The 456,963-nt window shown below is 64.7% G+C and carries 398 protein-coding genes, 4 tRNA genes, 1 pseudogene and 2 riboswitches (2 of these 405 only partly in view); of the genes and pseudogenes, 198 read left to right on the forward strand and 205 right to left on the reverse strand.

Annotated features, from left to right (window positions below):
- Positions 1-44 carry the 5' end (the start) of a DUF2971 domain-containing protein gene (locus KCG88_RS31180; protein WP_144420543.1) on the reverse strand. It extends 790 nt beyond the left edge of the window, so 44 of the gene's 834 nt are visible here — the first part of the coding sequence; the start codon lies at positions 42-44; its stop codon lies off the left edge, out of view.
- A gap of 477 nt (positions 45-521) precedes the next feature.
- Positions 522-609 (reverse strand) — tRNA-Ser (locus tag KCG88_RS01760).
- A gap of 123 nt (positions 610-732) precedes the next feature.
- Between KCG88_RS01760 and KCG88_RS01765 the strand changes: the two genes are divergently transcribed.
- The gene (locus KCG88_RS01765) at positions 733-1,404 is read left to right on the forward strand and encodes a Bax inhibitor-1/YccA family protein (protein WP_011062013.1); all 672 of its coding nucleotides are present in this window, start codon (positions 733-735) and stop codon (positions 1,402-1,404) included.
- A 400-nt stretch (positions 1,405-1,804) separates the two neighbouring features.
- On the opposite strand, the gene KCG88_RS01770 is transcribed toward KCG88_RS01765, so the two are convergent.
- Positions 1,805-2,242 carry an Lrp/AsnC family transcriptional regulator gene (locus KCG88_RS01770; protein ID WP_011062012.1) on the reverse strand — a complete coding sequence of 146 codons (438 nt, stop codon included), beginning with the start codon at positions 2,240-2,242 and terminating at the stop codon, positions 1,805-1,807.
- A gap of 132 nt (positions 2,243-2,374) precedes the next feature.
- On the opposite strand from KCG88_RS01770, the gene KCG88_RS01775 reads away from it, so the two are divergent.
- From KCG88_RS01775 to KCG88_RS01785, 3 genes are all read left to right on the forward strand, one after another.
- Complete coding sequence (locus KCG88_RS01775) at positions 2,375-3,268, forward strand: DMT family transporter (protein ID WP_047287835.1); 894 nt, start codon at positions 2,375-2,377, stop codon at positions 3,266-3,268.
- Positions 3,269-3,519: 251 nt separating this feature from the next.
- On the forward strand, positions 3,520-5,793 hold the full coding sequence (locus KCG88_RS01780) for an FdhF/YdeP family oxidoreductase (protein ID WP_210711597.1): 2,274 nt from the start codon (positions 3,520-3,522) through the stop codon (positions 5,791-5,793).
- A 316-nt stretch (positions 5,794-6,109) separates the two neighbouring features.
- The gene (locus KCG88_RS01785) at positions 6,110-7,084 is read left to right on the forward strand and encodes a Dyp-type peroxidase (RefSeq protein ID WP_210711598.1); all 975 of its coding nucleotides are present in this window, start codon (positions 6,110-6,112) and stop codon (positions 7,082-7,084) included.
- Between the two features lie 57 nt (positions 7,085-7,141).
- Here the strand turns inward: KCG88_RS01785 and KCG88_RS01790 are convergent, their stop codons facing one another.
- The 5 genes from KCG88_RS01790 to KCG88_RS01805 form a co-directional block, all read right to left on the reverse strand.
- Positions 7,142-7,297 (reverse strand): DUF2474 domain-containing protein, encoded by a 156-nt coding sequence (locus tag KCG88_RS01790; protein WP_080966972.1) that lies wholly within the window; start codon positions 7,295-7,297, stop codon positions 7,142-7,144.
- Positions 7,290-7,421, reverse strand: a complete 132-nt coding sequence (locus KCG88_RS31070; RefSeq protein WP_282598182.1) for a hypothetical protein — start codon at positions 7,419-7,421, stop codon at positions 7,290-7,292. The genes KCG88_RS01790 and KCG88_RS31070 overlap by 8 nt, the downstream gene beginning before the upstream one ends.
- Positions 7,408-8,424, reverse strand: a complete 1,017-nt coding sequence (gene cydB, locus KCG88_RS01795; protein WP_210711599.1) for a cytochrome d ubiquinol oxidase subunit II — start codon at positions 8,422-8,424, stop codon at positions 7,408-7,410. The genes KCG88_RS31070 and cydB overlap by 14 nt, the downstream gene beginning before the upstream one ends.
- A 16-nt stretch (positions 8,425-8,440) precedes the next feature.
- Entirely contained in the window at positions 8,441-9,862 is a 1,422-nt protein-coding gene (locus tag KCG88_RS01800) for a cytochrome ubiquinol oxidase subunit I (protein ID WP_210711600.1), read from the reverse strand.
- Positions 9,863-9,989: 127 nt separating this feature from the next.
- Complete coding sequence (locus tag KCG88_RS01805) at positions 9,990-12,314, reverse strand: FdhF/YdeP family oxidoreductase (protein ID WP_210711601.1); 2,325 nt, start codon at positions 12,312-12,314, stop codon at positions 9,990-9,992.
- Between the two features lie 456 nt (positions 12,315-12,770).
- Between KCG88_RS01805 and moaA the strand changes: the two genes are divergently transcribed.
- From moaA to moaE, 5 genes are read left to right on the forward strand one after another with little or no spacing between them, the layout of a single operon-like run.
- Complete coding sequence (gene moaA, locus KCG88_RS01810; protein WP_210711602.1) at positions 12,771-13,769, forward strand: GTP 3',8-cyclase MoaA; 999 nt, start codon at positions 12,771-12,773, stop codon at positions 13,767-13,769.
- A 45-nt stretch (positions 13,770-13,814) separates the two neighbouring features.
- Positions 13,815-14,714: a bestrophin family protein gene (locus tag KCG88_RS01815; protein ID WP_047337223.1), complete on the forward strand. Its 900-nt coding sequence runs from the start codon at positions 13,815-13,817 to the stop codon at positions 14,712-14,714.
- Between the two features lie 26 nt (positions 14,715-14,740).
- Positions 14,741-15,223, forward strand: coding sequence for a cyclic pyranopterin monophosphate synthase MoaC (gene moaC, locus KCG88_RS01820; RefSeq protein ID WP_047287818.1), 483 nt, complete (start codon positions 14,741-14,743; stop codon positions 15,221-15,223).
- Entirely contained in the window at positions 15,220-15,471 is a 252-nt protein-coding gene (gene moaD / locus KCG88_RS01825) for a molybdopterin converting factor subunit 1 (protein ID WP_011062001.1), read from the forward strand. Before moaC ends, moaD begins: the two co-directional genes overlap by 4 nt.
- 2 nt (positions 15,472-15,473) lie before the next feature.
- Positions 15,474-15,941 carry a molybdopterin synthase catalytic subunit MoaE gene (moaE, locus tag KCG88_RS01830; protein WP_210711603.1) on the forward strand — a complete coding sequence of 156 codons (468 nt, stop codon included), beginning with the start codon at positions 15,474-15,476 and terminating at the stop codon, positions 15,939-15,941.
- A gap of 72 nt (positions 15,942-16,013) precedes the next feature.
- Here moaE and fdhD read toward each other — a convergent pair whose 3' ends face one another.
- The 3 genes from fdhD to mobA all read right to left on the reverse strand — a co-directional run bounded on the left by fdhD (position 16,014) and on the right by mobA (position 18,515).
- Positions 16,014-16,841, reverse strand: a complete 828-nt coding sequence (fdhD, locus tag KCG88_RS01835; RefSeq protein WP_011061999.1) for a formate dehydrogenase accessory sulfurtransferase FdhD — start codon at positions 16,839-16,841, stop codon at positions 16,014-16,016.
- Positions 16,842-16,899: 58 nt separating this feature from the next.
- Positions 16,900-17,790 (reverse strand): LysR family transcriptional regulator, encoded by an 891-nt coding sequence (locus KCG88_RS01840; RefSeq protein ID WP_047287814.1) that lies wholly within the window; start codon positions 17,788-17,790, stop codon positions 16,900-16,902.
- A 110-nt stretch (positions 17,791-17,900) separates the two neighbouring features.
- On the reverse strand, positions 17,901-18,515 hold the full coding sequence (gene mobA, locus KCG88_RS01845; RefSeq protein ID WP_210711604.1) for a molybdenum cofactor guanylyltransferase MobA: 615 nt from the start codon (positions 18,513-18,515) through the stop codon (positions 17,901-17,903).
- A 226-nt stretch (positions 18,516-18,741) separates the two neighbouring features.
- On the opposite strand from mobA, the gene moaB reads away from it, so the two are divergent.
- Both moaB and glp read left to right on the forward strand, forming a co-directional pair.
- The gene (moaB, locus tag KCG88_RS01850; protein WP_011061996.1) at positions 18,742-19,281 is read left to right on the forward strand and encodes a molybdenum cofactor biosynthesis protein B; all 540 of its coding nucleotides are present in this window, start codon (positions 18,742-18,744) and stop codon (positions 19,279-19,281) included.
- A complete protein-coding gene (gene glp, locus KCG88_RS01855) occupies positions 19,278-20,483 on the forward strand; it encodes a gephyrin-like molybdotransferase Glp (protein ID WP_047287809.1) in 1,206 nt (401 codons plus the stop codon). Before moaB ends, glp begins: the two co-directional genes overlap by 4 nt.
- Here the strand turns inward: glp and KCG88_RS01860 are convergent.
- From KCG88_RS01860 to KCG88_RS01875, 4 genes are all read right to left on the reverse strand, one after another.
- Positions 20,480-21,523 (reverse strand): FUSC family protein, encoded by a 1,044-nt coding sequence (locus tag KCG88_RS01860; RefSeq protein ID WP_047287807.1) that lies wholly within the window; start codon positions 21,521-21,523, stop codon positions 20,480-20,482. The two genes, glp and KCG88_RS01860, sit on opposite strands and share 4 nt — an antisense overlap.
- Positions 21,524-21,630: 107 nt before the next feature.
- Positions 21,631-23,256 (reverse strand): NADP-dependent glyceraldehyde-3-phosphate dehydrogenase, encoded by a 1,626-nt coding sequence (locus KCG88_RS01865; protein ID WP_047287806.1) that lies wholly within the window; start codon positions 23,254-23,256, stop codon positions 21,631-21,633.
- 183 nt (positions 23,257-23,439) lie between these two features.
- Positions 23,440-24,477 (reverse strand): AraC family transcriptional regulator, encoded by a 1,038-nt coding sequence (locus tag KCG88_RS01870; protein ID WP_210711605.1) that lies wholly within the window; start codon positions 24,475-24,477, stop codon positions 23,440-23,442.
- 9 nt (positions 24,478-24,486) lie between these two features.
- Complete coding sequence (locus KCG88_RS01875; RefSeq protein ID WP_011061991.1) at positions 24,487-25,401, reverse strand: GGDEF domain-containing protein; 915 nt, start codon at positions 25,399-25,401, stop codon at positions 24,487-24,489.
- 665 nt (positions 25,402-26,066) lie between these two features.
- On the opposite strand from KCG88_RS01875, the gene KCG88_RS01880 reads away from it, so the two are divergent.
- The 8 genes from KCG88_RS01880 (at position 26,067) to KCG88_RS01915 (ending at position 35,923) form a co-directional block, all read left to right on the forward strand.
- Entirely contained in the window at positions 26,067-28,589 is a 2,523-nt protein-coding gene (locus KCG88_RS01880; protein ID WP_210711606.1) for a TonB-dependent receptor, read from the forward strand.
- A 39-nt stretch (positions 28,590-28,628) separates the two neighbouring features.
- On the forward strand, positions 28,629-30,551 hold the full coding sequence (locus tag KCG88_RS01885) for a phytase (protein ID WP_047337216.1): 1,923 nt from the start codon (positions 28,629-28,631) through the stop codon (positions 30,549-30,551).
- An 81-nt stretch (positions 30,552-30,632) separates the two neighbouring features.
- Positions 30,633-31,343, forward strand: a complete 711-nt coding sequence (gene tolQ, locus KCG88_RS01890; RefSeq protein ID WP_047287796.1) for a protein TolQ — start codon at positions 30,633-30,635, stop codon at positions 31,341-31,343.
- A 16-nt stretch (positions 31,344-31,359) separates the two neighbouring features.
- Positions 31,360-31,806 carry a protein TolR gene (gene tolR, locus KCG88_RS01895; protein WP_047287795.1) on the forward strand — a complete coding sequence of 149 codons (447 nt, stop codon included), beginning with the start codon at positions 31,360-31,362 and terminating at the stop codon, positions 31,804-31,806.
- Positions 31,803-32,612, forward strand: a complete 810-nt coding sequence (locus KCG88_RS01900; RefSeq protein ID WP_210711607.1) for an energy transducer TonB — start codon at positions 31,803-31,805, stop codon at positions 32,610-32,612. The genes tolR and KCG88_RS01900 overlap by 4 nt, the downstream gene beginning before the upstream one ends.
- A gap of 197 nt (positions 32,613-32,809) precedes the next feature.
- Complete coding sequence (locus KCG88_RS01905) at positions 32,810-33,217, forward strand: c-type cytochrome (protein ID WP_047287792.1); 408 nt, start codon at positions 32,810-32,812, stop codon at positions 33,215-33,217.
- A gap of 86 nt (positions 33,218-33,303) precedes the next feature.
- Entirely contained in the window at positions 33,304-34,632 is a 1,329-nt protein-coding gene (locus KCG88_RS01910; RefSeq protein ID WP_210712124.1) for a D-arabinono-1,4-lactone oxidase, read from the forward strand.
- Positions 34,633-34,717: 85 nt separating this feature from the next.
- Positions 34,718-35,923, forward strand: coding sequence for a DSD1 family PLP-dependent enzyme (locus tag KCG88_RS01915; RefSeq protein WP_199522620.1), 1,206 nt, complete (start codon positions 34,718-34,720; stop codon positions 35,921-35,923).
- Positions 35,924-36,118: 195 nt separating this feature from the next.
- Here KCG88_RS01915 and KCG88_RS01920 read toward each other — a convergent pair whose 3' ends face one another.
- Entirely contained in the window at positions 36,119-37,063 is a 945-nt protein-coding gene (locus KCG88_RS01920) for a transporter (protein ID WP_210711608.1), read from the reverse strand.
- A gap of 260 nt (positions 37,064-37,323) precedes the next feature.
- On the opposite strand from KCG88_RS01920, the gene KCG88_RS01925 reads away from it, so the two are divergent.
- The 3 genes from KCG88_RS01925 (at position 37,324) to KCG88_RS01935 (ending at position 40,523) form a co-directional block, all read left to right on the forward strand.
- Entirely contained in the window at positions 37,324-38,361 is a 1,038-nt protein-coding gene (locus KCG88_RS01925; protein ID WP_047287784.1) for an AraC family transcriptional regulator, read from the forward strand.
- A 288-nt stretch (positions 38,362-38,649) separates the two neighbouring features.
- Positions 38,650-39,537: a Dyp-type peroxidase gene (locus tag KCG88_RS01930; RefSeq protein WP_047287782.1), complete on the forward strand. Its 888-nt coding sequence runs from the start codon at positions 38,650-38,652 to the stop codon at positions 39,535-39,537.
- A gap of 17 nt (positions 39,538-39,554) precedes the next feature.
- Positions 39,555-40,523: a Gfo/Idh/MocA family oxidoreductase gene (locus tag KCG88_RS01935; protein ID WP_210712125.1), complete on the forward strand. Its 969-nt coding sequence runs from the start codon at positions 39,555-39,557 to the stop codon at positions 40,521-40,523.
- A gap of 70 nt (positions 40,524-40,593) precedes the next feature.
- Here the strand turns inward: KCG88_RS01935 and KCG88_RS01940 are convergent, their stop codons facing one another.
- Together KCG88_RS01940 and KCG88_RS01945 are read right to left on the reverse strand one after the other, a co-directional pair.
- Positions 40,594-41,331 (reverse strand): TorF family putative porin, encoded by a 738-nt coding sequence (locus KCG88_RS01940; protein WP_047287778.1) that lies wholly within the window; start codon positions 41,329-41,331, stop codon positions 40,594-40,596.
- A gap of 102 nt (positions 41,332-41,433) precedes the next feature.
- Positions 41,434-43,176 carry an amidohydrolase gene (locus KCG88_RS01945; protein WP_210711609.1) on the reverse strand — a complete coding sequence of 581 codons (1,743 nt, stop codon included), beginning with the start codon at positions 43,174-43,176 and terminating at the stop codon, positions 41,434-41,436.
- Positions 43,177-43,279: 103 nt separating this feature from the next.
- On the opposite strand from KCG88_RS01945, the gene KCG88_RS01950 reads away from it, so the two are divergent.
- The 12 genes from KCG88_RS01950 (at position 43,280) to KCG88_RS02005 (ending at position 58,003) form a co-directional block, all read left to right on the forward strand.
- On the forward strand, positions 43,280-44,197 hold the full coding sequence (locus KCG88_RS01950) for a LysR family transcriptional regulator (RefSeq protein ID WP_047337207.1): 918 nt from the start codon (positions 43,280-43,282) through the stop codon (positions 44,195-44,197).
- A 38-nt stretch (positions 44,198-44,235) separates the two neighbouring features.
- The gene (lexA, locus tag KCG88_RS01955) at positions 44,236-44,853 is read left to right on the forward strand and encodes a transcriptional repressor LexA (protein ID WP_047337206.1); all 618 of its coding nucleotides are present in this window, start codon (positions 44,236-44,238) and stop codon (positions 44,851-44,853) included.
- Positions 44,853-45,470 carry a translesion DNA synthesis-associated protein ImuA gene (gene imuA / locus KCG88_RS01960; protein ID WP_047287769.1) on the forward strand — a complete coding sequence of 206 codons (618 nt, stop codon included), beginning with the start codon at positions 44,853-44,855 and terminating at the stop codon, positions 45,468-45,470. Before lexA ends, imuA begins: the two co-directional genes overlap by 1 nt.
- Before the next feature lie 7 nt (positions 45,471-45,477).
- On the forward strand, positions 45,478-46,893 hold the full coding sequence (locus KCG88_RS01965; RefSeq protein ID WP_210711610.1) for a DNA polymerase Y family protein: 1,416 nt from the start codon (positions 45,478-45,480) through the stop codon (positions 46,891-46,893).
- The gene (locus KCG88_RS01970) at positions 46,890-49,994 is read left to right on the forward strand and encodes an error-prone DNA polymerase (RefSeq protein ID WP_047287764.1); all 3,105 of its coding nucleotides are present in this window, start codon (positions 46,890-46,892) and stop codon (positions 49,992-49,994) included. The genes KCG88_RS01965 and KCG88_RS01970 overlap by 4 nt, the downstream gene beginning before the upstream one ends.
- A 277-nt stretch (positions 49,995-50,271) precedes the next feature.
- Positions 50,272-50,931 (forward strand): CsgG/HfaB family protein, encoded by a 660-nt coding sequence (locus tag KCG88_RS01975; protein ID WP_144417774.1) that lies wholly within the window; start codon positions 50,272-50,274, stop codon positions 50,929-50,931.
- A gap of 28 nt (positions 50,932-50,959) precedes the next feature.
- The gene (locus KCG88_RS01980) at positions 50,960-51,331 is read left to right on the forward strand and encodes a DUF4810 domain-containing protein (protein ID WP_016965581.1); all 372 of its coding nucleotides are present in this window, start codon (positions 50,960-50,962) and stop codon (positions 51,329-51,331) included.
- Entirely contained in the window at positions 51,328-51,987 is a 660-nt protein-coding gene (locus tag KCG88_RS01985; RefSeq protein ID WP_047287760.1) for a DUF799 domain-containing protein, read from the forward strand. Before KCG88_RS01980 ends, KCG88_RS01985 begins: the two co-directional genes overlap by 4 nt.
- Before the next feature lie 251 nt (positions 51,988-52,238).
- Positions 52,239-54,350 (forward strand): PAS domain-containing hybrid sensor histidine kinase/response regulator, encoded by a 2,112-nt coding sequence (locus KCG88_RS01990; protein WP_210711611.1) that lies wholly within the window; start codon positions 52,239-52,241, stop codon positions 54,348-54,350.
- Positions 54,351-54,559: 209 nt separating this feature from the next.
- On the forward strand, positions 54,560-54,826 hold the full coding sequence (locus KCG88_RS01995; protein WP_011061967.1) for a DUF1652 domain-containing protein: 267 nt from the start codon (positions 54,560-54,562) through the stop codon (positions 54,824-54,826).
- Between the two features lie 141 nt (positions 54,827-54,967).
- On the forward strand, positions 54,968-57,634 hold the full coding sequence (locus tag KCG88_RS02000; RefSeq protein WP_210711612.1) for an excinuclease ABC subunit UvrA: 2,667 nt from the start codon (positions 54,968-54,970) through the stop codon (positions 57,632-57,634).
- A gap of 135 nt (positions 57,635-57,769) precedes the next feature.
- Positions 57,770-58,003, forward strand: a complete 234-nt coding sequence (locus tag KCG88_RS02005; RefSeq protein WP_015636110.1) for a DUF465 domain-containing protein — start codon at positions 57,770-57,772, stop codon at positions 58,001-58,003.
- A 130-nt stretch (positions 58,004-58,133) separates the two neighbouring features.
- Here the strand turns inward: KCG88_RS02005 and KCG88_RS02010 are convergent, their stop codons facing one another.
- A complete protein-coding gene (locus tag KCG88_RS02010; RefSeq protein WP_210711613.1) occupies positions 58,134-59,237 on the reverse strand; it encodes an SMP-30/gluconolactonase/LRE family protein in 1,104 nt (367 codons plus the stop codon).
- Positions 59,238-59,262: 25 nt separating this feature from the next.
- The gene (locus tag KCG88_RS02015; protein WP_210711614.1) at positions 59,263-60,438 is read right to left on the reverse strand and encodes an SRPBCC family protein; all 1,176 of its coding nucleotides are present in this window, start codon (positions 60,436-60,438) and stop codon (positions 59,263-59,265) included.
- A 330-nt stretch (positions 60,439-60,768) separates the two neighbouring features.
- Here KCG88_RS02015 and KCG88_RS02020 point away from each other — a divergent pair, with 330 nt between their 5' ends.
- Positions 60,769-61,680: a LysR substrate-binding domain-containing protein gene (locus KCG88_RS02020; protein ID WP_047337198.1), complete on the forward strand. Its 912-nt coding sequence runs from the start codon at positions 60,769-60,771 to the stop codon at positions 61,678-61,680.
- Positions 61,681-61,963: 283 nt separating this feature from the next.
- A complete protein-coding gene (locus tag KCG88_RS02025) occupies positions 61,964-63,109 on the forward strand; it encodes an EAL domain-containing protein (RefSeq protein ID WP_210711615.1) in 1,146 nt (381 codons plus the stop codon).
- A 12-nt stretch (positions 63,110-63,121) separates the two neighbouring features.
- On the opposite strand, the gene KCG88_RS02030 is transcribed toward KCG88_RS02025, so the two are convergent.
- On the reverse strand, positions 63,122-63,595 hold the full coding sequence (locus tag KCG88_RS02030; protein ID WP_015636104.1) for a hypothetical protein: 474 nt from the start codon (positions 63,593-63,595) through the stop codon (positions 63,122-63,124).
- 200 nt (positions 63,596-63,795) lie between these two features.
- Between KCG88_RS02030 and KCG88_RS02035 the strand changes: the two genes are divergently transcribed.
- Entirely contained in the window at positions 63,796-64,698 is a 903-nt protein-coding gene (locus tag KCG88_RS02035) for a LysR family transcriptional regulator (protein ID WP_047287741.1), read from the forward strand.
- Between the two features lie 94 nt (positions 64,699-64,792).
- Here the strand turns inward: KCG88_RS02035 and KCG88_RS02040 are convergent, their stop codons facing one another.
- From KCG88_RS02040 to KCG88_RS02060, 5 genes are all read right to left on the reverse strand, one after another.
- Complete coding sequence (locus tag KCG88_RS02040; protein ID WP_210711616.1) at positions 64,793-66,151, reverse strand: OprD family outer membrane porin; 1,359 nt, start codon at positions 66,149-66,151, stop codon at positions 64,793-64,795.
- 116 nt (positions 66,152-66,267) lie between these two features.
- Positions 66,268-67,617, reverse strand: a complete 1,350-nt coding sequence (locus tag KCG88_RS02045; protein WP_210711617.1) for a citrate-proton symporter — start codon at positions 67,615-67,617, stop codon at positions 66,268-66,270.
- Positions 67,618-67,704: 87 nt separating this feature from the next.
- Positions 67,705-69,099, reverse strand: a complete 1,395-nt coding sequence (locus KCG88_RS02050; RefSeq protein WP_210711618.1) for an amidase — start codon at positions 69,097-69,099, stop codon at positions 67,705-67,707.
- 586 nt (positions 69,100-69,685) lie between these two features.
- Positions 69,686-69,955: a hypothetical protein gene (locus KCG88_RS02055; protein WP_210711619.1), complete on the reverse strand. Its 270-nt coding sequence runs from the start codon at positions 69,953-69,955 to the stop codon at positions 69,686-69,688.
- Positions 69,956-70,304: 349 nt separating this feature from the next.
- Positions 70,305-70,577, reverse strand: coding sequence for a hypothetical protein (locus KCG88_RS02060; RefSeq protein ID WP_246882536.1), 273 nt, complete (start codon positions 70,575-70,577; stop codon positions 70,305-70,307).
- Between the two features lie 200 nt (positions 70,578-70,777).
- Here KCG88_RS02060 and KCG88_RS02065 point away from each other — a divergent pair, with 200 nt between their 5' ends.
- Positions 70,778-73,411, forward strand: a complete 2,634-nt coding sequence (locus tag KCG88_RS02065) for a glucosidase (RefSeq protein ID WP_047337191.1) — start codon at positions 70,778-70,780, stop codon at positions 73,409-73,411.
- Positions 73,412-73,461: 50 nt separating this feature from the next.
- Here KCG88_RS02065 and KCG88_RS02070 read toward each other — a convergent pair whose 3' ends face one another.
- The 3 genes from KCG88_RS02070 to KCG88_RS02080 all read right to left on the reverse strand — a co-directional run bounded on the left by KCG88_RS02070 (position 73,462) and on the right by KCG88_RS02080 (position 76,518).
- The gene (locus KCG88_RS02070) at positions 73,462-75,180 is read right to left on the reverse strand and encodes a hydrogenase maturation protein (RefSeq protein WP_210711621.1); all 1,719 of its coding nucleotides are present in this window, start codon (positions 75,178-75,180) and stop codon (positions 73,462-73,464) included.
- Positions 75,181-75,441: 261 nt separating this feature from the next.
- Positions 75,442-75,756 carry an SCP2 sterol-binding domain-containing protein gene (locus tag KCG88_RS02075; protein ID WP_047287725.1) on the reverse strand — a complete coding sequence of 105 codons (315 nt, stop codon included), beginning with the start codon at positions 75,754-75,756 and terminating at the stop codon, positions 75,442-75,444.
- Between the two features lie 51 nt (positions 75,757-75,807).
- Positions 75,808-76,518: a histidine phosphatase family protein gene (locus KCG88_RS02080; protein WP_047287723.1), complete on the reverse strand. Its 711-nt coding sequence runs from the start codon at positions 76,516-76,518 to the stop codon at positions 75,808-75,810.
- Between the two features lie 203 nt (positions 76,519-76,721).
- Between KCG88_RS02080 and sohB the strand changes: the two genes are divergently transcribed.
- Positions 76,722-77,756 carry a protease SohB gene (gene sohB, locus KCG88_RS02085; protein ID WP_047287721.1) on the forward strand — a complete coding sequence of 345 codons (1,035 nt, stop codon included), beginning with the start codon at positions 76,722-76,724 and terminating at the stop codon, positions 77,754-77,756.
- A 272-nt stretch (positions 77,757-78,028) separates the two neighbouring features.
- Here the strand turns inward: sohB and KCG88_RS02090 are convergent, their stop codons facing one another.
- Together KCG88_RS02090 and KCG88_RS02095 are read right to left on the reverse strand one after the other, a co-directional pair.
- Positions 78,029-78,523 carry a DUF934 domain-containing protein gene (locus tag KCG88_RS02090; protein WP_011061942.1) on the reverse strand — a complete coding sequence of 165 codons (495 nt, stop codon included), beginning with the start codon at positions 78,521-78,523 and terminating at the stop codon, positions 78,029-78,031.
- Complete coding sequence (locus KCG88_RS02095; RefSeq protein ID WP_047287719.1) at positions 78,507-80,165, reverse strand: nitrite/sulfite reductase; 1,659 nt, start codon at positions 80,163-80,165, stop codon at positions 78,507-78,509. Before KCG88_RS02095 ends, KCG88_RS02090 begins: the two co-directional genes overlap by 17 nt.
- Positions 80,166-80,761: 596 nt before the next feature.
- Between KCG88_RS02095 and KCG88_RS02100 the strand changes: the two genes are divergently transcribed.
- Entirely contained in the window at positions 80,762-81,847 is a 1,086-nt protein-coding gene (locus tag KCG88_RS02100) for an ABC transporter substrate-binding protein (protein ID WP_210711622.1), read from the forward strand.
- A gap of 7 nt (positions 81,848-81,854) precedes the next feature.
- On the opposite strand, the gene KCG88_RS02105 is transcribed toward KCG88_RS02100, so the two are convergent.
- Positions 81,855-82,076, reverse strand: coding sequence for a DUF2970 domain-containing protein (locus tag KCG88_RS02105; protein ID WP_015636084.1), 222 nt, complete (start codon positions 82,074-82,076; stop codon positions 81,855-81,857).
- A 139-nt stretch (positions 82,077-82,215) separates the two neighbouring features.
- Positions 82,216-85,926 (reverse strand): methionine synthase, encoded by a 3,711-nt coding sequence (metH, locus tag KCG88_RS02110; protein WP_210711623.1) that lies wholly within the window; start codon positions 85,924-85,926, stop codon positions 82,216-82,218.
- Between the two features lie 155 nt (positions 85,927-86,081).
- Here metH and KCG88_RS02115 point away from each other — a divergent pair, with 155 nt between their 5' ends.
- Together KCG88_RS02115 and nfuA are read left to right on the forward strand one after the other, a co-directional pair.
- Entirely contained in the window at positions 86,082-88,373 is a 2,292-nt protein-coding gene (locus KCG88_RS02115) for a fatty acid cis/trans isomerase (protein ID WP_047337187.1), read from the forward strand.
- A gap of 142 nt (positions 88,374-88,515) precedes the next feature.
- Complete coding sequence (nfuA, locus tag KCG88_RS02120) at positions 88,516-89,100, forward strand: Fe-S biogenesis protein NfuA (protein ID WP_011061936.1); 585 nt, start codon at positions 88,516-88,518, stop codon at positions 89,098-89,100.
- A gap of 199 nt (positions 89,101-89,299) precedes the next feature.
- Here nfuA and cobM read toward each other — a convergent pair whose 3' ends face one another.
- From cobM to KCG88_RS02140, 4 genes are all read right to left on the reverse strand, one after another.
- A complete protein-coding gene (gene cobM / locus KCG88_RS02125) occupies positions 89,300-90,046 on the reverse strand; it encodes a precorrin-4 C(11)-methyltransferase (RefSeq protein WP_047287710.1) in 747 nt (248 codons plus the stop codon).
- A gap of 82 nt (positions 90,047-90,128) precedes the next feature.
- Positions 90,129-90,542, reverse strand: a complete 414-nt coding sequence (locus tag KCG88_RS02130) for a cobalamin biosynthesis protein (RefSeq protein WP_210711624.1) — start codon at positions 90,540-90,542, stop codon at positions 90,129-90,131.
- On the reverse strand, positions 90,539-91,240 hold the full coding sequence (locus KCG88_RS02135; protein WP_047337185.1) for a CbtA family protein: 702 nt from the start codon (positions 91,238-91,240) through the stop codon (positions 90,539-90,541). Before KCG88_RS02135 ends, KCG88_RS02130 begins: the two co-directional genes overlap by 4 nt.
- A gap of 11 nt (positions 91,241-91,251) precedes the next feature.
- On the reverse strand, positions 91,252-91,440 hold the full coding sequence (locus KCG88_RS02140) for a CbtB-domain containing protein (protein WP_011061932.1): 189 nt from the start codon (positions 91,438-91,440) through the stop codon (positions 91,252-91,254).
- Between the two features lie 96 nt (positions 91,441-91,536).
- Positions 91,537-91,763, reverse strand: a riboswitch (cobalamin riboswitch).
- A 141-nt stretch (positions 91,764-91,904) separates the two neighbouring features.
- A riboswitch (cobalamin riboswitch) is annotated at positions 91,905-92,117 on the forward strand.
- 97 nt (positions 92,118-92,214) lie between these two features.
- On the opposite strand from KCG88_RS02140, the gene cobW reads away from it, so the two are divergent.
- The 12 genes from cobW (at position 92,215) to KCG88_RS02200 (ending at position 108,240) form a co-directional block, all read left to right on the forward strand.
- Positions 92,215-93,285, forward strand: coding sequence for a cobalamin biosynthesis protein CobW (cobW, locus tag KCG88_RS02145; RefSeq protein WP_011061931.1), 1,071 nt, complete (start codon positions 92,215-92,217; stop codon positions 93,283-93,285).
- Positions 93,286-93,288: 3 nt separating this feature from the next.
- The gene (cobN, locus tag KCG88_RS02150) at positions 93,289-97,059 is read left to right on the forward strand and encodes a cobaltochelatase subunit CobN (protein ID WP_210711625.1); all 3,771 of its coding nucleotides are present in this window, start codon (positions 93,289-93,291) and stop codon (positions 97,057-97,059) included.
- Positions 97,060-97,186: 127 nt separating this feature from the next.
- A complete protein-coding gene (locus KCG88_RS02155; protein ID WP_210711626.1) occupies positions 97,187-98,194 on the forward strand; it encodes an AAA family ATPase in 1,008 nt (335 codons plus the stop codon).
- Positions 98,195-98,247: 53 nt separating this feature from the next.
- Entirely contained in the window at positions 98,248-98,844 is a 597-nt protein-coding gene (locus KCG88_RS02160) for a VWA domain-containing protein (RefSeq protein ID WP_210712126.1), read from the forward strand.
- 181 nt (positions 98,845-99,025) lie between these two features.
- Positions 99,026-100,672 (forward strand): phospholipase D-like domain-containing protein, encoded by a 1,647-nt coding sequence (locus KCG88_RS02165; RefSeq protein ID WP_210711627.1) that lies wholly within the window; start codon positions 99,026-99,028, stop codon positions 100,670-100,672.
- Positions 100,673-100,756: 84 nt separating this feature from the next.
- Positions 100,757-101,659, forward strand: a complete 903-nt coding sequence (locus KCG88_RS02170; RefSeq protein ID WP_047287688.1) for a LysR family transcriptional regulator — start codon at positions 100,757-100,759, stop codon at positions 101,657-101,659.
- A 161-nt stretch (positions 101,660-101,820) separates the two neighbouring features.
- Complete coding sequence (locus KCG88_RS02175; RefSeq protein ID WP_210711628.1) at positions 101,821-102,933, forward strand: tartrate dehydrogenase; 1,113 nt, start codon at positions 101,821-101,823, stop codon at positions 102,931-102,933.
- 5 nt (positions 102,934-102,938) lie between these two features.
- Positions 102,939-104,387, forward strand: coding sequence for an aldehyde dehydrogenase family protein (locus KCG88_RS02180; RefSeq protein WP_210711629.1), 1,449 nt, complete (start codon positions 102,939-102,941; stop codon positions 104,385-104,387).
- Between the two features lie 48 nt (positions 104,388-104,435).
- Positions 104,436-105,194: an SDR family oxidoreductase gene (locus KCG88_RS02185; RefSeq protein ID WP_210711630.1), complete on the forward strand. Its 759-nt coding sequence runs from the start codon at positions 104,436-104,438 to the stop codon at positions 105,192-105,194.
- A 192-nt stretch (positions 105,195-105,386) separates the two neighbouring features.
- Positions 105,387-106,361 carry a cyclase family protein gene (locus KCG88_RS02190; protein WP_047287681.1) on the forward strand — a complete coding sequence of 325 codons (975 nt, stop codon included), beginning with the start codon at positions 105,387-105,389 and terminating at the stop codon, positions 106,359-106,361.
- Positions 106,362-106,442: 81 nt separating this feature from the next.
- Positions 106,443-106,955: a hypothetical protein gene (locus KCG88_RS02195; RefSeq protein WP_047337179.1), complete on the forward strand. Its 513-nt coding sequence runs from the start codon at positions 106,443-106,445 to the stop codon at positions 106,953-106,955.
- Between the two features lie 109 nt (positions 106,956-107,064).
- Positions 107,065-108,240, forward strand: coding sequence for an acetyl-CoA acetyltransferase (locus KCG88_RS02200; protein WP_047287678.1), 1,176 nt, complete (start codon positions 107,065-107,067; stop codon positions 108,238-108,240).
- A 3-nt stretch (positions 108,241-108,243) separates the two neighbouring features.
- Here the strand turns inward: KCG88_RS02200 and KCG88_RS02205 are convergent, their stop codons facing one another.
- The 4 genes from KCG88_RS02205 to KCG88_RS02220 all read right to left on the reverse strand — a co-directional run bounded on the left by KCG88_RS02205 (position 108,244) and on the right by KCG88_RS02220 (position 113,244).
- On the reverse strand, positions 108,244-109,404 hold the full coding sequence (locus KCG88_RS02205) for a hypothetical protein (RefSeq protein WP_210711631.1): 1,161 nt from the start codon (positions 109,402-109,404) through the stop codon (positions 108,244-108,246).
- A gap of 117 nt (positions 109,405-109,521) precedes the next feature.
- Positions 109,522-110,937 carry an amino acid permease gene (locus KCG88_RS02210; RefSeq protein ID WP_047287674.1) on the reverse strand — a complete coding sequence of 472 codons (1,416 nt, stop codon included), beginning with the start codon at positions 110,935-110,937 and terminating at the stop codon, positions 109,522-109,524.
- Between the two features lie 158 nt (positions 110,938-111,095).
- On the reverse strand, positions 111,096-112,157 hold the full coding sequence (locus tag KCG88_RS02215; protein WP_047287672.1) for an ornithine cyclodeaminase: 1,062 nt from the start codon (positions 112,155-112,157) through the stop codon (positions 111,096-111,098).
- A gap of 58 nt (positions 112,158-112,215) precedes the next feature.
- Complete coding sequence (locus tag KCG88_RS02220) at positions 112,216-113,244, reverse strand: histone deacetylase family protein (protein ID WP_199521989.1); 1,029 nt, start codon at positions 113,242-113,244, stop codon at positions 112,216-112,218.
- 133 nt (positions 113,245-113,377) lie between these two features.
- Between KCG88_RS02220 and KCG88_RS02225 the strand changes: the two genes are divergently transcribed.
- The 3 genes from KCG88_RS02225 (at position 113,378) to KCG88_RS02235 (ending at position 115,679) form a co-directional block, all read left to right on the forward strand.
- Positions 113,378-113,866 carry an Lrp/AsnC family transcriptional regulator gene (locus KCG88_RS02225; protein ID WP_210711632.1) on the forward strand — a complete coding sequence of 163 codons (489 nt, stop codon included), beginning with the start codon at positions 113,378-113,380 and terminating at the stop codon, positions 113,864-113,866.
- Positions 113,867-114,009: 143 nt separating this feature from the next.
- Positions 114,010-115,221 (forward strand): PAAR domain-containing protein, encoded by a 1,212-nt coding sequence (locus KCG88_RS31075; protein WP_080966970.1) that lies wholly within the window; start codon positions 114,010-114,012, stop codon positions 115,219-115,221.
- The gene (locus KCG88_RS02235; protein ID WP_047287666.1) at positions 115,218-115,679 is read left to right on the forward strand and encodes a hypothetical protein; all 462 of its coding nucleotides are present in this window, start codon (positions 115,218-115,220) and stop codon (positions 115,677-115,679) included. Before KCG88_RS31075 ends, KCG88_RS02235 begins: the two co-directional genes overlap by 4 nt.
- A 3-nt stretch (positions 115,680-115,682) precedes the next feature.
- Here the strand turns inward: KCG88_RS02235 and KCG88_RS02240 are convergent, their stop codons facing one another.
- The 3 genes from KCG88_RS02240 to KCG88_RS02250 form a co-directional block, all read right to left on the reverse strand.
- Entirely contained in the window at positions 115,683-116,336 is a 654-nt protein-coding gene (locus KCG88_RS02240; protein ID WP_047337176.1) for a response regulator transcription factor, read from the reverse strand.
- A gap of 57 nt (positions 116,337-116,393) precedes the next feature.
- Complete coding sequence (locus tag KCG88_RS02245) at positions 116,394-116,726, reverse strand: Hpt domain-containing protein (protein WP_246882537.1); 333 nt, start codon at positions 116,724-116,726, stop codon at positions 116,394-116,396.
- 467 nt (positions 116,727-117,193) lie between these two features.
- Positions 117,194-118,156, reverse strand: coding sequence for an SDR family oxidoreductase (locus KCG88_RS02250; RefSeq protein WP_210711633.1), 963 nt, complete (start codon positions 118,154-118,156; stop codon positions 117,194-117,196).
- 91 nt (positions 118,157-118,247) lie between these two features.
- Here KCG88_RS02250 and KCG88_RS02255 point away from each other — a divergent pair, with 91 nt between their 5' ends.
- The 3 genes from KCG88_RS02255 to KCG88_RS02265 all read left to right on the forward strand — a co-directional run bounded on the left by KCG88_RS02255 (position 118,248) and on the right by KCG88_RS02265 (position 120,323).
- The gene (locus tag KCG88_RS02255; protein WP_210711634.1) at positions 118,248-119,153 is read left to right on the forward strand and encodes a LysR family transcriptional regulator; all 906 of its coding nucleotides are present in this window, start codon (positions 118,248-118,250) and stop codon (positions 119,151-119,153) included.
- Positions 119,154-119,239: 86 nt separating this feature from the next.
- Positions 119,240-119,788, forward strand: a complete 549-nt coding sequence (locus KCG88_RS02260; protein ID WP_210711635.1) for a dihydrofolate reductase family protein — start codon at positions 119,240-119,242, stop codon at positions 119,786-119,788.
- Positions 119,781-120,323: a TetR/AcrR family transcriptional regulator gene (locus KCG88_RS02265; protein WP_210711636.1), complete on the forward strand. Its 543-nt coding sequence runs from the start codon at positions 119,781-119,783 to the stop codon at positions 120,321-120,323. Before KCG88_RS02260 ends, KCG88_RS02265 begins: the two co-directional genes overlap by 8 nt.
- 8 nt (positions 120,324-120,331) lie before the next feature.
- On the opposite strand, the gene KCG88_RS02270 is transcribed toward KCG88_RS02265, so the two are convergent.
- From KCG88_RS02270 to fepB, 4 genes are all read right to left on the reverse strand, one after another.
- Positions 120,332-121,114 carry an ATP-grasp domain-containing protein gene (locus KCG88_RS02270; protein ID WP_210711637.1) on the reverse strand — a complete coding sequence of 261 codons (783 nt, stop codon included), beginning with the start codon at positions 121,112-121,114 and terminating at the stop codon, positions 120,332-120,334.
- Between the two features lie 342 nt (positions 121,115-121,456).
- On the reverse strand, positions 121,457-122,488 hold the full coding sequence (locus KCG88_RS02280) for an iron chelate uptake ABC transporter family permease subunit (protein ID WP_210711638.1): 1,032 nt from the start codon (positions 122,486-122,488) through the stop codon (positions 121,457-121,459).
- Positions 122,485-123,525: an iron ABC transporter permease gene (locus KCG88_RS02285; RefSeq protein WP_047287650.1), complete on the reverse strand. Its 1,041-nt coding sequence runs from the start codon at positions 123,523-123,525 to the stop codon at positions 122,485-122,487. Before KCG88_RS02285 ends, KCG88_RS02280 begins: the two co-directional genes overlap by 4 nt.
- 3 nt (positions 123,526-123,528) lie before the next feature.
- Positions 123,529-124,434, reverse strand: coding sequence for a Fe2+-enterobactin ABC transporter substrate-binding protein (gene fepB / locus KCG88_RS02290; protein WP_011061900.1), 906 nt, complete (start codon positions 124,432-124,434; stop codon positions 123,529-123,531).
- Between the two features lie 146 nt (positions 124,435-124,580).
- Here fepB and KCG88_RS02295 point away from each other — a divergent pair, with 146 nt between their 5' ends.
- Complete coding sequence (locus KCG88_RS02295; RefSeq protein ID WP_210711639.1) at positions 124,581-125,372, forward strand: ABC transporter ATP-binding protein; 792 nt, start codon at positions 124,581-124,583, stop codon at positions 125,370-125,372.
- 9 nt (positions 125,373-125,381) lie between these two features.
- On the opposite strand, the gene KCG88_RS02300 is transcribed toward KCG88_RS02295, so the two are convergent.
- Positions 125,382-126,167: an IclR family transcriptional regulator gene (locus KCG88_RS02300; protein ID WP_169893601.1), complete on the reverse strand. Its 786-nt coding sequence runs from the start codon at positions 126,165-126,167 to the stop codon at positions 125,382-125,384.
- Positions 126,168-126,437: 270 nt separating this feature from the next.
- On the opposite strand from KCG88_RS02300, the gene KCG88_RS02305 reads away from it, so the two are divergent.
- Positions 126,438-128,531, forward strand: coding sequence for a TonB-dependent receptor (locus KCG88_RS02305; RefSeq protein WP_210711640.1), 2,094 nt, complete (start codon positions 126,438-126,440; stop codon positions 128,529-128,531).
- 76 nt (positions 128,532-128,607) lie between these two features.
- On the forward strand, positions 128,608-129,918 hold the full coding sequence (locus tag KCG88_RS02310) for an NtaA/DmoA family FMN-dependent monooxygenase (protein WP_210711641.1): 1,311 nt from the start codon (positions 128,608-128,610) through the stop codon (positions 129,916-129,918).
- 179 nt (positions 129,919-130,097) lie between these two features.
- Here the strand turns inward: KCG88_RS02310 and KCG88_RS02315 are convergent, their stop codons facing one another.
- The 14 genes from KCG88_RS02315 to KCG88_RS02380 form a co-directional block, all read right to left on the reverse strand.
- Positions 130,098-133,175: an efflux RND transporter permease subunit gene (locus KCG88_RS02315; RefSeq protein WP_047287638.1), complete on the reverse strand. Its 3,078-nt coding sequence runs from the start codon at positions 133,173-133,175 to the stop codon at positions 130,098-130,100.
- 8 nt (positions 133,176-133,183) lie between these two features.
- Positions 133,184-134,296 carry an efflux RND transporter periplasmic adaptor subunit gene (locus KCG88_RS02320; RefSeq protein ID WP_199521986.1) on the reverse strand — a complete coding sequence of 371 codons (1,113 nt, stop codon included), beginning with the start codon at positions 134,294-134,296 and terminating at the stop codon, positions 133,184-133,186.
- Between the two features lie 96 nt (positions 134,297-134,392).
- Positions 134,393-136,141: an efflux transporter outer membrane subunit gene (locus KCG88_RS02325; protein WP_210711642.1), complete on the reverse strand. Its 1,749-nt coding sequence runs from the start codon at positions 136,139-136,141 to the stop codon at positions 134,393-134,395.
- Positions 136,142-136,387: 246 nt separating this feature from the next.
- Entirely contained in the window at positions 136,388-136,837 is a 450-nt protein-coding gene (locus KCG88_RS02330) for a PTS sugar transporter subunit IIA (protein WP_210711643.1), read from the reverse strand.
- Positions 136,838-137,008: 171 nt separating this feature from the next.
- Positions 137,009-137,569 (reverse strand): flavin reductase family protein, encoded by a 561-nt coding sequence (locus KCG88_RS02335; RefSeq protein ID WP_015636044.1) that lies wholly within the window; start codon positions 137,567-137,569, stop codon positions 137,009-137,011.
- A 24-nt stretch (positions 137,570-137,593) separates the two neighbouring features.
- A complete protein-coding gene (locus KCG88_RS02340; RefSeq protein WP_210711644.1) occupies positions 137,594-138,829 on the reverse strand; it encodes a cation:proton antiporter in 1,236 nt (411 codons plus the stop codon).
- A gap of 154 nt (positions 138,830-138,983) precedes the next feature.
- Positions 138,984-140,075, reverse strand: a complete 1,092-nt coding sequence (locus KCG88_RS02345; protein WP_210711645.1) for a Rieske 2Fe-2S domain-containing protein — start codon at positions 140,073-140,075, stop codon at positions 138,984-138,986.
- A gap of 24 nt (positions 140,076-140,099) precedes the next feature.
- Complete coding sequence (locus tag KCG88_RS02350; protein ID WP_047287625.1) at positions 140,100-141,803, reverse strand: tryptophan 7-halogenase; 1,704 nt, start codon at positions 141,801-141,803, stop codon at positions 140,100-140,102.
- 42 nt (positions 141,804-141,845) lie between these two features.
- Positions 141,846-142,931: a monodechloroaminopyrrolnitrin synthase PrnB family protein gene (locus KCG88_RS02355; protein WP_047287623.1), complete on the reverse strand. Its 1,086-nt coding sequence runs from the start codon at positions 142,929-142,931 to the stop codon at positions 141,846-141,848.
- Positions 142,931-144,544 (reverse strand): tryptophan halogenase family protein, encoded by a 1,614-nt coding sequence (locus KCG88_RS02360; RefSeq protein ID WP_210711646.1) that lies wholly within the window; start codon positions 144,542-144,544, stop codon positions 142,931-142,933. The genes KCG88_RS02355 and KCG88_RS02360 overlap by 1 nt, the downstream gene beginning before the upstream one ends.
- Positions 144,545-145,060: 516 nt before the next feature.
- Complete coding sequence (gene poxB, locus KCG88_RS02365; RefSeq protein WP_210711647.1) at positions 145,061-146,806, reverse strand: ubiquinone-dependent pyruvate dehydrogenase; 1,746 nt, start codon at positions 146,804-146,806, stop codon at positions 145,061-145,063.
- A gap of 118 nt (positions 146,807-146,924) precedes the next feature.
- Positions 146,925-147,989 carry an FAD-dependent oxidoreductase gene (locus tag KCG88_RS02370; RefSeq protein ID WP_348984520.1) on the reverse strand — a complete coding sequence of 355 codons (1,065 nt, stop codon included), beginning with the start codon at positions 147,987-147,989 and terminating at the stop codon, positions 146,925-146,927.
- A 152-nt stretch (positions 147,990-148,141) separates the two neighbouring features.
- Positions 148,142-149,683: an MFS transporter gene (locus KCG88_RS02375; protein WP_210711649.1), complete on the reverse strand. Its 1,542-nt coding sequence runs from the start codon at positions 149,681-149,683 to the stop codon at positions 148,142-148,144.
- A complete protein-coding gene (locus KCG88_RS02380; protein ID WP_210711650.1) occupies positions 149,680-150,177 on the reverse strand; it encodes a heme-binding protein in 498 nt (165 codons plus the stop codon). The genes KCG88_RS02375 and KCG88_RS02380 overlap by 4 nt, the downstream gene beginning before the upstream one ends.
- A 104-nt stretch (positions 150,178-150,281) precedes the next feature.
- On the opposite strand from KCG88_RS02380, the gene KCG88_RS02385 reads away from it, so the two are divergent.
- The 3 genes from KCG88_RS02385 to KCG88_RS02395 all read left to right on the forward strand — a co-directional run bounded on the left by KCG88_RS02385 (position 150,282) and on the right by KCG88_RS02395 (position 153,532).
- On the forward strand, positions 150,282-151,163 hold the full coding sequence (locus KCG88_RS02385; RefSeq protein WP_199522615.1) for a LysR family transcriptional regulator: 882 nt from the start codon (positions 150,282-150,284) through the stop codon (positions 151,161-151,163).
- A 75-nt stretch (positions 151,164-151,238) separates the two neighbouring features.
- A complete protein-coding gene (locus KCG88_RS02390; RefSeq protein WP_011061875.1) occupies positions 151,239-151,616 on the forward strand; it encodes a VOC family protein in 378 nt (125 codons plus the stop codon).
- 353 nt (positions 151,617-151,969) lie between these two features.
- Positions 151,970-153,532, forward strand: a complete 1,563-nt coding sequence (locus tag KCG88_RS02395) for a TerC family protein (RefSeq protein WP_047287607.1) — start codon at positions 151,970-151,972, stop codon at positions 153,530-153,532.
- Positions 153,533-153,563: 31 nt separating this feature from the next.
- On the opposite strand, the gene KCG88_RS02400 is transcribed toward KCG88_RS02395, so the two are convergent.
- The 6 genes from KCG88_RS02400 to KCG88_RS02425 all read right to left on the reverse strand — a co-directional run bounded on the left by KCG88_RS02400 (position 153,564) and on the right by KCG88_RS02425 (position 163,558).
- Entirely contained in the window at positions 153,564-154,664 is a 1,101-nt protein-coding gene (locus KCG88_RS02400) for a GGDEF domain-containing protein (protein WP_047287605.1), read from the reverse strand.
- Positions 154,648-155,529: a DUF4434 family protein gene (locus KCG88_RS02405; RefSeq protein WP_210711651.1), complete on the reverse strand. Its 882-nt coding sequence runs from the start codon at positions 155,527-155,529 to the stop codon at positions 154,648-154,650. Before KCG88_RS02405 ends, KCG88_RS02400 begins: the two co-directional genes overlap by 17 nt.
- Complete coding sequence (locus KCG88_RS02410) at positions 155,529-158,693, reverse strand: phage receptor (RefSeq protein ID WP_210711652.1); 3,165 nt, start codon at positions 158,691-158,693, stop codon at positions 155,529-155,531. Before KCG88_RS02410 ends, KCG88_RS02405 begins: the two co-directional genes overlap by 1 nt.
- Positions 158,690-160,867, reverse strand: a complete 2,178-nt coding sequence (gene nrfB, locus KCG88_RS02415; RefSeq protein ID WP_210711653.1) for a cyclic di-3',5'-guanylate-activated glycosyltransferase NrfB — start codon at positions 160,865-160,867, stop codon at positions 158,690-158,692. Before nrfB ends, KCG88_RS02410 begins: the two co-directional genes overlap by 4 nt.
- Positions 160,864-162,015, reverse strand: a complete 1,152-nt coding sequence (gene wecB, locus KCG88_RS02420) for a UDP-N-acetylglucosamine 2-epimerase (non-hydrolyzing) (RefSeq protein ID WP_210711654.1) — start codon at positions 162,013-162,015, stop codon at positions 160,864-160,866. The genes nrfB and wecB overlap by 4 nt, the downstream gene beginning before the upstream one ends.
- A gap of 565 nt (positions 162,016-162,580) precedes the next feature.
- Positions 162,581-163,558, reverse strand: a complete 978-nt coding sequence (locus KCG88_RS02425; protein ID WP_047287595.1) for a LysR substrate-binding domain-containing protein — start codon at positions 163,556-163,558, stop codon at positions 162,581-162,583.
- A 136-nt stretch (positions 163,559-163,694) separates the two neighbouring features.
- Between KCG88_RS02425 and KCG88_RS02430 the strand changes: the two genes are divergently transcribed.
- The 5 genes from KCG88_RS02430 to KCG88_RS02450 all read left to right on the forward strand — a co-directional run bounded on the left by KCG88_RS02430 (position 163,695) and on the right by KCG88_RS02450 (position 168,556).
- Positions 163,695-164,996, forward strand: a complete 1,302-nt coding sequence (locus KCG88_RS02430) for an FAD-binding oxidoreductase (RefSeq protein WP_210711655.1) — start codon at positions 163,695-163,697, stop codon at positions 164,994-164,996.
- 51 nt (positions 164,997-165,047) lie between these two features.
- Positions 165,048-166,136 (forward strand): polyamine ABC transporter substrate-binding protein, encoded by a 1,089-nt coding sequence (locus tag KCG88_RS02435; protein ID WP_210711656.1) that lies wholly within the window; start codon positions 165,048-165,050, stop codon positions 166,134-166,136.
- A 10-nt stretch (positions 166,137-166,146) separates the two neighbouring features.
- Positions 166,147-167,409, forward strand: a complete 1,263-nt coding sequence (locus tag KCG88_RS02440) for an FAD-dependent oxidoreductase (protein WP_210711657.1) — start codon at positions 166,147-166,149, stop codon at positions 167,407-167,409.
- Positions 167,410-167,541: 132 nt separating this feature from the next.
- Positions 167,542-167,937 (forward strand): hypothetical protein, encoded by a 396-nt coding sequence (locus KCG88_RS02445; RefSeq protein ID WP_210711658.1) that lies wholly within the window; start codon positions 167,542-167,544, stop codon positions 167,935-167,937.
- Positions 167,938-168,088: 151 nt separating this feature from the next.
- Positions 168,089-168,556: a DUF6368 family protein gene (locus tag KCG88_RS02450; RefSeq protein WP_210711659.1), complete on the forward strand. Its 468-nt coding sequence runs from the start codon at positions 168,089-168,091 to the stop codon at positions 168,554-168,556.
- 117 nt (positions 168,557-168,673) lie between these two features.
- Here the strand turns inward: KCG88_RS02450 and KCG88_RS02455 are convergent, their stop codons facing one another.
- Positions 168,674-169,246: a type 1 glutamine amidotransferase family protein gene (locus KCG88_RS02455; RefSeq protein ID WP_047287584.1), complete on the reverse strand. Its 573-nt coding sequence runs from the start codon at positions 169,244-169,246 to the stop codon at positions 168,674-168,676.
- Positions 169,247-169,596: 350 nt separating this feature from the next.
- Here KCG88_RS02455 and KCG88_RS02460 point away from each other — a divergent pair, with 350 nt between their 5' ends.
- From KCG88_RS02460 to KCG88_RS02480, 5 genes are all read left to right on the forward strand, one after another.
- Complete coding sequence (locus KCG88_RS02460; protein WP_019095389.1) at positions 169,597-171,030, forward strand: RtcB family protein; 1,434 nt, start codon at positions 169,597-169,599, stop codon at positions 171,028-171,030.
- Positions 171,031-171,287: 257 nt separating this feature from the next.
- Positions 171,288-171,677, forward strand: coding sequence for a RidA family protein (locus KCG88_RS02465; protein ID WP_041118804.1), 390 nt, complete (start codon positions 171,288-171,290; stop codon positions 171,675-171,677).
- 119 nt (positions 171,678-171,796) lie between these two features.
- On the forward strand, positions 171,797-172,561 hold the full coding sequence (locus KCG88_RS02470) for an IclR family transcriptional regulator (RefSeq protein ID WP_210711660.1): 765 nt from the start codon (positions 171,797-171,799) through the stop codon (positions 172,559-172,561).
- A 47-nt stretch (positions 172,562-172,608) separates the two neighbouring features.
- Entirely contained in the window at positions 172,609-173,826 is a 1,218-nt protein-coding gene (locus KCG88_RS02475) for an amino acid deaminase (RefSeq protein WP_047287577.1), read from the forward strand.
- 144 nt (positions 173,827-173,970) lie between these two features.
- Entirely contained in the window at positions 173,971-174,879 is a 909-nt protein-coding gene (locus tag KCG88_RS02480) for a sugar kinase (protein WP_210711661.1), read from the forward strand.
- Positions 174,880-175,134: 255 nt separating this feature from the next.
- On the opposite strand, the gene KCG88_RS02485 is transcribed toward KCG88_RS02480, so the two are convergent.
- The 12 genes from KCG88_RS02485 to KCG88_RS02540 all read right to left on the reverse strand — a co-directional run bounded on the left by KCG88_RS02485 (position 175,135) and on the right by KCG88_RS02540 (position 191,744).
- Positions 175,135-175,410 (reverse strand): peptidylprolyl isomerase, encoded by a 276-nt coding sequence (locus KCG88_RS02485; protein ID WP_011061856.1) that lies wholly within the window; start codon positions 175,408-175,410, stop codon positions 175,135-175,137.
- Positions 175,411-175,461: 51 nt separating this feature from the next.
- On the reverse strand, positions 175,462-178,002 hold the full coding sequence (locus KCG88_RS02490) for a PAS domain-containing protein (RefSeq protein ID WP_210711662.1): 2,541 nt from the start codon (positions 178,000-178,002) through the stop codon (positions 175,462-175,464).
- A 299-nt stretch (positions 178,003-178,301) separates the two neighbouring features.
- Entirely contained in the window at positions 178,302-180,257 is a 1,956-nt protein-coding gene (locus KCG88_RS02495; protein ID WP_210711663.1) for an acetoacetate--CoA ligase, read from the reverse strand.
- A gap of 126 nt (positions 180,258-180,383) precedes the next feature.
- Positions 180,384-181,157 carry a 3-hydroxybutyrate dehydrogenase gene (gene hbdH / locus KCG88_RS02500; protein ID WP_015636019.1) on the reverse strand — a complete coding sequence of 258 codons (774 nt, stop codon included), beginning with the start codon at positions 181,155-181,157 and terminating at the stop codon, positions 180,384-180,386.
- Between the two features lie 7 nt (positions 181,158-181,164).
- Complete coding sequence (locus tag KCG88_RS02505) at positions 181,165-182,556, reverse strand: GntP family permease (RefSeq protein WP_210711664.1); 1,392 nt, start codon at positions 182,554-182,556, stop codon at positions 181,165-181,167.
- Between the two features lie 284 nt (positions 182,557-182,840).
- The gene (locus KCG88_RS02510) at positions 182,841-184,259 is read right to left on the reverse strand and encodes a sigma-54-dependent Fis family transcriptional regulator (RefSeq protein ID WP_047287568.1); all 1,419 of its coding nucleotides are present in this window, start codon (positions 184,257-184,259) and stop codon (positions 182,841-182,843) included.
- Between the two features lie 207 nt (positions 184,260-184,466).
- Positions 184,467-186,041, reverse strand: coding sequence for an ABC transporter ATP-binding protein (locus tag KCG88_RS02515; RefSeq protein WP_210711665.1), 1,575 nt, complete (start codon positions 186,039-186,041; stop codon positions 184,467-184,469).
- A gap of 14 nt (positions 186,042-186,055) precedes the next feature.
- On the reverse strand, positions 186,056-187,078 hold the full coding sequence (locus KCG88_RS02520) for an ABC transporter permease (protein ID WP_210711666.1): 1,023 nt from the start codon (positions 187,076-187,078) through the stop codon (positions 186,056-186,058).
- Entirely contained in the window at positions 187,078-188,142 is a 1,065-nt protein-coding gene (gene yejB, locus KCG88_RS02525) for a microcin C ABC transporter permease YejB (RefSeq protein ID WP_011061848.1), read from the reverse strand. Before yejB ends, KCG88_RS02520 begins: the two co-directional genes overlap by 1 nt.
- Entirely contained in the window at positions 188,142-190,004 is a 1,863-nt protein-coding gene (locus KCG88_RS02530; RefSeq protein ID WP_210711667.1) for an extracellular solute-binding protein, read from the reverse strand. The genes yejB and KCG88_RS02530 overlap by 1 nt, the downstream gene beginning before the upstream one ends.
- A gap of 152 nt (positions 190,005-190,156) precedes the next feature.
- The gene (locus tag KCG88_RS02535; protein ID WP_007924449.1) at positions 190,157-190,438 is read right to left on the reverse strand and encodes a peptidylprolyl isomerase; all 282 of its coding nucleotides are present in this window, start codon (positions 190,436-190,438) and stop codon (positions 190,157-190,159) included.
- A gap of 214 nt (positions 190,439-190,652) precedes the next feature.
- Positions 190,653-191,744 (reverse strand): 3-deoxy-7-phosphoheptulonate synthase, encoded by a 1,092-nt coding sequence (locus KCG88_RS02540; protein WP_210711668.1) that lies wholly within the window; start codon positions 191,742-191,744, stop codon positions 190,653-190,655.
- Between the two features lie 639 nt (positions 191,745-192,383).
- Here KCG88_RS02540 and KCG88_RS02545 point away from each other — a divergent pair.
- Both KCG88_RS02545 and KCG88_RS02550 read left to right on the forward strand, forming a co-directional pair.
- On the forward strand, positions 192,384-193,139 hold the full coding sequence (locus KCG88_RS02545; RefSeq protein ID WP_047287557.1) for a carbon-nitrogen hydrolase family protein: 756 nt from the start codon (positions 192,384-192,386) through the stop codon (positions 193,137-193,139).
- The gene (locus KCG88_RS02550) at positions 193,139-193,600 is read left to right on the forward strand and encodes a GNAT family N-acetyltransferase (protein WP_047287555.1); all 462 of its coding nucleotides are present in this window, start codon (positions 193,139-193,141) and stop codon (positions 193,598-193,600) included. Before KCG88_RS02545 ends, KCG88_RS02550 begins: the two co-directional genes overlap by 1 nt.
- 22 nt (positions 193,601-193,622) lie before the next feature.
- On the opposite strand, the gene KCG88_RS02555 is transcribed toward KCG88_RS02550, so the two are convergent.
- Entirely contained in the window at positions 193,623-193,853 is a 231-nt protein-coding gene (locus tag KCG88_RS02555; RefSeq protein ID WP_047287553.1) for a DNA-binding protein, read from the reverse strand.
- An 82-nt stretch (positions 193,854-193,935) separates the two neighbouring features.
- Between KCG88_RS02555 and KCG88_RS02560 the strand changes: the two genes are divergently transcribed.
- The 5 genes from KCG88_RS02560 (at position 193,936) to KCG88_RS02580 (ending at position 197,646) form a co-directional block, all read left to right on the forward strand.
- Positions 193,936-194,298 carry a helix-turn-helix transcriptional regulator gene (locus KCG88_RS02560; protein ID WP_011061842.1) on the forward strand — a complete coding sequence of 121 codons (363 nt, stop codon included), beginning with the start codon at positions 193,936-193,938 and terminating at the stop codon, positions 194,296-194,298.
- A 147-nt stretch (positions 194,299-194,445) separates the two neighbouring features.
- Entirely contained in the window at positions 194,446-195,087 is a 642-nt protein-coding gene (uvrY, locus tag KCG88_RS02565; RefSeq protein WP_011061841.1) for a UvrY/SirA/GacA family response regulator transcription factor, read from the forward strand.
- Position 195,088: 1 nt separating this feature from the next.
- Positions 195,089-196,912 (forward strand): excinuclease ABC subunit UvrC, encoded by a 1,824-nt coding sequence (uvrC, locus tag KCG88_RS02570; protein ID WP_047287545.1) that lies wholly within the window; start codon positions 195,089-195,091, stop codon positions 196,910-196,912.
- Positions 196,913-196,944: 32 nt separating this feature from the next.
- Positions 196,945-197,505: a CDP-diacylglycerol--glycerol-3-phosphate 3-phosphatidyltransferase gene (pgsA, locus tag KCG88_RS02575; RefSeq protein ID WP_011061839.1), complete on the forward strand. Its 561-nt coding sequence runs from the start codon at positions 196,945-196,947 to the stop codon at positions 197,503-197,505.
- Between the two features lie 65 nt (positions 197,506-197,570).
- Positions 197,571-197,646: transfer RNA gene (locus KCG88_RS02580), tRNA-Gly, on the forward strand.
- 571 nt (positions 197,647-198,217) lie between these two features.
- On the opposite strand, the gene KCG88_RS02585 is transcribed toward KCG88_RS02580, so the two are convergent.
- A complete protein-coding gene (locus tag KCG88_RS02585) occupies positions 198,218-198,565 on the reverse strand; it encodes a DUF6531 domain-containing protein (protein ID WP_210711669.1) in 348 nt (115 codons plus the stop codon).
- Here KCG88_RS02585 and KCG88_RS02590 point away from each other — a divergent pair.
- From KCG88_RS02590 to KCG88_RS02630, 9 genes and pseudogenes are all read left to right on the forward strand, one after another.
- Positions 198,566-199,382 (forward strand): annotated as a pseudogene (locus KCG88_RS02590) (DUF2875 domain-containing protein); the annotation flags it as partial.
- Between the two features lie 55 nt (positions 199,383-199,437).
- Positions 199,438-201,018, forward strand: coding sequence for a DUF2875 family protein (locus KCG88_RS02595; protein ID WP_282598184.1), 1,581 nt, complete (start codon positions 199,438-199,440; stop codon positions 201,016-201,018).
- A gap of 18 nt (positions 201,019-201,036) precedes the next feature.
- Positions 201,037-201,297, forward strand: coding sequence for a PAAR domain-containing protein (locus tag KCG88_RS02600; RefSeq protein ID WP_210711670.1), 261 nt, complete (start codon positions 201,037-201,039; stop codon positions 201,295-201,297).
- Between the two features lie 373 nt (positions 201,298-201,670).
- Positions 201,671-202,732: a glycosyltransferase family 2 protein gene (locus tag KCG88_RS02605; RefSeq protein WP_210711671.1), complete on the forward strand. Its 1,062-nt coding sequence runs from the start codon at positions 201,671-201,673 to the stop codon at positions 202,730-202,732.
- A 53-nt stretch (positions 202,733-202,785) separates the two neighbouring features.
- The gene (locus KCG88_RS02610; RefSeq protein WP_210711672.1) at positions 202,786-203,808 is read left to right on the forward strand and encodes a hypothetical protein; all 1,023 of its coding nucleotides are present in this window, start codon (positions 202,786-202,788) and stop codon (positions 203,806-203,808) included.
- On the forward strand, positions 203,805-204,539 hold the full coding sequence (locus tag KCG88_RS02615; protein WP_210711673.1) for a hypothetical protein: 735 nt from the start codon (positions 203,805-203,807) through the stop codon (positions 204,537-204,539). The genes KCG88_RS02610 and KCG88_RS02615 overlap by 4 nt, the downstream gene beginning before the upstream one ends.
- Complete coding sequence (locus KCG88_RS02620) at positions 204,536-205,627, forward strand: hypothetical protein (protein ID WP_210711674.1); 1,092 nt, start codon at positions 204,536-204,538, stop codon at positions 205,625-205,627. Before KCG88_RS02615 ends, KCG88_RS02620 begins: the two co-directional genes overlap by 4 nt.
- Before the next feature lie 51 nt (positions 205,628-205,678).
- The gene (locus KCG88_RS02625) at positions 205,679-206,302 is read left to right on the forward strand and encodes a phosphatase PAP2 family protein (protein WP_210711675.1); all 624 of its coding nucleotides are present in this window, start codon (positions 205,679-205,681) and stop codon (positions 206,300-206,302) included.
- Positions 206,289-207,254 carry a fatty acid desaturase family protein gene (locus tag KCG88_RS02630; protein ID WP_210711676.1) on the forward strand — a complete coding sequence of 322 codons (966 nt, stop codon included), beginning with the start codon at positions 206,289-206,291 and terminating at the stop codon, positions 207,252-207,254. Before KCG88_RS02625 ends, KCG88_RS02630 begins: the two co-directional genes overlap by 14 nt.
- Positions 207,255-207,307: 53 nt before the next feature.
- On the opposite strand, the gene KCG88_RS02635 is transcribed toward KCG88_RS02630, so the two are convergent.
- The 3 genes from KCG88_RS02635 to KCG88_RS02645 form a co-directional block, all read right to left on the reverse strand.
- A complete protein-coding gene (locus tag KCG88_RS02635; RefSeq protein ID WP_210711677.1) occupies positions 207,308-209,047 on the reverse strand; it encodes a dipeptidase in 1,740 nt (579 codons plus the stop codon).
- Positions 209,048-209,247: 200 nt separating this feature from the next.
- Positions 209,248-210,492, reverse strand: coding sequence for a saccharopine dehydrogenase family protein (locus tag KCG88_RS02640; RefSeq protein WP_210711678.1), 1,245 nt, complete (start codon positions 210,490-210,492; stop codon positions 209,248-209,250).
- Between the two features lie 30 nt (positions 210,493-210,522).
- A complete protein-coding gene (locus tag KCG88_RS02645; protein WP_047287450.1) occupies positions 210,523-211,620 on the reverse strand; it encodes a carboxynorspermidine decarboxylase in 1,098 nt (365 codons plus the stop codon).
- A 243-nt stretch (positions 211,621-211,863) separates the two neighbouring features.
- Between KCG88_RS02645 and KCG88_RS02650 the strand changes: the two genes are divergently transcribed.
- Positions 211,864-213,792 carry a PAS domain-containing sensor histidine kinase gene (locus KCG88_RS02650; protein ID WP_210711679.1) on the forward strand — a complete coding sequence of 643 codons (1,929 nt, stop codon included), beginning with the start codon at positions 211,864-211,866 and terminating at the stop codon, positions 213,790-213,792.
- Positions 213,793-213,807: 15 nt separating this feature from the next.
- On the opposite strand, the gene KCG88_RS02655 is transcribed toward KCG88_RS02650, so the two are convergent.
- On the reverse strand, positions 213,808-214,119 hold the full coding sequence (locus tag KCG88_RS02655; protein ID WP_047287504.1) for a hypothetical protein: 312 nt from the start codon (positions 214,117-214,119) through the stop codon (positions 213,808-213,810).
- Positions 214,120-214,559: 440 nt separating this feature from the next.
- Here KCG88_RS02655 and KCG88_RS02660 point away from each other — a divergent pair, with 440 nt between their 5' ends.
- The 7 genes from KCG88_RS02660 to KCG88_RS02690 all read left to right on the forward strand — a co-directional run bounded on the left by KCG88_RS02660 (position 214,560) and on the right by KCG88_RS02690 (position 222,868).
- Entirely contained in the window at positions 214,560-215,876 is a 1,317-nt protein-coding gene (locus KCG88_RS02660; protein WP_210711680.1) for an NAD(P)/FAD-dependent oxidoreductase, read from the forward strand.
- A complete protein-coding gene (locus tag KCG88_RS02665; protein WP_047287443.1) occupies positions 215,876-216,286 on the forward strand; it encodes a RidA family protein in 411 nt (136 codons plus the stop codon). Before KCG88_RS02660 ends, KCG88_RS02665 begins: the two co-directional genes overlap by 1 nt.
- 70 nt (positions 216,287-216,356) lie before the next feature.
- On the forward strand, positions 216,357-217,034 hold the full coding sequence (locus KCG88_RS02670) for a DUF1028 domain-containing protein (protein ID WP_047287441.1): 678 nt from the start codon (positions 216,357-216,359) through the stop codon (positions 217,032-217,034).
- Positions 217,027-218,190: an acetylornithine deacetylase gene (gene argE / locus KCG88_RS02675; RefSeq protein ID WP_210711681.1), complete on the forward strand. Its 1,164-nt coding sequence runs from the start codon at positions 217,027-217,029 to the stop codon at positions 218,188-218,190. Before KCG88_RS02670 ends, argE begins: the two co-directional genes overlap by 8 nt.
- Before the next feature lie 230 nt (positions 218,191-218,420).
- Entirely contained in the window at positions 218,421-219,911 is a 1,491-nt protein-coding gene (locus tag KCG88_RS02680) for an aldehyde dehydrogenase (RefSeq protein ID WP_210711682.1), read from the forward strand.
- A gap of 93 nt (positions 219,912-220,004) precedes the next feature.
- Positions 220,005-221,453: an APC family permease gene (locus tag KCG88_RS02685; protein WP_047287502.1), complete on the forward strand. Its 1,449-nt coding sequence runs from the start codon at positions 220,005-220,007 to the stop codon at positions 221,451-221,453.
- Positions 221,454-221,455: 2 nt separating this feature from the next.
- On the forward strand, positions 221,456-222,868 hold the full coding sequence (locus KCG88_RS02690) for an aspartate aminotransferase family protein (RefSeq protein WP_210711683.1): 1,413 nt from the start codon (positions 221,456-221,458) through the stop codon (positions 222,866-222,868).
- 139 nt (positions 222,869-223,007) lie between these two features.
- On the opposite strand, the gene KCG88_RS02695 is transcribed toward KCG88_RS02690, so the two are convergent.
- The 7 genes from KCG88_RS02695 to KCG88_RS02725 form a co-directional block, all read right to left on the reverse strand.
- Positions 223,008-227,015 carry a putative Ig domain-containing protein gene (locus KCG88_RS02695; RefSeq protein ID WP_246882538.1) on the reverse strand — a complete coding sequence of 1,336 codons (4,008 nt, stop codon included), beginning with the start codon at positions 227,013-227,015 and terminating at the stop codon, positions 223,008-223,010.
- 289 nt (positions 227,016-227,304) lie between these two features.
- Positions 227,305-227,853, reverse strand: coding sequence for a GNAT family N-acetyltransferase (locus tag KCG88_RS02700; RefSeq protein ID WP_348984521.1), 549 nt, complete (start codon positions 227,851-227,853; stop codon positions 227,305-227,307).
- Positions 227,847-228,398, reverse strand: a complete 552-nt coding sequence (locus KCG88_RS02705; RefSeq protein ID WP_047287431.1) for a tail fiber protein — start codon at positions 228,396-228,398, stop codon at positions 227,847-227,849. Before KCG88_RS02705 ends, KCG88_RS02700 begins: the two co-directional genes overlap by 7 nt.
- A gap of 27 nt (positions 228,399-228,425) precedes the next feature.
- Positions 228,426-229,010 carry a tail fiber protein gene (locus tag KCG88_RS02710; RefSeq protein ID WP_047287428.1) on the reverse strand — a complete coding sequence of 195 codons (585 nt, stop codon included), beginning with the start codon at positions 229,008-229,010 and terminating at the stop codon, positions 228,426-228,428.
- Between the two features lie 36 nt (positions 229,011-229,046).
- The gene (locus KCG88_RS02715) at positions 229,047-229,589 is read right to left on the reverse strand and encodes a tail fiber protein (RefSeq protein ID WP_047337105.1); all 543 of its coding nucleotides are present in this window, start codon (positions 229,587-229,589) and stop codon (positions 229,047-229,049) included.
- A gap of 723 nt (positions 229,590-230,312) precedes the next feature.
- Entirely contained in the window at positions 230,313-231,446 is a 1,134-nt protein-coding gene (locus KCG88_RS02720) for a branched-chain amino acid ABC transporter substrate-binding protein (protein WP_047287425.1), read from the reverse strand.
- 121 nt (positions 231,447-231,567) lie between these two features.
- The gene (locus KCG88_RS02725) at positions 231,568-232,821 is read right to left on the reverse strand and encodes a methionine gamma-lyase (RefSeq protein WP_210711685.1); all 1,254 of its coding nucleotides are present in this window, start codon (positions 232,819-232,821) and stop codon (positions 231,568-231,570) included.
- Between the two features lie 124 nt (positions 232,822-232,945).
- Here KCG88_RS02725 and KCG88_RS02730 point away from each other — a divergent pair, with 124 nt between their 5' ends.
- Positions 232,946-233,416 carry an Lrp/AsnC family transcriptional regulator gene (locus KCG88_RS02730; RefSeq protein WP_011061793.1) on the forward strand — a complete coding sequence of 157 codons (471 nt, stop codon included), beginning with the start codon at positions 232,946-232,948 and terminating at the stop codon, positions 233,414-233,416.
- 87 nt (positions 233,417-233,503) lie between these two features.
- Here the strand turns inward: KCG88_RS02730 and KCG88_RS02735 are convergent, their stop codons facing one another.
- The 4 genes from KCG88_RS02735 to KCG88_RS02750 form a co-directional block, all read right to left on the reverse strand.
- Complete coding sequence (locus KCG88_RS02735; RefSeq protein WP_019094510.1) at positions 233,504-234,013, reverse strand: flavin reductase family protein; 510 nt, start codon at positions 234,011-234,013, stop codon at positions 233,504-233,506.
- Between the two features lie 106 nt (positions 234,014-234,119).
- Positions 234,120-235,154 carry a methionine synthase gene (locus KCG88_RS02740; RefSeq protein WP_026020140.1) on the reverse strand — a complete coding sequence of 345 codons (1,035 nt, stop codon included), beginning with the start codon at positions 235,152-235,154 and terminating at the stop codon, positions 234,120-234,122.
- 27 nt (positions 235,155-235,181) lie between these two features.
- Positions 235,182-236,165, reverse strand: a complete 984-nt coding sequence (locus KCG88_RS02745) for a DUF1852 domain-containing protein (RefSeq protein WP_210711686.1) — start codon at positions 236,163-236,165, stop codon at positions 235,182-235,184.
- 353 nt (positions 236,166-236,518) lie between these two features.
- The gene (locus tag KCG88_RS02750) at positions 236,519-237,433 is read right to left on the reverse strand and encodes a LysR family transcriptional regulator (protein ID WP_019094508.1); all 915 of its coding nucleotides are present in this window, start codon (positions 237,431-237,433) and stop codon (positions 236,519-236,521) included.
- 106 nt (positions 237,434-237,539) lie between these two features.
- Here KCG88_RS02750 and KCG88_RS02755 point away from each other — a divergent pair, with 106 nt between their 5' ends.
- From KCG88_RS02755 to KCG88_RS02775, 5 genes are all read left to right on the forward strand, one after another.
- Positions 237,540-239,279 carry an amidohydrolase gene (locus KCG88_RS02755; protein WP_047287416.1) on the forward strand — a complete coding sequence of 580 codons (1,740 nt, stop codon included), beginning with the start codon at positions 237,540-237,542 and terminating at the stop codon, positions 239,277-239,279.
- Positions 239,280-239,465: 186 nt separating this feature from the next.
- Positions 239,466-240,521, forward strand: coding sequence for a sugar phosphate isomerase/epimerase family protein (locus tag KCG88_RS02760; protein ID WP_210711687.1), 1,056 nt, complete (start codon positions 239,466-239,468; stop codon positions 240,519-240,521).
- A gap of 20 nt (positions 240,522-240,541) precedes the next feature.
- Positions 240,542-241,429 carry an alpha/beta hydrolase gene (locus KCG88_RS02765; protein WP_047287411.1) on the forward strand — a complete coding sequence of 296 codons (888 nt, stop codon included), beginning with the start codon at positions 240,542-240,544 and terminating at the stop codon, positions 241,427-241,429.
- Between the two features lie 144 nt (positions 241,430-241,573).
- Complete coding sequence (locus KCG88_RS02770; RefSeq protein ID WP_047337097.1) at positions 241,574-242,173, forward strand: TetR/AcrR family transcriptional regulator; 600 nt, start codon at positions 241,574-241,576, stop codon at positions 242,171-242,173.
- Between the two features lie 132 nt (positions 242,174-242,305).
- On the forward strand, positions 242,306-243,484 hold the full coding sequence (locus KCG88_RS02775) for a sugar transporter (RefSeq protein WP_047287408.1): 1,179 nt from the start codon (positions 242,306-242,308) through the stop codon (positions 243,482-243,484).
- Between the two features lie 69 nt (positions 243,485-243,553).
- On the opposite strand, the gene KCG88_RS02780 is transcribed toward KCG88_RS02775, so the two are convergent.
- From KCG88_RS02780 to KCG88_RS02815, 8 genes are all read right to left on the reverse strand, one after another.
- Entirely contained in the window at positions 243,554-244,768 is a 1,215-nt protein-coding gene (locus KCG88_RS02780; protein WP_047287406.1) for an MFS transporter, read from the reverse strand.
- A gap of 3 nt (positions 244,769-244,771) precedes the next feature.
- Positions 244,772-245,590 (reverse strand): ABC transporter ATP-binding protein, encoded by an 819-nt coding sequence (locus tag KCG88_RS02785; RefSeq protein WP_241774745.1) that lies wholly within the window; start codon positions 245,588-245,590, stop codon positions 244,772-244,774.
- A gap of 8 nt (positions 245,591-245,598) precedes the next feature.
- Positions 245,599-246,666 carry an iron ABC transporter permease gene (locus KCG88_RS02790; RefSeq protein WP_210711688.1) on the reverse strand — a complete coding sequence of 356 codons (1,068 nt, stop codon included), beginning with the start codon at positions 246,664-246,666 and terminating at the stop codon, positions 245,599-245,601.
- On the reverse strand, positions 246,663-247,796 hold the full coding sequence (locus KCG88_RS02795) for an ABC transporter substrate-binding protein (protein WP_210711689.1): 1,134 nt from the start codon (positions 247,794-247,796) through the stop codon (positions 246,663-246,665). The genes KCG88_RS02790 and KCG88_RS02795 overlap by 4 nt, the downstream gene beginning before the upstream one ends.
- Positions 247,783-248,655 (reverse strand): PepSY-associated TM helix domain-containing protein, encoded by an 873-nt coding sequence (locus tag KCG88_RS02800; RefSeq protein WP_246882539.1) that lies wholly within the window; start codon positions 248,653-248,655, stop codon positions 247,783-247,785. Before KCG88_RS02800 ends, KCG88_RS02795 begins: the two co-directional genes overlap by 14 nt.
- 16 nt (positions 248,656-248,671) lie before the next feature.
- Positions 248,672-250,903, reverse strand: coding sequence for a TonB-dependent siderophore receptor (locus KCG88_RS02805; protein WP_210711691.1), 2,232 nt, complete (start codon positions 250,901-250,903; stop codon positions 248,672-248,674).
- A 177-nt stretch (positions 250,904-251,080) separates the two neighbouring features.
- Positions 251,081-251,983, reverse strand: coding sequence for an AraC family transcriptional regulator (locus KCG88_RS02810; RefSeq protein WP_210711692.1), 903 nt, complete (start codon positions 251,981-251,983; stop codon positions 251,081-251,083).
- 129 nt (positions 251,984-252,112) lie between these two features.
- On the reverse strand, positions 252,113-252,346 hold the full coding sequence (locus KCG88_RS02815; RefSeq protein WP_210711693.1) for a hypothetical protein: 234 nt from the start codon (positions 252,344-252,346) through the stop codon (positions 252,113-252,115).
- A gap of 11 nt (positions 252,347-252,357) precedes the next feature.
- On the opposite strand from KCG88_RS02815, the gene KCG88_RS02820 reads away from it, so the two are divergent.
- From KCG88_RS02820 to KCG88_RS02860, 9 genes are read left to right on the forward strand one after another with little or no spacing between them, the layout of a single operon-like run.
- Positions 252,358-254,025 carry an AMP-binding protein gene (locus KCG88_RS02820; protein WP_210711694.1) on the forward strand — a complete coding sequence of 556 codons (1,668 nt, stop codon included), beginning with the start codon at positions 252,358-252,360 and terminating at the stop codon, positions 254,023-254,025.
- Positions 254,018-255,763, forward strand: coding sequence for an ABC transporter ATP-binding protein (locus KCG88_RS02825; protein WP_210711695.1), 1,746 nt, complete (start codon positions 254,018-254,020; stop codon positions 255,761-255,763). Before KCG88_RS02820 ends, KCG88_RS02825 begins: the two co-directional genes overlap by 8 nt.
- Positions 255,760-257,526 carry an ABC transporter ATP-binding protein gene (locus KCG88_RS02830; RefSeq protein ID WP_210711696.1) on the forward strand — a complete coding sequence of 589 codons (1,767 nt, stop codon included), beginning with the start codon at positions 255,760-255,762 and terminating at the stop codon, positions 257,524-257,526. The genes KCG88_RS02825 and KCG88_RS02830 overlap by 4 nt, the downstream gene beginning before the upstream one ends.
- Complete coding sequence (locus KCG88_RS02835; protein ID WP_210711697.1) at positions 257,516-260,986, forward strand: non-ribosomal peptide synthetase; 3,471 nt, start codon at positions 257,516-257,518, stop codon at positions 260,984-260,986. Before KCG88_RS02830 ends, KCG88_RS02835 begins: the two co-directional genes overlap by 11 nt.
- Positions 260,983-266,406 (forward strand): non-ribosomal peptide synthetase, encoded by a 5,424-nt coding sequence (locus tag KCG88_RS02840; RefSeq protein ID WP_210711698.1) that lies wholly within the window; start codon positions 260,983-260,985, stop codon positions 266,404-266,406. Before KCG88_RS02835 ends, KCG88_RS02840 begins: the two co-directional genes overlap by 4 nt.
- Complete coding sequence (locus KCG88_RS02845; RefSeq protein ID WP_228102332.1) at positions 266,403-267,518, forward strand: saccharopine dehydrogenase NADP-binding domain-containing protein; 1,116 nt, start codon at positions 266,403-266,405, stop codon at positions 267,516-267,518. The genes KCG88_RS02840 and KCG88_RS02845 overlap by 4 nt, the downstream gene beginning before the upstream one ends.
- The gene (locus tag KCG88_RS02850) at positions 267,515-268,294 is read left to right on the forward strand and encodes an alpha/beta fold hydrolase (RefSeq protein WP_011061770.1); all 780 of its coding nucleotides are present in this window, start codon (positions 267,515-267,517) and stop codon (positions 268,292-268,294) included. The genes KCG88_RS02845 and KCG88_RS02850 overlap by 4 nt, the downstream gene beginning before the upstream one ends.
- A gap of 23 nt (positions 268,295-268,317) precedes the next feature.
- Positions 268,318-268,641, forward strand: coding sequence for an isochorismate lyase (locus tag KCG88_RS02855; protein ID WP_026020138.1), 324 nt, complete (start codon positions 268,318-268,320; stop codon positions 268,639-268,641).
- The gene (locus KCG88_RS02860; RefSeq protein WP_210711699.1) at positions 268,634-270,067 is read left to right on the forward strand and encodes an isochorismate synthase; all 1,434 of its coding nucleotides are present in this window, start codon (positions 268,634-268,636) and stop codon (positions 270,065-270,067) included. The genes KCG88_RS02855 and KCG88_RS02860 overlap by 8 nt, the downstream gene beginning before the upstream one ends.
- Positions 270,068-270,504: 437 nt before the next feature.
- On the opposite strand, the gene KCG88_RS02865 is transcribed toward KCG88_RS02860, so the two are convergent.
- Positions 270,505-271,446, reverse strand: coding sequence for an alpha/beta hydrolase (locus KCG88_RS02865; protein ID WP_210711700.1), 942 nt, complete (start codon positions 271,444-271,446; stop codon positions 270,505-270,507).
- A 200-nt stretch (positions 271,447-271,646) separates the two neighbouring features.
- On the opposite strand from KCG88_RS02865, the gene KCG88_RS02870 reads away from it, so the two are divergent.
- From KCG88_RS02870 to KCG88_RS02880, 3 genes are all read left to right on the forward strand, one after another.
- Positions 271,647-272,618 (forward strand): bifunctional helix-turn-helix transcriptional regulator/GNAT family N-acetyltransferase, encoded by a 972-nt coding sequence (locus KCG88_RS02870; protein ID WP_210711701.1) that lies wholly within the window; start codon positions 271,647-271,649, stop codon positions 272,616-272,618.
- Between the two features lie 207 nt (positions 272,619-272,825).
- Positions 272,826-273,833, forward strand: a complete 1,008-nt coding sequence (locus tag KCG88_RS02875) for an NAD(P)-dependent alcohol dehydrogenase (RefSeq protein ID WP_210711702.1) — start codon at positions 272,826-272,828, stop codon at positions 273,831-273,833.
- Between the two features lie 456 nt (positions 273,834-274,289).
- Complete coding sequence (locus KCG88_RS02880) at positions 274,290-275,615, forward strand: MFS transporter (protein ID WP_210711703.1); 1,326 nt, start codon at positions 274,290-274,292, stop codon at positions 275,613-275,615.
- A gap of 143 nt (positions 275,616-275,758) precedes the next feature.
- Here the strand turns inward: KCG88_RS02880 and KCG88_RS02885 are convergent, their stop codons facing one another.
- Entirely contained in the window at positions 275,759-276,655 is an 897-nt protein-coding gene (locus KCG88_RS02885; protein WP_210711704.1) for a LysR family transcriptional regulator, read from the reverse strand.
- Positions 276,656-276,770: 115 nt separating this feature from the next.
- On the opposite strand from KCG88_RS02885, the gene mdlC reads away from it, so the two are divergent.
- The 6 genes from mdlC (at position 276,771) to KCG88_RS02915 (ending at position 284,713) form a co-directional block, all read left to right on the forward strand.
- Positions 276,771-278,357 (forward strand): benzoylformate decarboxylase, encoded by a 1,587-nt coding sequence (gene mdlC / locus KCG88_RS02890; protein ID WP_210711705.1) that lies wholly within the window; start codon positions 276,771-276,773, stop codon positions 278,355-278,357.
- Positions 278,358-278,438: 81 nt separating this feature from the next.
- A complete protein-coding gene (locus KCG88_RS02895) occupies positions 278,439-279,830 on the forward strand; it encodes an MFS transporter (protein ID WP_210711706.1) in 1,392 nt (463 codons plus the stop codon).
- Between the two features lie 43 nt (positions 279,831-279,873).
- Positions 279,874-280,797, forward strand: a complete 924-nt coding sequence (locus tag KCG88_RS02900; protein WP_047287366.1) for a 2-dehydropantoate 2-reductase — start codon at positions 279,874-279,876, stop codon at positions 280,795-280,797.
- An 82-nt stretch (positions 280,798-280,879) separates the two neighbouring features.
- Positions 280,880-282,355 carry an aldehyde dehydrogenase family protein gene (locus KCG88_RS02905; RefSeq protein WP_210711707.1) on the forward strand — a complete coding sequence of 492 codons (1,476 nt, stop codon included), beginning with the start codon at positions 280,880-280,882 and terminating at the stop codon, positions 282,353-282,355.
- A gap of 120 nt (positions 282,356-282,475) precedes the next feature.
- The gene (locus tag KCG88_RS02910; RefSeq protein WP_210711708.1) at positions 282,476-283,732 is read left to right on the forward strand and encodes an OprD family porin; all 1,257 of its coding nucleotides are present in this window, start codon (positions 282,476-282,478) and stop codon (positions 283,730-283,732) included.
- A 267-nt stretch (positions 283,733-283,999) separates the two neighbouring features.
- Positions 284,000-284,713 carry a GntR family transcriptional regulator gene (locus tag KCG88_RS02915; protein ID WP_047287360.1) on the forward strand — a complete coding sequence of 238 codons (714 nt, stop codon included), beginning with the start codon at positions 284,000-284,002 and terminating at the stop codon, positions 284,711-284,713.
- Between the two features lie 4 nt (positions 284,714-284,717).
- On the opposite strand, the gene KCG88_RS02920 is transcribed toward KCG88_RS02915, so the two are convergent.
- The 3 genes from KCG88_RS02920 to KCG88_RS02930 form a co-directional block, all read right to left on the reverse strand.
- Complete coding sequence (locus KCG88_RS02920; protein WP_210711709.1) at positions 284,718-285,668, reverse strand: PDR/VanB family oxidoreductase; 951 nt, start codon at positions 285,666-285,668, stop codon at positions 284,718-284,720.
- Positions 285,669-285,724: 56 nt separating this feature from the next.
- Positions 285,725-286,783, reverse strand: a complete 1,059-nt coding sequence (locus KCG88_RS02925; protein ID WP_047337066.1) for an aromatic ring-hydroxylating dioxygenase subunit alpha — start codon at positions 286,781-286,783, stop codon at positions 285,725-285,727.
- Between the two features lie 280 nt (positions 286,784-287,063).
- A complete protein-coding gene (locus tag KCG88_RS02930) occupies positions 287,064-288,212 on the reverse strand; it encodes a PatB family C-S lyase (RefSeq protein ID WP_210711710.1) in 1,149 nt (382 codons plus the stop codon).
- Positions 288,213-288,594: 382 nt separating this feature from the next.
- Between KCG88_RS02930 and KCG88_RS02935 the strand changes: the two genes are divergently transcribed.
- Together KCG88_RS02935 and KCG88_RS02940 are read left to right on the forward strand one after the other, a co-directional pair.
- Entirely contained in the window at positions 288,595-289,842 is a 1,248-nt protein-coding gene (locus tag KCG88_RS02935; protein WP_047287354.1) for a pyruvate carboxyltransferase, read from the forward strand.
- Positions 289,843-290,465: 623 nt separating this feature from the next.
- Positions 290,466-291,506 (forward strand): ABC transporter substrate-binding protein, encoded by a 1,041-nt coding sequence (locus tag KCG88_RS02940; RefSeq protein ID WP_047287352.1) that lies wholly within the window; start codon positions 290,466-290,468, stop codon positions 291,504-291,506.
- Between the two features lie 105 nt (positions 291,507-291,611).
- On the opposite strand, the gene KCG88_RS02945 is transcribed toward KCG88_RS02940, so the two are convergent.
- From KCG88_RS02945 to KCG88_RS02955, 3 genes are all read right to left on the reverse strand, one after another.
- Complete coding sequence (locus KCG88_RS02945; protein ID WP_210711711.1) at positions 291,612-292,493, reverse strand: helix-turn-helix transcriptional regulator; 882 nt, start codon at positions 292,491-292,493, stop codon at positions 291,612-291,614.
- Between the two features lie 74 nt (positions 292,494-292,567).
- Complete coding sequence (locus tag KCG88_RS02950) at positions 292,568-293,986, reverse strand: aminotransferase (protein WP_169891343.1); 1,419 nt, start codon at positions 293,984-293,986, stop codon at positions 292,568-292,570.
- A 53-nt stretch (positions 293,987-294,039) separates the two neighbouring features.
- Positions 294,040-295,140 (reverse strand): polyamine ABC transporter substrate-binding protein, encoded by a 1,101-nt coding sequence (locus tag KCG88_RS02955; protein ID WP_210711712.1) that lies wholly within the window; start codon positions 295,138-295,140, stop codon positions 294,040-294,042.
- A 405-nt stretch (positions 295,141-295,545) separates the two neighbouring features.
- Here KCG88_RS02955 and KCG88_RS02960 point away from each other — a divergent pair.
- The 4 genes from KCG88_RS02960 (at position 295,546) to KCG88_RS02975 (ending at position 298,592) form a co-directional block, all read left to right on the forward strand.
- Positions 295,546-295,619, forward strand: a tRNA-Cys gene (locus KCG88_RS02960).
- A 223-nt stretch (positions 295,620-295,842) separates the two neighbouring features.
- Positions 295,843-296,232 carry a (deoxy)nucleoside triphosphate pyrophosphohydrolase gene (locus KCG88_RS02965; RefSeq protein WP_210711713.1) on the forward strand — a complete coding sequence of 130 codons (390 nt, stop codon included), beginning with the start codon at positions 295,843-295,845 and terminating at the stop codon, positions 296,230-296,232.
- Positions 296,192-297,049: an HNH endonuclease signature motif containing protein gene (locus KCG88_RS02970; protein WP_246882540.1), complete on the forward strand. Its 858-nt coding sequence runs from the start codon at positions 296,192-296,194 to the stop codon at positions 297,047-297,049. The genes KCG88_RS02965 and KCG88_RS02970 overlap by 41 nt, the downstream gene beginning before the upstream one ends.
- A 412-nt stretch (positions 297,050-297,461) precedes the next feature.
- The gene (locus KCG88_RS02975; RefSeq protein WP_210711714.1) at positions 297,462-298,592 is read left to right on the forward strand and encodes a hypothetical protein; all 1,131 of its coding nucleotides are present in this window, start codon (positions 297,462-297,464) and stop codon (positions 298,590-298,592) included.
- Between the two features lie 157 nt (positions 298,593-298,749).
- On the opposite strand, the gene KCG88_RS02980 is transcribed toward KCG88_RS02975, so the two are convergent.
- Genes KCG88_RS02980 through KCG88_RS02990 form a run of 3 tightly spaced genes read right to left on the reverse strand, consistent with a single transcriptional unit; the run spans position 298,750 to position 300,900 of the window.
- A complete protein-coding gene (locus KCG88_RS02980; protein ID WP_210711715.1) occupies positions 298,750-299,814 on the reverse strand; it encodes a tyrosine-type recombinase/integrase in 1,065 nt (354 codons plus the stop codon).
- Between the two features lie 3 nt (positions 299,815-299,817).
- The gene (locus tag KCG88_RS02985) at positions 299,818-300,084 is read right to left on the reverse strand and encodes a DUF4224 domain-containing protein (protein WP_210711716.1); all 267 of its coding nucleotides are present in this window, start codon (positions 300,082-300,084) and stop codon (positions 299,818-299,820) included.
- A 9-nt stretch (positions 300,085-300,093) separates the two neighbouring features.
- Positions 300,094-300,900, reverse strand: a complete 807-nt coding sequence (locus KCG88_RS02990; RefSeq protein WP_348984522.1) for a DNA cytosine methyltransferase — start codon at positions 300,898-300,900, stop codon at positions 300,094-300,096.
- A gap of 5 nt (positions 300,901-300,905) precedes the next feature.
- Here KCG88_RS02990 and KCG88_RS02995 point away from each other — a divergent pair, with 5 nt between their 5' ends.
- A complete protein-coding gene (locus tag KCG88_RS02995) occupies positions 300,906-301,598 on the forward strand; it encodes a hypothetical protein (protein ID WP_210711718.1) in 693 nt (230 codons plus the stop codon).
- 578 nt (positions 301,599-302,176) lie between these two features.
- On the opposite strand, the gene KCG88_RS03000 is transcribed toward KCG88_RS02995, so the two are convergent.
- Positions 302,177-303,106, reverse strand: coding sequence for a LysR family transcriptional regulator (locus KCG88_RS03000; RefSeq protein ID WP_210711719.1), 930 nt, complete (start codon positions 303,104-303,106; stop codon positions 302,177-302,179).
- A gap of 278 nt (positions 303,107-303,384) precedes the next feature.
- Here KCG88_RS03000 and KCG88_RS03005 point away from each other — a divergent pair, with 278 nt between their 5' ends.
- The 3 genes from KCG88_RS03005 (at position 303,385) to KCG88_RS03015 (ending at position 306,289) form a co-directional block, all read left to right on the forward strand.
- Positions 303,385-304,821, forward strand: a complete 1,437-nt coding sequence (locus tag KCG88_RS03005; protein ID WP_210711720.1) for a cytosine permease — start codon at positions 303,385-303,387, stop codon at positions 304,819-304,821.
- Positions 304,822-304,860: 39 nt separating this feature from the next.
- Positions 304,861-305,838: a carbon-nitrogen hydrolase family protein gene (locus KCG88_RS03010; RefSeq protein WP_053152175.1), complete on the forward strand. Its 978-nt coding sequence runs from the start codon at positions 304,861-304,863 to the stop codon at positions 305,836-305,838.
- A gap of 67 nt (positions 305,839-305,905) precedes the next feature.
- Positions 305,906-306,289, forward strand: a complete 384-nt coding sequence (locus KCG88_RS03015; protein ID WP_011061741.1) for a hypothetical protein — start codon at positions 305,906-305,908, stop codon at positions 306,287-306,289.
- 145 nt (positions 306,290-306,434) lie between these two features.
- On the opposite strand, the gene KCG88_RS03020 is transcribed toward KCG88_RS03015, so the two are convergent.
- Positions 306,435-307,397 carry a bifunctional GNAT family N-acetyltransferase/nucleoside diphosphate kinase regulator gene (locus KCG88_RS03020; protein WP_080966966.1) on the reverse strand — a complete coding sequence of 321 codons (963 nt, stop codon included), beginning with the start codon at positions 307,395-307,397 and terminating at the stop codon, positions 306,435-306,437.
- 168 nt (positions 307,398-307,565) lie between these two features.
- The gene (locus tag KCG88_RS03025) at positions 307,566-308,168 is read right to left on the reverse strand and encodes a hypothetical protein (RefSeq protein WP_246882542.1); all 603 of its coding nucleotides are present in this window, start codon (positions 308,166-308,168) and stop codon (positions 307,566-307,568) included.
- Between the two features lie 287 nt (positions 308,169-308,455).
- Between KCG88_RS03025 and KCG88_RS03030 the strand changes: the two genes are divergently transcribed.
- Positions 308,456-308,815 carry a hypothetical protein gene (locus KCG88_RS03030; RefSeq protein ID WP_210711721.1) on the forward strand — a complete coding sequence of 120 codons (360 nt, stop codon included), beginning with the start codon at positions 308,456-308,458 and terminating at the stop codon, positions 308,813-308,815.
- 273 nt (positions 308,816-309,088) lie between these two features.
- Here KCG88_RS03030 and KCG88_RS03035 read toward each other — a convergent pair whose 3' ends face one another.
- The gene (locus KCG88_RS03035; RefSeq protein ID WP_003829125.1) at positions 309,089-309,919 is read right to left on the reverse strand and encodes an alpha/beta hydrolase; all 831 of its coding nucleotides are present in this window, start codon (positions 309,917-309,919) and stop codon (positions 309,089-309,091) included.
- Positions 309,920-310,154: 235 nt separating this feature from the next.
- Here KCG88_RS03035 and KCG88_RS03040 point away from each other — a divergent pair, with 235 nt between their 5' ends.
- Positions 310,155-310,634, forward strand: a complete 480-nt coding sequence (locus KCG88_RS03040; RefSeq protein WP_019092743.1) for a MerR family transcriptional regulator — start codon at positions 310,155-310,157, stop codon at positions 310,632-310,634.
- Positions 310,635-310,649: 15 nt separating this feature from the next.
- Here KCG88_RS03040 and KCG88_RS03045 read toward each other — a convergent pair whose 3' ends face one another.
- Together KCG88_RS03045 and KCG88_RS03050 are read right to left on the reverse strand one after the other, a co-directional pair.
- Positions 310,650-311,654: an acetoacetate decarboxylase (ADC) gene (locus KCG88_RS03045; RefSeq protein WP_210712129.1), complete on the reverse strand. Its 1,005-nt coding sequence runs from the start codon at positions 311,652-311,654 to the stop codon at positions 310,650-310,652.
- Positions 311,655-311,664: 10 nt separating this feature from the next.
- Positions 311,665-312,495 carry a type 1 glutamine amidotransferase domain-containing protein gene (locus KCG88_RS03050; protein ID WP_047287240.1) on the reverse strand — a complete coding sequence of 277 codons (831 nt, stop codon included), beginning with the start codon at positions 312,493-312,495 and terminating at the stop codon, positions 311,665-311,667.
- Between the two features lie 194 nt (positions 312,496-312,689).
- Here KCG88_RS03050 and KCG88_RS03055 point away from each other — a divergent pair, with 194 nt between their 5' ends.
- Both KCG88_RS03055 and KCG88_RS03060 read left to right on the forward strand, forming a co-directional pair.
- Positions 312,690-313,769, forward strand: a complete 1,080-nt coding sequence (locus tag KCG88_RS03055) for a saccharopine dehydrogenase NADP-binding domain-containing protein (protein WP_210711722.1) — start codon at positions 312,690-312,692, stop codon at positions 313,767-313,769.
- An 89-nt stretch (positions 313,770-313,858) separates the two neighbouring features.
- Entirely contained in the window at positions 313,859-315,091 is a 1,233-nt protein-coding gene (locus KCG88_RS03060) for an NADH:flavin oxidoreductase/NADH oxidase family protein (protein WP_047287237.1), read from the forward strand.
- Between the two features lie 27 nt (positions 315,092-315,118).
- Here the strand turns inward: KCG88_RS03060 and KCG88_RS03065 are convergent, their stop codons facing one another.
- Positions 315,119-315,499, reverse strand: coding sequence for a hypothetical protein (locus KCG88_RS03065; RefSeq protein ID WP_210711723.1), 381 nt, complete (start codon positions 315,497-315,499; stop codon positions 315,119-315,121).
- Positions 315,500-315,652: 153 nt separating this feature from the next.
- On the reverse strand, positions 315,653-316,696 hold the full coding sequence (locus KCG88_RS03070) for a hypothetical protein (RefSeq protein WP_210711724.1): 1,044 nt from the start codon (positions 316,694-316,696) through the stop codon (positions 315,653-315,655).
- A 328-nt stretch (positions 316,697-317,024) separates the two neighbouring features.
- Between KCG88_RS03070 and KCG88_RS03075 the strand changes: the two genes are divergently transcribed.
- On the forward strand, positions 317,025-318,479 hold the full coding sequence (locus KCG88_RS03075; protein ID WP_210711725.1) for a DUF1254 domain-containing protein: 1,455 nt from the start codon (positions 317,025-317,027) through the stop codon (positions 318,477-318,479).
- A gap of 35 nt (positions 318,480-318,514) precedes the next feature.
- Positions 318,515-320,008, forward strand: coding sequence for a DUF1254 domain-containing protein (locus KCG88_RS03080; RefSeq protein WP_210711726.1), 1,494 nt, complete (start codon positions 318,515-318,517; stop codon positions 320,006-320,008).
- 199 nt (positions 320,009-320,207) lie between these two features.
- Here the strand turns inward: KCG88_RS03080 and KCG88_RS03085 are convergent, their stop codons facing one another.
- The 4 genes from KCG88_RS03085 to KCG88_RS03100 all read right to left on the reverse strand — a co-directional run bounded on the left by KCG88_RS03085 (position 320,208) and on the right by KCG88_RS03100 (position 322,390).
- Positions 320,208-320,603, reverse strand: coding sequence for a hypothetical protein (locus KCG88_RS03085; RefSeq protein WP_047287226.1), 396 nt, complete (start codon positions 320,601-320,603; stop codon positions 320,208-320,210).
- A gap of 25 nt (positions 320,604-320,628) precedes the next feature.
- Complete coding sequence (locus KCG88_RS03090) at positions 320,629-321,192, reverse strand: hypothetical protein (protein WP_047337052.1); 564 nt, start codon at positions 321,190-321,192, stop codon at positions 320,629-320,631.
- 442 nt (positions 321,193-321,634) lie between these two features.
- On the reverse strand, positions 321,635-321,796 hold the full coding sequence (locus KCG88_RS03095; RefSeq protein WP_072450119.1) for a DUF2986 domain-containing protein: 162 nt from the start codon (positions 321,794-321,796) through the stop codon (positions 321,635-321,637).
- Positions 321,797-321,916: 120 nt separating this feature from the next.
- A complete protein-coding gene (locus KCG88_RS03100) occupies positions 321,917-322,390 on the reverse strand; it encodes a hypothetical protein (RefSeq protein WP_047287221.1) in 474 nt (157 codons plus the stop codon).
- Between the two features lie 291 nt (positions 322,391-322,681).
- Here KCG88_RS03100 and KCG88_RS03105 point away from each other — a divergent pair, with 291 nt between their 5' ends.
- Together KCG88_RS03105 and KCG88_RS03110 are read left to right on the forward strand one after the other, a co-directional pair.
- Positions 322,682-322,822 carry a hypothetical protein gene (locus KCG88_RS03105; protein WP_003083582.1) on the forward strand — a complete coding sequence of 47 codons (141 nt, stop codon included), beginning with the start codon at positions 322,682-322,684 and terminating at the stop codon, positions 322,820-322,822.
- Positions 322,823-322,883: 61 nt separating this feature from the next.
- Entirely contained in the window at positions 322,884-323,021 is a 138-nt protein-coding gene (locus KCG88_RS03110) for a hypothetical protein (protein ID WP_011061723.1), read from the forward strand.
- 90 nt (positions 323,022-323,111) lie between these two features.
- Here KCG88_RS03110 and KCG88_RS03115 read toward each other — a convergent pair whose 3' ends face one another.
- Positions 323,112-323,585, reverse strand: coding sequence for a hypothetical protein (locus KCG88_RS03115; protein ID WP_047337051.1), 474 nt, complete (start codon positions 323,583-323,585; stop codon positions 323,112-323,114).
- Between the two features lie 227 nt (positions 323,586-323,812).
- On the opposite strand from KCG88_RS03115, the gene KCG88_RS03120 reads away from it, so the two are divergent.
- Positions 323,813-324,781 (forward strand): pyridoxal-phosphate dependent enzyme, encoded by a 969-nt coding sequence (locus KCG88_RS03120; RefSeq protein WP_047337050.1) that lies wholly within the window; start codon positions 323,813-323,815, stop codon positions 324,779-324,781.
- A 134-nt stretch (positions 324,782-324,915) separates the two neighbouring features.
- Here the strand turns inward: KCG88_RS03120 and KCG88_RS03125 are convergent, their stop codons facing one another.
- Together KCG88_RS03125 and KCG88_RS03130 are read right to left on the reverse strand one after the other, a co-directional pair.
- Positions 324,916-325,557 (reverse strand): hypothetical protein, encoded by a 642-nt coding sequence (locus KCG88_RS03125; protein ID WP_210711727.1) that lies wholly within the window; start codon positions 325,555-325,557, stop codon positions 324,916-324,918.
- A 104-nt stretch (positions 325,558-325,661) separates the two neighbouring features.
- Entirely contained in the window at positions 325,662-325,907 is a 246-nt protein-coding gene (locus KCG88_RS03130) for a hypothetical protein (protein ID WP_047287214.1), read from the reverse strand.
- Between the two features lie 439 nt (positions 325,908-326,346).
- Between KCG88_RS03130 and KCG88_RS03135 the strand changes: the two genes are divergently transcribed.
- Both KCG88_RS03135 and KCG88_RS03140 read left to right on the forward strand, forming a co-directional pair.
- Complete coding sequence (locus KCG88_RS03135; protein WP_210711728.1) at positions 326,347-326,580, forward strand: YceK/YidQ family lipoprotein; 234 nt, start codon at positions 326,347-326,349, stop codon at positions 326,578-326,580.
- Between the two features lie 97 nt (positions 326,581-326,677).
- The gene (locus KCG88_RS03140; RefSeq protein ID WP_047337047.1) at positions 326,678-327,145 is read left to right on the forward strand and encodes an anti-virulence regulator CigR family protein; all 468 of its coding nucleotides are present in this window, start codon (positions 326,678-326,680) and stop codon (positions 327,143-327,145) included.
- A 65-nt stretch (positions 327,146-327,210) separates the two neighbouring features.
- On the opposite strand, the gene fabF is transcribed toward KCG88_RS03140, so the two are convergent.
- Positions 327,211-328,479: a beta-ketoacyl-ACP synthase II gene (fabF, locus tag KCG88_RS03145; RefSeq protein WP_047287208.1), complete on the reverse strand. Its 1,269-nt coding sequence runs from the start codon at positions 328,477-328,479 to the stop codon at positions 327,211-327,213.
- A gap of 116 nt (positions 328,480-328,595) precedes the next feature.
- Between fabF and KCG88_RS03150 the strand changes: the two genes are divergently transcribed.
- The gene (locus KCG88_RS03150; protein WP_047337046.1) at positions 328,596-329,081 is read left to right on the forward strand and encodes a helix-turn-helix domain-containing protein; all 486 of its coding nucleotides are present in this window, start codon (positions 328,596-328,598) and stop codon (positions 329,079-329,081) included.
- 57 nt (positions 329,082-329,138) lie between these two features.
- Here the strand turns inward: KCG88_RS03150 and KCG88_RS03155 are convergent, their stop codons facing one another.
- Both KCG88_RS03155 and KCG88_RS03160 read right to left on the reverse strand, forming a co-directional pair.
- Positions 329,139-329,873: an HAD family hydrolase gene (locus KCG88_RS03155; RefSeq protein WP_047337045.1), complete on the reverse strand. Its 735-nt coding sequence runs from the start codon at positions 329,871-329,873 to the stop codon at positions 329,139-329,141.
- Positions 329,874-330,102: 229 nt separating this feature from the next.
- A complete protein-coding gene (locus KCG88_RS03160; protein WP_210711729.1) occupies positions 330,103-330,744 on the reverse strand; it encodes a TetR/AcrR family transcriptional regulator in 642 nt (213 codons plus the stop codon).
- A 93-nt stretch (positions 330,745-330,837) separates the two neighbouring features.
- Here KCG88_RS03160 and KCG88_RS03165 point away from each other — a divergent pair, with 93 nt between their 5' ends.
- Entirely contained in the window at positions 330,838-331,446 is a 609-nt protein-coding gene (locus KCG88_RS03165) for an NAD(P)H-dependent oxidoreductase (RefSeq protein ID WP_210711730.1), read from the forward strand.
- A gap of 597 nt (positions 331,447-332,043) precedes the next feature.
- On the opposite strand, the gene KCG88_RS03170 is transcribed toward KCG88_RS03165, so the two are convergent.
- Complete coding sequence (locus KCG88_RS03170) at positions 332,044-332,532, reverse strand: ATP-binding protein (RefSeq protein WP_047337043.1); 489 nt, start codon at positions 332,530-332,532, stop codon at positions 332,044-332,046.
- Between the two features lie 351 nt (positions 332,533-332,883).
- Between KCG88_RS03170 and KCG88_RS03175 the strand changes: the two genes are divergently transcribed.
- The 5 genes from KCG88_RS03175 (at position 332,884) to KCG88_RS03195 (ending at position 336,041) form a co-directional block, all read left to right on the forward strand.
- Positions 332,884-333,147 (forward strand): DUF1652 domain-containing protein, encoded by a 264-nt coding sequence (locus KCG88_RS03175; protein ID WP_210711731.1) that lies wholly within the window; start codon positions 332,884-332,886, stop codon positions 333,145-333,147.
- A 268-nt stretch (positions 333,148-333,415) separates the two neighbouring features.
- On the forward strand, positions 333,416-333,616 hold the full coding sequence (locus KCG88_RS03180; protein ID WP_210711732.1) for a hypothetical protein: 201 nt from the start codon (positions 333,416-333,418) through the stop codon (positions 333,614-333,616).
- A 358-nt stretch (positions 333,617-333,974) separates the two neighbouring features.
- Positions 333,975-334,061, forward strand: a tRNA-Leu gene (locus KCG88_RS03185).
- A 795-nt stretch (positions 334,062-334,856) separates the two neighbouring features.
- Entirely contained in the window at positions 334,857-335,177 is a 321-nt protein-coding gene (locus KCG88_RS03190) for a hypothetical protein (protein WP_047287194.1), read from the forward strand.
- Between the two features lie 480 nt (positions 335,178-335,657).
- Positions 335,658-336,041 (forward strand): cytochrome c, encoded by a 384-nt coding sequence (locus tag KCG88_RS03195; RefSeq protein ID WP_080965443.1) that lies wholly within the window; start codon positions 335,658-335,660, stop codon positions 336,039-336,041.
- Positions 336,042-336,124: 83 nt separating this feature from the next.
- Here the strand turns inward: KCG88_RS03195 and KCG88_RS03200 are convergent, their stop codons facing one another.
- Positions 336,125-337,060, reverse strand: a complete 936-nt coding sequence (locus KCG88_RS03200) for a hypothetical protein (RefSeq protein ID WP_246882544.1) — start codon at positions 337,058-337,060, stop codon at positions 336,125-336,127.
- A gap of 217 nt (positions 337,061-337,277) precedes the next feature.
- Between KCG88_RS03200 and KCG88_RS03205 the strand changes: the two genes are divergently transcribed.
- Positions 337,278-337,877 (forward strand): GNAT family N-acetyltransferase, encoded by a 600-nt coding sequence (locus KCG88_RS03205; protein ID WP_210711733.1) that lies wholly within the window; start codon positions 337,278-337,280, stop codon positions 337,875-337,877.
- A 59-nt stretch (positions 337,878-337,936) separates the two neighbouring features.
- Here the strand turns inward: KCG88_RS03205 and KCG88_RS03210 are convergent, their stop codons facing one another.
- Positions 337,937-338,611: a polysaccharide lyase family 7 protein gene (locus KCG88_RS03210; protein ID WP_047287192.1), complete on the reverse strand. Its 675-nt coding sequence runs from the start codon at positions 338,609-338,611 to the stop codon at positions 337,937-337,939.
- Between the two features lie 270 nt (positions 338,612-338,881).
- Here KCG88_RS03210 and KCG88_RS03215 point away from each other — a divergent pair, with 270 nt between their 5' ends.
- On the forward strand, positions 338,882-339,268 hold the full coding sequence (locus KCG88_RS03215; RefSeq protein ID WP_047337039.1) for an MliC family protein: 387 nt from the start codon (positions 338,882-338,884) through the stop codon (positions 339,266-339,268).
- A 191-nt stretch (positions 339,269-339,459) separates the two neighbouring features.
- Here KCG88_RS03215 and KCG88_RS03220 read toward each other — a convergent pair whose 3' ends face one another.
- On the reverse strand, positions 339,460-339,744 hold the full coding sequence (locus tag KCG88_RS03220; protein WP_210711734.1) for a hypothetical protein: 285 nt from the start codon (positions 339,742-339,744) through the stop codon (positions 339,460-339,462).
- Between the two features lie 179 nt (positions 339,745-339,923).
- Between KCG88_RS03220 and KCG88_RS03225 the strand changes: the two genes are divergently transcribed.
- Positions 339,924-340,082, forward strand: a complete 159-nt coding sequence (locus tag KCG88_RS03225) for a hypothetical protein (RefSeq protein WP_011061701.1) — start codon at positions 339,924-339,926, stop codon at positions 340,080-340,082.
- Positions 340,083-340,205: 123 nt separating this feature from the next.
- Positions 340,206-340,526, forward strand: coding sequence for a YbjQ family protein (locus tag KCG88_RS03230; protein ID WP_011061700.1), 321 nt, complete (start codon positions 340,206-340,208; stop codon positions 340,524-340,526).
- 20 nt (positions 340,527-340,546) lie between these two features.
- Here the strand turns inward: KCG88_RS03230 and KCG88_RS03235 are convergent, their stop codons facing one another.
- The 7 genes from KCG88_RS03235 to KCG88_RS03265 all read right to left on the reverse strand — a co-directional run bounded on the left by KCG88_RS03235 (position 340,547) and on the right by KCG88_RS03265 (position 347,736).
- On the reverse strand, positions 340,547-340,939 hold the full coding sequence (locus tag KCG88_RS03235) for a VOC family protein (protein ID WP_047287187.1): 393 nt from the start codon (positions 340,937-340,939) through the stop codon (positions 340,547-340,549).
- Between the two features lie 88 nt (positions 340,940-341,027).
- Entirely contained in the window at positions 341,028-342,665 is a 1,638-nt protein-coding gene (locus KCG88_RS03240) for an ATP-binding cassette domain-containing protein (RefSeq protein ID WP_210711735.1), read from the reverse strand.
- Positions 342,666-342,843: 178 nt separating this feature from the next.
- The gene (locus tag KCG88_RS03245) at positions 342,844-343,881 is read right to left on the reverse strand and encodes a DNA topoisomerase IB (RefSeq protein ID WP_210711736.1); all 1,038 of its coding nucleotides are present in this window, start codon (positions 343,879-343,881) and stop codon (positions 342,844-342,846) included.
- Between the two features lie 80 nt (positions 343,882-343,961).
- Positions 343,962-345,044 carry a molybdenum ABC transporter ATP-binding protein gene (gene modC / locus KCG88_RS03250; protein WP_047287181.1) on the reverse strand — a complete coding sequence of 361 codons (1,083 nt, stop codon included), beginning with the start codon at positions 345,042-345,044 and terminating at the stop codon, positions 343,962-343,964.
- 4 nt (positions 345,045-345,048) lie between these two features.
- Positions 345,049-345,729: a molybdate ABC transporter permease subunit gene (modB, locus tag KCG88_RS03255; protein ID WP_015635894.1), complete on the reverse strand. Its 681-nt coding sequence runs from the start codon at positions 345,727-345,729 to the stop codon at positions 345,049-345,051.
- Positions 345,730-346,497, reverse strand: a complete 768-nt coding sequence (modA, locus tag KCG88_RS03260; RefSeq protein WP_246882545.1) for a molybdate ABC transporter substrate-binding protein — start codon at positions 346,495-346,497, stop codon at positions 345,730-345,732. It lies immediately after the preceding gene.
- A gap of 174 nt (positions 346,498-346,671) precedes the next feature.
- Positions 346,672-347,736, reverse strand: coding sequence for a nitronate monooxygenase family protein (locus KCG88_RS03265; RefSeq protein ID WP_210711737.1), 1,065 nt, complete (start codon positions 347,734-347,736; stop codon positions 346,672-346,674).
- A 214-nt stretch (positions 347,737-347,950) separates the two neighbouring features.
- Here KCG88_RS03265 and KCG88_RS03270 point away from each other — a divergent pair, with 214 nt between their 5' ends.
- Positions 347,951-348,439 (forward strand): GyrI-like domain-containing protein, encoded by a 489-nt coding sequence (locus KCG88_RS03270; RefSeq protein WP_011061692.1) that lies wholly within the window; start codon positions 347,951-347,953, stop codon positions 348,437-348,439.
- Here KCG88_RS03270 and ada read toward each other — a convergent pair.
- From ada to KCG88_RS03295, 5 genes are all read right to left on the reverse strand, one after another.
- Positions 348,391-349,476, reverse strand: coding sequence for a bifunctional DNA-binding transcriptional regulator/O6-methylguanine-DNA methyltransferase Ada (gene ada / locus KCG88_RS03275; RefSeq protein ID WP_210711738.1), 1,086 nt, complete (start codon positions 349,474-349,476; stop codon positions 348,391-348,393). The two genes, KCG88_RS03270 and ada, sit on opposite strands and share 49 nt — an antisense overlap.
- A gap of 85 nt (positions 349,477-349,561) precedes the next feature.
- Positions 349,562-350,242, reverse strand: coding sequence for a DNA oxidative demethylase AlkB (gene alkB, locus KCG88_RS03280; protein ID WP_047287174.1), 681 nt, complete (start codon positions 350,240-350,242; stop codon positions 349,562-349,564).
- A complete protein-coding gene (locus tag KCG88_RS03285; RefSeq protein WP_047337033.1) occupies positions 350,232-350,948 on the reverse strand; it encodes a 2OG-Fe(II) oxygenase in 717 nt (238 codons plus the stop codon). Before KCG88_RS03285 ends, alkB begins: the two co-directional genes overlap by 11 nt.
- A gap of 103 nt (positions 350,949-351,051) precedes the next feature.
- Positions 351,052-351,222, reverse strand: a complete 171-nt coding sequence (locus tag KCG88_RS03290; RefSeq protein WP_015635890.1) for a hypothetical protein — start codon at positions 351,220-351,222, stop codon at positions 351,052-351,054.
- A gap of 29 nt (positions 351,223-351,251) precedes the next feature.
- Positions 351,252-351,554, reverse strand: coding sequence for a DUF1883 domain-containing protein (locus tag KCG88_RS03295; RefSeq protein ID WP_011061687.1), 303 nt, complete (start codon positions 351,552-351,554; stop codon positions 351,252-351,254).
- Positions 351,555-351,765: 211 nt separating this feature from the next.
- Here KCG88_RS03295 and KCG88_RS03300 point away from each other — a divergent pair, with 211 nt between their 5' ends.
- The 4 genes from KCG88_RS03300 to KCG88_RS03315 all read left to right on the forward strand — a co-directional run bounded on the left by KCG88_RS03300 (position 351,766) and on the right by KCG88_RS03315 (position 354,281).
- Entirely contained in the window at positions 351,766-352,116 is a 351-nt protein-coding gene (locus KCG88_RS03300) for a hypothetical protein (RefSeq protein ID WP_011061686.1), read from the forward strand.
- A gap of 297 nt (positions 352,117-352,413) precedes the next feature.
- Positions 352,414-353,064, forward strand: a complete 651-nt coding sequence (locus KCG88_RS03305) for a c-type cytochrome (protein ID WP_047337032.1) — start codon at positions 352,414-352,416, stop codon at positions 353,062-353,064.
- Positions 353,061-353,981 (forward strand): c-type cytochrome, encoded by a 921-nt coding sequence (locus tag KCG88_RS03310; RefSeq protein WP_210711739.1) that lies wholly within the window; start codon positions 353,061-353,063, stop codon positions 353,979-353,981. Before KCG88_RS03305 ends, KCG88_RS03310 begins: the two co-directional genes overlap by 4 nt.
- A gap of 69 nt (positions 353,982-354,050) precedes the next feature.
- Positions 354,051-354,281: a hypothetical protein gene (locus tag KCG88_RS03315; protein WP_011061683.1), complete on the forward strand. Its 231-nt coding sequence runs from the start codon at positions 354,051-354,053 to the stop codon at positions 354,279-354,281.
- Between the two features lie 14 nt (positions 354,282-354,295).
- Here KCG88_RS03315 and KCG88_RS03320 read toward each other — a convergent pair whose 3' ends face one another.
- Positions 354,296-354,577 (reverse strand): hypothetical protein, encoded by a 282-nt coding sequence (locus tag KCG88_RS03320; RefSeq protein WP_011061682.1) that lies wholly within the window; start codon positions 354,575-354,577, stop codon positions 354,296-354,298.
- Between the two features lie 465 nt (positions 354,578-355,042).
- On the opposite strand from KCG88_RS03320, the gene galU reads away from it, so the two are divergent.
- Complete coding sequence (galU, locus tag KCG88_RS03325; RefSeq protein WP_011061681.1) at positions 355,043-355,882, forward strand: UTP--glucose-1-phosphate uridylyltransferase GalU; 840 nt, start codon at positions 355,043-355,045, stop codon at positions 355,880-355,882.
- Between the two features lie 131 nt (positions 355,883-356,013).
- Positions 356,014-357,372: a glutathione-disulfide reductase gene (gene gorA / locus KCG88_RS03330; protein ID WP_210711740.1), complete on the forward strand. Its 1,359-nt coding sequence runs from the start codon at positions 356,014-356,016 to the stop codon at positions 357,370-357,372.
- Here the strand turns inward: gorA and KCG88_RS03335 are convergent, their stop codons facing one another.
- Positions 357,373-358,380, reverse strand: a complete 1,008-nt coding sequence (locus tag KCG88_RS03335) for a DNA-binding protein (RefSeq protein ID WP_210711741.1) — start codon at positions 358,378-358,380, stop codon at positions 357,373-357,375.
- Between the two features lie 180 nt (positions 358,381-358,560).
- Here KCG88_RS03335 and KCG88_RS03340 point away from each other — a divergent pair, with 180 nt between their 5' ends.
- The 3 genes from KCG88_RS03340 to ahpF all read left to right on the forward strand — a co-directional run bounded on the left by KCG88_RS03340 (position 358,561) and on the right by ahpF (position 361,904).
- Entirely contained in the window at positions 358,561-359,499 is a 939-nt protein-coding gene (locus KCG88_RS03340) for a site-specific integrase (protein ID WP_210711742.1), read from the forward strand.
- A gap of 151 nt (positions 359,500-359,650) precedes the next feature.
- Positions 359,651-360,214 carry an alkyl hydroperoxide reductase subunit C gene (gene ahpC, locus KCG88_RS03345; protein ID WP_011061677.1) on the forward strand — a complete coding sequence of 188 codons (564 nt, stop codon included), beginning with the start codon at positions 359,651-359,653 and terminating at the stop codon, positions 360,212-360,214.
- Between the two features lie 124 nt (positions 360,215-360,338).
- Positions 360,339-361,904, forward strand: a complete 1,566-nt coding sequence (gene ahpF / locus KCG88_RS03350) for an alkyl hydroperoxide reductase subunit F (RefSeq protein WP_047287164.1) — start codon at positions 360,339-360,341, stop codon at positions 361,902-361,904.
- A gap of 179 nt (positions 361,905-362,083) precedes the next feature.
- Here ahpF and gloA read toward each other — a convergent pair whose 3' ends face one another.
- Positions 362,084-362,605: a lactoylglutathione lyase gene (gloA, locus tag KCG88_RS03355; protein WP_011061675.1), complete on the reverse strand. Its 522-nt coding sequence runs from the start codon at positions 362,603-362,605 to the stop codon at positions 362,084-362,086.
- A gap of 199 nt (positions 362,606-362,804) precedes the next feature.
- Here gloA and KCG88_RS03360 point away from each other — a divergent pair, with 199 nt between their 5' ends.
- Entirely contained in the window at positions 362,805-363,332 is a 528-nt protein-coding gene (locus KCG88_RS03360) for a DUF4946 domain-containing protein (protein ID WP_210711743.1), read from the forward strand.
- Positions 363,333-363,562: 230 nt separating this feature from the next.
- Here KCG88_RS03360 and KCG88_RS03365 read toward each other — a convergent pair whose 3' ends face one another.
- From KCG88_RS03365 to KCG88_RS03375, 3 genes are all read right to left on the reverse strand, one after another.
- A complete protein-coding gene (locus tag KCG88_RS03365; protein WP_047337027.1) occupies positions 363,563-363,928 on the reverse strand; it encodes a histone-like nucleoid-structuring protein, MvaT/MvaU family in 366 nt (121 codons plus the stop codon).
- 243 nt (positions 363,929-364,171) lie between these two features.
- Positions 364,172-365,710, reverse strand: coding sequence for an EAL domain-containing protein (locus tag KCG88_RS03370; protein ID WP_210711744.1), 1,539 nt, complete (start codon positions 365,708-365,710; stop codon positions 364,172-364,174).
- A gap of 88 nt (positions 365,711-365,798) precedes the next feature.
- Positions 365,799-366,671: a LysR family transcriptional regulator gene (locus KCG88_RS03375; protein WP_210711745.1), complete on the reverse strand. Its 873-nt coding sequence runs from the start codon at positions 366,669-366,671 to the stop codon at positions 365,799-365,801.
- Positions 366,672-366,756: 85 nt separating this feature from the next.
- On the opposite strand from KCG88_RS03375, the gene KCG88_RS03380 reads away from it, so the two are divergent.
- From KCG88_RS03380 to hpaR, 3 genes are all read left to right on the forward strand, one after another.
- On the forward strand, positions 366,757-367,713 hold the full coding sequence (locus KCG88_RS03380) for an EamA family transporter (protein ID WP_210711746.1): 957 nt from the start codon (positions 366,757-366,759) through the stop codon (positions 367,711-367,713).
- 251 nt (positions 367,714-367,964) lie between these two features.
- On the forward strand, positions 367,965-369,041 hold the full coding sequence (hppD, locus tag KCG88_RS03385) for a 4-hydroxyphenylpyruvate dioxygenase (protein ID WP_047287153.1): 1,077 nt from the start codon (positions 367,965-367,967) through the stop codon (positions 369,039-369,041).
- 128 nt (positions 369,042-369,169) lie between these two features.
- Positions 369,170-369,592, forward strand: coding sequence for a homoprotocatechuate degradation operon regulator HpaR (gene hpaR / locus KCG88_RS03390; protein WP_011061668.1), 423 nt, complete (start codon positions 369,170-369,172; stop codon positions 369,590-369,592).
- Positions 369,593-369,640: 48 nt separating this feature from the next.
- Here hpaR and rarD read toward each other — a convergent pair whose 3' ends face one another.
- From rarD to KCG88_RS03405, 3 genes are all read right to left on the reverse strand, one after another.
- Positions 369,641-370,522, reverse strand: a complete 882-nt coding sequence (rarD, locus tag KCG88_RS03395; protein ID WP_210711747.1) for an EamA family transporter RarD — start codon at positions 370,520-370,522, stop codon at positions 369,641-369,643.
- A gap of 204 nt (positions 370,523-370,726) precedes the next feature.
- Entirely contained in the window at positions 370,727-371,740 is a 1,014-nt protein-coding gene (locus KCG88_RS03400; RefSeq protein WP_047287150.1) for an aldo/keto reductase, read from the reverse strand.
- 227 nt (positions 371,741-371,967) lie between these two features.
- The gene (locus tag KCG88_RS03405; RefSeq protein ID WP_210711748.1) at positions 371,968-372,867 is read right to left on the reverse strand and encodes a LysR family transcriptional regulator; all 900 of its coding nucleotides are present in this window, start codon (positions 372,865-372,867) and stop codon (positions 371,968-371,970) included.
- A gap of 100 nt (positions 372,868-372,967) precedes the next feature.
- Between KCG88_RS03405 and KCG88_RS03410 the strand changes: the two genes are divergently transcribed.
- Both KCG88_RS03410 and KCG88_RS03415 read left to right on the forward strand, forming a co-directional pair.
- On the forward strand, positions 372,968-373,699 hold the full coding sequence (locus KCG88_RS03410; protein ID WP_210711749.1) for an SDR family oxidoreductase: 732 nt from the start codon (positions 372,968-372,970) through the stop codon (positions 373,697-373,699).
- Positions 373,696-374,106: a hypothetical protein gene (locus tag KCG88_RS03415; RefSeq protein ID WP_047337022.1), complete on the forward strand. Its 411-nt coding sequence runs from the start codon at positions 373,696-373,698 to the stop codon at positions 374,104-374,106. The genes KCG88_RS03410 and KCG88_RS03415 overlap by 4 nt, the downstream gene beginning before the upstream one ends.
- A gap of 78 nt (positions 374,107-374,184) precedes the next feature.
- Here KCG88_RS03415 and KCG88_RS03420 read toward each other — a convergent pair whose 3' ends face one another.
- Positions 374,185-375,495, reverse strand: a complete 1,311-nt coding sequence (locus KCG88_RS03420) for an MFS transporter (RefSeq protein WP_047337021.1) — start codon at positions 375,493-375,495, stop codon at positions 374,185-374,187.
- Positions 375,496-375,686: 191 nt separating this feature from the next.
- Here KCG88_RS03420 and KCG88_RS03425 point away from each other — a divergent pair, with 191 nt between their 5' ends.
- Both KCG88_RS03425 and KCG88_RS03430 read left to right on the forward strand, forming a co-directional pair.
- A complete protein-coding gene (locus KCG88_RS03425; RefSeq protein ID WP_210711750.1) occupies positions 375,687-376,808 on the forward strand; it encodes a sugar diacid recognition domain-containing protein in 1,122 nt (373 codons plus the stop codon).
- A 310-nt stretch (positions 376,809-377,118) separates the two neighbouring features.
- Complete coding sequence (locus KCG88_RS03430; protein ID WP_210711751.1) at positions 377,119-378,258, forward strand: glycerate kinase; 1,140 nt, start codon at positions 377,119-377,121, stop codon at positions 378,256-378,258.
- 99 nt (positions 378,259-378,357) lie between these two features.
- On the opposite strand, the gene hpaI is transcribed toward KCG88_RS03430, so the two are convergent.
- The 8 genes from hpaI to KCG88_RS03470 form a co-directional block, all read right to left on the reverse strand.
- Positions 378,358-379,158 (reverse strand): 4-hydroxy-2-oxoheptanedioate aldolase, encoded by an 801-nt coding sequence (gene hpaI / locus KCG88_RS03435; RefSeq protein ID WP_210711752.1) that lies wholly within the window; start codon positions 379,156-379,158, stop codon positions 378,358-378,360.
- 10 nt (positions 379,159-379,168) lie between these two features.
- Complete coding sequence (gene hpaH / locus KCG88_RS03440; protein WP_047287135.1) at positions 379,169-379,972, reverse strand: 2-oxo-hept-4-ene-1,7-dioate hydratase; 804 nt, start codon at positions 379,970-379,972, stop codon at positions 379,169-379,171.
- Between the two features lie 2 nt (positions 379,973-379,974).
- Complete coding sequence (locus KCG88_RS03445; RefSeq protein ID WP_210711753.1) at positions 379,975-381,282, reverse strand: MFS transporter; 1,308 nt, start codon at positions 381,280-381,282, stop codon at positions 379,975-379,977.
- Between the two features lie 135 nt (positions 381,283-381,417).
- Entirely contained in the window at positions 381,418-381,807 is a 390-nt protein-coding gene (locus KCG88_RS03450) for a 5-carboxymethyl-2-hydroxymuconate Delta-isomerase (RefSeq protein ID WP_047287131.1), read from the reverse strand.
- 65 nt (positions 381,808-381,872) lie between these two features.
- Complete coding sequence (gene hpaD, locus KCG88_RS03455; RefSeq protein WP_210711754.1) at positions 381,873-382,730, reverse strand: 3,4-dihydroxyphenylacetate 2,3-dioxygenase; 858 nt, start codon at positions 382,728-382,730, stop codon at positions 381,873-381,875.
- A 54-nt stretch (positions 382,731-382,784) separates the two neighbouring features.
- Positions 382,785-384,245 (reverse strand): 5-carboxymethyl-2-hydroxymuconate semialdehyde dehydrogenase, encoded by a 1,461-nt coding sequence (gene hpaE / locus KCG88_RS03460; RefSeq protein ID WP_210711755.1) that lies wholly within the window; start codon positions 384,243-384,245, stop codon positions 382,785-382,787.
- Complete coding sequence (locus KCG88_RS03465) at positions 384,246-385,046, reverse strand: fumarylacetoacetate hydrolase family protein (protein WP_047287124.1); 801 nt, start codon at positions 385,044-385,046, stop codon at positions 384,246-384,248.
- Between the two features lie 9 nt (positions 385,047-385,055).
- Entirely contained in the window at positions 385,056-385,715 is a 660-nt protein-coding gene (locus tag KCG88_RS03470; RefSeq protein ID WP_210711756.1) for a fumarylacetoacetate hydrolase family protein, read from the reverse strand.
- Between the two features lie 198 nt (positions 385,716-385,913).
- Between KCG88_RS03470 and hpaA the strand changes: the two genes are divergently transcribed.
- A complete protein-coding gene (gene hpaA / locus KCG88_RS03475; RefSeq protein ID WP_210711757.1) occupies positions 385,914-386,843 on the forward strand; it encodes a 4-hydroxyphenylacetate catabolism regulatory protein HpaA in 930 nt (309 codons plus the stop codon).
- Positions 386,844-386,957: 114 nt separating this feature from the next.
- Entirely contained in the window at positions 386,958-388,049 is a 1,092-nt protein-coding gene (locus KCG88_RS03480; RefSeq protein WP_210711758.1) for a DUF1176 domain-containing protein, read from the forward strand.
- Positions 388,050-388,058: 9 nt separating this feature from the next.
- Here the strand turns inward: KCG88_RS03480 and KCG88_RS03485 are convergent, their stop codons facing one another.
- Genes KCG88_RS03485 through KCG88_RS03505 form a run of 5 tightly spaced genes read right to left on the reverse strand, consistent with a single transcriptional unit; the run spans position 388,059 to position 394,026 of the window.
- Positions 388,059-389,720, reverse strand: coding sequence for a GMC family oxidoreductase N-terminal domain-containing protein (locus KCG88_RS03485; protein WP_047337012.1), 1,662 nt, complete (start codon positions 389,718-389,720; stop codon positions 388,059-388,061).
- A gap of 35 nt (positions 389,721-389,755) precedes the next feature.
- Positions 389,756-391,057 (reverse strand): carbohydrate porin, encoded by a 1,302-nt coding sequence (locus tag KCG88_RS03490; protein ID WP_210711759.1) that lies wholly within the window; start codon positions 391,055-391,057, stop codon positions 389,756-389,758.
- 56 nt (positions 391,058-391,113) lie between these two features.
- Entirely contained in the window at positions 391,114-392,178 is a 1,065-nt protein-coding gene (locus tag KCG88_RS03495) for a 2,3-butanediol dehydrogenase (protein WP_210712131.1), read from the reverse strand.
- Complete coding sequence (locus KCG88_RS03500; RefSeq protein ID WP_210711760.1) at positions 392,178-393,458, reverse strand: MFS transporter; 1,281 nt, start codon at positions 393,456-393,458, stop codon at positions 392,178-392,180. Before KCG88_RS03500 ends, KCG88_RS03495 begins: the two co-directional genes overlap by 1 nt.
- Positions 393,459-393,492: 34 nt before the next feature.
- Positions 393,493-394,026 (reverse strand): 2,4'-dihydroxyacetophenone dioxygenase family protein, encoded by a 534-nt coding sequence (locus tag KCG88_RS03505; RefSeq protein WP_019095476.1) that lies wholly within the window; start codon positions 394,024-394,026, stop codon positions 393,493-393,495.
- A gap of 326 nt (positions 394,027-394,352) precedes the next feature.
- Here KCG88_RS03505 and KCG88_RS03510 point away from each other — a divergent pair, with 326 nt between their 5' ends.
- Entirely contained in the window at positions 394,353-395,399 is a 1,047-nt protein-coding gene (locus tag KCG88_RS03510; RefSeq protein WP_210711761.1) for a helix-turn-helix domain-containing protein, read from the forward strand.
- A 168-nt stretch (positions 395,400-395,567) separates the two neighbouring features.
- On the opposite strand, the gene KCG88_RS03515 is transcribed toward KCG88_RS03510, so the two are convergent.
- The 6 genes from KCG88_RS03515 to hpaB form a co-directional block, all read right to left on the reverse strand.
- The gene (locus KCG88_RS03515) at positions 395,568-396,689 is read right to left on the reverse strand and encodes a class II histone deacetylase (protein WP_210711762.1); all 1,122 of its coding nucleotides are present in this window, start codon (positions 396,687-396,689) and stop codon (positions 395,568-395,570) included.
- Between the two features lie 89 nt (positions 396,690-396,778).
- Complete coding sequence (locus KCG88_RS03520) at positions 396,779-397,942, reverse strand: MFS transporter (protein WP_210711763.1); 1,164 nt, start codon at positions 397,940-397,942, stop codon at positions 396,779-396,781.
- 24 nt (positions 397,943-397,966) lie between these two features.
- Complete coding sequence (locus tag KCG88_RS03525) at positions 397,967-398,839, reverse strand: transporter (RefSeq protein ID WP_047287103.1); 873 nt, start codon at positions 398,837-398,839, stop codon at positions 397,967-397,969.
- A 135-nt stretch (positions 398,840-398,974) separates the two neighbouring features.
- Positions 398,975-399,952 (reverse strand): helix-turn-helix transcriptional regulator, encoded by a 978-nt coding sequence (locus KCG88_RS03530; protein ID WP_047287100.1) that lies wholly within the window; start codon positions 399,950-399,952, stop codon positions 398,975-398,977.
- A 203-nt stretch (positions 399,953-400,155) separates the two neighbouring features.
- Positions 400,156-400,668 carry a 4-hydroxyphenylacetate 3-monooxygenase, reductase component gene (gene hpaC / locus KCG88_RS03535; protein WP_210711764.1) on the reverse strand — a complete coding sequence of 171 codons (513 nt, stop codon included), beginning with the start codon at positions 400,666-400,668 and terminating at the stop codon, positions 400,156-400,158.
- A 187-nt stretch (positions 400,669-400,855) separates the two neighbouring features.
- Positions 400,856-402,418 (reverse strand): 4-hydroxyphenylacetate 3-monooxygenase, oxygenase component, encoded by a 1,563-nt coding sequence (hpaB, locus tag KCG88_RS03540; RefSeq protein ID WP_015635861.1) that lies wholly within the window; start codon positions 402,416-402,418, stop codon positions 400,856-400,858.
- A gap of 378 nt (positions 402,419-402,796) precedes the next feature.
- Here hpaB and KCG88_RS03545 point away from each other — a divergent pair, with 378 nt between their 5' ends.
- Both KCG88_RS03545 and KCG88_RS03550 read left to right on the forward strand, forming a co-directional pair.
- Positions 402,797-404,422, forward strand: coding sequence for a methyl-accepting chemotaxis protein (locus KCG88_RS03545; protein WP_047337005.1), 1,626 nt, complete (start codon positions 402,797-402,799; stop codon positions 404,420-404,422).
- Positions 404,423-404,506: 84 nt separating this feature from the next.
- Positions 404,507-405,685, forward strand: a complete 1,179-nt coding sequence (locus tag KCG88_RS03550; RefSeq protein WP_210711765.1) for an aminotransferase class I/II-fold pyridoxal phosphate-dependent enzyme — start codon at positions 404,507-404,509, stop codon at positions 405,683-405,685.
- 210 nt (positions 405,686-405,895) lie between these two features.
- On the opposite strand, the gene KCG88_RS03555 is transcribed toward KCG88_RS03550, so the two are convergent.
- The 7 genes from KCG88_RS03555 to KCG88_RS03585 all read right to left on the reverse strand — a co-directional run bounded on the left by KCG88_RS03555 (position 405,896) and on the right by KCG88_RS03585 (position 413,196).
- Positions 405,896-406,681: a hypothetical protein gene (locus KCG88_RS03555; RefSeq protein ID WP_210711766.1), complete on the reverse strand. Its 786-nt coding sequence runs from the start codon at positions 406,679-406,681 to the stop codon at positions 405,896-405,898.
- Between the two features lie 76 nt (positions 406,682-406,757).
- Positions 406,758-407,108 (reverse strand): DUF2493 domain-containing protein, encoded by a 351-nt coding sequence (locus KCG88_RS03560; RefSeq protein ID WP_041752297.1) that lies wholly within the window; start codon positions 407,106-407,108, stop codon positions 406,758-406,760.
- Positions 407,096-408,799 (reverse strand): Na/Pi cotransporter family protein, encoded by a 1,704-nt coding sequence (locus KCG88_RS03565; RefSeq protein ID WP_047287089.1) that lies wholly within the window; start codon positions 408,797-408,799, stop codon positions 407,096-407,098. Before KCG88_RS03565 ends, KCG88_RS03560 begins: the two co-directional genes overlap by 13 nt.
- A gap of 28 nt (positions 408,800-408,827) precedes the next feature.
- A complete protein-coding gene (locus KCG88_RS03570; RefSeq protein ID WP_015635857.1) occupies positions 408,828-409,028 on the reverse strand; it encodes a hypothetical protein in 201 nt (66 codons plus the stop codon).
- Positions 409,029-409,152: 124 nt separating this feature from the next.
- Complete coding sequence (mgtA, locus tag KCG88_RS03575) at positions 409,153-411,864, reverse strand: magnesium-translocating P-type ATPase (protein ID WP_047337001.1); 2,712 nt, start codon at positions 411,862-411,864, stop codon at positions 409,153-409,155.
- A 283-nt stretch (positions 411,865-412,147) separates the two neighbouring features.
- Positions 412,148-412,438, reverse strand: coding sequence for a hypothetical protein (locus KCG88_RS03580; protein WP_011061630.1), 291 nt, complete (start codon positions 412,436-412,438; stop codon positions 412,148-412,150).
- Positions 412,439-412,845: 407 nt separating this feature from the next.
- Entirely contained in the window at positions 412,846-413,196 is a 351-nt protein-coding gene (locus KCG88_RS03585; RefSeq protein WP_011061629.1) for a hypothetical protein, read from the reverse strand.
- Positions 413,197-413,730: 534 nt separating this feature from the next.
- On the opposite strand from KCG88_RS03585, the gene ltnD reads away from it, so the two are divergent.
- From ltnD to KCG88_RS03615, 6 genes are all read left to right on the forward strand, one after another.
- Positions 413,731-414,648, forward strand: coding sequence for an L-threonate dehydrogenase (gene ltnD, locus KCG88_RS03590; protein WP_263860732.1), 918 nt, complete (start codon positions 413,731-413,733; stop codon positions 414,646-414,648).
- Between the two features lie 10 nt (positions 414,649-414,658).
- Positions 414,659-415,951, forward strand: coding sequence for a 3-oxo-tetronate kinase (otnK, locus tag KCG88_RS03595; RefSeq protein ID WP_047287084.1), 1,293 nt, complete (start codon positions 414,659-414,661; stop codon positions 415,949-415,951).
- Positions 415,948-416,586 carry an aldolase gene (locus tag KCG88_RS03600; RefSeq protein ID WP_210711767.1) on the forward strand — a complete coding sequence of 213 codons (639 nt, stop codon included), beginning with the start codon at positions 415,948-415,950 and terminating at the stop codon, positions 416,584-416,586. The genes otnK and KCG88_RS03600 overlap by 4 nt, the downstream gene beginning before the upstream one ends.
- Before the next feature lie 186 nt (positions 416,587-416,772).
- Positions 416,773-418,236, forward strand: a complete 1,464-nt coding sequence (locus tag KCG88_RS03605; protein ID WP_210711768.1) for an SLC13 family permease — start codon at positions 416,773-416,775, stop codon at positions 418,234-418,236.
- Between the two features lie 21 nt (positions 418,237-418,257).
- Positions 418,258-419,040 (forward strand): 2-oxo-tetronate isomerase, encoded by a 783-nt coding sequence (gene otnI / locus KCG88_RS03610; RefSeq protein ID WP_210711769.1) that lies wholly within the window; start codon positions 418,258-418,260, stop codon positions 419,038-419,040.
- 257 nt (positions 419,041-419,297) lie between these two features.
- Positions 419,298-420,365 (forward strand): alpha/beta fold hydrolase, encoded by a 1,068-nt coding sequence (locus KCG88_RS03615; RefSeq protein ID WP_210711770.1) that lies wholly within the window; start codon positions 419,298-419,300, stop codon positions 420,363-420,365.
- A 64-nt stretch (positions 420,366-420,429) separates the two neighbouring features.
- Here KCG88_RS03615 and KCG88_RS03620 read toward each other — a convergent pair whose 3' ends face one another.
- The 4 genes from KCG88_RS03620 to KCG88_RS03635 all read right to left on the reverse strand — a co-directional run bounded on the left by KCG88_RS03620 (position 420,430) and on the right by KCG88_RS03635 (position 422,837).
- Positions 420,430-421,242, reverse strand: coding sequence for a DeoR/GlpR family DNA-binding transcription regulator (locus KCG88_RS03620; protein WP_047287070.1), 813 nt, complete (start codon positions 421,240-421,242; stop codon positions 420,430-420,432).
- A 116-nt stretch (positions 421,243-421,358) separates the two neighbouring features.
- Complete coding sequence (locus tag KCG88_RS03625) at positions 421,359-421,628, reverse strand: hypothetical protein (RefSeq protein ID WP_047287068.1); 270 nt, start codon at positions 421,626-421,628, stop codon at positions 421,359-421,361.
- 23 nt (positions 421,629-421,651) lie between these two features.
- The gene (locus KCG88_RS03630; RefSeq protein ID WP_210711771.1) at positions 421,652-422,095 is read right to left on the reverse strand and encodes a hypothetical protein; all 444 of its coding nucleotides are present in this window, start codon (positions 422,093-422,095) and stop codon (positions 421,652-421,654) included.
- A gap of 4 nt (positions 422,096-422,099) precedes the next feature.
- Positions 422,100-422,837, reverse strand: a complete 738-nt coding sequence (locus KCG88_RS03635; RefSeq protein WP_210711772.1) for a transporter substrate-binding domain-containing protein — start codon at positions 422,835-422,837, stop codon at positions 422,100-422,102.
- 152 nt (positions 422,838-422,989) lie between these two features.
- Here KCG88_RS03635 and KCG88_RS03640 point away from each other — a divergent pair, with 152 nt between their 5' ends.
- The 7 genes from KCG88_RS03640 to KCG88_RS03670 all read left to right on the forward strand — a co-directional run bounded on the left by KCG88_RS03640 (position 422,990) and on the right by KCG88_RS03670 (position 431,516).
- Entirely contained in the window at positions 422,990-424,021 is a 1,032-nt protein-coding gene (locus KCG88_RS03640) for a lysozyme inhibitor LprI family protein (protein WP_210711773.1), read from the forward strand.
- Between the two features lie 276 nt (positions 424,022-424,297).
- On the forward strand, positions 424,298-425,494 hold the full coding sequence (gene fabV / locus KCG88_RS03645) for an enoyl-ACP reductase FabV (RefSeq protein WP_011061617.1): 1,197 nt from the start codon (positions 424,298-424,300) through the stop codon (positions 425,492-425,494).
- A gap of 243 nt (positions 425,495-425,737) precedes the next feature.
- Positions 425,738-426,436: an AzlC family ABC transporter permease gene (locus KCG88_RS03650; RefSeq protein ID WP_047287059.1), complete on the forward strand. Its 699-nt coding sequence runs from the start codon at positions 425,738-425,740 to the stop codon at positions 426,434-426,436.
- Positions 426,436-426,747, forward strand: a complete 312-nt coding sequence (locus KCG88_RS03655) for an AzlD domain-containing protein (protein WP_199521978.1) — start codon at positions 426,436-426,438, stop codon at positions 426,745-426,747. The genes KCG88_RS03650 and KCG88_RS03655 overlap by 1 nt, the downstream gene beginning before the upstream one ends.
- 67 nt (positions 426,748-426,814) lie before the next feature.
- Positions 426,815-427,804 (forward strand): SMI1/KNR4 family protein, encoded by a 990-nt coding sequence (locus KCG88_RS03660; protein ID WP_047287055.1) that lies wholly within the window; start codon positions 426,815-426,817, stop codon positions 427,802-427,804.
- Positions 427,801-428,754 (forward strand): GDP-mannose pyrophosphatase NudK, encoded by a 954-nt coding sequence (nudK, locus tag KCG88_RS03665; protein ID WP_047287053.1) that lies wholly within the window; start codon positions 427,801-427,803, stop codon positions 428,752-428,754. The genes KCG88_RS03660 and nudK overlap by 4 nt, the downstream gene beginning before the upstream one ends.
- A gap of 269 nt (positions 428,755-429,023) precedes the next feature.
- Positions 429,024-431,516 (forward strand): EAL domain-containing protein, encoded by a 2,493-nt coding sequence (locus KCG88_RS03670; RefSeq protein WP_246882547.1) that lies wholly within the window; start codon positions 429,024-429,026, stop codon positions 431,514-431,516.
- Positions 431,517-431,525: 9 nt separating this feature from the next.
- Here KCG88_RS03670 and KCG88_RS03675 read toward each other — a convergent pair whose 3' ends face one another.
- From KCG88_RS03675 to KCG88_RS03695, 5 genes are read right to left on the reverse strand one after another with little or no spacing between them, the layout of a single operon-like run.
- Complete coding sequence (locus KCG88_RS03675; RefSeq protein ID WP_047336990.1) at positions 431,526-432,938, reverse strand: DUF2252 domain-containing protein; 1,413 nt, start codon at positions 432,936-432,938, stop codon at positions 431,526-431,528.
- Positions 432,935-434,404 (reverse strand): ATP-binding protein, encoded by a 1,470-nt coding sequence (locus KCG88_RS03680; protein WP_047287046.1) that lies wholly within the window; start codon positions 434,402-434,404, stop codon positions 432,935-432,937. Before KCG88_RS03680 ends, KCG88_RS03675 begins: the two co-directional genes overlap by 4 nt.
- Positions 434,404-436,209, reverse strand: coding sequence for a DAHL domain-containing protein (locus tag KCG88_RS03685; RefSeq protein WP_047336988.1), 1,806 nt, complete (start codon positions 436,207-436,209; stop codon positions 434,404-434,406). Before KCG88_RS03685 ends, KCG88_RS03680 begins: the two co-directional genes overlap by 1 nt.
- The gene (locus KCG88_RS03690) at positions 436,206-437,201 is read right to left on the reverse strand and encodes a cytochrome c peroxidase (RefSeq protein WP_047336987.1); all 996 of its coding nucleotides are present in this window, start codon (positions 437,199-437,201) and stop codon (positions 436,206-436,208) included. Before KCG88_RS03690 ends, KCG88_RS03685 begins: the two co-directional genes overlap by 4 nt.
- A complete protein-coding gene (locus tag KCG88_RS03695; RefSeq protein WP_047336986.1) occupies positions 437,191-439,116 on the reverse strand; it encodes a GGDEF and EAL domain-containing protein in 1,926 nt (641 codons plus the stop codon). Before KCG88_RS03695 ends, KCG88_RS03690 begins: the two co-directional genes overlap by 11 nt.
- Before the next feature lie 201 nt (positions 439,117-439,317).
- Between KCG88_RS03695 and KCG88_RS03700 the strand changes: the two genes are divergently transcribed.
- From KCG88_RS03700 to KCG88_RS03710, 3 genes are all read left to right on the forward strand, one after another.
- Entirely contained in the window at positions 439,318-440,649 is a 1,332-nt protein-coding gene (locus KCG88_RS03700) for an HD domain-containing phosphohydrolase (protein ID WP_210711774.1), read from the forward strand.
- 129 nt (positions 440,650-440,778) lie between these two features.
- Positions 440,779-441,414: a LysE family translocator gene (locus KCG88_RS03705; protein WP_047336984.1), complete on the forward strand. Its 636-nt coding sequence runs from the start codon at positions 440,779-440,781 to the stop codon at positions 441,412-441,414.
- Between the two features lie 171 nt (positions 441,415-441,585).
- Positions 441,586-442,242 carry a ribonuclease T2 gene (locus KCG88_RS03710; protein ID WP_047336983.1) on the forward strand — a complete coding sequence of 219 codons (657 nt, stop codon included), beginning with the start codon at positions 441,586-441,588 and terminating at the stop codon, positions 442,240-442,242.
- A 104-nt stretch (positions 442,243-442,346) separates the two neighbouring features.
- Here KCG88_RS03710 and dapA read toward each other — a convergent pair whose 3' ends face one another.
- Together dapA and KCG88_RS03720 are read right to left on the reverse strand one after the other, a co-directional pair.
- Entirely contained in the window at positions 442,347-443,195 is an 849-nt protein-coding gene (gene dapA / locus KCG88_RS03715) for a 4-hydroxy-tetrahydrodipicolinate synthase (RefSeq protein ID WP_047287034.1), read from the reverse strand.
- A gap of 334 nt (positions 443,196-443,529) precedes the next feature.
- Positions 443,530-444,069: a GNAT family N-acetyltransferase gene (locus tag KCG88_RS03720; RefSeq protein WP_047337079.1), complete on the reverse strand. Its 540-nt coding sequence runs from the start codon at positions 444,067-444,069 to the stop codon at positions 443,530-443,532.
- Between the two features lie 350 nt (positions 444,070-444,419).
- Here KCG88_RS03720 and KCG88_RS03725 point away from each other — a divergent pair, with 350 nt between their 5' ends.
- Positions 444,420-445,985: a PAS domain-containing methyl-accepting chemotaxis protein gene (locus KCG88_RS03725; RefSeq protein ID WP_047337078.1), complete on the forward strand. Its 1,566-nt coding sequence runs from the start codon at positions 444,420-444,422 to the stop codon at positions 445,983-445,985.
- A gap of 320 nt (positions 445,986-446,305) precedes the next feature.
- Positions 446,306-446,890 (forward strand): LysE family translocator, encoded by a 585-nt coding sequence (locus KCG88_RS03730; protein ID WP_210711775.1) that lies wholly within the window; start codon positions 446,306-446,308, stop codon positions 446,888-446,890.
- Between the two features lie 13 nt (positions 446,891-446,903).
- Here the strand turns inward: KCG88_RS03730 and KCG88_RS03735 are convergent, their stop codons facing one another.
- The 5 genes from KCG88_RS03735 to KCG88_RS03755 all read right to left on the reverse strand — a co-directional run bounded on the left by KCG88_RS03735 (position 446,904) and on the right by KCG88_RS03755 (position 452,479).
- Positions 446,904-447,782: an AraC family transcriptional regulator gene (locus KCG88_RS03735; protein ID WP_210711776.1), complete on the reverse strand. Its 879-nt coding sequence runs from the start codon at positions 447,780-447,782 to the stop codon at positions 446,904-446,906.
- Between the two features lie 25 nt (positions 447,783-447,807).
- Positions 447,808-448,311, reverse strand: a complete 504-nt coding sequence (locus tag KCG88_RS03740) for a VOC family protein (protein ID WP_210711777.1) — start codon at positions 448,309-448,311, stop codon at positions 447,808-447,810.
- Between the two features lie 85 nt (positions 448,312-448,396).
- Positions 448,397-450,871: a TonB-dependent siderophore receptor gene (locus KCG88_RS03745; protein ID WP_210711778.1), complete on the reverse strand. Its 2,475-nt coding sequence runs from the start codon at positions 450,869-450,871 to the stop codon at positions 448,397-448,399.
- Between the two features lie 99 nt (positions 450,872-450,970).
- Positions 450,971-451,942, reverse strand: coding sequence for a FecR domain-containing protein (locus KCG88_RS03750; RefSeq protein ID WP_047336980.1), 972 nt, complete (start codon positions 451,940-451,942; stop codon positions 450,971-450,973).
- 3 nt (positions 451,943-451,945) lie between these two features.
- Positions 451,946-452,479: a sigma-70 family RNA polymerase sigma factor gene (locus KCG88_RS03755; protein ID WP_210711779.1), complete on the reverse strand. Its 534-nt coding sequence runs from the start codon at positions 452,477-452,479 to the stop codon at positions 451,946-451,948.
- A 314-nt stretch (positions 452,480-452,793) separates the two neighbouring features.
- On the opposite strand from KCG88_RS03755, the gene KCG88_RS03760 reads away from it, so the two are divergent.
- The gene (locus KCG88_RS03760) at positions 452,794-454,881 is read left to right on the forward strand and encodes an EAL domain-containing protein (RefSeq protein WP_047336978.1); all 2,088 of its coding nucleotides are present in this window, start codon (positions 452,794-452,796) and stop codon (positions 454,879-454,881) included.
- A gap of 9 nt (positions 454,882-454,890) precedes the next feature.
- Here the strand turns inward: KCG88_RS03760 and KCG88_RS03765 are convergent, their stop codons facing one another.
- Positions 454,891-456,963, reverse strand: partial view of a hypothetical protein gene (locus KCG88_RS03765; protein ID WP_210711780.1) — the 3' portion only. 372 nt of this gene lie beyond the right edge of the window; 2,073 of the gene's 2,445 nt are visible here — the last part of the coding sequence; the start codon falls outside the window, past its right edge — the gene reads right to left on this strand; it ends in the stop codon at positions 454,891-454,893.

Consider the following 456,963-nt stretch of genomic DNA (forward strand, 5'->3'; position numbering starts at 1 on the left):
ATTTTTAACCCTGTATCGACTATCTCAATCCAGGTTGTAGGCACCAGGACTCCTTATGGCAGGTAGGAAGATGGGATGCCGGATGTGATGAGTCCTTGGTTTTGGTCTGGTGTTTCTTTGATAGCACGAACTTTGATCGAAGTATGACTGGATCGCTGCTCCTTCCTTTCATTTTGCTTGTTCTATGCTACAGCAAAGAATTTAATTTAATTAATGCGCTGAAATATAAGAGGTTTTTTACTTAGTGCGCCCAATCCATCATCGAAGCGATGCAGCAACTACTTCCGTCCAGTAACTGCAATGTGTGGTGCGTAGCAAGAATCGGCCATCCTTAGGCTAGCAAAATCCAAGCCAGCACCCCGGTCGGACCATAGGTTCTGGGGCTCTGTCGGCAAGGTGCCGTAGGGGGGAGTTGCGGAAAGTTAAGAAATGATGCGGAAACGGTCAGATGGTGACGGTAAGCGACCGTGAGCAGCAGACACAAAAAAGCCCTGAAAAATCAGGGCTTTCTCGTTGAGATTTGGCGGAGGCGTAGAGATTCGAACTCTAGGACCTGTTACAGTCGGCGGTTTTCAAGACCGCTGCCTTAAACCACTCGGCCACACCTCCAGATCGCATTGCGGGCGCCATAATACCCGAATGAAACACACTGTCAAACTCTCTGCGTCGCGAGTTACAGAGCCTCTGTTATCATCCATGCCACTAAATGTTTCCCCCAACAGGAGTGTCGCCATGCGCGAACAGGATTACGCAGTTAACAACGGCGTGCAGGCCGAGCAGCTAGAGGTTAGCCGCGTCCTGCGCAACACTTACGGCCTGCTGGCCCTGACCCTCGCGTTCAGTGGGGTGATGGCCTATGTGGCACAGCAGATGCGTGTCGGTTATCCGAACATCTTCGTGGTGCTGATCGGCTTCTACGGTCTGTTCTTCCTCACCAACAAACTCCGTGACTCGGCCTGGGGCCTGGTGTCGGCTTTCGCCTTGACCGGTTTCATGGGCTTTCTGCTCGGCCCGATTCTCAACCGTTACCTGGGCATGCAGGGCGGCGCCGAAGTGGTCAGTTCGGCCTTTGCCATGACGGCACTGGTATTCGGCGGTCTGTCGGCCTATGTGCTGATCACCCGCAAGGACATGAGCTTCCTCGGCGGCTTCATCACCGCTGGTTTCTTCGTCCTGATGGGCGCCGTGCTGGCCAGCCTGTTCTTCCAGATCAGCGGCCTGCAACTGGCGATCAGCGCCGGCTTCGTGCTGTTCTCCTCGGTGTGCATCCTGTTCCAGACCAGCGCCATCATCCACGGCGGCGAGCGTAACTACATCATGGCCACCATCAGCCTGTATGTATCGATCTACAACCTGTTCGTCAGCCTGCTGCAACTGTTCGGCATCATGGGTCGCGATGACTGATCACAGGTGCTGAGCCATTGAAAAAAGCCCGCTTCGGCGGGCTTTTTGTTGCCCAGGTTTTCTTTGGCTGTTCAGCTTTTCGACGCGCCCATACCTGTAGCTGTGGGGTGGTCAGTAGATGGGAGATGGCCAGTGCGCTGAACAGTGCAGGCCGCAGGGCTCGCTGTTCGTGTTCCGTCCGGCGCAGCCAAGGCGCCGGGGCGCAGAGGGATGTGTATTCCAATCAAGGCCCGGAGAGGGTCATGGGTTATTTGAATGCGGGGCGGCATCGATTCCAGGGGTTCTGGGTTTGACCAGGCATGAGCCTATAGCCAGAACTCTGGTTTTTTGCCCTGTCAGAGCTTCTTCATTTCGTGCCTTTGGAGTGCCTGCAAGGCGTTTTTTCGGACCTGGAAGCTGCCTATTCCAGGGGCGGCAGGCGCCGTTTGATCGGCGATTTCTTGACAATCGCGGTGTTGGTCTCGGCGTAGTGATTGAGGTGGTCCAGCAGGCTGTCCAGTTGTTCCATGGAGCGCACCTGGAGACGGGCAATGAAGCAGTCGTCGCCGGTGACCTTGTCGCATTCGGTGAACTCGGCAATCGCCAGGATCTGCCGTTCGACCTCCTGCAACTTGCCCGGCAAGGGGCGGATGCGGACGATGGCCTGCAATTGGTAACCGAGAAACCTGGGGTCGATCTCCAGGGTGTAGGCGCTGATCACGCCGCGTTCTTCCAGCCGGCGCAAGCGCTCCGAGACGCTGGGGGCGGACAGCCCGCTGATCTGCGCCAGGGCTTTGAGGGAGCGTCGCGAGTCCTGCATCAGGGCGCTGATCAGGGTTTGGTCGATGGCATCCAGCATGGCGATCTCGTTAGGTGAATGGGCTCTTTGGCCTTGATAAAAAAGGTCTGAATCGATTCTAGCCCAGGTTTTGATCTGGCGATGGGCTCTGCTGGCTAGGCATAATTTGCCCACTTGCAAAGGAGCCTGATGATGGATGCACTAACCCGACGCGGATCATTGGAAATGACCGCTGCCATGCTGATTTCCGGAACCATTGGCTGGTTCGTCCTGGTGTCCGGGCAACCGGTGCTGGATGTGGTGTTCTGGCGGTGCCTGTTCGGCGCCGGGACCTTGCTGCTGATTTGTGGAGCTTTCGGCTTTTTGCGTAAGAACATTCTGAGCAAGCGCGCCTTGATCCTCGCGGTGCTCAGTGGCGTGGCCATTGTCGGCAACTGGGTGCTGCTGTTCGGTTCCTACTCCCGGGCTTCGATCGCCATCGGCACCGCGGTGTACAACGTTCAGCCGTTCATCCTGGTGGCCCTTGGGGCCTTGTTCCTGGGAGAGAAGATCACCCCGCAGAAGCTGTTCTGGCTGGGCCTGTCGTTCGCCGGAATGCTGGCCATCGTCAGTGCCCATGGCAGCCAGGGCGAGGAGGGTGGCGACTACCTGTTGGGCATTGCCCTGGCCCTGGGCGCGGCGGCGCTGTACGCCTTTGCCGCGCTGCTGATCAAGCGCCTGAGCGGCACGCCGCCGCACCTGATCGCCCTGATCCAGGTCTGCACCGGGGTGCTGTTGCTGGCGCCCTGGGCCAACCTCGGCGCGCCACCCCAGCAGGCCAGCGCCTGGGCCAGCCTGCTGACCCTGGGCATTCTCCATACCGGGGTGATGTACGTGCTGCTGTACGGGGCGATCCAGAAACTGCCGACGGCCCTGACCGGCGCCTTGTCGTTCATCTACCCGATTGCGGCGATCCTGGTCGACTGGGTGGCTTTCGGGCACCGCCTGGGGCTGCTGCAATGGGTGGGCGTGGGGGCGATCCTGCTGGCCGCGGCCGGCATGCAGCAGGGCTGGACCCTCAAGCGCCGGCGCAGCGTTTTGCAGTAGGCGCTGCGGGTTCTGGCGGGGGCCTGCAATAGGCTCCCACGGGCCTGACCGGGGCCCTGGCATGGGCCCTGTACCGGTCAGCGCCTGGCCTTGACAGGCCAACCCGCAGGGCTAGATTTTAGCCTGCGCTGAAGCTTTTCCAGCGCACTTGCCCCCTGATCCAGGCCCTCGGGCATCCTGCCCTGGCGCGCCTCGGTCACCCGCAACCACCGGTTCGCGTCGTGCAGCGCCGGGCCGGCCCTGGAGCGCCCATGAGTACTCGACGCAAGGTTCCCGGAATCCGCAACTACGACGCTCCCGCCGGTGGCTGGGGCGCGCTCAAGGCCACTGCCACCGCGGTGCGCGAGCAGATGGACACCCTCAAGGCGCCGCTGACCCTGATGCGCACCAACCAGCCCGACGGCTTCGACTGCCCGGGCTGCGCCTGGCCGGACAAGGAGCACAAGTCGACCTTCCAGTTCTGTGAAAACGGCGCCAAGGCGGTGACCTGGGAGGCCACCAACAAGCGGGTAACCCCGGCGTTCTTCGCCCAGCATCCGGTGACCTCATTGCTGCAGCGTTCGGACTACGAGCTCGAAGACCTCGGGCGCCTCACCGAGCCCCTGGTCTACGACCGCGCCAGCGACACCTTCAAGCCTGTGGCCTGGCAGGACGCCTTTGCCCGCATTGGCGAGATCCTACGCAGCCTGCAACCCGAGCAGGTGGAGTTCTACACCTCCGGCCGCGCGTCCAACGAAGCGGCCTACCTGTACCAGCTGTTCGCCCGGGAATACGGCTGCAACAACTTTCCCGACTGCTCGAACATGTGCCACGAGCCCACCAGCGTCGGCCTGCCGCGGTCCATTGGCATCGGCAAGGGCACGGTGTCGCTGGAGGACTTCGACCTCTGCGAGCTGATCATCTCCATTGGCCACAACCCCGGCACCAACCACCCGCGGATGATGGGCACCCTGCATGAAGCTTCGCGGCGCAAGGTGCCGATCATGGTCTTCAACCCGTTGCGCGAGCGCGCCCTGGAGCGTTTCGCCGATCCGCAGAACATGGTGGAGATGGCCACCTACGGCTCCACCCGCATCGCCTCGTCGTACTTCCAGGTCAAGGCCGGCGGCGACGCGGCGGCGATCAAGGGCATCATGAAGGCGCTGCTGGCCCTGGAGGACAGCCTGGGGCAGGTCCTGGACCAGGCATTCATCGCCGAGCACACCCAGGGCTTCGAGGCCCTGGCGGCGGACCTGCATGCCACTGCCTGGGCAGACATCGAACAGGCCAGCGGCCTGCACCAGGCGGACCTGGAAATGGTCGCGGCGGCCTATGCCAAGTCCAACGCCACCATCGTCACCTACGGCATGGGTGTCACCCAGCACAACGAAGGCACGGCCAATGTCCGGCTGATCTGCGACCTGCTGATGCTGCGGGGCAACCTGGGCAAGCCGGGGGCGGGGATCTGCCCGTTGCGCGGCCACTCCAACGTGCAGGGCAACCGCACCGTGGGCATTACCGAAAAGCCTTCCCCGGCCTTTCTCGACAAGCTGCAGCAGACCTTCGGCTTCACCCCGCCGGCGCAACACGGCCACGATGCGGTGCAAGCCATGCAGGCGATGATCGCCGGCAGCGCCAAGGCCCTGCTGTGCCTGGGGGGCAACTTTGCCGTGGCCCTGCCGGACCCGGGCCAGTGCTTCCCGGCCATGGGCAAGCTGGACCTGAGCGTGCACATCGCCACCAAGCTCAACCGCAGCCACCTGCTGGTTGCCCGGGAAACCTTCCTCTTTCCCTGCCTGGGCCGTACCGAGCTGGATATGCAGGACGGCCTGCGTCAGGCGATCACCGTCGAAGACTCGATGTCCATGGTGCACGCCTCGGCCGGCAAGCTGGCACCGGCCTCCGAGTTTTTGCTGTCGGAACCGGCGATAGTCGCCGGCATGGCCCGGGCCACCTTGCCGGGCAGCCGCGTGCCCTGGCTGGAGCTGGTGGCCGACTACGACAAGATCCGCGACCTGATCGAACAGACCGTGCCCGGCTTTGACGACTACAACGCCCGCATTCGCGTGCCGGGTGGTTTCCGCATGCCCCTGGCGGCAGCCGAGCGGCAGTGGCTGACGCCCTCGGGCAAGGCCGAATTCTTCGTCTTTCCCGGGCTGCATGAGGACAAGGAAGTGGACGGCGCCGATGTGCTGCGGCTGATCACCCTGCGCAGCCACGACCAGTACAACACCACCATCTACGCCCTGGACGACCGCTATCGCGGGGTGTTCGGCCGCCGCGACGTACTGTTCATCAGCCCGGCGGACCTGGCCGCCCGAGGCCTGGCCCATGGCGACCTGGTGGACATCGAAACGGTGATCGGCGGGCGCCGGCTGCGCTACGAGAAGATCACCGCCATCGAATACAAGATCGCCAATGGCACGGTGGGCGCCTACTACCCCGAAGCCAACCGCCTGGTGCCCCTGGACTACCTGGACGTGGACAGCGGCACACCGTCCTACAAATCGGTGCCGGTGCGGGTGTTGCGCTCAAGCCCCGCTTGAACGGAGCCACAGCGCCTCGCGACTCGTGCAGCCGCTGCCGCAGGCTGCGCACGGTCGCGTAGCGGCCGCAGCGATCCGGAAAACGCTGATGCCCGGCGGGAGATCGCCAAGCAAGGCCCGGCGGTCCTTTGCGTAGCCTCGCCGGCTCGGCAGCGGCTACAGGGTCGTGCGCTGTGCAAGGCTAGAGGTGCTTGATGGCCCGGGGATTCGGTGAATGGGAGGGCGGCGTCTTCCAGGGGGAGCAATCTCCCTGGCCACGGTCACAATCTGCTATTTTCCTGTCGGTGTTTTCCGACCGCAGCCTGTGGAACCCATAATGACCCAGCCGTCCTCCCTGGCCGAGCGCAAGCCCGAGCCCCAAGCCATCTGCAATCCCATCACCCGTAGCGCGATCTTCATCGTCGCCACCCTGGCGCCCGGCGCCGCTGCCGCGCAAACCGTGCGCGACTGGTGCGCCGATATCGCCGCCTTGACCCGCTCGGTGGGCAAGCGCGTCCCGGGGGGCAATCTGTCCTGTGTCTGCGGTTTTGGTTCCAGCGCCTGGGACCGCCTGTTCGGCGGCCCGCGCCCGGCGTCGCTGCACCCGTTCATCGAGGTGGGCGTGGAGGGGCGCCGCGCACCATCGACTCCCGGCGACCTGCTGCTGCACATCCGTGCCGAACAGATGGACCTGTGCTTCGAGTTGGCCACGCAGTTACTCAAGCCCCTGGGGGATTCGATCAAGGTGGTGGACGAGGTCCAGGGCTTCCGCTATTTCGACATGCGCAGCATGGTCGGTTTCGTCGACGGCACCGAGAACCCGGAAGGCCGCGAGGCGGTGGATTTCACCCTGGTGGGGGACGAGGATCCGCAGTTCTGCAATGGCAGCTACGTGCTGGTGCAGAAGTACCTGCACAACATGACCGCCTGGAACGAACTGACGGTGGAGGCCCAGGAGCGCATCATCGGCCGCACCAAAGTATCGGATATCGAACTCGACGATGCAGTGAAACCCAGCTGCTCCCACAGCTCCCTGACCACCCTGGAAGAGAACGGCGAGGAGGTGAAGATCCTGCGCGACAACATGCCGTTCGGCCGCCCGGGCGCCGGGGAATTCGGCACCTACTTCATCGGCTACGCCCGCTCGCCACGGCCGGTGGAGCAGATGCTGGAGAACATGTTCGTCGGCCGCCCTGCAGGCAACTACGATCGCCTGCTGGACTTCAGCACCGCGGTCACTGGCGGGCTGTTCTTCGTGCCCTCCGCCGACCTGCTGGAAGACCTGGCCGAGCGCGCGCCCACCGGCCTGTAGGCGCAAAAAAACCGGCCCGCTATGGCGGGCCGGGGTTGCAGGCGTTATGGCCCCTGCTCAGTGGCTGTGCATGCCGGCGGCCTGCATCAGCAGCCGCAACACGCCGGCCACCAGCCCCAGGCCCACCACACTGGCCAGCCAGATACCCGCCATCCACAGCAACCGCTGCCAGGTGGATGCCGGCCGTGGCGGCCGCGTCGTTAGCCTATCCATGCGCCAGCTCCAGCATCAGTGCGCCGCTGCAGGCGAGCATCAGCAGTGCGCCGATGACCAGCAGGCTCAGTTGCGCCACAGCCTTGTGCCAGGGCAGGGGTGTTGCTCGATCAATGGTAGCCATCGCCAATCCTCACTTTGCCGCGGAACACGTAGTAGCTCCAGCAGGTGTACATCAGGATGACCGGCAGGATGAACAGGGTGCCGATCAGGATGAACAGCTGGCTGGACAGCGGTGAAGCCGCCTCCCACAGGCTGATGGACGGCGGCACGATGTTCGGCCAGATGCTGAACGCCAGGCCGATGTAGCCGAGGAACACCAGCACCAGGGTGAACACGAACGGCCAGTGGGAATGGTGCTGGCGCAAAGTGCCCAGGAGCCCGCACAGTGCCGCCAGCCCCAGCACCAGCAGGGCGCCGAAGATCACCAGGTGGGCATGGCTGAACCAGCGGTTGGCGATCTCCGGGTGCAGCAGCGCGGTCCACACGCAGAGCACCGCCACCACCGCGGTCAGCGCGAACGCCAGGGGCCGGGTGTAGTGGCGCATGCGCGCTTCCAGCATGCCTTCGGTCTTGACCAGCAGCCAGGTGCTGCCCAGCAGCGCATAGGCCACGATCAGCCCCAGGCCGCAGAACAGCGGGAAGGGCGCCAGCCAGTCCAGGGTACCGCCGGCGAACTGCCGATCGACCACCGGGATGCCGCTGATATAGGTGCCGATCACGATGCCCTGGCACAGGGTCGCCAGCAGCGAGCCGCCGATGAACGCCCAATCCCAGATGTGCCGTTTCTCGGGGCTGGCCTTGAAGCGGAACTCGAAGGCCACGCCGCGGAAGATCAGCCCTGCAAGCATGAAGATCAGCGGCAGGTACAGGGCCTCCAGGATCACCGAATAGGCCAGGGGAAAGGCGCCGTACAGCGCCGCGCCACCGAGGATCAGCCAGGTCTCGTTACCGTCCCACACCGGGGCCACGGTGTTCATCATCACGTCCCGCTCCCGGGCATCGGGGATCAGCGGAAAGAGGATCCCCAGCCCCAGGTCGAAGCCGTCCATGATCACGTACATCATCACCCCGAAGGCGATGATCACGCCCCAGATCAATGACAGGTCTATGCCTTGAATCGTCATGTTGGTTGCCCTTGTTTCAGAGGTGGTGGTCGCCGGTGGCGAAGGTCTCGGGGATGGCCGACAGCGGCCGGCGCGGAGTCGGCTCCTGGCCGGGCGCAGTGCTGGGCGGATGCTCGTGGTGGGGCTGCGGGCCCTTGCGTACCAGCTTCATCATGTAGCCGATGCCCACGGCGAACACCGAGAAGTAGATCACCACGAACAGCGCCAGGGAGATGCTCAGTTGCGCCACGCTGTGGTTGGAGGCGGCGTCGCTGGTGCGCAGCAGGCCGTACACCACCCAGGGCTGGCGCCCGACTTCGGTGGTGATCCAGCCCGCCAGCAGGGCGATCAGGCCGCTGGGGCCCATCCACAGCACCAGGCGCAGGAACAGGTGGTTGCGGTACAGCCCGCCGTTACGCCGCAACAGCAGGCCCAGCACCCCGGTGAGGATCATCAACATGCCCAGGCCGGCCATGATGCGGAAGCTGAAGAACACGATGGCCGAGTTGGGCCGGTCTTCCTTGGGGAAGCTCTTGAGCGCCGGGATCTGCTTATCCAGGCTGTGGGTCAGGATCAGGCTGCCCAGGTAGGGCACTTCCACGGCGTAGTCGGTTTTCTCGCCGTCCATGTTGGGAATGCCGAACAGCACCAGGGGCGAGGGTTCGCTGCCGTGGTTTTCCCAGTGGCCTTCGATGGCAGCGATCTTCGCCGACTGGTGCTCCAGGGTGTTCAGGCCATGGGCGTCACCGACCACCGCCTGGATTGGTGCCACGATCAGCGCCATCCACAGCGCCATCGACAGCATCTTGCGCACCGGCGGCGTGTCGTTGCCCCGCAGCAGGTGCCAGGCGGCGCTCGATCCGACGAAGAACGCCGTGGCGACGAATGCGGCAATCGCCATGTGCATCAGGCGCAAGGGGAAGGACGGGTTGAAGACGATCGCCAGCCAGTCCATGGGCATGATCCGCCCATCGACGATGGAGAAGCCCTGGGGCGTCTGCATCCAGCTGTTGGAGGCGAGGATCCAGAAGGTCGAGATCAGGGTGCCGATGGCCACCATCACCGTGGCGAAAAAGTGCAGCCCGCGGCCGACCCGGTTCCAGCCGAACAGCATGACCCCGAGAAAGCCCGCTTCGAGGAAGAACGCGGTCAGCACTTCATAGGTCAGCAGAGGGCCGGTGATACTCCCGGCGAAGTCCGAGAAGCGGCTCCAGTTGGTGCCGAACTCGTAGGCCATGACCAGCCCGGAAACCACACCCATGCCGAAGTTGACGGCGAAGATCTTCGACCAGAAGTGGTACAGGTCCTTGTAGGTGCTGTTGTGGGTCTTGAGCCACAGCCCTTCGAGCACCGCCAGGAAACTGGCCAGGCCGATGGTGATGGCGGGAAAGATGATGTGGAACGAGACCGTGAACGCGAACTGGATGCGCGCCAGGTCGAGTGCCTGTAGATGAAACATGACGAAACCCTCGTAATGGCTGGGGGCCCGCGCAGGCGCCGGCCACCGCCGTGAACCCGGGTTCGCGGCGTACGGCAAAAGGCTGCGCGGGGCAGGCTGGAGCGGCGCCTTGGCCGCTCCGGCCGGGTCAAACGCCGACGGACTGGATCAGGTTGCTGGCCGCCGCCGGCTCCAGGCGGATGGCGATGAACTTGGAGGTCGGCGTGTAGGTGCGCTCGCCGTAGCTTTCCAGGGGCACCAGGGGGTTGGTCTCCGGGTAGTAGGCGGCCGACTGGCCGGCGGGAATGTCGTAGGCGATCAGGGTGAAACCGCTGACCCGGCGTTCCCGGCCGTCATCCCACAGCGACACGATGTCGACCTTCTGCCCCGGCTCGTAGCCCAGCCGGCGGATGTCGTCCTCGTTGGCGAACAGCACCTCGCGCATGCCGTAGACCCCGCGATAGCGGTCGTCCAGGCCATACAGGGTGGTGTTGTACTGGTCGTGGGAGCGCATGGTCTGCAGGATCAGGTCGGGCTTGACCTTGAGCTTGCGCACCCCGGCGCTGACCAGGTGTTCCGGCAGCTCGCTGGGGATGAACCGCGCCTTGCCGGTGGCGGTGTTCCAGCGCCGCTGGCTGGCGTCGTTGCCCAGGTGGAAGCCGCCGGGGTTGAGCAGCTTGAGGTTGAAGTCGGCAAAACCGGGGATGGTGTCGGCGATCAGGTCGCGGATGCGCCCGTAGTCTTCGATCGCCCACAGCCAGTCGATGGGGTGCTGGCCCAGGGTGGCGTTGGCGATGCCAGCGATGATCGCCGGTTCCGAACGCAGGTGCGGCGACTTGGGTTTGAGCTGGCCGTGGGAGATATGCACCATGCTGAAGGTGTCTTCCACGGTGATGCCTTGCGGGCCGTTGGCCTGGATGTCGATATCGGTGCGGCCCAGGCACGGCAGGATCAGCGCCTCGTGCCCGGTCACCAGGTGGCTGCGGTTGAGCTTGGTGGCGATGTGCACGGTGAGCTCGCAGTTGCGCAGGGCCGCGTGGGTGCGCGGGGTGTCCGGGGTGGCTTGGGCAAAGTTGCCCCCCAGGCCGATAAACACTTTGGCCCGGCCCTGTTCCATGGCCGAGATCGCCATCACCGTGTTGTGCCCGTGCTCCCGGGGCGGCTTGAAGCCGAAGCGCGCCTCAAGGGCATCCAGCAGCTCGGTGGGCGCCAGTTCGTTGATGCCCATGGTGCGATCGCCCTGCACGTTGCTGTGGCCGCGCACCGGCGACAGGCCTGCGCCGGGACGGCCGATATTGCCCCGCAGCAACAGCACGTTGATCACTTCCTGGATGGTTGGCACCGAGTGGGTGTGCTGGGTCAGGCCCATGGCCCAGCACATGATGGTGCGCTTGGCCTTGCGGTACATGCGCGCGGCCAGCTCGATGTCGGCCAGGCTCAGGCCGGACTGCTCGACGATGTGGTTCCAGGAGGTGGCGTCCACTTCGGCCAGGTAGCTGTCCAGGCCGGAGGTGTGTTCGGCGATGAAGGCCCGGTCGAACACCGCTTCGCCATTGTTGGCCAGGGCCTCGCGCTCCCAGCGCAGGAGGAACTTGGCGATGCCGCGAAAGGCCGCCATGTCGCCGCCCAGGGCCGGGCGGAAGTAGGCCGAGGAGGTGGGCTCGGAGCCGTTGGTGAGCATCTCCAGCGGGTGCTGGGGGTGCTGGAAGCGTTCCAGGCCACGTTCCTTGAGCGGGTTGAAGCAGATCACCTGGGCCCCGCGTTTCACCGCCTCGCGCAGTGGCTCGAGCATCCGCGGGTGGTTGGTGCCGGGGTTCTGGCCGATGACGAAGATCGCGTCGGCCTGTTCCAGGTCATGGAACACCACCGTGCCCTTGCCCACGCCAACGCTTTCGAACATGCCCACGGCACTGGCCTCGTGGCACATGTTGGAGCAGTCCGGGAAGTTGTTGGTGCCATAGGCGCGCACGAACAGTTGGTACAGGTAGGCCGCCTCGTTGCTGGCCCGGCCGGAGGTGTAGAACTCCGCCTGGTTGGGCGAGTCCAGGCCCTTGAGGTGGCTGGCAATCAGCTCGAAGGCCTCGTCCCAGGTGGTTTCCACATAGCGGTCCTGGGTGGCGTCGTAGCGCATCGGGTGGGTCAGGCGGCCCTGGTACTCAAGCCAGTAGTCGCTCTGCGCGGCCAGGGCCGAGACCGTGTATTTGTTGAAGAAGGCCGGGTTCACCAGGCGCCCGGTGGCTTCCCAGTTGACCGCCTTGGCGCCGTTCTCGCAGAACTTGACCATGCCGTTTTCCGGTGACTCGCCCCAGGCGCAGCCGGGGCAGTCGAAGCCGCCGTTCTGGTTGGTCTTGAGCATGGCGCGGATGTTCTTGAAGGCGTTCTCGCTGCCCAGCCAGTTCCTGGTCACTGCGATCAGCGCCCCCCAACCGGCAGCGGCGCCCTTGTAGGGTTTGTATCGATCAACTTCGCTCATGATATTTCTCCAATACAGCGCACGCAGGCAACCGGCCGACATTGAATTGATGTCAGTGATTGTTTGACTGCACAGGCTAAATGCGGTTGTTGTGAACTTGTTTGAGTTCGGTATTGCTTATTGGCGTGGAGTAACTTTCAGGGCTCGTTATGTGGGCCACGAATAAAGCCTATTCGTCACCCGTGACAGCTGTCTAATCGCAATTAATGACCGGCTGATCGAAAGCCTCTATCACCGTTAAAAATCTATATATATCAAATAGTTATTTTCTTGATTCGGTCTTTGTCGGAAGCGATTTGAGGAACGATAGATTGTATTGATCAGCCAGTTGTTAATAGCGATTGGACGGGGCTTTTAATGGCTTTTAATCTTGCCGCCAATAACGCCTTCTGCATGTGTTTGCGTGGAAGAACTTCAACTAATCGCGATGGATTGCCACCGTCGAAAGAGGCTCGGATGTCAGATCAGGTATTGCTCGATGGCTTCGCTCGGCGGGTCGACTATCTGCGCATGTCGGTGACCGACCGCTGCGATTTCCGCTGTGTGTATTGCATGGCCGAGGACATGCAGTTCCTGCCGCGCCAACGCATTCTTACCCTGGAAGAGCTGTACCAGCTGGCCGAACGTTTCGTGGCCCTGGGCACCCGCAAGGTCCGCCTCACTGGCGGCGAGCCGCTGATCCGCCCCGGGGTGGTCCAGCTGTGCCGGGGCATTGCCCGGCTGCCCGGGCTGCGGGAGCTGTGCATGACCACCAACGGCTCGCAACTGGGCAAGCTGGCCGCGCCGCTGTTCGACGCCGGGGTCAAGCGCCTGAACATCAGCCTCGACAGCCTGGACCCGACCCTGTTTCGCCAGCTGACCCGCACCGGCGAGCTGGGCCAGGTGGTTGCCGGCATCGACGCGGCGATTGCCGCCGGTTTTGAGCGCACCAAGCTCAACTGCGTGGTGATGAAGGGGCGCAACGACCGGCAGATCAACGAGCTGGTGGCCTTTGCCATCGACCGCGGCCTGGACATCTCCTTTATCGAGGAAATGCCCCTGGGCACCATCAGCGAACACAGCCGCAGCGATGCGTTCTTTTCCAGTGCCCGGGTTCGCGAGCGGATCGCCGAGCGCTACACCCTGATCGAGTCCGCCGAGTCGACCCAGGGCCCGTCGCGCTACTGGCGCCTGGCCGAGGCGCCGCACATCCGCCTGGGGTTCATCTCGCCCCACAGCCACAACTTCTGCGGCACCTGCAACCGCGTGCGCCTGACCGTCGAAGGCCGCTTGCTGCTGTGCCTGGGCAACGAGCACTCGGTGGACCTCAAGACCGTGCTGCGGGCTCACCCCGGCGATACCGGGCGCCTGCAGCGGGCCATAGTCGAGGCGATGAAACTCAAGCCCTACAGCCATCACTTCGAACTCAACGACGAGGTGCAGGTGGTGCGCTTCATGAACATGACCGGCGGCTGAACCGCTGCTCATCACGGCTTTTCATTGTGCAAAGGTTCTACCCCGATGATCGTCAGATCCAAACCCAACCTGATCAGCGTGCTGATTTCCCTCAAGGGGTCGATTGCCAAGCGCATCGCCCTGCGCAGCCTGCTGGTGACCCTGCTGGCCTCGGCCATCGTGCTGATCGAGACCTTGCACCCGGCGTATTTCTCCAAGGTCAACGCCACCCCGTTCACCTTGCTCGGCCTGTCGCTGTCGATCTTCATGAGCTTTCGCAACAACGCCTGCTACGACCGCTGGTATGAAGCGCGCAAGGCCCTGGGCACGGTGGTGACCGAGGTGCGCTCGATGATCCGCGAAACCCAGGTGCTTGAAGATGCCCGGGCGCGCAGCGCGATCCTGCGTGACCTGTGCGGTTTCGCCCATGCCCTCAAGGCCCGGCTGCGCCGCGAAGATGAACTGAGCGCTGCCGAAACCTGGCTCAGCCAGTTGCCGCCGGCAAGCACCAGCAACCTGCCGGACAGCCTGCTGCGCCAGATCGCGCGCCAGTGTTCGGACCAGGCCCAGGCGGGGCGGCTCAGCGAATGGCGCTACCTGCTGCTGGCCAATCAACTGGCGGCCATCACCGGCGCGCAATCCACCTGCGAGCGGATCAAGGCCACGCCGCTGCCGTTTCCCTACACGTTGCTGCTGCACCGCACCAGCTACATGTTCTGCATCCTCCTGCCCTTTGCCATGGCCGAGCCCCTGGGCTGGCTGACGCCGATCTTCACCGCCATCGTCAGCTACACCTTCTTCGGCCTGGACGCCATAGGCGACGAGCTGGAAGACCCCTTCGGCCACGATGAGAACGACCTGCCGCTGAGCGCCATCGTGCGCAACATCGAGCGCGAGATTCTCGAAGCCCTGGGGGCCACCGAACTGCCGCCGGCGCTGGAGCCGGTGGACTATGTCCTGAGCTGATCCACTGTTGTTATCCGAGGTTGCACATGAATGAACTCACTCACCTGGACGACCAGGGCCGGGCCAGCATGGTGGATGTCACCTGCAAGGCCGCTACCGAGCGCGAGGCCCAGGCTCGGGCCTGGGTACGCATGCTCCCGGCCACCCTGCAACTGATCCAGGACCAGGGCCATCCCAAGGGCGATGTGTTCGCCGTGGCGCGCATCGCCGGAATCATGGCGGCAAAGAAGACCCACGAACTGATCCCCCTGTGCCACCCGTTGCTGCTCACCGGGGTCCACATCGAACTGCAGGCACTGCCGCCGGACCGGGTGCAGATCACCAGCTGCTGCCGGCTCAACGGCGCCACCGGGGTCGAGCTGGAAGCCATGACCGCCGCCAGCGTGGCGGCGCTGACGATCTATGACATGTGCAAGGCGGTGGACCGCGCCATGGTCATTGAAGGGCTGCACCTGCTGAAGAAGCAGGGCGGCAAGTCCGGCACCTTTATCGCAGGACAGGCCCGATGATTCTGGTCAACTACTTTGCCCGCTACCGTGAGCAACTGGGCTGCGGTGGCGAGAAACTGCCCCTGGATGCCAGCCTGCGCACCGTCGAGGACCTGCGCCAGCGGCTGATGGCCCGGGGTGAAACCTGGGCCCAGGTGCTGGGGGAGAACAGCTTGATGTGCGCGCTGAACCAGGAACTGTGCAAGCTCGATGCGGCCATCGAGGACTTCGATGAAATCGCCTTCTTTCCGCAAGTGACCGGGGGCTGAGCATGAGCATCCAGGTGCAGACCCAGGCGTTGAGCCTCGACCAGTTGAATGCCGGCTTGCAGGCCGGCGACGCCAGCGTCGGCGGCGTCGGCGGCGTGGTGACCTTTGTCGGTTATGTGCGCGATCTCAACCTGGGGGAGGCGGTGCACAGCCTGTTTCTTGAACACTACCCGGGCATGACCGAGCGCTCGCTGCAGCGCATCGTGGAGCAGGCCCAGGCGCGCTGGCCGCTGAACCGGGTGAGCCTGGTGCACCGGGTGGGGTTGCTGCAGGTGGGTGAGCCCATCGTCTTTGTCGGGGTGGCCAGCGCCCATCGCCAAGCGGCCTTCGAGGCTTGCGCCTTCATCATGGATTACCTCAAGACCCGCGCGCCGTTCTGGAAGCGCGAAGTCACCCCGAGCGGCGAGCGCTGGATCGACGGTCGCGAGAGCGACCGGCAGGCGGCCGAACGTTGGGGTGCAGAGCGTTGAGCTTATGCCGCTGACAGAGGCTTGAGGGAAGGGGGCAACCACGCCGGATGCATGTCATCCGGCGTGGTGCATTTACACCGGGCTGTAGATCCGTGGGGCGTTGCGGTGGGGGACGTGGATCAGGTTCAGGCGATGCTTGTTGGCCCATTGCACGGTCAGCGCGGTCGGCGCCGAGAGGCTGACCAGGGTGCCGAGGCGGGCGCGCACGGCCTTGTGGATCAGCTCCAGGCTGCAACGGCTGGTGACCACGGTGAAGCCCTGGCGGCCATCGATCCCGGCCTGCAGCAGCGCGCCAATCAGCTTGTCCAGGGCGTTGTGGCGGCCGATGTCTTCCTGGCACAGGCGCACCTCGCCCTGTTCGTCGAAGTACAGCGCCGCATGCAGGGCGCCGCTGCTGCGGGCCATGTGCTGGGCCTGTTCGATGCGCTCGCGCAGGCCCTGTAGGTGTTCGGCAGGTGGCAGGGCCGCGGGTTCGAGGATCTGCAGTTGCGGCAGCGCCTGTTCCAGGGCCTCCACTCCGCACAGGCCACAGCCGCTGGTGCCGGCCATTTGCCGGCGATGGTCCTTGAGGGCCCAGAACGCCCGGCTGGAAATTTCCACGTCGGCCTGGCAGGCCTGGGGGAAGTGGCTGAGGCGGATGTCGTAGATTTCGCCGAGGTCATTGACGATGTCGTTGGTGATGCTGAAGCCGCGAATGAAGTCTTCCAGGTTGCCCGGAGACACCATCATCACCGCCTGGCTCAGGCCGTTGTAGGTGATCGCCAGGGCGATCTCGGCGGCCAGCGGCGCCTCGGCCATCGGGCCGTCGGCGCTGTACTCGCGATAGGCCACCCGCTGCGGCGCCGGCGCCGGCGCATTGGCCTCGGGTTGTTGCTCCGTTTGTTCGATCCGGCACACCATGACCACACCTCGTTGCATTCGATTTGCCCAGGGCCATGGGCGGCCCTGGGGCATTGGTTCACTCTTTGATCGCAAACAGCTTCTTGGCTTCGGCGAAGCACTTTTCGGCAATCGCCGAGCGCGGCTCGGTCTTGCGCATCACCAGCCCCAGTGGCGCCAGCACGCTGGCGTCCGGCAGTTGGATAAAGGCCAGGTTCTCGATGGGCGAATCCAGGCCGCTGTCCAGGGGCATGATCGAACAGCAGAAGCCTTCGTGGATCGCCTGGAACAGCTGGTAGGTGGAGTCGCTTTCCAGGATCGGTTGCGGGTTCAGGCCGCGGCTGCGAAAGCTCAGGTCGATGGACTTGCGATAGTGCATGCCGGTGCTGAGCATGCCCAGCGGCAGTTCGGCGGCGTCCTCCCAGCTCATCTCAGTGCCTTGGAAATGAAAGTGCCGGGTGTCGTAGAGCAGGCCGACCCGGGTCTCGCCGATCTCGAAGAAGTCCAGGTAGTTGGGGTTGACGTGGTCCAGGTAGCAGACCCCCAGGTCCAACTGGTTGTTGCCGATGTCCTCGATGATCCGGTCGGAGCTCATGGACGACAGGCTGAACTGCAGTTCCGGGAAACTCGACGATAGCTGTTGCACGTAGCTGATGGGGTTGAAGCCGCTCAGCGGTACCAACCCCAGGCGCAGCTTGCCCACCAGTTGCCCGCGGCAGGCGGCCGCTTCGGCGAACAGCCCGTCATGGGCTGCCAGCAGGGTTTTGGCCCAGGCCAGCACCCGCTCGCCGGCTTCGGTGAAGCCTTCGAAGCGCTGGCCACGGGTGACCAGGATCAGGTCCAGTTCATCCTCAAGATTGCGCAGGCGCATGGACAGGGTCGGCTGGGTGATATGGCAGCGCGCGGCGGCCTGGCCAAAGTGCCGGGTCTGCTCCAGGGCGATCAGAAACTTGAGTTGCTTGATGTCCACGGTGGCACCTGTTGTGGGAAAAATCGAGTTCAGTAATAACGCAGGTGTTGCGCCCATGAAAAGGCCTGGGGGCCTTGTCCGGTGGCGCCCTTGGGCACCTCCGGCGGTGTTCAGGCCAGGGGCTTGGGGCCTGCTTCAGACAGTAGTTCAGGGGTATTGAAGTTGCTCAGCCGCGGATCGTCCGCAGCGCAGGGCACGGGCCTCAGCCCATGGGCGGCCAGGGCCCGCAGCAGGCTGCGCTCGCCGTTGTCCCAGGCCTGGCGCAGGTCGCCCAGCAGCGCCGTGGGGATCAGGCTGAACATGGGTTGCCATTGCCCGGCCTGCTGCACCATCACCGGCCTGGCGTCGTTGCCGCGAGCATCCAGCAGGGCCTGGATCAGCGCCGCGTCGATCTGCGGCGCATCGCAGGCCAGCACCAGCAGCCAGGGGTGGCGGGCTGTCGCGAGGCCGGCCAGGACTCCAGCCAGGGGCCCGGGGAAATCCTTCTGCCCATCCTCCACCAAGCGGTCGGCATAGGCCCGGTAGCGCTCGGCGTTGCGGTTGCAGGAAATGATCAGGTCATCGCTCAAGGGCCGCACCACCGCCTGCACATGGGCAATCAGCGGCTGGCCGCGCCAGGCCACCAGGCCCTTGTCCTGGCCGCCCATGCGCGAGCCGCGGCCACCGGCCAGCAGCAGGATCGAGCAGGGCAGGGAACAGGTGGGGGCGGGCTGGGTCGGGGTCATGGCGGGATGCATATCAAGTTGGTGGCGCAAACGATGGCATTGTCCTTCGGGTACGTCCAATCGGAAGTGTTGAATGGCCGATTGACGGGCTTTATCGGCCCCCTGGCAGGGCCCCGCAGGATGATAGAGCGCATCGATAATCCGGTCAGTCAGAACGATTAGACAGCCGCGTTGGCGGGCCTTTAGCCTGGGTTCATGATTTTTAGCCTGCCGGTTGGAGAATGACATGAGCGTGAAGTCGGATGCGTTGTTTGTACCCTTGAACATTGCCGTGCTGACGGTCAGCGATACCCGGGAGTATGCCACTGACACCTCCGGGCAACTGCTGGTCAGCCGCCTGCTGGAGGCCGGCCACAGCCTGGCCGAGCGCAACCTGCTCAAGGATGACCTGTACAAGATCCGCGCCCAGGTGGCGGCCTGGATCGCCGACGAGCGCATTCAGGTGGTGCTGATCACCGGTGGTACCGGCTTTACCGGCCGCGACAGCACCCCGGAAGCCGTGGGCTGCCTGCTGGACAAGCACATCGACGGTTTCGGCGAGCTGTTTCGCGCCATCTCGATTCTCGATATCGGCACCTCCACGGTACAGAGCCGGGCCCTGGCCGGGCTGGCCAACGGCACCCTGGTGTGCTGCCTGCCGGGTTCCACCGGGGCCTGCCGCACCGCCTGGGAAGGCATCCTCGCCGAGCAGCTGGATGCCCGCCACCGGCCATGCAATTTCGTGCCGCACCTCAAGCCGGTGCAGGCCTGCGAGAGCCGGGGATGAGCCAGAGCCCACTGATGCCGGTGGAAGAGGCACTGGCCAGCCTGCTGGCCATGGCCGACGCCCAGCGCCTGGTACAGAGCGAAACCCTGGCCGTGGATCAGGCCCGGCAACGGGTGCTGGCCACCGACCTGGTGGCGACCCTGGACCTGCCGCCCTGGCCCAACAGCGCCATGGACGGCTACGCCCTGAACCTGCAGCACTGGGACGGTGCACCGTTGCCGGTATCGCAGACCGTGTTCGCCGGGCAGCCCGGTGCGCCCCTGCAACCCGGCAGCTGTGCGCGTATCTTCACCGGCGCCCCGGTGCCCGAAGGCGCCGACTGCGTCGAGATGCAAGAGAACGTCGAGCTGCTGGAAGACGGCCGGGTGCGTTTTACCCAGGCCCTGAAAACGGGGCAGAACATTCGCCCCCAGGGCCAGGAGAACCGCGCCGGCGAGGTGTTGCTGCAGGCCGGCAAGCGCCTCGGCCCCTTCGAACTGGCGGTGGCCGCCGCCCAGGGCTGCACCGAGTTGCAGGTGGTGCGCCGCCCGCGCGTGGCGCTGCTGTCCACCGGCGATGAATTGCTGGAGCCGGGCACCCCCATGCGCCCCGGCTGCATCTACAACAGCAACCGGACCCTGCTCAGGCACTGGCTGGACGCCCTGGGCTGCGAGGTGATCGACGCCGGGATCCTGCCCGACCAGCCGCAGCACACCCGGCTCAGGCTGGAGCAGCTGCAGCATGGCGCGGACCTGATCCTGACCACCGGCGGCGTTTCCGCCGGGGATGCCGACTGCCTCGGGCAGGTGCTCAGGGACAGTGGCCGGCCGCTGTTCTGGAAACTCGCCATCAAGCCCGGCAAGCCCCTGACCGTGGGTTACTTCGGCCAGGTGCCGGTGATCGGCCTGCCGGGCAACCCGGCCTCGGCGCTGGTGACCTTCGGCCTGTTGGCCCGGGCCTACCTGCTGCGGCTGCAGGGGGTACAGGAGGTGGCGCCGCTGAGCGTCGAAGTGCCTGTGGCCTTCGCTTGGCCCAAGGCCGGCAAGCGCCGCGAGTACCTGCGGGCGCGCCTGGAGAACGGCCGCGCCGTGCTCTATCCGAACCAGAGTTCCGGGGTGTTGCTGGGGGCTTCCTGGGCCGATGGCCTGGTGGAAATCGTCGAGGGCCGGACCTTGCAGGCAGGGGATCGGGCGCCCTTCATTGCTTTCAGCGAGCTGTTCTAGATCTTCCAGTGCCGGGCGCTCTTGGCCAGGCGCTGGTGCATCTCGCCGAGGGTCGCGGCCAGTTGCCGGGTCAGCAGCCGGTAACCATCCAGGGCCGAATACACCGGGGCCTCCAGAGCGTTTTCAGGGTGGCTTTCCACGGATTTCTCCAGGCGCTGGGTGACCCCCGATTGCAGCGCCCGGGCCATGCCGATCAGTTGCACGCGGATCTGCCGGTGCTCGGCCTTGAGCGCCAGTTGCATCTGCGCCATGGCCTGCGGGTCGCTGGCATCGGGGCGGGTGTTGCCGAGGATCTCCAGGGTGCTGATGCACATGCGCAGGTTGCGCTGGATGGCGTCCAGCTCGGTCATGGAAATCCGTACTTCCTTGGACACCGAAGGCATCAGCGAACGCAGTTGCAGCATGGCGCTGTTGACCCGGCCCAGGAGCTTGAGGTGCTCGTCGTCGGTCACCGACTGGCCCTGGATGATCCGCCCGTACAACTGCGCGCAGTCGCGCAGGGCGCTGGCCAGGTTGTAGCGCCAGGAGTACACCGCATACAGCGGAATGGCGAAGGAAAACGCCAGGGCCAGGGCAATGCCGATGAGGATGTCCACCGCGCGCCACAGGCCGTCGCTGACCTGGTTGTCGCCGTGGCCGGCGACGATGAACACGGTGATCGCCGCCAGCAGCGCGGTGTAGCCGCCCTTGCCGATGGCGTGATAGGAAAAGTAGCCGCACACCACCGACATGCCCAGGTAGGTCAGCCAGGGCTGGCCCAAGTAGGCCTGCTGCACCACCAGCACCAGCCCGACCCCGGCGCCCACCAGGGTGCCGATGGCCCGTTCCGCGGCTTTCTTGCCGATGTTGCCGTGGTGCTGCAGGCCGCCGATCACCACCAGCATGGTCACCGAGGCCCACTCGCCGTGGGGCAGGTTGAGGCCGGTGGTCAGGAGGATGGTGGCGATCAGGCCGAGGGCGACCCGCACCGCGTGGATCAGCCGGGCGTGACGGTAGCGCCGGTACGGGTCGAGCACGGGACGCAGCAGGCGGCGCAGCAAGGGGGGCAGGGTGATGCCCCGCAGGTGTTTGAACGGGCCCAGATCGGTTCCTCCGGTTGGTGGCTGGGGCCGGGTGTTCGCGCCAGGGCGAACGCTCGGGGGCTCCCTCAGAAAATGTAGTCGGTGGTCAGGAAACTCGACTCGCGATTACGGATGATGTCGCTGATCAGCTGCTTGTTGCGCTCCTGGAACTTGGTCGCCACCAGGGTGCGGATCGAGAAGGTGCGCAGCGCGTCATGTACCGACAACGTGCCCTCGGCGGAGTTCTTGCGGCCGTTGAAGGGGAAGGTGTCCGGGCCGCGCTGGCACTGGGCGTTGATATTGATCCGCCCGACCTGGTTGGCGAAGGCGTCCACCAGCCGGCCGATCTCGGCCGGGTCGCTGCCGAACAGGCTCAGTTGCTGGCCGAAGTCCGATTCCAGGACATAGTCGATCACGGTGTCCAGGTCGCGGTAGGGCACGATGGGCACCACCGGGCCGAACTGCTCCTCGTGGTAGACGCGCATCTGCGGGGTCACCGGGTACAGCACCGCCGGATAGAAGAACGAAGCCCGGGCCTCGCCGCCGTGGGCGTTCACCACCTGGGCGCCGTGGGCCTGGGCGTCGGCCACCAGGGCGTGCAGGTAGTCGACCTTGGTGTTCTCCGGCAGCGGCGTCAGGGCCACCCCCGGTTCCCAGGGCATGCCCGGCTTGAGGGCCTGCAGCTTGGCATTGAACTGCTCGATGAAGCGTTCCACCACGGCTTCGTGGACGAACAGGATCTTCAGCGCCGTGCAGCGCTGGCCGTTGAACGACAGCGAACCGGTGAGGGCTTCGCTGACCGCGTTGTCCAGGTCGGCATCGGGCAGCACGATCCCCGGGTTCTTCGCGTCCAGGCCCAGGGCCGCGCGCAGGCGGTGGGGCTTGGGGTGGAGTTTCTTCAGGTCGCTGGCGGCCTTGTTGGTGCCGATGAAGGCAAAGATGTCGATCTTGCCGCTGGCCATCAGCGCGCTGACGGTCTCGCGGCCGCTGCCGTAGATGACGTTGATCACCCCGGCCGGGAAGCTGTCGCGAAAGGCTTCGAGCAGCGGGCGGATCAGCAGCACGCCGAGCTTGGCCGGCTTGAACACCACGGTGTTGCCCATGATCAGCGCCGGGATCAGGGTGGTGAAGGTTTCGTTCAGCGGGTAGTTGTAGGGGCCCATGCACAGGGCCACGCCCAGGGGCACGCGGCGGATCTGGCCGAGGGTGTCCTGTTCCAGTTCGAAGCGGCTGGAGCGCCGGTCCAGTTCCTTCAGCGCGCCGATGGTGTCGACGATGTAGTCGCAGGTGCGATCGAACTCTTTCTCCGAGTCCTTGAGGTTCTTGCCGATTTCCCACATCAGCAGCTTGACCACCGCCGTGCGCTGCTCGCGCATGCGCGCCAGGAAGGCTTCCACGTGCTGGATGCGTTCGGCCACGCGCATCGTTGGCCAGGCGCCCTGGCCGCGATCGTAGGCGCGCACCGCGGCGTCCAGGGCGGTGAGGGCGGTGTCGGCGTCCAGCAGCGGGGTGCTGCCGAGAATCACCTGGGTATCGCCGTCGGCGCCGCTCAGGTAGATCGGGCTGCGGACCTGGGCCAGGGGGCCGTCCCAGGTGCGCAGTTCACCGTCCACCAGGTAGTCGCGCTGCTCCACCGGGTCGGGCAGGCGAAAGGCTTCGGGGATGTCGGCGGCGGCAGGAAACAGGTGGCTCAAGAGATTGGCTGTGGTCATGACTCTACCCCGTGTTGGAAATGGCTCCGGCGCGGTGACAGCGACGGCATCGCTCCATGGTTTATACGCCTTAATGGCCCGGCGCTTTAGCGCTTTTTCCACCGGGCGCCCGAGCGCGACGGCCCGCGGCGCCCCTGTGCGGGCCCGCGGCGCGTCAGCGGTCGTGGTTCGAGATTAAACGTTTCAGCTGCTGCCCAGCAACTGCCGGATCAAGCTCGGGGTGCTGCCGGTCCAGCGCTTGAATGAGCGGCGGAAGTTGGCCGGGTCATTGAAGTTCAGGTACTCGGCCACCGCCTCGTTGCTCCAGCCCTTGATCTGGTACAGGTACAGGGCCACGTGCTTGTGCACCTGGTCCACCTGTTGCTGGTAGCCGCTGTGGTGCTTGCTCAGCTTGCGCTTGAGGGTGGCCGGGCTCATGGCGAAATCCTGGGCCGCTTGCTCCAGGCTCGGGGTGTGGCGTACCCGGGTTTTCAGGTAGCGGTACAGGGTGTCGAGGAAACTGCTGGCAAACCCCAACTGGCGCAGGTGCTCGCCGGCCTCCAGGCGCGCTACCTGGCCGGCGGTAGCCGAGGCCCCGGGCCAGGGCCGGGTCAGGTATTGCCGGGGGATGCGCATCAGGTCCAGGGGCCGCTGGAACTGGGTCTGTTCCCCCAGGTGCACCCAGTACTGCTCGACGTAGCGCGGCTCGCTGTGGCTGAAGCTGCATTCCCAGGGCAGGCGCTGGCCGGCCAGCCACTGACTCATGGCCACCAGCGAGGTCATGCTGGCTTCCAGGAGGAACCGCCAGTGCTCGCCGGCGCCGCAGCTGTCCAGCCAGTAGCAGTAGGCGTGATGCTCATCCAGCACCAGGCGCGGGCTGGCCAGGGGGCTGAGCAGCGCCTGCTGCTGCACCAGGGCGTCCAGGGCCTGGTGCAGGTTCTGCGCATGGCGCAGGGCATGGCTGGCGGCGCCGTAATGCCCGGGCAGCAGGCGCTGGCCAAACAGGAAACTGCTGTCGTCGGCATCCAGCAGGCGCCGGCCGTTGCCGATCAGCGCCAGGAACTGCTGTGGGCTGAGGCGGGTCTGGCCGGCCAGGATGTCCTCGTGGAACAGCCCGGTGCCGCGCAGCAGGCGGTGGCTGTCGATGTCCCGGGACAGCACCAGGTCGATCAGCGCCGCCGGTTGATAGTGCCCGGGGATAAACCGCGTATCGGCTTCGTACCAGTGGGTCTTCACGGTCATGACGGCGCCTCAGGCGGTTTTCGCCAGGGGCTGCTTGGCCCGGGCCAGGGCCAGGTTGAGGCGCTTGAGCAGCCCCTCCGGGGTTTCTTCCAGGGCCATCACCACCGCGGTGCTGGCCGCCAGGTGCAGGCGCTCGCCGTGCTGCCGGGTCTTGTGCGCCAGGCCCTGCACCGCCTGTTGCAGCTCCAGGGCCAGCAGCCGTGCCTGGCTTTCCCCGGTGTTGGGCAGCAGCACCACGAAGCGGTCGCCGGCCAGCCGGCACAGCAGGTCCTGGCGCCGCAGGTTGAGCAGCAGTACATGGCTCAGGGCCTGCAGCACCGCATCGCCTTCGGCGTGGCCATAGTCCTGGTTGATCGCGGCGAAGTGGTCCAGGTCCAGGGCCAGCAGCGACAGCGGCTGCTGCTGGCGGCGGCTGTCTTGCAGGCTGCTGGCCAGCTCGCGCTTGAGGTAGTCGGCGCCGGCCAGGGGCGTGAGCTTGTCGAACTGGCGATGTTCGCGAAACAGCCGTTCCTTCTTTTCCATCTGCGCGCTGATGGCCAGTTGTTCGCGGTGCCAGTGGTAGATGCCGATGGTCAGCAGGATCATGCCGATGGGCATCGGCCCGGACTCCAGCCAGTGGTCCCAGGTGATGCTGTCGGGCAGGCGGATGAACTCGTCGAGGCTGTCGATCCACCAGGAAAAGAAAATGCAGCTCAGGCCCAGGGCCAGGTAGTTGGTGACCCGCCCGGCGGGGCGGCTCTTGAGCACCAGCCCGAGCCAGACCAGGGCCAGGAGCGCCGAGCCGCCTTCGCCGATGATGTCCAGCCACTGCCACTCGCTGACCGATTTCAGGCTGCCGCAGGCCAGATGCAGCAGCAGCCCGGCATTGGCCGCCAGCAACAGTGCGGCGAGTTTCCAGCGGTGGGGTTTTAGCACGGAGAACATGGCCGCGATCCTTTTTGCCAGGAGTGAGAGGGCGCCAGCACAGCAGATGTTTGTGACAGTGGGGTGACGCCGGGGAAACCCGGCGTGAGGTCGAATCAGCTCACGGCGAACACGTTTTTTTTAGCCCGCAGGAGCCGGCTTGCCGGCGAAGAGGCCCGCAAGACCTGCGCCTGGCGGGGGATGGCTTTCGCGGGCAAGCCCGCTCCTACGGGGCGGCGGGTGCACCACGGATCTGTAGGAGCCGGCTTGCCGGCGAAGAGGCCCGCAAGACCTGCGCTCGACGGGGGATGGCTTTCGCGGGCAAGCCCGCTCCTACGGGGCGGGTGCACCACGGATCTGTAGGAGCCGGCTTGCCGGCGAAGGGGCCCGCAAGACCTGCGCCCGACGGGGGATGGCTTTCGCGGGCAAGCCCGCTCCTACGAGGCAGCGGGTGCACCGCGAATATGTAGGAGCCGGCTTGCCGGCGAAGAGGCCGGCAAGACCTGCGCCAGGCGGGGGATAGGGGTCAATTCAGCTCATTTGTCGGGGCAAAAGCCGGGCAATGGGGCGTTTTGGCCCGTTGCCGTCCAGGCCTGTCACAGAACCGTCATTCCCCGACCCTAGCGTGCCCTCCCAGTTGCCGGGCCTCTTGCCCGGCGTTAGCGGACTCTTGGGGGAGGACCATCATGTACAAGCGCAGCAGTCCCGGGCTTGTCAGCTTTACCTTGACCGCGCTGGCCATGGCCATCGCCAGTGAACGCTTGAGCGCTGCGGAACCTGCGGCCACCGAGCATGTGGAAGTGGTGGGCCAGGCCGCCAGCATCGACCAGGCGCTCAAGGAGCAGCGGCGCTCGGACAGTATCGAAAGCGTGGTGCACGCCGACGGCGTGGCCCAATTGCCGGACCAGAACGTCGCCGAGGCGGCGCAGCGCCTGCCGGGCATCAGCATCGAGCGCGACCAGGGCGAAGGGCGCTTTGTCAGCGTCCGCGGCCTGGGCCCGGATCTCAACAGCGTGACCATCAACGGCACCCTGGTGCCCTCGCCGGAAAGCGCGCGCCGGGCCGTGGCCCTGGATGTGCTGCCCTCGGAGCTGGTGCAGTCGCTGTCGGTGATCAAGACCCTGACCCCGGACATGGACGCCAACTCCCTGGGCGGCACCGTGGATGTGAAAAGCCTCTCGGCCTTCGACCACAAGGGCCTGTTCTACACCGGCAGCAGCGAGGCCAGCTACGACCAGAACACGCGCCAGACCAGCCCGAAATTCTCCGGCGCGGCGAGCAACCGCTTCAGCCTCGGCGACGGCATCGACAACTTCGGCGTGGCCGCCGCCCTGAGCTGGCAGAAGCGCGATTTCGGTTCCGACAACGTCGAGACCGGTGGCGCCTGGGACTTCGAACAAGGCGCCAAGCTGCAGGAATTCGAGCAGCGCGACTACGCCATCAGCCGCGAGCGCGCCGGTGGCGGCCTGAACTTCGACTACAAGCCCGACGACAGCAGCAGCTACTACCTGCGCACCCTGTACAGCCGCTACAAGGACAGCGAGACCCGCAACTCCACCAGCATCGAGTTCGCCGATCCCCTGGCCGCCGGCGAGCGCGGCGACGCCGAGGCCAAGCGCAAGCTCAAGCAGCGCGAGGAAACCCAGGAGATCCAGTCCTACGTGTTCGGCGGCGAGCGCCAGATCGGCCTGTGGACCCTCAGCGGCCAGACCGGCTACAGCCGCTCCAGCGAAGACAGCCCGGCGCATATCGCCGGGGCCACCTTCAAGGCCAACAGCGATTTTTCCGACAGCGGCTTTTACGACAACGGCAAGCCGCGCCCGGTGATCGGCGCCGGTTTCTATGACCCGGCCAACTTCACCCTGGACAAGGTCGACTGGGAAAAGCAGAACACCACCGACACCGAGAAGAACCTGCGCCTGGACCTGGCCCGGGACTATGACCTGAGTGGCTACGCCGCGCAGTTCAAGTTCGGCGGCAAAGTCAGCCGACGCAACAAGGACAACGACCTGGAAGCCTGGGCCTACAAGGACTTCGATACCCTGGGCTTTACCGACCAGCAGCTCAACCTCGGGCAGTTCCAGAAGGGCAACGTGGACTATTCCCTCGGCCGCTTCGGCCCGGGCATCAGTGGCGGCGCCATCAAGCAACTGATCGGCGGCCTGAATCCGGCGGCCTTCTATGACGAGGAAGAATCCCGGGTCAACGACTTCAAGATCCGCGAAGACATCAACGCCGGCTACTTCATGAACACCCTGGACATCGACGACTGGCGCTTCATCGCCGGCCTGCGCTACGAGGGCACCGAGTTCGAGGCCAAGGGCACCGGGGTCACCGACGGCGCCTTCACCGCCACCGACACCCAACGCCGCTACCAGCACTGGCTGCCGGGGCTGCACGCGCGCTACCAGCTGGACAAGAACACCCAGGTCCGCGCGGCCTGGACCAAGAGCGTGGTGCGCCCAACCTTCGGCCAACTGGCCCCGGGCTTTGTCATCGACGGCGACGAGGCGACCTTCGGCAACCCCGACCTCAAGCCCCTGGAGTCGAGCAACCTGGACCTGGGCATCGAGCACTACATGGGCCATGCCGGCACCGTCTCGGCCTTCGTGTTCTACAAAGACATCCAGAACTTCGTCTACAACACCGACCTGGCCGGCACCGGCGCCTGGAGCGGGTTCTCCGAGGCGCACACCTTCGCCAACGGCGACAGCGCCAAGTTGTACGGCCTGGAGCTGGCCTATTCGCAGAAATTCGACTGGCTGCCGGCACCCTGGAACGGCCTGCTGCTGGGCGCCAACAGCACCTTCAGCCGCTCCAGTGCGAGCATCGAGGGCTTCGACCAGAAGGCCGGGGTCAACCGCAAGCGCGACATCGACCTGCCCAACCAGTCGGACACCGTGGGCAACCTGATGCTCGGCTGGGAAGACGACAAACTCAGCCTGCGCCTGTCGGCCAACTACAAGTCGGCCTACCTCTATGAGCTGGCGTCCATCAGCGACAAGGCCCACGACCTGCATGTGGATGCCCAGACCTTCGTCGATTTCAGCGCCAAGTATTCCCTGACCAAGAACCTGCAACTGAGCTTCGAGGCGCAGAACCTCACCGACCAGCCGTACTTCGTCTACACCGGCAACCGCTCCTACAACGCCCAGTACGAGGAATACGGCCCGACCTACAAGCTCGGCCTGACCTTCACCCATTTCTAAGTAGCGGGCCCTTGCCCGACCGCACACCCAAGGATTGTGATGAGCACTGTATCGACCGCAAGAAACCGCCTGCTGGCCCTGTGCATTGGCTTGACCTGTGGCGCCGCCCTGGCGGCCCCCAGCGTGCCCGGCCTGAACCTCAAGCCCTGGGCCGAGCAGACCCCGGGCGTTACCGGCCTGGGTTTTGTGCCCGCCGGCACAGGCGCCGACCGGCTGCTGGCCAGCGAACGCGAAGGCCTGTTGCTGCTGGATGAACAGGGCCGCCAGCTGGCCCGCTTCAAGGGCTCGTTCAACGGCCTGGACAGCCGCGCCGCTGGTGGGCAACTGCTGGTGGCCAGCCTCGACAACCAGCGCCAGCAGGCGCTGCTGCTGAGTCTCGACCCGGCCAGCCGCACCTGGGGCCAGCCGCTGTACCTGCCCACTCGGGACTACCCGGTCAACGGCCTGTGCCTGTACCGCGACGAGGCCAGCAACCTGTTCCTGTTCCTGGTGGGCGAGGAGGGCAAGGGCGAGCAGTGGCTGGTGGGCCACGGCGCGCAGTTGAGCGCCGAGCCGCAGCGGGTACGTGGCCTGCCGCTGCCGCCGGAGGCCAAGTTCTGCCAGGTGGACGACGCCGCCCAGCAACTGCTGGTCAATGAACAGAATGTCGGCTGGTGGGCCTACCCGGCCCATGCCGAAGCCGACACCGCGCGCCAGCCGGTGGCCCTGCGCGCGCCCTTCGGCGATATCAAGAAGAGCGCCGGAGCCATGGCCCTGGTGCCGGGCGGGGTGTTGGGCCTGGACCCGAAGGCCGCACAACTGCACCTCTATCAGCAGCAGGAAAAAGGCTGGCGGGCCCAGGCCACGTTGCCCCTGGCCGGCCTCAAGGAACCGGAAAACATTGCCCTGCGCGCCAGCGACAAAGGCTTGCAGGTCTTGCTGCGCGATGACGAGGACGGGCGCCTGTACCAGGGCCAGTTGAACTGGCAGGCCACCCCGGTGGCCCTGCCGCCGGTATTGCCCACCGTACAGGCGGCGGCGCAGAGCGAGCCGGTGGGGCGCCAGGGCGATGCCGCCGATGACCCGGCGATCTGGGTCCACCCGCAGCAGCCCTCCCTGAGCCGGGTGCTGGGCACCAACAAGAAACAGGGCCTGCTGGCCTACGACCTGCAGGGCAAGCTGTTGCAGGAGCTGGCAGTGGGGCGCCTGAACAACGTCGATGTGCGGCCCAATTTCCAGCTCGGCGAGCGCCGTGTGGACCTGGCCGTGGCCAGTAACCGCGACCGCAACAGCCTCAGCCTGTTCGCCATCGACCGCGCCAGCGGCGAGCTGAGCGAGGCCGGGGAGGTGCCCACGCCGCTCAAGGAAATCTACGGTATTTGCCTGTTCCAGCCAGCCAGCGGCGAGATCTACGCCATTGCCAACGACAAGGACGGCACCTTCGTCCAGTACCGCCTGAGCGCCCCCGGTGGCAACGCCCAGGGTGAGCTGGTGCGCCAGTTCAAGGTGGCCAGCCAGCCCGAGGGCTGCGTCGCCGACGACCAGCGCCAGCGCCTGTTCCTCGGTGAAGAGGACGTCGGCGTGTGGGCAGTGGATGCCCGGCCCGAGCAGCCGGCGACCCTGCACAGTGTGATTAAGGTCGGCGGCCTGTTGCAGGCCGATGTCGAGGGCTTGGCCCTGTACCAGAGCAACGCCCGCGACTACCTGGTGATTTCCAGCCAGGGCAACGACAGCTACCTGGTGCTGGATGCCGAACCGCCGTTCGCTTCCCACGGCGCTTTCCGGGTCAGCCTCAATGCCCGCGCGGGGATCGACGGCGCCTCGGAAACCGACGGCCTGGAAGTCACCTCGGCCAACCTCGGCGGGCCCTGGAGCCAGGGGCTGTTGGTGGTCCAGGACGGACGCAAGCGCATGCCCGAGCAGACCCAGAACTTCAAGTTCGTGCCCTGGGCCGAGGTCACCCAGGCCCTGAAGCTGCCCTGAGCCGGCGGTCATCACCTTGTCATTTGAATGTCATCGAATAGCCCCGCCAGCCCAGGCGGGCACCCGAGAAGGAGTTTCACCATGCAGGCCACACTCGAACACATGAGCATCTGGGGGCTGATCAGCGATGCCAGCCTGTTGGTCAAGGCGGTGATGCTGACCTTGCTTCTGGCGTCCTTGCTCAGCTGGTACCTGATCATCCAGCGTGGCGCCGTGCTGCGCGGTCGTGAGCAGCGCTTCCAGGCTTTCATCCAGCGTTTTCGCGCCGCCCCCGAGCTGCTGCCGCTGTACCGCGAAGTGGCCAAGGACAGCGACGCCGAAGGCGGCGTGGAGCCGATCTTTGCCGCCGGCTACCAGGAGTTCAGCCACCTGCGCGGCCAGCCCGGCAGTGCCGGCGAAGGCGTGCTGGAAGGCGTGGAACGGGCCTTGTACGTGGCCATCAGCGAGCAGGAAACCCGCTTGGAAAAAGGCCTGCAGTTTCTCGCTACGGTGGGTTCGGTAAGCCCCTATATCGGCCTGTTCGGCACCGTGTGGGGGATCATGAACTCCTTCCTCGGCCTGTCCCAGGTGCAGCAGGCGACCCTGTCCACCGTGGCCCCGGGCATTGCCGAGGCGCTGATCGCCACCGCCATCGGCCTGTTCGCGGCCATCCCTGCGGTGATTGCCTACAACCGCTTTTCGGCCCGCAGCCAGACCCTGCTGACCCGCTACTACGCCTTTGGCAATGAACTGCAAGTACGCCTGCATCGCACCTTGCAGGGCACCCCGAGCCACCTGGCCGTGGCCGCCTGAGAGAAGGAGCAAGCCGATGTTGACCCGGCCGCAACGCAAGCACGGACCCAAGGCGGAAATGAACGTGGTGCCCTACATCGACGTGATGCTGGTGCTGCTGGTGATCTTCATGGTCACCGCGCCGATGCTCACCCAGGGGGTGAAGATCGAATTGCCCAAGGTCGCCAGCGAAGCCCTGGCCACCGACAGCCGCCAGCAGATCCTCACCCTGTCGGTGCAGGCCGGTGGCGGCTACTACTGGAACCTGGGCAGCGAACTGGACACCCGGAACCACACCGACAGCGCCGTGGACCTTGAGCAGATGCGCGCCAAGGTGGCCCAGGTAATTGCCCAGCGCGGCGACACCCAGGTGTACATCCGCGCCGACCAGGACGCCGCCTATTCCAGCGTGGTGGCGGCCATGGCCGCGTTGCAGCAGGGCGGGGTGCACAACCTGGGGCTGGTGACCGAGGCCCCGCAATGACGGCGATGATCATGCACAACCCCACCGCGATGCCCCTGCGGCCCCAGGCGTCCGGCTTCTGGCGCAACAGCCTGGCGGCCAGCCTGGCCCTGGCCCTGCACGCCGGAGTGCTGGTGGCGCTGGTGCTGGGCTGGTCGGTGGACAAGCCGCAGGTCGAGACGCCCCCGGTACTGGCCACCCAACTGGTGATGCTGGCGCCGCCTGCCGCCCCTGCGCAACCGCTGCCGGCGGTGGCCGAGGTGGCGCCACCGCCACCGCCTGCGGCTGCGCCGGAACCGGCCAAGCCCCGGGTTGACCCCCAGGTCCAGGCGCAGAAGCTGGAGCAGGCGGCCCTGGCGCGCAAGCGTGTGGAAGACAAGAAACGTGAGCAGGTGCAGGAGCAGCAGCGCCAGCAGCGCGAGCGCCTGGAGGCCGAGCAGCGCCAGCGCGATACCGAGCAACGTGTGGCCCAGGAACATGCGCAGGCCCAGCGCGCCGAACAGTCGCGGCTGGCCGCCGAGCGCGCGCGCCAGCAGGCGGCCCAGGCGGCAGCCGACAGCCGCCAGTACCAGCCCTTGAGCAAGGAGGCCCCGGATTACCCGCAACGGGCCCTGGACAAGAACCTGGAAGGCGACTGCACCGTGGAATACAGCGTCAACCCCCAGGGGCGGGTGGAGAACCCCAAGGTCATCGACGGTTGCCACCCCCTGTTCATGCGCCCGTCCCTGGCGGCGGTGGCGACCTTCCGTTACCAGCCACGGTTGATCGACGGCCAGGCGGTAACGGTGCCGGCGGTGCGCAACACCTTCCACTACCGGATCAAGTAAGGCGCGGGGCAGGCATGGGCCCGTTGCCATGCAGGCAGCTTCGGGCTGACCGTGCGCGCCCTGGCTGGCCGAGCCTGTCCCCTTGGCTGGCCGCCAATGCCCTCAACCCCGGGGCGCGGGTGTCTTAGTGTGGCCGGGTGTGGTCCGCCGCTGTCGCCGGGGCGGGCCCCTTGCCCTGGCCGCACTGAGGACCGCCGATGCCCACTGTCACCCCCGCCTGTTCGCGCCCGTTGCGGCGCCACTCTTGGCTACCGATTCGTAGCGCCCTGGGCCTGGCCCTGGGGCTGCTGCTGAGCGCCTGCGGCGAGGCTGAACCGCCTGCTGCCGTGCGCCTCGACGCCGCCCGCCAGCGCCCGGCCGACCCGGCCCTGGCCCAGGTCTACGCCAGCAGCTGCCAGCTGTGCCATGCCAACCCGGCCTCCGGCGCACCCCTGGCCGGCGATGCCAAGGCCTGGGCGCCGCGCCTGGCCCAGGGCGCCGACACCCTGCTGGACCACAGCATCAACGGCTACCAGGGCATGCCGCCCATGGGCCAGTGCATGCAGTGCAGCGAAGAGCAGTTCCTGGCCTTGATCAGCTTCATGTCCGGCCATTCATTCCAATAAAAAGCACAGGTTCCCCCTTCATGGTCATGCACCTTTCCCGACGCCGGCTGCTGCAAGGGGCCGGCGCCCTCGGCGCGTTCAGCGCGCTGTGCAGCAATCCGCTGCTGGCCGAACTGGCCCGCGCCCCGCGGCTGATTCCCTGGCGCAACTGGTCCGGCGCGCAAAGCTGCCTGCCCCAGGCGCGGCTGGCGCCCAAGGACCTGGATGAGCTGCGCCAGGTGATCCGCCAGGCCCCGGGCAAGATCCGCCCGGTGGGTGCCGGGCACTCCTTCAGCGCCCTGGTGCCCACCGACGGCACCTTGGTGTCCCTGGCCTATTTCAACGGCCTGCTGGACCACGACCCCAAGACCCTGCAAGCCGAATTCGCCGCCGGCACGCCCATGTCGCTGATGGGCCCGGCGCTCAAGGAGGTGGGGCAGGCGCTGTGGAACATGGCGGATATCGACTACCAGACCCTGGCCGGGGCGATTGCCACTTCCACCCACGGCACCGGGGTCGGCTTCGGCTCCTATTCGTCCCGGGTCTGCGGGCTGCAACTGGTGACCGCCAGCGGCGAAGTGCTGGACTGCGACCCCCGGCGCAACGCCGAGGTGTTCCACGCCGCCCGGGTGTCCCTCGGCGCGCTGGGGGTGGCGACCCGGGTGCGCCTGCAGAACCGCGAGGCTTATCGCCTGCGGGAAAAACAGTGGATCGGCAAGACCGAGGAACTGCTGGAGGACATGGACAACCTGACCCGCGACAACCAGCACTGGGAAATGCTCGTGGTCACCCACTCCGACTACGCCCTGGCGGTGGCCCTGAACGAAACCACGGAGCCGCCGACCCCGCCCACCGATCCGGCCGAGGAGGGCGGCAACGAGTTCGTCAACCTGATCGAAAACCTCGACAAGTACGTCAGCGACTTCCCCGAGACCCGTCGCCACCTGCTCAACAGCCTGCGCTGGCTGGCGCGCTTCGATGAGCGGGTGGGGGATTCCTACCAGATCTACGCCAACGTGCGCAGCGTGCGCTTCAACGAAATGGAGTACTCGGTGCCGGCGCACCTGGGGCCGGCGTGCCTGCGGGAAATCCTCGCGCTGATCCGCGACAAGGACCTGCGCACCTGGTTTCCCATCGAGTACCGCTACGTCAAGGCCGACGACATTCCCCTGAGCATGTTCGAAGGTCGCGACAGCTGTTCGATCTCGGTGCACCAGCACTACAGCATGGACCACCACAACTTCTTCGCCGCCGTGGAGCCGATCTTCTGGAAGTACCAGGGGCGCCCGCACTGGGGCAAGCACCACAGCCTCAACGCCCGCACCCTGCAGGGGCTGTACCCGCAATGGTCGGCCTTCGCCAGGGTGCGCCAGGCGCTGGACCCGCAAGGCAAATTCATCAACGCCCACCTGGCCTCGGTGCTGGGTGTGGCTTGAACAGGAGAGGCGCACAATGAACCGTCGTCATTTCATGGCCGGCACCCTGGGGGCCGGCGTCTTGCTGGCCGGTGTCGGCGCCTGGCTGCGGCCCGGCGACCGGGGCCAGCCCTACAGCCCGTACTTCGCCGAGCTCAATCGCGAGCTCAAGGCCCACGGGCCGATGCAACCGGTGATGCTGATCGACCTCGATCGCCTGGACCACAACATCGATGTGGTCATGCAGTCGGTGCAGCGCGGCGGCAAGCACCTGCGCCTGGTGGAAAAATCCCTGCCATCGCCCGGGCTTCTGGCCTATATCGCCCAGCGCGCCGGTACCCGGCGCCTGATGTCCTTCCACCAGCCGTTTCTCAACCACGACGCCGAGGTATTTGCCGACGCCGATATCCTCTTGGGCAAGCCCCTGCCGATCCGCGCCGTCGAGCTGTTCTACCAGCAACTCAAGGGGCCGTTCGACCCGCGCCGGCAACTGCAATGGCTGCTCGATACCCCTGAGCGCCTGCAGCAGTACCTGGCGCTGGCCCAGGGCCTGGGCACGCGGATGCGCATCAACATCGAACTGGATGTGGGGCTGCACCGTGGCGGCGTGGCGGACCATGCCGTGCTCGGGCAGATGCTGGCGCTGATCAGCGCCCACCCGCAGCACCTGGAGTTTGCCGGGTTCATGGGCTACGACCCCTTTGTCGACATGGGCGTGCCGGGGATTCTGGGCTCGCCGCAAAGCCTGTTTGACCAGGTCATGGCGCTCTACAACGGCTTTGTCGACTTCACCCGCCAGCAGTACCCGGCGCTGTGGCACGCCGGCCTGACCCTCAATACCGCCGGCAGCCCCAGCTACCGCCGGCACGAGCAGGAGTCCCTGAGCAGCGAAGTGTCAGTGGGCACCGCACTGCTCAAGCCCAGCCACTACGACCTGGCGTCCCTGGAGCAGCACGTGCCGGCCGCCTTTATCGCCACCCCGGTGCTCAAGAGTACCGGGCCGGTGCGGATCCCGGCCCTGGACGACAGGTCGCGGCTGTTCTCCTGGTGGGACCGCAACCAGCGCCAGACCTTCTTCATCTATGGCGGCCACTGGCTGGCGGATTTCGAATCGCCGGCGGGTCTGCAGAGCAACGAGCTGTTCGGTCGCAGCTCCAACCAGGAGATGGTCAACGGCTCCCGCGCCGTGGGTTTGCAAGTGGACGACCAGGTCTTCCTGCGCCCGCAGCAGAGCGAAGCGGTGCTGCTGCAGTTTGGCGACCTGCTGGCCCTGCGCGGCGGGCGCATTGTCGAACGCTGGCCGGTGTACTGATCCCACGTATAGCCCTTGCCTGGCGATCCTCCGTCGCAGCGCTGTCGGCCTTAAGAACGCCGCGTCCCTACGGGCCGTTCGCAGCCTGCGGCAGCGGCTACAGGAAACGCGGCCCGGGGCAACCGTCTGTAGCCGCTGCCGAGCCTTGGCGAGGCTGCGCAAAGGCCCGCAGCGGCTTCAAGGCTGCCGCGGGTTTCACAGGGCAAAGGGAATGGTCAGCTTGGCCCAGAGCATGTCGCCCTCGGGGCGGTTTTCCACGTCGAACTCCTTGGCCCAGCGGATCTCGGCGCTGGCGTACTTGAGAAAGCGCAGGTGCAGCGCCGGACCGATGGCGAACACTTGCCCGCGTACCCCGTCACTCACGTCCTCGCCCATGAAGGTCACGGTCTTGCCGTTCTGTTTGTCGTCGGTGGTCTGCTTCAGGTAGTAGCCGTTGAGCCCCAGGCTCAGGTCGTCGGTCAGGCGGTAGCTGGCCGAATAGTCCAAGTGCACGATCTGCCCGGAACGGTAGTGGGTGGCGTGGTTCTCCTGGTTGAAGCTGTAGGTGCTCTTGAACGACAGCTCGGTGCGTTCGCTGGGCAGCCAGGTCATGGAGAACAGCGGCTTGTAGGTGGTGAAGTTGTTGCTGGTGTTGGCCAGCCGGTCGGCATCGTACTGCCCGGTGGGCAGGGTCACTTCCACGGCCGCGCCCAGGGTCAGGTCGGGGCCCATGTCCCACAGGATGATCGGCGCGAAGGTGGTATCGCCCATGCTTTCGCGGCGGTCGCTCTGGCCGTACAGCGACACCTGCTGGCGCAGGTAGGGCTGGGCCACGTAGCCCCCCAGGCGCCCGCCCAGGACCCGCAGCGGGCTCAGGTAGTCCAGGCGCGGGATGATCGCGTCGGAGGTGATCCTGACCTCCTGGACCTTGCCGCCAAAGGAGCTGATGTCGAGCTTCCTGGCCTGGTAATGGTTGTAGTAGAGGTTGAAGGCGAACATGTGCTCCGGGAGCTGGTCGGGGCTCAGGGGCAGCACGTAGAAGCCGTCGGTGCCGGGGCCGATATTGTCGACCCCGGATTCGGTGGCCTGGACATTGAGGCTGGCGCAGGCGGCCAGGGCCACGCCCAGGTGCAGGGAGCGAGTGAGGCGGGTCGGGTGCATGGTTGGACTCATTCTTATTGTTAGTGGGGGCGCGGCGGCAGGCACGCCGCCCGCCCCATAGAAATAAGCCCTGGGCCGGGCGCGGGGCAGGGTATTGGCGGACAGGGAGGGGGACTTTGTCGGACACTTTGCAATGCTTTGTTACATTCCCCCGTAAAACCCCAGGCAACGGGATATGCTTGAACCGCCGGTGAAGCCTTGGCACCGGTGCCTGACCGACAATAAAAACAGCCGCTCAAGCGGCCCGGAAGCCCACTCCCATGCAGATCAAAGCCGCCGATGCCCACGACCAGCTGGCCCTGGTTTCACCCTTCCTGCTGCAGACCCTGGCGGATGTCGCCGAAGCCAAGGGCGTCAGCGCCGAGCGCCTGTGTCGCGGCCTGGGCTTTACCCTGGACGACCTGCAGGACCCGACCCTGCGCATCTCCTATCGCCAGGCGGTGGCGATGATCGAACGTGCCCTGGCGGCATTGCCGCAGCAGGGCCTGGGACTCTGGGTCGGCAGCCGCAATGTGCTGGGCACCCTGGGCCTGCTGGGGCATGCGTTGTCGTTGTGCCGGACCCTGGGCGACGCCTTCGAGCTGGGCATCCGCCATCAGCACACCTCCGGCACCATCGTCAGCGCCGATGTCGGGCGCCAGGGCGACGAGTTCTTTGTCGAGCTGCAATGCCGCCTGCCCTACGGCGAGGTGCAGATCTTTGCCGCGGAAGAGTTCTTCGCCAGCCTGCTGATCTATGGCCGGGCCCTGGTCAGCGCGGATTTCCAGGCCCTGCGGGTGGAGTTCATGCACGCCGCGCCGGCCTATGCCGAGCTCTATACCCGGTTGCTGGGCCCCCACGTGCAGTTCGGCTGCCTGCAGGCGCGCATGGTGATCGAGGCCCGCTGGTTGCAGGCGCCGCTGCCCAACCATCATCCGGTAGCGCTGCGCCAGGCACTCAAGCTGCTGGAACTGGAAAGCGCCCAGGTGCACCAGAAGATGGACCTGATCCAGGCGGTGGAACGCGCCCTGAGCCGGGACCTGCGGGCCGGCAGCCATATCGAGCAGGTGGCGGGGGATTTGAACATGAGCGGGCGCACCCTGCGCCGGCGCCTGACCGAGCACGGCCTGACCTTCGAGGCGCTGCTGGAGCGGGTGCGCCAGGCGCGAACCCTGAACCTCTTGGGCAACCCGGAGCTGTCCATCGAACGCATCACCGAAGAGGTCGGCTACAGCGACGTGCGCAGCTTCCGCCGGGCTTTCAAGCGCTGGACCGGCCTGAGCCCCAGCGCCTTTCGCGAAGAGGCGGCGCTGCATTGACCGCCCCTGTAGCCGCTGCCGAGCCTGCGAGGCTGCGCAAAGGCCCGCAGGGCCTTGCTTGGCGACCTCCCGTCGAACCTTGAGCGGCCTCAAGCTCCCCGCATCTGCTGCGTTGCAATGCCGCCCATGCCGTTCTCAGCCTGCGGCAGCGGCTGCACAACCCCGGCCCGGCCTTTTCACCACGGCCTTGCAACGTCGCCGCGCAAGCGGCGACAAGCCTTGCCCGTTTCGACGCTGACGCCGGCAGCCCATGGCGGTAAACTCCTGCGCCTTTATTCAGGAGTTCCCATGAGTTACTACCAGCCCGGCATCCTCGCTGCACCCGTTCCGTCCCAGGCCCGCCACCTGTTCTTTGCCCTTGAGTCCATCGAGGCGTTGCCCCAGGCCCTCGACCAGTTGCTGGCACGGGTGGATGGCGCAACGGCGGTGGCAGGTTTTGGCGCGTCACTGGTCAAGGCCCTGGGCGCGCGAGTGCAGGGGCTCAAGGCGTTCCCGGCGCTGACCGGCGTGGGCGTGGACAACCCTTCGACCCAGCATGCGCTGTGGGTCTGGCTGCACGGTGATGATCGCGGCGAGCTGCTGCACCGCAGCAACGAGCTGGCGGCCGCCCTGGCCCCGGCCTTGCGCCTGGTCGGCATGAACGAGACCTTCCGCCACAAGACCGGCCACGACCTCACCGGTTATGAAGACGGCACCGAAAACCCTCAGGACGAAGCCGCCGTGGCCGCCGCACTGGCCGAGGGCGAAGACGGCCTGCGCGGTGGCAGCTTTGCCGCGATCCAGCAGTGGCAGCACGACTTCCAGGGGTTTGCCGCGATGCACCAGCAAGAGCGCGACCACATCATGGGCCGGCGTCTGAGCGACAACGAAGAACTGGACGACGCGCCGGTCTCGGCCCACGTCAAGCGCACCGCCCAGGAAAGCTTCGCCCCGGAAGCCTTTCTCGTGCGCCGCTCGATGCCGTGGATCGAAGGTGACAAGGGTGGCCTGATGTTCCTTGCCTTCGGCCACACCCTGAACGCCTTCGAAGCCCAGCTGCGGCGCATGAGCGGCCTGGAAGACGGCATCACCGACGGCCTGTACCGCATGAGCCGGCCGATCACTGGCGGCTACTACTGGTGCCCGCCGCTGCACAACGGCCAGCTCGACCTGCGCGCGCTGCAAGCGCCGAAATGAACACCGGGGCCGAGCCGCTGCGGACCGTGCGCTGGGGCATGATCGGTTGCGGCAGTGTCACCGAGCGCAAGAGTGGCCCGGCCTTCTACAAGGTTCCGGGGTCGGCGCTGGTGGCGGTGATGGGGCGCCGTGCCGAGGTGGTGCGCGACTATGCGCAGCGCCACGGCATTGCCCGCTGGTACACCGATGCCCAGGCCCTGATCGACGACCCCGAGGTGGACGCGGTGTACATCGCCACGCCCCCCGACAGCCATTACGCCTATAGCCTGCAAGTGGCCGCCGCCGGCAAGCATTGCTGTGTGGAAAAACCCATGGCCCTGCATGCCGGGCAAAGCCTGGCCATGCAGCAGGCCTTCGAGCAGGCCGGGCTGCATCTGTTCGTGGCCTATTACCGGCGTTCCTTGCCGCGCTTTGCGCAGGTGCGGCAATGGCTGGCGGATGGGCGCATCGGGGAGGTCCGGCACCTGCACTGGAGCCTGAGCAAGGCGGCCTCCGAGGCCGACCGCAGCGGCGCGGCCAACTGGCGGACCGACCCGCAAGTGGCCGGCGGCGGCTATTTCGCCGATTTGGCCAGCCATGGCCTGGACCTGTTCCAGTACCTGCTGGGCGATATCGTCGAGGTGGCCGGCTTCAGCACCCGCCAGGCCGGGCTGTATGCCGCCGAGGATGCGGTCAGCGCCAGCTGGCGCTTCGCCTGTGGGGCCCTGGGCAGCGGCGCCTGGAACTTCGTCGCCGACCGCCGGGTGGACCGGGTGGAAATCATCGGCAGCCAGGGGCGCATCACTTTTTCCGTGTTCGACGAGCATCCGCTGCAACTTGAAGCCGAAGAGACCCTGAACCTGTTCATCGACAACCCCGCGCACATCCAGTGGCACCACGTGCAGGGCATGAACGCCCATATCCGCGGCCAGATCCGGCACCCGGCCCTGGCCAGCGAAGCCCTGAAGACCGACCGGGTGATGGACCGCATCCTGCAGCGCGGCTGATCCCTGTGCGCATGCCTGTCGGGCCTCTTCGCCGGCAAGCCGGCTCTTGCGTGGGCGGGTGGTTTGTCGTTCAGAAGGTCTTCTTGACGCTGGCCACCCAGGTCGCTCCGCACAGGTCGCTGAAGCCGTAGTTGCTGGTGCACTGGCTGCGGGACAGGTCGGTGTCGATGTAGCTCAGGCCCAGTTCCAGCCCGGCCATTTCCCGGGTCAGTTTGGCTTCCCATTCGTGGTAGCTGTCCTCGCCCTGGCCCGAGGCGCGGATCAGCCGCGGGTCCTTGAAGTCCATCTGGCCGTAGCGCAGTTGCAGCCCCAGTTCCAGGGGCAGTCGGGTCTCGTAGCCAAGGTAGCGGTACAGGGTGCTCTGCTGGCTGTCGATGCCGGGGGCATCGTCGGAATAATAGGCCCCCAGCTTGACCCCGTAGACGCTGAGGATGCCGTACACCTCGCTCTGGTTGAACTGGGCTTCCCGGGGGTAGCTGTACTTCAGGTAGCCCAGGTCCAGGCTGATGTCTGCGCTGGCCTGCCACAGCCAGCCGCCGTAGTAGTCGACTTCCTGGCGGGTCTTGAGGCCGCCGCCGAAATCGACGTTGGAGCTCCAGGTGCCCAGGTACAGGCCACTGCTGTGCAGCAGGGTCACGGCCGCCTGGGCCGCGGGGTCGTTCTGGGTCTGGGAGATGCCGCGGGTGCGGTAGTCGCTGGCCAGGGTCAGCTCCAGTTCCACGGCCAGGTCGTCGGTCAGGGGCAGGGCGTGGCCGGCCTGCGGCAGCAGGCACACGGCGCCCAGGGTGAGCAGGGTGAGGGTCTTCATGGGGTTCCCGTTGTTGTGATTGTTATGGGGGGAGCGGGCAAGGCGGCGCCGAGCCCCGGCGTCACCAGGGCGCGGGGCAGGCGGTGCAACGATGGGGCGGGGTCAGAGTGGGCGGCTGTAGACCTCGCGGCCGGCGAACCAGGTCTGCAGCACCTGGGTTTCATGCAGGGCCTTTTCATCCACGGCAAACACGTCGCGGTCGAGGATGATGAAGTCGGCCTGCTTGCCGGCCGTCAGCGAGCCGATCTGCTGTTCCAGGCCCAGGGTGCGCGCGGCATTCTGGGTGTAGGCATAGAACAGGGTTTCGCGGTCCAGGCGTTCGTCGGCGTTGAGCACCCCCAGTGGCCCCTGGCGGGTGATGGCCTGGGCCATGGCGTTCCACGGGTTGGGCGACGACACCGGCCAGTCGCTGGCGCCGGCGAGGGTCGCGCTCTGCTTGAGCAGCGAGTGCGCCGGGTACTGGTAGCGGAACGCCAGGGCACTGACGTAGGGCTTGATCATGTCCAGGGTGTAGTCGTCGGCCGAGGCCCAGAGCAGTTGCATCGAGGCAATCACGTTGAGCGGCTTGAAGCGGGCGAACTCCTTGGGGTTGACCATCTGCAAGTGGGTGATGGAGTGGCTGATGCCGCTCTGGCGATCCTTGCGCGCCTGCTCGATGCCGTTCAGCGACTCACGCACCGCACGGTCGCCGATGGCGTGGATGTGCACCAGCCAGCCGCGCTGGTCGATGGCACTGACCAGTTCGCCAAAATGCGCCGGGTCGATCAGCAGTTCGCCGGGTTTGTGCGAGTTGCTGTAAGGCTCGAGCATCGCCGCGCTCTGCGCCGGGTATTCGATCACCCCGTCGGCGAAGATCTTGATGCCCGGCAGGGTCAGGTTGGGAATGCCCTGGAACTGTTGGCGCACTTTGTCCAGGGTGTCGAGGTCGGCCGGCCGGCTGCGGGGGTTGGCCACCAGCAGGGCGGCGACGTGGGCGGTCATAGCGCCGCTCTCGGCCAGGGCCTTGTAGGCCGGCAGCACGCCGACGGTGTGCTCGGTGGGCTTGAGGGCGAACAGCGCTTCGCCGGGGGCGGCGTTGGCGGCCGGGTCCATCCAGGCGGTAATTCCCAGGCTGTTGTTGTAGTGCAGGGCCGACTGCGCGGCGCGCAGCATCTGCTCGGGCCCCGGCACCGGCATTTTCGCGGCCACCCGGTCCCAGCCGGCGTCCACCAGGAAGCCGTTGGGGCGGCCGTCGGGCAGTTGGCCGATGGTGCCGCGCTCGGCTTCGGGCAGGCTCTTGAGCAGGGCGTCGTCGATGCCGGCGCGCTGGAGCATGCGGTCATTGGCCCAGGCGGTATGGTGATCGCTGCCGGTGAACACCACCGGCACGCTGGCCCATTCACCCTGGTTGAAGCGCTGGCCCAGGGCTTGGGCCTGGGCCCAGTAGGCCGAGCTCATGCCGGCGATGCTGAGCACGTCGGCATGCCGGGCGCTGCCGTCGTCACGCCAGGCGCGCAGGCGTTTTTCCAGTTCGTCGAGGCTGACCACCTCGTCCTGCAGGTTGGCGCCGGTCATTTCCAGGCCACCGAAGATGGCGTGGGAGTGGGTGTCGATCAGGCCCGGCATCAGGGTCTTGCCGCCCAGGTCGACGACCCGGGTGTGGCTGTCGATCAGCGCCTTGATCTGCGCATCGCTGCCGGCTTGCAGGACCTTGCCGTTTTCCACCGCCAGGGCCTGGACCTTGGGCTGGGCGCGGTCGGCGGTGAACACCTGGCCGTTGAGCAGCACCAGGTCGGCGGCGGCCATGGCTTCCAACGAGGCAAAACTCATGGCAGCCAGCAACAGCGTCGGGGTCAATCTTTTCATTGAACATTTCCTTGTTATTGCGTCTGATCGCCAGCTTAGGGACTGCCCGCAGCGGGCAGAATGGCTGCTTCACGAAAAACATTTTTGCCTGGGTGGAAAAACCATGGACAAGTTGAATGCCTTGAAGATGTTCGTGGCGACTGCCCAGCTGGGCAGTTTCAGCCGGGCGGCGGAGCAGTTGGGCAAGACCCCTTCGGCCCTGACCAAGGCGGTCAACCACTTGGAGGCCGAGCTGGGTTCGCGCTTGTTCGAGCGCAGTACCCGGCGCATCGTGCTCACCGAAATCGGCCGGCTCTACCTGGAAACCGCGCGCCAGGTGCTGCAGCGCCTGGAAGAGGTGGGCGAGGAGGTGGAGCAGTTGCAGCATGGCCTGCGCGGCAACCTCAAGATCACCGCGCCGCTGGCCTACGGCCAGGCGTTTCTGGATCAGGTATGTGGCGGTTTTCTTGAGCAGTACCCGCAGATCGACCTGCAAGTGGACCTGTGCGATGAGTTCGTCAACCTGCTGGAAAGCGGCTACGACCTGGCCCTGCGCGAAGGCCATGACGACCTGCCGGGGCTGATTGCCCGGGTGGTCGGGAGCAACCGCCTGGCCCTGTGCGCCAGCCCGGCCTACCTGGCGCGCAAGGGCCGGCCGGTGACCCCGCAGACCCTGGAAGAGCATGAATGGCTGTTGTATCGCCACCCCTTGCTCAGCCGGGAGTTCTGGTGGGCCGAGCGCGACGGCCAGCGCCTGAGCCTGCCCCAGCCCCAGGCGCCACGCCTGCGCAGTGACAATTACGACCTGCTGCTGGCCAATGCCCTGGCCGGGCGCGGCCTGCTGCACACGCCGCTGTGGAGCGCCGCGCCGTACCTGGCCGACGGGCGCCTGGTGCGGGTGATGGCCGACTACGCGATCGACCCGGACAGCTTCGGGCCGCACATCCTCGCGGTCTACCCCAGTCACCGGCGGGCGACCGCCAAGGTGCAGGCATTCATCGACTATGTCAGCGGCTTCCTGGCCAGCCGTGGCCTGGACTGATTGGCGGTTCTTGTCAGATAAATCCGAGAGGAGTACAAATGTACTCCATGACGACTTTATCTCCCCGCCGCAGTGCCATCCTGACCTTTATCCGCGAACGCATCGCCGATCACGGCCAGCCCCCGAGCCTTGCTGAAATCAGCCAGGCGTTCGGTTTCGCCTCGCGCAGCGTGGCGCGCAAGCATGTGCTGGCGCTGACCGAGGCCGGGTTCATCGAGGTCAACCCGCATCAGGCCCGGGGCATTCGCCTGCTCAACCAGCCGCGGCGCCCCGAGCTGCTGGAGATCCCGGTGCTGGGGCGGGTGGCCGCCGGAGCGCCGATTGGCGTCGATGCCGACATACACGGCCAGTTGCTGCTGGACCCGGGGATGTTTTCCCGCACTCCGGATTACCTGCTGCGGGTCCAGGGCGATTCGATGATCGACGACGGCATCTTCGACGGTGATCTGGTGGCAGTGCGCCGCAGCAGTGAGGCGCGCAACGGCCAGACCGTGATCGCCCGCCTCGACGGTGAGGTCACCATCAAGCGTTTCGAGCGCAAGGGGCAGGGCATTCGCCTGTTGCCGCGCAACCCGGCCTACCAGCCGATCGAGGTCACGGCCGACCACGAACTGTTTATCGAAGGCGTGTTCTGCGGTCTGGTGAGGCAAGGCTGATGGGCGCCGTGGTCGCACTGGATTCGCTGTTCAATGCCGGGCGGGTGTGGAAAGGCCGCCCGGCCGCCGCGCCTGCCAGCCCGCAGCCCACCGGCCATGCCGCCCTGGATGCGGTGCTGCCCACGGGCGGCTGGCCGGAGGCGGCGCTGACCGAAATCCTCATTGCCGCCCAGGGGCTGGGCGAGCTGCAACTGCTGTGGCCGAGCCTGGCGCGGCTGAGCGCGGCGGGGGAGCGCATCGTGCTGGTGGCGCCGCCGTTCGTGCCCTATCCCCAGGCCTGGCAGAACGCCGGGGTGGATGTGCGCCAGTTGTCGATCATCCAGGCCGGGGAGCGTGATGCCCTGTGGGCCGCCGAGCAGTGCCTGCGTTCCGGCAGTTGCGGCGCGGTGCTGTGCTGGCCGCAGCAAGCCGACGATCGCGCCCTGCGGCGCCTGCAGGTAGCGGCGGAAAGCGGCCAGACCCTGGCCTTTGCCTACCGGCCCCTGGACGCTGCGCACAACCCCTCGCCGGCGGCCCTGCGAATTGCCGTGCAAGGCCGCCCCGGGCAGTTGCGGGTGCTCAAGTGCCGGGGCGGGCTGGCCCATCCGGCGCCTATCGCCTGGCCCGCCGGGCACTGAGGTTGGCATGCGTTGGGTGTGCATCCTGTTCCCGCAATTGGCGCTGGACGCAGCCTTGCGTCAGTGCGCCGAGCCCGAAGCGCCCCTGGCGCTGCTCAGCGGCACCCCGCAGCGCCGGGTGATCCAGGCGGTGAACGGCGCCGCCCGCGAGCTGGGCCTGCGCCCCGGGCAATCGCTGACCGCCGCCCAGGCCCTGACCAAGGCCTTTGCCAGCGCCGAATACGACCCCCGGAAGATCGAGCACTGGCAGCAGTTTCTTGCGGCCTGGGCCTATGGCTTCAGCTCCCAGGTCAGCGTCGCCTACCCGCGCACCCTGGTGCTGGAGATCGAATCCAGCCTGGGCCTGTTCGGCCCCTGGCCGCAGTTGGAAGCGCGCCTGCGCCGTGAATTGCAGGCCCTGGGCTTTCGCCACCGGATCGTCGCCGCCCCCAATCCAGCGGCGGCCCGGGTCCTGGCCAATGCCTATGACGGCTTGGCGGTGGCCGACGGCGCGGCCCTGGCCCAGGCCCTGGGGGCCATGCCCATCGAGCGCCTGGGGCTGGCCCCGGAGCAGGCCACGGCCCTGTCGCGCATGGGGGTGCGCAGCTTCCAGCAACTGCGGGAGCTGCCCCGGCCCAGCCTGGCCCGGCGTTTTGACGGCCGCTTGCTCAAGCACCTGGATACCCTGCTTGGCGAGCGCCCGCTGGGGCTGGCCTTCTATCAGCCGCCGGACCGCTTCGACCTGCGCATCGAGCTGAATTTCGATGTGCAGTCCCATCAGGCGCTGCTGTTTCCCCTGCGCCGGCTCACCGCCGACCTGGCGGCCTTTCTCTGTGGCCGCGACAGTGGCGTGCAGCGCTTTGCCCTGCACCTGGAGCACGCCGAGGGCGCCGACACCCTGATTCCGGTGGGGCTGCTCAGCGCCGAGCGCGACCCGGCGATGCTGTTCGAGCTGGCCCGCGGGCGCCTGGAACAGATCCAGGTACCGGCGCCGGTGCGCAACCTGCGGCTGGTGGCCGAGGACCTGCCGCTGTTCGTGCCCCGGCACACGGAACTGTTCGACGAGCGCCCGCAGCAGAACCTGCCTTGGGAGCAGTTGCGCGAACGCCTGCGGGCGCGCCTGGGGGATGATGCGGTGCAGGGCCTGGGGCATCGCGCCGATCACCGCCCGGAGCGCAGTTGGCAGGCGCAGACCGATTCGCGCCCGTGCCCGGCCACCCCCGGGCTGCGCCGCCCCGGCTGGCTGTTCACCGAGCCCCGGGTGCTGGGCGAGGGCTCGGTGCGCATCCTCATGGGCCCGGAGCGCATCGAGTCCGGCTGGTGGGACGGCGCCGATGTGCGCCGCGACTACTACCTGATCGAAACCGCCGCCGGCCAGCAGGGCTGGGCCTATCGTCAGGTGGGCGAGCCCGGTCCGCTGCTGTTGCAGGGCTGGTTCGCATGAGCGCCTACGCCGAGCTGCACTGCCTGTCCAACTTCAGCTTCCAGCGCGGCGCCTCCAGTGCCGCCGAATTGTTCCAGCGCGCTGCGGCGCTGGGTTACCAGGCCCTGGCGATCACCGACGAGTGCACCCTGGCGGGGATTGTCCGCGCCTGGCAGGCCTCTCGCGACAGCGGCCTGAAGCTGATCGTCGGCAGTGAAATGCAGGTCGAGGACGGCCCGCGCCTGGTGCTGCTGGTGGAAGACCTGGCGGGTTACCAGGGCCTGTGCCGGTTGATCACCCAGGCCCGGCGCCGGGCCGAGAAGGGCAGCTATCGCCTGCTGCGCGAAGACTTTGCCGCACCGCTGCCGGGGCTGCTGGCCCTGTGGCTGGCGGACGATGGCCCGGCGGCAGAGCACGGCCACTGGCTGCGCCAGATATTCCCCGAGCGCCTGTGGCTGGCGCTGGAACTGCATTGCGGCCAGGACGATGCCCGGCACCTGCAACAGCAACTGGCCCAGGCCCGGCAATTGGGGCTGCCAGCCGTGGCCTGTGGCGATGTGCACATGCATGTGCGCGGGCGCCGGGCGCTGCAGGACACCATGACCGCGATCCGCCATCACCTGCCGGTGGCCGAGGCTGGGCAGCGCCTGTTCGCCAATGGCGAGCGCCACCTGCGGCCCATCGACGTGCTGCAAGGCCTGTACCCCCAAACCCTGCTCGACGAGTCGCTGACCATCGCCGGGCGCTGCGCTTTCGACCTCGGCCAGCTGCGCTACCAATACCCCCGGGAGCTGGTGCCCGAGGGGCATGATGCCGGGTCCTGGCTGCGGGTGCTGACCCAGCGCGGCATTCTGCGGCGCTGGCCGAACGGGGCCCGGGCCGAGGTGCTGAAGCAGATCGACAAGGAGCTCACGCTGATCTGTGACCTGGGCTACGAGAGTTATTTCCTCACCGTGCACGACATCGTCGACTTCGCCCGGCGCCAGCACATCCTCTGCCAGGGCCGGGGTTCGGCGGCCAACTCGGTGGTGTGTTTCGTCCTCGGCATCACCGAGATCGACCCGGACCGCTCGACCCTGCTGTTCGAGCGCTTTTTGTCGCGCGAACGCAACGAGCCGCCGGACATCGACGTCGACTTCGAGCACGAGCGCCGCGAAGAGGTGCTGCAGTATGTGTTCCAGCGCTATGGCCGGCACCGCGCGGCGCTGACCGCGGTGGTCAGCACCTACCACGGCGCCGGGGCGGTGCGGGATGTGGCCAAGGCCCTGGGCTTGCCGCCGGATCAGGTCAATGCCCTGGCCGACTGTTGCGGCCATTGGAGTGATACGCCGCCCAGCGTCGAGCGCCTGCAGGAGGCCGGGTTCGACCCCCAGAGCCCGGTGCTGCGCCGGGTGCTGAGCCTGACCGGGCAGTTGATCGGCTTTCCCCGGCACCTGTCCCAGCACCCCGGCGGTTTCGTGATTTCCGAGCAGCCCCTGGACCACCTGGTGCCGGTGGAGAACGCGACCATGGCCGAGCGCACGGTGATTCAGTGGGACAAGGACGACCTGGACATGGTCGGCCTGCTCAAGGTGGACATCCTCGCCCTGGGCATGCTCAGCGCCATCCGCCGCTGTTTCGACCTGATCCATGGCTACCGCGGCCAGCGCTACAGCCTCACCAGCATTCCGCCTGAAGATCCCGCCACCTACGAAATGATCGGCCGCGCCGACACCATCGGCGTGTTCCAGATCGAGTCCCGGGCGCAGATGTCGATGCTGCCCCGGCTCAAGCCGCAGAACTTCTACGACCTGGTGATCGAGGTGGCCATCGTTCGCCCGGGGCCGATCCAGGGCGGCATGGTCCATCCCTACCTGCGCCGGCGTAACCGTGAAGAACCGGAGACGTATCCATCGCCGAAGCTGGAAGCGGTGCTCAAGCGCACCCTGGGGGTGCCGCTGTTTCAGGAGCAGGTGATGCAGATCGCCATTGTCGCCGCCGACTACACCCCGGGCGAGGCCGACCAGTTGCGCCGCTCCATGGCCGCCTGGAAGCGCCACGGCGGCCTGGAGCCGCACCGCGAACGGCTGCGCCGGGGGATGAACCGCAATGGCTACAGCGATGAATTCGCGGCGCAGATCTTCGAGCAGATCAAGGGCTTTGGCAGCTACGGCTTTCCCGAATCCCATGCCGCCAGCTTTGCCTTGCTGACCTACGCCAGTTGCTGGCTCAAGTGCCACGAACCGGCGGCCTTCGCCTGTGCCCTGATCAACAGCTGGCCCATGGGCTTCTACAGCCCCGACCAGATCCTCCAGGACGCCCGGCGCCATGGTTTGCAGATTCTTGCGGTGGATGTGGGCGCCAGTGACTGGGACTGCAGCCTGGAGCCGATTCCTGCCCAGCCTGCACGCCCTGGAAATGGCCCGCCCGGGCAGCCGGCCCTGCGCCTGGGGCTGCGGATGATCAAGGGCTTTCGCGAGGACGATGCCCGGCGCATCGAACGTGCCCGCCGGCAACGGGCCTTTGTCGATATCGCCGACCTGGGCGAGCGGGCCCGCCTGGATGTCCGCGCCCAGGAATTGCTGGCCGATGCCGGCGCCTTGCAGGCGCTGGCCGGGGATCGCTACCGGGCCCGCTGGGAAGTGGCCGGGGTGGAAAGACAACTGGGGCTGTTCGCCGGCCTGCCGAGCCAGGAGGAAGCGCCGGTAGCATTGCCCCGGCCCAGTGTGGGCGAAGACCTGCAGGCGGATTACCACAGCCTGGGCACCACCCTCGGGCCGCACCCCCTGGCACTGCTGCGCCCGCAGCTTGCGGCCCGGCGCTGCCGCAGCTCGCGCGACTTGCTGGCGGTGGAGCACGGGCGTTCGGTGAGCGTGGCCGGGCTGGTCACCGGGCGCCAGCGGCCGGGCACCGCCAGCGGGGTGACCTTCGTGACCCTGGAAGACGAGTTCGGCAACGTCAATGTGGTGGTCTGGCGCGACCTGGCCGAGCGCCAGCGCCGGGTGCTGGTGGGCGCGCAGTTGCTCAAGGTCGACGGCACCCTGGAAACCGAGGGCGAGGTGCGCCACCTGATTGCCGGGCGCCTGAGTGACCTGAGCCCGCTGCTGGATGGCATCAGCGTGCGCAGTCGGGATTTTCGCTGAGGGATCAGGCACTTGCCCGACGTGCTCGGGCGGGCCGGGGAATCAAGCAGTCAATGCGCTGGCGCCAAGGTTTTTTATTCCTTTTCGCAATGATGGCGCTTTGGCATAATCGCCGCCGATGATGCCCCCTGCATCAAGTTTCAGAACGCTCAGCCAACGACTTTCGAGCCCGCACAGACTGGGGCCGCAGACGTGCGGCAGGGCGCAAGTGCATCTAGACAGTGCACCCAAATGGATACTCAAAAAGGAATATAGAGTGAGAGTGATCTCGACATTGATGTTGTCCGCTGCAGCACTGGCGGTGCTGGCGGGCATAAGCGGTTGTGCCACCGAAAGCTCCCGGGCCTTGCCGGTGGAAAAGGTCCAGAGCGCCAGTCAGGTGTGGACCGGGGCCCGAGTGCCGATGGCGGTGGGCAAGTTCGACAACCGCTCCAGCTACATGCGCGGAATCTTCTCCGACGGCGTCGACCGCCTCGGCGGCCAGGCCAAGACCATCCTCATCACCCACTTGCAGCAGACCAACCGTTTCAACGTGCTGGACCGCGACAATATGGGCGAGATCCAGCAGGAAGCGGCGATCAAGGGCCAGGCGCAGAAGCTCAAGGGCGCGGATTTCGTGGTCACCGGCGACGTCACCGAGTTCGGTCGCAAGGAAACCGGCGACCATCAGCTGTTCGGCATTCTCGGTCGCGGCAAGACCCAGGTGGCCTACGCCAAGGTGGCGCTGAACATCGTCAATATCAGCACCTCCGAAGTGGTCTATTCGACCCAGGGCGCCGGCGAGTACGCGCTGTCCAACCGTGAAGTGATCGGCTTCGGCGGCACCGCTTCCTACGATTCGACCCTCAACGGCAAGGTGTTGGACCTGGCCATGCGCGAGGCGGTCAACCGCATGGTCGAAGCCATCGATACCGGGGCCTGGAAACCCGGCCGCTGATCAACACTGCTGACAGGGAGAAGTAAGCATGTTCAAGACAATCACCGCGCGGCCACTGCTGGCCGGCGCTTTGCTGGGTTGCGTGTTGCTGGCCGGTTGCAGCGGGCCGAAGACGCTGTACCAGTGGGAAACCTACCAGGCCCAGACCTACGAATACTTCAAGGGCGAGGAAGCCCGCGAGGCCCAGGTCGAGGCGCTGGAGCGCGACCTGCAGAAGATCAAGTCCACTGGCAAGGCCGTGCCGCCGGGTTACCACGCACACCTGGGCATGCTCTATGCGGGCCTGGGCAAGGATGACCAGATGGTGCAGCAGTTCAATACCGAGAAGGCGCTGTTCCCCGAGTCCGCCTCGTACATGGACTTTCTGTTGAAGAACGCCAAGCAGGGAGCCGCCCAATGAACTTCACCCCCTTGCGCAACCTCCTGGGCCTGTTGAGCATCAGCCTGCTGGTGGGCTGCGCCGCGCCCAAGACCGTGGACTATTCGGCCTACAAGCAGGCCCGGCCAAAGTCGATCCTGGTGCTGCCGCCGCTCAATGAGTCGCCGGACGTCAAGGCCACCTACAGCATGCTGTCCCAGGTGACCTTTCCCCTGGCCGAAGCCGGTTACTACGTGATGCCGATTGCCGTGGTGGATGAAACCTTCCGCCACAACGGCCTGACCAACCCGGCGGACATCCATGGCCTGGCGCCGGCCAAGCTCAACGAGATCTTCGGCGCCGATGCCGGCCTGTACATCACGGTCAAGGAATACGGCACCAGCTATATGCTGATCAGCAGTGCCACCGTGGTCACCGCCAGCGCCACCCTGGTGGACCTGAAGACCGGCACCACGTTGTGGACCGGCAGCGCTCGAGCCTCCAGTGAGGAAGGCAACAACGGCAACAACGGTGGCCTGGTGGGCATGCTGATCACCGCTGCGGTGAAACAGATCATCAACACCAGCACAGACGCTGGCCATCCGATTGCCGGCATCACCAGCCAGCGCCTGCTGTCGGCCGGGCAACGCACCGGCTTGCTGTACGGTCCGCGTTCACCGAAATACGGCACCGACTGAGGGGCAGGGAGCGGGCAATCCGCTCTTTTTCAGGCGGCGCCGGTCGGCGTCCGCCTGGAACCCGGGCCATCGCCTATTCTGTCTTTTCAGTCGCGCAAAGGGCGCTGCACGGCGGCATGGCCGACCAGTGGCGAAGCCGATGCCGGCCCCCTGGTGAAACCATCCGCGTGCGTCGTGCTCAAAGGCTCTGGAGGCTGCGTCGCGGCTTCTTGAAAACCCACGCTGTGCCACGTTTTTCGTAGAGTCCGTTCATGCCGTTCTTATCTGATCATCACGGGTGCCAGGGGTGGAAGGGCGAGATGGCCGAGCGCATCCGCGCGTTCGACTGGTCCGCCACCAGCCTCGGGGCGTTGCAACACTGGAGCCACAGCCTGTGCAGCACGGTGCAACTGATGCTCGGTTCGCCGCTGCCGATGGTGATGCTCTGGGGGCCCCTGGGCTACATGATCTACAACGATGCCTATGCCGAATTCGCCGGCGGCCGCCATCCCTACCTGCTGGGCTGCGCCGTGGAGATGGGCTGGCCGGAGGTCGCCGAGTTCAACCGTGGTGTGATGAACACCTGCCTCAGCGGCGGCACCCTGTCCTATCACAACAAGGAACTGGTGCTGCTGCGCAACGGGGTGCCGGAAGACGTCTGGATGGACCTCTACTACAGCCCGGTGGCCGGGGACGACCAGGCTCCGGCCGGGGTCATCGCTATCGTCGTGGAAACCACCGCCCATGTGATTTCCGAGCGCCGCCGCCAGGCCGCCGAGGCCGCCTACCGGGCAGAGAACGAGCGGGTTCAGCTGGCACTGAATGCCGGGGCGCTGCTGGGCTCCTTCGTCTGGGACGTCCAGGCCGACGTGCTGTCTTGCGACGAGCGTTTTGCCCGGACCTTTTCCTACCCGGCCGACCAGCCCCTGGACAACCTGCCGATCGATATCACCGAAAGCCGCATCCACCCCGACGATCTGCCGCGCATCAAGGAGCTGACCCAGTACAGCGTCACCCAGGGCGGGCCCTACAACGCCGAATACCGGGTGCGCCGCGAGGACGGCAGCTACACCTGGGTGCTGGCCTGCGGCCGTTGCGAGTTCGACGAGTCGGGCCAGGCCTTGCGCTTCCCCGGGGTGCTGATCGATATCCAGGAGCGCAAGATCGCCGAGGAAGCCCTGCGCCAACTGACCCGCAACCTGGAGCAGCGGGTGCTGGAGGAGGTCAACGCGCGGCTCAGCGCCGAGGAGCAACTGCGCCAGGTTCAGAAACTCGAAGCCATTGGCGGCCTGACCGGCGGCGTGGCCCATGATTTCAACAACCTGCTGCAGGTGATCGCCGGCAACTTGCACCTGCTGGCCCGCCACGAAGCGGGCAATGCCAATGTGCAGCGGCGTACGGCCGCCGCGCTGACGGCGGTGGAGCGCGGCGCCAAGTTGTCGAACCAGCTGCTGGCCTTTGCCCGGCGCCAGCCGCTGTCACCGGCCAGCTATAACCCGCGGCACCTGTACGAGGGCCTGGGGGAGTTGCTGCAGCGGGCCCTGGGCGAAACCATTTGCCTCGACGTGCAATTGCCCGACGAGCCCTGGTGCATTCATGTGGATCGCAACCAGCTGGAAAACGCCGTGCTCAACCTGGCGATCAATGCCCGGGATGCCCTGAGGGGCGAGGGGCGGATCCTCATCAGCGCCGAGAACCAGGTGCTGGACTCGCGCTTCTGCGCCGGCAAGGGCATCGCTGCCGGCGAGTACCTGTGCCTGAGTGTGGCCGACGATGGTCCAGGCATGCCCGCCGAGGTGCTCAAGCAGGCCTTCGAACCCTTCTTTACCACCAAGGCCGACGGCCATGGCACGGGCCTGGGCTTGAGCATGGTGTTCGGTTTCGTCAAGCAGAGCGGCGGCCATATCGAGATCTTCAGCAGCCCGGGGCAGGGCACCCGGGTGCAGATGTACTTTGCCCGCAGTCCCGAGCCTTCGCAGCAGCAGGCGCCGCGCACGGGTGAGCGGGCGGCCGGTGGCGAGGAAAGCATCCTGGTGGTGGAGGACAACGCCGAGGTGCGCAGCGCCGCGGTGGAGATGCTCGAACACGAGGGCTACCGGGTGTGCACCGCGAGCAATGGTGATGCTGCCATGCAACTGCTGCTGGACGGGCTCAAGGTCGATCTGATCTTCACCGACGTGGTAATGCCCGGGCTGATCAAGAGCACGGACCTGGCCACCTGGGCCAAGACCCAGGCACCGCCGATCGCGGTGCTGTTCACCTCGGGACACACCCGCGACATGATTTCGCGCAACCACCAGCTCAGCCCCGACACCCACCTGCTGAGCAAGCCCTACGGGCCTGCAGACCTGAGTGCCATGGTGCGTTCGGTGCTGGAGGCCTGAGCGGCGCCTGGCGCCAAGTGTGAAGCAGCGCATAAAAATCCCCAGGGGCCGACGACAAACTGGCGTCAAACTTCTACGCTGTATGAAATTGAATGAACTTGTACGATTTTTCTGCTGACCAAGGACAGGGGCATCGACCGCCTGATCCCATAACAACAAACGTCGTCTTGCGCGGTTTTTCTTCTCAACCCTTTTTTGGACGCTCCGCCGTGATCTCCACCCTTGAACTGCGCAGAATCGTTGAAACCAGCTTCCTGCCCCTGCATTGCCAGTGCACCGTCGGCCACGACGGGGCCATGACTGTGCGCATCTGCGACCCCGCCAGCGGGCGCGTCGACCTGTTGGTCACCGGCATCGCCACCCGCGGCCTGACCAGCTCCCGGGCGTTGTCGGAGCTGATTGCCGAGTTGCGCTACGACCTCCAGCACACCCGCCTGAGCACCGAGCAGCAAGCCCGCCGCCAGCACGGTCGCTGAAGCGCCAGGGAACATTGCGCCGGGGGCGAGGCTCGAACCCCGGGTACGCGCGTCGATCTTCCACGGGGCTTGCCCCGGGCCTCGGACCTTGTGTGATGATCGCGCTTCGACTGTTCGCGGTTCTCGACATAAGGCTGGTTCATGACTGCTTCCCGTAGCCCCTCCGATACTTCCCAGGCGAGCCCTTCGTCCTTTCCAGCCAGCGGTTTTGTCCGGGTGCGCGGCGCCCGCGAGCACAACCTGAAGAATGTCGACGTGGACATTCCCCGGGATGCGCTGGTGGTGTTCAGTGGGGTGTCGGGCTCGGGCAAGTCGTCCCTGGCGTTTTCCACCCTGTATGCCGAGGCCCAGCGTCGCTACTTCGAATCGGTGGCGCCCTATGCCCGGCGCCTGATCGACCAGGTGGGGGTGCCGGATGTCGACCGCATCGACGGCCTGCCACCGGCGGTGGCCCTGCAACAGCAGCGCGGCACTCCCAGCACACGCTCTTCGGTGGGCAGCGTGACCACCTTGTCGAGCCTGGTGCGCATGCTCTATTCCCGCGCCGGCAGCTACCCGCCGGGGCAGCCGATGCTGTATGCCGAGGACTTTTCGCCCAACACGCCCCAGGGCGCCTGCCCGGAATGCCATGGCTTGGGGCGGGTCTATGAGGTCGACGAAGCGAGCATGGTTCCCGACCCTTCGCTGACCATCCGCCAGCGCGCCGTGGCCTCCTGGCCCCTGGCCTGGCAGGGACAGAACCTGCGGGACATCCTGGTGACCCTGGGCTACGACGTCGACATCCCCTGGCAGCAACTGCCGAAACAACAGCGTGACTGGATCCTCTTCACCGAAGAAACCCCCACAGTGCCGGTGTACGCCGGGCTGACCCCGGAACAGACCCGCCAAGCCCTCAAGCGCAAGCAGGAACCCAGCTACATGGGCACCTTCAGCGGCGCCCGGCGCTATGTGCTGCACACCTTCACCCACACCCAGAGCGCGCTGATGAAAAAGCGTGTGTCGCAGTTCATGCGCGGCAGCCCATGCCCGCTGTGCGAGGGCAAGCGGCTCAAGCGCGAGGCCCTGGCGGTGACCTTTGCCGGGCTGGATATCGGCGAGCTGGCGCGCCTGCCGCTGCTGCAACTGGCCGAGGTGCTGCGGCCGGTGGCGGCGGCGGATTACCCGGAGCAGGCGCCCGCCGATGATCAGGTGCTGAGCCACGCCCAGACCCGTGCCGCGCGTCGGCAGCGCCATGCCCAGGGCGCCCCGGAGCATCGCGGCGCGCCGGATGTGCGGCATACGCCGAACCTGTCCCTGGAAAAGCGTCTGGCCGCCCAGCGCATCGCCCAGGACCTGCTGGAGCGGGTCAGCACCCTGACCGACCTCGGGCTGGGCTACCTGGCCCTGGAGCGCAGCACGCCGAGCCTGTCTTCCGGTGAATTGCAGCGCCTGCGCCTGGCGACCCAGCTGGGTTCGCAGCTGTTCGGGGTGATCTATGTGCTGGACGAGCCCTCGGCGGGCCTGCACCCGGCAGATGCCGAGGCGCTGTTCGAGGCCTTGCAGCGGCTCAAGGCTGCCGGCAATTCACTGTTCGTGGTGGAGCACGATGTGCAGACCATGCGCCGTGCCGACTGGCTGGTGGACGTGGGCCCGGCGGCGGGAGAGCGTGGCGGCCAGGTGCTGTACAGCGGCCCGCCGGCCGGCTTGGCCGAGGTGGCGCAGTCCCAGACCCGGGCCTACCTGTTTCCCGAGCAGGCCCCGGCCCGGCGTACCCCGCGCCCGCCCCGGGGCTGGCTGCGGCTGGAAGGTATCAGCCGCAACAACCTCAAAGCGCTGGACGCCGAGTTTCCCCTGGGCTGCTTTACCGCGGTGACCGGGGTTTCCGGCTCCGGCAAGTCGAGCCTGGTGAGCCAGGCCCTGCTGGAGCTGGTGGGCGCTCACCTGGGCAAGGCTTCGGCCAGCGATGAGGCGCCGGAGCTGGACCTGGCGGACGACGCACCGGTCAGCAGCGGCGGGCGGGTGGTGGCCGGCATGGAGCAGATCAAGCGCCTGGTGCAGGTGGACCAGAAACCCATCGGCCGCACCCCGCGTTCCAATCTCGCGACCTACACCGGGCTGTTCGATCAGGTGCGCAAGCTGTTCGCCGCCACCGACGAGGCCCGGGAGCGGGGCTTCGACGCCGGGCAGTTTTCCTTCAACGTGGCCAAGGGCCGTTGCCCGGCCTGCGAGGGCGAGGGCTTTGTCAGCGTCGAGCTGCTGTTCATGCCCAGTGTGTTCGCCCCGTGCCCGACCTGCCATGGCGCGCGCTACAACCCCCAGACCCTGGCCGTGACCTGGCAGGGCCTGAACATCGCCCAGGTGCTGCAATTGAGTGTCGAGCAGGCCTTGCCGGTGTTTGCCGAACAACCGGGCATCCGCCGCGCTCTGGAAGTGCTGCGCGACATCGGCCTGGACTACCTGCGCCTGGGCCAGCCGGCCACCGAGCTGTCCGGCGGTGAGGCGCAGCGCATCAAACTGGCCACCGAGCTGCAGCGCACTGCCCGGGGCGCCACCCTGTACGTGCTGGACGAGCCCACCACCGGCCTGCACCCACGGGATGTGGACCGTCTGCTGGAGCAACTGGACAAACTGGTGGCGGCCGGGCACAGCCTGGTGGTGGTGGAGCACGAAATGCGCGTGGTGGCCCAGGCCGACTGGGTGATCGACATCGGTCCAGGTGCCGGTGACCAGGGCGGCACCCTGGTGGCCTGCGGCACCCCGCACCAGGTGGCAAAGCAGCGCACTAGCAGCACCGCGCCCTTTCTTGCCCAAGCCCTGGGCGGACGTTGATCCAGGGCAAAAGTGGCGACGAACGGTTACCGCTGGTCTGATTGGCGGTCGACAGACCCGGTCCGGCGAGGCCATTCTGATAACCGGCGGGGGCGTGATGACGCCCTTGCTGCCGATCAACCACGGAGGTGTTCCATGCCGGTGACCCACGACCTTTACCAGGACCTGAGCTGCAGTAAAGAAGACATTCAGCAGCGTCGGGCCAGTGACCCCCACCTGAATGCGCTGTTCGACAAATACACCAGCATCGACGATCAGGTGCTCAAGGCCGAAGCTGCCGCTGCCGCAGACGACGAACTGAAGAAACTCAAGGAAAAACGCCTGCTGATCAAGGATGAGATCGCCGGGAAACTCACCGCCGGTTCCTGACCCCCCTGTAACACAGACGCTCGCAGTAGCAAGGAGCTTGTTGTGGCGAGGGAGCTTGCTCCCGCTGGGCGGCATAGCCGCCCAGACGCCCGCCGGGCTGTCCCCATCCCAAGTTGCAACGCACCTACCCTCAAGGCGCCAGCGCCTCCTTCAACGACAACCGGGCCATGTGCCTGGCCGTCAGCGACCCCAGGTACAAGGCATCGCCATATTCGCGCACCGTGGTGATCGGCGAGTAGTTGCCGCTGCTGCCATCCTGCAGGTTGGCGATCACCCGGCCCTGGGTATCCAGGCCCAGCACGAAGCCGCGCTTCTCCACCGGCTTGGGCAATACCGTCATCGCCCGCACCAGCATCTTGCGCACGAAGGGGTAGGGCGCGGTGGCGTCGAGCAACGGGTTGCGCGGTGCGTACAGGGCCACCCAGAAACGCTCGGTGCCATTGAAGCTCAGGTTGTCCGGCAGCCCCGGCAGGTTGTCGATGAACAGGTCGTGGCTGCCGGCCTTGTCACCCTTGAGCCAGTAGCGGCTGATGCGGTAGGCGCCGGTTTCATTGACCAGCACATAGGCCTCGTCCGGCCCCAGGGCAATGCCGTTGGCGAACTCCAGGCGGTCCAGCAGCACCTCGGTGGTGCCGCTCTGGAAGTCGTAGCGCAGCAGGCGGCCATCGGCGCCGTGCTCGATCACCGCTTCGCCGTCATGGCCATAGCCCCAGCGGCTGGTGGCGTCGCTGAAGTAGGCGTAGCGCCCTGCGGCATCGACCGCCACATCGTCGGTAAAGCCGAACTTCAGGCCCTTGGCCTCGGTACTCAGGGTCTGCAACTGGCCCTGGCTGTCCAGGGCCAGCAGGCCCTTGATGGCATCGGCGATGATCAGGCGCCCGTCCGGGTGCCGGGCCAGGCCCAGGGGCCGGCCGCCGGTATTGACCAGCACCTTGAGCGCACTACCGTCGAGGCTGCTCTGGATCACCCGGCCGTCATGCAGGCCGCTGAGCAGTTGTTCGTGTTCCAGCAGCAGGGCTTCGGGGCCGTCGATGTCCCGGGCGCCCACCGGCTGCACGGCCTTAAGCTTGTGGTTCTCGGCAAACGGCCCCTGGCTCAGGGACGGCGCCGGCGCCGGGTTCCAGGCCACCGGCTGGACCCTGGTCGGCATCAACAGCAGGAAGGCCAGGACGGCCAGCAGCACCAGCAGGACAATCCGCAGGCCGCTGAAGCGGCGGGGGGCAATCTGATTCATGCAATGACTCCTGTCGGGGGCGGCCTCAGGACGGGCGACCGGGGGCCTCGGTGGCGGGCAGCGGGATAGCTTGCTGGGCCATCTTGCACAATGCCAGCAATGAGGCGGCGGATTCCCGTTCTATCCGTCGCTTGAATAACAGCTGATTGCCCAGGCGCATCAGCAGGTTGTCAAAGCCGTACTCCAGGGTCCGCACGAAGCGCGTGCGCTGCGCCCCCAGGGGCTGGCATTCGTAGGTCACCTGCAGGTGCAGGCCGTGATCGCCCCGGGCACTGGCGCGCCAGCGGTGCCCCGGCAAGTACTCCTCGACCTTCCAGCTCAGGTGGCCGCTGCGCCCGCCGGCATGGATGTCTTCCTCGAAGCCTTGCCCGGCGAACAGCGGGCCTTCGTCGCCCTCGACCTTGAGCGAGGAGGGGTGCCACTGTGGCCAGAGCCGCGAGCTGGCGGCATAGGCCAGGGTGCTGGCGGCGCTGCGGGGGATGTCGACCTGGTGCTGCATGCGGGTCATGGGCGAGGCCTCGTCAGGGGCGGAAGTGACGGCTGGCGGCTCTTGCGGTTGCCAGTACAGGGTACCGAACAGCCAGTCCATCAGCGGCAGGACAATATTGAAGTTGCGCTCCTGCATCAGCTCGCGGCGGTGATGCAGTTCGTGCAGGCGGCGCATCTGCCGCACCCAGGGCAGGCGCGCCAGGGGGTGGTTGGCGGGCAGGTGCTCGCAGGCATGGAACACCTCGTAGGCCAGGTAGCCGAGCAGGGTGCAACTGGCGAACAGCGCCGCCACGTTGCCATTCCACAGGCGCAGCAGCGCCCACAGGGGCAGGGCGAAGAGCAGGCTGTGCACCACGATCAGCCAGGCCGGAAACAGAATCACCCGCCAGTCCCGGTAGCCTTCGTAGGCCATCAGCCCGGGGGCGAAGAAGCTGTGGTGGTCGCCGGTATGGCGGGCATAGAACATCCGCGCCAAGCGCTGCTTGTGATGCCCCAGCCAGCGGTGCACCACGTAGATGCACAGGTTGAAGAACAGCAGCGCCACCGGCACCGCCAGCCATTCCAGAGGCTGCACCTGGCTCAGGGTGCTGCATAGCAGGCCGATGCACAGCAGGCCATAGACCAGGACAAAGCCGCCATGCAGCCAGGGGTTGTAGCGCGGACTGACCGCCGCTCGGTATTGCTGACGAAAGTGCTGGGTGGTTTCTCGCACGGCCCGATTCCCGTTGTTGTTTTTATGGGCTGCAGCGTAGCCGGCGGGTAATTATCCAGCCAATGGATAGTGGGAATGAGGATTATTCATCAGGCTGAAAATGCCTTTGCCTGATAGCTCCGGCTCAGCACCAGCACTTGGCCGCAGGTGCCTGTTGGTGATTGAGCCAGCAGGGCGCTCGCGCTGAGGCCTGCCGCTTTTTACGTTGCCCCTGGACAACAGGTGCGTGGCGGTGAGCTTCTGCCCAGTTGTTCCCCCGGGCCGTTATTGACAGCCGGGGCTGGCGCCGCGAATTATCCAGCCCCTGGATAATTTCGATGGGCATTATTCATGAAGCTCAATGTGCAGCGCCTGGACCTCAACCTGTTACGGGTGTTCGACGCCTTGATGCAGGAGCAGAACCTGTCCCGGGCCGCGGTACGCCTGAACCTCAGCCAACCGGCGGTGAGCAACGCCCTGGCGCGCCTGCGCCGGCACCTGGACGAGCCGCTGTTCATTCGCACCGCCCGCGGCATGCAGCCCACCTCCCGGGCCCTGAGCCTGCATGTGACCGTGCGCCAGGCCCTGCACCTGTTGCAGCAGGGCCTCGATCCTGGCGCGGCGTTCGAGCCGGCGGCGGCCGATCAGCTGTTCACCTTGTCGATGAACGATTACGCCCAGGCGCGCCTGCTGCCGGCCCTGTCCCGGCGCCTGCAGCAGGTAGCGCCCGGGGTCCGGCTGGCGGTGCGCAGCGACAGTGCCGACGCCATCGCCGCCTGGCTTGGTGCCGGGATGCTCGACCTGGCGGTGGACTACCTGTATTTCGACAACCCGGACCTGTGCTACCAGCCGCTGCTTGAGGAACAACTGGTGGTGATCGGCCGTCGCGACCATCCGGCCTTTGCCCCGGAACTGAGCCTGGAGGCCTACCAGGCTTGCCAGCACGTGGCGATTCCCGACCGGGGTGGGCGCGGCTCGCCCCTGGAAATCGTTCTCGGCTCGGCCAAGGTCCAGCGCCAGGTGCAGGTGTTCGTGCCCAACTACCTGAGCATTCCGCTGATTGTTGCCCAGTCCGACCTGCTGGGCACCGTGCCACGCTACCTGGCGGAGCATTTCTGCGCTTTGCTGCCGATCCGCATCGCCAGCCTGCCGCTGCTGGCGGCGCCGGTGCAGGTCAGCCTGATCTGGCATCGCCAGCAGCAACAGGCGCCAGGCCTGCAATGGTTGCGCAGGGAGATTGCGGCCATTGCCAGTGCTCCATAGTCGCCACGCACTCCTGGTAAACGGTGCGCTGCCCAGGAGGCGCCGGGGCCTCGGCCGACCAGTTCTGGCCCTGGAAATTCTTGAGAAAATGCCAAGTCTCAGAAATTTCCTACTTCCATTGGCGAAGTGTCTTGAACTCAGTTGAGTTCAATTTGGCTAGCATGGTTTTTTATCCGGAGCCGCGGTGATGTCGACGCTGAGCGTACTGTTGTTATGTTCGAACGCTTATCGGGTTCGACATTTTTCAAGAATCCTCGCGTCTTGCGGTTTTGCTCGGGTACAAGTGATCAGCGATGACTGCGACGGGGCTTGGTTCCCGCCCGAGCTGGATGAACTGGACCTGGTGATCTGCGACTCGCTGCACTCCCTGAACGCCATCCCCTACCTGCGCAGGCTCTGCGAGCACTACGGCTTCTTCTCGATGATGGAATGCGAGGCGCTGCAAGCGCCGATCCGTTGGGGGCTGGCGAATTTTCGTGTGCGCTCCGGCAAATACCGGCTGGGCAGCTACGACGAACTGGATACGCTGCAGATCGGTGGCTTGCTGCTCAAGGCGCTGGCCATCAAGCGTACGGTGAAAGGCCATGCACGTGACGATGCTCCAGGGGCGGCGGGAGCTGGTTGCGCCAACAACGACTGGGTGGCCGAACTGGATGTTTCCCAGGCCCTGGAACAGCGGCAGATTGTGGCTTTTTTCCAGCCCCAGGTCTGCATGAAGACCCGGCGCATTACCGGCGCCGAAGTCCTGGCCCGTTGGCAGCATCCTCACAAGGGGGTGCTGGGGCCGCAGTTCTTTCTCGACCTGTTCGACAGCCCGCAGGGCCATCGCCAGTTGTTCGATTGCCTGTTGCAGCAAGGCCTGGCGCTGCAGCGGCAGTTGCAGGGCCACGCCAGCGGCGATGCCCTGATGTTCTCCTACAACATTGAGGCCAGCCAATTGAGCGATCCGCAATTCGCCCAGCAGGTGTTGCAGCAGATCGACGAGGCGCAGGTGCCCACGCGCCAGGTGACCCTGGAGATCACCGAGCGCCAGGCTCTGGTCCTGAGCATGCAGAGCATCGAGAACATCAGTGTGCTGGTGCACGGTGGCGTGCGTCTGTCCCTGGATGATTTTGGCACCGGGCATTCCTCGATCATGCGCCTGGCGGACCTTCCCTTTGGCCAGCTCAAGCTGGACTCAGGATTTGTCGCCAACGCTACGGGGCCCAAGGAAACCCGGATCATCGAGGCCATCGTGGGGATGGCCGGTGCGCTGAACCTGGAGCTGGTGGCCGAAGGCATCGAGACCGAAAAGCAACGTGCGCACCTGCAGCGCCTGGGTGTCGAGGCGGCCCAGGGCTTTCTGTTTCACAAACCGATGAATGCGGCCGCCCTGGTCCGGGTCCTGACGTTGAGCCGGCCGCCGCAGCGACAGACCAGCCAGAGCTAGGACGCAGCGCGGTCACTGCGTCTTGAGCATCACATAGGCTTCACCGCCACGACGGTCGTGCATGAGGATGAAGGTCTGCCCGTTGAGGGTGATCTTGCTCGGTACGCTCTGGGCCACCGGGGTGCTGGAGAACTTGCCGGCCACGCTGAGAAATTGCTGGGTCAGCGAGCTGTCGTTCTGGGTCGGGGTGGTGATCGCGCATTCCTTGTTGGCCTGTATCTGCACGCCCAGGCTTTGGTCCTCGTTCATGCCCATCTTGGCGAAGCCGGCATCGGTCAGGTCACTGATGCCATGGTTGCGCGCGGCGGTCTCGGCGCCGGCGAAGGACGGCGCGGACTTCAGGCAGATATCGCGAAAGGCCAGGATGCCGGCGGAAGTGATGGTGGGCTCCGGGTTGATCTCCCGGGTCACGCTGGAGCAGGCGCCAAGCAGCGCCAGGGCGGTGAGGGTTGCGGCAAGTGGTGCGGTGCGGGGCAGAGTGCTCATGGAAATCCTTGGAAGCAGACGGCAAGGGGGGCGGGGAGGGTTCTTGCCGAATGAGGCATCGGCGCCCTGGCAGGGTAGGCAGGGGCATCGTTCAGATCAATCTTTTGTGTGAAAACCGCGTGTTGAACGGCTCCGGGGCGCTGCGGCTGGCGCAGTAATTGCCTGCCTCATGGCTCAGTTCAACGAGGGGGCCCGCGGCCATGCAATTACGAGCGTTGCGTTACTTCCACGAGGTGGCCCGGTGCGCCTCCCTGCGTCAGGCGGCGGAGCGCCTGTACGTGACCCCCACCGCAGTCAGCCGGCAGATCGAGCAACTGGAGCACTTCTTCGGCACCGCGCTGATCGAGCGCGGGCCCCGGGGCATTCGCCTGACCGTGGAGGGTGAATGCCTGGCCGAGCAGGTCACCTCCACCTTGCGCGGCTTCGACCAGGTGCGCGATGTGATCGCCAGCCGGCAGAGCCAGGTAGCGGGTAACGTCAGCATCCATGTGTCGGAAAGTATCGTTTCCAGCGTGCTGGCGCCGGTGCTGGCGGCGTTCAACCGGGCCCACCCGAAAGTCACCTTCAATATCGTCATCGCCAGTGCGGGTGCCACCCTGGATGCCCTGTGCAGCGGCGAGGCCGACCTGGGTCTGGCGTTCTACCTGCCGGAACGGGCCGAAGTGGAGGTGACCGCCCACTGCCAACTGTGGCACCGGGTGCTGGTCAGCGCCGAGCACCCGTTTGCCCAGTGCCCGAGCATTCGCCTGCAGGATCTGGAGGGGCAGCCCCTGGCGATTCCCGACTCGGCCTACGGCGTGCGCCAGGCCCTGGAGGGCGCGGCGAAAAAGCGCGGAGTGAACATTCTTCCGCTATTCACCACCAGCTCCCTGGAGGTGCAGAAAAGCCTGGCCCGCCAACGTGCGGCAGTGCTGATCCTGCCCCAGGTGGATGCCGAGGCCCGGGACCTGGGGGATGGGCTGGTGGCCGTGCCGATCGACGACCAATACCTGGAGCGGATCCGGGTGGACTTGTGCGTGGTGCGTAACCGGCCTTTGTCGGTGGCGACCCTCAGGTGCCAGGAAATGCTTGTCCGCGCCATGCAACGCCATAGCCTGGCGTAGGAGCGGGCTTGCCCGCGAAAGCCTTTCCAAGAGCGCTGCACGGCTTACGGACCTCTTCGCCGGCAAGTCGGCTCCTACGGAGCAGGGGCGGTGGTCAGAACAGGTTGAACGGGAAATTCCCCACCAGGCGGAACTCGTCATAGCTGCCGTCGATCTGCCCGCCGCTGGCGCGGTGGTTGTAGACGATGGTGCGCAGCACGGCATCCTTGAGTCGCCCGGACTGCACCACATAGGCCAGCATCAGGCCGTTCTCGTCGTGCTGGGCGCCGTCCAGGCCGCGCACGTTGTAGCCGCGGTTGCGGCCGTTGCGATCGCCATCGTAGTGCGTGCCGTCGATGCCCCAGCCCTTGGCGTGCCACAGGCTGGCGCTCAACCCCGGCACGCCGTAGGCGGCAACGTCCAGGTCGTAGCGCAGCTGCCAGGACTTTTCATTGGGGCCGTTGTAGTCCGAGTACAGGGAGTTGGCCATGTAGTTGCCTGTGGACTCCCACACATAGTCGAAGTACTCGTTGCCGAACACTTGCTGCCAGGCCAGGGTCAGGCTGTGGGCCTGATGGCTGCCGGTCAGCGCCAGACTGAAGGCGTCGTTATCGATGTAGCCCAGGCGCTGCTGGCCCTGGTCTCGGGTGTGGTAGTAGTTGAACGCGGTCTTCAGCGCCAGCTGGCTTTTGTCCCCGGCGCGGTGGGTCAGGCCCAGGTAGTACTGGTCCCACATGTTCTCGAAGCGCGAAGCGTAGAGGCTGCCCTCCAGGCCCAGGCCGGGTTTGACCGTCGCCCCCAGGTAGCTGATGCGCTCGCCGCTGTAGGCGCGGTTGCCGAAGGTGGTGGTCAGGCGTTCGCTGCCGGTGCCGGTGCGCGGGATGGCCCGGTCGAAGCTGCCAGCTTGTAGCGACAGCCAGTCGCTCTCGTTGCTGTACAGGCCCACGCCCTGGAAGCTGGAGGGTAGGGCGCGGTTGTCCTTGTAGCGCAGCACCGGGTTGTCGGTCATCAGGCGCCCGGCCTTGAGCTCGGTGTTGGACAAGCGCAGGCGCACATCGCCGATGCCCAGGCGGCTCCAGGTGGGCAGGGCATCGCCGTCACTGTCCACCAGCACTCGGTCGCCGCCATTGGCCACCCGGCCGTGGCCGCGCTCCAGGTTCACTGCGCTGAACAGGCCGGCGTCCACCCCAATGCCGATCAGCCCCTGGGTATAGCCGGAGCTGTACTTGAGCATGCCGGTCTGTACCCAGGTTTCCCGCACCCGGGTGCGCTGGTTGCCGTCGGGTTTCTTGATCGTCAGGTAGGTGTCGCGTTGGGTGTGCTGGTTGGAGTAGTAGTGGCGCAGGTTGAGGTCCAGGCTGCTGCCTTCGATAAAGCCCGGGGCCTGGGCCTGCTGGCTTGGGCGCGGGTTGTCCTGGGCCAGCAGGGGGCTGCTGGCGCTCATGGCCAGGAGGCAAAGTACGAGCTGTTTCATGTCGCTTCCCCACAAATCAAAGGCGTCGAACCACCGCCCGACCGCGGTCATGCGCGGCCGGCAGGGTAGAGGAAGACGCGGTGCCGGAAAAGGGTTTTGGGCAGTGAAGCGAATGCTCAGCGGGCGCGGGCTTCTGCGAGCCGTTGGCCGGGGGTGCTGCGCCCGGGTGTTTGCGGGCGGGTTTCCTTGGCGAACCAGGCGGCGGTCAGGCACACCAGGTTGGCCACCAGCAGGTAGCCCACCGGCGACATCGGGTTGCCGGTGGTGCCGATCAGCCAGGTGATGATGATCTGCGCGGTGCCGCCGAAAGCCGCCACGCCAAAGGCGTAGACGATGGAGAAACCGGTGGAGCGTACGGCCTTGGGAAAACTCTCCACCAGCAGCACGATCAGCGCCGCGCCGCTCATGCCGTGTAGCCCGGAGAGCACCGCCAGGGTCAGCAGGAAGGTCGTCGGGCTGGGGTGTTCGGTCATCAGTTGCAAGGCTGGGAACAGCACCAGCAACAGCACCACCCGCGGCGCCATGAGGATGGTGCGGCGGCCGAAACGGTCGCAGAGCATGCCGCCGGCAATCGCGCACACCGCCATGGCCGCGCCGGCCACCAGGGTCGAGAGCATGGAGATGCTGGTGGGCAGTTTCAGTTCGGTGAGGGCGAAGGTGGTCATGTAGTTGATGAAGTACTGGGTGATGGTGCTGCCCGACAGAATCAGCAGCCCCAGCACCAGCGCCCGGCGATGCTCGCCGAACACCTGGCGCACCAGGCTGCCGGTGCTGGCTGCTTCGCCCTGGCCGTGGAAGGTCTCCGCCAGGTTGCGGCGGATGTAGATGCCGATTGGCAGCACCAGGAGGCCGAACACGAAGGGCACGCGCCAGCCCCAGCTGTTGAGGTCCTCGGGGGACAGCACCTGGGTCAGGGTGTAGCCCACGGTGCCGGCGGCCATGGCGGCCACGCCCTGGGCTACCACCTGCCAGCAGGCGTAGGTGCCGCGCTTGTGGGCTGGTGCGGCTTCGAGGATGTAGGTGGTAGCGGGGCCGGCTTCACCGCCCCAGGCCAGCCCTTGGATCAGCCGGGTGAGCACCAGCAGGATCGGTGCGGCGATGCCAATGCTTTCATAGCTGGGCAGGATGGCGATGCTGCCGGTGCCCACGGCCATCATTACCAGGGTCAACAGCATCGCCGGCTTGCGCCCGACGCGGTCGGCGTAGGCGCCGATCAGCACCGCCCCCAGGGGCCGCACGATAAAGCCGACGCCGAAGGCGGTGACCGACAGCATCAGGCTGACAAAGGCGCTGTCGGAGGGAAAGAAGGTGTGGCCGATCATCACCGCGAAGGTGGCGTAGACCCCGAAATCGAAGAACTCCACGGCATTGCCGAGGATCACCGCGAACACGCTACGCTTGCCTGCCGCCGCATTGGGCGTTTCGGGCTCGGGTGTGGCGCATGGATTGGACGCTTGGCTGTGCATACTGGCCCCTCGAATTTTTATTCATAGGTTGCCCAGGCCCCGGGCGGCGAGGCCCGGAACTGGGGTGAAGGTGGCAGTTTCGGTGTGTCAGTGAGACGGCGGATTCGGCCAGCTGTGGATCGCTCCGCGCCAGCTCTCATAGGTCTTGGCCACTTGCAGCAGCCATTGATCGGCAAAGCGCGGGGCGATCATCTGCAGGCCGATGGGCTGGCCATCGGCGGCGAAACCGCAGTTGATCGACAGCGCTGGTTGTTCGCCCATGTTCCAGGGCAGGGTGAAGACGATGTGCTCGAACGGCTGTTGCGGGTCGTTGCTGGGCGACGGCCACTGCGCGGGAAAACGGTTGACCTGGTTGGTGGGCGACAGCACCAGGTCGAACTCGCTGAACACCTGGGCGGCGCGGCGGCGCATCTCGAAGGTCTGGTTGAAGCCCTGCACCGCCTCGACCCCGGACAGCTCGGCGCCCGGCGCCGCCCAGTCGCGGATGTACGGCAGCACCTTGGCAAACTGCTCGGCGCCCAGGGCCGAGAGTTCCGCCCATTGCCGGGCGCGCCAGAAGCGGTCCAGGCCGTCCAGTTGCGCGCGGTCCATGATCGGGGCCAGGGGGCGCACCTGGGCGCCGTGGCTTTCGAACCATTTCGCGGCGCGCTCCACCGCCTCACAGACAAAGCCTTCCGGCTGCAGCCCGGCGCCAGGCTCCAGCATCAGGCCGATCTTCAAGCCGTTGACCGACACCGGCGCATCGCTCCAGTCGCCGGTCAAGGGCGGCAGGCTGGTGGCATCCCGGGCATCGGGCTTGGCCAGGTAGCGCATCATCAGCACCGTGTCCTCGACGCTGCGGGTCATGGGCCCGGCGCAGCGCCCGGTGTAATAGGGGTCGATGGGAATCCGCCCCAGGGTCGGCTTGAACCCCACCAGCCCGCACCAGGCGGCCGGCAGGCGCACCGAGCCGCCGATGTCGGTGCCGATGTGCAGCGGCCCGTAACCGGCCGCGGCGGCCGCAGCGGCGCCGGAACTGGAGCCGCCGGTATTGCAGGCAGTGTTCCAGGGATTGCGGGTAATGCCGTGGAAGCTCGACAGTCCCGAGGACAACATGCCGAAATCCGGCACCGTGGTCTTGGCCAGGAGGATCGCCCCAGCCTCACGCATCCGCGCGGCGGGCGGTGCATCCTGCAACGCCGGCTTCAAGGTGGTGGCCGCACTGCCCAGCGGAATCGGCGTGCCCTGGGTGGCGATCAGCTCCTTGATCGTCACCGGCACCCCGTCCAGCGGGCCGTTGGGGGTGCCCTTGTTCCAGCGCTCGGTGGCGGCCCGGGCCTGCTGGCGCACCTGCTCCGGATCGAAGGCGTAGAGCGCACGGATATGCGGCTCCCAGCGCCCGATATGGGCCAGCAGGTGTTCGTAATAGTCCAGGGGTGAGAGCTGGCGGCTGGCGAATTGCGCCAGCAGTTGCGAGGTGAATAGATCGTGCAGATCAGTCATCGAACGCATCCTTGTGTCGGGCGTCAGTCGGGTTGCTGATGGCCCGACTGTATCGCTTCCACCCTAGCCCAACCATCACAAAGCACGCAGCCTGGTGTTGCGTTTTTGTGAGCACTGGGGCGGCGTGTCCCTCGGCCTGTTTGAATGCGCCACCACCCAATCGAGACGTTCTGTAGGAGCGGGCTTGCCCGCGAAAGCGGCCTCAGGGTTTGCCCAAGGCTCGCGGGCCTCTTCGCCGGCAAGCCGGCTCCTACGGGATTTCGCGCGATGCCGGGATCTGCTGTAGGAGCGGGCTTGCCCGCGAAGGCGGCCTCAAGGTTTACCCAAGGCTCGCGGGCCTCTTCGCCGGCAAGCCGGCTCCTACGGGATTTCGCGCGATGCCGGGATCTGCTGTAGGAGCGAGCTTGCCCGCGAAAGCGGCCTCAAGGTTTGCCCAAGGCTCGTGGCCTCTTCGCCGGCAAGCCGGCTCCTACGGGATTTCGCGCGATGTCGGGATCTGCTGTAGGAGCGGGCTTGCCCGCGAAGGCGGCCTCAGGGTTTGCACAAGGCTGTGGGCCTCTTCGCCGGCAAGCCGGCTCCTACAGGCTTAAGGGTGCTGCGCGTGCAGCTGGCGGCCCAGTACATCCAGCACGTCACAGCCATCGCGCAGCGGAATGGCGCAGATCAGCGCCAGCTCTTGCAGCACCACGGCATCGCCGGGGATGTCGGGGCGGGCGGCGAAGTTTTCCAGCAGTTGGGTGACGGCGCGGATGCGATAGGCGGCTGCTTCGTACAGCACATCGGAAGGGGCCTGGGTATCGATCAGCAGGGAGGGAATGGTGCAGTCGTGGCCGGTGATCGGCATGTATCTGTTCATAAGTAACGCCTCGGTCGGTTGAGAGCGCCACTGGATCGTCGCCAAACGAAAGGTGGCAGCTGTACGCAGGTTGGCGAACCGGGACCGAGGAGCCGGCAGACCCAAAGGTCTCCCGCGTACAGCCGCCATATAGGCAGCGTTACGGATGCGAAAAGCCCTGCAAATAAGCACAGGGCTCTCGCACACGGTCATCGGGTCGCCAAACCCGTTCGTCATCAGGACGACCCGGGACTATAGGCATGTACCCCAAAACGGAACAAGGCACTGGCAGGACAGGACTTTCTGAGTTTGCTGTAGGACTCAGGAGCGCGAGTGTGGATCAAGCGTGCCGCAGGTTCAATGGCGGGGCTCAGTCGAAGCCGACGCTTGCGCTTTGGCGGGTTTCGCGGTCGTGCAACTGGTCGATATTGGTTTCATAGGTGCACTGGCCGCTGCAACGGTGCTCGTAGCTGATGGCCGGCTTGAACTGTAACTTGAGCTTTGGCGTGTCGCTCTCTGGCGCCGGGGCCTGGGCGGTGGCCGGCAACGGCGGTTGCGGGTAGCTCAGGTCAAGGCCGGCGGCCTGGGCCGAACAGGTGGCCATCAGGAACAGGGCCGGGAAAAACGCTTTGCAACTGAACATCATCGAATTCGCATTGCCATAAAAGGGTTGCCGATTATAACGAGCCAGTGGCGGAAAATTTAGCCGTAAGGGCTCTGGCCCGGGTGTCTCGTGGTTTTTTCGCGGCCTCAGGCCTTCGCACCGTGAAACATTTGTCATGGGGCGGCGTGGCAGGTCGCTCCTACACTGCAAGTCACCTCCATGGCCAAGGACACTCCCCCATGCCGGCAAAATCCACCAGCAGCATCCTCGATACGGTTGAAGGCCGGCGCCTGCAAGGCAGCGACGCTGAGCACTGGCGCCAGTGGGGCCCGTACCTCAGCGAGCGGCAGTGGGGCACAGTGCGCGAGGACTACAGCGCCGATGGCGACGCCTGGAGCTACTTCCCCCACGAACATGCCCGCAGCCGTGCCTACCGCTGGGGCGAGGACGGGCTGGCGGGGTTTTCCGACAAGGCCCAGCACTGGTGCCTGGGGCTGGCGCTGTGGAATGAACACGACAGCATTCTCAAGGAGCGTCTGTTCGGCCTGAACAACGCCGAGGGCAACCACGGTGAGGACGTCAAGGAGCTGTACTTCTACCTCGACGGCGTGCCCAGCCATGCCTACATGCGCATGCTCTACAAGTACCCCCAGGCGGCTTTCCCCTATGCCGACCTGGTGGCGGAAAACGCCCGTCGCGGCCTGAACGACACCGAGTACGAGATCCTCGATACCGGGGTCTTCGAGGACAACCGCTACTTCGACGTGACGGTGGAATATGCCAAGCACACGGCCGATGACATTTTCATGCACATCACCGTGCACAACCGTTTTCACCAGCCGGCCCGCTTGCGGGTGCTGCCCCAGGTCTGGGCGCGCAACACCTGGAGTTGGGGCGGCGACGCGCCGCGGCCGAGCCTGCGTCTGGAGGGCGACAAGGTGCTGGCGCGGCATGGGCAACTGCCCGACCGGCAGATCACCGCCTGGGGGGCCGAGCCCTGCCAGTGGCTGTTCTGCAACAACGACAGCAATTTCCCCAAGCTGGACGGGCTGGCGTCACCCGGGCCGTTCAAGGATGGTTTCAACGACTACCTGGTGGATGGCCAGGCCAGTGCGGTGAGCTTCGATGGCGGCACCCGGGTGGCGGCGCACTTCGTCCTTGAGCTGGCGGGCGGCGAGAGCAAGCGCCTGTTCCTGCGCTTTGCCCCGGCCGGTAGCGAGCCGGTCAGCGCCCGCAGCCTGTTCGAGCAGCGCCGGCGCGAGGCCGATGAGTTCTACGGGGCGTTGCAGCAGAACATCGCCAGCGACGACGCGCGCAATGTCCAGCGCCAGGCCCTGGCGGGGCTGCTGTGGTCCAAGCAGCTGTACTACTTCGATGTCAACCAGTGGCTTGATGGTGATCCCGGGCAGCCGGCGCCGCCGAGCGCGCGCGAGCACCTGCGCAACACCCATTGGCGGCACCTGTCCAACTGCGACATCGTTTCCATGCCCGATACCTGGGAATACCCCTGGTACGCCTCCTGGGACCTGGGCTTCCAGGCGGTGGCCTTCGCCTTGATCGACCCTGGCTTTGCCAAGCAGCAACTGTTGCTGCTGGTCAAGGATAGGTTCATGCACCCCAACGGCCAGCTGCCGGCCTACGAGTGGCGCTTCGATGATGCCAACCCGCCGGTGCACGCCTGGGCCTGCTGGCGGGTCTACCAGCAGGAAAAGTCCCTGACCGGCGTGGGCGACCTGGACTTTCTCGAACGCATCTTCCACAAGCTGCTGCTGAATTTTTCCTGGTGGGTCAACCGCAAGGATGCCGAGGGCCGCAACCTGTTCCAGGGCGGTTTTCTCGGCCTGGACAATATCGCCCTGTTCGATCGTTCCGCGCCGTTGCCTGATGGTTTCGCCCTGGATCAGGCCGATGGCACCGCCTGGGTCGCGGCCTATGCCCTGGACCTGATGCGCATCGCCCTGGAGCTGGCCAAGCGCAATGGGGTGTACGTGGACATTGCGGTGAAGTTCTTCGAGCACTTCCTGTATATCGCCGGGGCCATCAACCGCGTGGATGAAAGCGCCGAGGGGCTGTGGGACGAACAGGACCAGTTTTTCTACGATGTGCTGCACCGCCCCGACGGGCAGAACGAGCCGCTGCGCCTGCGCTCCATCGTCGGGCTGATGCCGCTGTTCGCGGTGCAGGTGCTGGAGCAGCACGAGCACGAAAACCTGCCGGGGCTGGCCCAGCGCCTGCTGGGCTTCTTGCATCACCGGCCGGACCTGGCGAGCCTGGTGTCGCGCTGGTACGAGCCGGGTAAGGGCAACCGCATGCTCCTGGCGCTGTTGCGCGGCGAGCGTACCAAGGACCTGCTCAAGCGCATGCTCGATGACAGCGAGTTCCTCTCGGACTTCGGTATCCGCTCCCTGTCCAAGGCCTTCGAGCAGCCGTTCGCCATGCAGGTGGACGGCAAGCAGTTGTGCGCCCGCTATGTGCCGGCGGAGTCCGATTCACGGCTGTATGGCGGCAACTCCAACTGGCGCGGGCCGCTGTGGATGCCGATCAACTACATGCTGATCGAATCGCTGCGCGAGTTTCACCGCTACTACGACGTCAACTTCTCGGTGGAGTACCCGCGGGGCTCCGGGTATCTGGCGTCCCTGGAGGAGGTGGCTGACGGCTTGAGCCAGCGGCTGAGCCGACTGTTCTTGCTGGACGAAGAAGGGCGCAGGCCGTCCATGAGCGGCTACCCGCAGTTGCAGGTGGCGGCCGAGGACCGCGAGCTGGTGCTGTTCCATGAATACTTCCATGGCGAAACCGGGCGCGGCCTGGGGGCTAGCCACCAGACCGGCTGGACGGCGTTGGTGGCCTTGCTGTTGCAGTCGGGAAAATGAAACCGCCCGGTGCTTAGCCGGGCGGTGACGGGGCGTGCATCGATCGTGGATCAACCCACCAAGGCGATGTCCTGGGGCTTGGCCCAGGCTTCGATCAGTCGCTCCGGGGTGCAGCAGGTCTTGCGCTTGTAGACGAAGTTGCTGCACTTCTCGGCGAAGCCCTTGCGGTTTTGCACCATGTCCATGTGCATCTCTTCCAGCTCGGCGTTGCGGCAGTGCTGCATCAGTTGCGGGTCGGCGTCCAGCTTGCGCTGGCGCAGGTGCTGGTAGCGCGGGTCGGTGAGGACGCCGTTGGCCCGTTGCAGCAGCCACAGGCCGAATTCGTCCGGGCAGCGTGGGCCGATCTCCTGGACCATGCCCATCTGCAGGGCCTGGAGGGCGCTGATGGGCAGGCAGGCTTCGGTCAGTTGCTTGGCCATGGCCTGGCCGACGGCGCGGGGCAGGCTGTAGGTCCAGTATTCGGAGCCGTACAGGCCCATGCTCTTGTAGTGCGGGTTGTACACGGTGTCGGCGCGGGCCAGGACCACGTCCGCGGCCAGGGCCAGCATCAGGCCGCCAGCGCCGGCATTGCCGGTCAGGCCACTGACCACCAGTTGGCGAGCGCTGAGCAGTTCCAGGCAGACGTCGTCGATGGCCTGGATATTGGCCCAGGCTTCCAGGCCCGGCACTTCGGCGGCCTGGATCACGTTCAAGTGCACGCCGTTGCTGAAGGCGCCGCGGCCGCCGCGTACCAGCAGCACCTGGGTGTCCCGGGCCTTGGCCCAGCGCAGGGCGCTGACCAGGCGCTGGCACTGTTCGGTGCTCATGGCGCCGTTGTAGAACTCGAAGGTCAGCTCACCGACTCGGCCGGACTCGCGGTAGCGGATCGGCTGGTAGGCTTCGGTGCTGAATGGGCTGCTGGATACCGACCAGTCCAGCACCGGGACATCGGCCAGGCGCTCGCCGAGCACGTGGCGGGCCGGGCGCTTGAAGGTTTCCTCGCCGGGTTGGGGCTTGAGGCGCAGGGAGCCGATCCACAGGCTGTGATCGCCGCAGGCCACCAGCACGGCATCGTCGTGCACCGCCAGCAGTTGCCCGGGCATGCCGGTGCGTGAGTCCAGGTGGGCGTCGTACACGTAGTACTGACCGCCGGCGAGGCTGGCCAGGACACCGGGCTGGCCGTCGGCGGCGTCGATGCTGCGCTTGATGAACTGGGCGCTGTCATGCCAGCTGAAAGTGCGGTCGCATTGCTTCATGTTCGGCTGCAGGCGGCCAAGCACCGCGGGGTTGTCGTAGTCCAGGGGCACGGGGCGGAAGCCGTTGCGGAATTTTTCCACCACGTCGCGGATGCAGTGAATCGCCGCGTCGCTCACCAGGCCGTTGTACAGCTCGGACTTGCGCAGCCCGGCGGGCAGGTTGAATTCATGGGTCGACCAGATTGGCCCGGCGTCCATTTCTTCCACCGCCTGCAATGCGGTGACGCCCCAGCGCTTGAGTTCCTTGCTGATGGCCCAGTCCAGGGCGCTGGCGCCACGGTCGCCGACGATGCCTGGGTGGATGATCACCACCGGCCGCTTGGTGTTGCTCCACAGCTGTTGCGGCACCCGGTCCTTGAGGAACGGGCAGATCACCAGGTCGGCCTTGGCCTCTTCGATCTGCCGGCAGACTTCTTCTTCGCGGGTGAACAGCACCACGCTGGGGCGGTGGCCGGCCTGGCGCAGGTCGAGCCAGGCACGTTGGGTCAGGCCGTTGAAGGCGGTGGACAGCAGGATGATCTTCAGTGATCGCATAATGCAGACTCTTCCGTGAGTGATGGCGGTATGGCAGGTGGCTCCGGCTGAGCCGTCCCTGGCCGCGATGGAAGGCGCAAGAGTAGAGGGGCGTTGCGGGGTGGGGACTGACCGAGATCAATCAAGCGTCTCGCCTGAAATGCCAGCCGCCCAGCGGTATTGATTCAGGGCAAAGGCGTGGGCCAGAGCGGTTGCGGCGGCCAGAAACGACGAATCCCGCCACAGGGGCGGGATTCGGGTACAGCCGGACCTTGCGCGGTCTTAGGCTGGGAACAGCTCGCTCAGTTTCATGGCCAGCATCATGTCGCCTTCGGCGCGCAGCTTGCCGCCCATGAAGGCTTGCATGCCGTCGGTTTCGCCGGTGACGATGCCGTTCAGGGTTTCACCGTCCATGACCAGGGTGACCTGGGCGTCCGGGTTCTCGCCTTCCTTGAGTTCGCAGGTGCTGTCCTTGACCACCAGCGAGAAGTGCTTGGAGTCATCGATGCGGAAACCGAAAACCAGGTCCAGGCCGGCAGCGGCAGCTGGGTTGAACTTGGCTTTCATGGCTTGTACGGCGTCAGCTACGGTGGTCATGGTTCGATCCTTTTATGGGGTGGTTACAGCAAGGGTCACAGTAAGCCGGGCTCAACGGAAGGTGATGAGCTCCGGGGCCTTCAACAGTTGCAGATGGGCATGACCGTTGAAGGAAGCCAGGGACACCTCGCGACCGCGGAACTTCAGCTGGTTGAGCGAGGTGTTGACGATTTGCCAATTCAGTTCGAAAGCCTGCTGGGCGGGCATCCGGGTAATCAGGTGGAGCAGGGCGGTGATGGTGCCGCCGGAGGTGAACACGGCGATCTTCTGCTGGTTGTTGGCTGCTTCGAGAATCCGTTGCAGGCCGCCCTGGACCCGCTCGACGAAACCCAGCCAGCTTTCCAGGCCCGGCGGGTCGTAGGTGCCGGCCAGCCAGCGCTGGATGATCAGGGCGAAGATGCGCTGGAACTCACCGCGGTTTTGCGCGGCGTTACGCAGGATGTTCAGGGCTTCAGGTTCCTGGGGCAGCAGGTCGGGCAGCAGGGCTCGAATGATGGCGTCGGCATCGAATTCGTTGAAGGCGGAGTCAATTTCCAGGGCCGGGCTGTCAAAGCCTGCGGCGCTCATCTGTTCCAGAGCGGCCTGGGCGGTGTGCTGCTGGCGCTGCAGGTCGCCGGACAGGCAGCGATCGAAGCTGATGCCCAGCGCTGCCAGATGCTCGCCGAGCACTGCAGCCTGGCGCACGCCGGTGGCGGACAACACGTCGTAGTCGTCTGCACCGAAAGAGGCCTGGCCATGTCGAATCAAGTAGATGCTGCCCACGTCCGCGTCATCCCGGTACGTTGAAAGTTTTGCGAGGTTATGAGGATGCCGATGAGCTGTCAATGAAAAAACATACGCTTGTTTGAAATGATTGTTGGAGCCTCGTAACACGAGGTTTCCCGACTGGTGGCCGACCGGTCGCGCCGGTATGCTTTAGCCCATTGCGCTGCCGGTTGGCAGCGGTTCATGTTTGAGGAGTCCCTGTGGAGTTTTTCGCCGAATACGCCAGTTTCCTGGCCAAGACCGTGACCTTGGTGGTTGCCATCCTGGTGGTGCTGATCACCGCCGCTGCGCTGCGCAGCAAGGGGCGGCGCAAGGGTGTGGGGCAGTTGCAGGTCAGCAAGCTCAATGATTTCTACAAGGAGCTGCGCGAGCGCCTGGAGCAGAGCCTGCTGGACAAGGATCAGCTCAAGGCCCTGCGCAAGGCCAAGAGCAAGGCCGAAAAGAGCCAGAAGAAGCACAAGAAACAGCCGGCCGAGGCCAAGCCCCGGGTGTTCGTGCTGGACTTCAATGGCGATATCAAGGCCTCTGCCACTGAAGGCCTGCGCCACGAGATCACCGCCTTGCTGAGCCTGGCCACGCCCAAGGATGAAGTGGTGCTGCGCCTGGAGAGCGGTGGCGGCATGGTGCACAGCTATGGCCTGGCTTCGTCGCAGCTGGCGCGTATCCGCCAGGCTGGCGTGCCGCTGACGGTGTGCATCGACAAGGTGGCGGCCAGTGGCGGCTACATGATGGCCTGCATCGGCGAGAAGATTATCAGCGCGCCGTTTGCCATCCTCGGTTCCATTGGCGTGGTGGCCCAGTTGCCCAACGTCAACCGCCTGCTGAAAAAGCACGACATCGATTTTGAAGTGCTCACCGCCGGCGAGTACAAGCGCACCCTGACGGTGTTCGGCGAGAACACCGAGAAGGGCCGGGAGAAGTTCCAGGAAGACCTGGACGTGACCCATCAACTGTTCAAGAACTTCGTCTCCCGTTATCGCCCGCAACTGGCCATTGATGAAGTGGCCACCGGTGAAGTCTGGCTGGGCGTGGCGGCGCAGGAAAAGCTGCTGGTGGACGAGTTGCAGACCAGTGACGAATACCTGGCGGACAAGGCCAAGAATGCCGAGGTGTTCCACCTGCACTATGCCGAGCGCAAGAGCCTGCAGGAGCGCGTAGGCCTGGCCGCCAGCGGTTCCATCGACCGCGTGCTGCTGACCTGGTGGAGCCGCCTGACCCAACAGCGCTTCTGGTAACCCCACCGGCCTTGTTGAAGCGGGCCTTGTTGAAGCTGGCTTTGTAGGCGCTGGCTTGCCAGCGAAGGCGGTCGCAAGTTTTGCACAAGGCCTGAGGGCCTCTTCGCCGGCAAGCCGGCTCCTACAGGGCGTGTGTCGTTTGCGGGCATCTGTTGTAGGAGCTGGCTTGCCAGCGAAGGCGATCATAAGTTTTGCACAAGGCCTGAGGGCCTCTTCAACAAAAAAGCCCTGAAGCGGGAAACCGCTTCAGGGCTTTTTGTTGGCGCCAGGGCTTAGCGGCGACGGAACAGCGGCAGCGGTTCGTCTGTGGCGGCCTGGTAGGTCACCGAGAAGTCCTTGAGGCTTTCCAGGGCTTCGTAGGGGTCCTTGTCGGCCCGCAATGCATAGGCATCGAAGCCGCAGCGGTGCAGGTAGAACAGTTGGTCGCGCAACACGTCGCCAATAGCTCGCAACTCGCCCTTGTAGCCGTAGCGGTCACGCAGCAGGCGGGCGTTGGAGTAGTTGCGGCCATCGGTGAAGGCCGGGAAGTTCAGGGCAATGACCTGGAACTGCTCGACGTCGTCACCGATTTCCTCGGCTTCTTCGTCCGCATCCAGCCATACGCCCAGGCCGCCATCGCGGGCCTTGAGGGCGTGAGCATGCTCGCGCCACAGGGCCAGTGGCACGATCAGGTCGTCGCAGTTGGAAATGCCGTCGAGGGTCGCGTCCTTGGGCAGCAGGTGCCAGGTTTCGTCGATGACCTCGTTGTTCTTAATGATTCGCTGCATAGACGCGCTCCTTGAAGAGGTCGATGCCAATACGTTGATAGGTGTCGATGAAGCGTTCGTCTTCGGTACGTTGTTCCACGTACACGTCGATCAGCTTCGAGATCACGTCGGGCATGTCGTCCTGGGCGAAGGACGGGCCGAGGATCTTGCCCAGGCTGGCGTCGCGGCTGGCGCTGCCTCCCAGGGACACCTGGTAGAACTCCTCGCCTTTCTTGTCCACCCCGAGGATGCCGATGTGGCCCACGTGGTGGTGACCGCAGGCGTTCATGCAGCCGGAGATGTTCAGGTCCAGTTCGCCGATGTCGAACAGGTAGTCCAGGTCGTCGAAACGGCGCTGGATGGATTCGGCGATCGGGATCGACTTGGCGTTGGCCAGGGAGCAGAAGTCGCCGCCCGGGCAGCAGATGATGTCGGTCAAAAGGCCGATGTTCGGTGTGGCGAAGCCGTTCTCCCGCAACTCGCCCCACAGCGTGAACAGTTGGCTCTGCTCGACGTCGGCGAGGATGATGTTCTGCTCGTGGGAGGTGCGCAGCTGGCCGAAACTGTAACGGTCGGCCAGGTCGGCGATGGCGTCGAACTGCTTGTCGGTGACATCCCCCGGCGCTACGCCGGTGGGCTTGAGCGACAGGGTCACGGCCACGTAGCCCGGCTTCTTGTGGGCCAGGGTGTTGCGCGCGCGCCAGCGGGCAAAGCCCGGGTGCTGCTGGTCCAGGGCGGCCAGTTCGGCGTCCTGGTTGCTCAGGGTCTTGTAGTCCGGGTCGACGAAGTGCTTGGCCACGCGATGCACTTCGGCATCGGTCAGGGTGGTCTGGCCGCCGCGCAGGTGGGCCATCTCGGCTTCGACTTTCTCGGCGAACACTTCAGGGGTCAGGGCCTTGACCAGGATCTTGATCCGCGCCTTGTACTTGTTGTCGCGCCGGCCATAGCGGTTGTAGACCCGCAGGATGGCGTCGAGGTAGCTCAACAGGTCCTGCCAGGGCAGGAACTCGTTGATGAAGGCACCGACCACCGGAGTGCGGCCCAGGCCGCCACCCACCAGCACGCGGAAACCCAGCTCGCCGGCGGCGTTGTACACCGGCTCCAGGCCGATGTCATGGACTTCGATGGCCGCGCGGTCAGAGGTCGAGCCGTTGATGGCGATCTTGAACTTGCGCGGCAGGTAGGCAAATTCCGGGTGGAAAGTGGTCCACTGGCGGACGATCTCGCACCAGGGGCGCGGGTCGATCAGCTCGTCGGCGGCGACACCGGCGAACTGGTCGGTGGTGACGTTGCGCAGGCAGTTGCCGCTGGTCTGGATCGCGTGCATCTGCACGGTGGCCAGCTCGGCGAGGATGTCAGGGATGTCTTCCAGGGCCGGCCAGTTGAACTGCACGTTCTGCCGGGTACTGATGTGCGCGTAGCCCTTGTCGTAGTCGCGGGCGATCTTGGCCATCATCCGCGCTTGGCGCGAGGTCAGTTGGCCGTAGGGCACGGCGACCCGCAGCATCGGGGCAAAACGTTGGATATAAAGGCCATTCTGCAGGCGCAGGGGGCGGAATTCTTCTTCGCTCAGCTCGCCTGCCAGATAGCGTCGGGTCTGATCACGGAACTGCTTGACGCGGTCCTCGATGATCCGCTGATCGTACTCGTCGTATACGTACATATAGGTCCAGTTCTCAGGCTACAGGCGGCGCTCAAGCGCACTTGGCAAATACTGCGGTGAACGGCTTCGGTACGCTGCTCGGACTGGCGTCCAGCGCGGTTTTCGCCGGCCTCACCTCGTCTTGCCTTCGTTCACGCTTCACGCCACCCATGTAAGCAAATCTGCGCGCACGGCCGCGCACTCCCAACGGAGCCGCCGAACGATACCAGTTTGCGGTTATGCGCAAAAGTGATGTTTGAGTATATGCACAGAACCAAAACGACTAACGGTAGGGGCGTGAGAGTAACCTCATTTGTGGTAGGGGCAATCCTGGTCTTAACTGTGGACGTGTCTTTGAGCAGTCACCGACAAAATCTACTAGAGGCGATGCTATGAGCCATCCAACCAAAGTAAGGAAAAGTGACAGTAGTGTTGATGCTTGGGCCATTCTCTTCCTGATCATACTGGTCGTGGGTACGGCCGTGTTCTGGGTCAGTCACCAGTAGTCGAACGATAAAAAAGAGCCTGAATTGTCGGACAATCAAGACAATTTGCCGCCGTTGGCCAGCACTTTGCCAGTTATACTGCCTGGGCGAAATTCTGGGGCTCTTCTCGTAATGTTCAAGCGTCTGTGCAAGTGGCTGTTGTGCCTGAGTCTGCCTTTCTGGGCGGTCGCTCACGCCACATCGGTGGTGTTTCTCAATCCCGGCAAATCCACGGAGACCTTCTGGGTCAGTTATTCGCAGTTCATGCAGGCCGCCGCCCGGGATCTGGGGCTCGACCTGCGCATCCTCTATGCCGAGCGCAATCCGCAGAACACGCTGCAGCAGGCCCGGGAGCTGTTCCAGGGCCGCGACAAACCCGATTACCTGATGCTGGTGAACGAACAGTACGTGGCGCCGCAGATCCTGCGTCTGTCCCAGGGCTCCGGGACCAAGCTGTTTATCGTCAACAGCCCTTTGACCCTGGACCAGCGGGAACTGATCGGGCAGAGCCGGCAGAACTATGCGGACTGGATCGGCAGCATGGTGGGCGACGATGAGGCAGCCGGCTATCGCATGCTCAAGGAGCTGCTGCACAAGCTTGGGCCCGTCCCGGCAGGGCACAGCATCGATCTCCTGGCATTTTCCGGGCTCAAGGTCACACCTGCGGCGCAGTTGCGCGAGCGCGGCTTGCGCCGGGCCCTGGCCGAACATCCGCAGGTGCATTTGCGTCAGCTGGTCTATGGCGAATGGAGTCGGGAGCGCGCCTATCGCCAGGCGCAACAGTTGCTCAAGCGCTACCCGAAAACCCAACTGATCTGGTCGGCCAATGACGAAATGGCCCTGGGGGCCATGCAAGCGGCCCGGGAACTGGGCCGCAAGCCAGGAGCGGATCTGCTGTTCAGTGGAGTCAACAGTTCGCCCGAGGCCTTGCAGGCCCTGATCGACGGCAAGTTGTCGGTGCTGGAGGCAGGGCACTTCACCCTGGGGGGCTGGGCCCTGGTGGTGTTGCACGATGATGCCCTGGGGCTGGACGCCCGGCGCCTGGGCGGGCCGGATTGGCAACTGTCGCTGTTCCAGGCATTGACCCCGGTCCAGGCCCGGCAGTTACTGCGCCTGGGGGATCAGGTGGGGGCCCGGGTCGATTTTCGCGGGCTGTCCGCCCAAGGCAAACCGGACAGCTACCGCTATCCCTTCGGGTTGCAGCTGTTGCTGCGCTGACGCCGCTTCAGACCCCCGCCAGGTGCATCGCCAGGTTGGCGATGCCCAGCAGCACCAGAACAAACAGGGTGGTGAACAGAATGCCCAGCACGATGAAGTGGCTGGGCTTGCCGTGGCTGAAGTCGCGGGCGCGGTTCTTCCCGCTCTGTACGCCGAAGGCGGCGGCCAGCACGCTTTGCAGCATCTGCAGGAAGGTCGGAGGCTGATTGTCCTTGCTTGGATCGTCCATAAATCCCTCGACACGGTTGGGTGTCAACAGAGCATAGACAATGCTGCCCGGGGTGGCGGGCGGCCGTTGGAGCGAGCTTGCCAGCGAAAACGCCCCGGGGGCCGCCTTCGCCGGCAAGCCGGCTCCTGCACAACCTGGGTCAGTTGTCGTAGCCCAGGTTGGGTGCCAGCCAGCGTTCGCTCACGGCCAGGTCCTGGCCCTTGCGTTCGGTGTAGCTCTGCACCTGGTCCTTGTCGACCTTGCCCACGGCGAAGTACTGCGCCTGGGGGTGGGCGAAGTACCAGCCGCTGACCGCCGCCGCCGGGAACATGGCGAAGTGCTCGGTAAGGAACACGCCGCTGCGGCCGGCATGGCCTTCGCTGGCCTCGGGGTCGAGCAGGGCGAACAGGGTGCTCTTCTCGGTGTGATCCGGGCAGGCCGGATAACCCGGGGCAGGGCGGATGCCGCTGTACTGCTCCTTGATCAGCGCCTCGTTGTCCAGTTGCTCGTCCTTGGCATAACCCCAGTACTCCTTGCGCACCTGCTGGTGCAGCCATTCGGCGCAGGCTTCGGCCAGGCGGTCGGCCAGGGCCTTGACCATGATCGAGTTGTAGTCGTCGCCGGCGTCCTGGTAGGCCTTGGCCACTTCTTCGGCGCCGATTCCGGCGGTGGTGATGAAACCGCCCACGTAGTCGGTGACGCCGCTGTCCTTGGGCGCAACGAAGTCGGCCAGGGAAAAGTTCGGTTTGCCATCGGTCTTGATGATCTGCTGGCGCAGGTGGTGCAGGCGCGCCAGGGGCTGGCCGTCGTCGCCGTAGACTTCCAGGTCGTCGTCCTGCACCTGGTTGGCCGGCCAGAAGCCGAACACGGCGCGGGCGCTGATCAGCTTTTCGTTGATCAGCTTGTCGAGCATTTCCCGGGCGTCCTTGTACAGCGCGGTAGCGGCTTCACCCACCACTTCGTCTTCGAGGATGCGCGGGAACTTGCCGGCCAGGTCCCAGGAGATGAAGAACGGCGTCCAGTCGATGTATTCGGCCAGCACCTTGAGGTCGATGTTGTCCAGCACCCGGGCCCCGGTGAAGGTCGGCTTGACCGGCTGGTAGCTGCTCCAGTCGAACTGCGGCTTCTTGGCGATGGCCGCGGCGTAGCTCAGGCGCTCGGTGCGGGCGCTGCGGTTGGCGGTGCGCTCGCGCACCTCGACGTATTCCTCGCGGGTCTTCTGCACGAAGCCGGCCTTGAGTTCCTTGGACAGCAACTGGGTGGCCACGCCCACGGCGCGGGAGGCGTCGGTGACGTAGACCACTGCGTCATTGCTGTACTTGGGCTCGATCTTCACCGCGGTGTGGGCCTTGGAGGTGGTGGCGCCACCGATCATCAGCGGCAGGTGGAAATCCTGGCGCTGCATCTCGCGGGCGACGTGGACCATCTCGTCCAGGGACGGGGTGATCAGCCCGGACAGGCCGATGATGTCGCACTGCTGTTCCTTGGCCACCTGGAGGATCTTCTCCGCCGGCACCATCACCCCGAGGTCGACGATGTCGTAGCCGTTGCAGCCCAGGACCACGCCGACGATGTTCTTGCCGATGTCGTGCACGTCGCCCTTGACCGTGGCCATGAGAATCTTGCCCTTGGCTTCCGGCTTGTCGCCTTTTTCCAGCTCGATGAAGGGAATCAAGTGGGCCACCGCCTGTTTCATGACCCGGGCGGATTTAACCACCTGGGGCAGGAACATCTTGCCGGCGCCGAACAGGTCGCCGACCACGTTCATGCCGGACATCAGCGGGCCTTCGATCACCTCGATCGGGCGGCTGAAGCTTTGGCGCGACTCTTCGGTGTCTTCGACGATATGGGTGGTGATGCCTTTTACCAGCGCGTGTTCCAGGCGCTTGTTGACGTCCCAGCCGCGCCATTCCTCGGTTTCCGCTTCCTTGACGCTACCGTCGCCCTTGAACTGGTCGGCGATGGCCAGCAGCGCGTCGGTGCCGTTGGGCGTGCGGTTGAGTACCACGTCTTCCACGGCGTCGCGCAGCTGTTGCGGGATCTGGTCGTAGATCTCCAGCTGGCCGGCGTTGACGATGCCCATGGTCAGGCCATTGCGGATCGCATACAGCAGGAACACCGAGTGGATCGCCTCGCGCACCGGGTTGTTGCCGCGGAACGAGAACGACACGTTGGACACACCGCCGGAGCTCAGGGCATAGGGCAGCTCGTCGCGGATGTAGGCGCAGGCGTTGATGAAATCAACGGCGTAGTTGTTGTGTTCCTCGATACCGGTGGCCACGGCGAAGATGTTCGGGTCGAAGATGATGTCTTCCGGCGGGAAGCCCACTTCATTGACCAGGATGTCGTAGGAGCGCTTGCAGATTTCCTTCTTGCGCGCCTCGGTGTCGGCCTGGCCGATCTCGTCGAAGGCCATCACCACCACGGCGGCGCCGTAGCGCTTGCACAGCCTGGCGTGGTGAATGAACTGCTCGACGCCTTCCTTCATGCTGATGGAGTTGACGATGCCCTTGCCCTGGATGCACTTGAGGCCGGCCTCGATCACTTCCCACTTGGAGGAGTCGATCATGATCGGCACGCGGGAAATGTCCGGCTCGCCGGCGATCAGATTGAGGAAGGTCACCATGGCCTTCTTCGAATCCAGCATCCCCTCGTCCATGTTGATGTCGATCACCTGGGCGCCGGCTTCCACCTGCTGCAGGGCGACTTCCAGGGCCTCGGTGTAGTTGTCTTCGCGGATCAGCCGGGCGAACTTGGCCGAACCGGTGATGTTGGTGCGCTCGCCGACGTTCACGAACAGCGAGTTGCGATCGATGGTGAAGGGTTCCAGGCCCGACAGGCGGCAGGCCTTGGGGATGTCCGGGATCTGTCGCGGGGCATAACCGGCCACGGCCTTGGCGATGGCGCCGATGTGCCCTGGGGTGGTGCCGCAGCAGCCGCCGACGATGTTGAGGAAGCCGCTCTGGGCGAACTCTTCGATGACCTTGGCGGTTTGTTCCGGCAGTTCGTCGTACTCGCCGAATTCGTTGGGCAGGCCGGCGTTGGGGTGCGCCGAGACGTGGGTGCTGGCCTTGTTCGACAGCTCTTCCAGATAGGGGCGCAGCTCGCGGGCGCCCAGGGCGCAGTTCAGGCCCACCGAGATCGGCTTGGCGTGGGCCACGGAGTTCCAGAAGGCTTCGGTGGTCTGGCCGGAGAGGGTGCGCCCGGAAGCATCGGTGATGGTTCCGGAAATCATGATCGGCAGTTCGAAGCCCAATTCCTCGAACACGCCCTGCACGGCGAAGATCGCGGCCTTGGCGTTCAAGGTGTCGAAGATGGTCTCGATCAGGATCAGGTCGGCACCGCCTTCGATCAGGCCTTTGGTGGCCTCGGTGTAGTTTTCCACCAGTTCATCGAAGGTGACGTTGCGGTAGCCGGGGTTGTTGACGTCCGGCGACAGCGAACAGGTGCGGCTGGTCGGGCCCAGGACTCCGGCGACGAAACGGGGCTTGTCCGGGGTCTCGAGGGTTTTTGCGTCCGCCACCTTGCGCGCCAGGCGGGCGCCTTCTACGTTCAATTCGTAGACCAGTTCTTCCATGCCGTAGTCGGCCTGGGACACTTGGGTGGCGTTGAAGGTGTTGGTCTCGAGGATGTCGGCACCGGCATCCAGGTAGGCTTTTTCAATGGCGCCGATCACGTCCGGGCGGGTCAGCACCAACAGGTCGTTGTTGCCCTTGACGTCGCTGGGCCAATCGGCAAAACGCTTGCCACGGTAGTCATGCTCTTCGAGCTTGTAGCTCTGGATCATGGTGCCCATGCCGCCATCGAGAATCAGAATGCGCTCTTTGAGGGCTTGCTGGAGGGCGTGGAGGCGAGCACTGCGATCAGACATGAGAACTACCTGGTAAGGCCATTACGAAGGGCGGCGATCATAACAAACCTGCATGGTTTTGCGGCATGCGTGGCTTTTGCATGAATATCGCTCATGTTGGTCGGTGGGTGAGACCGGTAGAATCGCGGCGTTTTTTTTCTTTCGGGACCAGGGACATGCCGTTTCGTTTTATCGTCAGCAGCGCGCTGCTGCTTCTGAGTTCAGTGTGCATGGCACAAGGTCCGGCGCCGGCGATTTCCTATACCCGCGACATCCAGCCGATCTTTACCGAGAAGTGCGTGGCCTGTCATGCCTGCTACGACTCCGCTTGTCAGCTCAACCTGGGCAGTGGTGAAGGGGCCAGCCGCGGTGCTTCGAAGATTCCCGTGTACGACGGCGAGCGTAGCAAGGCCCAAGCGCCTACGCGGCTGTTCTATGACGCCACTGGCCAGCGTGCCTGGCAGCAGAAGGGTTTCTATTCGGTGCTTGACGCCCAGGGCAGCCAGGCGGCGCTGATGGCGCGCATGCTGGAATTGGGCCATCGCACCCCGCTGCAACCCAACGCCAAGCTGCCCAGCGAGATTGCCCTGGGCCTGAGCCGCGAGAACATGTGCCCGCAGCCAGCGGAGTTCGACGCCTATGCCGGGGCTCACCCCAAGGAAGGCATGCCCCTGGCGGTCACCGGCCTGACCGATCAGCAATACCTGACCCTGCAACGCTGGCTGGCCTCAGGCGCGCCCATCGACGAGCAAGGCCTGGCCCCCAGTGCCCGGGAAAGCCTGCAAGTGGCGCAGTGGGAAAACCTGCTCAACGCCCCTGGCGCCCGGGAGAGCCTAGTGGCGCGCTGGCTCTACGAGCACTGGTTCCTCGCCCATCTCTATTTTGAAGGCGGCGAGCCGGGGCACTTCTTCCAGTGGGTGCGTTCCCGTACCCCCAGTGGCCAGCCCATCGACCTGATCAACACCCGTCGCCCCAACGACGACCCGGGCACCCAGGTGTATTACCGCCTGTGGCCGGTGCAAGGGGTGATCGTACACAAGACCCATATCACCTACCCGCTGAGCGCGGCGAAGATGGCCCGGGTCAAGACCCTGTTCTACAGCGGCGACTGGCAGGTCACGGCCTTGCCGGGCTACGGACCGGCGCGCCGGGCCAACCCGTTCGAAACCTTCGAAGCGATTCCGGCCAAGGCACGCTACCAGTTCATGCTGGATAACGCCGAGTACTTCGTGCGCACCTTTATCCGTGGCCCGGTGTGCCGCGGGCAGATCGCCACCGATGTGATTCGCGATAACTTCTGGGCGCTGTTCCAGGCCCCCGAACATGACCTGTACATCACCGACCCGGCCTATCGCGGCCAGGCCACGCCGCTGTTGGCCATGCCCGGGCAGAACGATGACGTGGGCAGCGTGCTCAGCCTGTGGCTGGCCTATCGCGACAAGCGCAACGAATATGAAGCCCTGCGCCGCGATTTTTATGCCCATGCCCCGGCCCCGAGCTGGTCGACCCTGTGGGCCGGCAACGACAACGCGCTGCTGAGCATCTTCCGCCACTTCGACAGTGCCTCGGTGACCAAGGGCCTGATCGGCGAAGTGCCACAGACGATGTGGCTGTTCGACTACCCGCTGCTGGAGCGCACCTACTATCAATTGGCGGTGAACTTCGACGTGTTCGGCAACGTCTCCCACCAGGCCCAGACCCGGTTGTACTTCGACCTGATCCGCAACGGCGCCGAGCAGAACTTCCTGCGCCTGATGCCCGCCGGCACCCGTGAGGATTTCCTCGACGATTGGTACCAGAACAGCGGCAAGTTCAAGATGTGGCTGGACTACGAGTCCATCGACGACGACAAGCGCAGCGCGCTGAAGCTCGACCTCAAGGACCCGAAAAAGGATTTCGCCAACCAGTTGCTGGCCCGCTATGGCGACCTCAACGCCAAGCCGGATCCGATCAACCGCTGTGACAGTGCCTACTGTTCACGCCCGAACATCGAGCCGGCGCTGCAGGATGCCGAGCAGGCCCTGAGCCGCCTGGCGTCGCGCCCGGCGGCGGGCCTCAAGGTCATCGAACAGTTGCCGGAAGCGACCCTGCTGCGGGTCCAGGCCCCGAGCGGCAAGCGCGAGTTCTACAGCATGCTGCGCAACCGCGCCCACAGTAACGTGGCCTTTATGCTCGGCGAGTCGCTGCGCTATCAGCCGGGGCTGGACACCCTGACCATCTTCCCGGGGATTCTCAGCAGCTACCCGAACTTCATGTTCAACGTACCGGCCGGGCAAGTGCCGGAGTTCGTCGACGCCATGCAGGCGGCCCGGGACGCCGCCAGCTTCGAGAAGATCGTCGAGCGCTGGGGCATCCGCCGCAGCCATCCGCAGTTCTGGCAGTACTTCCATGACCAGACCCGCTACCTGCAGGAAACCGACCCGGTGGAAGCCGGGGTCCTGGACATGAACCGTTACGAAAACCTCTGACATAGAGCTGTCATCGCCCCCGGACTGCGCCTTGGCGCGGCCGGGGGGCGCGCTATACCAAAGTCTATCCCGACAAAAATACTAGGACTTTGTCAGCGGCTTGGATTGGCGTAAACTGCGCCCACGTCTGCGAGGAACCACCATGAGCGCCATAACCATTACCGACGCCGCCCACGATTATCTGGCTGATCTGCTGTCCAAGCAGAACACCCCGGGGATTGGCATCCGCATCTTCATCACCCAGCCAGGGACTCAGTACGCCGAGACCTGCATCGCCTATTGCAAGCCGGGCGAAGAGAAACCCGAAGACAAGGCCCTGGGCCTGAAAAGCTTCACCGCCTACATCGACGCCTTCAGCGAAGGCTTTCTCGATGATGCGGTGGTCGACTACGCCACTGACCGCATGGGCGGCCAGCTGACCATCAAGGCGCCCAACGCCAAGGTGCCGATGGTCAATGCCGACAGCCCGGTCAACGAGCGCATCAACTACTACCTGCAAACCGAGATCAACCCGGGGCTGGCCAGCCACGGCGGCCAGGTCAGCCTGATCGACGTGGTCGAGGACGGCATTGCCGTGTTGCAGTTCGGCGGCGGTTGTCAGGGCTGCGGCCAGGCCGACGTGACCTTGAAGGAAGGCATCGAGCGCACCCTGCTCGAGCGCATCCCCGAGCTCAAGGGCGTGCGTGACGTCACCGACCACACGCAGAAAGAAAACGCCTACTACTAAGGCGTTCGCTGCAAACAAAAAAACGGCGCCCCGTGAGCGCCGTTTTTTATACCCCCAAGCCAGCGCCCCCCAAAAGCCTCCAGCGCGGCAACATAGGAACTCCAACCTCGTAGGAGCCGGCTTGCCGGCGAAAGGGCCCTCAAGCCTTGCACCAATGCCCAGATCGCCTTCGCTGGCCAGCCAGTTCCCGCAAAGGGGGTCAAGGGCGGTAGAGGTGTGCGTGCCCGGCGCGGTACAGCGACGATTCGCTGAATGCATCCGTGGCCAGCACCCGGCCCACCAGAATCAGGGCCGTGCGCCGAAAGCCCTTGGCCGCCACCTGCTCGACGATGTCCGCCAGGGTGCCCTGGGCCCAGTCCTGATCCGGCCAGGTGGCGCGGTGCACCACGGCAATCGGGCAGTCTGCGCCGTAGTGGGGCAGCAACTCGGCAACGATCTTCGGCAGGTGATTGACCCCCAGGTGAATGGCCATGGTGGCGCCGTGGGCCGCCAGGCTGGCAAAATCCTCGCCGGCAGGCATCGCGGTCTTGTCCGCGTAGCGGGTCAGGATCACGCTCTGGGACACGTCCGGCAGGGTCAGTTCGGCCCCCAGCAGGGCAGCGCAGGCGGCGGTGGCGGTGACCCCGGGGATGATCTCGAAGGGGATGCCCAGCTCCCGCAGGCAGCGAATCTGTTCGCCGATGGCCCCATAGAGGCTCGGGTCGCCGGAATGCACCCGGGCTACATCCTGGCCCTGGTCATGCGCTTGTTTGATGGCCTCGATGATCTGTTCCAGGTGCAGCTCGGCGCTGTTGATCACCCGCTCCGCGCTGTGACCTTCAAGGACGGCCTCGGGCACCAGGGAGCCGGCGTAGATGATCACCGGGCAACGATGGATCAGGCGCTGGCCCTTGACGGTGATCAGTTCCGGGTCGCCGGGGCCGGCGCCGATGAAATAGACAGTCATGGCTGTGTCCTGTGAAAAAAGGTCGGGAGCCGTGCTTCAGATGAAGATTGCTCATGATCGAAGGCGGGAATTATCGGGGATTCTACCGGGTGGCGACCAATGCCAGGGTGGCCTGGGCGTATTTTTGCCGGGGGACCAGCAGTGTGGCCGGGCCGGGTGACAGCTGTTCGGCCAGGGCCAGGGCGGCACTTTCGGCCACGCCGTAGCAGCCGGTGCGTTCGAAGGCGATGTGCGAGCGATGGCTCAGGCGCAGGGCAAAGGGGGCGAGCTGGCCGCTGCTGAAACAGGTCAGCGGCAGTTCCAGTTGCTCCGCCAGTTGCAGCAGGCCGGGTTCGTTGCGCTTGAGGTCGATGCTGGCCAGGGCCAGGACCTGCCGGGCCTGCCACTGGTGCGCCGCCAGGACCTGGTCGAGCAAGGCGCGCAGCGTGGTCACCGGGCAGCCTTTCTGGCAGCCCAGGCCGACCACCAGGGTCGGCGCTGCGCTCACTTCGATCATGCCGAGTACTGGCCCGCGCCCTTGCGTCGGAACAGCCAGGCGCTGATCAGCCCGAGGGCCAGCCAGAAGGCCGCATTGGTCAGCTGCGAGGCGATCTTGAACTGCGCTTCCAGTTCTTCCGGGGCCAGCATCGAATGCACTTCCGGCTGCGGCGCGCCGATCACGTGGGGTACGGCGATGATGGCCGCGCCCAGGACCTTCAGCAGCCAGTTGCGGGCGAACACGATCAGGGCAATACCCACAGCGGTGGAGGCGGCGGTGCCGACCCACCAGATCTGCCGTTGTGCCAAATCGGCTGCGGCGGTGCCCGGCAACTCCGGCGGCAACCCCAGGGTCGGCGCCAGGCAGAAGGTGGCATAGCCGGCCAGGCCCCAGAGCAGGCCCTGGGACGTGCGGTTGGGCGCGCGCAGGGTGTAGAGCCCGGCCAGCATCAGGGCGAAGCCGACCGCCACCACCAGATTGCCGCCGGTGGTGGACAGGGTGCGCTGCCAGCCGTCTTCCGGCTCCCAGGCCTCGGCATCGTGGCTATGACCGGCCATGGCGCCTTCGGCGTGTTCGTGGACTTCGGCCGCGGGGGCCTTTTCATAGGTTTCCGCCTGCAGGATCAACGGGGCGACCCAGAAACTTTGCAGCAGGGTCAGCAGCAGGGCGGCCAAGAGGCCGGTGAAACCTGCGGTTTGCGCGATACGCTTGATCATGTCGGCAGGTCTCAATGGCAAGGGAAGGCTGCGCTGTGACGGGTGTCGTGGGCCGCGTTGTGCACAGCTTCGATATGGGAGAAGCCGGCGAAGTACACCAGGCAGGCGCCGAGGATCGAAGCGCCGATGGCGGCCACCAGGCGTTGGCTCAGGGTGGAGGTCGTGCTGGCGGAGTGGCTGGTGCTGCTGATGATCGACATGGCGCTTCCCTTTTGGAGTGTCAGCGGGGTAGCGGCGCAGGAAAACCCCGCGTGATGGCCACGCAGGGTTTGCAACAGCGCCCGCCCACCGCGGGTTGTTATGTAAGTGTTGCGGGCCGGTCTCCGGGCTTGCGAGGGGCAGGGCTGTGTCATGCCGTGCCGGCAAGTGTCGCCTTCCCATGCCTTGGCACAGTGGATCTGACACTTCGCTCGCTTACCGTTGCGGGGGCAGCACCGGACTGGCCACGGCTTTTTAGTTAAGCACGTGATTCACCGGTTTCCCGTTTCACCCTGTGAAGGGCACCCGTAACAAGGTGTGTAGGAGATCATGAGCCGGGCAGGGGCGTCAATTGCCGTGACCGCTGCGCAGGTGTGCGCCGCGCTCGTGCAAGGTTCAATGGCCCTTTCGCCGGCAAGCCGGCTGCTACGGGCGCATTGTCGATTGACCGTCCCCCTGGCTCTGCGTAGCCTTGCGCTTTCGAGGTTCTTCGGCCACGGGTCGAAGCTAAGAAGGGAACGCGGTCGATGCCGCGGCTGCCCCCGCAACTGTGAAGGGTTCGAATGCTGCAAGGCCACTGCATGGGCGTCGACGACGCCGGTGGGAAGGCGCAGCAATCGCCGGTCCGACGACTGGCAAGCCCTCAGCCAGGAGACCTGCCTCGATCCGAGATTCTCACTACAACCGGGCGGGGTGATCCGGTGGCGAAATCTCCGCGCGCCCGGCGTTGCGGTTCTCGTCCCGTTTGCCCGCCTCCTTTTGCCAAAGGGCATCCGATGAAAACACTGGCCAAACTTCCCGTCACCATCGTCACCGGCTTCCTCGGCTCGGGCAAAACCACCCTGTTGCGGCACATGCTGGACAATGCCCAGGGCCGGCGCATCGCGGTGATCGTCAACGAGTTCGGCGAGCTGGGCATCGACGGCGAAATTCTCAAGCAATGCGCCATCGGTTGCACCGAGGAAGAGGCCAGCGGCCGGGTCTACGAGCTGGCCAACGGTTGCCTGTGCTGCACCGTGCAGGAGGAGTTCTTCCCGGTGATGCGCGAACTGGTGGCACGCCGTGGCGACCTTGACCACATCCTCATCGAGACCTCCGGCCTGGCGCTGCCCAAGCCTCTGGTCCAGGCCTTCCAGTGGCCGGAAATCCGCAGTGCCTGCACCGTCGATGCGGTGATCACCGTGGTCGACAGCCCGGCCGTGGCCGCCGGCACCTTCGCCGCCTTCCCCGATCAAGTGGACGCCCAGCGCAAGCTCGACCCCAACCTGGACCACGAATCGCCCCTGCACGAGTTGTTCGCCGACCAACTGTCCAGCGCCGACCTGGTGATCCTCAACAAGACCGACCTGATCAGCCCCGAAGACCTGGCCAAGGTGCGCCTGGAAGTGGCCGAGGAGCTGCCGCCTGCGGTCAAGGTCATCGAGGCCAGCAGCGGTCGCCTGCCCCTGGATGTGCTGCTGGGCCTGGGCGCCGGTTCCGAGGAACACATCGACGGCCGCCACAGCCACCACGACCATCACCATGACGGCGATGACGATCACGACGACCACGATCACGACGCCTTCGATTCCATCTCCATCGAGCTGCCCCAGGCCGACGAAAGCCTGCTGCTGGACGCCCTGACCCAACTGGTGGTCAAGCACGGCATCCTGCGGGTCAAGGGTTTCGCCGCCATTCCCAACAAGCCGATGCGCCTGCTGATCCAGGGCGTGGGCACCCGTTTCGACAAACACTTCGACCGCAAGTGGGGCGCTGACGAGGCCCGTACCACGCGCCTGGTGTTGATCGGCCAGGAACTGGACGCCGCCCAGCTCGAAGCGCAACTGCGCGCCGCCCTCAGCGTCTAAGCCATGCACCTGCTCAGGACCCAGCCCGGCGGTTTCGTGTCGGATGACAACATTGCCGACCTGGGACAAACCCCCGCCGAGCTGGTGATCCTGTGCAGCGGCGATTCCAGCCTGGCGCTGCTGGCCGATGCCGCCGAGCAATTGCCCGAGGACTACCCGAGCTTTCGCCTGGCCAACCCGATGCAGGTGCAGAACCACGCCTCGGTGGACTTGTATGTGGACCAGGTGCTGCGCCACGCCAAGGTCATCCTGATTTCCCTGCACGGTGGCATCGCCTACTGGCGCTACGGCGTCGAGCAGTTGGTGGAGCTGTCCCGGCGCGGGGTGCAGTTGATCCTGGTGCCGGGGGACGACCGCCCGGACCCGGAACTCAGCGACTTGAGCACGGTGGCTGCCGGCGAACGCGACCGCCTGTGGCAGTTTTTGCGCCAGGGCGGGCGCGACAACGCCCTGAATTTCTACCGCTGCCTGGCCGGCCTGTTGGGGCGCGACTACCCCTGGAGCGAACCGCAGGCCCTGCCACGCACGGCGATCTACCACCCGCACAAAAGCCAGGCCGCCCTCAGCGACTGGCAGGGCGACTGGCAGCAAGGGCAAGCCGTGGCGGCGCTGCTGTTCTACCGCTCCCATTTACAGGCGGCCAACACCGGCTTTATCGACCTGTTCTGCCAGCGCTTGCTGGCGGCGGGCCTCAACCCCTTGCCGATAGCGGTGGCCAGCCTCAAGGAGCCCGGCTGCCTGAGCCAGGTGGAAGACTGGCTGGATGAAACTGCAACCGGGGTGATCCTCAATACCACAGGCTTTGCCCAGTCCAGCCCCGAAGCCCCGCACCTGCGGCCGTTCCGCCGCAATATCCCGGTGATCCAGGCGATCTGCGCCCAGGACAACGAACCGGGCTGGCGCGACAGCGAGCAGGGCCTGGGGCCGCGGGACCTGGCCATGCACATCGCCTTGCCGGAACTGGACGGACGCATCATCAGCCGGCCCATCAGCTTCAAGGACCTGGCCTGGCGCAGCGAGCGCAGCCAGTCGGACGTGGTGTGCTACCGCGGCCAGCCCGAACGCATGGATTTCGTCGCCGAACTGGCCCGGCGCTGGGTCGAACTGGGGCGCCTGGACAACGGCCAAAAGCGTATCGCCCTGGTGCTGGCCAACTACCCGACCCGGGACGGGCGCATCGGCAACGGTGTGGGCCTGGACACCCCGGCGGCGGCGCTGAACATCCTCAAGGCGCTGCAGGCCGAAGGCTATCCGCTGCCGGCCGAACTGCCCGCCAGTGGCACCGAGTTGATCCGGGAGTTGCTGGGCGGGGTCAGCAACGACCTGGACAGCATTGACCTGCGTCCGTGCCAGCAAAGCCTGGCGCTGGACGACTATGAGCGGATGTTCCAGGCCCTGCCCGAAGTCAACCGCCAAGCGGTGCTGGCGCGCTGGGGCATGCCGCAGCAGGATCCGATGTGCCGCAACGGGCGGATGATGATCGCCGGCCTGCGCTTTGGCCTGACCTTCGTCGGCATCCAGCCGGCCCGGGGTTACCAGGTGGACCCCAGCGCGGTCTACCACGACCCGGACCTGGTGCCGCCCCATGGCTACCTGGCGTTCTACTTCTGGCTGCGCCAGGCCTACGGCGCCCACGCGCTGATCCATGTCGGCAAGCACGGCAACCTGGAATGGCTGCCGGGCAAGGGCGTGGGCCTTTCCGAGCAATGCTGGCCGGATGCGCTGCTGGGGCCGTTGCCGAACATCTACCCGTTCATCGTCAACGACCCGGGGGAGGGCGCCCAGGCCAAGCGCCGTACCCAGGCGGTGATCATCGACCACCTGATGCCGCCCCTGACCCGCGCCGAAACCTACGGCCCGCTGCGCAACCTGGAGCTGCTGGCGGACGAATACTACGAAGCCCAATTGCTGGACCCGCGCCGGGCCCGGGAGCTGCAGCGCGACATCCTCAAGCTGGTGCGCGAGACCCATATCGACCGCGAGCTGCAGCTGGGCGAACAGCTCGACAGCGATGCCGACGCCGCGCTCTGGCTGCCGCGCCTGGACACCTACCTGTGCGACCTCAAGGAATCGCAGATCCGCGATGGCCTGCACCTGTTCGGCGAGTCCCCCGAGGGGCGCTTGCGCATCGACACCCTGCTGGCCCTGCTGCGCATTCCCCGGGGCGATGGCAAGGGCGCCCATGCCAGCCTGCTGCGGGCCTTGGCCAAGGCCTTCGAGCTGGGCTTCGATCCGCTGGATTGCGCCCTGGCCGAACCCTGGACCGGGCGCCGGCCGCAGCCGTTGCGGCAGCTCAGCGAGGCGCTGTGGCGCACCGCTGGCGATGCGCGCGAGCGCCTGGAGCTCTACGCCACCGGGTTGATCGAAGCGGCGCTGCAAGGGCCCGTCCCGCAGTTGGACGAGCCCGGCTGGGAGCCGGTGCAGAGCATTATCGACGGCTTGCGCGAGGTGATCGCGCCGCGTCTGGACGCTTGCGGCCCGGCGGAAATGCGCGGCCTGCTGGACGCCCTGAACGGGCGTTTCGTCCCTGCCGGACCCAGCGGCGCCCCCAGCCGTGGCCGCCTCGATGTGCTGCCCACCGGACGCAACTTCTACTCGGTGGACGTGCGCAACCTGCCCACCACCACCGCCTGGCGCATCGGTTTCCAGTCGGCCAACCTGATCCTCGAACGCCACCTGCAGGATCACGGCGACCACCTGCTGCAACTGGGCCTGTCGGTCTGGGGCACCGCCACCATGCGCACCGGTGGCGACGACATCGCCCAGGCCATGGCCCTGATGGGTGTGCGCCCGGTGTGGGCCACCGGCAGCCAGCGGGTCGACGATTTCGAGATCCTGCCCCTGAGCCTGCTGGACCGGCCGCGGGTCGACGTGACCCTGCGGGTGTCCGGGTTCTTCCGCGACGCCTTCGCCAACCTGATCCGCCTGTTCGACGCAGCGGTGCAAGCGGTGGCGGCCCTCGATGAGCCCGAGGACATGAACCCGCTGGCGGCCAGGGTCCGCGCCGAGCGCGAGGCGCTGATCGCCTCGGGCCTGGAGCAGGATGCGGCCGCGCGCCAGGCCGGCTGGCGGATTTTCGGTGCCAAGCCGGGGGCCTATGGCGCCGGGGTCCAGGGCGCCATCGACGGCCGCTTGTGGCAGAGCCGCGAGGACCTGGCCGAGGTCTACCTGAACTGGGGTGGCTACGCCTATGGGGGCAGCGACGAAGGCACCGCCGCCCGCGAGCAGTTCGCCACCCGCCTGGGGCAGGTGCAGGCGGTGCTGCAGAATCAGGACAACCGCGAGCACGATCTGCTGGACTCCAACGACTACTACCAGTTCCAGGGCGGCATGCTGGCGGCGGTGGAAAGCCTCAGCGGGGCCAAGGCCGCCAGCTATCACGGCGACCACAGCCAGCCGGACCTGCCGAAGATCCGCACCCTCAAGGAAGAACTGAACCGGGTGATCCGCTCCCGGGCGGCCAATCCGAAGTGGGTCGAAGGGGTCAAGCGCCACGGCTACAAGGGCGCCTTCGAAATGGCCGCGACCCTGGACAACCTGTTCGCCTTCGACGCCACCACCGAGCTGATCGACGATCACCAGTACGCCTTGCTGGCCGATGCCTATCTGCTGGATGGCTCGACCCGCGAGTTCGTCCGCCAGCATAATCCCCACGCCCTGCGCGACATGACCGAGCGCCTGCTGGAAGCTCAGCAGCGTGGCCTGTGGCAAGAGCCTGGCGATTATCGTGAAGCCCTGGAACACCTGCTGCTGGATATAGAAGAAGATTCCTGATGCGGCGAGTGCTGCGCACTCGATCGCCAGCAAGCTCGCTCCTACAGGGCTGGCATTGCCGTTGTAGGAGCGAGCTTGCTCGCCAAAGCGTCCTGCGGGACACCCCCGACCCAAGCGAGACCCAGACATGAGCGACACCCCACATTTCCCGCTGTCCGCCGTGGTCGGCGCCGAAGCACTGAAACTGGCCCTGTGCCTGACCGCCATCGACCCGAAGATCGGCGGCGTGCTGATCGAAGGCCCGCGGGGCATGGCCAAGTCGACCCTGGCCCGGGGCCTGGCGGACCTCTTGGCCAGCGGGCAGTTCGTCACCTTGCCCCTGGGTGCCACTGAAGAACGCCTGGTGGGCACCCTGGACCTGGACGCCGCCCTGGGCCAGGGCCGGGCGCAGTTTTCTCCGGGGGTGCTGGCCAAGGCCGACGGCGGCGTGCTCTATGTCGATGAAGTCAACCTGCTGCCCGATCACCTGGTGGACCTGCTGCTGGACGTGGCCGCCAGCGGCACCAACCTGATCGAGCGCGACGGCATTTCCCATCGCCATTCGGCGAAGTTCGTGCTGATTGGCACCATGAACCCGGAAGAGGGCGAACTGCGTCCGCAACTGCTGGACCGCTTTGGCCTCAACGTCGCCCTCAGCGGCCAGCCCGCGCCTGAAGAACGCGGGCAGATCATTCGCCGGCGGCTGGATTTCGACAGCGATCCCCAGGGCTTCTGCGCCCAGTGGGCCGAACCCCAGGCGGCATTGCGCGAGCGCTGCCAGCGGGCGCGGGCGGCCCTGGCCGACATCCCGCTGGACGACCAGGCCCTGGGGCTGATTACCGAGCGCTGCTTTGCCGCCGCCGTGGACGGCCTGCGCGCCGACCTGGTCTGGCTGCGCGCGGCCCGCGCCCATGCCGCCTGGCGCGGCGCCCCGGCGATTGCCGAGGAGGATATCGACGCCGTGGCCGAGTTCGCCTTGCGCCACCGGCGGCGGGAGACACCGCCCAGCGCGCCACAGTCCGGGCAAAGCCCCCAGACACCGGCGCCAGCCAACGCCAACCCCAGCGAAGGCCAGGGCCAATGGGGCGAAATGCCGGCCCAGGCCCTGCCCACCGGCGCCCGTCGTGAAGTGCCCAGCTGGCCAAAAAAGCCCTAGGCATCCGCCCCCGCACTGACCGGGGGGCGGATGCCAAGCCCCGGGCGGGGCACCTGGATCACGGCCGGCAAGGCAAAAGCCGCGAGGCCAGCACCGGTTCGGTCAACTGGCCCGGCACCTTGCTCAAAGGCCGTCCTCGGCAGCGCGAAGACCTGCTGTTTCGCTTGCGCGGCCGCTCGCCCCATGAGCTGTGGCTGGTGATAGTCGACGCTTCGGCCTCGACCCGCCGGCACAGCGCCCTGAGTGATGCCAAGGGCCTGCTGGCGCAACTGTTCGACGACGCCTACCGCCAGCGCGCACGCCTGGCCCTGCTCACCGCCAGCGGCCGTGCGCCGAGCTGGCAGGTCCAGGGCCTGAAGGCCTCCAGGGATTTGCGGCACTGGCTCGACAGCCTGGGTGCCGGCGGCGGCACGCCCTTGCCCCAAGCCCTGAACGAAGCGGCCCAGTGGCTGGAACAACGCCAACGGCGCCTGCCGGCGGAGCAGCAGCGCGTGCTGCTGATCACCGATGGCCGGCTGAAGAACCTGCCACCGCCCAGGCCCCTGAACTGTCCGACCTTGCTGCTCGACATCGAACGCGGCCCGATCCGCCTGGGCCGCGCCCGCGAACTGGCGACTCGGCTCAACGCTGCCTACCAGCCTATCGACTGACTACCTCCCCGACACACCGCACATCCCCCGTAGGAGCTGGCTTGCCAGCGAAAGCGTCCGGCCTGGCGGTGCAAGTCACAAGGGCCTCTTCGCCGGCAAGCCGGCTCCTACAGGGATTTGCCTTGGCATGCCGGAGCGGGAAGCGGCTACGCTTTGCGCTGTCTTTCACAGGAGTGACTTCATGCGGGTACTGGTGCGTAACGACAAGGACGATTTCCGGGTCAAGGCCTACGCCGGAACCAACGGGGTGCTGCTGGCCATGGACCTGGACGCTTCGCGGCGCCAGGGCCTGCTGGGGTTCGCCATCGAGAAGCAGACTGGCAGCAAGCCCTGGCTGTTTCTGTTCAACAGCCTGACCTTCCCCGGCAAGGCCCATACCTTCCCCCAATACAACGCCACCCCCAGCGATCAGGCGCCCCTGCAGAAATTCCGCTGGGCCGACTACGCGGTCAACCCCGGGGCCACTCTCAACTATCGGGTCCATCTGGTGTACGGCAGCAGCGATGCGCCGCAGTTGGGCGAGTCCCTGCAGTTGAGCATCACCGCCGACAACGGCCAGCCTCCCGGCCAGCGGGTGATCTTCAACCGTGCAGTGGCTGCCAGCCAGGCGTTCTCACGCAAGTTTCCCGAGCTGGACGCGCTGCTCAGCGCCAACAAGAACCTGCCCATCGAAGACTGGCCGGATGCGCCCCGCCAGTGGCTGGAAAACGGCCTGCTGGAGGAACTGCTGGGGTTCATTCAGCGCGCCACGGACGCCAGCTGGAGCCTGGACATCGCCATCTACGAGTACCAGTTGCAAGCGATCATCGATGCCGTCAACGCGGCCTTCGACCGCGGCGTACAGGTGCGGGTGCTGTACCACGCCGCCCCCGGTGATGCCGACACCACGATGAACCAGGCCAGCCTGCAACACCTGCCGCAGGACTGTAAACGCGGGCGGGTGACCCACGCGATCTTCCACGACAAGTTCATCGTTCTCGGTCGTCTCGACGCCAACGGCCAGCGCCAGCCGCAATCGGTTCTGTGCGGCAGCACCAACTTCACCGCCAACGGCGTCTACCGCCAGGCCAACGTGCTGCACAGCCTCGACCACGTGGACATCGCCACGCGCTACCTGGAAGTATTCGAGCAGGTCTGGGCGACGCCGGCGGATGTCGGCGCCACGCGCACCTGGCTGACCCGGAACAACCCCATGCAGCCGCAGGCGTCGCTGTTCGCCGGGTTTTCCCCGCGCAGCGGCCAGGGCGACCTCGCGGAGTTCGTCGATATCATCAACAGCGCCCGCCGCGACCTGCTGTTCGTCACCGCCTTCGCCTTGCCCGACAGCATTCTCGATGCCTTGCTCGGCCAGCCCCACGACGACGTGCTGCGCTACGGCCTGCAGAACACCGCCAGCCGCATCACCGGTTTTCACGCCGACCGCACGGCCGAGTTCGCCGCCACCGCCTTGCTCAACAATGGCCTGGAGGGCTGGCTCAAGGAGGGGCTCAAAGGCCAGAAGGGCAACCTGCTGGTGCACACCAAGGCCATCGTCACCGACTTCACCAGCGAGGCGCCGGTGATCATCAGCGGCAGTCACAACCTCAGCGTCGGCGCGAGCCAGAGCAATGACGAGAACTTCCTGATCATCCGCGGCGATATCGACCTGGCGGACCGCTACGGCCTGGAGCTGCTGCGCTTCTACGAGCACTACCGGTTCCGCTACTTCGCCAGGCAATTGGCCCTCAAGCAGGTCCAGCCCCTGGCGGTGGACGACAGCTGGAGCAACGCCTACTACCTGGAAGGGGATCTGCGCCAGCTGTCGCGGCTGCGTTTTTCCGGGCGTTGACCGGGGCTGCGAGCAGCCGCCACAAGGTTGGACAGGGGGCGCCCGACTGGGTAGTTTTCACCGACCGCGCACAAGGACCCTGCCATGGCCCCGGACCTGACTTCCATCGAGCTGTTTCTCAAGGCCCTGACCCTGGGCAACCTGTCCCGCGCGGCGGAGCAGTCGCACCTGTCGCTGTCCGCCGCCAGCCGGCGCCTGTCGCTCCTGGAGCAGCACTTCAAGGTGACGCTGCTGATCCGTACTTCCACCGGGGTGCAGCCCACGGCGGCGGGGTTGGCTCTGGCCGAGCACGCGCGAAGCCTGCTGCGGGCGGTGGATGTGATGCACGCCGACCTGGCCGACTTCGCCAAGGGCGCCACCGGCCGGGTCAGCCTGTATGCCAACAGCTCGGCCATGAGCCAGGAACTGCCCCGGCAATTGACCCAGTGGAGCGACCTGCACCCGGGCATCCGCGTGGACATCCGCGAAGAGCGCAGCCGCGAGATCCTCCTCGCGGTGCGTGACGGCGTGGCCGATGTGGGCATCGTCACCACCCGGCCACGGGGCCAGGACCTGCATTTCATCCCTTATTGCCGCGACCGCCTGTGCCTGATCGTGCCCCAGGACCACCCGTTCAAGATGAGCCACGCACGCTTTCAGGACTTGCTGGGCTATGACTTCGTCGGCCTGGAGGACAACGCCGCGATCACTCCTCTGATCAGCGAGGCGGCTGCGGCGGTGAGCATGCCCCTGCGCCTGCGGGTGCAGGTGCGCAGCTTCGAGGCCGTATGCCGGCTGATCGCCGCCGGGCAGGGCGTCGGGGTGCTGCCCCAGGGCGCGGTGCAGATCTTTCGCAAGGAGATGGCCTTGCGTTTTATCGAAATCGACGACTCCTGGGCCGACCGCCAGATGTACCTCTGCCGGCGCCAGGAACAGCCGTCCCTGGCCAGCCGCGAGCTGTTCGACTACCTGGCCGGTTGCGAGCAGGCCGCGGCAGCTGCGGGCTAACCGCCGGTCATAGCAGGACTCTTCCTTCCTGCCTTCGAATTTTGCGAAGGCGGTTTCCATAATGAGCAATTCCCCTGGGCGCTTCCCCGTGCCCAGAATGGGCTCGCCCGTGCGCTTGACCTGCCTCCATAACAACAACACGTCAGACCAGGAGAGACGGCTTGTCCAGGATCAATCCCGCTGTAAAACCTCCCCATCGCATCGCGGTGATCGCCGGTGACGGCATCGGCCGCGAAGTGGTCCCCGAAGGCTTGCGCGTACTGGAAGCCGTCAGCCGGCGCTTCGGCATCGCCTTGCAGTTCGACCACTTCAACTGGTGCAGCGAGCACTACCAGGCCCACGGCAGCATGATGCCCGCCGACTGGGCGCAGCAGATCGGTGGCCACGAGGCGATCTTCTTCGGCGCCGTGGGCGCGCCGGACATCGTGCCCGACCATATTGCGGTGTGGGATTCGCTGCTGAAGATCCGCCGCCAGTTCGACCAGTACGTGAACATCCGCCCAGTGCGGCTGATGCCCGGGGTGCCGTGCCCGCTGGCCGGGCGGGCGCCCGGGGACATCGATTTCATCGTGGTGCGGGAAAATACCGAGGGCGAGTATTCCAGCGTCGGCGGGCGCATGTGGGAGGGCACCCCGCGGGAGATCGCCCTTCAGGAGTCGGTGTTCTCCCGCCATGGTGTGGACCGGGTGGTGAACTACGCCTTCGAACTCGCCAGCCGCCGGCCCCGGCGCAACCTGGTGGCGGCCACCAAGTCCAACGGCATCGCCATCACCATGCCGTTCTGGGACGAGCGGGTGGAGCAGATCGCCAAGGCCTATCCCCAGGTCGACACGCGCAAGTTCCACATCGACATTCTCTGCGCGCACTTCGTCCAGCACCCGGACTGGTTCGATGTGGTGGTGGCCTCCAATCTGTTCGGCGACATCCTTTCCGACCTGGGCCCGGCCTGCACCGGCACCATCGGCATTGCGCCCTCGGCCAACCTCAACCCGGAGCGCCTGTACCCCTCGCTGTTCGAGCCGGTGCATGGTTCGGCGCCGGATATCGCCGGTCTCGGCGTGGCCAATCCCATCGGCCAGATCTGGTCGGCGGCGCTGATGATCGAACACCTGGGGCAGGGCGATGAGCTTTACCAGCGGGCCGCGGCGGCGATTGTCGAAAGCATCGAGACGGTGCTCGCCGAAGGCCCGCGCACCCGGGAAATGGGCGGCATTGCCAGCACCGTGGACGTCGGGCGGGCGATTGCCGAGTGTCTGGCAGGCAACAGGAGCTGATGAAAATGACCCTCGAACACTACATCGACAACCAATGGCAAGCCTCGTCCTGGGCCGAGAACATTCCGGTGCAGGACCCCAGCACCGGCATCAGTTACGCGCGAATCGCCCGTGGCACCGCCGAGGACATCGACCTGGCGGTGCAGGCCGCGCAACGGGCCCTGGGGGACATTTTCGACGGCCCCTGGGGCAGCCTCTCGGCCCTGGAGCGCGGGCGCCTGCTGGCGCGCCTGAGTCATGCAGTGCTGGAGCACCACGAAGAGCTGGCGCAGATCGAAGCCCGGGACACCGGCAAGGCGCTGAAGGTGGCCCGTGCCGATGCCACCGCCCTGGCGCGCTATTTCGAGTACTACGCCGGGGCCGCCGACAAGCTCCACGGCGAGACCTTGCCCTATCAGGTCGGCTACACCGTGCTCACGGTGCGCGAGCCCCATGGCGTTACCGGGCACATCATTCCCTGGAACTACCCGATGCAGATCTTCGGCCGCAGCGTCGGCGCCGCTTTGGCGGCGGGCAATGCCTGCGTGGTCAAGCCTGCCGAGGACGCCAGCCTGTCGCTGCTGCGGCTGGCGGAGCTGGCGGCCCAGGTCGGCTTCCCGGCGGGCAGCCTGAATGTGGTCAGCGGCTATGGCCACGAAGCCGGTGCTGCGTTGTGCGCCCATCCTGGCGTCGCGCATATCTCGTTCACCGGTTCAACCGGCACCGGCGCCCTGGTGGCCAAGGCCGCCGCCGAACGGCATTGCCCGGTAACCCTGGAGCTGGGCGGCAAGTCGCCGCAGATCGTCTTCGCCGATGCCGATGTGGAGCGGGCACTACCTGTGCTGATCAACGCCATCGTGCAGAACTGCGGCCAGACCTGTTCCGCCGGCAGCCGCCTGCTGGTGCAGCGCAGCCTCTATGAACCGCTGCTGGAACGCCTGGCCCAGTGCTTTGGCCAACTGCGCGCCGGGCCCTCGGAGCTGGACCTGGACATGGGCCCGCTGATCAAGCAGAAACAGCTGCGCCAGGTTCGCGAGTTCGTCCGCGAGGCCGAGGCTGCCGGCATCCCGGTGGCGGCCCGTGGGCAGGTGGTGGCCGAGGCCGGCAGCGGCGGCTACTTCCACGAAGCGGTGCTGTTTCGCGATGTGCCGCCAGACAGTCGCCTGGCCCGGGAGGAAGTGTTCGGCCCGGTGCTGGCGGTGATGCCCTTCGAGGACGAGGCCGAGGCCATCCGCCTGGCCAACGACAGCGCCTTCGGCCTGGTGGCCGGGGTCTGGACCCGGGACGGTGCGCGCCAGCTGCGCATGGCCCACAAGCTGCGCTGCGGCCAGGTGTTCATCAACAACTACGGCGCCGGTGGCGGCGTCGAACTGCCCTTCGGCGGGGTCAAGGCCAGTGGTTATGGCCGCGAGAAGGGCTTCGAGGCCCTGCTGGGTTTTACCGCCTTGAAGACCATCGCCATTCGTCACGACTGAAGGCCGCCACTACGGCGGCCAATAACAACAAAAACAGGAGTCACTAGTATGCGTCTAGCCCATAAAACTGCCATCGTCACCGGCGCCGGTTCCGGCTTTGGTGAAGGCATCGCCAAGACCTTCGCCCAGCAGGGCGCCCGGGTTGTAATCGCCGACATGAACGCCACGGGCGGCCAGCGGGTGGCGCAGGAAATCCGCGATGCCGGCGGCCAGGCCCACTTCATCGAGGTCAACGTGGCCCAGGACGCCAGCGTTGCCGCGCTGCTGCGCAACACCCTGGAGCAATACGGCGGCCTGGACATCGTGGTCAACAACGCCGGCACCACCCACCGCAACCGGCCGATGCTGGAAGTGGACGAGGCCGAGTTCGACCGGGTGTTCGCGGTCAACGTCAAAAGCATCTACCTCAGCGCCAAGCACTTCGTGCCGCATTTCCGTGGCCAGGGTGGCGGGGTGTTCATCAACATCGCCTCCACGGCGGCGATCCGGCCGCGTCCGGGGCTGGTCTGGTACAACGGCAGCAAGGGCGCGGTGGTGGTGATGAGCAAGACCATGGCCGCCGAGCTGGGGCCGGACAACATCCGCGTCAACTGCGTCAACCCGGTGGTGGGCGCCACGGCCCTGCTCAGCGAGTTCATGGGGGTGCCGGACACCCCGGAAAACCGCCAGAAATTCATGGCCACCATTCCCCTGGGGCGCTTCTCCACCCCCCAGGATGTGGCCAACGCCTGCCTGTACCTGGCCTCTGACGAGGCGGCCTTCATCACCGGCACCTGTCTGGAAGTGGATGGTGGACGTTGCGTCTGATGATCTGTAAAACCCTCCAGGCCAGAGCCCCCGGTGCGCGTAATCCGCGCTTCGTTTAGCCGCTGTCGCAGGCTGCGAACGGCCCGCAGGGCCGCAAGGCCCCAGGGGGCGCCGGGGCCTGATGGTTGATCGCCCAGGCAAGGCCACGCGGGCATTCGCCCGTTTCAACCCAATCAATGGAGTGCATTCGACATGTGTGGGATCGATAACGACAAGAACCAGCCCAATACCCGGCAACTGCTTGAAGGCCTGCCCAAGAACTGGGGCAAGTGGGGCCCGGACGACGAAGTCGGTGCCCTCAACTACCTGCAGCAGGCCGAGGTGCTGCGCGGTGTCGCCGCGGTGCGCCAGGGCAAGACCTTCACCCTGCAGGTGCAGATCGGCCACCCCGGCGGCGACCCGATGTGGCCGGCGCGCAACCCGTCGATGCGTTTCAATACCCTGGACCGCAGCCACTATCAGGCCGGCAAGCAGCCCTCCATGACCGGTGGCGCCGAGTACTGCGACGACGTGATCTTCATGCAGCTGCAGGGCTCGACCCAGTACGACGCCTTGGGCCATGCCTGGTACGACAACCAGCTGTGGAACGGTTACGACGCCAGCAGCACCGTCGGCGGCATGGCCAAGGCCAGCGTGCTGCCGATTGCCGAGCGCGGCGTGGTGGGCCGTGCGGTGCTGATCGACATGGCCCGGCACCGCGGCAAGAAGTACCTGGGGCGCGGCGAGACCTTCAATCACCTGGACCTGCTGGCCGCCGCCAAGGCCCAGGGCGTGGCCATCGAGAAGCGCGACATCCTCATCATCCGCACCGGTTCCATGGGCGCCTTCTACGAGTACGGCAAGACCGAGTTCTTCAAGGACCTGGTGGAACCCGGGTTGACCTACAGCCGGGAACTGGTGGACTGGTTCAACCAGATGGAGATCCCCAATCTGGTCACCGACACCATCGCCAACGAGGTGATCACCGACCCGGTGTCCGGGGTGCAGATTCCCCTGCATTGCGCGCTGATGCGCAACCTGGGGATCGCCTTCACCGAGATCGTGCTGCTTGAAGAACTGGCCGAGGATTGCGCCGCCGATGGCCAGTGGACCTTCCTCTACACCGCCGCGCCGCTGAAGATCGTCGGCGGCAGCGGGGCACCGGTGAACCCCATCGTCATCAAGTAACCGGCGCTTGCTGGTGGAGAGGCGGGCGCAGGGTTTATCCTGCGCCCCCTCACCAAGACCGATAGGGATCATCGACCGATCATGCATGACGATTCGCACTCGCCGGACTGCAGCTGCTGCCTGGATCATGCCAGTGCCCATCAGGGTGTGCTCGATACCCTGGAATTGATGGCCGGCCACCCCGAGGCCAGTGAAGACGACATCGTCCAACTGCTGCAGGAGCGTGGCTACTCGGCCATCGCCGCAGAAAAACTCAACGTCTTCGTGCCGTCGGCCTTCTCCTGGATAGTGCTCAAGCGCCTGGGGGTGGAGCACTTGCCCAATCACTTCATCGCCCTGGATGAGGCGGGCCAGGAGGTCCGGATTCCAGTGGCCGGCCAGCACTATTTCACCGCCGCGCTGACCCTGGCCTACAACACCTTTGAAAACGGCTGGAGCGAGGTGCTGCCGCGCAAGACCTACGAAATGGTTGCTGGCCGCAGCGCTGAAATGGCCATGGCCAACGAGGCGCTGTATGCCGGGGAATCTTTGCAGGGCTCCACGCTGGAACCCTTGCAACTGCTGCGCCTGGATGCCCAGGCCGCGCTGACCTGAGCACCTGGCGCAACACTACCTACACTGATGGGCAGTCACCCCGGCCGAGGGCCCTTGCGCACGCAGGCCGCTGGCCGGGACCACCCGCCTTCAGTACAGGAGAACCCCCATGGACCATGAATCCGTTTGCATCGTCGCGGCGGCCCACACCCGCTTTGGCCGTCTCGATGGCAGCCTGGAAGACCTGGTTGTCCAGGTCACCCGCGACGTGCTGGTGGACGCCGCCATTGACGCCGGGGCGATCGATGCGCTGTTTCTCGGCCAGTTCAACTCCGGGCTGGTACCTGATGGTTTTCCCGCGTCCCTGATGCTCCAGGCCGACCCGCAGTTGCGCTTCAAGCCGGCCACCCGCTGCGAAAACGCCTGTGCTTCCGGCTCGGCGGCGATCCAGGCCGGGATCAACGCGATCCGCAGCGGCGCCGCCGAACTGGTGCTGGTGGTGGGCGCGGAAAAGATGACCGCCAACAGCACCGCCGAGGTCACCCGGGCCCTGGCCGGGGCCGGCTACCAGAACGACCCGCAAGAGGCCGGCCTGAGCTTTGCCCAACTGTTCGGCAAAGTGGCCCAGCGCTACACCGAGCGCTACCAGAGCCCCCTGGCTGCCATGGCGGCGATTGCCGTGAAGAACCACGCCAACGCCATGGCCAACCCCCTGGCGCAGATGCATCGGGCCATGGATTTTGCCCACTGCAACAGCGTCTCGCCCGGCAACCCGCTGATCGCCGAGCCCCTGCGCCTGACCGACTGTTCGCTGATCAGCGACGGCGCGGCGGCGATCCTCCTCGCGTCGCCGCGCCGGGCTCGGGAGTTCCGCCGTGAAGTGGCGATCCGCGCCCTGAGCCAGGTGAACGACTTCCTGCCCATGGCGCGCCGCGACGTGCTGGCCTTCGAAGGCCCGCAACTGGCGATCCAGGGCGCCTTGCACGAGGCCGGCCTGGGCCTGGACGACCTGGCGTTCGCCGAAGTCCACGACTGCTTCACCATCGCCGAACTGCTGATCTACGAAGCCATGGGCCTGGCGCCCAAGGGTGAAGGCCATCGAGCCCTGGACGAAGGCTGGGTGAATGCCGACGGACGCCTGCCGGTGAACCTCTCCGGCGGCCTCAAGGCCAAGGGGCATCCGGTGGGCGCCACCGGTGTGTCGATGCATGCCCTGGGCTTTCGCCAGTTGACCGGCGAGCCCATTGGCCTTGCCGCGCGCTCGCCGGAGTTCGGCCTGTTGTTCAACATGGGCGGCATGGCGGTGGCCAACTACGCCTCGGTGTTGCAGGCCGTCAGGGTGTAAGCGTCAGGAACCCTGCGGCTTCCAGCATGTCGCAGGGGGCGCCAGGCTGGCACAGGCCGGTTGAGAGATGTACAGCGGGCCTGGTGGTTTGCGGCTCACTGCGCTGTTGCGGGTCTTGATGCAGTGGCGGGTATAGGTATGCATCTGGTTGAGCCGCAAGTTGCGTAGCCCCCTGGGACAGATCAACAGCGTTTCACCGAAAGAGAACAGCTGAAAACCCTGGACCTCCACGTGGCGCTGCGAGGTCAGGCGGGTATTCCACATCAGCGGGTCCAGGTCATTCAGTTCGAGATCGTCCAGCAGGACGAAGCGTTCGATTCCATCCTGGCGCACATCCAGCCCCCCGGCCGCCTTGTAGGTGATCTGGCTCATGGTCCCGGGCAGTACAAACAGAAACGCCAGGGCAATCATTACCACCGACAGGACTGAATACAGGAGCCGTTTGTAGAGGCTTCCGATCTTGCGGTAGAAAATCACCACTGGCAGCAACGTCAGGACCAGTATCAGCAGCGTCAACACTGCGACGTAGTGTGGAGAGTTACTGCTCACTTCGTTCACGTAGGCATTGAGTATCACCAGGATGGGGATAATAGCCACGCAGAACGTGCCCAGCAGACAGATCATCAACACCACTAGAAAGTCAGTTTTGTCTCTGGTGGGCGTCAGGTTTTCTTCGATCAGCTGTTTGAATCCAGGGCGTGATAGCAGGCCTCCGCAACTGAGCAGAAACAGCGCCAACAGCACAAGCAGGGATTGCCACTCCGGCAGCCAGCCAGGATCGTAGTAAATGATAAAGACATATCCCGAGAATCCCACCAGGAACGGAGGGGTCAGCCACACCACTACATCCTTCAGGCGCCCCGGGGTTCTGTGAAACAGGCTGGTGGATATCCCGAACAGCAGGGAGGTGACGGTCAGCAGAAACAGAAACGCGCTCATGAGCACCAGCACTATGACCAGCCAGATCATCAGCGCCGACTTTGCATCGATCGAAGCCATGAACAGGTCGGTGCGGCCAATCGCCCGGGTGTACATGTACAGGCTGATCAACCCCAACCCGACGGCGCTCAAGCCCATGACCGTGCCGATCTGGCTCCAATAGGTCAGCACGCGCTTGAAATTCTTCCTTAACACCTCTTCAAAGGTGGGGCCTGCGACTTGCATGTGAGCACTCCCTGGCTACGTTGATGGCGCGCGAGTAGACCAAGACCGCAGGGGGGGTGTCGATGTTTTTACGTTTTGAGCCGCAGCCGGGAGTGCCATCCCTGGCACTGTTGCGCTTCATCGCGGGTACGCGGCCGCCTGGCCATGAACCCGCCCCTTGCGCCCGGCCGTCAGGCGATAGGCGATGCCCAGCCAGATAAACCACGCCGGCATCACGCACAGCGCCAGGCGGGTGTCCGGGCGCAGGGCCAGCAGGCACAGGACAAACAGCAGGAAGGCCAGGGCAAACCAGGCCATGGGCACGCCGCCGGGCATCTTGTAGCGCGAGCGGGCGTGCAGTTGCGGGTGCTTTTTGCAGTAGGCGATGTAGGACGCGAGGATGGTCGACCAGGTGAAGATCACCAGGATCGCCGACACCGTGGACACCAGGGTGAAGGCGGTCATCACCTCGGGAACCACGTACAGCAGCAACACCCCCAGCAGCATCAGCAGGGTGGTGAAGCTCAGGCTGATGACCGGCACGCTCTGGCCCGACAGGCGCTTGAACAGGCGCGGCGCATTGCCCTGGTCGGCGAGGCCGAAGAGCATGCGGCTGGCCGAGAACACGCCGCTGTTGGCCGAGGAAGCGGCGGAGGTCAGCACCACGAAGTTGACGATGCCCGCCGCCGCCGGGAAGCCGGCAATCAGGAACAGCTCGACGAACGGGCTCTTGTTCGGCGACACCTGCTGCCAGGAGGTCACGGCGATGATGCAGGCCAGGGCCAGCACATAGAACAGGATGATCCGCAGCGGTATGGCGTTGATGGCCTTGGGCAGGGTGCTGTGAGGGTCGCGGGTTTCCGCGGCGGCGGTGCCGATCAGCTCGGTGCCGGCGAAGGAGAAGATCGCCATCTGGAACCCGGCGAAGAAGCCCAGCAGGCCGTGGGGAAAGGCCGCTTGCCGGTCCAGCAGGTGGCCCAGCGAGGCGGTCACGCCCGAGGGCGAGACGAACGAACTGGCGATCAGCACCAGGCTGACGCCGATCAGGGTGAGCACCGCGATGATCTTGATGATGGCGAACCAGAACTCCACTTCACCGAACAGCCGGACCGTGAGTACGTTGAGGGCGAACAGCGTCAGCATCATGCTGACCGCGGGCATCCAGGCCGGCACCCCGGGGAACCAGTACTGGAAGAAACCGCCCACCACCACGGCGTCGCCCACCACCGCCACGCTCCAGCTCAGCCAGTAGGACCAGCCGAGAAAAAACGCCGCGCGTGGCCCCAGGTAGGCGCCGGCAAAGTCGGCGAAGCTCTTGAATTGCAGGTTCGACAGCAGCAGCTCGCCCATGGCGCGCATCACCAGGTACACGAACAGGCCGATGATCATGTAGATCAGGATGATCGAGGTGCCGGACATGGCGATGATCTTGCCCGAGCCCATGAACAGCCCGGTGCCGATGGCGCCGCCCATGGCCATGAGCTGGATATGACGGTTATGCAGGGTGCGTTGCAGCACGGGGTGCGCAGGGGCCCCGAGGGTATCTGGAGTCATCACAAAACCTCTTGATTTTATAGTTGTCGAGTTTTGGCAGTGCAGGGTGGCTGGGGCTGCGCGCTGTGGTTGTAGGTCGGGGTGGCGCAACCGGTTCGGGTGGGGCCGCTGCACAGGGGCACGGGGCGTTTTCCCGTGCATCGGCCTGGAGTATTGCCTCAGCCGCTGGCCAGGCGGCGCGGGGCGCCTGTGGCGGCGTCGGTGCCCTGGTCGATCAATTGGTACAGGTCCTTGATGTCGGCCGGGGTCGGCACCAGGTGGATCTGCTCGCCAATGCCGTGTTCGCGCGCCTGGTCGTGCAGGTAGCGCAGGGACGAGAAGTCCTCCAGGGCAAAGCCCACCGAGTCGAACACCGTGACCTGCCGGGCATGCTCGCGGCCCGGTTCCAGGCCCTGGGCGATGCGGAAGTATTCGGTCACCGCAAAGTCCGCCGGCAACTGCTGGATATCACCCTCGATGCGCGTTTGCGGCTCGAACTCGACGATCACCCGGGCATTGCGCAGGATCTCTGCGTGCAGTTCGGTCTTGCCCGGGCAGTCGCCGCCCACCGCATTGAGGTGCATGCCGGGCTCGATCAGCTCCGGGGTGAGGATGGTGGCGTAGGCCTTGTCCGCGGTCACCGTGGTGACGATGTCGGCGCCCTTGACCGCATCGGCCACCGACTCGGCGATGCGCACCTTCAGGCCCGGCCAGGCTTGCAGGTTGTGCTTGAGCTTGCGGGAGGCGGCCGGGTCGATGTCGAAGATCCGCAGCTCGTCGATGCCGAGCATGTCGTGGAAGGCGATGGCCTGGAACTCGCTCTGGGCGCCATTGCCGATCAGCGCCATGGTTCGGCTGTCGGGGCGCGCCAGGGCACGGGCCACCAGGGCCGAGGTGGCGGCGGTGCGCACCGCGGTGGTCAGGGTCAGTTCGCTGAGCAGCACCGGGTAGCCGCTGTCCACCTCGGCCAGCACGCCGAAGGCCATGACCGTCAGTAACTGCCGGGCCGGATTGCCAGGGTGGCCGTTGACGTACTTGAAGGCGTACTGCTGGCCATCGTCGGCGGGCATCAGTTCGATGACTCCGGTGGGCGAGTGGTTGGCGGTGCGCGGGGACTTTTCGAAGGCTTGCCAGCGCAGGTAGTCGGCCTGGATATAACCGGCCATTTCACGGATCGCCCTGGCGACACCCAGGCGCTTGTACAGCGCTGCTGCCTGATCCACATCGATAAACAAGGTCATGGTGATTTCCCTCTCGGTCGGAACGTTGAACACTGCGGGGGAGCGCGCCTGGCGCGCGCTAGCGGTTGGCATGGCCGTGCAGCACATTGACCGCATTGATGCCGATCTCATCCACCATGTAGCCGCCTTCCATCACGAACAGCGTCGGCACGCCCACCGTGGCGATGATCTGGCCCATGCCGAGAAAGTCTTCGCTTTCCAGGAGGAAGTGGCTGATGGGATCGTCCTTGAAGGTGTCCACCCCGAGGGACACCACCAGCAGCTCCGGCGCGAACGCCCGCAGTTGCTGGCAGGCGTGCACCAGGGCCTCGCGGTAGCGCTCCCAGGTGGTGCCCCGGGGCAGCGGGAGGTTCAGGTTGTAGCCTTCGCCGGCCCCGCTGCCGCGCTCGCTGGCATGGCCCGAGAAGTAGGGGTAGGACACGGCCGGGTCACCGTGCAGCGAGACGAAGAGCACGTCGCCACGGTCATAGAAAATGTTCTGGGTGCCGTTGCCGTGGTGGAAGTCCACGTCCAGCACCGCCACCCGCCTGGCGCCCCGGGTGATGGCGTGCTGCGCGGCGATGGCGGCGTTGTTCAGGTAGCAGTAGCCGCCCATGTATTCCCGTGCGGCGTGATGCCCCGGCGGGCGGCACAGGGCGAAGGCGCTGTCCTGGCCTTCATCGATCAGGGCCAGGGCGGTGAGCGCGATATCGGCGCTGGTGCGCACCGCATCCCAGGTGGTGGCGGTGATCGGCGAGCCGGCGTCCATGGCGAAGAAACCCAGCTTGCCGTCGATGAATTCGGGCACCCGCTGGTTGGCCAGGTCGCGCACCGGCCACACCAGGGGCAAAGCGTCGTGGCTGCGGCCGGTGGCGGTCCATTCACTCCAGGCGTTTTCCAGGAAGCTGACGTAACGTTCGCTGTGGGCGGCCACATAGCAGGCGCGGTCGAAGCGCCGCGGGCCGATGATCTCGCCAAGCCCCACGTGGCGCACCCGGTCTCGCACCGTGTCGGCGCGGCTGGGTTGCTCGAAGGAGGGCTTGAGCACGCCATCCTTCAATTCGGTGCCATGGTGCAGGCGATGGGATTCGCTGAAGACGGTAAGCATGCTGAACGCATCCATTGTTATTGTCCGGTGCAAATAGTTTGTTCCGGCATGGCTGCTAATTCTTTGCTTTTTGTTCGGATGAAATTAGAGTTTTGGGTAATATTTTCCCAGGTGGTGGCTGATTTTGAAAAAAATGGCTCGCAACGTTAATCTCGACGACACCGACCTGGCGATTCTTGCACTGTTGCAGCAGGACGCGAGCATTTCCAATGCAGAGCTCAGCGAGCGCCTGTCCCTTAGCCTTACTCCCTGCTGGCGGCGGCGCAAGCGCCTGGAGGAGGAGGGGGTGATCAGGGATTACCAGGCCAACCTCGACCGGCGCCTGCTGGGGCTGGACATCCTGGCCTTCGTCCATGTGCGGTTCGCTACCCACTCCGACCAGACCCCCGACGATTTCGAGACGGTGATCATGCGTCTGCCCGAGGTCCAGTCCTGCCACAAGATCACCGGCGATGCCGACTACCTGCTGCAGGTGCTGGCCCGCGACCTGGACAGCTACAGCGACTTTGTCGAGCACGTGCTCAGGCGCCAGCCGGGCATTGCCTCGATCCAGTCCAGCCTGGCGCTGCGCGAGGTCAAGGCCACCAGCCGCCTGGCGATTCCCCAGCCACTGCCCAGGTAGGCTGGCGGCCTGTGGGGCGCCTGCATCACATTTTCGAAGTTTTTTTTCGTGCCGGGTTATTCAATGACCGCTATGCAGGTAATCTTTGCGCGGTCTTGTGCCCGCGTTCCAGCGAGGCAGGCAACAGGAGTGTTGAGTAGGCAATGGATGCATTGGCAGCAGCCCGTCTGGGCGACGAAATAGCCCACGGCTTTGGCGTGGCGGCGATGGTGGCCGGCGCGGTGGCTGGCGCCTTGATCGGTGCGGCGATCATTGGTGCCACGGCTGCCACCGGTGGCCTGGCGGCGGTGATCCTGGTGGGCTCGGTGGCGGCCGGGGGCTTGTCGATGTTCCAGATCGTCAAGGGCCTGAGCAGCATCTTCAGCCTGCCCGAACCCAGCACCGGCGTGCTGGTGGAGGGCAGCCTCAATGTCTTTATCAACCGGCGCAACGCCATGCGCGCCGGCGTGGACTCGTCCTCTTCCTGCAGTGGCCTGCCGCTCAATCACCCCTACATGCCCCTGCCGGTACTGATCGCCGAAGGCAGCGTCAAGGTCACCATCAATGGCAAGCCGGCGGCGCGGCTGCAGAGCAAGATGGTCTGTGGCGCCCATATCAAGAACGGCAGCGAGAACACCCTGATCGGTGGGCCCAGCGTGCGGGTAGCGTTTGTCTTCGACCTGGAAAGCTGGATGCACACGGGGCTTGAAGTGCTCGGCCTGGGGGCCTTGATCGGCGCCGGGGTGCTGGCGGCGTTCGCCGGGCTGGCGGCCTTTGCCGGTTTCGCCGCGATCACCGGCGCCGCCTTCGTCGGCATGGGCCTGCTGGGTGATCTGGGTGATCGCCTGGGGCCGGGTTATCGCGACCTGTTGCAAGGCGCGGCGGGCATGGTGCTCCTGGGGCTGGGGCCGAAGCTGGCCAGGGGCGGCAAGCCACCGCCGCCGCCGGAGGCCACGGTCTACCACGTCACCACCAACCCTGGCGCGGCCCAGGGCGTGCTCCGTGGCATCGACCCCAAGTTCCTCAACCCCAACAGCCGCTTTGGCGCGGCCTTCTATGTCGGTGAAAGCCCTACCACGCCCCTGGCCGAACTGGCCCACCATGGCGCCACGCCGACCCATGGCATTCGCTTCAATGTCAATGCCAGCAAGGCCAAGGTTCTGGACCTCACCGACCCGGCGGTGGCCAAGGAGTGGGGCTACAACGGCGGGCCCATCACTTCCAAGACCCAACAGATCGGCGTGGACGCCCGGGACCAGGGCTACAATGTGATCCGCTTCAGCTCCGAGCGGGACCCGGGTGGCGTCAACCATGCGGTCCTGGACAATTTCAATGAAATCCTCACTCCCCAGATGATTACCCCGGTAGAGCCATGAAGTTTTATCTGTACACCTATGTTTGTGCCGAGTGCGGCAACCGTTTCAACGCCCCCGAGGTGTTGCCCGGCAGTTATGGCCAATTCCTGATGCGCAGCCCATCGGGCGAGACAGTGTTTCTCGATGGCCTCAACGATGAGGTCTACAGCGAGGTCGACCAGTTGCTGGAGCAACTGCTGCAGGGTCAGAACGTCAGCGCGGTACGCCGCGCCGATCTGCTGCGGCGGGTGTTCGGTGTGGCCTGTGACCCCGACTCCCAGGGCCAGCCCTTCGGCCTGTTGACCAAACCACGGTGCGGGCAGTGCGCCAGCGTCAAGATGGACCAGTGGCAGGCCACCGACCCGGCGCAGTATGTCGAGTGCGACTTCGCCCCGGTGCAGCACAGCCAGTGGCTGCGCTTGAGCCAGGCGCAGAAGTTGCAGCGCCTGGCCGCGGCGCTGGCCCAGCCGCGGCCCTAGGGCCTACTGAAATTCGCCGGACTCCAGGCAGAAGGCGACCAGGGCCTGGTCGCTGTCCAGGTTGAGCTTGCGGATCGCCGAGATCTTCTGTGCGCTGACGGTCTTCACGCTGCGCTTGAGGTTGGCGGCGATCTGCATCATTGATTCGCCGCGCACGAAATGCCGCAGCACTTCGTATTCCTTGGGGGTGAGGCTGCTCAGGCCGTCGGCCATGGAGCGCAGCGGGCTGCTATTGAGCTCGTTCTGCACCAGGCTCGGCGGATGGTGGATGCGCCCCAGGCGCACGTTCTCCAGAGCGCTGAGCAACTCGCTCATGTCATGGCGCTTGGGCAGTACCGAGCGCACGCCGATGTCATACAGCGCGGCCACGATCATCGGGTTGGACATCATGGTCAGCACCAGTACCTGCACCCTGGGGAAGTGTCGGATCAGGTAGGTCACCAGGCGTATGCCATCGCCGAAGGTCGGGTCGCCCTCCATGAAGTAGTCGGTGATGACCACGTCGATCCGCGGGTCATCCGAAAGTTGCTGGACCAGGGCACTGGGAGTGGTCACAGCCGCCACCACCTCGTACTGGCGGGTCTTTTTCAACAGGTCGCTGACGGCAGCGAGCACCAGGGGATGATCGTCGGCCAGGGCAACGCGTATTTTTTTCATGGTGGACACGATCCATTGTCAAAAGGGAATGCGCAGAAATGCGGGTACTAGGAGCGTTCATTCGAGCTGGCTGATGTCCTGCAAGGCGTGCAGCAGCATCAGGCTATGCGCGCGGGTGGTAGCCGTCAAACCGCTCTGGCGCAGGCTTTGCCCCAAGTCGTGGACCTGCAGGATCAGCGCTTGCTGGCCAGCCACCGCCAGCGACCCGCGTACCCGGTGCAGCAACTGGAAGATGCGCTCGTAATCCTCCCCGTCCAGGGCCTGGCGCAGGTGTTCCACGTCCTGGCCCATGGTGCGGGCAAACAGTTCCCGCCGGGGCTGCAACGGCACGGGCTTGACCAACCAGGCGTCCATCCCGCAGGCCTGGCAGCGGGCCTCTTCGTCGCACATGGCATCGTCAGTTTCGCCACCGGCGCCGGGAAGTGAACGATGTGGAGGTCAGGTCCAGCCATATCCAGACTGAAGACGGTGCCGGCATCCTGGTCAACGGCGGTGGCCTGACCACGCGCTGTATCGACAGTAGCCTGCTGGGCCGCGGCGACGGCGAGCAGGGCACCGCGCTGTGGATCACCGATCGGGCCGACGGGGGGCTGGCCGAGGCGGTGCAACTGGAGGCTGTGCGTTCGAACCTGTTCGGTGATGTGCTGGTGGACGGCGGCAGCCTGCAACTGTCCCTGGCCGATAGCAGCCTCTGGACCCTGCGCGGCGACTCCCAGCGCACCCGCCTGGCCAACAACGGCGTGGTGGCGTTCGCCGATCCCGGCCTGGCGGGGGCTTTCAAGCAGTTGCAGGTCAGTGGCGACCTGGAGGGCGATGGCCACTACATCATGAACACCGACCTGGGCCGCCAACCTCGGTTACCGCTTCACGTTCTGAGGGGCACTGGCGCTCGCCGCGAGCGTCTGGCGCACCCCTTCGGTATAGGGCGTCTTGGCGATCGGCCCGATCAGGCCTTGCAGGGCCGAGTCGTCGAGGATCAGCGGCGAGCTGATCAGGTAATGCATCTCCACCATCTCGCGCAGCAACGGGTCGAACAGCCCCAGCAGGCGCAGCAGGGGCTTGCCGATCACCCGTTGCTTGAAGCGGGCACCGCCGTGCTGCCGGATCAGCTCCAGCAGCTCGCGCTGGCTGGTAACCCCGGCGCCGCCCAGGTGCCAGGTCTTGCCGAAGGCTTCGGGCTGCTGGATCAAGCGGCAGACCACCGGCCCCACGTCGGGAACGAAGACAAACTCATGGGGCCGGTCCAGGGGGCCTACCAGGTTTGCCGTGCCGCCCTGGACCGCGGCCTGGAACGCTCCGTGCAGCAGGCTTTTATCGACCCCGGGCCCGTAGAAGTCCGGCAGGCGCAGCACCGTGGCCTGGATCTTGCCGTCGGCATGGGCCTTCCACAGCAGGTCTTCCTGGGCCTTGCGCATGCGGCCCTTGAAGCTGTTGGGCTGGCGCGGATGCTGCTCCGCCACCGGGTTGCTGCGAGCCATGCCGTAGGGATAGACGGTGCCGATCAGCAGGATCCGGCGCACCCCGGCGGCGATGGCGCCGTCCAGGGTCTGGCGCATCAGTTGCGGGTGCAGTTCGAAGCGCCAATAGTCCACCCCCACCAGATAGATCAAGGTGTCGACCCCGGCTGCGGCAGCTTCGACCGAGGCGGGCTGGTCGGGGTCCCAGGTGACCGGCTCGGCCAACGGGTCGGCGCCATAGGCCTTTAGCAGGCTGCTCTGGCTGCGGCCCACCACGCGGTAGGGCTGGCCCTGGCTGCGCAGGGTCCGGGCGATGCTCTGGCCAATGGCGCCGACGGCGCCGAACAGGGCTACTTGGGGCATGACGGGTTCCTCGTGGATGAACAGAGCTTGCAGAGTGCGAGTTCCTCGGCTAAATGGAAATTGCCCAGGCTTTGATGGTTTCTATAAAAAAATGCATAGCCCCACGGAGACTCCCCCTAATTGGGACTGGTACCGCACCTTTCTCGCAGTGCTGGACAGTGGTTCCCTGTCTGCCGCTGGCCGCGCCATGGGTTTGACCCAGCCCACGGTGGGCCGGCATATCGACCAGTTGGAAGCGGCCCTGGGCCTGAAGCTGTTCACCCGTTCCTTCGACGGATTCGCCGCCACCGAAGCGGCGCTGGAGCTCAAGCCCTACCTGCTGCAGGTGGCGGCGGGGGAGGCGGCCTTGCGCCGGGTGGCCAGCAGCCATGGCGCCGGGGTGCAGGGCAGTGTGCGGATCTCGGCCAGCGAAATCATCGGGGTGGAGGTGTTGCCGCCGATTCTCGCCACCTTGCGCCAGCAGCATCCGCAGCTGGTGGTGGAGCTGGTGCTGTCCAACCGTGCCGACGACCTGCTGCAGCGCCAGGCCGATATTGCCGTGCGGATGTTCCGCCCGACCCAGGAAGCGCTGCTGGTGCGCCGGGTCGCCGACATCGAACTGGGCCTGCATGCCCACCGGGATTATCTGCAGCAGCAGGGCACGCCGCTCTCGCTGGAGCAGTTGGCCGGGCACGCGCTGATCGGCTTCGACCGTGAAACCGCGTTTATCCGCCGCCTGCAACAGCAGTACCCGATGCTGGCCCGGGGCGCCTTCGCCTGGCGCAGTGACAGTGACCTGGCGCAGTTGGCGGCATTGCGCGCGGGGTTTGGCATTGGTGCCTGCCAGGTACGCCTGGCCGAAGCTGATCCACGCCTGGTGCGGGTCCTGGCGGAGCAGTTCGCGCCCAGCCTGGAAGCCTGGGTGGCGATGCATGAAGACCTGCGCAACAGCCCGCGCTGCGCGGTGACCTTTGCCGCGCTGGTGCAGGGGCTGGCAGCCTATGCCGCAGGCGATTGACCACCAGGGTGCCAGCAGGGTTGCCAGAGGGCCTCGGCAGTGGTTTATCATACGCTGTATGTTTATCCCCTCAGGAGGCAACGCCCATGGCATTCGGCAAGGTATTCATTGCCACTTCGGTCGATGGTTTCATCGCCCGCAACGACGGTGCTATCGACTGGCTGCCCAGTGGCGAGTCCGGCGAGGACTACGGCTACGGCGCCTTCATGGCGTCGGTGGACGGGATTGTCATGGGCCGTGCTACCTACGACAGCGTGCTGGGTTTCACCCCCTGGCCCTTCGACAAGCCGGTGGTGGTGCTCAGCCGCACCCTCAGTACGCAGGACGTGCCGCAGCGCCTGGCGGGCAAAGTGCGCATCAGCGCGCTGCAACCGGTGGAACTGGTGGCGCAGTTGCGGGCCGAGGGCTGGAGAACCGCCTACATCGATGGCGGCACCCTGATTCAAGCCTTTCTCCAGGCCGGGCTGATCGATGAAATGACCCTGACCCGGGTGCCGGTGTTGCTGGGCACGGGCCGCCCCCTGTTCGGCGCGCTGCCCCGGGACCTGCACCTAGGCTGCGTCGATTCCCGGCAGTATCCGGACGGGCTGGTGAGCACCCGTTACCGGGTGCAGCGAGGCGCCGTCCATGAGTGACCGGCCCAAGCGCAGCGGTCGCCCTGCCGCAGGGCGTGAACTGAGCCTGGACCAGGTCCTCGACGTGGGCCTGGAGCTGCTGGAGGAACTGGGGCCCCAAGGGTTCGGTGGCCGGGCCCTGGCGCGGCAGTTGGGGATTACCCCGATGTCGGTGGCCTATCACGTGGGCGACCAGCGCAACCTGATGCGCCTGCTGGTGGAGCGGGTGCACGCCGAGCCGCTGGCAGAGCCGCCAGCGCAGTGGCCACCCGAGGCAAGGATCCAGGCGTTGCTGGGGGAGTACATGGACCGGGTCCGCCGCCATCCGGCGCTGACCCTGTGCATCCTCGGTGACCCGCAGTTGTTCGGCGGCTCCCTGGCGGCCTTCAGCCAGCGCTTGCGCGAGGAAGTACGGGCCTTCGATGCAGACCCGGCGCTGTTCGACCTGCTGGTGGACTACAGCCACGGCCACGCCCTGGCGCTGGCCCTGGCCGGGGAGGGCGCGCAGGCGCTGGAGGGCGCTTTCGAAGCGGGGCTGCGTCGTTTGCTGCGCTAAGCGGCTTTCTACCGGGCGTCGGCGAGCATCGCGGCAAAGCGCTGGGCTGGCCATTCCTTGCGGTCCGACACCTGGCCGTCGCCCACTTCCACCAGGCGCAGCACGCCATCGGCCCGCAACACCACATCCACCGAGAAGAACCCACTGTCGATCAGTGCCGCGCATTTGTGCACCAGCGCCGGTACTTCACCGCTAGCACCGTAAGCCTGGCCGTTGAGGACGAAGTAACGGCGCTCGGTGTCATCCAGGTAGTCTTCGCGACGCCTGACGCAGACACCCCCCTCGATCTGGCCGCGATACTGGCGCATGCGTTCGATCAGTGGCGCGATATCCGCGGGGGTGTGCACCAGGCTACCGCTGCCGGTGTTCAGCGATTTGACGTAGTCCTTGATGAAATACCCCGGCCAGTGGAGGTCCGCCAGGGCCTGGGTGAAGTCGGCGTCGGCCGCCAGCACCCGGGTTTCGCAAGTGAAACGGGCCAGCCGCGGATACCACTGGGGCAAGTGATGGCAGTCCCGGTAGTTGGTGACGCTGGTGAAGGCGACCGCGCCCAGGCGTTGCAGATGCTCCACCAGCTCGCGGTAGCTTTCGGGCGTCAGCATCCAGCCGCGGTACAGCACCGGGTTGCCTCCTACGAGGGCTGGCCGCGCCCGGAAACTGCCGTTCTCGAAATCCTCGAAGGAAAATAGCGAAGCGCTCAGGCCGGCGGCCAGAATCGCCTGGTATTCGTCGAGGTACTGCTCGTCCGGGCGCTTCGGATCGAAGGGGTCGCTGGGGTAGAGAAGGTGCATGGCGAATCCTGCCAGGGAGGGTTTGCCCGGGCCCATGGGCGCCGGTGAAGTGAGATGGCGGGCGATGATAGCGGGATTTTCCCGGGCAATCCTCCCGGCCCGGGCGTTCATTACATCCCTGCACCTTGGTTCACAGAAAATCACCGAGCCACGACAGACTCCAACACCACTGCCGGGCAGACTGGCGCCTGCGCCGCCGGAGTGATGCACGGCGGCAACCTGATCTGGCGCGCAGGCTATGGCGCTGCCGACCTGGCCACCGGTGCGGCGCTCCAGGCCGATACCCTGTTCAACCTGGCGTCGGTGCCCAGGGAGTGTTCCGGTCCCGAGCTGTGGCGCGCTTCACACCCGCCGGCTGCGACCCAGCAACCACAACAGGTAGAGGCCTCCCAGCAGGCCGGTCATCAGGCCGATGGGCAGGTTGGCGCGGAACGCCAGGCGCTGGCTCAGCAGGTCTGCGGCCAGGAGCAATACCGCGCCCATCAGCGCGCCCGACCCCAGCGGCACTTCGGCGCTGCGGGTCAGGCGCCGGGCCAGTTGCGGGCCGGCCAGGGCGATAAAGGCGATGGGCCCGGCAGCGGCGGTGGCGATGGCAGTGAGGCCGACGGCGGCCAGCACCATGATCAATCGGGTGCGCTCCACCGCGACCCCCAGTTGGCTGGCAGTGGCGTCGCCCATTTCCAGCAGGTTGATGCGCCGGGCGTGGTACAGGGCGATCGGGGCGATCAGCAGCAGGCCCAGGGCCGCCGGCAGTACATGGGACCAGGTGCGGGTGTTCAGCGAGCCGGCCAGCCACAGTTGGGCGAACATCGCCTGGTCGAGGTTGCCGCTGACCAGCAGGATGCTGTTCAGGCCGGACAGGCTGGCGCCCACGCCGATGCCCACCAGCACCAGGCGATAACCCCCGCTGCTGTGGCCTTTTCGCGCCAGCAGCAACACCAGCAGGGCGGTGCCCAGGCCGGCCGCCACTGCCGCCAGGGACGTGGCCAGGGGGCCGGCATCGAACAGCATGATCTGCACGATGGCGCCGCTGGCGGCGCCGGTGGTGAAGCCGATCACGTCCGGCGAGCCCAGGGCATTGCGCGAGATCGACTGGAAGATCGCCCCGGCCATGCCCAGTGCCGCGCCCACCAGGGTCGCGGTCAGGGCCCGGGGCAGGCGCACGCGCTGCAGCACCCGCTGGGCGGTGAGGTCCTGGCCCTGGCCCAGCAGGTTGGCCAGCACCTGTTGCGGGCCGAGGGACAGGCTTCCGGTGCCCAGCAGCAGTGCCCAGAGCAGCAGCATCGCCACCAGCAGCACGGCGCAGACCAGGGCCGCGCGCGGTTGCCAGCGCAGCGAGAGCGAGCCCAGGCGCAGGGCCTTGAACCCCTTCACAGGCGGCTCAGGCGAAAGCGCCTGACCAGTACGATGAAGCACGGCCCACCCAGCAGCAGGGTGATGATGCCGGCGGCGATTTCTTCCGGTGCTACCACGACCCGGCCGAGCACGTCGGCCCCCAGTAGCAGGCCGGCGGCTAGCAGCGCCGAGTAGGGCAGGATCCAGCGGTAGTCGGTGCCCACCAGCATCCGCGCCAGATGGGGCGCCACCAGCCCGACAAAACCGATAGGCCCGGCCACGGCGGTGGCGGCACCGGCCAGCAGCATCACCGCCAGGCAGGCCAGCAGCCAGGTCAGGCGCAGGTTCACTCCCAGGGCGCGCCCCAGGTCCTGGCCCAGGGCCAGGGCGTTGAGCTGGGCGGCGATTCCCAGGGCCAGGGCCAGGCCCAGCGCGATGGCCAGGGCCGGCACCTGCAGCAGGGCGAAGCCGCTGCCGGACAGCGAGCCCGCGGCCCAGTGGCGAAAGTGATCGAAGACCTCGGGCGGGCTGTTGAGCACGATGATCCCGGTCAGTGAAGTCAGCATCACCGACAGTCCGGCGCCGGCCAGTACCAGGCGTACCGGGTTGGTCCCGGTCTCATGGGCCTGCCCCAGCAGGAACACCACCACTCCCGCCAGCCCGGCGCCGCCGAACGCCAGCCACAGGTACTCGGCCAGGCTGGTCAAGTGCAGCAGCGCCACGCCGCCGATCACCGCCACGGCGGCGCCGGCATTGATGCCCAACAGGCCCGGTTCGGCCAGCGGGTTGCGAGTCACCGCCTGCATCACCGCGCCGGCCACCCCCAGGGCGAGGCCGGCCAGCAGGGCGATCAGGGTCCGGGGCAGGCGCAGTTCACGCAGGATCAGGTGCTGGTCGTTGTGCAGGTCGGGTGCCTGCAACGCCTGCCAGGTCACGCTCAGGGGGATCGCTCGGGAGCCGATGGCCAGGCTCAGCAGGGCCAGCACCAGCAACAGCAGCAGCCCGGCCAGCAGGCCCCAGGTGCGGTGGTGGGGGCGCGACAGCGGTCGGGCCAGGGGCTGGGCAACGAGGTTCATGGCTTAGCGAAAGTGCGCGGCGACGGCATCGATCATCTGCCGTCCCGAGTAATAGTCGATGCGAAACGAACTCGGGCCCAGGGCATACACCCGCCGGTTGATCACCGCTGGCAGGTTGGCCAGCACCGGGTCGGCGAGGAACGCCTGCACGTCGCCGTCGGTGGCGCTGAGCAGGAACACGCTGTCACCGGTGATCGCCGCCGGCAGGTTTTCCCGGGAGATGAACTGGAAGTCCGACGCCCGGGTGACCTTGCCCGCCAGCGCCTCGGGCAGCTCTGCGACCTTGAAGCCAAGAGCGCCGAGCAGCCGGGCCTGGGGGCTGTTCAGGCGGCCGATGGAATAGCTGCCGGCAATGTTGTAGCCCACCACGCTCACCGGCCCCGGGGGCGGGGTGATGCGGGCGGCGGTTTGCGCGGTGTACTGGTCGAAGCGCTGGATGGCCGCCCGGGCCTGTTGCTCCAGGCCGGTGCGCTGGCCCAGGGCGGTGGCGATGTCTTGCCAGCTCTGGTTCGAGTAGTCCACCACCAGGGTCTCCAGGCCCTGGGCCTGCAGCTCGCTGCGGTGGGCGACCACGCTGTCGGCGCCGGTGGCGGACACCACCAGCAGGTCCGGGTCAGCGGCGATCACCGCTTCGATATCGAATTGCAGGTTGCGGTACAGCACTGCTACGCCGCGCTGCCTGGCCACTTCTGCCCACTGGGAAAAGAACCCGCGCTCATCGGTGAGGCGGCTGGGGGTGGTGGCGGCGCTGGCCACCAGCGGTGCATCCATGGCCAGCAGGATCCCGGTGACGCTGGGGCTGGTGGAAACGATGCGGGTGGGGGTGGTGCTTGCCCCGAGGGCCAGCTGGCAGCTCAGGGCCAGGACCGCTGCACTGAGCAGCCGGGCGCAAAGGCGTGGGTTCATCATCGATCCATCGGACGGTAAAGGTGGGGTGCAGGGGCCTGAGCAGCAGAATCATATGATAATGCTTCTCATGCAATGTATTCCATATTGTAGAATCCATTCCGCAATTGCAATACTGCAAGCGCTTGTCTCCCAAGGAAAACCCCGCCATGACTCACCGTTTGCACGCCGATGCCGTGACCTTGCGCCACGACGCGCGAATCATTTCCCAGGGCCTGTCCCTGAGCATTCCCGACGGCTCGTTCACGGTCATTGTCGGGCCCAACGCCTGTGGCAAATCCACCTTGCTGGCGGCGTTGTCCCGGCTACTGGCACCGGCTGAAGGGCGGGTGGTGCTCGATGGCAAGGACATCCGCCAACTGCCGGCCCGGGAAGTGGCCCGGCGCCTGGGCCTGCTGCCGCAGAGCGCCGTTGCGCCGGATGGCATCAGCGTCGCCGAACTGGTGGCGCGCGGGCGCTACCCGCACCAGTCGTTGCTGCGCCAGTGGTCGAAGGAGGATGAGCAGGCGGTGCGCGGGGCGATGGCCGCGACCCGGGTCGAGGCGCTGGCCGAACGCTTGCTGGACGAGTTGTCCGGCGGCCAGCGCCAGCGGGTGTGGATCGCCATGGTGCTGGCCCAGGAAACGCCGATCCTGCTGCTGGACGAGCCCACCACCTACCTGGATATCGTCCATCAGATCGAGCTGCTGGAGCTTTTGGCCGAGCTCAACCGCCAGGGCCGGACCATCGTCGCGGTGCTGCATGACTTGAACCAGGCCTGCCGCTATGCCAGCCACCTGATCGCCCTGCGCGACGGCGCCATCGTCGCCCAGGGCGCGCCGGCGGCGATCTTCACCGAGGCCCTGGTGGAGCAGGTGTTCGGCCTGGCCTCGGTGATCATCCGCGACCCGGTCAGCGGCACGCCGTTGATGGTGCCCAAGGGCCGGATCGCCCCGGCCTGAAGCCACGGCTCAGGGGCGCGCCGGCAACGCCTCCTGGGGGACGCGCTGGCCACCGGTGGCCTGGTTGACCTGGGCCGCTTCATGGAACAGCGCATCGCGGTCTTGCGGGGCCTGCAATTGCCCAAGGTCAGTGACCGTGGTCATCACGCAGACGATCTCCTGCTGGGCGTCGAATACCGGCGCGGCCTGCCCGGTGACGTTGGACAGCAGGTGGCTGGTGAGTTCGGCCCAATGCCGGCGTCGTACCTCGTCGAGCACCGCGGCACTGGGCGGGGTGCCGCGAAAATGCGCCGGCTGCTGCTTGCGCGCCGCGTCGATCACGGCCTTGGGCAGAAAGGCCTGGAACACCAGGCCGCAGGCGGTGTTGTCGATGGGCAGGATGTCCCCCAGGGCCAGGGGGTTGATGGAGAAATAGGCGCTGCGGTACCAGCGCACCAGGGTCGGCCCGCGGTCGGTCCAGATCGCCACGCCCCCGCTGGCGGCATGCCGCTGGGCCAGGGCTTTCATGCGCTGGGCGGCGATGTCCACCGCATCGATGCGCTTGAGCGCGCCAATGCCGATGCTCAGGGCCGCCGGGCCCAGGTCGTACAGGCCACTGAGCGGGTCCTGCTTGGCCAGCCCTTCCTTGACCAGGCTTTGCAGGTAGCGGTGGGCGGTGGAGCCACCCGTGCCGGTGCGCCGGGCCACTTCCCCCAGGGCCAACTCGCCCTCGGCATTGGCCAGGGTGTTGAGAAAACGCGCGGCGATCGACACCGACTGGATCACCCCGGAACGTTTTTCCGGCGGTGCATCCAGGGTCTCGTCCAACGGGGGCTGCGAACTGTTCAACGGCTGGGTCTCCTCACCAATGTCTGGCCGCGTGGGGTACGCAGGCTATGGCCTGCGCAGCGCTGGCGCTAGCGGCGGCCATGATACCGGTTCCACCGCCTGCCTGGGACGGGGGAATGCGCCCGGGTCAAAAGTGTAGATCATTCCAATTTGCAGAATGTATTCCGTATTGAGGAATATCATGGCAGCGTGATAGCCTAATCGTGAAAGAGGATCATTCTCATTTGGAAGGAAGTTTTGATGGCCCTTACGCACCGCACATTCAGTCACGGTATTGGCGTTCTCACCTTGTCCACCCTGCTGGCGAGCCCGCCGCTGATGGCTGAGGACAGCAGGCAGCCGGACAAGCCAGGGGAAGGCAGCCTGGCCCTGGAATCGCTGGTGGTCACCGGTGAGAAACTCGACCGCGAGCTGAAGGACACCGCCTCCTCGGTGTCGATCATCACCGACCGCGATATCGACCAGAACAAGACCGGCGATGCGTCGGTGTCGGAGGTCATCAACGCCAGCCCCAACGTGATCTACACCGATTCGGTGGGCGCGCCGATCATCCGGGGCCAGGACACCCAGGGCCCGAACAACGGGCAGAACGTGTTCTGGGGCGGTACGGTGCCGCGGGCCACCATCAACCTGGACGGCCACTACCTGAACTACAACGAGATGTTCTTCGGCGCGACCTCGGTCTGGGACCTGGACAGCATCGAAGTATTCCGCGGCCCGCAGACCACCTCCCAGGGCGCCAACGCGATTGCCGGGGCGATCATCGTCAACACCAAGAACCCGACCTTCACCCCCGAGGCGGCCTACCAGGCGGAGATCGGCAGCTACCACTCGCGGCGCAGTTCGGTGGCGGTGTCCGGGCCCCTGGCCCAGGACTTTGCCGGGCGCCTGGCGGTGGACTATTCGGCCCGCGACACCTTCATCGACTACGACAACCCGAAGTTCCAGGGCAGCAAGACCGACCAGGATTTTCGCAACCTCAATGCCCGGGCCAAGCTGCTGTGGTTGCCCACCGACATTCCAGGGCTGGAAAGCCAGTTCACCTTCGCTCACAACGACAGCAACCGCCCGACCCAGGAAGCCGCCTCGGCGCCGTTCCACAAGCTGGAGCACAGCTCCACCACCATGCCGTCCTGGGAGCAGGACACCAACACCAGCATCCTCGATGTCTCCTATGCGCTGGGTAACGGCCTCAAGCTGTTCAACCAGGCGCAGTATTCGCTGTCGTCGGTGCACCGGGTGACCGGGGCGGCGGGCGAGGGCGATGCCGACATCCACCAGAAGAACGCCTCCAACGAGTCGCGCCTGACCTTCGGTGAGAAAGAGGACCTGCTCAGTGGCATGGGCGGGATCTACTACGCCCGCACCCGCACCGACGAAACCCTCAACCTGCGGGGGCGTTCGGCCTTCGACGACACCAAGACCAACCTGGGGATCTTCGGCGAGCTCAACTACCGGCTCACCGACCTGTGGACCCTGAGCACCGGCCTGCGCTACCAGCAGGACCACATCGAGCGCACGGGCAACTCGGTGCTGGCTCCCGGCGCGCTGAACTACGACAAGACCTTCTCCACCGTGCTGCCCAAGGTTTCCCTGGCCTACGCCGCCACCCCGCACTGGACCGTGGGCGGCCTGGTCAGCCGGGGCTACAACCCGGGCGGTGTGTCGCTGAACCTGACGACCCGGCAATGGGCCTATTTCAAGGAAGAGTCGATCTGGAACTATGAGCTGTTCAGCCGCGCGAGCTTTCTCGATGACCGCCTGCTGATCAACACCAACCTGTTCTACATGGATTTCAAGGACGCCCAGTACAACATCCCGGTGGTGATTTCCCCGGGGGTGGCACAGTCCTACACCATCAACGCCGAGAAGGCCCACGCCTATGGCCTGGAGCTGGATCTGGACTATCGCCTGCTGGACAACCTGCGGCTCAAGGCCAGCGCCGGTACCTTGCGCACCCGCATCGACAAGATTTCCAGCAACGCCGACTACGCCCACAACGAGTTTGCCCGCTCGCCGGGCTACACCCTGAGCTTCGGTCCCAGCTGGGACATCACCGAGCGCCTGAACCTCAATGCCCAGGTGCGCTACCTGGACGGCTACTACTCGGATACCGCCAACACCTCGGCCTATTCGATCAAGCCCTACACCCTGACCGATGCGCGCATGAGCTACCGCTTCAACGACCAGGTGCAGCTCTATGGCTACGTCAAGAACGTCTTCGACGACCGCTCGCCCACCTACATGCAGCAGAACCGCGGCATCGGCGGCATCGAGGCCAGCATGACCCAGCCACGGACCCTGGGCATTGGCGTCAAAGGGGCGTTCTGAGGCCCCCGGGAACCCGTCGCCGGCCGCCCCCCGAGGCGCTGCCGGCGTTCATTCGTACACAGGAGATTGGCAACAGATGAGTAACCGCAAACGCCTGCATATCGGCATGTCCCTGGCCCCCACCTGGCTCAGTGGCGATGCCTGGCGCCAGCCCGACAGCAATATCGAAGGCATCTACAGCGCCGACTTCGCCGTGGACATCGCCAAGCGTTCCGAGGCCGCGCACCTGGATTTCGTGTTCCGCCCCGACGTCAGTTGCCTGAACATGGACGGCCTGGAAAGCGGCTCGGGTTTCGCCAGCCTCGATCCCACGGTGCTGCTGGCGTGCATCGCCCGGGAGACGTCCCGCATCGGCCTGGTGTCCACCGTTTCCACCACCTTCTTCCCGCCCTATGTGGTGGCGCGCCAGTTGCAGTCGCTGCATTGGGTGAGCAACGGCCGCGCCGGCTGGAATATCGTCACCGCCTTGCAGGGCCATGAGAACTTCGGCCTGGAGGCCATGCCCGGCGCGGATGAGCGCTATGCCCGGGCGGCGGAGTTCACCCGCCTGGTGCACGACCTGTGGGCCAGCTACCCCAACCAGGCGCTGCTACTGGACCGGGAGAATGGCCGTTACGCCGACCGCAGCCAGGTGCACCCGGTGGACCATGCCGGCGAGCACTTCCGGGTGCGCGGCCCGCTCAACCTGCCGGCGTTCGGCAAGGCACGGATTCCCCTGGTCCAGGCCGGCGCCTCGGACACCGGTCGCGACTTTGCCGCCTCGGTGGCCGACCTGGTGTTCGCCCCGACCCCGGACAAGGATGCGGCCCTGGAACTGCGTCGCGACCTCTCGCAACGGGCCCGGCGCCACGGCCGCCGCCCCGAGGACATCCGCCTGCTGCCGGGCCTGAGCCTGTACCTGGCGCCGACCCGGGAACAGGCCCGCGAGCTGTTCATGCAAACCCACGGGCGCCCGGACAACGCGCGCAAGTTCGCTTCGATCCAGCAGATGATCGGCCTCGATTTAAGCGACTGGCCCCTGGACCGCCCGGTGAGCGCCGCCGACCTGCCGGCCCCGCTGCACAACCCCGGCAGCCGTACCCACACCAACCTGCTGCGGCGCTTGATCGAGCGCGAAACCCTGCGCCTGGACGAACTGCTGCTGCGCCCGGAAGTGATTTGCGCGGCCCACTGGCAAGTCATAGGCACCGCCGAAGATGCATTTGCACAGATCGTGGAATGGGCCGAGGCCGGCGCCATGGACGGCTTTATCGCCGCGCCGGGGGGCTCGATCCGTTCGATGCACATTTTCCTGGAACAGGTGGTACCGATGCTGGTGGAGGCGGGACTGTTTCGCGAGCGCTATAGCGGCACGACCTTTATCGAACACCTGCAAGAGCAGGATTGACCCGGGGCCTGGGAGAAAGCTCCGGTCTTGGGTGGTGCGCACTGTGGCTGTTTTTGCGCAACGTGCGCCCGGATTATCCCGGGCCTGGCGCCGGGCGTCAGCGTCACGGCGCAACTCAAGGCGCCGCGCATCATCCTGGGTGCCAGCCTGTTACCCGGCGGTTTCAATCGAACGGGGGTTCAGGCGTTGTCGGACGCTCCGGCATCCGCCTGCGCCCTCGGGTTCTCGACGCTTGCGCCAGAGTGCGTACTGCCAATGAACAGGTACATGGCCGGCACCATGAACAGGGTCAGCAGGGTGCCGATGGACAGCCCGGCGAAGATCACCAGGCCCATGTCGTGGCGGCCCGCGGCGCCGGCGCCGGAAGCCCAGACCAGCGGCACCACCCCCAGGACCATGGCCGCGGTGGTCATCAGGATCGGCCGCAGGCGCACCGCGGCGGCTTCTTCGATGGCTTCGCGCTTGTTGTGGCCGGCGCGCTGCAATTGGTTGGCGAACTGCACGATGAGGATCCCGTGCTTGGTGATCAGCCCCAGCAGCGTCACCAGCCCGACCTGGGTGTAGACGTTGATCGAGGCGAACCCCATGGTGATGAAGGCCAGGGCGCCGAACAGCGCCGGCGGCACCGAGAACAGGATCACCACCGGGTCGCGGTAGCTCTCGAACTGGAACGCCAGGGCCAGGTAGACGATCAGGATCGAGAACAGCAGCAGGCCGACGAACCCCCCCGATTCCTGGATGAACTGCCGTGATTCGCCGGCGTAGTCGCTGGAGTAACCGGACGGCGCCACCTGTTCCAGAATGCCTTTGAGCCGGGCCAGCAACTCGCCCTGGGACACGCCGCTGACCCCGGACAGGGTCGCCGAGTTGAGCTGCTGGAAGTGGTTGACCGACTCCGGCTCGGTGGAGGTTTCGATATGGGCCACGGTGCGCGCTGCAATCATCGCCCCCGACGGGGTACGGATGTAGTAGTCGAGGATCTGTTCGGGGTTCAGCCGGTCCACCTGCAGCACCTGGGGGATCACCTTGTAAGAGCGCCCGGCGGTGGAAAAGTAGTTCACGTAGTTGCCCCCCAGGGCCGCCGAGAGCGCGGCGCCGACGTCGGCCTGGGTCATGCCCAGGGCGGCGATCTTTTCGCGGTCCACCACCAGCTTGGCCTGGGGCTTGTCGAGCTTGAGGTCCAGGTCGGAGAACCAGAACAGCTGCTGCTTGGTCGCCTCGGCCAGCACCGCCTGGGCCACCTCGTTGAGGTTGGCCACCGACTCGGTGGTGCTGATCACGAACTGCACCGGCAGGCCCTGGGCGCCGGGCAGCGAGGGCAGGGGGAAGGCGGCGATGGTGGCGCCGGGCACCTGGTTCCACTTCTGTTGCAGGTCGAGGATCAACTGCGCCTGGGTGCGGTCACGATCCTCCCAGGACTTGAGCAGCACCCCGCCCAGGCCCTGGTTCAGCGAGGGCAGGCCGGTGAGCTGGAACATCTGCAGGTACTCGGGCTCCTTGTTGGCGATCTGGAACGCCTGGTCGGCAATCCACTCCATCTGCTGCGGCGAGGCGGTGGGCGCGCCCTTGATCTGCATGAACACCAGGCCCTGGTCCTCGGTGGGCGACAGCTCGCTCTTGGCGGTCATGCCACTGGCGGCCACCAGTACGAATAGCAGGAAGCCGAAGGTCACCAGCACCGGCCAGCTATCGAGCCCTGCCGCCAGCACCCGGTGGTAGCGCCCCCGCAGCCAGTCGAAGTAGCGGTCCAGGCGCTTGGCGAACCGGCCTTCCTCCTGGCCGCTCTTGAACAGCCGCGAGGTCATCATCGGCGACAGGGTCAGGGCGATCACCGCCGACACCGTCACTGCGCCGGCCAGGGAAAAACAGAACTCCTTGAACAGCGCCCCGGTCAGCCCGCTGCGCAGGCCGATGGGCACGTAGGCGGCGATCAGCACTACGGTCATGGCGATGATCGGGCCGCCCAGCTCGCGGGCCGCCAGCAGCGCCGCCTCCAGCACGCCGCGGCCTTCCTCCTTGATATGCCGGTCGACGTTTTCCACCACGATGATGGCGTCGTCCACCACAAGACCGATGGCCAGCACCAGGGCCAGCAGGGTCAGCAGGTTGATGGAATAACCCAGCAGGTACATGACGAAGAAGGTGCCCACCAGCGACAGCGGGATCGCCACCAGGGGCACGATTACTGCACGGAACGAGCCGAGGAACAGGTAGATCACCACCGAGACGATGATCATGGCTTCCACCAGGGTCTTCACCACCTCGAAGATCGAGGTGTTGATGAAGGCCGTGGAGTCATAGACGATCTCGCCGCGCACCCCGGCCGGCAGTTGCGATTGCAGTTCGGGGAAGGCTTTGCGCACGTTGTCGGCGACGTTGAGGATGTTGGCGGTGGGCGCTGCCTTGATGCCGATGAACACCGAGCGCTTGCCGGAGAAAGCCACGCTGCTGTCGTAGTTTTCCGCCCCCAGGGTGACGTTGCCCAGGTCCTCCAGGTACACCAGGGCGTCGCCGTTGTGCTTGACCACCAGGCGCTTGAATTCGTCCACCGTGTGCAGGTCGGTGCCGGCGGTGAGGTCCACGGTGATCATCTGCCCCTTGGTGGAGCCCACGGCGGACAGGTAGTTGTTGTTGCCCAGGGCCGTGGCCACGTCCTGGGCGGTGACGTTGTGGGCCGCCAGCTTGTCCGGGTCGAGCCAGGCCCGCAGGGCGAACTGGCGGCCGCCGAGGATCTCCGCGGTCTGCACGCCTTCCAGGGAATCGAGCTTGGGCTTGACCACCCGCACCAGGTAGTCGGTGATGTTGTTGGTGGCCAGGGTGTCGCTGTAGAACCCCAGGTACATGGCGTCGGTGGTCTGGCCCACCGCTACCGTCAGCACCGGTTCCTGGGACTGGGCCGGCAACTGGTTCTTCACCGAGTTGACCTGGGTGTTGATCTCGGTCAGCGCCTTGCTGGAGTCGTAGTTCAGGCGCAGGGTCGCGGTAATGGTGGAGAGGCCGGTGATGCTGGTGGACGACAGATAGTCGATGCCCTGGGCCTGGGCGATGGCGGCTTCCAGGGGCTGGGTAATGAAACCGGCCACGGTGGCGGCGTCGGCACCGTAGTAATAGGTGCTGATGGTGACCACGGTGTTTTCCGTGCGCGGCCACTGGTTCACCGGTAGCTCGAAGATCGAGCGCAGGCCCAGGATCAGGATGAACAGCGAGACCACCACGGCCCAGACCGGGCGCTTGATAAAGGTATCGGTGAAGTTCATGGCGGGCCCTAGCGCTCTTGCGGCGTTGGCGAAGGATCGTTGCGCGGCGTGTGACTGTTGTCGATTTTCACCGGCGAGCCGTTCTTGAGTTTCATCTGGCCGCTGGTGATCACCAGGTCGCCTTCCTTGACCCCTGACAGCACCGCCACCTGGTCGCCACGGTTGGGGCCGGTTTCGATGAAGGTCTGCTGCGCAGTGAGCACCGCGTCGCCCTGGTCGTTGTTCTTCTGGCTGGCGATGAACACCGTGGTGCCGTAGGGGTTATAGGTGACCGCGGTCTGGGGCAGGGTCAGGTAACGCTGGGTGCCGCCTGAGGCCACCACGGCCCGGGCGAACATGCCGGGCACCAGGCTGCGCTTGGGGTTGTCGATGGTGGCTTCCACCGTGACGTTGCGGGTGTTGGGGTCGAACTGGGTGTCGATGGAGCTGACCCGGCCAGTGAACGTCTGCTTGGGCAGGCCGTCGGCGCTGACCGTGACGCTCTGGCCCAGAGCTACTTGCTGGAGCTGGGTCTGGGGCACGTTGAAGTCGATGTAGATCGGGTCGAAGGTCTGCAGGTTGGCGATCTTGTCCCCCGGGTTGAGGTATTGCCCGGGGTTGACCGCGGTGATGCCGATGCGCCCGGCAAAGGGCGCGCGGATGCTCTTCTTCGCCACCAGCGCGCGCTGCTGTTCGGCAGCGGCCAGCTTGGCCTTGAGGTCGGCTTCGTCGGCCTCGACCAGGGCCTGGGACACCGCGCTCACCTTCAGTTGCGCCCGGTCGCGCTTGAGCACCGTGCCGGCCAGGGCCGCGGTGGCTTCCAGGGAGTGCAACTGGGCGATGTCGGAGTCGGCATTCAACTGCACCAGCAGGTCGCCGGCGGCCACTTCCTGGCCGGGCTTGAAGCCGATGCTGCGCACGATGCCGCCGACCTCGGTGGTGACGTCCACCCCGCGCACGGTCTTCATCGAGCCCACCGCGGAGACGCTGGGCTGCCACTCTTCGTACTGGGCCTTGATGGCGGTAACCACCGCGGGCGGCAGGGGCACCTTGGCCTGGGCGATCAGCTTGGAGATCTGCGCGAACTTGACACCGCCGATCACCGCGACGATCAGCAGCACCACGCCGAGCATGATCAGCATCGGCCGCAGCAGCCGGCGCTTGCGCGGCGCCTGGGGGGCCGCGCCGGGGTGCGCAGGGGAAGGGCTGGAGTGGACATCGGCCATGGCGGATCTCACTTAAGGCAAGGGTGCAGGTCGAGTGGACGGCGCGGCGGCTGCCGGCCCCTGGAGCCGGCCCGGCTGGCCGGCTTGAGCCTGTTCGCGGTGCTGGGCCGCGGGCGGCGGGTACATCTCCTTGAGCGACGGCCAGCCGAAACGATCGGGGCTGCCGAGGCTGTCGGGGGCGACATCCTGGCGCTGCCACCAGCCGCCCCCCAAGGCCTGGAACAGCGCCGTGGTATCGCTGTAGCGGGCGGCCTGGGCCCGCACCCGGCTGACAATCGCGTTCTGGTAGGTCTGCTGCGCGGTCAGCAGATTCAGGTAGCCCACCGCACCCAGGCGGTACTGGGCCTGGGCCAGGTCCAGGCTCTGGCGCGCGGCGGTCTCGGCCAGCACTTGCTGTTGCAGGGCCTCGGCGTCGGCCTGCAGGGCACGCAGGGCATTGGCCACATCCTGGAAGGCGGTGATCACCGTGCCGCGATAGCGCGCGGCGGCCTGGTCATAGGCGGCCACCGCGGCGCGCTTGCGATGCTCCAGGGCGCCGGCGTCGAACAGCGGCTGGGCGATGGAGCCGGCCAGGCTCCAGACCCCGGTGCCGGAGGAAAACAGTTTGGTGCCCGCCAGCGCCGTGGAGCCCAGGGAACCGGTAATGCTGAACTGCGGCAACTGGTTGGCGATGGCCACGCCGATATCGGCGCTGGCCTGATGCAACTGGGCCTCGGCGGAGCGCACGTCGGGCCGCTGCTCGACGATGGCCGAAGGCAGGCTCAGGGGCAGCTCCTCGGGCAGGTGCAGGGAGGCCAGCTGGAAGTATTCGCCCCGGTCCTGGCTAGGGAAGCGACCCAGGTAGGCCTGCAACTGGTTGCGGGTCTGGGCCAGCTGTTTGTGCAAGGGCGGCAGGGTGGCGCGGGTCTGGGCCAGGGTCGCTTGCTGGGTCAGCAGATCGCTGTCGCCGATGGCACCGAGTCGACGCTGGGCCTGCAGCAGGTCGAGCTGGTCGCTCTGCAGGCGAATCACGGTTTCGGTGGCGGCGATCTGGTCACGGATCGAGGCCAGGCTGATGGCTGTGTTCACCAGGTTGGCGGTGAGGGTCAGGTAGGTCGCCTCCAGCTGGTAGCGCTGGTAGTCGGCCTGGGCACCGCTGGCCTCGATCTGCCGGCGGGTGCCGCCAAACACGTCGGGGGCGTAGGACACACTCAGGGACGCCGAGTTGACCGTGAAGATCTGCGCCGCAGAGCCCCCGGCCGCTGCCGCACCGCCGCTGGAGCCCAGGGCGCTGGCGGCGGACACCTTTTCCCGGGTTTTCGAGGCCGAGGCGCTGAGGGAGGGAAACAGCGACGCCTGTTCGGCGTACAGCAGTTCATTGGCCTGGCGCAGCGCGGCCTGGGCGGCGTCGATATCCGGGTTGGCCTGCAGCGCTTCCTGCACCAGGGCATCGAGTTGCGGCGAGCGGAACAGCGTCCACCACTGCCCGGGAATGTCCATGCCGTTCACCAGTCGCTGCGCCGCGCCCCCGGCGGCGCCCCCTGCCGTGGCGGTGCCGGGCGGCAGGGGCGTGGCGCTGTAGCCGGCGTCCCGGCTCAGTTCCGGGCGGCTGAAATCCGGCCCCACGGCGCAGCCGGCCAGGGCTGCGATGCAGATCAGGTTCAGGAACGAGCGGGCAAGCAACAGAAGAGACAGGTGCCCAGAGGGTTTTCGACCGGCACCTTCGTCCTTGTGAGGACGCCGGCCGCCAGTGGCTACAGGCAGCAGCTGTGGCTTGTTCATATTCTCTCTAATTGAGCAATCGTGAGTTGGTTCAACAGGAATATGGAGAGCGGCGCAACGGCTGGACAGGCGCCCCCTCAAGCGCTGGGCTGCGCGAGGTGTAATGAACGTTAATGGATGAGTCAGCTAACCGCCAATAGATGAAATCTTGTGCCGGAAGGTGATCGGTGGGGCTTGAGCTATCCCATTTGCCGCGGGGGAAGCGGCAAATGGGTATTGCGTGCTGGAGCAGGTGTCTGGGTCAAGCTACCAATGATCGAACAGCTGTTTGACCTGCATCGGCGCAGTACAGCGCAGCAGGGCCTGGCGAAACCGCGGGTTGGCAAACAGCCGGGCGGTGTCGGCCAGCAGGTCCAGGTGCTGCTGATCGGCGGGAGCGGGCACCAGCAGCACCAGGATATCGCTGACCGGCTGCTGGTCCGGGGCGGCAAAGGCCATGGCGGTCTGTGGCCGCAGGTACAGCGCATGAATGCGATCAAGCTCGGCGAGCCGCGCGTGGGGCACCGCCACCCCTTCACCGATGGCGGTACTGGCGGCCAGTTCCCGGCGCCACAGGCTGGCGGCTACCCAATCCGCCGGCAGTTGCCGGGTCTCTTGCAGGTGCTGGCCGACCTGCTCGAACAGGCGCTGCTTGTTCGTGACATTGACCGCCAGGAGGATGTCTTCGACCTGCAGATAGCGGGCGACTTTGCTCATGGGCTTCTCCGGGAGCTTCGGGCTTGTCTTGCAGGTTATTGAAGCGCATTTGCCAGGTGCCGGGAGGGGCGGGCGGGCAGTTTTTACGAACTCTTTAGATCCCCAGCTGCTGCTCCATCAAGGGACACCTGGATCAGTGACCCTTCCCGGCAATAGATAACATGAGCCGGGCTATTCGTGCTTGAGGACGCTTTCTGCTCTATTGCTCCCTAGACCCCGGTACTGGCCTGCATGGAAGACCAGCGGTTCTGCACCGCTGTAGCGGTATTGTTCGATCTCGCCAATGAAGATCAGGTGGTCACCGCCCTCGTACTGGGTGACGTTGCGGCACACCAGCACTGCCACCACATCGTCCAGCACCGGGGCTCCCGCCTTGCCATAGGAATGAGCTACACCGGCGAACTTGTCGGCTGCTGCCCGTGCGAACTGCTCCGACAGGTGGTGCTGGTGCGCGCCCAGTACATTGATGGCGAAGTGGCTCGCCGAGCAAAAGGCCTTCAGGCTCGGTGCCGTGCGTGCCAGGCTCCAGAGCACCAGCGCCGGTGACAGCGACAGTGAGGAGAACGAGTTGGCCGTCACACCGACGTTGCGGCCGTCTGCGGTGCGGGTGGTGATCACGGTCACACCGGTAGCAAACTGCCCCAGCACGTTGCGCAGTTCACGGGCATCGCGGACATCGCGGCCCTCGGCATCGAGCAAATCGTGAACTTTGGTTTCGGTGGCAGCAATCATGGTGAGCTCTCCCCTCAAGCTGGCTCAGGCGGCCTGTTGGCTCATTGCGCGTGTTTGCATGCGCAGCGTGAATCGAACCAGCGGTGCGGTCAGCGCCGTCGTCACCAGCGCGAACACCACGAGGATCGTGTAGACCTTTGGCGGAAGAATCTGCATTTGCAGGCCGATTGACAGGACGATTAGCTCCATCAGCCCGCGCGTATTCATCAACGAGCTCACCAGCATCGCATCGTGTGGCGCCAGCCCTGTGCCACGCGCGCCCAGATAGCTGCCGCCGAACTTGCCGATGAATCCGCCCACGAGGAATACCCCGCACCACATCCATGATGCCGCGTCGTCGATCGTGCCGACCGACGCATGCAGCCCCGCACACGCGAAGAACACCGGCATCAGTACAAGCTTGACGAAACCTTCGACGTTATCGCGCCACTCCTTCGCGACGCCGGGCACGCGCCGCACGAACAGCGCCGCCGCAAGTGCGCCAAATGCACTATGGAATCCGATCAGCGACGTCGCGAGTGCCGAGGCTATTACAAAGCAGAGCAACACGGCCAAGCGGTCGCGCGTCGCATGCGCAGTCGAGGCGAGCCGCGCAAGCACCGGCCGCACCACGAAGCGCACCAGGAGCGCGCACAGCACCAGGTACACGAGCAGGCTGACGAGCATCTGCGCAAATGCCCAGCCAGGCCCGCTCGATAGCGAGGCAATCGTTGCCAGCAGCATCCAGCCGAGCGCATCCGTCAGCATCGCGGCAGACATTGCATACCGTGCGCCGACTATGGTGTCGAGCGCCAGGTCGTCGATGATGCGCGCCATCACCGGCACCGCTGATACCGCAAGTGCGACACCGCAGAAGAGTACATAAGGCAGCGCCGGCACGTCGTTGGCGAGCGAGCCTTTGGAGACGGTGGCGACGATCATGCCGATCGCGGCCGGCGCGATGAGCCCGCCTGCCGCGATCGCGACAGGTACGCGCCAGCGCTTGCCGCGCAGCGTCTCGCTCAACTCCATATGCAGACCGATCTGAAACATCAGCAGTATCAGGCCGACTTCGCCGACTTGCGCCATGGCTGACAGCGTACGTGGGCCGAACAACAGGTCGTAGAAACTCGGTGCGATCACGCCGAACAGCGAAGGCCCCAACAGCAGGCCGGCCGCGATCTCGCCGACCACCGCGCACTGGCCGAGCCGTTCGGCAAGGCGGCCGCAGAGGTTGCAGAGCGCGATCACCAGCACGAGTTGCAACAGCCAGATGGTCATCAATACCTCGCAAAAAGCGACACCGACACCAAGCGGGTGGCCGCGAGCCCAAGCGGGCCCGCCGCGCCGTACGCCGTGATCTCCGTGACGCAGCTCGAAAGGTTCGCAAGCGCCGGGCAGCGCGACGCGACCGCTACCGGCTCGGCCTCACGCATTACTGGTCACTCGCGACACGGTCGACCCAGCCGCGGTAGAACGCACGGTACTTGAGCACGAGCTTGTCGTACTTGCTGTACGCGCCGCCGCCGTCGGGCTTCATCCCGTTCCAGATTTTGACGTCGTACCCCGCTGCCTGCCTGGTCTGCAGCCCGAACAGCACAAAGTCGGTCGCACGACGCAGGACGCCGCCCACCTTCTTGATCGAGATGAGCATGTGCATGATGTTCTTGCCGTCGCTCACCGGTGTCACACACTGGAGCAGTTTGTATTTGACGTCTGCGTCCAGGGCAACGGTCATGACGCACCCGCCGGGGTAGCCATCGAAGTGCAGGTTCATCTGCGACATGTTCAGGCCGAGCGCGCGCGACAGCATGCCGAGGGGGCCGAAGTAGCGGTTCACGTTGAAGTCGATCCCGGCGCCGAACCACGCGCCCGCCCGGGCCAGCGACTCAACCTCCGGCCAGCGGCTCCAGTCGTCGAAGAGCTTGAGCTCGAAGGCCGAGATCGGGAGCGCGTGCACGGGGGTTGCGTGCTGTGCGTCGTAGAAGTTCTCGACGATCCGCAAGACTGCCGTCGTCGTCTCGAACGCGAAGTGCAGGTGCATGAAGTCGCCGTTGTCGACGTCGGCTGCGGTGATTTCGGGCAGCGGGTGCAGCGGCTGCGGGGAGCCGTACCAGACCCACACGTAGCCGTATCGCTCGGTGGTGACCAACGTCGGCTGGCGCGCCGCGCGTGGTATCGGCTCGAGCTGGCGCACCACCTCGCTGTGACCGGGGATGTGAACGCACTTGCCTTGCTCGTCGTAGCGCCAGTGGTGAAACGGGCACTGGATGCACCCGTCCTTGATCCGCCCGTCAGCCAGGTTCGCGCCTAGGTGCGAGCAGTGGCGGTCCATCACCACGGCCTGCCCCTTCGCTGCGCGCCACGCCACGTATGGACGGCCAAAGAGCGTCAGCTCCTTCGGCTTGTCCCTGAGGTCGTTCGAACGCATCGCGACGTACCAGCTCGCGGCCACGCGCGTGGTCGCGTCGTACGCCCCCAGGGGATGCTTCTTGACGCTCGCTTGATCCAATTGAATGTTGTTCATCGCGTGTGTGCCGTCCTTGGCCGACTACTTCTTAAGAGCCAAGCCGATGCGGGTGGTGATGTACGCCTTGAGCAGCGCGAACATCGGGTTGTAGTCGAAGTACTTCTTCACCTCTGCCGGCGCGCGGGTCTGGGTCCAGTACATCAGCTTCATCGCCGGTATCAGGCTGTACTTCGAGTTGTTGAGCTGCGGCTTGTCCCCGGTGATGCAGTACCCGAAGCCGAACATCGGCTTGGCGAAGTCTCGTTCGTCGATGAGGGCGTGAATCCGCACCGCGGCCTCCTCAGCCGACTTGTGCCCGGCGCTCACAGCCTCGACCTCGGCTTTGGCGTCGTTGAACAACTGGTAGTACTGCTCCATGTCCGCGCACAGGTACCCGAGGTACGGCGGGTCGTTGTCGAGGTGATCGAGGTCGCCCTCGTCGCGCGATGCGCGAAACCTCGCGTGGGCTTGCACCAGCCGGAACTGCCCGAGGATAGTGCCGACCGCCCACAGCCGGTGGAACGCATCCCATAGGCGGAAGTCCGAGAACGCCGTGTAGCAGCAGCTGACGAAGTCGTCATTGTGGTCCAAAAGCTTTTGCTGCAGGCGCTCGATGTACTCGAAGCGCTCGGGGGAGAAGTCGTCGTCGCGTAGCGCCTTGATAAGGCGCGTCGCGAGCGCATGGATGGTCACCGCGGTGTTCTCGAGCCCCCGGGAGAAGAGAGGGTCGATGAACCCGTTCGCGTGCAGCATCAGGCAGTAGCGGTCGCCGACGCAGGCGCTCGACGAGAACTGCAGGCGGTCGGTCTTGACCCAGTCGCGCACCGGCACGGCGTCCTGGAACTGAGCGCCGATGCTCGGGAACCGCGCGAGGAACTCGTCGAATTCCTGCTGCGCGGGAATGTCGGTTTTCGGGTAGACACGCGGGTCGAGCTGCAGGCCGACGCTCACCAGGTTATTGGTTGACCGTGGGTGGTTGTTGAACGGAATCACCCAGAGCCAGCCGCCGGTGAACATGTGGTGCAAGGTCCCTTCGTGCCAGCGCCAGCGCTGCCCCTTGACCTTGAAGATGTCGTCGAACGGCTTGACCCCGAGCATGTGCGTGTAGAGGCTGCGCGAGTGCGTCTTGAAGCGACACGGCTCTTCGCGGAGCCCGAACTTGGTCGCCAGCGGCGCGCCGGGTCCTCCGCAGTCGATCATGTACCGGCCGGTGAACCGCTCGCCCTCGGCGGTGGTCACCGCGACGCCGTCCTTGTCCGCGTGATATTCGGTCACGCTCGTCTTCTGGCGGACCGTGCAGCCATATTTGATGGCCGCTTGCAACAGATAGGCGTCGACGTCCTGCCGGTAATAATGGCTCTCCGGCCCCCACGGCAGCTCGGGAATGACGCACTGCGTGAACTCCTTCGGGTCGTGCTCCTGCCCAGGTTTGTGGAACACGAAGCCGAAGTTGCGCTTGATGCCCGTGCTCGACGAAACGTAACGCTGCGTCGAGTAGAACGAGGTGATGTGGCCGAGCTCCGGAATGTCGTAGCGATCAGCGATGATGCGGTTCATGAGCGACGTCTCGGGGATCGACGATTCACCGATCGTGAACCGCGGGTGCGACGACTGCTCGATAATCAGCACGCGAAACTGTTGTTTGGCCAGGATGGCCCCCATCTGGGTACCGGACATGCCCGAACCGAGGATGATTACGTCGAAGTGGTTGCTATCGTGTCCGTTCGCGGGGCTCTTCTGAGTCATGGGGGCAAACTCTCCTTGTGAGATAACACTGGGTCGCGCGCATCAGGATTCATCGAGCGCGGCGCGGATGCGGGACCGCGCGGCATGGGTGAGCGTGAGTAGATCGCCGAGCATGCTGGGCGCGTAGCCCCCGCTGCCGGTTGTGGGGCCGCTGCGCCCGGCTTCGTATGCCCGCTCCGCCAATTTGAGGTGAGGCGCCCGGAAGCGCAGCAGGACCTTGAAGACCCGCTCGAGGGCTGTCAGCCCAGCCCGGACGTGCTCGCCCTGGGTACCCACCGCTCGCGCCTCGGCGAGCGCGCGGTCGATGAGCGCCGGCTCTGTGGCGAACCGAGCGTAGACCGCCCTGTACGCGGGAAGCACGTAGGGCAGGTACGTCTCTTTGAATTCTCGATAAGCTGGGTCGTCCGATTGCGAGCCCCACAAGACGTGCTCCAGCACGAAGAGGGGCATTTCTACGGCACCGGGGCCGAGGTAGCTCTGGCCCCCGACTCGAATCGGTTCGTAGAAGGGGCGCAGCTCATCGTAGAAGACCTGGGGCGAGATGAAGCGGTACGCGTAGACGATCGATTCGACCATTTTCTGCAGGTAGGCTTCCAGCTCATCGCACCCTTGTGCGAACGCGGGCGAGCGCAGGGATACATCGGACAGCTCGACGGTCAACGCGATGGCCGCCTCGAGGGCCGCCATCGAGATGCGCACGCTCTCGAGCAGGTGCGCTTCGTCGGGCAGCCCGGTGTAGCTCCGCTGTGCATCGGCCGCCGCCGGGTTCCAGACCGTCACATGCAGGAGTGTCTCGCGCGGCGGCAAGTCGGTCACCCGTGCCAGGTCGAGCAGCACCCGTTCAAGCCCGGGCACCAGGTCCACGGGCTCATGTCCGTGCCGCTTGAGCGACCCCAGGAAGAAACCGATGTCCCGCATCGCGGCGGCGGCTTCGACGAAGCCCCAGGCGCAGGGCACGCCGCTCACCGGGAGGAACTCGCGCAGCAAGCCGACGATGCCGGGCACGTCCTTGTCACGGTTCAGGGCCGGCAGCTGCAGAACCAGCGCGCGCGCCTGTAGCGGATCGCAGGCCGCCACGGCAGCGTGCGTGGCCGCGAATGCCGATACCCGGTTCAAGGTGCGTTCCACTACTGGCGTTCCTGCGCCGCGAGCGTCGGTCCGTGCTGGTTGCGCGACAGCTGCGCGCCGTCACGCAGTGACCGCAGGTAGTCGTAGTTCGTCGGCAGGCTCGTGCGCAGGCGCTCGGCTTCGCGCCGGATGCTGGCGAACATCGCTTCGGCTTTCTGGATCGACTCCGGTCGGTGCTGCAGGAGCGGCAGCGACCGGTCGGGCAGCATGCCCAGGCCGGCAAAGATGCAGTAGTAGTTGCCGTTCAACCAGAAGTTCTTGAATTCGTAGTCGAAGGTCTCGTAGTACGTGGAATCGTCGAACGAGGTGGTGGTCAGCGGCAGCCCGGCCTTGTAGCGCTCAACCTTCTCCTGGATGGCGTCCGAGAGCCGCAATTCGTGCCGGTTCGCGAGCCAGAACGGCGTGTCTTCGCGCGACGTAGTGAAATAGTGCGCCTGGACGAAGTCTCGGCAGTCGTCGAACATGTAGACGATCTCGGCGTTGAATGCGTCGCGCAACCGCGGGTCGAACGAGGTGTCGGGGAAGTGCTTCACGAGTTGGTAAAGCGCCGCGTAGATGAAGTAGATTCCCGTCGATTCCAGGGGCTCCAGAAAGCACGACGACAGCCCGATCGAGACGCAGTTGTTGACCCACGCCCGCTTGTTGCGCCCGACCCGGAACTTGATCTGGTTGAGCGGCTGATTGTCCGAGAGGCCCCAGAGTTTGAGGAAGTCGGCGGTGGCCTGGTCGCGCGAGGTGAACTTGCTCGAGAAGACGTAGCCGCTGCCGAACCGGCCCAGCATCGGAATCTTCCAGGTCCATCCCGAGTTCATGGCGATCGAGGAGGTGTAAGGCTCGACCCCCTCGCGCGCGTCGTCGTTGGGCACGGCGCTGGCGACCGCGCTGTCGCACAGCAGGTAGTCGGACATGTCGATGAAGGGTTCCTTCAGGGCCTGATTGATCAGGAGCCCCCGCATGCCGGAGCAGTCGATGAACAGGTCTGCCTCCAGCGTCCGCCCTTCCTTGGTTAACAGGGTGGAGATGTAGCCGCGGTCGTTCAGTTGAACCTCCACGACCTCGTCGACCACGCGATTCACCCCGCGCTCGACGGCCCAGCGCTTCAAGAAGTCGGCCACCAGGTGCGCGTCGAAGTGCCACGCGTGGGACATCTGGCGGGTGCCGTCGGCCAGGCAGGGTGCCAGCTTGCCGTCGAGGGCCCCGGGCTGCGGGTAGCACGCGTACGCCATCGGCTGCTGGAAGCCCTGTTCGCGCTTGCGCAGCCAGTAGTGGGTAAGCGGCACGCCGTCGCAGTTCGGCACGCTGCCGAACAAATGGTAGAAGTAATCTTCGCGCGATGGGTCGGGAGATTTTCTCCAGTTCACGAACTTGATCGCGGCCTTGAAGGCGCCGTTCACTTGGGGCATCCACTCCCGCTCCGGTATCCCGAGGAAGTCGAAGAACACCTTCTGCAAACTCGGGATGGTCGCCTCGCCCACGCCGATCCGGGGGATCGCCGCAGACTCGATGAGCGTGATGTTTACCTGCTGTTGGAGCGCCCGGACGAGGTACGAAGCGGCCATCCAGCCCGCGGTGCCGCCGCCCACGATGACGATATTCTTGATCGGCTTGTTCATAACACTCCCTGTTTCGAGGCGGGCTGTCTGTGAAGAGGAGAAGGCCGCCAGTCTCTGTGCATCCGTGCAAGAGGCACATCAATGTGCTTGTCGGATTTAGACTCTAGCCTGCCGGAAAAGCGATGCACCTTCCGTTTCCGAATTAGCATTCAAAAAAGCAAAGGCATTTGGTCTAAAGGAAGATATTGCGTAGTTTTTTTGCGCCTGAATCAGTCGGCCGCCAAGGGGGGCTGAAGTTTGAGCATGCCTTCATCCACCGCCGATCTTGAAAGAGGCGAGCGGCTCAAAAATGATCGGATCACTGAAGGAATGCGACGGTTTTCTTGTCCCGCTTGTGCTTACGGCCAATCCGTCGGCGCGCAGTCGAAACGTCTTGATGGATGAGAAGCGAAGCCTGCGAAGGTGGTTTTCCCAACGCCACCCTCTATGGATGCTACTGCCGCCCTTTTCATGGACACAGGCCTCTAATGTGGGTCCATTAGAGGCTGCAATGACATGCCCGGGGGTAGAGCCTTTCTAGGTGATCTTGAACCAACTGTCCTTGAGCCAATTGGTCTTGGCCAGTTCGATCACCTCGTCGCCACGCCCGCTCATCACTGCCTTGAGCATGTACAGGCTGAAGCCCTTGGCCTGTTCCAGCTTGATGGCCGGCGGCATGGCCAGTTCCTGGGTGGCGGTGACCACGTCCACCAGCACCGGGCCGTCATGGGCCAGGGCGGTGCGCAGGGCGCCTTCCAGTTCTTCGGAGTTTTCCACCCGCAGGCCGAGAATGCCCATGGCGTTGGCCATGGCGGCAAAGTCCGGGTTGTGCAGGTCGGTGCCGGTGTCCAGGTAGCCGGCGGATTTCATTTCCATGGCGACAAAACCCAGGGAGGCGTTGTCGTAGACCACGATCTTCACCGGCAGCTTGAGCTGGGCCAGGGAGATGAAGTCGCCCATCAGCATGCTGAAGCCGCCATCGCCGGACAGCGAGATCACCTGGCGCTGGGGGAAGGCGGCCTGGGCGCCCATGGCCTGGGGCATGGCGTTGGCCATGGAGCCGTGGTTGAAAGAGCCCAGCAGGCGCCGCTGGCCGTTCATTTTCAGGTAGCGCGCGGCCCACACCGTGGGGGTGCCGACGTCGGCAGTGAAGATGGCGTCTTCGTCTGCCAGTTCGCTGAGCAGCCGGGTCAGGTACTGCGGGTGGATCGGCCGGCCCGCGGGCGAGGGCTGGGCCAGGTCGTCCAGGCCCTGGCGCGCCTTGGCGTAGTGCTTGAGGGATTCTTCGAGAAAGCGGCGGTCGCCCTTATAGGGCAGGCGCGGCAGCAGTGCGGCGAGGGTTTCGCTGACGTCGGCGGCGATCCCCAGGTCCAGCGGCACTCGCCGGCCCAGGGCCTGGGGGTTGCGGTCGATCTGTATGACGCAGGCGTCGCTGGGGTAGAACTGGCGATAGGGAAAGTCGGTGCCGAGCATCACCAGGGTGTCGCAGTTGAGCATGGCGTGGTAGCCGGAGCTGAAGCCGATCAGGCCGGTCATGCCGACGTCGAAGGGGTTGTCCCATTCCACATGTTCTTTGCCGCGCAAGGCATGCACCACCGGTGCGCCGAGGGCGTCGGCCAGGGCCACCACCTGATCGTGGGCGCCGGCGCAGCCGCTGCCGCAGAGCAGGGTCACGGCCTTGCTCTGGCTCAGCAACTCCACCAGCTTGTCCAGGTCGTGGGGGGCAGGCAGGGTGCGCGGTGCGTGCAGGGCCGGCCATGGCTTGCTGGCGGCGGGCACCTGTTGCAGGGCCACGTCGCCGGGGATCACCACCACCGCCACGCCGCGGTTGAGGATTGCGCTGCGCATGGCCCGGTGCAGCACCTCGGGCATCTGCGCCGGGTTGCTCACCAGTTCGACGAAGTGACTGCACTCCTTGAACAGCTCCTGAGGGTGGGTTTCCTGAAAATAGTCGAGGCCGATCTCCGAGGAGGGGATCTGTGCGGCGATGGCCAGTACCGGCACATGGTTGCGGTGACAGTCGAACAGGCCATTGATCAGGTGCAGGTTGCCCGGCCCGCAACTGCCGGCGCACACCGCCAGTTGCCCGGTGGCGGCGGCTTCGGCGCCGGCGGCAAAGGCGGCCACCTCTTCGTGGCGCACATGCATCCACTCGATGGTCTGCATGCTGTGCAGAGCGTCGGTGAGGCCGTTCAGGCTGTCGCCGGTCAGCCCCCAGATACGCTTGACCCCGGCCTGTTCAAGGGTGGTTGCCAGTTGCTGGGCGATGGTGATGTTCGCCATGAAGAGCTCCTGCGGTCCGCTTAAGAAGTCGTGCAATCAAAAGAGGACAACAGGCGAGGGCGGATGATTCCGTGAAATCTTGCAGGCCCTGCCGTGGTGTGGCGACAGGGGCTGGTGTTCAGGCGAAGCGTGCCGGTCGGCAGGCGGCCAGTTCGGCGCAGGTTTGCCCGTGCAGCAGTTCCTGGCTGATCAAGCGCGCCACCGTGGGGGCCAGGGTCACGCCGGCGTGCATCACCGCCAGGTACAGGCCCTGGTAGCGGGGGCTGGGGCCGATGATCGGCAGTTGGTCCTCGGGCATCGGCCGCAGGCCGACTTCCACGCTGCGCAGGGTGATGGCCTGGGCGCCACGAAATAGCTGGCGGATGCTGGCCAGGGCCTGTTGCGCGATGGCCTCGGGCCCCTGTGGGCCCTGGGCATCGATATAGTCCTCGGCCAGCAGCAGGCTGCCGTCCGCCGCTTCGCGGATTTCCAGCTGGCTGTTGGAGACCAGGGTCTTGACCAGGCCCGGTGGCGCATGGATGCGGATCAGGATCGACGGCGAGGCTTGCACCGGCAATTGGATACCCAGGGGCGCGAGCAGGGCCGGAGTGGCGCAGCCGCTGGCGAGCAGCACCTGGTCGGCACGGTGGAGCCCGGCGGCGGTGTTTACCCCGAGTACCCGCCGGCCTTCGACCCGCAAGCCAAGTACCCGGGCCTGTTCGAACACCCGGGCGCCGTGGGTGCAGGCCGCATCGAGCAGGGTGCGGGTGGCGGCCACCGGGTCCAGGCTGCCTTCGCCGGGTGCATAGCGGGCACGCTCCGGCAGCACTTGCAGGTGGGGTTCCAGTTGGGCAACCCCGGCCCGGTCCAGCCACTGGGTTGGGGCCTCGGCGGTTGGCTCGTCGGTATCTGGCGCTTGCTGCTCGGCCGCGCCGTAGGTCAGCGCGCCGGACCAGTGGACCTGCAAGGCCGGCAGTTCGTGCTGCAGGCGGCGGTAGTCTGCCAGCGCCTGGGCCCGCAGGGCGCGGGCGGCTGGCGGAAACTCGCCGTGGGGGTTGATCCAGGCAAAGGAGTGGCGGGTGACGCCCGAGCCCGGGCTGTCCTGTTCCAGCACGGTCACCTGCGCGCCCTGGCGGGCCAGGTGGTAGGCAATGGCGGCGCCGACAATCCCGGCGCCCACCACGATCACGCTTGAAGGCTTCACGCTCACCTCGTTATCCATTCAATGGGGCGTTGCGAAGGGCGCACCTTAACCGTGGCGGATTGCCCCAGCAATTGAACGAGTGTTGTGAAATTGCAAGCGGGCGGGCCAGGACCGCTGCCGCAGGCGCGGCAGCGGTTTGTGCCGTGCCTTTGCTATTGCAGCTTCAGCGTCAGCCCCGATGCCTGGGGCAGTGGATTGCGCATCAGCCGGCCCACCACCAGGGCGCCGAGCAGGGCGAGCATCCCGGCCACCGTCAGCACCAGGCCGAAACCACCGACAAAGGCCTGCCGGGCCAGGGGCTCGACCAGGGCCCGGGCATCGGGCGGCAAGCCGGCCATCGCGCCCTGCATGTTCCCGGCTACCACCCGTGAGGCAATCTCCGCTGCCTGCTCCAGCCAGTGCCCGGGCACGGCGTGCAGGCTGGCCTGCAAGAGCTGCTGGGTATGGCTGGCCAGCAGCGCACCGAACACCCCGATGGCCAGCATGATGGCGCTGAAGCGCATGGTGGTGCTCATGCCCGAGGCCATGCCGGTGCGCTCCCGGGGCACGCAGGCCATGATGTTTTTCTGCGTGTCGCCATTGAGCAAGCCGGCCCCGGCGCCGGTCACGGCGATTGCCAGGGCGAAGTTCAGGTAGCCCCCGGCATGTACCGCCCAGGCGCTGAGCAGGTTGCCGCAGCCCACCAGGGTCAGCCCTGCGGCCATCAGCGTGGCCGGCGCATAGCGCCCGGCCAGGCGTGCGCCGATCCGCGGGCAGATGAGCATGGTCAGGGCGAAGGGCAGCATGCCCAGGCCCGAGGCGATGGCCGAGAAGCCCAGGCCGTTCTGCAGGTAGAAGGGCAGCAGCGTCATCATCACCTGGGCGCAACCGGCGTAGGCGAACATGCCCAGCAGGGCGCCGATGAAGCGCGGGTGGCGGAACAGTTGCAGGTCCACCATGGGCCGGCTTTGCAGCCGTTCGATCAGCACGAACAGCCCCAGCAGCGCCACGCCTGCCAGCAGCCGGGTGGTGGTGGCCGGGTGGCTCCAGCCGATGCGGTTGGCCTCGATCAGGCCCCAGATCAGGCACAGCAGGCTGGCGCTGAAGGCCAGGCTGCCCCAGGGGTCGAGGCGCGCCGCCTGGGTATCCCGGGATTCGGGCACGTTGCGCAGCACACTCCACAGCAGCAGCGCACCCACCGGCAGGTTGAAGTAGAAGATCCAGCGCCAGCCGAAGTACTCGGTGATCAGCCCGCCGACCGTGGGCGCGGCAGTCATGGCCATGCCCATGCAGGCACCCCAGAAGGCCCAGGCCTTGGCCCGTTCCACTTCGTCATGGAAGGTATGGCCGATGGAGGCCAGGGCCGAGGTCAGCAGCAGCGCCGCGCCCACCCCCTTGAGCGCCCGGGCGATGTCCAGCAGCAGGGCGTTGGGCGCCGCGCCGCAGCCCAGGGAGGCGAGGATGAACAGGCCCAGGCCGCAGAGCAGGGTGCGCTTGCGGCCGAAGCGGTCGGCCAGGCTGCCGGCGGGCAGCAGCAGGGCGGCGAAGGCCAGCATGTAGGCGCTGACCACCCACTCGATATCGGCGAAGTTGGCCCCCAGGTCACGGGCGATGCTCGGCAGCGCCACGGCGACGATGTTGGTGTCCAGAACGATCAGCGAACAAACCCCGGAGGCGGTGAGCAGGGTCAGGCGCGGGTTGACGGAGCGGTTCATTGCGTGGCCTGCCGACTGAGGATGGCGAGGGCGGCCAGGGCGATTTCATCGTCGTGGGCCGGGGTGTCGGCACTGACCCCGATGGCGCCGATCACCTGGCCGTCGACGATGATCGGCTGAGCGCCTTTCATCATCACCAGGCCGGCGCTGAGGGCCGCGGGGCGGCCGCCATTGACGGCGTTTTCCAGATCCCCGGAAGGCCGCTTGAACAGCGCCGAGGTGCGTGCCTTGCCCTGGGCCAACTCGACTCCGGCCACCACCGGGGCGCCGTCCATGCGCGCGCCCAGTATCGGCCAGCCGCCGTCGTCGACGATTGCCACGGCGCAGGGCCAGCCCTTGGCCTGGGCGGTTTGCTGGGCGGCCCTGAGCAGGCGCTGGGCGTTGTCCAAGGTAAGGATTGCCTTGTGGGCAATGACGGGTTGGCTGTCCTCGGCTGCCGCAGTCTGCAGCACGCAGCAGGTGATCATTGCCAGAAACAGGGGTTTGACGCGCATGGCAGAGGCTCTCTACTGTGAAGGTTCGCTCAGCTTATCCCGGCCTTTCGCGGTCTTTGTTAGCTGCTGGCGACCAGTTCATTACCTTTGAGCTAATGCCCATCATGGAAATTCGTCACTTTCGCTACTTCCTGGCGGTGGCCCGGCAGCGCAATTTCACCCGCGCCGCCGAGCAATTGGGGATTGCCCCGCCCACCCTGAGCCGGCAGATCCAGGACATGGAGAACAGCCTTGGCACCCGGCTGTTCCTGCGCCAGCAACGCGAGGTCAGCCTGACCGAGGCCGGCGCCACCCTGCTGCTGGAAGCCGAGGCCACGGTGCGCCAGTTCGAGTTTGCCCAGCGCAATGCCCAGCGTGCCGGGCGCGGCGAGATCGGCCATATCGAACTGGGCTATGTGGCCTCGGCGGTGTATTGCGGGCTGTTGCAGAAACAGGTGCAGGGCTTTGGTCGCGACTGCCCGGACGTCAGCCTCAACGTGCGCGAGTGCCCGATGGCGACACTGCCGGCGCGGATTGCCGATGGTCGCCTGGACGTGGGCTACATTCGCTCGCCCATGACATTGCCGGAAGGGGTCGAGGCCATTCGCCTGGACGCCGAGGGCTTTGTCCTGGCGCTGTCCGACGAATCCTGGCTGTGCCGCCTGCCGCAGATCGCCTCCGAACACCTGCTCAATGAAACCTTCATTCTTCCGGAGCAGATCAGCGGCACCTTGCAGGTGGCGGCCCAGGGGGCCTACGCCCCCAAGCTGGGCCCCCAGCCCGGCGGCCTGGTGGCGGTACTGGCCCTGGTGTCCCTGGGGCAGGGCGTGGCCGTGGTGCCGGAGTCGGTGGTGGGCCACGTCAGCCTGCCCCATGTGCTGTACCGGCCAATTGGCGGCAGCTCGGCGACGTCCTGGCTGTCGCTGATCCACCGGCGTTTCGAGCAGGCACCGGCGGTAGTGCGCTACATCGAGCAGGTACGGCGCGAGTACCGCGGCAAAGCCTGATGGGGCATGTTCAAGCGATGGCCCGGGTCGCATAATCCCCGGGCCATTCCTTTCGCTTCAGGAGCTGCGTCTTCGATGATCGACCACCTTGACCACCTGGTACTGACCACCATCGACCCGATTGCCGCCGAGGATTTCTACGTCCGCGTGCTGGGCATGCAACTGGAAACCTTTGCCGGCGGGCGCAAGGCCTTCAAGTACGGCAACCAGAAGATCAACCTGCATGTGCGCGGCCAGGAGTTCGAACCCAAGGCCCACCTGCCGGTGCCGGGGGCGCTGGATTTGTGCTTCATCGCCAGCGTGCCCCTGGAACAGGTGATTGCCCATCTGCAACAGGCCAACTGGCCGATCATCGAAGGGCCGGTGCCGCGCACCGGCGCCACCGGCCCGATCCGTTCGGTGTACCTGCGGGACCCGGACCTGAACCTGATCGAGATTTCCGAGCAGTTGTAGCGGTGCTGGCCTGCGTCAGAGACGCGGGCCGGATAAAATCTTGTAATGATTTCCCGCTGGGGAATCGGCTCGCCCTCCCTGTAATCTCCAAGTCCGTTTTTTCCTTCAGGACTTGCATGAACACGCTCTCGGAGCCCCCCAGTCGGCGCTCTTTCCTCGCTTTGCCCCATGACTTCTCGCGCCATCCGGCGGTTCTGAGCCCCAGACGCTCAGGCAGCCATTCTCCCGTTTGCACTTGCCTGGCTCTTGCCACTTCCTGCCTTTATCCGCCCGTACCCGAGGTTTTGCAGTTCCTGCACCTTGGCGCTGCGTCGCGCCTGGCCGTTTGAATTTTCCGGAGCACTTGAGTCGTTATGGAATGGATCGCAGACCCCACGGCCTGGCTTGGCCTTTTGACCTTGATCGTCCTGGAGCTGGTGCTGGGCATCGACAACCTGGTGTTTATCGCCATCCTCGCGGACAAGCTGCCGCCCGAGCAGCGCGACCGTGCGCGGATCATCGGCCTGTCCCTGGCGTTGTTGATGCGCCTGGGCCTGCTGGCCAGCATTTCGTGGATGGTGACCCTGACCCAGCCGCTGTTCGAGGTCTTCGAGCACAGTTTCTCGGGGCGTGACCTGATCATGCTGTTCGGTGGTGTGTTCCTGCTGTTCAAGGCCACCATGGAGTTGCATGAACGCCTGGAGGGCCATGTCAGCCAGCGCACCGGCAGTACCACCTACGCCTTGTTCTGGCCGATCGTGGCGCAGATCGTGGTGCTCGATGCGGTGTTCTCCCTGGACGCGGTGATCACCGCGGTGGGCATGGTCGAGCACCTGTCGGTGATGATGATCGCGGTGGTGGTGTCCATCGGCGTGATGATCGTCGCCAGCAAGCCGCTGACTCGTTTCGTCAACGCGCACCCGACGGTGATCATGCTGTGCCTGGGCTTCTTGATGATGATCGGCTTCAGCCTGACCGCCGAAGGCTTGGGTTTCCATATTCCCAAGGGTTACCTGTATGCGGCCATCGGCTTCTCGATCCTGATCGAGGTGTTCAACCAGATCGCCCGGGCCCGGCGCAAGAAATCCATGCAGGGCCTGCGGCCGATGCGCGAGCGCACGGCCTATGCGGTGATGCGCCTGCTGGGTGGGCGCAGGCTGGCGGCGGAAGAAGTGGGCGAGGAAATTGCCGACTTGCTGGAAACGGATGAGGCCCCCAGCAGCGAGCTGTTCGACCGCCGTGAGCGGGTGATGATCAGTGGTGTGCTGCAACTGGCGGAGCGGCCGATCCGCAGCCTGATGACGGTGCGTGCCGAGGTCGACTGCATCGACCTTACGGACAGCCCGGAGAGTATTCGTACCAAGCTGATGCATTCTTCGTACTCGCGCCTGCCGCTGATTCGCGATGGTGCCGTGGATGAACCTTTGGGCTTCGTGCACAAGAAGGAACTGCTCAAGGAGTACCTGGCGGGCAGCGAGCCGAACCTTGAGCATCTGGCGCGCAAGACCATCAACCTGCTGGACAGCTTTTCGATCCTCAACGCCCTGGAACAGATGCGTCAGGCGTCCACCCACATTGCCTTTGTGATCAACGAATTCGGTGACTTCATGGGTATCCTGACCATGACCGACATTCTCGAATCCATTGCCGGCGAGCTGCCGGACGCCAGCGAGATCGAAGGCCCGGATGTGATCGAAGAAGAGGGCGGGTTCCTGGTCAATGGTGCGCTGAACCTGCCTCAGGTACGCCAGCGGACCGGCTTCGGTGCTGAACCCACCGAGGACTACCAGACCCTGGCCGGTCTGGTGATGAGCCTGCTGGACCGCCTGCCGGTCAAGGGCGATCGGGTGGAGTGGGCGGGCTGGAGCCTGCAGGTCAGGGCAGTGGAAGAGCGCCGGGTAACCCAGGTGCTGCTGTCGCGCAGGAGCGTGGACTGACGCTGGGGCCTCTTCGCTGGCAAGCCAGTTCCTAAGCGGGTGGTGCGGGCCTGCCGGCTGGATGGAAGGTGTAGCGATCCTTGCCGCCGTGCTTGGATTCGTACAGCGCCTGGTCGGCCTTGATCAAGGCCTGGTTGAGGGTTTCGCCAGGCTCGACCCGGGCCAGGCCCATGCTGATGGTCACCGGGTGCCGGGTCGGCTGGTCGCGCACCACCTGGCACAGCCGCGCGGCCAGGGTCTCTGCCTTCGCCCGGGGCACGCCGGCCAGGTAGATGGCGAACTCCTCGCCCCCCAGGCGCGCATAGTCGAAATCCATCATCACTTCCTTGATATCGGCGGCGATGCGCTTGAGCACTTCGTCGCCGATGTCATGCCCGTACACATCGTTGACCTTCTTGAAGTTGTCGATGTCGACCATCGCCAGGTAATGGTCGTGCTCCCGGGGTAGGGCCTGCAGGCGCTGGCCGGCGCGGGCCATGAACGAACGGCGGTTGGGGATCTCGGTGAGGGTGTCGAGGTAGGCCTGGTCCAGCAGCAGCTTGGACATGATGTAGTTGTGCAGCTTGGCCTGGCGCAGTTTGAAAAAACTGTAGAGGGTCAGGGTGCTGAGAAACAGCGCATACACCAGCACCATCAGGCCCTTGAGCTCGCCGAAGGCGATGTTGGTGGCCCAGAACGGATTGAGCACCGCCCAGGTGATGAGGATCGCGGCGAAGAACGACCAGCGCCTCAGGGGCATCACCGAAGCGCTGTAGAGAATGCTTGAAGCACCGAGGATCAGCCAGCCGGGGTGCAGGTCCATGGGCAGGCCCTCGATCACCAGGCGCACGCCGACGGCGATGGTCAGCACGAACAGCAGGTTGATCCACTGAAAGTGCCGGGCCTTGCGGGTGAAGCCCAGGACGATGGTGGTCAGCGACAGGACCACCAGGAACAGCATCGAGTAGGCGCTGAACCCCTGCTTCCCGCGAAAGCTGACAATCAGGTCGAAGGTCAGCCAGACAACGATGCTGGCGACGTAGATCAGGATGCAGAAGCTGCGCAGGCGTTCGAAGTCGTATTGTGCGAATTCAATCTTCAGGGCCGCTGGAGCGCCCTGTTTGAGCACTTGCTCTTCAATGGTTCTGAACATTGCGGGCCTTGGTGACGGGCGAGTGGTCGAGCAGCGGCTTGCCCCACGGACGGTAGCGCAGAGAGAACACCGCCGTGGCATGGCAGCCACCCGGGCGCGCATCCGGCACCGTCGCTTCGGCGCGGAACGGCTGGCCTTCGGCGCTGGTCTGGCGGAAGGCTTCGTGAACGATGCCGACGCCGCAGGGCAGGGCCGCGGCATAGGTGTCGCGCACCAGCGGTGCGAGGCGCCCGGTGCCGGCGCCGTCCTGCCACCAGACCTGGATCCCGGCGCTGGCCAGCTCGCCTAGCCAGGCGCTGTTGACCTGGGGCGCCAGGTGCCCGGCGCTGAAGGCACTCAGGTGCAAGGGCGCATCGAGTTGGCGGGCGAAGTCCTTGAGCTGGCGTTGCAGGGTGGCGCGGCGGTCTGCGGCTTGAAAGCGCAGGTCGTCCAGTTCCATCGGCAGGTACCAGCCACTGACCGGCAGCTTCCAGTCCTCGCGCAGCCGGTGCTGGCGCTCCAGGGAGGTGGCCAATTGCGCCTGCCAGTAGGTTTCCAGGCCGGCGCTGTCTTGTTGTTCGATGCGCTGGTAATAGGCCGGGTCCATGTACAGCCCCAGGACCAGTTGCAGGCCTTGCTCCTGGGCCTGGCGCAGGCTGTCGGCCAGCCAGCCGTGGGCACCGCCGAAGTTCGAGTCGCCGTAGGCGCTCCATTGCACGATCAGGGTGCGCACGCCCTGGCGCACGCTGGCCTGCCAGATCTCGCGCCACTGCTCGCGGCTCAGCGCCGCATCGCTGTTGAGCGGCTGGTAGAACAGCCGTTCCTCGGCCTGGGCACCGAGGTTCAGGCCCAGGCACAAGAGGGTGATCAACATCAGTCGTTTCATCAGAAATTCAGCTCCACGCCCACCAGGATGCCGTTGCCCCCTTCGTACAGGTTGCCTCCCAGGGACTGTTGGTATTCGGTGCGCACCGTCAGGCGGTTGCGGTAGGCGTTGTATTTGTCGTCGTCGAACCAGTATTGCCAGCGCAGGCCGACCCCGGTGCGCAGGTCCTGGCGCCAGTCGTTGCTGGGGTCCTGTGCGGCGAATTCGAGAAAGCCGTAGGGCATGAGGGTCTGCGCAGTGCCGACCGGCAGTTTCCAGGCATGGCCCTGCTGGTAGCGCGATAGCCACTGATGGTCGCCGGCCTTGGTCCACCAGGCAGCGTCCAGGTAGAGGAAGCGCTCGTCCCAGTCGCTCTCGTCGATCCGCCAGTCGTTGCGGTACCGGCCCTGGTCGAGGAACGAGGCGGTGGACCGCAGCAGGTAGTCGGTGCTGGTGTGGCCGCGCTTGCGGTGGTCGTTGAGCTGGTCCAGCAGGCGGCCGGGGTCGAGCATCTGGCCCAGGCTCAGGCCGTGGTTGTCCTTGTCGTCAAACTGGCTCTGCTTGTAGAGCTCGCCGTAGAAGTTGATGTTGGCGTCGCCCCAGGGCTTGTAGCGCAGGCCCAGGCCGGCAGCGGCGGATTCGCCATAGGATGAGCGCCCGAGGCCGCCGAGCAGGGTCCGGCCGTAGACCGACAGCGTGCTGCCGTTGCGGCTCGGCTCCTCGCCCAGGGCGTGATCCCAGATGGCCACCTGGACGTTCTGCGATTGCGGGCTGCGGCGGCTGCCCTGGGTCTTGCCGCTGGGCAGCAGGTTGTTGTTGGTGGAGACCCCGCCCGGCGACCAGGTGCTGGCGATGGTCACGCTGTCGCGCCGGGACAGGGTTTCATGGGCGCGGCGCTGACGATAGCGGCGGGCTTGCATGCTGCCGTCTTCGTCGTCGGCGGCCACCGGATGCTGTTCCAGGTCGATCACCCGGCGCAGTTCCTTGCGCGCCGCGGCGCTGTCCTCGATCTCGTCGTAGCGCCAGGCCAGGGTCTCGCCCAGGCGGTAGTCTTCGGGGAAGTTCCGGGTCGCCTGTTGCAGGTAGGGAATGGCCAGGCGCCGCTGTCCTGGCGTTGCGCTGGCGGCCAGGCGCATACCGTAGTCGGCACCAAAGCGCGGGTTGTCGGGCTCCAGGCGTACAGCCTCGGCCAGCCACTGGGTGCTTTGCGCCAGGTCGCCGGCTTTCTGTGCGGTCACCGAAGCGGCGTAGTAATGCCCGGCACTGGCTCTTTGCCTGAGGGCCTGGCGCTGGCGTTCCAGGGCGCCGGCATAGTCGCCGCGCTGTTCGGCGATGGCTGCGCCCAGGGCCCATTCATCGGCACCGCGCGCGCGGCTTTGTTGCCAGTAGTGCTCGGCTGCGCCGTTGTCGCCCACGTTCAGGGCGCTGCGGCTGGCAGTGAGGCGGGCGTTATCGCTCAGTTGTGCGTCGGGCAGGCTGCGCCAGATGCGCAAGGCCGCTGCCGAATCCCCGGCTGCCTCCAGGGCGTAGGCCAGGGGCAGGCGGCTGCCGCGATCCCCCAGGCGCTCGGCACCCTGGTAATAGGCCACGGCAACCCCTGGCTGCGCGGGCATGGCGCAGCGGCCCAAGGCGCGGTATTCCCCGGCTTCCCTGGGCTGCTGGCCGATGGCCCGTTGCACGGCATCGCAGCGGCCGTTTTCCGCCAGTTGCGCCAGCAGTTGGCCGCGGGTGGCGGGATCGACCCGTCGGATCAGCGCGCCCATGCGTTGCAGCTGCGCCGGGTTCAGGGAGGGCGAGGCGGCGTACAGCCCGGCCAGGCGTTGCAGCAGTGGGGTGGGCAGGCCGCCGTTGTGGCGGTCGTAGGCCTGTTCCAGCAAACCCTGGGCCTGGGCTTGTCGGCCATTGCCCAGGGCCAGGAAGGTGCTCTGGTCCAGGGCGGACAGGTTACCGGTCTGGCGGTACTGGCGTTCCCAGAGATCGGCTGCCTCGCGGGTACGGCCCTGGGCCTGCAGCAGTTCGGCGCGCTTTTTCAACACTGCCGGTGTCTGCTCCTGCTGGCTCAGCCAGCTCAGCGCCTGGGCGCCTTTGCCCTGTTCTTGCCAGACCTCGATCAGGCGCTCGCGCCGCGCCGTGTCCCAGGGTTCCGGCAAGCGCTGGCTTTGCAGCAGGTCGCTGGCCTGCAGGCGCTGGGCCAGAACCAGCCAGGCTTGCGGGTCGTCCCCGGGCGCACACTGGTGCAGTTGCTTGAGGGCTGCATCCGGGTCGTGGCGCGCCAGCCACTCGGTGGTTTCCAGGCACGGCCGCTGCAACTCGGCGCTCAGGCGCTGCACGGTCTGGCTGTCGTTTTCCTGGCGCGCCAGTTCCCAGTGCTGCTGGCGCAGGGCGGGATCGGCCTGCTCTTCTGGCGACAGGCGCTGAATCCAGCGCTGGGCCTGGTTGAGATGGCCCAGGGCGATGGCCCGCTGGATCATCGCCAGGTGCACCTTGTGTGCGGCTTCCGGGCTTGGCGCCCGTTTCAGCAGGGCTTCGAGCTTGCGCTCGTCCAGGCGCTGGGTGTAGGCGTTGGCCAGGCGCTGCCAGCCATCGGCGTCCAGTTGCCCGCGGGCCGCCACTGGCTCCAGTTGGGCAATGGTTTCATCCCAGTTGCGCAATTGTTCGGACCAGTTGGCGCGGGCCAGGCGCAGCAGGGCGTCGTCACCCTTGGCCGGCAGTTGGGCCAGCCAGTTGTAGGCCCGCGCGGCGCCGCCGAACTTGGCCAGGCTCAGGCTGTAGGCCTGCCACAGGCGGACCCGGTGGTTCAGCGAACTGCTGGCAATCCAGTCTTCCACCTGCTGTGTGCCGGGCGGGTCCTGCTCGATCCAGGTCAGGCGCAGCTCCAGCAAGGCTTCGCTGTCGGCCGCGGCATTGGGCATGGCGTTCACGGCGTCCTTGTAGCGCCGTTGCCGGGCCAGGGACTGGGCCAGCAGGCCTTGGGCTTCCTGGTTCTTCGGCACCTGTTGCAGCAGGTGCCGGGTCAGGCGTTCGACTTCCTTCCAGTTGCCTTTCTGAGCCTCGCGGTAGCTGCGGTCCAGGTAGGGATAGCTGCGAAAGCGTTCGAAATCGGTGAGGGTTTCGGTCTGTGCCAGGGCCAGGCCCGAAAGGCTCAACAACAAGCTGCCCAGCAGCAATGGCGTGCGCGCGTTCATGCTTGGACCTGCGCGACGATGCGGTAGGCCGCCTGTTGTTCTTCGGCTTGATCGGCCAGGGCCTGTTGCAGCACTTGGGGGGTGATCATGCCACGTTCGATCAAGTGTTCACCGAGGGAGCAGCGGTCAGCGTCGTAGTCGATCATGGCCTGGTTGAACAGGCTCGGCGGCACCAGGCCGCGCACTTGCAGCAGGCGGCCGATCTGCACCTGGTGGTGGCTGACCCGTTCCAGCAGTGCTTCGTCGTCCTGATGTCGCTCCAGGGTGGCCAGCATGCGTCGGGTTTCCTCGCCCTGGTGCTTGCCGGCGTACCAGTGGCGGATGCCCAGGGTGACCCGGCCCTGGGGCGCCAGCCGGCAGGTTACCGGGCGCTTGAGCTGGCGGCTGATGGCCCCCAGCGAGACCTGGCTCACCGGGTCTTCGCAGGCCAGTACCAGGGTCTGGCCCTGTTCTGCTACCGGCAGCACGCCGTACTGCACTGCAATGCGCCGCGGCATGCTGGCGATCAGTTGCGGGTCGAGCTTGAACGGGTTCAAGGGCGCCCATTGCAGCTCGAACTGCTCGGCCAGCTCCTGCACCAGCTGGGTGCTGTCGATGTAGCCGCGCAGCAGCAGTTCGCGCCCCAGGCGCCGGCGTACCGGGCTGGTGATCACGGCTTCGAGCTGCGCCTCGCTGAGCAGGCCCTTTTCCACCAGGCGATGGCCCAGGGGCGTGCGCTGGGCCTTGGTCAGGGCAGGGAATTCATGGGTGGTCTTGTCCCAGGCCACGCGCCGCGAATCGCCCATTTGCAGCACCTGGCGCAGGGCCCGCAGGTTGGCGAAGAAGTTGACGAAGTTGCTCCACATCATTCGTGGCGCCGAGAGCAGGCCTTGCACCAGGCCGTAGAAGCGGGTGACGAACCAGGCGCGCTGGAACAGGCGGTTGAGCAGCATCAGCCCGTTGAGCCAGAGCAGCGTGGTCAGCAGCGTGCTGTCGTCGAGGATTGACTGGAAACGCCAGGCATCGGGAGACAGCACGGTGATCAGCCACATGCTCAAGAGCACCAGGAGCAGCAGGTTGACCATGAAACTCAGCAGGTAGGCGATCAGCCCGCGGCGGTCGCGCCAGAGGAAGTAGTTGAGCAGGCCCTTGCGGCTCCAGCCCAGGTTGGTGGTGCCTTGAAAGACGATGCCGACGATCCACCGTGACTTTTGCCGGACGGCGTGTTGCCAGTCCCGGGGAAAGTGCTCGCGCACGCAGATCACCTGGGCGAATTCGCGGTTCATGCCCGGTACCCATTCGTAGTCCAGGGCCAGCTTCGGGTTGCTGACCGAGTAGCGGGCGAATATGCACTTCATGCCTTTTTGCTTCAGGCGAAAGCCGATGTCGTAGTCCTCGGTCAGGCTCTGCACGTCGAAGGCGATGCCGTCGCCATCTTCCAGCAGGGCGCTGATGGCCCGGCGGCTGAAGCAGGTGCCGACGCCGGCGCTGGGCACCTGGCCGGTCAGGGCCTCGCGCACGATCACGTCCTTGCCGTGGTTCTCGGCGAACTCGTCGACGTAGTGCCCGGCGGTGAAGCCTTGCCACTGCGGCGCGTAGGGGTAGACCGGAATCTGGATCAGGTCCTTTTTGGGCAGCAGGTAGTTGTACAGGCGCAGTTCCATGGGCGAGATCACGTCCTCGGCGTCATGCAGGATGAAACCGGCGAATTCGATCCGGGCTTCGTTCTGAAAGCGCAGGATGGCGTCGATGATGTTGTTCAGGCAGTCGGCCTTGCTGGTGGGGCCGGGGCGCGCGCAGACCACCTTGTGCACGTTGGGATAGTGCTGGCACACGGTGTCGACATCGGCCTGGGTTTGGGCGTCGTTGGGGTAGGTGCCGACGAAGATCTGGTAGTTCTCGTAGTCGATGGTGGAGGCCGCCAGGCGTGCCATCTCGCCCACCACGCCCACTTCGTTCCAGGCCGGGACCATGATCGCCAGGGGCTTTTCCGGGGTAGCGAAGAGCCGCTCCTCGTCCGCCGGCTTGAACTTCTCGTAGATCCGCCAGCGCCGGATCAGCTTGCGCCCCCAGTACACCAAGTCGATGAACAGGTCATCCAGGCCCAGCAGGAACATCAGCAGGGCCAGGGTGATTGCCAGGTACTTGAGGCCGTAGAGGATATAGATGAAGACATCGATCAAACCCAGGCTCATACGGGGGCACGCGGGGCTTGGGCCTCCAGCCAGGTGTACAGGCGGCGGGCGATGCGCTCGCTGGCGTGGCCGTCGCCGTAGGGGCTGTGCACGAGGCTCATGCGGGCATACAGACGGGCATCGTCCAGCAGCTCGCTGGCGTGGCGCACGATGCGCTCGCGATCGGTGCCCACCAGCAGCACGGTGCCGCCTTCCAGCACCGACGGCCGCTCGGTGACCTCGCGCAGTACCAGCAAGGGTTTGCCGATGGCCGGAGCTTCTTCCTGGACACCGCCGGAGTCGCTGAGGATGAAGTACGAGCGTCCCATCAGCCAGACAAAATGCTGATAGTCCTGGGGGGCTACCAGGTAGATGTTGGGCTTGTCCGAGAGCAGGCCGTACACCGCACGCTGCACCTGGGGGTTGAGGTGCACCGGGTACACGAACTGCACGTCCGGGTAGCGCTCGGCCAGGGTTGCCAGGGCTTCGCAGATATCGCGGAAACCGTCACCGAAGTTCTCCCGGCGGTGGCCGGTGATCAGCACCATGCGCCGGCTGTCGTCGAGCACCGCCAGGGGCGAGTCGGCCGCGGGGCGCCAGTGGATGTCCTCCTGGTGGGTGCGCATCCACAGCAGCGCATCGATCACCGTATTGCCGGTGACTTCGATGTTCTCGGCCGGCACGTTTTCGCGCAGCAGGTTGGCTTCGGACTTGGCGGTCGGGGCGAAGTGCAGGTCGGCGATGACCCCGGTCAGGCGCCGGTTGGCTTCCTCGGGCCAGGGTGCCTTGAGGTTGCCGGTACGCAGGCCGGCCTCGACGTGGCCGATGGGCAATTGCCGGTTGAAGGCGGCGAGGGCGGCGATAAAGCTGGTGGTGGTGTCGCCATGGACCAGCACGATGTCCGGTTGCAGGCGCTCGTAGTTGGTGTCCAGGTGGATCAGCAGTTGCTGCGACAGGCCGTTGAGGGTCTGGCCCTGGGTCATCACTTGCAAGTCCAGGTCGACTTCAAGCTCGAAGGAATCGAGCACCTGCTTGAGCATTTCCCGGTGCTGGCCGGTGGAACAGATGTGCAGCTCGATACCTGGCCAGCGCTTTAGAACCCGGGCCAGTGGCGCCATCTTGATCGCCTCAGGACGTGTACCGAAAACCATCATGACTTTAAAAGGCATGTACCCCTCCTGGGATTGTGACAACCGGACCTGAACCTGAATGAAAGCAGTGAGAATCACTCTTGTCCAACCAGGAGCAGAGGCCTTGGCAGGGCTCAAGTGCGCGGTTATTGGGAAAAAGGGGCTCTGGCATTGACCTGGGTTTCAAGTTCCTCGAAATGCGCAAAAACCGTGGGCAAAATGCAAAATGATGTTTCGGTGTCGGGCTGTCCGACAAGAAGGTCCGGGCTGATAATCGCCACTAAATTGACGTTATTGCCATTTGTCGGAGGCCTGAAAAGCCAGCTAGAGGGTGGTGTCAAAATGACGTCGCGCGCTGCTAGAATGCGCGCCATGACTCACCCGAGAGTGAGTGTGTTGATGACTGCCTGGTTCGTGGAGTGATGCTGTGGGTCGTGCTTTAGCGGTGTATGTGGTGGGGATGGGCCTGGTGCTGGCGTGTTTTGCCTGGGCAATGGTGACGCTCTACAGCTGAGCGCCCGGCGGCGCTCGAGCTTTCCCGGGCTGTGTTCATCGGCCCTTCAGTGTTGTTTTCTCGGCCCATGAGCAGCGGGGCCTGGTCCAGTCATTCAGCCTGGGATCTACTGCCACCCCGGGTGGGCAGGGCTGCTGCAATCGCCCCAGCCTGGCCTCGTGCCGCGGGCAGGTCCCGTTCGGCTGCCTGAGCCTGGAACCAGTTCAATACGGTTTCGCAGGCCGGATGCGCGGCGCCGCTGTCGCGTAGCCACAGGGCATAGACCCCGCCGGTCTTGAGCGCCTGGCCGAAGGGGATCAGCAGGCTGCCCCGGGCAATCGAGTCCTGGGCCAGGATCAGGTCCGTCATGGCCACCCCCAGCCCCCGGGCCGCGGCGTCCAGGGCCAGGTCGTCGAGGTTGAACAGCAGGTGCTTGTAGCTGTGGGGCGTCTGGTCGTCCTGGGCCTGCAGCCAGGCGGTCCATTCCTGGCGGCTGGTAGAGCCGTGGATCAGCGCGTGCCCGGCCAGTTCCTCCAGGGAGCGCGGCGGCAATTGCCCGTCACTGAGCGTTGGGGCACACACCGGTACCAGGTATTCGTCGAACAGCGGGGTCAGCGGCCGCTCGTCCAGGCCTTCCGGCAGGTACAGCACATAGGCATCGCAATCGCCGCCGGGGTCTACCGTGGCCCCGCCCACGGTCTCGATCGACAGGCATAGCCCGGGGTTGGCGGCGTAGAAACCGCTGAGCCGCGGTAGCAACCAGCGCACCGCCAGGGAGACAAAGATGCGGATGCGAAACGGTCGGTCCAGGGGCGCCGGGGCCAGGCGTTCCTGCAGGGAGCCGAGGGACCTCAGGACTTGGGTGGCCACCGTGCAGACATCGCGCCCCTGTTCGGTCAGCGAGACCCTTCGGCTGCTGCGCTCGAACAGGCTGACCCCATAGTGCTCCTCCAGTTGCTGGATCTGCCGGCTCACCGCGCTCTGGGTCAGGTGCAGGCGCGCCGCGGACTCGGTAAAGCTGTGGGTCTGGGCCACGCTGACCAGGGTCTGCAGGGCCTGCAACGAGGGCAGTCGAAGAGGGTTATCCATGCGTTTTCCGAATAGATGGATGAATTAATAACGTTCGAAATAAAGCCGTCATATCCATAGATTGTAGGCATGTGGCGCCGGGTTGAGTGTTCTATTGAATGCTCCGGGCGCATGGATTGTGCAGGAGTGACAGGCTTTGAACAATGTATGTGGCTGGATCGCCCTGGCAGGGCAGGCTTCCCAGCGGCCAACCCTCAAGGGCCTACACAAAGCCGATTGGCTGATCATTGGCGGTGGCATCACCGGCCTCTCGGCGGCCCATGCCCTGGCGCGGATGTTGCCCCAGCAACGCATCGTCCTGCTGGATCGCCAGCGGGCGGCCCAGGGGGCTTCGGCGCGCAACTCGGGGTTTGTGGTCAGCCATGAATTGCCCGGCGCCGATGAGTTGCTGGGCCGGCCCGGCCACTCGGCCTATCAGCTTGCCTGCGGCATCGGCATCGCTGCCGGTGAAGAGGTGCGCCGACGCATTGACGAGTTGGGCATCGAGTGCGAATTCGACGCTGGCGGCTATCACTTCGCCGTGCACCAGGGGCAGCACTTGCAAGACAGCGGAGCCCGAGTCGCCACCCTGAATGCCGCGGGCGCCCAGGCCCAGTACCTGGAAGGCGCGGCCTTGCAGCAACGCCTGGGCAGCGGCTTCTACCAGCGGGCCATCCACTGCGCCGGTGGCAACGCGCTGCTGCAGCCGGCCAAATACGTCAAGGGCCTGCTGGAGCGCCTGCCGGAACGGGTGGAGGTGTTCGAGAACAGCCCGGTGCGGGACCTGCAGCCTCTGCCGGGCCGGGGCTGGCGGGCGGTGACCGGGGAGGGCGAGATCCAGGCGCCCCAGGTGCTGGCCTGTGTCGGTGCCTTTCTGCCCCGGCTCGGAGTCCGGCACAGCCGCACCTTCCCCCTGGAGCTGAGCGCCAGCATCACCCGGCCCCTGCAGGAAGATCACTGGCAGCGGCTGCTGGATGAGCAGGGCTGGGGCGTGCTCTCCACCTTGCCCGGGGCGGCCACGGTGCGCCTGTTGCCCGGGCGCCGCCTGCTGATGCGCAACACCGTCGAGTATCGCCGGCGCGATCTCGGCCCGGCGCAGCTGGCGGTGCGCCGCCAGGAGCACCTGCGGGGCCTGCAAAAGCGCTTTCCCTGCATTACCGATACCGACCTGCAATACACCTGGACCGGGCACCTGAGCGGCACCCGTTCCGGCGAGCCCTACTTCAGCCGGGTCGCCGAAGGCCTGCACGCGGTGGCCGGCTGCAACGGCTCGGGGGTGGCCCGGGGCACCCTGTGGGGCCGGCTGCTGGTGGAAATGGCCGCCGGCTGCGACTCCTCGCTGCTGCGTGACGTGCTGTCCCAGGCCCGGCCCGGCTACCTGCCACCCCGACCGTTTTTCGACATTGGAGCAAGCTTGCGCATGGGCTGGGAAGTGCAGCGCGCGCGACACGAACGTTAACCGTCGCGGCGAATGAAACGCCGCAATAATAAGAGCACAGAGGGCGGCAACATGATCAATCGCACCACTACGGCACTGTTATCCCTGGCCTTGTGCGCTGCAAGCGTCCAGGCGGCCGAGACCGTGAGCATCGCCAACTGGAGTGGCTATATCGCTCCGGACACCCGGGCCCAGTTCACCCAGCGCACGGGAATCCAGACCACCTACGACGTGATCGACAGCAACGAGACCACCGAGGCCAAGCTGATGACCGGCGGCAGCGGCTATGACCTGGCCAGCCCGTCCAACCACTTTCTGCCGCGGTTGATCCAGGCCGGGGCGATCCAGCCCCTGGATCGCAGCAAGCTGCCCAACTGGAACAACCTCGATCCCAAGCTGATGAAGCTGCTGGAAACCAGCGACCCGGGCAATAGGTATGGCATTCCCTATATGTGGGTGACCGTGGGCATCGGCTACAACGTCGACAAGATCAAGGCGATCTTCGGCGACACCGATGTCACCCAGTCCTGGCAGCTGCTGTTCAAGCCGGAGAACATCCAGAAGCTCAAGCAGTGCGGCGTGGCCTTTCTCGACAACCCGACACAGATGGTGCCCATCACCCTCAATGCCCTGGGCCTGGACCCCCACAGCGAACAGCCGGCGGACCTGAAAAAGGCCGAAGCGGCGCTGCTGGCGATCCGCCCCTCGATCCTCTACTTCCACCAGGCCAAATACGTCAGCGACCTGGCCAACGGCAACATCTGCGTGGCCGTGGGGTTCAGCGGTGACGTGCTGCAGGCCATGGCCACCGCGCAGCAGGCAAAAAACGGCGTGAACCTCGGCTACAGCATTCCCAGGGAAGGCTCCACCGTGGCCATGGACATGGTGGTGATTCCCAGGAACGCCCCGCACCTGGACAACGCCTACGCCTACCTGAACTACCTGCTGGACCCCAAGGTGATCGCCAACATCAGCAACTTCGTGCAGTACGCCAACGGCAATGCGGCGTCCTTGCCCTACATCGAACCGCAGCTGCGCAGCAACCCGGCGGCCTACCCGCCGCAGTCGGTGCTCGATACGCTATTCCCGATCAAGACCATGACCCCGGCCGGCATGCGCCTGAGTACTCGCCTGTGGACCCGGGTCGTCAGCGGCACATGAGGAGCCCGGCATGATTGCAAGTGAGCAACAACGCGGCCACGCCGGGGTGGTGGGGGCCGGGGTGGTGGGCCTGGCCAGCGCCCTGTGGCTGCAGCGCCTGGGCTGGCGGGTGACCCTGCTGGACCGCCAGCCGCCGGGCAGCGGCACTTCCTTTGGCAATGCCTGTACCTTCGCCACCTATGCCGTGGAGCCAGTGGCAACCCCCGGCATCTGGCGCCAGGCCCCGGGCATGCTGTTGCGGCGCGACAGCCCGCTGGCGATCCGCCCGGGTTACCTGCCACGGATCGCCCCCTGGCTATGGCGCTTTTTGCACAGCTCCAGCGAGCCGCGGGTCAAGGCCATCAGTCATGATCTGCACAGCCTGCTCAAGCCCTGCATGGGCGCCTGGCAGGCGTTGTTCGACGATGCCGGGGCCAACGACCTGGTGCGCCATGATGGCTCGCTGTACATCTTCGAGGCCCACGAGCGGCAGAGCGCTATCGACATGCTGGCCTATCACCAGGGGTTCGAGGTGCCCATGCGCCTGGTGGAAGGGCCGGAGCTACGGGCCATGGAGCCGGCCCTCAACGCCCGCGCGGCCCTGGCGCTGGAACTGCCCCAGGTCAGCCGCACCCTCGATCCCTTCGCATTGAGCCAGCGCTTGCTGCGGTGCTTCATCGAGCGTGGCGGAGTGTTTCGCCGCGATGAGTTGCAGGGGATCGAGCGCAGCGCCCAGGACGGCGAACGGGTGCTTGCCCGCCTCGGCAGTGGCGAGCCACTGCCCGCCGAACGCCTGGTGTTGTGCAGCGGCGCCTGGTCCCGCCGCCTGGCGCAGAGCCTGGGGGACGAGATTCCCCTGGACACCGAGCGCGGTTATCACGTGCTGTTCGATCAGGCCGGCGGCTTGCTCAGCCGCCCGGTGTGCTGGGGTGCCGGCGGTTTCTATCTGACCCCCATGGCCCAAGGGCTGCGGGTGGCGGGCACGGTGGAGTTCGGCGGCCTCGACGCCGCGCCGGACCCGCGCCGTTATCGCTACCTGGCCCGGGCGGCGCGACGCTTCCTGACCCTGCACCACGAACCGGTTTCCCGGTGGATGGGTTTTCGTCCCTCGCTGCCGGACAGCAAGCCGGTGCTCGGCCAGTCGCGGCTGCTGCCCCAGGTGCACTACAACTTCGGCCACGGTCACGTTGGCCTGACCCTGGCCGCCATCAGTGGGCAACTGGTGGCGGAACAGGCCAGCGGGCTGACCCCGAGCGTGAACCTGCAACCCTTCCTGGCGGGGCGTTTCCGCTAGCTGTGCGGCAGCGGTGGTTATGGGGAAGGGAAACGGTCATGTTCATCTGCTACAACGGTTTTTTCCCTCGACAGACCTGCCCGGCGGCCGGAAAGGCGTCGGGGGGACCTACGCTAGCCATGGACGCGCCCTATGCGAAATGCACTTGTGCTGACCTCCCTGTTCCTGTGTGCCGGCGCAGCCTGCGCCGAAGACCCCGCCTCGGTACTGGGCCATGGCTTGGGTTCCCTGGGCTGCATCGACCTCAAGGACCCCGACAGCAAGGCCACCTGCGGCGCCCGCGCCCTGTCCAACGGCACCGGTTGCCACGGCCTGTCCAGCCAGGGCATGCGCGACAAATGCCTGGATGAAGCGCTGTACCCGCAAAGCAGCGCGAGCCGTCGCCGTACTGCGAAGGCGGCCCAACCAAGGGCCCCGGTGCCCGCCCTGTCCAGCCAGCGCCTTGTTCAACCGCCTGCGCCCTTGTTGACGGAGGGCGAGGCGAAGCGGTTGGAAGAGGTGTTGGGGGTCAATGGTTCCAGGCGCTGAGCTTGGCTATTGCACCACGGGCTTTTATCCTCCCGGTCCGGTGAATGCACTGACCGGCAGCGGGCTTGAGCATTGATGCCTGCTGATGCAGCGAACAAGGGCTTGCCCGTTATCCCAGTTGCGGATGCGGTGCGCTGGAGGAGGTGACTCAATGGCCGGGCCGACTGTCAGGGTGCTTTTAGCGCGCCAGATCGATGACTTGCTCGAAAACCGGGTGCGGGCCTGTCTGGCCGCAATTGCGGATCAACCCTGGGCAGGTACGAGCTCGTTCTTCATTGGCGGTAGCCCCATGCTGTTTGGGGTGGGGGCCGAATATCCAGGGGAACTGGCGGAATATGCCGGGCTGGCCGGGCAACTGGGATGGCTCCCTGAAGACATTCTGAGCCTGGCAGCCATGGACAAAGACCAGGCGGATCACCAGCGCCTAGGGCAGGTGGCGCTGGCCTTGGCCCGTCACCTGGAGGGTGTGCTGGCCTTCGGCGCCAGCATCCAGGCCTACACCCGGGACAGCGGATTTCTGGCGGGGCTGGCGATCATCGAGCATGAGGGCGAGAGCATTTTCAGCGCTGCGGACTTTGCGGCCTGGTTGGGCCACCGGGATTTTCGGCTGGTGAAATAATTCACGTCTACACGCCCGCACTGCCGCCCCACCCGACACCTTGCGTAGGTGCTGGTTTGCCAGCTATGGCGGCCGGGAGATCGCTTTCGCCGGCAAGCCGGTTCCAACAGGGGAGGGTCAGGCTTGCTGGCGGTGCTCGGCGGCGTGCAGGCCCAGGTAGAAGGTCAGGTTGTCGTCGCTGATGCCCAGGGTGCCGAGAATCTGTGCCATGAAACTCACTGGAGCGCTGCCCGGCGCGGTGATCACGCGCTGGTCCGCTACCGCGTGGGGCACATCCTGGTAGTGCGCGGCGCCGGCATAACCCACTGCCAGCAGGTTGTCCGCCGAATTGGAAGTGTGCTTGAGCTGGTCCAGCACCCCGGCCCGGGCCAGTTCGCGGGTGCCGTCGCAAATGCCGGCGAGGACCAGCTTGCGCTCCTTGGCCGCGCGCAGCAGTTCGCGGATATCCGGCGCCTGGGGGCTTTGCCAGATCGTCCCGCCGCAGACCATCAAGAGGTCCACCTCATCCAGACGAATATCTTCCAACGCCAGGTCCGGGGTCACCCGCAGGCCACCCATGGAGGTCACGATGGCGCCCTTGGGGGAAGCGTAACGGCAGTCGAAGCCATAGTAGCCACGGCCGGTGGCGTTGATCAGGGCGGTTTCCCAGTCGGCGAAGTTGTCGCAGACAAGGGTAATGGCGCGGGTCATGGGCAGCTGTCCTTGCTGAGGCGAATGAGTATTGGGGGCGCGCAGAATAGCCCGATTTCAGCGACTGAATGGAACATCTTGTTGTGGAGCAAGGGAGGGGGCTGCTGTCGGCGGTGTGTTTCTGCCCCGAGCAACAGTGCTTGGTGGGATAAGCCTATTTATCGAAAACCTTCTGTGCTCGGGCCGAGTTGAAGCGCAACCTGGCGCCGGCTCAACTAATTTTTCGCCGGCTATTTACATCCAGGCCGTCATTGCCCATTATCCGCGCCGTCTAAGTTTCGCTGCTGACCAGACAATTCCAGCCACCAAAAGGGTGGTTGTTTTGTTGCGTCCAAGAAAAGCAGTTGAAAATGACCAAGACTCCTCTGAAAAGAATTCAGCACAAGCTCGCCCGTTCCGGGGTGGCCATCGAACGCCTGAATTCCAATTCCCTCTCTATCTCTTCCACCAATGACGCCGGCCTCAAGGTGGATCTGCTGCTGCCCGACAGCTTTGCCATCGAAGAGAAAGCCATCCTGCAACTGATGGATTTCGCCAAGGTCGCCCACCCCCATGGCGGCGAAGTGAAGTGCGCCTGCGCCACGCCGGATTTCCATACCGGCAGCCCGATTCCGGTAGGCAGCGTGATCGTCACCAGCCACGACATGGTGGTGCCGCAAGCCATCGGCACCGACATCAATTGCGGCATGCGCCTGCACAAGCTGGGGCTGAACTACGAGCAGTTCATGGCGCAAAAGGCCAAGTGGACCGCCCTGGTGCGTGGCGATCTGCTGGAAGGCACGCGCAATATTCCCACCAGCCCCACGGCCATGAGCGCGCTGTTTGCTTCGGGGCTGGGGGATTTCTGGGCTCAGGTACAGCAACAGGACCCGATCGGGCTGTTTGCCGGGGCAGATTTCGCCCAATTGCAGCGTGAGCTTTCGGGCCTGCATGAGTCGTCCTTTGCCCGCGGCAGCGCCGACTATGCACCGGAGGCCCTGCAGGACCTTTCGCGCAAGATCCTTCGCGACCCGGGCCTGGGTTCCCTGGGCGGCGGCAATCACTTTGTCGAGATCCAGGTCGTCACCGAACTGGTGGATCGCCAGGCCTGCTTCGCCCAGGGCCTGTCCGTGGGGCAGGTGGTGATGATGATCCACACCGGCTCGCGCGATGTGGGTTTCTATGTGGGGCGGCGCTGGATGGACAAGGCTAAGGCCCTGTGGCCGGCCGGGATCAAGCATCCCGATTCGAAGATCTTCGCCCTGTTTGGCGAGATGGCCGATGAGTACCTGCTGGCCATGCACAGCGCCGCGCACTATGCCGACGCCAACCGCGCACTGATCGCCGAAATGGTGCGCCAGCGCACTCGGCAGGTGTTCGGCGCGGGCATCGAAGCGCCGCTGATTGTCGATGTACCGCACAACATCGTACTGCGCGAGGAAGGCGGCAACGTCCACCGCAAAGGCGCCACACCGGCCTATGCCGGGCAGCCGCTGCTGATTCCGGGGAGCATGGGGCATGACTCCTACCTGCTCACCGGGCTGGGCAACGAACGCTGGCTGCGCTCGGCCAGCCACGGCGCCGGGCGCTCCATGTCGCGCAGCGAGGTGGTGTTCAAGGCCAAGAAGGACAAGGCCTTCCTCGGCCTGCAGGGCGTGGAGTGCATCACCACCAAGGAAGAGCGGATGATCGAAGAAGCACCGGGGGCCTACAAGGAAATTGGCCAGGTGATCCAGTCCCAGGTGGAAGAGGGCACGGTGTCGGTAATAGCGCGGTTTTCGCCGATCCTGACGTTCAAGGCCTGAGCACGAGGGGGCTGTGGGGTGGTGCGGGTATTCGGGTTTGCCGTGCAACTGGACGGCCGATCCATGGTCGCTCCCGGCCCGATCGTTCTGACCCCCCCTGTCATGTTCCCTGCTCCCCATGGCACACTCCTGCGGAATTTATTCCGTTATTTGATATTTGGTTCCGTTGTAGCGGAATTCTTGCTGATTGACCCAGGCCGCCTTTGTTTTCCCGAGGGTGGTCTTGGCCGCTCAGCCTTCACCCAGGAGAACCTCTCATGAGCATCACCCGTTACGGCACCGGTAGCACCGCAGGCGGTGGCCAGCCGCGTCCTTTCGCTCGCGCCGTCGAGGCCGATGGCTGGCTGCATGTGTCCGGCCAGGTGCCGGCGCTGGATGGCGAGATCATTCACGGTGGGATCGTCGAGCAGACGCATCAGACGCTGCGCAATCTGCTGGCCATTCTCGAAGAGGCCGGGTATGGCCTGGAGGATGTGGTGCGGGTTGGCGTGTGGCTGGAAGACCCGCGGGATTTCTGGAGTTTCAACAAGGTGTTCGGTGAGTACTTCAAGCCCGAACACGCGCCGGCCCGGGCCTGTGTGCAGGCCAGCATGATGGTGGATTGCAAGGTCGAGATCGATTGTGTGGCCTACAAGAAGAAGGCCTGATGGCCACGGTCTGTAGGAGCTGGCTTGCCAGCGAAGGCGCCCCTGAGGGCGGCACAAGGCTTGAGGGCCTCTTCGCCGGCAAGCCGGCTCCTACGGGTCGATAGAGGGGGCGCAGGTAGATGAGCGAAGACAACATCAAGCGTCGGGCCAAGGGCCTGGATCGGGCGTTCGATATTCTCGATTTCCTCAAGGAGGTCGGCCAGCCGTTGCGGCCCAACGATATCGCCAAGGGCATTGGCGGCCCCAAGTCCACGGTCTATGAGTTGGTGGCTTCCCTGCTGGAACGGCGGGTACTGGAACCGGTGGGCCAGGAGGGGCATGTGTACCTGGGCCGCCAGTTGTACTTTCTCGGCCAGGCCCATTTGCGTCATTTCGACCTGAGCCGCGAGGCCGATCAGGCCTTGCAGGAAATCGTCCGCCAGACCCAGGAAACCGCGCAGATGTGCCTGCTCAACGGGCGCAAATACACGGTGGCGCTGATGAAGGAGGGCGAGCGGCACTTCCGCATTTCCTCGAACATCGGCGAGAACGCGCCGATTCCCTGGACCGCTTCCGGGCGGTTGCTATTGGGGCATTTGAGCGATGGGCAGATTGTCGACCTGATCGATGAACGGGACTTCGTTCTGCCTGACGGTGAGCGTCTGCCCTTGGAGACGTTTCTCAAGCAAATCCGCCAGGCCACCGAGGATGGATTCTTTTCCTTCGACAGTGTGGCCGACACCTTTACCCATTGTTTTGCCGCACCGGTGCGCGATGAGCACGGGGTGTGCATCTGCACCCTGTGCATCGTCGCGCCCAGGGCCGATGCCCAGCGCAATTACCAGGAATATCGCCGGGTGCTGATCGACAGCGCCAACCGTCTGGCCCGGCGTATCAACGATTGATGACTGTTTCGCGGCTGTGCGCAGCCGCCTTGATAAGGAGTGCCAAGATGTCTTCCGTATTGAACCTGCCACTGGTGGAAAAGGGCGCCGCTGCCCAGGGCGCGAGCCTGTTGCAAGACGTCAGCCTGCCGGCCCTGGTGCTGCACCGCGAGGCCCTGGAACACAACATCCGCTGGATGCAGAAGTTCGTCAGTGACAGCGGTGCCGAGCTGGCGCCCCACGGCAAGACCAGCATGATGCCCGCGTTGTTTCAGCGGCAGTTGGACGCCGGCGCCTGGGGCATCACCCTGGCCACTGCGGTACAGACTCGCGCTGCCTATGCCCATGGCGCGCGCCGGGTGTTGATGGCCAACCAGTTGGTGGGGGCGCCGAACATGGCGCTGATCGCCGAGCTGCTGGCGGACCCGGATTTCGATTTCTATTGCATGGTCGATCACCCGGACAGCGTCGCCGACCTGGGGGCATTTTTCGCCCAGCGTGGGGTCACGCTCAAGGTGATGATCGAGTACGGCGTGGTCGGTGGGCGTTGCGGTTGCCGCACCGAGCAGGAGGTGCTGGCCCTGGCCAAGGCGATCCAGGCGCAGCCGGCCCTGGCCCTGTGCGGTATCGAAGGTTATGAAGGGGTGATCCATGGCGATCAGGCCATCAGCGGCGTCCGCCAGTTCGCCGATTCCCTGGTGCGCCTGGCGGTGGACCTGCACAACGACGGGCTGTTCGCCATCGAGCGGCCGATTATCACGGCCTCGGGGTCAGCCTGGTACGACCTGATTGCCGAATCCTTTGAGACCCACAACGCCAAGGGCCGCTTCCTCAGTGTGCTGCGTCCGGGCAGTTATGTGGCTCATGACCATGGCATCTACAAAGAGGCGCAGTGCTGCGTGCTGGATCGCCGCGCCGACCTGGAAGAGGGCCTGCGCCCGGCCATGGAGGTCTGGGCCCATGTGCAGTCGCTGCCGGAGCCGGGCTTTGCCGTGGTGGCCCTGGGCAAGCGCGATGTGGCCTATGACGCCGGCCTGCCGGTGCCGCTGCGGCGTTACCGTGCCGGGGCCCAGGCCAGCGCCGGGGATGACGTGGGGGCGTGCAAGGTCACTGCAGTGATGGACCAGCATGCGTTTCTCACGGTGGCGCCGGGAGTGGAGCTGCGCATTGGCGACATCATTTCCTTCGGTACTTCGCACCCCTGCCTGACCTTCGACAAATGGCGCACTGGGTTGCTGGTGGATGAGCGCCTGCAGGTGGTCGAGAACCTGGAAACCTGTTTCTGATCGCCGGAGCCGGGGATATGCAGGGTCTGTAGGAGCCGGCTCGCCGGCGAAGAGGCCTTTGGATGAGGCGCAGGCCTTGCGGACGCCTTCGCTGGCAAGCCAGCTCCTACCCGGTGGAATGTGCTTTGAGGGGAGGTCAGGAACATGGACAGGAAGAAACGCATCGCGGCCATCGGCGAATGCATGATCGAGCTGCAGCAGCATCATGACGGCAGCCTGCAACAGAGCTTTGGCGGCGACACCCTGAACGCCGCGGTGTACCTCGCGCGGGAAATGGGCGAGGCCGGGCGGGTGGATTACGTCACCGCCCTGGGCGATGACAGCTTCAGTGATGCCATGTGCCAGGGGTGGGCGGCGGAGGGCATCGGCCTGGAGCGGGTGCAGCGCTTGCCGGGGCGCCTGCCTGGGCTGTATTGCATCCAGACCGATGCCCGGGGCGAGCGGCGCTTTCTCTACTGGCGCAACGAGGCGGCTGTGCGCGACTGCTTCACCACGGTGGCGGCCGGGCCGATCCTCGAAGCGCTGAAGCACTACGATGTGCTGTATTTCAGCGGCATCACCCTGGCGGTGCTGGGGGAGGTGGGGCGCGGGAAGTTGCTGCAGACCCTGGTCGAGGCGCGCCAGCGCCAGGCGTTGATAGTCTTCGACAACAACTACCGGCCGCGCCTGTGGGCGTCGGGCGAACAGGCCCGGGCGGCGTACCGCGAAGTATTGCCCCAGGTGGATCTGGCATTGCTGACCCTGGAGGATGAGCAAGCGCTGTTTGCCTATCCGGATGCCGAAGCGGTGTTCGCGGCGTATCAGGGCACGCCGGAAGTGGTACTCAAGCGGGGCGCCGAGCCCTGTCTGATTCGCGTGGCGGGCGGTGCTTTCGAGGTGCCGGCCCAGCGGGTGGAGCAGGTAGTGGACACCACGGCGGCCGGGGATTCGTTCAGCGCAGCCTATCTGGCCCGGCGCCTGCTGGGCGGTAGCCCGGTGCAAGCGGCAGAGGCCGGGCACCGCCTGGCGAGCCAGGTCATCCAGCACCCCGGCGCCTTGATACCTCGCCCTTGAACCGGGTGTTGACCTAGCAGGCGCCTTCGCTGGCAAGCCAGCTCCTACAGGGCCGGTGGAGGTTGTAGGAGCCGGCTTGCCGGCGAAGGGGACATTGAACCGGGCGTTGACCTTGCGGGCGTTTTCGCTGGCAAGCCAGCTCCTACAGGGCAGGTGGAGGTTGTAGGAGCCGGCTTGCCGGCGAAGGGGGCATTGAGCCGGGCGTTGACCTAGCGGGCGTTTTCGCTGGCAAGCCAGCTCCTACAAGGCCTGGGGTCAGTCGCGGAAGAAGACTTGCACCAGGTGATAGCCGAACTTGCTCTTGATCGGGCCATGCACGGTGCGCAGGGGCTTTTTGAAAATGACCTGGTCGATGGCGCCGACCATCTGCCCCGGGCGCACTTCCCCCAGGTCGCCGCCGCGCTTGCCGGACGGGCAGGTGGAGTATTTCTTCGCCAGGACGTCGAAGGCCTCACCCTTGGCGATGCGCTGCTTGAGCTGTTCAGCCTCTTCGGCGGTTTTCACCAGGATGTGGCGGGCTTGGGCTTTCATGGGTGGGTGACCTTGTAGCAGGAAATCGGCGGCCGCGGATTATGCCTGAATTCAGGACGCGCGGCCGATCATCTGACGAATCTTCTGGGCCATTTCCTCAATGGAAAACGGCTTGGCCATCAGGTCCATGCCCGGCTCCAGGAAGCCCTGGCGCTCGGCCGCCTTTTCCGCGTAGCCGGTCATGAACAGCACCTTGAGCCCGGGCCGCTGCTGGCGCGCGATCTCCGCCAGTTGCCGGCCGTTCATGCCCGGCAGGCCGACATCGGTCACCAGCAGGTCGACGCGCATCGGCGATTCCAGCAAGGGCAGGGCGCTGCGCGCATCTTCGGCCTCGCAGGCGCGGTAGCCCAGTTCGGCGAGCACATTGAGCACCAGCATGCGCACTGCCGGGTCGTCCTCTACCACCATCACGGTTTCCCCGGCGATGGCCTGGGGCGCCTGGTTGAGGGTGGCGGGTTCGGCGCTGTCCAGTGGTGCGGCGAACAGCCTTGGCAGGTACAGGCGCACGCAGGTGCCCTGGTCCGGTTCGCTGCTGATGGTCACGTGGCCGCCGGACTGCTGGGCGAAGCCGTAGATCATCGACAGCCCCAGGCCCGTACCCTGGCCGATGGGCTTGGTGGTGAAGAACGGGTCGAAGGCCTTGGCCAGGATCCGCGGGCTCATGCCGGCGCCGTTGTCGCTGACGCCGAGCATCACGTAGTCGCCGGCCTTGACCGGTTCCAGGGTGCTGATGTCGCTGCCGTCGAGGTAGCTGTTGGCGGTTTCGATCAGCAGCCTGCCGCCGTCGGGCATGGCGTCGCGGGCGTTGATCACCAGGTTGAGCAGGGCATTTTCCAGCTGGCTGGCGTCGGTGTTCACCGGCCACACGCCGTCCGCCAATTGCATCTGCAGCTCGATGTGCTCGCCCTTGGTGTGGTTGAACAGCTCTTGCAGCGAGCGCACCAGCTGGTTCGGGTCCAGGGGCTGGCGGTCCAGGGACTGGCGCCGGGAGAAGGCCAGCAGGCGGTGGGTCAGGGACGCCGCGCGTTTGGCCGAGGACATGGCCGCTTCGGTGAAGCGGCCGATCTCCGCGCCGCGGCCGTTGTCGATATAGCGCTGCATCAGGTCCAGGCTGCCGATGATGCCGGTGAGCATGTTGTTGAAGTCGTGGGCGATGCCGCCGGTAAGCTGGCCCACGGCTTCCATCTTCTGCGCATGGCGCAGGGCATCTTCGGCGCGTTCGCGCTCGAACATTTCGTTCTGCAGGCGCTGGTTGGCGGTGGCCAGGGCCTCGGTACGCTGGTTGACCCGTTCTTCCAGGGTTTCATTGAGATTGCGCAGGGCTTCTTCGGTCTGCCGGCGTTCGGTTTCGTCGATGACAAAGATGTAGAAACCATTGACCGTACCGTCGGCGCCGTAACGCGGCAGGTACTTCATCAGGGCATGGCGCGGCCGGCCGTCGCGGTGCGGCGAGTCGGCCTCGAAGCTGCACGGCTTGCCGGCCAGTGCGGCCTTGATGTTCTCGGCGCGGGTGGCGTAGATCTCGTCGCCCACCACTTCGCGGATGCTCTTGCCGTACAGTTCCTGCGGGGTCAGGCCGTACCAGTCCAGGTAGGCGCTGTTGTTCAGGCGAAAGCGTTCCTCGTGGTCGACATAGCCGATCAGCACCGGCATGGCGTTGATGATCAGTTGCAGCTCGTTCTGGCTCTGGCGCAGCGCCTGTTCCATCTGCTTGCGCTCGGTGAGGTCCAGGGCCGCGCCGAGAAAGCGCGTCGGCCGGCCATGGTGGTCCTTGTAACAGCGGCCTCGGGCGAACACCCAGCGCAGCTGGCCGTCGGCCAACTGCAGGCGGTACTCCTCGGCGTATTCGGTGCCGTGGGTGATGCAGTGCTTGATGCTCCGGGCCACCATGCCGCGGTCCTCCGGGTGCACGCCCTTGAGGTATTCGCTGATGGGCAGTTGCCGGGACTGCTGCGGATCGACGCTATGCAACTGGGCGAAATGCGCGTCGGCGATGAAGCGGTCTTCGCCGATGTCCCAATCCCAGGTGCCTACCGCGTCGGTGGCCGCCAGGGCCAGTTGCAGGCGTTCTTCGGTCTCGTGCTGGGCGCGCAGGCTGTCGTCGGAGCGCTGCTGCAGTTCCAGGGCGATGCGCCGGCGCTCGTTGGTCTCGATGGCGGTGACCAGGATCCCGGCAACGTCGCCGCGTTCATTGCGGATCGGGCTGTAGGTCAGGTCCAGCCACAGGTCGTATTCGCTGCCGTTGGTGCGTTGCAGGCTGAAGCGCTGTTCGCTGAAGGTGCGCACCTGGCCATTGAGCACGGCGCGGTAGATCGGGTCGGTGAAGTCCATCAGTTCCGGCCAGGTCAGGTGCGCCGGGTGGCCGAAGGCATTGGGGTGCTTGTTGCCCGCCAGCAGGGCGAAGCCGTCGTTGTAGATCTGCGTCAGTTCGGCACCCCACAGCAACAGCATCGGCATCGGCGAATGGATCACGATGTCCACGGCGGTGCGCAGGCTCTGGGGCCAGCGGCCGGATTCTCCGAGGGGAGTGGCCGACCAGTTCAGGCGGGCAATCAGGTTGGCGGCTTCGCTGCCGGAGTGGGGGCCATTCATGTCGAAGGTGTCCTGGGTGGTGCGGTATTACGCGGCGACGTCACAGGCTCGCGCACTCGAAAAGTCGCATGGACATGCGGTGCATATTCAAACGGATGGATTGTAGGCGTTTTCGGCGCGCACATTTTCACCCGCTTTTGCGGCGGATGACCAGTCTAGAGGGGCCGAACGGTTATCAGAGTGATGCGTTGGGGATGCGGTAGCCCGCAGGAGCCGGCTTGCCAGCGAAGTGGCCATTGCCTAGCGCGCCGACCTGGACGACGCCTTCGCCGGCAAGCCGGCTCCTGCAAAGGGCTGGGTCAGTGGCGCAACTCCTCGCGGTCGCGAAACTGCTCCAGGGCCTCGGGGTTGGCCAGGGCGTCGGTGTTCTTCACCGGCAGGCCGTGCACCACGTTGCGCACTGCCAGTTCTACGATCTTGCCGCTGATGGTGCGGGGAATGTCCGTGACCGCGAGGATCTTCGCCGGCACATGGCGCGGCGTGGTGTTGTTGCGAATCACCTGGCGAATCTGTTCCTGCAAGGCTTCATCGAGCTTCACGCCGTCTTGCAGGCGCACGAACAGCACCACCCGCACGTCCTGCTCCCAGCTCTGGCCGATGGCCAGGCTTTCCAGGACCTGCTCCAGCTTTTCCACCTGGCGGTAGATTTCCGCGGTGCCGATACGCACCCCGCCGGGGTTGAGCACGGCGTCCGAACGCCCATGGATCAGCCAGCCACCCTCGGCCAGTTGTTCGGCGTAGTCGCCCTGGGCCCAGACGCCGGGAAACAGGCTGAAGTACGAGGCCTTGAGCCTGCTCTGGTCCGGGTCGTGCCACAGGCCCACGGGAATGCTGGGGAAGTGCCGGGTGCACACCAGTTCGCCTTTCTCGCCGATCACCGGCTGGCCCTGGTCGTTCCACACTTCGATGGCCATGCCCAGGCCCTTGCCTTGCATCTCGCCGCGGCGCACCGGCTGTATCGGATTGCCGGCGACGAAGCAGGCGACGATATCGGTGCCGCCGGACATCGAGGCCAGGCACAGCTCGCTCTTGATCTGGCGGTACACGTAGTCGTAGCTCTGCGGCGACAGCGGCGAGCCGGTGCACAGCAGGGTCTTCAGGCTCTCCAGGCGGTGGCTCTGGCGCGGCCGGCTGCCGGCCTTTTCCAGAGCCGCCAGGTACTTGGGGCTGGTGCCGAAGACGCTGATGGCTTCGCGGTCGATCAGGTCCATCAGGTGCTCGTTGCCGGGATGGAACGGTGAGCCATCGTAGAGCACCAGGCTGGCCCCGGTGGCCAGGGCCGACACCTGCCAGTTCCACATCATCCAGCCACAGGTGGTGTAGTAGAACAGGTGCTCGCCGGGGCCCAGGTCGGCGTGCAGGCCGTGTTCCTTGAGGTGTTGCAGCAGCACCCCGCCGGTGCCGTGGACGATGCACTTGGGCACCCCGGTGGTGCCGCTGGAATAGAGGATGTACAGCGGATGGGCGAAGGGCACCGGGGTGAATTCGGGCTCGCCGCCGGGGCGGTAGAAGTCGTCCCACAGGCTGACGCTGGCCGGGGTGCGGTAGTCCTCGGCCCGGGCCTGCGAGCGGGCGTAGGGCACGATGAGCAACTGCTCCAGGGACGGCAGGCGCTCGAGGATCTGGTTGACCTTGGCCGTCTGGTCGATGTCCTTGCCGGCGTAGCGATAGCCGGCGCAGGTGATCAGCACCTTGGGCTCGATCTGGCCGAAGCGGTCGACCACCCCCTGGGTGCCGAAATCCGGCGAGCAACTGGACCACACGGCCCCGAGGCTGGTGCTGGCGAGCATGCCCACCAGGGTCTGCCAGGTGTTGGGCATGCATGCCGCGACCCGATCGCCGAGACCGACCCCGGCGGCCCGCAGGCTGCGTTGCAGGCCGGCGACCTGGGCCGCCAGCTCGGCGTAGGTCAATTGTTCGCGCTGGCCGTTTTCGTTGATCGCCACCACCGCAACGCTGTCATCCCGACGCTTGAGCAGGTGCTCGGCGAAGTTCAGGGTGGCGCCGGGAAACCACTGGGCACTGGGCATCTGCGGGCCTTCGCGGAGTACGCATTCAGCAGGCTGGTGGAAGCTGACCTCGAAGAAGTCGACGATGGCCTGCCAGAAGCGCTCGCGCTGGTCGATGCTCCACTGGTGCAGGGCGGGGTAGTCGTGAAGATTCAGGCCGTGGCGCTGATTGACGAAGCGGCGAAAGGCATCCATCCGCGTCTTGCCGATGCGCTCGGCGCTGGGTTGCCAGAGAATGTCGGACATGCAAGGCCTCGTGTTCTTATTGTTGTTCCTTAGGGGGGCTGTTCGCTGGCAAGCCAGCTCCTACACGGGCCAGTACAGCCGTGTAGGAGCCGGCTTGCTGGCGAAGACGTCAGCCAGAGACGCACATCATTGGGCCAGCCAGCCACCGTCGATGTTCCATGCCGCGCCGCGTACCTGGGCACCGGCTTCACTGCACAAAAATAGCACCAGCTCGCCCAGTTGCGACGGGGTGACGAACGCCAGGGACGGCTGCTTTTCCGCCAGCAGATCATGCTGGGCCTGTTGCGGGTCGGTGCCGGCCGCGACGCGATCATCGATCTGCTTCTGCACCAGCGGGGTCAGCACCCAGCCCGGGCAGATGGCGTTGCAGGTGACGTTGCTGGTGGCGGTTTCCAGGCCCACCACCTTGGTCAGGCCGATCACCCCGTGCTTGGCCGCCACATAGGCGGCCTTGCCCACCGAGCCCACCTGGCCGTGCACCGAGGCGATGTTGACGATCCGCCCCCAGCCCTTGGCGCGCATCCCCGGCAGCCCCAGGCGGGTGCTGTGGAACACCGACGACAGGTTGATGGCGATGATCGAATCCCAGCGCTCCACGGGGAACTCCTCCACCGCCGCCACATGCTGGATGCCGGCGTTGTTGACCAGGATGTCGACGCCGCCGAACTCCCGTTCGGCGTAGGCGAACATCTCGGCGATCTGCGCCGGGTCGCTGACGTCCGCCGGGTGATGGCCGACCTGGCCGCCGAATTGTGCAACCTCGGCGATCGCCTTCGAGGCATCGCCAAAACCGTTGAGAATCAGTTTGGCACCGGCCTTGGCCAGCACCAGGGCGATGCCCAGGCCGATGCCGCTGGTGGAGCCGGTGACCAGGGCGGTCTTGCCAGAAAGAGTGGTCATGAATACCTCACACAATGCCAGTGGCGTAGAAAGTGGCGATGACGACGAAGACCGCCAGGGTCTTGATCAGGGTAATGCAGAAAATGTCCTTGTAGGCTTCGCGATGGGTCAGCCCGGTGACCGCCAGCAGGGTGATCACCGCGCCGTTGTGGGGCAGGGTGTCCATGCCGCCGCTGGCCATGGCGGCCACGCGGTGCAGCACTTCCAGGGGAATGTTGACAGCGTGGGCGGCGCTGATGAAGCTTTCGGACATGGCCGCCAGGGCGATGCTCATGCCACCTGAAGCCGAACCTGTGATGCCCGCCAGCAGGGTCACGGTAATGGCTTCGTTGACCAGCGGGTTGGGGATGCTTTTGAGCCAGTCGGCCAGCACCAGGAAACCCGGCAGGGAAGCGATCACCGCACCGAAGCCGTATTCCGAGGCGGTGTTCATGGCCGCCAGCAGGGCGCCGCTGACCGCGCTCTTGCTGCCCTCGGCGAGCTTGCTGCGAATCGCCGAGAAACCGAACACCAGCACCATCAGGATGCCCACCAGCAACGCCGCCTGCACCGCCCAGATGGCGGTCAGCTTGGCGATTTCGCTGGTTACCGGTGCCGCCATGCCCGGCAGGCTGAGGCTGTGGGTCTTGCCGTACCACTGGGGAATCCAGTGGGTGAACAGCAGGTTCATGATGCCCACCAGCAGCAGCGGCGACAGCGCCAGCCAGGGGTTGGGCAGCTCCAGGTCTTCGGCGGTTTCCGGCTCGTTGCGCAGTTCGGTGCCGTAGCCTTCACCGGCCTTCTGCGCCTTGTTGCGCTGGCGCTGGAGGAACAGCATGCCCGCGCAGAACACGAAGAGGGTGCCGATCACTCCCAGCCAGGGCGCGGCCCAGGCGGTGGTGTTGAAGAAGGTGCTGGGGATGATGTTCTGGATCTGCGGGGTGCCGGGCAGGGCGTCCATGGTGAAGGAAAACGCCCCCAGGGCGATGGTCGCCGGGATCAGGCGCTTGGGGATGTTGCTCTGGCGGAACATCTCGGCGGCAAAGGGGTACACCGCGAACACCACCACGAACAGCGAGACCCCGCCGTAGGTCAGCAGCGCGCAGACCAGCACGATCACCAGCATGGCCTGGCGGGTGCCCAGCAGGCGGATCGCGGCGGCCACGATGGAGCGCGAGAAGCCCGACAGCTCGATCAGCTTGCCGAACACCGCGCCCAGCAGGAACACCGGGAAATACAGCTTGATGAAGCCGACCATCTTCTCCATGAACACCCCGGTAAAGGCGGGCGCCACGGCGGACGGGTCGGTGAGCAGCACCGCGCCGAGGGCGGCGATGGGAGCAAAGAGGATGACGCTGTAGCCGCGGTAGGCAGCGAGCATCAGCAGCGCCAAGGCTGCCAAGGCAATGATCACACTCATGGTGTGTCTCTCCAGGATTGTTATTGTTGTCGGGTGTTGCGTGTGGAGAGCGTTATAGCGAGAACTGTGCCATCTGCATAAGTTATTGAAATATATGGATATTTTTATTTCCCCGGGGGCGAATTGGTGTTGATTGTCTCTATTGGGAGATTTTTTTTGGTTTAACGGCTTCTTCGCTGGCAAGCCAGCTCCTACAGAGAGTGTGCGAGCCGTTGTAGGAGCTGGCTTGCCAGCGAAAAGCGCGCAGCGCGCGGTAGATTCTTCGAATTGAGATTTGTGTCTCTTTATTGAGACTCAGCAATCCCCAGAGCCGCCATCTTCTTGTACAGCGTGGAGCGCCCCAGCCCCAGGCGCCGGGCCGCTTCGTCCACCTTGCCGGCACATTGGGCCAGGGTGGCGCCGATCAGTTGCCGGTCGAAACGCTCTCGGGCCGCGGCGAAGGTTTCCTGGTTTGGCGAATCGCCTGGCACCGGGGCTTCGTTACGCTGCACCGGGCTGAAGCTGCCAATCGCCGCGCGAATATCCGAGGCATTGAGTACCAGGTCGTCGCTGAGCAGCGCCGCGCGTTCCAGGACGTTGCGCAACTCGCGGATGTTCCCCGGCCAGGCATGTTGCGCCAGCAGGGCCAGGGCATCGCGGTCCAGTTCATGCTGGCTGCGCAGTTCTTCGAGAATCCCTTCGCTCAGGGCCGGCAGGTCGTCCAGGCGTTCGCGCAAGGCTGGCACCTGGATCGGCAGCACGTTGAGCCGGTAGTACAGGTCGGCGCGAAACTCGCCGCGCTTGATCGCCGCCTCAAGGTCCGTGGAGGTGGCGGCGATGATCCGCACATCGCTGTGGATCACCTCGTTGGAGCCCACCGGTTCGAACTCTTTTTCCTGCAGCACTCGCAGTAGCTTGCTTTGCAGGGGCAGCGGCATGTCGCCGATTTCATCGAGGAACAGGCTGCCGCCCTGGGCGATCTGCAACTTGCCCGGGCGGCCCTTGCGGTCGGCGCCGGTAAAGGCGCCGGGGGCGGTGCCAAAGAATTCCGCCTCCAGCAGGGCTTCGGGAATGGCCGCGCTGTTGATGCTGACAAAGGGCTTGTGGGCCCGTGGCGAGGCGGCGTGGATGGCCTGGGCCAGCAGCTCCTTGCCGGTGCCGGTTTCGCCTTGCAGCAGGATCGGCGACTCGGCGCTGGCCCCGCGGCGTGCGCGGCGCTTGACCTCCAGGCTGGCGGCACTGGTGCCGATGAAGTGAGCGAAGTTGTACTTGGTCTGCCGGGCCCGCAGCAGGGAGCGGGTAGAGGCCAGTTCCTCCTGCATGCTCAGGTAGCGCTTGAGCATCGGCGACAGGCTGCGCAGTTCGTCGAACAGGGCAAATCCGATGGCGCCGATCACCGTGCCGGCGTCGTCGTGGATCGGCAGGCGCATCACCACCAGGGGTTCCTTGGGGGTGTCCTGCATGTCCAGCAGGATGGGGCGGCCGGTGCGCACCACCTCCCGCAGCAGGCTGCCGGGGATCACGCTTTCGCAGGGCTTGCCGATGGCGAAGGCCGCCGATTCCAGGCCGAAGCGCCGGGCGTAGCGCTCGTTCATCCAGACGATATTGGCGTCGCGATCGACGATCACCGTGCCTTCGCTGGACTGCTCGATGATCTCGAACAGCGAGCGGATCGCCAGTTGGCGCACACGCTGGTAGTCCTTGAGGCTTTCGCTGTCGTTCATGGCGGCATCCTGGAAATGGGCGCAGGGATTATGCCCGATTTGTAGGAGCCGGCTTGCCGGCGAATTGGGCCTTGGGCGGGGCGGTGTTCGTGCTGGCGCCTTCGCTGGCAAGCCAGCTCCTACAGGTGGGACGGTGTTCGTAGGAGCCGGCTTGCCGGCGAAAGGGCCTTTGGATGAGGCGCAGATCTGGCGGGCGCTTTTGCTGGCTCAGCCGGGGTGGGCGGCGGCCAGCAGTTCCCGGGTGTAGGGGTGCTGGGGGGTTTCGAATACCTCGTGGCTGGCGCCGCGCTCCACCACCTGGCCGTCCTTGATCACGATCATGTCGTGGGCCAGGGCTCGCACCACCGCCAGGTCATGGCTGATGAACAGGTAGGTCAGGCCGTACTTTTCCTGCAGCTGACGCAGCAGGGCCACCACTTGCTTCTGCACGGTGCGGTCCAGGGCCGAGGTGGGTTCGTCCAGCAAAATCAGCGCCGGCTTCAGCACCAGGGCCCGGGCAATGGCGATGCGCTGGCGCTGGCCGCCGGAGAACTCGTGGGGGTAGCGGTGGCGGCTGTCGGGGTCGAGGCCGACTTCCTCCAGGGCGCGGATGACCTGCTCGTCGCACTGGCGGGCATCGTACTGGCTGTGCACTTCCAGGCCTTCGCTGATGATCTGCGCCACCGACATGCGTGGGCTGAGGCTGCCGAAGGGGTCCTGGAATACCACCTGCATCTGTTTGCGCCAGGGCCGTAGCTGTTTCTGGTTGAGGCCGTCCAGGGCCTGGCCCTGGAAGCGGATGCTACCTTCGGAATCCAGCAGGCGCAGGATCGCCTGGCCCAGGGTGGACTTGCCCGAACCGGACTCGCCGACAATTCCCAGGGTCTTGCCTTGCTGCACGCTGAGGCTGATGCCGTCCACTGCCCGCAGGTACTCCTTGCGCCGGAACAGGCCGCCGCCGATCTGGAATTCGACGCGCAGGTGGTCCACCTCCAGCACGGTTTCCCGGTTGTCGCGGCACAGCGGCTCGCCTTCGGGTTCGGCGTGCAACAGTTCGCAGCTGTAGGGATGCCTTGGCGCGTTGAACAGGGTGTCGCAGTCGGCCTGCTCGACGATTTCCCCGGCTTTCATCACGCACACCCGCTGGGCGATGCGTCGCACCAGGTTGAGGTCGTGGCTGATCAGCAGCAGGGACATGCCCTGGCGCTGTTGCAGGGATTTGAGCAGCAGCAGGATCTTGCGCTGAACGGTCACGTCCAGGGCGGTGGTGGGTTCGTCGGCAATCAGCAGTTCCGGTTCGCAGGCCAGGGCCATGGCGATCATCACTCGCTGGCGCTGGCCGCCGGAAAGTTGATGCGGGTAGGCCTTGAGCCGTTCCCGGGGCTTCTGGATGCCCACCAGCTCCAGCAGTTCGAGGATCCGCGCCTGGGCCTGCTTGCCCCCCAGGCCGCGGTGCAGCAGCAGGGTTTCGCCGATCTGCTTTTCCACGCTGTGCAGCGGGTTGAGGGAGGTCATGGGCTCCTGGAAGATCATGGCGATGCGGTTGCCCCGCAGCTGTTGCAGGGTCGCCGGGCTGGCGCCGATCAGTTCCTGGCCGCGATAGCGCACGCTGCCGGTGGCGCTGCAGCCGGTCTGCGGCAGCAGTTGCAGGATCGAATGGGCGGTCACCGACTTGCCCGAGCCGGATTCCCCCACCAGGGCCAGGCATTCGCCGGGGCGGATATCCAGGCTCAGGTCGCGGACCACGGTCTGCGCGCCGAAGGCGACGTTGAGCTGGCGGATTTCGATCAGGTTTTCAGTCATTTCTACAGTCCGCTTCAAGATCGAGGATCAAAGGCATCGCGCAACGCCTCGCCGATGAAGACCAGCAGCGAGAGGATCAGCGCCAGGGTGAAAAACGCCGTCAGCCCGAGCCACGGCGCCTGCAGGTTCTGCTTGCCCTGGCCGATCAATTCGCCCAGGGAGGCGCTGCCAGCGGGCATGCCGAAGCCGAGGAAGTCCAGGGCGGTGAGGGTCGAGATGGCCCCGGTGAGAATGAACGGCAGGTAGCTCAGGGTGGCGTTCATGGCGTTGGGCAGGATGTGCCGCAGGATTACCTTGCGGTCGCTCAGCCCCAGGGCCCGGGCAGCCTTGACGTACTCCAGGTTGCGCCCGCGCAGGAACTCGGCACGTACCACGTCCACCAGGGCCAGCCAGGAGAACAGCGCCATGATCCCCAGCAGCCACCAGAAGTTAGGCTCGACAAAGCCCGAGAGGATGATCAGCAGGTAGAGCACCGGCAACCCGGACCAGACCTCCAGCAGGCGCTGGCCCAGGAGGTCGACCCAGCCGCCGTAGTAGCCCTGCAGGGCGCCGGCGGCGATGCCGATCAGGGCGCTGATGGCGGTCAGGGCCAGGGCGAACAGGATTGACACCCGGGCGCCGTAGATCACCCGTGCCAGCACATCCCGGGCCTGGTCGTCAGTGCCCAGCCAGTTGACCTTGCTCGGCGGGCTCGGGGCCGGCTGGGTCAGGTCGTAGTTGGGGGTGTCTTCGCTGAAGGGCACCGGCGGGAACAGCAGCCAGCCACCGTCCTTGCGGATCAGTTGCTGCACGTAGTCGCTGCGGTAGTCGGCCTGGAACGGCAGCTGGCCGCCGAATTCCTGTTCGGTGTAGCGCTTGAGCACCGGGAAATACAGCGAGCCCTGGTAGCTGACCACCAGCGGCTTGTCGTTGGCGATCAGCTCGCCGCCCAGGGTCAGGATGGACAGGCCGATGAACAGCCACAGCGACCACCAGCCGCGGCGGTTTTTCTTGAAACGGTCGAAGCGCCGGCGCGCCAAAGGAGAAAGCGTGAGCATCAGGCGTTCCTCGCGGCGAAGTCGATGCGCGGGTCGACCAGGGTGTAGCACAGGTCGCCGATGAGTTTTATCAAGAGGCCGAACAGGGTGAAGATGAACAGCGAGCCGAACACCACCGGGTAGTCCCTGGACACCGCGGCCTCATAGCTCATGCGGCCCAGGCCGTCGAGGGAGAAGATCACCTCGATCAGCAGGGAGCCGGCGAAGAACACGCTGATAAAGGCCTGGGGAATGCCCGAGACCACCAGCAGCATGGCGTTGCGGAACACATGCCCATACAGCACCCGGCGCTCGCTCAGGCCCTTGGCCCGGGCGGTGACCACGTACTGGCGGGTGATCTCGTTGAGGAAGGAGTTCTTGGTGAGGATGGTCAGGGTGGCGAAGCCGCCGATCACCAGGGAGCTGACCGGCAGTACCAGGTGCCAGAAGTAGTCGGCGACCTTGCCCAGGGTGCTCAACTGCTCGAAGTTGTCCGAGACCAGGCCGCGCACCGGAAACCAGTTCAGCGAGGTGCCGCCGGCGAACAGCACGATCAGGAACATGGCGAACAGGAAGGCCGGCATGGCGTAGCCGATGATGATCGCGGTGCTGCTCCAGATGTCGAAATGGCTGCCGTGGTGCACCGCCTTGCGGATCCCCAGGGGGATCGACACCAGGTAGGTGATCAGGGTCGCCCAGAGGCCGAGGGAGATGGTCACCGGCATTTTTTCCAGGATCAGGTCGGTGACCGTGGCGCCGCGAAAGAAGCTCTTGCCGAAGTCCAGCTGGGCGTAGTTCTTGAGCATCAGCCACAGGCGTTCATGGGCCGGCTTGTCGAAGCCGTACTGTTTCTCGATGTCCTGGATCAGCTTGGGGTCCAGGCCGCGGCTGGCCCGGGAGCCGCTGCTGCTCATGGCATCGGCGGAACCGCCGACAGCGGCGCCGCCACCGATGCCCTGCAGGCGGGCGATGGCCTGTTCCACCGGGCCGCCGGGGGCGGCCTGGACGATGACGAAGTTCACCAGAAGGATGATCAACAGGGTCGGGATGATCAGCAGCAGGCGCCGCAGAATGTAGGCCAGCATCAGTGGCGCCCTCCGGGTTTGCCACGGCGGATCAGCTCGGCGGCCATTTGTTCGTCGGTCAGTGCGCTGCTGCTGACTTCCCACCAGCTTTCGATGGCTTCATCGTTGCTCGCCGGCACCTTGGGGATGCCGAAGCGGTTCCACCACACCGTGGAGGTGCCGGGCGGGTAGTAGTTGGCAATCCAGTAGTAGTTCCACTGCAGCACCCGGTCCAGGGCATGGGCGTAGCGCAGCATCTCCGGCTGGCTGGTGGCTTTCACCAGGCCGCTGACCAGGCTATCGACGGCCGGGTTCTTGAGCACCATGTAGTTGTTGGAACCGGGGTCGTTGGCCGCGGCGGAGCCGAAGTAGTTGTACAGCTCCATACCCGGCGAGGTGGTCACCGGGTAGCCGGTGACGATCATGTCGTAGTCCCGGGCCATCAGGCGGTTGACGTACTGGGCGGAGTCGATGCGGCGGATGTTCAGGCTGATGCCGATCTGCGCCAGGTTGCGCTTGTAGGGCAGCAGCAGGCGTTCGATGGAGCCCTGGGTGATCAGGAAGGTAAAGCTCAGGGGCTCGCCCTGGGCATTCATCAGCTTGTCGCCCTCAGGCTTCCAGCCGGCCTGCTCCAGCAGGGCCAGGGCTTGCAGTTGCTTGTCACGGATCACGCCACTGCCGTCGGTTTTCGGTGCCTCGAATACCTGGGTGAAGACCTCGTCGGGGATCTGCCCGCGCAGCGGTTCGAGGATCTTCAACTCCTCGGCATCCGGCAGGCTGCGGGCCGCCAGGGCGGTGTTGGAGAAGAAACTCTGCTGGCGGATGTAGAGGTTGCGCATCATCTGCCGGTTGCTCCATTCGAAATCCCAGAGCATGGCCAGGGCCTGGCGCACTCGGCGGTCCTTGAACACCGGCCGGTCGAGGTTGAACACATAACCCTGGGCCGGTTGCGGCGCCGATTGCGCCAGGTGGGCCCTTTGCAAGCGACCGTCGTTCAGTGCCGGGCTGTCGTAGCCAATGGAATAGCCAGTGGCGGAGAATTCGCGGTTGTAGTCGTAGGCGCCGCCGCGCAGCACCTGGCGGGCGACGTCGATATCGCCGAAATACTCGACGCTGAAATGATCGAAGTTGTACAGGCCGCGGCTGACCGGCAGGTCCTTGCCCCACCAGTCGGGGTTGCGGGCGAAGGTGATGCTGTTGCCCGAGTCGACCTTGGCCACGCGGTAGGGGCCGCTGCCCAGGGGCGCTTCATAGCCGCCACCGCTCGCGAAGTCGCGACTCTTCCACCAGTGTTCGGGGAACACCGGCAGGGTCGCGATATCCAGGGGCAGGGTGCGGTTTTCGTTGTTCTTGAAGTCGAAGCGCACCACCCGCGGTGATTCCACGGTGACGCCTTTGACGTCCTCGAACTGGGTGCGGTAGCGCATGCTGCCCTGGGTCATCAGCAGGTCGTAGCTGTAGCGCACGTCTTCGGCGGTGATCGGCGTGTTGTCGGCAAAGCGCGCCTTGGGGTTGAGGTAGAAGCGCAGCCACAGGCCGTTTTCGGCACGCTCCATCTTCTCGGCCACCAGGCCATAGACGGTGTAGGGCTCATCCAGGGAGCGCAGGGCCAGGGGCGAATAGACCAGGCCGTCGAGCTGGGAGACACCGATGCCCTTGTCGATATAGGGCAGTACGTGGTCGAAGCGGCCGATTTCGATGGCCGAGCGGCGCAACGTCCCGCCTTTGGGGGCCTGGGGATTGACGTAGTCGAAGTGGCTGAAACCCTGGGGGTACTTGGCTGGTTCGCCGTAGACCGTCATGGCGTGTTGCGGTGCGGCTTGGGCACCCGCGGCGCCCAGCAGCAGGGCGGTGAAAAGCACGGTGGAGGAAAGCAGTCGCATTGTCAGCCTTAGGAGCCGGGTGATCGATGACCACGATTTGTACGCTAGCGGCACGTGACTGGCCAGCCGCATCCGCTTTGGGCAGAACCTGGCGCCCATGCGCAACGGCCCACCAAAAGGCGGGCCGTTGAGCAGACGCAGGCGCTTGGGGATCAGTCCTGGCGGCTGGTGACTTCCAGCAGGTGGTAGCCGAACTGGGTTTTCACCGGGCCTTGCACCACGTTTACCGGAGCGCTGAACACCACGGTGTCGAATTCCTTGACCATCTGGCCTGGGCCGAAGGAGCCCAGGTTGCCGCCGTCACGGCTGGAAGGGCAGGTGGAGTTCTTTTTCGCGACTTCGGCAAAGTCGGCGCCGGCTTCGATTTCGGCTTTGAGTTCGTTGCACTTGGCTTCGCTGGCAACCAGGATGTGACGGGCAGTGGCTTTGGCCATGGATGTTGCTCCTTTCAAGAAAGTTGAGAGCCTACCGGATTCAGGTGGCTATTTCTTCTCAAAGTTCCTTCAAGGCATTGCCGCCTGGCGCCTGCGGGGGATGAATGGTGAGGGTCCTGTAGGAGCCGGCTTGCCGGCGAAGAGGTCCTTGGAGGAGACGCTGCTCTTGAGGACGCCTTCGCTGGCAAGCCAGCTTCTACGGGGGCGGTGCTGCTCAGGCGGGGACGGCTGCGGCCTTGTCTGCGTGTCGCAGTTGTTGCGCGCCATTGCGCAGCAATTGTTCGGTGGCGCTCCAGCCCAGGCAGCCGTCGGTCACCGAGACGCCGTAGCGCAGGTTTGCGCTCAGGGGCTGGCAGCCTTCGAACAGGTGGCTTTCCAGCATCACCCCCATCAGCGAGGTATCGCCCTGCAAGCGCTGCTCCAGTACCTCGTTGAACACCGCCGGTTGACGCAGCGGGTCCTTGCCGCTGTTGGCGTGGCTGCAATCGACCATGATCCGCGCCGGGATCTTCAGCTTCTGCAGGTCCTGCTGGACCTGGGCCACGCTCTTGCGGTCGTAGTTGGGCCCGCGATGGCCGCCGCGCAGCACCAGATGGGTGTCGGGGTTGCCTGGGGTCTGGATGACCGCCGGGTGGCCCTGGCTGTCGACGCCGAAGTGGCGGTGCGGGTGGGCCGCCGAGCGCATGGCGTCACAGGCGATAGCGACGCCCCCGTCGGTGCCGTTCTTGAAACCCACGGGCATGTCCAGGCCGCTGGCCATCTCGCGGTGGATCTGCGATTCGGTGGTGCGCGCACCAATGGCGACCCAGCTCAGCAGGTCATCGAAGTAGCCGGCGGCCATGGGTTGCAACAGTTCGGTGGCAATCGGCAGGCCCAGGCGCAGCATCTCGCGCATCAGTTCACGGGACAGGTGCAGGCCACCGGCCATGTCGTCGCTGCCATCCAGGCGGGGGTCGTAGGCCAGGCCTTTCCAGCCGACGGTGGTGCGGGGCTTTTCCACGTAGGCGCGCATCACCAGCAGCATCTGGTCGCGCACTTCATCGGCCAGGCGGGCCAGGTTGGCGGCGTATTCCAGGGCCGATTGCGGGTCGTGGATGGAGCAGGGGCCGACGACTACCAGCAGGCGTGGGTCGCGACCTTCGAGGATGGCGCGCACCGCTTGGCGGTGAGTGGCGACTTGTTGGTTCAAGGCCAGGGATAGCGGCAGTTGCTGCTTGAGCTCCAGGGCGCTGGGCAGGCGCTGGGTCAGGGTTTCATTGGCGCTGACGTGGGCGGACAGGGGCAGGGCGGATACGGACGAGTTCATGTGCGGTCTTCCTGGGCGGGCGGCGGGTTGTATCCCGCGCGCGGCCCTACTGGGGTGTTCGACAATTGGCCGTACTGGCCACAAGTGTGCAATTGCCACCGGTAGGTGACCGATCGGAGGCGGCAGGCTGTCCCGAGCGGAGGCTGCTAAATCGCCAGGCGCAAAACATGTCGTAGCGGTAATAGGTGGAGTAGTTCATGGAGCAATCCTCAGTAAGTTCGATGTGTCGCTGAAAGTCGTGGTTGAAAATGCAGTGCCGGAAAAAACAAAACCCCCGGTCGGGAGGCCGACCGGGGGTTGAGATTTCTCTGGTAGGCGACCCGTTGGAGTGGGCGCCGGTTGGGTATCAGGCGCGCCAGTGGCTAAACCAATACCCAAAATAAAAGCTGGCCGGAGCCCGAGTGCCGTTGACCCAGGCAGCCGCGACCGAACGCAGTGCGCTGGCAGTGTGGCGGTGCAGGGAAAGGGTCTTGGACAACATGGGTTTCTCCGTAAAGTGGGGGCGAGCTTACTAGAGGCTGGTGCCGGGATTCAATCAGTAATTTCTATCGGCGCAGCACGCGGCGGCTATGGATTAAGCCTGCAAGGGATTTATGCCACACTCGCTACTCCCGACTGTTTGCCCTCCAAGGAATGTTCATGTCCGTAGTGACCCTCGCTGCTGCCCAATCGGTGTCCATCGCGGGCGATTTGCCGGCCAATCTGGCCCGGCATCAGCAGTTGATGCAACTGGCGGCGGCACAGGGCGTGCAGTTGCTGGTGTTTCCCGAACTATCGCTGACCGGCTACGAACTGCAACTGGCGGCCGAACTGGCACTGATGCCGGATGCACCGCAGTTGCGGCCACTGCGGGATCTGGCCCGGGAGCTGGAACTGACGGCGGTGGTGGGAATGCCGATCCGCCTGTCTGTTGACGGGCCGGCGCTGATTGGCGCTCTGGTGCTGGGAGGCGACGGTTCGTTGGCGGTCTACACCAAGCAGCACCTGCATGCAGGAGAAGAGCGCGCTTTTGTCGCAGGCCAGGGCGGCGCCCCTTTGCCTATCGGTGGCGAAACCGTGGCTTTGGCGGTCTGCGCGGATTTCTGCCATGCCAGCCATGTGCAGGCGGCGGCCGATGCCGGCGCCGGGATCTATGCTGCCGGAGTCTTGATCAGCGAAGGTGGCTACGCTGCCGATAGTGCGCTGCTCCAGGGATACGCCCAGGAGCACGGGATGCTGGTGCTGATGGCCAACCACGGCGGCCCCAGCGGTGGTTGGGCCTGCGCCGGACGCAGCGCGGCCTGGGATGCCCGGGGGCAGTTGCTGGGCGCCGTCGAGGGTGTGGGCGAGGCTTTGTTGATTGTCCGGGGTGGTACTGGGCAATGGCAGGCACAGGTGCTGGAGGTGAGCCATTGATGGACGGCTTTTCATTACGTCCGGCGGTTGATTCGGACCTGGCGTTCGCCCGCGACCTGACCCGTTCCACCATGCTCGGCTATTACATTCGCAACGACTTGCTGTGGCAGGACGAAGCCTTCGATGTGGCCTGGGCCGGTCGCAGGAACCTGCTGATCTGCCAGGGTGCACGGGTGCTGGGGTTTGTCAGCCTGAGCCGGGATGCGCAGGCGCTGTATATCCGCGAGTTGCATGTGCTGGAGGCTTTCCGGGGGCAGGGCGCCGGGGCCTGGACGCTGGAACAGGTGCTGGAGCTGGCTCGTCAGGAGCGCCGAGGGTTGTTGCGCCTGACCGTGTTCAAGGGCAATCCCGCACAGCGGCTGTATGAACGGATGGGGTTGCGGGTAGTGGGAGAGGATGATTGCTTCTGGCGCATGGAGCGCTTGTCTGATTCGCTTGCCGGAAGGCTTGGCGACGCCTGAGCGCAACGCCGTTCTGCTGGCTCTATTGTGCGTTGGGATCTATCGCGGGCACATCTTCGAGGATAATGCCGTCCTTCATTCCCAGTAGCACCGCGACCTTGTGTGCTTCCCCTCGTTTGCCTTTCTTGCGGCCTGCCAGTACCTGATAGGTAGTGGCCGGATCAACCCCGTGTTCACGAGCGAATTGTTGAACCGATTTACCTTGATGTTCCAGCCAGGCCTTGGCTTGTGCGGCAGTGCGGATACCGGGCATAGTTCAAAACCGTTCAAATTTGTTCAATGCTTGAAGAGTATGACACCCCCTTGGGGTGTATCAGATGGGATCATACATCCAAATGAGTGGAATCGGTTCGCGGTTGAGGCAGGAGCGAGAACGCCTGGGACTGTCGCAGAAAGTTTTTGGTGAAATAGGCGGGGTTGAAGCCAACGCCCAGGGTAAATATGAAAGCGGTGATCGTGCGCCCAAGGCGGATTATCTGTCCCGGGTGGCGGCAAAAGGGGTGGATGTGCTGTATGTGCTGACCGGCAGCCGGATCCCGATCCAGAGCGGCGGGCTGAGTCAGACCGAGGAAAAGGTCCTGGATTGCTATCGGGCGCTGTTCAAGGAGGATCAGGATGCTATCTGCCGCCTGACCAGTACCCTGGCCGAGCTTTCGGCAAGCCAGGGCGAGAGGCGAAAGGCCCAGGTGCGAGAGTGAGGGGCGCTGGCCTCTTCCGATACGCACGGCGGTTGGACCGTTATTGCCCCCGGATGTTTTTTATATAGCGCTTGTGATTAGGTTTGTACGCCGCTTTTTTGCTAAGGTGTCGGGCAACCTGTAAAGACCATATCGCGAGGTGTCTGCTTGATAAGGGTGCTAGTAGTCGATGACCATGATCTCGTTCGTACGGGCATTACACGAATGTTGGCTGACATCGATGGCCTGCAAGTAGTCGGGCAGGCGGAGTCAGGGGAAGAATCCCTGCTCAAGGCGCGGGAGCTGAAGCCCGATGTGGTCCTGATGGACGTCAAGATGCCAGGCATCGGCGGCCTCGAAGCCACGCGCAAACTGCTGCGCAGTCATCCGGACATCAAGGTCGTGGCGGTCACTGTCTGCGAGGAAGATCCCTTTCCTACCCGTTTGCTGCAAGCGGGCGCGGCGGGCTATCTGACCAAGGGCGCCGGGTTGAACGAAATGGTCCAGGCCATCCGCCTGGTATTTGCCGGCCAGCGCTATATCAGCCCGCAGATCGCTCAGCAATTGGTGTTCAAGTCATTCCAGCCTTCCAGTGATTCACCGTTCGACGCCCTGTCGGAACGGGAGATCCAGATTGCGCTGATGATTGTCGGCTGCCAGAAGGTGCAGATCATCTCCGACAAGCTGTGCCTGTCGCCGAAAACCGTGAATACCTACCGCTATCGCATTTTCGAGAAGCTCTCGATCAGCAGCGATGTCGAGTTGACGCTATTGGCGGTTCGTCACGGCATGGTTGATGCCAGCCTCTGAAATGACCGACCTGTTTGATCCCAGTGCTTTTTTATCTACCTGCAGTGGCCGCCCCGGTGTGTATCGCATGTTCGACAGCGATGCACGCCTGCTTTACGTCGGTAAAGCCAAGAACCTGAAGAACCGGCTCTCCAGCTATTTCCGCAAGACCGGCCAGGCGCCGAAGACCGCCGCCCTGGTGGCGCGTATCGCGCAGATCGAAACCACCATCACCGCCAATGAAACCGAAGCGCTGCTGCTGGAGCAGACGCTGATCAAGGAATGGCGGCCGCCGTACAACATTCTCCTGCGCGACGATAAGTCCTACCCCTACGTGTTTCTTTCGGACGGCGACTTTCCGCGTTTCAGCATCCATCGCGGGGCGAAGAAGCAGAAGGGCAAGTATTTCGGCCCTTATCCCAGCGCCGGCGCCATCCGCGAGAGCCTCAGCCTGTTGCAGAAGACCTTCATGGTCCGCCAGTGCGAGGACAGCTACTACAAGAACCGTACGCGGCCCTGCCTGCAGTACCAGATCAAACGCTGCAAGGCGCCCTGCGTCGGCCTGGTGGAGCCTGAGGTCTATGCCGAGGACGTGCGCCACTCGGTGATGTTCCTGGAAGGGCGCAGCAATGCCCTGACCGACGAGCTCTCCACCGCCATGGAGGCCGCCGCCAGCACCCTGGATTTCGAAAAGGCCGCTGAACTGCGGGACCAGATCTCCCTCCTGCGTCGGGTCCAGGACCAGCAGAGCATGGAAGGTGGCACGGGCGATGTGGATGTGGTGGCGGCCTTCGTCAACCCGGGCGGCGCCTGTGTGCACCTGATCAGCGTGCGCGGCGGCCGGGTACTGGGCAGCAAGAACTTCTTTCCCCAGGTGGGTATCGAGGAAGACGTGGCCGAAGTCATGTCGGCGTTCCTCGGCCAGTATTTTGTCAGCAGCCCGGAGCGCGACCTGCCTTCCGAGTTGATCGTCAACGTGGTCCATGAGGACTTCCCGACTCTGATCGCCGCCATTGACGAGCTGCGTGGGCGCGAGTTGACCATCAGCCACCGGGTACGCGGCACCCGCGCCCGCTGGCAGCAACTGGCGGTAACCAACGCCGAGCAGGCCCTGAGCGCGCGCCTAGCCAACCGCCAGCACGTGGCCGCACGTTTCGAAGCCCTGGCCGAGGTGCTGAACCTGGACGAGCCGCCGCAGCGCCTGGAGTGCTACGACATCAGCCATTCCAGCGGCGAGGCCACCGTAGCCTCCTGCGTGGTATTCGGGCCGGAAGGGCCGCTGAAGTCCGACTACCGGCGCTACAACATCGAAGGCGTGACCGCCGGCGACGACTACGCCGCGATGCACCAGGCCCTGACCCGGCGCTTCAGCAAGCTCAAGGACGGTGAGGGCAAGTTGCCGGACATCCTTCTGGTGGACGGCGGCAAGGGCCAGTTGTCCATGGCTCGGGATGTACTCAACGAACTGGCGGTGCCGGACCTGATCCTGCTCGGCGTGGCCAAGGGCGCGACCCGCAAGGCCGGTTTCGAAACCCTGTACCTGAACGACGCGGCCCACGAATTCACCCTCAAGGGTGACTCGCCGGCGCTGCACCTGATCCAGCAAATCCGCGATGAAGCTCATCGCTTCGCGATCACCGGTCACCGCGCACGGCGTGGCAAGACCCGGCGTACCTCGACCCTCGAAGGGGTGGCGGGTGTCGGGCCGAAGCGTCGGCGGGACCTTCTCAAACATTTTGGTGGATTGCAGGAACTGTCCCGTGCAAGCATCGACGAGATTGCCAAAGCACCGGGAATCAGTAAAAAGCTCGCGGAGTTGATTTATGCAAACCTGCACAGCGAGTAGAATGCCCAATCACCTCGTAGCCAGTTGTGCCGATGAATATCCCTAATCTGATCACCGTTCTGCGCGTCCTGCTCATCCCGATTTTCATTTTGCTGTTCTATTTGCCCTATAGCTGGAGCTACATGGCCGCCAGTTCAGTCTTTGCCTTCGCGGCCGCCACCGACTGGCTGGACGGCTACCTGGCGCGGCGCCTGCAGCAGAGCACGCCGTTCGGTGCGTTCCTCGACCCGGTGGCCGACAAGCTGATGGTGGCGGTGGCGCTGGTGCTGCTGGTGCAGGAGCATCACAACCTGTGGCTGACCTTGCCCGCCGCGGTGATCATCGGTCGTGAAATCGTCATCTCGGCGTTGCGCGAGTGGATGGCCGAGCTCGGCGCCCGCGCGCAGGTGGCGGTATCGAACATGGGCAAGTGGAAAACGGCGGCGCAAATGCTGGCGCTGGTGATTTTGCTGGCCAATCCCTCGGACTTCAGTTTCTGGGTGCTGGTGGGTTACGCCTTGCTGTTGGCGGCAGCGGGCCTGACCTTGTGGTCCATGCTGCAGTATCTGCGGGCCGCCTGGCCGCACCTGAAAACTGACAACGAGAAAAAATAAGTTTTTTTGAATCAAAGGCTTGACGCGCATTCGGATTTCTATAGAATGCGCAACACCAAGACGTTGCGGGAATAGCTCAGTTGGTAGAGCACGACCTTGCCAAGGTCGGGGTCGCGAGTTCGAGTCTCGTTTCCCGCTCCAAACATAGCGCTGCAGAGTTCCACGAATTCTGCAGCGATCGAAAAAAGGACCTTAGGGTCCTTTTTTCGTTTCTGCGGGTTTCACTGATATCCAGCACCATTCAGCGCTTTCAAATCCAGGAATTGAGTCCTTCTCAAAAGGCTTGAATCCGGGCAGCGCTGAATCGGTTCGTTGCTGGAGCGGTGAGCATCGAGACAAGTATCCAGCCCTTGCCTCGGTTCCAGGGCTCATGATGGCGTTCTGGAATATGGCTGCTCGGCAGGCACGGATTACCGTCCTGATTATTCTCTAGGTGATATCGACGGGCTCGCGCGCAATGTGGCGGCTTGTGGTGGACCGCCCCCGCCCCATACGCCCTTTCCAGCCTCAAACTGAGGTACTTTCGAAGGCCTCATGACCGACGCCGTCCAGGTGACGGTGACAACGCGTTCAGTTGCAAAACACTTCAATTCTTGCTGTCCCACACCAGGTGCATTTCGAAACTGCCATCGTCGGCCCATTCATGGATGGCGCGAGGATCGGGACCTTCGCCTTGCCAGAGCAGTATGGGGGCACTGCCCCGAAGCTTGATCTATACAGGCAGGAATCGCTTCCCATCGCGTCGATAGGTTTCCCGACGATCAAGGCTGAGGCACAGAGCGATCTGCCTGTCGCTGATGCTAATCAGCGTCAGGTTCTCCACTCGATCACCCTGGTCTTCACCCACGTTGAGCAGTGAGTAGTCGAAACGACGCCCATCGGCCGCGCGGTAGCGCAAACCTTCGCTCACAAGGTCCAGGCGCGTGATCCAGCGTGCGCCCAGTTCATCGTCATAGTGGGTACTCAGGTTGGAGCGGTAGGTCCGGGTCCAGTTGATGGGGAAGGGCCGAGCTACCGCCTGCGCGTCGGTGTCTATTCGTTGAAGCAGTGCAAGGATCAACGCCAGCCTGACAAGCTCACCGACGCAATGGTCGCCCTGGTCGTCGGCCGCCCCGAACGTGTCGAATGGCTGCGTTATTACGCCCCCTTCACCAAGGTCAACAAGAACAAGATCGATCCCGAGTTCACCGGTTGGGGTTGGCGTAAACCTGCTGTCGAGTTTCAGCCTTCGGAATTCATCCCGCAACCCTGGACCGAACGCGCCTTTGAACAGTGGGACGCCTTACCAGTGTTGGCCAGGATCCATCGTCCGGTCAGTGTTTCCCTGCAACGCCCGGACAACGGCGAGCGTCTCAAGCGCGAAGCCTTGACCGCTCAATTGACTGCTGGCTGGAAAAAAGCCACTGATGCCGTTACCCCAGCACCAGCCCGGGTGTTCTACGACGGCGGTCTGAACAGCACGCCACTGGCCGAATTGCTTCCTGCGCTGACGGCTGCCCGCAGTTCCCTGGATCTGCTCGACTCCCGCGAGGGTTACGACCTGACCCAGCGTTTGGGCGATACCGGTGCTGCCTCGCCGTTCGTGGGTATCGCGCTGGCCACCATGGCCAGCTACCAGAATGCCGATACCAGTGTGGTCATGCCTTTGCGTCGTAAAGATCAAGCGACCCTTATCACCATCAGCTCGCCGACACCTGGGCAAAAGCCCGTTGGCAACAAATTTGGCATCAACCTGATGCCCCAAACTGCCAGCAATGACGACGGCGCCTCGGTAAAACCTGCAACGGCTGCTCCTGCAACATCGCGGATGCCGATTGTGGAAGAGGACTACACGCTGGAAAATGCGGCCGAAGGACAATTGGATGGATGATCTCTAGCGCTGGCTGATCAAGCCGCGCTGAAGATCCGGGTCAAAGGAAGAGGGCTGTTTCGATGCACCGCATATTGTTGTTGATGGGCTGCCTGTTGTTACTCAATCACGGTGTTCAAGCTGCTGAGCAGCCCCTGGCCTCTGGACGTTGCTTTGCCAGTCAGGCCACGGCCGTGACCGCCTACACCTCAGCCAGGAAGGCTTCTACCATGACCGTTGAACCTCGTTACCGTGCTCCCACTACGTCGCCGCGATTGGAGACCCTGGATGTGCTCAGCATCGGCGTGAGCCTGGATGTGTTCAGGCAGGGACAGATTTGGAGCGAATTGCAGGTAAAAAACTTAAAACAAGAGGAAGCACTACATGTAGGTAGCATTCTGCCTATGGACCCGAAGAAGTATCCAATAACCGCCGATGATAAGGATATGGCCTATGAAAAGCGGGAAACAGATGCACTGGAGCTGGGATTAAGGGATTTTTTAGAGAAGTGGCCGATTCCCACTCTTACTGTGGTTTCAGGTTGGAATCCTAAAACTCCGAACCTTCGTTTTACACCTGAAAGAACCCGGAACAGCTTATCTGTCATGGTTAATGACATGCGAACTCCTGCAGGTCTTCATTGGCATCGCATTCGTAACCTGCAGGACGGCATCATCTGCAATGACACTCCTGAAGCCTTGCTGGAAAACCTATTCCAACTGTTCGAGCGTAACCCTGACCTTCCTGCTGTATTGGTTTACACCAATGAAAGTTTCAGCATGTCCTATGCGCTTTCTGCCAAAAAAGCCCCATTGATTGGTGGGCCAGGGCCACGTAAGCCAGGTGAACTCACCGATTCAATGGTCGCCCTGGTTGTTGGCCGCCCCGAACGTGTCGAATGGCTGCGCTATTACGCCCCTTTCACCAAGGTCAACAAGAACAAGATCGATCCCGAATTCACCGGTTGGGGCTGGCGTAAACCTGCTGTCGAATTCCAACCTTCGGAGTTCATCCCGCAACCCTGGACCGAGCGCGCCTTTGAACAATGGGACGCCTTGCCGGTGCTGGCCAGGATCCATCGCCCGGTCAGCGTTTCCTTGCAGCGTCCGGACAACGGCGAGCGCTTCAAACGCGAAGCCTTGACTACACAACTGGCCGCTGGATGGAAAAAAGCCACTGACACAGTTACACCAGCACCAGCCCGGGTGTTCTACGACGGCGGCCTGAACAGCACGCCACTGGCCGAATTGCTTCCTGCGCTGACGGCTGCCCGCAGTTCCCTGGATCTGCTCGATTCCCGCGAGGGGTACGACCTGACCCAGCGCCTGGGCGATACCGGTGCTGCCTCGCCGTTCGTGGGTATTGCGCTGGCCACCATGGCCAGCTACCAGAATGCCGATACCAGCGTGGTCATGCCTCTGCGTCGTAAGGACCAGGCAACGATCATCACCATCACTTCACCGACACCCGGAAAGAAGCCGCTCGACAACAGGTTCGGCGTCAACCTGATGCCGCAAACTGCCAGCAATGACGACGGCGCCTCGGTAAAACCTGCAACGGCTGCTCCTGCAACATCGCGGATGCCGATTGTGAAAGAGGACTACACGCAGGAAGAGTTTCTGGCTGAGCTAAAGCCGAAGAAAAACGAGATGGATGACTTTTAAGGTCGCAAAGGAGTGGACATGGATATTATTCGGCTTGGGGACAGTACCAGTCATGGCGGTACTGTTATTGAGGCGTTCAGCCAAACCGAGTTGAACGGTAAACCCATGGCGGGTGTCGGGCACAAGGTGGTGTGCCCGTTGTGCAAAGGGGTGTTTCCTATTTCAGAAGGCAGTGCGCTGTTGGATGTCGGTGGTATTGCAGTGGCCCTTGACGGTATGAAGACCGCGTGTGGCGCCAGCTTGATCGCTAGCGGCCCCAACGCAAGCGCGAGGTGTTAGTCAGGTAGCGAATTTGCTGTCGCCCGGGAGCCTGTCACGTCGTCGGGCAGTTGCCTTTTTTCAGCGACAGCTTCAATTATCCATATAGGTGCCAAGGACTTGATGTTCGATGGGAAAGGACCCGGCACGAGGCCTTTCTTCGTTATCCGGGCAGATTTCGGCAGCTGTGTGGCGTGCGCCTGCCTGGGCTTTTGAAGAATCCGGGGCCTCGAACCGCTGCAAGGTGAACCGGCTGCGTGGGCCATCACACCGGGCGCACTTGGTGTTTGAATAATCCCCGGAATAATGCTGTGATTGCGCCCGTCACGCCCCCCGGCGGCCCTGCTTTTTTCAGAGACACCGCGAAATGGATAGCCAAGAAACGACAGCCAGGATGTCGCAGTTGCCTCCCGGCGATGACCTGTTCACGCGCCTGCAAGGGATTGCTGCCCAGACCGCACTGGTGTTGGAAACCAACAATCTGCGCGGCGGCAAGAATGCAGGCGAAGCCTTGGGCAGCCTCCAGCGGCTGATTGCCCGGCTGGCCCTGCAAAGTCTGGCGCCCCGGGCTTTTGCCCAGTGGATCATCACCCATGACGGCCTCGACCTTGAGGCGCGTCAGGCGCTGTGCAGCCTGGCCGGCTGTGCGCTGGAGTTCATCGAGATCGATGCCGGCACCGGTTACTACGATGCCAAGAATGTCGGTTTCGATGGCATCGACCAGGCGCGCTGCCAGTACGTGGTATTTGCCGATGCCGACTGCCTGCCCGATGCCCGTTGGCTGGAAGAGTTGCTGCTGCCCTTTGTGCAACCCCAGGCGCCCGTGGCGGTGGCCGGGCGCACCAGCTACGCGCCGAGCGTCGCCGGCAGCGCGCTGACTGCCATCGACTTCATGTATTTCCCCAGCCCCTTGCGCCACGGCGCCACACGTAACTTCTACGCCAACAACGTGGCTTTTCGCTGTGCCACCTTCGAGCAGTATCGCTACGAGCCCCTGGATGGCATCTATCGTGCCCATTGCCAGGTCATGGGCCTGCGCCTGCAAGCGGCGGGGGTGGCGGTGGCCTATGCGCCGGCGGCACACACCGAGCACCGGCTGCCCGACAGCCAGGGCGAAGTGTTCAAGCTGCGCTGGCTCAGGGGCGGCGACAGCGTCGGCCTGACCCCGTACCTGGTGCGCGCCTACCTGCCGGGCTGGCTGCAATGGCTCGGGCGCAGTGGGCCGCTGGGGCCTTTGTGCGTGATGGTCGGGCGCCTGGGCTACAGCCTGCGGGCCCTCAACCACCAGGACCTGCCGCCCCTGCACGGAGCCCGGCGCCTGGGGGCCATGGCCATGGTCACTGCCATCTCGTTGCTCGACACTGCCGGCGCCGTGGTGCGTGGCTGCGGGCTGTCCATCGGCCGCTCCAGTGCCCGGCACAGTGAAGCGTTGTCTTACCACCGCAACCTGGATTGATCCGCGTCGCGCCGCATCGTCGCACGCCGTTCGCGTGCCCAGAGGAAGTCCCCATGCAGAACCCTTCGCTCGCCTCATTCGGCCGTTCCCTGGCGTGCCTGGCCTTGCTGGCATTCGGTGGCCAGGCCCAGGCCGCTCCCAGCGAGTTCGCCGGTCGCGGGGTGTACCACTTCGCTTCGGACAGTGGCTGCGCCACGTTCGCCTCCAGCAACCTCGACTGCAACCGCATTGCCCTGGACGTGAGTGATGCGCGGGCCAGTGTCGACCGGCAAACCCACGCCATCGTCATCGACGCCGACAGCAACCACGACAGCAAGACCGTGATCGGCGACATTCTGCTGCACGGCAGCGGCATCGCCAGCGACGGCCAGCGTGTGCCCCTGAGCCTGCAGGTGCTGCTGCGCCGTTCGGGCAAGGTGTGGAAATCCGATACCTATGTGCACGCACCGGTGCGTGGCAAGTTCCGTGACATCAGCCTCGATCCCTATCAGATCAGCGTCCGTGAAGGCACCCGTGAGCGCGTGCTGTTCAGCCCCGAACAGGCGCGCAACGTATTGGCCCAGCCGTCGATCGCGGCGCGCCTGGCCAGTTATTTCGTGGTGGTGCGCCCCAGCGATGCGCAGCACCCGACAGCGGGCGACATCACCATCGGCCTGGGCGTCGGCCGAGTGTCGAAGTCGCTGATGCGTGCCAGCTTCAGTACCAGGCAGCCGGGCAGCGAAGCGCTGGAGCAGGTGCTGCAGCAGGGCACCTGGAACCTCGACCTGCAGGCCCTGAGCGGGCAGATCCCGCTGTGGGTGGTGCAGCGCCAGCTGTTTGTCTTTGCGCTGGAGGACAGCCCGTTGCTCAGGGAGGTGCGTCAGCGGGGCTTGAACAAGGGCGACAGCCTGGAGCTGGGCGCGGTCAACGGCCAGGGTTACCTGCGCTACAACGGCCAGGAGGAGAGCTTTCCCGGCGCTGCGGCCAGCGGCACGGCCTTCATGCGTGACAGCTTTATCGGCCTGATCCTGGCCTGGCAGCGCCATTCGCACGGGGCCAGGACGGCCACCACCAGCGCCGCGCAGCCCGCGCAATGAATGCGGGGCCAGCGGTTGCCGGCGAGGCCAACTTCGACTGCCTGAGCATGCCCCGGCCCCAGGGCCTGGGGGCGCTGCAGGCGCGGCTGGTGGACCGCATCAAGCGCGCCGCCTTGTTGCGCCTGCACCGCAGCCCGCGAGGCGAACGCCTGCTGTTGCGCATGTACCTGGCCGGTGAAGACGCCACCGAGCGTGCGTTGCTCGATGAGTTGTTGCCGCAGTCGCCACCCTGGCTCGAACGGCAGGTAGCACAGCACCTGGCCGATGAGCAGCGCCACGTGACCCTGTTTTCCGAGGCCCTGCGCGAGCGGGGCGACGACGCTCAAGCCCGCCTGGAACCGGACTGGCTGAGCCGGCGCAAGATCCAGCGCTGGCAGCGCCTGGCCCGTCGTTATGCGGGGCATTTCGAACAGGGCCTGCTGGTGCCGGCCTATGCCACCGGGCTGTGTGCCGAGCAGATGGCCGAGCGGGTATTGACTCGCCATTGTGCGGTGCTGGATGCCGGGCATGGCTTGTATCCGCTGCTGGCGCGGGTGCTGGCCGACGAGAAAGCCCACGTGCGCCTGTGCGAGAACACCTTGCGGCGCATCGTGGCGCCCCATGAGGCGGGGCATCTGGCGCGCCTGCTCAAGGACATTCGCCGCGTCGATGCGAGTTTTGGCGTGACCGGTGCCCTGGCGATGTATGGTGCCGGCTGGCTGCTCGGTGGTCGGGGCCGAGCGGGGCGATGAGTGCACGGATTCTTTACCTGGCGACCGCCGATGCCCGCGGGCACCTGATGCGCGCCCAACTGCTGGTACATGCCTTGCGTGCGGCCGGGGCCGAGGTCGAGGTGCTGACCACCTCGCAGCAGGGGCAGGACTTTTTGCAGCGCTTCGGCATTGCGGCGCAGATTCTCTCGCTGCATTACGCGGTGCAGTTCGACAACCAGCAGAACATGCTGCGCCAGGCCACCAACCGCAATGTCGCCCACTACCTGTTCCGCCCCGGGCGCATGCTGCGGGACATCCTCCAACTGCGGCGCCGGCTACGCCGCGTGGACCTGGTGATCAACGACTCCTTCCACCCGGCGCTGCTCTACATGGGCATGCTGCCGGGCTGGCGGCGCCAGGTGGTGCACGTGTACGGGGCCAGCCTCAAGGTGGCGCTGCTGAACAACTTTGCCGGCATGTGGCCGCGCCAGTTCGGGCGCCTGTTCGGCTGGATTGTCGGGCGCCAGATCGATACGGCGCGGGCGCGCATCGAGCACGATTTCGCCTATGAAGTCGACGATACCCAGGCCCCGGCACTGTATCGCCTGCCGACCCCGGTGGCCCTGGCCCAAGCCTTGCCGGAACAGGCCGCCGTGGGCGCCGCGGTGTACCTCAACCCGCATTTTCGTGAGCCCGAGCTGGCCGATGCCTTGAGCCGTGGCCTGGAGGATGCCGGCCTGGACGCCCACCGCGTGGGCGAGGGGTATGCCGGGCGCAGTGGCTGGCTGCAGGTCGATCCGCTCTGGGCCAGCCGCGCTGCCCGGGCGCAACTCCTGGTCTCGGCGCCGGGCATGGCGGCGCTGTCCATCGCCCAGGTCTACCAGCGGCCGATCATCCTGGTGGTGAGCGACCAGCCGGAACAGACCAGCAACGCCGCCCGAGCCCGGCAATTGCAGTTGCTGCACCGGGTGGTGACCTGGCGCGGCGACCCTGCCGATTTTCGCCGTCAGGTGGCCGAGGCGGCGCGACAATTGAGCGTGGCGGCGCCAGCGCCGGACGTGATTTCGGGCAACCAGCGGGCCCAGGCACGGATCGATGCCTGGGCCAGCCGCTTGCTCGGCTTGTGAGGGCGTGGCCTTGAGTCTTCACCGCTCCATGCCCGCCCCAGGCCAGCAGCCATGACCGCCACCTTGCAGCGCCTGATAGCCGCCGCCAACCTTCGGCAGGCCCTGGCTGCGGTGTTCGCCCTGCTGTTGGGGCTGGGCGTGTTCATGGGGCTGCAGCGCCTGGTGACGCCGCGCTACAACTGGGTCACGCCACTGGATGAGCTGATCCCCTTTATCGCCCAGTCCTGGTTCGTCTATGTGCTGTTCTTTCCCTTTGTGCTGCTGGCGGCGGCCTATGCCAGCCAGGAGGGCTTCAGGGCCCTGCGCAACGCCACCGGCATGGCCTTCGCCGTTGGGCTGCTGTGCTTCTGGCTGTTGCCCGAATATGTGCCGAGGCCGGATATCGCCGCCCTCGACAATGGCTTCCTGCAACAGCGGCTGGGCCGGATGTGGCAGCTGGACCTGGCCTGCAACGGTTTTCCCAGCCTGCATGTGGCAGTGACCTGCCTAGCCTGTCGCGCGCTCTGGCGCCGTCCTTGCAAAGAGCTGAGTGCTGTCATCGGCCTGCTGATCTGCCTCTCGACCCTGACCCTCAAGCAGCACACGCTGATCGATGTGGCGGGCGGCCTGTTCCTGGCCCTGGCCTGTGCCCTGGCCACCCAACGACAAGGAAACCCTGCCCGTGTCCCAGCCTGAACCCCGTGCCGGAGAGAATCGGGCCCTGCGTGCCTTTGCCCCCGACGCCGGGCTGTTCCTGCTCAAGCCCTGGGTCGGTGGCCTGGCGCTGCTGGCCGACTGGGGGCTGATCGCCGCCGCATTCGCCTGCGCCGCGCTCTGGCCGCACCCCGTCACCTACCTGCTGGCCGCGCTGCTGATCGCCCGCAGCCAGTTGGCGCTGGCGGTGCTGATGCACGAGAGCGCCCACGGCCTGCTGCTGCGCGGGCAGAAAGCCAATGATCGGCTGGGCCAGTGGCTGGCCGCCGGCCCGCTGTTCCTGTCCCTCCGCACCTACCGCGCCGGCCACCTCAAGCATCACCTGCATCCGATGGAGCATGACGACCCGGTGGTGGCGGTCTTCGGGCTGGGGGATTACCCCTTGCCCCGGGGCAAGCTGGCCCTGCGCCTGCTAGCGGACCTGTGCGGGGTGGGCTACTTCATCAGCGCCTTGAGGTTCGCCCGGGGTGACTACCGCGCGATCATGCCCCGGGTCGACAAGTCACCGCGCCAGGCCCTGGAGGAAGTGCTGTCCATGCTTGCCAGCAACGGCCTGCTGTTCGGCCTGCTGGCCTGGAGCGGCCACCCCTGGCTGTACCTGGGGTTGTGGCTGTTGCCGGCCATTACCCTGCTGCCCTTGCTGGGCCGGGTGCGAGCCATCATGGAGCATGCCGGCTTGCCGGTTGCCGCCGACCAGAGCCGCAACGCCCGCAGCATCGTACGGCCCAGCGTGCAGACCTTCCTGTTCGGCCCCCACGCCATCCACTACCACATCGAGCATCACCTCTATGTGCGTGTGCCGTTCTACCACCTGGGCGGCCTGCACCGGCAACTGGCCACGGCGCAGTTGCTGCCCGAGGGCAACCTCTACCAGGGGTATGGCGGGGTACTGCGAGATGTCAGCGACCCCGACTGGAGGTCATCGGTGCGCTAGGCGTGGAGGAAAGGGAGAACGGGCCCGCCATGGGGGCGGGCCCGTGAGGGCGGTCAGAGCTTGGGCAACTGGCCGATGCGGCCGACCATCTCGGTGACGATCTGCAGGTCCAGGAGGAATTGCTCCACGGTCTTGAACTCGTTGTCGGTGTGGCCGGTGTACTTGACCTCGGGCCGCGCCAGGCCGAATTGCACGCCGTTGGGCAGCTCGTGCACCGAGGTGGCGCCGGCGGAGGTGCCGAACTTGTGCGCCATGCCCAGGTTCTCGCTGGCCACTGCCAGCAGTGCCTTGACCCATTCACCCTCGGGGTTGCGGTACATGGGTTCGGCGATCTTGGTGTCGATGTTCACCGCCACCTGGGTCTTCTTGCTCCAGGCCGCCAGCTTGTCGGTGATTTCGCCCTTCAGCACTTGCGGGGTCTTGCCCTTGGGCACCCGCAGGTTGACCGCCAGCTTGAAGGTCTTGTCATCCACGCTGACCTGGGTCAGGGAGGTGGTCAGCGGCCCCATGAAGTCGTCGGAGAAGCCGATGCCCAGCTTGTTGCCCAGGTAGTCCAGGCCCCAGTTGTCGGCGGCGTAGCGGGCACCATCGGTGAAGGCGTTGTGCTTGAAGGCGATCTTGCCGTCCTGGCTGTTGATGAAGTCCAGCATCCGCGCCACCGGGTTGACCCCGGACTCGGGCTCGGAGGAGTGGGCCGAGACGCCGGTGACCGTCAGTTGCACATCCTTGCCCACCACCTTGGCCGCGACCTGGAAGTTGCCGCCGTGCTGCTTGGCATATTCGGCGCCGGCCTTTTGCAGGCTGGCGGCCAGTTCCGCGGGCTGCTCGGTGACCAGGGTGGCTACCGAGGTCGAGGGGATCTGGTTGGTGGCCAGGCCGCCGGTGAGGTGGGTGATCTCCGCCCCTTTGCCCTCGGCGGCGCGCCGGGCGAAGCTGGCCATGACCGTGCCGTAGCCTTTCTCGGCGATCACCACCGGGTAGCCGCCGTCCAGCGCCAGGTTGTAGTTGGGCGTCGGGTTGTGTTCGAAGTAGTAGGGAATGGCGTCGCCGCTGGTTTCCTCGGTGGTGTCCACCAGCAGCTTGAAGTTGCGTGCCAGGGGCAGCTTCTCTTCCTTGATGATCTTCATCGCGTAGAGCGCTACCACGATGCCGTTCTTGTCGTCCTCGGTGCCGCGGCCGTACATGCGGTCGCCGATCAGGGTGACCTTGAACGGGTCGAGGCGGGTGCCGTCTTCGAGCACCCAGTTTTCCGGGGTCACCGGCACCACGTCGGCGTGGGCGTGGATGCCGACGACTTCATCGCCGCTGCCTTCCAGGGAGATCTCGTAGACCCGGTTGTCGATGTTGCGAAAGTTCAGGTTGAAGGCTTTGGCCAGGTCCTGGATCTTGGCGGCGATCTTGAGAAACTCGGGGTTCTTGTACTGCGGCACGCCGTCGATGTTGAAGGTGGGGATGGCCACCAGCTCGCGCAGGGTTTCGGTGGCGGCCTTGCCGTACTTGACCCGGCCGTAGAGGCCCAGCAGGCGGTGGATCTCATTCTGCTGTTCGGCGTTCAGGGGCTTGTTGGCCAGGAAGGCCTCGATGGTCGGGGCGAGCTGGTCGCTCTTGGCCAGCGGGCTCTTGGCCAGGGTGCCGAGGAACTGGCGGAAATCCGTGACCGTGGCGTCATTGAAGGTCTTGAGGATGGCCGCGCTTTGTTGCGGGGTAATGTTGGCCTGGGCGATCGAGGTGTAGGACGACAGGCTGGCGAGCATCAGGGTGGCCGCAGCCAGGTGCTTGAGGGAAAAATCCATTGCGGAGGGCATTCCTTTGCAGGGGGTAAGGATTATCTGAACTGTTAGTCAGAAACCTTGCCAAGCTAACACTGCGAAGGAGCAGGGCGGGAGCCCCTGAAGTGGGATCTGTCGCACAGAAACGCAAAAGCGACGCACAAACGAAACATTCATCCAGGCAGGAGGCGCCTGCATCGGCGCCTCCTGTGGTGGCTAGTGCATCAAGCCTTGGCGTCCCATGGGCGGTCGCCCTGTTCGTCCTTGATGCGGGTCGGCAGGCCCATCAGGTCCAGCGCCTTGAGGAACGGCTTGGCCGGCAGTTCCTCGACGTTGGCCATGCGCTGCACGTCCCACTCGCCACGGGCCACCAGCAGGGCGGCGGCCACTGGCGGTACGCCGGCGGTGTAGGAAATGCCCTGGCTGTCGGTCTCGGCGTAGGCTTCTTCGTGGTCGGCCACGTTGTAGATGAAGACTTCGCGCGGCTGGCCATTCTTGCTGCCCTTGACCAGGTCACCGATGCAGGTCTTGCCGGTGTAGCCCGGGGCCAGGGAGGCCGGGTCAGGCAGCACGGCCTTGACCACTTTGAGCGGCACCACTTCCAGGCCTTCGGCGGTCTTTACCGGTTGCTCGGAGAGCAGGCCCAGGTTGCGCAGCACGGTGAACACATTGATGTAGTGCTCGCCGAAGCTCATCCAGAACCGCACGTTGGGCACGTCGAGGTTCTTCGACAGCGAGTGCACTTCATCGTGGCCGGTCAGGTACAGGTTTTGCGAGCCGACCACAGGCAGGTCGTCGGTACGCTTGACTTCGAACATGGTGTTGCTGGTCCACTGGCTGTCCTGCCAGCTCCACACCTGTCCGGTGAATTCGCGGAAGTTGATTTCCGGGTCGAAATTGGTGGCGAAATATTTGCCGTGGGAACCGGCATTGACGTCGAGAATGTCGATCGAGTCGATGCGGTCGAAATGTTCCTGCTGGGCCAGGGCCGCATAGGCGTTGACCACGCCCGGGTCGAAGCCGACGCCGAGGATCGCGGTGATGTTCTTCTGCTGGCACTCTTCGAGATGCTTCCACTCGTAGTTGCCGTACCAGGGCGGGGTCTCGCAGATCTTGCCCGGTTCTTCGTGGATCGCGGTGTCCAGGTAGGCCACACCGGTATCGATGCAGGCACGCAGCACCGACATATTGAGGAAGGCGGAACCGACGTTGATGACGATCTGCGATTCGGTCTCGCGGATCAGCGCCTTGGTTGCCTCGATGTCCAGCGCGTCGAGCGCATAGGCTTTTATTTCAGCGGGCTGTTTGAGGCTGCCCTTGGCCTTGACGCTGTCGATGATGGCCTGGCATTTGGAGATGTTGCGCGACGCGATAGCAATACGACCGAGTTCGTCGTTGTGCTGCGCGCACTTGTGGGCCACCACCTTGGCGACACCTCCTGCACCAATGATAAGAACATTCTTCTTCAATTTATTTACTTCTCCTCGTGACCTGTCCGCTCAGGAAAGGCTGGACAGGTAGTCTTCGAAACCAAACTCGCGTACCACCTCGATGCTGCCATCGAGTTGTTTCACGACAATGGACGGCATTTTCAGACCGTTGAACCAGTTTTTCTTGACCATGGTGTAACCCGCCGCATCAATGAACGACAGTCGATCGCCGATGGCCAGCGGACGATCAAATTGGTATTCGCCGAAGATATCCCCGGCCAGGCAGGACTTGCCGCACACCATGTAGGTATGTTCACCCGTGCTTGGTGACAGCTTGGCGTTCAGGCGATAGATCAGCAGGTCGAGCATGTGGGCTTCGATGGAGCTGTCCACCACGGCCAGGTGCTTGCCGTTGTACAGGGTGTCGAGCACGGTCACTTCCAGGGAGGCGCTCTGGGTGATCGCCGCTTCGCCCGGCTCCAGGTAGACCTGCACGCCGTACTTCTGGGAGAAGGCCTTGAGGCGCGCGCAGAAGGCGTCCAGGGCGTAGTCCTCGCCGGTGAAGTGGATGCCGCCGCCGAGGCTGACCCACTCGACCTTGTGCAGCAGGTGGCCGAAGCGTTCCTCGATGGTGGTCAGCATCTGGTCGAACAGGCCGAAATCGCCGTTCTCGCAGTTGTTGTGGAACATGAAGCCGGAGATCTGCTCGATGACCTGCTCGATCTTCGCCGGGTCCCACTCGCCCAGACGGCTGAACGGGCGCGCCGGGTCGGCCAGCAGGTAGTCCGAGCTGCTGACCTGGGGGTTGACCCGCAGGCCGCGCACCTTGCCCGCGCTGGCGTCGGCAAAGCGCTGCAGCTGGCTGATGGAGTTGAAGATGATCTTGTCGCAGTTGGCCAGCATCTCCTCGATCTCGTCGTCGGCCCAGGCCACGCTGTAGGCGTGGGTCTCGCCTGCGAACTTCTGCCGGCCGAGCTTGAGCTCGTATAGCGACGAGGAGGTGGTGCCATCCATGTACTGCTGCATCAGGTCGAACACCGACCAGGTGGCGAAGCACTTGAGGGCCAGCAGGGCCTTGGCGCCGGACTGCTCGCGCACGTAGGCAATCTTCTGCATGTTGCTCAAAAGCTTCTGCTTGTCGATGAGGTAGTACGGCGTCTTGATCATTTCAGGGTCTCCGGCAGGGCCAGCCAAAAAGGTACGCATTGTGCCCGCAGTGCCACTAGATCGAAAGCTCGGAAGTGTATTTTCCGTGGTCAACCGTCTGTCCCTTGCGTTGTCGGGTCAGGCATGCTGTTGCACACAGACAGTTGCAGCCGGTGCACACTGGCGCGAGCCCCGGTCGATGAATGCTGCGCCGCTGCGACGTTTCGCCGATTCGATGGAACAAAATACCCGACGGAAACTGCCATGCCTGATCTGCCCGCGCCGTACCGCCCCCTCGCTGACGATCGGTTCCGCCTGCTGGTCGATGCAGTGGTGGACTACGCGATCTACATGCTCGACGCCCAGGGCCGGGTCGCCAGTTGGAACAGCGGTGCCCGGCGCTTCAAGGGTTACCGGGAGGAGGAAGTGCTGGGCCAGCACTTCTCACTGTTCTACACCGCCGAGGACCGCCAGGCCGGTTTGCCCCAGAGGGCCCTGGACAGCGCCGCGCAGTGCGGGCGTTTCGAAGGCGAGGGTTGGCGCCTGCGCAAGGACGGCACGCGATTCTGGTGCCATGTGGTGATCGACCCGATCCGCGACAGCGCCGGCGCGCTGATCGGCTTTGCCAAGGTCACCCGGGACATGACCGAGCAGCGGGCCGCCGAGCAGACCCTGAAGCAGGGCGAACAACAGTTCCGCCTGCTGGTGCAGAGCGTGACCGATTACGCGATCTACATGCTCGATGCCCAGGGCCGGGTCAGCAGCTGGAACCAGGGGGCGCAACGGATCAAGGGCTATGCCCCAGAGGAAGTCATCGGCCAGCACTTTTCACTGTTCTATACCGCCGAGGACCGGGCCAGCGACGAGCCGCGCAAGGCCCTGGAAGCCGCCGCCCGCGAAGGCCGTTTCGAGAAGCAGGGCTGGCGCCTGCGCAAGGACGGTACGCAGTTCCTGGCCCATGTGATTGTCGACCCGATCCGTGCCGACTCCGGGGCCGTCATCGGTTTTGCCAAGATCACCCGCGACATCACCGAGGTGGTCCAGGCGCAGAAGGAACTGGAGGTCGCCCGCGAAGCGCTGTTTCAGTCGCAGAAGCTCCAGGCCATCGGTCAGCTCAGCGGCGGCATCGCCCATGACTTCAATAACCTGCTGACGGTGATCCGCGGCAACCTGGAACTGCTGCACAAGCGGGTAGGCGACGACCCCAGGCTGCGGCGCCTGCTGGACAACGCGCTGCAGGGCACCGAGCGCGGCGTGACCCTGACCCAGCGCATGCTGGCCTTCGCCCGGCGCCAGGAGTTGAAATCCCAGGCCCTGGACCTGGGCCAACTGGTGTCCAGCCTCAGCGGCCTGCTGTGCAGTTCGCTGGGGCCCAGGATTGCCCTGCGGGTGGAGATGGCGCCGGACTTGCCGGCGGTGCAGGCCGATCTCAACCAGCTGGAACTGGCGCTGCTGAACCTGGTGAGCAATGCCCGGGATGCCATGCCCGAGGACGGGACGATCCTGATCGAGGCGCAATTGTGCGGGGCCACGGGCAACCTGGCCCAGGGGCAGTACGTCTGCCTGGCGGTGATCGACGATGGCCAGGGCATGGATGAGCAGACCCTGGCCTGCGCCGCCGATCCGTTCTTCACCACCAAGGGCCTGGGCAAGGGCACCGGCCTGGGCCTGTCGATGGTCCACGGCCTGGCCGAGCAACTGGGCGGGCGCCTGGTGCTCCAGAGCCGCCTGGGCCAGGGCACCCGCGCCGAGCTGTGGCTGCCCCTGGCGAGCGCGGCCAAGGGTTCGCCCGCCAGTGAGGCCATGCCGGCCCCGGGCCCGGACCACCCGCCGCTGTGCGTGCTGCTGGTGGATGACGACAGCCTGGTCCTGGACAGCACCACGTTGCTGCTGGAGGACCTGGGCCACCGGGTTATCCGCGCCGCCAGCGGGATCCAGGCGCTGCAGTGTCTTGAGCAGCACCCGGGCATCCAGCTGATGATCAGCGACATGGCCATGCCACACATGGATGGCCGCCAGTTGGCCGAAGCAGTGCGGCGCCTGCACCCGCAGTTGCCGATCATCCTGGCCAGCGGTTATGCCCAGCGCCAGGACGGCCCTGCGCCGGAGCTGCCACGGATCTTCAAGCCCTTCAGCCAGGCGCAGTTGAGGGACGCCCTGGCCCAGGCCCTGGCGCAGTCTGCGGCGGGCTGACGGGCGGCTGGCTGCCTAGCGTCCGCTGAGCCGCAGCAGCGGTTGCGCGGCGTCCGCGAGGGCGGGGCGGTCCTGGGGGCTTTGCGGGTCGACGAACTCGCGATTGATCAGGCGCAGGTGCTCGACGGCCTCCTGGTACTTGGCCTGGGCCTTGTTGCGCAACAGGCGATAGCGCTCGAAGGTGTCGATTTCCAAGTGTTCCTGGTCAAGCAATGCATAGGCCTGGCTATCAAGTGCCTGGGCCTGGCGGAACAGGCGCTGGTTCTGTTCGAGGGCGAACTTCCTGCAGGCGCGGATCTGGAAACGCTGGTGGGTGCTGGTGGTCATGGTGGACATCCCTGGTTCAGGTGGTGACGAAAAGCGCCGGCCTCGCGGCGCTGTCGGCTGTCATGTCGCCGTTATCCATCTGACTCGCCCCGGGTGACAGGGACTGCAAAAAAACGCACCTGAAAATTTGTTGGATCGAAGCCGTCCAGGTGGGTTTAAAAATCATCTTTTTGGATCGATCGCTGAGCATCGGTGGGCTATTTCATGGCCTGCTCCAGCGCCCCGTCATTGCCCCGACAACCTGCGGCAGGCCGCGGCAGCCGTGGTTTCGCGGGCTCACGCGCTGCCTCGCTTTTTGTTATCCAGCGAGCACATTTTTAATATTTTTCCTTCGCAGGCGTCTGTCGCACCATCTGTGGCATCCGACTTACCCCCGGGTTCTGAACAGCGTGCGCCCAGCCTTCCGGCCGGCGCCATTCGTCTCGCAGAAGGACACAGACATGACCGTAGAACAACCTATACAAGTGGACACCCTGGTGGTGGGCGCAGGCCAGGCCGGCGTGGCCATGAGCGAGCACCTGAGCAAGCTCGGGGTGCCGCATCTGGTGCTGGAGCGCAGCCGGGTAGCCGAGGCCTGGCGCACCGGGCGCTGGGATTCCCTGGTGGCCAACGGGCCGGCCTGGCACGACCGCTTTCCCGGGATGGAATTCGATGTCGCCGCCGATGCCTTCCCGGCCAAGGACCAGGTGGCGGACTATTTCGAAGCCTATGCGCGCAAGTTCAATGCGCCGATCCGCACCGGCGTGGAAGTGCGCAAGGTACTGCGCAATGTCGGCCGCCCGGGCTTCACCGTGGAAACCTCCGAAGGGCTGATCCAGGCCCTTCGAGTGGTGGCCGCCACCGGGCCGTTCCAGCGCCCGGTGATCCCGCCGATTGCCCCGGCCAATGACCGGCTGGCGCAGATCCACTCCGCCGAGTACCGCAACCCGCAGCAACTGCCCGAGGGCGCGGTGCTGGTGGTGGGCGCGGGGTCGTCCGGGGTGCAGATCGCCGATGAGCTGCAGCGCGCGGGGCGCCGGGTCTACCTGTCGGTAGGGGCCCATGACCGGCCACCGCGCTCCTATCGCAACCGGGATTTCTGCTGGTGGCTCGGGGTGCTGGGAGAGTGGGACGCCGAGATCGCCAAGCCGGGGCGCGAGCACGTGACCATTGCTGTCAGCGGCGCCCGGGGCGGCCAGACCATCGACTTCCGCGCCCTGGCGCACCAGGGCATCACCCTGGTGGGGCTGACCAAGGCCTTTGCCGGCGAGCACGTGACCTTCCAGGCCGACCTGGTGGACAACCTGGCCCGGGGCGACGAGAACTACCTGGCGTTGCTGGACGCGGCGGATGCCTACATTGCCCGCAACGGCCTCGACCTGCCCCTGGAGCCCGAAGCCCGCCGGCGCCTGCCGGACCCGGACTGCGTCAAGCAGCCGATCCTCGAACTCGACCTGCAACAGGCCGGCGTCACCTCGATCATCTGGGCCACCGGCTACGCCGTGGACTTTTCCTGGCTGCAGGTCGACACCTTCAGCGAGCAGGGCAAGCCCCTGCACCAGCGCGGGGTGTCCCGCGAGCCGGGGGTCTACTTCCTCGGCCTGCCCTGGCTGTCGCGCCGCGGCTCGTCGTTTATCTGGGGGGTGTGGCACGACGCCAAGCACATCGGCGACCACATCGCCACCCAGCGCAAGTACCAGGCCTATAGCGATGCCCGGCATCCGGCGGCCCCCGCCGAAGCGCCGGCCCTCAACCTCAGCCCCGTGGGAGCCCACTGATGCCTACTCATACTCGCATTCGCATGTTCAACACCAAGGACACCTACCCCAACCAGTCCCTGGACAACGACCTGTGCCAGGCCGTGCGCGCCGGCAACACGGTGTATGTGCGCGGCCAGGTCGGCACCGATTTCGACGGCCGGCTGATCGGCCTCGGCGACCCCCGGGCCCAGGCCGAGCAGGCGATGAAAAACGTCAAGCAACTGCTGGAAGAGGCCGGCAGCGATCTGAGCCACATCGTCAAGACCACCACTTACCTCACCGACCCGCGCTACCGCGAACCGGTGTACCAGGAGGTGGGCAAGTGGCTCAAGGGGGTGTTCCCGATCTCCACCGGGCTGGTGGTCTCGGCCCTCGGCCAGCCGCAGTGGCTGATGGAGATCGACGTGATCGCGGTGATCCCCGAGTGAGGGGGTTGCCGAAGGTTCCGGCGGCCTTGTGCCGCGCTTGCCACAAGGCCCTGTGGGCCAGGGAGTTTGCATGACTTTTTCCATCGTTGGACGCTGCGCCGAAACCGGCCAGCTGGGCATCGCCATCAGTTCTTCCAGCATCGCCGTGGGCGCGCGCTGCCCCTGGGTGCGGGCCGGAGTGGGCGCGGTGGCGACCCAGAACGTCACCTTGCCGGCCCTGGGCCCGCAGATCCTCGACCTGCTGGAGGGGCAGAAGCTAGACCCGGCCAGCGCCCTGGACCGGGCCCTGGGCAGCAACGGCTGGAGCCAGTATCGCCAGGTCACGGTGATCGACAGCCAGGGCCGCACCGCGTTGTTCAGCGGCCAGGAAGCCCTGGGCCAGCACAACGCGGTGGCGGGGGAGCAGTGCGTGGCGGCCGGCAACCTGCTGGCAGGCCCGCAGGTGATCGAGGCCATGGTCCAGGCGTTTGAAAACACCCCGGGCATGCTGGTGGAGCGCCTGCTGGCGGCGATGCAGGCAGCGATGGCGGCGGGGGGCGAGGCCGGGCCGGTGCATTCGGCGGCGCTGAGCGTGGTGGACGACCTGACCTGGCCCATCGTCGACTTGCGGGTGGATTGGGCCGACGCCGACCCCATCGGCCAGCTCGTCGGCCTGTGGCGGGCCTACCGGCCGCAGATGCAGGACTACCTGACCCGCGCCCTGGACCCGACGGCGGCGCCCAGCTACGGAGTGCCGGGCAATGAGTGAACAATCGAGCCGCGAGTTGTTGGCGCGGCTGGTGGGCTTTGCCACGGTCAGCCGCGACTCCAACCTGGAGCTGATCGGCTTCATCCGCGATTACCTGGCCAGCCATGGCGTGCACAGCGAGCTGATCTACAACCCGGAGCGGACCAAGGCCAACCTGTTTGCCAGCATCGGCCCCGAGGATCGTGGCGGTGTGGTGCTGTCCGGGCACACCGACGTGGTGCCGGTGGACGGCCAGGCCTGGAGCGTCGAGCCCTTTGTCCTCAGCGAGCGCGAAGGGCGCCTGTACGGCCGCGGTACTGCCGACATGAAAGGCTTTATCGCCTCGGTGCTGGCTGCGGTGCCGGGCCTGACCCGGCGCCGCTTGCGGCTGCCGGTGCACCTGGCCTTTTCCTATGACGAGGAGGTGGGGTGCCTGGGGGTGCGGCCGATGCTTGAACGAATGCAGCAGCGGCCGCACAAACCGCTGCTGTGCCTGATCGGCGAGCCCACCGAGCTGCGCCCGGTGCTCGGCCACAAGGGCAAGCTGGCCATGCGTTGCCAGGTGCGCGGTGCGGCCTGCCATTCCGCCTATGCGCCCTATGGGGTCAATGCCATCGAGTACGCGGCGCGGCTGATCGGCAAGCTGGGGGAGATCGGCAGCCGCTTGGCGCAACCCGAGCACCACGACCCACGTTTCGATCCGCCGTTCTCCACGGTGCAGGCCGGCACCATCCAGGGCGGCCGCGCCCTGAACATTGTGCCGGCCGAGTGCCAGTTCGATTTCGAGGTGCGCACCCTGCCGGGCTATGACGCCCAGGCGGTGGTGGACCAGTTGCAAGGCTATGCCCGGGACCAACTGCTGCCGCAGATGCAGGCGGTGCAGGCCGACACCGGGATCGCCCTGCAACCTCTGAGTGCCTACCCGGGGCTGGCCACCGCTGCCGACAGCGAGGCCGCCGAACTGCTGGCGCTGCTCAGCGGCTCGCGGGAGTTCGGCACCGTGGCCTTCGGCACCGAGGGCGGGCTGTTCCATCAGGCCGGGATTCCCACGGTGGTCTGCGGCCCGGGCAGCATGGACCAGGGCCACAAGCCCGACGAGTTCATCAGCCTTGAGCAACTGCACGCCTGCGACGCCCTGTTGCTGCGCCTGGGCGACTGGCTGGAGCACCCGGCCTGAACCGGATGCGCTCCACCCAGGCGCCCTAGCCACGGGACAGTGCCCATTCGCCGCCATCCGGACCTCCGGATGGCGGCGTTTTGCGTGGGGCGCCAGGCCGTCTGGTTGCAGAGTTTTTTCATGGGACTGGAGCATATTTTTAGTATTTTTCCTCGGGCCCGCTGTGACGCACCATCGCTCTGGACCCAATAACAAGCAGGCCGTCGCAACGGCCGACGAGGGAATGCAGCGTGTTCGATCTCGGTTACTGGCAGCAGCGGGCTGCCCGACAAACATTCATTGACCAGGCACTGATCGGCGGCCAGCGGTTGTCCGCCGAATCCGGCGCCACCTTCGATGCCATCAACCCCGCCACCCGCCAGGTGCTGGCCCGGGTCAGCGCCTGTGGTGCAGCCGAAGTGGACCTGGCGGTGGCCGCCGCGCGCCGGGCCTTCGAGCATGGGCCCTGGGCGCGGATGGCCCCGGTGGAGCGTAAGAAGGTCCTGCTGCGCCTGGCCGAACTGATGCTGGCCCACCGCGAGGAACTGGCCCTGCTGGACAGCCTGAACATGGGCAAGCCGGTGATGGACGCCTGGAACATCGACGTGCCCGGCGCGGCCAATGTCTTCGCCTGGTATGCCGAAAGCATCGACAAGCTCTACGATCAGGTGGCCCCCGGCGCCCGCAACAGCCACGCCAGCATCAGCCGCGTGCCCCTGGGGGTGATCGGCGCGGTGGTGCCCTGGAACTTCCCCCTGGACATGGCCGCCTGGAAGCTGGCGCCGGCCCTGGCGGTGGGCAACTCGGTGGTGCTCAAGCCCGCCGAGCAGTCGCCGTTCTCGGCGCTGCGCCTGGCCGAGCTGGCCCTGGAGGCCGGTTTGCCGGAAGGCGTGCTCAACGTGGTGCCGGGCCTGGGCAGCGAAGCCGGACGGGCCCTGGGCCTGCACCCGGACGTGGATTGCCTGGTGTTCACCGGCTCCACCGAGGTGGGCAAGTGCTTCATGCAGTATTCGGCGCAGTCCAACCTCAAGCAGGTCTGGCTCGAATGCGGTGGCAAGAGCCCGAACCTGGTGTTCGACGATTGCCAGGACCTGGACCTGGCCGCAGAGAAGGCCGCCTTCGGCATCTTCTTCAACCAGGGCGAGGTGTGTTCCGCCAACTCGCGGCTGCTGGTGCAGCGCAGCATCCATGAACAGTTTGTGGAGCGCCTCAAGGCCAAGGCCGGGGACTGGCGGCCGGGCAACCCGCTGGACCCGGCCAGCCGTGCCGGGGCCATGGTCGACGCGCGCCAGACCGCTAGCGTCATGGGGCATATCGCGGTGGCCCGGGAGCAGGGTGCGCAACTGGCCTGTGGTGGCCGGCAACTGAGCATCGATGGCAGCGACAACTACATCGAGCCGACCATCCTCACCGGCGTGGGCCCGGCCATGGCCATCGCCCGGGAAGAAGTGTTCGGCCCGGTGCTGGCGGTGACGCCGTTCGATGACGAAGAGCAGGCCATTGCGCTGGCCAACGACAGCGTCTACGGCCTGGCCGCCTCGCTGTGGAGCGACGACCTCAACCGCGCCCACCGGGTTGCCGGGCGCTTGCGGGCCGGCACGGTGTCGGTCAATACCGTGGATGCGCTGGACGTCACTGTGCCGTTTGGCGGTGGCCGGCAGTCGGGGTTCGGCCGCGACCTGTCGCTGCATGCCTTCGACAAGTACACCCAACTGAAAACCACCTGGTTCCAGCTGCGCTGAGCGCGGTGAACCCTTTGCGGCGCCGTGCTGGCGCCGCTGTACCTGCCGCCCCGGCGGCAGGCCCACAACAACAATAAGAACGGAGTGCGTGCCATGACTGCAAATCTCTCCACGGGGGCCTTGAGCCCCACCAGCAAGGGCGGCCTGCGCCGGGTCCTGGGCCTGGGTTCACTGGTCTCGGTGGCTGTCGGCCTGGTGGTGTCCCAGGGGGTGATGGTGCTGATGCTGCAAGGGGCGGGGATGGCCGGGTTGGGCTTCTTCATCCCGCTGCTGCTGGCCTACCTGCTGGCCCTGACCTATGCCCTGTCGTTTTCCGAACTGGCGCTGATGGTGCCCCGGGCCGGCAGCCTGAGCAGCTACACCGAGGTGGCTATCGGGCATTTTCCGGCGATCCTCGCGACCTTCTCCGGCTACATGGTGGTGGCGATGTTCGCCCTGTCCGCAGAACTGCTGCTCCTGGACCTGATCATCGGCAAGGTCTACCCCGGCGCGTTGCCGCCGATGCTGGTGGCCTGCTCGGTGCTCGGGGTGTTTACCTTGCTCAACCTGTTGGGCATCGACGTCTTCGCCAAGCTGCAGACGGTGCTGGCAGTGGTGATGGTGGTGATCCTGCTGACCCTGGGCCTGGGCGCCGTGAGCAGTGCCCAGGCCGACCTGCAACTGCCCCTGGACCAGGGGTGGAACCCCCTGCAAGTCGGCGCCCTGGCCCTGGCGGCCATGGCCATCTGGGGCTTTGTCGGTGCCGAGTTCGTCTGCCCGCTGGTGGAGGAAACCCGCAACCCGGAACGCAATATCCCGCGTTCGATGATCATCGGCCTGAGCGTGATCTTCCTGGTGATTACCCTCTATTGCCTGGGTGCCTTGCTCTGTGTGCCGCGGGCGCAACTGGCCAGTGATCCGCTGCCGCATTTCCTGTTCGCCACCACGGTGTTCGGCGAGGCCGGCAAGCTGTTCCTGGTGGGGGCGGTGATCACTGCCACCTGCAGCACGGTCAACTCGTCCCTGGCGGCGCTGCCGCGGATGCTCTACGGCATGGCCCAGAACGGCCAGGCTTTTCCCCAGTTCAAGCGCTTGAGCCCCCGTGGCCGTACGCCCTGGGTGGCGGTGCTGTTCGTGGCGGCGCTGACCGGGCTGCCGATCCTGCTGCTGGGCCAGGACCCGGATTCCATCAGCCTGCTGCTGTTGGCCGCCGCCCTGGCGTGGCTGCTGGCCTATATCGTCGTGCACATCGACGTGATCGCCCTGCGCCGCCGCTACCCTGATGCGCCACGGCCGTTCCGCTCGCCGTTCTACCCCTGGCCCCAGGTGCTGGGTATCGTCGGCATGCTGTTTGCGATCTACCACGTTTCCCCATCCCCCGAGATGACCGCGCGGATCTTCGGCAGTGCCGGCGTGGTGCTGGGGGTGATTTCGCTGATCGCCGTGGTCTGGATCAAGCTGGTGATGCGCAAGCCGCTGTTCGTCCCCGAACCGCTGCTGCCCGGCGAACCGACCCTGGCAACCCAACCTTCCCTTGAACCCGCCTACCGTGCAGGAGAATGACCATGAGCACCTCCAACCAACAGCCGCAGCCGGCCGCGCCCCGCAGCACCCAGGACTACCAGGCCGCCGACGCCGCGCACCATATCCATGCCTTCCTCGACCAGAAGGCGCTGAACGCCGAGGGCCCGCGGGTGATCGTCCGCGGTGAGGGCCTGCACCTGTGGGACAACGACGGCAAGCGCTACCTGGACGGCATGTCCGGCCTGTGGTGCACCAACCTGGGCTATGGCCGCAAGGACCTGGCTGCTGCCGCCAGCGCCCAGCTGGAGCAATTGCCGTACTACAACATGTTCTTCCACACCACCCACCCGGCGGTGGTGGAGCTGTCCGAGTTGCTGTTCAGCCTGCTGCCCGGGCACTACAGCCACGCCATCTACACCAACTCCGGTTCCGAGGCCAACGAGGTGCTGATCCGCAGCGTGCGCCGCTACTGGCAGATCCTCGGCCAGCCGCAGAAGAAGGTGATGATCGGCCGCTGGAACGGTTACCACGGCTCGACCCTGGCGGCCACGGCCCTGGGCGGAATGAAGTTCATGCATGACATGGGCGGGTTGATCCCGGACGTGGCGCACATCGACGAACCCTACTGGTTCGCCCACGAAGGCAACCTGACACCCGCCGAGTTCGGCCTGCGCTGCGCCCGCCAGCTGGAGGAGAAGATCCTCGAACTGGGGGCCGAGAACGTCGCCGGTTTCATCGCCGAGCCGTTCCAGGGCGCGGGCGGCATGATCTTCCCGCCGGAAAGCTACTGGCCACAAATCCAGCGCATCTGCCGCCAGTACGACGTGCTGCTGTGCGCCGACGAAGTGATCGGTGGTTTCGGCCGCACCGGCGAATGGTTTGCCCACCAGCATTTCGGTTTCGAGCCCGACACCCTGTCCATCGCCAAGGGCCTGACCTCCGGCTACATCCCCATGGGCGGGCTGGTGCTGAGCAAGCGCATTGCCCAGGTACTGGTGGAGCAGGGTGGGGTGTTCGCCCACGGCCTGACCTATTCCGGGCACCCGGTGGCAGCGGCGGTGGCCATCGCCAACCTCAAGGCCCTGCGCGATGAAGGGGTGGTGAGCCAGGTCAAGAACGACACCGGCCCCTACCTGCAGCAGTGCCTGCGGGAAGTGTTCGGCAACCACCCGCTGATCGGCGAGATCCAGGGCACCGGGCTGGTGGCGGCGTTGCAGTTCGCCGAGGACAAGGCCAGCCGCAAGCGTTTCGCCAACGAGAACGACATCGCCTGGCGCTGCCGCACCCTGGGTTTCGAAGAGGGGGTGATCATTCGCTCGACCCTCGGGCGGATGATCATGGCTCCGGCCCTGGTGGCCAGCCGTGGCGACATTGACGAGCTGGTGGACAAGACCCGCCGCGCAGTGGAACGCACCGCCGGGGAAATCGAGGCGGGCACTCTGCCGAAGAGCTAAGCGCGACTCAGACCCGCCCCCCTTGAGTGGCATCACCCGCCGCAGCCTGGCTGCGGCGGTTTTTTTTGCCTGTCACTCGGCAGGGGAAGCATTTCCTTCTGCGTGCCCCGGTGATGGGGCGTTAGCCTGTGGTCAGCCTCTAGAACTTCCCGTTCAAACCGATGCGCAGGCTGTCGTTGCGTTCATCCGAACCCAGCGCGGTCTTATAGGAGAAGCCCATTTGCCAGGCACGCCCGAGGTTGAAGTCAACACCCATGTCCAGGCTGGCGAAGTCGCGGTCCAGGGCATCGGGCTTGAGCCGGTAGAGAAGGCCTTCATCGCCCTGGTCGGTGTAGCGCATCTTGTAGTCGCTGCTGCTACTGAAGTTGTGACCCCAGGCCAGGCCAACCTTGGGGGTAACCACGCCGACCCGGGTCATCAGGTCGTAACCGGTGCGCAAGCCCAGGTAGGAGGTGAAGTTCTGCTGGTTTTGTTCGTCATAGGAAAGCCCGTAGATGCCTCCGCCTTTTTCACTGAAGGCGTCCAGGCGTGTGGCGCTGGCGTTCAAGCGGCTGTAGGGGGTCAGCGACAATGGCCCCTGGCGGTACTCGTAGCTGGCGGTCAGCGAGGCGAACACCTGGTCGGCATCGCGCGAGCCACGGGCGTAGTCGTCGTTGCTGCCCGTGATATAGCGACGCGAGTCGAAGCTGATGCGGTTGTAGCCCAGCAGACCGTCGACAAACACCTGGGGCGCCAGGTTCAGGCTCAGGTAGGTGGCGATGCCGATGGCGTCCGCATCGCTGCGGGTCTTGTTGCTGCCGATCTCGCTGCGGTCGTTGCCGTAGCCGATCCCGACCCCGGCGATCAGTGTGGGCGACAGCCGATAGTCGACGCCGGCGCTCAGGCCCAGGGTGGTGAAGCTGTTGCCCCGGGCGCCGCGGGCGTGGGTCGAGCCGGTGTTGACGAAACCATCGCTCCAGAACGCCAGGTCATCCTGCTTGCAGTTGTCCTGCGCAGCAGCGGCGGCCTCGCGTTTTTCCTGCTCGGTCTGGTTGGCCGAATCTCCCAGTTGTTCCTTGATCACCTTGGCGACCTCGCCCAGCGGTACGTTGCTGCCGTCCTTGCGCAAACTGGCGTTGAACGAATTGCGGTCGCAGCGCATCTGGTGCAGCTGCTCCATACGCTGGTTGAAGTTGTCCATCTGGGTGCTGGCAAAGCGTTCCGCGGCGCGGGTCTGGGCGTTGAGCAGGCCGATGACCTCGGCGTCCCTGGTCGGGTCCGGGCGGCTTTGGATGATGAAACTCATGGTGCTGGAGGCACTGGAGCCACTGAGGTTGTGCAGGCTGAAGCTGACCACCGCCGTACCGGCGAAGGCCGCCGATGGCACAAAGCGCATCGAGAAGGGGCCCATCATCATCGCCCGGCCGGCCGAGGCCGGTGTCACCGTGCCCAGGGTGGCGTGGGTGAACGGGCCGCCGGTAGCGCCCTGGGTCAGGTCGACGGTGGCCGACTGGCCCGGCGCGAGGGTCTGGCTGGAGGCCGGCACGGTGATCACCACGGCAGCGATGGTGATCGAATAGGCCTGTGAGCCCGTGGCACCGTTGGCATCGGTGGCGGTGATGACCAGGTTGCTGGTGCCGCTGGTAGTCGGCGTACCGCTGATCAGGCCGCTGGCGGGGTTCAGGCTCAGGCCCGCCGGCAGGCTGCCGCTGCTGATGCTGTAGCTGTAGGGCGCGCTGCCGCCGCTGGTGCTGAGGGTGGCGCTGTAGGCGCTGCCCGCCGTACCGGCACCCAGGGATGCCGGAGTCAGTACCAGGGTGGGGGCGCTGACGGTGATGGTCACCGTGGCCGGGCTGGAGGTGCCGCCGGCGTTGGTGGCGGTATAGGTGAAACTGTCGGTGCCGGAGAAACCGGCGGTCGGGGTGTAGGTGATGCTGGTGCCGCTGGCGGTGGCGGTGCCATGGCTGGCTGCGCTAGCCACGGCGACGCTGGTGGCGGCGCCACCGCTGATGTTGAGGGTGATCGGGTTGGCGCTGCTGTTGGCCGCGACCGTGGCGCTGACGGCGCCGGCAATCGGCGGCTGAATATTGATGGTGATCGAGTAGGCCTGGGAACCGGTGGCGCTGTTGGCGTCGGTGGCGGTGATGGTCAGGTTGAAGGTGCCGCTGGCGCTCGGCGTGCCGCTGATCGCACCGGTACCGGTGTTCAGGCTGAGGCCGGTCGGCAGGCTGCCGGACGTGATGCTGTAGCGGTAGGGCACAGTGCCGCCGGTGGCGCTGAGGGTTGCGCTATAGGCCGTGCCGGCAGTGCCGTTGCTCAGGGAACCGGGGCTCAGGGTGATGTTCGGGGCACTGACGGTAATGCTTACCGTGGCCGGGCTGGAAGTGCCGCTGGCGTTGGTGGCGGTGTAGGTGAAGCTGTCGCTGCCGGAGAACCCGGCGGCCGGGGTATAAGTGATGCTGGTGCCGCTGGCGGTGGCGGTGCCATGGCTGGCGGCACTGGCTACGGCGACGCTGGCGGGAGCACCGCCGCTCAGGCTCAGGGTGATCGGGTTGGCGCCGCTGTTGGCGGCGACGGTGGCACTGACCGCGCCTGCCACCGGTGCCTGGTTAAGGATGCTGATGGAATAGGCCTGGGAGCCGGTGGCGCTGTTGGCGTCGGTGGCGGTGACGGTCAGGTTGAAGGTGCCGCTGGCGCTCGGCGTGCCGCTGATCATGCCGCTGTTGGTGTTCAGGGCCAGGCCGGCCGGCAGGCTGCCGGTGGTGATGGCGTAGTTGTAGGGCGGGGTGCCGCCGGAAGCGCTGACGGTTTGGCTATAGGCGGTATTGACGGTGCCGTTGCTCAGGGAGCCGGGGCTCAGGTTGATGGTCGGGGCGCCGACCGTGATGGTCACCGTGGCCGGGCTGGAGGTGCCGCTGGCGTTGGTGGCGGTGTAGGTGAAACTGTCGCTGCCGGAGAACCCGGCGGCCGGGGTGTAAGTGATGCTGGTGCCGCTGGCGGTGGCGGTGCCATGGCTGGCGGCACTGGCTACGGCGACGCTGGCGGGGGCGCCGCCGGTGATGTTCAAGGGAATCGTGTTGGCGCTGCTGTTGGCCGCGACCGTGGTGCTGACGTTGCTGGCCAAGGGCGCTGCCAGGCTGTTGACCACCAGGCTGTAGGCACGAGAGCCGGTGGCGTTGTTGGCGTCGGTGGCGGTGACGGTCAGGTTGAAGGTGCCAGTGCCGAACGGCGTGCCGCTGATTAAGCCGGTGCTGGTGTTCAGAACCAGGCCGGCCGGCAGGCTGCCGCCGGTGATGGCGTAATTGTAGGGCGGGGTGCCGCCGGAAGCGCTGACGGTTTGGCTATAGGCGGTATTGACGGTGCCGTTGCTCAGGGACCCGGGGCTCAGGTTGATGGTCGGGGCGCTGACGGTGATGGTCACCGTGGCCGGGCTGGAAGTGCCGCTGGCGTTGGTGGCGGTATAGGTGAAACTGTCGCTGCCGGAGAAACCGGCGGTGGGGGTGTAGCTGATGCTGGTGCCGCTGGCGGTGGCAGTCCCATGGCTGGCGGCACTGGCCACGGCGACGCTGGTGGCGGCGCCACCGCTGAGGCTCAGGGTGATCGGGTTGGCGTTGCTGTTGGCGGCTACCGTGGCGCTGACCGGGCCGACTGTGGGGGCGGGCACGGCGTAGGTATAGCTATTGGTCAGGGTCGCGCTACCCCCCGGGGTGGTGACCGCCACGTTGACCGCGCCTGCGGCATGGGCCGGGGTGGTGGCGGTGATGGTGGTGGCATTGTTGACGGTGAAACCCGTGGCCGCCACTCCGCCAAAGGCCACCGCCGTGGCGCCGGTAAAATTGCTGCCGGTGAGGGTGACGGCGGTGGAGCCGGCGGTGCTGCCAGTGTTGGGGGCGACCGAGGTCAGGGTCGGCACCGCGGGGCTGGTGACCATCAGGGTATAGGTGGCGACACCGGCCTGGTTTCTGCCGTCATTCAGGGAAATGTTGAAGGTGTAGTTGCCGGCGGTGGTCGGCGCACCATGCAACGTGGTGGACGAACTGTTGGGCGAGGCATCGAGGATCAGCCCCGGTGGCAGACAGGGGGCCGTATCGTCTGGATCGTCGATATCACACTGGTACCACTTATCCAGGGGCATTTCGCCGCCGCTGGAAAGGATCGGGATACTCATCGACTGGCCCACCGTGACCGATGGCAGCGTGGTGCCCGTCCCCGGACTTGTGATCACGGGGGGCGGCAGCAGCGCCATGGCGGCCGTTGGCAGGCTCAAAAGCAGAAAAAGCAGGACCAGTGAACGTGCCAGCGAACCGTGGAAACTACTGCGCGATGTTTTCATAAAGGCTTCCTACCATTTGCGATCAGCTTTGTCGCGGCTGCATCCAGCGTTAAATGAGTCAAGGTCAAAGGGTAAACTCAGGTCGTCGTTCCGTGAGGCCTGCCCACAGCCGTCATCCAGGTTTTCAGGGGGTGTCCAGCTCCTCCCGAGGCAATTGCCGTGCCGGGCGCCGCATTTGCACATACAGGCCGTTTTCGTCACCGGCCAGAAACCCCAGGCGCTGGTACAAGCCCCGGGCTCGGCTGCCGAGTTCGACGCTCAGGCTGCAAGAGTGGCCCTGGGTATCGGCTTCGGTCAGGATTTCCCGCAGCAATGCGCTGCCCAGGCCCAGGCCCTGGCAGTGAGGCAGCAGGGCGATATCGACGATGCGCAGGTCAGAGGCTTGCCGATGCAGGCACAGGCGGCCGATTGCTTCGCCGGCCTGTTCGATGATCAGCCACTGTGCCCCCGGGTAGTGCCGCTCATAGTGCTGGCGTTGCAGCTCGGCCTGGCTGTGCAGGAATGCCCGGCGCTGGGCGTCGCTCCAGCCGGGTACGGCACGGACCTCGGCCCAGCGGCGAGACACGAACAACTCCCGCAGGAAGGCCAGGTCGCTGGTGTTCTGCAGGCGCAGAGCGCCACCGACCGGCAGCACCGCTTGCAGGAGGGGGGCGCAGGCTGGGCTTATCACCACCTTTGTGGATACTCGCCGTTCAGGCAGATGCAATAGCGCAGCGTCAGAAAGGGTTGCATCGCATAACGCTGCGACTCGGCCTTGGCGCTGTCCATCCCGGCAGGGGCCACCGTATTTGGGTGCAGGGTGGGCCCGCCAGTGGCCTGCACGTTGGCGTTGTACAAGCGAATCCCCCGTGGTTGTGCCAGGTAGGCCGTGTTATCGGCTAGGTCCAGGGCCGTGGCGTTGTCGCTACCATCCTGGGCCAATACCTGATGGGTGTGTGGGGCGAAGTTTTCCGGCTTCAAGATGGTCTTATCGCCGCCCAGTTTCTGGCCCAGGGTGCGCATGCTCAGGGTGGGGGCCTGACCCTCACCTATGGCGACGCGGCCGCGGAGATCGGGCAGATTGAAGTTGATCCCGTTACTGCCACCATAAATGTTGGCGATCACTGAATAGAGCGCTTGATACTCATTCACGAGCAACAGTCGACCGTCGCAGACGGCCCAGTCCACAGGGGCGAAGTTGAAGGGAAAAAGCCGAATTTCACCAGTAAAAGCATCCATGTTCGATCGTTCCTGAAAAAATAGGGACTAGGGCTTCGATGGGTAGAGGCCCGTCATGCAGATGATGTAGTTGATCACCAGGGACCCCATCATGTTGCTGTGGGGGGCGACCGCTTTATTGGCCACGCCCAGGGCCGGGCTGAGAAAATTCGGGTTCAAGCTGACCATTGTGGAATTGTTGGTTCCCTTGCTGTAAAGCCCGGTGACACTGTCTGTCGGGCTTAACTGCTTGAACTTGCCGAAACTCAGGCTATTGATCGGTGGGGTGATGGCAACCGGCAGGGCGGATGCCGCCTCGTTGGCACTGACCTGGAATGCATGAATATGCGGCGGTGTGTTCTCTGCTGTGAGAGTGATCTGCTCGACGCCCGCTGTCCCGGCCAGGGGCCAGCTAGACAAGCCCGGTCCTCTGCCCTGGCCGACAGGGGTTCTGCCGCGGTAGTCCGGGAGCTTGAAGGTGTTCCGGCCATCGCCGCCATAGGTACTGCCGATCAAGCTGAACAGGGCGTCGTTGCCCTTGACCGGCAATACGGCGCCATCGCACAAGGCCCAGCCCTTGGGGGCGAAGTTGCCGGCAAACATACGGATCTCTCCGAGGTATGCATCAGACATATTGCTTTCCTTAGTCGTTAGGCTGTGGGCGGTTGCTTACCGAGGTGGGTAGGTGCCAGTGATGGCAATGCAGAAGTTGCCGCCGATCGATGGCTGGATGTTCGACATCGGAAGGCCGGGGGTGCTCACCACTGTGGTGATGTTGAGCGTCACGTGACTTGTGTCGCCGAAGGCTACATAGGTGGGTCTCGAGACAGCGCCTTTGGAGTTCGAACTGATGGCGGGAATATTGCCCGCCGGCCCGGCGATACCAGCCGCGGTGGAGACGTTGGCGATATGGTTGTGGGTTGCCAGGTTGCTGGCATTCAGCGCGACCAGCTCGGTTCCGTCCATGCTGGCCAGCTCCCGCAGATCCAGCAAAGGGGCGGTCGAAGCATCGAGATTCTCCCCCAGTGCCGCCCGGCCTCGCAGGTCCGGCAGGCCGAAGGTGGTTCGGCCATCGCCGCCGTAACGGTTGCCGAGCAGGGTTGCCAGCGCCATGTAGTCGTTTACCGCCAGCACCTGGCCCTGACACAAAAGCCAGCCTTGCGGGGCCCAGGCCCAAGGGAACAAACGAATCTCGCCGAGAAAGGGTTCCATGTTCTTCGCTCCTTGAAAAGATGCCTGGCAGAAGTGTTATCCGCAGCTGGCAATTTGATGTTGCGCACGATATACAAAATCGAATTTAGTTAGCAAACAGTATTTCTAGTGATGAAAAAAGAGGAACTACTTCCCGGTGTTAGTGGGGTTGCTGCTCATCTTTTTTTACTTGGACGGTAACAATAAGTTCATGTTGGTCGGTAACATTCAATGCGCGTCACAGCCTTGTGCTTTAACGTTTTAGTTGCTGCATAAGTGCAGTGCGGTAAGCCTCATGCCTAGCGGGTTGGCACCAAGGATACGGGGCTTGGGGCTATCGAATGCTAGCTTGCGGCGGGTGGGCGGGGGTTATTGCGCTGCTCGCGAAAGTCCTCTAGTTCGGGCTTTTCAGGCCCTTTCATCACGACCTCTAGTTGAGTGGGAGACGGCGATGAAAAGTTCAGAAGAAAACAAAGCAGGCTAACGAACTTCCTGGGCGGGAAGCATGGGCCGCTTCCATGGGGAGGGTTTTGGAATGTAAGCAGAGGCGTTGGGAAGTGTTACCCGAAGCAGCCCTTGTTGTTACCGGTTCTTTAAGTTTTTCCCAACTGGAATACTCGGGAATTAGTGTTTTAAGCCTGGCTTCAAGGGCGTTGTTCAAGCGTTTTAGAGCGCTTCTTTCAGGCCTTGCACCTGAAACGGGTAGGGCGCCGCTGCCCTGGCAGGCGGCACCCGGTGCCCGGCTTACAGCCCGGCGTTTTCCGCCGCTACGCTTTTCGGCTTGCCGTAGTGCCATTCATAGACCACGAACTTGAAGTCCTTGAGGTCGCCTTTCTCGTCGAAGCTCAGGTCGCCGGTGGGTGTCTTGAAGGTGCCCTTGTGGATCGCCTCGGCGACTTTTTCCGGGTCTTCGCTCTTGGCCGCGGCGATGCCGCCGGCAATGACTTCCACGGCCGAGTAGGACGGCAGCACGAACGGGCCGCTGGGGTTTTCCTTCTTGGCTTCGAAGGCTTCCACCAGGGCCTTGTTGGCCGGGTCCTGGTCGAAGGACTTGGGCAGGGTCACCAGCATGCCTTCGGAAGCGTCCTTGGCGATCTGCGAGATCGAGTCGTTGCCCACGCCTTCAGGCCCCATGAAGCGTGCGGTCAGGCCCTTTTCCTTGGCCTGGCGCAACAGCAGGCCCATTTCCGGGTGGTAGCCGCCGAAGTAGACGAAATCCACATTGGCCTGCTTGAGCTTGGCCAGGATCGAGGAGTAGTCGCGTTCGCCGACGTTGATGCCCTCGAACATCGCCACCTTGATGCCTTCCTTGCCGAGGATGTCCTTGACCGAGCTGGCAATGCCTTCGCCGTACTGTTGCTTGTCGTGCAGCACCGCCACATTGCTCGGCTTGAGCTGGGCGATGTAGCGTGCCGCCGCCGGGCCCTGGGCGTTGTCCAGGCCGATGGTGCGGAACACCATCTTGTAGCCACGGGCGGTCAGCTCTGGGCTGGTGGCGGCCGGGGTGATCATCACGATGCCTTCGTCTTCGTAGATGTCCGACGCGGGCTGGGTGGAGCTGGAGCACAGGTGTCCGACCACGAACTTGACGCCGTCGTTGACCACCTTGTTGGCCACGGCTACCGCTTGCTTGGGGTCGCAGGCATCGTCGTATTCCACGGCCACCAGTTGCTTGCCGTCGACGCCACCCTTGGCGTTGATCTGCTCGATGGCCATGCGCGCGCCGCTGAACTGCATGTCACCGTATTGCGCCACCGGGCCGGTCTTGGCCCCGGCGATGCCGATCCGGATGCTGTCGGCTGCCAGGGAATGGCAGGCCAGGCCGGCAAGGATCATGGCGCTGAGCAGTTGGGTGGCTTTGTTATTGATACGACTCATGGGTTGTTCCACTCCTGTGGGTTACGGTTCTAAGGGTATTGCGGGTGTTGCCTGGGCTGCCGGCGCCCGGGCGCCGGCAGGGTGTTGTAGTCGGCTTTGCCGCCAGATGTGCTGATCCTGCTCAAGGCAGGGCCTTGCCGATCCGGCCCACGGCCTCCAGGGTGGGGCGCGCGGGTTCGGCGCTGGCGTCCAGGGCCTGGGCGATGTCGGCCAGCAAGTCGGCGATGTCTTCCAGCCCCACCGACAGCCGTACCAGGCCTTCGGCGATGCCATGTTCGGCCCGTTCCTCCTGGGTGTAGGTGGAGTGGGTCATGCTCGCCGGGTGCTGGGCCAGGGATTCGGCATCCCCCAGGCTGACCGCGCGGCTGAACAGCCCCAGGGCGTTCATGAAGCGTTGCCCGCTGGCCAGCCCGCCCTTGAGTTCGAAGGCGATCATGCCGCCGGGCAGCTTCATCTGTCTTGCGGCCAGGGCGTGTTGGGCAAAGGATGCCAGCCCCGGGTAGGCGACCCAGGCCACGGCGGGGTGGTCCTGGAGGAACTGGGCGACGGCCTGGGCGTTGGCGCAATGGCGATCCATGCGCAGGGCCAGGGTCTTGAGGCCGCGCATCAGGAGAAAGGCGTCCTGGGGCGAGAGTACCGCGCCGGTCAGGTCCTTCAGGCCCTGCAGGCGGATGCGTTCGGCCAGGGCCTGGCGGGTGACCACGATGCCGGCGGTGATGTCGCCATGGCCGCTGAGGTACTTGGTGGCCGAGTGCAGCACCAGGTCGGCGCCCAGTTCCAGCGGGCGCTGCAGGTAAGGTGTGCAGTAGGTGTTGTCCACCGCCACGAGCAGGTCGGGATACTGGCGGGCCACCTGGGCCACGGCGGCGATGTCCACCAGTTGCATGTTGGGGTTGGCCGGGGTTTCGAAATAGATCATCCGCGTGGCCGGGCCGATGGCCGCCCGCAGCTCGCCCAGGTCGGTCAGGTCGACATGGCGTACCTTGACGCCGAATTCGCCAAGGCCGTGGTGCAGCAGGGCAAAGGTGCAGCCGTACAAAGTCTGGCCGACGATGACCTCGTCGCCCGGGCGCAGCAGGGTCCACAAGGTCGCGGCAATCGCCCCCATGCCGGAGCCGAACGCCACGGCCGCCTCGCCGTTTTCCAGGGCGGCCATGCGCGCTTCCAGCAACGCCAGGGTCGGGTTGCCGATGCGGGTGTAGAAGTAGCCGGGTTCTTCACCGGCAAAACAGCCGGCGCCGTATTCGGCGGTGGCGAAGGTGAAGGTGGAGGTCAGGTAGATCGGCGGGATCAGCGCGCCCTGATGCTCCTGGGGGTTGTAGCCGTGATGGATGGCACGGGTGGAAAAACCAAGGTCACTGTTTTTATTGTTCATGGTGAACGCTCCCGGATTTGCTCTAATGCTATGCTCAAATCCGGCGCAATAATTTCCAATATCGGCCCTTTAAAACCGAATAATTGGAATAAATAACCATAAAAATAAGATAAAAAGGTAAGACATGCCCCTCGATCTGGACCGTATCGACAAAGCCCTGCTGATCGCCCTGCAAGACAACGCCCGGCTGACCAATGCCGAGCTGGCGGACAGCGTCGCCTTGACCACCTCGCCGTGCTGGCGCCGGGTGAAGATTCTCGAAGAGAGCGGGGTGATTACCGGTTACCAGGCGATCCTCTCGCCCAAGGCGCTGGGCTATGGGGTCACCGCCTTTGTCAGCGTGATGATGGAATCCCACTCCCAGGACACCGCCCGGGCCTTCGAGCAGCGGCTGCTGGAGATCCCGGAAATCATCGCCTGCCACAACGTCTCCGGGCGCTACGACTTTCTCCTCGAAGTGCTGGCCAAGGACCTGGAATCCTTCGGCGAATTCGCCCGTGAAGTGTTGCAGACCCTGCCGGCGGTGAAGGAGATCTATTCGAGCTTTTCCTTCAAGTCGGTCAAGCCGTTGCGGCAGATTCCGGTACAAGAGTGAGCGCAGGTGGGGCGCCAGCGTCCCTTCGCTTCACACGCAACCTTGCTGTCTGAAACAGGCCCTCAGCGAAGGAACGCCGGCCAGGGCTCACACCGCGCCCGGGGCCGCGAGGTTGCAATATTGCCCTTTGAAATACAGCAATGGCTGCGCAGCGGTCGCTTGCTGCAGGTTCAGCGCCTTGACTTCACCGATCACGATCAGGTGGTCACCTGCGACGTGTTCGGCGTGAATTTCACAATCGAGCCAGTGCAGGCTGCCGGCAATGATCGGGTTGCCCAGCGGCGATTCCTGCCATTGAACTCCCTGCCACTTGTCCGTGCCTTTGCTTGCGAACTGGTTGGAAATCCTGACCTGCTCGCCGGACAGGATATTGACCATGAAGCGGCCCGCCTGACGAATCTTGGGATAGCTGGCCGAGCTGGACATGACGCTGAATGACACCAGCGGCGGGCTCATCGACACGCTATAGAACGACTGGCACGTAAAGCCGAGCGGCTCGCCATCAACCTGTGAGGTAATCACCGTGATGCCGGATGCGTAGTGCCCGAGCGCTTCGCGAAAGCGCATTGGCTCGATAGCCGTACTGGGAAGTGACATGGCGGGTCCTGAATATTGGGTACTGTCCGACAGCGCGCAGACGGGTAAAGCGGTCGCTTTTCAATCCACCGCTTCACCCCTTTGGCACACCACTTGCGGCCTTAGCTCAGCGCAGGTTCGAGAGTTCTCTTCGGATGATTTCTGCGCCGGCACTCAAAGCCTTCAGCTTGCCCCTTGCCACGCCACGGGATAAGGGCGCCATGCCACAGTTGGTGCAGGGATAGAGCTTGTCGGCATCCACGAACTGCAATGCTTTGCGCAGGGTGTCGGCCACTTCCTCGGGTGTTTCAATGGTGTTGGAGGCCACATCAATGGCCCCGACCATCACCTTCTTGCCTCTGATGAGTTCAATGAGATCCATTGGGACATGAGAGTTGTGACATTCCAGCGAGACTATATCGATACTGGATTTCTGCAGCTTGGGGAACGCTTCTTCATATTGCCGCCACTCTGACCCCAGGGTCTTTTTCCAGTCCGTATTGGCCTTGATGCCATAGCCATAGCAAATGTGTACCGCCGTTTCGCATTTAAGACCTTCGATGGCTCTTTCCAGGGTGGCCACACCCCAGTCATTCACTTCATCGAAGAAGACGTTAAAGGCGGGCTCATCAAACTGGATGATATCCACGCCGGCCGCCTCCAGCTCCCTGGCTTCCTGGTTGAGGATCTTGGCGAATTCCCAGGCCAGTTTTTCGCGGCTTTTGTAATGGCTGTCATAAAGCGTGTCGATCATCGTCATCGGGCCTGGCAGAGCCCACTTTATGGGTTGCTCGGTCTGCTGGCGCAGAAACTTGGCATCTTCCACGAAAACCGGCTTCTGGCGACTGACAGCCCCCACCACCGTGGGCACGCTCGCATCATAGCGATCACGAATCCTGACGGTTTCACGTTTTGCAAAATCAACGCCGCTGAGGTGTTCGATGAACGTCGTGACAAAGTGCTGACGTGTCTGCTCGCCATCACTGACGATATCAATGCCTGCTTGCTGTTGTTCCTGCAGTGACAAGCGCAAGGCGTCCTGCTTGCCTTCAACCAGTTCTTCCTCTTGCAACTTCCAGGGCGACCAGAGTGTTTCAGGTTGTGCAAGCCAGGAAGGTTTAGGCAAGCTGCCGGCAGTTGAAGTGGGTAACAACTTTTTCATCATGGGTGACCTTGTATTTTTGATGAGTCAAAGAGCGTAATTGGCGGACCACTGCTCAAGAATGGTCTGGTATGGCTTGATGAAGTTGTTCTCGACAAACTGCCCTTGCTCAATCGCCAGGCGGCTGCGTTCTTCTCGGTCATAGACAATTCGAGTCAATGAATAGTCCTGGTGCTTCAGGCTCGGTTGATAGGATTTGCCTGCTGCAGAGTTGGCATTGTAGATCTCTGGCCGGTAGATCTTCTGGAAGGTGTCCATCGTGCTGATGGTGCTGATCAGTTCCAGGTTTGTGTAATCACTGAGCAAATCGCCGGCAAAGTAGAAAGCCAGAGGCGCAACACTGTTGGACGGCATGAAGTAGCGAACCTTCAACCCCATCTTGTTGAAGTATTCATCTGTTAGAGAATATTCGTCCTGCTGGTATTCAATGCCCAGTACAGGGTGCTGGTTTTCAGTCCGATGGTAGGTCTTGCTGCTCGAAACGCTCAGGCAGATCACCGGTGGCTTGTTGAAGTTTTCCTTGTAAGTGCTGGAGTTGATGAAGTGCTTGAATAGCTTTCCATGCAGCTCTCCAAAGTTTTCCGGAATGCTGAACTTTGGTCGCTCCCTGTTGTGCTCCGGCAACAGCACGCTGAAGTCGTAGTCCCGTACGTAAGAGGAAAAGTTGTTTCCTACAACGCCATCAAAACGTTCGTTGGTCTTTCGATCGAAAATATTGGTTTTCAATATTTCAATCAGGGGGATGGCATGGCCACTGCTTTGAGGGTCGATGTCCATCTCCACGGAGATGATTTCAAGCTCGACGGTATAACGATCGCCCTTGGGGTTATCCCAATGCGCCAAGGCATTGAAGCGGTTGTCAATCATCCTCAAGGTATTGCGCAAGTTCTCTTGGCGACTCTTGCCCCTGGCCAAGTTGGCAAAGTTGGTGGTGATGCGCGTATTTTCGGACGGGTGATAATCTTCGTCGAAGCAAATGCTCTTGATGGTGAATGTGAAATCGTTGTTCATTGTGATCTGGCATCCTGATTTCCGAGATAAGTCCTGAACTTGTTTATTGGCTTTCAGTGCTTTCCAGTGTTGTTGCTGGCTGCTTTTACTCGGTAGTCTTTATGTTGTCTATTATTGAGGCGCATCTTATGTCGAGCTATTAATTGAGTACTAATGAATTGATTTCACCAGGTCTTTAGTCACATTCATGATGTGATATTCACTCAATCGCAAAAGCCTATTTGCCCCAGTATTCATCGCCCGGCCAAACCACTGGTTGAGGGTGTGCCGGGGCTCTGGGGCAATCCGACCCCTGGTGGCCGCGGCGGTACTCGACAGGGCCGCCAGCGCCAGATGGGCCGGGAGCTGGTCCATCAATGCAATTGCTGCTCGTCCAGGTAGCGGTTCAGGCATTGGATGAAGGCCTGGTGCTTGCGGGTCTGGCGCCTGTGGGCGGGGTAGATCACATGGATCCTCGGGCCGAACTGCTCCGGGTCCAGCTGCGCCTCGGGCAGCAGTTGCACCAGCTCGCCGCGACGCAGGTAGGGCGCGGCGCTCCACTGCGGGCACAGTTGCAGGCCCAGCCCGGCCAGTAGGGCACCGAACAGGAAATCGTAATTGTCACTGGCCAGCCGCGGCACCGGCTGGGGCACGCGCTGCTGCTCGCCATTCAAGGTGAAGCGCCAGAAATGCGGGTTCAGTGCCGGGTGACGGAAGATCAGCCAGTCATGCTCGGCAAAATGCGCCGGGGTCACCGGCAAGGGCTGGCGCTGCAGATAGCGCGGGCTGGCGCAGAGCAGGATGCGGTTGGCCGTCAGCGGGCGGGCGATCAGGTCCGGCAGTTCCACCGGCCCGTCGCGCACCGCCAGGTCATAGCCGCCACTTTGCAAGTCGACGAATTCGTCGGTGAGCTCCACGTCCAGGCGCATCTGCGGGTACTGCTCAAGAAAGCCGTAGCAGGCGCCATTGAGAAAGGCCGGGGCGAAGGAGGGCGGCGCCACCAGGCGCAGGGTGCCGCACATTTCCTGCTGCAGGCGCTCGATGTCTTCCCCGGCCTGTTGCAGTTGGCGCAATACCTGCCGGGCGCTGGCCAGGTAGATATGTCCGGCCTCGGTGAGGGCGATCCGGCGTGTGGAGCGCTCCAGCAAGCGGGTGCCGAGCTGGCTTTCCAGGTGGCTCACTGCCTTGGTCAGGGCCGAGGTGGTCTTGCCCAGGCACGCGGCGGCGCGGGTGAAGCTGCCCTGATCGACCGTGGTCACGAACATGGTGATGGCGCCCAGCTGGTCCATTGCAGTCTTGCCTCTTTGGAAAGGATGGGTTGCGCGAAGCAGTATTCTTAAGCACCGATGACTTGGCTAGTCTCTGGCGCATTCTGAGCCAAGGGTGCGAACAACAATGAAAAAGACGCTGAATATCACGCTGGCCTCGGCCCTGGCCCTGGTCTCGCTGCACAGCCAGGCAGCGGTGGACCTGGTGCTGCACAACGCCAAGGTGTTCACCGCCGAGCAGGGCCAACCCCTGCAACAGGCGGTGGCGGTGGAGCAGGGGCGCATCGTCATGGTCGGCAGCGATGCCCAGGTGCTGGCGCTGAAGGCCCCGGGCACCCAGGTCATCGACCTGCAGGGCAAGGTGCTGATGCCGGGGTTCATCGACAGCCACAGCCATGCCATCTTCGGGGGCCTGAAGCTCAAGGCCGCTGACCTGGAAAGCCAGCAACTGCCCCTGGACGAGCTGGAACAGCGCCTGCGCGGCTGGCGCGATGACGGCAAGGCGCGGCATGGCGAGATCCTCAGCGTCAGCGGTTTTCCCTCGACCTACTGGAGCCAGGTGGACGCCCTGGAACAGCGCTTCAACCAGGGCGAATGGGCCGATGTACCGATTCTGTTCGTTGGCTGGGACTACCACACCGGCTGGGCCAACCGCGCCATGCTCAAGCGCGGCGGCATAGACGCCGCGCGGGTCAAGGCGCTGCAGGGCGAGGCCCAGGCCACCATCGGCCATCACCCGGACAGCAGCCCCAACGGTTTTGTCGCCGATGCCGGGCTCTCGGCCCTGACCTCGCAACTGCCGCCGCCGAGCTTCGAGCAGTTGCTCGACGCCGGGCGCGCCGCCCGCGACCTCAACCTGAGCCTGGGCATCACCGCGCTGATGGACCCGGCGGCCAACGCCACCCCGGGCGATGCGCTGTTCGCCATGCATCCCACGGCCCAGACCGTCGGTGTGCTGCCGGTGTACAAGGCGCTGGCGCAGAAGGGCGAGCTGACCCAGCGAGTCGCGGCCCTGATGGTGGCCAATCCCAAGAGCCGCCCGGCGGACCTGCAAGTGCTGGAGCAGGTGCGCCAGCAGTTCCTCGGGGTGCCGAACCTGAGCCTGCCGGGGATCAAGATCTTCGCCGACGGTGTCGCCGAGTTTCCGGCGCAGACCGCTTCGCTGCTGACCCCCTACAAGAACTCGAAGAAGGACGGCGAACTGCTGATCGACCCGGCGCATTTCGGCGAGCTGGTCAGCGCCGCCGATGCCCGTGGCTGGCTGGTGCATGTGCATGCCATTGGCGACCGCGCGGTGCGCGAATCCCTCAACGGCATCGAGCAGGCGCGACGTGATCGCCAGAGTGGGGTGGTGCACTCCATCACCCACTTGCAGATGGTCAACCCCAAGGAGTTCGCCCGCTTCAAGCCACTGGACGTGATTGCCTCCATGCAGCTGTACTGGGCCGCCGCCGATGAGCTGAGCATCGATTTGCTCCAGCCCTACATCAGCGCCATGCAGTTCCAGTTCATGTACCCGGCACGCTCGCTGCTGAAGAACGGCGCCACCATCGCCGGGGCCAGCGACTGGCCGGTGAGCACCCCGGAACCCTGGAAGGCCATCGCCCAGGCCATCAGCCGCAAGGGCCCCAAGGGTGTGTTGAACAAGGACGAAGGCATCGACCGGGAAACCATGTTCTACGCCTACACCCGCAACGCCGCGCGGGCCATTGGCCTGGAGCAGCAGATCGGCAGCCTGGCCCCGGGCAAGCAGGCCGACCTGATCGTTCTTGACCGCGATGTGTTCCAGGTACCCCAGGAGCAACTGGCGGATACCCAGGTACTGACGACCTATTTTGCCGGGCGCGAGGTGTACCGTCGGCCGTGATTCTGCGGTGATGCAGAGCGGACCCGCGATCTTGATCGCGGTTTTTTTTTGCCGACGCCTTCGCTGGCAAGCCAGCTCCTACAGGTGATCAGCTCGTCTCCAAGCACTTTTCTGCACGGCGATGATTGACGCGATCAGAGCGCATCCCTATTCTTTGTCGACCAACAAAGAATAGGGAGCAGTTCGATGAAAACCCTCAAGGGTCCCAGCCTGCATCTGGCGCAATTCAGCGCCGAGACGGCGCCGTTCCACAATTTGCCGGCGATTGCCCAATGGGCCGCCGACCTGGGTTTCAAGGCGCTGCAGATCCCTGCCTGGGATGCGCGGTTGTTCGACGTCGCCACGGCGGCCGAGAGCCAGGACTACTGCGATGAACTCAAGGGCCAGCTGGCGCAGCAGGGCCTGCAGATCAGCGAGCTGACCAGCCATATCTTCGGCCAGCTGGTGGCGGTGCACCCGGCCTACGATGCGATGTGCGACAACTTCGCGCCGCCAGCGCTGCGCGGCAATCCGCAAGCCAGAACGGCTTGGGCCATAGAACAGATGAAGCTGGCGGCCAAGGCTTCGCGACGCCTGGGGTTGAGTGAGCTGGGCACCTTTTCCGGGTCCCTGGCCTGGCCTTATCTGTTTCCCTTTCCCCAGCGCCCCGAGGGCCTGATCGAGACGGCGTTCGACGAGCTGGTGCGGCGCTGGCGGCCGATCCTCGATGCCTGCGACGAGCAGGGGGTCAACCTGTGCTACGAGATCCACCCCAGCGAGGACCTGCACGACGGCACCAGCTTCGAACGCTTCTATGAATTGGTGGACCATCACCCGCGTTGCAACATCCTCTTCGACCCCAGCCACTTCGTGCTGCAACAGCTGGACTACCTGAGTTACCTGGACATCTACCACGAGCGCATCCGCATGTTTCACGTCAAGGATGCCGAGTTCAATCCCAGCGGCCGCCAGGGCATCTACGGCGGCTACAGCGCCTGGGTCGAGCGCGCCGGGCGCTTCCGTTCCCTGGGCGATGGCCAGGTGGACTTCAAGGGGATCTTTTCCAAGCTGGCGCAATACGACTACCCGGGCTGGGCGACCCTGGAATGGGAGTGCTGCCTCAAGGACCAGGAAGACGGTGCCCGGGAAGGGGTGGCCTTCATCAACCAGCACATGATCCAGGTCACCCAGCGCATCTTCGATGACTTCGCCGGCGCGCAGATCGACCGCCAACAGATCAACGCCATGCTCGGCATTGCCTGACCCCTCAGCGAGAACACACCATGAACGCTTTGATTGACACCCTCCAGGCCGACAGCCTCGACCTGGCTCACCGCTATGTGCGCGTCGATGGCCAGCGCATCCACTGTGTCATCGCCGGCACGGGCCGGCCGGTGCTGCTGATTCCCGGCTGGCCGCAGACCTGGTACGCCTGGCGTCAGGTGATCCAGGCCCTGGCTGCCCAAGGCTTCCAGGCCATTGCCGTGGACCCGCCGGGCAGCGGCCAGTCCGACCGCCCGGAGCACGGCTACGACACCGGCCATGTGGCCGGGGTGCTGCACCAGGTGATGGGGCAGTTGGGTTTCGAGCGCTACAGCGTGGTCGGCCACGACGTCGGCATGTGGATCGCCTACGCCCTGGCCAGCGACCATCCCCAGGCGGTGGAGCGCCTGGCGCTGACCGAGGCGGTGATTCCCGGGCTGGCGGATGCACCACCGATTTTCGTCGCGCCGGAGCAGAACATCTTTCTCTGGCACTTCATGTTCAACCAGCTGCGGGATTTGCCGGAAGCCTTGATCGCCGGGCGCGAGCGGGCCTACCTGAATTACATCTTCGACCACTGGTCCCATCGCCGCGAGGCGGTGGCCGCCGAAGTCTACATCGAGGCCTACGCTGCCCCGGGCGGGTTGCGCGCAGGCTTCGCCTATTACCGGGCGATCCCCGAGACGGTGCGCCAGAATCAGTTGCGCGCGCAGCGGCCGCTGACCATGCCGGTGCTGGCCATTGGTGCCGAGCACGCCACCAACGATGCACCTCTGCTGACCCTGCAGGGCCATGCCAATGACCTGCGCGGGGCCATTGTCCAGGACTGCGGGCACTTCATCATGGAAGAGGCACCGGAGGAGTTTCTCGCGCTGCTGCTGCCGTTTCTGCAGGAGGGCCGTGACTGAGGCCGGGCGCAGGCAAGGCCGCGGCCACGGAAATTGGCCGCGGCTGGCGCAAATCTAATATCATTTCGTCCCGGCGCCCTGCGCCAACCGGCTGTTCGGGCTCAACCGAACGCCTTCCCTGTCCCGACGAGATACCCGACCCCCATGGCTGGAAGACCCCGCGAATTCGACCGTCACCAGGCACTGCGCCAGGCGCTCGAACTGTTCTGGCGCCGTGGTTTCGAAACCACCTCCATGGCCGACCTGGTGGCCGCCTTGGGCATCGCCTCGGCGCGCATCTATGCCGCCTTCGGCTCCAAGGAGGCGTTGTTTCGCGAGGCCATCGAGCTGTACGAAAGCCAGGAAGGCGGTTTCGCCGACCTGGCCCTGCAAGAGCCCTGTGCCTACGTCGCCATCGAGCGCATGCTGCAAGAAGCGGTGGCACTCTACACCCGGGCCGACGGCCCCCGTGGCTGCATGGTGGTGGCCTCGGCGGTGAACTGCTCAAGCGACAACGACAGCGTGCGCGAGTGGCTGGCCGAACATCGCCGGGCGCGTACCGCAAGCATTATCCAGCGCCTGGAAGCCGCGCAGCAGGCGGGTGAACTGCCCGGCCACATCGATGCAACTTCACTGGGCGATTATTACTCTACGGTGCTCCACGGGCTGTCGGTGCAAGCCCGCGACGGCGTCAGCGCGGCGCGCCTGCTGCAGGGCGTGGCGCTGGCCATGCAGGTCTTTGCGCAAACCGCCCAAGGGAATTGAAGCGGGGCTGCACCCTGGCTCCGCCTGGGAGCCTTTGCCCGCAATCCGGGAGCAGCAACGCTGGCCCGGGTTGTGCATTTTTTCAGCGGGTCCCGGACCCGTTCCATCATCGAAAGAGTATGACGCCCCCCCATGAGTGATTCCGCGGCGACACCCCAAGGCAACTGGCAGCCGGTCATCGCGCTGGCGTTGGCGGCCTTTGTCTTCAACACCACCGAGTTCGTACCGGTGGGCCTGCTCAGCGCCATCGGCGCCAGCTTCGACCTGCCCACCGAGCGGGTCGGGCTGATGCTCACCATCTACGCCTGGATCGTGTCCCTGACCTCGCTGCCGGTGATGCTGCTGACCCGCAACATCGAGCGGCGCCGGCTGCTCACGGTGCTGTTCGGGCTGTTTATCGTCAGCCATGTGTTCTCCAGCCTGGCCAGCAACTTCGGCCTGCTGATGTTCAGCCGCATCGGCGTGGCCCTGGCCCATGCACTGTTCTGGTCCATCACCGCGTCCCTGGCGGTGCGCCTGGCGCCGCCGGGCAAGCAGGTGCAGGCTCTCGGGCTGCTGGCCACGGGCACCTCACTGGCCATGGTCCTGGGCATTCCCCTGGGCCGCTTGCTGGGCGAGGCCCTGGGCTGGCGCACCACGTTCGCCGTGATCGCGGCCATGGCCGGCTTGCTGGTGCTGTGGCTGATGCGCACCTTGCCGCTGCTGCCGAGCCAGAACTCCGGTTCCTTGCGCAGCCTGCCGCTGCTGTTCAAGCGCCCGGCGCTGGTGGCGATCTATGTGCTTACCGCCCTGGTGGTGACGGCGCAGTTCACCGCCTACAGCTACATCGAGCCCTTTATCAAGGTGGCGGCGGGCCTGGGGGGCGAGGTGGTGACCCTGGTCCTGCTGGTGTTCGGCGGCGCCGGGATCATCGGCTCGCTGCTGTTCAGCTGGCTGCACCGCCACAGCCCCCAGGGGTTTCTACTGACCGCGGTGGCGCTGCTGGCGCTGTGCCTGAGCCTGCTGTTGCCGCTCAATGGCCACGTCTGGTCGTTGGTGGCCCTGAGTGTGTTCTGGGGCATGGCGATCATGGGCTTCGGCCTGGCTCTGCAATCCAAGGTGCTGGTACTGGCGCCGGATGCCACCGACGTGGCGATGGCGATGTTCTCCGGGATCTACAACATCGGTATTGGCGGCGGTGCGCTGCTGGGCAGTTGGGTCGGCGGGCAACTGGGCTTTGCCTATGTCGGCCTGGCGGGTGGCGCCCTGGCGACCCTGGCCTTGCTGCTGTATAGCCTGGCCCTGGGCCGCATGAGCCGCACCAGCGTGTAGCCGCTGCCGCAGGCCGGCAGCGGCGACAGGGCCGCAGGGTTTCGACAATGCGCGTCGTTCGCCCGAAGGTTACCGGCGTCGGGCTACGGGCCAGCAGGCCACCAGTACGAGCAGCAGCGCCGCCAGCAGGTAGGGCAGGCGTGGCTCCAGCCCGTAGATCAGGGTCCCGGCCAGGGGCCCGACCACTACCCCCAGGCCCTGGGCCGCGCCGATGGAGCCGGCCGTGGCGCCCTGTTCGGCGGCCTCCACCGAGTTGCTGGCCAGGGCGGCGAAGGAGGGGAAGATCCAGCCCATGCCGGCGGCCGAAACAAAGAACCCCAGCCACAGCACCCAGGCCTGGGCCGCGAGAATGCTGGTGACGAAGCCCAGCGCCGCTACCAGGGCGCCGATGCGGATCATCCGCAGCGGCGGCCATTCCAGTTTGCGCACCACCAGTTGCGAGGCGATCAGCGCCACCCCCACCAGGGTCAGGGAAATGCCGGCGGTCTGCGCCGCGTCGGCCGGGCTCATGCCCAGGCGGTCGAGGGCGAAGAAGCCCACGGTGATTTGCGCCATGGCCACGCACAGCATCGAGACGAACGCCACCACCAGCGGCCGGCGCAGGCGCGGGTCGCCCAGGCTCACCGGCTTGGGCGGCTGCTTGAGGTGCAGTTCCTGGCGCGGCAGCCGTGCCTTGAGGAAGGCAAACCCCAGCAGCGGCAGCACCGCCAGCACATAGAACGGCAGGCTCAGACTGTGGCGCGCCAGCAATGCAGCAAGCGCCGGCCCCAGGACCAGCCCGCAGGCGTTGGCCGCCCCCAGGGACGCCATGGCCCGGGCGCGATGCTCGGGTTCGATGTTGTCGGCGATCAGCGCATAGCCGCCCACCGGAATTGCCGCATAGAACACCCCGATCAGGCCGCGGCCCAGCAGCAACCCGGCAAACGCCAGCAGCGCCGAAGGTAGGGCGTGCAGCGCCACATCGATAAACAGGCTGAGGGCGAGAAAGGCCAGGGTGAAGCCGCCGGTGCCCAGCAGCAGGATGCGCCGCCGACCGAGGCGGTCACTGGCCCGGCCCCAGGGGCGGGCCAGGAGCATCCAGATCACCCCGGAGACGGTCACCGCCATCCCCGCCTGCCAGGTGGCCAGGCCGAGAATCCGCGCAATGGGGCCGATCAGCGAAACGAACGCCATCATCGCCATGGTGCAGGCCAGGTTGGCCACCAGCAGCGGGCGCAGGTCGAAGGCCGGGGCGGCCTGGGGCGTGTCCAGGGTGTCGAGGGGCAACTGTTGAGCGTGGGTCATGGATTATCCCAGGGCTGAGTGAGAGGGCAGGCGACCGTCGACCATCACCAGCGGTCGACCGCGTACCTGTTCCAGGCTGGCGTCGACGCCATAGACGTCGCGCAGCAGTTGTGGGTTGATCACCTCCAGGGCCGGCCCGGCGGCGGCCAGGCGGCCATGGTGCAGCACCACCACCTGCTGGCTGAAACCCAGGGCCAGGTTGATGTCGTGGACCACCACCAGGGTGATCAACTGGCGCTCGCGGGTGGCTCGGGTGATGGCTTCCACGACCTGGCACTGGTGGTACAGGTCCAGGGCGCTGGTGGGTTCGTCCAGCAGCAGCACCCGGGGCTGGCGCACCAGGGCCTGGGCCAGGCCCACCAGTTGGCGCTGGCCACCGGAGAGGGCGTCGATCGGGCGGTCGGCCAAGGCGGTGAGGTCCAGGTCCTGCAGCACTTGTTCGACCCCGTGCAACACCGCCGCGCTGGGCCGGCCAGGGGCGAAACCGCCAGCGCGATGCCCGGCCATGGCCGCGCTGAGCACCGCTTCGAAGGCGCACAGGCGGGTGCGTTCCGGCAGGCTCTGGGGCAGGTAGACGATGTGCTGCGCCCGCTCCACCTGGGGCAGGCGGTTCAGATCGGTGCCATCGAGCAGCACTTGCCCGGTGGTTTTCTGCAACCCGGCGATGCCCCGCAGCAGGGTCGACTTGCCCGCCGCGTTGGGGCCGATCAGCGCGGTCACGCTGCCCCCGGCCAGGGGCGGCAGGGCCACGTCGCACAGCACCTGGCGGTTGCCGTAGTGCATGTTCAGGCCGGCGGTGCACAGGCCGGCGTTGGAGGACACAGGCGGCTTCACAGGACACCTCGACGGTTGCGCATGACGATGGCCATGAAGAAGGGAATGCCCACCAGGGCGGTGACGATACCCACCGGAATCAGCACCCCGGGGATCAGCGCCTTGCTGGCGATGGAGGCCATGGACAGGATCAGCCCGCCGCTGAGTACGCTGGCCGGCAGGAACAGCCGATGGTCTTCGCCCACCAGCAGGCGGGCGATGTGCGGGGCGATCAGGCCGATAAAGCCGATGGTGCCGACAAAGGACACCGCCAGGGCCGACAGCAGGCTGATGCGCAACAGTGACAGCAGGCGCAGGCGGCCAACGTCGATGCCGAAGCTGCGGGCCCGTTCCTCGCCCAGGGTCAGGGCGGTGAGGGCCCAGCTCTGGCGCAGGGAGAAGGGCAGGCACAGCAGCAACGCCAGGGCCAGTACCGCGAGCTTTTCCCAGGAGGCGCGGGCCAGGCTGCCCAGGGTCCAGAACACCAGTTGCTGCAGGCTGTCCTGGGTGGCGACGAATTGCAGCAGCGCCACCAGGGCGTTGAAGGCGAACACCAGGGCGATGCCGAACAGCACCAGGCTCTCCACACCGAAGCCGCGCCAGCGCGCCAGCAGGTACAGCAGGGCCACCGAGGCCAGGGCGAAGAGGAAGGCGTTGGCCGAGATCAGGTATTGCGCCGGCACCCCGGGAAGGCCCAGGCCGAGGACGATGGCCAGGGCTGCGCCGAACGCCGCGGCGGCGGATACACCGAGGGTGAAGGGGCTGGCCAGGGGGTTGTCGAGCACGGTCTGCATCTCGGCGCCGGCCAGGGCCAGGGCGGCCCCCACCAGCACCGCCATCAGGGCGTAGGGCAGGCGCACGTTCCACACGATCACCGCTTCCACCCGGGGCATCGAGCCCGGGTCCCAGAGCACCTGCAGCAGGCGCGACAGGCTCATCCCGGAAGGCCCGGTGGTGATGTCCAGGGCCAGGGACAGCAGCAGGGCCAGGGCCAGCCCGCCCAACAGCAGCACTCGGCGCCCGTGGCGCCTCTGGTAATGGCTGGCGACAAGGCTGTCCGCCACGTCGGTGGCAGCCTGGGTCATGGTTTCAGGCTCGTGGCGAACACGCCGCTGGCGGGAATCGGCATGAAGCGCTGGTACAGCTCGCGGCGGGTCTGGTCCGGGTCCAGGTCCTTGAACAGCTGCGGGTGCAGCCACTTGGCCAGGGCCTGGACCGCGATCAGGTGTTCCGGCGAGTCATAGAAGATGTGCCACAAGCCGTGCACATTGCCTTCGCGCACCGCCCGCAGTTCATTCAGCGGCGGGCGGTTGGCGGCCTGGCGCAGGCTGTCCCGGGCCTGTTGCAAGGTGGCGGAATAACCCAGGGTTACGCCGCCCTGGCCGGCGGCGAAGACCCCGGTGGCCACGTAGACGTCCGGGTCGCTGGAGAGGATGTACTCCACGTTGAGCACACCAATGGGGCCGGGTATGCGCCCGTCGGCAATGTTGCGCCCACCCGCCAGCTTGATCATTTCGCCGAAGTTGCCGGTGCCCGGGGAACCGCAGCAATCCTGCAACCCGGCGAGCATGTCGACGAAGATCTTCGGCTGCTTGATCTTGCCGGCCTTGGCCAGGGTATCGCTGACCCGGGCCAGGGACTGCTGATAGAAGGCAATGAATTCCTCGGCCCGCTGCTCACGGCCCAGGGCCTGGCCCAGCAGGCGCATGCTGGGCACGGTGTTGCCCAGGGGATGGTCGCTGAAGTCGACGAAGATCACCGCCACCCCGGCGGCCTCCAGCTGTTTCACCGCTTCGCTGTCCGGGCCGGGCCCATGGCCGCCGCTCAGGGCCATGATCGCCAGGTCCGGCTGCACCGCCAGGGCCTTTTCGACGCTGAAGGTCTCGGCCGAGGTGCCGCCCACCAGCGGCACCTTGTCGGCCTGGGGGAAGACCTTGTGATAGGCCTCGTAGCCCTGCACATCAAGGCCGCGAAAGTCCCCTTGCCAACCGGCGAGACGGGCGAACAGGTTCTGGCCTTCGAGCAGCGACAGGGAATAGATCATCCGGCCTTCACCGAGCAGGATGTGCTCGACCTTCTCCGGCACCTGGACCTGGCGCCCGGCCAGATCGGTGAGGGTTGCGGCGCTGGCCGTGGCGGCCCATAGCAGGCCCAGGGGCAGCAGGCCGAGCAAGAGCCCGCGCTGGGCCCGGCGCAAGAAATCACGGTGTGTCATGGCTAGTTTCCTTGAACGATTGGACGGCCCGGCGGGCAGCGCGCTTGCGCCACCACAGCAGCAGGCCGGTGAGGTACAGCAGGGGTAACGAAATGCCACAGAGAAAAGCCAGCCAGGCGCCGGGGGTGCCCAGCAGCAAGTGGCCATGGGCCGCGGAAAACAGCGGCTTGATCACCATCGGCTGGGCGCCGGGCCAGGTGAAGAGGTCGGGGCGTGCCAGCCAGGCACCGCTGCCGGCAATCAGCAGCAGCGGCAGGCACAGCCAGGCCGCCGCCACGTTGTGCCATTCCCGCAGGCGCCGGTTGCCCCGGCTGCCGGGACGCAGGCTGGCGGCCTTCCACCAGCTGCGCCGGCCCGGCCACCACAGGTACAGGCCACTGCCCAGGGAGCCCAGCAGCGCCAGGCCACAGAGCAGCACCAGGTTCGACCCCCAGGCTGGCGGCAGCAGCAGGTTGCGGTGCAGCGCCACCAGCTTGGCCAGCCACAGGTCCTCGAAGACGAAGAAGCCCCGGGGTTCGCCGCTATAAGGATCGATCATGGCGATGCCGGTGCCGGGACGCTCCTTGAGGGCACCGAAGACGATCACATTGTCCGATTCGAGAAAGCCCTGGCGCGGTGGGGCTGCGCCGAAGACCTTGTGCAATTGTGGGTAGGCGTCGGAGGCGGCCCTGATCCAGGCGTCCTGTTGCAGCCGCGTGCCATGCTCGCCAGGGGCCAGTTGCAGCATCTGCGCACCGACCTCCCAGCGCAGGATCGGCCCCTTGAGTTCCAGCAGCGAACCACTGAGGCCCAGCAGCGCGAGGAACAGCCCCAGGCACAGGGCCAGCCAGCGGTGCAGCCTGAGCCAGAGATCACGCATGGACAGCATCGGCGGCTTACCAGCGATAGCGCAGGCTGGCGATGACACTGCGGTCATAACCGGCGCTGCAATTGGTCAGTGAGCAGCCTTCGTAATAGCGCTTGTCGGTGAGGTTGGTGGCATTCACCGCCAGGCGCAGGCCCTTGGCCGCCGGGATCAGCTTGTCGAAGTCGTAGTGCACCGCCGCGTCCAGCAAGGTGTAGGAGGGCACGCGCTGGGTGTTGGCGGCATCGGCCTCGGTGGAGCCGATGTAACGCACCCCGGCGCCAAAGCCCAGGCCGCTGAGGGGGCCTTCGGGCGAGGTGTAGTCGGCCCACAGCGAGGCCATTTTTTCCGGGGTGTCGGTGGGGCGTTTGCCCTTCTCCAGCGGGTTGTTGCTCTTGCTCACCTCGGCGTCGTTGTAGGTCAGCGCCGCCAGCAGGTCCAGGCCCCGGGCCAGGCTGGCCTTGCCTTCGAGCTCGACGCCGCGCACGTTCACTTCGCCGGTCTGCAGGGTATTCAACGGGTTGGCGGGATCGGCGGTCTTGACGTTTTCCTGGGTCAGGTCGAACAGCGACAGGGTGATGTAGCTGTCGATGCCCGGTGGCTGGTACTTGACCCCCACTTCCGATTGCTTGGCGCTGGTGGGCTTGTACGGCGTGCCGTAGAAGTTGGTGCCCAGCACCGGGTCGAAGGACGTGGAGTAGCTGATGTAGGGCGCCAGGCCGTTGTCCGCCAGGTACACCAGCCCGGTGCGGTAGGTGAACTTTTCGTCGTCCTGCTTGCTGCCGCTGTCGTTCATGCGGTTATCGGTACGGGCGCTGGAGCGGTCCTGGCGTCCGCCGACGGTGAGCACCCAATGCTCATCGAAGGTGAACTGCTGCTGGGCGTAGACCCCGACCTGATCGGCGCGCTGCACGGTGTTGGTGAACGGCGTGCTGGGGTCGAACACGCCGCCGTGCACCGGGTTATAGATGTCGATGGGCGAAGCCGCGCCGCCGCGCAGGTAGTAGTCCTCGCGGGTGCGCCGGTAGTCGATCCCCAAAAGCGACACCATTTGCGTGCTGCCCAGGTTCCAGCGGGCCTGGGCATTGTTGTCCAGGGAGTAGGTGTCGCCGACGATGCGAAAGCGATAGGCATCGCGTTTCAATGTGCGCAGATCGGGCTCCAGGGCTCTACCGCTGGCAGTGTTGGTCAGCAGGTTGACGTGGCCGTAGCGGGCGCTGGAATTGAGGCTCCAGACGTCATTCAGGCGGTGCTCCAGCAGGTAGCCCAGGGAGTACTGGGTGCGGTCGTTGTCCAGCCCCGGTTCATCGAGGAAGACGTTGTGCCTGACCTTGCCATTGGGGTTGCCAAGCAAGGTGCCCTGGGCCGGCAGGAACACCCGCGGCGCGCCGAACGTGTCCTGGGTGTAGTCGGCCAGGAGGGTCAGGCTGGTGTCGTCGTTGGGCTTCCAGGTGAAGGAGGGCGCGAAGTACTGTTTGTCGTCCTTGATGTGATCGAACTGGGTGCCGCTGTCGCGCTCCAGACCCACCAGGCGATAGAGAAACTGCCCTTCATCGTCCAGCGGGCCGCTGAAGTCGAACTGGCCCTGGGCTCGGTCGAAGCTGCCCCCCTGGATCTGCACTTCATGGAAGGGCTTGTCCAGCGGGCGCTTGCTGATCTGGTTGACCACGCCCCCCGGCGAGTTCTGCCCGAACAGCACCGAGGCCGGGCCCTTGAGCACATCGATGCGCTCCAGGCCATAGGCTTCGACCTTGGGCCAGGCCTGGGCGGTATTGCCCTTGAGGCCATCGCGGAGCATGCCGGTGGTGACGTCGAAACCGCGGATCGAGAGGGTGTCGAAGCGCTGGCTGGCGGCGGTGGTATTGGCCTGGACCCCGGCGGTGTAGCGCAGCGCCTCGTTCACCGACTGCACCTGCTGGGCATCCATCTGGTCACGGGTGATCACGGAAATCGACTGGGGAATTTCGCTCAGGCTGGCATCGGTCTTGGTTCCGCTGAGGCTGCGCTTGGCCACGTAACCGGCCTGCGGCCCGGTGGCGGAGTCGGGCTGGGTGGCACTGATCACGCTGGTGTCCAGGGTCAGGGCGTGGTCCTGGTCGGTATCGCCATCGGCGGCCAGCGCGGCGCCGGCCTGGGTCAGCGAGAGGCCCAGGGCCAGGCCGTGGATCAGGCACGCCAGCGGGTTGCGGCCCAGAGCCGGACGCGAGACCACACAATTGACGGGACAACCTGAGGTGTTTCGGTGCGCAACGCGGCTACCCATGCTTCACTCCGTGATGGGGATTAAATGAGAATGCAAACGTATCTCATTTGTGAGCTTGGGTTGCGGGCTAAAACTTTGGCTTGAGCGACCATTTCTTTCGTTTGCGGTACGGCGCGGGGAGGGCGCCCGGATCACCAGGCGCAGCTTTGGATGGAGCAGGCTCGAGCAGGAGCGGGCTCAACGCAAGGACTTGGGCGACACCCCGAAGCGCTTGCGAAAGGCCGTGGAGAAATGCGCCGGGCTATAGCCGACCCGATAAGCCGCGCTGGAGACATTGGTCTCGCCACTGGCCAGCAAGCGATAGGCCTCGCCCAGGCGCTGCTCCTGCAGGTAGGCATAGACGCTGGTGCCAAACACCTGACGGAAACCGGCGGTGAGCTTGCGCGGGTTCAGGCCCACCTGGCGCGACAGCTCCGACAGCGAAGGCGAATCCTGCAATGAGTTGAGCAGCAGGTCGCGGGCGGCATGGATGCGCTCGATGTCCGCCGAGCTGCATGGGCTGTCCTGCTGTGGCCTGGATTCGGCCTGGGCGAGAATCCCCTCGACCCCCAGGGCGGTGAGTTCCAGGGCCTTGCCGCCCAGGTAGAAGGAGCGGGTCGGGCCCTGCAGCGGGCAGGTGAAGATCTGTTGCGCCAGGGCCAGCAGCGGTTTGCTCGCCGGCTGGCAGAACAGCATCGGGCCGCCGCCGCGCTGATCGAGCAGGCGCTCGGGTTCCAGGCCGACATTGCGGATCGAGGGGAAGTCCAGCTGCACCGTGGTGTAGCGCACCGGCACGCCGCTGGCGAACAGGTGGTCGCCGCAGTGCTCGCCCTGGTTGGCCACGGCGCACAGGGTCGGCCCGCGGATCTCCACTTCGGGCTGGCCTTCGACCCGGCAATTGAGCTGGCCGCTGAGCACCAGGATGATTTTCAGGCCTTCCCAGAGCGGCTCCTGCATCCACATCTGGCTGTCCATCAGCACGGTCCCGGTGGAGAGGGTGACCTCCGGGACTACAGCGGCCGACCCGGTGTGCTGCGGGTTGGGAAAGTGCAGGGTGGTATCCCTTTTGACAGGCTGCGGCGCAGCGTTGGGGCTGAGCATGGCGAACTCCCTGTAGACCGGAAAAGAGGCCATACGCTATCAGGAAATTGCCTTTCTGTAATTAAGAATGATTATCCTTTAGCCTTCGAGCACCGTCCTGCCGCGCTCTTTCCGGGGCGCGCCGCGCAATCAAAAGAAAAAGCCGCGCAAACGAATGTCCTGCCGATTGCCGGGTCCGGCAAATTGCTTATTAATAATCACTCTCATTTCCAGGCGCGACAGCCCTCCATGGACGACCCCTTGCTCGACAGCGCCGCAGGACCGCCGGCGACTCTTCATTCCCGCCAACCCTGACGGCGGTTTCCAGCTCATTCCAGGGGCCTGATCTTTCAGGTCCAGGGCCGCTTTTTGCTTAAAAAACATCAGGAGACAGCATGTCCACTTTCGATGACCTCAAGGATTGCCCCTCTTGGCCCGAAGACTTCGCCCAGCGCTACCGCCAGGCCGGCTACTGGCGCGACGAAACCTTTGGCGACCTGCTGCGCAGCGCCGCCCAGGCCTTTGCCGAGCGTGAAGCGCTGACCGAGGGCGAGCAGCACCTGAGCTACCGGCAACTGGACCTGCGGGTCGACCAACTGGCCGCCGGCCTGTACCGGTTGGGGCTGCGGGCCGGTGACAACGTGGTGCTGCAACTGCCCAACAGTGCGGCCTTCGTCGAAGTCTGCTTTGCCCTTTACCGTCTCGGGGTGCGGCCGATCTTCGCGCTGCCGGCCCATCGGCACCTGGAAATCGGTCGCTTCTGCGAGTTCGCCCAGGCCCGGGCCTACTTCTGCGCCGACCGGGACGCCAGCTTCGACTATCGGGCCATGGCCCGCGACCTCAAGGAACGCAACCCGCAGCTGGAGTGGGTGGTAGTCGCCGGCGAGGCCGAGGAATTCACGGCCTTGCACAGCCTGTATGAGCCGGCGCCGGCGCGCACCTTCCCGTCCCCCAGCGCCGACGCGGTGGCCTGCTTCCAGCTCTCCGGCGGCTCCACCGGAGTGCCCAAGCTGATCCCGCGCCGGCACCACGAATACCTCTACAACCTGCGCGCCAGCGCCGAGCGCTGCGGCCTGTCCAAGGCCAGCGTGTACCTGGTGGCGCTGCCCATGGCGCACAACTTTCCCATGTGTTGCCCGGGCTTCATCGGCACCTTTTCGGTGGGCGGGCGGGTGGTGCTGAGCCCCACGCCGAGCCCGGAAGTCTGCTTCGAACTGATCGAGCGCAAGGGGGTGACCCACACCGCGCTGGTGCCGCCCCTGGCCCTGGTCTGGCTGGAAGCGGCCCAGGCCCGTGGGCGTGGCCTGGCGCCGTTGCAACTGCTGCAAGTGGGCGGTGCCAAGCTCAGCTACGAGGCCGCAAGGCGCATCGAGCCGGTGCTCGGCTGCCGCCTGCAGCAGGTGTTCGGCATGGCCGAGGGGCTGATCTGCTACACCGACCCCGAGGACCCGCCACAGCGGGTGCTGCACACCCAGGGCCGGCCGCTGTCGCCGGCGGACGAAATTCGTGTGGTGGACGAGCACGACCAGCCGGTGCCGGTGGGGCAGGTGGGGCAGTTGCTGACCCGCGGCCCCTACACCATCCGCGGTTACTACCGTTACCCCGAGCACAACGCCCAGGCCTTCACGGCCGATGGTTTCTACCGCACCGGCGACCGGGTCATGCTCACCGCCGACGGCTACCTGATGGTGGAAGGGCGCGACAAGGACCTGATCAACCGCGGGGGCGAAAAGATCGCTGCCGAAGAAGTGGAAAACTTGCTGCTCAGCCACCCGGCGGTGGCCGACATCGCCCTGGTGGCGATGCCTGATGCCTTCCTGGGCGAACGCACCTGCGCCTTCGTCATCCCCCGCGGCACCGCGCCCCGGGCCCTGGAACTGCTGCGTCACCTAAGGGCCCAGGGCCTGGCGGCGTTCAAGCTGCCGGACCGCTTCGAGTTCATCCCGGCCTTCCCCCAGACCGGGGTCGGCAAGGTCAGCCGCAAGCACCTGCGCGAGGCGATCCAGGCCCTGTACTTCGGCGCCCAGGCCGAACCCCTGGAGGGAAGTGGCGCCCGTGGCTGAACGACAAGGACTTTGCGACCTGTTGCACCCGGTGCGCGGGCGCCTGCTAGCGGCCATGCTGCTGCAGGCCCTGGCGGCGCTGGTGGGGCTGTTGCCGTTCATTGCCGTGGCCGAACTGGCGCCGCTGCTGCTGGCCGGCGAGCTGGATGCGCAGCGTGCGCAGTTCTGGCTGCTGGCCGGCGCCGCCGCCTTGCTCCTGCGCCTGCTGGGGCTGGCGGCGGCATTGCAGATCACCCACCTGGCCGACAGCGACCTGCAACGCCAGCTGCGCCAGCGCATCGCCGCGCACTTGGCACGGGTGCCCCTGGCCTGGTTCGGCCAGCAGCGGGAGACCGCCGAACGGGCCTTGCTGGATGATGTCGGCGCCCTGCACCAGCTGGTGGCGCACCTGCCCAACAACCTGGTGGCGGCGCTGGTGGTGCCCCTGGCCAGCCTGGTCTACCTGCTCACGGTGAGCCTGCCCATGACCCTGGTGGTGCTGCTGCCACCATTGCTGGCGCTGTGGCGCTTGCGGGTCATGCGCACCCCGGCCTATCAGGCCGAGCGCCAGCGCCTGGGGGCGGCCCTGGGCGACCTGTCCACCGCGACCCTGAACTTTGTGCAGAGCATCGCCATGGTCAAGTCCTTCGGCCGTGCCGAGCGGGTGCAGGCGGATTTCGTCCACGCGGTGCAGGGCTTCGGGCGTTTTTTCTCCCAGTGGGTGGAGCGCTGGGCGGGCCTGGGGGCGAGTGTCGAGGTGCTGCTGTCGCCCTTGCTGGTGCTGGCCCTGGTGCTGGTGGCCGGGGTGGCGCTGACGGCGGTTGGCTGGCTGCACCCGGTGCAACTGTTGCCGTTCGCCCTGCTTGGCCCGGCCCTGGCGGCGCCGGTGGCGGCATTGGGGCATGGCGCCGATTCCCTGGTCCAGGGCCGGGCGGCGGCGCAGCGCATCAGCACCGTGCTGAGTACCCCGGTGCAGGCGCAGCCGGCGTTTTCCCGGGAGCCCGAGGGGCATCAGGTGATCTTTGATGAAGTGGCTTTCAGCTACCCCGACGGCACCCAGGTGCTGCACGGCATCGACCTGTGCCTGCAACCGGGCACCCTGACCGCCCTGGTGGGGGATTCGGGCGCTGGCAAGTCGACCCTGGCCACCTTGCTGGCGCGCTTTGCCGACGTCAGCGCCGGGGCCATCCGCATCGGCGGCGTCGACCTGCGGGACATGGACAGCGCGACCCTCTATCGCCAGGTGGCCTTTGTCTTCCAGGACGTGCGCCTGCTGCGCAGCAGCGTTCTGGACAACCTGCGCCTGGGGCGTCCCGAGGCCACGCTGGCCGAGGTCGAGGAGGCGGCCCGGGCGGCGCAGATCCACAGTCGTATCGCTGCCTTGCCCCAGGGTTATCACACCCAGCTGGGCAGTGGCGTGCAGCTCTCCGGTGGTGAAGTGCAGCGCCTGGGCATTGCCCGGGCGATGCTCAGCCAGGCACCGATCCTGGTGCTGGACGAAGCCACCGCCGCCAGCGACCCGGAGTCCGAAGCGGCGATCCAGCAGGCGTTGTCGCGGCTGGCGGCGGGGCGCACGGTGCTGGTGATCGCCCATCGCCTGAGCAGTATCCAGGATGCCGACCAGATTGCCGTGCTGCAGGCCGGGCAACTGGTGGAATGCGGCCGGCACCCGGCCCTGCTGGAGCAGCAGGGGGTGTATGCCGGGCTGTGGGCGGCGCAGCAGTTCTGCGCCGTGGAAACGGCGGGGGAGCAGGCATGATTGGCGCACTGTTACGCAGTTTGCAGCCGGCCGAAGCCAGCCTGCTGCGCCGGGCCTTGCTGGCCATGGCCGCCAGTGCCCTGGCCCAGGGCGCGGCGCTGGCCCTGTTGCCCATGGCCTTTGCCAGCCTGTTCGATGCCGCTGCCGGGCAGGCGCCGTGGCGATGGGCCGGGGCCTTTGCCGGTTTCGCGCTGCTGTGCCTGGGGTTGCGTCGGCATGCGCAACTGGCGGGCTACCGCGCGGGCGCCGCGGCGGCCCAGTCGCTGAACCTGCGCATTGGCGAACAACTGGTGCGCCTGCCCCTGGAGTGGTTCGTCGAGCGCCGCAGCGCCGAGCTCAATCGGCTGGTGACCCACACCGTACTGCAGATCATGAGCACCCCGGCGCACCTGTTGCAGCCCATGGCCAACGCCTTGCTGACGCCCCTGGCGCTGCTTGTGGCGCTGTTCTTCTATGACCGCACCATGGCCCTGGCGGCCCTGGCCAGCGTGCCCCTGCTGCTGGTGTTCTACCACTGGGGCGTGCGCTGGGGCGGCCAGGCCGAAAGCCGCAGTGAGGCGGCGGCCAACGAGGCGGCGGCGCGGGTCCTGGAGTTCCTGCGCCAGCAGCCGCTGCTGCGTGCCAGTGGCCGCACCGGCGAAGGCTTCAGCCTGCTCACCGAGGCCTTGCAGCAGCAGCGCCGGGCCCAGCGTCGGGCCCACTGGCGGACCTTTCCGGCGGCCCTGGGGCTGGCGGTGGTGCTCCAGGCCGGCTACACCGCGATGCTGCTGTGCGGCCTGTATGCAGTGCTCGGTGGCAGCCTGGGAGTGGCCCAGTACCTGGCGCTGGCGGTGCTCGCCACCTGCCTGGTGGAGCCCATGGGCACCCTGGTCAACCTCGGCACGACCTTGCGCCAGACCCGCCATGGCCTGAACCGTTTGCGCCACTTGTTGCGCCTGCCGGCGCTGCCGGAGCCGAGCCAGCCCGAGGACCCCCGGGGGCATCAGGTGCAGGTGCGCGACCTGGGGCTGGTGCGCCAGGAGCAGGTGATCCTGCAGGGCATCAGCTTCGAGCTGGCGCCGGCCTCGCTGAACCTGCTGGTGGGCGCCTCCGGCTCCGGCAAGTCGAGCCTGCTGCGCCTGCTGGCGCGATTCAGCGATGTCGATAGCGGCGCCATTTTGCTGGGGGGTGTCGACCTGCGCCAACTGTCCGCCGCCCAGCGCGATCGTTCCATCGCCCTGATGTTCCAGGACTGTCCGCCGCTGGCTGCGAGCCTGCTGGACAACCTGCGCCTGGGCGGCCCCGAGGCCAGCGACAGCCAACTGATGGATGCCGCCCGCGCCACCGGCCTGGACCTTGTGGCCCAGCGCCTGCCCCAGGGCTGGCAGACCCGGGTCGGCGAGGGTGGCGTCAGCCTCTCCGGGGGCGAGCGCCAGTGCCTGGCTCTGGCCCGGGTGCTGCTCAAGGACGCCAGCCTGATCCTGCTGGACGAACCCACCGCGGCCCTGGATGCCATCAGCGAGGCCCGGGTCAACCGTTGCCTGCTGCAACTGGCGCGCAAGCACACGGTGCTGCTGGTGACTCACAAACCGACCCTGGCCCCCAGCGCCGGACAGATCCTCCTGCTGGAGCAGGGCCACCTGGCCCAGCGCGGTACCCACGCCCAACTGATGGCGGCCCCGGGCCGTTATCGGGAGCTGTTCCACGAGCGCGAGGCGATCAATCGCTGGCGCCTGCGCCAACCCCCTTCCGTACCCCAAAGGAACGTCCACCATGACCGATAACCCAGCACTGGCACGCGCTCATCCAGCGGACGCCGGCCTGAGTCATTCACCCCAAGGACTCTGCGAAGGCATTGCCCGGCTGCTCGGCTACAGCGCCGAGGAGCTTGAACCCCAGGCCTCCCTGATCGAGCAGGGGCTCGACTCGGTGAGCATCATGCGCCTGCCGGCGCTGCTGGCCGCCGAAGGCGTGGCCCTGAGCTTCGCCGAACTGATCCAGCAACCGACCCTGGACGCCTGGTGGGCGCTGATCGAGGCTCGCCGTGGCCTCGCGGCGCCGCGGCTGCAGGCTGTGGCCAGCGCTCCGGCCAACAGCGATTTCGCCCTGACCCCACTGCAACAGGCCTACTGGTTCGGCCGCGATCCGGGCATGCCCCTGGGCGGCGTCGGCTGCCACCTGTACCAGGAACTGGACGGCCAGGGCCTGGAGCCCCAGCGCCTGGAGCAGGCCCTGCGCCGCCTGTGCCAGCGCCATCCGATGCTGCGGGCGTGCTTTATCAGCGACACCTGCCAGCGCATCCTGCCCCAGAGCCCCTGGCCCGGGCTGACCGTCCACGACCTGCGCCAGGCCTCCTGCGTCGGGGTTGCCGAGGCCCTGGAGCAGATCCGCGAAAACCTCTCGCACCGGTGCCTGGAGGTCAGCTGCGGGCAGGTGTTCGATGTGCAGTTGAGCCTGCTGCCTGAAGGTCGCAGCCGCCTGCACCTGAACATCGACCTGCTGGTGGCCGACGTGCTCAGCATTGGCATCCTGCTGCGCGACCTGGCGCTGATCCATGCCGGCCAGGAGCACAGCCTGCCGGCCCTGGACTGGAACTTCGCCGACTACCTGCGGGCCGAACAGGCGGCGCGCGCGCCACTGCTGGCGGCGGCCCGGGACTATTGGCTGGAGCGCCTGGAAGAGCTGCCGGACGGCCCGCAACTGCCCTTGGCCCAGGAGCCACAGCAGCTCGGCACCCCGCGTTTTCGCCGCCTGGCCATGCGTCTGGACCAGGGCCAGTTGCAGGCCCTGGAGCAGCGCGCCCGGCAACACGGCCTGACCCTGGCCAGCGTGCTGGCCTGCGCCTATGCCCAGGTGCTGGGGCGCTGGAGCGCCAGCCAGCATTTCCTGCTCAACGTGCCGCTGTTCAATCGCCAGGAACTGCACCCGTGCGTGCCTGATCTGCTGGCGGACTTTTCCAACCTGGTGCTGCTGGAGGTCGACCAGCGCCAGCCCGCGCCCTTCAGCCAGCAGGCCCTGGCGTTGCAGGCTCAATTGCACCGCGACATCGCCCACAGCGCCTGGCCCGGGGTCGAGGTGCTGCGCGAGCGGGCGCGGCTGCGCCAGGGCGGTGGCCAGGGCGCGCCGGTGGTGTTCGCCTGCAACCTGGGCCCGGCCTTTGTCGACGCCACTTGCCGCGAGCAGCTGGGCGAACCGGGCTGGGCGCTGTCGCAGACGCCCCAGGTCTGGCTCGACCACCAGAGCTACCCGCTGGCCGACGGCCTGCTACTGAACTGGGACGCGGTGGACGCGCTGTTCCCCGAAGGCCTGCTGGACGAGATGTTCGACGCCTACCGTGCCTTGCTGCTGTGGCTGTGCGCCAACGACTGGCAGCAGGTGGCGCCCTTGCCGCTGCCAGCGGCGCAACAGCAGCGCCGCCAGCAGGTCAATGCCACCGCCCACGCGACCCCGGCGCAGCTGTTGCACCAGGGCTTTTTCCAGCAGGCGCGCCTGAACCCCGAGGCCGTGGCGCTGATCTGCGAGCAGGGCAGCCTGAGCTACGCCGAGCTGGCCCGGCAGGCCCTGCAACTGGCCGGGGCCTTGGGCGAGTGGGGCGTGCAGCCGGGTGACGCGGTGGCGATCACCTTGCCCAAGGGCCGCGACCAAGTGGTCGCGGTGCTGGGGACTCTTGCCGCCGGGGCGGTCTATGTGCCGGTGGGCATCGAGCAGCCGCCGGCGCGCCGCGACATGATCTACCAGCGCGCCGGGGCGCGGGTGGTGATCACCGATCAGGCCCACCGCGAGGGCGGTATCTGGCTCGCCGAGCTGCGGGTGGTGACCCTGGCCCAGGCGCTGGTCGCACCGGCGCTGGGGCAACCCCTGGAGATGGCGGCGGATGCCCTGGCCTACGTGATCTTCACCTCGGGCACCACCGGCGAACCCAAGGGCGTGGAACTGTCCCACCAGGCGGCGATGAACACCATCACCGCCATCAACCGACGCTACCAGGTGAGCGCCGAGGATCGGGTGCTGGGGGTCTCGGCCCTGGATTTCGACCTGTCGGTGTACGACCTGTTCGGCCTGCTGAGTGTCGGCGGCGCCCTGGTGCTGCCGGCGGACGGGCTGCGCAAGGAGCCCCGGGAATGGCTGCGGCTGATCCGCGAGCAGCGGGTGAGTGTGTGGAACTCGGTGCCGGCGCTGCTGGACATGCTGACCCTGCAAGTGCGCGACGACGGCGGCCTGGGCGCCTTGCGCCTGGCCATGGTTTCCGGCGACTGGGTCGGCCTCGACCTGCCACGGCGCCTGGAGCAAGCCGCGGGCCGCCAGGTGCGGTTCGTGGCCCTGGGCGGCGCCACCGAGGCGGCGATCTGGTCCAACTACCAGGACGTGGCGCAGGTACCCGGGCACTGGCGTTCGATCCCCTACGGGCGGCCCCTGGACAACCAGTGCTTCCGGGTGGTGGACAGCCAGGGCCGGGACTGCCCGGACTGGGTGCCCGGCGAACTGTGGATCGGCGGTGCCGGGGTGGCCGCCGGCTATCGCGGCCTGCCGACCCTCAGCGCCCAGCGCTTTGTCGAGCACGAGGGCCGGCGCTGGTACCGCACCGGCGACCAGGGCCGCTACTGGGCCGACGCCAGCCTGGAGTTTCTCGGGCGCCTGGACCATCAGGTCAAGGTCCGCGGCTTTCGCATCGAGCTGGCAGAAATCGACGTGGCCCTGGAGCGCCACCCGACCATCGACCGCGCGCTGAGCCTGGTGCTGCCCGGCAGCGAAGCGCAGCTGGCGGCGGTGCTGCTGGCCCGGAAGCCGCTGCCCGAACCCCAGGCCCTGCGCCAGTGGCTGGGGCAATGGCTGCCCGAACACATGCTCCCGGACCTCTGGCTGAGCCTGGCGGAACTGCCCCTGAGCGCTAACGGCAAGGTCGATCGCGCGGCTTTGCTGTGGCTGCTGCAGGAGCAGCGCCGGGGCATCCAGCCGCAGAGTGCCGAGCCGCCGCAAGGGGCATGGGAAGAGGCCGTGGCCGCGCTCTGGCAGGAGCTGCTGGAGGTGCCGCAGGTGGGCCGGCACCAGGGCTTTTTTGCCCTGGGCGGCAACAGCCTGCTGGCGGCCCGGTTGATCGAACGCATCGCCCGGCAGTTCCAGCTGGAACTGTCGCTCAAGGATTTTTTCAACGCGGCCACCGTGGCCCTGCAGGGGCAGTTGCTTGCCTCGCGCCGGGAACAGCGGCCCGTCAATCAGAACGCAATGGTGGAGGGCGTGTTATGACGCTGCAGCAACTGCAACAGGATCTGCAACAACTGGGTGTGGAACTCTGGGAAGAACAGGGCCGCTTGCGCTATCGGGCCCCGGCCGGGGTCATGGACGAGGCGCGCCTGCAACAGCTGCGCGAACACAAGGAGGCGCTGCTGCAACAGGTTCAAGCGGCGCAGATGCCGACCCTGGAGGCCGACCATTCGGCCCGGGAAGAACCCTTCCCGCTGACCGACGTGCAGGCCGCCTACCTGCTGGGCCGCACCACGGCCTTCAGCTACGGCGGCGTGGCCTGCCACGGCTACCTGGAGTTCGCCCAGCAGGACCTGGACCCGGCGCGCCTGGAGCAGGCCTGGAACCAGTTGATCGCGCGTCACGAGATGCTGCGCGCGGTGGTGCTGGAGGAGGGCTACCAGCGCATCCTGCCCCAGGTGCCGCACTACCGCATCGCCCGTCACGACCTGCGCCAGGACGACGGCAGCGCCTTGCAGGCCCTGCGCGAACGCATGGAGCTGCGCCGCGCGGCGCCCCAGCAATGGCCGCTGATCGAGCTGTGCGTGAGCCTGGGCCGCGACACCTCGCGCCTGCACCTGTCGGTGGACCTGCTGGTGTGCGACTACCAGAGTGTGCGCATGCTGCTGGCCGAACTGCAGCAGCTGTACCGTGGCGAGAACCTGCCGACGCCGGCGCCGATCAGCTTTCGCGACTATGTGCTGGGTGAGCGCCGCCTGCGCGAGCAGCCGCGCTACCAGCGCGACCGCGACTATTGGTGGGCGCGGGTCGACAGCCTGCCGGGAGCGCCGGAACTGCCATTGCTGGGGCCGCCCAGCGGGCCGCGCTTCCAGCGCCGGGCCATGGGCCTGGAGGCCCGGGACTGCAATGCCTTGCGCCTGAACGCGGCGGCGGCCGGGGTCGGTGTGTCGGCGGCAATCCTCTCGGCCTATGCCGAAACCCTGGGCCGCTGGAGCCGGCGCGGGCACTTCTGCCTGAGCCTGACCCTGCTCAATCGCCTGTCCCTGCACCCCCAGGTGGATCGCCTGGTGGGGGACTTCAGCTCGGTGGAACTGCTGGAAGTGCAGACCCTGCAAGGCGGCAGCTTCGGCCAGCGCAGCCAGCAGCTGCAGGAGCGCCTGTGGCAGGACATGGACCATCGCCTGTGTTCGGGCATCGAAGTGCTGCGCGAGCTGGCGCGGCGCAAGGGCCAGGACGCGGCGCTGATGCCCTACGCCTTCACCAGCACCCTGGGGGCCGGCGGCGAGAGCGGCGGCGGAGCCTTCATGCCCGGTGCCGAACTGGTGTTCGGCATCAGCCAGACGCCCCAGGTGCTGATCGACTGCCAGGTCAGCGAGCGTGACGACGGCCTGGCGATCAACTGGGACATTCGCGAAGGGGTGTTCAGCGAGACCCTGCTGGATGCGCTGTTCGACACCTTCGAACGCCTGCTCAAGCGCCTGGCCCGGGAGCCCTCGGCCTGGACCCTGGATGACTGCCTGGAGTTGCCGGCGGCCCAGCGTCTGCAGCGCGAGCTGGTGAACCAGACTGCCGCGCCTTTGCCCTCCGGCCTGCTGCATGAGCCGTTCTGGCGCCAGGCCGCGGCTGCTCCCGAGCGTGTGGCGTTGATCCAGGGCGCCGCGCAACTGAGCTACGGCGAACTGGCCGGGCGCGCCGAAGCCGTGGCCGAAGCCTTGCTCGACGCCGGCTGCCAGCCTGGAGAGCGGGTCGCGGTGTGCATGGACAAGGGCCTGGAACAGGTGATCGCGGTGCTCGGCATCCTGCGGGCCGGGGCCGCCTACCTGCCCCTGGACACCAACCAGCCCGAGGCCCGGCGCCAGCTGATCCTGGACAACGCCGAGGTCGCCCGGGTGCTCAGCCAGTCCTGGCTGAGCGACAGCCTGTGCTGGCCGGCGCGGGTGACCCAGGTGATCGCGGTGGACCAGGGCCCGCGGGTGGCACAACGGGCGTTGCCGAGCCTGGACAGCGACCCGCAGCAACTGGCCTACGTGATCTACACCTCGGGCTCCACCGGGGTGCCCAAGGGCGTGATGATCAACCATCAGGCGGCCCTCAATACCATCGTCGACATCAACCAGCGCTTTGCCATCGAGGCCCAAGACCGGGTACTGGCCCTGGCCAGCCTGGGCTTCGATCTGTCGGTGTACGACATCTTCGGCCTGCTGGCCGTGGGCGGCGCCCTGGTGCTGCCGGACCCGCAACGCCGCGCCGACCCTTCGCACTGGGCCGAGTGCGTCCGGGAACATGGGGTGACCCTGTGGAACTCGGTGCCGGCGCAATTGCAGATGCTCACTCACTACCTGCAGGCCGTGCCATCCATGGCCCCCGGTTCCCTGCGCCTGGCGCTGCTGTCTGGAGACTGGATCCCCCTGAACCTGCCGGCGGAGACCGCCCAGCTACTGCCCGGGCTGCGGCTGATCAGCCTCGGCGGCGCCACCGAAGCGGCGATCTGGTCGATCTACTATCCGATTACCCAGGTCAACCCCCAGTGGCGCAGCATTCCCTACGGCATGCCCCTGGCCAATCAGCGCTTCATGGTGCTCGACGAGCAGGGCCGGGATCGCCCGCAAGGGGTGGCCGGCGAGCTGTACATCGCCGGTAGCGGTCTGGCCCTGGGTTACCTGGGGGATGCCGAGAAAACCGCCGAGCGCTTTGTCGACCATCCGCGCAGCGGCGAGCGCCTGTACCGCACCGGCGACCTGGGGCGCTACCTGGACGACGGCCTGATCGAGTTCCTCGGCCGCGAAGATTTCCAGGTCAAGGTCCGTGGCCACCGCATTGAACTGGCGGAGGTGGAAAGCGCGCTGCTCAGCCATCCCCATGTGGAGTCCGCGGTGGTGGTGGCAGCGGGCGAGGGCGCCTTCGAACGGCACTTGCAAGCCTGCCTGCGGGCCAGCCTGCGGGACACGCCGATCGCCTGGCCGGCGCAGTTGCAGGCGCGCACCCAGGCGGCGGCCGAAGCCGTGCGCGGCGGCTTGAGCGATGCCCTGGTGAGCGAGATGTCGGCCTGTGTCGAGCGCGCTGCACTGCTGTCCATGGGCCTGGCCCTGCAACGCCCCGGCTTGTTCGAGAGCGCCGGGCAGAGCCATGCCCTGGACGAGATTGTCGCGGCTTGCGAGGTGGCGCCGCGCAACCAGCGCTTGATCCGCCGTTGGCTGCAAGCCCTGGCCCGGGAAGGCCTGGTGCACCGAGACCTGCACACGGGGCGTTACTCGGGCCTGCAGGTGTCGGCCGAGGAATACCGCCAGCAATGGCAGCGCATCGATGCCCTGGAACCGTCCGTGGGCTGGGGAGGCGAGGTGCTGCGCTACCTGCGCGAAAGCCAGGAGCAACTGCCAGCGCTGATGAGCGACCAACTGGACCCGCTGCACCTGCTGTTTCCCCAGGGCCGCACCGACACCGCCGAAGGCGCCTACCGCAAGAACCTGATCAGCCAGTACCTGAACCAGGCGGTGTGCGCCGCGGTGCAGGAGATCATCCGCCAGCGTCCGGCCGGGCAGCGCCTGCGCCTGCTGGAAATCGGCGCCGGGGTCGGCGGCACCAGCGCCGACCTGATTCCGGCCCTGGACGGGCTGGCGGTGGACTACCAGTTCACCGACCTGTCGCAGTTCTTCCTCAACGAGGCGCGGGAGCATTTCGCCGCTTACCCCTGGGTCAGCTACGGGCTGTTCGACCTCAACCAGGACCATTGGGCCCAGGGCGTGGCCGCCAACTCCCTGGACGTGATCCTCTGCGCCAACGTGCTGCACAACGCGCGGCACGCCAGCCGGGTGCTGGCGCGGCTGCGGGAGATGCTGGCCCCGGGCGGCTGGCTGATCTTCATCGAGGCCACTCGCGACACCTACCAGATCATGGCGTCCATGGAGTTCAAGGAGGGCCTCACCGCCTTCGAGGACTTCCGGGCCGAACTGGACACCACCTTCATCCGCCGCGAGCAGTGGCAGCAGTTGCTGCTGGAGGCCGGAGGCGAGACCCCGCTGTGCCTGCCCGGGGCCGATGACGTGATGTCGCAGATCGGCCAGCACCTGTTCATCACCCGCTTCAAGAGCGAGCGCCAGGCCCTGGAGCCCGAGCAGATGCGGGCCCATCTGGCCCGGCACCTGCCGGAGTACATGATCCCGAGCCACTGGCAAATCCTCGATGAAATGCCCCTGACCGCCAACGGCAAGGTCGACCGCCAGGCCCTGGCGCGGATCGGCGTGGCCGGCCCCGAGCAGCAGGCCAGCAGCGGCGCGGCGCCCGTGGATGAGCTGGAACGCAGCATTGCCGAAGTCTGGCAGACCCTGTTGCGGGTGCCGGCGGTGGGCCGTGACCAGGGCTTCTTCGAGCTTGGCGGCGACTCGCTGCTGGTGGCCCAGGTGGTGGGCCGCCTGCGCGAAGCCTTGCCCCAGGCCCGGCAGTTGCCCTGGAGTGACCTGCTGCGCCAGTTGATCAACCAGCCCACGGTGGCGGCCCTGGCCGATTACCTGCGAGGCCAGGGCGTGGAGGGCGATTCGCCGCTGGTGCGCATCAGCGACAAGGCCCAGGGCCCGACGCGGATCTTCGTCCACGACGGCAGCGGCACCCTGGCGCCGTACCGCGCGCTGTTTGCCGCCCTGGGGGAAGAAGCGCCCCTGGAAGGGCTGGTGCTCAACGATGTGCCGGCCTACCTGGCCCTGGAGCCGGCCACGGCGATCCGCCAGTTGGCCGAGCGTTATGCCGACACTCTGCAGGCCGAAGGCCGGCGCCAGGTGAGCATCGTCGGCTACTGCCTGGGCGGGCTGCTGGCCACCGAGCTGGCGGCGTGCCTGGCGGCGCGCTCCATCGAGGTGCTGCAACTGAGCGTGATCAGCAGCTACCGGGTGCCGTTCATGATCGAGGACGACCTCTTGGCCGAGTACGTGTTCGCCCGGGTGATGCAGGCCGATCCGCTGACCCTGGGTTACCCCGAGGATGAACAGGCCATGGAACGCACCATCGCCCGGGTGCTGGCGCAGACTCCGGGGCGCGTGCCCCAGGGTTCGCTGCTGGCCTTGAGCGAGGATGCCCAGTGCGCCCCGGCCCTGGCCTGCCTGCGGCGTCTGGCACACAAGACCCCGGAGCAGCGCCTGCAGGCCATTGCCGAGGCCATGCGCCACGCCGGCTCGCAACTGAGCGACCTGCACTGGCTGCGCGAGCAGTTGCAGGTATTGCGCCACAGCCTAGCCGCGGTAGCCCTGCACGAGGCCACGCCGTACCAGGGCGACATGCTGTTCATTCGCCAGAGCGGCGAGGTGCAGGTGCTGCCCGGCATGCACCGCGACATGAGCGCCTACTGGCAGGCCCTGTGCCTGGGTGAGCTGCGGGTAGTGGATGTGCCCGGGGATCATTTCAGTTGCATGCAGCAGCCCCAGGTGCAAGCCGTGGCCCAGGCCTTCGATGCACCCACCGAGGTGGCGGCATGAGGGCAGGGGTGATGGGGCTGGTCGGCGCTTACGGCAGCGTCGGCCGTCAGGTCGCGCAGTTGCTGGCTGGCAAGGTGGCACTGCGCCTGGGGGGGCGCGATCCGCGGCAGGCCGAGCAACTGAACCAGCAGTTGGGGGCGCGCGCCGAGGTGCGCGCCCTGGACCTGTGGGAGCCACAGAGCCTGGCGGACTTCTGCGCTGGTTGTTCGCTGGTGATCAACTGCGCCGGGCCCAGCTATCGGATTCTCGATCGGGTGGCCCGGGCCGCCCTGGCCGCAGGCGCCGACTACCTGGATGTGGGGGGCGACGATCCACTCCATGAGCGGCTGGTGGGACAGTTGCCGGCGGGGCACCGGGTGCTGTTGTCGGCGGGCATGCTGCCGGGGCTCTCGGGGCTGTTTCCGCAACTGCTGGCGCAGTCCTTCCAGCGGGTCGATGCCTTGCGCTGCTATGCCGGTGGGCTGGGGCGCTTGTCCGCCACGGCTGCCGAGGATTTCCTGCTGAGCCTGGGCAACGGCTTCGGCCAGGCACAGTGCGGCTGGTGCGAAGGGCAGGTGGTGCGCAGCACGGCAAGTGCCGAACAGGCATTGCAACGCGACTGGCTGCCACCGGCCGGGGTGCAGGCCTATCCGTACCTGAGCACCGAGCAGCAGCGCCTGTTCGGTGATGTGCCGGTGCGCCACGGTCAGGGTTTCAACTTGTTCGAGGGCGGCCAGCTGGCGGCGGCCTTGCAACGTATCCAGGGCTCGGCGCCAGAAGCGCGCAGCAGCGCGCAGAACATCGCTGCGCTGGTACAGGCCAGCGCCCTGGATGTGGCCGGGCGCCGGCCCTATCAACTGCTGGCGGTGGAAATCGACGGCCTGCGCGAGGGCCGCCAGCAGCAGGCCAGTGCCTGGCTGCGGGCCAGCGACGGCTCGCGCCTGACCGGCAGCGTCGCAGCCTTCTGTGCACTGCAGTGGGCACATCTGCCTGAGGGGCTGCACTACGCCGCCCAGGTGCTGGACGCGGCGGCCTGCCTGGAACAACTGCTGCGCTGGCTGCCGGATACCCGGGTGCACCTGCCCGACTTCGCCGCTGTGGCGCTGGCCGAGCCGGAGGAGGGCGTGCTGTGAGAAAGGTTCCCAGTGCCTGGCTGCGTCGTTATCCGCAGCCGCAACCGCCGCGCTGCCGCCTGGTGTGCCTGCCCCATGCCGGTGGCAGCGCGAGCTTTTTCAACGACTGGCGTGGCCAGTTGCCGGCGGATGTCGAGCTGGTCAGCGTGCAGTACCCGGGGCGCGAAGAGCGCCTGAGCGAAAGCTGGCCCGGCAGCCTGGAGTGGATGGCGGGCACTATCACCCGGGCCCTGTCGGACCTGGTGGACCGGCCCCTGGTGCTGTTCGGCCACAGCATGGGCGCGGCCCTGGCCTATGAGGTGGCGGCGCGCATGCAGCAGCAGGGCTCGGCGCCACAACGGTTGATCGTGTCCGCGCACCCCGCGCCCCATCGCCAGCGCAGCGGCGAACTGCACCTGGGCCCGGACGAGGACCTGCTGGCGGATGTGCGACGCCTGTCGGACGGTGCGCCGTCGCCCCTGGATGACCCGGCGCTGCGCGACCTGTACCTGCCGGCGCTGCGCAACGACTACCGGCTGATCGAGTGCTACCGCGGTGCGCCCGGCCGTGCCCTGGACCTGCCCCTGAGCGTGTGCCTGGGGGCCCGGGACACCGAGGTGGACCAGGACGAAGCCTATGCCTGGGCCGAGGTCAGCGCCCAGGTCACCGACTTCCAGGCCTTCCCCGGCGGGCACTTCTACCTGCGCGAGCAACAGGCCGAACTGTTGCGCCACCTGACCCGGCTGCTGGCCGGCCATGGCGAGCAGCCGTGGCAGTGCTGGCCTTCGACCCCATGAATTTTCCCTTGGTAGACCCCGACATGAAGACACCCGAGCAGTGCAGCGGCCTGGACGACGTCCGCTGCGGTATCGACGCCATGGACCAGCAGATCATCCAGGCTCTGGGCCGGCGCCTGGCCTACGTCAAGGCGGCGGCGCAGTTCAAGCCGACCGAGGACAGCATTGCCGCCCCGGAGCGGGTTGCGGCGATGCTCCCGCAACGTCGGCAATGGGCCGAGCAGGCGAGCCTGGACCCGATGTTCGTGGTGCCGCTGTTTGCCCAGATCATCCACTGGAACATTGCCCAGCAAGTGCGCCACTGGCGCCGTCAGCACGGGCTGGATCAAGGAGCCCAAGATGAGTGAATCCTGCCTGTCCGGCTTGACCCGGGCCCTGCGCAAGGGCGAATCCCTGGCCCGACGCAGAGGTCGGGCGGTGCTGGTGGTGTACAGCCTGGCCGCCGAGCGCCTGGAGCCGCTGCGGTTGTTCGCCGCCAACCGCCAGATGTTCGGCCAGAGCCTGTTCTGGTCCAGCGACCAGGGCGCCCTGGCCCTGGCCGGGTTCGGCTGCACCGAAGAAATCAGCCCGCCGGCCGCCGAGCGTTTTGCCGCCAGTACCCAGGCCTGGCGCCAGTTGCTGCTGCAGGCCCATCAGGTCGGGCCCAAGCGGGCCTACCTGTGCGGCGGCTTTGCCTTCGACCCCCAGGGTCCGCGCAGTGCCCAGTGGCAATCGTTCGCCGCCACGTCCCTGGTGCTGCCGCGGATCCTGCTGCTGCGCGAAGGCGAGCAGCAGCACTGGCTGTTCAGCCTGTGGGTCGAGCCCGGCGCCGACGTGGCCCAGTGCGCCGGTGCCCTGGAGGCGGAGTGGGCCCTGTTGCAGGCGCGCTATACCCACGCCCCCTTGGCACAGATGCCCGTTGGTACCCAGGCCGAGGACGACACCCAGGCCGCCGGCCGCTGGCAGGACTGCGTGGCCCGAGCCATCGCGCGGATCCAGGGCGGCGAGCTGAGCAAGGTAGTGCTGGCCCGGGAAGTCTGTCTGCAGGCGAGCCGCAGCATTCCCTGCGGGCCGCTGCTGGAAAATCTCAGGGCGGCCTATCCCCAGGCTTTCCTGTTCGCCTTCAGCCGTGGCGACAGCTGCTTTCTCGGTGCCACGCCGGAACGCCTGGTGCGCCTGGCCCGGGGCACCTTGAGCACCGTGGCCCTGGCCGGTACCTGCGCGCGCGGCCAGCATGAGCAGCAGGACGCGCAACTGGGCCAGGCCCTGATGGACAGCGCCAAGGACCGCCATGAACACGCCCTGGTGGTGCAGACCCTGCGCGAAGCCCTGCAGCCCTACTGCGCGATGCTGGAGATTCCCCCGCAGCCGCAACTGCACCGCCTGGCCCACGTCCAGCACCTGCTGACCCCGGTGCTGGGGCGCCTGCGGCCCCAGGTCGATCTGCTGCAAGTGGTGGATGCCCTGCACCCGACCCCGGCGGTAGGCGGCCTGCCTCGGGGCAAGGCCCTGGGTTATATACGCGAGCATGAGCAACTGGACCGCGGCTGGTACGCCGCCCCGGTGGGCTGGCTGAACGCCGAGGGCGATGGCGAGTTTGCCGTGGCCTTGCGTTCCGCCCTGATCCGCGGCAACCAGGCGCACCTGTTTGCCGGTTGCGGCATCGTCGGCGAGTCGGACCCAGCGAGCGAATACCAGGAAACCTGCCTGAAGTTGCGCACCATCGGCGAAGCCCTGCGCCCGCCACCGGCCGCACCGAGCGTGGCAGCGAGCGGCGGCCAGAGCGCCTTGTAGCCGCAGCCTCGCGGCGTTGGTGCGGGCTTCTTCGCTGGCCAGCCAGCTCCTACGGATAAACGGTGTGCACCTGTAGGAGCCGGCTTGCCGGCGAACCGCGCAGCGGCCAGCGGGCGCGGTTCATGGCGAAGCAGTGGGGTGCTCGTGTGCCCCCTTCGCTGGCCAGCCAGCTCCTACGGATGAGCGGTGTGCACCTGTAGAAGCCGGCTTGCCGGCGAACCGCGCAGCGGCCAGCGGGCGCGGTTCATGGCGAAGCAGTGGGGCGCTGGTGCGGGCCTCTTCGCTGGCAAGCCAGCTCCTACGGATGAACGGTGTGCACCTGTAGGAGCCGGCTTGCCGGCGAACCGCGCAGCGGCCAGCGGGCGCGGTTCATGGCGAAGCAATGGGGCGCTGGTGCGCCCCCTTCGCTGGCCAGCCAGCTCCTACGCAAGCTCGCGTCAGCTGGTGGGGATGGCGCTGGCTGTCGGGCCGGCGAGGTTGTGGCCGGGTTTGGCTCGCAGCAGGGCGTTGATGGCCTGGCCGTAGCCCTTGCCCGCCAGGCTCATGCTGTTGTTGTGGGTGCCGCCGGGCACCAGCAGCAGTTTCTTCGGCTCCAGGGCGGCCTGGAACAATTCCTTGCTCAGGCGCGGCGGTACGTAGTCGTCCTTCAGGCCGTGCACCACCAGCAACGGCATGCCGATCTCGCGGATCTTGTCGATGGAGTCGAACTTCTGCGACATCACCCAGCGCACCGGCAGGGAGGTCTTGGTCACCGCCGCGGCAGCGTCGGCCAGGGTGGTGAAGGTGGACTCGACGATCAGCCCGCGAGCGGCGGTCGGCGCCTTGGCGCTGGCGGCCTGGCGCCCCAGTTCGGCGGCCAGGTCGATGGCCACCGCGCCGCCCAGGGAATGGCCGTAGATCAGGCGCTTGCTGGCGTCGGGCTGCAAGACCTTGAGCCGCTCCCAGGCGATGCGCGCGTCTTCATACACGCTGCTTTCCGAGGGCAGGTCGCCGTGGCTCTGGCCAAAGCCGCGGTAGTCGATGGCCAGCACCGAGTAACCCAGGGCGTGCAACTGCTCGATGCGAAACAGCTGGCCGGTGAGGTTCCAGCGGACCCCGTGCAGGTAGAGGATCGCTGGGGCATCGGCGCGTTGCGCCGGCCACCACCAGGCATGGATGTTCTGCCCGGCCTTGAAGCTCTTGGGCTTGAGTTCGAATTCCTGCACCGTGCTCGGCAGGCCGCGATACCAGCCAGCGGTGCCGGGCTCGATGCGAAACACCAGTTGGCGTTCCTTGTGTTCGAGCACCGCGCAGCTCACCGGCAGGCCGACCACCAGCGCGGCCAGGCACAGCAGGGAAAACCAGCGATGGCGCAGGCGCTGGAGCAGGGTTGGGGACATGGAAGGCTTCACCGCAGGACAGTCGAAAGCGCGTTTTAACAGATGTGCCGGCACGGCTGTAGACATTTCGGCGCAACGGCAGCAGGGATGGGTTAGCCGATGTTTCACAGGCGTGGCGCAAGTGGAGATTGAAACAGGCGGCGGGCAGGCGATATGGTTGTATTATACAACTAAATCAGTCCCTATCGAGGTGCTGCGCCATGCCCGTCCAATCCTTCGAACTCATCCCGCAACTGCGCCAGGCCTCCCGGCAGATGGTTCGCGAGCTGGGCTTCATGCAGGCCACCCTGGCCGCCACCGACTACCCGCCCTCGGCGGTGCATGCACTGCTGGAGATCGGCCAGGGCAATGCTCTGACCGCCAGTGACCTGGTGACCCTGCTGGGCCTGGAGAAATCCAGCGTCAGCCGCCTGGTGCGCAAGTTGGTGGAAGCCGGCGAGATCAGCGAACAGGCCGATGACCAGGACGCCCGGTCCAAGAAGCTGCAGCTCAGCGTCCGAGGACGCCAGACCCTGGCCGGCATCGACCGTTTCGCCCAGGCCCAGGTGGCCGCAGCCCTGGCCCACCTGAGCCCGGCACAGCAGCGCAGCGCCTGTGCGGGCATCGCCGACTACGCCCGGGCCTTGCGTGCGGTGCGCCTGGGCGAGGCGCCCGAACAGCCGGAGTGCAGCACCATCGCCCGGGGCTACCGGCCGGGAGTGATTGGCCGCATCGCCGAAATGCACGCCCGTTACTACGCGGATCTGGCGGGTTTCGGCCAACCCTTCGAAAGCCTGGTGGCGGCGGATATGGCCGAATTGATGGGGCGTTTGCACAACCCGCGCAATGAAGTCTGGGTGGCGCTGCAGGGGGAACGGATTGTCGGTTCCATCGCCATTGATGGGGAGGGCGAGGGCGGCGAGGCGCTCCTGCGTTGCTTCATTCTCGATGAGACCGCCCGCGGCCAGGGGCTGGGCCGGCGGTTGCTGGCCGAGGCCCTGGGCTTTTGTGACCAGTGGGGGTTTGCCGCCACCCGGCTGTGGACCTTCAAGGGCCTGGATGCGGCGCGCGCGTTGTATGAGGAACAGGGCTTTGTGCTGGTGCAGGAGCAAGAGGGCGAGCAATGGGGCGCGCCAGTGACCGAGCAGTGTTTTGTGCGAGCACGGCTGACGCAGCGCGACACAATCCGCTGAGCGCTGTAGCCGCTGCGAAGCTGCGCAAAGGCCCGCAGGGCCTTGCCTGGCGGTCCCGAACCGAGCCTGTGGTGGCCCTGAAAGCCTGCGTCTGCTGCGTCGGAATGCCGCCCAAGCCGTTCGCAGCCTGGTGCAGCGGCTACAGATAGCCGGTATTGGTGGTAGGGTTAGCCCCCAGATGATTATCGATCTGTGGAGAAGCATCCCATGCAAGCCATCAAGCTCAGCCTGCCGGCATCCCTGGACAACCTCAAGCGCGTGGAGCTGGCAGACCCCGGCCAGCCCGGCGCCGGGCAGATCCGCGTGCGTATCCATGCCTGTTCCTTGAACTTCCACGATTACGCCGTGGTGACCGGCGCGCTGCCCACCACCGACGGGCGGATTCCCATGGCCGATGGCGCCGGGGTCGTGGAAGCGGTGGGCGAGGGCGTCAGCGAGTTCAAGGTGGGCGATGCGGTGGTGTCCTGCTTCTTCCCCCATTGGCACGATGGCGGCCCGGCAATCGCCGATTTCAGCACCACCCCGGGCGATGGCGTCGACGGTTACGCCCGTGAAGTGGTGATCCAGCCCAGCCACTGGTTCACCCATGCGCCCAAGGGCTACAGCCATGCCGAAGCCGCGACCCTGACCACCGCCGGCCTCACCGCCTGGCGCGCGCTGGTGGTGGACGGCGCGCTCAAGGCCGGGGAAACGGTGCTGGTGCTGGGCACCGGCGGGGTGTCGATCTTCGCCCTGCAACTGGCCAAGGCCATGGGCGCCACGGTAATCGCCACCTCCTCCTCGGACGCCAAGCTGGCCAAGGTGCGCGAGCTGGGGGCCGACCATACCCTCAACTACCGCACCCACCCCGAGTGGGGCGCTGAAGTGCTCAAGCTCACCGGCGGCCGCGGCGTCGATCACGTGGTGGAAGTCGGTGGCCCGGGCACCTTGCCGCAGTCGATAACGGCTTGCCGCATTGGTGGGCACATCGCCCTGATCGGCGTGCTCACCGGCTGGGCCGGACCGGTGCCGACCGCGGCGCTGATGGCCAGGCAACAGCGCCTGCAGGGGCTGATCGTCGGCAGCCGCCAGCAGCAGATCGACATGGTCCGTGGCCTGGAAGCCACCGGCATCAAGCCGATCATCGACAGCACCTTCCCCCTGGCGGATATCGCCAAGGCCTTCGCCCATGAAGCCTCGGGCGCGCACCTGGGGAAAATCTGCCTGAGCCTCTGAATCGACGCCACAGCCCGGGCCCAGCCTACTGATCGGATCCCCAGAGGATCCGATCTCCGTGGCCGCTGCTGCAGGTGGCGACAAAAGGCGCAGCGCCTACCTGCCCCAGCCAGCCACTCACAAACAGTTGATCCATGCTAATGGATCCAAAAATAAAGCCATTATCTAAAGGCTTCATCGTTTACAGCGTAAAAAGTCGATAGTGCGCGATAATCGCCCATAAAAAGCACTATTCGCGTGTCTCTCTATTGTTTGTGGATCCATTAATTGATTGATTAGGCCCCTGGCGATGGCAGGAACCTTCCTGGCCGTCCCCGCATAACAATTACAAGAAAAGGGTTTCGTCATGCGCGTTCTCCCAAGGGCACGGGCCGTTCTCGGTCCTGCGTGCCACCTGCCTGTGTGCCTGTCCGTCCCCGCGCTTTGCGCGTCCAGCCCGAACATGGGAGGACGGCCATGAATCACGATCTCAAGCAACGGGTCGACCAAGGCCCGATGGGCTCCTTCCAGTGCCTGGCGATCGGTATCTGCATTGTCCTCAACATGATCGACGGCTTCGATGTGCTGGTGATGGCCTTCACCGCCGCTTCGGTGTCCGCCGAGTGGCAACTCAACGGGGCGCAGATCGGTCTGCTGCTCAGCGCCGGTCTGTTCGGCATGGCCGCCGGTTCGCTGTTTATCGCGCCCTGGGCCGACCGCTTCGGGCGCCGGCCGCTGATCCTGTTCTGCCTGCTGCTGTCGGGTGTCGGCATGCTGCTTTCGGCCGGCAGCCAGAGCCCTTTGCAACTGGCGCTGTTGCGCGGCCTGACCGGCCTGGGCATCGGCGGCATCCTGGCCAGCAGCAACGTGATCGCCGCCGAGTATTCCAGCCGCCGCTGGCGCGGCCTGGCGGTCAGCCTGCAATCCACCGGCTATGCCCTGGGCGCGACCCTGGGCGGGCTGCTGGCGGTGTGGCTGCTGACTCATTGGGGCTGGCGCTCGGTGTTCCTGTTCGGCGGTATCGTCACCTTGCTGGTGATCCCCCTGGTGCTGCTCTGGCTCCCCGAATCCCTGGACTTTCTCCTGGCCCGGCGGCCGGCCGATGCCCTGGCGCGAATCAATCGCCTGGCCGGGCGCCTGGGTCATCCGCAACTGCTGCAAATGCCCCCGGCAGCGGTACGCGAGCAGGGCGCCGGCAGCGGTTTTGGCCAGCTGTTCGCCGGGCCGATGCGGCGCACCACGCTGCTGATCTGGCTGCTGTTTTTCCTGGTGATGTTCGGTTTCTACTTCGTCATGAGCTGGACCCCGAAACTGCTGGTGGCCGCCGGGCTCTCGGCGCAGCAGGGGATCACCGGCGGGGTGCTGCTGAGTGTCGGCGGGATCTTCGGCGCGGCGCTGATCGGCGGCTTGTCCTCGCGCTGGCCGCTGACCCGGGTGCTGTCGCTGTTCATGCTGGTGACCGCCGGGCTGCTGGTGTTGTTTGTCGGCTCGGCCTCCTCGATTGCCGCGGCCCTGGGCCTGGGGCTGCTGATCGGGCTGTTCGCCAACGGCTGCGTGGCCGGGCTCTACGCCCTGTCACCGGTGGTCTACGACGCTTCGGTACGGGCCACTGGGGTCGGCTGGGGGATCGGCATCGGGCGCATGGGCGCGATTGTCTCGCCCACGGTGGCCGGGGTGTTGCTGGATGCCGGCTGGCAGCCGCTGCACCTGTACGCAGTGTTTGCCGTGGTCTTCGTGCTGGCGGCCGCTTGCCTGTTGCTGCTGCGGCCGGTATCGGCGCAACCGCAGCCGGCCCTGGCCTAGTGTGGCCAGGGTGGGGGTTAAAAGATCGAGTCCCGGTCCTTGCGGGTAAAGGCACTGATCCGGGTGTAGCGCCCCTTGACCGGTTCGACGTTCAGGTCAGCGATGTTCGGCGCCATGTGGGGCAGGGCATAGCGGGCGCTGCTTCAAGACTGGCCGTCGATGATCGCTGCGGCCACGGCCTGGCGGAACCAGCTCAGGGCGGCGGAGCTGTCGCTGTTGGGGTGCCAGTGCAGCGAGACTTCGAACTCCCCCACGGGGAACGGCAGTTCCAGTTGCCGCAGGCCGCCTTCGAGGGTGAACAGGCGGGCGATCTGCGCGGGCAGCACGGTCAGCAGGTCGGTGCCGGGCAGCACTTTGGGCAGCACCGAGAAGTGCGGTACGTGCAGGCTGATGCGGCGCCGGGCGCCCATCTGCTTGAGCACGTCCTCGACGCTGCCGTGGCCGGTGGTGCGGGTCACGGCAATGTGTCGCTCGGCGAGGAACTGCTCCAGGCTCAGTTGGCTGCCGATCCGCGGATGACGGTCGCTGAGCAGGCACACGTAGCGCTCGCGGATCAGCACCTGGCTGCGGGTGCCGGTCAAGGGTTTGCGGCAGATCAGCGCGTCGACCTTGGCGCTGCTGAGCCACTCGCCGGCCTGGTCCACCTGCAGCGGCAGGACTTCGACTTCGGCCTCGGGGGCCTGCTGGTTCAGGCGCGCCAGGATCAGCGGCAGGAAGCCCATTTCGCCAAGGTCGGAGAGGGCGATGCGAAAGCGCCGTTCGGTGGTCGCCGGGTCGAAGCGCCGGGTGCTGTGCACGGTGTTCTCGATCCGCGTCAGGGATTCGCGAAAGGCCGGGTACAGCTCATCGGCCAGCTGGCTGGGCTGGATGCCGTCCCGGGTGCGGCTGAACAGGCCGTCGTCGAACAGCTCGCGCAGCCGCGCCAGGCCGTAGCTGACCGAGGGCTGGGTGACGAACAGGCGCTCGGCGGCCAGGGTCACGCTGCGGGCTTCGTAGAGGGTGACGAAGGTGCGGATCAGGTTCAGATCGATGTGGCTCATGCTGCCTCATGGATATAGATAGGTCTTATTTTTAATAGAGATAGTATCGATTTGATCAATTTCTTGGCGGCTGCAAGAGTAACTCAAATTCTAAAAAACAGCGGCAAAGGTCCATATGAAAACCGTCCATAGCGCCTCCTACGACATCCTGCGGCAACACGGCCTGACCACTGTGTTCGGCAACCCGGGCTCCAACGAGCTGCCCTTTCTCAAGGGCTTCCCCGAAGACTTCCGCTACATCCTCGGCCTGCATGAAGGCGCGGTGGTGGGCATGGCCGACGGCTTCGCCCTGGCCAGCGGCCAGCCGGCCTTCGTCAACCTGCACGCCGCGGCCGGCACCGGCAATGGCATGGGCGCCCTGACCAATGCCTGGTACTCCCACAGCCCGCTGGTGATCACCGCCGGCCAGCAGGTGCGCTCGATGATCGGCGTCGAGGCGATGCTGGCCAACGTCGATGCACCGCAGCTGCCCAAGCCCCTGGTCAAGTGGAGCACCGAGCCGGCCTGCGCCGAGGACGTGCCGCGGGCCCTGAGCCAGGCGATCCACATGGCCAACCAGGCGCCCAAGGGCCCGGTGTACCTGTCCATTCCCTACGACGACTGGGCCCGCCCGGCGCCGGCCGGGGTCGAGCATCTGGCCCGGCGCCAGGTGGCCACTGCCGGGCTGCCCTCGGCGGCGCAATTGCGTTCGCTGGTGCAGCGCCTGGCGGCAGCGCGCAACCCGGTGCTGGTGCTGGGGCCGGATGTGGATGGCAGCCAGAGCAACCACCTGGCTGTGCAACTGGCGGAAAAACTGCGCATGCCGGCCTGGGTCGCGCCGTCCGCTTCGCGCTGCCCGTTTCCTACCCGTCACCCGAGCTTTCGCGGGGTGCTGCCGGCAGCCATTGCCGGCATCAGCCGCTGCCTGGCCGACCACGACCTGATCCTGGTGGTGGGGGCCCCGGTATTCCGCTACCACCAGTTCGCCCCGGGGGACTACCTGCCCGCGGGCACCGAGCTGCTGCACATCACCTGCGACCCCGGCGAAGCGGCGCGTGCGCCCATGGGCGATGCGCTGGTGGGGGACATCGCCGAGACCCTGCAGGCCCTGGTCTGGGCGCTGCCGGATTGCGACCGGCCGCAGCCCCAGGCCTTGCCGCCGGCTGCTCCGGTCCAGGAGCTGGGCGGCCTGCTGCGCCCGGAAACCGTGTTCGACGTGATCGATGAGCTGGCGCCCAAGGACGCGATCTACGTCAAGGAGTCCACCTCCACCGTAGGTGCCTTCTGGCAGCGGGTGGAAATGCGCGAACCCGGCAGCTACTACTTCCCGGCCGCCGGTGGCCTGGGCTTCGGCCTGCCAGCGGCGGTGGGGGTGCAACTGGCCCGGCCGGAGCGGCGGGTGATCGGGGTCATTGGCGACGGCTCGGCCAACTACGGTATCACCGCGCTGTGGACGGCCGCCCAGTACCAGATCCCGGTGGTGTTCATCATCCTCAAGAACGGCACCTATGGCGCCCTGCGCTGGTTCGCCGGTGTGCTGCAGGTCAGCGACGCCCCGGGCCTGGACGTGCCCGGCCTGGACTTCTGCGCCATCGGCCGCGGCTATGGCGTGCACTCGGTGCAGGCCAACACCCGCGAGGCGTTCGCCCAGGCCCTGAGTGAAGCCCTGGCGGGCGACCGCCCGGTACTGATCGAGGTGCCGACCCTGACCATCGAACCCTGAGGGCTGCCTTGTCGCCGGGCGCGAGCCCGGCCTTGCCAACCGCAACCTGCGGACTCACCAGAAGAATAAAAAGAGGTGGTTATGAACACGACTTCGGTCACTGCTGTGATAGATGACGCGCCCCAGCCGGCGCGTTCCGGTTCCACCCAGGCCGACATCGGCACCTTGCTCGACCATGGCCCCTTCACCGGCATGCAGAAGCTGGTGGTGTTGCTGGCGGCGCTGTCCATCGTCATGGACGGCTTCGACGGCCAACTGATCGGCTTTGCCATTCCGCTGATGATCAAGGAGTGGGGCATCACCCGCGAGGCGTTCGCTCCGGCGGTGGCGGCCGGGCTGATCGGCATGGGCATCGGCAGTGCCTGCGCCGGTCTGTTTGCCGACCGGTTCGGCCGGCGCATGGCGATCATTGCCAGTGTCTTCGTGTTCGGTGCGGCCACTTGCGCCATTGGCCTGGCGCCCAATGCGCTGGCGGTGGCGGCCCTGCGTTTTATCGCCGGGCTGGGCATCGGTGGCGCGCTGCCCAGCGCCACCACGGTGACGGCCGAGTTCACCCCGGCGCGGCGGCGTACCCTGGCGGTGACGGCCACCATTGTCTGCGTGCCCCTGGGCGGGATGCTGGCGGGGTTGTTCGCCTCCCATGTGTTGCCGCTGTACGGCTGGCGCACCCTGTTTTTCATCGGCGGCAGCCTGCCCATCGTCCTGGGCTTTGCCTTGCTGGCGACGCTGCCGGAGTCGCCGCGCTTTCTGGCGCGCCGGCCCCAGCGCTGGAACGAGCTGGGTACCTTGCTCGGGCGCATGGGCCGGCCGATGGCGGCGGGGGTGGTCTACACCGATGCCCTGGAGCAGAAGAGCGAGAAGCAGGGTGGTTTCCGCGCCTTGTTCGCCCTGGGCTACGGGCGTGACACCCTGGCCCTCTGGGTGGCGTTCTTCATGTGCCTGACCGCGGTCTACAGCGCCTTCAGCTGGCTGCCCACCATGCTGCTGTCCGAAGGCCTGGAGCTGTCGGTGGCCGGTTCCGGGCTGACCGCCTATAACCTGGGCGGGGTGATCGGGGCACTGGTGTGCGCGGTGGCCATCACTCGCTGGGGTTCGTTCTGGCCGCTGCTGATCTGCTGCGCCGGCGGCGCGGCCAGCGCCTTCCTGTTGCAGGTGGTGGACATCCACCAGGACACCGGGCTGCTGATCTTCGGCTTCGGCGTGCACGGCCTGTTCGTCAACGCCGTGCAGTCCACCATGTTTGCCTTGTGCGCCTTTATCTACCCCACCAGTGTGCGCGCCACCGGCACCGCATCGGCCCTGGCCTTCGGGCGCCTGGGGGCGATCCTCAGTGCCTTCGCCGGAGCCCTGGTGATCACCCTGGGCGGCGCCAACGGCTACCTCACGCTGCTGGGTTCGGTGATGGTCATGGCGCTGCTGGCGCTGCTGATCGTCGGCCGGCACATTCCCCGGCGCCTGCCGGGCCAGTCATGAACGCGGCCCGATGCGTGAACCGGCCACTCAAACAGGAGGTTCGATGAACATCACCATTCTTGGCGCGGGTGCCATGGGTTCGCTGTTTGGCGGCCTGCTGGCGCAAAGCGGCCAGCAGGTGACCCTGCTGGACATCAACGACGAGCACCTTGCGGCGATCCGCAGCGATGGCCTGCTGCTGGCCACCGACAGCGGCGAACGGCGCATTACCGGCCTGCGCGCCTGCCGCCCGGAGCAGGCCACGGGGCACCCCGACCTGTTGCTGGTCTTCACCAAGACCCTGCACACCGACAGTGCCTTGCGCAGTGTCGCCGGGCACATCGCCGGCCACACCCTCGTACTGACCCTGCAGAACGGCCTGGGCAATGCCGAGGCGCTGTCCCGGCATGTGGCCCCGCAGCAGGTGCTGATCGGCATGACCAACTGGCCCGCCGACATGGTCGGGCCGGGGCAGGTGCATTCCCACGGCCAGGGCATGGTGCGGGTGCTGGCCCCAGGCAGCCGCGAGCGCAACGCCAGCCAGGAGGTGGCCGCGGTGCTGGACGCTGCCGGGCTGAACTGCGCGGTGGACCCGCAGGTCTGGACCTCTATCTGGGAGAAGGTGGCCTTCAACGCCGCCTTGAACAGCCTGTGCGCCGTTACCGGCTGCACCGTGGGCCAGCTGGACGCAGCGCCGGAAGGTGTGGCCCTGGCCCGGTCCATTGTGCTGGAGGTGGTGGCGGTGGCCAGGTCCCAGGCAATAGAGCTGGATGCCCAGCGCTGCCTGGACAGCGTGGCGTTCGCCATTGCCCATCACCGCACTCACAAGCCTTCGATGTTGCAGGACGTGCTGGCAGGGCGGCCCACGGAGATCGGCTCCATCAATGGCCAGGTGCTGGAGCGGGCGCGGCAGGCCGGGGTGCCCGTGCCCCACACCGAAACCCTGCTGGGCCTGCTGCGCCTGATCGAAAAACGCGCCGCCTCGTAGGAGCCGGCTTGCCGGCGAAGGCGCCCGCCGGCTTTTGTGTGACACATCGGTTTATGAATGCTGTTCCATGAGGAGATTTTCCATGAGTGATTCCAACGCGGTCTATCGCGACCTGCACCTGCAACCCATCGCCGGACAGTGGCGCGCCGGCGCCTCCGGCAAGACCCTGGTGGTGAGCAATCCATTCGACGGTGCACAGCTGCTGGAACTGGCCCAGGCCAACCGCAGCGACCTGGACGTGGCCTATGCCAAGGCCGCCCAGGTGCAGCCGCAATGGGCGGCCCTGGGCCCGTCCCAGCGCGCGGCGGTGCTGCACCAGGCGGTGGCGATCTTCGACCGGCGCCAGGAGGAAATGGTCGACTGGATCATTCGCGAATCCGGCAGCACACGGATCAAGGCCCTGGCCGAGTGGGGCGCGGCGCGGGCCATCACCCTGGAGGCGGCGTCCTTCCCGGCGCGGGTCCACGGGCGGATTGTCGAATCCGATGTGCCGGGCAAGGAAAGCCGGGTGTACCGCAGCGCCCTGGGGGTGGTCGGAGTGATCAGCCCGTGGAACTTCCCGCTGCACCTGACCCAGCGCTCCATTGCCCCGGCCCTGGCCCTGGGCAACGCGGTGGTGGTCAAGCCGGCCAGCGATACGCCGGTGTGCGGCGGCTTGCTGCTGGCCAGGATCTTCGAGGAAGCGGGCCTGCCCGCCGGGGTGTTCAGCGTGGTGGTGGGGGCCGGTAGCGAGATCGGCGATGCCTTTGTCGAGCACCCGGTGCCGGCGCTGATCACCTTCACCGGCTCGACCCCGGTGGGGCGCGGCATCGGCCGCCTCGCCAGTGGCGGCGAGCACCTCAAGCACGTGGCGCTTGAATTGGGGGGCAACAGCCCGTTCGTGGTACTGGACGATGCCGACCTGGAACAGGCGGTGAACGCCGCGGTGTTCGGCAAGTTCCTGCACCAGGGGCAGATCTGCATGGCGATCAACCGCATCATCGTCGACGAGCGCCTCTACGACGCCTTCGCCCAGCGCTTCGTGGCCCGGGTCAAGCAGCTCAAGGTGGGTGATCCGCAATCGCTGGACACGGTGATCGGCCCGGTGATCAACGCCCGTCAGTTGCAGGGCCTGCAGGACAAGATCGCCCTGGCCCGCGAGCAGGGCGCCGAGCCACTGTACGAGGGCGGGCAGAACGGCAACCTGCTGGCGCCCCATGTGTACGGCGAAGTGCGTGCCGACATGGACCTGGCGCGCAATGAAATCTTCGGCCCGCTGGTGGGGCTGCTGCGCGCCCGGGACGAAGCCCATGCCCTGGAGCTGGCCAACGACAGCGAATTCGGCCTGGCCAGTGCGGTGTTCACCGGCAACCTGGAGCGCGGGGTGAACTTCGCCCGGCAGGTGCGCGCCGGCATGACCCACATCAACGATGTGCCGGTGAACGACGAGGCCAACGCGCCCTTCGGTGGCGAGAAGAACTCAGGCCTGGGGCGCTTCAACGGCGACTGGGCGATCGATGAATTCACCCGGGACCACTGGATCAGCCTGCAGCACCGGCCGCGTCAGTATCCCTTCTGACCCGGCACCTTTGAATAACGCCCGGCCGCCCTGGCCGGGCTTTTGAGCATCCGTGAGCGCGCGGGCCCTTGTCGGCCTGTCGGGCACGGCTGCGCCTATGAAAAGCGGAGAACAATAATAATGAACACCCGTCATCCGATGCAGTGCCGTTCCCTGGTGGGGGCTTGCTTGTCCGTGGGCCTGTGCGTGCCCGCCTGGGCCGCCGACGACAGCGGTTTTTTCAAGGGGAGCAAGACCGACCTGCTGCTGCGCAACTACTACTTCAACCGGGATTTTCGTGACCATGACGCGCCCAAGGGCCAGGTCGAGGAGTGGGCCCAGGGCTTTATCCTCAAGTTCAGCTCCGGCTACACCCCGGGCACCCTGGGCTTTGGCCTGGACGCCATCGGCCTGTTCGGCCTCAAGCTCGACAGCAGCCGCCAGGCCAGCGGTTCGGAGTTGCTGCCGGTGCACGACGACGGGCGCGCCGCGGACAATTTCGGTCGTGCCGGAGCGGCCCTCAAGGCGCGGATTTCCGCTACCGAGTTCAAGGTCGGCGAGCTGCTGCCGGACATTCCACTGTTGCGTTATGACGACGGCCGCCTGCTGCCGCAGACCTTCCGCGGGGCCATGCTGGTCTCCCGAGAGATCAGCGGCCTGGGGCTGCAGGCCGGGCAGTACCGTGCCGTCAGCCTGCGCAACTCCTCGGACATGCAGGACCTTTCGGCCTGGGCCGCGCCCGGGGTCAAATCCGACGGCTTCAACTACGCCGGTGCCGAATACCGCTTCAACCAGCAGCGCACCTTGCTTGGGGTCTGGCATTCGCAGTTGGAAGACATCTACCGCCAGAGCTACTTCAACCTGCTGCACAAGCAACCGCTGGGGGACTGGACCCTGGGGGCGAACCTGGGCTACTTCATCGACCGCGACGATGGCAGCGCGCGTATCGGCCGGGTCGACAGCCACACCGCCTATGGTCTGTTCTCCGCCTCCCGGGCCGGGCACACGCTGTACCTGGGGTTGCAGAAAGTCAGCGGCGACAGCCCCTGGATGTCGGTCTACGGCAGCAGCGGCCGGACCCTGGGCAACGACATGTTCAACGGCAACTTCAGCAACGCCGGTGAGCGTTCGTGGCAGGTGCGTTATGACTATGACTTCGCCGCCTCGGGGATTCCCGGGCTGCTGGCCATGGTGCGCTACGGTCGTGGCGACAGCGCCACCACCAAGGTTGGCAATGACGGCCATGAGTGGGAGCGCGATACCGAGATCGGCTACACCCTGCAGAGCGGCACCTTGAAGAACCTCAGCCTGCGGCTGAACAACGCCACCAACCGACGCAGCTTCAACAGCGACTTCGACCAGACCCGGCTGATTGTCAGCTACCCGCTGTCGCTCTGAAAACCCTGTAGCCGCTGCCGCAGGCTACGAACGGCTTGGGCGGCATTCCGACGCAGCAGACGCAGCGATTCCAGGGGCGCTGGAGGTTTGGCGGGAGATCGCCAGGCAAGGTCCTGCGGACCTTTTCGCAGCCTCGCCGAGGCTCGGCAGCGGCTACAAGGTAGCCGCTGTTCCGTGCTGCTTCGTATGGCTACGGCAATCTCGGGGTGCGTGTTGCGGGGGGGCTTGCGTTACTATGGCCGCCCACGTTTTCAGGAAGCTGCCCGGATGAGCAAACCCGGTCAAACGGTGCTGGTCGCGCTGCGCAAGATGATCGCCTCGGGCGAGTTGGCGGCAGGCGAGCGCTTGATGGAAGTGCCCACCGCCGAGCTGTTCGGGGTGTCACGCATGCCGGTGCGCATGGCCTTTCGCACCCTGGAGCAGGAAGGCCTGCTGGTGCGGTTCGGCGGTCGCGGGTTTCAGGTGCGCTCGGTGAGCGCCGAAGACATCGCCGGGGCGGTGGAGGTGCGCGGAGTACTGGAAGGCCTGGCGGCGCGCCAGACCGCCGAGCGCGGGCTGTCGGCCGAGGGCCGGGCGATTCTCGAACGCTGCCTGGTCGAGGGCGATGCGCTGTTCGACAAGGGCTATGTCAACGAAGAGGACCTGGAGCTCTATCACGACCTCAACATGCGTTTTCACCAGGTGATCGTGGCGGGCAGCGGCAACCCGGCGATCGCCGATGCCCTGGCGCGCAACGACCACCTGCCGTTCGCCTCGGTCACCGCCCTGGCAGTAGACCGCCAGGACATGGCCCGGGAATATCGGCGCTTCAACTATGCCCATATGCAGCATCACTCGATATTCGATGCCCTGGTCAATGGCCAGGGCGCGCGGGCCGAGGCCCTGATGCGCGAGCATGCCAACGCCACCTTGCGCTATGCCCAGATCTTCGGCTCGGCCGTGGCCGACGAGCGCATGAGGCTGATCCTGCGCCCGCAGTGAGGCTCTACAGATCCAGCACCAGCAGCGGGCTCCTGGCCCGGGAACAGCAGGGCGTGAACTGATCGTTGCGCGCCTGCTCGTCCTCGGTGAGGAACAGGTCGCGGTGCTCCGGTACCCCTTCCAGCACCCGGGTCAGGCAGGTGCCGCAGATCCCTTGCTCGCAGGAAATCGGCACTTCGATGCCCTGGTCCTGCAGCACCTGGACCACGCTGCGATCGGCCGGTACCTGGAACACCTGGCCGCTGCTGGCCAGCTTCACCGCGAAGCTGGCGTCGGTGCTGTGGTCGATGGGCGCAGCGCTGAAATATTCGCGGTGCAGGCATTGCTCCTTCCAGCCCTGGGCCCGGGCACTGTCCAGCACGTGTTGCATGAAGCCACCGGGGCCGCAGACATACAGGTGCACATCGTCCCGGGGCTCGGCCAGGGCCTGGGCGATATCCAGGGCGGTGTCCGGTTGTTCGTCGAAATGCAGGCTCACTCGCTCGGCAAAGGGCGAGGCCTGCAAGCGCTGGACGAAGGCCGCGCGCTGGGCCGAACGGGCGCAGTAGTGCAGCTGGAAATCCGCGCCGCTGTGGGCCAGCTGTTCGGCCATGCTGAGGATCGGGGTAATGCCGATGCCCCCGGCGAACAGCAGGCTGCGCCGTGCTGCGTGCTCCAGGGCAAAGAGGTTGCGTGGCGCGCTGATGAGCAGGCGCGTGCCCACCTCCAGTTGCTGGTGCAGGCTGCTGGAGCCGCCGCGGGAGGCAGGGTCCTTGAGCACGCCGATCAGGTAGCGGTGGCGCTCTGCGGGGTGGTTGCACAGGGAGTATTGGCGCACCAGGCCGTTGGCCAGGTGCACGTCGATATGGGCGCCGGCGCTGAAGGCGGGCAGGGGGCTTGCGTCGGCCGCGGCCAGTTCGAAGCTGCAGATGTCCAGGGCTTCGTCGTGGCGCGCGACCACCAGTACGTCGATCATCATCGGTCCTCGCCGGTGGCCACGTCCGGGCCGCCAGCCTGTCGGGTTCGGGGGGGTTAACGGCTTGTGGCGATCAAGGGTTCCCGGGGCTCGCGCTCCTGGGCGATCAGCCGCTCCAGGACCCGGCGCGACTGCACGCCGCCGGCGTCGATATTGAGCTTGAGCAGGTTGCGCTGGGGCTGGGCGAGAAGGTTCTGCTGCTGGCGCTCAAGCATCTCCAGGTCTTCGCTGAAGATCTTGCCCTGGCCTTCGCGGATGCTCTCGGTGAGCGCCGGATCCTGAGGGTTGAAGTTGCGCGCCATGCCCCAGAAGTACCAGATCGAGGTGTCACTTTCGGGGGTGATGAAGTCCACCACGATGCTCGACGCCTTGTACTGCGCAGGGGCGTCGTAGCCACCGTGGCCGGCATGGGCCACGCCGACTTCGATCAGCACATGGCTGGGCGGGCTGAAGCGGCAGATCTGCCAGCGGTCCACCGGCACGTCGTCGGCCAGCTGGTTGCCGCGCAGGGCCATGCGCCAGAAGGGCGGTGGCATGACGTTGTGCATGTGCCGGGCAGTGATCACCTGATCGCCGTCTACCGTGGTCTGCGGCGGCGCCTCATCGATTTCCTTCTGGCCGATGCTGGAGGCATGCACGTAGGTTTCGTGGGTCAGGTCCATCAGGTTGTCGATCATCAGCCGGTAGTCGCACTGGATGTGGAACAACCCGCCGCCATAGGCCCATTGATCGTTGTCGGCCCATTCCAGGTGATGGATCAGCGCCGGGTCGGCCAGGGCCTGGTCGCCGGGCCAGACCCAGATGAAACCGTAGCGCTCCACGGCGGCGAAGGTCTTGTTGCAGGGGAAGCCGCGCACCCGCTGGCCGGGCATTTCCACGGTCTTGCCGTCGCAGCCCATCACCAGGCCGTGATAACCGCATACCAGGTTGCCGTTCTCGACATAGCCCAGGGACAGCGGTGCGCCGCGATGGGGGCAGAAATCCTCGACGGCGGCTACCCGACCTTCATGGGCGCGGTAGAACACCATGTGTTCGCCGCAGATCTGCCGGCCCAGGGGCTTGCCCTGCAATTCATCGGGGGTGCAGGCAACGTACCAGGCATTCTTGGGGTACATGACGTCTCTCCAGGCGTTTGTTGTTTTTATTTAATGGATCCATTAAATGGTTGGCGCTCTGGGGGTGTCAAACAAATATGCTGATTTAGTGTTCGATAATCGGCTGCTATAGGGGGTTTGGATCCAGTGAAGGGGGTTTATGGATCCATTGTTCGCGCGTCAAGGCGCGGCGCGCCGAAGGGCCGGTGGGCAGTTGCGGGGCGAGGCTGGAGGGGGCGGGCCGCAGCGCCAGGGGGGGATCTGGCGGCTGCGGTGTCGGGGACGAAGTGGGGTTGCAGAATCAGCGCCGTTGCAGGCTGTCCTGCAGGCGCTGGATGCCGTCTTCCAGCAAGGCCCGCGGGCAGCCGAAATTCAGGCGCACGAACTGCCCGCAGTCGTCTCCGAATTCCAGGCCGGCGCTGAGGCCGACCTTGGCTTGCTCGAGGAAGAAGGCGTGGGGGTCGTCGAGGCCCAGGGCGCTGCAGTCGAGCCAGGCCAGGTAGGTGCCCTGGGGCGCGTGCATGCGGATGCCGGGCAGGCGGGTCTGCACCGCGTGCAGCAGGTAGTCGCGGTTGGCCTGCAGGTAGCCCAGCAGGGCCTGGAGCCAGGGGCCGCCGTAGGTCAGGGCGGCGTGGGTCGCTTCCAGGCCCAGGGGGCTGACGCTGTCCACCATGCCGGCGCGAGCATTGTTGAAGGCCAGGCGGGTGGCAGGGTCCTGGATGATGGCGAAGCAGGTCTTCATCCCGGCGATGTTGTAGGCCTTGCTGGCCGACATCAGGGTGATGGTGCGCCGGGCGATTTCCGGGCTGAGGGAGGCGGTGGGGATGTGCCGGCGGCCGTCGAAGCACAACTCGGCATGGATCTCGTCAGAAATGATCAACGCGCCCTGGTCCAGGCAGGCAGTGGCCACCGCCAACAGTTCGTCCCGGGGGAAGACCTTGCCCAGGGGGTTGTGCGGGTTGCTCAGGAGCATCGCGCCGGCACCTTGCAAGGCCTGGCGCAGGGCGTCCATGGGGGTGTCGTAGGTGCCGTCGGCGGTGAGCTGGAACGGCACTTCGACCTTCTCCAGGCCCCAGTTGCCCGGTGCCAGGCGCAGGGGGCGATAGTTGGGGGTTTGCAGCACCACCTTCTGCTGCGGCTGGACGAAGGCGTGCAGGGCCATGTTGAACCCGGGCTCGACCCCGGGGAGAAAAATCAGCTCGTCGGGCCTGACGTGCCAGGCGTATTTGTCCCACAGGTCGGCAACCACCGCCTCGCGCAGTTCGTCCCGGGCCACGCTGTAGCCCAGCAGCGGGTGCTCCAGGCGCTGGTGCAGGGCCTGAAGGATGCCATCGGCCACGGCGAAATCCATGTCCGCCACCCACATCGGCAGGACATCCTCGGGGTAGCGGCTCCATTTGGTGCTGCCGGTGCCATGGCGGGGGTGCAGGGTATCGAAATCGAAGCTCATGAACGGATCTCGTCGGGTCGCGGGGAGAAAGGAACTGATTCTAGCCTCACCTGGCGCTGACCGGCAGGCGCTCTTGGGCGGGCGTGCGGGCCAGTTGCCGGCTGGTGCCGGGGCGGCAACGGAAACAATGGGGCGTGCAGTGTATTGGCGTGCAATTGAAACACTTCTTTATTCAATGGCTGGAGTTTTTTATTGGTTTTTTGATCACTGCTTTAAGTAACTCTTATTGGCGTATTTATAGGTGTTGGTTAATTGGGGTTTTCAGAAATGTCTTAGTTCGGTCTTTTTAATTGTTGCTATATCGTGTGGTGGTCATCGGTTTTCAATTTGATGTTTCGTCACAGCGAACAGGCAAATAATAAAATCAGCAAGGAGCAAAGAAATGATGGTTGAAAATGGAGTTCGCTATCGTGATTACTCGGTCCCTTACCTGGTGGATGAAACCCTTAGAGAGGGCATTGAACGAAGCGTATTTCCCATTACCGTGGAGGCCAGGTTCGGGATTCTGAAAGCCATGGTGGCGGCAGGTCTGAGGGATTTCGTGGTGGGCTGCGGCCCCGAGGAACCCCAGGTCTGGGACCGTCTGTACCAGGCGCGGGACGCCGGTGAATTGCCGGCCGATACCCGGGCCACCTACATCATTCTGCTCAACTGCTGGGAAACCGCATTTGCCTATTTCAAGGCTCGCCAGGGACATGGCCGGTGGATTGCCGACACCGTGTTCAGCTTCTGCATGATCACCTACCGGCAGAAGGCGGGGGAGTTCGAGCGGGCCATCGAGGCCTTTCGCAGCATCGGCGCGGTGAGGTTCAAGGCCAGTGTGCTCAACAACTTCCGCGATGGGGTGTCGAGTGGCAGCTACCAGGAAATCTGCCGGCAGATCGAGTGGGCCGCGAGCCAGGGGGTGGAGATCATCGGGATCAACGACTCCATGGGCTCATTGCAGCCTCATGTGACCCAATGGCTGTGTTCCGGGCTGGTGAAGGATTTCCCTCAACGGGTGTTCTGCCTGCATGCCCACAATGACAACGGGCTGGCGCTGGCCAATACCATGCAGGCCATTCATTCGGGGTTCCAGATGGTTGAAGGGGCATTGGCCGGCGTTGGCAATCGCTCCGGTATTGCCCCTTTGGAACAAGTTGTGAAGTTGTGCCAGGCCAACAATATAAAACTGGGCTCATCGGAACTTGATCTGCCGGGCCTGATCAGCGCCGCTCATCAGTGCGAAGAGGCGTTTTTACAGTTGCCCAGTGTCTATCGCGCGGTGAGTGGAAAGTTTGAAGCGCTTTCCAACTACGGTGTCCTGAATATTCCGGACTTTCTGCACACCCATGATAAGAAGAGTTATTTCGTCAACTATGTAGGCCTGCATCCGCAGACTATCCGTCAGGCTCTTGCGGACTATTCTTCGGCCGGGCTGGATGTGGGTGCCATTGCCGACCGGGAGCTGTGGCCCATAGTGGACAGCCTGAAAAGCGAGATGCTGACCTCCATGCCCTATATCGAGTCCCAGTACCGGCAGGTGATGGGCGGGGTAATGGATTTCTATCGCGCGTCCACCTACACCCCTCGCCAGCTGGCGGTGTATGCCGAGCAGCGCATTTTCCGCAGGCGTGCGGCCCATGGATAAGGTCTTTACGGTGGTGATACCGCTGTTTGCCATGATCTTCGCCGGCTACTGGATAGCGCGGATCGGGGGATCGCCAGGAACAGGGTGAAGGGCTGGTGGTGCTGGACTGAAGCCCTGATCGACCAAGGCACCCCGCAGGCGTGATACGCCTGCGGGGTGTTTTGCGTTATGCCGGCCGGCCCGGTTGCGGCTTTTTTACCCCGGCTGTCCTCTAGGCAGCTTTTCCCTTGCCTGTGCCTCACAAAAACCTCGTTTCGCAACGCCCCGGGTTATGGAAACAATGAACCCCTGCATCCGCCTGCCCGACTGCCACGGGCGCTCCTGCGGTGCACTGCCGATCGATTTGTTCTTCCTACAAAAACAACAGGGAGCAAGCGATGAACTGCCATTCGCGCATGACCACGGCCGGTTGCTCCGGACGGGTCGCCACTACACCAAACGATCAGGGCCGCAGAGCCCGCAACGGTGATGATCCGGCTACGCGGCCTGCGCCGCGCGAGCCCTTGCGCCGCTGACCAAGACTCGTAGTGCCTGGTGCTGTACCGCCCGTTGCATACGGTCGCTTCCAGGCTCTTGTTGTGCGGGTTCGTGCGGGCGAGCCGGCTTTCTTGAGGATGGGTTTCATGTCCAACACCTTGCGTTGCGGCGTTGCGTTGTCGTGGGTCTTGCTGTGCACCGGGGCTTACGCCCAGCCGCAGAACCTCACGGTCATTTCCTTTGGCGGAGCCACCAAACAGGCTCAGGAGCAGGCCTACTTCCAGCCATTCAACCAGAGCGGGGCGGCCCGGGTCGTGGCCGGCGAATACAATGGCGAGCTGTCGAAGATCAAGGCCATGGTCGATGTCGGCAAGACCAGCTGGGATGTGGTCGAAGTGGAGAGCCCGGAGCTGCTGCGTGGCTGTGACGAAGGCCTGTTCGAGCCCCTGGACCTGACCCGTTTCGGGGACCCGGCGCAGTACGTGCCCGGCACGTTGACCGAATGCGGGGTCGCCACTTATGTGTGGTCGATGGTCATGGCCTTTGCCCCGCAGAAGCTGGCGAAGGCGCCGCAGTCCTGGGCGGATTTCTGGAACCTCAAGGACTTCCCCGGCAAGCGCGGCTTGCGCAAGAGCGCCAAGTACACCCTGGAAATTGCCTTGCTGGCCGACGGTGTGGCGCCTGCCCAGTTGTATCAGGTGCTCAACACTCCCGAGGGCGTGACCCGGGCCTTTGCCAAGCTCGACCAGATCAAGCCCTATATCCAGTGGTGGGAAGCCGGGGCTCAGCCGCCGCAGTGGCTGGTGGCCGGTGACGTGGTGATGAGCGCAGCCTACAACGGGCGCATTGCCATGGCCCAGAAGGAGGGCATGCAACTGAGCATCCTCTGGCCTCAGAGCCTGTACGACCCGGAGTACTGGGCGGTGGTCAAGGGTTCGCCGAACAAGGCCCTGGCCGAAGCCTTCATTCTGTTTGCCAGCCAGCCCCAGGCGCAGAAAGTGTTCTCTGAAAACATCCCCTACGGGCCGGTGCATCGTCAGGCGCTGCCGTTGCTGCCTGAGGCGGTGCAGCGGCAACTGCCGACCTTCGAGGCCAATTTGAAGGGCGCCAGGGCGGTGGATGCGGGGTTCTGGGTCGATCATGGCGAGGAGCTGGAGCAGCGTTTCAACGCCTGGGCCGCCCGCTGATGGAAAGGCCGTAGGAGCGAGCTTGCTCGCGAAGATCGGCAACGCAAACGCCGCGTTCACTCAGTGACCGCGGCGTTTTTGAGCGCATCGCGAGCACGCTCGCTCCTACAGGGGGCTTTGGCTGGGCGGTGGGGGCTGGGTCAGCCAGTCGATGAATAGCGCGAACAGCTCGGCCTGGGAGTTGATGGTCAGCTTGGTGTAGAGGTTCTTGCGGTGCATGCGCACGGTTTCCGGGGAAATCTCCAGCACCTTGGCCGTGGATTTTACCGAGTGCCCCCGCAGGATCAGGTGGGCAATTTCGCGCTCGCGAACCGTCAGCAGTGGCTGGCCAAAGCTCATGAATGCCGCTTCGATCTGCTGGTTGAAGTTGGCCGGGGCCGGGGCGGGCAGCGCGTCCTGACTGGCCTGGCGCAACAGCGATTGCAGGCCGCCACTGCCGAAACGGCGGATCAGCTCGCGCACCAGCGGTTCCACCGCCCGCAGCAGCTCCAGGGGTTCGCTGGCGAAGCGCTCGCCGCTCAGGCCCTGGAACATGCACAGGGAAATCTTGCTCTGGGGATCGAGGTCGACGATGTAGTAACTGTCTTCCGCGCCCCCGGTCTTGAGGTAGTAGGTCTTGTAGTACTCGCTGCTGAAGAAGTCATCCGGGGCGATTTCCGACAGGTGATAGAAACCTTCGGCCAGGCCGTTTTCCACCGCCAGGCAGAACGGATCCAGCAGATAACCGCGGGAAAAGTAGCGGTTGATGATCTCGTCGCGGTAGGCGCCGACTATGCCCCGTTCATGCAGCAATTGCGGTGGCAGGCCCTTGCGTTCCAGGCTGATCATCATCGATTCGATGGGCGTCAGGGCGTTCAGCGCTGTCGCCAGGTGCTGCAGGAAAGTGCCATCGTCCACGCTGCCGAAGGCCTGGGCCAGGCAGGTGTGCCAGGCCTGCAGGGCAGGGAGGCTCAGGGGGGCGGTAGAAGTGTTTGCAGGTGCGCTCATGCCCGGCAGTCTAACGGTCGGGCGCAGGCCCGGTAAGACCCCGGGCCGATATTCGCGCTGCCACCGGCTAGGGGTCATTGGCCCAGGTACTGGCCGTTCTGGCGCAGTTCGGCGGCGGCTTCGAGGATGCAGTCGCGCAAGGTGGCGACTATTTCGTCGATCTGCTGGCGAGTGATGATCAAGGGCGGCGACATCACATTGAGATGGCCGATGGGGCGCACCAGCAGGCCTTTGGCCTGAGCCCGCAGATGGATGCGCTCGGCGATGTTCAATGCATCGGGCAGCAGCGCCTTGGTGCGCTTGTCGGCGACGAATTCGACGCAGGCCATCAGCCGCTTGCAGCGCACGCTGCCCACCAGGGGCAGCTCGGCCAGGGTCTGCAGGCGCTGTTCCATATAGACGCCGACCTCTTCGACATGGGCCAGCAGGTTTTCCCGCTCGATGATCTCGATGTTCTTCAACGCCGCGACGCAACTCACCGGGTGCCCGCTGTAGGTGAAACCGTGGGTGAAGCAGCGACCCTTGCCCGGCTCGCCGATGACCTGCCAGATGCGCTCGGAGAAAATGCACGCGCCCAGGGGCAGGTAGCCCGAGGTCAGGCCCTTGGCAGTGGTGATGATGTCCGGCTGCATGCCGAACACTTCCTCGGAGGCGAAGAAGGCACCCAGGCGGCCGAAGGAGGTCACCACTTCGTCAGCGACATACAGCAGGTCGTAGCGCTGGCAGATTTCCCACATGCGCCGGTGATAACCCTCGGGCGGAATGATGACCCCACCGGAGCCCATGATGGGTTCGGCGAAGAACGCCGCCACCTTGTCCGGGCCCAGGGTGAGGATCTTGTCTTCGAATTCCGCTACCAGGAACTCGAGGAAGTCCGCTTCACTCATGCCGGCCGGCGCCCGGTAGTAGTTGGGGCAGGAGATGTGGTGAAACAGGTCGCTCATGAAGTCGAATTCAGGCGCGCGGTCAGCAGCCTTGTTACCGATGGACATGGTCAGGAAGGTGGAGCCGTGGTATGCGTTGTGCCGCGAGATCACGTGCTTCTTCTCATGCTTGCCGCGACTGTTCTGATAGAACTGCACCAGGCGGTAGGCAGTGTCCACCGCGGTGGAGCCACCGGTGGTCAGGAACACGTGGTTCAGGTCCCCCGGGGCCAGGCTTGCCAGCTTTTGGCAAAGCTCGATGGCGCTGACATTGGCCATGTCACAGAACGGGTTGGAGTAGGCCAGTTGCCGCACCTGGTCGGCGATGGCCTCGGCCATTTCCTCGCGGCCCAGGCCGATGTTGGTGCACCACATGCCGCCTACGGCATCCAGGTAGCGGGTGCCGGCGGTGTCATAGATGTAGGCGCCGTCGCCGGCAGCGATATTCAACGACCCCTGTTCGCGGTGTTCGTCGAACATATGGAAGCCGTGCATGTAGTGCGCCTTGTCGGCGGCCACCAGTTTCGAATCGTCGAACTGCTGGAAGAAGGCGTCGGGTTGGATAGCCATGGGCTTCACCTCGGGTAGCAATATGGGGTGGAAAGTCTGTGGGGGCGGGGGGCTCACTTGCCGATCTTCACCATGTTCCAGGTACGGGTGATCAGCCGGGTGCTGGCGGGCGTCTGGATCTTCTGGGTGAACAGCCGCTCGCGGGTCTGGGCATCGGGGTAGATCGCCGGGTTGTCCCGCACCTCGGCGCTCAACAGTGGCGTGGACTTGAGGTTGGCGTTGGCGTAGCGGATGTAGTCGCTGACCTCGGCCATGACCTTAGGTTGCAGCAGGTACTGGATAAAGGCATGGGCGCTGGCCACGTTCGGCGCGTCGGCGGGGATATAGAAGTCGTCGAACCAGATCAGCGAGCCTTCCTTGGGAATGAAATAGTCGAGCTTGACCGGTGCCCCGGCCTCGTTGGCCCTGGCCTGGGCCGTGGCGTAGTCGCCGGACCAGGTGGCGCTGACGCACAGGTCGCCATTGGCCAGGCCATTGAGGTAGCTGGTGGAGTCGAACTTGCGGATATAAGGGCGCACCGCCATCAAGGCATCCTGCGCCGCTTTCAAATCCTCGGGGGCGGCGCTGTTGGGATTGCGCCCCAGGTAGGCCAGCACCAGCGGCAGAATGTCGGTGGGCGAATCCTGCAGCGTCACCCCGCAATCGGCGAAGCGCGACACCACCTTGGGATCGAAGAGCATGGCCAGAGAACCGATGGGCGCGTCCGGCATGCGCTCGCGGACCTTGTCGACGTTATAGGTCACGCCATTGCTGCCCCAGGTATAGGGCGCCGAGTACTGCACACCCGGGTCGTAGCTTTCCAGGCTTTTGAGCACCTGCGGGTCGAGATTCTGCCAACTGGGCAACAAGGCCTTGTTCAGCGGCTGGAACACCCGTGCCTTGATCAAGGGCGGCACCAGGGCCGCGTTGAGCACCACCAGGTCGTAGCCGGAACGCCCCGGCAGCAGCTTGCCCTGGACGGTTTCATAGGAATCGAAGGTGTCGTAGATCACCTTGATCCCGGTGGCCTTCTCGAACCCGGCGAGGGTGTTCTCGCCGATATAGTCCGACCAGTTGTACAAACGCAGGGTCTTTTCTCCGGGCTCACCGGCCTGGGCCCAAGCCGTCGTCAGTGCCAGAACCACGCCAAACATCGCAGGGAAAGCTGTACGCATACTTCAATTCCGCCTTGAACGTGATGGAAGGAGCCCGGGTCGAGCCGTTGGCGTAACTGTCCGCGAGCGCCCCGGCCCACGCCATAACCCGATCGGGTAGGTGGGCAAACACAGAAGGGGGCAGCTATCTGGATGGGTTTGTGCAATCATCCCGCCTCGTTGGCGAACACCAGGCTGTTCGCCTGACGGATTGGCTCAGCCCGGAAACCTGTAGAAACAGCCCGGCAGAAAAAATCTCGAATAGGAGTTGCCAGGAATGGAAAACACGTCCATAATTGCGACCATTCCTCAGCGAGGAAACGGAAAAACTCTTTAGAAATCAAAGAGTTACGAGATGAAGTTGATCTCGTTAGCCGTTCCAGTTTGTACGTGTCCAGTGTTGTGTTTCAGGCATTGGACATTTGGGGCCGAGTAGCAAAATGGTTATGCAGCGGATTGCAAATCCGCCTACGCCGGTTCGATTCCGACCTCGGCCTCCACCCTTGAAAACCCCGTAGATTAACGTCTACGGGGTTTTTTATTGCCTGGGATTTGGGCAATCACTTCCGCAATTTTTTGGATCGCTTCCGCAACTCGCCTGTTTTTGGCGTCGCACTGAAGAGAATTTCCCTTCCCGGAGTGCGGACTGGTGATGGTTCTCGGCTAAGATGTTTTCCCTTCGTTCCTATGGATCTTTCGGACTTGGCGATAAGGAATCGCGCTATGAAAGCACCAGTAGCTGCCGCGGTCGTACATCGCGACGGGAAAATTCTTATCACGCGCAGAGCTCCAGGCCAGAAGCTGGCGGGCATGTGGGAGTTTCCCGGCGGTAAGCTTGAGCATGGCGAAACACCGCAGGACTGCATCACCCGTGAACTACGTGAAGAGTTGGGTGTTGAGTCCGTCGCCGGCGAGATTCTCACTTCTTCGATTTACACCTATCCCGGCGGCACGATCGAACTGATCGCCGTCAGCGTCGTTTTGCAATCCATCCAATTCGTCCCGCAGGTACATGACCTGATCGAGTGGGTGCGACCTCACGAGTTACTGCAATACGACCTTGCTCCTGCTGATGTTCCAATTGCTGAAGAGATCATCCGAACATATGGTTAATTTTGTTCCTCCAGTCCCAGGCTCTAATCTCAATAACGACGATCTGACGCGTTTGTTTCAATGCAGTCCGCAAGGTGGGATGCGCCGCTCAAATCGTACTAACACCCTCGTCATCGTTTCGAACCATGTGGCGTCCATTTATGACGATCGCTGGGTTAATGATTTGCTGCACTACACCGGTATGGGGCAGCAGGGTGATCAGTCGCTGGAATTTAACCAAAACAGAACGCTGAACGAGTCCCGTGCCAACGGCGTATCCGTGCATCTGTTCGAGGTATTCACCGCTAAAACCTATACCTACATCGGTGAGGTGGAGCTGGCTGATGAGCCGTATCAGGAGAGGCAGCCTGACATTGAGGGACAGGAGCGCTTTGTGTGGGTGTTTCCGCTACGCCTTAAGTCAGGTGCTTTACCGGCCATTTCAGATTCCACGCTGCAAAAGCTAAACGAGGTGAAAGAGAAGCAAGCTCGTAAATTGAGTGATGCTGAAGTGGAGGCGCTTGCTCGGAGACAGGGGCGGGCCAATGTTGGAAAACGTAGTGCCAAAGTTATCCAGCATCAGCGTTCCGTCTGGGTAGCGGAACATGCTAAGCGCAGGTCGAAAGGGATGTGTGAACTGTGCCAGGAGCCTGCACCGTTCAATAAGGCGGACGGTACGCCTTTTCTAGAAACCCACCACATCGTATGGCTGGTTAAAGGAGGGGCCGATACTGTGGAAAATACGGCTGCACTTTGTCCTAACTGTCATAGAAAAATGCATGCGCTTGACGATGATGCGGACAGAGAATTGTTGATCGCGCAGGTAAATACCTACTAATACAGGAGTTGTTCATGGAAGAAGAAAATAAGTTTTGAGTATGAGTGGGCGATGTACACCAGCTCCTACCTTTTCAAGGAGACGATCTAATCGTTTATCTTCCTGGTGGTGGCCAGCGGACAACTACTTTGCATGGTCTTGATCCCGAAATGGCAGCAATGACCAATTTGCGTGGGGTTGTACTACATTCGAATAAGACTAGGTTGGGCGCTAAGTAATTACTTTTATTGCTATAAGCTGACTTGGTTCTCTAGTCATAGCTGTATTTAGGTCAGATTGTCTGGGGGCGACTCATTTCAGTCAGAAGTAGGCCCTTGATTTATTAGATGATGAAGTATGGTCTAAGTCGATTGGTTGCTTTCGCTTTATCTAAGTTGTATCGTCTAACTTTGCTAGTTAAAAGGTATGAAAGATGAGTATAGATTTATTTAAAGATCCAGGCGGCAACAAAAAAAAGCTGCATTCACAATATGTAGCGCTCAAAAAAAGTCCAGCCTTCAAACCTGCGCGAACTATTTTGAGGTCCATTCAAAAGACTTTCACCGACCCAGATGGCAATTTTGTCGAGCAGTTTCAGACCACTGGCTTTGATCAAAAGACATTTGAGTTGTTTTTGAATGAGTTGTTCATCTCGCAAGGTTTCGCAGTAGATCGAAGATATGATCGTCCAGACTTTCTGTTGAGTAGAGGTGAGCTTACGATAGCAGTAGAAGCCGTAACGGCAAATCCATCAGGTAATAAAGGAGTTGTTCCTTACTCTTTATTTCCAGATATTGATAGTACAGACAGCGAGTTGGTTGATCTTTATCGACATGAAATTCCTATACGTCTTGGCAGTCCATTGTTCACAAAGCTAAAGAAAGAATATTGGAAACTACCTCAAGTTCAAGGAAGGCCGTTCGCTATTGCAATTCAAGACTTCAGTCGCCCAGGATCCTTGACTTCCTCTTCGTCTGCTCTTAGTCAGTACCTTTATGGTGTTGAATATGAAGTTAAATTGGATGAGGCAGAAAATTTAGTTGTCCACCATAGTCCAATTGATGAGCATGTAAAGGGCTCCAAAAAAATACCATCTGGTTTTTTTGAATTGCCAGGTTCGGAAAACATATCTGGGGTGCTTTTTTGCAACACCGGGACCATTCCTACCTTCAACCGTATTAGCCATGCAGGTAAAGGAAATGACCCAGGTCTAAGAATGTTTCGATATGGAACACGCTTTAACCATAACCCTAATGCCGTCCTTCCCGCACCATTCATGTATGAAGTGGGGGAGCGTCAGGCTAGAAAAGAATTATGGAATCAAGGGACAATTTTCTTTCATAATCCAAGTGCGCTATACCCTATTCCGATTGGAGATACAGGCGCTTCAGCCGATATGTACCTCAAGGGTGGTGAGTACATAACAAAGTTTCATGATGATTTTCATCCATATATGTCTCTGACCGCGATATTCAATGAGAGCGATAATAGAGAAAAAGTTGATGGGTTTTTGCAAAGAGCTTGGGAAGATCTTGTTAAGGTCTACCCGTTGGACGAAGGCTGATAATTCAGGCAAGAAGGATTTTCCTGTCCTCTAAGCCTTGCTGTTAGCTTTGGAACGATGGCGTACGTTTGTGAGTAGTAGCAACAACTTCTACTGAGATACATGTAGTCGTAATTTTGACCGTTTGCTACCAGTTATGATTTTGGTAGCATACGGCTCATTTAGTTGGCTTAACAATTTCGCCAACTCGTCGATAGACCTTTTTGGTCATCTCCTCGGTTGAATGCCCCAGTAACCGGCTCGCATGCGTCAGCTCGATCTCACTAGCCGCCTTCGGCCGGATATCCTTGAACTGAAACTGCCGAATGCTGACAGCCAGTGCTGGATCGCCATCAGCCGCTGCCTTGATGGCAGCCTTCTCCCTAGCGTCGTCCCATCGGTTGCGCAGCATCTGCTGGCTCATTCGTAACCCTGAGGCGTTGGTGATCAGCGTCGACGTCCTGATGCCGTTGATGGCTCTGCGTTCCTGTAGGTCTTCGATAAAAGCACTCAAGCCAGACTGAACACCTTCCTCCTCCAGCCGCAGGCGCAGGCGCTTTTCGGTCTTGCCCTGGCCAATCAGTAAGAACCCATTGTTCAGGTCGGTGGCGGCGATCTTGAGCACGTCTGCGGGGCGTTGTCCGGTCAGGTAGGCCAGGTCCATCGCGTCCTTCAGTTCTTGCACTGCCTCGGCGTAGACCGCATTCCATACGGTCTCACCGGCGTAGTAGTCCCTGGGTTTTTCCTTGTTGCGGCGAACGCCGAAGCACGGGTTGGCTTTGTCGGTCAGGCCCCACTCTCGGGCAATGGTGAACGCGTGAGAGAGCAGGGCGATTTCTCGATTGGCCCGGACCTTGGCGGTTCTGGCGTCGCGGTATTGGGCGATCACCTGGGGGATGATCGATTCGATAGGCGCGTTTTCAAAGGCTCTCCTGAGTTGCTTGAGTTCCTTGCGGTTGTCCGACTGGGTGCGAATCGATTTGCCGGGGATGATCTCCTTTTCGTACCGGTCGAATACGTAGCTCATCAGGTGGTTTGGCTTGGGCGGCGCTCTGCGTTCCAGCCTGGCCCATTCCACCTTGGCCTGATCGAGGTCGGTGCCCAGTGGGATTTCCTTGCGTTTGCCGGCGGCGTCCCTGCCGCCGTAGTAGTACGCCGTCCAGATCTGGCCGTTCTTGCCCTTTCTGATACGGCGCACCATGCGCGGCGGCAGGTCGCGGTTGGCTGTGGTTCTTTTGCGCACGGGTCAGCTCACATTCGCAAGGTTGAGTGACCAGGCTTCAGTCACGGCACTAGCTGCAGAGGGTTTAACGCCGGCTAACTTCATCCTGGCGTAAACCCGGCCAACGATGGGGCGTCGGGCACCGGTCAGAACAAACTCCCAATGGTTGTTGGTCAGCCATTGGATCTGTTTGGATGGGAGCTGATACCCGGTAATGGTGTGCAGTTCGTCCTGGTCAAGTGTTTCACTCTGCAGTGCGTTAACTGTATTTAGGGCGTTGTTAGTGGTCATGCGGCCACCTCACTTGGAAAGTGCATAAAATGCTGTTGCTGCCACTCGCGGAACTTGGCCATTTCCAATGGCGCGATGTCTGTCCATTGCAATGGCCAGCCCATCAACCACTCGCTGAACTCGGGGTTGTGCCGCCCTCCAGGCAGCAAGCCCAGAAGGGTTAAGTGTTCGGGCAGGCGTACACCTCGCGAGGACTTTTCGGCTCGCTTCCTGGCGGTCTCTGGTAGAACGCTGCCTTTCCCGTCCGAAGCCGTTGGCGTCGGCCACAATCCAGATACGGTCCCTTCTGTGATCCAGGCCGGCGTCGTATGCGCTGAACACTCCCCATCGTGCATCGAACCCCAGTTCGGCCAGGTCCCCGAGAATGCGTCCAAGCCCCCTAGAAGTGAGCATTGGCGAGTTCTCCATGTACGCGAGGCGGGGTCGTACTTCATCGATGATTCGGCGCTGCTTCACCCACAATCCGCTTGCTTCACCGTTCAGGCCGGAGGCGTCCCCGCAGATGGATATGTTGGTGCAGGGAAATCCCCCCGAAACCACATCAACAAGGCCTTTCCATGGTCTTCCGTCAAAACTGCACACGTCAGACCAAATAGGGAAAGTTGGGAGGGCTCCATCGTTTTGTCGTTGCGCCAGAATCTGTGCGGCGTAGGCATCACGCTCAACGGCGCAGATGGTGCGCCATCCGAGGAGGTGGCCGCCGAGTATTCCGCCACCAGAGCCTGCGAAAAGAGCCAGCTCATTCACGCGGCCTCCTTCATAGACGGGAGGCTTTGGAATGGGCATGCTGAGCGCTTTTTGATAGCTGGGAGCCATGACGCATGAAGAAATTCAGCATGCCTCCAGGAATGAGAGTCGCCAGCGTATGGGTTGTCTGGGCATTTCTGGCTATAGGAGCGTTGGGATGGGCACTGTTTGTTGTGTTGGATGCTTTTGGTGTGAAGGATAAGGCCGCTGACTGGGCGCAAGCTGTTGGGTCTATCCTGGCTATTTTTGGCGCTGCTGCTTTTCCTGTTTTTCACTCTAAAAAAAATACTGCAGAGGTTCAGAGACGTACTGACGCGATCATTAGAACTGCTGCTACTTTGATTTCGAAGGAGGTCGGCCTTCTGCTTGCCTCTATGCTCGGAAACATCAAGCCGATTGATGAGCTTCAGTCTGAAATTCAAGATTGTCTTGCAAACAGTCCGCTCTTTGAGCGTTCTCAACCGAGCAAGCGTCTTTGCTTGGAGGCAAGAGAAACCGCCCGCAGGTATTGCAAGAATGGTCACGTGGCCAAGTGGCAGGGGCTTGATACGTTGGTAACGAACATAATCAGTTCCCACATGGTAACTAACCAGCAGCTTATTTATATCAGTCACCTTATGAGCGCAGTCTCTGCCGCCAAGGCTGCATGCGAAATGCTGGGAGACTGGGAGCTGTCCAGAGATGAGTCCCTGCCTACGGTTCATAGGCTTGACCACTGTCTGCATCATGTCCGACTGACAATCGACGCTTTGAACAGGAAAATATAAAGGGTTCCATCTTGTTCTATACCCCAAAACAAGCTGCGCGAGCGGGCCAATCTGAGCATTCAACGTTGCTCCAGGTGTGGCTGCCCCGCGCAGCTTTTCGTGGGGTATACGCGTCTCGGTGGTGCTGCGGGCAAGAGCAGTAATGCCTGCTGCTGTGCAGCACAGACTCTTTGTTTTCTGCGCGTCGACGCTGGCGGCGCTAAGTTTGTCTTCCTGATGGTCGTCAGCGGACAACTACTCTCCGTAGTCTTGACCCTCAAATGGCAGCACTGATCCACTTGCGTGGGTTTGTACCGCGTGCGCTTAAGTTTTGATTGGGTGCTATGTGATTGCCCTTACTGCTATGGAATGTTTTGGTTATCTAGTCATAGCAACATTCCAATCCTGTTTGGTCACGACCGCTTTCGGCTAAAAGCAGCCGATCACAACGTACCGCTTTGCGTGGACTTATTACTGTTCCGTAGTCCTCCACTTAAGTGGAGGAAATAATCATGAGCGAATGAAGGGCGCTGTATTCGACAGCCATTTGCCGAGGGTATGGAAAAGTGCTTTCGACGGACGGGGTTGTTTGTCATTTTTCAAGCTCGCGTGCTCGAGTTCAATGTCACCGAGTGCTTTGCGGCCTGCAACGCTTGCATCAGCTTGGCCAGTGACTCTGTCGGGACTTGCCCTTGTCGGGTGATGCTGTGAAATGCTGCGTTATACCTCAGCCGCTGCGGTGCAATTACACGCAACATGCCACGTGCTACCCAGATATCGGCGTAGTGGGTCGGTAGGTAGCCGATGCAGGTGCCGGAAGCGATCAGTGTGGCAATGGCTTCCATGGAGAAAGCGCTTACCGAGTTGCCGAAGCGCAATTTGTGCGGCCGGCGGCTTTCGAGCATGTAGCCACGGTCTACGTAATCTGCGGCACCGATCTCCTCGTCCGTAAAATGCTCGTCGGGACGTGCAAAGAAAGGATGACCACGCCCGCAATACAGGTTTTGTTCTTCCTCGAATAGAGCTTGGTAATGCAGGCCTGAAAGCTGGTGGTTAAAACAACCGATGGCGAGGTGCAGACGCCCTTCGAGCACGGCTTGCTCAAGCTCGTCGGCACGCATTACCTGCAGGTCGATGCGGGTACTGGGCGAAACCAGGCGAAAGGAAGCGAGGGCCTGCGGCAGCGGTGCCTGGTCAAGCGAAAGTAGGTTATCGACGCTGCCAATCTGCAAGAACTCTGGATACTTTTCGTTAAGCATGACTACCCGCCGATGAAAGCGGTCGATATCAGCATACAGTTCCTGCGCCGCCGCATAAGTTTGGGCGCCTTGTTCGGAAAGTTGAAAGCCGCTCTTGCCACGACGGCAGAGGGAGTAGCCGAGGCGGATTTCCAGATCTCGCACCAATGTGCTCAAGCGAGGCAGGCTGGTATTTAAGCGTACCTGCGCGGCAGTGAAGCCTCCAGCCTCGACGATGGTGCAAAAGATGCGCAGCTTGCGCAGATCCACGTCTGAGAGATTAGTGAGCATCAAAACCTCCGATGTAGAGACACAAGCGCTATAGGGACAGCCCTTATACCAGCAAATTTACCTTGCGAATCAATGCGACTGAACTGCACCGAAAGAGGCCGTTTTTTAGTTGCGATTTCGAGTAAGTCAGGTTCCGTACTGCAGGATTTACCAGCCATTTTTTTCTTCCGATACTCGCGGTGCTGCTGGTCGGCAGTGTTGCGGGGAGGGGAGCCACTGCCGCGGCCCACACAAGCAAAACTTCACCCAGAACAAAAATAACGATTACGGAGTGCGGTATGGCAACTCAACGAAGTAGCGGATCGAGCAGGCCCGCCATTGAAGCTCGCTCAATCGATTATGTGCCTCGTGCAGAGCGGCACGGGAAGGTCTGGCACCAAGGCCCGTTCTGGTTTACCGGCAACTTTGTGTTTCTCACCATGATGGTCGGCTTTGTTGGGCCAAGCATGGGGCTCAGCATAATGTGGAGTGTACTGGCGATTGCAATAGGTGCTGGCTTTGGCACCGTGTTCATGGCCTTGCACGCCAACCAGGGCCCGAAGATGGGCTTGCCGCAGATGATTCAGTCTCGTGCGCAATTCGGTAGCCGCGGTGCCATTGTGCCGTTTGCGGCGACCATCTTTGTTTACATCGGTTTTATAGTATTCGGCGTCATTTTGGTCACTCAGGCCATACAGCTGGTTCTGCCGGGCTCGACGTGGTTCTGGTACCCCATGTTGATTGCGATCAGCATCGTGATTGCACTGGTGGGATATGACCTGTTGCACTTTGTGCAACGTTGGCTCACGTATCTGCTAATTGCCGTGTTTGGCATCGTGACGTTGATGGCTGTTACTGCACTGCCCGCGGCAGCTCCAATACCGGTGAACTCGGGTTGGAACACCACTGCGTTTCTCGTGCAGTTGTCACTTGCTGCTGGGTACAACATCAGCTATTCGGTGTATGTCTCCGATTATTCGCGCTACCTGCCTCAAGATTCGTCCAGCCCCAGGCTGATCTTCTGGACGTACTTGGGCGCGACTGCGTCGGCGATATGGCTGATGTCGCTGGGAGCGGTGTTGTCCAGCTATATACCGGGCGCCGATGGCATCGTTTCGCTGGTGCAAACCGGTAATTATTTCTTCCCTGGCTTTGGCATATTCGTCGCGTTGGTGGGGGCCGTCGCGCAGTTGTCGGTCACCGGCATAAATAGCTATGGCGCCATGCTAACTGGAATCAGCGCGGTGGACGGCTTCCGTCCGGTACGCCCCGGTGTCCGCGTGAGAGTGATCGGCCTGAGCGTAGTGGGCCTGCTGTCACTGGTGATCGCTTTGGCGTTACCGGATGCCTATATGGCCAGCTTCAATGGCTTTGTACTGCTTATGCTGTACTTCCTCATCCCATGGACGGCGGTCAACCTCGTCGACTTTTATGCGATTCGCAAAGGCGAATACGCCATCGCCGAAATATTCAATCCGCACGGCGTATATGGCCGTTGGGCCTGGCGAGGTGTACTGGCCTATCTGGTTGGTTTTGTCGCAATGGTGCCGTTCTTCTCGCTTCCGTTTTTCGTTGGCCCAGTAGCTGCGGCACTGGGCGGTGCGGATATCGCATTCATCCCCGGCTTGTTGATTTCCGGCGGCCTGTATCTCGTGTTGGCGCGCAACCTCGAACGCTCATCGGAGATCGCAGCGCAACGCCAAAGTCAGCTCGTGCTTGAAGGTATTGCCGGCTGAACGCTCACCGATAAACGACCATCAGAAAAAGGTTTTTAGATGATCAGCAAATGCGAAAAAACAGTCGCTATTGTGCAAATGCCTGCGGCTCTTCTTGATCGAGCCGAATCGATGCGCCTGGCAGCCGAACATATCAAGAGTGCTGCGCTCAAGGAGGCGCAACTCGTGGTATTCCCGGAAACGTGGTTGAGCTGTTACCCCGCATGGATATTTGGAATGGCGGGCTGGGACGATGCGCAAGCCAAGTTCTGGTACGCCAAGCTACTGGCGGACAGCCCGGTTATTGGCCAGCCTGACGACATGGACGATGACCTTGCGGTGCTTCGCGAGGCTGCGCGTGTTAACGCAGTCACCGTGGTGATGGGTATGAACGAGCGCTCCCGGCGCCACGGCGGCTCGCTCTACAACTCTCTAGTCACTATTGGCCCGGAGGGGACCATTTTGAATGTGCACCGCAAACTGACGCCGACCCACACCGAACGCACGGTATGGGCCAACGGAGATGCCGCAGGTCTACGGGTGGTCGATACCGCGGTTGGTCGCGTGGGAGGGCTGGTGTGCTGGGAGCACTGGCACCCGCTGGCGCGCCAGGCCCTGCATGCACAAGACGAGCAGATTCATGTGGCGGCATGGCCGGACATGACGGAAATGCACCATGTTGCTGCCCGCTCCTATGCCTTCGAAGGGCGCTGTTTTGTGCTTTGCGCTGGCCAGTACCTGAACGTTGCTGATGTGCCAGCCGAGTTACTGACGGCTTACCGCCTTGGGGTTGGCGGCAACGGACTGGAGGAGCGTTTACTGTTCAATGGTGGATCTGGTGTGGTCGCTCCAGATGGTTCCTGGGTGACGGCACCGCTCTTTGGGGAACCTGGAATTGTCCTGGCAACCATCGACCTTGCGCAGATCGATGCCCAGCACCATGACCTCGATGTGGCAGGTCATTACTTGCGCCCGGATGTCTTCGAGCTCTCGATTGATCGACGCGTACGTACCGGTTTAACGCTGCGCGACGACTGAATATCTCCTCAACCCTATATTCCGGGTGGCCGTGCATAGGCCGGCCCGGAATCATCAAGGCTAACTCATGGTTCATGTACTTTTGGCTACAGCGCTCTTATCCATCATGTTGGGTGCGCTCTCCGGCTTTGCCGTTCTGGCTTCCGTCGACTACCCAGCCAAGCTCCGTGCCCTAGGTGTGGTCAACCCGATGCGCGTGCGGCAGGCGCATCTGGACTGGATCATCATGGGGACGGTGATGGCGGTCACCGCGCTTGCCAATCCTCAGCTTCCCGACTGGGTCGTTGCGTTGGTGATGTTTGGTGGCGTGGTCAATCCGCTGACGTTTGTGCCCATGGCGTTCTCCACTACGGTGGAGACCACCAAGGCATTTCAATGGGTGTCTTTTGTGTCGTTTGTTTCGTTGAGTGTGGGACTGATCGCCGCGGCGGCTTATTTTATCTTTGGTTGAGTCATCAACACCGATAGCCGGCTAGACCTGTTCTACCGCCTCCTGCATTTGACCAAATCAGCGGGCCGCTCAAGCACGAAAAGCGCGGCACTCTCCTTTGGGGAATCCTCGCGCTTGATGGCCGAACACTAAGCAAAGGGCGCACTTACAGGTGGAAATCCCCCGCAGCCTCCGGCTGGTAAAGCACTTTCCTGATTTCAATCCGGCGGGTGCGATCAGAGATTCGCCAGTCGATGGCGTCCCCCTCCTGATAGCCAAGGATGGCGGCGCCTATATCGGAATACACCGAATGCTTCCCTGCGGTGCTGTCCGCGTCTTCTGGGTAGACCAAGGCCACTTCGATCTCTTCGTCGTCCAGTTGCAGCAAGGCCCTGGAGTTCATCGTGATGACGTTGCGCGCCACCTGCTGGGGCTTGACGACAATGGCTCGCTCAAGCTCATGTTCGAGTTCAACAATCGTCGGGCCTTGCTCGAACACGATCAGGCTCTCGAGCCTGGCCTTGTCGATTTCAGTGATGTAGATCTCAGTGGAGTCGACAACGGTACCTTTGCGCAAGAAGTGGAGATAGCGCTCGGCCGTCATGGAAAATGATTTCAATGTCGGCGTTTCGCTTTCAAGCACAAAGCCACTGCGCTGAAAGGCTTTCAGCGAGCGCGTGTTGTCCGGGTGGATCTTGGCGATGAGCTTCTCGGCCCGCATGTCGAGGAAGGCCAGTTTCATGCCTTCGCGGATGGTGCGGGCGCCCAGGTTCCGGCCCCATTTGTCGCTGTCTCCGATGACCAGGACTATCTCGCAATTGGCGCCGGTCTTGACCAGACGGACAAAGCCCACCGGGGCGTCATGCCGGTCATAGGCCATGAAGAACCGGCCGTCCCGGTTGAATAGATGGGTCAGGATCGGCAATTGAGTCCGATCGATGACTTGTTCGATGGAGCGGGAGACATGACGCGAATCGCTCAAATAGCAGGTAACGCGCTCATCCTCCAACCAATCCATCAATGTCAGCGCGTGTGCCCGAGTGATTTCAGGGCACAGTGTAATGAAAGGCTTGTTCATCTTGACCACACTTATCTGTAAAGAATGGAAGCCTTTCATGGCTATGGTCATGACGGTTCTTCGGCAACCGCGCATTTTAAGATATAAGGCGAAGAATGGCGAACATCCCGGCGCGTTCGAGGAAACCATCGTTCTGCCCCAGGAACCGATCCAGAGATTCGCCGCACGTTGCTCCATCAAATGTATGTGGATGTCCTGGCATGATCGGGCGTAACAGTTTCAGTGCTTTGGATCATGTGCCCGAACCCGCTTTTGGGGCGGTTTCGAGAGTTTCGGGCCGCCAAGGCCCGTCTGGCGGCGTTTCAGCGCAGTGAGTCTAAAGATGCCTGGCCGGGCCAATCTATTCGTGAAACGTTTATTTTCCGTTGGCTGCAATAAAATCTTGAAAGCTTTTAATAAAGGCTTTTCTTGTGCCAGGTAGTATTTTTTTAGAGCCAGAAAATAAAGATAGACAGGTGTCGCGTCCCCAGTGCCTTCCTCTATCCAGCACTCTTCTGTTGCAAAGCAAAAAAGTACGCAGCGAATGAGGTTCGCAAAGTCTTCATCTGATTTACGGTGCTGTTGCTCTACCGTCCAGAGTTCTAGTACAAGACTTTTCCAGAGATTCTCATCGCTTTCTATAGATTCTCGCTGGATGCTTTTTTCGATATATGGAATCAGCACTTTCAACTTAGGGGCGGAAACGCTAGCCAGTACACCGCCGTCGATCAGGCTGAGCAAATAGCGTGCGTACTGACGTGTTATTTCACTGAAAGGCACGCTCACTTCAAGTAACGCCTGTTCAAGGTAATCGAACTCTTGAACCTCCAGGCTATCAATCATCATAAAATTCCATCTTTTACTCTTGTGGTGCAGCAGCAATCGGCCCAAAGCGGTCAGTGCAGATTCAGGTAGGGGTTCGAATTCCTATTCTCGCTACCCAGGTTGCATTGTGCGAGCTGTTTGTTGGGGGGGCGAGGCCCTGGGCTGGTAAGCACATAGCTAAGAGCAATTACTCATCACAGATGGCAATGACCCGCAGATGGCCGCCCCTGTGCATCGTGCAGCTCGGGCACCGTCGATGTTGGTTAGAATGGCGTGTTGAAGTCTACTGCTCGCAAGGAAACCCAATGAGCACTGAAAAGCCAGAGCCTTTGCTCGTTCTTCAAAGGTTTTTAGATAATGTTTATGTGAAGGCTTCGAAAAGCCAGAGTGGTTTACTCAAAAGAAATCATGGCCACTACACATACGCGAATGGAATACTCTTCGTCTACCTGACGATCTTCCCTGAAGAGGTTGAGCTTGTTTTTGAAAGCAAGCAGGTAGGTAACGGGGTTTTTAGTATTGTTTTGGATATGTGCATGTCCAGTGGAGAAGTACTGGCTGGCAACCTGCTGTCTCTGAATGGGAGATGCGAGGAGATCAGCACGGCATTGGCCTCGCAAGAAGACTGGGTGTTGGCCCTATTGTTAAAGTACTTGGGCAACTGAGTCTTTTTCCAGAGCGTGGACACCGCAGGTGTTCCGGTTTGCCGGTTTGCGTGCGCCGAGTTTATGCAGTGACCGCTTCTGGCTGTGGATTCAGCCGGTCGATGCAATAGATTGGCTAAATCGTTCTGCGGGGTTTTTTAGTCTCGTGTTTTCCGAGGCGGCTATTTTGCCGCCTTGCAACTTCATTGAGCGTACCTTGCGGGCGATGGCGGCGACTCAGTCTTTGCCCCGGCTTTAAGCCAGCAAGGGCGGGTCTTTACCCGCCCCAGTGGTTTAGCTCCGCACGAACGCCAGTAGATCAGCGTTAATGGTATCGGCGTTAGTTGTCGGCATTCCATGGGGGAAACCGGGGTAGATTTTCAGGATGCTGTTTTGCAGAAGTCTGGCAGACAGAACTCCGGCATTTTCATAGGGCACGATCTGGTCATCATCCCCGTGCATCACCAGTACGGGGATCTTGATGCTCTTCAAATCCTCGGTGAAGTCGGTCTGAGAAAACGCCACGATCCCGTCATAGTGTGCCTTGGCACAGCCCATCATGCCTTGTCGCCACCAGTTCCACACGATGCCCTCGGACGGTTTCGCACCTGGGCGGTTGTAGCCGTAAAAAGGTCCTGCCGGAACGTCGTAATAGAACTGTGCACGGTTGGCTTTCAGTTGGCTCTGCAGGTCGTCGAAAACCGATTTCGGCAAACCGCCAGGATTGTTCGCAGCCTGAACCATCAGCGGCGGCACGGCGCTGATGATGGCGGCCTTCGACACCCGGTCTTCACCGTGGCGCGCGATGTAATGGATGACCTCACCCCCGCCTGTGGAATGCCCGACATGGACGGCGCCTTGTACGCCGAGGTGATCGACCACGGCGGCAACGTCGTCGGCATAGTGATCCATGTCGTGGCCATCCCAGACCTGGCTGGAGCGCCCATGCCCCCGTCGGTCGTGGGCAACGACCCGATAGCCGTGGTCCAGGAAAAAGAGCATCTGCGCGTCCCAATCGTCTGCGCTGAGCGGCCATCCATGATGGAAAAAGATGACCTGAGCATCACGTGGTCCCCAGTCCTTGTAAAAGATTTCAACACCGTCCCGCGTAGTGACGTATCCCATGTTCGTATCTCCTGAGTGAAGGTATGACCTCGACCGATTAGAGATTCGGCCTTGGCCCTGATGAACGAAGTGCAGCCCATTGGATAGGTGTTGCACAGGCTGTGTTTCTCGATTGATCTGCATCTACCCATGAGCCCATGACGGCGGAGCAATGCATTGAACTTGAGCCGCTTGGCCGCCTTATGACTTTAGGTTTAAAGTCAACTTCAAGGTCAACCGTTTTTATGGGTGAGATATGAGAATTGGTGAATTGGCGAAAATCAGCGGATTGGCGCCTTCTCGCATCCGCTTTTATGAGGCCAGTGGCCTGATCAAATCGGTCGAGCGCAAGGCAAATGGATATCGCGATTACGCACCGGATACCGAATGGGTTCTCGAGATCATTACCGGCGCCCAGGCAGCGGGCTTTTCGTTGGATGAAATTCGCCAGTTGATGCCGATGAATGCCAGTGGCTGGCAACACGATCAGTTGCTGGGTGGCCTCAAGCAAAAGGTCGAGGAAATTGAAGTCCTGCAGCAGCGGCTGGCCCAGAACAAGGAGCAACTGCTGCTGGTCATCAAGGGCATCGAGGGCAAACCCGAGGGCATGGCGTGTGCGGACAATGCGCAAATGCTGATCAATCGTTTGCGCGAAGAGGGCGTGGCGCCTGCTTCGGGCAAGCGTGCGGCAGGGGCCGCCAGGAAGAGAACCACCCGCCAGGCCTACGGGGCCTGACGGGCGTCCCGGCTCTCAGCGCTCGCCAACCAGCGTAGCGAGGGGGTTTGGCGCATAGAGTGCGCCCTGGAACTGCGGTACATATTCGTACTTCAGCAGTTTCCCCAGCTTCAAGGTGCGGATGTAGTTCGAGAGGCTGCCGTCACCCAATGTGAGGATGGCCGCATCGGCGTCCCGGCTGGTGCCGTGGCTGAGCTGGCGGGAAACAGCGTACCCGTAGGCCAGTTGGCCCTGGTGATCGAGGTTGGTGAAACTGTTGGTGATGATTTCGACACTGCGGGATAACTTCTCGAGCTTTTTCGCGGTGAAGGAGATGTCCAGCTTGCCGGTCTGGCTGTCGGTGATGTCATAGACCACCGATTGCGCATTCTCTTTGCGGTCGATGCCGGTCAGCCACTTCGGCAGGTTGTAACCGACGACACCGCGCACCCGTGCCAACTCTGTATTGACCGGCAACTTGAGCACGTAACCCCAGAAGTCTCCCGAGATCGACTGACCAATCAATGTGAGTGGACCCAGGTTGGCTTTGCCGGGTCTGTTGGTGATGATCGACACGGCCACCTCGTTGTAGGCGTCGTTATCGCAGTGCTCGTAGGTATAGGCGGTGAACGCGATCAGCCCACGCCCCGGCCAGATTTGCAGCGGTTGCACCGTTGCTGCCAGTTCGGGCGGCATCAGCGCCCGGAGCCGGTTAAGGTCAGCCGTATAGACAGCCGTAACCCGGCTGTTCTGGTAGTAGAAGTTGGGCGAAAACGACTCGAAGCCAATCTCGACCTTGTTCTTTTCCAGGCTCTTGAACCAGCTCAGATCAACGCCTGGTAGTTCGGCGGCGATCACCGATAGCGGGGGGTTGGAACGAAAACGGTCGTAGAGGCCGCCTTTGACGACGGGTACCTGATGGCCGGCGATATCGATGGAGGTGGTGTCGGTCGGACTGGGCATTTCAGGCGTCTCCGCCAACGCTGCGTTGGCAAATGGGTTGAACAGCAATGCTGTCGAAAGCTGGGTTGCGAGTTTCAGTCGCTCTTTTTCAAGGGGCCGGGATCGACCCTGGGGGGCAGCGAGTTACGTCGCTCGCGCAGAGCGCGGCGGTCACGGCTTCAGCTACGGCCCTGGGCGATTGCGGGTTCTGGCCGGTCACCAGCCTTCCATCAGTCAGGGCAAATGAAGTGAACGGTAGCCAGCCCTTGTGGTAACGCGCGCCCTGGCTCACGAGCCGGTCCTCGAGGAAGAAGGGCACCTGGCTTTTCATTCCCGATAGCCACTCTTCGCGATCAGAGAATCCGGTGATGTTTCTGCCTTTGATGATCAAGTGGCCCTGGTCATCTTTCAGATCCAGGAGACCCGCTACGCCATGGCACACGGCTGAGACGATGCCACCCTGGTTGTAGATGGTTTCGGCCACGCGCCGCAGATCTGGGTTGTTGGGAAAATCCCACATGACCCCGTGGCCCCCGGTGAAATAAATGGCGCTGAAGCGGGAAGGGTCCACATCAGCGATCGACAGGGTGTTCTGCAGCCGAGCGCGAAAGGTAGCGGACTGCAAATGCTGCCGGGCGGCCTTGTCCATGTACAACCACCCCAGGCTCCGCTCGTCCAGAGGCACCGCGCCCCCTTTGGGGCTGGCAAATACTGTGGTGTAGCCGGCAGCTTCCACCACATCGGTGAAATGTGTCAGCTCCGTCAGCCACAACCCGGTGGTGTCGCTGCGTGAGGGATAGCTGGCGTGGTTGGTCATGATCACCAGTATCTGGCGCTCCCTGGAACCTGCCATCGAGGAGTTCGGCTGAGCATTTGCACTTGTCATGAAAGCACCACCTATCAATATCAATACACAGGAAACAAGGAGCTTGATCATCATTGCGGCTTCATCAGGCGAGCAGTTCGGCGCATGCTCACCTTAAACCTGGCTTTAAGGTCAACCCCGCGATGGCAAATAATTTCCGCGGATGCGCTCGTACTTCTGCTTGACCCTCAACCTGACTTTAACGCTAGCGTCTGATGCGCAAGGGGCAAGGCAATAATGCTTGTTATCAATTCTGTCAGGAGCAACGCATGAGTCAGCAAGACAACCTGGATGCGCAGATGAAGTGGATGATCTATGGCGCCAATGGCTATACCGGCGAGTTGATCGCTCGTGATGCCGTCAAGCATGGGCTCAGGCCGGTGCTGGCCGGGCGCAATCGCGACAAGGTCGAAGCCCTGGCCCGGGAGCTGGGCCTTGAAGCCCGGGTGTTCGGGCTCGATGACGACGCGCGCTTGCTTGCGCAGGTCAAGGGGCTTGGATTGGTACTGCATTGCGCGGGGCCGTTTTCAGCCACCGCGGCACCGATGATCGAAGCCTGCCTGAGGGCCAGTGCGCACTACCTGGACATTACCGGCGAGATCGCCGTATTCGAACATGCCCAATCCCTGAATGAGCGGGCGCGAGCCGCGGGGGTGGTCATTTGCCCCGGCGTCGGCTTCGACGTAGTTCCGACCGATTGTGTCGCCGCCGCACTGAAAGAGGCGCTGCCGGATGCCACGCACCTGGCATTGGGCTTCGATTCCCGTTCCAGCTTTTCACCCGGTACTGCCAAGACCTCCGTCGAAGGCATGGCGCAGGGCGGCAAGGTTCGTCGTGACGGCAAGATCGTCTCGGTGCCGCTGGCGTATCGGGTACGGCGTATCGACTTCGGCGCCGGTGAGAAACTGTCGATGACGATTCCCTGGGGCGATGTCTCGACGGCCTATCACACCACCGGCATTCCCAATATCGAGGTGTTCATACCGGGTTCTGCCGGCATGATCCGCGGTGCCAGATTCGCCAACCTCATCCGCCCGTTGCTGGGGTGGCCCTGGGTACAGAGGCTGCTCAAGGAGCGCATCGGCAAGACAGTGGTCGGCCCGGACGAGCAAAAGCGTGCCGACCAAGGCACCTATGTGTGGGGCGAGGCGCGTAACGCTCGGGGTGATCGCAAGGTCGCGCGGGTACATACCACCAACGTCTACAGCCTGACGATTCATGCCGCCTTGAGTGTGGTCGGTCATCTGTTGCAGGTGCGTCCGACGGGCGGTGCCTACACGCCCGCCAAGCTGTTGGGGGCTGCTCTGGTGACCAAGCTGCCCGGCTCGGGCGCCTTGAACATCGAGTAAAGATTCTTGGGTGAAGTTGCAAAAAGGCTATTGACCTTAAAGTTCACTTCAATCTTAAGGTGGCTCCATCTCCACTGAGGGCTACCCCTATGAATGTGTTCGATACCCTGATGCTTCCCAACGGTTCGACCATCAAGAACCGTATCGCCAAGGCCGCCATGGAAGAAAACATGGCCGATGCCGACCAGGCACCTTCCGAAGAACTGATGCGCCTGTATCAGGCCTGGGCCGAGGGTGGCGCGGGCCTGATCATCACCGGCAACGTGATGGTCGATGGCCGCGCCATGACCGGGCCCGGCGGTGTGGTGCTGGAAAATGAGCAGCAACTGGACAAGTTCAAGCGCTGGGCGCGGATTGGCCGCTCCGGCGGCGCGCAGTTCTGGTTGCAGATCAACCACCCTGGCCGCCAGATGCAGGCAAACCTCGGGCAGAAAACCTGGGCTCCCTCGGCCATACCGCTGGACCTGGGCAAGATGTCCAAACGTTTCGCAACCCCTCACGCGATGACTGCGAGTGTGATCGATGATGTCATCCAGCGTTTCGCCCGTACTGCACGTCTGGGTGAGCAGGCCGGGTTCACGGGTGTGGAGATCCACGCCGCACACGGCTATCTGTTGAGTCAGTTCCTCTCGCCCCTGACCAATCAAAGAACCGATGAATGGGGCGGCTCCCTGGAAAACCGTGCGCGCCTGCTGCTGGAAATCGTCAAGGCGGTTCGGTCGGTGGTGTCTGCCGATTTTGCGGTGGCGGTCAAACTCAACTCCGCCGATTTTCAACGGGGAGGCTTCACCGCCGACGACGCCCGGAAGGTGGTTGAGTTGCTCAACGAGCTGGGGGTGGATCTGGTGGAGTTGTCAGGCGGCAGCTACGAGGCGCCGGCCATGCAGGGCGAAGCCCGTGACGGTCGTACCCTGGCGCGCGAGGCCTATTTCGTTGAATTTGCGCGTGATATCCGCACCGTCGCCAGGATGCCGGTCATGGTCACCGGGGGAGTGCGCCGGCGTCCGATCGCTGAAATGGTCGTCCAGAGTGGCGTGGACATGGTGGGGATCGGCACGGCGTTGGCCATCGATCCGCACCTGCCCCGTGATTGGCTGCTGGGCAAAGACACTACGCCGCAACTGCCGCCAATCACCTGGAAAAACAAGGCCATTGCGGCCTTGGCCAATATGGCGGTGGTCAAGTATCAACTACGCAAACTCAGCCGCGCCAAAAAAACCGATCCGAGCGTGTCGCCGTTGCGTGCGTTGGTCCTGCAACAATTGGCCATGGCATTTCGCACCCGCCAATATCGACGTTGGGTAGAGAAGCGTTCGATGTGAGTCGATACCTCGCAAGCCCAGCGCTCATTATTTGGGCGAGAAAGTCACCTTGACCGGATTGTCGTGTTGGTAGGTTGCCGATGATGGCCCGTAGTCGAGGTTGAAGCCTGGCAGCCAGGCCCTGAGTTCAGTATCTGAAATCCATTCGAGCTGGAGCTCGCTTGCGGCCGCATTGGCGTCGAACTGAGCCAAGGCTTGCACCGCAGATTGGCAGGCTGCCGATACGCCGGATTCCAGTACCGAGACTTGGAGCTTCTCGCTCCATGTGATGGATCCGCTTTGCGGGCACTGGCGTACTTGCACGTGATACTTCCCGCTGGGTGAAGGCAGGTCGGAGACAATTTTGTTGGGGCCGCATGCGGCCAGCAAGGCAGACAAGAAAATCAGGGCGGGGATAGCTTTATTCATCGCAGCATTCCAATTGCCAGGAAGGGGAAGTGGGCAGTCGGCCCCATCGGGGGGGCAGGGCCTGCGCTGGGGACGTGCCGAATTCAGGCAACAGGACCCCGAGCCCATGCTCAATACGGTATTCGATGAGGCGCCCATACCCCCGGGCTTGTCTTACTTGGCCAGTGACAACGGCACGCCCCAGATGGGATCTTCCATGCCTTGCTTGCCCAGCGGCGTGATTTGCAGGGGCTGGAGCCTGGACAGCAACTGCCGGTGCTTCTCGCTCAGGTTGCGCTGCTCAATGAGATTCTGCGTAAAGCTCATGGGCGCCGGCCAGGTGTAGACGGTCAGGTTGTCGAGGGGGCACTCGATTTTCTTAGGATCGGTCGCCCGGCACTTCGACTGCTGGTATTTGTAGCCAGGGGTCTTCAGGTGCATGCGTGGGGCCAGCAGCAATTGGCCGCCCTGGACAGTGAAGCTGGCAAGCGCCTTGTCGACCGGTAGGCGCGCCTGGACCTTGATCGCGGGAACGTCGCGAGAATCGGTCTGTTGGTAATAGCCGCCCGGGGAGAGCGCCGTCGTCTGGGTATATTGCTGTTCGCCCCAGCTCACGCAGGCACCCGAAGCCCTGAGCACGGCGGTACAGACAGCTTCGGTCTTGGTCTCGCTGCCATAGGTCGCGTCCTTCCAGACCTCTTCCCTGTAGTACTCGCGGTACAGCTCGGGGGAGAGGTAGGCGGTCCCGTTGGCGCCATGGCCCGAACCGGGTGGGCCGCTGCGGGCACCGATCTGGTCGAGCAAGCCGTGGATCTGGTAGTCGTCGCCGCCGGTCAGCAAGTATTTGCCCGGTGGCAGGATGTGCACCTCGAAGGCCTTGAACAGGTAGGTTTCGCCAGGCGGCCTCTGCAGCGCGTTGGTCTGGAACTTGCGGCCGAAGGTCACCTTCGGATCCTTCTCGTATTCCCAGATCACCGTCGGCGTCCATTGGGTCATGGTCAGCGCATCGCTCAGCGACTTGTGCGGCATCACATCCGCCACCAGTACCACCGTCATGTTCGCCTTGAGGGCTGCGTCCACCTGGTCCAACAGTTGCGCGTAGCGCGGATCGTCCATGCTGCCGTAGGCACCCGAATCGAGATCGGAGACGCAGCCGGAGAGGGAAAGAGCGAGGAGTACCGCGGCGGGTAGGGCAGAGCGCGGCCGGAACAGACTCATGTATCAATCCTTGATAGGCGTTGGCAGGGGGTGTTGAACAGCGATCTTAATGGTTTGAGGGGAGAGCGCAATATTTTGGAGGGGCAGTGCGATGGCATGCGCGAAGAGCAAGAATACGATGTGATTCACCTCACATATTGAACTCTGAACGCTGTGCGAATTCGACTTCGCAAGCCCATAACCACCTGCTTAGGCAGGGGCAGGGAGGGGGCGAATTGCTGTCCGTCTCTCTGGCAGAACTCGGATCCTCTGCTAGTTTCTCAACGATCAATCTTGCCGCAAAAGATCCGCTCGCCAAAAAAAAACACTCAAGCAAGGAAGCTGCCGCATGAAGAAAGCCCCCGTATTCATCAGCGGCTTGATTGCTACGTCAGTGATGGTCGCCGCGATGCTTGTGCAGGCGCAAACCTCGCCGATGGCGCAGGTTTCCGGGCCTGAAGCCGATGTAAAGGTAACGCAAACCTACGTACGGATGATGGCGCGGGAAGCGTATTTCTGGGGTTGGCCGATGGCCAATATCTTCAACCGTCGGCAGAAGTTCAAGGACCTGCCGGAGCCGGGACTGATGGGCGGTATCGTGCCCGTAGCACCGATCAACCATCTGTCGATGCTCACCGATTACATTTCCTCTGGCGAACGGCTGGTGGCCTGCCCCAACCAGGATGTGGTCTACGGGGCGGGCAGCATTGCCCTGGATATCGAGCCTGTGGTGATTCAGGTGCCGGACTTCGGCGACCGTTTCTGGGTGTATCAACTGGTGGACCTGCGCTCCGACAGCTTCGCCGAACTGGGCAAGATGTACGGTACCAAGCCGGGTTTCTATCTGCTGGTGGGGCCGGACTGGAACGGCAAGGTACCGGAAGGCATTGCCCAGGTGTTTCGCTCAAAGACCAACACCGGTTTCGTGATCCCGCGGGTATTCCAGGACGACACTGCCGAAGATCGCAAAGCCATTCAGCCCTATCTGTCAGGCATCGACATGTACCCGCTGTCCAAGTACGACGGCAAACTCAAGCAGCGTGACTGGAGCAAGTCGCCGAAATTCCCAGCCGAGGCGTCGGGAGACGAGGAGACACGCTGGGTGCTCCCGGAAAAGTTCTTTGATGAACTGTCGGCGATTCTCAAGGACGCCAAGCCGCTACCGGGTGAGGAGGCCCGCTATGCGCAATTGGCGGTGCTGGCGCAAATCGCCCAGCGCGACCCCGAGCTGAAAAAAGCCATGATCGACGAAGCGCAAAAGGCGGACAGCGAGGTGGTCAAGCCGCTGTTGCAGTTCCGCAACTACGGCCAGCAATTGCCGCACCATTGGAGCACCATCAGCAACGGTGCGGCGTTTGGTACCGATTATTTCCTGCGCACGGCAGTCGCCCGGTCGAACATTTTCGTCAACAAGCAGATCGAGACCAAGTATTTCTACCAGGACCTGGATGAGTCCGGTATTCGGCTCAATGGCGCCCAGCGCTACAGCGTGACCTTCCCCAAGGGGGCGCTGCCGCCGGTCAAGGGCTTCTGGTCGTTGACGCTGTACAACCAACAGCATTTCTTCGCCGAAAACCCGTTGGGGCGCTATTCCCTCGGCACCAAGAACAAATCGCTCAAGCGCAATGCCGATGGCTCGCTGACACTCTATATGCAGAGCGACTCGCCGGGCGCGGACAAGGAAAGCAACTGGCTCCCCGCGCCCCAGGGCGCCGACTTCTCGCTCTACGTGCGCGCCTACTGGCCGGAAGCCGCTGCGATGAACGGCCAGTGGACACCACCGGCGGTGGTCAAGGTCAACTGAACCGATTTTCCAACTGCGTTTCATAAGGACAGCCCATGAACCGTTTGCGCACTTCCCTGACGACCCTGGCCGCAGCCATTACCTTGAGCGGCCTGGCCAATGCTGCGACGCGCTATGAGGAACTGGCCAACCAGCCCTTTGAAAAGGGCTTCCCGACTGAGACAACGGCACGCAACCTGATCGATGAGCTGGTGTTCCAGCGCGCTGTGCAGTCGTACCTGTGGGCCTTGCCGGCGATCAACATCTGGTCGATGAAGGAGGCCTCGGAAAAACAGTTCGGCGCCGGCTACAACATCCTGCCCACCTGGAAAAAACGCATCAATGCCAAGACGCTGGTGACCACGCCGAACTCCGATCTGGTCTACGCCATGAGTTATCTGGACCTGCAGAAGTACGGTCCCCTGGTGGTCGAAGCACCGCCCGGTGTACAGGGCATGTTCGACGACTTCTTCCAGCGCCCGATCGTCGGGCCGACCATCGACGGCAAGACCTGGCGCGGTGACGTCGGCCTGGCCGGCCCCGACAAGGGCAAGGGCGGCACCTACGTGCTGTTGCCGCCGGACTACAAGGGGCCGGAGCCGACCGAGGGATACGTCTATCGTTCGCGCACCAACAACGTGTTCCTGTTCTGGCGCACCTTTTTCAAGGATCCGAAAGACCTCAGCGTGCCGGTGGCTGAAGTCGAGCGCACCAAGATCTATCCGCTGGGCAAGAAGGATTCGGCGCTGCCGATGCAATTCCCCGATGCCACCGGCGCACCGATCAACATGCTATTTCCCGAGGATGGTCGCTACTTCGACATGCTGTCGCGCTTCATTGACGCCGAAGCGGTGGACCCGGCAGACATGGACATGCGGGGCTTCCTGCACACCTTGGGCATCGAGAAGGGCAAGCCCTTCGCCCCGGATGCGCAACGGCGCAAATTGCTCGATGACGCGGCGCGCACCGCGTTCAAGATGAGCAAGGTGGTGACCAGCCATCTGCTGCTCAAGGAACCGGGCGGCTTGTACTACAAAGATCGGCAGTACGTGAATACCTTCGCCGGGGAGAACACCGAGTTTCAGTCCAGTGGCAGCTACACCAATCTTGAGCAGCGTGTGGCGTTCTTCACGTCAGCCTACTCGGACAGCCCCGGGATGGTCATGAACATGGTCGGTGCCGGTGCCAAGTATCCCGCGACCACCCGTGATGCCGACGGCAAGTTCCTCGACGGTGCCCAGACCTACAAGCTCAACCTGCCGGCAAATGTACCTGCGGCGTTGTTCTGGTCGGTGACCGCCTACGACAACCTGACCGCCTCGGGCCTGGACAATGGCCAGCCGTTCCCGTCTATCAATCAGATGGATAAGCCGGTGCCGAACAGCGATGGCTCCACCGACATCTACTTTGGCCCGAAATCTCCGGGCGAGGGCAAGAACTGGATCAAGACCGTACCGGACAAGGGCTTCCTGGTGATCGTGCGGCTTTACGGGCCCAAGCAGGCGTTCTTTGACCAGAGCTGGAAGCCAAGTGATTTGCTCAAGCAGTGATGAGTGTGCTCGTGTCGTGCCCGATAAGACGGCCGATGGGAGCAACGCTTCTCGAAAGGTAGCCGGTGAGCGGTACGTTGAACCTTGCCTGGGTCATTACCGGCGTGGTCGCAGCTTCTCTTCACTCCAGGCGGCCCCTGTCAAACCCAGAGCTCTGACCCTGAGTGGCTTTGGCCACCCGGGTCGAGGTCATGGAGGGTCAGGCTTCTGGCTTGAGCTTTATGCCGGCGCATCGGCCTCGAGTCAGCAGGTAGTCCACTTGCCTGGCGCGGTTGATGGCGACGCGGATTTCGCAGCTGGCTGAGTTGGTCACGTCGCCCCAGTACTCAGCGTGTACCAGCTGGCCGTTCTGTGGGCCGGTGTAGGTGCCGAGCGCTTCACGTGAGGTGTACGAGGTGTCGCGTTTATAGACCAGTACCACCCAGTCCTTTTCGGGGGCGGTGGCGACTTGGTTGGGGACGCCAAAGTGCTCGATCGCCTCGCCAACCGGGCGGTTCTTCCAGTAGTTGCGGGCCTGGGCTTCGGGCAGGGTCGGAATGGCCGAGCATCCGCTGAGCAGGATGGCGGCTATTCCCAGTGCGAGCAGTCTTTTCATCGCACGTTCTCCATAAATAGTGCGTTCATTTGGCGGGCATCTGATCGAATGCCTGGTCGACGATCTTCAGGATGGCCGTCTTGGTGTGCTCGTGATTCATTAACTGGAACAGCCCCGGAGCGGCCGAAATCATCTGCGAGGTCGGCATCTTGCCGAGCGGATACATCTGCTTCGCCTGACGCTGCTCCGGATGACAGAGGAAGTCCCGGGTCTGGGCTATCCAGGGCTCGGGCTGCTTTTGCCATTGAGTGGAAACCTTCTTCGGGCGCAAGTCGTTGAAGAACTTGCTGTAGTTCTGCGCGCCGTTCAGGCGCACCCGGTTCTTCGCGCAGTCGACTTCGACGTCATACGCGGTCATCGTTGGCTTGCCGCCTTCTTCGTAGAGCTGATAGACGCCCAGCGAACGGACACCGCCCTTGCGCAGGAAGATGTTGGAAGGTTCACCGTCGACGATGAAGACTTCGTTCTTGTTGAGGCTGCCCTGGTGATGAATCATCCAGAAATCGCCGGCCGGAGCACTTTGCGCTTGTGCAGCAAGCGGGCTGCACAGCAGCAAGGCGGGCAGCCAGGGTCTGAGGGAGGTGAGCATAGGGCAACAATCCTTTGCTGTTGTGGGCACCTGGAGGCGGTGCTTGCGGGTGAAGAAAAATCAACTCAGTCCGTTGGCAAGACAGTGAGTGGCCAAGCTCAGGGGCTGTATCGGGCGATGGGCTGGGCGGACTCTGGTGAGTGGCTGCCATGACCAGAGGGCGCTGCTCGAGTTTTTTGTTCGTGGCAGCAGGTGGGCCGCTCAAGGATAGGAATATAGGTGCGCCGGGCGTCGTGGGTCGATTAGGGCAAATGGGCTAATGGCGTATTGCTGCTATCGAGCGGTGCCGCGGAAACTGCGGCGGGCAGCTATTCCAGGGTAGGCCGCAGGAGGTCGATGGAGCGCTCAGCGCCGAGGGGGCAGGGGGAATTCAGGTAAAGGCCAGGGCCGCTCAGGGAGGGGGGCAGTGTGCTACGGCGGCCAGGGCTGTTGGGGAGCTGGATCAGCTTTCGGGGGCGATGACCGGGTCTTGAGCGGCTTCAGCCGCCAGCTTCAAGCGATCGGCCTTGCTGATGTAGGTGCACTTTTTCTTCGGTGCCAGTTTGGCGCTGGCCTTCTTGGCGTTGGCCTTCAGCAGTTGGTTGATTTTCTTGCGGCGATTCATGTGTGCGACTCGGCGGGTAAGTTGCCGAATGATATCAGCTAAGGGGCGCGGGCCGGCCACCCGGGGTGAGTCCTGGTGGCACAAGACTGGGTGGCGGCCCTGTTTAGCTGGATCGCCCGATCACTTCTTGCTGTTGCAGTCGATTACGCTGGCATCGGTGATGATGTTCTGGCTATCGGTGTACAGGGTGATGCTGCAGAAGTAATCGAGCACTGTCCGGTTTTCCTCATACCCGGTCTTGCGATAGACCGCCTCGCTCCCCACCGGCATCATGCCGCCGACCCCTCCCCCGCCAATGCCTACCCAGGTCTCCTTCTGGCCGACGTACTCGACGCCGGTCTGCACGAAGACCTTCTCTGGCGTGGTGTGGGTCTGCACCCGGTTCCACAGGTAGAAACCTCCACTGCCGTAGGAAGAAGGCCCCATGCCCTGGTCGGGCCTGCCGAACAGTTGAAACGCATTCTTGGCCGGCTGCCCTACCAGTTTCTGGGCGGCGATCTCGACGTCGTTGGGTTCGGTCTTGGCTGTTGGGATGGCACAGGCGCTGATGGCCAGAACCGTGAGGGCAAGGCATACGAACTTGAGTGAAGGCATGACACAGACTCCTTGTGTTCCTGGATTTTCGGCAAAAGATAATCTGAACAATATCGGCAGAGCCAGTACGAGGTTGTGCTGGAGAGTCGCGGTGCGCTGAGTTGCGCCGGCCATACAGGCGCGACAACACGCCACACTGGCGTAATCGCCGGTAGTGGTCTTTGCTGTCTCGGGCCCGGCGGCAGCGCGCGCGGACTAAGCCTGCGTCATGCCATACAGGGGGCCTGTGCCCGCTTCTGGTGACGGAGCAGGGCACAGAACATTATCGAGGTCTCGACCAAGGAGGTCAGGTTGAAAAGGAAAATGCTGGCGGCTTCGCTGCTGCTGTGGATGTTTTCGCTAACGGCGCAAGCCGACTGTGCGGTACTGGGGCCGGGAGAGGATCCGTGCGCTGGCCCGGTGCTCGGGCCTACGGTCTGCGAATGCCCTTGATGAATGTCCGTGCCTTCGTCAGGGGGCATGGGTGACTGGATGACTGACCAGGAGGTCGCAAATGAAAAAAGTGATGTTGGCGGTATTGCTGCTGTGGGGTTTCACCCTGACGGCCCAGGCTTCTTGCCCGGTGTTCGGCCCTTCCGAAGATCCGTGCAGTGGCCCGGTATTCGGTCCTTCCACCTGCGAATGCCCTTGAGCTAGTTGCCAATGGCAGGCCCGGCCCAGATCGGGCCTGCTTCTGCCTTGAGCCTGATCGGCAGGTGCCGAAGCGCCTGTGGCCGGCTCTTCAAAGATGGGCAATCAGCTGCTGCCGATAACCGTTTTCATCAGCTGGGGCGGGGTATCGGGTTTCATCGATCAACGCGCGCAACTGCTGTGAATGGCTGGACTGCCTGAAGGCGACCTGGCACTCGGCAGCGTCAAAAAAGCCTCGCAGATGAGGCAGGGCCAAGGGCAGCAGCCGAGGTTCTATCTTCAACGAAATACTGACGATATCCAGTTGGTCGGTGGGGTCTCGGTAGAGATCGATGACCAGCAGGCTTGCACTTTCGGTACCCGGATAAATGTGGACGTCGCCAGCGCCAACCGGGGTGTCGTCGAAGTAGCTGGTGTACAGCTTGCCAATGTCCAGAGCGATTCCCAGGGTGTTCAATGCCGCCGCCAGATCGGCGTTGGGAACAGGCTCGTCCTGCGCCCAGGTGACGAAGTCAGGCATGGAAACACAGATGTCGAACTCGTTGGCGCAGATGATGGGCGTCACTGGGAAGGCTTCCTGGCGGTGGAGGGCCGTTAGCCTACCACTGGGCGACGCTGTTTTTGCCGCGATGATCCGTGAGCTACTCCAGGTGGCTCATCGGCTGTCCATATCGCTTGAATAGGTGGCGCATTCCCCGGTTTGTCCTGTAGCGTTCATCGCGGCTGGCGAAGCTGGCCAGGCACGGACGTTGGGAGTCCTGCACACCTTCAGACCAAGGATATTGGCCCCAGATGACTCAACTGATTGATTTCAAATCCATCGTTGCCGCGGCGCAGCGGATAGATGGCTCGGTAGTTCGTACGCCGACGGTGGAAAGTTCAATGCTGGCAGGCATGGTTGAACGACCTGTCTTTCTCAAGCTTGAAAACCTGCAGGCCGGTGGTTCATTCAAGGCCCGCGGGGTACTCAACAAGTTTTCGTCGTTGCAGGAAGGCCTGGGCGACAGCCACTTCGTCGCCGTCAGTGGGGGTAACTTCGGTATTGCCATTGGCGAGGCGGCCAAGCGCTTCGGTGCCAGGGTGACGGTGATCATGCCCGAGAGCGCGCCGTCTTCGTCGGTCGAACGCATTCGCGCCTCCGGCAGTACGGTCATTGTCGAAGCGGATGTGCATGCCGCCTTTGCCCGGGCCAAGGCCCTGGAGGCAGAGGGCTATGTGGTGATCGACGATTGCGCCGACACGCTGATTGCCGAGGGGCATGGAACACTGGCCCTTGAGTTCATTGCCGACTGCCCGTCCCTGACCGACGTGTTTGTCGCGGTCGGCGGCGGGGCGATGCTGGCGGGGGTGGCCACGGCCTTGAAGGCGATCAAGCCCGGGATCCGGGTCTGGGGCGTAGAGACTGCCGGCGCACACTCCATGAGCCAGGCCTTGCAGGCGGGCAGGCCGGTGGATATCGACGTCCGTTCAATCGTCTCCACCCTTGGCGTTCCGATCATCGATGAGCTGATGTTTGCCCACGCTCGCCACTATGTCGAAGACATGGTTGTGGTCCCTGACGAAGAGGCGATCAAGGGCATGCTGTCCTTTGCACAAGGGGCAAGGCAATGGGTTGAACTGGCTTCTGGCGCGCTTGTGCCCGCGGTCGTTGCCACCGCGCCCAGGCTGCCTGCCGACGCGGTTATTGGCCTTGTCGTCTGTGGTGGGAACATATCCCTTCAAGACATGACGAAATGGGCTGCCTATGCGGGAATTTCCTGAATATTCCCAGGGTGATGTCTGTAACAGGTCGCTCGCTATCGAAAGCGAGTGCTGGCTGACGTACGCGCTACGGCGCTGAGAGGGGGCAAGCAGCCCCCTCAGCGCACCAGGTTGGCCAGCCAGCCGTGCAGGTCCTACTTCACATCGCCATTGTAGAAAACGTGCTGCACGTCTTCTTTCTTGACGATCAGCTTGTTGCCATCGGCCAGGCTTTCGACCAGTTCCGAGCAGTTGTTGATTTCCATCTTGCCGGTCACCGATTCCGAGGCGCTGTCAAAGGTGAAGGCGTAGGTGGTGGCGGGGCAGCTGGCGCCACCTTCTCCGGTGGAGACCACCAGCAGATACTTTCCACCGAAGGCATAGGCTTTCTCGACGGCGACGTATCCTGTGAGGTCCGGGTCTTCCACCACGTAGTCCATGACGTTGACGACACCGGCGCGGGATACATAGTTGATGGCCGAGCCGCCCATTTCGCGGGTGCTGGTGGTGAATACGCCACCGATGTCGTCGCCGCTGATGATCAGCGGTACGTAGCTGACCCGGGGCGCTTCGGGGGCCGGCTGGGTGGCGACTGTCGGGGCGGGGCGCTCGCCAAGAGCAGGAGCTGCCTGTGGCGATACACACTTGCCGGTCTCGCAGATCCGATCACCCTTGCAATCGGTGTCCTTGAAGCACTGGGCGGCAGCGCCTGCCTGGCCGGCTGCCACCGGCTCGGGTTTTTTGTCGCATCCAACCAGGGCCAACGCTGCAAGCGAGAGGGCGTAAACGAGCTTCATGTTGATCTGTCCTTAATCAAGAGGAGGGGCCGGCGGGCAATGTAAAGGGTTTGCTCAGGCGTTGCCAGGAAACCTCAGCCCGGCCATCCCCTGTTGGCGGCTTGTCAGCAAAGGCGGTCGGCAGCACTGAGCATGGGGAGGACCGGGAGGCTCATATCGCGGATGGCCGCTTCAAGCTTGTCCTGGTAGAGGCTCAGGATGGAGTAATCCATTTTCTGGGTGATGTTCGCGCCGCTTGCGCAATTTTGCAGCAGTTCTTCCAGTGCGCCGGCAACCAGGTCCGCGGTGACCTGCAAGACGTTCAAGCCGAAGCGGCTATCGACAATGACCAGATTCGTTAAGTCGTACATACAGCCCCTGCGGTCACTGTGATGAAGGGTAATGGCTATGAGCCACTAGCAGTTTAACTAAACCGCCAGTGGGCTGTCACGGGGAGAAAAGGGAGGAAGTTGCGCCGGCGAGCGGTTTTTTGTGCGGCGAATTTCCAGCGCTCAGGGGCCGCGCTGTGTACCATTCTGGTCCGCCTGGAAACCAGATCTGATCGGCATGCTGATGATGGCAAGCGCTTGCACTTTCTGCCCTTGGGTGTATTTACCCCGCCGGCCCGCCAGGAACAGCGCAAGGCGCGTTACTCGGCGGTAGTGGAGGAGGTCAAGGCCACCCTTGGGGCAGTGCGGTTTTCAGATTCATCGCAACCCCACCGAAAGCCTGCAGATCCATTGCGACTACAAGGCTTGATCTCGATCTCTGAAACGTTGGTCATGCAGCACCCTTGATGCTTGCCGAGTAGTGTTGCGAAGCCTGTGGTGGCTGGTGCTGACCCTGGGACTGAGCGGGTGCACGGCTTTGATGACCCGAACCACTCCCTGCACCTGTCCCTATATCGGCGTGCGCATGGACTGGGCGCTGGCAAAGGAAAACAACGGCGTGCTCTGGCCATTTCTGGCGCTGGATGCGCCGTTTTCCGGGGTGGTGGATACGCTGATGTTTCCCTTTGAATACCAGCATAGCTGCAGCCTTTGATGCTCGACGTTCAGCTGTGCTCAGGGGCGGGGGCGACCGGAGGATAGAAAGGCCGTCTAGAGTTGATTCTGGCAATCGCTGCCTGAGGAGAACCGCCATGCACACATCGCATCCGCTTGTTACCGTTCTTGCCTGCCTGTTCCTGGCTGCGGCTTCCCCCCTGGTACTGGCTGATCCGGGCGGGGGCAAGGGGCAAGGCCATTCCAAGCAGGACGCTCAGGATGATCGTGGCCAGGGTAACCAGGAGGGCCACGGTAAGGGCAAGAAACCTGCTGCTGACGATTGGAGCCATGGCCCGAACATCGATCGTGGCAACGTGCTCGGCATCTTGGGTGGGCACCGTGATTATTGGAGCCCGGGGCCGGCGTTGCCTCCCGGTATCCAGAAGAACCTGGCCCGTGGCAAGCCCCTTCCACCAGGCATCGCCAAGAAGCTGGACAGCCGGCTGCTCGGGCAACTGCCGCGCTATGAGGGGTATGAGTGGCGGCAGGCCGGTACGGACCTGATCCTGGTGGCCATTGCCAGCGGGGTCATCTACGAAGTGCTGAATGACGTCTTGAACTGATGGGGCTGCCGGGGTCTTGGCCAATCGCAACTCAAACCCCGGCAGGGAACTCGCGGCCTTAAGGGCTATTCCCAGCGCTTGAACAGCACGCTGGCATTCACCCCGCCAAAGCCGAAACCATTGGACAGTGCGTATTGCATGGCCAGTTGGCGGGCCTGCCCGCTGACCAGGTCCAGCCCTGCGGCGGCGCTGTCCGGGTTTTCCAGGTTGAGGGTGGCCGGGGCGATCTGATCGCGCAGGGCGAGGATGGTGAAGATCGCCTCGATTCCTCCGGCCGCACCCAGCAGGTGGCCAGTGGCGGATTTGGTGGCGCTGATGGCCAGCCCACTGTCGGTGCCGAACACGGTTTTGATCGCAGCCAGCTCGCCTTTGTCACCCACGGGGGTGGAGGTGGCGTGGGCATTGAGGTGCTGCACCTGGGATGCCTGGATACCGGCCTGGCGCAGGGCCTGCTGCATGGCGCGACGGGCGCCGTCGCCGTCTTCCGGGCCGGCCGTCATGTGGTAGGCGTCGGCGCTGGTGCCGTAGCCCACCAGCTCGGCGATGGGCCGGGCGCCGCGGGCCAGGGCATGTTCCAATTCCTCGATGACCAGCAGGCCGGCGCCTTCACCCATGACAAAACCATCCCGAGCCTGGTCGAACGGACGGGAGGCGCGTTCCGGGGTGTCGTTGAATTCGCTGGACAAGGCGCGGGCTGCGGCGAAGCCGCCCAGGCTGACCCGGTGGATGGCCGCCTCCGCACCGCCACACACAGCGATGTCGATTTCCCCGGCGCGGATCATCCGCGCGGCATCGCCAATCGCCTGGACCCCGGCGGCACAGGCGGTCACCGGCGCGCCCAGGGGGCCCTTTAGACCATGGCGGATCGACACGTGCCCGGCGGCCATGTTGCTCAGGAACGAGGGAATGGTGAACGGCGACAGGCGGCGCGGGCCCTTGCTGTCGGTGGTGCGTACCGCTTCGGCAATGGCCGGGAAGCCGCCCACCCCGGAGGCGATGATGGTGGCCGTGCGTTCCTGGGCTTCTGCGGTATCCGGTTTCCAGCCGGCCTGGGCCAGGGCCTCCTCGGCCGCGGCCAGGGCGAAGAGGATGAAGCGGTCCATCTTGCGCTGTTCCTTGGGGGCCAGCAGTTGGTCCGGGTCGAAGCCGGCCTCCGGGTCCTGGAGCGAGTCGGGCACCTGGCCGCCGATGGTGGTCGACAGCTCACCGATGAGTTCTTCCGGTAACGAGCGGATGCCGGACTGGCCTGCCAGCAGGCGCCGCCATACCTGTTCGACTCCACAGCCCAGTGGCGTGATTGCGCCCATGCCGGTGACTACGATGCGTTTGCTCATGCGGATCCTGCTCCTTCAGCGTACGTGATTGGGGAACAACGAAACGTGGACGATACTATCATCATGAAAGTAACATCCGAATCCATAATTACCCAGGTGCAGTGCAGGAGCCAGCCATGCAACGAAAGAGTCTGATTGACGCCGAGTGTCCAATCGCCCGAGGCCTGGAGCGGGTGGGGGAGTGGTGGAGCATCTTGATCATGCGCGATGCCCTGCATGGCTTGCGGCGCTTCGACGAGTTTGCCCGCAGCCTGGAGATCGCCCCGAACATGCTGACCCGGCGTCTCAATTCCCTGGTGGAGGATGGGTTGCTCGTGCGTGAGGCCTACAGCCAGCGCCCGCTGCGCTATCAATATGTGCCCACGGCCAAGGGCGAGGACTTTCGCGTGGTGCTCATGGCTTTCGTGGCCTGGGGCAATCGTCACTACGCTCCCGAAGGTGAGAGCGTGCAACTTGTCGAGCGCGGAACCGGGCTTGCGGTACAGCCAGTGATGGCGGAGGTCGCCAGCGGCCGGTTGGTGGCATTGCAGGCGTGCACGGTGCAAGCCGGGCCCGCGGCCAGTGCCAGCATGCGCCAGCGCCTGGGGGCTACGGCTGACTGAGCCCTGGCGCCTGGCTTGATGCCGCCAGGGCGTTATCATCCGCAGGCTGCCCGGCGTTCAGCGTGCCCGCTGCCCGCGCCGCCAGGAAGGGTGAAAGTGCCGCCAGTGGGCGTCCTGGGCTGCAGCCAGCAGCTCACGGTCGCCGCGGGTATCGCCCCAGGCCCGGAGCCGATACTGGTTCAGCGGACCGTAGACGCTTTCCAGGCGCAGGACCTTGTTCTGGCAACGGCAATTGTTGCCGGTGATACGCCCGCTCAGTATGCCGTCGACCACCTCCAGTTCGGTGCCGATCAAGCTGATCCCCAGGCGTGTGGCGAAAGGTTGCAGGACCAGGGCCGGGGAGGCAGAGCACAGGGTTACCAGGGCGCCTGAGCGCAGCTCCTGGGCCACCGCCTGCAGGCCCGCCGGGCGCATCAGTCGGTTCCAGGCCTGCTGGCAGAAAGCTTCTGCCCGCTGCTGGAGCCAGGCGGCCTCGACGCCTGTGAGGAAGGTGCTGATCAGTTGCGCCTTGAGCTGGTCGCGATCGACCCGGCGTACCAGGAACCTCAGGCTGGGCAGGGCCAGGCTGAGTATCCGCCGGTTGAACTGGCGGTGGCCAAAGGCGAACCTGAGAAAGGGTACGAAGCTGTCATGGCGGGTCAGGGTGCCGTCGAAATCGAACACCGAGAGCACCTGGCTGGCATCGGGGTTGATCCCGATGGTGTCCGGGGCAAGCGCCTGGGCTACGGATTGTGGGGCCTGGGATGGCAAACCCGTGGGGGCGAGGGGGCCGGTTGGCGGGTGGGGCGGCATGGGTGTTCTCATTGATGGCGGCCGTGGATACGCGGCCGCTTTTGCCTGGGATCGCTGCAGTCTACGCGTTCCGAGTGGAGGCTTCTGGGTTGCAATAGCCGGTCAGATCCTTGCCCAGCTCGCCGCGATAGCGTTGCAGCAGTTCGTCCAGCAGTTCCAGTTGGGTCAATAGCATTGCAGCGTCCTTGCGGTACCCCTTCGGGGCGTGTTTTCAAGAGTCGGTTCACAATTAACGGGAAGCGTCGGATGCCGGCGTGCCTTGCCTGGCGCGGGCTCTTTCGACCATGGCCACGATGGTGTCGCAGAGCTCTTCCTGGGCTTGGCCGAAGCTGATCTCTCCCAGTGTGGCGGCATGGGACAGCGCTTCGGCGGCGCCGAGCATGGCCCGCAGGCCCGCGGTGCCTATCACGGCGCCGTTCGCGAAGGGCTCAAGGGCACCTCGACAGGTTTCCAGGAAGGTGGCCTCGTATTCACGCTTGGTCTGTTCCAGCTCCGGCGAGCTGGCCAGGGCGGCGATCACCCCAAGGATTTCGCGGCCCTGGCGCTGCACGCAATCCATATAGGATGCGGCAATCACATCGGCGCGAGCTGCCAGCGTGGGGCTGGCAGTCTCCAGCGCCTGCTCCATGAGTGCGGTCTGACGCTGATCGTAGTCCTGGTAGAGGGCCGCCAGGAGTACCGCCCGAGTGTCGAAATGATCGTAGACCACGGGTTTGGTGACACCGGCCTGTTCTGCCAGGTGCCCCAGTGTAAGGGCCTCGGTGCCTTGTTCGCGAATTATCTGCCAGGCCACGGCCATCAACTGCTGCAGGCGCTGTTCCCGTGTCAGGCGACGGCGCGGTGAGGCATCGGTGTTCTGGCGGCTTGACATGCTTATATACCAAAGGTAGGTTATTGGTCGTAACTTACTAAAAGTATATAAATCCTCTGCAATCAGCGCAATGCGCTTGTGGGAGTAGTCGCCATGCACGCACTTCTTGTCTTTGCCCATCACGACCCCAGGTCCCTGACCCACAGCCTTGCCCGGCAGATTGCCGAAGGCCTGGCCGAGTCTGCGGAGCACTCCTTCGAGATTGCCGATCTCTGGAGCGAAGGCTTCGAGCCGCGCTTCGGCGCGGCGGATATTGCGGTACACAGAACCCAGGTCACCCCTCCTGTGGACGTTCTCGCCGAGCAGGCCCGAATCGATCGCGCTGATGCTCTGGTACTGGTCTATCCCGTCTACTGGTGGTCCATGCCAGCGCTGCTCAAGGGGTGGATCGACCGGGTGTTCAGCAATGGCTGGGCGTTTGATTTCCAGGCCGATGCCAGGTTGGTGAAAAAGCTCGGGCGCCTTCGGGTGCATCTGGTGGGGGTGGCTGGGGCTGATGCCGGTACCTATGAGCGTCACCGCTACCTCGAAGCGATGCGGGCTCAGATTGATCACGGGATCTTCGATTACTGCGGTGCCAGTGTGCTGACGTCGCAATTGCTGTACGAGTCGGAGTCCGGCGATCAAGCCGCCAATCTGCAAAGGGCCCGGGCTATCGGGCAGGCCTTGTTCAGCGCCCACAGGCTCGCCGAGCCGGCGTAAGGCTTTGCCAGGCATGTGCATAGGGGGCGGGAAGGGGGGGGGCGTGGCCGAAGGTCGGGCTGGCTCTAGCCCCAGCAGCACCAGGCGAAGGTCGTCAGGCAGAGCAATAAGGGCAGGGCATCAAGAAATTCATTCATACCGGCACATTCCATTCGGACGGGTGCCGGCAATTTAAGGTGGCTGCTGTTATCTGTCTGTTGCGATTCTGTGAATTTTCAACGCTATTTTGTTGAATGATTCACGAGGCATTGCAGGGGCGTGGCTGGCATCTTTTTTTCGCAGCTCCGACACTGATAAAGGCCTCCCAGAAACCTGTCCTGAAATCCAAAGACTCAAAAAAAGTGTGGATATTTAATGACTTAGGTGATTTTATTTATAGTTTTTTTCTCAAAATATGTTGTTACAGAATGTACGATTCCGTTACTATAGCCCTGCGTTCACCTACCACGGTTTATGCATTTTTAGCCCCAAGTGTCCATCAGCTACTTGGGCTTTTTTTTGCCTGGAATTTGTCACGGGCCGCTTTTTCCCCATGAGCTGGATGCACAGGATTCACGATCGGGTATCTGGCTAACCCGACCGTGACTGTCGATACGCCTAGTGCCGGACGATGTGCAGCCCTTCCTCCTCCTGAGGCGGCACGAAGTAGCGGCTAATCCGTTCGAACTGCTCGTCGCTGGCGGCAAACGGGTGATCGCCCAGACGATTGCGCTCGCGCAGCCTTGCCTTGCACTGGGCTTCATCCACATCCAGTACATGCAATTGATGAAGGGTGCCGGCCTGGTCCGCCAGCGCTCGCAGCCAGGTTCGCTGGGCGACGGTATTGGCGGGAAAGTCCAGGACAACACAGGTTCCAGCGCGCAACATGGCGATCACCAGCGGTTCCAGCACACTTGCCAGGCGCTGGGCGTGGAGCAGGTAGTCGGCGATCGAATGAATCTGCTGCGGATACAGGCCTGCCAGCCACTGGTCTTCAGAGATCAGGACGCTGCCGTGCGCCTCTGCCAGCTGCCTGGCCAGGGTGGACTTGCCCGAGGCGATCTTGCCGCACAGTAAATGCAGTACGGCGGGTGATGAGTGCTTCATGGTTTTCTCCTGGGGTAGCTGCCTCAGAAGAGTGGTAGTCAACCCCGCCTCCGAGGCGGGTTTTTGGCAGCCTGGACGGCCGCTAGCCCACCTTGCCGATGAAGGGGGTAATAATCGCTGCGAGGCCAGGCCGGGGGATCGGGTTCATGCTGTGGAAACTACAGCGTCGCCACGAAAAAAGCAGCCCGGCCATGCACAAGCCTTCATCATTTCGAAGCACTGAGGCATTGCGCAGGCATTCGATAACTGCGGGGCAGTTAACATTTCTCTGTGTTTTTTCTGATACACAAAAGCGCATACAGGCCTATCCTGAACGGGCGAACTTCACTTCCTTCATACAGGCGAGAAGCCATGCTCTCTACCAGCGAGCTTTGCCACATATTGGAGTCCGGCTTTCTCCCGCTGTCCTGCGCCTGCGCCCTGAACCCCAACGGCTCCCTGACCATCAAGATCTACGATGCAGAGTCGGGCCGGGTGGAATTGCTGCTTACCGGCGTCTCCACTGCCGAACTCACCAGCGTGCGCGACATCTCCAACCTGATTGGCGAGCTGCGTACCGAATTGCGGGCAGGGCGCCGAGCCTTTGCCGGAGCCTTTACCCACTTCGCCGGCTGAAGGGGCGGTGAGGCGCGCATTGCTGACAGTTGAACATGTCATGGCGAGGGCATAGCGTTACAGCGTTCGCCCAGTATCTATGACTCTTTACCGGTTCATGGATGGCGAGGTCATCTGTACTGGGCGAACTCCCCAGGCGCTTGCTGTGCGTCTTTCTGGTTGTCGCTGTTAACCTCACTCGCGATTTTCACCCAAGGGTGCGCAACTCGGGCGGTGCCCGAGGCTTTCTGCACCGGGTTTGGTCTTTAACTATTCAAGGAAGGTCTTCATGAACATCGGCAATACGCCTCCTGCCAACTACAGCTACGCCCAACTCTCGAAAGTACTGGAACACAACCGTTCGGTTGCTCAAGTCAAAGGTCCCGAGGCGCCTGCGGAGCAGGAGTTCGCGGCGCATCTGGAGGCCGAGCAGGCCGTCGCCAAGGACGATGCGCTCAAGCTCTCCATGAGCTTTTCCGCGCAAGCTTGAGGGCCGCCCTGGGGAGGAAGGTCTCCCTGGGCATTGGCTGGCAGGAGCTTCGTCCGAGGCTGTCATTTCAAGATAAGTCTTTAAAAATCAGTTGGTTGGCCGATAGCGCCATGTTAATCTTGCCGCCGCTGAGGGAATGGGCGAGAGGCCGTGCGGCCCCTGGTTTAACCTCGGAGTGACGCTGTAGATCTCTGATTTATCGTGTTTTTTTACCCTCGACAGCGAGTCGGGAGCCGGGCTTTTTTGCCGGTTTCGACCTTGCTTCACAAGGACTGGATGTATATATTCCACTCCCTGCTTCAAGCACTGGACGGCCTGATGCCGATTGAATGTTCCAGTGCCGCGTTATCGCGCTACCGCCCGAATGGCGAAACTGGTAGACGCATGGGACTTAAAATCCCCCGCTCGTAAGGGCGTGCCGGTTCGATTCCGGCTTCGGGCACCATCTATTTCAAGGGCTTGCACGGTTTTTTTCAGTGAGCCTTACTCTGAATCAATTCGCAACTTCAAATACTGCTCCGCAATTCGCTTTGTGGGTGAGACCTTCTTGCCCTTGCGATTGCGCGTGCACTGTTCGGTCATCTCCAAAGCGGGAGGGCTAAATGAGCTGGAAGCGTTTTAAGGTGGCAATCCTGTATGTCGGTGCGGCCCTCATGCTTGTGCAGGCCGGGCGACATTTGGCCGATGGTGCTACTGAGCTCGATAACGCGGGGCCTGCAATCATCGCCTTGGGAATCGCCTACTACTTGGTTAGGCGAGCAAGAGCGTGTGCCGGATAGCATGGCGGCAACTTGATCTTGATTGAGAGATCACACGGTCACTGGTTGTCGAATAGGCGGGTAAATCAACTCAACGCTCGAAAGTGGATGTAGTGGAAAAAGCCTGGTAACTCCAGGCCAGAACTATCTGGCAGTAGTGGTACCGTCGGCGCTACGTGTCTGGAAAAGGAGTTCGTGTATAGATTGGCCAAGGGTGCTTCTCTGGAAGACATGGAGTTTCATGCTGCGTGGTTGCGGGGAATGTTAGGGGGCCGGATGCAGGAACTACTGAATCTGGATAAATGAACTAAGCACGTCTCTCCAGCCACTATCGAGTTTCATAGGGTGCTGATTGCAGCCAGGGCTGGACTGTTCAAACTGCTCCACAGGTTGCAAAACTCTGCAATTCAGTCGGGCCGGGATCGTGACGGGGTTGCTGAATTTAGGTAACTTGGCATTTTCCATTCATGGACGACGGATTCATGCCAATCACCAAGCGTATTGCAAAAATCTCCCTGAGCCTCTCCCTACTGGGCCTCGTAGGCGCTAGCCCATTTTCCCTGGCGGACGACACCACTCCGGTGAGCGAGTTGCTGCGTAGCGGCTATGAAGTCAAGGCGGCCTACCAGGCGCCAGCACGAGTCGGCCTGGTTCACTTTCTGATCTTGCAAAAAGGTTCGTCGGCGTACCAGTGCGTGACCTATGGCGCCGAAATAAAGCCACGTTTCCATGACTACTCCAACACCTACTCTTGTGCTCAAGTTCAGGACCTGATTCCCACCCAGCCTACCCTCCTGCGGTAATTCTACAGCGCGTTTACGGTTCCATTACCCTCCAGCCCTTTTGGCTTGGGCTGGTGCGGTTTGCTGCTGGGGAGTACCCGCTCGAAGGCGCCGAGATCAAGGTTTGCGGAGCTGCTTAAGCGTATGGCGGACCACCTCCGAGAAGTCCCCGGTAGCACTTAACGGATGTATTCGTCTGCGGGACGCTACAAGCCATGCATCGGCGTGTGCGATGGGGGAGGCTGCTCTCCCTGGCGCGGGTCTGGATCCTTCTAGGCAGGAGCGATAGAGCACTGGGTAGATAGCGCTGGTTGCATATACAGTTTTTTTGGGTGTTTTCCCGCCCCGCGGGTGCATAGGAAATGCGGAACTGCGTTTGAGCAAGTTCACCTCTGGCAAACACAGGTTTATTGCTGACTAAGACTCTCGGTTCAGATGTGAGTCAGAGCGTTGCTGTGCCGCCTCGGGGATTTGATTTCTACAACAAGGCCAGATGCAAAAATGAAAATAAATGCATTGTTCATCGCTTCGCTGGGAGGGCTCATGCTGATTCAAGCAACGCTTTCCTTTGCGGACAACACCAATGGCAAGAGTCTCTATGTGCAACGATGTGCCATGTGTCACGGCGCCGATATCAAGGGAACTGGGCCGCTGGCCAATAAGAGCAATCCTCCTACACCTGATCTGACGACCCCTGCTTTCAAAAAACGCCTCAATGAATATCCAGGCGTGATTGTGTCGTCGGTAATACTGCGCCCCAATGGAGACTTGATTCCCAGAACTTTGCGGGAGAACGGTGTAAAGGTGCCCCCCCATGCTTGGAGCGTTAAGGATTTTCGCGATTTGAATCAATACATGAGTGACGTGATCTCAAAGACTCGATGAGTTCTTATATGCGTTGGCATGGCGTTCCAAGAGCCACTTGCGCCGAGACGGTGGCCAATCAATCTTGACTTTAGTCTTGAGGCTTATCGCTGCCCTGGGTCGGGCTGCACCAGGTGCTGCCAGGGAAATACCTGCCGGGCGAAATTCTTCACATAACCGCCAGTGGTGGCCTGGATCACCATGATCGGCAGTTTGGGTCGCTGGCGCTGCAGGGCTTCGAGTTGTTCCAGGCTCAGGCAGGTATTGCGCAAGCGCAGCGCCCGCAACGGGTCGCACGCTTGGCTGGCAAACAATTTTTCATAGCTGGCAAAAGACGTGATGGCGTGCTCCTCGCGGTCTTTTGCCCAGCTTTGCTGAAGTGCGCTGGATTCGCTGAAATCCAGGCTGCTCAACCGCGGCAGGTTGCTGGAGCCTGCCAGATTGTCGATAAAACCCTGGGTGTCGAAATGGGCGCCGATACGCAGTTGCGCAAGGTGTGGCAGGTCGACCTGGAAGAAGTCCGCGTTGGGGGCATTGGGCACGGTCAGTTCGCTGAGGTACGGGGTTTTTGCTACCCAGCGGGCGATTTCCCCGGCTTCTTCCATGATGGTGCCGGCCTTCTTGATCAGCGAAGCGTTATGGTCCTGAGGTTCGGTGGGGCGAATCGCCAATGACCTGAGGCGGGGAAACTGCACCGCACTGTCCAGCAAGGGGCTGAATTCCCACTCGCGGGTACCGTTCGCGCCTTCATCGGCACCGGAAAACAGCAGCGAGCTGAGGGTGTCCGCCACGCTCTGCTCTGCCAGGCATTCCAGGGTCCAGGCAAAGGGTTCGTCCCACAGCTCGCCGTAATACTCCACATGCAGGCCGTCACGCATCGGCGCCAGGGCCAGGTAGTTGTAGTCGCTGGCCCACAACGGGCTGGCCGGGTCTTCGCCGGTGTCGTCGTGCTCGGCGGCCTGCTCCCGAGTGAACTCATGGATGCGTTGCTGCAGGGCCAGCAGCCGCTGGTAACCAGGGGAAGACAAGGGATTGGACATGGGCTGGGTTCCGCGGGTAACGCAGGCGCGGGCCTGCTGGATAAACGCTGGGCGTGGTGAGGGCCGATCATAACAAAGCGGCGAGGGCTGACTGCTGTGAAGCGAGCGCTGGGCGGTACACATTTTTCCAACAAATTAACTCTGTCGTCAGGGCCTGGCCGGGCGCTAGGATTCGTCGCCGACCTGCCGGCCTAGCGTCTTCGAGGGGCTCCACAGCATGCAATCAAGGCGACTGCCGTCATCAGCAACCGGGCTTGCGCCCAGGGAAATCAGCCTGGATGACGCAGCGCTGTTGCAGCGTTTCTTTGTCGAGAACCCGGAGTATTTCCATATCGTCCACGGTGCAGCGCCGCAGCCGGACGAGGCGCGCGACGAGATCGATGATGCACTGCCAGCGGGCTGGTCCTACACCCACAAGTGGAAAATCGGTTACTTCGACAGTGAAGGGCGCCTGCTGGCGTTCGTCAGCATTGTCAGCGACCTGTTGGCACAAGGGGTCTGGCACATAGGTCTGTTCATGCTGGCTACCCCCTGTCACGGCAGCTCCCTTGCCCGGCAGTTGCACGCTGAGCTGGAGGCCTGGGCGGTGGGCGAGGGCGCACGCTGGTTGCGCTTGAGCGTGGTCCAGGACAATGCCCGGGCACAGGGCTTCTGGAATGCCTGCGGTTATGCCCAGGTGCGTACCCGTGACGGGATCGAGCTGGGGCGCTTGCAGCATCAGGTACGGATCATGATCAAGCCCCTGGCCGGGGATTCGTTGATCGACTACCTCGCCTTGATGCCCCGTGATCGCATCGAGGAGCAGGCACCCTGCTGACAAGGCGCCAGGAGCACCCGGACGGCGTAACTACCGCAAGGCAACGCCCCAGTCAGGTGCTAGACGTGGCTGATCGACAGCTGGCTGATGATGCAGACCGAGCCATCCTCCGCCGGAGTGCTGGGGCTGAAATCGATCTGGTTGTAGATCCCGCCATGAAAGTCGAACACCTGGTCATTCCAGGTCGAGTCCAGGGCGTGTGGGGGAGAGCTGGCCTGCTGGCCATTGCAACTGGCGCCGATGGTGATCAGCCCTGCGTAGGTGCAGTGGATGCTGAGCTGGAACATGGCGTCGAGCGGGACGCCGCCGAGCAGCGGTAGCGGCCTGGGGTCGGCGCCGTTGAAGCTCTGGCGCAGGGCATAGGTCAGGATGCCCTTGTCCCAGAACACCTTGACGGCTGGATTCACGTCATCGCGTACATGCATTTGCGCAACCACCACTTTCTGCGCCGAGTTGACCTTGGTCAGGATCATCTGTTGGCGGCTCCAATGATCGGCGGCGCTGCTCAGGGCCCAGTAGCGGGATTCCTTCCACTCGCAGCGGGTTCGATGGGTGCTTTTGCTCGCCGCGCCCCGGGTCGGCGCGCGCAGTTGTATCGAGCCATCTGCCAGGCGCGAGATCACGCTCGGGCATTGGGCCAGGGCGAGGTTGCCGTTGAGCTCCAGTGCCAGCGGGTTGCTGGCCGAGGTGGGCAGTGGGGTGGCGATGTCGAGCGTGCTGATATCTACCGGCATGTGGAGGTGTCCTTGTCGGTGCGGTCGGTGGGCCAGCGTTCAGGGCGATGCTCGCAACTGCGGGGCTGCGGCATCAGCAGGAGCTGTTTCCCGGTGCCCACTCGGAGCCGGCAGAGCGCGGTGCCGATGAGGTTGTCGACCCCGTTGCGCACCGACCCGCAGTTCTAGCTCGGGCTGTACGGCGCCGTGGTCCGAGGGGCTTGATCGGCCTGAACTAAAAACGCCCCTGCCAGTCCCATTGGGCATCTTTGAACGACTGGGGGGAACACCATGAAAATTCATCCTGCAATGCTCTGCGCTGCGGTTCTGGCTTCAAGCCAGGCGTTGTTGGCGCAGGCTGCCCAGACCACTACCGCCGAGCCGGCCTACCAGAGCCAGGTAGCACGCTACCAGTGTGAAGGGCAGGTGCGCATCGACGCCGCCTACCTGAACATCGACAACGGCTCCTCGTTTGCCACGCTGTATTACAAGGACCAGTTGATCCCCATGCACATCGCGCGTTCCGCTTCCGGCGCCCTGTATGTGGCGGACGACGAGCAGAACAGCTTCCGCTGGCACACCAAGGGCAAGATGGGGGTGCTCTCGTTCCTGGAGGCGGACCACACCGCCACGGAGCAAACCCTGCTCAAGGACTGCAAGGAACTCGAGCAGGACTGAAAACCGCCAACGCACTTTCCGCGGGCAAAAAAAAGCCCGCGGGGAGTGCGGGCGAACGTAGTTGCTTGAATGAGCGAGGCGACTATACACAGCGCTTTTTCGCCGCTGGGTGAAAGAAGTTTCATCTTGCGCCTCAGGGGGCCGGCCTTGGCCAGTCCCGTACTCGGCCGGCACGCTGGCGTGCTTCGGTTTCAGACGAAGGGCTGGCCCTGAAAGCCCCGTGGCAGACGCTGCAGGCCCGGCAGGGCGGTCAGGCGTTCGGTCCAGGCGTTACGCCAGAGTTGGCCGCCATGGCTGGCCTTGGCCTTGCGTGCAGCCCGACGAGCGGCATTGCGCTGGTTGCGTCGGGCCTCCTTGTAGACCTCGGTGTTTCGGCAACTGCGGCATTTGACCCGGTTCAGTTCGCCGGTGGAGGCCAGTTGGGTGCCGTGATGACCGCAGGCCAGATGCCCGGCGACCTTGAAGTGAGTAACCATTGCGTTTCTCCTTCGGAGTGAGTACGGAGCACGCGTCGTATGGTCGATGCGCCTCCATATTTTTACGACCGCAGGGCACAGGCGACGTTCGTTGTTTGGTCGGCAAACCCCGAGCCACCGGCAGATCTGTTCTAACCTGCTAAGGCGAATGAAAAATCCCTTCAGGAAGAGAGGTGGGCATGGCAACGCAACAGCAACGCCCTTACGAGCAGGAACGCAGTGATGAGACGGCGCCCTACGAGGTCGAACACAAGGAGCCGCCTCCGCAGACCTGGAAGCATCCGGATGATGGCAAAAGCTTGTCGGAACTGGATGAAGAACGTCCCTTGAAACCGTGACCCACAGCCCCGCTCCAGAGCGGGGCTGTCGTTTGTGGCAAAGCCCTGGGCGGGCTCTGTTACCATCCCCGGTTTTGTCGCCCCGACGCGCCGGGGCGAGTGGTCCGTTCAAGGGAGAAACACATGATTGTCACCACCACCGCCCATATCGAAGGCCGGGAAATTGCCAGCTACCTGGACATCGTCAGCGCCGAATCGGTCCATGGCATCAACGTGGTCCGTGACCTGTTCGCCGGCATGCGCGACTTTTTCGGCGGCCGCTCCCAGACCCTGGAACGCGCCCTGAAGGAAGCGCGGATCCAGGCCACCAATGAAATCAAGGAACGCGCCCGGCAATGCAACGCCGATGCGGTGGTCGGCGTGGATTTCGAGATCAGCATGCCGGCAGGGCGCGGTGGCATGGTAGTGGTCTTCGCCACTGGCACTGCCGTCAGGCTCAAGTAGCGTTCAACGCCGCCGGGCGCTCAAGGCGCGACCGGGGTGCACAGCTCCACTAAAGTGCCGTCCGGGCAGCGCACATAGGACACCGTCTGCCCCCAGGGCTTGCTCGTGGGGGGCGCCAGTTCCCGGGCACCGTGCTCCAGGGCCCGGGCATGGGCCGCCTGCACGTCTGCGGTGACCAGCCCCAGTTCCATGCCCAGGGGCTTGGGCGATGAGTGAGCCGCCACATGGCCGGCCGGGAAATTCATTTCTGCCAGGTCATGGTCGGCGAAGGCCAGGGTGGTGCTGCCGGTTTCCAGCTCGCCATAGGTGCCGGATTCGTGGAGAAACCGCCGCTTGAAACCAAAGGCCTGTTCGAAAAAACGCAAGGAAGTTTCGACTTCGGGCACGTAGATGATGGTGTATCCGAACTGCATGGCGTGACGCTCCTGTCCATGGGTTGTGAGGCGGCGAATCTAGCACGGGCCTGCGGTTGCGCAGGGCCCGTCGTTGTAAGTCGCTGTTTCATGGCTGCTCGCTCAGGTGCCAGCCCAGGGCCGAGCATTGCAGCTCGTGGGTCGGCGCCAGGGCCTGGAGAAAGGCCTGATCGTGGGAGGCCACCACCAGGGCTCCGGGAAAGTCCCGCAGGGCGCATTCGAAGGCTTGCACCGATTCCAGGTCCAGGTGATTGGTGGGTTCGTCGAGCAACAGCAGTTGGGCCGGGTTGCCGCCCCACAGGGCCAGGGCCAGGGCGGCTTTCAGGCGTTCGCCGCCGCTCAGTTGCGCGCAGGGTTGCAGCACCCGCCGGGCATCCAGTTGCAGGCGTGCCAGGCGGGTACGCAAGGCGCTTTCCTCCAGGGGCGTGGCGGCGTTGCCCAGTTGTTCGAGCAGCGAGCGTGCGGGATCGAGTTGCGCCAGGTGTTGATCCAGATAGGCACTGGCTACCGCCACTCGGCATTCGCCGCTCAGTGGCTGCAACTGGCCGGCCAGCAGTTTCAACAAGGTGGATTTGCCGCAGCCATTGGGGCCGATCAGGGCGATGCGCGCCGGGCCGACGACGTTGCAGGTGAGGCGGCTGGCCGGGGCTTGCGGGTCCAGCCAGGGCAGTTGCGCCTGCAGCAGACTGAACACCGGCTGGCCGGCCTGCAAGGTGGTGGCGGGCAGAGTGAGCAAGGTCGGTGACTGCGCGCCGACCCGGGCAAAGGCGTCGCGCACCTGCTCGTCGAGCTCGCTCTTGTGCCCCTGATGGGCGTGGCGTACCTGGCCCATGATGTCCCGTGCGGCGCCGAGCAGCCTGGCCCGTTCGAAGCCTGAGACGTTGGCGGTCTTGGCGTACCGGCGCGAAGCCGCGGCGTGGCGCTGGATGATGTCGTGTTCCCGTTGCAGGCGCTTGTGCTCGCGGCTGCGCTGGGTACGCGCATGGTCCAGCGCCGCCTGCGCCGCCTCGCTGTGGGCCTGGCGCTGCGCCTGGTACAGCGCATAGTTGCCGCCATAGACCTGGGCGCCCTGGGGGCCGAGTTCGACGATGCGTTGCACCTGCATGAGCAATTGGCGGTCATGGCTGACCAGGATCAGCCCGCCACGCCAGCCTTGCAGTTGTTCCGTCAGCCAGCGCCGGCCGTGGCGGTCCAGGTGATTGCTGGGCTCGTCGAGCAGCAGCAGGTCGGCGTTGCCCAGCAGGGCGCCGATCAGCACCACCCTGGCCAGTTGGCCGCCGCTGAGGACGTCCGCCGGGCCCTGTGGGCCCACGTGCTCCAGGCCGGCTTCATCCAGGGCCTGGCGCAGGCGCTGGGCCAGGTCCCAGCGGTCATCCACCAGGTGCAGGTCTTCCAGGCTGGCGCTGCCGTCGGCCAGACGCTCCAGGGCGCCCAGCGTCTTGGCGAGGCCGGCCACCTGGGCCACGCTCTGCCCCGGCTGTACCTGCGGGTCCTGGGGCACATAGGCCACGCTGGCAGTGTGGCTGATGCTCCCGGAGGAGGGTTGCAGCTCGCCGGCGATCAGGCGCAGCAGCAGGGACTTGCCCACGCCATTGCGCCCGACGATGGCCGTGGGCAGGCGATCGAAACTCAGGTTCAGGGCATCAAGCAGGGTTTCGCCATTGGCGAATTGATAGGTCAGCTGGTTCAGGCAAACCAGTGCGGGCAGCCGGGTGACGTGAGTCATCAGCACCTCCGGAAAATGTGGCAACAGGCCAATGAGCGCTAGCAGGGCTCATCGCGGATACATTTTTGGAAGGCTTAGTTGTTCACGTCGGCAATCGTCCTTGGACGGGAAAGAAGGTGCGAAGCCTAACTGCAGAACTCTCTGAATGACAAGTACGCAAATTCGAAGGTGGCCGTCGTCAGGCCGGTTGGGCCTCCTTTGCCAGGCGCCGCAGAAAGTTCGCCAGGCCCGCTTCCTCGGCCTTCAGGCCCTGGCGGGCGCGGGCCTTGGGCAACTGCGCCAATTCACCGATGACGAAGCGCTCCAGCAGCGCCGGATGGATGTAGCACTTGCGGCACACCGCCGGCGTGTTACCCAGTTCCCGGGCCACTTCCTTGACCGTTGCCACTATGTGTTTCTTCGCCTCGGCCTCGGGCTCCCAAGGCTGCTGGCGCAACCGCTCCAGGGCCAGGACGCTGCCGGCCCAGGTGCGGTAGTCCTTGGCGGTGAAGTCGGCTCCGGTCAGTTGCTGCAGGCAGGCGTTGATGTCCGACGAGCTGACGTGGTGCCGTTGACCGTCTTCGTCCAGGTACTGGAACAGCTGCTGCCCCGGCAACTCCAGGCAACGCTTGACCACCCGCGCCAGGCGCGGGTCCTTGACGGTGATCTGGTGCTCGACCCCGCTCTTGCCACGGAACTGGAAGTGGATGGCGCTGCCGCTGACCTGTACATGGCGGTTGCGCAACGTGGTCAGGCCGTAGGAGCGATTGTCCCGGGCATACTGGCTGTTGCCGACGCGGATCAGGGTTTCATCCAGCAGCAGGATCAAGGTGGCCATGACCTTTTCCCGGCTGAAACCAGGCACCGCCAATTGCGCCCGCAACTGCCGGCGCAGCTTGGGCAAGGCGTTGCCGAACGCTAGCAGGCGGGCGTACTTGTCACTGTCGCGCACTTCGCGCCAGCGCGGGTGGTAGCGGTACTGCTTGCGGCCCCTGGCGTCGCGGCCGGTGGCTTGCAGATGGCCCTTGGGGTCGGGGCAGATCCACACCTCTGCGTAGGCCGGGGGAATCGCCAGGGCGTTGATCCGCTGTACCTCGGCGGCCTGGGTGAGGCGCTGGCCCTGGGCGTCGTAGTAGACGAACTTGCCCCGCAGCTTGCGCCGGCGGATGCCCGGCTGGCGATCGTCGGTGTAGTGCAGGTCGGCGGGCAGGGCGGGGGTATCGCAAGCATCGGGCATGGCGGCAGGTCCTGGGCAAAGTGCGGGCCGGTAGACCATGGACCGCAGCCTCGGCCAAGGGTGCCGATTTTCTCTGCGGTCTACGCCAGGACGGCCACTGCCTTGATCTGTGCCCAGAGCTGCTGCCCGGGGTGCAGGCTCAACTGGTCCCGGGAGAAGCGGGTGATGCGCGCCAGCAACGGGCTGCCCGCCACGTCCAGACGCACCAGCACGTGGGCGGTGTTGTCCGCGGGGATTTCGTCGCGCACCGTTACCGGCAGGCGGTTGAGGATGCTGCTGTGCTCGCTGTCTTGCAGGCTTAGGCTGACGTCCCGGGCCTGGACCTTGAACCGCAAGGCCTTGCCCAGTGCCAGAGGCCCGTGGGCCACGCGGACAGTCAGCTGGCTGCCGGGCAGTTGCAGGGTCAGCAACTGGTAGTCCGGGTCGTAATGGCTGACCCGGCCTTCCACCACCACGCCTGCGTCGTCACCCAGGGCCAGGGGCAGGTCCAGGCGCGCCAGGGTCTCGCCCACGGGGCCGCTGGCCAGGGCCCGGCCATCGCTGAGCAGGACGATGTGGTCGGCCAGGCGCGCCACTTCATCCTGGGAGTGGCTGACGTACAGCACCGGGATATCCAGCTCGTCGTGCAAGCGTTCCAGGTAGGGCAGGATCTCGCTTTTGCGTTTCGAATCCAGGGCCGCCAGGGGCTCGTCCATCAGCAGTAGCCGCGGGCTGGTGAGCAGCGCCCGGGCAATGCCGATGCGCTGGCGCTCGCCGCCGGAAAGGTGTTGCGGGTGGCGCTGCAGCAGGTGGCCGATGCCCAGCAGTTCCGTGGCCTGGGCCATGTCCACCCGGCGTTGTGCCTTGGCAATGCGCCGCAGGCCGAATTCCAGGTTGGCTTGCACGGACAGGTGGGCGAACAGGCTGGCCTCCTGGAACACATAGCCCAGGGAGCGCTTGTGGGGCGGGACGAACAGCTTGCGCTGGCTGTCCTGCCAGACTTCGTCGTTGATCTGGATGCGCCCGCGGCCGGCTTTTTCCAGGCCAGCGATGCAGCGCAAGCAGGTGGTCTTGCCCGAGCCCGAATGTCCATACAAGGCTGTTACCCCGCGCCCTGGCAGTTGCAGGTCCAGGTCCAGGGCGAAGTCGTGGTAGCCCAGGTGCAGCTTGACGTGAATGCTCATCGGCTCAGCTCCAGCCGGCTTTGGTCTTGCGGCTGGAGTACAGCGCCAGCAGCACCAGGAACGAGAACACCAGCATGGCCCCGGCCAGCCAGTGGGCCTGGGCGTATTCCATGGCCTCGACGTGATCGTAGATCTGCACCGAGACCACCCGGGTCTTGTTGGGGATGTTGCCGCCGATCATCAGCACCACGCCGAATTCGCCGACGGTGTGGGCAAAGCCGAGGATCGAGGCGGTGATGAAACCTGGCCGCGCCAGGGGCAGGATCACCGTGAAAAAGGTGTCCCAGGGGTTGGCGCGCAGGGTGGCGGCCACTTCCAGGGGACGGCTGCCAATGGCAGAAAAGGCATTTTGCAGCGGCTGTACCACGAAGGGCATGGAATAGATCACTGAGCCCAGCACCAGGCCGGCGAAACTGAACGTCAGGGTGCCCAGCCCCAGGGACTGGGTGAACTGGCCGAAGAAACCGTTGGGCCCCAGAGCCAGCAACAGGTAGAAGCCTATCACCGTGGGTGGCAGCACCAGGGGCAGTGCCACCACCGCGCCGATCGGCCCTCGTAGCCAGGAGCGGGTACGCGACAGCCACAGGGCTATCGGAGTGCCGACCACCAGCAGGATCAGCGTGGTCAGGGACGCCAGCTTGAGGGTCAGCCAGATGGCGGAAAAATCGGCGCTGGAGAGGCTCATTTACAGTTGGTAGCCGTAGGACTTGATCACCGCGGCGGCTTTTGGCCCCTTGAGGTAGTCCACCAGTGCCTTGGCGGCCGGGTTGTCCTTGCCCTTGTTGAGGATGACCGCGTCCTGCTTGATCGGGTCGTGCATCTGGGCCGGTACGATCCAGGCCGACCCGCTGGTGACCTTGCCGTCCTTGTAGATCTGCGACAGGGCGACGAAGCCCAGCTCGGCATTGCCGGTGGAAACGAACTGATAGGCCTGGGTGATGTTCTGGCCTTCGACGATCTTGTCCTTGACCTTGTCGGTCAGGCCCAGCTTGGCCAGTACCTGGGTTGCGGCCAGGCCGTAAGGTGCGGCTTTCGGGTTGGCGATGGACAGATGCTGGTACTGGTTGTCCTTGAGCACTTGGCCCTTGGCGTCGACGTAGCCGTCCTTGGCCGACCACAGGGCCAGGGTGCCGATGGCGTAGGTGAAGCGCGAGCTCTTGACGATGTCGCCTTCGCTTTCGAGCTTTTGCGGGGTGCTGTCGTCGGCCGAGAGGAAGACTTCAAAAGGCGCGCCGTTCTTGATCTGGGTATAGAACTGCCCGGTAGCGCCGTAGGCGGCCACCAGTTTGTGCCCGGTGTCTTTCTCGAAGTCGGCGGCAATCGCCTGGATCGGTGCGGTGAAGTTGGCGGCCACCGCGACCTGGACTTCATCGGCCTGGGCCGAACCCAGGGCGAAGACAGCGAGCAGGGCGGCGAGGCAAGTCGGGGCAAAACCTGAGGCACGAAGGTTCATCAAACAGCTCCATTGGGGGGACGGATGCGTTGGGCAGTGAGTGATTGGAAGGGGCCTGCACCAAGGCGAGGGGGAATCGCTATATAGAGGAATATATAGCGATTTGTCGATGAACGGAACTCCGTTGCCGGCGCTTGTTGCCCGGGCCGCGATGGTGATCGCGGCACTAGTGGATCAGCGTCTGCGCAGTTGTGCCAGGGTTTGTTCGGCCAGGCGCAGGGTCAGCTCGTAGGCGGGCAGTTCCACTCCCAGGCGCAGGGCCTGTCCGGACCAGAGGTTGGCGAAGCCTGCCTCGTCCTTGGCTCGCAGCGGCATCAAGGCGCCGCCGGCCCGGGGGAAGGCCGGCGCCAACGGGCTGATGGGGCCGATTTCGCGCATGACGCGGTTGACGATGCCCCGGGCCGGGCGCCCGGTGAACAGGTTGGTCAACGCGGTTTCGCTTTCCTTGGCGTGGCGCAGGGCATGGTGGTGGGCAGCGCTGACCTTGGCTTCCGGAGTGAACAGGTAGGCGGTGCCCAGTTGCACCGCCGAGGCTCCCAGGGCCAGCGCCGCGACGATGCCCCGGGCATCGCCGATGCCGCCGGCGGCAATCACCGGCAGTTGCACGGCGTCGACGATCTGCGGCACCAGGGCCATGGTGCCGACCTGGCTGTTGAGATCGTCGCCGAGGAAGATCGCCCGGTGGCCGCCGGCTTCGTAGCCCATGGCGATAATCGCGTCGCAGCCGCGCTCCTCCAGCCAGAGCGCTTCATCGACGGTGCTGGCCGAGGACAGCACCTTGGCTCCGGTGGCCTTGACCCGGGCCAGCAACGAAGGCTCTGGAAGGCCGAAGTGGAAACTCACGACTTCAGGGCGCAACTCTTCCACCAGTTGGCAGGCGCTCTCATCGAAGGGCGCGCGGTTGCTGACCGGGGTCGGTGCATCGAAGTCGGCGCCCAGCTCGCGATAGTAGGGCTCCAGGGCGTTCTTCCAGCGTTGCTCGTGTTCGGCATCGACGGGCTGCACCTGGTGGCAGAAGAAGTTCAGGTTCAACGGGTTCTGCGTGGCTGAGCGAATCACCTGCACTTCCTGGCGGATCTGCCCGGCGTCGAGCATGGCGCAGGGCAGGGAACCCAGGGCACCGGCCCGGGAGGCGCCGATCACCATGGCGGAGCCGGAGGGGCCGGCCATGGGCGCTTGGATGATGGGCAAGGCGATACCCAGCAGGTCTAACAGGCGGCGATCAGTCCATTGGCTCATTTGCGGGAATTCTCCGTCGGCAGGTTGAGACGATGCAGCCCGTGGTTTTTATCAGGAGAAGGCGCCCCGAGGCCAGCTGACTTTTCCATGGGGCTCGATTCCACGCCTTTGCCACCGATACAGCAGCCGCTGCCGACGGCTGTCGGCGGCGTCGATCCGGCGCTAGACTGCGGCGGATATTTTTCCTCATCGCACCCCTCAAGGAAGGCTGACCATGGATGTAAAACTGCGCGAAGTACTGCCGTTCAGCGTTGCAGGCCTGCAAGTAAGGACCCTCAACGCCGCCGAGCAGCAGGCCGACAGCGCCCGGATCGGGCCGATGTGGCAGCGCTTCTATGTCGAGGGGCTGTTCGACAAGATCAGCCCTCGCCAGGCTGATTCGTTCGTCTACGGCGTCTATTCCAACTACGAGTCCGATGCCAGCGGACACTTCGACGTGACCGCCGGAGTGGCGCTGGAAGGTGCCTGCGCCGACTACCCGAGCGTGGCTGTCCAGGGCGGGGACTACCTGGTGTTCAGTGCCAAGGGCGCGATGCCCGATTGCGTGATCCAGACCTGGGGGCTGATCTGGGCCTACTTCCAGGACAACCCCCAGGTCCGGCGCGCCTTCGCCACGGATTTCGAGGTCTACACCAGTGCCGATTCGGTGGCGATCTACATCGGCATCGAGGCCTCGCAGGCCGCTTCGCGCTCCAGCAACTGACGCTTGCGTTCCACACCCCAGCGGTAGCCTGAAAGGCTGCCGTCGCTGCGTACCACCCGGTGGCAGGGAATGGCCACCGCCAGGCTGTTGGCCGCGCAGGCCTGGGCCACGGCGCGCATGGACTTGGGCGCGCCAATGCGCTGGGCAATTTCGGCGTAGCTGGCGGTGCTGCCCAGGGGAATGCTCCTCAGGGCTTGCCATACCCGCTCCTGGAACACCGTGCCCTGCAGATCCAGGGGCAGGTCCAGGCCAATGGCCGGGGCCTCGATAAACCCCACTACCTGGGCGACCAGGCGCTCGAAATCGCGGTCGGCACCGATCAGGTTGGCCCGGGGGAACTTGTCCTGCAGTTGCTCCAGCAGCGGGCCGGGTTCATCCCCCAGGAGAATCGCACACACACCGCGCGCGCTTTGCGCCACCAGTATTGCCCCCAGGGAACACTGGCCGAGGGCGAAGCGGATATCGGTGTTGGGGCCGCCGGCGCGGTAGTCGCTGGGCGTCATGCCCAGCAACTGGTCGGCCGCTTCGTAGAAACGGCTGTTGGAGTTGAAGCCGGCGTCATACAGGGCCTCGGTGACCGGCTGGCCGCGTTCCAGGTGGGAGCGCACCTTGCGTGAGCGTTGCGCGTTGGCATAGGCCCGCGGGGTCAGCCCGGTAGCGGCCTTGAACACTCGGTGAAAGTGATAGCTGCTCATGCCGGCCTGCTGCGCCAGCTGGCCCAGGCTGGGCGGTGTTTCGGCGCCCTCGATCTGCCGGCAGGCCAGCGCCACTAGCCTGGCATGGTGCGCCGCGACCTGGGTCTGGTCACTGGCCAGGCGCTTGCTCGGGCGGTAACCGGCGGCTTCGGCTTGCTCGGCGCTGTCGAAGAATTCGACATTCTCGGCCTTGGGCAAGCGCGACAGGCTGCTGGGGCGGCAATAGACGCCAGTGGTGCGCACGGCGTAGACAAAGCTGGCGTCGGCGCTGGCATCGCGCTTGAGCACGGCTTGCCAGCGGGGGTCCTGTTCGATGCGATGCTTGCGCGACAAGGCGGTCATGGTCGGTACTCGGTAAGCGGTGGCGGCCAGATTAACCAAGGTGGTGCCGTTCGGCACTCCGGGTCTTGCGCTTGAATTCTCAACGTCAGCCGGCGCGGCGCAAGGTCAGGTTGATCCGTTGCTGGCCCAACAGCGGGTGATGGCCGTCCTTGAGGGCCAGCACTCCGTGATAGCGCAGGCGGTCGACGCCGCCCCAGACCACCACATCGCCATGCAGCAGCGCGACCCGCTGGCTCTTGTCGCTGCGCTGCCGGCCGCCGAAGAGAAAGATCGCCGGCAGGCCCAGGGACAGGGACACGATAGGGGCCGAGTAGTCGCGCTCGTTCTTGTCCTGATGCAGTGACATCTTTGCCCCCGGCCGGTAGCAGTTGATCAGGCAGGAGTCCGGGGCGAACCCGGGAAAGCCGGCCGCCGCGGCCGCGGCTTCGGCCAGTTCCTGGAATACCTTGGGCAGTGCTGGCCAGGGGCGCTGGCTTTGCGGGTCGATGGGGCTGTAGCGGTAGCCGCTGCGGTCGGTGGTCCAGCCCAGTTGCCCGCAACTGCTGAGGCCCACCGACATGGTGAAGCCGCCGGGCGTCTGCATCTGGCGAAAGGGCGCGGCGGCGAGCACGGCATCGAGTTGCGGCAGCAGCGCTTCGATCCAGGGCAGGGCGAAGCCGCGCAAGACACGGGATTGTGGGCCCAGGACCTCGACGCGGGCAGGCTGCTGCAGGTCGCTGTCACTGAACAGCCCGAGGGTGGCTGGGCCACCATCATTACAGTGCATCGTGAAAAATCACTCCAAGGGTATGGCGCTGGCCACTGTGAACGCGGCTGACGCCGTGGCGCAAGGTCACCCGATAGTGCCCGCGCGCTCCGGCTACCGGGCGATGATGCACGGCGAAAACCAGCCCATCACCCTGCTTCAGACCAATGACCTGCGGCCGCGATTGCATGCGTGGGCGCTGTTCGGTGAGCACCAGTTCGCCGCCGCTGAAGTCGCTTCCCGGCTGCGACAACAAAAAGGCCACTTGCAAGGGGAATACGTGCTCGCCGTACAGATCCTGGTGCAGGCAGTTGTAGTCCCCGGGGCCGTATTGCAGCAGCAAGGGCGTCGGGCGCAACTGCCCGGCGTCGTGGCAGCGCTGGATGAAGGCGGCGTGTTGCGTCGGGTATTGGACGTCGATGTTCATCAGGCGGTTCCAGCGGTTGGCCTGGCCCACCAGGCGCGGGTAGAGCAACTGGCGCAATTGCGCCACGGGCTCCGGCAGCGGATAGCCAAAATACTGGTACTGGCCACGGCCAAAGCCATGGCGGGCCATGATCACTTTCGAGCGAAACAACTCGGGGCTCTGGTAAAGCTGGGCCAGGGCCTGGCATTGCGTTGGGGTCAACAGGCCTTCGAGACGGGCGCAGCCATCCTGGTCGAGGGCCTGCTCGATGCGGGCCCAATCCAGTTGTTGCAGGCGATCGTGTAGCGAGGGGGCAGGCATGGCGGGAGTGTCCTGGGCGGTAGGGAACCCGGCCAGTCTGCGGTACGGCTGGCCGCCCGACACTCCGTTGCTTGCGCTTGAATCAGTGTTGCGCAGCGGCGCTCTACAAGGCCTTGCTGACGCTGACGTCGCTGATGACATCGTCGGACTGGCCATGCAGCGCCTCGAGGGCGGCCCGGGCTTCTTCCTCGGAGCCGGTCTGCAGCTGGGCGAATTCGAAGCGGCGCTCACCGTTGAGCTTGTATTTGATGACGTACTTGGTGGTCTGGGGCACGGGGCTACCTGTTGTTGCGAGAGGAGGGCTTAGCGCAGTTTCGAGCTGGAGCGGCGAATGATGCGGATCGAATGCGTCAGGTTCGGCTTGCGGGTCACGCTGATGGGCCGGCGGTTGACGGTGTCGATGGTGATGTTCCAGAACCCGGTGCTGGGTGCGGTGATCTTTGCCGGGAACTTGTCGAAGGCGCCGCCATGATAGGTGTGACGGCCGCCGTTCTTGAAGCTGCGGAAGTTGGCGTCGCTCATCAGGCGAATGTTGCAGACCTGGGAGCATTCGATGACGACGATATCGTCTTCGTTCAGGTGCTCGCGCTGGTGGATGAATTTCATGGGCGCCTCCAGAAGGGCTATAGCTACAAAAGCAAAAAACGTTTGCGTGGGCGGTGGCGCAGTTTATCAGGCCCAAAGGAGTATTATTCGGCCCCGGCGTCGAGCTTTGACAATTTAAAACAGTTATTTGGATTTTTATCGGCGATAAAGCCGTGCCTCCGGAGAAAAACAGCGCCTTTGCTGTCGGAGGGACTTTATTGGAGATTTTTATATGAAGCGCTGGGTTTGGGTTCTGGTCTTGGCCATCGGCGGTTGCGCAAGCGTCTCGGACATCAACCAGACACCGCCAACCCTGAGCGTGATTTCCGGCAAGAAGCCTCAGGAATACGCCAAGTGCCTGGCCGACAAGCTCTCCGGCAGCCGCGGCGCGCTGCAGGTCGAGCCGCACAAGGACGGCTTTCGGGTACTAGTGCCCCAGAGCCTGTCGCCGGCCCCGGCTGCGGTGTTCTACATTGAAGCGCGTTCCGGTGGCAGCAGCATCAAGCTGCACGAGCAGATGAGCAACAACCCCTTGCGCCCTCAGGATGTGCGCAAGGCCGGTGAAGACTGTATCTCCGGCTAAGCCGTTGCTCCCTGCGGGTGACCGGCCCCGGTTGCCCTATTGCATCCCTTCTCCAGACTTTGCCCCAGGCCCCGGATAGCGCCGCCAAGCGCGGCCCGGGGTTGCTTTTGCGTGGGCAGAAGCCTTGTTGCACTGCGGCGATTAGCCGCTTTTTTTCGCCTGGTAAAACCTTGTTTTGCTGTTCGGTATTCGATAGGCGCGGGGCAATTTCGCGTTGTCCCGGTGGATCAATTGACCTACTATTTGTGTGCTTATGCCATGCAGGTCTAAGCATATAACTAGAATAATGGAGTTCATATGATCCCACTGGATCGAATGCTATTGAGTGGCCTGATGCTGCTGTTGGTTCAAACTGCCCATGCCGTGGAGGGGCAGAAAGTCTTTACCCAGGGAGGGGCCCAGCCGGGGGCGACGGCTTGCCTGGCCTGCCATGGCGCCGATGGCATGGGCCTGGCGCCGGCCGGGTTTCCGCGCCTGGCCGGGCTGCCGGCGGGCTATCTGAGCAAGCAGTTGCACGACTTTCGCAGCGGCGCCCGCACCAGCCCTGTGATGCAACCCCTGGCCAAGGCCTTGAGTGAAGAGGAAATCACCGCAGTTACCACGACCCTGGCCGCCATGCCTGCGCCCAAGCTGGTTCCTGTCAGCCGTAGCCAGGTGGCCACCGGTGTCGGTGAGCGCCTGGCCCTGCGCGGTGCCTGGGAGCGGCAAGTGCCCGAGTGCGTCAGTTGCCACGGACCGGGTGGCGTGGGCGTCGGTACCGCCTTCCCACCCCTGGCCGGGCAGCCTGCCAGCTACCTGGTGGCACAGCTCAACGCCTGGCGTGAAGGTACTCGCCACAACGACCCCAATGACCTGATGGGGCATATCGCCAAATCCCTGAGCGCCGAAGAAGTGGCTGCCGTGGCGGACTACTTTGCAACCTTGAACTCCCAGGAGGCGCGCCCATGAAACCATTGATTTCAGGGGTGCTGCTGAGCCTGCTCGCGATTCAGGTCCAGGCGGCCACCGTCGCCATGGAGGACCAGTCGCAGATCCCGGCGCCGAGCGCTTCGGCCCATGTCGAGTACTTCAAGCCGCCGGCTGAAAGCGAGCTGCCGGATAATGCCTACGGCAAGCTGGTACGCGAAGGCTACGCCCTGTTCGTCGATACCAAGCGCCTGGCGCCGCAGTTCGTTGGTAACGGTCTCAATTGCAGCAATTGCCACCTTGATCAGGGGCGCCTGGCCAACTCGGCGCCGCTGTGGGGCGCGTATCCGATGTACCCGGCCTATCGCAAGAAGAACGACAAGGTGAATACCTTTGCCGAGCGCCTGCAAGGCTGTTTTCAGTTCAGCATGAACGGTGGCAAGCCGCCGGCGGCGGACAGCCCGCAAATTACCGCGCTGTCGGTGTATGCCTACTGGTTGGCGAGCAAGGCGCCGCTTGGCGTCGAGCTGCCCGGACGCGGGTATCCCGACGTGGCGCAGCCCGCCAAAGGCTACGACCTCAGGCAGGGGGCGGCGGTGTATCAGGCGCAGTGTGCGGTTTGCCACGGTGACAACGGCCAGGGCCAGAAGGTTGGTGCGAATTACGTGATGCCGCCGCTCTGGGGCAAGGATTCCTACAACTGGGGTGCAGGGATGCACCGGATCAATACCGCAGCGTCCTTCATCAAGCACAACATGCCTCTGGGCAAGGGCGGCAGCCTGAGCGATCAGCAGGCCTGGGACGTGGCGGCGTTCGTCAACAGCCACGAGCGGCCGCAGGACCCGCGCCTGGTGGAGGGTTCCATCGAAAAGACCCGGGTCAAGTTCCACGCCAATGACGGGGTGAATTTGTACGGTCAGACGGTAGAAGGCGTGCTGATAGGCCAGGGCATCCGATAAACTAGCGCCCATTGTTGCCGGTGCCGCCCGGGCTCACGCCTGGGCGGCATCGATTTTTTGGGAGAAAGCATGAAGCGGGAAGATGTCAGGGCAAAGCATGCAGAGGGCTTGATCTCTGCCACCCACGTGATCCAGAACCCCGCCAATTCAGGGGAATGGATTGTGTTTTTCAAGAAGAGCGCCGGGCGCAGCTATTTTCTGGTGGACGACAGCGACGAGGTGGAGTCTTTCTGCCGTCTCGACGACCTGATCGAAACCATTCGTGGCCTGGGTATCAAGTTCGCCGAAATTCATATGTAGAGGGCGTGCGCCTTCTACTTGCAGACCACCACCACGCTGCGGCTTTTATAGTTGCCAACATCGACGCCGAGGGTCTTGTCGCTTTCCTTGGTGGCGGGCGTGCCGACAGTGCTGACGATCCGATAGCCGGTGCCGGCGCAGGACGCCTCGGCTTTCTCGTAGCAGCTGGCCCAGGAGCTGGCCTCGCCAGAGCAATCGATGCTCAGGCCTTGTTCGCCATTGGCCAGGTAGGTATTGGAGGCGGTGGCACATCCACTCAGGGCCAGTACTGCGGTGACAGTGAAAAGTCTGTTCATGGGGGATTTCGTCATCTGAGGGGGAGGGGGTGAAGTGGCCGGGCATGCCAGTGGCGATGCTATAGCTAATGGCCATTTCGGTACAGCGCATCACCTTAGTCCTCCTCAGGCCTGCAAAAGTGCCGCAGCCCCTCTGGATGAGGGGCTTGTAGTGCCTCCAGGCGAACATCGCCCGGGCGAAAACGGTGCCATCATGAAGCCTGGATTATCCGCCTTGGCCGTTGGGTCGAGGCTGTGCCTGGTCGGGACCTGGGGCATTCCGGCAACCTTGTGCAGGTGCCGGTTTACAAGCGCTGCGCGGTGATGGAGGTTTACCTGGCGGGCTATCTGGAGGATGCTGCGGAACTATCTGGCACTTTATTTCTCTATGATGGCAGCGGTTAGCCAGCGCGGGGCATTGTAAGGCGCTCGCGCCCTCATTAGACTGCGCCGAAACTCGTACACACAGCCTTTTTAAGGACTCATATGATCAAGAAATGCTTGTTCCCAGCAGCCGGTTACGGTACTCGCTTCCTGCCAGCGACTAAAGCCATGCCCAAAGAAATGCTGCCGGTGGTGAACAAGCCACTGATCCAGTACGGCGTTGAAGAAGCGCTGGATGCCGGATTGAATGAAATCTCCATCGTGACCGGCCGCGGCAAGCGCGCCCTCGAAGACCACTTCGACATCAGTTACGAGCTGGAAAACCAGATCAAGGGCACCGACAAGGAGAAATACCTGGTCGGTATCCGCAAGCTGCTGGACGAGTGCTCGTTCTCCTACACTCGCCAGACCGAAATGAAGGGCCTGGGCCACGCCATTCTGACTGGCCGCCCGCTGATCGGTGACGAACCCTTCGCCGTGGTGCTGGCGGACGACCTGTGCGTCAACCTCGAAGGCGACGGCGTACTGACCCAGATGGTCAAGCTGTACAAGCAGTTCCGCTGCTCGATCGTGGCCATCCAGGAAGTCGATCCGCAGGAAACCAACAAGTACGGCGTGATTGCCGGCGAAATGATCCGTGACGACATCTACCGCGTTCACAGCATGGTCGAGAAGCCAAAGCCGGAAGACGCACCGTCGAACCTGGCGATCATCGGTCGCTACATCCTGACGCCGGACATCTTTGACCTGATCGAGCAGACCGAACCGGGCAAGGGTGGCGAGATCCAGATCACCGACGCCCTGATGAAGCAGGCGCAGAACGGCTGCGTGATGGCCTACAAGTTCAAGGGCAAGCGTTTCGACTGCGGTGGTGCCGAAGGTTACATCGACGCAACCAACTTCTGCTTCGAGAACTTCTACAAGACCGGCAAGGCTTACTGATAGCTGCTGTACGGGTTTTTCGGAAAAGCCACCTTCGGGTGGCTTTTTCATTTGTCGCCCTTATGTAGATCCTCTGCGCTGACCCGATCGCCATCTGCGGTTATGCTTGTCAGCCTGCCTGGGAGAGTGAAATGGCCTACGATTTTGATCTTTATGTAATTGGCGCCGGTTCCGGCGGTGTGCGCTGCGCGCGATTTGCAGCGGGTTTTGGTGCGAAGGTCGCGGTCGCTGAAAGCCGCTATCTGGGTGGCACTTGTGTCAACGTAGGCTGCGTGCCGAAAAAGCTGCTGGTGTACGGCGCACACTTCGCCGAAGACTTCGAGCAGGCCTCGGGTTTCGGCTGGTCCCTGGGCGAGGCGAATTTCAATTGGGCGACCCTGATCGCCAACAAGGATCGCGAAATCAATCGCCTCAACGGCGTCTACCGCAACCTGCTGGTCAACAGCGGCGTGACCCTGCATGAAGGCCACGCCAAGCTGATCGATCCGCACCAGGTAGAGGTCAACGGCCAGCGCTACAGCGCCAAGCACATCCTCATCGCTACCGGCGGCTGGCCGCAGATCCCGGATATCCCGGGGCGCGAGCATGCCATCAGTTCCAACGAGGCCTTTTTCCTCAAGGAGCTGCCCAAGCGCGTGCTGGTGGTGGGCGGTGGCTATATCGCGGTGGAGTTTGCCGGGATCTTCCATGGCCTGGGCGCCGATACCCAGCTGTTGTATCGCGGCGAGCTGTTCCTGCGCGGTTTCGACGGCGCAGTGCGCAAGCACTTGCGGGAGGAGCTGACCAAGCGTGGTTTGGACCTGCAATTCAATGCCGACATCGAGCGCATCGACAAGCTGGCCGATGGCAGTCTTGAGGTCACCCTCAAGGATGGTCGCAAGCTGGCCGCCGATTGTGTGTTCTATGCCACCGGGCGCCGGCCGATGCTGGACAACCTGGGGCTGGAGAATACCGGCGTGAAGCTCGACAAGCGCGGTTTCATCGAAGTGGACGAGCAGTATCAGAGCAGTGAGCCGTCGATCCTGGCGATTGGCGATGTCATCGGCCGCGTGCAACTGACGCCGGTGGCCCTGGCCGAGGGCATGGCCGTGGCTCGGCGCTTGTTCAAGCCCGAGCAGTACCGTCCGGTGGATTACCAGATGATTCCTACGGCGGTGTTCAGCCTGCCGAACATCGGTACTGTCGGCCTCACCGAAGAGCAGGCACGAGAAGCGGGGCACAAGGTGCAGATCTTCGAGAGCCGCTTCCGGCCGATGAAACTGACCCTGACCGACTGCCAGGAACGTACCCTGATGAAGCTGGTGGTGGACGCCGACAGCGACAAGGTCCTGGGTTGCCACATGGTCGGCCCGGATGCCGGTGAAATCGTCCAGGGCCTGGCCATTGCCCTGAAGGCGGGGGCGACCAAGCGTGACTTCGACGAAACCATCGGCGTGCACCCGACGGCCGCCGAAGAGTTCGTCACCATGCGTACGCCTGTCGCGGGCTGATCAAGCCTGCGCAGGTGCGTCTGGCTGGGCCTTGGTGGCTGCAGCCAGGCGCAACGCCTCCAGGCCGGCCTCGGCCTTGGTGGCGCGCAACTCCATCTCCTTGCTCGATCGAGCCTGTTTCCTGGTTTGTTCCTTGAGTGCCTGAACTTCTTCCTGGGCAACGCGCAGGCGTTCCTGGAGCAGGGTGCTTTCGCTGTCCTGGCGGGCGACCTGTTCGCTCAGGCGGGCCTGCAGCGCCGAATTCTTGCTGGCGGAATCCTGGGCTTGCTTGAGCTCTTTGTGGATGGCGCGCTGTTCGCTGAGCAGGCGCTCGTTATCGCGATGCAGTTGGGTGATCTCGTCCTGGCGTACCAGCGCGTTCTGTTGGGCCTGGCGCAGCTCCATCTGGAGCTGTTGCAACTGCCCTTCGTGGCGGCGCTGCTCCTGTTCGCGCTGTTCCTTGCTGGCCGCGCGGTAATGCTCCAGGGCGTCCCGGGCATGCAGGTGCTTTTCCTCCAGGGAGTGGATCTGCTGCTCCTTGTCCTCCAGGCGCAGCTCAAGGCCCTTGAGCGCCTGGTTGAGTTCGGCGTTGCGGGTCTGTTCGCTCTGCAGCATGGAGCGAGTGTCTTGCAGGGCGGCGCTTTCCCCGGCCAGGGCGCTGGCCTGAATCTGCAGCTGCTGTTGCAACTGCTCCTGAAGCTGGTGGGCTTGGTTCAGCTGGTGTTCCAGCGCCTGCTTCCGTTCTTCGAAGTGGGCGAGGGCTTGCTCCAGGGGCTCCTGGGCCTGTTCCTGCAGGCGTTGCGCCAGGCGCCCGACCAGTTCGCCCAGTTCTTGGTCCAGGGGGGCAGGGCCGCTGTCGCGCCGGCTGGCTCCGTCATCCAGTTCCTTGAGATAGCGGTGGATGGTGGTTTTCGAGCCGGTATTGCCCATTTCAATGCGCACTGCGTCGATGCTGGGGTGTTCGCCGCGGGCAAGAATCGCCTGACGCGCTTTCTTCACCACCGCCTTGTTTATGCCTCCGCGAGCCATGCATCCTCCGACGATTTTGTACTGTGTTACGTGGTATGTAATTGCCTGGAATTGTACAGTAAGTGCGGAATTATCAAAAGCCTGAAACTGACATGGGATATTATGGTATTACCCCGTGTGATAGGCGCTGGGGGCGGCTTTCGCCCGCCATCGCCGTACATTTGCCTGAGTTGAGCTGCCATGAGCGAGCTGGATCGTTATCTGCAAGCCGCCACCCGCGACAACACCCGTCGCAGCTATCGGGCGGCCATCGAGCATTTCGAAGTGCAGTGGGGCGGTTTCCTTCCGGCTACGGCCGAAAGCGTGGCCCGCTACCTGGCCGCCTATGCCGGTGAGCTGTCGATCAATACCCTGCGATTGCGTCTGTCGGCCTTGGCCCAGTGGCACAGCAGCCAGGGCTTTGCCGACCCGACCAAGGCACCGGTGGTGCGCCAGGTGTTCAAGGGTATCCGCGCGCTGCACCCGGTACAGGAAAAGCAGGCGCAACCCTTGGAGCTGCAGCACCTGGAGCAGGTCGTCGCCTGGCTAGATGAGGAAGTGGCGAGTGCCGCGGCTGAAGACCGCCATGGGGATCTGCTGCGTGCCCGGCGTGATCGGGCGCTGATCTTGCTGGGCTTCTGGCGCGGCTTTCGCAGTGATGAACTGTGCCGCTTGCAGATCGAGCATGTGCAAGCGGTGGCCGGGGCGGGCATCAGCCTCTACCTGCCGCGCAGCAAGAGTGACCGCGACAACCTTGGGCGGACCTTTCACACCCCGGCCTTGCTACGCCTGTGCCCGGTGCAGGCCTATATCGAGTGGATCAACAGCGCGGCACTGGTGCGCGGGCCGGTGTTTCGCGGCATCGACCGCTGGGGGCACCTGAGCGAGAAGGGGTTGCACGCCAATAGCGTGATCGCGCTGCTGCGCCAAGCCCTGGAGCGTGCCGGTATCGCTGGCGAACACTACACCAGCCATTCCCTGCGCCGGGGCTTCGCCACCTGGGCGCACCGCAGCGGTTGGGATCTGAAGTCGCTGATGAGCTATGTCGGCTGGAAGGACATGCAGTCCGCCATGCGCTACGTCGAGGCCAACCCGTTCATGGGCATGGCGCGCCTGGGTGAAAAACCGGTGCAACAGTAGATTAAGGTTTCTTCTATTAATACTGTCGGCTGATAGCCAAAACCAATCGGCAGCATCAGGTTTGCCAATGAGCCAAGCAGCGATTCATTGGTTAGGATTCTCCCCATCAAGTTTTCACCCAATGTTTTCAACCACTGATGGAGAGTCAACGATGCCTATCATCAACAGCCAAGTTAAACCCTTCAAAGCTACCGCATTCAAAAACGGCGCATTCGTCGAAGTGTCGGACGCCGATCTGAAAGGCAAATGGTCTGTCGTGTTCTTCTACCCGGCTGACTTCACCTTCGTGTGCCCAACCGAGCTGGAAGACCTGGCCGACAACTACGCCGAATTCCAGAAGCTGGGCGTCGAGATCTATAGCGTTTCCACTGACACCCACTTTGCCCACGCTGCCTGGCACAACACTTCGCCAGCCATCGGCAAGATCCAGTACACCATGATCGGCGACCCGACCCTGGCCATCTCCCGCAACTTCGATGTGCTGATCGAAGAAGCCGGTCTGGCTGACCGCGGCACCTTCGTGATCAACCCTGAAGGGCAGATCAAGATCGTTGAAATCAACGACGGCGGTGTAGGCCGTGACGCTTCCGAGCTGCTGCGCAAGATCAAGGCCGCTCAGTACGTCGCAGCTCACCCAGGCGAAGTCTGCCCAGCCAAGTGGAAAGAAGGCGAGGCCACCCTGGCTCCGTCCCTGGACCTGGTCGGCAAGATCTAAGTCCATGCATTACCCAAGGGCGGTGATCCGCACTTAAGTCAGCTGCACCGCCCTCAAACAACGCCCGGGCGAGATTCGCTCGGGCGTTGTTTTTTCTACCGAATCAAAACAGGAGATCGCCCGTATGTTGGACGCCAATCTTAAAGCTCAGTTGAAGTCTTACCTGGAACGGGTCACCCAGCCGATCGAGATCGTAGCCTCCCTCGACGACGGTGCGAAATCCCAGGAAATGCTCGCGTTACTCAAAGACATTGTCAGTCTTTCCAACCAGATTACCTTGCTCGATAACGGCAGCGACGCGCGCAAGCCTTCGTTCTCGTTGAATCGCCCGGGAAGTGATATCAGCCTGCGTTTCGCCGGTATTCCCATGGGCCACGAATTCACTTCCCTGGTGCTGGCCCTGCTGCAAGTGGGTGGCCATCCCTCCAAGGCCAGTGCCGAGGTGATCGAGCAGATCCGCTCGCTCAAGGGCGAGTTCAATTTCGAAACCTACTTCTCGCTGTCCTGCCAGAACTGCCCGGACGTGGTCCAGGCGCTGAACCTGATGGCGGTGCTCAACCCCAACATCCGTCACGTGGCCATCGATGGTGCGCTGTTCCAGGCCGAAGTCGATGAACGCAAGATCATGGCGGTGCCCAGTGTCTACCTCAATGGCGTGAACTTCGGCCAGGGGCGCATGGGGCTGGAGGAAATCCTCGCCAAGCTCGACACCGGTGCGGTGGAGAAGCAGGCGCAGAAACTCAACGCCAAGGAAGCCTTCGACGTGCTGGTGGTCGGCGGGGGGCCAGCGGGCGCTTCGGCAGCCATCTATGCCGCTCGCAAAGGCATCCGTACCGGTGTGGCTGCCGAGCGTTTCGGTGGCCAGGTGCTGGACACCATGGCGATCGAGAACTTCATCTCGGTGCAGGCAACTGAAGGGCCCAAGCTGGCTGCCGCCCTGGAAGAGCACGTCAAGCAGTACGACGTCGACATCATGAACCTGCAGCGGGCCAGCGCCCTGGTGCCGGCCAAGGAAGTCGGCGGCTTGCACGAGATCCAGTTCGAAAGCGGCGCCAGCCTCAAGGCCAAGTCGGTGATCCTGGCTACCGGTGCCCGCTGGCGCGAGATGGGCGTGCCGGGTGAGCAGGAATACAAGGCCAAGGGCGTGTGCTTCTGCCCGCACTGCGACGGCCCGCTGTTCAAGGGCAAGCGTGTGGCGGTGATTGGCGGCGGCAACTCCGGTGTCGAAGCGGCCATCGACCTGGCGGGTATCGTCAGCCACGTGACCCTGCTGGAGTTCGACAGCAAGCTGCGGGCGGATGCGGTGTTGCAGCGCAAGCTATTGAGCCTGCCCAACGTCAAAGTCATCACCAGCGCCTTGACCAGCGAGGTGAAGGGGGACGGCCAGAAGGTCACCGGCCTGGCCTACAAGGACCGTGATTCGGGTGAGTTCCACACGGTGGACCTGGAAGGCATCTTTGTGCAGATCGGCCTGTTGCCCAACACCGATTGGCTCAAGGGCACCGTCGAGTTGTCACCTCGTGGCGAGATCATCGTCGATGCCCGCGGCGAGACTTCCTTGCCTGGGGTATTTGCAGCAGGTGACGTCACCACGGTGCCCTACAAGCAGATCGTGATAGCCGTGGGCGAGGGCGCCAAGGCTTCTCTCAGTGCATTCGATCACTTGATCCGCACCTCAGCACCAGCTTGATCGGTCGCTTAAAAAACAAAACCCCATGAGCCTGGCTCATGGGGTTTTTTATTGCTGTACCGAGAGGCGCCGGCTTGCCGCTGAAGTGGCCGCAGGGTCATGCGCCGCCCTTGAGAAGGGGAGCGCTGACAATTCAGCTTCTACACCGGCCGGCTTCGCACCTGAATAGGTTTACAGCTTTACAGCGGTGCTGGCTGGATGATCTCGACCCAGTAGCCATCCGGGTCCTTGATGAAGGCCAGGCTTTTCATCCGGCCATCGTTCAAGCGCTTCTGGAAATCGCAGCCCAGGGCCTCGAAGCGCTCGCAGGCGGCGACGATGTCCGGTACCGAGATACAGATGTGGCCGAAGCCGCGCGGGTCGCTGTTGCCGTTGTGGTAGGCGAAGGCTGGATCGTTTTCGGTACCGTGGTTGTGGGTCAGTTCGAGAATGCCGGGAATCGACTTCATCCACTCGGTTCGCGCGCCAGCGTCTGCCGGGATCTGTGCCTTGTCCACCAGGGCCAGGAAGTACAGGCTGAACTCGGCTTCAGGAAAGTCGCGTTTTTCCACCAGGGAAAAGCCCAGGACCCGGGTGTAGAAGTCCAGGGAGCGGGTGATGTCCTTGACGCGCAACATGGTGTGGTTGAACACGAAACGGGCAGTGGCCGCATCGGGTTGGGCGGTCACGCCGGGAAAGGTGTTGAGTTCGTTGAGGCTCATGGGCCCTCCAGAAGAAAGTGCGACGAAGGCTGCTTGCCGGGGCAAGCTGCCTTGGCTGGCAATGGTTCGGACATCCTTGGGATCGGGCAATGATACGCAAGTGAGTCGGCTGGCGCCAAACCCAAAGCTCCTGATCTATTGCCCATTCCTGGCGCCGGGCTCAGACTTCCAGCCCCCCTTTTTCTCAGTGTGCAAACGCATGATCGAGTCGTTTAAGTTCCGCGCCGCAGCTCTGTTGCTACTGGCGCTGGCCGGTGTTGCAAAGGCCGAGCCGCAGGTGACCTGGCCCCAGGGTTGGACAGTGGAGCCGCTGCCGGCCCAGGAAGGCCAAGAGGCCGGCAAGGTGTCACGGCAGAGAGCGGTCAAGAGCGATGCCGCTGGCAATCCACTCATGGTCATGGAGTTGACCATGACTCAGGTGGACACTGGGCATGTAGTCAATTTGCAGGGGGTATTGCTGGAAATGCGCAAGTCGGTGCAAAAGGACTTTGCCCAGGGCGGTTATCAGAGTGTCTGTAACAAGATTCATGCCGCCCAGTTGAGCCGCCTTGAGGCGTTGGAGACTACTTGCACCATTACCCAGAATGGCCGGCATGTGCTCTCGCAAACATTGGTGGCGGCACTGGATGGGGATAAGGCTTATGTACTTTCATACGCCGGCCAGGCTGCGGCTTTTGCCGGCAGTCGGGATGAAATACTCGCTGTACGAAACGGCCTTAAACTTTAAGGAAAAATCTGACCCAGTCGGTTCGCTTTCTGCGGGTTACCCGTTCGTTAACGAAAAGGCATTAAGCCTGAAGTTGTTCGGGAATCAGACGTTATTGCTTGATGTATCGGCCAGGGCGAGGGGTGGGATCTCGCCAGGCTCTTCCCTTAGATGCAAGGCGTAATAAGAATTTTCTTAATCAATGTAAAAGGCCCTACATATGCAGGGCCTTTTTCGGGGTGCGGCTTTGTTCAAGCGCGCAGCCAGGAATCCACAGTGGCGACACCGTACTGTTCTTTCCAGGCTTTCAGGCCGCGGTGGTTGCCGCCTTTGGTTTCGATCAGTTCGCCGGTGTGCGGGTTCTGGTAGACCTTGACTACGCGGGCACGGCGCTGCTTGGGGGCGTTGGCCTGTGGCAGCCCGGCTTTGCCCTGGTTGGGATCAAGGATGGCGATGATGTCACGCAGGCTCTTGTCGTAGGACTTCATCAGGGCCTGGAGCTTTTCTTCGAACTCGATTTCCTTCTTGAGCCCGGCGTCGTTTTTCAGGGATTCAAGCTGCGCGAGCTGTTCTTGAAGTGCTTTTTCTGCAGCACGAAATTCAGCAAGTCTGGACAATATCTTCACTCCAATAGTCTATTTGGCTGATACAAACCACAAACAAAGCTATAAGCCATGAGCCGATTAAGGCTCGATTAAGTGGCCTACCTGTGAATCTTGTACAGGCGGGAAAAATTGTAGTAGTTAATGCCTCAAGAGTAAATCAGGTTGTTCTTGTTAAATCCGATATTGACCAATTGATTCAAATTGGTGCAAGCCCCGAGTTGTTAGATCCAGCACTTTTTGTTCGGGTATGGCTATTTAATGGCGCGCCAGGGCTGCAACAAACTCGGCACTGGGCATGGGCCGTCCGAATAAATAACCTTGCAGGAAATCCACCCCTTTAGCTGCGAGATAATCCCGCTGTTCTGCAGTTTCAATACCTTCGGCGACAATGCCCAGATCGAGTTTTGCCGAGAGTTCGATAATGCTGTCGAGTATATGCAAGGACAGTGCGTCGGCACCGATCATGGCGACGAAACTCTGATCGATCTTCAAATAATCCACATTGAACTGGCGCAGATAACCCAGGCTGGAATGCCCGGTGCCGAAATCGTCGATGGCGATCATCACACCCAGGTCATGCAGGGCGCCAAACAGTTGGTGGGTGGTGGCCGTGGGCTCGATCAGTTCGCGTTCGGTCAACTCCAGCACCAGGATCACCTTGCCTTTAGGGAAGCCGGCCAGGAATTCCCGGCAGTCCTCCAGCAACTGCAGGTCATGGCAATGGCTGGCGGTGATGTTGATACCGATATGGAAACCATCGATAAAGTGCTCGGCATGGGGCGCCAGGGCTTGTTGGGTCTGCTGCATCAGCGAGCGGGTCATGGGCACGATCAGCCCCGAATGCTCGGCGAAGGGGATGAACAGGTCTGGGCGCACCAGCCCCTCTTTTGGATGCTGCCAGCGCATCAGGACTTCGATGCCGGCCCACGCCAGAGTGTCCCCGCGCACCACCGGTTGAAAGTATGGAATGAACTCGTGGGCCCCCAGTGCCCGTTGCAGCTCGTGGGAGGGAGAGATGGAGCGCTTTTGCAGCCAGTGGGCTAGCACACCCGCCGCCGCGCCGAAAAACACCAGCAGGCTGAATAGTGCAGGGTACTGGCTCTTCATGTAGTTCCACACATCGCCCTCGGGAAACCCTGAGCTGACACTGTAGGGATAGCGCGATGAATTCAGTTGCTGGCTGGCCACGGCCGCCAGTGGCGGGCTGCCCTCGTGGACACGACCGTCGCTGGACAGCCAATGCCCGCCGACCTGCAATTGCAGGTCGGCGAAGCGGCTGATCAGGCGCAGGGCATTGGTCAGGTGATAGCCGTCGATGGTGGCCAGGACGGCGCGATCGCCCTCGCTCCAGCGATAGACCAGCAGGGCCGTGTCGGGGGTGACGGGGTTGCCGCTCATGAGCCAGAGGCGACCGTCCACATAGTCCAGGGGGTTGAGCGGGACCGCGAAACTGCCGAGCAGGGAACTGCAATAGTTGTTGTTGCGCCACACCAGGTTGGTCGAGCGCACGAAGGGCCGGCGGGTGACCTGTTCGCGCAGCGCCAGTTGCCGGACTTCATCACAGTCACGGCCCACCTGGGGCAGCAGCGCCCTGGCCGCGATGTCGGTGTTGTCGAGCATCAGGTCGAACTGGCGGATGGCCTCCTCGGCGGTTTCCAGGCTGCTGTGCTCCAATGTTCGTTCTGCCTGGGCGTAGAGGATGAGGGCACCGAGCCCGATGGGAAGAAGCATGGCCAGCAATGTCCAGAAAGTACGGGTAGAGCGCTTCAATGGACCTTTGGCGGTCAGGGGCATGGATCGGACCTGTCGGCGGGCGAGGGGGAGGGTGGCACCGGGGGCATGGCCCCTGCGGTTATTTTGATCATCGCAGGATAGCCGGCTTTTACCGGCGATACAGGCGCTGCGCGTGCTGGATGAAGGCCAGGGCCGCCGGCGACGCCTGGCGGCGGTCGAGCATCGCGACACCCACTTGGCGGCGCACGGCAGGCTCCAGGGGACGGCTGGTGTAGCGCGGGTCCGCGGCCTGGGGCAGGGACAATTCGGCAACGATGCTCAAGGCATCGCCGCGGGCCACGGTTTCCAGGGTGCTCAGCAGTTGGGTGCTGCGGTAGCGGATATTGGGCCGCAGGCCCGCTCCGATGAACAGGCGTGACACCAGTTCCGCCGAGCCGGCTTCGGTGAGCACGAAGGGGTCATGGCACAGTTGCTCCAGGCGCAGTCGCGCTTCGCTGGCCAGGGCGTGGCTGGCTGGAATCAATGCCAGCAACTGGTCCTCGACCAGTGGCACGGTGTCGAAGCGCTCCTGGGGCAACACCACGAAGCCCAGGTCCACCCGTCGTTCTTCCAGCCATTGCAGGACCTGGCGATCAGGGCCTTCGTCGATGTGCACTTCGATGTCCGGATATTCGCGGCGGTAGTCGTGAAGAATCCGGGGCAGCAGGCGGATCGACGAGGTGGGGCCGAACGAGCCGATGCGCAAGGTGCCGCGCTTCATGCCCCGGGCATCCGCGGCTTCCTGGGCCAGGGTCGCCGCCAGGCCGAGCATGGCCCGGGCGCGCAGCAGCAGCTGGGTGCCGATGTCGGTGAGTTCGACCTGGGCCTGGTGCCGGTGAAACAGGTCCACCTGCAGCTCCTGCTCCAGTGACTTGATGGCATGGGACACCGCCGACTGGGTGATGCCCAGGCGCGTGGCGGCGCTGGTAAAGCCCTGGAGTTCGGCCACCAGGGAAAAGATCTCCAGCTGGGTCAGGGTCATGAGTAAAAGCTCATTTTACGATGATCAGGCATTAGACAAAAAATGTCCGTGCAGCACAAACCCATTGCCTCAGAGCGTCTTGACCATGAGTGATAGCCATATCAGCGGCCCCCTGGCGGGCGAATACCGGGACCTGGCGGTGTATGGCCGCCTGGCGACAGTCACCATGATCTGGGGTGGCACCTTCGTTGCCGGGCGCTACCTGGCCGGCGGGCTCTCGCCCTTGCTGGCCGCCAGCCTGCGGTTCCTGCTGGCCAGCCTGGCCTTGCTCGGCTTCATGGCCGTGGCGCGCATTCCCCTGGTGCGGCCCAGCCTCAGGCAGTTCGGCCAACTGGCACTATTGGGGTTCTTCGGGATCTTCTTCTACAACCTGTGTTTCTTCCTCGGCCTGGAGCAGGTCAAGGCTTCTCGGGCATCGTTGATCGTGGCCCTGAACCCGGCAGTGATTGCCCTGGCGTCCTGGGCGCTGTTCAAGGAGCGCCTGGGCCGGCGCAAGCTGTTGGGCATTGCCCTGTGCCTCTGTGGCGCGGCCCTGGTGATCTGCAGCCGTGACCCTTCGGCCCTGGCGGCGCAGGCCGGGGGCTGGCGCGGCGACCTGCTGATTCTGGGCTGCGTACTGGGCTGGGGCGTGTACTCGCTGTTCTCCAGGGGGCTGAACCTCAGCCTGGGTTCATTGCAAACCGTGACCTACTCGATCCTCCTGGGCACCCTGATGCTCTGCGCCGTCACCCTGATCCGTGGCGAGTTCGACCTGCAGGCGGTGGCCCGTCTGAACCTGGCCCAGTGCCTGAGCCTGCTGTACCTGGGCGTGCTGGGCTCGGCGCTGGCCTATATCTGGTATTACGACGGTTTGCGGCGGATCGGTGCCACCCGTTGCGGTGTATTCATCGCCCTCAATCCGCTGACGGCGGTGATCCTAGGCGCGCTCTTGCTGGGAGAACAGTTGAGCCCGGTGATGGGGTTGGGCGGGGCGCTGATTCTCGGCGGTATCTACCAGTGCAACAAACCCCTTGCGGGCGGGGCAAAAAAGGCGATTTTATAGAGAATGCGGACAAAGGCTTTTACGCTGTGTAGAATCCGGTTACGCATACAATAATAAAGTCTTCTGGCAGCAGAAGCCTCGCCCCCCAGCCTGTAAGACAGGGTCGAAATGAAGATTCTCGGGTTTCAACTGATCTATGGTGACTTCCTCGCCCGCAGCGTGCGCGGTATCTCCTGTGCGCCACCGTCCCTCCTCAGCATTGCTAGCAACTAACGATCCGTTAATTCTAAAAATATGATGAGGCGCCAACCATGGCAGATATCTTCGAAAACCCAATGGGCCTGATGGGCTTTGAATTCATCGAATTCGCATCGCCCACCCCCAACACCCTCGAACCGATCTTCGAGATCATGGGTTTCACCAAAGTCGCGACCCATCGTTCCAAAGACGTGCATCTGTATCGCCAGGGTGCGATCAACCTGATCCTAAACAACGAACCCCACAGCGTCGCTTCCTACTTCGCGGCCGAGCACGGCCCGTCGGTGTGCGGCATGGCGTTCCGGGTCAAGGATTCGCAAAAGGCCTACAAGCGCGCCCTGGAACTGGGCGCCCAGCCGATTCACATTGAAACCGGCCCGATGGAACTGAACCTGCCGGCGATCAAGGGCATTGGCGGCGCGCCGCTGTACCTGATCGACCGTTTCGGCGAGGGCAGCTCGATCTACGACATCGACTTCGTGTTCCTCGAAGGCGTGGACCGCAACCCCAAGGGCGCGGGCCTGAAGATCATCGACCACCTGACCCACAACGTGTACCGCGGGCGCATGGCCTACTGGGCCGGTTTCTACGAGAAACTGTTCAACTTCCGCGAGATCCGCTACTTCGACATCAAGGGCGAGTACACCGGCCTGACTTCCAAGGCCATGACCGCTCCGGACGGCATGATCCGCATCCCGCTGAACGAGGAATCGTCCAAGGGTGCCGGGCAGATCGAGGAGTTCCTGATGCAGTTCAATGGCGAGGGCATCCAGCACGTGGCCTTCCTCACCGACGACCTGGTCAAGACCTGGGACGCCCTGAAGAAGATCGGCATGCGCTTCATGACCGCACCACCGGACACCTACTACGAAATGCTCGAAGGGCGCCTGCCGAACCACGGCGAGCCGGTCAACGAGCTGCAATCGCGGGGCATCCTGCTGGACGGTTCTTCGGAAGCCGGCGACAAGCGCCTGTTGCTGCAGATCTTCTCGGAAACCCTGATGGGCCCGGTGTTCTTCGAATTCATCCAGCGCAAGGGCGATGATGGCTTCGGCGAGGGCAACTTCAAGGCACTGTTCGAATCGATCGAACGCGACCAAGTGCGTCGTGGTGTACTGGCCACCGAGTAAGCCCCGGCACGCTTGAGTCCAAGGCCCGATCAGGAGGTTTCTGGTCGGGCTTTATTTTGCCTGTCGGTTGGCGATTGTGAATGTGTTAATGTTTCGCCCCCGATTCCCAGCCCCCGACCGATGCCTCGATGAACACACCCAGACCTTCCCTGACCTTGACCCTGCTGCAGGCCCGTGAGGCCGCCATGGCGTTTTTCCGTCCCTCGCTGAACCAGCACGACCTGACCGAACAGCAATGGCGGGTGATCCGCATCCTGCGCCAGAACGGCGAGCTGGAGAGCCATCAGCTGGCGAAGATGGCCTGCATCCTGCCGCCGAGCATGACCGGCGTGCTGACCCGCCTGGAGCGCGATCAGTACGTCAGCCGGCGCAAGTCTCCGGAAGACCAGCGCCGCCTGTTCATCACCCTGACCGACAAGGGCCAGGCCTGTTTCGAATCCATGAGCGGCGACATGGAAATCAACTACCAGAAGATCCAGCAGCAGTTCGGCGAAGACAAGATGCAGGCCTTGCTGGCCCTGCTCAACGAACTGAAGCAGATCAAGCCCTGAGCCCGTACCGCAGGCCTTGATGCACGCGAGATACCCCCGCAGCCGGGCTCAGACCCGGCGCTGGCGCAGCAGATGGCGTACACCTTCGAGTACCAGGACCAGCACCGCCAGCCAGATCGGCACGTAGGTCAGCCATTCCCCGGCCTTGATGCTTTCCCCCAGCAGCAGCGCCACCAACAGCAGCAGTACCGGTTCCACATAGCTGAGCAGGCCGAACAGGCTGAAGGCCAGCAAGCGGCTGGCAATGATGTAGCACACCAGCGCCGAGGCACTGATCACCCCCAGCACAGGAATCAGCAGGTACAGCCAGGGCTGGGCCGCGACCACGGCAATGCCCTGTTCGCCGCTCTGCACCACCCACAGTGCCACCGGCATCAGTAGGGCCATGTCCACCCACAGGCCGCCCAGATGGTCGGTACCCAGGCGCTTGCGCAAGACGAAATACAGCGGGTAGCCCAGGGCCACCACCAGGGTCGCCCAGGAAAAGCTGCCCACCTGGTACAGCTCGTTGAGCACGCCGATGCAGGCCAGCACCGCTGCCAGCTTCTGCAGCCGCGACAGACGTTCGCCATAGACGATGCGCCCGGTCAGGACCATGGTCAGCGGCAGCAGGAAATAGCCCAGGGATACGTCCAGGCTGTGGCCGTTGAGTGGTGCCCACATGAACAGCCAGAGCTGCACCCCGAGCAGCGCCGATGACAGCAGCAGCGCCAGGCCCTGCACGGGCTTGCTGCGCACCCGGCGCAGCACTTCGTCGACCCGATGCCATTCACCGGCCAGCAGCATGAACAGGGTCATGCAGGGCAGGGTCAGCAACATCCGCCAGCCGAAGATCTCCACCCCGGTCAGGGGCGCCAGCAGCGAGGTGTAGAAATACATGACGGCAAACAGCACCGACGCCAGAACCGATAACGCAATACCTTTAGACACGCAGTCCTCGTAGAACCCGAACGCTCGGGATGCACAAAAAGAAGGGGAGAGTGGAGCGAGGGGGAATATAGAGGGTTTGCCCCGGGATTTTTGCTCTGTTTGCGACACCCCGGCGGGAAAATTTCTCGTTTGTGGCGCAGCCCGGCCTTCCAGAGAAAGGCCGGGCTGCGATGGCCGCTGGGTTTGCGCGGCCAGGGCCCGTGTTTAGCCCAGGTGCGCAAAACGTCCGGAGACAAAATGGCCGACATCATTGAAACCGGGTGTCGAGGCGTGCCCCGGGGTCACCAGAGCGTCGATGAAGGCTTCGTCCTCAGGGCTGATCTTCACCTCCAGGGCCCGGGTGTAGGCATCCCACTGGGCCTCGGTACGCGGCCCGACGATGGCCGAACTCACCGCCTGGTTGTTCAGCACCCAGGCAATGGCGAACTCGACGATCCCGGCCCCGCGCCCCTGGGCGTATTCCTGGATCTGCTGGGCGATGCGCAGGGATTCGACCCGCCATTCGGTCTCCAGGATGCGCTTGTCCTGGCGCCCGGCGCGGCTGGCGGCGTCCGGGGCGACGTCCGGCGCATACTTGCCGCTGAGCACACCCCGGGCCAGGGGGCTGTAGGGCACCACGCCCAGGCCATAGGCGCGGGCCGCGGTGATCTGCTCGGCCTCGGCCTGGCGGTTGACGATGTTGTACAGCGGCTGGCTGATCACCGGGCGGTCCACCCCCAACTGGTCGGCGAGGCGAATGGCCTCGGCGATCCGCCAACCCCGGTAGTTGGACAGGCCCCAGTAGCGGATCTTGCCCTGGCGCAACAGGTCGCCGATGGCCGAGATGCTCACCTCCAGCGGGGTGTCGTGGTCTTCGCGGTGCAGGTAGTAGATGTCCAGGTAATCGGTGCCCAGGCGGGTCAGGCTGGCCTCGATGCCGTTGAAGATGTGCTTGCGGCTCAGGCCGCTGCGGTTGGGCACGCCGTCTGCCGGGCCGAACCCCACCTTGGACGCCAGCACCCACTCATGGCGATGGCGGGCGATGGCCTCGCCGACGATCTCCTCGGAGCGGCCCTGGGTGTAGACATCGGCGGTGTCGATGAAATTGATCCCCTGGTCCCAGGCCTTGTCGATGATGCGCAGCGAATCTTCGGTGCTGGTCTGCTCGCCGAACATCATGGTGCCCAGGGTCAGGGTGGAAACCTTGAGACCGGAATGGCCGAGGGTACGATAGCTCATGGGTGGAATCCTTGTGCTAGAGGGCTGGCCAGTGCGTTTCCGGCCATGGGGGCGACCATCAAATACCACAACGCCGGGCCTCTGCAATGCCTGAATGGCGCTCCCTTGCCGGCACAGGTGCCCGTGAGATCGCCATCGCTGGCAAGCCCGCTCCTACAAGGAGGTTCCGCAGGAGCCGGCTTGCCGGCGAACCGCGCAGCGGCCAGCCGCCCCGGGGCCGCACCGGGTCAGGGACACAGCGCCCGGCAGCGCTGCAACACAAAGCTGTGCAGCAGGCGCACCCGCTCGGAAACCTGCAGGCGATGGGGGCACAGCAAGTTGAAGGGGGCCGGTTCCCCTTGCCAGTCGTCGAGCAGCGGCACCAGGCGCCCGGCGCGGATGTCCTCGGCCACATCCAGCCGGGCCTTGTAGACAATGCCGTGGCCAGCCAGGGCCCAGCGCCGGGCCACTTCACCGTCGTCGCACAGATAATCGCCCCGCACCAGGACTTCGCGGGTTTCGCTGCCGCGGCTGAAACGCCAGCGGTCATAGGGCTGGCCGTTGCGCAGGTACAGCAGGGCGCTGTGCCCGGCCAGTGCCTCGGGGTTTTGCGGCACCCCGCAACGGGCCAGGTAGGCCGGGCTGGCGCAGGCGATGCGCCGGTGCCCGGGGAGAATCGGCAAGGCCACCAGGCTGGAATCTTCGGGCACGCCAAAGCGCAGGGCCACATCCACAGCGTCGCGGAACAGGTCGGCGTGGCGATCATCGAGCCGCAGTTGCAGGCGCAGTTGCGGGTGCTCGGCCTTGAATTCATCGAGCCAGGGCAGTAGGGCATTGCGCCCGAAGTCCGAGGGCGCCGACAACTGCAACACCCCGGCCAGGCCCTGGCTCTGCTGCTTGAGCGCCAGCTCGCCGTCCTCCAGGGTGGCCAGGGCCAGGCGCACGCTTTCCAGGTAGCGCCGGCCTTCCTCGGTGAGCCGCATGCTGCGGGTGGAACGCGCCAGCAAACGGCTGCCCAGGCGGGTTTCCAGGCGCTTGAGGGCGATGCTGGCGGCTGCGGCGGTCAGGCCCAGGGAGCGGGCCGCGGCGGAAATGCTCCCGGCATCGGCGGTGCGTACGAAGATTTCCAGGTCCAGTATCGAGCTCATTGATAAAAATCCTTTAAAGATCTTTGCGTTTTAGCGGGATTTTTCCTCGATTGGCAAGCTGGGAAGATGCAATCACTTTCAATCGCAGCAGGTGATCGCAATGACTCTTTCCAACTCAAGCCTGGCCCAGCAAACCTTGGTGGTGATTGGCGCAGGCAGTGGCATCGGTGCTGCGGTAGCGCGCCAGGCCGCGGCCCGTGGCGCTCGGGTGGTACTGGCGGGGCGCAGCCTCCAGGCTTTGCAGCGCCAGCAGGCACAACTGCCGGAATCGGCCCGCAGCATCGCCGTGGACATTACCGATGCCGCCAGTCTCCAGGCCTTGTTCACCAGGGTAGGGGCCTTCGATCACCTGGTGATCAGCGCCGGTCCGGCCATCGCCGCCAAGCCCCTGGCCGATACCGACCTGTCGGACGCCCAGCGCGCCTTCGAGGTGAAGTTCTGGGGCGTGTGGCGCGCGGTGCAGGCGGCGTTGCCGACGCTCGCGCCGCAAGGCAGCATCAGCCTGACCTCGGGCCTGCTGTCGCGCAAAATGGTCCCCGGGCAAGTGCTCAAGACCACCCTCAACGCCGCCCTCGAAGCCCTGGGCAAGCACCTGGCCAAGGAGCTGGCGCCACGTCGGGTGAATGTCATCAGCCCCGGGGTCACCGCCACCGAAGCCTATGCCGGGATGCCCGAGCACGCCCGCGAAGCGATGTTCGCCCGCACTGGTGCCAGCCTGCCGGTGGGCCGCGTCGGCCAGCCGGATGAGGTGGCGGCGGCCTTTATCCTGGCCATGGAGAACGGCTTTATCAGCGGGAGCCTGATCGATGTCGATGGTGGAGGCCTGTTATGAACTGGCGCTTCGATCACCTGGCGTTCAACTGCGCCGAGGGTGACGTGTTGCAGCAGGCCTTCGCCGATCTGCTGGGTCTGCAAGCGGGCCGGCGGCCGCCGTTTCCCTTTCCCGGGCGCTGGTTGTACCAGGGCGAGGCGGCGCAGGTGCACGTCATCGAACAGGCTCATTGCCCTGAGCCGCAACTGAGCCACATCGCCTTCAGTACCCAGGAGGCAGCCGAAGCCGTGTTGCGGCGGGTGCAAGCCAGTGGCCTGGAACATCAAGTGGCGCAGGTGCCGGAAGATGGCATCTGGCAGATCTTCGTCCGCTTGCCCGGTGGCCTGGTGCTGGAGTTGGATGCTCCGGCAACGGGGGCGTTGAGCATCAGCCACGACTACGCCCGACAGGGTGGGGCACCGGCCTGAGCCCAGCCATGAAAAAGCCCGTTGGAGCAGAGGCTCGAACGGGCTTTTGTCGTGGCCGGGGCTGTGTAGGGCCGGGGCTTAGCGGTTCAGGGTGCGGGTCATGCGCAGCGCCAGCAGGCTGCCGGCAACAATCACCCCAGCCAGCAGGTACAGCGCGGCGTCGGTGGAACCGGTGCTGTCCTTGACCCAGCCGACGATATAGGGGCTGAGGAACCCGGCCATCTGGCCCATGGAGTTGATCAGCGCCAGGCCACCGGCGGCCGCACCAGCGCTGAGCAGGGCGGTGGGCACCGGCCAGAACATCGGCAGGCCGGTGAGGGCACCCATGGTGGCGAGGGTCAGGCCGAGAATGGCGATGGCCGGGTTGGCGGCGAAGTTAACCGCGATCAGCAGCCCCACGGCGCCCATCAGCATCGGCACTACAAGGTGCCAGCGGCGCTCCTTGCGCAGGTCCGCCGAACGCCCCACCAGCAGCATGAACACTGCTGCCAGCAGGTAAGGAATGGCGCTCAGCCAGCCGATCACCAGGTTGTCGGCAAACCCCAGGTTCTTGATGATCGACGGCAGCCAGAAGTTGATGGCGTAGACCCCGCTCTGGATGCAGAAGTAGATCAGGCCGAAGGCCCAGATCGCCGGGTTCTTGAACACCGCGGCCAGGGAGTCGCTGGCGGTCTTGGGCTGGTTGGCGAGGTCGCTGGCCTGGTCGGCTTCCAGCACCGCGCGTTCAGTCGGGGTCAGCCACTTGGCATGGGCGAAGCTGTCGCTGAGCAGGAAGAACGCCAGGGCGCCGAGGATCACGGTAGGAATGCCCTGCAGCAGGAACATCCACTGCCAGCCGGCAAGGCCGCCCTGGCCGGCGGCGAAGTGGTTGAGGATCCAGCCGGAAAACGGGCTGCCCAGCAGGCCGGACACCGGGATCGCCGACATGAACAGGGCCATGATCCGGCCACGGCGGAAGGTCGGGAACCACTGCGAGAGGTACAGCACCACGCCGGGGAAGAAGCCGGCTTCGGCGGCCCCGGTGAACAGGCGCAGGGTATAGAACTGGGTCGGCGTGGTGACGAACAGCAGGCAGGTGGACAAGGTGCCCCAGGTGATCATCATCAGCGCGATCCAGCGCCGCGGGCCGAACCGGTTCAGTGCCAGGTTGCTCGGCACGCCGCACAGCACGTAGCCGATGAAGAAGATCCCGGCACCCAGGCCGTAGACCGTTTCGCTGAATTTCAGGGCATCGAGCATCTGCAACTTGGCGAAGCCAACGTTGACCCGGTCGAGGTAGTTGAACAGGTAGCAGACGAAGATGAAGGGGATCAGGCGCAGGGTGATGCGCTTGTAGACGGCGTTCTTGTCGTCAGCCTGGGCCAGTGCGGCAGCGGCGCTCTGTGACATGGTGTGTCTCTCTTTATTATGATTTTTCGCGGTGCAAGGGTAACGTTGACCGCCCTGAGAGTCTCGGTCACCGGCGCGGGCCTGTCTTTGTGCCGGCGCACAGCGATTGGCCCCGAGCCCTGTGCCACTGAACAACGCCGCGTACCCCGCGGACCGTCCCCGCAGCTGTAGCCGTCAAGGATCATCCCCCCATGTTCGAACTGGATCATGACCTGGCGCAGGATATCGTCGACCGCACGATGGCGATCCTGCCCTACAACGTCAACGTCATGGACAGCCAGGGGCTGATCCTTGGCAGCGGCGAACCGGAGCGTATCAACACCCGGCACGAAGGCGCGCAACTGGTGCTGGCCAACGGCCGGGTGGTGGAGATCGACGAACCCACCGCGCGCCAGCTCAAGGGCGTGCAGCCGGGCATCAACCTGCCGCTGTTGCATGACCAGCGGCTGATCGGGGTGCTGGGCATTACCGGCGACCCGGCGCAGTTGCGCACCTATGCCGAACTGGTGCGCATGACCGCCGAGATGCTGGTGGGCCAGCGCCACCAGCAGGCCGAGCAGCAATGGCGGCGCCAGCGCTGCGACGACCTGCTGGCCCTGCTGTTGAGCGACGGCGGCGACTCACCGCGGCTGGTGGATGAAGCCCAGCAGATGGGCCTCAAGCCACAGCTGGCGCGCACGCCCTATCTGTTCGAACTGGCCCAGGAACCGGCCTCGGGGCAGGGCGTGGATAGCCTCAGCAGCTGGTTGCTGAGCCGTTATCCGGACAGCTGGTGCGTCAGCTCGTCGAAGAGTTCCCTGCTCTGGTGCCGCCCGGCGAGCCTCAACCTGGACAACCCGCGGCTGCTGGAAAAGCTCGACGGCCAGGGCTGGAACATCCTGCGGGTGGCGGTGGGCGGGCAGGCCGAGGGCCTGGCCGGATTGCGCCGCTGCTACCGCCGGGTCGGCGACCTGCTGGCCTACGGCCGGGATATCCTGCCGGATGCGCGATTGCTCACCCTCAACCGCTACCGCCTGCCGGTGATGCTCTGGCGCCACCGCAACGATGACGCCCTGGACGAACTGCTGACGCCTTTGCGCAAGGTCCTGGCCAAGGACAGCAACGGCCAGTTGCTGGCGACCCTGCGCAGCTGGTGCGACCACGACGGCCAGAGCCAGGCCTGCGCCGATGCCCTGGGCATCCACCGCAACAGCCTGCGCTACCGCATGGAACGGATAGCCGAGCTCAGCGGCGTCGACCCCTTGCGCCTGGACGGCATGCTGGCTCTTTATCTTGGCGTACAGCTGCTGCCCCACCGCAGCGAGCCGGCCTGATTTATCGCACCGATCTCCACCATCGCCTATCCCGATCCAACAGGGGTGGTAGCCGCTGCCGAGCCTTGGCGAGGCTGCGAAAAGGCCCGCAGGGCCTTGCCTGGCAGTCTCCAGCCAAACCTGTATCGCGCCTTCAAGGTCCTCGCGAGGGCTGCGCGCCCGTTCGCAGCCTGCGGCAGCGGCTTTAACGCTGGGCGAGGTTGGGCGGTTGTAGCAATGAACAATAAAGAACCCTCACTCTTGTGCAGCGGACCGGCGTCAGCGCCTCCGGCAAGTGGCAGCATGGCGGCACAAGAACCGGAGAAAACCCATGAAGATCATCATCGCCCCCGACTCGTTCAAGGACAGCCTGAGTGCCGAAGGCGTGGCCCAGGCCATCGCTCTAGGGCTGGCGGATGTGTGGCCCGACGCCCAGGTGCACCAATGCCCCATGGCCGACGGTGGCGAAGGGACGGTGGAATCGATTCTCGCCGCCTGTGACGGGCAACTGCGCAGCAACCGGGTCCAGGGGCCGCTGGGGGCGATCGTGGAGGCGCGCTGGGGCTGGCTGCCCCAGAGCCACACGGCAATCATCGAAATGGCCGAGGCCAGTGGCCTGCAACTGCTGGCGCTGGAGCAGCGCGATGCGTGCAACAGCAGCACCTTCGGCACCGGGGAGCTGATCCAGGCCGCTCTGGAGGCCGGTGCCCGGCGCATCATCCTGGCCATCGGCGGCAGCGCCACCAACGACGGCGGCGCGGGGGCCCTGCAGGCGCTGGGGGTCAAGCTGCTGGACCGCCAGGGCCGGATACTGCCTCGCGGCGGCCTGGCCCTGACCGACCTCGCCCACATCGAGCTGGATGCCATGGACCCGCGCCTGGCCCAGGTGCGCTTCGACATCGCCGCCGACGTCAACAACCCCCTGTGCGGCGAGCACGGCGCTTCAGCCATCTTCGGCCCGCAGAAAGGCGCCTCGGCGCAGCAGGTGCAGCAACTGGATCAGGCCCTGGGACACTTCGCCGACTTGTGCGCCCAGGTACTGCCCAAGGATGTGCGTGATGAGCCCGGCAGCGGCGCGGCCGGTGGCCTGGGGTTTGCCGCCAAGGCGTTTCTCGGCGCGCAATTTCGTCCCGGGGTGCAAGTGGTGGCGGAACTGGTGGGCCTGGAACAGGCGGTGCAGGGTGCTGATCTGGTGATCACCGGTGAAGGTCGCTTCGACGCCCAGACCTTGCGCGGCAAGACCCCGTTCGGCGTGGCGCGCATCGCCCGTGAGCAGGGGGTTCCGGTGATCGTCATTGCCGGCACCCTGGGCGAGGGCTACCAGCAGATGTACGCCCACGGCGTGGACGCGGCGTTCGCCCTGGTCTCCGGGCCCATGAGCCTGGAACAGGCCTGCCGCGAAGCCCCGCGCCTGCTGCGCGAGCGCGCCGCCGACATCGCCCGTCTCTGGCGCCTGGCCCGCAACCACTAGGCACCCCGTAGGAGCTGGCTTGCCAGCGAAGAGGTCCTCAAGCCTTGCCGCGCGCAAGAACGCCTTCGCCGGCCAGCCGGCTCCTACGGCAATTGCCCGTCAGTAAACCCCACCCTCGCTGGTGGGGGCGTCCAGGGTCTTGTACTGGCCGGCCAGGCTCTGCAGGCCCTTCATCAGGACCGTGGTGTCCACGCCCACCGCGACAAAATTTGCCCCCAACTCGATGCAACGCCGCGCCAGTCGCTGATCGGCACTGAGAATCCCTGCGGCCTTGCCCGCCCGACGAATCCGCACGAAGGCGTCTTCAATCGCGGCCACCACGTCCGGGTGCCCGGGGTTGCCCCGCTGGCCCATGGCCGCCGACAGGTCCGCCGGGCCGATAAACACCCCGTCGACCCCGTCCACCGCGAGAATCTCATCCAGGTTGCGCAGGCCTTCGAGGTTCTCGATCTGCACCAGCAGGCACATTTGCGCGTCTGCCTGGTTCAGGTAGTCGGCGATGCTGTTCCAGCGAGAAGCCCGGGCCAGGGCGCTGCCCACCCCGCGCACTCCCAGTGGCGGGTAGCGCATGGCGCGCACCAGCTGGCGAGCCTGCTCGGCGCTTTCCACCATGGGGATCAGCAAGGTCTGGGCGCCAATATCCAGCAGTTGCTTGATCAGCGCGGTGTCGCCAATCGGCGGGCGGACGATGCCCTGGGCCCCATAGGGGGCAATGGCCTGCAACTGCGCCAGCAAGCTGCGCAGGTCGTTGGGGGCGTGTTCGCCGTCCAGCAGCAGCCAGTCGAAACCGGCATTGGCCGCCAGTTCGGCGCAGTAGGCATCCGCCAGGCCAAGCCACAGCCCGATCTGTGGCTCGCTGTGTTGCAGGCGTTGCTTGAACAGGTTCTGCGGCATGTGCATCTGCTTCTCCTCAGACGAAACGGCAGGCGATGCTGCCCAACTGGTCGTAGTCCACGTGGAAGACATCCCCGGGCCGCGCCGCCACCGGCCGGGTGAAAGAACCCCCGAGGATGATCTGCCCGGCCTCCAGGCCGACGTCATAGGCCGCCAGCTTGTTGGCCAGCCAGGCCACGCCCTTGGCCGGGTGGTTGAGCACCGCGGCGGACACCCCGGATTCCTCGATCACGCCATTGCGGTAGAGCACCGCCGGCACCTTGCGCAAGTCCACATCCCCTGGACGCACGGCGCGGCCACCCATCACCACCCCGGCGTTGGCGGCATTGTCCGAGATGGTGTCGAAGACCTTGCGGGTGGCCTGGGTCTGCGGGTCCACCTGCTGGATGCGCGCATCGATGATCTCCAGCGCCGGGATCACCCAGTCGGTGGCCTCCAGCACATCGAACAGGGTGCAGTGGGGCCCCTTGAGCGGCTTGCCGAGGATGAACGCCAGTTCCACCTCGACCCGGGGCACGATGAAGCGCTGGAAGGGAATGTCGCTGCCTTCATCGAACAGCATGTCGTCCAGCAGGGCGCCGAAATCCGGCTCGGTGATGTTCGAGGAGACCTGCATGGCCCGTGAGGTCAGGCCAATCTTGTGGCCCACCAGCTTGCGCCCGTCGCGGATTTTCTGTTCCACCCAGCAGCGCTGGATGGCGTAGGCATCTTCGATGCTGATAGCGGGGTATTGCAGGGACAGCTGGCCGATCTGTTCACGGCTGCGCTCGGCGGCGTTGAGGCGCGCGGCGGCTGCCTGGATATCCGAGGGGCTGAGCATGGTTATTTCTCCCGAGGGTTGACGATATGAGCCGGCACCTGGAGCACCAGCCAGGCGCCGCAGGCAATCAGCAGGGCCAGGGCGTAGAGGGCCAGGCTGGCGCTTTGGGTGGCGTCGCGCACCACGCCGATCAGGTAAGGGGCAAGGAACGCGGCGACGCTGCCGAAGGAACTGATCAGGGCGATACCCGCGGCCTGGGTGCTGCTGGCGAGAAAGGCCGGCGGCAGTTGCCAGAACATTGGCAAGGCGGCGCTGGCGCCCATGCCCGCCACCAGCAGGCCGAACATCACCAGCCAGGGGTTGTCCGGGGCCAGCCCGGTGAGGATCAGCCCCAGGCTGGACATCAGCAGCGGCACCCCCAGGTGCCAGCGGCGTTCGCGCAGGCGGTCCGAGGAGCGGCCGACGCCCAGCATGAACAGGCAGCCTGCCAGGTAGGGCAGGGCACTGAGCAGGCCGACATTGCTGTCCCGGGCGATGCCGGCGTGGTGGATCAGGGTCGGCATCCAGAAGGCGATGGTATTCACCGCCAGCATCACCGCGAAGTAGATGCACACCAGCAACCAGACGTGGCGGTCCCTGAGGATGCCGCTGAAACGGGTGATGGACTTGTGCTGTTCTTCCTGTTGCAGGGCCTGCAGCAGCCAGGTCTTCTGCGCCGGGGTCAGCCAGCCCACCTGTTCGATGCTTTCCGGCAGGGCCTTGAGCACCACCAGGCCCAGCAGCACCACCGGCAGGCCTTCGATCAGGAACATCCACTGCCAGCCGCGCAGGCCGCCGAAGTCGTGGAAGCTTTCCAGGATCCACCCGGAGAGGGGGCCGCCAATGACTCCGGCCATGGGCACGGCGATGGCGAACAGGGCGGTGACCTGGCCGCGGCGGCTGGCCGGGAACCAGCGGTTGAGCAGCACCAGGATGCCAGGGAAGAAGCCGGCCTCGGCGACCCCCAGCAGAAAGCGCAAAACATAGAAGCCCCAGGCGCTGTCCACCAGCATCAGGGCGCTGGACAGCAGGCCCCAGACCACCATCAGGAAGGCGATCCAGCGCCGTGGGCCGACCCGGTCCAGGGCCAGGTTGCTGGGCACTCCGAACAGCGCGTAGGCGACGAAGAACAGCCCGGCACCCAGGCCATAGACGCTGTCGCTGAAGCCCAGGTCCTGGGTCATCTGCAGCTTGGCGAAACCGATGTTGATGCGGTCCAGGTGAGCAAAGATGTAGCAGACGAACAACAGCGGCATCAGCCGCCAGGTGATCTTGCGATAGCAGTCATCGACCTCGGCGACCGGCGCCGTGGCAAGGGTTGAGTGGGGCATGGCAATGATCTCGTTTTTGTTCTTGTGTGGGTGGCCGGCTGCTAGGAGCCGGCTTGCCGGCGAAGGCGGATACGGGGCTGGCACAAGGCTTGAGGGTTTCTTCGCTGGTGAGCCAGCTCCTACCCGCGGCTACCCTCAGGCTTGTCCGCGCAGGAACTCGTGCACGTTGTTGTGCTTGAAGTTCAGCTCGGCATCCAGCTCGCTCATTTCGAACGACAGGGCCAAGAGGCGCTGGCCCTGCAGCTCGGCGAAGTGCGCCTTGATGATCTCGAACAGGCCCTCGGCGACCTTGCGCCGTGTGGCCAGGTCGCGGCCGGCGCCGACTTGCAGGCGCATGTGGACGAAGGCGTAGTCGTGCTTGCCGTCGGCCATGCGCCAGGTGTCCAGGCGCACCCCGCGGCTGCGGATGCCGCCCAGGGGGAATACGCCAGTGGCGCCCAGGTAGTCATGGACCTTTTCGAACAGCCCCGGCAGGTCGGCGGCCTGTTCGATGTTGTCGGTGTATTCAGCGATGAAATGCGGCATGGAGAACTCCTTGGCAAGTGGCCGGTGGGAACCCGGCCGCTTGCGAGTCAGGGTGGCAGCTGGGCCTAGACAGGGAAGATGGCGTTGATCTGGCCGGTGCCGGAGCTGCCGAACAGCGGCGTGACGATCTCCGCGGGGCGGTTGTATTCAGGCCCGCCCAACAGCCCCAGAAGCATGGACGTATCGTGCATGCCGCCCTCGCCATGGCAGCTGGTGGCGTAGTCCGGGAGCATGGCGCAGAACTCGCGGAAGCGGCCCTGCTGCCACAGCTCCACCACCCGCTGGTCCACCTGCTTGTCGAACTCCCGGGTCCAGTTGTGGATGTTGGCCTCGGCCTCGCGGTCGTTGGAGAACCGGTGGGAGAGGGAACCCGACGCCAGCACCAGGACCTTGCGCTCGCTCTTCTCGATGGCCCGGCGCACCGCGGCACCAAAGGTGAAGCTGTCTTCCAGCTTGTGCCAGGCGCACCAGGCGGCGATGGACACCACCTTCAAGTGCTCGGCAGCGGGCACGTCCATGTGCATGTAGCGCATGGGCACCAGGGTGCCGTACTCCAGTTCCAGGCTGGGAATGTTGTGGGCCAGGGTGCGCACGTCGGCGGCATTGGCCTCGGCGGCGATCAGCTCACCCAGCTCCGGGCAACCCTGGTAGTCGTAGGTCATGTTCTTGATGAAGTGCGGCAGCTCGTTGCTGGTATAGGTGCCGTTGAACGCCTCGCCGCAGTTGATGTGGTACCCGCTGTTGACCAGCCAGTGCACATCGAACACCACCGCGGTGTCGGCCCCCAGCTCCCGGGCCCGGCGGGCGATCTCCTTGTGCCCGGCAATGGCCGCCTCACGGCAGCCGTGGTGTTTGCCCGGCAGTTCGGACAGGTACATCGATGGTACGTGGCAGACCTTGGCGGCCATGACGACTTCGCCCATGGTGCTTCTCCTGAAACATCTTCTTGTTGGGGTGATCCGGGACGGCTCTGAACCTTACACGCCCCAGCGCGGTATGTGGTGGCTGCCCATGGAGAGGCAGACGTTCTTGATCTCGGCAAAGACTTCGAAGCTGTATTCGCCGCCTTCGCGACCGGTGCCCGAACCCTTGATGCCGCCGAAGGGTTGGCGCAGGTCGCGCACGTTCTGGCTGTTGATGAACACCATGCCGGCCTCGATGCCACGGGCCAGGCGATGGGCCTTGCCGATGTCCTGGGTCCAGATGTAGGAGGCCAGGCCGTACTCGGTGTCGTTGGCCAGTTGCAGGGCCTGGGCCTCGTCCTTGAACGGGATCAGGCACACCACCGGGCCGAAGATCTCTTCCTGGGCGATGCGCATCTGGTTGTCCACGTCGGCGAACACTGTGGGCTGGATGAACTGCCCGCGGGCCAGGTGCGCCGGCAGGTTGGCCGGGCGTTCCAGGCCGCCGGCCAGCAGGGTCGCGCCTTCTTCCAGGCCGATGCGGATGTAGCCGGTGACCTTGTCGTAGTGGGCCTGGGTGATCATCGAGCCGACCTGGGTCTTGGGGTCCTGCGGGTCACCGACGATCAAACGCCTGGCCCGGGCGGCGAACGCCTTGACGAACTGCGGGTAGACGCTTTCCTGGATGAAGATCCGGCTGCCGGCGGTGCAGCGCTCGCCGTTCAGGGAAAAGATGGTGAACAGCGCGGCGTCCAGGGCCCGTTCCAGGTCGGCGTCCTCGAAGATCAGCACCGGCGATTTGCCGCCCAGTTCCATGGAGTACTTCTTCAGGCCCGCGGTCTGCATGATCTTCTTGCCGGTGGCGGTGCCGCCGGTGAAGGAAATCGCCCGCACGTCCGGGTGGCGTACCAGGGCATCACCGGCGGTGGCGCCATAGCCCTGGACGATGTTCAGCACCCCGGCGGGAATCCCGGCTTCCACCGCCAGCCGGCCCAGCTCATTGGCGGTCAGCGGCGACAGTTCGCTCATCTTCAGCACCGCGGTATTGCCCAGGGCCAGGCACGGCGCGGTCTTCCAGGTGGCGGTCATGAACGGCACGTTCCATGGCGACACCAAGGCGCAGACGCCCACCGGCTGGTACAGGGTGTAGTTGAGCATCTGGTCGTCCACCGGATAGCTGTGGCCATCCATGCGGGTGCAGACCTCGGCGAAGAAATCGAAGTTGTGGGAGGCCCGGGGAATCAGCACGTTGCGGGTCTGGTGGATCGGCAGGCCGGTGTCCAGGGTTTCCAGCTCCGCCAGGTGCGGTACGTTCTCTTCGATCAGCGCACCCAGGCGGCGCATCAGCCGGGCGCGTTCCTTGGCTGGGGTATTGGCCCATTTTGGAAAGGCGTCCTTGGCCGCCGCCACCGCCTGGGCGATTTCCTCGGCGCCGCCGCTGGCCACCTCGCCAATGGCTTCACCGGTGGCGGGGTTGTAGTTGGTGAACACTTCGCGGCTTTCGACTTCGCGGCCGTTGATCCAGTGCTTGATCATTTATGCGTGCTCCTTGGCCACGGCAGTGGGCTCCGGGTGGGCGTGATGGGTGAAGAATTCGCTTTCGCTGACGATGCGGTTGACCAGCCGGCCGATGCCTTCGATTTCCACCACCACCTCATCGCCGGGCACCACGTCGGACAGGCCTTCGGGGGTGCCGGTGGCGATCATGTCCCCCGGTTGCAGGGTCATGAAGCCGGACAGGTATTCGATCAGGTAGGGGATGTCGAAGATCATGTCGGCGGTGCTGCCTTGCTGGCGCAACTCGCCGTTGACCCAGGTGCGCAGGGTCAGGTTGTTGGGTTCGGGTACCTGGGCCGCGTCGATGATCCACGGGCCCACCGGGGTGGTGGCATCGCGGTTCTTCACCCGCAGGTTGGGCCGGTAGTAGTTCTCCAGGTAGTCGCGGATCGCATAGTCGTTGCACAGGGTGTAGCCGGCCAGGTAGTCCAGGGCGTCCTCGCGCTTGACGTTGCGCGCGGTCTTGCCGATCACCGCCACCAGTTCGCACTCGTAGTGCATGTAGGCGACGTTGTCCGGGCGCCAGGTCACCTGCTTGTGGCCGGTGTAGGTGCCGGGAGACTTGATGAACACCAGCGGCTCGGTGGGTGGCGTGAAGGCCAGCTCGGCCGCGTGGTCGGCATAGTTCAGGCCCAGGGCGAACATGGTCCCGGTGGCCGGCGGCAGCCACTGCACCTGGTCTTCGGCCAGGACCCGGCCGTCTTCCAGTTGCAGGGTGTTGGGGCCGGTGACCAGGGCCTGGTGGACCTGGCCCTGATAACGAATGCGTGCATGTTTCATGTCGGTTCCTTATTCGGCCACGATGGTGTTGGCGAGGCGGCCCAGGCCGCTGATCTGCACTTCGACCCGATCGCCGGGGCGGACATCGACCCGGCCTTCCGGGGTGCCGGTGATCAGCACGTCACCGGGGTGCAGGGTCATGAACTCGCTGATCTCGGCAATCAGCTGGGGAATGCTGCGCACCAGGTTGGCGGTGCTGTTGTGCTGCACCCGCTCGCCGTTGACCCACAGCTCCAGGCTCAGGTCGTGGGGATTGCTCACCTCGGCGGCCGGCACCAGCTGCGGGCCCAGGGCGCAGAAGCCGTCCCGGCACTTGGCCTTGACCGCGGGGCGGTAGTAGCTGTCTTCCGGCAGGCTGAATTCGTTGACGATGGTGTAGCCGGCCACGTGCTCCAGGGCGTCTTCCAGGCGCACCCGGCTGGCGCGCTTGCCGATCACCACGCCCAGGGCCGGGCCCGGCTGCAGGCGTTGGACGTCCTTGGGGAAGACCACGGGCGCTTCATGGGAATTGCGGGTGTTGGGGGTCTTGATGAACAGCACCGGTTTCACCGGAGGCTTCTGGTAGGGCGGTTGGGTGAAGCTCTGCAGATGGCTCTGCAGCAACCCCTGGTAGTTCAGCGCAACGCCGAACAGGGTGCCGCCGGCGTGATCGTTCAGTGCACGGCTCATCGGGCTCTCCTGGTGTCCGTACCCGTAGCGGCTTGCCGCTGGTGGATCGATTTCGTTAATGTATTAACGTTATATTTAATATGTTAACGATCGTCAAGCGATGGACTGCGCGCTTCCATCCTGCAGTGGCGGGCAAGCCGCGAATCACGCAGGATGCGCAGGGTCCGCGTGGATCAAAATAAAAAACAGAAGGGCGCCATGAACCCACGCCAACCGATTCCCAACATCAACATCGGCCAGGTCTACGACCAGCGTTACGCCGATGCCCAGGTGCACTACGACAAGCTCAGCAACCTGGCCGGCTTCTTCGGTCGCAACATGCCGGTGCATCGCCACGACCGTTTCTTCCAGGTGCATTACGTGCAGAGCGGCGCGGTGCGGGTCTACCTCGACGATCAGCAGTATCTGGAGTCGGGGCCGATGTTCTTCCTGACCCCGCCGACCATTCCCCACGCCTTCGTCACCGAGGCCGACAGCGAAGGCCATGTGTTGACCGTGCGCCAGCAACTGGTGTGGGAGTTGATCGGCGCCGACCCGGCACTGGCCCCGGCGCCCCAGGTGCCGCCGGTGTGCGTGGCCCTGGCGCGCCTGGGGCCGCAGTTCGCCGGCGAAGTACGACGCCTGGAGGGCCTGTTCCATGAATTGCAGCGGGAGATTGCCGGGCAGGGCCCGGGGCGCGAGCCGGCGCTGCAAGCCCTGACCCGGTTGCTGATGATCAGCCTGCTGCGGTTGTCGACCAACTCCCTGACGGCGCGCCCGGCACGCCACGAAGACCTGCAGATATTCCACCGCTTCAACGAGCTGATCGAGGCCCGCTACCTGGAGCACTGGCCCCTGGGCCGCTACGCCAGCAGCCTGGGAGTGACCGAGGCGCGGCTCAATGATGTCTGCCGGCGCATCGCCGACCTGCCGTCCAAGCGCCTGGTGCATGAACGGGTGATGCAGGAATCCAAGCGCCTGCTGCTGTTCACCGGCAGCTCGATCAACGAAATCTGCTACCAGCTGGGCTTCAAGGACCCGGCCTATTTCAGCCGGTTTTTCCAGCGTTACGCCAAGACCGCGCCGGGGGAATACCGCTTGCGCCAGGGCCAGGCGCCTGCCCCTGGCGCAAATGCGCCGGATGCCTGATCCCTGGGGCAGGGCTGATGCCGTGGGGCCGCGCCCAGACAACTGACCCTGGCGCTATTCGCCGCCTGGCGGGCGTGGCAGAATCCGCGCCTTTGCCCGACAAGGAGCGTCGTCATGCTGCGTACCGTTGTGTTGCCCCTGCTGGTGCTTGGCGCCTTGCCGTGCCTGGCCCGGGAGCTGCCGGAGCTGACGCCGCTGTGGTTGCAGCAGGAGGGCTGGATCGGCGCGTGCGACAACCGCCGCGATTGCCAACTGCTCTACGCGCCGAACATCGACTTTGCCGAGCAGGTCAACCACCTGACCCTGAAAATCCGCAGCCAGGCCGGCCCCGAAGGCCTGTTGCAACTGCAACTGGAGCACCAGGGCGCGCCATTGGAACCCGGTGCATTGCGTCTGGATGGCCAGCCGCTGGAACCCGGCCTGCTGGCGGCGCTGGTCCAGGAAGTGGAAGCCCCCGACAGCACCCGTGAACAACAGTACTACCGGGTTGATGACCAGCCCCTGGCCCGGCAATGGCTGGCGCGGCTGCGGGCCGGGCAGGTGCTGGAACTGCCGGGAGAGGAGCCGGCCCAGGTGCTGCTCAAGGGGTTGCCGGACTTGCTGCAACGGGTGGACCAGGTGCAGCAGCGCCAGGGCACGGTCAGCGCCCTGGCGGCGCCCGGCGAACAGCCGGCCAGCGCGGTGCCCGGGTTGCAGCCGGCCGCGGCATTGCGCCCCTATCCCGGGGTGAAGCCCCTCGGCGCCCGAGAGCGCACCGGGCTGCTGGCGGCGGTGCGCAAAACCTTGCCGCCGGCAAAGACCGAAGACGCCGACGACTACGTCATGCCACCGAGGATCGAGGTCTATCCCCTGACCGCGCAGCAGGCGCTGGTCTTCGAGTTCTCCGATTGCGGCGCCTATATCTGCCTGTTCGATATCAGCAGCCGCTCGCGCACCGCGCCCTATGGGCTGCAACCCCTGCAGATGCAGGCATTGCCGGACGGCAGCGTCGACCATGCCGGGGGCCTCAATTATTACCCCGAGACCGGCGAGCTCAGCAGTTTCCTCATGGGCCGAGGGATGGGCGACTGCGGTGAAATGGCCAGTTGGCACTTCGATGGCCAGGCCTTCCAGCTCACTGACTATCGGCGCATGCCCACTTGCAGCGGCCTGGGCTACGAAGACTGGCCGGTGCTCTGGAGCGCCGAGGCACCCAAGCACCCCTGAGTCCCGGTATCAGACGCAAGCCTGGTCCTGGGGCACGGCGCAGGGTGGTGCCTTGGCCGTGCCCAGCACCAGGTCCGCGGCCTTTTCCCCGATCATGATCGCCGCCGCATTGGTGTTGCCGGTAATCAGGCTCGGCATGATCGAGGCGTCCGCTACCCGCAACCCCTGGAGGCCGTGGACCCGCAGCTGGTCGTCCACCACCGCCAGTTCGTCGTGGCCCATCTTGCAGCTGCCCACCGGGTGAAACACCGTGCCCAGGTGCTGGCGGATCCATTGCTCGATCTGCTCCTGGCTCTGCACCTGCGGGCCGGGTACCAGCTCGCCCTTGAGGCGTTGGGAGAAGGCCCGGGTCGCTGCCAGCTGGCGCACCAGGCGCAAGCCGGCCACCAGCTTGCGCAGGTCTTCGGGGTGGCTGAGGAAGTTGGCGTCGATCAGCGGCTTGTCGTGCGGGTCGGCGGAGTTCAAGCGAACCCGGCCGCGGCTCTGCGGGTGCATCACCGCCACATGCAGGCTGATGCCGTGGCCCACCGGGATCAGGCGCTGGGGCTGGTTCTTCAGGGCCGGGGCGACGATCAGCCCCAGTTCCGGCACCGGGTCCTCGGGCGCAAGGCGCAGGAAGGCTCCAGACTCGACGGTGTTGGAGGTCAGCGGGCCCTGGCGCCGGGTCAGGTACTGCCAGGGTGAGCGGGCCAGGGGCAGCAGGCCCTTGGCGGAAATGCCGTAGCCCAGCTCGGGGTCGCTGCGGTACATCAGCACGATGTCCTGGTGATCCTGCAGGTTGAGTCCGACCCCTGGCAGCGGGTGGCGGGAAACGATCCCGTGGCGCGCAAGCTCCTCGGCCGGGCCGATGCCGGACAGCAACAGCAGTTGCGGTGAGTTGATCGCCCCGGCGCACAGGATCACTTCCCGGCGTGCCTGCAGTTGCCAGACCCGGCCGTCCTGGCTGATTTCCACACCGCTGGCCCGCGTGCCTTGCAGCAACACCCGGTGGGTCAGGGTGCTGCTCAATACCGTCAGGTTCTGCCGGTGCAGGATCGGGTGCAGGAAGGCCCGTGCCGCGCTGCAGCGCTCGCCGTTGATCTGGGTGACATGGAAGGGCCCGAAGCCTTCCTGCTCCGGGCCATTGAAGTCCGGGTTGTAGCTCCAGCCCAGCTCGGTGGCGGCCTGGTAGAACACCTGATTGACCGGGCTCGGGCTGCGCTGCTCGGCGACGTTGAGTTCGCCGTGCTGGCCGTGCCACGGCGAGGCGCCGGGTTCGAAATGCTCCGAGCGCTTGAAGTAGGGCAGCAGTTCGTCATGGCTCCAGCCCTGGTTGCCGGCGGCGGCCCAGCGATCGAAGTCCAGGCGATGGCCGCGGATATAGATCATGCCGTTAATCGCGCTGGAGCCGCCCCAGACCCGGCCCCGGGGGCAGGGGATCGGCACGTCGCCGCTGCTGGCCTGTGGGCTGAACTGGTGCATCCAGTTCCAGCGCGGGTTGGCGATCAGGCGGATGATCCCCGCCGGGGTACGCACATAGGCGGCGGGCAGCAGGGTGCGGTCGCTGGGCCCGGCTTCGATCAGGCACACCTGGACCTTGGGATCGGCGGACAGCCGGTTGGCCAGCACGCAACCGGCGGAGCCGGCGCCCACCACGATGTAGTCGAAGGTCTGCGTGGTTGTTTCACTCATCGGAGGTACCTCGTTGGCAGTCACAGAAATCCATCTCAGAGCCCCAGCAGCGAGCCGACGTCGAGGGTCACTTGCAGGCCGACGACAAAGCCGTTGCCGCTCAGCTCGCGGGCTTCGGGGTTGTAGAAGTTGTCCGGGTTGACCAGGTACTGGACGCTGGGCTCCAGGGCCAGTTGCCGGGTCAGGGCGATATGGGCGTTGGCTTCCAGCGCGTAGACATTGCGTTCGCCCAGGCGCGGGTCGCCACCGTTGGCGATGCGGGCCTGCTGCTGGAAGCGCAGCTGGTGGTCGTTGAGGCGCAGGTAGCTGGCCTTGAGGTTGAGCTTGTCCTGGGGCCGGTCGAAGGGCGCGAGGTAGGTCAGCCCCGCCTCGGCAAACTGGCTGAAGGGCTGCTTGTCATCGGCCGCCGCCGACAGCGACCCGAACAGCAGCAGGGCCTGGGGCGCACTGCCGGTACCGGCGTCGGCACGCCACAGTGCCTGCTGGAACTTGAAGAAGGCACCGCCGGTGCCGAAATCCATGGCTCCGGTCAGCGGGTCCACCTGCTTGGAGGTGTTGTAGTAGCCGTTGAGCTCGTAGTGGGAGCTGTAGGCATCGCGGTTCTGGCTGCCGAGGCCCAGCAGCAGGCTGGTGCCGCTGGCGTCGTCGGTACTGAAATCCAGGCCCTTGCGTTCCTTCAGGTAGTCCACCGGGTTGGACTCGAAGGCGCCGCCATGCACGTACCACTGGGGCGTCAGCTGGTATTTCAGGTAGCCGCCCCAACTGCCGTAGGGCGGCGGCAGGATGCCGGTGGAAGAGTCGATGATCGGGTCGTTGCAGGTCACCGTGCTTTCGCAGTTGTAGATATAGAAGTAGCGCCGGGCGTTGGTCCGCCCCAGGCTCAGGTCGACCCGGCCGTCGAGCCAGGTCTGCTGGTAGGTCAGCAGGCTCAACTGGTTGCTGGTGAGGTCGTTGTGGATCGGCGCGCCGCCGAAGTAGCTGCCGGCGGCGCCCTGCCAGTTGCGCGAGGTGGGCACACCGGTCTCGTGGTCGAGGATGAACAGCGTCTGCTCGAAGTGCAGGGCCGCGCCGTCGAGGCCGGCGAAGGTTCCCAGATCGATATCGGCGCCGACGAACAGGTCGCCGCTGTTGCCGAAACTGTGGGGCCGGGGGCCCGTGTCCAGGTTCTTCATGGCCAGGCTGAGGAACTGCACATGGGACGTGATGCCACGGTCGGCCAGGTAGTCCCCCAGGCCGGACAGTGGGCCGGTACGCGGCGTGGGCGGCGTTTCGGCAAGGCAATCAAGGGGCAGCAGCAAGGCGGCCAGCAGCGGGCACAGCGCATAGGTTGCATTCATGTCGGGTACTCGATTCTTGTTGTTTTTGTCTTGAGTGTCGGTTGCACATCGTTTGTTCAGGCATCGGCCAGGGCCGGGGTTGGGTTGACCAGCACCTTGATCTGGCGCTTGTCTTGCAGCAGGGCCTGGAAGCCTTGCTCCACCGCCTGTTCCAGGGCCAGGCAGCGGGTGACCGCCCGGCTCAGGTCCAGGCGCCCGCTGGCCAGCAGTTGGATCAGTTCGGGGTAGACGTGGCGGTAGCCGACGCTGCCGAGCAGGCGCAATTCGTTGTTCACCAGGTGGAAGGCATCGAACTGCACGTCGCCCATCAGGCCCACCAGCACCGCTTCGCCGCCCTTGCGCAGGCAGTGCAGGGCATGGCTCAGGGTCTGCTGGCTGCCGGCGGCCTCAAAGGCGCTGTCGATACCACCGGCGCTCAGCTGCCGCAGGCGTGCCTGCAGTTGCGGGTCGGCGCCGTCCAGGGCCTCAGAGGCGCCGAACTCCAGGGCCAGGCGCCGGCGCTCGGGGTCCAGGTCCACGGCGTATATCCGCTCCACCCCCCGCAACCGTGCCAATAGCACCAGCAGCAGGCCGATGGGCCCCAGGCCGAACACCGCGCAACTGTCGCCGGCCATCAGGCTGCTCTGGTTCAAGGCGTGGTAGGCCACCGCTGCCGGCTCCAGCACGGCCGCCTGCCTGAAGCTGACGCTGTCCGGCAGCAGGTGCAGCATGTAGGCCGGTACCACCGCCTGTTCGGCAAAGCCGCCATCGCCCATCAGGCCGATAAAGCCCATGGATTCACAGAGGTTGTACTGGCCCATCTGGCAGTACGAGCACTCGCCGCAGCGGTATTCGGGTTCCACCGCCACCCGCTGGCCCAACAACCGTGCATCCACGCCCGGGCCCAGGGCTACTACCTGGCCGCAGAACTCGTGGCCCAGGGTCAGCGGCGCCCGGCAACCGGACAGGGGGGGAGCCACCTGCTGAGGTATGGAGTGAGGGCCGTCGGCGAACTCATGCAGGTCGCTGCCGCAGATGCCGCAGTAGGCGACTTGCAGCAGCACCTCGCCGGGGCCGGGCTGGCGCGGTTCCAGCTGAGTCAGGCGCAGGTCGCGGGCGGCATGCCATTGCAGTGCTTTGATCATGGGTTTCCTCCCAGGCTCGGGCTGGGTGCAGGGTTGGGGCCGGGGTGCCGGCGTTGTTGGCGGGCCAGTACCGCGGGGGCGGTTTCCTTGAGAAACAGGGCCAGCACGGCGGCCAGCAATGCGCCGCCGCAGGACATCCACATGACGATCGACAGGCCGAAGCGGTCGGCGGCGAAGCCGGCAATGGTCGGAGCGATGAAGCCGCCCACCAGCTCGCCGATGCCCATGATCATGCCCAGGGCCGTGGCCATGACTTCGCGGGGCACGGTTTCCGCGGGGATGGTGGCCATGAACAGGGTGAAGCAGCCCAGGCCGGTGTAGGTCAGCAGCATCAGCACCCCGAGCATCCAGGGCGACGAGGCGTAGAGCAGGGCGATGGGACAGCAAGCGGCAATCAGCGAGAACAGCACCAGGGTCGGGCGCCGGCCGAGGCGGTCGGAGATCGCCGGCACGCCGAAGCCCCAGAGCACCCAGGCGCCTCCCAGGCAGCTCATCACCGTGCCCATGCTGGCCGGGCTGTAGTCGCGAACCTTGACCAGGAAGGTCGGGGTGAAGGAAATCAGGATGATGAACCATGTCAGGAACACGCAGCTGATCAGGGTGCAGAGCACGATGTTGCGGCTCTTGAGCAGGGCCAGGCGATGGCTGCCGACCGGGCCGGACGGGGCGTGCGCTGGCGGTTCGTGGCGCGGCGGGTCGGGCTGCACGTAGCGCCAGATCAGCAGGGCGATCAGTAGCCCGGGAATCAGCGAAATGATGAAGGCGTGGCGCCAGCCGTAGGCTTCGGCCAGGGCGATCAGCACCGGCGGGCCGATCACCGCGCCCAACAGGCCCGCCGCCGACCCTTGCAGCAGGCCCATGTTCAGGCCCCGGCGGTGGGGCGAGGAAGCTTCCACCATCAGCGATTGGGAGAGCGGCAGGATCGGCCCCTCGGCCAGCCCCATGATGGCGCGAAACAGCAAAAGGCTGAGAAAGCCGGTGACCAGCCCGGACAGCGCCGAGCACAGGGAAAACAGGATCACCGCGACGATCAGCAACGGCTTGCGCACGCCCCGGCGGTCCGACCAGGCACCCACCAGGGCCCCGGACACCGCCCAGGCCAGGGCCAGGATCGACGACAGCATGCCCAGGTGGCTGTTGCTCAGTTGCAACTCGTCAGCCATGAAGGGGAACAGGAAGGACAGCGCCAGACGATCGAAAAAGACGAAACCGAAGGTCAGGAACAGCACCCCCAGCAAGGTGTTCTCGTAACCGGCCTTGTTGTTTTTATAAGCCATGGTGGTTCTCCGAAGGAGGCGTGGGCAGCGCCGGTCAGCGGAACAGAGTGTCGATATGGGCGGCGCCCAGGCCGATCTTTTCGTAGTGGGCGCGGCACATGGCGATGTAGGAGTGCACGTCGAAGTAGCCGTCGGGCTCGCCCTGTTCGTCGAGCCAGATCAGCGGGCCCTTGACGATGAAGAACACCCGCATGGGCTGCTCATGTTCATAGGCCACCAGGGTGTGGCCTTCGCCCGGGGTCTCGTAGACGAAGTCCCCGGCGGTGGCGGTCCACTCGTGCTCCAGGTAGCCCCATTTGCCGGACAGGGTGTAGGCGAAGACTTCGTGGGGGTGGTAGTGGCGGTTCACCAGCCCGGCGCTGCGGGCCAGGAGAATGTCGCACCAGCGGTTTTCGCTGGGGGAGATCCACAGGGGGCGCGAGGACACGGTCTCGGTGAAGGGCACGTAGAGGCGCAGGTCGTCGCTGGCGGCGTCGGGCAGGTAGACCTCCGGCTTGGCGTCGGGCTTGAAGCAGTTGGCGATCGGTTGCAGGTCTTTCCAGAATTCACGGTGGGCGGCTTCGGGCATGGTGGGCCTCGGTTGTTGTTATGGGAGGAGTCTGGGCAGCCGGGCAGGGCGGCCATGGGGGTACGGCGCAGACTGTAGGTCGGGAGCGGGGCAAGGGTTTGCACGGATCGGACTGGTTGTTTGTCTGTTTCGGACGGCTTTTTTCCTACGGCCGATAGAGAACCGATAACGCGCTCAAAGCGACCGGGTCCCACTGCGTTTCAAGTTGACAGGCCATATAGTTCATATGTTAATGAATGGCCGCAGCCCGCAGTGCCTGCGGCCCCAGGTGTCCGGACACTGCCTTGCCGTCCGGGGAACATCCCGCCGCCATGAGAAGAACAACAATGTCTCCATGCGCCTTGCTCGAAACCCGGCATGCCAGCACCCAGGCCGTCGACCTGGACCAACGCCTGGCCTTCTGGGAGGACTACAACGCCAGCACCCTGGTGGGGCTCAAGTGCAACTCCTACGCCGAGGGCGGTTTCGCCGCCAGCCAGGACAACCTGCAATTGAGCGCCATGCGCCTGGCCCGCACCGTCGGCAACGAACACGTGGTGGAGCGCGACACCTCGATGATCCGCGGCGTACCCAAGGAGTCGATATTCGTGTCCCTGGTCACCGGCAGCGGTTCGTTCTTCTACCAGGATGGCGCCTGCCAGGTGCTGGAGCCGGGGGAGCTGGTGGTCTACCGCACCGACAAGCCCTATCTGTTCGGCTTTTCCGGGGCCATGCGCCAGTTCATCTTCGACATTCCCCAGCAGCAGTTCGCCGAACGCTGCCTGAAACGCTTCGACCGGCCTTTGCGGATCAGCGTCGAAAGCGGGGTCCAGCGCCTATTGCTGCGCACCCTGGGCGAACGTACCCGGGGCTTTTTCCAGCAGCCCCTGTGCGCCGAGGCCGAGGCTTATCAGGAGCAGGCCTTCGAGCTTCTGGCCAGCATCATTGCCGGGCATGTGGGGGAACGGCCAATCAACGCCCTGAGCGCCTCCTACCTGCTGGCGGCCAAGCAGTGCATCCATGAACAGTTGGGCGACCCGAACCTGAGCTGCGAGCGGGTGGCGGCCCAGACCGGCATTTCCACCCGGCACCTGGCCCGGCTGTTCGCCCTGGAAGAAACGCTACCCAGCCGCTTCATCCTGGAAAAACGCCTGCAACAGGCCCGTCAACTGCTGTGCAGCAGCCAGGGAGCAGGCCTGGATATCAGCGAGATCGCCTACCGGCACGGCTTTGCCAGCCAGGCGCATTTTGCCCGGGCCTTCAAGAGCCGCTTCCAGCAAACCCCCAGTGAGGCACGCGCCCTGGGGGTAGCCGCAACCCAGGCAAGCCCGGCAGACGAAAGCGTCGGTCAAGCCTGTGGCGACAACCTCCGGGGCCTGGAGGCAGGCAACTGACCCGCCCGTGCCGCACTGCTGCAGCAGGTAGCCCAGGGCGGGCAGAGGAAGGATGGCCGGTTGGGTAGAGCGGCGTTCCGCTGGCTGGAGCCCGGGCTCCGGGGAACGCCGTTGGTGGATGCCAGCGCTCGGGTGGCGGTGCTTGCCCGCTCCGGCGCCGGAGCGGGGTCAGCGCCCGGCAGCCTCCATGGCTTGGGCCTGAAGGTCGAGCAACTGGCGTTGAAAGGCCACAAATGGCTCCTTGGGCTGTTGCAGGCGTACGAACTCCAGCATCGGGTCGGCGACGGCGGTGCGGATTCCCGACAGCGCCTCCAGGGTGGCCAACCCGCAAAACGGAACGTAGGCCTCGGAGTAGCCGCCTTCATGCACCAGCACCAGGCGCCCTCGGCACAGGCGCTCGGCAGCAGCCTTCAGGCATTGGGTCATCTCGCGGAACGAGTCACTGTGCAGCAGCATCCGCGCCAGGGGGTCCACGGCGTTGGCGTCATAGCCACAGGCGACAATGATCAGCTCCGGCTCGAAGCGCTCCAGGGCCGGTATCACGATGCGCTGCATGGCGTACAGGTAGGCGTCGTGGCCACTGCCCGGCAGCAGCGGGATATTGATGTTGCAGCCCAGGCCGGCGCCGCGCCCGCGGTCCTGTTCGCCGCCGTAGCCCGGGGGGAAGCAACCGTCCTGGTGCAGGGACAGGGTCAGCACGTCGGCCCGCTCCTCGAAGATCGACTGGGTGCCGTTGCCGTGGTGCACGTCCCAGTCGATGACCGCTACCTTGCCCAGTCCATGACGGGCCTTGGCGGCCTCGATGGCGATGGCGATGTTGGCCAGGAAACAGAAGCCCATGGCCTGGTCGCGGGTGCAGTGGTGGCCCGGTGGACGGGACAGGGAATAGGCGTTATCGGCTTCACCGCTGAGCACGGCGTCCACGGCGGCCATGGCCAGCCCGGCGGACAGCTGGGCGATTTCATAGCTGCCGGGGCCCACCGGCGCCTCGTCGCCGAGGTGACCACCTCCGGCGTCGCTCAAGGCCTTGAAACGCTGCAGGTAGGCAGCACTGTGGACCCGCAGCAGGTCGTCTTCGGTGGCCGCTGCGGCGCTGCGCAGTTGCAACTGTCGGGTCAGGCCGGAGACATCCATCAGGCTTTTCAAACGGCGTTTGGTTTCCGGTGATTCGGCGTGCCCGGCGGCGGCTGGCGGTTGTACCCAGCCCCCCACCGGCAGGGTCAGGACGTGGGGGCCGCCGCTGTGCCACAGGCTGAGTTCGTCGAAGAAAAACGCGCTTTTACAGGTCATGGTGATATCCATTTTTCAGGGAGGAATTTACAACGCGACAGCGGCTGGCCCAGGCCCTCGGTGCCAGGAGCACCAGGGCACGGGGAGCGTTAGCGTGCAGGCCGGCAACTGAGTACCAGGACCATGGACAGCAGGGTGATTGCGGCGCCCGCCAGCAGCAGCTCGCGGAAGCCGCCGCTGCCTTCGATCAGGCGCCCGGCGATGGTCGGGCCTATGGCCAGGCCGGCGCTGATCACCAGGTTGGAGGCGTTCATCAGGCGGCCGCTGCGGTCCATTTCGGCCATGCGCGCAAGAATCAGCGGCAGGATGAAGGTCCAGGTGAACTTGAACACCAGCGCCGCCAGGGCAAAGCGCACCAGTTGCGGTTGGCCCAGAAGCAGCAGCACCGAGCCGGCCATCAGGCCGTAGCCCAGCAGGAGCAGGGCGCTACGGGGCAGGCGATCGCCAAACAGGGTGGCGCACAGGGCGCCGGCAATGCCCATCAGGGTAGCGATGGCCAGCACGTCGCCGCTGGTCTGCGCCGAAAGGCCGGACTGGCCACCGATGGCGCCGATGAAGGTCCAGACCCCGCTGAGGCTGATGTAGAAGGTCAGGATGCCGAGAATCCCCAGGGCGGCCTTGGCCCTGGAAACCGGCGGGGCCTTGGCTTCATGGCTGGCGGCCTTCGCCGCGCCCGCCGGAAAGCTGCGAGCCAGGGGCAGGCACAGCAGCATCAGCAGCGCCATGATCAGGTAACAGGCACCCAGGCCGAAGCGCTCGAAGAGCATGGGCAGCAGGCTCAGGCCGATGGCCCCCAGCACCAGCTGGCCCATCACCCAGAAGCCGTAGGCGCGGCTGGGGCTGGGGCTGGCGGCGGCGCTGGCCAGGCAGATGATCATCAGCGAGCCGCCGGCCAGGGCACTGCAAAAACGTGCGATCAGCAGCATCGAATAGTCATTGGCGAGCATCGACAGCAGGTTGGCGAGAATGAACAGCAGGGCGCTGCACAGCGCCGCGCGGCGCCAGTCGATGTGTTTCAGCCACCAGATGGCGGGCAGGGTGGCCAGGCTCATGGCCCCCAGCTCGGCGGAAAACAGGTCGCCGATCTGGGAGGGGCTCAGTTGCCACTGGCTGGCCAGTTGCGCGGCAATGGCCGGGGCCGTCAGCAGCACTGCGGGGGTGATGGCGGCGAACAGCACGATGGCCGCCTGGAGCCCGAGGGGCTGGCGGGTGATCGCTGGGTTCTGGCTCAAGGCGGGGTTCTGGGTGTTCATGGACAGGCTCCGAAGGCAAGGGGCTCAGAACACATGGACCAGGCGCAGCAAGGCGTCGGTACCGGCAAAGCCGTTCTGGGTGGCGACGTTCTGCGACAGGCCGAACATCAGCTGGTTCTGCTTGTCCAGCCAGTGGCCGAGCTCGAACCCGACCTGGGTGTAGCGCTTGTGGGTGTCGTCGATGCGCCGGTCGTTGATTCGCAGTTCGCCGCCATCGGCGTGGATCAGGCGCAGGGCGCCATAGGTGGCGGAGGTGAAGTCGTAAGAGGCGAAGGCCTGCAGGCGGTAGAGCGGGTCCTGCTTGAGGTCGCTGCCGAAGTAGTCGTCGTTGGTGCCATAGAGCTGGGCCTCCAGGTTGGCCTCCAGCACCCACTTTTCCCCCAGGCCCTGGGTGTAGTTGTAGACAAAGGTCGCGCCCCAGCGGTTGGCCCCGGGGGAGACGTCGGGGTTGCGCCCGTGGTACTCGCCCACGGGCAGCGTGATCAGGGTCAGCAGGCCGCTGTAGGTGCGGGTTTGCGGCTGGTTGATGAAGAACAGCGTGCCGCCCACCTGGGGGTCGCCAAAGCCGCTTTCGCCGGTGTGGCGTTCGGCGCCGGGCAGGCGCGCGTCGATATCGGCGAAGGGCACGATGAACTGCGGGGTACAGAGGGTGCCGCACAGGTCGCTGAAGAACACTTGGCGGTAGGCCATGGCATTGACTCGCAGCTCGGCCTTGCCGGTGCTGTCGGCCGGCCCGTGGAAATCGCCGGCGCGGGTGGCGGGCAAGTACAGCACGCCCAGGCTGGTGCCCGCTGGGGCGGCGAAGAAGTCCCGGGCGTTGAGGTCTGCGGCGTTCAGTGAAAGGCTGGCCAGGGTCGCCGTCAGGGCCAGGGTGATGCGGGGTACGGGCGTGGTCATGGGCGGTGCGTCTCTTGTTGGAGTTGTTGTTCGGCGAATGGCTCGCCGGCACACGGCAGGGGCTGGAAAAAGGGCAAAGGCTGCCCGTGGCCGTCACATTCGACGGCACAAATCAGGGGCGATCAGGGGAGGGGGTCAGCCGGGAGGGGCGTGCAGCAACTGGGCGATGCGGGCCTTGTCCTTGACCCCGAGCTTGCTGTAGATGGCCCGAATGTGATGGCGCACGGTGTTGGGCGACATGCCCAGGTCCCGGGCCACTTCCTTGTAGGTCTTGCCATCGCCGAAGCACTGGGCGACGGCATTCTCCCGTGGGCTGAGCCGGGGCAGCAGGTGGCGGCTACGGGCCGCCAGGAGGCAGAGGTCGCCCACCGCCGAGGACTCCACCTGCAGGGACTTGCCTTCGAAGCCGCCGGGGTCCAGCGCCATGGGCAGTTGCGGGCCGCTCCACTGCGGCCATTCATGCAGCAGCAAGTCGACGAAGCCGCGTTCGGCGCATTGCAGCACGCCGCGCTGGTCGCACACGGCCAGGGCCAGGTTGCGCGGGCCGGTGAGTTTCTCGCGCATGGCCACCAGGGTGCGGATCTGGTTGGCCGACACTGCGGCCACCAGGTGCAGCATCAGGTTGTTCAGCAGGTGGCAGTCGCCCGGGTTGAAGCGCGGCGCTCCCGGGGCGCGGTACAGCGCCAGGTGATTGCTCAAGTGGGTGTGGGGATCGATGTGCACCACGCACAGCAGTTCGCCGATGTTGTACTGGCGGCCCAGCCAGTTGAGGCCGGGGCCGTTGTCCGGATCGGCCATGTCGACGATCACCGCCTGGCCCGGCACCTCGTGGACCCGGCTCACCGTGACATCGATGTGGCGGATCGATTGCCAGTCCGGCAGGTAGCTCGGAGGCAGGCGGTACAGGTAGCAGCTGTGTTCATCCGGCAGGCCATCCACCAGCGCGGCACGGCCCCACCAGGCGCTGTCGAAGGGCAGGAGCCTGCTGATGCGCGCCAGTGCATGCTGGTGCAGGTTTTCGATGTCCCTGTTCTGCGCCAGTTGCTGCAGTTCAAGGGTCAGTTCGCTGAAGGCCTGCAACAGGCTGGCCGGGGCACGCTCGGGGTGGTTCATGGGTCTGTACCTCTGTGCGACGTTGTTATTGTTTTCGTCACGGAAGGGGTTTGGGACCGGTACGTCAGGGGACGTGGGCAGGGCCTGGTTCGAGTATCGATGGCCTGGAAGAGCCGCGCCATCCTACAGATGCAGGAGGTGGCCCTTGGCCCGGATGCCGGCGGGCATCCAGGCGCGGGAAACGACGGCCAGGAGGGAAGGGGTCAGGCCGCCCGGCAAGGGTGGGCCAGGCGATGGAAGCAACGGCTGAAGTACACCAGTGAGTCGCCGTGCTCCAGCACGCCGATTTCATCCAGCTCCACCAGCATCACCGAGTGCGTGCCGATTTCCTGGACCTCGGTGATGCGCCCCTGCAGGCTGGCCAGGGCGCCCTCCAGCACCGGCAGGGCATGCAGGCCGTCGCGCCAGGGGTGCAGGCCGAAGCGCTGGTCCATGGCCACGCCGGTCATGCCGGCAAAGTGCCGGGCCACTTCTTCGTGTTCGCCACTCAGGACGTTGACGCACAACCGCCCGTTGCCCTTGAACACCGGGTTCAGGGCGCTGTTGCGGTTGACGCAGACCATCAGGGTCGGCGGGCTGTCGGTGACCGAGCAGACCGCCGTGGCGGTGATACCGCAGCGGCCGGCGGGGCCGTTGCTGGTGATGACGTTGACCGCTGCGGTCATGTGCGCCATGGCGTTGCGAAAGGCGAGTTGCTTGGGATCGAGTACAGACATGACGAATTCCTTGTGGACGCAGGGCAGCCGGGTGTCTGGCTGCCAACGCGGGGCTGACGGCGGACTTGGCCTGTAGGAGCCGGCTTGCCGGCGAAGCGGGCCTGGAGGCTTGTGGTGCTCTGGCGGGCGTCTTCGCTGGCAAGCCAGCTCCTACACAAGCCAGCTCCTACACACGCTGGCTTCGTGGCTATTGGCGGATGCGGTCCAGCATGTTGATGTCATCCGGGTTGCTCAGGTGCGGCACGGTCCAGCCGTCGAGGTCGTAGTCCCCCAGGCACTTGTCCACCAGGTCGGTCATGGCTTTCATCGAGCCGCTGGCCTGGGCGTGGCGCAGGCACTGCATGCGGATCTCGTCCTGGCTGCCGGCGTAGTTGATCTCGTACAACTCGTGGCGGCCGCCGAATTCGGTGCCGATGGCGTCCCACAGCAGCTTGAGGATCTTGATCCGCTCCTCGTGGCCCATGCCCCCGGAACCCCGGCAGTAGGTGCCGAGGTACTGGTTGAGCACCGGGTCCTTGAGGTCGCGGGAGCCGGAGGGCAGGTAGATCAGGCCGCTGGCCACCACCTGCTCGATGATCTTCTTGATGTCGGTGTAGGCCTGGGGCGCCAGCACCCGGTAAGCCTGCAGCGCCTGGGTGCTGGGCAGGTAGACGCCGTTCATCCATTCACTGGCGTTGCCATGCATGGCGTCGGTCAGGGACCAGAACAGGTTGCGCCAGGCCACCACTTCGCCAACCTGCGCCTGGACCCCGCGAAACTCCAGGGAGCCGGTGCATTGCAGGGCCTTGACCAGCAGGCCGGTGATGAAGTCCAGCTTGACCGCCAGCCGGGTACAGCCCTGCATCGGGAACAGGCGGCCGAACCCGCCCTGGGGGAACCACTGGCGGCAGCGCTCGAAGTCGCGGTAGATCAGCACGTTTTCCCAGGGGATGAACACCTTGTCCATGATCAGGATCGCGTCGTTCTCGTCGAAGCGGCTGGACAGCGGGTAGTCGAAGGGCGAGCCGGTCATGCCGGCCTGCAGTTCATAGGAGGGGCGGCAAATCAGCTTCATGCCCCGGGTGTTCATCGGGGCGATGAACATCAGGGCGAAATCGGTGTTGTCCCCCAGCAACTGGGCCGAGCCCTGGCCGACGAAGTTGTAGTGGGTCAGGGCCGAGTTGGTGGCCACCACCTTGGCGCCGCTGACGATGATCCCGCCCTCGACTTCCTCGTCCACCGAGATGAACACGTCCTTGACCTGATCCACCGGTTTGTCGCGGTCGATGGGTGGGTTGACGATGGCGTGGTTGAGGTAGAGGCAGGCTTCCTGGATGCGCTTGTACCAGGTGCGGGCGTTGTCTGCGAAGCGCCCGTAGAACTCCGGGTTGGCCCCCAGGGCGCTGCCGAAGGCGGCCTTGTAGTCGGGGCTGCGGCCCATCCAGCCATAGGTCAGGCGCGACCAGTCGGCGATGGCGTCGCGCTGCTGGCGCAGTTCATCGGGGCTTTTCGCCGAACGGAAGAACTTGTGGGTGTAGCCGCCGTTGCCGGTGTCGGTGTCCCAGCACAGTTGCTCCTTGGTGGCCGGGTCGTGCAGGGCGTCGTACAGGCGGGCCATGGAGGCCGCGGAGTTGCGGAAGGCCGGGTGGGTGGTGACGTCCTTGACCCGGTCGCCATAGATGTAGATTTCACGGTCGTCGCGCAGGCTTGCCAGGTATTCGGCACCGGTCAGCGGGCGGTCGGTTGCGGCACGAAAGTCTTCAGGTTTCATATCCAGTCTCAGCGTTGTTTTTATTGACTGGGGCCATGATGGGCAGCCGCGAGCATGGACTAAATGGCTTTTCCGGCGAATGAATTGCACTTTTCATAGGAAGGCGGGGGGGCGGAGCGAGGGTCGAAAACCCTGGCTGAGGGCGATGCTGTAGCGCTTTATCGATTCACTTCGCATCGTGTTGTATCAGCCCTGATACACCGGTCACATTCAGAAATATTTTTACCAACCAGCCATATGAAAGCTCAAGTTCGGCCGATATCTCTAACAGGCCCGCGCACTTCCAACAGCGCGGTGCCGACGTCGGCACAGCCCCTGATGCGCCGACGGTTCAACGGCATGGATGCCCGTCGCCCGTTCTCCCTCGAGAGTCGCCCTATGTCCTTGCGTAACCTGAATATCGCCCCTCGTGCTTTCCTCGGTTTTGCCTTCATTGCCTTGCTGGTCGTGGTGCTGGGGGTGTTTGCGGTCAATCGCATGGCGGTGATCCGCGAAGCCTCGGTGGACATGGAAAGCAACCAGCTGCCCAGTGTCGGCTTTCTCGGCAACCTCACCGAGAACGTGTTGCGCCTGCGGATTCTTTCCTTCCGTGTGCTGGTGAACCGCGAGCCGGCAGGCTTGGCCGAAGCCCAGACGCGCATTGGCGTGCTGGTGGACAACGCCAGAAAGGCCCAGGCCAGTTACGCGGCGTTGCCGATGGGCCCGGAGGAGGCCGCCCTGTACAAGACATTCAGCATGACCCTGGAGAATTACCTGCAGGCGCAGAAGGAAATGCTCGAACTGTCGCGCCAGGACAAGCTGGAGGAATTGCGCAACCTGATCAACACCCGGATCAAGGACGGCACCGATCAGATGGGTGAACAGTTGAACAAGCTCATCGCCATGAACGCCGCCGGCGCCAAGAGCGCTTCCCAGACGGCTGGCGAGCATTACAACGGGGCGGTCGCCGGGATCGTCATTGTCGCTGTGATCGCAGCCTTGCTGACCATCGTCCTGGCGTTGTTACTGACCCGCAGCATCGTCACCCCCCTGAACAAGGCGCTGAAGGCCGCCGAGGTGATTGCCGGTGGCAACCTGCGCCAGGCCATCGAGGTCGATGGCAAGGACGAGCCGGCGCGGCTGTTGCAGGCCCTGGGCGAAATGCAGGCCAGCCTGCGCCGCACCATCGAGCAGATCGCCGGCTCGGCGACCCAGCTGGCCTCGGCCTCGGAAGAACTCAGCGCGGTCACCGAAGAGGCTTCCCGCGGCTTGCAGCAGCAGAACAACGAGATCGAACAGGCGGCCACTGCGGTCAATGAAATGACCGCCGCGGTGGAGGAGGTGGCGCGCAATGCGGTGTCCACTTCCGAGGCTTCCCGGCAGTCGACCCAGGCCGCGCGCGAAGGTCGCGACCGGGTGGTGGAAACCGTGGACGCGATCCAGACCATGACCCACGACGTGCAGAGCACTTCGGTGATGATCGAAGGCCTGGCGACCCAGGGCCGGGATATCGGCAAGGTGCTGGACGTGATCCGCGCCATCGCCGAGCAGACCAACCTGCTGGCCCTCAACGCGGCCATCGAGGCGGCCCGTGCTGGCGAGGCCGGGCGCGGCTTTGCGGTGGTGGCCGACGAGGTGCGGGCCCTGGCCCATCGCACCGCCCAGTCGACCCAGGAAATCGAGAAGATGGTGGCCGGCATCCAGAACGGCACAGGCGACGCCGTGGAGTCGATGCAGCAGAGCAACCAGCGTACCCAGAGCACCCTGGAACTGGCCCGCGCCGCGGGCGTGGCCTTGGAGCAGATTGCCGAATCCATCAACCAGATCAACGAGCGCAACCTGGTGATCGCCAGCGCCTCGGAAGAGCAGGCGCAGGTGTCCCGCGAGGTGGACCGCAACCTGGTGAACATCCGCGACCTAGCCACCCAGTCGGCGGCCGGGGCCAACCAGACCAGCGCCGCCAGCCATGAGCTGTCGCGCCTGGCGGTGGACCTGAACGCTCTGGTGGCGCGTTTTGTGATCTAAGCGTCCAACGGCGGGGGTGCTCGCTCGACGAGCGCCGCGCCAGCACCTAGGGTTCTGGCTGAAGCATCTTTCATGGAGAAAGCGATGCGCTATTCAGCCCTGACCCATCGGATTGCCGGAGAAGGTTCCGCCGCCTGGGATATCCATTACCGAGCTTTGGCCTTGCGCGAGCAGGGGCGCGATGTGCTGTTGCTGACCATCGGCGATCCGGATTTCGACACCCCCCGGCCGGTGGTCCAGGCGGCCATCGACAGCCTGCTGGCCGGTGACACCCATTATTCGGACGTGCGCGGCAACCTGGCGTTGCGCAGTTGCATCGCCCGTTGCCACCACCAGCGCACCGGGCAGATCGTCGATGCCGAGCACGTGGTGGTGCTGCCGGGGGCGCAGTGTGCGGTGTTCTCTGTGGCCCAGTGCCTGCTCGACCCGGGGGACGAGGTGCTGGTGGCCGAGCCCATGTACGTCACCTACGAAGGGGTGTTCGGTGCCTGTGGCGCCAGGGTGGTGCCGGTGCCGGTGCGGGCCGAGCAGGGCTTTCGCCTGGACCCGCAGGAAATGGCGGCGCGCATCAGCCCGCGGACCCGGGCCATGCTCATCAACAGCCCCAACAACCCCTCAGGGGCCAGCTTGTCCCTTGACGACTGGCAGGTCCTGGCGCGCTTGTGCATGGAGCATGACCTGTGGCTGATTTCCGACGAGGTCTACGGCGACCTGCTGTATGAAGGCCAGCACCTGAGCCCGGGCGGTCTGCCGCGAATGGGCGGGCGCACCGCCACCATCAACAGCCTGTCCAAGTCCCATGCCATGAGCGGCTGGCGGGTGGGCTGGGTAATCGCTCCGCCGGCGCTGGCCGGGCACCTGAGCAATCTGGCCCTGTGCATGCTCTATGGCCTGCCGGACTTCATCCAGAATGCGGCAGTGGTGGCGCTGACCCGCGAACTGCCGGAACTGCCCCGGATGCGCGAGGAGTACCGCCAGCGCCGCGACCTGGTGTGCACGCTGCTCGGGCAGTGCCCGGGCTTGCGCCCAGTGCGGCCCGATGGCGGCATGTTCGTCATGGTGGACGTACGCCGCACCGGGCAGGGCGCCCAGGCATTCGCCGAGCGACTGCTGGAGGGTTATGGGGTTTCGGTACTGGCGGGCGAAGCCTTCGGCCCCAGCGTGGTCGGGCACATCCGCATTGCCCTGGTGCTGGACCGCGAACGGCTGGCCGAAGCCTGCCGCCGCATCGCCCAGTGCACCGCGCAACTGATGGCCCTGTAGGAGCCGGCTTGCCGGCGAAGAGGTCCCTGAGCCCTGCATAGCGTTTGCCGACGCCTTCGCTGGCAAGCCAGCTCCTACGGTGCAACGCAACAGCGAGCCTATCTCGCGTAGGAGCCGGCTTGCCGGCGAAGAGGCCCCTGAGCCCTGCATAGCGTTTGCCGACGCCTTCGCTGGCAAGCCAGCTCCTACAGAGGTGGGGGCTTTCGGGGGTTAGAAGCGCAGGGTCGCGCCGGTGGTCAGCCAACGGTCGCGGTCTTCGGTCAGGTGCTGGCCAACGATCAGGTCCAGGTCCAGGTGCTGGCCCAGGTGCAGGCGCGGGCCGGCCTGCCAGCCTTGTTCGCCGCCGCGTTGGCCGTAGCGTTCGGCAATTAGGGTCAGGCTCTGGGCCAGGTCGTACTCCAGGCCGCTGCCCCAGGTCCAGCGGTGGCTCTGGTCGCCGTCGTCATAGGCGTGGGCCCAGCCGGCATTCAGGTTCAGGCGCAGGCTGGCAACAGGGCTGAAGGTCACCGGCAGGGCGAGGTCGCCACCGTCGAAGCTGTGGCTGCGGTTCAGGGCCCAGTGGGCGGAGCCGGCCAGGGCCAGTTGCAGGCCCAGGTCTTCACGGTCCAGCAGGGCCAGCTTGACCTGGGGGCTGAGCTGGGTCTCGCCCTGGCCGTCGGCCTGCTGGCGCTGCACCGCGGCCCCCAGTTGCACCCAGGGCAGTTGGCTGAAGGTGCAGGCCGGGGCCACCACGCTGGTGTGGCTGGAGCCCTGGTGGCGGGTGCTCTGGTACCAGACATCGACATTGCATTCCCCGGGAGCGTTGATGGCGCCGTCATCCACCACGTAGGCGCCGCCGGCGGCCTGGGCCTTGGAGCACAGGGCCAGGGTGGCGGTCGCGCTGGCGGTGAGGGCGAGGAACAGCAGGTTGCGCTTGAGCATGCGGCTTTTCGCGGCAGGCAGAGGGTGGCCAAAGGCGCTGGAACGTGAGGGGCGATGTGGGGTGTGCTTGGACATGGCGGATCTCGTTCTGGGTTGGGGCACCGGTGCATCTGGCGTGTGGGCCGGTACAGAGGGTGGCGGCTTGGGAGGCTTACTGGTCGGCCATCGACAGAACCTGGATCTGCCGGGCCCGGGCCTGGGCCAGCAGTTCTTCGGTATCTTCTCCACCGGGCAGGGCGAGGACGATGTCGGGGCGGCTGTCGGCCAGCATGAAGGCGTTGCGCAGGCGTTCGGCGTGCTTGCCATGGCGTTGCCAGTTGGGCGGGTAGCGGACAATGTCGGCGCCGATGTCCCGGGCCCAGTCCTCGATATGGGCGCCGAGGAACTGGCTGCCGCCATGAATCACCACGCGGGTTTCATGCAGGCGCTGAAAGGCGTCGAGGACCTGGCGGCACCGGCGGTCGTCGGCGTAGTAGCGGCCGGCGCAGATCAGGACGCGCATGGGCTGTTCTCCTTTATCGGGCTGATGCTGGTCTCGCCGGGCAGCGGTTCGTTGAGGTAGGCGTGCTCGATGTCCCGTTCACCGGCGCGCTCCAGGGCCGGGTAGGCCAGGGCGGCGATGTGGTGGTGAACCCGCCGGTAGTCGCGCAGCAAACGCTGGAAAATGTCCCCGGATTCGGCCCAGGCGCCACGGTCTTCGCGCAACTTGCGAAAATGCTCGCGGCTGGCGGCGGCTTCCAGGCGCCGCACGTTTTCCTTGCGCGCCACCAGTTGGTGGGCGGTGGGCAGGTCTTCGCGCAGGAACACGGTGATAGCCAGGCTCAGGCTGTCCAGCAGTTCCTGGTGCAGCGGGTACAGGGTGCTCAGCTCGAACTCGGAAAACGGCTCGCCACGGCGCAAGCGCCGCGCGGCCAGATGCGCCAGGCTGGTGGCGAGAATGTCCCCGGCGTGCTCAAGGTTGATCACCAGCAGCAGGATTTCCTGGGAGCGGTCGGCATCCTGGTCGCTGATGCCTTCCTTGCCGATATCCGCCAGGTAGGCGCGGATTGCCGCGCTGAGCAGGTCCAGGGACTGATCGATATGGCGCACCTGATCGGCATTGGCCTGGTTGGCGGTGCGAAACAGCTGCAGCACCCGGTCGAGCATGCCCGAGAGCATATCGGCCATGCGCAGGGCTTCGCGGGCGGCGTTGGACAGGCCGATATTGGCCACTTCCAGGCCGGCTTCGTCCAGGTACAGCGGCATGCCCGGGTCGGTGACCGCGGCCGGGGCCGGCAGTAGCCGGGTCAGCAGCTTGGCCATGGGCCCGGTGAAACCGATGAACAGCAGCGCCAGCACCAGGCTGAATGCAGTGTGCAGTGCCACCACCAGCAGGGCCGGAGGCAGTTGCTCGATGACGTGCCACTGGCCCAGGGTGGCGATCCAGGGCATCAGCAGCGCCGCTCCCGACAGGCGCACCAGCAGGTTGCCCAGGGGCAGGCGCCGAGCCACGTTGCCGCTGGCGCTGAGCAGCGAGGGCAGGGTGCTGCCGAGGTTGACCCCCAGCACCAGGGCCATGCTGGTGGCCGGCGACAGCAGCCCAGTGCCGGCCAGCGAGGCAGTCAGCAGCACCACGGCAACGCTGGAGTGGCACATCCAGGTCAGCAGCAGCGCCACCAGCAGGGCCAGCAGCAGGTCGCCGTCGAGGCTGGTCATCACCAGCTGGAACACCGGGGTGCCTTCCACCGCCCCCAGGGTCGCGCCGAGCATGCCCAGGGCCAGCAGCATCAGGCCCAGGCCGATCAGCGCGCAGCCGATGCTTTCAAAGCGCGAATCGTCCCGCAGGCGAAAGCACAGGAAGCCCGCCAGCAATGCCACGGGTGCCGCCAGCGAGAGGTCGAGGCTGAGCAGTTGGACCACCAGGGTCGAGCCGATATTGGCCCCCAGCATCACCGCCAGCGCCGGGGCCAGGCCCAGGGTGCCGGCGGCGGTGAAGGAGCTGGCCATCAGGCTCACCGCAGTGCTGCTTTGCACCACGCCGGTGATGCCGACGCCACACAGCAGCGCCAGCCAGCGGTTGTTCAGGTGTTGCCCGAGCCAGTGCCGCAGCGGGCTGCCGAAGCCCCGCAGGAGTGAGCCGCAGATCATCTGCGAGCCCCACAGCAACAGCGCGATGGCGCCGGCCAGGTTGATCAGAAGAGTAGTGCCCGACATGAGTATTCTCCCGGGACTGTGACAGGTTTCAGGCAATCGCCAGGCGCAGCGAGGCGCGGGTGATGGCGGCGCTGAACCCCAGCAGGAAACGCATTTCAACGGCGCTCAGCAGGCCCCGCACATAGAGGCGGATGCTCAGGCGGGCGAGCAGCCTGGCGCAGGCGCACAGGCCGCAGACCAGCAAGGCCTTCAGGCCGCGTTGCAACAGCGAAAAAGCTTTGAAAAACATGGCGATGCTCCTTTCGGGCGAACAGCGTCGCCGTCGACAGGGCGCTGGCCGCGCCGACGGTGGCATCGTTGGTTTGCTGTATCTGGTGCGACCGCCGTGGGGCGGCCGCACCGGGCTCAGGCCCTTAGAACCACTGCTTGAAGCGGCGGATGTACAGGGTCTTCATGGTCTGGGCGACCACGCAGTAGCTGAGCAGGGTACCCACCAGCCAAGGGAAGTATTCCCACGGCAGCGGCACCAGGCCGACCATGCTGCCCAGAGGCGAGAAGGGCACATAGATACCCAGTGCCATCACCAGGCCCGTGGCGAGCATGACCGGCAGTGCCGCGGTGCTCTGGATGAACGGGATCTTGCGGGTGCGCAGCATGTGCACCACCAGGGTCTGGGAGAGCAGGCCTTCGATGAACCAGCCGGACTGGAACAGGGCGGCCATTTCCACGCTGTTGGCGGCGAACACGTACCACATCAGGGCAAAGGTGGTGATGTCGAAGATCGACGAGGTCGGCCCGATCCACAGCATGAAGCGCCCAATGTTCTTGGCGTCCCACTTGCGTGGCTTGCTCAGGTACTCCTTGTCCATCTTGTCCCACGGCAGGGCCAGCTGGGAGAAGTCGTACATCAGGTTCTGCAGCAGCAGGTGGATCGCCAGCATCGGCAGGAACGGAATGAAGGCACTGGCCACCAGCACCGAGAACACGTTGCCGAAGTTGGAGCTGGCGGTCATGTTCAGGTACTTCATGATGTTGCCGAAGGTCTCGCGACCCTTGATCACCCCTTCCTCCAGCACCATCAGGCTCTTTTCCAGGAGGATGATGTCCGCCGATTCCTTGGCGATGTCGGTGCCGCTGTCCACCGAGATGCCGACGTCGGCATCGCGCAGTGCCGGGGCGTCGTTGATGCCGTCGCCGAGAAAGCCCACGGTGTGGCCGTTGGCCTGCAATGCCTTGAGCACCCGGGACTTCTGCAGTGGGGTGAGCTTGGCAAATACCGTGCGCTCTTCCACCAGGCGCCCCAGCACTTCGTCGTCCATGCGCTCGATGTCACGACCCAGCAGCGGCTCGCCGACTTCCAGGCCAACCTCGCGGCAGATCTTCGCGGTGACGATGGGGTTGTCACCGGTCAGTACCTTCACGGTGACGCCGTTGTCGCGCAGGGCGGCAATCGCCGGGCCGGCGGTTTCCTTCGGCGGATCGAGGAAGGTCAGGAAGCCTTCGATCACCAGCTCGCGTTCGTCGCTGGCGCTGTACTGGTTCTTGATCTGGTCCCGGGCGATGTCACGGGTGCCCACCAGCAGCACGCGGAAACCGTCGCGGTTATAGTCTTCGGCCAGTTGCAGCAACTCGGCACGCAGGGCGGCGTCGATGGTCTGGGTGACACCGTTCTTGCGGACCCGGGTGGCGGTTTCCAGCATTTCCTCCACCGCGCCCTTGCACACCAGCAGGTGGTGGCCGCGGGCATCGGCGAGGATGACCGACAGGCGCCGCCGGACGAAGTCGAACGGCAGCTCATCCACCTTGCGCCAGGCGGCAGGCGGGGTGAAGTGCGGGTTCTCCTCGGCGAAGCTGACCACTGCGCGGTCCATCAGGTTCTTCATGCCGCTCTGGTGGTAGCTGTTGAGCCAGGCCAGTTGCAGCACTTCATCGCAGCGGCTGCCGCTGATGTCGACGTGATGTTCGAGGATGATCCGGTCCTGGGTCAGGGTGCCGGTCTTGTCGGTGCAGAGCACGTCCATGGCGCCGAAGTTCTGGATCGCGTTGAGGCGCTTGACCACCACCTTGCGCTTGGCCATGGCCGAGGCGCCCTTGGCCAGGTTGGCGCTGACGATCATCGGCAGCATTTCCGGGGTCAGGCCGACGGCCACTGCCAGGGCAAACATGAAGGCTTCGGCCCAGTCGCCCTTGGCGAATCCGTTGATCAGCAGAACGATGGGCACCATCACCAGCATGAAGCGGATCAGCAGCCAGCTGACGCTGTTGACCCCGCGGTCGAAGGCGGTCTGGGTGCGGGAGCCGACGATGGAGCGGGCCAGGGAACCGAAGTAGGTGCGCGAGCCGGTGGCCACGACCACCGCGGTGGCCGTGCCGCTGACCACGTTGGTGCCCATGAAGCAGATGTTCGGCAGGTCCAGCAGGTCTTGCTGATCGGCGGCCTGGGCGGTGGCGGACTTTTCCTGGACGGCGCCCAGGGTGTCGTACTTTTCAACCGGCAAGGCTTCGCCGGTGAGCACCGCCTGGCTGATGAACAGGTCGCGGGATTCGATCAGGCGGATGTCGGCAGGGATCATGTCACCGGCGGACAGCTGGATGATGTCGCCCACCACCAGGTCGCGCATCGGCACTTCACGCACCCGGGCCTGCATGCCCATCTGCTCGCGGCGCAGTACGGCGGCGGTGGTCCGTACCATGGCCTTGAGTGCTTCGGCGGCCTTGGCCGAGCGGTGTTCCTGCCAGAAACGCATCAGGCCGCTGGCCAGCACCATCACCAGTACGATGATGACCCCGGTGAGATCGGTTTCTTCGCCGGCCTGCAGCGGCAGCCAGAAGTCGGTGAAGAAACTGATACCGGTCAGGGTCATCAGCACATAGATGAAGGGGTTGTTGAAAGCCTGGAGCAACTGCACCAGAGCGTGTGGCGGACGGTCGTGGGCGACCTCGTTGTGGCCGTCCCGTTGCAGGCGGCCCTCGGCATCCAGTTCAGTGAGGCCGGCGGTGGTGGAGTTGACGTTGGCCAGGGTGACGGCCAGGCCGTTCTGGGCTTCGCGGGCGGCACGCATCGACAGCTTGTTGCTGTCACTGGTGGCGCTGGTGTTGCGGGAAGTTGGGGTTTTTACAGTCATGGTCTGTGCTCCTGCCGCCTGCTTGCGGCACGACACAGCAACACTCAACTAATTAAAGGCGAGCGAAAACATGTCGAGCCGCAGGTTAGCGATCGATTTTGATCTTGGCGTTTTTCAGGTTTTAACGTTCGCTGCCCAAACAATGAAGTTGTATGGGCAGCGAACCTACTACTGGCCTCTTCCATAACTTTCTCCAGTAACTTTATTAACTGACAGGCAATAGCGCGCCGCCGAACTTAAACTTTGAAAGTTCGTTTGCAAACAACGGAAAGTTACCGCTGGTTCAGGCTGAGCTGCGCGCCCCGAGGTACAGGCCAAAGATCAGTCCGGCCTGTTGCAGGAGAAGGGCAGCGCCCCGACTCTGCGGGTCCTGGCTATCGTCGAAGCTCCAGCGTTGCTGCAACTGCCCGGTCATCGGGCAGACGCGCCAATTGGCTCGCAGGGCGGTCGAGGGGGTGGGGGCGGCACGAGAAAACGGCGAGCGCGCCAGAACCTTGGGCTCACGGCACAGCTTGACCCGCATGGTGGCGGCGAAGGCGCGAACGCCTGGCATTACAGAGGAAGTGAAGTGCATAACATTTGCCTCGCGACCGGACTGGTTCCGGGGAGGCAAGTTACGTTGGAGCGTCAAGCCCTAGCGCAGCTTACCCGACCGCGGAGTCGAGTCCCGTCATTTTCAGGGTTAAGTGCCTGGCTCTGCGCAGCGGCAGTGACCAGACAGCGTCTAGATACTGTGTCCATTGGCTTCTTTAGTGAGTTAAACAAAGGGCCGTAATTACCGGCCCGCGCAATTTACTCAGGAGGGGTGCTGGAGTCAAGGCTAAATTGCCCTGAATCATTGAACAGTTACGAAGTTTCAGGTGAGGTTCAGCTAAGGGTGGGAATTAGCTGGTACGAGAGGCGGATATATAAGTTTTATATAAAGAAAGTGCCCATGACCGATGGGGATGTCATGGGCACTGAATATAGCGACGGGGATTATCAGTGCAGCAAGTGCTGGGAGATATCCTTGTAGGTCGCGCTATCGGTGGCCGCCATCAACTGCCGGCCATCCTTGAGGGTGCCGATGAAGGTCACTTCGTTTTCCGTACCCGCCATCAGGTACCCGGCCAGGGCGCCCACCGGGCCCAGCAGCATGGCGCCGGCAATGCCGTAGCCCAGGGCGTCCTTATTGGTGATCGGGCTTTCGCTGGCGATCTCCAGTGTCTTGAAGGCCGATGCCTTGACCTCGACGCCGTTGCTGTTGAATACCGTCTTGAGCCTGAAGGTGCCGTGCCGGTACTCGCCGGCGCCTTGCAGGAAATCACCTGATAAAACCTCAATCTTTGCCATGTTGAATCATCCTTATCCAAGCATAACCAGACAGGCCATTGAGCTCTGTGCCAGGGGGAGCGTCAACGGGGTTGCGATGAAGGGTGCTACCGCCAGTCAGCAGCCCTCGTTCATTCAGCCTCGGCCAGGTCACCCCGGGCCATGCTGATCCAGATCAGGGCTGTGAAGGGTTGTAGCAGCCCACGGGGCACCGGCCGTCGGCTTCCGACCAGTGGCTGGCCGGGGACAGGCGCTCAAGGTGATGTTAAAAAATGTTAGATTGAAAAACTTCTTCACATAATCCGTTCATTGGTGGATGATCGTTCACAGCCAAAGCTCAACCTGATAACAACAGCAACAGGATGGCCATGATGATCGATTCGCTCCTGCCTCTCTCGGCACCTGCCCACGGTGCCATGCACCTTCCGGGCTTGCCGTCTGGCGCTGCGCCTGTTGCTGCCTGTGCTGCATTTGCCGGACCTGCAATCCGGATTTCCCTGTCCTGCCCGGTTCTTGCCCGGCGCCTGTCTGGCGTGGCACGGTCCTGGTCTATTTCTGGAGTCCCCCATGAATAACAACAATGTCGGTGTCATCGGTCTTGGCGCCATGGGCCTGGGCATCGCCCGGTCGTTGCTGCGCAGCGGTTTCAAGGTGCATGCCTGTGACGTGCGCAGCGAAGTCACCGCGCAGTTCGCCAGCGAGGGCGGCGTGGCCTGCGCTTCGGCCGCGCAACTGGCCGGCGAATGCGATGTGATTGTCACCGTGGTGGTCAACGCCGAGCAGACCGAAAGTGTGCTGTTCGGTGAGGGCGGGGCGGCAGCGGCACTGCGTCCCGGCAGCCTGGTGATCGGCTGCGCCACCGTGGCTCCGACCTACGCCGTGGAGCTGGGCCAGCGCCTGGAAGCCCTGGGCCTTTTGTACCTGGACGCGCCGATTTCCGGTGGCGCGGCCAAGGCTGCCGCCGGCGAGATGACCATGATGACTTCCGGCCCGGCCACCGCTTACGCCAGGGCCGAGGCGATTCTGGGGGGCATGGCCGGCAAGGTCTATCGCCTGGGGGATGCCCATGGCCTGGGCTCCAAGGTCAAGATCATCAACCAGTTGCTGGCCGGGGTGCATATCGCGGCATCCGCCGAAGCCATGGCCCTGGGGCTGCGCGAAGGGGTGGACGCCGATGCCCTGTACGAGGTGATCACCCACAGCGCGGGCAACTCCTGGATGTTCGAGAACCGCGTTCCGCATATCCTCAAGGCCGACTACACACCGCTGTCCGCGGTGGACATCTTCGTCAAGGACCTGGGGCTGGTGCTGGATACTGCCCGGGCCAGCAAATTCCCGCTGCCGCTGTCGGCCACCGCGCACCAGATGTTCATGCAGGCCTCCAGCGCCGGTTTTGGCCGCGAGGACGACTCGGCGGTGATCAAGATCTTCCCGGGCATCGACCTGCCCGTGGCCAAGCCCGATGCCGAGTGAGGAACCCGTGATGACGATTTCCAATCCACGCCCGTTGCTGGGCTGCATCGCCGACGATTTCACCGGGGCCACGGACCTGGCCAACATGCTGGTTCGCGGTGGCATGCGCACTGTGCAGAGCATCGGCATTCCCAGCGCCGAAGTGGCTGCCGGGCTGGACGCCGACGCCGTGGTGATCGCGCTGAAGTCGCGTACCACTGCGGCCAGCGAAGCGGTGGCCGAATCCCTGGCCGCCCTGCAATGGCTGCGGGATCAGGGCTGCGAGCAGATCTTCTTCAAATACTGCTCGACCTTCGATTCCACCGCGGCGGGCAATATCGGTCAGGTCAGCGAGGCCTTGCTCGAGGCCCTGGGCAGCGATTTCACCCTGGCCTGCCCGGCGTTCCCTGAGAATGGCCGGACCATTTTCCGTGGCCATCTGTTCGTCCAGGACCAGTTGCTCAACGAATCGGGCATGCAGCATCACCCGCTGACGCCGATGACCGATGCCAACCTGGTGCGGGTCCTCCAATCCCAGACCCGGCTGCCGGTAGGCCTGCTGCGCTACGACAGCATCGCCCAGGGGGTGGAGGCGGTGCGCAGCAGGATCGCCGAACTGCGCGGGCAGGGTGTGGCCCTGGCGATTGCCGATGCGCTGTCCGATGCCGACCTCTATACCCTCGGCGCTGCCTGCGCCGACCTGCCGCTGCTCACGGGTGGCTCCGGGCTGGCCCTGGGCCTGCCGGAAAACTTCCGCCGCGCCGGCAAGCTGCGTGACCTCGACGCTGCAAGCCTGCCCAAGGTGGCCGGTGGCGAAGTGGTGCTGGCCGGCAGTGCCTCCCTGGCCACCAATGCCCAGGTCGATGCCTGGCTGGAAGCCGAGCGCCCGGCCTGGCGCATCGACCCGCTGGCCCTGGCGGCCGGCGAGGCGGTGGTGGAACAGGCCCTGGCCTTTGCCCGGGAGCAACAGGGCACGGTGCTGATCTACGCCACCAGCACGCCGGAAGAGGTCAAGGCGGTGCAGCGTCAGCTCGGCGCCGAACGTGCCGGAGCGCTGGTGGAGAATGCCCTGGGCGAGATCGCCCGGGGCCTGCGCGACAGCGGCGTGCGGCGCTTTGTGGTGGCTGGCGGGGAAACCTCCGGCGCCGTGGTCAAGGCTCTGGACGTGCGCCTGCTGCAGATCGGCGCGCAGATCGATCCCGGGGTCCCGGCCACCGTCAGCAGTGGCGGCGAGCCCCTGGCCCTGGCGCTGAAGTCCGGCAACTTCGGTGGTCGCGACTTTTTCAGCAAGGCCCTGGGCCAATTGGCGGGAGGTCAGGCATGAGCCGGGAAAACGCTCTGCGCGAAGAAATCTGCGATGTCGGCCGCAGCCTCTATCAGCGCGGCTACACCGTGGGCAGCGCCGGCAACATCAGTGCGCGGCTCGACGATGGCTGGCTGATCACCCCCACCGATATCTGCCTGGGCCGGCTCGACCCTGCCGCCATCGCCAAGGTCAACCTGGCGGGGGAGTGGGTCAGCGGCGACAAACCGTCCAAGACCCTGGCCTTGCATCGCCAGGTGTATGACCGCAATCCGGGGGTGGGCGGGGTGGTGCATACCCATTCCACCCACCTGGTGGCCTTGACCCTGGCCGGGGTCTGGCGCGAGGACGACATCCTGCCGCCATTGACCCCGTACCAGGTGATGAAGGTCGGGCACATCCCGCTGATCGGCTACCAGCGCCCGGGTTCGCCCAAGGTCGCCGAGCAGGTGGCGCAACTGGCCAACCAGGTGCGCGGGGTGATGCTCGAACGCCTGGGCCCGGTGGTCTGGGAAAGCAGTGTGTCCAAGGCCAGCTACGCCCTGGAGGAGCTGGAGGAAACCGCGCGCCTGTGGCTGATGAGCCAGCCGCGCCCGGCACCTCTGGGTCAGGCCGCCCTGGATGAGCTGCGGGACGCTTTCGGCGCCACCTGGTAAGCCCGCGACACTGCCAACATTTCATGCACGCCAGCCCACGGAAGCCTTCATGAGGCTTTCGCGGGGAGCGGCTTGCCGTTGAAAAACAATAACAACAGGATTTCCCGAGATGAATGACTGCATTGGCTTTACGGGTTCCCGCACTACCAGCACCCCCTGCCAGCCACTGGGTGGAGGGCGTGTGCAATGAGCCCGCTGATTCTGATGATCACCGCCGGGGCCGGTATCGCCCTGTTGCTGTTCCTGGTGCTCAAGTACAAGTTCCAGCCCTTTGTCGCGCTGATGCTGGTAAGCATCCTGGTGGCGCTGGTGGCCGGGGTGAAACCGGCGGAGCTGGTGGCCACCATCGAGGGCGGCATGGGCAAGACCCTCGGCCACATCGCCATCATCATCGCCCTGGGCGCGATGATCGGCCGCATCATCGAGCTTTCCGGCGGCGCCGAGGCCCTGGCCAAGACCCTGATCGAGCGCTTCGGCAACCGGCGCACGCCCCTGGCACTGACCATGGCCGGATTCATCATCGGCGTGCCGGTGTTCTTCGAGGTCGGGGTGATCATCCTCATGCCCCTGGCCTATGGCGTGGCCCCCAGTGCGCGCAAGCCGCTACTGGTGTTCGCCTTGCCGATGTGCGCCGCGCTGCTCACCGTGCACGCCTTCTTGCCCCCGCACCCTGGAGCGGTGGCCGCGGCCAGCCAACTGGGCGCGGACCTGGGCCGGGTGCTGATGTTCGGCCTGCCACTGACCGCGCTGCTGTGCTACGTGGGCTACCGCGTGGCGGGGCGCATGACCCGGCGCAACTACCCAATGACCGATGACATCCGCGCCGAAGTCTACGGCCCGCACGTCACCAATGAAGACCTCGCCGCCTGGAACAACGGCTCCGAGCAGCCTGCCAGCCCCCAGGCGGTGGCCGCTGTGGCGCACATGGGTCTGGAAGAATCCACCGGCAGCCTGGCGGCGAAGCTGCCGCCGGCGCCACCACCGGGGTTCGGCCTGATCGTCAGCCTGATCCTGTTGCCCATCGTATTGATCCTGCTGGGCACCCTGGCCACCTCCTTGTTGCCCCTGGAATCCACCCTGCGTGGGGTGCTGACCGTACTGGGCGCGCCGCTGGTGGCGCTGCTGCTGGACACCTTGCTCTGTGCCTGGCTGCTGGGCTCGCGCCGCGGCTGGAGCCGCAGCCAGGTGTCCGACGTGATCGGCTCGGCGCTGCCCGGGGTGGCCATGGTGATCCTGATCGCTGGGGCCGGCGGGGTGTTCGGCAAGGTGCTGGTGGATACCGGCATCGGCGCGGTGGTCTCCGACCTGCTGCGCACCACCGGCCTGCCGGTGCTGGCCCTGGGTTTTCTGCTGACCATGCTGCTGCGTGCGGTGCAGGGCTCCACCACCGTGGCCCTGGTGACCACCGCCGGGATCATCGCGCCGCTGATCGCCACCCTCGACCTGAGCCCCAACCACATGGCCCTGCTGTGCCTGGCCATGGGCGGTGGCGGGTTGGCCATGTCCCATATCAACGATGCCGGGTACTGGATCTTCACCAAGCTGGCCGGCCTCAACGTCGCGGACGGCCTGCGTACCTGGACCCTGATCACCACCTTGCTCGGCACCTTGGGGTTCTGTATTACCCTGCTGATCTGGCCATTTGTCTGACCCTTTGTCCCAGGAGTTCCCATGCCTCGTTTTGCTGCCAACCTCAGCATGCTCTACCCGGAACATGACTTTCTCGAACGTTTCGCCGCCGCGGCGGCCGACGGCTTCACGGCCGTGGAGTATCTGTTTCCCTACGACTACAGCCCCCAGGCGCTGAAACAGCGCCTGGACGATCACGGCCTGCAACAGGCCTTGTTCAACGCCCCGCCCGGCGACTGGGCGGCGGGGGAGCGGGGCATCGTTTCCCTGCCCGGGCGTGAGCAGGAGTTCCGCCAGGGCTTCGACAAGGCCCTGGAATACGCCGCGGTGCTGGGCAACTCGCGGGTTCATGTGATGGCCGGCCTGCTGCCGTCCGAGAACGATCGCCCGCGGCACCACGGCGTCTATCTGGAGAACCTGGCCCACGCCACGGCCCAGGCGGCCAAGGTCGGGGTCACGGTGCTGCTGGAGCCGATCAACACCCGGGACATGCCAGGGTTCTTCCTCAACCGCCAGGACCAGGCCCAGGCCATCTGCAAGGAAGTCGGCGCGGCCAACCTCAAGGTGCAGTTCGACTGCTACCACTGCCAGATCGTCGAAGGCGACCTGGCGCTGAAGCTGCGCCGCGACCTGGCCGGTATCGGCCACATCCAGATCGCCGGGGTGCCGGATCGTCACGAGCCGGACCTGGGCGAACTGAACTATCCCTACCTGTTCCAGCTGATGGACGACCTTGGCTACGACGGCTGGGTTGGTTGTGAATACCGCCCGCGCGGCAACACCTCCGCTGGCCTGCAGTGGCTGCGGGACTGGCAGGCGCGCTAAGGCCCAGCGGTGTAGCCGCCACTTCAGGTTACGAAAGAAAAGGTATCTGGAGAGCGTCGCGCAAGGCCCTGCGGGCCTTCGCGCAGCGCTTTAGGTAGCCGCTGCCCAAGGCTGCGAACGAGCCGCAGGCTCGCAGCGACTCCCCGGCCGTCGAGGCCCCTGCGGTGCCTTGCGCAGCCTGCGGCAGCGGCTACAGAGGGTGCGAAGGCCGCGAACGGCTCGCGATGATACGTAGCGATAAACACAGGAGTTTTCCCATGCAGCGTTTTGTCTGCCGGGCCGCGCTCGGCCTGATTTTGTCCCTGGGTGGTATGTCCCTGGCCGCGGCCGCGAGCTTGCCGCCGGCCACCGAGGGGGATTGGGTGGCCCCGAAATTCACCTTCCACAACGGTGAGCAGTTGGCCAACCTGAAGCTGCACTACATCACCCTGGGGGACCCCAAGCACCCGGCGATCCTCTATCTGCATGGCACCTACCGGCCGGCCAGCGACCTGTTGAGCAAGGATTTTGGCGGTGAACTGTTCGGCCCCGGGCAACCCCTGGATGCCAGCAAGTACTACATCATCGCCACCGACGGCATTGGCGTCGGCCAGTCGAGCAAGCCGTCCGATGGCCTGCGTGCGCGCTTTCCCCAGTACAACTACGAGGACATGGTCCAGGCCCAGTACCGGCTGGTCACCGAAGGCTTGGGGGTCAAGCACCTGCGGCTGATCATCGGCAATTCCATGGGCGGCATGCAGGCCTGGATCTGGGGCCAGAAGTGGCCGCAGATGATGGACGCCCTGGTGTCCATGGCTGCCCAGCCCGGGGAAATGTCCTCGCGCAACTGGATGATGCGCCGCCTGCTGGTGGAGTCGATCAAGCAAGACCCGGCCTGGGAGCAGGGCAACTACCGGCAACAGCCGCCGTCGCTGCGCCTGGCCAACGCGCTGTTCGCCACCGGCACCAGCGGCGGCACCCTGGCCTATCAGGCCCTGGCGCCGACCCGGGTCCAGGCTGACCAGCTGGTGCAGGAGCGCCTCAAGGCCAGCCAGGGCGCCGATGCCAATGATTTCATCTATCAGTGGCAGTCCTCGGCGGACTACAACGCCGTGCCGGGGTTGGGCAAGATCCAGGCGCCGGTGCTGGTGATCAACGCCGCGGACGACGAGCGCAATCCGCCGGAAACCGGCACCCTGCAAGCGGCGCTCAAACAGGTGAAAAATGCCCGCCTGCTGCTGATTCCCGCCAGCGCCGAAACCCGCGGGCATGGCACCACTGGCATGGCCCGGTTCTACGCCCGCGAGCTGGGGCAGTTCATGGCCGACACCGAGAAAAACCGCTAGCGGCCACTGCGCGCTCTGGGTGGCGAGGGAGCAAGCTCCCTCGCCACAGGGGGCTATCGCTGGCTCAGGCTTGCGCCGGCAGCAGCAGTTCCACACCGTGCTTGCGGATCCCGTCCGCCGCTGCAGGGGCCAGTGCGGCGTCGCTGATGATGATGTCGAACTGTTCCAGCCCGGCGATCTTGTACATGCTGAAGGTGCCGTACTTGGAGCTGCTGGCCACCAGCACCACCTGGGTCGCCGACTGCATCGCCACCTGCTTGACCTCGACCTTCAGCGCCGAGGGCGTGGTGATGCCCCGGCGCAGGTCCCAGGAACTGGTGGAGATAAAGGCCACATCGGTCACCACCTGGCGCAGGGTGGCCACCGCCAGCCCACCGACACAGGAGTGGTTGGAGTGGTCCAATTGCCCGCCGGTGTGGATCACCGTGACCTGGGGCGCATCCATCAACGCCTGGGCCACGCCGAAATCGTTGGTGACCACGGTCATTCCCGACAGCGCCTTGATGTAGGGCACGATCTCCAGGGTGCTGGTGCCGGCGTCCAGGTACACCGTCATGTCCGCATGCAACAGGCCCGCCGCCAGCTTGGCCATGGCCTGCTTCTGCGGCAGTTCCACCACGGCCTTGGACTGGTGGCTGGGCTCGCTGTGCAACTGGCTGGCGATGCGCACCCCGCCGGTCACCGAATGGGCGCGGCCTTCCTGTTCCAGCAAGGCGATATCCCGGCGCACGGTCATGTGCGAGCAGTCGAACATCTCCATCAACTGATGCACGCTGAGCACCTGATGCTTGCGCAGCTGGCGCAGGATCTGCTCGCGGCGCTGCTCGGGAATCATCGGTGCGCCGCTGTCACTGGCAAGGTCCTTGGGGGTAGGCATTGAAGCTCCGGTCTGGCGGGTCGGCAAAGGCAGGAATCGGCAGGCCATAGTAGCGAAAGTAGCCGCCGCGGACGAGATTTAGTGCCGTGTGCAAGTCAGGAAAACATGGCCATCAGTCAGGGGCAGAAGGGGCAATACAGATTGTCGAGAAAGTCCTGGCTGTCGATGTTGGCGTCCAGCACCTGTACCACCACCGGGCCATGGTGCCTGCACTCCAGGATCTGCCCGGCGCCGCTGCGGTTCGGCTGCTGCTCGCTGAATTCATTGCAGCCGCACCAGGGGCATTTGCGCACCGTGGCATCGTTTTGGCCGAGTATTGCCAGGTCCCAGCCGCAGCCGGTGCAACTGAGGCGATACAAGGGGCGGGCAGGGGTAAAGGTCGGCATAGGGGAACTCCAGGTCAGGGGCCTCAGCCCGGGGTCAACGAGCGCTTGATCAAGCGGGTCAGCGGCTGGCGTGCCTTGCGGCTCTTGAACGGCCCCGGGATGTGCCGCAGGAAGCTGCGCCAGGGGGAGCCACCGGGATTGCGCTCTGCGGAACCCAGGTAATCATGCAGGGCCAGGGCCGATTCGCGGTTGAAGGCCCAGGGCATCTGGCCTTTATAGAGCACGGAAAAACAGGCTTCGCCTGGCCAGTTCAGGTGGTGGTGCGCTGCGTAGTGGCAGGGGGCGTGGCCGCCGTTGTGCTGCTCTTTCCAATTCTCCGGCAGAGGGTTGGCCTGTAAGAGAGCCACATCGGCCTTGCGTTCAATGGGCCTGGCCACGACGAAGTCGAGGCAGGCCTGGCCTGCGCATTGCGGGCGATTGAGCGCCAGTTGATGGGGTAGGGGGCTCCCGGGGGCAAGGCTGGTCATGGAATCAATCTACCTGTGGCGTGGCCAGGTCGATATGCCAGCGCTGCTTGAGCTGCTGCAGGCTGCCGTCGTGTTTCATGTCGTCCAGGGCCCGCTGCCAGCGGGCCACTTGCCGGGCATCGACCTTGGGCGAAAAGGCGATGTAGGCGTCCTGGTGCATCAGTGGCATCTGGTAGCGCAATTGGTCGAGGGCCAAGCCTTCTTCGGCGGCGAAGGTGCCGATGCTCATGGTGTCGGCCACCACGTATTGCACGCGGCCGACCTGCAGCAGGCGCATCATGATTTCCGGGCTGTCGACACCCCACAGGTTATCCAGCCCCTGCTGCTTGAGGTAGCTGTAGACCAGCCATTTGCGCGGCACGGCAATCTGGCCCCGGGTCTGGTGCAGGTCGGTGACCGGCGTGCTGTCGCCAGTGCGGGTATAGAGGGCGGTTTCGGTGCGCATCAGCGGGCCTACCCACTGGTAGTGGGATTCACGTTCCTGGGTGCGCAAAATGGTGAACACTGCGGTGTCGGCGTCCTCGCTGGCATCGCGCAGGGCGCGCAGCATCGGGCGTTGCTGCACCTGCACCGGATCGCCGGTGCGTTGCGCCAGGGCTTGCACCACATCCACCGCGAAGCCCGTCATGCGCTGGCCCTGTTGAAAGTGCAGCGGCGGGTGGTTGTCGGTCAGCATGCGCAATTCGCCGGCTTGAGCGGTGAGGCTCAACAGCGACAACAGTGCCTGCAGCATCCATTTCATGCAGTGCCCTTGGAGTTTAAAAACGCAGAGCTTAGTACGACTGGTTGCCGCCTGTCGCGATAAAAGCTGCCGGTTCGGTTTTCGTCGGGATATCGCTGAAAACACTCCACTGCAGTTATTCTTGCGCCGCCTTTTCAGAATGGAATCGACCCATGTTCGCTCCCCTTGTTCGTCCCTTGCGAGCCGCAGGCTTGCTGTTTGCGGTCCTGGCCTGTTCCCAGGGCGTTCAGGCCAGCAGTTTCGACTGCGCCAAGGCCGCCAGCACCAGTGAAAAGACCCTGTGTGCCGACCCTTATACCGCCTCGCTGGACAGCCAGTTGGGCAAGGCCTGGAAGGCGGCCCTGGCCGATGCCAAGGACCCCAAGGCGCTGCGCCTGGACCAGCGTGAATGGCTCAAGGCGCGCGATCAGTGCGCAGCCGACCTGGGCTGCCTGCGCAGCCAATACCTGAGCCGCCTGGTCGCGTTGCGTTATGTGAATATGCCGTTCGAGTGGCAGGGAACCTGGCAGCGGGTCTCGGTCAGTCCGTTCTACGCCGGTGATCTGGTCATCCGGCGCACTGGCGAGGATCGCCTGAGCTTCGATCTGTCGGCCATGGGCGGCGCCAACTCCGGCTCGCTCGCGGGCAAGGCGCAGATCAAGGGCGGTGAGGCCAGCTACAGCGTCGAGGGCTGCAACCTGCATTTCACGCAGCGCAACGGCCTGTTGCAGGTGAGCCAGGAGGGCGACTCCTTTGCCTGCGGCGCCGGTTCAGGGGTGTATTACGACGGGCTCTATGTGGCCTCCAAGCAAGCCCTGGAGAGCCATTACGACCTGCTGTCCACGGCACTGGTGCGCACCGAGGAGGAAGACCGGCGCGCCCGCAAGCTATTGAAGAAGGACTACCAGACCCTGCTCGACAGTGGCTCGTCGTTCTCCACGGACACCTCGGCCGAACTCAAGGGCGCCGAGGTCACCGATATGTGGCTGCCGGGCCTGGCCACCACCAATGCGGCGATTTTCGTGCGCGGTACCCAGGGCCAGTTGTGGGTTGCGCTGCTGGTGGTGGCAGGGCCCAAGGATGAAGTGCGGGTGCGTTACTACACCACCGAGCCTGAATGGAAGCACAGCCTGCCGGATGTGGTGCAGAGCTGGTACGAAGCGCGCAGCAACGGCGAACAGCTGCCGCTGGACATGATGCCCTGAGCCGGTGCGGCGAGCGGCCAGGGGCAGGGCGCGCAAGAGATTTCGCCAGACGGACAGGCGACAGCATCGGCGCACCTGCTAGAGTCTCGCCCCGGGCTGTGCGCAATCACGCTTGGCGGGCGCGCAACACCACCGTCATGCCCCCTGGAACCGGGGGCTGACGGGCAAATTCCTCAGGTTGGTGACGCGAAGCGAATATGAGCGTCTACGACTAGTGCAAGTGACACTGCCGCCGCCGTCATCGGCGCCTGGCACATTGAAATTGGGAGATTGTGAATGGTCATCAAACCCCGCGTTCGCGGCTTTATCTGTGTGACGACCCACCCGGTGGGTTGCGAAGCCAACGTCAAGCAACAGATCGATTACGTCACCCAGCAGGGCGCCATCGACGCAGGGCCGAAGAACGTACTGGTACTCGGCGCTTCCACCGGCTACGGCCTGGCAGCGCGGATCACCGCAGCGTTCGGCTGTGGCGCCAACACCCTCGGGGTGTTCTTCGAGCGCGGCAGCGTCGACGGCAAGCTGGGCACCGCCGGCTGGTACAACACCGCGGCGTTCCACAAGTTCGCCGAAGAAAAGGGCCTGTACGCCAAGAGCATCAACGGCGATGCCTTCTCCGATGCGGTCAAGGCCGAGACCATCGAGACCATCAAGCGCGACCTGGGCAAGATCGACCTGGTGGTCTACAGCCTGGCGGCACCGCGCCGCACTCACCCCAAGACCGGTGAAGTGCTGAGCTCGACCCTCAAGCCACTGGGCAAGTCCGTGACCCTGCGCGGTGTCGACACCGACAAGGAAATCGTCAAGGAAACCACCCTGCAGCCGGCGACCCAGGAAGAGATCGACGGCACCGTGGCGGTGATGGGCGGCGAAGACTGGCAGATGTGGATCGACGCGCTGCACGAAGCCGGTGTCCTGGCCGAAGGCGCCAAGACCACCGCCTTCACCTACCTGGGCGAGAAGCTGACCCACGACATCTACTGGAACGGTTCCATTGGCGAAGCCAAGAAGGACCTGGACCAGAAAGTCATCGGCATGCGCCAGCAATTGGCTGGCCTGGGCGGCGACGCCCGGGTGTCGGTGCTCAAGGCCGTGGTGACCCAGGCCAGTTCGGCGATCCCGATCATGCCGCTGTACCTGTCGCTGCTGTTCAAGGTGATGAAGGAGCAGGGCAGCCACGAAGGTTGCATCGAACAGGTCTACGGCCTGTACAAGGACAGCCTGTACAACAGCGAGCCGGTGATCGACCAGGAAGGCCGCCTGCGCGCCGACTACAAGGAACTGCAACCGGCGGTCCAGGATCGGGTCAAGCAGCTGTGGGACCAGGTGACCAGCGAGAACCTCTACGAGATGACCGATTTCGTCGGTTACAAGCAAGAGTTCCTGCGCCTGTTCGGTTTCGAGATCGAAGGTGTCGACTACGAAGCCGACGTCGATCCGGACGTGAAGATCAGCAACCTGATCCAGCTGTAATCCGCTCGTAGCATCAGCCAGCGCCCCTCCCTCGTGAGGGGCGCTGTCGTTTGCGCCCCCTATTTCCTGTAGGAGCCGGCTTGCCGGCGAAGGGGCCCGAACGTCTTGTACAGGTCTTGGAGCCGCCTTCGCTGGCAAGCCAGCTCCTACGGGGAGCGGGGCGGGGCAATTGCGCAAGATCGTTCAAGCCAGGGGCGCCGGCAGATGGCACAGTCAGCGTCCGTTACTTGTGTGCAGGGTTCTATGTCCAGCGTTCTCCTACCCCGTGCCGCGTTTATCCGTGGCGCCATTGCCATCATGCCGCTGTCCCTGGCCACCGCGCCCTGGGGGCTGCTGGCCGGTTCCATGGCCATCGAGGCCAATCTCACGCCGCTGCAGGGCCAGGGCCTGTCGAGCATCGTATTCGCCGGGGCCGCGCAATTGGTGGCCATCGGCATGCTCAAGGGCGGCGCGGGGATCTTTTCGATCCTGCTCACCACCTTGCTCCTGACCTCCCAGCACTTGCTCTACGGCATGAGCATGCGCTCGGTGATCTCGCCCTTGCCGGGCCGCTGGCGGGTGGGCCTGGGCTTTCTGCTCACCGACGAGCTGTTCGCCCTGACCAGCGCCCACGACAAGCAGCAGTTCGACCGCTGGTACGCCCTGGGCGTGGGGCTGACCTTCTATGTGGCCTGGAACCTCTTCACCCTGTTGGGCATCGTGCTGGGCAAAAGCATTCCTGGCCTTGAGCACCTGGGCCTGGACTTCTCCATCGCCGCCACCTTCATCGCCCTGATCACGCCCTTGGTGCGCAATGTGCCCACCGTGGTCTGCGTTGCCGTATCGCTGTTCTGCTCGGTGCTGTTCAGCTACTGGCACTGGGGATCGGCGCTGGTGCTGTCGGGGCTGGCGGGCATGAGCGCAGGTTTTGTCTGCAACAAACTCTATCGGGGGCAAGCATGATGGTCTGGGCAGTCATCTTCGGCATGGGCTTGTTGGTCTTTCTCAATCGCTACGTGTTTCTCGAACCGCGCCTGCCGTTGCGCCTGAGCAGCAATGCCCGGCAGTTCCTCGGCTTTGCGGTGCCGGGCATGCTCACGGCGATCTGCGGCCCCATCGTGTTCATGCCCGACCACGAGCTGAACCTGCACTGGAGCAACCCCTACCTGCTCAGCTCCCTGGTGGCCATTGCGCTGGTGATCTACACCCGCAACACCCTGCTCAGCATGCTGTTGAGCATGGGGTTCTTTTTCCTCCTGCGCTGGTGGCTCTGAGGGCCGTTTGCGGTAGCCTGTGCAGCTCTCGGCACAGGCCGACCTTCAACCGCAACGGATGCATCGGATGAGCGACTTTCCCCACGATATTGACCTGGACGTGTTCTGGGACCGGGCTACCAGCAGCAAGATCAACCAGCCTCCCGCCAGCCCCGCCGTCATAGCCCAGCTGCAGACGCAACTGGGCTATCGCCTGCCGCTGTCCTACGTGGCCTTCATGAACCGCTACAACGGCGGGCGCCCGCACCTCAGCTGCTTTCCCACCGAGCAGGGCACCTCCTGGGCGGAAGACCACTGCGCGATCGACAGCTTTCTGAGCATCGGCTGCGATGGCGACCATTCCCTGGGTGGTGGCCTGGGCAGCCGTTTCATGATCGAGGAGTGGGGCTACCCGGACCTGGGGGTGTATATCTGCGATTGCCCCTCCGCGGGCCATGACATGGTTGCCCTGGACTACAGCGAGTGCGGCCCCGAGGGCGAGCCGCGGGTGGTGCATGTGGACCAGGAGGCCGACTACGCAGTGACAGTGCTGGCGGCGGATTTCGAGGCCTTTGTCCGCGGGCTGGTGTCGCCCGAGGTCTACGACACCTCGGAACAGGATTACCTGGATGATCTGGACAAGGTCGCCCACGCGCCGTTCTCGCCCCTGCTGGAGGAACTGCTCGGCCATTTCAGCGCAGTTCCCGATTTGGGGCCGCTGATCCGCCAGATCGCCTTGCGCATCGTCCATGAGAAGCGCTACTTCGCCTTGCATGCCGATCCACTGTCGCACCTGCTGTATGACCTGCAGTTCTGGCTGTACCAGAATCGCTACCCGGTCCCCAACAAAGAGGCGTACCTGCAGGCCTATCAGGACATGATCGCCTTCGCCAGGGGCTTCGGCACCGGCGGCTACTCCCCGGACTTCATCCGCGACTGGTTCCGCAGCCGCTTGGCCGGTGGCCAAGTGCGGCAGATGGCGGGCGGGTTCGCACTGACCCCGGCCTACCAGGCGCAATTGCTGGAACAACTGTCCGGGTTTCGCCCCGCACCCCTTCAAGCCCAGGAGCAGCCATGAGCGAAGAAAACATCCGCATCACCGCCGAACAGACCCTCTCCGACAACTGGTACGTGCTGAAGAAGTACAGCTTCGAGCTGCGCCGCCGCGACGGCAGCTGGCAGGCCCAGGACCGCGAGGTCTACGACCGGGGCAATGGCGCAACCATCCTGCTGTACAACCTGCAACGGCGCACGGTGCTGCTGACCCGGCAGTTCCGCATGCCGGCCTTTGTCAACGGCCATAGCGGCTACCTGATCGAGACCGCTGCCGGGCTCCTGGACAACGCCAGCCCCGAGGTGCGCATCCGCCAGGAAGCCCAGGAGGAAACCGGCTGCCGGGTCGGCGAGGTGCAGAAGGTCTTCGATGCCTTCATGAGCCCGGGTTCGGTAACCGAGCGGGTGCATTTCTTCATTGGCCATTACCAGGCCGAAGACCGGATCGACGCAGGCGGCGGGCTGGAGCACGAAGGCGAGGACATCGAGGTTCTGGAGCTGGATATCGACCAGGCCCTGGGCATGATCAAGAGCGGGGAGATCGCCGACGGCAAGACCATCATGCTCCTGCAATACCTGCAACTGCATGTGCTCAAGCCCCGCAGCCTGATGGTGCTGGTGGCCGGCCCTTACCGCTCAGGCACCGGTGATGACCCGGCGCTGCTGGCGCGCAATGTCGAGGCCATGGAGCACTGCGCGGCGCAGGTCCTGGCGGCGGGGCACTTTCCGGTACTGGGGGAGTGGGTGGCGTTGCCCATGACCCGGCTGGCGGGTTCCCGGGCGGTGGGCGACGAGATCTACAACCAGCGCTTTCATGCCTACGCCGAGCGCCTGCTGGAACGCTGCGATGCGGTGCTGCGCATCGGCGGGCCGTCGGCGGGCTGCGATGCCATGGTCGAGATCGGCCAGCGCCTGGGCCTGGCCCTCTATCACCGGGTGGAGCAACTGCCGGTGGTGCCTGGCGGCGCTGGCTGACGCGCCGCCCCAGGATGCCTCGGCGCCGGCAACCGGCGTCGGGGCAATACCCGCACAGGCCCCGCCAGGGGCTTTTCTTCAGGCCCTGCGGGGAAAAACTGTCTATCGTCAACAGGCAAGCGGGAGCTTCGTCGAAGGCCGCGTGAGGCAGGGTTGCAGCGGTCGGTTTGTCGTTATGGCGCCTGGAGCACTATGGAAAACTTCGGTCTTGATCCGTCTCAAGGGCGCAGCACCTCCAATCGGGCGCTGACCCGCGCCACCCTGCTGGGATGCTCGGGGCTGCTGCTGGCGCTGTTTCTGTTCACCGGTGTGTTGCTGGTATACATCGCCCTCGACCACAGAACCTTGGGGCCGAGCAGCACAACCGCCTGGACATCGACAGGGCCCTGCAATCCTTTGCCGGCAACGCCCGCACCACCCTCAAGGACTATGCCCTCTGGGGCGATGCCTACCAGCACCTGCACCTTAAGGTCGACCTGGACTGGGCCTTCAACCGGCAGAACTTCGGCCCCTCGCTGTACCGCGACCTGGGCTTTGACGGGGTGTTCGTGATCAACCCGGCCGGCCGAACCCTGTACGCCCTGGTGGCCGGCGAGCTCAGCCAGACGGATGCCCGGGACTGGCTGGGCGAGCAGTTGCCGCCTCTGGTCAGCGCAGCGCGGCAGGCTGGCGGCAAGGTGCTGGACCGTTACCAGTCCATTGCCGGCACCCCGGCGCTGGTAGTCGCCGCTGTCATGGGCCCGGGCAACGACCCGCAAGTGCGCCCTGACGCCGGGCCGCAATCGGTACTGATCTTCGTTGCCCGTTTCGACCCGCCGCGGTTACTGGCCCTGGGCCAAAGCCTGGGGGTCGAGCATCTGCAGGTGGCCCGTGCCGCCACGGACCCGAGCTTGCCGACCCTGGTTTTGCCCGATGGCGCCGGAACCCTGCAATGGCGGCCGGCGCGCCCCGGGCACCAGTTGCTGGTGCTGGTGATGCCTTTGTTGTTGCTGGCCGGCCTGCTGGTGGGCCTGATGGCGGCGTTCCTGTTGCGCCGCGCCGATGCTGCAGCGCAGGTCATGGACCGGCAGGTCCAGGCGCTGCGCGCCAACCGCTGGGCCCTGGCCGCGAGCGAGGAGCGCTTTCGCGATGTGGCCGAAGCTGCGTCCGACTGGATCTGGGAGGTCGACGGGCAGTTGCGCTTTACCTACCTGTCCGAACGTTTCGAGGCGGTCACCGGGTTGACCCGGGAGTCGACCCTGGGGCGGCCGATGACCGAGCTGCTGAGCTGCGAACAGGGATCGCTGGGCCAGTGGCTGGCGGCCCCGGAGCGGCACTCCCGGGCGATCCAGCAGTGTTTGTACCGGGATGGCCAGGGGCAGTCGCGAGTCTGTCGCCTGTCGGTGCGGGCCATGGCTGCCGGGGGCTTTCGCGGCACCGCCAGCGATATCACCGAGGAGGTCGCGGCCCGACGGCGGGTCGAGTACCTGTCCCAGCACGATGCCTTGACTGGCCTGGCCAACCGCACCCGCATGCAGGCGTTTCTCGAAGGCCAGTTGCAGGCCCCGCGGACCCTGCAGGAACCCCTGCTGATGCTCAGCGTCGACCTGGACCGTTTCAAACCGGTGAACGACCTGCTGGGGCACGCCGCTGGCGACCAGGTGCTGCACGAGGTGTCCCAGCGCCTGGCCCAGTGCCTGCGCAGCGAGGACCTGGTGGCCCGGGTCGGCGGCGACGAGTTTGTCCTGGTGGTCACCGGCCAGGTGGCCGGCCACGAGATCGAAGGCTTGTGCCGGCGTTTGATCGAGCGGATCGAGGAACCGTTCTATATCGCCGGGCACGAGGTTTTCATCAGCGCCAGCGTCGGCATTGCCCGGGCCCCGGGCGACGCCACTCAGGCCGAAGAACTGCTGCGCTTTGCCGACATCGCCCTGTACGAGGCGAAAGCGGCGGGGCGCAGCACCTGGCGTTTCTATGCGCCTTACATGAATGTACGGATCATCGAACGACGGCGCCTGGAGCGTGACCTGCGCCATGCCATCGAGCAGGACCAGTTGCTCCTGCACTTCCAGCCGCGCTACCGCGTATTCGATGGCCAGTTGATGGGCGCCGAGGCCCTGGTGCGCTGGCAGCACCCCCAGCATGGCTTGCTGGGGCCGGAGGTGTTCGTGCCCATTGCCGAGGACACCGGGTTGATCCTGCCGCTGAGCAACTGGGTACTGCACGCAGCCTGTCGTGCGGCGCGAGCCTGGCCGGAAGGCCGATTGCTGGCGGTCAAGCTGTCGCCCGCGGAGTTTCTGCGCGGCCAGCTGGTGGCGCGGATCGCGGCGGTGCTCAAGCAGAGCGGCCTGGAGCCGTCACGCCTGGAGCTGGAAATGACCGACAAGGTGTTGCTGGACGACAGCCGCCATGTGCTCACCATCATGCAGGGGCTCAAGGCACTGGGGGTGCAGTTGCTGATCGATGATTTCGGCACCGGCTACTCGGCGCTGCAGTACCTGCAGACCTTCCCCCTGGATGGCCTGAAGATCGACAGCAGCTTCATCGCCCGGCTCAACCACAATGATGCCGGGCGCTCCATTGTCGAGGCGATTGTCGACCTGGGGCATGCCTTGTCCTTGCGGGTAGTCGCCGAGGGAGTGCAGACCGCCGAGCAGATCGGCGCGCTGCGCGACATTCAGTGCGATGAGGTGCAGGGCCCGCACCTGAGCCCGCCGCTGGGCCAGGAGGCCCTGCTGGAGCTCTATGGCGAGGCCGCCCGAGCCTCGCGCCCGATCACTTGAACCTGTGTCTCAGGGCAGGTGGTCGGCGGCGAAGTCGGCCTCCGAGCGCGCTTGCAGGCGGCCTTTGCGGCAGGCCTGCTGGAAGCGCTCGAAATCCCGTTCGTTCTGCGTGGCATAGGCCTGGGCGTAGTGCCACAGGGCTTCGGCCAGGGTTTCGCTCTTGCCGATGTAGCCGCTGATCCGGGCGGCCTGGCCCGAGGCCTTGGCGTGGGCCCGGGCCAGGGCCCGGCCGCAGATCCTGGCATAGGCGGCGAAGGTGTCCTCGTCGAAGGTCTCAAGTTCCGCCGAGACCTTCATGTCGCGCAGTTGGCGCACATAGAAATGGCGGCCATGGGGGCCGGTGGTCCAGCCCAGGAACAGGTCGCTGGCGGATTGCATCAGGCGCTGGCCTTCCACCACCCGCTGGCCGTTGTGCCGTGGCTTCGAGCGTTCGCGCACATAGTCGGCGAGCACCGAGCGCCGGGCTTCCTTGAATTGCAGGAACAGTGGCCGCTGCTGGGCGTCGGTGAGCAGCGCCACCAGGCAGCGGGTGCCGACGCTGCCAACCCCCACCACCTTGAAGGCCAGGTCGCGGGGCTGGAATCGTGCCAGCAGCTCGCGGCGGTCGGCCTGCAAGGTGCCGCGGTAGTCGCGCATGAAGGTGTCGTACAGCGGCCGCCAGTCTTCCAGGCGCATCCAGTCATCGTCCGGGTCCAGCAGGCTGGTGGTGTTGTGCAGGTGGAAGATTTCCGGCAGGTCGTCGCGAATCAGCAGGCGGCCCCGGGCGTCACGCTCGCTGATCTTGGGCAGGAGCTCGGCATGGGTGCGCCGGGCGGCCTTGTCGATGGCCCGCTGCACATGTTCCAGGGTGGCGCTGTTGGAACGCGCCTGGTGCAGCAGGTCTTCGTAGGTCAGGGCGTCGTACCAGATCTCCAGGGCGCTTTGCCCGGCGCAGGTGGCCATGCTGCGCTGGTAGGCGCCCACCAGTTCGCGGCACAGCGTCTCTTCGACCCCCGGGCCGTGGCGCAGGTGCCGGGCGGCAATCAGGAAGCTCGCCACCAGGCGCTTGAGGTCCCACTCCCAGGGGCCGGGATGGACCTCATCGAAATCGTTGACGCTGAACAGCAGGTTGCGCTCGGGGGTGGCAAAGCCGCCGAAGTTCATCAGGTGGCAGTCGCCACAGATGGTCGAGCGCAGGCCCATGTCCGGGGTGCCGGCCAGGTCGTGGGCCTGGAGCAGGGCGTTGCCACGGTAGAAGGTGAAGGGTGACACCAGCATGCGCCCGTAGCGCAGCGCCACCAGGGACTGGACCCGGCCCTGGCTGGAGGCCTCGATCAATGGCAAGGGGTCGCGCTTGATCTGCCCGGGATCGGAGTGGGAGCTGCGGGGGCAGTCCTTGCGGGCTTGCTTGCCGAGCTTGATCGAGTCGTCGGGGCGGTTCATGGACAGCTCCTGTGCCAGGCCGTGGCGGTTGAGGGCGGCAGGTTTGACTCGGGTTGTGCGGGCAACTCCTGGCGCGCCTGCCGGATCGGCAGTTCCACGCGAAAGGTGGTGCCGACGCCGGGCTGGCTCTGCACGCTGATCTGCCCCCCGTGCTTCTTGACGATGCCGTAGGACAGCGACAGGCCCAGGCCGGTCCCCTGGCCTACCGGCTTGGTGGTGAAGAAGGGGTCGAAGATCTTGGCCAGGTGCGCCTGGTCGATGCCGCATCCGCTGTCGCTGACCTCCAGCCAGACCCGCTCGCCGTCCACGCCATTGCGCAGGGTAATGGTGCCGCGCTCGGGCCCTATGGCCTGCGCCGCGTTGACCACCAGGTTCATCACCACTTGATTGAGTTGGGAGGGCAGGCATTCGATTTCCGGCAACGGCTGGTAATCGGTCACCAGGTCGGCCTTGTACTTGAGTTCGTTGGCCACGATGTTCAGGGTCGAGTCGATACCCTGTTGCAGGCTCGCCAGTTGCCATTGCTGGTCGCTGTCGACCCGGGAGAAGTTCTTCAGGTCCTTGACGATTTGGGCCACCCGGCCGATGCCCTCCTTGGACTCCCTGATCAGTACTGGAATGTCCTGCTGGAGGAAGTCCAGGTCGATGCTCTCGCGCAGGCTCTGCAGGTGCTTGCGCAGTTCCGGCGCGGCGATGGCTTCTTCGGCCTGGCGATAGGCGCTGAGCATCTGGTCGAGCTGCTGCAGGTAGCCTGCCAGGCTGCCGAGGTTGGAGGACACGAAACCGATGGGGTTGTTGATTTCGTGGGCGACCCCAGCGGCCAGTTGCCCGAGAGAGGCCAGTTTTTCCGATTGCACCAGCTGGTTTTCCAACTGCTTGCGTTCGTCGATCTCCAGTTGCAACGCCGCCCCGGCCCGCCTCAGGTCTTCGGTGCGCTGCTGCACCAGATGCTCCAGGTGATGCATTTGCAAAAGCGCGCGGCTGGTCATTTCCCACTTGCTGGTCAGGGTGTTGGCCATCTGCTGGACTTCGATGTTGTCAAAAGGCTTCTTCAGGATCAGCAGGCGGTGGTGACCCTGCAGGCGATCGAGCAGCTCTTCCCAGGAATAGTCGGAGTAGGCGGTGCAGACCACCACCTGTAGCCGCGGGTCCTGTTGCCAGAGGCGCTCGATGGTCTGCGCGCCGTCCCAGCCCTTTGGCATGCGCATGTCGACAAACGCCAGGGCATAGGGCCGCTGCCGCTCCTGGGCCTGGCAGACCATGGCCAGGCCTTCCTCGCCACCGTAGGCCGAATCCAGTTCGAAAGGCTGTTGTCGGGGCTTGGCGGTGGCGCCGAACAACTGTGCCTCCAGGTCATCCAGGTCGTTGTGGGCCGTCTCGGCGGGGGTGAGGATTTTGCGAAAGTCTTCGTGGATCGACGGGGTATCGTCGATCAGCAGGATCCGGCGGTTGTTCAGCTGGTCCATCATGGGGCCTCTGCGCTGATCAGCGGGATGTCCAGAGTGAAGGTGGCGCCCAGGCCGGGGCCGTCACTGTGCACATTGAGTTGTCCACCCATCTCCATGGCCGCCAGGGCGCAGCTATGCAAGCCGAAGCCATGGCCGTCCTTGCGGGTGGTGAAGCCGTGGGAAAAAATCCGCGTCAGGTTCTCGGCGGGGATGCCTTCGCCTTCATCCTTGACGCTGATGCTCAGGGTCTGGCCGTCCAGCACTCTGGCGCTCAGGGTCAGGGTCCGCGGAAGATCATCGAGGTTGGACATGGCGTACTTGGCGTTGCTGATCAGGTTGATCAGGATCAGCAGCATGCGGTGCTTGTCGCCCATCACCGGGGGCAACGGACCATAGTCCTTGACCACCGTGACCTGATGCCGGGCCAGGGCGCCGGAGTTCATGCGCAGGGCGTCTTCGATCAGCTCGGCGACCTGCAGGGGTTCTATCAGTCGTGAAGCTCCGGCATAGGATTGCTGGGTGGCGACGATTTCCTTGATGTGGTCGACGCTACGGGCCAACTGGGCCAGTTCTTCGCCCATGCCCTGCTGCTCGGTGGCTATGGCGTCCACCAATTGATTGAGGTAGCCGGGGAGCAGCTTGCCTTTGTCGTCTTCGGTGAAAAAACGCCCCAGGTCATCCTGGTGCTGGTTGATCAACTGCATGGCCTTGCCCAGCCCTTGCGCCTTGCTGGAGCGCAGGGTGCGGCTGAGCACTTCGCTGCAGATATTCACGCTGTTGAGCACATTGCCCACGTTGTGCAGGACATTGGTTGCAATTTCCGCCATGCCAGCCTGGCGGGCGCTGTCCATGAGCTCGCTCTGGGCTTCCTTGAGCTCCCGGGTACGTTCCTCGACCCGGTGTTCCAGGTGCTCGTTGGCGCTCTGCAGGGCCGTGTTCACCCGATGGATGACCGCGTAGCTGCGTACCAGCCTGACGGCCAGGTAGAGGATCAATATCACCAGCAGGGCCGCGAAGAGCAGCAGGTACTGGTGGGCCTTCTGGTCCTGCAGGTCTGCCTGGAGCTGGTCGGCATTGAGCAGCCGGGTAATGTCGTCCAGGCGCTGGGCGATGGGGATCGAGGTGATGCGCTCCAGCAGGTCGTTGACCACCGGTTGCTCCCGCAGAATCACCGAGACATGGTTGCTCAGGATCTCCACCGGCTCATGCATGGGCTCGGGCAGGCGCTCCTTGTTGACCGCCAGCTTGTTCAGCCCCACCAGGATGTCTGCGGCCCGGTCGTCGCTGGAAACCTGGGCGAATTCCAGGCTGCTGAGCAGCAGGTCATAAGTGTCGATGGCAATGGTCTGCTCTGACAGCCGCGCCTGGTCGTCAAGGCCGGCCAGGCGGCTCTGGATATCGTCTTCGGCAGTGGGCAGGAACGCCAGGGAGTTGCGCAGTACCGAGTTGTGGGACTTGAAGCGCTCCACCAGGTCGGCCTTTTCCTTGAAAACCTCGATGAATGCCTGGTGGCTGGCCTTCCAGGCCTCGGGGTCGGTGTGGTTCTGCTGCGAGAGTTGATCGAAGTGGTTCCAAAGCCTGTTGATTTCCTGCACCGGGGCTACCAGCGGATCGTAGTTGTGGGTGATGGCGATCCGAGCCTTGAGCACCTCGGTTTCCCATTGGGCATTCAACTGCTTGATATGGCTGATCAGGTCTCGCGCCAGTACGTAGTTCGAGGGCTGGCCGATCACTGTCTTGAAGTAGAGAAAGGCCAGCCCCAGCACCAGGCTCAGGGTCAGCAGCGACAGCAGCATGGCGGGCACACGTCGGGACAGCTTCATAGGGGTTTGCCCTGCCATTCGCCGGTCAGGGTCTTGAGAAACTTGACGATCAGGCTGATGTCCTCGGCATTGGGCGGACGCCCCAGCTGATACTTGAACATCACCTCCACGGCCTGCTCCAGGGTCGGCGCCGAACCGTCGTGGAAGTAGGGCGCAGTCACCGCGACATTGCGCAGGCTGGGCACCTTGAACACGTTGCGGTCCTGTTCGTCGCCGGTGACCAGGAAGCGCCCCAGGTCGGCATCGGTGGGGTTGCCCCGGGCAGCGAAGTAGTCGCCCATCACGCCGAACTTCTGAAACATGTTGCCGCCGATATTGACCCCCTGGTGGCAGGCGATGCAGCCGTAATCCTTGAAGCGCTGGTAACCGTATTTTTCTTCCAGGCTGAGGATGTCGGTATTGCCTTGCAGGTACTGGTCGAACCGCGAGTTGGCGCTGAGCAAGGTCTTTTCATAGGTGGCCAGGGCATTTTGCACGTTGGCTGCGGTGACGCCGTCCGGGTACAGGGCACCGAAGGACTTCTGGTAGACGCTGTCATCGCTCAAGGTGCGGATCAGCGCCGGCCAGGTGTTGCCCATCTCGATGGGGCTTTGCACGACGCTGTCGATCTGCGCTTCCAGGGATTCGACGCGCCCGTCCCAGAACTGGCGGAAATTCAGCGCGGCATTGAACACGCTGGGGGTGTTGACCCGGGTGGGCTGCCCCTTGAAACCCTGCGATTTTGCCTGGGAGTCGGCGCCGCCCTGGTCCAGGTGGTGGCAGCTGGCGCAGGACAGGCTGTGATCCCGTGACAGGCGCGGTTCGTTGAACAGCTGGCGTCCGAGCTCGACCCGCTGCGGGTCGAGTGCCGGGGGGGCGGGTAGCGGTTTCAGCGGCTCGTCCAGGGGCGCGGCGAAGGCGCTCAGGCTGATGGTGCCCAATCCTGCCCAGAACAGCAGGAGCAGTACCCGTGCGTGGCGGCGCGGCGCAGGGCGCGGTTGTTCAGTGGTCATGGTCCGTTACCTGGAACTGTGGCCTGTGCTTGCCCAGCAGGCGAGCGAAGTCTTCGGCGGGCAGGGCCTTGCTGAAGTAGTAGCCCTGGGCTTCCTCGCAGCCTTGCTGCTGGAGGAAGGCCAGTTGCTGGCGCGTTTCCACTCCTTCGGCAATGACCTTCAGGTTCAGGCTGCGCCCCAGGTTGATGATGGCGCTGACCAGTACGGCGTCCTTGTGTTCGTGGCTCAGGCCGTGGATGAAGGATTGGTCGATCTTGAGCACGTCCACGGGAAACTTGCGCAGGTAGCTCAGGCTCGAATAGCCGGTACCGAAGTCGTCGACTGCCAGGCGCACGCCCAGCGCCTTGATCTCCAGCAGGGTGGCCAGCGTGACCTCGACGTTCTGCAGCAGTACGCCTTCGGTGATTTCCAGTTCCAGCCAGGCCGGGTCCAGGGCGTTGTCGCTGAGCGCGTCGCGCAGTTGCTGGAGCAGTTGCGGCTGCCTGAAATCAGCCGCCGACAGGTTGATGGACAACGGCACAGGGGCCAGGCCGGCGTTCTGCCAGGCCCGGCACTGGCGAGTGGCTTCTCCCAGGACCCACTGGCTGATGCGGGTGATCAAGCCGCTGTCTTCGGCCACTGGAATGAACAGCTCGGGGCTGATCCAGCCCTGTTGTGGGCGTTGCCAGCGAATCAACGCTTCAGCGCCTACCACATTGCCCGACGCCAGGTGGATTTTCGGCTGGTAATGCAGGTGGAACTCCTGGCGTTCCAGGGCCTGGAGAATTCCCGATTCCAGGTATTGCTGCTCCCGGGCCCGATGCGTCATGTCATCGGTGAAGAAACAGTAGCTGCCCGGTGCCTGCTCCTTGCTGGTGCGCATGGCCATCTCGGCCTTCTTGATCAGCACCAGGGCATCCTGGCCATCCTCGGGGTACAGGCTGATGCCCAGGCTGGCCGTCACCTGCAGGTCGTGCCCGGCGATGTCATCGAACTGGCTCACGGTGGCCAGCAGCTTTTGCGCCAGTGCGCGTATCTGCGCCGGATGCTGCTGGTCATGGAGCACCACCACGAATTCGTCGGAGCCGTAGCGAAACAGTGAGTCCGACTCGCGCATGCCCTGTTCCAGGCGCCTGGCGATTCTCTTGAGCAGCTCGTCCCCGGCCGGGTATCCCAGGGCATGGTTGATCCGCTTGAACCGGTCCAGGCCGAAGAACATCACCGCCAGCCGCTGCTCATAACGGCGGGCCCGGGCCATGGCCTGGCCCAGGCGGTCCCCCAGCAAGGTGCTGGAGGGCAGGCCGGTGAGCACGTCGTAGTGCAGCAGGTGGGAGACCTTGAACAGTTCGGCCACCCGTCTTTCGATGGTCTGTTGCAGGTCGTCGAGTTTCTGCCGGGCGTCCTGTGCCATCTGCCACTTCCAGGTCAGCGCGCTGGCCATCTGGCGGATTTCCAGGCTGTCGAAGGGCTTTTTCAGGATCAGCAACTGGTCGCCAAATGCCAGGCGTTGTGCCATGGCTTCCCAGGAATAGTCGGAATAGGCGGTGCACAGGGCGATCTGCAAGTCAGGATCGGCTTTCCACAGGCGCTCGATGGTTTCCAGGCCATCCCAGCCGGGGGGCATGCGCATGTCGATGAACGCCATGGCGTAGGGCAGGCCCAGGGCCAGGGAAGACTCGACCCGGGCCAGGGCCTCTTGGCCCTGGAACGCCGAATCAAGGCAGAAGGGTGCTTGCTGCGCTGGCGTCGTGGCGTGACCGAACAACTGCTGCTCGGCCTGGCTCAGGTCCGAGGCCTGGCGCGGCGCCAGGATCTTGTGGAAGTCCTCATGGATTGCCGGGCTGTCATCGACAATCAGGATCCGCCGATTGGCCCGCCCTGGGGGCCGGTCCGCGGCTTTTTGTGCTTTTGTCTGTGCGTCACTGCCAGCGTCCATAGACCTTCCCTAGTACCCTGAGCCCGCCTTGCAACGTTGTCAGCATAGTCATTGCGCAGTGCCGCAGCGGACGAATTTATTTCGCGGCGGGCAATGGCGTGAAAATAAAAAACTCATCTAGGATTGTCTGGGAAAAACCGCCGCTGCCGGGCCGTCCTTGAGCACGCCCCAAGGCGGCCTATACCGCACAGGGAGAGCCCCATGGAAGATCCGCAGCCGGTTGAGCCAGGTAGGCGTCCACGTGTGCTGTTGGTGGACGACGAGGAGTCGATTCTCAACAGTCTCAAGCGTCTGCTGCGTCCCGAACCCTATGAAGTGCTGCTGGCCAACAGTGGCGCCAGAGCGCTGGAGATCCTCGCCGAAGGCCCCGTCGACCTGGTGATGAGCGACGCGCGCATGCCTGGCATGGACGGCGCGACCCTGCTGGCCCGGGTGCGGGAGAAGTACCCGGCGGTGCGGCGAATCCTGCTCACCGGTTATGCCGATCTGAACACCATCATCAGGGCCGTCAACGACGGGCAGATCCACCAGTACCTGAGCAAGCCCTGGAATGACGAAGAGCTGCTGCTGGTGCTGCGCCAGAGCCTGGAACACCAACTCGCCGAGCGCGAGCTCAAGCGTTTGCAGCAGTTGGTCCTGGAGCAGAACCAGCAACTCAAGGCCAGCAACGCCAGCCTGGAACGGCATGTGGCGTCGCGAACCGCGGAGCTGCAGCAGACTGCCGACATGCTCGACCTGGCCTATGAAGAGCTCAAGCACAGCTATGTGACCGCCACTGAAGTGTTTTCGCTGCTGGCCAACCTGAGGCTGCCCGCGGACAAGCAAACCAACCGCAAGATCATCGATCTGGTGCGTGCCTGCTGCAAAAGGCACGGCCTGGACGAGGCCAGCAGCCGCGACCTGACCATGGCGGCGGCCCTGTACAACATCGGCAAGCTGAGCTGGAGCGACGCCATGCTGCTGGCGCCGGCGGACTTGTTGCGCCATACCGAGCAGGCGCGCTACCGCGCCTACCCCGAGCAGAGCGAATCGGTGCTGATGGCTCTGGAGCCGATGCAGGATGCCGCGCGGTTGATCCTTCATCACCAGGAGCGCTGGGACGGCAGCGGCTTTCCCCAGCGCCTCAAGGGCGAGGCGATTCCCTGGGGCTCCCGGCTGTTGAAGCTGGCGGTGGATTTCATCGAATTGCAGTGCGGGCTGATTCTGGAGCGGCACATGAACAGCGATGAAGCCCTGCTGTTCATTCGCAAGTACGCGGGCCGCCTGTACGACCCGAATCTGGTGGAAGACTTTGTCCAGGTCTGTGCCGCCTATCAGAGCGATGTCACCGTCGATGATCCGACGGTCAAGGTCCTGGGGACCCGGGAACTGCGGGCCGGGATGGTCCTGCGGCGCAACCTGAATGCCGACAATGGCATGTTGCTGCTCAATGCCGGCAAGGTGCTCAGCGAACCGCTGGTGCAGAAACTGATCGCCTTCGAAGCCATGGAAGGGGCCCGCTACAGCATCTTCGTCAGCGTTCCCGACGCCTGAGTGGTGTGTGCGGTCCGTCGTGCTTGCCCGGTACCGCAGTGATCCGTCATATTTTGCCCCCCGCGTAGCGGGCGCCATGAGCGGCTCCGGGCGATTTCGGATCGCGGCGCATGACCCTGGAGCGAACCCATGGATATACCAACCCTGCTGCTGTACATCGTCACCGTCAGCGCGGTGATGATTACCCCCGGCCCCTCGATGTTGCTGGCCTTGAACAATGGCGCGGTGCATGGCATGCGGGTGGCTGGCTGGGGCATCGCCGGGGCGGCGTTGTCCGACCTGCTGCTGATCGGCGCGGTGGGCTGCGGCCTGGGAGCGTTGCTGCAGGCCTCGCAAGAGTTGTTCGTGGTGGTCAAGAGCTGCGGCGCGGCCTATCTGCTGTATCTGGCCTGGTGCTTGTGGCGGGCGCCGACCCGTGCCCTGGCCTGTACGGTGGGCGGGGCCTCGGCCAGCGGCTGGTCGGCGTTTCGCCGGGCGTTGCTGGTGGGGCTGTCAAACCCCAAGGGCCTGCTGTTTTTCTCCGCCTTCGTGCCGCAGTTCGTGCGCCCGGAGCAGCCGGTGGCCGAGCAGTACCTGATCCTGGCCGTGGTCAGCGCCCTGGTGGATTGCCTGATGATGAGCCTCTATGCCGTGGGTGGCCGGCGGGCCATGGCGCGCTTTTCCGCCCGGGTCATGGGCTGGGTCAACCGCAGTTGTGCCGGCCTGCTGGCGGTGCTGGCGCTGGGGGTCGGCCTGTATCGGCGCAGTGAGGGCGCTGCCGCCTAGGGCATTGGCGGGTATTCTCCGGGCCGCTGCCTGACCCGCTTGTGCGGGACACCGGGCAATTGCTGTCATGTTCCGGCAACGCCGGCCTGTCAGAAAGATCAGGCTGTTTTCAATCCGTTCCACCCCGATGGCGGGGCCAGGACGATGCGCTTTCCCAAGGAGAAGGTCACGATGAGAAAGTTTTTTACCCTGATGGCAGCCCTGGTGCTGACCCTGGGGATGGTGGGCATCAGCGACGCACGTCAGCCCAAGCAGCAGCGCGATTCGGTGGCGGGCACCTTCGACTATTACCTGCTGACCCTGTCCTGGTCGCCGACCTTCTGCCTCATGCACCCGGAAAACGAGCAGTGCACCGGCAAGGGCTACGGTTTTGTCCTGCACGGCCTGTGGCCGCAATACGCCAAGGGTGGCTGGCCTGAGTCTTGCCCACCCCTGACCCAGCTCAATGCCCAGGAACGGGCCAAGGGCCTGACCCTGTTTCCCACCGCCAAGCTGATGAACCATGAGTGGAGCAAGCACGGCACCTGCAGCGGCCTGGGGGCCATGGGGTACCTGGATGCTGCGGACAAGGCCCTGGCCAGGGTACAGGTTCCCGAGGCGCTGCAGCCTTCGACCACGGTGCGCTATTTCGAGGCCAGCCAGATCGCTCAGCAGTTTCGCCAGAGCAACCCGGGGATCGCCGAGAACGGCATTGCCATTCTGTGCAGCGGCCCCGAGCTGTCCGAAGTTCGTGTTTGCCTGACCAAGGACCTGGAGTTCGGCGCCTGCGGCAAAGGCGTGAAGAACCAGTGCCGCGCCGGGCAGATCCGCATTCCGCCCATCCGCTGAAGGCACCTGCAAGAACCCCAGCGAGGTCGCGCCAGCTGTAGGAGCTGGCTTGCCAGCGAAAGCGGGTGCAAGCCGTGGCGGCCTCTTCGCCGGCAAGCCCGCTCCTACAGGGTGCGGAGCAGGGTTTGCAGGGCGCGGCTGCAATCTTGCATCGGTGCTCGCAACTGCGTTCCGATCAACCCCTGGTGGGCCAGCAGTGCCTTGACCGGCGCCGGGTTGGGTTCGGCGAACAGCGCCTTGATCAGCGGCACCAGTTGCATGAAGGTGCTCCGGGCCGCATCCAGCTGCTGTGCCCGGACCTGTTGCAGCAAGGCGACGAACCGTTGCGGGTGAATATGCGCCGAGGCCGCAATGGCCCCATGGGCGCCCAGGCACAAGGCGTTGAACAGTTGCAGGTCCTCGCCGCACAGCACCTCGATCTGCCCGCAGGCCAGTAGCGCCAGGGTCTTTTCCAGGTTGCCGCCACAGTCCTTGACCGCCGCGATCCGCGGATGGGCCACGATGTTCAGCAAAGTAGCGGTGTCCAGGGTCACCCCGGTGCGGTAGGGAATGTCGTAGACAATCAGCGGCACGCTGGAGGCATCGGCCACGGTGGCGAAGAAGCTCTCCAGGGCTGTCTGCGATGGCCGGATGTAGTAGGGCGCCGGCACCAGCAAGGCGGCCACCGCACGCTTGAGGATCTGCTCCTGCAAGCTCAGCAGCGACTTCAGGTTATTGCCCGCCAGCCCCATGATCACTTTCCCGGCCGGGGCCCGCTCCAGCACTGCATCGAGCACCGCCAACTGCTCGTCCTTGTCCAGGGCCGCGGCCTCGCCGGTGGTGCCGCAAACCACCAGCCCGGCGACGCCGCTTTCCAGCAGGTGAGTGGTCAAGCGCCCCAGGGCGGCAAAATCGACGGCACCGTCGATGAAAGGGGTGACGATAGGGACCCAGATACCTTGAAACGATGACATGCGTGTTCTCCTGATGGTTGACCGTCGGGTCGTCGTCAGAAGAGTAGAAGGGCGGTAAGCAGGGGGAGGGTGTCCGTAGCGCTTGAGGTCCTGTCAGCTCATCTGACGGGACACAGCGCCCCGGTCACATGAGCGACTGTTTCTTCGATTTAGAGCTGCAGGCCACGCGCGCCTCGACCTTGGCCGAAAGGCCAATGGTGCGAAGGATGAAGGGCGTGGCTGGGGACATGGTCACTGCAGGCTCAAGAATCAGGCGCCCAGTTTTAAAAGCCGGCAACCGCTTTGTCAATCCTCGAATTCGCCGGGCAGGCTGCCAGGGGGCCTGCCCTGAGGGTCAGCCCGGGCCTGGGTTGTCCGGTGCGCTGATGCGGTACAGCAGGCTCGGCGCCTGGCCGGGAAAGTCGTCCAGTTCGCCGTACAGGCTCAGCCCCAGGCGTTCCAGGGCGCGCCGCGAGGGCAGGTTGTCGGGGCGCACCAGGCCGGTGACCTGCGGTGCGTGCAGTTCGCTGAACGCCAGCTGCAGGGCGGCCCGGGCCATTTCTGCGGCGAAGCCCTGGCCCCAGGCCTCGGGGCGCAAGCGAAAGTACAGGTTCAGCCCCGGTTCGTGGCCGAAGAAGCCCTGCATGATCCCACCGAAACCAATCAGCCGCTGCGGGTCGCTGCGCAGGGCGATGGCCCAGTAGCCGAAGCCGTGCTGCTGCCAGTGTTCGATCCAGCCGTGCAGCTTGCCGGCGCAGGCGGCAGCGTTGATCGGGCCGTTGGGGTTGAAGCGGTTGGTCTGCGGGTCGCCATGGATGGCACAGGCCTGGGGCAGGTCGTCCAGGGTCGGGGCGCGCAGCAGCAGGCGGGCCGTTTCTTGGCAGGAGGCAGGCATCATGGGGGCGGCTCTGTGGCTCAGGGGCCTGGAAAAGGTAGGCGATGGGCCATCGGTTCTCAACCGGGGGCGGCTGGGGCATTGCTTGCCAGGCTAAGTATTGATCCAGGTCAAGAATATTGAATCTAGATCCGTTGCCAGGGAAGTTATTTTCCTGGAGCCAATAGCGCAATTAAAAGTGCTATCTAAACTCGAACCGGTCGGGCGCTGAGTAGTTGTTTTAGTTGATGGCTCATCAGGCTCGGAAAGTTCTGCAGGTACGCAGAAGAAGTCTTCGGGTAATCGCAGGATGCGCCAGTTGCTGTTTGATCATGACGAGCAATTACCAGACTTCCTGCGAGGTTTTTCAAATGAAAAACAATCTCCCGGTGACTCAGCGTGAGCGGGTGTTTCCTGCCGAGCAACGGCTAATTTCCGCCACCGATACCCACGGCAAGATCACTTACTGCAATGACGAGTTCGTTGCGGTCAGCGGTTTCAGCCGCGAACAGCTGATTGGCAGCCCGCACAACATCGTGCGCCACCCGGACATGCCCGAAGCGGTATTCGGCCATATGTGGTCCTACCTCAAGGACGGCAAGAGCTGGATGGGCATCGTCAAGAACCGTTGCCAGAACGGAGATCACTACTGGGTCAACGCCTATGTCACGCCGATATTCAGCCAGGGCGTGATCGCCGGTTACGAGTCGGTGCGGGTCAAGCCCGAGCGCCAGCAGGTCGAGCGCGCCGGGGCCTTGTATTCGCACCTGCGCAGCACCCGCCTGGCCACGCCCTGGCGCCATCGGCTGCTGGGCGCCGGGGTCTTTGTGTTGCCGCCGCTGCTGGCGGTGCTGGCCAGCGCCCTGGCCGGCTGGCTGGCCGGGCCCTGGGCCGGGCTGGGCGTGGCGCTGCTCGGGCTCTTTGCCGTGCAGGCTTACGGCGCCTATCGCACCCGGCACTTGCTGGGGCGCATCAGCGCGGTGTCCCTGGGCAGTTTCGACAGCGAGCTGATTGCCCGCACCTATACCGATGAGCGAGGCCCGGTGGCACGCCTGCAGATGATCCTGATCAGCGAGGCGGCGAAGATCCGTACCGCCCTCAGCCGCTTGGGGGACTACGCCAACCAGGCGGCGGCACTGGCTTCCACCAGCCAGAACCTGTCGCGCCAGGCCGAGTCGGCCCTGGGCAAGCAGCGCGACGAAGCCGACATGGCGGCCACGGCGATGAACCAGATGGCTTCGTCGATCGCCGAGGTTTCGGTGCACATCCATGACACCGCCGCCGCAGCCGACCAGGTCAACGAGTTGACCCAGGTGGGCTCCCAGGAGGCGCGCCGCTCCCGGGTGGTGATCGAGAAACTGGCGGATACGGTGGATGCGGTCAGCCAGTCGGTGGAAGGCCTGGCGCAGGAAACCCAGTCGATCCAGGTGGCGGCGAACATGATCCATTCGATCGCCGAGCAGACCAACCTGCTGGCCTTGAACGCCGCCATCGAGGCGGCGCGGGCTGGCGAGCAGGGCCGGGGCTTCGCCGTGGTCGCCGATGAGGTGCGGGCCCTGGCGTCGAAGACCCGGGAATCGACCCAAAGCATCCAGCGCATCATCCAGAGCCTGCAGCAGGTGGCGGGCCAGGCGGTGGAAGTGGCGCGCCAGGGCAGCGTGGAGGCGCGCTCCGGGGTGGCCCAGGTGGTCAGCACCCAGCAGGCTTTGGAGGGCATCAACTCGGCGGTGGAGCGCATTCACCAGATGAGCCAGCAGATGGCCGCGGCGTCGGAGCAGCAGGCCCATGTGGCCGAGGAAATCTCCGAGCAGATCAGCAATATCGCCCGGGTCTCGGATCAGAATGCCGATATCGCCGTGCACTCCTGCAGCATTGGCGGCGATCTTGAATCCACCGCCCATGAACTCAACGCACTGGTGACTCGTTTCAATAGTTGATTGCCGGGTGCGATCAGGCGTCCGGTTTAAATAGCCGATCAATCTAATGAAGTTGAGCCAGGATGAATGAGCGGGTTGTTTTTAAGCTGAAAGTTGCTTTTTTGGTGGTGACGGGTAAGTGCGGTTAGTTGCATGCTCATGAACTAAGTTCGACTTTTCAGACAGCCTTGCTGCATGAGGCGGCTGGACTTTCATCGCTTCTTCAGAGGATTAACAGTGCTGCGCAGTGGCGCGGCGCACAGGGTAGTTTTATTCAATACCGCCTCCCCCCGGCCTCGTAGTCTGTGCGGCTCCAACCCACAGAAACAAAGAGGCAAGTGATGAGCGTAGTGTTTTCCATGGCGGCCTTTGCCCTGGCGGCCTCCATTACCCCGGGGCCGGTAAACATCGTCGCCCTAGGCAGCGGTGCGCGGTTCGGTTTCAGGGCCAGCCTGCGCCATGTGGCCGGTGCCACCCTGGGGTTTGTCCTGTTGCTGGTGCTGGTCGGCCTGGGGCTGCACGAACTGCTGCGCCAGTGGCCGGCCCTGACCCAGGGCATCCGCCTGTCTGGCGTGGCCTTCCTGCTGTACATGGCCTGGAAGCTGGCCCGGGACGATGGCCGGCTCGATACCCGGGGCCAGCCCCGGGCGCCGTCGGCCTGGTATGGCGCCCTGATGCAGTGGCTCAACCCCAAGGCCTGGCTGGCCTGCGTGGCCGGCATGGGGGCCTTCGCCGCCGATGGCGAGGCGCGGCTGGTGTGGCTGTTCGCGGCGGTGTACCTGGTCATCTGCTACCTGTCGGTGGCCTGCTGGGCCTATGCCGGCAGTTTTTTGCGCCATTACCTGAGCAACCCGGCGAGCATGCGCCTGTTCAACCGGGCCATGGCGGCCTTGCTGGCGGTCAGCGCGGCCTGCCTGCTGCTTTGAGCGTAGGTGGGCGTCAGTGGGCCTGGGGCTCGCCGCGCCTGCTCCGTCGCGGCCCCTGATACTGGCCCGGGGTAGCCCCCAGATGCTGCTTGAACGCGCGCTGCAAGTGCGCCTGATCGGCGAAGCCCGCGGCCTGCGCCACCTCGGCGATCGGCACGCCCTGGCGCAGGCGGGCCTGGGCGAACTGCACCCGCTGGTTGACCAGGTAGGCATGGGGCGCCATGCCGTACTGCTGCTTGAAGGCGCGGATCAGGTAGGAGGCCGAAAGCTGCGCGGCCTGGCAGATCTGTTCCAGGTCCAGGGGCTCGGTACAGTGCTGGCGGATGAACTGCGCGGCCCGCTCAAGCTTGTGGTTGCTTTCCCGGGGCAGGGCCTTGGCCGGGTTCAGGCGCTGTTGCAGCTCGCTGAAGAACGCCACCACGCAGCTGTGCTTGTGCAACGTCTCGGCCTGCGGGTCCACGAGGGCGTGGTACAGCCGTTCAAGGTCGGCGAAGAGTTGCGGGTCATCGCTGCTGGTTTCCTCGAAGGGTTGGAACTGCAACTCGGGGCTCACGCCCAGTTCATGTTGCAGGCGGGTCAGCCAGGGCGTGTCGACGTACAGCATGCGGTACGACCAGGGCTGGTCGTCGATGGGGTTGCAGGCGTGGACCACCCCGGGGTTCATCAGCACCACGGTGCCGGCGCCCACCTGCCTTTGCGTCTGCTCGCTGACGTAGCTACTGACGCCTGCGGTGATGCAGCCGATGGAGAACTGCTCATGGGCATGAGCGCAATAGCAGACCTTGCGCCCGTCGGCGATGGAGCGGGCCTCGATAAAGGGCAGGGCCGCATTGCGCCAGAAGAGGGGGGCGTCTGCAGAGGGCGGGGCGGTTTTCGTCAAGGCCATATCCATTGCTCAAGGACCGGCCACGAGTGTATTAGCTTCGCGCGTCGAAGGCGCGTTGCAGCGTCGCGATATCGAGTTTTTTCATCCCCAGCAGGGCCTGCATCACCCGCTCGGAACGGGCCGGGTCGGGGTCGCACATCATCTGCGCGAGCGTGTGCGGCACGATCTGCCAGGACAGCCCGAAGCGGTCCTTGAGCCAGCCGCATTGCTGGGCCTGTTTCGGGCCGCCAAACCCCAGGGCATTCCAGTAGTGGTCGAGTTCGGCCTGGGTGCGACAGTGCACTTGCAGCGACACCGCTTCGTTGAAGGTAAACGCCGGGCCGCCGTTGAGGGCACTGAAGCCCTGGCCGTCGAGCTCGAACGCCACGCTCATCACCGAGCCTTCGGCGCGGCCATGGAACTCGAAGCCGGCCTTGCCGTAGTAGCTGACGTGGGTAATGCGCGAGTGCTCGAAGATCGAGCAGTAGAACTGTGCGGCCTCGTGGGCCTGATGGTCGAACCACAGGCACGGGGTGATGGTCTGGATGCGTTGCATGGGGGCGCTCCTCTGCGGGTTGAGCACGCTCGCACAAGCGTAGTCAACCCGCGGCCGGAGCGGGCTACCGGGGGTCGGCGCGGGGCTAGAAGTCCCAGCGGGTGGCCAGTTGCAGGCTGCGCGGCTCGCCGTAGAAGCCGGTGCTGAAGTTGCCGATACCGGTGTAGTACTTCTTGTCGAAGAGGTTCTTCACGTTCAGGGTCGAGCTCAGGTGCTGGCTGAACTGGTAGCGGGCCATGGCATCCACCAGGAAGTAGCCGTCCTGGGTGATGCGCGAGTCATGCCCGCCATTGACCGTATCGCTCGGGTCGGGCTGGTACACCTTGCCGAAGAACTGGCTCTGCCAGTTGACCCCGCCGCCTACGGTCAGGCGGTCCCAGGCGCCGGGCAGGCGATAGGTGCTGAACAGCCGCGCCACCTGCTGCGGTTCGGTGCTCTGCAGCACCGAGCCGTAGACGTAGTCGTGATTGGCGTCGCGGGTGTGGTTGTAGCTGTAGCCGGCCGACAGGTTCCAGCCTTCGCTAAGCTCGCCTGCCACCTCGACCTCGAAACCCTTGGTGGTCGCGCCCTTGGTCGGGCGGTAGATGGCGTCGATGCCCCAGCCGTCCACCAGTTGCGCGACGTTGTCCTGCTCGGTGTGGAATACCGCGAAGCTGGCGTTGACCCGGCCATCCAGGTACTCGGCCTTGATCCCGGCTTCGTAGCTGTCGCCCTGCACCGGGTCGAGGATCTTGCCGTCGACGTCCTTGCTCATCTGCGGCTGGTAGATGCTGGTGTAGCTGGTGTACAGCGAGTAGCTGTCGTTAAGGTCGTAGACCAGCCCGGCATAGGGGGTGACCACGCCGGTCTGCTGGTAGCGCTGGCGTGCGTCGGGGCTGTTGGGGTCGAGGTAGCGGGTGTTGTCGATGCCCTTGAAGTCGCTGACCCGGGTACCGAGGATCACCGCCAGGTCGTCGGTGGGCTTGAGGCGGGTGGCCAGGTAGGCGCCAGTCTGGCGCTGGAGGATATCGTTGTCGCCGATCTTCGGGATGTCCGGCTTGGCGAACTCGCCGCGCCAGTCGTAGATGCTGCCGCCCACTGGCGGGTACACCGAACCGTGGACCGGGATGTCCTGTCTGGCGTTCATCAGCATGAAGCCGGCGATCAGCTCGTGCTCGCGGCCCAACAGGCTGAAGGGGCCGTGCAGGTTGATGTCGAGGTTGTCCTGGCGCTGGTCGCCCTTGAACTTGCCCATGTACATGAACATGCCGTCGCCGCTGGCCTGGTCCGGGTTGCCGCCGCTGGCCGAGCCCAGCAGGGTGTCGTGCTGGCGGCGCAGATGGTCGTAGCTGACCTTCAGGGTCCAGTCATTGGCCAGTTGCTGTTCCAGGGAGGTGAACAGGGTCTGGTTCTTGAAGTCGCGGCGGCTCCAGTCGGTGGCCGGGTTGAACGAGCGGGAGAAGTGGGTCCGCGAGCCGTTGCTGAAGTACATCGGGAAGCCGGTCCAGGTGGCACCCCGGGAGCGGGTGTTCTGCTGGTCCAGGCCGAGGGTCAGCAGAGTGTCGGGGGTCAGGTCGGCCTCCAGCACGCCGTAGGCGATGTCCTTGGTGTTCTGGTAGTGGTCGAGGTAGGAACTGCGGTCCTGATAGACCCCGACAAAGCGCCCGCGCAGGTTGCCGGTTTCGGTCAGCGGGCCGGAAATGTCCCCTTCGCTGCGGTAGTTGTCCCAGGAACCGACGGTGCCGGTGACCGAGGCCTTGAATGCCTTGGTCGGCCGCTTGCGGATCAGGTTGACGGTGGCCGACGGGTCACCGGAGCCGGTCATCAGGCCGGTGGCGCCCTTGATGATTTCCACCCGGTCGAAGGTCGCCATGTCGGTGCTGGTGGTGCCGTAGTCGTAGACCCCGTCGTAGGTGGCGTTGACCCCGTCGTACTGGAAATTGGTGATGGGCAAGCCGCGGCTGGAGAACTCCCAGCGCTCGCTGTCGTAGTTCTGCACGCTGACCCCGGGGGCCCGGCGCAGGGTGTCGGCGATGCTGGTGGCGCCTTGGTCGTCCATCTGTTGGCGGGTGATCACCGTCACCGTTTGCGGGGTTTCGCGCAGCGACAGGTTGAGGCCGGTGGCCGAGGCGCTGGCCCCGGTGGTGTAGCTCTGGCTGCCTTCGGTGACGCTGCCCAGGCCCTGGGCGGAAATCTGCGTGGTGCCCAGTTGCAGCGGGCCGCTGGTGGCGGGAAGTGCCTTGAGCACATAGCCGCCGCTGACCCCCTGGGCTTGCAGCCCGGAGTTCGCCAGCAGCAGTTGCAGGGCCTCTGCGACGCTGTAGCGACCGTTCAGGCCTGGGCTCTGCTTGCCGGCGGCCAGGTCGTTGTGCCCGGCAATGAACACCGCGCTCTGCTCGGCGAAGCGGTTGAGCACCGTGACCAGCGGCCCGGGGCCGATGCTGTAGCTGCGCCGTTCGGCCTGGGGCTGGTTCTGGCCCGCATCGGCAGCGGCGTGGGCCCAGGATGCGGTGCCGCACAGCAGTACGGTGCACAGGGGCAGGGTATGAAAGGGCAGGCGCGAACGGCGGGGTGATGGCATGGGGTTCCCTTATGGGTCGGCAATGTGAGGACTGTTACCGGGTTAACCGAAGGGCATCGGAAAAAGGGAACCTGCCAGGTGAAAAAAAGTTTTCCGGTTTCAGGTACGTGGCTCCAGGGTCACCCACCAGGACGCCAGGCGCTTGACCCGCACTGGCAACGCCGCTTCCAGCAGGGCCAGGGCCTGGTCGGAGTCGTGCAAGGGGAAAGAGCCCATCACCGGCAGTTGGGCGATGGCCGGGTCGCACCCCAGGTGGCCGTTGCGATAGCGCCCCAGTTCCTCCAGCAGTTGCTCCAGGGGCAGGTTGTCGGCCAGCAGCAGGCCGTGGCTCCAGGCTTCGCGGGCGGCACTGGCGGCCTGCAGCGGCCCCAGGGTGCGGCCATCGAAGCGCAGCTGCTGACCGGCATTCACCACCTGCAAGCCACTGGCGCTGCGTACCTCCACCGCGCCGGCGTAGACGTTGAGCAGGCTGTCGCCGGCGCCGCAGCGCACGCTGAAGCGCGTGCCCAGGGCGCGCAGGCGGCCGTGTTCGGTCTGCACCAGAAATGGCCGCTGCGGGTCCTTGGCGGTGTCGATGAGGATTTCCCCCAGGTGCAACGCCAGCAGCCGCTGCTCGTTGCTGTAGCGCACATCCACCGCGCTCAGGGCGTTGAGCCACAGGCGCGTACCGTCGCTGAGCAACGTGTCGCGGATTTCCCCGGTGCCGGTGGCGTAGTCGGCACGCCAGCGGCTCAGGGCCTGGGGCAGCGGGCTGTTGCGCCAGGTGCCCCAGCCCAGGCCAGCCAGCAGCAGTGCACCGAGCACCTGGCGCCGTGCCAGGGCTGGACGCCGGGCGGCGCTCAGGGCGCGGCTGGCGGATGGGCGGGTGTTGGCCTCCTGCAAGGGCAGCAGGCGCTGGCTGACCCGCTCGACATAGCTCCAGGCCTGGCGGTGTTCCGCGCTCTGCTCGAACCAGTCCTGCCATTGGCGACGCTGTTCGTCGCTGCTGCCCTGGTCCTGCAGTTGCACGTACCAGTGCGCGGCCTGTTGCAGGCAGGCGTGGCTGAGCCGGCCGCCGGGTCGAGGGTCCATGGTTCAGTCCACCAGCAGGCCGTCGAGTTCGGCCTCCAGCAGTGCGCAATGCAGCAGGGCCTGGGCCAGGTACTTCTTCACCATGCGCTCCGATACCCCCAGTTCCTCGGCAATGGCCTGGTAGGGCCGGCCGTGCAGTTGAGAGAGGATGAAGGCCGTGCGCACCTTGGCCGGCAGGCGGCCGAGCATGGCGTCCACTTCGTACAGGGTCTCGACAATGATTGCCTGCTGCTCCGCCGAGGGTTGCACCGCCTGCGGGCGTGCAGCCAGCGCCTGCAGCCAGGCCTGCTCCAGTTGCCGGCGCCGCCAGTGGTCGATGCACAGGCCCCGGGCCACGGTGGCCAGGTAGGAACGCTGGTGGACCTCATCACGCAGCACCGGCGGGCGCTTGAGCACTCGGACGAAGATGTCGTGGGCCAGGTCGGCGGCGTCCCAGGCGTGATTCAGGCGCCGGCGCAACAACCCGTAGAGCCAGCGGTGATGGGCATCGTAGAGGCTGTGGACCGAGTCCGGGCTGGGGAGAGGCGTGGAGGGCAAGGAGGCGTGTCCGCTGGCGATCTGGTTGTAAATGGGAATTGATCGCGATTAAAGCAAAAGCCACTGGCCCCTGCAAACGATATCGCCGCGCCCTGGCGCAATCGACCCTGCTTGAGCGGGTGGCCGGGCAGGCCGTCGAACAGGACGATAAAAGACAGGGGCCGGGGGCCATTCAGAGCTTGCTGAATGGGGTTTCTTCAGTGGTATCTTCGCCGGTATTCGCTTGTCATGGCCTGGCGCTGCAGCGCGTATCCATGGGGCGGGCGGCAACGTCCGGGGGGCATCGGACGCGCAGCGGCAAAGGGGCGGGGCTTATGCGAAACGTGGGGTTCAAGCTGTTTTTCACCCATCGTCTGGCACTCCTGGCGGGTGCCGAGTCATTACGTTCTATCCGCGAAGGCCTGCTCTGGCTGCTGCCCTGCCTGCTGGTCTCGGCGCTGCTGCTGATCCTCGGCCAGTGCGCCCAGGCGCTGGGGGCGCCGCCAGCATGGGTGGAGCTGCTGACCGGCCTGCACAACCGCATCAGTTCGATCATTCCCCTGCTGGTGGCGGCCTCCATCGGCTACATGCTGGCGATCAAATACCGCCTGCCCCAGCTGCCGGTGGCCTTCCTCTGCCTGTCCCATGTGGTGATCGCCATCTACCTGTTGCGCGACTACCCGCGGGCGGCGGCGACTTTCGTGCTGTTCATCGCCATCGCCTCGCCCCTGGTCAATGTGCCGCTGATGGCCCGGCTGCACCGCCAGCGCTGGACCCGGCTGGTGGACGAGGGGCTGGTGGGGCACAACCTCAAGGGCACCATCAACATGGTGCTGCCGGGGATGGTGACCTCTTTGGTGCTGGTCTGCGTGTTGCAACTGCTGCTGCAGTTCCATGAGTTTGCCTACGTCGAGCGGCCGATCGATATCGACGACCTGGACAACCCCTACCTCAACGCGATCTTCCTGACCTCGACCAATTCGCTGCTGTGGTTCTTCGGCATTCATGGCGCCCATGCCATGCAGCCGCTGATGGATGTGATGGACCAGGCCGTGACGCTCAACGCCGCGGATCAGGCCGCTGGCCGGCCATTGCGCTATGCCTTGAACAGCGGCCTGCTGGGCTGCTTTGCCTTCATTGGCGGCTCTGGCGGCTCCCTGGCGCTGGTGCTGGCGATCCTTGGTTTCTCGCGCAACCGCTCCATGCGTCTGCTGGCCCTGGCGAGCCTGGCGCTGTCGCTGTTCAACGTCAACGAACTGCTGTTGTTCGGTGTGCCAATCATCCTCAACCCGCGCCTGCTGGTACCGTTCATGCTGGTGCCGATGGTCAATGCCTGCCTGGCACTAATGGTGGTGCAACTGGGGTGGGTGAGCCCGGCGCTGGTGAGCCTGCCCTTTACCTCGCCGGTGCTGCTCAATGCCTACCTCAGCACCCAGGGCGACTGGGGCGCGGTGCTGCTGCAAGGGCTGCTGCTGGGGGTCGGCATCCTGATCTACATGCCCTATGTGCGCAGTATCCAGCGCCAGGGCGAGCAAAGTGCCCAGGTCTACCTGAAAACCTTCGACACCACCTTCCATGGCCTGGAGGAGCGGGGCCGGCTGTTCGAGCTGGACCCGATGGTGGCGTCCTACCAGCAGGCCGCCCGGCAGTCCTTGCAACTGGCCCGTATCCAGCAGTTGAGCGACTACGACTTCCACCTGGAGTATCAGCCCCAGGTGATCAAGGACAGCGGCTTGTGCAGCGGTTGCGAAGCGCTGATCCGCGCCCGTGACCGCGAGGGCAAGGTGCAGTCGCCCTGGGAACTGCTGCAGTGGCTGAGCCAGGCCAAGCTGATGCCCGAGGTGGATTTCTGGGTGGCGTCCCAGGCGGTGCGCCAGCACCTGGCGTGGCGCAAGGTCGGCTTCGAGCTGCCCATCACCATCAACATCTCCAGCGCCACCCTGGCCTCCCGGGAACATGGCCAGCGCCTGCTGGAGATTCTGGCCCGGGCCCAGGGCCAGGTGTCGGTGGAGATTACCGAGGATGCCCTGGTGGGCGATGCGCTGCTGACCCAGCAATGGATCGGCAAGCTTCATGCGCTGGGCGCCCGGGTCTATATCGATGACTTCGGCACCGGCTTTTCCGCCCTGAGCTACCTGCACCAGTTCCCGGTGGACGGGATCAAGATCGACCGCAGCTTTGTCCTCGCCCAGCGTGAACCCAAGGGCGCCCAGGTGTTGAACGGCCTGCTGCGTTTTTGCGAAACCCTCAAGCTCAAGGTGGTGGTGGAAGGGGTGGAAACCCGCGAGCAGCTGGATTTCCTGCAATCGAGTGCCGAGCTGACCATCCAGGGCTGGTACTACAGCAAATCCCTGCCCGGGGAGCAGATCCCCGGTTTCGTCAGCCAGCGCGCGCGGGACGCCCAGGCGCTGAAGGCCGATTGACACTGGGGCTCAAGCCTCGGCGCGGAAGGCCGGGTGCCCCGGGCGGCGCAGCGCCTGCCACGCCCGGGCCTGGGGCCAGTCGGCGGCGCTCAGCCACAGCCCCTGGTGTTCACGCAAGGGTTCGGCGGGCAGGCGCAACAGGTCCTCCAGTGCCCACTCCAGGCTGTGGCCCGGATCGGCGTCGTCTGCCGCCTGCCAATCCCGCTCGAACAGCTGCAGTGCCAGGCCCCGGGCATCGAAGTGCTGGAACAGCGGGCGGTGGCGCAGCCAGTCGGGGGCGATGCGCAGGCTGCGTTCCTGCACATCGAGCAGCAGCAACTGCCAGGCGCGGTAGCCCTGCTGCGGGTCGCCGGCGCCGAGCCGGAGCCGGGTCAGGGCCAGGTAGCGGGCGTCGGTGGACCAGATCAGCGACGGGGCCAGATCGCCCACTGCACAGCCGGAGGCGGTGAGCAGGTGGCCGCCGAGCCGCGGGCTGGTTTCCCGCAGCCAGCTGTCGGCGTACTCGGTTTCGCTGCCAAACAGCCACGCGGCGTCGCGGCCATCGGGGGCAGGCTGGATAAAGTCACCCTCGGCGACCGCGGCCTGAGGCCGATCCACCAGGCGCCAGGGCGCCACGGGCTGCAATTGGTCATCGATCACCTGCCAGTCCTGGCGCTCATAGCAGGGTTGCGAGGCCGGGCCTTCGGTGCAGAACGCCGCGGCGTGTTCAGGTGCGGGCGCCGGCCGGTTGAAGCGTTGCAGCGGGCTGCTGGCGTGGTCCGGGTCGAGGCGCCCGACCAGCACGGCCAGGCTCAGGCGGCCCTGGCGAAAGTCCAGCAGGCGCGCCGCCAGCAGTGCCGGGCTGTAGATCAGGCGCTGCTGTTGCAGGTCCGCCACCACCACCTGGGGGGCCAGCTCCAGGGTTTCGCTCCAGGGCAGCAGGGCCAGGTAGCGCTGGCAATCGGAAACCCGATGGTCCAGCAACCAGCACCCGGGCAGTTGCCAGGTGCCGATCTGGCATCGGTAGGCACCCAGGCCCCGGGGGTTGTCCATCAGCCAGCTGAACAGCGCGCGCTGCTCGCCCAGCAGGGGCTGGGACTGGATCCGGCTTTCGCCCCGGGCCCCGCTGCCGTCCAGGGGCTGCAGCAACTGGGTGCGGGTCAGCGGCAGCGGCGCCACTTGCAGGCAGCCTTGCCGGTCGTGGCCGACGCCGGTTTCGCTGTCGCTGTGGGTACTGTGCAAGCGATAGCCGTAGCGCCCGTGGTCCGCCTCGGCCAGGTCCAGGTATGCGCTGTAGCCCAGCCAGTGGCGATCCAGGCTGAGCAGCGGGCCAGGGTAGAAGGATGGTTCTGCATGGCTGGCGACCCAGGGCGCGGGCAATGCCCGCCAGCCCTTGTCGGCCTGCCACAGCCAGCAGCACTCGGCCTCAGGCTGCGCTGGCTCGTGGGCGATGCAGGCCAGGGCCTGGCCGTCGTCGCGCCAGATGCGGGGTGCGTCGGCCCGCAGCAGCAAGCCGCTGGGCTGGCCGTCGATGCTTATGCGATAGGGCGGCATGCGCAGGGGGTCCAGGGGTTGCTCCAGGGCCCTGAGGCTGGCCGGCAGCGCCAGACTGGCGTGCAGCCGGTGGCTGCCGTTAGGCGCGCTTTCTTCGAAATCCTGGCGAGCCAGGGCCTCCAGCCACTGGCCCGGCTCCAGCCAGAGATCGGCTACCGCCACCAGTTCGACGCACTCGGCTTCCTGCAGCAGGCTATTCAGGCTGGCCTGGTGCTGGCCGTTGTCCACCAGCGGGCTGTGGCGGCCGCTGAGGGTGTCGGTGCTGAAGGCATCCAGCTCCCAGAACTGCTCCCGGTTGCAGCGGTACAGGCGGCGCTGTACACGGTCGAGGATGGCCAGCCCCCAGTGTTGCCTGGAAGGCAGCGGCGCGGCGAAGTAGCGCCCGTCGCTGGAAAACCGCGCCGAGGACCCCAGCCCTTGCAGCAGCACCCCATCGGGGAACAGGTAGTCGCAATAGGTGGGCCCGCCCATGGCGATCTCACCGTGATTGAACACCCGGATCGGCTGGCCTTCCGGGGTCTGTTGCGGCTCGTTGCCGCCCCAGGCGCT

Origin of the sequence: Pseudomonas sp. MWU349 (genome assembly GCF_017947325.1) — a bacterium.
Taxonomy (GTDB): domain Bacteria; phylum Pseudomonadota; class Gammaproteobacteria; order Pseudomonadales; family Pseudomonadaceae; genus Aquipseudomonas; species Aquipseudomonas protegens.

Coding starts and splice junctions, on each gene's coding strand:
- KCG88_RS01765 (WP_011062013.1), top strand. CDS start 733: ATGCGCGAACAGGATTACGCAGTTAACAACGGCGTGCAGGCCGAGCAG.
- KCG88_RS01770 (WP_011062012.1), bottom strand. CDS start 2,242: ATGCTGGATGCCATCGACCAAACCCTGATCAGCGCCCTGATGCAGGAC.
- KCG88_RS01775 (WP_047287835.1), top strand. CDS start 2,375: ATGGATGCACTAACCCGACGCGGATCATTGGAAATGACCGCTGCCATG.
- KCG88_RS01780 (WP_210711597.1), top strand. CDS start 3,520: ATGAGTACTCGACGCAAGGTTCCCGGAATCCGCAACTACGACGCTCCC.
- KCG88_RS01785 (WP_210711598.1), top strand. CDS start 6,110: ATGACCCAGCCGTCCTCCCTGGCCGAGCGCAAGCCCGAGCCCCAAGCC.
- KCG88_RS01790 (WP_080966972.1), bottom strand. CDS start 7,297: ATGGATAGGCTAACGACGCGGCCGCCACGGCCGGCATCCACCTGGCAG.
- KCG88_RS31070 (WP_282598182.1), bottom strand. CDS start 7,421: ATGGCTACCATTGATCGAGCAACACCCCTGCCCTGGCACAAGGCTGTG.
- cydB (WP_210711599.1), bottom strand. CDS start 8,424: ATGACGATTCAAGGCATAGACCTGTCATTGATCTGGGGCGTGATCATC.
- KCG88_RS01800 (WP_210711600.1), bottom strand. CDS start 9,862: ATGTTTCATCTACAGGCACTCGACCTGGCGCGCATCCAGTTCGCGTTC.
- KCG88_RS01805 (WP_210711601.1), bottom strand. CDS start 12,314: ATGAGCGAAGTTGATCGATACAAACCCTACAAGGGCGCCGCTGCCGGT.
- moaA (WP_210711602.1), top strand. CDS start 12,771: ATGTCAGATCAGGTATTGCTCGATGGCTTCGCTCGGCGGGTCGACTAT.
- KCG88_RS01815 (WP_047337223.1), top strand. CDS start 13,815: ATGATCGTCAGATCCAAACCCAACCTGATCAGCGTGCTGATTTCCCTC.
- moaC (WP_047287818.1), top strand. CDS start 14,741: ATGAATGAACTCACTCACCTGGACGACCAGGGCCGGGCCAGCATGGTG.
- moaD (WP_011062001.1), top strand. CDS start 15,220: ATGATTCTGGTCAACTACTTTGCCCGCTACCGTGAGCAACTGGGCTGC.
- moaE (WP_210711603.1), top strand. CDS start 15,474: ATGAGCATCCAGGTGCAGACCCAGGCGTTGAGCCTCGACCAGTTGAAT.
- fdhD (WP_011061999.1), bottom strand. CDS start 16,841: ATGGTGTGCCGGATCGAACAAACGGAGCAACAACCCGAGGCCAATGCG.
- mobA (WP_210711604.1), bottom strand. CDS start 18,515: ATGACCCCGACCCAGCCCGCCCCCACCTGTTCCCTGCCCTGCTCGATC.
- moaB (WP_011061996.1), top strand. CDS start 18,742: ATGAGCGTGAAGTCGGATGCGTTGTTTGTACCCTTGAACATTGCCGTG.
- glp (WP_047287809.1), top strand. CDS start 19,278: ATGAGCCAGAGCCCACTGATGCCGGTGGAAGAGGCACTGGCCAGCCTG.
- KCG88_RS01865 (WP_047287806.1), bottom strand. CDS start 23,256: ATGACCACAGCCAATCTCTTGAGCCACCTGTTTCCTGCCGCCGCCGAC.
- KCG88_RS01870 (WP_210711605.1), bottom strand. CDS start 24,477: ATGACCGTGAAGACCCACTGGTACGAAGCCGATACGCGGTTTATCCCC.
- KCG88_RS01875 (WP_011061991.1), bottom strand. CDS start 25,401: ATGTTCTCCGTGCTAAAACCCCACCGCTGGAAACTCGCCGCACTGTTG.
- KCG88_RS01880 (WP_210711606.1), top strand. CDS start 26,067: ATGTACAAGCGCAGCAGTCCCGGGCTTGTCAGCTTTACCTTGACCGCG.
- KCG88_RS01885 (WP_047337216.1), top strand. CDS start 28,629: ATGAGCACTGTATCGACCGCAAGAAACCGCCTGCTGGCCCTGTGCATT.
- tolQ (WP_047287796.1), top strand. CDS start 30,633: ATGCAGGCCACACTCGAACACATGAGCATCTGGGGGCTGATCAGCGAT.
- tolR (WP_047287795.1), top strand. CDS start 31,360: ATGTTGACCCGGCCGCAACGCAAGCACGGACCCAAGGCGGAAATGAAC.
- KCG88_RS01900 (WP_210711607.1), top strand. CDS start 31,803: ATGACGGCGATGATCATGCACAACCCCACCGCGATGCCCCTGCGGCCC.
- KCG88_RS01905 (WP_047287792.1), top strand. CDS start 32,810: ATGCCCACTGTCACCCCCGCCTGTTCGCGCCCGTTGCGGCGCCACTCT.
- KCG88_RS01920 (WP_210711608.1), bottom strand. CDS start 37,063: ATGCACCCGACCCGCCTCACTCGCTCCCTGCACCTGGGCGTGGCCCTG.
- KCG88_RS01925 (WP_047287784.1), top strand. CDS start 37,324: ATGCAGATCAAAGCCGCCGATGCCCACGACCAGCTGGCCCTGGTTTCA.
- KCG88_RS01930 (WP_047287782.1), top strand. CDS start 38,650: ATGAGTTACTACCAGCCCGGCATCCTCGCTGCACCCGTTCCGTCCCAG.
- KCG88_RS01940 (WP_047287778.1), bottom strand. CDS start 41,331: ATGAAGACCCTCACCCTGCTCACCCTGGGCGCCGTGTGCCTGCTGCCG.
- KCG88_RS01945 (WP_210711609.1), bottom strand. CDS start 43,176: ATGAAAAGATTGACCCCGACGCTGTTGCTGGCTGCCATGAGTTTTGCC.
- KCG88_RS01950 (WP_047337207.1), top strand. CDS start 43,280: ATGGACAAGTTGAATGCCTTGAAGATGTTCGTGGCGACTGCCCAGCTG.
- lexA (WP_047337206.1), top strand. CDS start 44,236: ATGTACTCCATGACGACTTTATCTCCCCGCCGCAGTGCCATCCTGACC.
- imuA (WP_047287769.1), top strand. CDS start 44,853: ATGGGCGCCGTGGTCGCACTGGATTCGCTGTTCAATGCCGGGCGGGTG.
- KCG88_RS01965 (WP_210711610.1), top strand. CDS start 45,478: ATGCGTTGGGTGTGCATCCTGTTCCCGCAATTGGCGCTGGACGCAGCC.
- KCG88_RS01970 (WP_047287764.1), top strand. CDS start 46,890: ATGAGCGCCTACGCCGAGCTGCACTGCCTGTCCAACTTCAGCTTCCAG.
- KCG88_RS01975 (WP_144417774.1), top strand. CDS start 50,272: ATGTTGTCCGCTGCAGCACTGGCGGTGCTGGCGGGCATAAGCGGTTGT.
- KCG88_RS01980 (WP_016965581.1), top strand. CDS start 50,960: ATGTTCAAGACAATCACCGCGCGGCCACTGCTGGCCGGCGCTTTGCTG.
- KCG88_RS01985 (WP_047287760.1), top strand. CDS start 51,328: ATGAACTTCACCCCCTTGCGCAACCTCCTGGGCCTGTTGAGCATCAGC.
- KCG88_RS01990 (WP_210711611.1), top strand. CDS start 52,239: ATGCCGTTCTTATCTGATCATCACGGGTGCCAGGGGTGGAAGGGCGAG.
- KCG88_RS02000 (WP_210711612.1), top strand. CDS start 54,968: ATGACTGCTTCCCGTAGCCCCTCCGATACTTCCCAGGCGAGCCCTTCG.
- KCG88_RS02005 (WP_015636110.1), top strand. CDS start 57,770: ATGCCGGTGACCCACGACCTTTACCAGGACCTGAGCTGCAGTAAAGAA.
- KCG88_RS02010 (WP_210711613.1), bottom strand. CDS start 59,237: ATGAATCAGATTGCCCCCCGCCGCTTCAGCGGCCTGCGGATTGTCCTG.
- KCG88_RS02020 (WP_047337198.1), top strand. CDS start 60,769: ATGAAGCTCAATGTGCAGCGCCTGGACCTCAACCTGTTACGGGTGTTC.
- KCG88_RS02030 (WP_015636104.1), bottom strand. CDS start 63,595: ATGAGCACTCTGCCCCGCACCGCACCACTTGCCGCAACCCTCACCGCC.
- KCG88_RS02035 (WP_047287741.1), top strand. CDS start 63,796: ATGCAATTACGAGCGTTGCGTTACTTCCACGAGGTGGCCCGGTGCGCC.
- KCG88_RS02040 (WP_210711616.1), bottom strand. CDS start 66,151: ATGAAACAGCTCGTACTTTGCCTCCTGGCCATGAGCGCCAGCAGCCCC.
- KCG88_RS02045 (WP_210711617.1), bottom strand. CDS start 67,617: ATGCACAGCCAAGCGTCCAATCCATGCGCCACACCCGAGCCCGAAACG.
- KCG88_RS02050 (WP_210711618.1), bottom strand. CDS start 69,099: ATGACTGATCTGCACGATCTATTCACCTCGCAACTGCTGGCGCAATTC.
- KCG88_RS02055 (WP_210711619.1), bottom strand. CDS start 69,955: ATGAACAGATACATGCCGATCACCGGCCACGACTGCACCATTCCCTCC.
- KCG88_RS02060 (WP_246882536.1), bottom strand. CDS start 70,577: ATGTTCAGTTGCAAAGCGTTTTTCCCGGCCCTGTTCCTGATGGCCACC.
- KCG88_RS02065 (WP_047337191.1), top strand. CDS start 70,778: ATGCCGGCAAAATCCACCAGCAGCATCCTCGATACGGTTGAAGGCCGG.
- KCG88_RS02070 (WP_210711621.1), bottom strand. CDS start 75,180: ATGCGATCACTGAAGATCATCCTGCTGTCCACCGCCTTCAACGGCCTG.
- KCG88_RS02075 (WP_047287725.1), bottom strand. CDS start 75,756: ATGACCACCGTAGCTGACGCCGTACAAGCCATGAAAGCCAAGTTCAAC.
- KCG88_RS02090 (WP_011061942.1), bottom strand. CDS start 78,523: ATGCAGCGAATCATTAAGAACAACGAGGTCATCGACGAAACCTGGCAC.
- KCG88_RS02095 (WP_047287719.1), bottom strand. CDS start 80,165: ATGTACGTATACGACGAGTACGATCAGCGGATCATCGAGGACCGCGTC.
- KCG88_RS02100 (WP_210711622.1), top strand. CDS start 80,762: ATGTTCAAGCGTCTGTGCAAGTGGCTGTTGTGCCTGAGTCTGCCTTTC.
- KCG88_RS02105 (WP_015636084.1), bottom strand. CDS start 82,076: ATGGACGATCCAAGCAAGGACAATCAGCCTCCGACCTTCCTGCAGATG.
- metH (WP_210711623.1), bottom strand. CDS start 85,926: ATGTCTGATCGCAGTGCTCGCCTCCACGCCCTCCAGCAAGCCCTCAAA.
- KCG88_RS02115 (WP_047337187.1), top strand. CDS start 86,082: ATGCCGTTTCGTTTTATCGTCAGCAGCGCGCTGCTGCTTCTGAGTTCA.
- nfuA (WP_011061936.1), top strand. CDS start 88,516: ATGAGCGCCATAACCATTACCGACGCCGCCCACGATTATCTGGCTGAT.
- cobM (WP_047287710.1), bottom strand. CDS start 90,046: ATGACTGTCTATTTCATCGGCGCCGGCCCCGGCGACCCGGAACTGATC.
- KCG88_RS02130 (WP_210711624.1), bottom strand. CDS start 90,542: ATGATCGAAGTGAGCGCAGCGCCGACCCTGGTGGTCGGCCTGGGCTGC.
- KCG88_RS02135 (WP_047337185.1), bottom strand. CDS start 91,240: ATGATCAAGCGTATCGCGCAAACCGCAGGTTTCACCGGCCTCTTGGCC.
- KCG88_RS02140 (WP_011061932.1), bottom strand. CDS start 91,440: ATGTCGATCATCAGCAGCACCAGCCACTCCGCCAGCACGACCTCCACC.
- cobW (WP_011061931.1), top strand. CDS start 92,215: ATGAAAACACTGGCCAAACTTCCCGTCACCATCGTCACCGGCTTCCTC.
- cobN (WP_210711625.1), top strand. CDS start 93,289: ATGCACCTGCTCAGGACCCAGCCCGGCGGTTTCGTGTCGGATGACAAC.
- KCG88_RS02155 (WP_210711626.1), top strand. CDS start 97,187: ATGAGCGACACCCCACATTTCCCGCTGTCCGCCGTGGTCGGCGCCGAA.
- KCG88_RS02165 (WP_210711627.1), top strand. CDS start 99,026: ATGCGGGTACTGGTGCGTAACGACAAGGACGATTTCCGGGTCAAGGCC.
- KCG88_RS02170 (WP_047287688.1), top strand. CDS start 100,757: ATGGCCCCGGACCTGACTTCCATCGAGCTGTTTCTCAAGGCCCTGACC.
- KCG88_RS02180 (WP_210711629.1), top strand. CDS start 102,939: ATGACCCTCGAACACTACATCGACAACCAATGGCAAGCCTCGTCCTGG.
- KCG88_RS02185 (WP_210711630.1), top strand. CDS start 104,436: ATGCGTCTAGCCCATAAAACTGCCATCGTCACCGGCGCCGGTTCCGGC.
- KCG88_RS02190 (WP_047287681.1), top strand. CDS start 105,387: ATGTGTGGGATCGATAACGACAAGAACCAGCCCAATACCCGGCAACTG.
- KCG88_RS02195 (WP_047337179.1), top strand. CDS start 106,443: ATGCATGACGATTCGCACTCGCCGGACTGCAGCTGCTGCCTGGATCAT.
- KCG88_RS02200 (WP_047287678.1), top strand. CDS start 107,065: ATGGACCATGAATCCGTTTGCATCGTCGCGGCGGCCCACACCCGCTTT.
- KCG88_RS02205 (WP_210711631.1), bottom strand. CDS start 109,404: ATGCAAGTCGCAGGCCCCACCTTTGAAGAGGTGTTAAGGAAGAATTTC.
- KCG88_RS02210 (WP_047287674.1), bottom strand. CDS start 110,937: ATGACTCCAGATACCCTCGGGGCCCCTGCGCACCCCGTGCTGCAACGC.
- KCG88_RS02215 (WP_047287672.1), bottom strand. CDS start 112,157: ATGACCTTGTTTATCGATGTGGATCAGGCAGCAGCGCTGTACAAGCGC.
- KCG88_RS02220 (WP_199521989.1), bottom strand. CDS start 113,244: ATGCTTACCGTCTTCAGCGAATCCCATCGCCTGCACCATGGCACCGAA.
- KCG88_RS02225 (WP_210711632.1), top strand. CDS start 113,378: ATGGCTCGCAACGTTAATCTCGACGACACCGACCTGGCGATTCTTGCA.
- KCG88_RS31075 (WP_080966970.1), top strand. CDS start 114,010: ATGGATGCATTGGCAGCAGCCCGTCTGGGCGACGAAATAGCCCACGGC.
- KCG88_RS02235 (WP_047287666.1), top strand. CDS start 115,218: ATGAAGTTTTATCTGTACACCTATGTTTGTGCCGAGTGCGGCAACCGT.
- KCG88_RS02240 (WP_047337176.1), bottom strand. CDS start 116,336: ATGAAAAAAATACGCGTTGCCCTGGCCGACGATCATCCCCTGGTGCTC.
- KCG88_RS02245 (WP_246882537.1), bottom strand. CDS start 116,726: ATGTGCGACGAAGAGGCCCGCTGCCAGGCCTGCGGGATGGACGCCTGG.
- KCG88_RS02250 (WP_210711633.1), bottom strand. CDS start 118,156: ATGCCCCAAGTAGCCCTGTTCGGCGCCGTCGGCGCCATTGGCCAGAGC.
- KCG88_RS02255 (WP_210711634.1), top strand. CDS start 118,248: ATGCATAGCCCCACGGAGACTCCCCCTAATTGGGACTGGTACCGCACC.
- KCG88_RS02260 (WP_210711635.1), top strand. CDS start 119,240: ATGGCATTCGGCAAGGTATTCATTGCCACTTCGGTCGATGGTTTCATC.
- KCG88_RS02265 (WP_210711636.1), top strand. CDS start 119,781: ATGAGTGACCGGCCCAAGCGCAGCGGTCGCCCTGCCGCAGGGCGTGAA.
- KCG88_RS02270 (WP_210711637.1), bottom strand. CDS start 121,114: ATGCACCTTCTCTACCCCAGCGACCCCTTCGATCCGAAGCGCCCGGAC.
- KCG88_RS02285 (WP_047287650.1), bottom strand. CDS start 123,525: ATGAACCTCGTTGCCCAGCCCCTGGCCCGACCGCTGTCGCGCCCCCAC.
- fepB (WP_011061900.1), bottom strand. CDS start 124,434: ATGATGAACCCACGCCTTTGCGCCCGGCTGCTCAGTGCAGCGGTCCTG.
- KCG88_RS02295 (WP_210711639.1), top strand. CDS start 124,581: ATGACTCACCGTTTGCACGCCGATGCCGTGACCTTGCGCCACGACGCG.
- KCG88_RS02310 (WP_210711641.1), top strand. CDS start 128,608: ATGAGTAACCGCAAACGCCTGCATATCGGCATGTCCCTGGCCCCCACC.
- KCG88_RS02315 (WP_047287638.1), bottom strand. CDS start 133,175: ATGAACTTCACCGATACCTTTATCAAGCGCCCGGTCTGGGCCGTGGTG.
- KCG88_RS02320 (WP_199521986.1), bottom strand. CDS start 134,296: ATGCTGATCATGCTCGGCGTGGTGCTGCTGATCGTCGCGGTGATCGGC.
- KCG88_RS02325 (WP_210711642.1), bottom strand. CDS start 136,141: ATGAACAAGCCACAGCTGCTGCCTGTAGCCACTGGCGGCCGGCGTCCT.
- KCG88_RS02330 (WP_210711643.1), bottom strand. CDS start 136,837: ATGAGCAAAGTCGCCCGCTATCTGCAGGTCGAAGACATCCTCCTGGCG.
- KCG88_RS02335 (WP_015636044.1), bottom strand. CDS start 137,569: ATGATTGCTGCCACCGAAACCAAAGTTCACGATTTGCTCGATGCCGAG.
- KCG88_RS02340 (WP_210711644.1), bottom strand. CDS start 138,829: ATGACCATCTGGCTGTTGCAACTCGTGCTGGTGATCGCGCTCTGCAAC.
- KCG88_RS02345 (WP_210711645.1), bottom strand. CDS start 140,075: ATGAACAACATTCAATTGGATCAAGCGAGCGTCAAGAAGCATCCCCTG.
- KCG88_RS02350 (WP_047287625.1), bottom strand. CDS start 141,803: ATGACTCAGAAGAGCCCCGCGAACGGACACGATAGCAACCACTTCGAC.
- KCG88_RS02360 (WP_210711646.1), bottom strand. CDS start 144,544: ATGAACAAGCCGATCAAGAATATCGTCATCGTGGGCGGCGGCACCGCG.
- poxB (WP_210711647.1), bottom strand. CDS start 146,806: ATGGCGAACATCACCATCGCCCAGCAACTGGCAACCACCCTTGAACAG.
- KCG88_RS02375 (WP_210711649.1), bottom strand. CDS start 149,683: ATGAACCGCTCCGTCAACCCGCGCCTGACCCTGCTCACCGCCTCCGGG.
- KCG88_RS02380 (WP_210711650.1), bottom strand. CDS start 150,177: ATGCGCGTCAAACCCCTGTTTCTGGCAATGATCACCTGCTGCGTGCTG.
- KCG88_RS02385 (WP_199522615.1), top strand. CDS start 150,282: ATGGAAATTCGTCACTTTCGCTACTTCCTGGCGGTGGCCCGGCAGCGC.
- KCG88_RS02390 (WP_011061875.1), top strand. CDS start 151,239: ATGATCGACCACCTTGACCACCTGGTACTGACCACCATCGACCCGATT.
- KCG88_RS02395 (WP_047287607.1), top strand. CDS start 151,970: ATGGAATGGATCGCAGACCCCACGGCCTGGCTTGGCCTTTTGACCTTG.
- KCG88_RS02400 (WP_047287605.1), bottom strand. CDS start 154,664: ATGTTCAGAACCATTGAAGAGCAAGTGCTCAAACAGGGCGCTCCAGCG.
- KCG88_RS02405 (WP_210711651.1), bottom strand. CDS start 155,529: ATGAAACGACTGATGTTGATCACCCTCTTGTGCCTGGGCCTGAACCTC.
- KCG88_RS02410 (WP_210711652.1), bottom strand. CDS start 158,693: ATGAACGCGCGCACGCCATTGCTGCTGGGCAGCTTGTTGTTGAGCCTT.
- nrfB (WP_210711653.1), bottom strand. CDS start 160,867: ATGAGCCTGGGTTTGATCGATGTCTTCATCTATATCCTCTACGGCCTC.
- wecB (WP_210711654.1), bottom strand. CDS start 162,015: ATGCCTTTTAAAGTCATGATGGTTTTCGGTACACGTCCTGAGGCGATC.
- KCG88_RS02425 (WP_047287595.1), bottom strand. CDS start 163,558: ATGGATAACCCTCTTCGACTGCCCTCGTTGCAGGCCCTGCAGACCCTG.
- KCG88_RS02435 (WP_210711656.1), top strand. CDS start 165,048: ATGATCAATCGCACCACTACGGCACTGTTATCCCTGGCCTTGTGCGCT.
- KCG88_RS02440 (WP_210711657.1), top strand. CDS start 166,147: ATGATTGCAAGTGAGCAACAACGCGGCCACGCCGGGGTGGTGGGGGCC.
- KCG88_RS02445 (WP_210711658.1), top strand. CDS start 167,542: ATGCGAAATGCACTTGTGCTGACCTCCCTGTTCCTGTGTGCCGGCGCA.
- KCG88_RS02450 (WP_210711659.1), top strand. CDS start 168,089: ATGGCCGGGCCGACTGTCAGGGTGCTTTTAGCGCGCCAGATCGATGAC.
- KCG88_RS02455 (WP_047287584.1), bottom strand. CDS start 169,246: ATGACCCGCGCCATTACCCTTGTCTGCGACAACTTCGCCGACTGGGAA.
- KCG88_RS02460 (WP_019095389.1), top strand. CDS start 169,597: ATGACCAAGACTCCTCTGAAAAGAATTCAGCACAAGCTCGCCCGTTCC.
- KCG88_RS02465 (WP_041118804.1), top strand. CDS start 171,288: ATGAGCATCACCCGTTACGGCACCGGTAGCACCGCAGGCGGTGGCCAG.
- KCG88_RS02470 (WP_210711660.1), top strand. CDS start 171,797: ATGAGCGAAGACAACATCAAGCGTCGGGCCAAGGGCCTGGATCGGGCG.
- KCG88_RS02475 (WP_047287577.1), top strand. CDS start 172,609: ATGTCTTCCGTATTGAACCTGCCACTGGTGGAAAAGGGCGCCGCTGCC.
- KCG88_RS02480 (WP_210711661.1), top strand. CDS start 173,971: ATGGACAGGAAGAAACGCATCGCGGCCATCGGCGAATGCATGATCGAG.
- KCG88_RS02485 (WP_011061856.1), bottom strand. CDS start 175,410: ATGAAAGCCCAAGCCCGCCACATCCTGGTGAAAACCGCCGAAGAGGCT.
- KCG88_RS02490 (WP_210711662.1), bottom strand. CDS start 178,002: ATGAATGGCCCCCACTCCGGCAGCGAAGCCGCCAACCTGATTGCCCGC.
- KCG88_RS02495 (WP_210711663.1), bottom strand. CDS start 180,257: ATGTCCGACATTCTCTGGCAACCCAGCGCCGAGCGCATCGGCAAGACG.
- hbdH (WP_015636019.1), bottom strand. CDS start 181,157: ATGACCACTCTTTCTGGCAAGACCGCCCTGGTCACCGGCTCCACCAGC.
- KCG88_RS02505 (WP_210711664.1), bottom strand. CDS start 182,556: ATGAGTGTGATCATTGCCTTGGCAGCCTTGGCGCTGCTGATGCTCGCT.
- KCG88_RS02510 (WP_047287568.1), bottom strand. CDS start 184,259: ATGAACGACAGCGAAAGCCTCAAGGACTACCAGCGTGTGCGCCAACTG.
- KCG88_RS02515 (WP_210711665.1), bottom strand. CDS start 186,041: ATGACTGAAAACCTGATCGAAATCCGCCAGCTCAACGTCGCCTTCGGC.
- KCG88_RS02520 (WP_210711666.1), bottom strand. CDS start 187,078: ATGCTCACGCTTTCTCCTTTGGCGCGCCGGCGCTTCGACCGTTTCAAG.
- yejB (WP_011061848.1), bottom strand. CDS start 188,142: ATGCTGGCCTACATTCTGCGGCGCCTGCTGCTGATCATCCCGACCCTG.
- KCG88_RS02530 (WP_210711667.1), bottom strand. CDS start 190,004: ATGCGACTGCTTTCCTCCACCGTGCTTTTCACCGCCCTGCTGCTGGGC.
- KCG88_RS02535 (WP_007924449.1), bottom strand. CDS start 190,438: ATGGCCAAAGCCACTGCCCGTCACATCCTGGTTGCCAGCGAAGCCAAG.
- KCG88_RS02540 (WP_210711668.1), bottom strand. CDS start 191,744: ATGAACTCGTCCGTATCCGCCCTGCCCCTGTCCGCCCACGTCAGCGCC.
- KCG88_RS02545 (WP_047287557.1), top strand. CDS start 192,384: ATGTCCGTAGTGACCCTCGCTGCTGCCCAATCGGTGTCCATCGCGGGC.
- KCG88_RS02550 (WP_047287555.1), top strand. CDS start 193,139: ATGGACGGCTTTTCATTACGTCCGGCGGTTGATTCGGACCTGGCGTTC.
- KCG88_RS02555 (WP_047287553.1), bottom strand. CDS start 193,853: ATGCCCGGTATCCGCACTGCCGCACAAGCCAAGGCCTGGCTGGAACAT.
- KCG88_RS02560 (WP_011061842.1), top strand. CDS start 193,936: ATGAGTGGAATCGGTTCGCGGTTGAGGCAGGAGCGAGAACGCCTGGGA.
- uvrC (WP_047287545.1), top strand. CDS start 195,089: ATGACCGACCTGTTTGATCCCAGTGCTTTTTTATCTACCTGCAGTGGC.
- pgsA (WP_011061839.1), top strand. CDS start 196,945: ATGAATATCCCTAATCTGATCACCGTTCTGCGCGTCCTGCTCATCCCG.
- KCG88_RS02595 (WP_282598184.1), top strand. CDS start 199,438: ATGCACCGCATATTGTTGTTGATGGGCTGCCTGTTGTTACTCAATCAC.
- KCG88_RS02600 (WP_210711670.1), top strand. CDS start 201,037: ATGGATATTATTCGGCTTGGGGACAGTACCAGTCATGGCGGTACTGTT.
- KCG88_RS02605 (WP_210711671.1), top strand. CDS start 201,671: ATGTCGCAGTTGCCTCCCGGCGATGACCTGTTCACGCGCCTGCAAGGG.
- KCG88_RS02610 (WP_210711672.1), top strand. CDS start 202,786: ATGCAGAACCCTTCGCTCGCCTCATTCGGCCGTTCCCTGGCGTGCCTG.
- KCG88_RS02615 (WP_210711673.1), top strand. CDS start 203,805: ATGAATGCGGGGCCAGCGGTTGCCGGCGAGGCCAACTTCGACTGCCTG.
- KCG88_RS02620 (WP_210711674.1), top strand. CDS start 204,536: ATGAGTGCACGGATTCTTTACCTGGCGACCGCCGATGCCCGCGGGCAC.
- KCG88_RS02625 (WP_210711675.1), top strand. CDS start 205,679: ATGACCGCCACCTTGCAGCGCCTGATAGCCGCCGCCAACCTTCGGCAG.
- KCG88_RS02635 (WP_210711677.1), bottom strand. CDS start 209,047: ATGGATTTTTCCCTCAAGCACCTGGCTGCGGCCACCCTGATGCTCGCC.
- KCG88_RS02645 (WP_047287450.1), bottom strand. CDS start 211,620: ATGATCAAGACGCCGTACTACCTCATCGACAAGCAGAAGCTTTTGAGC.
- KCG88_RS02650 (WP_210711679.1), top strand. CDS start 211,864: ATGCCTGATCTGCCCGCGCCGTACCGCCCCCTCGCTGACGATCGGTTC.
- KCG88_RS02655 (WP_047287504.1), bottom strand. CDS start 214,119: ATGACCACCAGCACCCACCAGCGTTTCCAGATCCGCGCCTGCAGGAAG.
- KCG88_RS02660 (WP_210711680.1), top strand. CDS start 214,560: ATGACCGTAGAACAACCTATACAAGTGGACACCCTGGTGGTGGGCGCA.
- KCG88_RS02665 (WP_047287443.1), top strand. CDS start 215,876: ATGCCTACTCATACTCGCATTCGCATGTTCAACACCAAGGACACCTAC.
- KCG88_RS02670 (WP_047287441.1), top strand. CDS start 216,357: ATGACTTTTTCCATCGTTGGACGCTGCGCCGAAACCGGCCAGCTGGGC.
- argE (WP_210711681.1), top strand. CDS start 217,027: ATGAGTGAACAATCGAGCCGCGAGTTGTTGGCGCGGCTGGTGGGCTTT.
- KCG88_RS02685 (WP_047287502.1), top strand. CDS start 220,005: ATGACTGCAAATCTCTCCACGGGGGCCTTGAGCCCCACCAGCAAGGGC.
- KCG88_RS02690 (WP_210711683.1), top strand. CDS start 221,456: ATGAGCACCTCCAACCAACAGCCGCAGCCGGCCGCGCCCCGCAGCACC.
- KCG88_RS02695 (WP_246882538.1), bottom strand. CDS start 227,015: ATGAGTATCCCGATCCTTTCCAGCGGCGGCGAAATGCCCCTGGATAAG.
- KCG88_RS02705 (WP_047287431.1), bottom strand. CDS start 228,398: ATGGATGCTTTTACTGGTGAAATTCGGCTTTTTCCCTTCAACTTCGCC.
- KCG88_RS02710 (WP_047287428.1), bottom strand. CDS start 229,010: ATGTCTGATGCATACCTCGGAGAGATCCGTATGTTTGCCGGCAACTTC.
- KCG88_RS02715 (WP_047337105.1), bottom strand. CDS start 229,589: ATGGAACCCTTTCTCGGCGAGATTCGTTTGTTCCCTTGGGCCTGGGCC.
- KCG88_RS02720 (WP_047287425.1), bottom strand. CDS start 231,446: ATGAGTCGTATCAATAACAAAGCCACCCAACTGCTCAGCGCCATGATC.
- KCG88_RS02725 (WP_210711685.1), bottom strand. CDS start 232,821: ATGAACAATAAAAACAGTGACCTTGGTTTTTCCACCCGTGCCATCCAT.
- KCG88_RS02730 (WP_011061793.1), top strand. CDS start 232,946: ATGCCCCTCGATCTGGACCGTATCGACAAAGCCCTGCTGATCGCCCTG.
- KCG88_RS02735 (WP_019094510.1), bottom strand. CDS start 234,013: ATGTCACTTCCCAGTACGGCTATCGAGCCAATGCGCTTTCGCGAAGCG.
- KCG88_RS02740 (WP_026020140.1), bottom strand. CDS start 235,154: ATGAAAAAGTTGTTACCCACTTCAACTGCCGGCAGCTTGCCTAAACCT.
- KCG88_RS02745 (WP_210711686.1), bottom strand. CDS start 236,165: ATGAACAACGATTTCACATTCACCATCAAGAGCATTTGCTTCGACGAA.
- KCG88_RS02750 (WP_019094508.1), bottom strand. CDS start 237,433: ATGGACCAGCTGGGCGCCATCACCATGTTCGTGACCACGGTCGATCAG.
- KCG88_RS02755 (WP_047287416.1), top strand. CDS start 237,540: ATGAAAAAGACGCTGAATATCACGCTGGCCTCGGCCCTGGCCCTGGTC.
- KCG88_RS02760 (WP_210711687.1), top strand. CDS start 239,466: ATGAAAACCCTCAAGGGTCCCAGCCTGCATCTGGCGCAATTCAGCGCC.
- KCG88_RS02765 (WP_047287411.1), top strand. CDS start 240,542: ATGAACGCTTTGATTGACACCCTCCAGGCCGACAGCCTCGACCTGGCT.
- KCG88_RS02770 (WP_047337097.1), top strand. CDS start 241,574: ATGGCTGGAAGACCCCGCGAATTCGACCGTCACCAGGCACTGCGCCAG.
- KCG88_RS02775 (WP_047287408.1), top strand. CDS start 242,306: ATGAGTGATTCCGCGGCGACACCCCAAGGCAACTGGCAGCCGGTCATC.
- KCG88_RS02780 (WP_047287406.1), bottom strand. CDS start 244,768: ATGACCCACGCTCAACAGTTGCCCCTCGACACCCTGGACACGCCCCAG.
- KCG88_RS02790 (WP_210711688.1), bottom strand. CDS start 246,666: ATGACCCAGGCTGCCACCGACGTGGCGGACAGCCTTGTCGCCAGCCAT.
- KCG88_RS02795 (WP_210711689.1), bottom strand. CDS start 247,796: ATGACACACCGTGATTTCTTGCGCCGGGCCCAGCGCGGGCTCTTGCTC.
- KCG88_RS02800 (WP_246882539.1), bottom strand. CDS start 248,655: ATGCGTGATCTCTGGCTCAGGCTGCACCGCTGGCTGGCCCTGTGCCTG.
- KCG88_RS02805 (WP_210711691.1), bottom strand. CDS start 250,903: ATGGGTAGCCGCGTTGCGCACCGAAACACCTCAGGTTGTCCCGTCAAT.
- KCG88_RS02810 (WP_210711692.1), bottom strand. CDS start 251,983: ATGCTCAGCCCCAACGCTGCGCCGCAGCCTGTCAAAAGGGATACCACC.
- KCG88_RS02815 (WP_210711693.1), bottom strand. CDS start 252,346: ATGTTTTTTAAGCAAAAAGCGGCCCTGGACCTGAAAGATCAGGCCCCT.
- KCG88_RS02820 (WP_210711694.1), top strand. CDS start 252,358: ATGTCCACTTTCGATGACCTCAAGGATTGCCCCTCTTGGCCCGAAGAC.
- KCG88_RS02830 (WP_210711696.1), top strand. CDS start 255,760: ATGATTGGCGCACTGTTACGCAGTTTGCAGCCGGCCGAAGCCAGCCTG.
- KCG88_RS02835 (WP_210711697.1), top strand. CDS start 257,516: ATGACCGATAACCCAGCACTGGCACGCGCTCATCCAGCGGACGCCGGC.
- KCG88_RS02840 (WP_210711698.1), top strand. CDS start 260,983: ATGACGCTGCAGCAACTGCAACAGGATCTGCAACAACTGGGTGTGGAA.
- KCG88_RS02845 (WP_228102332.1), top strand. CDS start 266,403: ATGAGGGCAGGGGTGATGGGGCTGGTCGGCGCTTACGGCAGCGTCGGC.
- KCG88_RS02855 (WP_026020138.1), top strand. CDS start 268,318: ATGAAGACACCCGAGCAGTGCAGCGGCCTGGACGACGTCCGCTGCGGT.
- KCG88_RS02860 (WP_210711699.1), top strand. CDS start 268,634: ATGAGTGAATCCTGCCTGTCCGGCTTGACCCGGGCCCTGCGCAAGGGC.
- KCG88_RS02865 (WP_210711700.1), bottom strand. CDS start 271,446: ATGTCCCCAACCCTGCTCCAGCGCCTGCGCCATCGCTGGTTTTCCCTG.
- KCG88_RS02870 (WP_210711701.1), top strand. CDS start 271,647: ATGCCCGTCCAATCCTTCGAACTCATCCCGCAACTGCGCCAGGCCTCC.
- KCG88_RS02875 (WP_210711702.1), top strand. CDS start 272,826: ATGCAAGCCATCAAGCTCAGCCTGCCGGCATCCCTGGACAACCTCAAG.
- KCG88_RS02880 (WP_210711703.1), top strand. CDS start 274,290: ATGAATCACGATCTCAAGCAACGGGTCGACCAAGGCCCGATGGGCTCC.
- KCG88_RS02885 (WP_210711704.1), bottom strand. CDS start 276,655: ATGAGCCACATCGATCTGAACCTGATCCGCACCTTCGTCACCCTCTAC.
- mdlC (WP_210711705.1), top strand. CDS start 276,771: ATGAAAACCGTCCATAGCGCCTCCTACGACATCCTGCGGCAACACGGC.
- KCG88_RS02895 (WP_210711706.1), top strand. CDS start 278,439: ATGAACACGACTTCGGTCACTGCTGTGATAGATGACGCGCCCCAGCCG.
- KCG88_RS02900 (WP_047287366.1), top strand. CDS start 279,874: ATGAACATCACCATTCTTGGCGCGGGTGCCATGGGTTCGCTGTTTGGC.
- KCG88_RS02905 (WP_210711707.1), top strand. CDS start 280,880: ATGAGTGATTCCAACGCGGTCTATCGCGACCTGCACCTGCAACCCATC.
- KCG88_RS02910 (WP_210711708.1), top strand. CDS start 282,476: ATGAACACCCGTCATCCGATGCAGTGCCGTTCCCTGGTGGGGGCTTGC.
- KCG88_RS02915 (WP_047287360.1), top strand. CDS start 284,000: ATGAGCAAACCCGGTCAAACGGTGCTGGTCGCGCTGCGCAAGATGATC.
- KCG88_RS02920 (WP_210711709.1), bottom strand. CDS start 285,668: ATGATCGACGTACTGGTGGTCGCGCGCCACGACGAAGCCCTGGACATC.
- KCG88_RS02925 (WP_047337066.1), bottom strand. CDS start 286,783: ATGTACCCCAAGAATGCCTGGTACGTTGCCTGCACCCCCGATGAATTG.
- KCG88_RS02930 (WP_210711710.1), bottom strand. CDS start 288,212: ATGAGCTTCGATTTCGATACCCTGCACCCCCGCCATGGCACCGGCAGC.
- KCG88_RS02935 (WP_047287354.1), top strand. CDS start 288,595: ATGATGGTTGAAAATGGAGTTCGCTATCGTGATTACTCGGTCCCTTAC.
- KCG88_RS02940 (WP_047287352.1), top strand. CDS start 290,466: ATGTCCAACACCTTGCGTTGCGGCGTTGCGTTGTCGTGGGTCTTGCTG.
- KCG88_RS02945 (WP_210711711.1), bottom strand. CDS start 292,493: ATGAGCGCACCTGCAAACACTTCTACCGCCCCCCTGAGCCTCCCTGCC.
- KCG88_RS02950 (WP_169891343.1), bottom strand. CDS start 293,986: ATGGCTATCCAACCCGACGCCTTCTTCCAGCAGTTCGACGATTCGAAA.
- KCG88_RS02955 (WP_210711712.1), bottom strand. CDS start 295,140: ATGCGTACAGCTTTCCCTGCGATGTTTGGCGTGGTTCTGGCACTGACG.
- KCG88_RS02965 (WP_210711713.1), top strand. CDS start 295,843: ATGAAAGCACCAGTAGCTGCCGCGGTCGTACATCGCGACGGGAAAATT.
- KCG88_RS02970 (WP_246882540.1), top strand. CDS start 296,192: ATGTTCCAATTGCTGAAGAGATCATCCGAACATATGGTTAATTTTGTT.
- KCG88_RS02975 (WP_210711714.1), top strand. CDS start 297,462: ATGAGTATAGATTTATTTAAAGATCCAGGCGGCAACAAAAAAAAGCTG.
- KCG88_RS02985 (WP_210711716.1), bottom strand. CDS start 300,084: ATGACCACTAACAACGCCCTAAATACAGTTAACGCACTGCAGAGTGAA.
- KCG88_RS02990 (WP_348984522.1), bottom strand. CDS start 300,900: ATGGCTCCCAGCTATCAAAAAGCGCTCAGCATGCCCATTCCAAAGCCT.
- KCG88_RS02995 (WP_210711718.1), top strand. CDS start 300,906: ATGAAGAAATTCAGCATGCCTCCAGGAATGAGAGTCGCCAGCGTATGG.
- KCG88_RS03000 (WP_210711719.1), bottom strand. CDS start 303,106: ATGCTCACTAATCTCTCAGACGTGGATCTGCGCAAGCTGCGCATCTTT.
- KCG88_RS03005 (WP_210711720.1), top strand. CDS start 303,385: ATGGCAACTCAACGAAGTAGCGGATCGAGCAGGCCCGCCATTGAAGCT.
- KCG88_RS03010 (WP_053152175.1), top strand. CDS start 304,861: ATGATCAGCAAATGCGAAAAAACAGTCGCTATTGTGCAAATGCCTGCG.
- KCG88_RS03015 (WP_011061741.1), top strand. CDS start 305,906: ATGGTTCATGTACTTTTGGCTACAGCGCTCTTATCCATCATGTTGGGT.
- KCG88_RS03020 (WP_080966966.1), bottom strand. CDS start 307,397: ATGACCATAGCCATGAAAGGCTTCCATTCTTTACAGATAAGTGTGGTC.
- KCG88_RS03025 (WP_246882542.1), bottom strand. CDS start 308,168: ATGATTGATAGCCTGGAGGTTCAAGAGTTCGATTACCTTGAACAGGCG.
- KCG88_RS03030 (WP_210711721.1), top strand. CDS start 308,456: ATGAGCACTGAAAAGCCAGAGCCTTTGCTCGTTCTTCAAAGGTTTTTA.
- KCG88_RS03035 (WP_003829125.1), bottom strand. CDS start 309,919: ATGGGATACGTCACTACGCGGGACGGTGTTGAAATCTTTTACAAGGAC.
- KCG88_RS03040 (WP_019092743.1), top strand. CDS start 310,155: ATGAGAATTGGTGAATTGGCGAAAATCAGCGGATTGGCGCCTTCTCGC.
- KCG88_RS03050 (WP_047287240.1), bottom strand. CDS start 312,495: ATGATGATCAAGCTCCTTGTTTCCTGTGTATTGATATTGATAGGTGGT.
- KCG88_RS03055 (WP_210711722.1), top strand. CDS start 312,690: ATGAGTCAGCAAGACAACCTGGATGCGCAGATGAAGTGGATGATCTAT.
- KCG88_RS03060 (WP_047287237.1), top strand. CDS start 313,859: ATGAATGTGTTCGATACCCTGATGCTTCCCAACGGTTCGACCATCAAG.
- KCG88_RS03065 (WP_210711723.1), bottom strand. CDS start 315,499: ATGAATAAAGCTATCCCCGCCCTGATTTTCTTGTCTGCCTTGCTGGCC.
- KCG88_RS03070 (WP_210711724.1), bottom strand. CDS start 316,696: ATGAGTCTGTTCCGGCCGCGCTCTGCCCTACCCGCCGCGGTACTCCTC.
- KCG88_RS03075 (WP_210711725.1), top strand. CDS start 317,025: ATGAAGAAAGCCCCCGTATTCATCAGCGGCTTGATTGCTACGTCAGTG.
- KCG88_RS03080 (WP_210711726.1), top strand. CDS start 318,515: ATGAACCGTTTGCGCACTTCCCTGACGACCCTGGCCGCAGCCATTACC.
- KCG88_RS03085 (WP_047287226.1), bottom strand. CDS start 320,603: ATGAAAAGACTGCTCGCACTGGGAATAGCCGCCATCCTGCTCAGCGGA.
- KCG88_RS03090 (WP_047337052.1), bottom strand. CDS start 321,192: ATGCTCACCTCCCTCAGACCCTGGCTGCCCGCCTTGCTGCTGTGCAGC.
- KCG88_RS03095 (WP_072450119.1), bottom strand. CDS start 321,796: ATGAATCGCCGCAAGAAAATCAACCAACTGCTGAAGGCCAACGCCAAG.
- KCG88_RS03100 (WP_047287221.1), bottom strand. CDS start 322,390: ATGCCTTCACTCAAGTTCGTATGCCTTGCCCTCACGGTTCTGGCCATC.
- KCG88_RS03110 (WP_011061723.1), top strand. CDS start 322,884: ATGAAAAAAGTGATGTTGGCGGTATTGCTGCTGTGGGGTTTCACCCTG.
- KCG88_RS03120 (WP_047337050.1), top strand. CDS start 323,813: ATGACTCAACTGATTGATTTCAAATCCATCGTTGCCGCGGCGCAGCGG.
- KCG88_RS03125 (WP_210711727.1), bottom strand. CDS start 325,557: ATGAAGCTCGTTTACGCCCTCTCGCTTGCAGCGTTGGCCCTGGTTGGA.
- KCG88_RS03130 (WP_047287214.1), bottom strand. CDS start 325,907: ATGTACGACTTAACGAATCTGGTCATTGTCGATAGCCGCTTCGGCTTG.
- KCG88_RS03140 (WP_047337047.1), top strand. CDS start 326,678: ATGCACACATCGCATCCGCTTGTTACCGTTCTTGCCTGCCTGTTCCTG.
- fabF (WP_047287208.1), bottom strand. CDS start 328,479: ATGAGCAAACGCATCGTAGTCACCGGCATGGGCGCAATCACGCCACTG.
- KCG88_RS03150 (WP_047337046.1), top strand. CDS start 328,596: ATGCAACGAAAGAGTCTGATTGACGCCGAGTGTCCAATCGCCCGAGGC.
- KCG88_RS03155 (WP_047337045.1), bottom strand. CDS start 329,873: ATGCCGCCCCACCCGCCAACCGGCCCCCTCGCCCCCACGGGTTTGCCA.
- KCG88_RS03160 (WP_210711729.1), bottom strand. CDS start 330,744: ATGTCAAGCCGCCAGAACACCGATGCCTCACCGCGCCGTCGCCTGACA.
- KCG88_RS03165 (WP_210711730.1), top strand. CDS start 330,838: ATGCACGCACTTCTTGTCTTTGCCCATCACGACCCCAGGTCCCTGACC.
- KCG88_RS03170 (WP_047337043.1), bottom strand. CDS start 332,532: ATGAAGCACTCATCACCCGCCGTACTGCATTTACTGTGCGGCAAGATC.
- KCG88_RS03175 (WP_210711731.1), top strand. CDS start 332,884: ATGCTCTCTACCAGCGAGCTTTGCCACATATTGGAGTCCGGCTTTCTC.
- KCG88_RS03180 (WP_210711732.1), top strand. CDS start 333,416: ATGAACATCGGCAATACGCCTCCTGCCAACTACAGCTACGCCCAACTC.
- KCG88_RS03190 (WP_047287194.1), top strand. CDS start 334,857: ATGCCAATCACCAAGCGTATTGCAAAAATCTCCCTGAGCCTCTCCCTA.
- KCG88_RS03195 (WP_080965443.1), top strand. CDS start 335,658: ATGAAAATAAATGCATTGTTCATCGCTTCGCTGGGAGGGCTCATGCTG.
- KCG88_RS03200 (WP_246882544.1), bottom strand. CDS start 337,060: ATGTCCAATCCCTTGTCTTCCCCTGGTTACCAGCGGCTGCTGGCCCTG.
- KCG88_RS03205 (WP_210711733.1), top strand. CDS start 337,278: ATGCAATCAAGGCGACTGCCGTCATCAGCAACCGGGCTTGCGCCCAGG.
- KCG88_RS03210 (WP_047287192.1), bottom strand. CDS start 338,611: ATGCCGGTAGATATCAGCACGCTCGACATCGCCACCCCACTGCCCACC.
- KCG88_RS03215 (WP_047337039.1), top strand. CDS start 338,882: ATGAAAATTCATCCTGCAATGCTCTGCGCTGCGGTTCTGGCTTCAAGC.
- KCG88_RS03220 (WP_210711734.1), bottom strand. CDS start 339,744: ATGGTTACTCACTTCAAGGTCGCCGGGCATCTGGCCTGCGGTCATCAC.
- KCG88_RS03225 (WP_011061701.1), top strand. CDS start 339,924: ATGGCAACGCAACAGCAACGCCCTTACGAGCAGGAACGCAGTGATGAG.
- KCG88_RS03230 (WP_011061700.1), top strand. CDS start 340,206: ATGATTGTCACCACCACCGCCCATATCGAAGGCCGGGAAATTGCCAGC.
- KCG88_RS03235 (WP_047287187.1), bottom strand. CDS start 340,939: ATGCAGTTCGGATACACCATCATCTACGTGCCCGAAGTCGAAACTTCC.
- KCG88_RS03240 (WP_210711735.1), bottom strand. CDS start 342,665: ATGACTCACGTCACCCGGCTGCCCGCACTGGTTTGCCTGAACCAGCTG.
- KCG88_RS03245 (WP_210711736.1), bottom strand. CDS start 343,881: ATGCCCGATGCTTGCGATACCCCCGCCCTGCCCGCCGACCTGCACTAC.
- modC (WP_047287181.1), bottom strand. CDS start 345,044: ATGAGCATTCACGTCAAGCTGCACCTGGGCTACCACGACTTCGCCCTG.
- modB (WP_015635894.1), bottom strand. CDS start 345,729: ATGAGCCTCTCCAGCGCCGATTTTTCCGCCATCTGGCTGACCCTCAAG.
- modA (WP_246882545.1), bottom strand. CDS start 346,497: ATGAACCTTCGTGCCTCAGGTTTTGCCCCGACTTGCCTCGCCGCCCTG.
- KCG88_RS03265 (WP_210711737.1), bottom strand. CDS start 347,736: ATGAGCCAATGGACTGATCGCCGCCTGTTAGACCTGCTGGGTATCGCC.
- KCG88_RS03270 (WP_011061692.1), top strand. CDS start 347,951: ATGGATGTAAAACTGCGCGAAGTACTGCCGTTCAGCGTTGCAGGCCTG.
- ada (WP_210711738.1), bottom strand. CDS start 349,476: ATGACCGCCTTGTCGCGCAAGCATCGCATCGAACAGGACCCCCGCTGG.
- alkB (WP_047287174.1), bottom strand. CDS start 350,242: ATGCACTGTAATGATGGTGGCCCAGCCACCCTCGGGCTGTTCAGTGAC.
- KCG88_RS03285 (WP_047337033.1), bottom strand. CDS start 350,948: ATGCCTGCCCCCTCGCTACACGATCGCCTGCAACAACTGGATTGGGCC.
- KCG88_RS03295 (WP_011061687.1), bottom strand. CDS start 351,554: ATGAAATTCATCCACCAGCGCGAGCACCTGAACGAAGACGATATCGTC.
- KCG88_RS03300 (WP_011061686.1), top strand. CDS start 351,766: ATGAAGCGCTGGGTTTGGGTTCTGGTCTTGGCCATCGGCGGTTGCGCA.
- KCG88_RS03305 (WP_047337032.1), top strand. CDS start 352,414: ATGATCCCACTGGATCGAATGCTATTGAGTGGCCTGATGCTGCTGTTG.
- KCG88_RS03310 (WP_210711739.1), top strand. CDS start 353,061: ATGAAACCATTGATTTCAGGGGTGCTGCTGAGCCTGCTCGCGATTCAG.
- KCG88_RS03315 (WP_011061683.1), top strand. CDS start 354,051: ATGAAGCGGGAAGATGTCAGGGCAAAGCATGCAGAGGGCTTGATCTCT.
- KCG88_RS03320 (WP_011061682.1), bottom strand. CDS start 354,577: ATGAACAGACTTTTCACTGTCACCGCAGTACTGGCCCTGAGTGGATGT.
- galU (WP_011061681.1), top strand. CDS start 355,043: ATGATCAAGAAATGCTTGTTCCCAGCAGCCGGTTACGGTACTCGCTTC.
- gorA (WP_210711740.1), top strand. CDS start 356,014: ATGGCCTACGATTTTGATCTTTATGTAATTGGCGCCGGTTCCGGCGGT.
- KCG88_RS03335 (WP_210711741.1), bottom strand. CDS start 358,380: ATGGCTCGCGGAGGCATAAACAAGGCGGTGGTGAAGAAAGCGCGTCAG.
- KCG88_RS03340 (WP_210711742.1), top strand. CDS start 358,561: ATGAGCGAGCTGGATCGTTATCTGCAAGCCGCCACCCGCGACAACACC.
- ahpC (WP_011061677.1), top strand. CDS start 359,651: ATGCCTATCATCAACAGCCAAGTTAAACCCTTCAAAGCTACCGCATTC.
- ahpF (WP_047287164.1), top strand. CDS start 360,339: ATGTTGGACGCCAATCTTAAAGCTCAGTTGAAGTCTTACCTGGAACGG.
- gloA (WP_011061675.1), bottom strand. CDS start 362,605: ATGAGCCTCAACGAACTCAACACCTTTCCCGGCGTGACCGCCCAACCC.
- KCG88_RS03360 (WP_210711743.1), top strand. CDS start 362,805: ATGATCGAGTCGTTTAAGTTCCGCGCCGCAGCTCTGTTGCTACTGGCG.
- KCG88_RS03370 (WP_210711744.1), bottom strand. CDS start 365,710: ATGCCCCTGACCGCCAAAGGTCCATTGAAGCGCTCTACCCGTACTTTC.
- KCG88_RS03375 (WP_210711745.1), bottom strand. CDS start 366,671: ATGACCCTGACCCAGCTGGAGATCTTTTCCCTGGTGGCCGAACTCCAG.
- KCG88_RS03380 (WP_210711746.1), top strand. CDS start 366,757: ATGAGTGATAGCCATATCAGCGGCCCCCTGGCGGGCGAATACCGGGAC.
- hppD (WP_047287153.1), top strand. CDS start 367,965: ATGGCAGATATCTTCGAAAACCCAATGGGCCTGATGGGCTTTGAATTC.
- hpaR (WP_011061668.1), top strand. CDS start 369,170: ATGAACACACCCAGACCTTCCCTGACCTTGACCCTGCTGCAGGCCCGT.
- KCG88_RS03400 (WP_047287150.1), bottom strand. CDS start 371,740: ATGAGCTATCGTACCCTCGGCCATTCCGGTCTCAAGGTTTCCACCCTG.
- KCG88_RS03405 (WP_210711748.1), bottom strand. CDS start 372,867: ATGAGCTCGATACTGGACCTGGAAATCTTCGTACGCACCGCCGATGCC.
- KCG88_RS03410 (WP_210711749.1), top strand. CDS start 372,968: ATGACTCTTTCCAACTCAAGCCTGGCCCAGCAAACCTTGGTGGTGATT.
- KCG88_RS03415 (WP_047337022.1), top strand. CDS start 373,696: ATGAACTGGCGCTTCGATCACCTGGCGTTCAACTGCGCCGAGGGTGAC.
- KCG88_RS03420 (WP_047337021.1), bottom strand. CDS start 375,495: ATGTCACAGAGCGCCGCTGCCGCACTGGCCCAGGCTGACGACAAGAAC.
- KCG88_RS03425 (WP_210711750.1), top strand. CDS start 375,687: ATGTTCGAACTGGATCATGACCTGGCGCAGGATATCGTCGACCGCACG.
- KCG88_RS03430 (WP_210711751.1), top strand. CDS start 377,119: ATGAAGATCATCATCGCCCCCGACTCGTTCAAGGACAGCCTGAGTGCC.
- hpaI (WP_210711752.1), bottom strand. CDS start 379,158: ATGCACATGCCGCAGAACCTGTTCAAGCAACGCCTGCAACACAGCGAG.
- hpaH (WP_047287135.1), bottom strand. CDS start 379,972: ATGCTCAGCCCCTCGGATATCCAGGCAGCCGCCGCGCGCCTCAACGCC.
- KCG88_RS03445 (WP_210711753.1), bottom strand. CDS start 381,282: ATGCCCCACTCAACCCTTGCCACGGCGCCGGTCGCCGAGGTCGATGAC.
- KCG88_RS03450 (WP_047287131.1), bottom strand. CDS start 381,807: ATGCCGCATTTCATCGCTGAATACACCGACAACATCGAACAGGCCGCC.
- hpaD (WP_210711754.1), bottom strand. CDS start 382,730: ATGGGCGAAGTCGTCATGGCCGCCAAGGTCTGCCACGTACCATCGATG.
- hpaE (WP_210711755.1), bottom strand. CDS start 384,245: ATGATCAAGCACTGGATCAACGGCCGCGAAGTCGAAAGCCGCGAAGTG.
- KCG88_RS03465 (WP_047287124.1), bottom strand. CDS start 385,046: ATGAAACATGCACGCATTCGTTATCAGGGCCAGGTCCACCAGGCCCTG.
- KCG88_RS03470 (WP_210711756.1), bottom strand. CDS start 385,715: ATGAGCCGTGCACTGAACGATCACGCCGGCGGCACCCTGTTCGGCGTT.
- hpaA (WP_210711757.1), top strand. CDS start 385,914: ATGAACCCACGCCAACCGATTCCCAACATCAACATCGGCCAGGTCTAC.
- KCG88_RS03480 (WP_210711758.1), top strand. CDS start 386,958: ATGCTGCGTACCGTTGTGTTGCCCCTGCTGGTGCTTGGCGCCTTGCCG.
- KCG88_RS03485 (WP_047337012.1), bottom strand. CDS start 389,720: ATGAGTGAAACAACCACGCAGACCTTCGACTACATCGTGGTGGGCGCC.
- KCG88_RS03490 (WP_210711759.1), bottom strand. CDS start 391,057: ATGAATGCAACCTATGCGCTGTGCCCGCTGCTGGCCGCCTTGCTGCTG.
- KCG88_RS03500 (WP_210711760.1), bottom strand. CDS start 393,458: ATGGCTTATAAAAACAACAAGGCCGGTTACGAGAACACCTTGCTGGGG.
- KCG88_RS03505 (WP_019095476.1), bottom strand. CDS start 394,026: ATGCCCGAAGCCGCCCACCGTGAATTCTGGAAAGACCTGCAACCGATC.
- KCG88_RS03510 (WP_210711761.1), top strand. CDS start 394,353: ATGTCTCCATGCGCCTTGCTCGAAACCCGGCATGCCAGCACCCAGGCC.
- KCG88_RS03515 (WP_210711762.1), bottom strand. CDS start 396,689: ATGACCTGTAAAAGCGCGTTTTTCTTCGACGAACTCAGCCTGTGGCAC.
- KCG88_RS03520 (WP_210711763.1), bottom strand. CDS start 397,942: ATGAACACCCAGAACCCCGCCTTGAGCCAGAACCCAGCGATCACCCGC.
- KCG88_RS03525 (WP_047287103.1), bottom strand. CDS start 398,839: ATGACCACGCCCGTACCCCGCATCACCCTGGCCCTGACGGCGACCCTG.
- KCG88_RS03530 (WP_047287100.1), bottom strand. CDS start 399,952: ATGAACCACCCCGAGCGTGCCCCGGCCAGCCTGTTGCAGGCCTTCAGC.
- hpaC (WP_210711764.1), bottom strand. CDS start 400,668: ATGTCTGTACTCGATCCCAAGCAACTCGCCTTTCGCAACGCCATGGCG.
- hpaB (WP_015635861.1), bottom strand. CDS start 402,418: ATGAAACCTGAAGACTTTCGTGCCGCAACCGACCGCCCGCTGACCGGT.
- KCG88_RS03545 (WP_047337005.1), top strand. CDS start 402,797: ATGTCCTTGCGTAACCTGAATATCGCCCCTCGTGCTTTCCTCGGTTTT.
- KCG88_RS03550 (WP_210711765.1), top strand. CDS start 404,507: ATGCGCTATTCAGCCCTGACCCATCGGATTGCCGGAGAAGGTTCCGCC.
- KCG88_RS03555 (WP_210711766.1), bottom strand. CDS start 406,681: ATGTCCAAGCACACCCCACATCGCCCCTCACGTTCCAGCGCCTTTGGC.
- KCG88_RS03560 (WP_041752297.1), bottom strand. CDS start 407,108: ATGCGCGTCCTGATCTGCGCCGGCCGCTACTACGCCGACGACCGCCGG.
- KCG88_RS03565 (WP_047287089.1), bottom strand. CDS start 408,799: ATGTCGGGCACTACTCTTCTGATCAACCTGGCCGGCGCCATCGCGCTG.
- KCG88_RS03570 (WP_015635857.1), bottom strand. CDS start 409,028: ATGTTTTTCAAAGCTTTTTCGCTGTTGCAACGCGGCCTGAAGGCCTTG.
- mgtA (WP_047337001.1), bottom strand. CDS start 411,864: ATGACTGTAAAAACCCCAACTTCCCGCAACACCAGCGCCACCAGTGAC.
- KCG88_RS03580 (WP_011061630.1), bottom strand. CDS start 412,438: ATGCACTTCACTTCCTCTGTAATGCCAGGCGTTCGCGCCTTCGCCGCC.
- KCG88_RS03585 (WP_011061629.1), bottom strand. CDS start 413,196: ATGGCAAAGATTGAGGTTTTATCAGGTGATTTCCTGCAAGGCGCCGGC.
- otnK (WP_047287084.1), top strand. CDS start 414,659: ATGACGATTTCCAATCCACGCCCGTTGCTGGGCTGCATCGCCGACGAT.
- KCG88_RS03600 (WP_210711767.1), top strand. CDS start 415,948: ATGAGCCGGGAAAACGCTCTGCGCGAAGAAATCTGCGATGTCGGCCGC.
- KCG88_RS03605 (WP_210711768.1), top strand. CDS start 416,773: ATGAGCCCGCTGATTCTGATGATCACCGCCGGGGCCGGTATCGCCCTG.
- otnI (WP_210711769.1), top strand. CDS start 418,258: ATGCCTCGTTTTGCTGCCAACCTCAGCATGCTCTACCCGGAACATGAC.
- KCG88_RS03615 (WP_210711770.1), top strand. CDS start 419,298: ATGCAGCGTTTTGTCTGCCGGGCCGCGCTCGGCCTGATTTTGTCCCTG.
- KCG88_RS03620 (WP_047287070.1), bottom strand. CDS start 421,242: ATGCCTACCCCCAAGGACCTTGCCAGTGACAGCGGCGCACCGATGATT.
- KCG88_RS03625 (WP_047287068.1), bottom strand. CDS start 421,628: ATGCCGACCTTTACCCCTGCCCGCCCCTTGTATCGCCTCAGTTGCACC.
- KCG88_RS03630 (WP_210711771.1), bottom strand. CDS start 422,095: ATGACCAGCCTTGCCCCCGGGAGCCCCCTACCCCATCAACTGGCGCTC.
- KCG88_RS03635 (WP_210711772.1), bottom strand. CDS start 422,837: ATGAAATGGATGCTGCAGGCACTGTTGTCGCTGTTGAGCCTCACCGCT.
- KCG88_RS03640 (WP_210711773.1), top strand. CDS start 422,990: ATGTTCGCTCCCCTTGTTCGTCCCTTGCGAGCCGCAGGCTTGCTGTTT.
- fabV (WP_011061617.1), top strand. CDS start 424,298: ATGGTCATCAAACCCCGCGTTCGCGGCTTTATCTGTGTGACGACCCAC.
- KCG88_RS03650 (WP_047287059.1), top strand. CDS start 425,738: ATGTCCAGCGTTCTCCTACCCCGTGCCGCGTTTATCCGTGGCGCCATT.
- KCG88_RS03655 (WP_199521978.1), top strand. CDS start 426,436: ATGGTCTGGGCAGTCATCTTCGGCATGGGCTTGTTGGTCTTTCTCAAT.
- KCG88_RS03660 (WP_047287055.1), top strand. CDS start 426,815: ATGAGCGACTTTCCCCACGATATTGACCTGGACGTGTTCTGGGACCGG.
- nudK (WP_047287053.1), top strand. CDS start 427,801: ATGAGCGAAGAAAACATCCGCATCACCGCCGAACAGACCCTCTCCGAC.
- KCG88_RS03670 (WP_246882547.1), top strand. CDS start 429,024: ATGCTCGGGGCTGCTGCTGGCGCTGTTTCTGTTCACCGGTGTGTTGCT.
- KCG88_RS03675 (WP_047336990.1), bottom strand. CDS start 432,938: ATGAACCGCCCCGACGACTCGATCAAGCTCGGCAAGCAAGCCCGCAAG.
- KCG88_RS03680 (WP_047287046.1), bottom strand. CDS start 434,404: ATGGACCAGCTGAACAACCGCCGGATCCTGCTGATCGACGATACCCCG.
- KCG88_RS03685 (WP_047336988.1), bottom strand. CDS start 436,209: ATGAAGCTGTCCCGACGTGTGCCCGCCATGCTGCTGTCGCTGCTGACC.
- KCG88_RS03690 (WP_047336987.1), bottom strand. CDS start 437,201: ATGACCACTGAACAACCGCGCCCTGCGCCGCGCCGCCACGCACGGGTA.
- KCG88_RS03695 (WP_047336986.1), bottom strand. CDS start 439,116: ATGGACGCTGGCAGTGACGCACAGACAAAAGCACAAAAAGCCGCGGAC.
- KCG88_RS03700 (WP_210711774.1), top strand. CDS start 439,318: ATGGAAGATCCGCAGCCGGTTGAGCCAGGTAGGCGTCCACGTGTGCTG.
- KCG88_RS03705 (WP_047336984.1), top strand. CDS start 440,779: ATGGATATACCAACCCTGCTGCTGTACATCGTCACCGTCAGCGCGGTG.
- KCG88_RS03710 (WP_047336983.1), top strand. CDS start 441,586: ATGAGAAAGTTTTTTACCCTGATGGCAGCCCTGGTGCTGACCCTGGGG.
- dapA (WP_047287034.1), bottom strand. CDS start 443,195: ATGTCATCGTTTCAAGGTATCTGGGTCCCTATCGTCACCCCTTTCATC.
- KCG88_RS03720 (WP_047337079.1), bottom strand. CDS start 444,069: ATGCCTGCCTCCTGCCAAGAAACGGCCCGCCTGCTGCTGCGCGCCCCG.
- KCG88_RS03725 (WP_047337078.1), top strand. CDS start 444,420: ATGAAAAACAATCTCCCGGTGACTCAGCGTGAGCGGGTGTTTCCTGCC.
- KCG88_RS03730 (WP_210711775.1), top strand. CDS start 446,306: ATGAGCGTAGTGTTTTCCATGGCGGCCTTTGCCCTGGCGGCCTCCATT.
- KCG88_RS03735 (WP_210711776.1), bottom strand. CDS start 447,782: ATGGATATGGCCTTGACGAAAACCGCCCCGCCCTCTGCAGACGCCCCC.
- KCG88_RS03740 (WP_210711777.1), bottom strand. CDS start 448,311: ATGCAACGCATCCAGACCATCACCCCGTGCCTGTGGTTCGACCATCAG.
- KCG88_RS03745 (WP_210711778.1), bottom strand. CDS start 450,871: ATGCCATCACCCCGCCGTTCGCGCCTGCCCTTTCATACCCTGCCCCTG.
- KCG88_RS03750 (WP_047336980.1), bottom strand. CDS start 451,942: ATGGACCCTCGACCCGGCGGCCGGCTCAGCCACGCCTGCCTGCAACAG.
- KCG88_RS03760 (WP_047336978.1), top strand. CDS start 452,794: ATGCGAAACGTGGGGTTCAAGCTGTTTTTCACCCATCGTCTGGCACTC.